The sequence below is a fragment of the Streptomyces sp. NPDC054047 genome, assembly GCF_055585065.1.
This window is the reverse complement of the sequence record NZ_JBVJKV010000004.1, coordinates 163005-614232: the sequence shown is the minus strand read 5'-3', so window position 1 is coordinate 614232 and position 451228 is coordinate 163005. Positions and strand designations below refer to the sequence as shown.

The window sequence follows — 451228 nt, the reverse complement described above, 5'->3', positions numbered from 1 at the left end:
ACCGGCCTGGCCCGGTCGGACGCTTCCGCGGCGGCCCTGTCCGCGCTCGGCGCGAAGGTACGTCGGGGCGATCTCCAGGATCTCGACGGGCTCAAGGAGGCAGCCGCGGACTCCGACGGCGTCATCCACGTTGCCCACAGGCAGGATCTGCTGCCCTCCGGCGGGATGGACGCCGTGGCCGCCGCGGAGCTCCCGATCGTGCTCGCGTACGGCGAGGCACTCGCGGGAACCGGAAAGCCGCTGGTCACGGCGGGAAGCATGGGCTCGCCCGGGAACCTACAGCGGCCTGCCACCGAGGAGGACCCGGCCCTTCCCGCCGGCGAGGAGTACAAGGGCACCTTGCGGGTCCGCAACGTCGTGGAAAGGGCCGTTGTCGACCTCGCCGAGCAGGGGGTGCGGTCTTCGGTCGTGCGGATCGCCAACATCGCGCACAGTACGACCGATCGTGCCGGCTTCCTCCCCACGCTGATCGCGCTCGCGGAGGAAAAGGGCTTCGTCGGCTACCACGGCGACGGCGCAAACCTGTGGAACGCCGTGCACATCCGCGATGCCGCCACCCTGTTCCGCCTGGCGATGGAGAAGGGGCAGGCCGGCACATACTGGCACGCGGTCGAGGACGGCGGCACCCCGTTCCGCGACATCGCCGAAGCCATCGCCGGACGCCTGGGCCTGCCCGCCGTGAGCATTCCCGACGATGCCCTGATGACGCCGGGGCATTTCGGGTTCCTCACGAATATCGTCACGCAGAGCTACCCGGCGTCCAACCTCATCACCCGCCGGACCCTCGGCTGGGAACCCGCCCGGCCCGGCCTGCTCGCCGATCTGGACAACGGCCATTACTTCCCCGCCGGCTGACAGCGGGAACCTGGATCGCAGCGAGCCCGGCAACCGGCAAGTCCGGCTCTTGTGAAAGACCTTGAGACTATGACGACTGTGGGGAACTGGGGCCGCGGCCGTGTCCACGGCGACGAGTGAAAAGGCCGCGGCGGCCGGTGACATTGTCGTGGTCACGGTGCCGGTCAGCGCCTTCCCTCACCTGGAGCGAGCTGCTTCTGCGGCAGCACGCGACGCCCGCCCGCCTAGTGGGCGGCGCATCCCGTCCCGTGGGGAGTGCAGGCCCGACTGTTCAAGGCCGGTCTGACGCCGCGTCTGACTCATCTGGCCCCGAAGGCCGGGTGCGGCCGCCGGCGCCTCGCCCGGCAGATCCCACCCTGTGCAGTCACGGCCCGGCAAAATCGCTCCGGCATTGTGCTGATTGGGTGCGTGTCCCGGTACGGACAACTGGACATTTAGGGCGCCGAGCCTACGGTTTCCTCCAGCGCAGAGCTTCCGGTTCTCTTCGAGGGGTCCGGAGCCGTCACGAGGAGAAGAGACGAAATGATGGTTCGCAGAGCAGTGACCGGGTGCGCGTCGGTGGCGCTGGCATCGGTAGCGATGGCGGGCTTCGCACAGGCGGATGCTCAGCCGGCGCCGGCATCTGGTGCATCGCAAGCGGCGCCGAGGGTCACGCTCACCCCGGCTACGGCCAAGCAGAAGAGTGCGGTCACGGTGAAGGTCGTGGGCGCCCCGAAGACGTGCCGTTCGGTACAGGCCAGGTCCGATGCCTTCGTCAGGACGGTGGCGCTGGCGAAGAAGGGCAACCCGCCGGTGTACTGGGGCCGGGCAGGGGTGAAGGCGAAGGCCGCCCCTGGCTTCCACCAGGTCACGGTGGGGGGTGTCGGCTGCGGCAAGTGGGTGGCAAAGGCCAGGCTCACTATTCTTGCGCCGCCCAAGCCGACGCTGGTCAAGGGCACCGTCACCTCGAAGACCGGGCTCAACGTACGCAAGCAGCCGACCTCCGGCTCGGCGGTCACCGGGGCCTACCGCAGTCGGCAGACCATCGACCTGATCTGCAAGAAGGCCGGGCAGCCGGTCGGCGGCAACCGCACCTGGTACCAGGTCAAGACGCCCAAGGGCTGGGTCAGCGCCCGCTACGTCAAGGCCCACGGCACGGTGCCCACCTGCAGGTGACCTCGGGTGGCTGAGCCCCAGCACGCCGCGGCTCAGCCACCGCGCAGCCGGACGCGTCAGCGCGTCCCCTCGACCGCTTTTCAGTGGAGTGTCGTTCCTCTCGGGGATGGCTGAGCGGAAAAGACGCAGGTTCAGGACGGCTTATTCGAGGACAACCACGCCCCATCACCCCTTAACAACCCTCTCCATTCCATAAATTGACAACGCCCCACGCCACCCTCCCGGCCGCGACGCCGAGTCCGTACAGCGCCGCCGTAGGAATGAACTTCTCCAGCCGTGCGGCATGGGAAGGCAAGGGCAGGTGACCGCCCGGTGTTCGGATTGACCTCTCCGATCGTCGGGTGATGACAAGCGGACAACGGACAGGTGGCAGGTATGACGGAGACAGGTCGAGTCCGCTATCCCACCCGGAGGTCTGTGCTGGGCCTCGGGGCGGCGGGCGCGGGGGTGGCCCTGATCGGCGGGCAGGCGTTCGCGGCGGTGGGCGCGGTGCCGCAGCGGCAGGCAGAGCTGAGATGGTCGGAGCCGGGCAAGGTCTGGTTGCGGGGCGTCAGGCTGCACCACAGCACCGTGCTGCAGTCCTTCGCCTTCGACGAGCGCAACCGGCAGATCTACGCGCTCCAGGTGATCCCGTCCGGCAGACGGCTTCCGGGCGAGTCCCGCACGTACTCGCACGATGAGCGCGTACGCAACGGCGATTTGTGTCTCAACAGGCTCGCCATGGACGGCACGCGGCTGGACCATATGTACCTGAAGGGCTTCGGGCATGGCACCACCGTCGCTGTCGAGCGAGCGCCTTCAGGTGGGACGGCGCTGTGGACGGAGTGGGATGCCCAACCGTCCTCCGGCTACGGGCGCGGAGTGTGCCGGTTTCGCTACACGGCGGGCAAGGTGCTCACCGGCAACAGCGCGGGCCTGGACACCTTCCGGCCCCAGCCCGGCAGCATCAACAACAACGCTGCTCTCGACACGGCCCACGGGCGCCTGCTACTGCGCTACCGAAGGTCTCGCCTGCCCCGCTACGCGCTCTACGACCTCGCCCGGTTCGCCGCCCGTGACTTCCGCCCGCTCGCCGACTTCCCGCAGCCCGGTGCGGAAAGCGGTCTTCCCTTCCAGGGCATGGCCCTCCACGGCGCCTACGCCTACCAGCTCCTGGGCAGCGCGTACGGCCCGGACAATCCACGGGAGGGGGGCGGCAACACCCGGCTGTTCCGCATCGGTATGCCGGACGGCCGGTACGTGAGCGAGAAGCTCGACCGGACGGACCCGGAACTCGGCAGGCGCGAGCCCGAGGGGCTTGCCGTCAGGACGGGCCGCAACGGCGGGCTGTACATGGGCTTCGCCCACGGACCGGCCGGGGGCCGCAGACTCTCCCTGTACCGCAAGACCCTCTGAGTCTTCCCCGGCCGGCTTCCGCCCCTGCTGCCGATCCCGCGATGTCGCTCCCAGCTTCTTAGAGCCTGTTTGCGAGCCCCTGATCTGGATCTTTGGGCAGGTCTAGGCTGGCGGTGTGTCCGGGGTCGTCGGGCAGCCGCCGCAGCGGCACTGTCCGGTGTGTGACTCCCCGTTGGAGCGGGGGGCCGCGCCGAGGGCGGTGTACTGCTCGGAGGCCTGTCGGGCCAGGCAGTGGCGGCATGCACGGCGGATTCGGCGCCGGGCCGCGGCCGAGCGGGACGGTGAGGGGCGGCAAGTCTGCCCGGTCTGCGAGGCGGTGTGGGTGGCCGGAGTTGATCACCGTAGTAACGCCGTGTACTGCTCGGCGAAGTGCCGTGGGAGGGCTGCGTACTTGCGGAAGAAAGCGTTCGCCGAAGCGCCGAATCCACGCTTGGACGAACGGCCCGACTGACCGTTTACTGTCTCATTCGGTCATTTCCGGTCAGCTCTGGTGTTCGATCTCCGGACGGGTTCACGCTAGCGGCAGCGCGGACCTGGCCATGTCGCCGGCACTGACGCCGCCCCCGGGCCCGCGGCAGGTGGTGATGAGGATGCCCACCATGATCGGCAAAGTCACCGAGGACCGCTACGCCGAGCTCGTCGCGGAGTCGAAACTGCTGGTCGAGTCCGAACGGGACACGTACTTCAAGCTGGGTGACAACGCGCTGGAGATAGAGCCCCTGCAGGAGAAGGGGGGTGCGCGGGCGGCGATGGGCGAGGACGTCCAGTCGGTGGAGGAGACCATGCGCCGCTTCGCCGACGATGTCGGCGTGAACGTCGCCAGCGTCATGAGCTTCCGCTACACCGCGGCCCATTGGCCGCCCGAACATCGGGCCAAGGGCGTCTCGCTGGACATTCACCGGATTCTGATCGGGCATCCGGACCGGTTCGAGATCATCCGCAACCCGCCGTTCAATCAGCGGTACGGCACAAAGCGGTGGACCCACGACGCGGCCCGGCGGGCGCGGGGCTGGAACGTCCACAACCCGGTGTCGGTGCAGGAGAAGGTGGCCGCGATCCACGGCCTGGCGGCCGATGACCAGGTGGCCGCCCAGGTCGCGGCGGATCTGCTGCGCAGGCCGGCGGTCGCCGACGAGGTGCCGGCCAAGGCCCGCATCGAGGCGATCCGGGACCTGGCACACGACGAGCAGGTCGCCTCCGAGGCGGCCACCGATCTGCTGCACCGGCCCGACGTCGCCTTCAAGGCGATGTCGGATGACCGTGCCAGGCAGTCGGTCAACCATGCCCAGGTCGAGCGCGGCCGTCAGGCCCGCGAGGAGTTCGAGCGGACCAGCGAACTCGCCCCGGCCATCGAGCACTTCAAACGCTCCAGCGAGTTCCTGGACCTGGTCACGGCCTGCCACACCTTCGTGGCCGCCGCGGGCAGGGTCGTCCCCGGACTGCGCGGACGCACCGTCTCGCCCGAGGAACGCTCGCTGCTGCACGAGAACATCGCCCGCTGCCGCGCCACCCTGGACTGGATGGAGCACGCCGTCGACACCGGCAACGTCGACGTCGACGACGCGCTGGCCCGGCTGCTGCGAGGCGAGTAGCCATGGCGCGCTCCAAGATCCGGGAGCGCGACCGCCGCCGCTCACCGACCGCCGCACGTCACGCCGACACCATCCGGCTCGCGCTGATGGAGACCGCACCGTCGGGGCTGAAGATGCCCCGGCTGATGGCCGTCACCGAACTGTCCCGCTCGCAGATCGTGCGCGGTCTTGCCGCCTACCGCGAGCTGGCGGGCGAGAAACGGTGGCCGCCCCTGATGTGGTCATGGGAGCGCGGCTACCACTTCTGCGAGGACGCTGACGAGCTGGAGCAGTGGGAACGCCAGTGGGCCGAGGTGAAGTACACGCAGATCACCAGCTTCATGACCAACGCCCTTGCGGGGCATGAGCGTTTGTTCCCCAAAAGCCGCTGGGTGGCCTACCTCGCCGCGCAGATGAACGCCATCCAGAGCTCGCTGGACCTGATCGCACACCCGCAACTCCAGTAGCTCGAAGGAGGTGGTCCGCCTCAGACGAAGGAGGCCAGGGCCGACCCCGGTCCACCCATCCGCGCTCCTCCCGCCGGGTCGGCCCTGGCCTTCTGGCATGCGTACTTCCCGCTATCCCTCCGATATGACGGACGCCGAATGGGCCCTCATCGAACCCCATCTGCCGATGCCCGCCTGCCGGACGCCCAAGGGCGGCGCACCGGAGAAGTGGCCCCGCCGGGAGATCGTCGACGGCATCCGCTATCTGGTGGACAACGGGATCAAATGGCGCGCAATGCCCTGTGACTTTCCTCCCTGGCGCACGATCTACGGGTTCGCGAGGAGATGGGCCGCGGCCGGTGTCCTGGGAGTCATCCGTGACCACCTGCGCCGCCGCGTCCGCCTCGCAGCGGGCAAGACGGCCCAGACCGCGTCGGTCATCGTCGACTCCCAGTCGATCAAGGCGTCCGAGACCGCCAGCAGGGCGACGCGGGGCTGGGACGGCGGAAAGATGATCAACGGGAGGAAGCGGCACGTCATCTGCGACCATCGCAGCCTCGTCCTGCTGATCATGGTCACCCCCGCGGATGCCCAGGACTCCCTGGTCGCCAGGGAGTTGCTGTTCCGCCTGGCTCTGATGCACCCGGAGATCGCCATTGTCTGGGCAGACTCCGCCTACGCCAAGAACGGCCTGGTGCCCTGGGCAAAGAAGTACCTCGACATCACCGTCAAAACGGTGCGGCGCCCGCCGAACACCAAGGGGTTCATCGTTCTGCCGCGTCGGTGGGCGGTCGAGCGGTGTTGGTCCTGGGTCATGAGAGCCCGCCGGCACTGCCGTGACCACGAACGGCTACCCGAGATGAGCGAATCACTCATCACCTGGGCCGCCATCACGTTGATGACGCGCCGCTTGACCCGCCGCACGGCCCGGCCCGCCGAACGCCGCGACATCACCCACGGCTATACGCTGCCGCAAGCCGCCTGATCACTTGGGTGTCTTTCCGCCGGGCGGCCCAGCCTCGCGCCCCAGGCGCTTGCGCAAGTACTCGGCGCCGGCCGACACCACAAGGCTGTGACCTGCAGAGAAGAGGCGCGATACGGGAACTCAGAGATCAGGCCACATCTGGACAACCCACACCTCAAGCGGGTCCTCATGAGGTGCTTCCGGCGGAAATGGATCGAGCGTAAGCAGAGCTTCCACATGATCCCGCCCGCGGCAGAGCAAACGCAGGTGATACCGCCCTGGCTGGAGCACGATTCCTCCGTAGTTGCAGCCGTGCAGGTCGAGTACCTCGAGGCGGTCTTCCATCGGGGAACGGAAGGATCGTTCATACTCCCAGGAACCTGTTGGCTTGGGAGCGGGACCGTCCCATATCTCCAACCGCACCAGCGGGAAGAAGTCGTTGTCGCTGGAAGTCAGACTCCAACCTTCTCCCGGGATCTGAACAATGTCGTCTTCCGCAGGCGCCTCTTCGAAGAGGATCGGGCCGACTTGGATGGTCCTGTGACGCACACGTGGACGGACATCAACAGCGTTGATCAGACTAGGCACTTACTCTCCCCACGAGGTTTAGCGAGCAGGCGCCATCAGGCTAGCCGCTGATCCGCACTGGAAGACCCTTCAGTTTGTCATGCAAGGTCCAGGAACAGGCACTTAGCTTGTTCTTTATGGTCTGGGTCGGTTTCGTTCGGTGATGCTCTCGGGTCGTTTCACGGTCTTGCCCACGTCGTAGCGGGTGGCGGGCTGCCGGTTCTTCGATCCAGGTGGCCGTCCAGGGCCGGGAGTTGAGGGTTTCGGCGCACTGGCCGGACAGTGCAGGTGCGGGCGGAGGTTCCGAAACCCTCGGCGGACTCGGGCCGGGGTGAGCCGGCCGGGCTCGGCGGGCTTCTCCCACGGCCGTCGCAAGTCGGCGGCGGCCTTGCGCAGGAGGCGGAGCTGCGTGTGGGCGGCGATGATCAGCCAGGTCCAGCGCTCGGCGGCCTCGGGGGTGCGCAGCTTCGGCCGGGTCCAGCCGAGGGTCTGTTTGATCATTCTGAAGAGGTGCTCAAGATCGAACCTCCTCAGGAATGCCTGCCAGCGCACGTCGACGTCCTCGCTGTTCAGGCCGGTGGCGGACGACCAGAGCCAGAGCGGGAGCGGGTCGCCTCCGCCGGGCAGGCGGTTGACCTGGAGGCGGATCAGTGTGCCCTCGATGATGGGGAGTTCGCTGGTGTGGTCGATCCACGCGGAGCGGGTGGTCAGTCGGGGGTGGATGCGGCCCCAGGCCAACGCGCGGGCGGCGCCGTACCGGTCGGTGACCTGCACGGTTGCCGTGTCCGGCTCGCCCCAGGTCTCCGGCTTGGCGAAGCGGAACTCCTTGCCATGCCTTGGCGGTCGCCCGCCCTGGGGATAGGCCAGGGCGTACTCCTTGAGCGAGGGCGTCGGCCGTCGCATGACACGGTCGGAGCGCATCCGTCCCAGGACCTCGACCGGAAGGCCGTCGAGGAGGTGGGCCATGCGCGGGGCGTCGTAGCCGGCGTCGAAGACGATCAGGATGTCGCGGTCACCGACGTGCCACCGGCCCATCTCGATCAGATCCACGACCACCCGCCGGACCTGGCCGGCGGTGACCTCCGCGACGTCGTCCTCGGGTCCGAGACGGGTGGCGTCCAGCAGCTGGCACCAGGACGTCCGGCCCGATTCGAGGGCGGCGACGAACGAGTAGGGCCAGCCGGGGATGAACTGGTCCGAGGACCGTCCGCTGCGGCCGTAGACATGACAGAACAGACGGTCCGCGCTGGTCGGCGCGTCGGGGCGAAGCCAGTTGCTGACGTCGACCGCCAGGACCAGGCGCCCGTCGGCGGCCCGCGGCATTGGCAGTCCGGCCAGCACCTGCCGCAGCCGGGGCACATCCACGTTCCCGCTGTTGAGCGCGTCGTACATCGCGCCGTGCCCGCGCCGGTGCTCGGCCACTAGGGTCAGGTCCACCGGCGCCCTCACTGGCCCGTCCGCGCACAGCAACGCGTCGACAAGCTCGAACAGTTCGTCCCCGCGCGCGGTCAGAGAGTCGAATAAGTCGTCCCGGAAGCGTGACGCTTGCGCGAACGCTTCCCCGGGACCGGGCTCAGGCAACAGAATCACCTTCACGGCCTTCGTCTGGATCCGTGCACCTTGGTCGGAGCACAGGATCGGACGAAGGCCGTCCCAGCGTCCGGCGAACGCTTAGGTCAACGGCCTAGTTCGAGGCCCAATTCGACCTCAGACCATAAAGAACAAGCTTATTCGACTCTGTCGCTGATCTTGTGACCCGTCCCCGGGCGAGTGTGCGTCGGTGGGATTCGGGCAGTTGTCATGCTGATGGCGCCTTGGGGCCCGACCCGGTAGGTTAGCGATCTTCGGGTGGTTCACACGCCCGGAGTCCCCGAAGGTGAACGCCCATGATGAACCTCGATCAGTCCCGCGCACGACTACGCCTCGACGCCGCGCTGGACGGTCTGGCCACCACTTTCCGCGGGATGACCGCCCACCCCGACGAGCACAACTGCGAGTGTCACTGGGGCAGCCGGGAAGACCTCGCGCAGCTCAAGGTGCCGGACAGGGAGCTGGACCACGATCTCCTGCAGCGCACATGGCAGGCCATCGACTGGAGCGACCACGCATCTGTACTGCGCCGCATCCTGCCCCAGTTCGCGACGACCCTCGTCAGCGGCCTCATCGAGCCTCACTTCGGCCCGGACCGGGCCGGGCTTTCGTTCGCTCTCGGTCACTGGCAGCAGTGGCCGGCCGAGCAGGCCGCGGCGGTCAGGGAGTTCCTGGGCGCCTGGTGGGCGCACACGCTCACCGATCCGGATCCGGCCGTACCCGCGCACGACGTCCTCATACTGAGCGCGGAGGCGTCTGCCACGCTGAGCCCGTGGCTCAGCCTCTGGGAAGCTCAGAGTGGCCCCGTGGCCGACCAGCACCTTGCCGAAGCGGCGGCGCACTGGGAATACGACCTACTCGGTGACCAACTTCCCTGGGACGCTTGGGAGAGCGAGGAGAAGATGCGTGCGGAGCTGACTGCCTGGCTTGTCCGCCATGCTCCAGCCCGGCTCCGTGCCCACGGGGTATCCGAGGAACTTCTTCACCGGATACGGCTGCTCGGCGTCACCGGTCTCGATCGCTGGCAGGACCCGCACTGGCCCGGCCACCGCTACTGACCCCACCGAACCGCGCGGTGCTCCCTGTCCACGTACCGAGGCACGTACGCCCGAGCACGCCGCGTCACAAGGTCAGCGCCAGACCCGAAACCCTTGATCGTCGACACAAGGTACGGCGGATTAGGTCTCGGTGTTCAGTGCTGTGCGTGCGGCGGTCTGGAAGTTCTTGTCCGGCTGACGCTTTGCTCTGGCGGCCGCCAGAAATCGCTCGTTGAACTCTTCGAGGTGCTCGCGTCCGGATGCGCCGGCGGCTTCGTACCAGGCCAAGCCGATCATGTCCCAGTCGTACATGGCCTGCCGGAACATGTCCGCGGCGTCGGCTACGGGTCGGGGCCCCACGACAGATACAGCGGCTGCAGCGCTGCTGAACTCGGTCCATGCATCGTGCGCTCGGACGAAGCCGGCCTGCCGCTCGTCCGGGGCGCTGCCGTCGTCGCCGAGGAGGTCGGACATCTTCCACAATGCCGCCGAGAGCTGCTTCGCGGTGCTGAGGTAGGTGCTGTAGGCGTCCCTCCGGGCCTCGTCTCGCCAGCGTGCGTGTTCGGCGCGCTGCTGGCGAGACTGGCTCAGCACCGTGAGCCATCCGCCACTCACCCCTCCCAGCGCCCCGATGAACGTCCCTAAGACCGTCGCCGTGCTCCCGTCCATGACAGCGGATTAGAACGCAAGCGGAGATCGAGCGCCAGTACGCGTGGTTCGCTACGTGGGCCCTTACGAATCACCCACATCCAGCACGAGGGCGATCCGGGCGCACGCCGAGAGCACGCACCAGACGCTGCGGCCTGATCCGCAAAGATCAGAGAGACACTCCTAGCCGTGAAGGGCGGCGAGACCGTGCAGTTCTTCCGCTACTGCCTCCGGCCCATACGCCATCAAAGGCCGTAGAGCACTTGTCTCTCGCGCGCTATGCCACATACCGTCCAAGGGCGTGAGGAAAGGGATCACGGCAGAACCACGGCTGTCGACCACAGCGTCGAGTTGCGGAGAGCGCCCGGGCCGACGCAGCGTTCGCCGCCGCCGTCCAGCCGCTCGCTCGTCTCCTCATCGACCCGGGCCGGCCGGAGATGACTTCACTGCTCGACCAGCCGCTTCACAGGCCTTGCCAAGCCGTGTTCACCCTGCACTACGCCGCCTCAACCGCAGGTCGAAAGTGCCTCACTGGCGGGTACGGTTGACGCCAAGTCGCCGTAGATCGCCGGAGTTTGACGGTGTGGAGGCGCTGGCTTGATCTTGTCTCGGACACGATGAAAGAGTGTTCTTGTAGGTTGCATCCCGCATGTTTTCGCAGACAGGAACGTTTGTCATGAGCACTCTCAGTCTCGCCGGAAAGTCGTCCGTCGCCCTCGCACTGGCCTGCGCGGCCACGCTGTTGATGCCGGCCACTCCGGCCAGCGCCTCGGACTGGGACCGGAACTGTTACAGCATCTCCGCCCCCTACAAGGGCATCAGCGAGATCATCGGCAAGGCCGGCAAGACCCGCAGCGGCTGCACGGACGCCACGATATCCCTGCAGCGTCACCGCTGGTACGGCTGGGAGGAGATGGACTGGACCCCGCTGGAAAGCGGCACCAAGTTGGCGTACTGGAACTGCACGGGTTCTGGCACCTACACCTACAAGACGGTCGTGGGCGTCGACTCCAACCTCGCCTCCTACGAAAGCGCCGAACGCCGCCTGACCTGCTGAAGAGGCAGGCGCGATGGATTTCCGCGAGACGGCCGGTGGCGGTGCGTGGTGACTCAGGGCGCGGCCGGCCGCGGACCTGGAGATCCCCGACAGCGGCGCCACCTGCCGCACCGCGCGGCACGCCCCGCCGGGGAGCCACCGATACCACCCCGCGTGCAGGTCCTCGCCGGGCCATCGGTTGTCCGGGCGGATCCCGGTGCAGGGGCGGCCTGAGCATTGCCCATCGCCTCTGCACTGTCGCCCGGGCCCGTACGGCGAAGGCAGAACACGTCGCCGCCGGGACACCAGAAGACGACCTGTCCTCCCCCAGCCGGCCCCACGGTGGCACGCACTGCGGCGGCCGGCACAACGGCCTCGCGGACCCCATGCCCCGCGTCCCGATCTGAGGTCACCCGCTTCAGCCTGCTCAAGGGGGACTCGGTGACCCCGGCCTCGGCGCCTGCCGGGCACACCGGGCACAGCATCTGGACCGGCCCATGTCATCACCAGGCCGCGGGACGGCGGGTTTCGTCATGGGGGTGAGCTTTACCGGTCTCCCCCAGCCCCAGCAGCCACGCCCCTCCCAACCGGTCCCCCGTGCTTGGGATTTACCCTCAGCGATCACCTGGGGGCATGGGAAGGGGGCCGCCGCGCACGTGAGGGGCGGCCCTGTCCGGGTACTCGGACAGGGACATCAGGAGGACTTTATGCCGCTCACGTTCCGCAAGAGCTTCCGGATACTTCCCGGCGTACAGCTCAACATCAACAAGCGCTCGTGGTCCCTCACCACAGGCGGCCGCCACGGCCCCCGCCGCACCCACAGCAGCACCGGCCGCCGCACCACCTCCATGGACCTGCCGGGCCCGTTCGGCTGGCGCCGCACAACGAAGCGACGGTAGGAGGACAGCAGGAAGAGAACCCCTGAGCCGGCTCCGGGGCCCGCCCGGAAAGTCTGCTCCCGCGACGCACTGCGCTGCGCCCTGTTGCGGCCGCCCACACCCAAGCGCTCGGCCCGGAATCCCCGGCCGAGCGCTTACGGGCTCTGCCACGAACTGTTGATCATGAGACTGCCGGCCCCGTCTGCACGCAGGTGTGGGTAGGGGAATCCGTCAGTGGCGGCCATGGACCGTCTCCGACCAACTGTGGCCGCTGACCGATCCGTTGCTGCCGAAGCCAGGCCCGAAGAGGGCGGACGGCAGACCGCGGGCGTTGGCCCGGTAGGCGGCGTGGTGCCACGTCGCGCCCTGACCTCCGCCGCAATGTTGTGGCTTGTCCGGACGAAGACTCAATCTCCTTCCAGAGGATCAACGTCCTGACGCCGGCGAGTCGGCCCCAGGCCGCCCAGAGCCCGCAGAGATGGAACGTCCGTACAACCATCGGGACCCCCAAAAGGTCAACTCGTCGGCCCAGCCGCACGTTGACCAAGGGAAGTCGTATGCCGCGCGCCAGTCGCACCGCCCGCCTCACCATGCCCCTGCTCGCCGCGTCCCTGCTCGCCGGCGGCGGTCTGTCGGCCCTCACCCTCGGACAGGGCAGTGCCGAGGCCGCCGCCGGCACGGGCCGCGCGGACGCGGCGGCCAAGCCCTCAAACGACTTCAACGGCGACGGGTACGCCGACCTCGTCGTCGGCGCCCCCGGCGGCACGGTCTCCGGCAAGGCCGAGGCCGGGTACGTGGCGGTGACGTACGGGGCGAAAAACGGACTCGACCCCGCCCGCAAGAAGGTCGTCAGCCGCTCCACCAGCGGGGTGCCCGGGGCGGCCACAGCCAAGGAGTCCTTCGGCAGCACGTTCACCAAGGGCGACCTGGACCACGACGGTTACGCGGACCTGGTCATCGGCATCGGTGGCAGGTACGCCGACGCGGGCTCGGTGATTCTGTGGGGCTCCCCCTCCGGCCTGACCGGCGCCACCAAGATCACCACCTACGGCCGGACGCCGACGGCCGGGGACTTCGACGGCGACGGCACTAGCGACCTCGCCCTGTTCGCCGGGGTGCCCTACCACGGCGACGACCCGGTCCCCCAGCAGGCTCGCCTGTGGAAGGGCCCCATCGCGCGCACCGGCACCCCGGCCAAGACCCTCGACTTCATGGACGCCTCGCAGTGGGACCACGACAGCGAGCAGCGCCCCGACCCCACCTGCGCCGACCGGGAGTGCGAGGACGGCCCCAGAAGCCTGGCGGGCCCGGTCGTCCCCAACGCCGTCGGTGACCTCAACGGCGACGGGTACGCCGACATCGCCATGGACCGCTACTCCGGTGACGGCGAGTGGGGCAGCGGCGTCCTGTACGGCTCGCCCACCGGCTTCACCCGCGGCCGCACGCACGGCTCGTCCGGCGCGATGGCCATCGGCGACATCAACGGCGACGGCTACGACGACCTGGTGACCGGCGACGCCGACTACCAGCTGGACGGCGACTACAACTCCAGGGCCTACGTCTCCTACGGTTCCCCCGACGGCCTCAAGGAGGCGAGGCAGAAACTCGACCAGAACATGCCGGGGGTGCCGGGCGTCGAGGAAGAGGGGGACCTCTTCGGCACGTCGGTGGCCGTCGGCGATGTGACGGGCGACGGATACGCCGATGTGGCGGTGGGTGTCGTGGGCGAGGACGTTGGCACCGTCACCGACGCGGGAGCGGTCGTCCTACTACGGGGCAGCGCCGACGGCGTCACCGGCGCCGGGGCCCAGGCCTTCCACCAGGACACGGCGGGCACCCCGGGCGTCGCGGAGAACAACGACTCGTTCGGGCAAGCGACAGCGCTGCTCGACGTCACCGGTGACGGCCACGCCGACCTCGCCGCTTCCTCCGTGTCGGAAAACGCGCAGGCGGGTGCCCTGTGGTCGCTGCGCGGCACCGCCACAGGCCTGACGGCCACCGGTTCCCTCGCCTTCGGGCCCAAGGACGTCGGGGCCCCGCACACCGCGGCGCGGTTCGGCAGCACACTGCGCTGACCACCCGCCCGCGCAGCCGGCCGCCCGGTCCGAGCCCCACCCCCTGTGAGGTTCAGACCGGACGGACCAGCCTCCAGGCGCCGGGCGCACGGTCCCCTGCCTGCCGTGCCGCTCCCCCAGCGCGAAGGCGCCGTCCCTGTTGCCCGCGACCACGCCCAGACCGATACGGTCACCGCCCCGCGCCGCGCAGTGCCCGACGGCATCGCCGCGAGGGGGACTAAGACTCACGGGCCATCAGGGCACGGCCGGCGGGTCCGGGGCGTGGCGGGCGCGTGAATGCGTACGCAGGCGAACTGCCCCGCCCCCACCGGATACGCCGTCAGGGATACTGCAGATCAGCACCCCGCGGAAATCCCCCTGCTCGCTCCGCGCAGAGCAACGGCCGCTGCATGGTCGGCCAAAGAGCCGGGTGAAGCCACCTCACCAGAGGTGGCGCACCACTACCCGGGCTGGGACTGGGGCTGGGGCTGGGACTGGGACTGGGACTGGGACTGGGACTGGGACTGGGGCTGGGGCTGGGGCTGGACGACGCTTGGCTACCGCTGTGTGCCAGATCCCCCCGACCGGTGCGGCCAGACCAGCGCCTGCGCGACGATGACGCTCTCACCGTTGAAGGTTACGGTCGGCCCTGCGTGCAATTCATAGCCCAGGTCCATCGCTTCGCTCACACGCCTACAGAACCGGGCGTCGTCCGGGCCGGTTATAACGCGGTAGAGGGGCAGGCCATCAGGTGGTGTGCTCATGAGGAGAAGAATCCCAGACGCACCCACCCCCCGAGCCTGCGGGCCAGCAGACACCCACCCAAAGCAGCGGGCAACAGCCCACCCACACACCGGATCAAGGGCACCCTGCACGGAAGAGACCACGGAATCGGGCCTGGGGGCCTGGGGCCTGGAGGCCTGGGGGCCTGAGGGTCGGATGCTTGCGCGCCACGGCCCAGGACTCCACCCGGCCGGCGCCCCTTTCGCATCGCCCAAGGTGTTCTACGCCGCCGTGGCGGGTGCTGGCACCGGCAGATACGGCCGGAGCCGACTTCGGTGACCCGTGACGAAGCCACCGGAACCCGCGGCCCATCACCGCTGCGCGGTGGGCCCTGCCACGAGGGGACGCTCCTTCTTCCGGACACCTCCGTGTGAGCCTGTGCCCCCCCCCGCCCCCCCGGCTGCAGGGCGGGCGGATGCTGTGGCGCGCGCTGGGCGGCTTCCGAAGCTCGCGGGAGGCAGTTCGGTGCGAAGCAGTGGCCCCGAGGTCGCATCGTGCAGCAGCCGTGCGAAGTGCACAGGATCTGCGCCCGACCTGCCCCGGCTCCGGACCCTGCGGACGGGGCACGCCATGTGGGTCGACCGGCTCGACGAGGCGATCGAGGCCGCGGAACGCCGCGAGGCCGAGCGGGTCCGCGGCGAGCAGGCCCGCCCCGCGGTGTACGTGCATGCGGGGCACTGCGCCATGACGCCGAAGCCGCCGCGAGCGAAGGGGATCACCGTGGATCAGGCGCGCCGCGCCCTGCACGAGCGGGTCGCCGCGTGCCCGCACTGCCGACCGGACACCGAGCTCGGCATGCTGGAGTGGTCAGACCAGCGGCACCTCAGGCGGATTGGGGTCGTCCTCCGGGTAGACGCCGTAAATGTACTTGTAGTGCTCGCGACGCTCGTCCTCTTCGCCGTCATCGGTGTCAGGGCGGTCGAGCAGCCACTCAATGAACTCGAATAAGCCCATGGGTGCTCCCGTGATGAGTGCTCCTGCATCCAGCGTTGCACCGACCGGGCCAGGCGCCTACGGCCGCGCCAACTTTGTCGGCTTCCGTGGCACCATCTCCTCGTTGGCGTCCACTTCTTCCGGATCTTGTGGACCGTCGGAGGGCCTGCTCGCTGATCCTGCTGTGCATGAAGTCGGCTTGCGGCTGAGCGCCTGCTCGCACAACACAATCCTTGAATGGCACCCTTGGATTTCCTCGCTGCTCAGCGCTCAGCCAGCGGCCTGTTGCTCGGCGCGGGCGCGGGTGGTGGCGAGGCGGTAGGAGTCCGTGCCGGTCTCGATGATGTTGCGCGGTGCCGTACGCACGGCGCCGCGAGGGCGAGCTAACGGGGTGCGGGCTGGTGCGCCGGGCGGTGGGCGTGGATCCGGCCGCGTCGGCGGCGGCCGTGCTCACGCCGCAGGAGCGCGCGGTGTCCCGGCCGACCGCGGCGGGGCTGACGAACCGGGAGATCGCGCGCGAGCTGCTGCTGAGCGCGAAGACGATTGAGCATCATCTGGGCCGCGTGTACGCGAAGTTGAGCATCCGCTCGCGGGCGGCGCTCGCCGCGACGCTCGGCGCGTAGGCGGGGCGCGTGACCGTTCGGGGCCGCCGGCCCGGGTGGCCGGGTTAAGGGCGCCGGGTCTGTGACGGATGCGCCCACCCCGTCCGCTGCCACCTCGGGTCCGCGAGCCAGGTCTCCAGAACTCTGAGGATCTTGGTGGAGTTGAGGGCCACGGTCACAGCCAGGTACGGCTTCTTGTTCTTGTCCAGAGCAGGCCTGGCGGAGAACTGCTTGGTGTCGGCCCGTAGGCCCACCCGGTCGAAGGGGCCCGCGGTGTCCCTCATCATGACGAGGTCCGCCACCGGTGTGGACCGGAAGGTCTCGACTCCGGTCTTGGGGTCCATCTCCCAGTACGTGATCACCGATCCGGGGACGGTTCCGGCCTTCAGGATCCGGTTGTACAGCTCGGTGATCTGTTCCTTGAGGTCCCTGCGGCCGGTCACCTCGGACTTGAACTCGTGGCAGGCCGGCAGCTTGCGTCCGTCGCCGTTCCCGTAGAGGCGGCCGTGGTCGAAGTACTTCCGTCCCTTCTCCTGGTGCGGTTCTTTGATCCACACGTCGCGCACCTCGGTCACGGTGGTGAAGGGCTTGGCCACCTTGACCGCCTGTCCGCGGCTGTCGGTGAAGTCGGCCTTGCCGCCCGTCACCGAGGTGTTGGCCAGGCGCAGCAGCGCGTGGTCGGCGAAGCCGAGGACGACACGGACCTCCTTCAGATCGGGGAAGGCGATCTCCAGGTACTCGCCGAGCAGGGCACTCGCCGTGACCTTCTCGTCGCCCAGGAGGGCCAGGGCCCGCTGGAGCTGGCGGTCGAAGTGGTCGAAGCCGCCGCGGCCCAGCTCCCATTCGGCCGAGACGTGCCGGGCGACCGCCTCGCGCAGCGCCGCGGTGCGCTGCGGGTTGCGGCGCCAGGCCGGCTCGATGCGCCGCCCCTTCACACCGCCCACCACGTCTGGCTTCTTGGGGACGCTCACCTGGGCGTCGTGCAGGACCTCCGCCACCGCCAGCTTGCTCACGATCATCGGCGAGTAGGCGCGGGGGCGGCCCGAACCAGTCTTCGTACCCAGGGTGCTCACGGCGTCTCGGCCCCTTCCGGAACCGGTGCGGGCCCGAACAGTGTCTCCAGGTCGCCGAGGGTGTCGTCGGCCTCCAGAGCGGCGGCCAGGATCTTGAAGCGGGCCAGGCCGATCCGGAACAGCACGGTGAGCAGCCCCTCACCGAGGCCGCGGCGCAGCGCCTCGCTGCGGGCCACCAGGGCGCCGACCTCGCGCAGCGCGCCGGGGTCGTCGCGGCCGAGGCGGAACAGGCGGGCGCGGGCCTGGGCCTCCACCGTGCCCGCCGTGGCCAGGGTGCCCAGGATCTCGTGCAGCAGGAGCATCACGATGCCGAGGAGGACGGCGGCGTGGCCCAGCAGGCCGAGGCCCGCCGCGAGGGCCAGCGGGGCGCCGGGCACCAGGGCGCCGAGCGCGAGCAGCGACAGGGCGGCCGCTACCCGGGCCAGCACGTCCCAGAACGCCGCCCAGGCCGCCCGGTCCCTGGCCTGTTCCTTCAGCCGGGCGTCGAGTCCTGCCCGGTAGCGGCGCAGCACGATGCGGTCCCAGGGGCCGGCCCGGTCGTCCCGTACCGCGAAGTCGGCGAGCAGGTAGGGATTGGCGAGGACGCCGAGCTCCTCGCTGCCCTTGGCCAGGACGATGTCGAGGGTGCGCGCCTCGACGTGGGTGATGCCCCGGTCGGCGCGCTCGTCGGTACGGGGAGCCTCGAAGGTGATCCATTCCGTGTCCGGGGCACGGTGTTCCGCTGCGTGGGTCAGCCGGTCGAGTTCGGCGATGAGCCCGTCCAGGCGCACCGAGATCTGAGCGGCCACCGTGTACGGAAGATGCGGGTCCTTCGGGCTGGTGCGCAGCGTGTCGGGCAGGTCGTCGAGAACCAGCAGCGCGGCCGGACACGCCGCGTGAACCTCTCTCAACGCGCCATGCATGACGTCGAGTTCCACCTCCTGGGCGTCCGCGTACGTCTGGTACCACAGGGCGGCGCCGCTGCCGGGGACGCGGGTCCTGGGCGGGTCCTTCCGGTCGCGGTCGGCCATCTTCTCGCCGAGTCGCCGGGCCTCCTCGAGCGCGACGAGATAGGTGTGGCCGTGTTCGAGGACGGCGTCCTGGGCCGCCTTCCGCACGAACCGGATGCCCACTGTCCGCCAGCCCTCGTACGGTGGCCGGAAGTCGGCCTTGTGGCCGACAAGCGTGCGACGTGCGTCCGCCCAGGCCGTCTTGGCGTACGCGGTGGCGCGCCGTTCGACGCGGACCAGGGCCTGCCCGATCATCAGCTCCAGGACGCGACGGGTGAGCCGGTGGAACCGCACCAGCCCGTCCGGCAGGCCCAGTTCCCTCATCCGCGGCTCGACCAGCGCCACGGCGTCCCAGCCGAGGTTCGCGTAGGCGGTGGCCAGGTCGTCGAGGTGGTCGGCGCCGAAGCGCACGAGGAAGGGCCGCTGCCTGCCGAGGTGTTCGACCGTCGGGTCGGCCGTCGGGGCGGCCGTCGGGTCGGCCGTCGGGTCGGCCATCGTGGTCAGGAACAGCGCCTGCGCGACGGTGTGCGGGGCGAGCACGTGCCGGCGCCACCAGGCGTCGAGCGCGCCGAGTTCGGGCTCCTCCTCGGGCGTCGCCGGGAGGTCGGTGACGGGCACGGCGGGCGGCCCCGCGCCCGCCGCGGCGCGCGCCGTGATCATGACGTTCTGCATCAGCCGGTCCCCGTCTCCCGCGGCTCTCGTTCGCGTTCCGCGCGCTCCGCCTCAACATCGGGCAGGCCGTCCGCGCTTCCGTGCAGGTACACCAGCGTCGTGGGCACGGTGAAGGTCCACGGCTTGCCGTCCGGGGCGCCGCCGAGCCGGTCGTCGGTCTGTTTGCGCAGTTCCTCGTGGAGTGGCAGGAACAGCGGATCGCCGATGACGGGGGCCGGGCCGCCGGTCCATGCCTCGCGGGTGGCCAGGTAGTGCAGCGCCGCCTCCTCGTAGGCGGGGGTGACGGCGACCAGGACCCGTGCCATGCCCGCCCGCAGGAACGCGGTGAAGTCCCGGTCGGCGTCGTCGCCCTGGTTCATCAGCTCGACCCAGCGCGGCAGTTCGGCCCAGAAGTACGGGTAGCAGAGGTACGAGATGTGGTGCCACTCGAAGGCCTGCTCCAGGAACTGGACGATGGTGCCCTTGTCGCGCGCCGCGCCGATGTCGATCGCGGGGACGACGACGCCCTGGTCGCGCTCGTGCGTGAACCGGGCCCGCGCGGGCGGCTTGCCGCCGGGCTGCTCGGGCAGGGCGAAGCGGGTCCACTCCATGTCGGTGGTGCGGGTAAGCATGGCGTCGATCTGGAGCAGGTCGTCCGCGTCGTCGGAGTCGAACTCCTTGGTGATCAGCGTCAGGCAGTGCTTCTTCAGCTCCTCGTCCATGACGAGCCGATTCGCCTCGCTCGAACCGCCCTGCAGGACGTCGCGCACGGTGAGCGCCTTGAGCTGGTCGAGTTCCTCCTGGTACTGGGTGAGGGCCGCCTCGTACTCCTGGGTGCGCCGCTGGTTGAGGGCGTCGACGCGTTTGCGTTCGGCGCTGAAGACGACGTCGCGCACCTTGTGCTGCCAGTCGAGCAGGGCGTCGGCGCGGAGGTGCAGCGTGGCCGAGACGAACAGCCCGTAGCTCTGCACCCAGCGGAAGGCGAGGCCGAGCGTGACGGTGTCGGAGTGCAGCGGCAGCGGGCCGCCCTGCGGGGCAGGCGGGGTCTTCTCGTAGTGGGCAGGGAAGTACCAGACGTCGGTTCCGCCGCCCTCCTGGTTGTAGCACTGCACTCCGTTGACGGTGACGCGCAGCAGCCGGCCGCCCTGGTCCTCGAAGTCGACGCTTCCGTCAAGGCGCAGTTCCGTCAGCTGGTACATGGCGGCGTCGTCGATGCGGCACTGGTAGGTCTTGCCGTGCCACAGGTGCTCGCGCTGGATGTCCTTCTCGGCGAGATAGCCGTCGCTGCCCTCGTTCACGAGGATCGGCACCTGGCGCCACTCGGTGGGGAACGTGAAGCCGGACAGGTCGTGATCGCGGCGCAGTTCGCGGAACTTCGCCTCGTCGATGTCGCCCGGCGCGAAGTCGATCCGGGGCTTTTCGAGGACGGGCGGCACCGGCGGCTCGGGCAGGACGAGTCCGTCGGTGTGGGAGCGCAGCTTCGACTCGGCCCAGAACGCGGCCGGTTCGGGCACCAGGAACTCGAACATGAGGCGCTTGCCGTACGTGTAGACCTGCGCCGTGTACTCCTTGTCGACCCAGCGGTAGATCCCGGAGACGTGCCCCTCGCCCCTGATGTTGCTGAACTCCTGCCGGTTCTTCTCCTCCGTCTCCCACTGCCGCGTGGAGGAGCGCTGGGACGTGGTCTGGGTCGTGACCCGGTCCACCGCCTTGTCGACGATCTCGCGCGCGAAGTTGTGCGCCGCCTTCTGGGTGGCGTCGGAGGAGCGGTTGTACGAGAATCCGCCGCCGAGTGAGGCGACGACGGTGCCGCCGTTGTAGCTGACGCTGGCGTTGGCGGTGACGCCGAGGGCCGTCTTGACGACCTGTTCCGCTTCCTGTTTCACCTCGTGGCGGGTGGTCGACTGGGTGTCCCGCGTGTGTTCCTCGGTGCTGGTGTCGCCGAAGGAGTAGGTCTCCTCGTTCTTCTCCAGGCGCCGGTGGTCGCGCAGTTTGCGTTCGCCGAGCATCACGTTGTGGATGTGGGAGATCTCGCCGGGGACGTAGGCGGTCAGCCACTGCCGTACGACCTTCAGGTCGCCGACGCCGATCGGTTTCACGTCGTTGAAGGGGCGGGTGTAGCGGAAGAGCTGGGCGAAGACCGGGTGGACGACCGGTGCGGCCTCGAGGTAGGCGGTGAGGTCGTCGCGGGTGGCCACGAGCGGCAGCCCGGGGACCGCCGTGGCACCGGTCCAGCCGCGCAGTCCGGGGTGGAAGGCGGCGAGGGCGGTGAGCAGCGCCTTCTCCCCCGCGCCGGGCGCCGTGCCGCCGCGCACCGCCGCGTAGATCCCGTCGATGACGAGGGCCTCGGCCAGGTGCAGGACGCGCAGTCCGTCGATGATGTGCTCCAGGTTGACCGTGACCCTGCGGCGCATCATGTACAGCAGGTAGAGGGCGTCGAACAGGGCGCGGCGGGCCGTGCGGTACGGCTCGCTGTGGGCGCCGTCCTTCGTCAGGACGAGGCTCTTGAGTCCGCCGGCCGGGGCGCCGAGCGCGGTCTCGATCCGCTGGGCGAACCGGGCGGGGTCCCATTTCCGGGTGTCCGCCCCTTCCTCCCGCGCGACGGTGGCCGCGCGGTGCAGTACGGCGAGCAGCGGATGGTTGCCGGGGACGTCCTCGGGGCGGTCGGGCAGCAGGACGTACTGGTCGCCGTCCTTGACGTAGGTGCGCCGGTCGAGCTGCTCGAAGGGCAGCACCTTCGTGCCGCCGTCGCCGCATGTCCCGTACCGGGGCAGGTTCTTGACGAGTTCGTGCAGCAGGTCGGCGATGCGGGTGGCCATCGTGTCGTCGTCGCCGGCCGGGTCGCAGAAGACCCGGCGGAAGACGACCCTGCCCGGCTCGGATTTGCTCGTCGGCGTGTGCAGGTCCTCGGGCTCGAAGGCGACGACGCCCTGGTCCTTGAAGACGATCGCCTCGTCGTGGACGTGGCGGCGGCGCCGCACGGCCACGTCGACGGACTCGGGAGCCCGCACCACCATGAAGTCGAACAGGGGTTCCTGGTCCAGGGCCATGACACACCTCACCGGTCGCGCGGACGGACTGCGCAGGACATTAGGAGGGGGCCGGGGCCGCTCGCATCGGGAGGCGTATAGGGGATTCCCCTGGCCGCCTCGGACCCGCGGGCGATCAGAGCAGTCCGCACTCCTCCTCCGCTCCGGAACACCAGTGGGACCGCGTCCGCGATCGACCGCGAATCGGCTGGGAGGAGAGGCGCTGACACACCCGCCCGGGGGTAGGGGCGCCGACCGGGGCGTACGGCGATGATCGGCGGGGTGGCCGGGCTCACCGCCGCGCACATCCTGAGCCGCGCGCGTCACGCCACGCTGGACGAGGCCGAGGAACCGCTCGGCGGCCACGCCCACACCCTGACGGCGCCGGACGGCTCGGCCCACCGGGTCGACCCCGGCGACCATGACCTGCCGGCCCGGGGCCGGCCGAACGGCTTCGGGGTGTCGATCCGGGACTGCGTCTTGATGGGCGCGCGGCGCGCCCGGCCGCCGTAGCGGCCGGGGACGACCATGCGGAGGGGGAAGCCGTGCTCGAACGGCAGGGGGTCGCCCGTTCATGCCGACCGGAAGCAGCGCGTCCCGGCCGTCCATCACGTCGTCGACGGGCGTGCCGAAGGGCATCCCGTCCAGCGAGCGCGACACCCGGTGCCCGAGACCTCTAGCACTCCGAAGCAAGGCATGCGGGTGGAGCACCGCACAGGTCGGCAGGCGCCGAGCGTAGTGGCCGGAGCGGCAGCCGATCCGGGGCAGGGAATCGAGGCAAGGGGACGTTGCGGGCTCGGCCGCGCCCGGCCGCGCTGTCAGCGGACGTGAACACCATTTCGAGATAAGGGCATCGCCATCTGCCAAGGCAACATGCCCAGATCGGGCCCCTGCGGGAAATCCCTGTGTGGGGCCCCGATTGCATGTCTTCCCACAGCCGCCCGCTGGGACACTACTTCCACGCGACGGCCACCACGGCCGCGGCCGCGCTGTACGCCCCAACAGCGTAGAAGGCCCACGGCCGCTTGTTGCGCATGCCGATCAGCGCGGTCACTGCCACCAAGACATCCAGGGCCAGCTTCACTGCCATCTTCGCGCCAACTACCGGTACGTCCAGGGATATTCGGGTCCAGACGAGTCCCGCGCCGGTGACCAGCTGGACGACCGCGCTGCTCACCATGTACCCGCTGGCCACCGGGTCCTTCCCTCTCAGTTGGAAGAAGACTCCGCCCATCAGCGCGGCGAACCCGAAGAGGTGGAAGACAAGGAACACATACCGCAGGATCTCCATGCCGGTGATCTTTCTCTAGAGTCAGAACGCGTTGCTGCTTCTTTGCGCAGGACCTCGGCCACGCCCACATCAACTTGCCGACCGCTACCGCTACCGCCGTGGCCGGCGGTCTCCCCCGAACGGCCATCGAGTCACTCACCGCCCTTTGACGGGCGCTGTGGTTTCAGGCGAGGTGAACCGTAGGAGGTCCAGTGCTGCGCCTGATGTTCAAGTCGCCGGCATGCCATGGGGCGTTCATCGCAGGGTGAGCAGGGTCTCGGATGCGATGCGGGACAGCTTCTCCGGGTTGCGGACGACGTACAGGCCGGTGATGCGGCCCGCCTCTACGTGGGCCGCGATGATGCTGTCCAGCTCACCGTCCAGGTGGAGCGACAGCGCCGGGCTGCCGTTGACCATGGTGGGCAAGAACGAGATCGGGATCGTGTTCTTTCCGAGGCCGCCGACCAGCAGGCGGGCCACCTTGTCGGCGCCGGCGATCGGCCGCAGCGCAGCGTGCTTCACGCCGCCGCCGTCGCCCATATAGACGACGTCAGGCGCGAGTACGTCAAGCAACCCCTGCAGGTCCCCACCTTCCAGTGCCCGCACGAACGACTCGACCGCCGCCCGCGTCTGGCGCTGGGACACCACGGCGCGTGGGCGCCGGGCGTCCACGTGCCGGCGGGCACGGTGTGCGATCTGGCGGACGGCTGCCGGGGTCTTGTCGACTGCCGCCGCGATCTCGTCGTAGTCGACGTCGAAGACCTCGCGCAGTACGAAGACGGCCCGCTCGGTCGGTGACAACGTCTCCAGGACCAGCATCACCGCCATCGACACGCTCTCGGCGAGTTCGACGTCCTCGGCCACGTCCGGCGTGGTCAGCAGCGGCTCCGGCAGCCAAGGGCCCACGTAGGACTCCTTGCGCCGCGACATCGTGCGCAGCCGGTTGAGCGCCTGCCGGGTCGTGATCCGGACGAGGTACGCGCGCTGGTCACGCACCTGCTCGAGGTCGACCGCCACCCACCGCAGCCAGGTCTCCTGCAGGACGTCCTCGGCATCGGCCGCCGAACCGAGCATCTCGTAGGCGACGGTGAACAGCAGGCTGCGGTGGGCGACGAAGGTCTCGGTCGCCCGGTCGACAGTGTGATCATCACTCATGTCTGGATCATCTCTCCCCCGGCCGCATCGGACCTAGCAAATCCGTTCACTGGCCGGTGCCTCGGCGCGTGCGGCCTCCAGCGCCTCGCGGCGTCCTGCGCCTCCCTTCATGCGGTGCAGCTTGTACCCGCCGGGCTTGTGCGCCTCTTCCGCCAGATGCCTCACGATGCCCTTGCACACGCCTTCCTTCATTTTCGCGCCGAGGCGACCGTCGATGTGCAACCACACCGCGACGTCGGACCTGTTGCCGAACTGGAAGATGCCCGTGCGCCGGCCCAGGCTGATGCACTGCGCTCCGAACGACTGGTTGAGGGTCTCGGGCTGTTCCCCCGCCAACCGGCTGAGCACCGTGTCGGCGGCCCGCGCGCCCAGCGGCATCGCCGTCTGACAGCTCATCCGCAACGGCAGACCCGACGGCGCCGCCGAGTCTCCGGCCGCGACAATGCGGTCGTCGTCCACGCTCGTCAACGTCTCGTCCGTGAGCAGGCGGCCCTGCACGTCGGTACTCAGCCCACTGCGGGAGGCCAGGTCCGGCACGCCGAAGCCTGCGGTCCAGATGGTCAGCGCGCTGGGCAGCTCCCGACCGTCAGCGAGTCGCACCGCGTCACGCGTCACCGCCGTCACCTTTGCGTCGGGGCCTTGCACCACCCTCACCCCGAGCGCCGCCAGCCGCCCGGCCACCGACCGCCTCCCCCGCCGATGCAAGTACGGACCGAGCACCCCACCGCAGACCAAGGTCACGCTGCGGTCCTGCTCCGCCAGCTCAGCGGCGGTCTCGATGCCTGTCGGACCGGCCCCGACGACCGTCACCGCGGCCGATGCGGGCGTGGCATCGAGGACCGGCAGCAACCGCTGCGCCTCCTCCAGAGCGGCGATCGGGTAGGCGAACTCGGCCGCCCCAGGCACCTGCGGATCGGCGCTCCCGCTGCCCACCGCATAGACCAGGTACTCGTAGCCGACCGCACCACCGCTCACCAGTTCCACACCGCGCCCGGCCGCGTCAATCCGCGTCACGCTGTCGACCACCAGCCGCACTTCCTCCGCCAGGACCTCCTGGAAGTCGACGACAGCGGCGTCGGTCCCGCCCACCATCTGGTGGAGCCGGACCCGGTGGACGAAGGTGGGGCGCGGGTTGATCAGCGTCACCCGCACGCCGTCACGCTGCGTCAGGCGATTGGCCGCCATGACGCCGGCGTACCCGCCGCCCAGCACAACCACATCGATGTTCTCCACCATGATGATGTCTCCCTCGTTTCGAGCGGGTCGACCTCAAGACACCACCGGCGCGCCCCCTGTGACAGCATGTGATCCAGTTCACTTTTCCTGCGTGGCCTACGGACGGCCTTCGTCCCAACTCCCGTGCCACTGGGCACTGTCCGCGATCCGTGCGGCGTGGGCTTCTCGCCGTCTTGCTCGTGATCCTCAAGCTCTGATCCCGCACCCCTACGCATCACGTCCCGAGCGGCCCGGAAGGGCGCGAGAGGGTGCGGGAGGGTGCGGGAGAAATACGTCCGGAGGGCGATTGCCGGAGCCAGCGGCGCCCCGGATCCTGCGGGGATGGACAGTGCTCTACTGGCAGCGGTCATCGGTACGGTGGGCGGTGGCCTGGCCACCGGTGGCGCGGCGTGGCTCCGGGCGCGGGCCCATCTGCGTACGGCGGCCCGGTTGATCTATGCGGAGCTGACGCGCGACAGCGCAGCTGTGGCGTACTTCTGTCGAACCGGGCACTGGGCGGAGCCGACGCTGTCGCGGACGGCGTGGGACGGCCACGGTGCGGTGCTGGCGCGGCGGCGTGACGGGCGATCGTTCGAGACGGTGCACCGCGGGTACGAGGCGCTGGAACTGGTGCCGTACATCGCGGACGACACGCTGGCGGCCGAGACCCGTGAGCGGTGGCTGGCTGAGGAAGCCCGGCGGGTCGCCGCCGCCATCGAGGAGATCGGTGCGATCGCGCAGGTATCCAAAGACCAGGTCCAGGCGTGGACACGCCGCCTCGAAGGTGGGCGCCTCACGGACAGCCGCACTGTGCCGATGCTGGTCTCCGGCGTCGTCTCTCTGCCGTTGCTGGAGCGGCTGACCGGGGATATGGCCATGGACCTGGTCTACGAAGGGCCCGGCGTGGTCCTGCGAGACGGCGCGCTGGAGATCCTTCCGGGCGTCGAGAAGGTCGCCCAGCACATTGTTTTCGATGCCGCAGGCGGCGAGTCCCACCACCGCCTGCGAGCTGCTCGCTACACCGGGCAACCGCCCACCGGCGACGCCGCGGTGGACGAGGCGTACGACGGCCTTGTCGCCGCCTCTACGTTCATGGCGGAGGTTCTCGGCCGGGACTCGATCACGGGGTCGAACTTGCCGCTGGCGGCCGTCGTGCACCACGACAGGCGCTACAACAACGCCTACTGGAACGGGGAGTATCTCGTCCTCGGGGACGGCGACGAGGAGATTTTCAGCCGCTTCACCCAGTGCCCTGAGGTGATTGCGAGCGAGGTCTGGCCGGGAGTTCCGGAGGTATCGGCGATCTCCTTCGGCGGAGAGAGCGGAGCCCTCAATATCTCCATCCGCGATGTCTTCGCCTCGCTGACCAAACAATACGCACGTGGGCAGAGTGTGGACGAAGCCGACTGGGTAGTGGGTGCCGGGCTGCTCGCGCCCTCACTCCACGGCGTCGGTCTTCGTTCGCTCAAGGCGCCAGGCACGGCATACGACAACGATGTACTGGGCCGGGACCCCCAGCCGGACCACATGCGGAACTATGTCCACACCGAGCGCGACAACGGCGGTGTCCACCTCAATGGCGGCATTCCAAATCGAGCCTTCTATCTCGTTGCCGCAGCCCTGGGCGGCAACGCCTGGGAGCGTGCCGGCCGCATCTGGTGGGACGCGCTCACCTCGGGCGAAGTCGGCGAGCTCCCCCTCTTCGCCGACTGGGCCCGCCTCACCACCAGGGCCGCCATCGCCCGCTACAGCGAGGGCAGCGAAGAACACCGCGCCACCCTCGCCGCCTGGGACGCTGTGGGCGTTCCCATCGGCATCGACGGTGCCTGACGGGCGGCAGTGCAGGACTCGAAGTGCCCCAGCGCCCGAAGTTGACGGACGGGTTCGTACCGAAGTTCGCAGTGGAGCTGGATGTAATGATCATGCAGGCCGGAAGTGTCGTTGACCTCGAACTGCCGGGCAAAGTCCAGCGTGAAGACGGGCGGGCCATCGAAGGCGTGGGTCCCGTACTGGCAGAGCAGGCCATCTGCGTCGGGTGTGTTCACGGTGTCGAAGCGTTGTGAGCCGAAGCGCACGAACCTCAGCCACACCTCGTCCAAGGCCAGTTCGGCGAGAGGTTGTTGTCCAGGGCTCAGTTCATGCCGAAGTCGCTCCTGGGCCTGCTCTATGGGCAGGCGGCCGCGACGGCGAGGTTCGAGCGCTCTAGCCAGCGGCAGCGGCCCAGGACGTGCACCAGCGCTGCGGCGCGCGCGTAGGGGTCGTCGTGGACGGGTGGCAGACGGGTAGGCGGCGGGATACCGATGCAGTTCTTCTTCTCTCCGTCGTTTCCAGCACCGGCGCACATCAACTTGGCCGTCGAAGCGGCGTACTTCACCGCTCCCCTCTCGTCTGGGAGGACCCCGTCATCGGCTGCACCGTCGCTCTAGCAAGCGCCGAGCGCACTCCGGGTGAATGCGGTGTACAGAAACGCATGGGGAGACAGGCGGCGGCTTCGGCGGCCGGGCGGAGGAGACACGGTGCTGACGCGCAGACAGATATTCAAGGCGGGAGCTGCCACGGGACTTGTGGTGGCCGGATCCGGCGCCGCGCTGGCTGTCAATACGACGGGGACGGCGTCCAAGGCGGTCGCGGCCGAGCCGATGTTCCGTGTGCCGCTGCGGGTGCCCCGCGCGCTGCGCCCGGCCCGTACCAAGGGCCGTCCCATCGCCGGGTTCACGGAGTACGACTACTACCGGCTGGCGACGCGCGAGGTGGAGACCACCATCCTGCCCGGGACCACCACCAAGATGCGCACCTTCAACGGGGAGCTGACCCCCGTCATCCGGGCCACCCGGGGGCGCCCGGTGGTCATTCAGCAGGTCAACGAGCTGGATGTGCCGTTCTCCATGCACCTGCACGGCGGACACGTGCCGGCCCGGTACGACGGCCACCCCCACGACGAGAACGCGCCGGGCATGAGCCGGGCGTTCATCTACCCCAATACGCAGCAGGCGTCGACGATGTGGATCCACGACCACTCGCACGAGGCGCACGCAGAGAACATCTACCGGGGTGTCGCCGCCGGCTATGTGCTGACCGACGAGTTCGAGGAGCGGCTCCCGCTTCCCAAGGGCCGGTACGACGTCCCGCTGTATCTGCGGGACGCCAAGTTCGCGGCCGACGGAACACTCGTCTACGACCTGGAAGACTTCAGGGACCGGCCGACCATCCTGGTGAACGGCACCCCGCGCCCGTTCTTCAAGGTGGCGGCCCGCAAGTACCGGTTCCGGCTGACCAACACCGCCAACGAGCGTGCCTTCCTGCTCCAGTTGGGGGAGGAAGGCCACGAGATGACGCACATCTCCTCCGACGGCGGTCTGCTGCCGGCCCCGGTACCGACCAAAGCGGTGGAGATCTGGCCGGCCGAGCGCCAGGAGGTCGTGATCGACTTCTCTCGCTTCCCGGTCGGCTCGAAGATCGTGTTGCGCAACCTGATCGCCTTTCCCGGCGAGCCCCCCGAGATCATGCGGTTCGACGTGGTGCGCGACGCCGAGGACCCGAGCCGGGTTCCCGATGTGCTGCGTCCCGCCCCTGACTTGGGCAAGGCCACCGTGGAGCGCAACTTCGTCATGTCCTTCGACCCGGCCTCGGGTCACCACCTGATCAACAACAAGCATTTCGACGTCAACCGGGTGGATCTGAGGCCCAAGATCGGTGACACGGAGATCTGGACGATCGAGAACACGGACACCAGGTTCGGCATCCCGCATTCCCTCCACACGCACCTTGAGCACTTCCTGGTGGTGGACCGGGACGGTCAGGCACCCGGGCCGAGCGAGGCCGGGCTGAAGGACACCATCACGGTGATGCCGGGCAAGAAGGCCCGAGTGAAGATCAAGTTCACCGACTACACCGGCAGGTTCATGTACCACTGTCACCTGATGGGTCACCTGACCATGGGCATGATGGGGCAGATGGAAGTGAAGAACTGACATGGCGTGGCGAACATCCTGATCAGGATCGACCGGTCGGCCCGGCCTGGGGCGCCACGTACGGGCGGCGCTGGGGCAGCAGGCGGAAGGGGCAGGCGCGAGCGCCTGCCCCTTCGGGTAGTGACCCCAGCGCCTCGAATCTCGGTGGGGGCGGACGGACCGTTGCTGCCTTGCTTGTGAACGCGTCCCCATCGTCGACGCCGGGTGATCAGGCCGGAGAAGGGGTCCGCCCCGCCGGGAGCGTAAACGAGGAGTGCGATCGGACCGTCGTACTCCCGAGCCGTGGCCCGCATCGCAGCAACGTCTGTCGGGCTCGGCCCGGATGGTGCGGGATGGCTGTACCCCTCGCCGGCGTAGCCGGAGCTGGTTCGACGTCCCGGTGGTCGGAACGGCGCCAGGAACAGCCGGGAGACACCCCGCAGCAGCGCACCACGACACAGACGGCGTAGAACTGCGACAACAGGACCTCCGGGGCAGACGAATTGGCTTCGCAACCCTCGTGCTGCACCGGAGGCCCTGCCTTCATGCGCCCAACCAGCCGAAATCACCTGCCCAGGCAACCTGTTCGACCAGAACCGCCCTCACGATCGACAGGACTGCGGCTGCCGTGCGGGTTCGCCAGTGATGGCCCACGACAGCCACTGCTGGTGTCAGCCGGTGATGTCAGCGGGCACTGGAGGTGGTCCGGGCAACGGGGTGGAAGTTGATGCGTTCGCGCACCACGGGGAAACCGGCCTTGGTGAAGTTCGCGGCCATGGGGAAGTTGCCCCGGTCCGTGGCACCGGTGACGGCCTCCGCGCCCTGGTTCACCAGGAAGTGGGTGCACTCGGCGAGGAGGTCGTAGGCGTAACCATGGCCGCGGTGCTCCGGCAGGACGCCGATGAACCCGACGGTCGGTCCGGAGGGGTTGTGCGCCGGGATGTGGATGCCGGCCATTTCGCCTTCCGGGGTGCGGGCGAGCTGCCACCATTCCCGCGGGGAGGGGCACCAGTGGAAGAATTCCAGTTCTTGCCGCGCGGCCTGGTCGAGGCCGCCCTCCTCGATGGCCTTCAGCGCGTGGGCGTCCAGCGTGGCCGCGTGGATGCGGCGCAGCGCGTCGAAGAAGACCGAGTCGTCGGGCTCGGGGCCGAAGACGAGGCGACCGGGTCGCTCCGGCAGCCCGAGTTCCGGGGTCCAGCGGTACAGGAAGCGTTCCACCAGGAGTTCGTAGCCTGCGGCCCGGGCGGCGGCGAAGCGAGTCTCGGCGGCCGCGGCCAGGGCGGGGTCCTCGCGCCAGTCGCCGGGCAGGTTGAGCTCGAGTTCGACCCGCCACGGGGCGGAGCGCAGGAGTTCGGCCCCCGCCTCGACCTCGCCCTCGGCGACGTCGAACCAGTTGAGGTTGATGGGTTCCTCGTCATCGGGACCGCCCCACCAGGCGCCGCGGGCGACGACGACGCCGTCGCGCAGGGCCACCCGCTTCCAGTGGGGACGATGCGTGGTCCGCTGGTGCGCGGCACGAGCGTTCAACGGGTCGGGGTGTGCGTCGAACAGATGGGCGTCGCTCTCGTCGAGCGCGCGAATGACCGTATCGGTCATGGGTTCCTCCGGGATGCGTACGGCAGAGCGCTCCCGGTCGGATCAGAGGTGCCACACCGGGCTAACGGGGAGGGAGCGCTGGATGGTTGAGAAATGCACGGCACTCGCCTCCTTCCGTTCGTCTCACGCGGCGTGGTCCGGAGTCATACGGTACCTGAACACCGGTGGGTCCGTCCTGCGAATAACCAGGCGTATGTGGAGATCCCGCGCGCGCTCCGACGTCGACGCCCTGACGACACTGCGCCGTGCGCTCAACTAGCGAGCGGGACGGATCATCGCCGTGAAAACCGGTGAGGCCGCTGACGGCTGACTCTGCCCGATGTCCTTGTATCCCCACGACCGGTGCAGCGCGTGAACCTTCCCGTCACCGGCCGCCTTGCTGACCATGAGCGTCACGTAAGGCTCGTCACGGCTGGCGAGCAGGGCATCGTGGATGCGCCGCGCGTTCCCCGTGCCCCGCCATGCGAGGCTCACCCCGATATCTTTCAACGCCACGGCCCGACGCTCGGTGTACTCCGCCGCCGGCGCCGGACTGATGCGCTGCCAGTCCCGGTCGCCGTGCTCGATGGTGTTGCCGTAGGCCTAGCCGACCGGCTGGCCCTCCGCATAGGCGAGGGCGGCCACGAAGCCGGGATCGGTGCCTTGCCCCGGTCCAGGCGCTCACCGAACACGGTGGCCGCGTAGTTGGGCAGGTGCAGCAGCGGGGGACGCACCTCGGCGTACACGTCGAGCAGGTCGCCGCGGGCGGCCTCGAGCGCGGTGAACGTGCGGAGGTCGATGGGGGCCGTGGTCATATCGCGGCTCTCCAAGCGGCAGTGCGCTCGGTCCAGGTGGGCGCGGTGGAGCTGGCCGGCGCGGTGGCGCGCAGTGCAGTCCCGAACTCCTGCAGCATCCTCGATACACGCGCATGGTGGGTAGCCGCGTCCTTCGGCACCGACATCGCGGTGACCGTGGCGGCGTCGGCATCTGCCTGGGCTAGCTGGGCGTGGGCGAGGCGGCTGGCGGTGATCGCCCGGGAGCGGAGCATGTAGGGCCGCAGAGCGGCCAGGCATCGGTGCGCATGGTATTCGGCGGTGGGTAGTCGCCGAGCGAAAGGTGGGCCGAGAGCGCGCCAGGGAGTGCAGGTCGGCTTCGTCGTAGAAGGCGAGCAGCCACACGGGGCGGTAGGCGCCCGGGGCGGTAGGCGCCCGGGTCGGCGTGGTCCATGGCGTCGTGGGCCTGGTCGTACGCCCGGCGCAGGCCGTTGCGCTCCTGGGCGACGCCCTAGATGGCCATCTGCCGGGCCATGCCGAGGGAGGCGAACAGAGGGTCGCGGCGTGTGATGTACAGGCCGCGGGCGGCGTCGTTGGCGGCGAAGGCGTCGGCGAGTCTTGGCCGTCGTCCGGCTGGGCGAGCATCCGGCGCCCTTGGCTGGGCAATTCGGTCGTCTGGTCAGCGGTCTACCCAGTCCGGCACCCACACGTCGTGCGGGGTTCGCGGGCCCGCAGTGCGCAGATACTCGCGTAGCGCGGTCAGCACGGGGTGCTGGTCTCCGTCGCGGAACAGCAGCACGTGCGGGTAGACCGGAGTCGGCTCGTGCAACGGGATGCGCCGCAGGTCGTGGGTCTGGGGCCACAGGTACCGGTCTCCGCTGCCCACGAGGGTGGCCAGCGAACCCGAGTCGGCCAGTGCGTCCATCAGGGCCTCGTCACCGAAGTTGGGGCCGAGCGCGTCGATGCTCAGGCCGAAGCGCTCGGACAGCGCCTGGTAGAACGCCGCCCACTCGGTGCCCGGCCTGATCCCTGGAATCCAGATCCGGTGGCCGGCCAGGTCCGCAGGACGGACCCAGGGCGCCCCGGCCAGCGAATGGCCGGGGCCGACCAGGAGCTCCAGGGGTGCGTCCAGGAGCCGTTCGGTGCTGATCCCGGCCGGGATCTGGTCTGCCGGCAGGGCACGGAAGGACGCGTCGACGGTCCCTTCGAGCACCGCCTGGGCGGCCTGGGTGGCGTTCTCCTCGCTCAGCGTGACCGCGTCCAGGTCCGTCTCGGGGTGGGCGCGGTAGAACCGGTACACAGCCTGGGCTGGGGAGATGCGCCGGTTAAGGACATCGACGCGCAAGGGACGGCTGCCGGGGCGCACGGCCTGCTCGGCCTGCTCGATGGCCGCCAGGACCTTCTTGGCGTGCGGCAGGAAGACCTGTCCGTCCAGGCTCAGTCGGGAGCCTCGGGAGGTCCGCACCAGGAGCGTGACCTCGATGTGTCTCTCCAGGGCCGCGACCCGCTTGGAGACCGCCTGCTGGCTGATCCCCAGTTCGTCGGCCGCAGCCTGGAACTGGCCGGTCTCGGCGACGGCCACGAACGTCCGCAGCCCTTCAATATCCACGCTTCCACCCTACTTCCACAACTTCTGGTTGTGTCTGGTGTGGTGCAGGGTTGTTTGATCGAGTGTCCTGCGCGGTGGTGGGATCAGCGCATGTCTACCCGTACAGAGCAGGTCATGTATGTCCAGACACCCGAGTTCGCCCGTCATGTGGAACGGATCGTGGAGGTGACCGATGCGACGTCTCGACTGAACGTACTTCCGTTCAGCGACAGCGAAGGGCGTCAGGAACTACTTTCCGTTGTGTTCGGCGGGCCGCTGCCAGAGTCGGTGATGATCTACCCGCCGTTCTTCACCGAGTGCGGGCTGCACACGACGTTCGGGGAGAACGTCTTCGTCAACCAGGGATGCACCTTCATGGACAAGGGAGGCATCCGTATCGGCAACGGTGTCATGATCGCGCCGAAGGTCAGCCTCATCACCGGAGGCCATCCACTGCCCCTGGCCGAGCGCCGCGAGTACCTCTCCTTCGCCCCGATCGTCATCGAGGACGACGTCTGGATCGGGACGGCTGTCGTGATCACGCAGGGAGTGACCATCGGTGCCGGGGCGGTGGTCGCTGCCGGTGCGGTGGTCACTCGTGATGTTCCTGCCGGCACCGTGGTCGCGGGGGTGCCCGCCCGGGTGATCAAGACGATCGGCTGAGCCGGGCCGCCGCGCTGCCGAGCCGGGTGCACTGCACCTCTGCGGTCTGATCCTGATGCCTCGTCACGTCCGGCTGACCAGCTAACCGACCGGTGGGACCGCATTCGGCTGCTGCCGCCCTCCAGTGCCGGTCGTCGTGGCAGGTCGTGGGCCGATCACCGCCGCATTGCGGAGGCGATCGTCCACCGGTGCCGCACCGGTCTTCCCTGGCGCGACCTCCCAGCCAGGTTGGGATCTTGGGAGACCGTGTGGGCCCGCCACCGCCGCTGGGCCGCCGACGGGACTACAGAACGCCACGGCCTCCCGGGGGGCCACCGACGAGATGGCGGCGAACCGGGCGGCGAAATCCGTCGATCGTAGGTCAGGCGGTGCTCTCGCGCTTCGGCCAACCTCCCTCGATGGCCGGGCCGCTGCCTGCGGGAATGTTCGCCGCCACCAGCGCTGCGGCCTCGCTGGCGCTGAGGCGGGCACCGAGCACACGTGACGGTGTCTGCGCAGATCCCTCTGCAACCACGTCCCACAGCCCGTCTATCGTCGGAATCACGCGCGGAAGCTCGTTGTGGAACGGATCAGCGGTGCTGCTGAGCAGGCTGAAATGGCCGTGCGACGGCCACGGGAAGAAGGCGCGCAGGGCCGGCTGCGCATAAAGCGCCTCGGCAAGTTCGGTGTCGCCCAGCCTGATCACTTGCGAGCGTTCCAAGGTCAGTCGCCAGGCGGTCGCCACGACCCTTCCAGGCGGTGCCGCCTTCAGCGGGTCATCCGCGAGGAGCGTCCACTCGCGGCGCAGCTGACCGATCGATGCGCCCTCACACCATTCGTGCAGGATGGCGGCCACCACCGCGAGGCTATCGGTGCTGCCGAAGGCGCCCCAGAGCCATCCGGAGTCCGCGGAGATCTCGATGCGGAACTCGCGTTCGTCGTCGTTGGTCGCGTATACCGCGAACCGCGCCTTTCCCCGAACACGGCATGCGGCTACCGCTGGGGCGAACCCCTCAACGGGTTCCATGGGGCCGACAGCGTGCCCGTGGCGAGCCGCTTCGCGAGCCAACGCTTCTCCCAAGCCACCCGGCTCAGCCAACTCTGGATAGAGGTCGGTCGGCACTTCGCTTGAACGTTCCTTCATGCGCATACGGTAGGTCGTGGGGTGGAGGTGTGACCTCTCCGAAGCCCGGGAGCAAGCGCACTGCGTCACGGGATCGGCGGCCCTCCTGAGGTGTTGCTGAAACTCATCGACACGCTCATGACCCGCAGACTCACCCGACCCGCCGTCCAGCCAACGCATCCCTGCCCCGATCTGCCGAACCCGTCCACGCTGCTTGAGGCGTCACAGGTCCGACGGGAGCGGCATCGCGATGGACGCGACGATGCCGTCCATCGCGTCGTTCAGGACCGCCTCGCGCTCGGCCGGATCAGTGCAGGACGCCGACCAAGCCGGGGGCCGGGATGTTCGCCTGGGTCATGCCCCCAGGTCCTCCGTCACGGGCAGGCACTCGGCGAGCAGATCGACGACGTCGCGCCAGGCTCGCTGCGCGTGCTGCGGGTGGTAGCCCACGCCGGGGACCGTGGGGTGGTCGACCGGCGGGTGGTGGAAGGCGTGCAAGGCGCCGCCGTAGACCGCCAGTCGCCAGTCGACGCCCGCGGCCTGCATCTCGGCGGTGAACGCCTTCCGTTGCGCGGGCGGCATGATCGGGTCTTCCGACCCGACCCCGGCCCACACCGGGCAGCGAATGCGCGCCGCCTCGCCCGGTCGGCCCGTGGTCAGTGCGTTGACTGTGCCGATCGCGCGCAGGTTGACGCCGTCGCGCCCGAGTTCCAGCCCGATGGCGCCCCCGGTGCCGTAGCCGACGGCGGCGATCCGGTCGGGGTCGGTCCGCGGTTCGGTGCGCAACACGTCGAGCGCTGCATGACCGATGTTCCGCATCCGGTCGGGATCAGCGAGCAGTGGCATGCAACGGGCCAGCATCTCCTCGGGGTCGCTCAAGTAGCGCCCGCCGTGAAGGTCGAAGGCCAGCGCTATGTATCCCAGCTCGGCGAGAGCATCGGCCCGGCGGCGCTCGACGTCGCTGAGCCCTGTGCCCTCCGGTCCGATCAGCACCGCGGGTCGGCGGTCGACACCGGCCGGGAGCGCGAGGTGCCCGATCATCGTCAGACCGTCGGCCGGGTACTCGACCGTACGCTTCGTAATCGTCTTCATGAGACTGGACTGTAGTGATCGTCGAGTTCGGTCCGGCCGCTGTTCTGCCGCTGGCAGAGCAGCGCGGGCGTCTCCCTGAAAGACGGCGAGGGCTTACAAGAACCGTCACTTAGAGCCGTCTCCGGCGCCACGGTGGGCGGCGCGATGCCGGTACTGAGCCTGCCCAGAGGACGAAGTCTGCAGAGCCGGCGGCTGCGGCGAGGTAACGCGGGCGCCTCATTCGAGGACGGCGAACAGGTCGTCAGGCCCCGTCTCGGCGGACGTCAGGCGGGCTGCCGCGGCCTTGGCGGCGCTCAGTTCCGTACTGACCACACGCCCCTCCCGGTGTCGCGCACCGCGGCGGCGCCATGGAGCGCGGAGACACCGAAGGACGTGCCGAACGTGACGACGGTGGCGGGGCAGGGCGGGCTGCCCGAGTCAAGTTGCAGTGGGGGCGCGGGACCCTGGGGTCACGCCGCCCGGATCCGTCTGCTGGTCGCCTCGTCCTGCTCGGCATGCCGGTACTTCCGGTCAAGGGCGGAGGCGACGCAGAGGACCTCGAGGCTGTTGGTGGGCGCCATGAACCTAAGCTGGACGCATTTCACCGACCGCCTCGTCGAGGCGTTCCTGCACCGCGCTGACGTAGCCGACGCAGGGGAAGACGCAGGGGAAAAGGGGAGCAGATGACTCTGAAGGCAGGCCAGCGTGTGGTGCTGGCAGCGGACACCCGGCTGTCCGATTCGGCCGAGGTGTCGGGGGTCGTCGTCGGGTTCCTGACCCTGGCGGCGGGCATCGGCGGGACCGTCGAGCAGGTGATCGGCCAGCAGGACGAGAGCGACGACGTGCGCGAGTACGAGCGGCTCAAGTCGCTGCTCGACTCCTTCGGGCGCGAGATGCCCACGGAGAGCAGAAGACAGCTCGAAGACAAGGTCGGCTCCCTGGAACCCGCGTGGACCGCCTTCCAGGAACGGGCGCCTCGCGTGAGCGTGCGGGTCCGCTTCGACAACGGGTTCATCCTCGACGGGGCCGACGAGGACGTCTTCGTCCCTGCCTGAGGGCGCCCCCCGGGTCAGGCCGGTGGCCGGCGGTGGTGCTCGTACCAGCGGGCCCACAGTTCGGCTGGGGCGCGGCGAAGGCGTGGGGGCGGAGGGCCACCGCTCGGCCCGGGTGAGCGGGAGGACTGGCATGAGGTCCGACTGCCCGTCGGCCTCCAGGTGCCCAGCGGCGCGCCACCGGGTATATATCCGCGCGCCCGACGCGAACCGTGCAGGGGCCGAGGGGGGACGCCGTCCTGTACTGGCTCGCCCATTGCCTTCCGTGTAAGGCCTGAAGTGGGTTCGTGGCCGCCTCCGGAGCCGGTATGGCTCCTTGGACGTGTCCTGTCGATCTGGCTGGCTGAGTAAAACCAGGTGCGGCCGGTCGCCGCGACGGTGTGAGATGCGGGCCATGACGATCGTTTTGAACGAGCCGGGTGTTGACGGGTTGACCGGGGCCGTGGATGCCCTCCGGGAATGGCAGGACGACCGTACGCCGCTGCAACTCCATCCGGGAGACCTCGGCTGGGCCTGGGCGCTGGGTGCAGAGAAGCTGGCCGCGGAGGTCCGTACCTGGAGCGTGGACGGGCGGATCGTTGCCGTCGGATTCCTGGACGGCCCTGATGTGCTGCGCCTGACGACCGCGCCGGATCTGCGACAGGACAGTGAGCTGGCGCGCCAGCTGCTGGCGGACCTCGATGATCCGGAGCGCGGGGTCCTGCCGCCCGGGAAGGTCGGCCTGGAACTCCCCAACGGCGCCCTGCTCCGCGAGGTCCTCTTGGAGGCGGGCTGGATTCTGGACGAGCCGTGGACGCCGCTGCGCCGCGACCTCGCCGAGCCGGTGAAGGACTCCGGCCTGCGCGTCGAGGTGGTCGGTCCGGAGACGGCGGGGGTGCGGACCGCAGTGCACCGCTCGGCATTCGGCGGCCAGAAGTTCACCGAGGAGGTCTGGCACGTCCTCGCGGCCGGGCCGGTCTATGCCGACGCCCGCTGTCTGATCGGCTACGACGACCAGGACAACGCGGTGGCCGCGGCGACGGTCTGGTCGGCCGGGCCCGGCAAGCCCGGTCTGCTGGAGCCGATGGGCGTGCACGCCGACCATCGCGGTCACGGCTACGGGACGGCGATCAGCGTCGCCGCTGCGGCGGCGCTGCGTGAAATGGGTGCGTCAAGCGCACTCGTCAGCGCAGAGAGCTCGAACACTGCCGCCGTCGCCACCTACAAGGCGGCGGGATACCAGCCGTCGTCCGAACGGCTGGACGTCAGCCGAGCCGCCTGAAAATGATCAGGCGGCGGTGTCGGACAGGCCGCGTCGCTGACCCTGGCTGGGCCCGAACGCCCTTTGAGGACATGGGGTAGGGCGGGGTTCGATGCTGGTCGGATCATTCGTCGTGGTGAATTGACCGGTGCGGCCTGGGCGCGGATCATGCCGCTGTTGCCGCGCTCCAATGGGCGTCGTGGGCGGTGGCGGGATCACCGCCAGGTCATCGACGAGCTCTTGTGGAAGGTACGCACGGGTGCGCCGTGGCGGGATCTGCCGGAGCGGTATGGGCCGCGGAAGACCTGCCATGAGCGGCTGTGCCGGTGGACGGCAGATGGGACCTGGGATCGGAGCCTCACGCAGGTCCTGGCGGCAGCGGATAATCGCTGATGGAAGTGTGTCCGCCATGCGGCAGGACACGTGCGGAGACGCCACGCACCTGATGACCCCGTCCTCGTCGACCGTTCGCAGCCGCTTGAGGGACAGGCGGACGAAGCGGATCGGCCATCCCAGCATGGCCAGGACCCGCCGTCCTGACCTCGCCGCGGAAACTTCCGCCGCCTTGCCAAAAGCCTCTGCCCCTCCCGGGCGGGGCGATACTGAGGTGGCAGTTGCCCCGCCGCTGGACCGTCCGCGGACGCGGGCCCGGTCGGCGGGGACGCACCCCGGTCGATGTCTCCGAGGGGAGCCGTTCATGACCACGGCAAAAGACCTGTTCATCGTCGCCATGGACCTGAAGCATTCCGTGGGACAGGGCGACCTGTCCCTGGCACTGGCGGGAGCCGAGCTGATCGATCTCATCGGTGCGGGGGCGGTCGCCGTGGACGGCGACCGCATCGTGCCGGGTGAACAGCCGACGCTGGACGACCGGTTGATGGGCGAGGCCGCGGCAGGGCTCACTCGGCAGGCGCCCTTTGAGCAGATCGAGGACTGGCTGTGGCGACGGGGCCGAGACCTCTCGGCCGCGTACCAGGCCGCCCTGGAGGAGAACGGTGAGCTGAAGCCGCAGCGCAGCGGCCGACTGCCCTTCGGCTCGGAACGCTTGGAACCGGTCGACACACCCGCCAGCCGCCGTGCAGCCGACCGCTGGAAAGAGAAGGAACCAGTCCTGGCCGCCCTCGCCTCGGCCGCGGGCATCGACGACGATCGATCCGACGAGGAGCCCGGCCTCGATGACGAGGCGGTGACGACCGTTCTGGCCGCCGTCCACGACGCGGTGATGGAACTGGAGGCCGTACGCCAGAGGCGGACCATCGAGAACGCCGCCTTCGCCAACCTCTGGCGCGGACCGTGAGCCGAACCCGCCTTCCGGGGCGCGGTCGAGTCCGAACGGCGACGGCGCCGCGATCGCACGACCGTCGGGCGGGCGCCTACAGCGTGTCCGTGGTCCAGTTCCGGTCAGGGTCGCGCGGCCTGCACCTGGAAACTGGGGGTGTGCCCCGGCGAACTCCGCATTCGACCGCGTGGCGCCGCTCTCGGTAGTCGATCTTGTCGAACGTCGGCGGTCGGCCGCCGCTCCCACCAGGTCTTCGACCTCGTCGACCGGGGTCTCGCGCACCCACTCCCCCACCGGAACGACTCGATCAGCACGCAGGCCAAGTGCCCTGGCTGGAGCGGCCCCTGGCCTGGTGCGCTGTGGCCGGCGCTGGACGAGCCCGCGCCCGAGACCGTGCCGAGCTGGGCGGTTGCGGAGTGAGAGGTGGGGGTGTCGCCGGTGTTGCCGCCGTCACCCCTGCCTCGTCAGTTGTTCCGGCCCGCGTCCAGGGCACGCAGCGCTTTGGCCGCCGCCTCGCGCACGTAGTCGAATGGGTCCAAGTCCAGGGCCGTGAGCCGCTCGCGCAGCCGTTCCTGGCCCGGGGGGAGCGTGCCCCCCTCCTCCACCCAGTGGGCGACCCCCTCCGCGGCGGCCTGGCGCACCCACGCATGTTCGTCGTCCAAGTGCCGTACGAAGAGCGGCAGATCGTGCGGGGTGTCGGCGTCCGTCGCATTGTGCGGGTCCAGGAGCGACAGCACTTCGGCTCGGACATAGGCGGAGGTGGTCCGGTCCACCAGTTCCCGCAGGCCAGGCAGGGCTTCCACCAGGCCCTTGAGGACTCTTGCTGCCACCCCGGCCAGGGCGGGGTCGACGCCGAGACGGGCCACCAGCGCCCGGGCGACGGCCGCGCGTTCCCACGGCCGGAACCCGGTGGACGCCATGGCGTCCAGGCCGCGCAGCGCACCTTCGTACACCTCGGACGCGGGATGCTCCAGTAGAGGGAGCAGCAGCCACACGGCGTCCCATCTCCCCACCTCGCCGTAGGCCGTTGCTGCTGCCGCAAGCGTGCTGGCGGCCGTGGTCGGGTCGGTGAGGACAGCCCGGAGGAGCTTCGTGGCGGCCTTGCCGCCGACGGCCCCCAGGGCGCCGGCGGCCTGCGGCCCGGCTCGCTCGTCGCTCAGCCAGCGCGAGGCCGGGCCCAGCAGCCGTTCATCACCCGATCGCCTGAGCCAGAACAGCAGTCGTGACACCATCTCCGGGGCCGGCTCCGCCTCCAGGGCAGCGAACAGCGCGTCCTGCGCCTCTGGGCGGTCCACGCGCGTCAATCGGAAGGCCACGGCGGAGCGCACCTCGGCAGAAGGGTCGTCCGTCAGATCTCTCAGCAGTGACAGCAGCAGCCGGTCGACGTGCTGGTCCGGCAGCATCCACAGGGCGCGCACGCGGGCGGCTTCCTCACCCCACTGGGCCGTACGGACCAGTTCCGCCTCCACGTCCGGGTCCTTCTCGCGCTCGTGGACGATGTGCCACGCCAGACCCCAGATGCCATGTGCCGGATCGCCCAGCAGCCGGACGAGCGCGGGGACATCACCGGGCACGCCCAGCTCCCGCAGACCCTCCAAGGCGTTGATCCGCAGGTGATGGTCCGGATCGCTGAGCAGTCGCCCATAGGCGTCCACGACCTCGCGATCGCGCAGCCCCAGCCGGAGAGAGGCCAGAGAGGCCTTCCTGCGCACCCACGGATCGTCGTCGTCCATCAGCGCGGGCAGGGTCTTTGCCCCGGCCGCAACAACCCCCAGCCTGCCCAGGCCCACCGCCGCGCCTTCTCGCACCTCGGGCGCGGGGTCGGCGGCTGCCCGGACGAGCACCGCGGCGTGCTCGGTGTCGCCGAGTTTGCCCAGCCCCTTCGCCGCTGCCGCCCGTCGCCAGGTGTCGCCCGTCTCCAGTTCCCTCAGGAAGAAGGCAATCTGATGCTCTGTCGTCATGTGCACCCCGGGAAGTAAGACTGCCGAAGCGGGGGGAGGTTGCCCCGAGACGGACGCCTATGTCATTCGTCCAGGCCGCGTACTGAGTCGTGCCCATCGGGTGGTCCTGGTGAGGTCTTTGATCCAGATCATCGAGGCGTGCAGGTGGAGACTGGCGATGTAGCTGTCCGGAGTCCTGTCGTATCGGGTGTCTCACCGTCCCGGCTCCGGCCTCTTGGTACGTCACGCTCTGGGGCGGGTGAGGCACGTGGAGCCGACGCGAGCCGACCGTTGCACTGATGTCCGGGCGGGGGCTCATGGGACATGGCCCGGCCCCGGCTCAGGTTCCGGGGAGGATACGGCGCGTTTCGTAGGCCCACATCGCGATCTCGACCCGGTTGCGGGCGCCGAGTTTGGCCATCAGGCTGGCCAGATGCGTCTTCACCGTGCTGAGGCTGATGTGCAGTGCATCGGCGATCTCGGTGTTGGTCAGCCCACGGGCGACGGCGAGGAGCACCTGCTCCTCGCGGGCGGTGACGGGGGAGACCGGCTGGGCCGCGGGTCGGCCGGCGGGCAGGTCCGCGAATGTCTGGAGCAGACGGACGGTGACGCTGGGCGCGATGAGCGCCTCACCGTCGGACGCCGACCGTACGGCCTGCGCCAGAAGGTCCGGTCCCGTGTCCTTGAGGAGGAATCCGCGGGCGCCGGCACGCAGTGAGCCGTAGACGTACTCGTCGAGGTCGAACGTGGTGATGACGACCACGGCCAGCGGGTCGGCGACGCCCGGGCCGGCGATCAGCCGGGTGGCCTCGAGCCCGTCGAGTACGGGCATGCGGATGTCGAACAGGCAGACGTCGGGGCGTAGTTCGCGGGCCTGACGTACCGCTTCCTGCCCGTCGGCGGCCTCGCCGACCACCTCGATGCCGGGCTGGGCGTTCAGCATGATCCGCAACCCGGTGCGGATGATCGTCTGGTCGTCAGCGACGAGGACGCGAATGGACACCGCTCTCGTTCCTCGCTCTCGGCAGTTCGGCGTCGACATGCCAGCCCCGGTCGGTACCCGGGCCGGCTCGTAGTGTGCCGCCGAGCAGCGTCGCGCGCTCGCGCAGTCCGGTAAGTCCGTATCCGTCGCGGCCCCGGCCGGTGCGCCGGCCGTTGTCGCGCACGCTCACCCATACCGTGTGCCGTTCCGCGGCGACCCGGACGACGACCTCGGTCGCGTCGACCGCATGGCGCAGCGCGTTGGTCACCGACTCCTGCACGATGCGGTAGACGGCCGCGTCCACGGCCGGGGGCAGCGCGTCCAGTTCGCCGTCGAGCCCCAGGTCGACCCTGAGGCGACCACCCGGGGTGCGCACCAGGCGCTCCAGATCCGCGACTCCGGCAGGCGGCGCCAGCTCGGCGCCGACCCCGCGGTCGCGCAGCGCGGCGACCATGGCGCGCATTTCCTCCAGCGTGCGCGCCCCTTCCTCCTCGACCCCCTCCAGCGCCTCGACGGCGGCGGACGGGTCGATGCCCGCGAGCACCCGGCCCGCCTGGGCGATGATCACCATGGCCGACACGTGGTGGGCCACCGTGTCGTGCAGTTCCCGGGCGAGCTGTTCGCGCTCGCGGGAGCGCACCTGCTCCACCTGCCGCTCGCGAGCGGTCACACGGAACCGCACGGCAGCCCCGACCACGCCGGGCAGCAGCAGGAAGACGAAGCCCACAACGTTTTCGACGACCGGGGTCTCGTCCGTGACGGAACACAGCGCGCCGGCCGCGAGGATCACCGCGCCGCCCAGCACGATCTCGCGTCCCGATCCCCACCGGGGCAGCGCGTACACCAGCACGAGCACGACCGCGCCGGTGTACAGGCCGACGGGCTCGCGCGGTGCGGCGACGAGCGAGGCCATCTGAAGCAGGATCACCGAGCCGAACGCCAGCGTCACCATCGCCAGCGGGCGGGTCCGGCGCCACAGGGGCAGCAGGCACAGCCATACGGCGAACACCACCGCCACCGGCCGCCACACGACGTTCTCGCGCAGGGTGACCTCCAGCGCCACACCAGCAAGGCCCGCGGCGAGCAGCGCCCAGTCCCGCCGCACCCGGACGGGCGCCTCGGGCGGCCGGGGTTCGGTCCACAGGGTTCGCAGGTCGTCTCGGAGCACGGTTCTCAGCCTAGGGACCGCGGCGTGCCGCGCATCGGCCGAAAGGACGGGTCGTCACTCCGACTTGGGGCCGACGGATCCGCGGCCCGCGGGCCGATGCCGCACAGCGCCGTGGCGACGAGCCTCGGCATCGGCGGCCGTACAAGGACGGCCGACGAGGTGGTTGGAGGACCCGATGCTCTCGAAAGCCCTGTTGCGCCTGGGCGCAAGCGCCGCCCGCCATCCCTGGCGGGTGATCGCAGCATGGCTGATCGCCGCCACGCTCGCCGTCCTCGCCGCCGTCGCCTTCGGCGGGCGGACCGCGGACTCGATGACCGCTCCGGGACTGGACTCCCGACGGGCCGCGGAACTGATCGAGCGGGCAGGCACCGGCCAGGAGGGGATGACCGCCCAAGTGGTCGTCACCCCCCTCGACGACGGTGCGACGTTCTTCGACGACGACGGCGCGCGTACCTCTCTCACGCGGCTGCAGGCCGAGGTGAAGCGGCTGCCGCACGTGCTCGGCACGAGCGACCCGGCGGGGGCGCTCGACGCGGGCGGGGACACCGCCGTGCGCGGCGGCCTCGTTTCGGCCGACGGGCGGATCGCGGTCGTCCGGGTGCAGTACCCCGACCAGAGCCGGCTGTCGGCCGAAGACCTCGACGCCCTCGTCGATCTCGGCGACCGGCTGCGCGCCGAACTGCCCCTGCGCATCGAGATGGGCGGGAACCTCTTCTACGCCTTCTCCAACGCCGACGGCGGCGTGAGCGAGCTGATCGGCCTCCTCGCCGCGGCCGCGATCCTGTTCCTGGCGTTCGGTTCGCTCGTCGCTGCCGCGCTGCCGATCGGCATGGCGGTCTTCGGGCTGACCGTCGGGGTCGCCACGATGACGGTACTGGCGGGGGTGACAGAGGTCCCCACCTTCGCACCGGTCCTGGGCAGCATGGTCGGGCTCGGAGTGGGCATCGACTACGCGCTGTTCGTGCTCGCCAGGCACCGGGAGTACCTCGCGCGCGGGCTCGATCCCCGCGAGGCGGCGGGGCGAGCGGTGGCCACGGCGGGGAGGCCCGTGGTCTTCGCCGGCGGCACCGTCGTCGTATCGATCCTCGGCCTGGCGGTCGCGAACGTGCCGTTCATGACGGTGGGCGGGTTCGCCGTCTCGATCGTCGTCCTGATCATGGTGCTCGCGTCGGTGACGCTGCTGCCGGCCTTCCTCGGCGCCGCCGGCCCACGCCTGGCCCGGGTCGGCCGGATCGGCCGGGCTCTGCGGACCAGGAAGCCGGGCCGACTCGCACGGCGGCGGGACCCGGCGGCAGGCGCCGCCCACGCCGCCGGGTGGCGTCGCTGGATCGGGCACGTCAGCCGGCACCCGGTGCCGTACGCGGTCGGCGCGGCGGGGCTGCTGCTGACCGCGACGCTGCCCGTGCTCGGCCTGCGCGTCGGCCTGCCGGACGACGGCTCACTGCCCCACAGCCGTACCGAGCGCCGGGCCTACGACCTCGTCGCCGAGGGGTTCGGCCCGGGTACCAACGGTCCCCTCGTCATCGCCGCGGACCCCGCCGGTGATCCGGGAGTGCTGGACCGACTCGTCGGGGCGGTCGCGACGGATCGGGGCATCGCATCCGTCGGGCCGACGCACATCGATCGGGCCACCGGCATCGCGACCCTCGTGGTATTCCCGACCACCAGCCCTCAGGACAAGGCCACGGCCGACACCATCGCCCGGCTGCGCACCGACGTGCTGCCCACGGCGATCGAGCACGGTCCGGCCAGGGCCCACGTCGGTGGCGCCGCCGCGAGCCTGTCCGATGTGGGCCAACGCACCAGCCAACGCCTGCCGGTGTTCGTCGCCGCCGTGCTGGCGATGTCGTTCCTGCTGCTGATGCTGGTCTTCCGCTCGATACTCGTACCGCTCAAGGCGGTACTGCTGAATCTGCTGAGCATCGGCGCGGCCTACGGCATCATGGTCGCGGTCTTCCAGTGGGGCTGGGGAGGCGCACTCATCGGGCTGGAATCGACGGTTCCGATCGTGTCGTTCATCCCGATGTTCCTCTTCGCCATCCTGTTCGGCCTGTCGATGGACTACGAGGTGTTCCTCCTCTCCCGCGTACGCGAGGAGTACCTGCGCACCGGCGACAACGGCACAGCGATCGTCGAGGGCATCTCGCGCACCGCCCGGATCATCACCTCGGCCGCCCTCATCATGGTGGCGGTCTTCCTGTCCTTCGCCGTCGCCGAGGACCCCTCCACCAAAATGTTCGGGCTCGGCCTGGCCACCGCGATCTTCATCGACGCCACGGTCGTACGCATGGTGCTGGTACCGGCGACCATGACACTCCTCGGCCGGACCAACTGGTGGCTGCCGAAGTGGCTGGACCGGATGCTTCCCCGCGGCCCGGTCGGCACCGACGACACCGACGAAACCGACGCCGAATCCACGGGTGAGGCCCCGCGTCCACGGCTGGTCGACCGTTGACTCAACTCCTGCCCGCCCTTGGCGTCCGGCACCTCAGCGCCCGCCTCTGGAACGTCCGAGGAGGGCAGCCTTCAGCCGGAGTTTCCGCCGACGCCGCATGCGTCGTCGCTCTTCCAGCGCGGGATCACTTTCGGTCTCTTGCCCGTTTTGCTCTTCGAGGCCGCCCCCTTTGACCCGGCCTTCTTCTCCTCGGCCGCGGCTATCTCCAGGGCGGCGAGGACGTCCTCGTCAAGGTGCATCAGGGCCGCGTCGTGGTGGGCTCTGGCGGTGGTGGAGTCGATGCCGACCAGGGACAGGTCCACCTCACCCCGCTTCGCGGCTTCCGTGATCAGGCCCTCCAGCAAGGCCTCGAAGACGCCGGCGTCCCGCCATTGCCGGAGGCGGTTGTGGACGGTCGCCCAGACGCCGAACTCCGTCGGCATCTCCCGCCACTGCCCGCCCCGTCTTGAACCGCCAGATCACGCCCTCGAACTGCTGCCGCAGTCGCTCGGGGTACGGGCCGTACTCGCCGATCGGCAGGTACGGATCGATGAACTCCCAATCCGGAGCGGTCAGTTGCACCCGCGTCACGCAAGACCGTCTATCGGACCGGACCGTGCCACGAAGGCACATCCCGCAAATTGATTCTGGCCTGGCCCATATAGCCAGGACTCGGTGCCGGTCCCGGTGATCGCTCCGTTGCAGGTGAGGCGATCAGCGATGCCGCGCAGAGCCGTGAATCAGCTGTTCGTGGGACGGGGGCCAGTCGGTTCCGTCATGGACCTCGACTGTGATCAGGAGTGGGCACCATCCGCGTCGGTGGCGTCGATATTGCCGGTAGCGTGATCGCCTGACGCATGGAATGTCCATGTGGTCGGCCAGCCCGTGAGAGGGACTCCGGTGGCGAACGATGGGACCGTGATGAGCGAACTGACGAAGCCCACAATCGAGGTTCCGGCGGGTGACGCGCCCACCGAGCTGACGACCCGGGACCTCGTGGTGGGAGACGGACCCGAGGCTCAGCCGGGCAGGGTCATCCGAGTTCACTACGTAGGAGTCACCTTCGCGTCCGGAAGGGAGTTCGACTCCTCCTGGGAGGAGGACCGGCCATTCAAGTTCGCCGTGGGCGGTGGCAGGGCCATCAAGGGCTGGGACCGGGGAGTGCGGGGAATGAAGGTGGGCGGCCGGCGCGAGATCATCGTTCCGCCGCGTCTCGGTTACGGCAGGCAGTCGCCCTCTGCGTTGATCCCGGCGGGCTCGACGCTGATCTTCGTCGTGGACCTGCTCTCGGTCGTGGACGGGACCGCCGCAGCGCGGCCCGGCTCGACCGGCTCGGCCTGAACCTGGCGCCCTTGGCGCTCCTAGCGTTCTTGGCGTTCTTGGCGTTCCGGTGTGAGCAACCCCGGTCATCCGCTCGGGGCCCCCTTCGAGCTGAAGACGCCGTCGGTCGAGCGGGCAAAGGCACAGGGGCGCTGGATGCCGGCGCCTCTGCGCCTGTTTCACGGCTGCCCGTACCTCACCGTCGCCGTGCGGGGCGCAACCTTGGCGGCCCCGCCGGCCCACGAGCAGCCCGGTGCGGGGGCCGGGTGTGGGAGGGGGCGTGTGGCGGCAACCAGCCGGGCTGACGGCTTCACGGCGTACGCGGTGATGTTCTGGTGGGGAAGTCGCCGTGCTGACGCAGTGCTTTCTCGGCGCTGCCGGCGCGAGTGAAACGGTCGCGGTGAGCACGCTCGATCTGGTGCTCCGTCATCCAGACCATCGATCGCCAATGGTTCGACAAATGACGGCCGTTCACATCCCGTTGACGTGCGCCGCCCATCCCGCCAGGCTCGCCATGCACGTGCGTACCTCCCCTCCCCCGCTTCTCATGGAGTGCCCTGATGATCAGACGCACCGCACGACTCGCCCTCTCAGTTGTCATGCTCATTGCCGCCACCTTGGGTGGCCTCGTGGCGTCCACGGGAACCGCTCAGGCCGACGGCTGCTACACGTGGTCGCGCACCCTGTCCCAAGGGGCCTCGGGTGCCGACGTAACGCACTTGCAGATACGTGTGGCAGGCCACGCCGGCAGCGGCGGCGCGCTCGCGATCGACGGCGCCTACGGGCCGGCGACCACTGCCGCGGTCAAGCGGTTCCAGACGGCTTACGGACTGGCCGCCGACGGCGTTGCCGGCCCGGCGACCTTCAGCAAGATCTACGCCCTGCAGGACAACGACTGCACACCGATCCACTTCACCTACGCCGAACTCAACACCTGCAACTCCACCTGGGCGGGAGGCGCGGTGAGCGCAAGCACCGCGAAAGCCAACGCGCTGCGCACCATGTGGAAACTCGAGGCTCTGCGACACGCCCTGGGCGACCAGCCCCTTCGCGTGACCAGCGGCTTCCGCTCGCATGCCTGCAACGACGCGGTCGGCGGAGCAGCCGGCAGCCGCCACCTGTACGGCGATGCGGCCGACCTCGGCGCGGGCCCTCACTCGCTGTGCCGCCTCGCCCAGCAGGCCCGCAATCACGGCTTCAACGGAATCCTCGGCCCCGGCTACCCGGGCCACAGCGACCACACCCACCTCGATCACCGCGCAAGCCGCTTCTGGTCGGCATCGGCCTGCGGCATCTGAACGCACCGGCGGGCACCCCTGCCCCACCCAGAGGGCACTTTCGAGTCAACTCTGGGCAGGATCGGCCCCGTTCTCTGACATGGGCGAAAACCCAGCCGCCGGATGCGCGAGAGGCGCGCTGAGGCGTGCCCACCACTGGGGCAAAGCAGGCCCACGACCGCAGGAAATCATTCGCACCCCGGCGCCGCTTATCTTCGTCACCGAGCACGGCTCGGGCTCGGGCCCGGGCCCGGGCCCGGGCCCGGCGACGAAGGTAGGCGGCGGCTAGCGGCACTCCGCCCGCCTCCGCCTGGCTCCACGGCCGGACGCCAACTCGCAGGCGCGGACGCCGGCTCGCAGACGGCATCAGCGCGCTGCGCCCGCATCCCGGTCGCCGGTCAGGGCCTGCCGCCGCGCCCAAGCGCCGATCGCGTCGGCGATGGCCTGGGGCTGGTCCTCGGGTGCATGGTGACCGGCGGGGCCACAGTGCTCGGTCTCCAGCGCGGCGATGTTCGCCGCACACCAATCGGCCATGTCCTTGCCGATCAGCAAGGTGGGCGAGGAGTCGAAGGTGAGCAGCAGTTTGGGGACCTCCTCGCTGCTCGCGAGCCATGTGCCGTACTGGTCGACCCGTTCGGCGACGTCGCTCGGCTCCCCGTCCAGCGGCAGCGAGCGTGCCCATTGCAGCACCGGGCGACGGCTCTCCCGCGTCGGGTACGGCGCCCGGTAGGACCTCATGTCCCCCTCGCTCACCGGATTCAGCACCCCGCCGGTGAAGGCTGACTCCAGGAAGACGTTCTCGTCCAGCGCCAGCGCCTCGCCCTGTGGCCCGCGCATGGCCTGGGCGCGCGAGCGCGGTCCTTCGCCCAGTTCGCTCCAGGACATCGGCCGCACGATGGTCTCGAAGAAGGCTATGCCGCGGACTCGGTCGGAATGGCGGGTCGCCCAGTCGAAGGCGAGTGCTCCGCCCCAGTCGTGACCGACGAGCACCACCTCCTCCAGACCCAGCCGGTCGAACCAGCTGTCCAGATAGCGGGCGTGATCGGCGAATCGGTACGGCACGTCGGGCTTGCCGGAGCGGCCCATGCCGATCAGATCGGGGGCGAGCAGGCGGGCGGGAAGGTCCACTGCGGGCAGCACCTTGCGCCACAGGTGGGATGAGCCGGGGTTGCCGTGCAGAAAGACGAAGGGAGTGCCGTGGCCGACCTCCTCGTAGTACAGCGTCGAGTCCAGCACGTTCGTCTGTGGCATGACCATCCCCAAGTCGTTGGTGGCACTAACGCTATTGGCGTCGACGGTAGTTTGTTAGTGGGACTAACGCAACGTACGATGGGCCCATGAATAACGGCACGGCCGACGCGACGAGCTCGAGCGGCGGGCAGGCCTCTGCCGCACGGCTGCGGAATCTGGTGACCCGGCTCCTGTCGCTGGCCGCGATCCAGTCGGATCGCCTGGTGAACGAGGAGCTGGCGCGCGCGGATGCCCGCAAGTGGCATTACGCGGTACTCGCCACCCTGGAGGAGTTCGGATCCGCCAGCCAGGCGGAACTGAGCCGCCGAACGCGGATCCACCGCAGTGACGTTGTCGCGGTGGTCAACGAGCTGGCCGGCCGGGGGCTGGTGGAACGCTCACCCGACCCTGCCGATCGCCGGCGGAACATCGTCACCCTCACCGAACAGGGCCACCGACACCTACTGAGGCTGGACCGACTGCTGACCGATGCGGATGACGAGGTGCTGGCGCCCCTGACTCGGCCGGAGCGCGAGCAGTTGGCCCGCCTTCTCTCTGCTCTTGTGGATCACCACGGCAAGAGCATGTGAGCAAGGCGCGTACCGTTGGGCGTCGAGCTCCGACTCGGGGAAGCACATCGAGAGATGCCACCCCGCAGGGGCACGACTTCACGGGGGCTGCACCGCCTCTAGGACCGCCCGACATGGCCATGAACACGACCTGGGGTCCAGGGCCCACCCACCCGGCCCGCGAAGCGCAGCAGGCCGGAAGCAGCATCCCCGCCAAGCGGCCGGGCGGATGGGGAGCTCGCGGCTACCGTCCCGACTGGGAACTCAACTGGCGGGCGGCCACCGACACCTTCCACCCGGCCGGCCTGGCCCGGCCCCTGCTCCAGCTGGCCGCCCTGCTCGACGGCAACGGCATCCCCCAGGACGTGCTGACCGGCGGACCAGCCCGCGCACACCTCGCCTCACACCGCGCCGCCACCAGCCCCACCGCGGAACGGACCCCCGTCTCCCGCCCCGATGCGGTACGCGCGCTACGCGCCCTGTACCGGCTCAACCTCATCGACCACACCCCGGAGACCCCCCACCAAGCCGTCCGCGTCCACCAGCTCATCCAGCGGGCCGTCCGCGACACCCTCACCCCCGACCAGCACCACCAGTACGCCCGCACCGCCGCCGACGCCCTCCAGACCGCCTGGCCCGCCGTCGAACGCGACACCGTCCTCGCTCAGGCCCTGCGCGCCAACACCCAAGCCCTCATCCGCATCACCGAGGGCACCTTGTGCCGGCCAGACGCCCATGAGGTGCTGTATCTCCTCGGTGAGAGCCTCGGCGGCAGCGGTCAGGTCGGCGCTGCCGCCACCTACTTCCAGCACCTGGTGGACACGGTCACCTCCAACCTGGGCGCCGACCACCCCAAGACGCTCACTGCCCGGGGGCAGCTCGCCCACTGGCAGGGATTTGCCGGGGATGCGGCGGGGGCGGCCGAGGCCGTCGCCGATCTGTTGCCCGACCGGGTACGGGTACTCGGTCCCGACCACCCCGACACACTCGCCCCGCGCAGAGAACTCGCCCGCTGGCGGAGGGTCACATGGGACTTGACGGGATCGGCCACGATCCTTGCCGATCTGCTGTCCGACTGCTTACGGGTACTGGGTCCCGACCACCCCGACACCCTCACCACACGATGGACGATGGCCCGACTGCAGGCGATTTCCGGAGATGCAGCTGGCGCAGCGATCGCATTCGCCGAGCTGCTCGCCGACCGGGACCGCGTGCTCGGCCCTCACCATCCCGACACCCTCGCCACGCGCCGGGAAGTCGCCCGCTGGCGAGGTGTGGATGGCGATGCGGAGAAGCGGCGACGATTCTCGCCAATCTGCTGCCCGACTGCCTGCGGGTACTCGGCCCGAACGACATCAACACGCTCATCACGCGCCGGCTGCTCGCCCGATTTCAAAGGGACGCCGGAGATGCGGCCGGCGCGGCCGCCGCACTTACGGAACTACTGCCCGACTGCCTGCGGGTGCTCGGTCCGGATCACAACGACACCATCATCACGCGCCGAGAGATGGCCCTGACACTCGGGGCAACTGGGAATGCCAGAGGTGCAGTCGAAGCGTTCGCCGATCTTCCACCCGACTGCCGCAGGGCGCTTGGCGCAGATCACTACGAGACCCTCATCGTCCGCCGGGAACTGGCCAACTGGCAGGGCGTGGCGGGGGACACGGCGGGCGCCGCGAAGGCTTACACCGAGCTGGCGCCGCACCTGGCGCGGGTGCTAGGTGACGACCACCCCGACACCTTCGCCACCCGCCGCAGCCTGGCCCACTGGCGAGCACGAGGGAATCAGCCATGAGCAGTTCGGGGGCCATCAGCGGATCACGAGGGAACTGGCCGTAGAGAACGAGTTGCAGCCCGCGTGCACAGCGGCAGGAATGCCGTCTCCCAGCGTCTTCCCAAGCCACTGAATGCAGGGATGCGAACGGGCGATCAATCGAAGCGCTGACTACGGACTGCTCCGCTTCCCTAGTTCCCATCACGGCTCTCCACGTATTCTTTCGCGCGGTCATTCCAGTAATGCTTTCGCCAGAGGTCGAATTCCTCTCGAGAGATTCCGGATGGAAAGAGGAGCCAGTCCCTACGGGCCCCTTGGGCCGTCCCCGGCTTGCACGGCGGCTGCCGCCTCCAGCAGCTGCCAGCCGTCGATCTCCACCACCCGCCGCTCCGCCGGCTGCCATCCACGGTCCAGCGCCACGTCGAGCAACGCCCGGACGGCGCCCGGCTCATGCAGGTTCAGGTCTGCGCCTTGAGTGAGGCCCACGTCCCCGGACCCGAACGGGGCACCGCCCGGGACATACCGGCCGGGCCCGTCGGCAAAGACAATGCGCAACGGGCCGCCGGTGCCGGCCGGCTGCGGGGACAGGGTGAGAATCTGGCGGCAGTCCACGGCCCGGCCGTCGTGGTCCCTTTGGTGACGGTGGCGCAGCGTCCACATGTACACGCGCCCGTCGGCGACCAGTTGGCGGGGTTTCTTCGAATGGCGAGGCACGCAGCCGAGGGTATGCGGCCTGGTTCGAGAACAACGGTTGGGTAGCGGACTCGGCCAGGCTCAGCGCACGCCGTAGGAGCCCGCGGGTTCCTGCCACGTGAGCGGGCGTGCCTCCGATGGCACCCCCGCTGACTTGGGAGTGCTGGGCGGAGGAGTGTGGGTGCGCCGCTGGGCGGACATGCCTTGCCGGCGACGGCCGGGACGCGAGGGGTCGAGGCTCTCCCTGGATCGGTCCTCGCGCGAGGTGCCCTTCGGGCAGCAGAGGCTGAGCGTCTTGGATCTGCCCGGTCTCGCGCCGACGAGGACTTCGGCGGCCCCGAAGACCTGGCTGCGCAACGCGTCGGTCACCGGCTGCGCAACGTCGCCAGGCAGGCGATGAACGGAGTGGCCCATCGTCCCGACGGGTTTCCCGTTCGCCAACTCGGCGGGCTGAAGCAGCACATCAACATTGTGCGGGGAGTGCGTCGGATCGATACCGATGCGTTCTCGAGTGCCGTACGCGGAAGGCAGAACACAGCAAAGAAGATCAGTATTGGCAGTGTGTCCCTGGTGGCGTCTTCCCGCTGGGTAACCTTGGCACTCCTCGGGCTGGTGGAAGAAGTGTCGTATGCGGCGGGTCGGGCAGACGGAATAGAGCGACAGTGCACTTCCCGATTGACGTTCTCAGAATGAGGCAGAGAGGGGCTGAGGTCTTCATGACCACGTACGCGGCACCCGAGATCCAGGAGATGGCGTGCCACGACGCGCGCGCCGAGGTCAGGGCAGTCCTGGCCCCCGCCTGCCGGGCCATGCCTTCGGACCAGGCCAGGCATTTTCGTGATGATGCCCTGCTGGTGGCCAGTGAGTTGGCGTCCAACGCGATCCTGCACGGCGGCGGGCTCACCCGGTTCCATGCCCGCATCGAGAATGGAGCCTTGTTGGTACAGGTGAGCGACCGCAGCACGACGCCGCCTCACCTCGTTCGCCCCAACCCCGGACTGCCCGGCGGCTTCGGCTGGATGATCACTCAGCGCCTCGCCTCGTACGTCTCCGTTGACATCCAGCCCGGCGGTAAGACCGTCACCGTCGCCCTGGCTCTGCCGTAACGCCGCCGTTCACTCGTCTCCGGACACGTGAACGTCACCGGACACCCAAAATAATCACTCGGTCTTGTCGCATGCATGACTGTCTCCTTGCCGGGTACTCGGGCCAGCACCGTTAGCGGCAAGCAAGCTCGGAACTACCAGAGGCGGGGCGCATGATGACCGTGACGACGCAGGAGACGACCACGACCACGGCCGCTCAAGCTCGGGAGGAACTCGTCGAGCGTGCTTACGCCGACCCCTCTTCCATAGCGCCGAAGGATGCTCGGGAGATCGGCAAGAGGTTCTTCCACCGGCTGACCCAGCTGGAGGAGGGCACGCACGAGTACCAGTACGTGCGCAACTGCCTGATAGAGATGAACCTCTCCCTCGTGCAGTACGCCGCCTCACGGTTCCGCCACCGCGGCCAGGAGGAGATGGAGGACATCGTTCAGGTCGGCACGATCGGCCTGATCAAGGCGATCGACCGCTTCGAGCTGACCCGCGAGGTCGAGTTCGCCACCTTCGCCGTCCCCTACATCACGGGGGAGATCAAGCGGTTCTTCCGCGACACCAGCTGGGCCGTGCACGTGCCGCGGCGCCTGCAGGAAGCCCGTATCGAACTGTCCAAGGCCAGCGAAGAACTGCGCACCCGCCTGGGCCGCAACCCCTCCACGGCCGAGCTGGCGGAGTTGATGCAGCTGGAGCCGGCCGAGGTCGCCCAGGCCCAGATGGCGTCCAACGGCTACAACGCCTCTTCTCTGGACGCCGCGGTGACCAACGGAAGCGACGAATCCGACACCGCGCTGGCCGATTTCATCGGCTTCGAAGAGGACTCCTACGAGCTCATCGACAACTTCAACTCCCTGGCCCCGCTCATCGCCGACCTGGACGATCGTGAGCGCACGCTGATCCACCTGCGGTTCGTCGAGGAGCAGACCCAGGCACAGATCGGTGAAGCACTGGGTGTCTCGCAGATGCACGTCTCCCGGCTGATCACCCGCGTCGTGGCCAAGCTCCGCACCGGCCTGATGACCACCAACTAGGCCCGGCGGCACAGCTCGCCGCGTTCTCCTCAGCTGCCCCCACCCTGTGGTCCCGTGCGGACCGGAGGGTGGGGTGCGTTCGGAGCACGCCATGTGTAAGGGTGCTGTGCATGACATCAGGCAGCGGGAACGTGCGTCTTGACCAGCAGGAACGTGTGGCGGTGATCACTCCGTTCGGTGACGTGGACCTGGAGCATCTCGCCGACGTCACCGTGAGCTTCGCGCAGGTACTGTCCGACCCGTCGACGGACGCGACGCTGATCGATTTGTCGGAAGTGACCTTCGCCGACAGCACCTTCCTCAACCAGCTCCTCCACACTTTCTCCGACCACACTGCCGCAGCCAGGCCGCTCGTGTTTACCGGTCCCCTGCAGTCGGCAGTGCAACGACTGCTGCACATCACCGGAACCGACATGATCCTTCCCCTCGCCGACACCGCGCTCGAGGGGCTGCAGCGACTTCGCGCAGCCGACCCGTCCGCGGCGAGGGGCCAAGAGCCTTCCGCCGGCATCTGACCGCCGTCGGGACAGGCAGCACAGACATCGATCGCACCGTGCCGCTCAGCTGTCGATCGCACATGCCGTAGCGCAGCATGCGCAGCTCGAGTTCCAACCTTCGACTGGCAGGCCGACAGGGCGGTGAGCGCACTGGTTCAGCCACTGACCGAAGGCGCGCCTTCAGAGGCCCTCAGCATGGCCTGTGGCAAGGCCGAGTGGACGCGCATGTCCCAGCCATGCACTTGGACTGCCTGTGCGGCCAGGGCGACGGTCTTGTGCGGCAGGAGGCTTCGGGGCGGCGCATCGAAGGGTTGTGCTCTCCCGGTGCTGGACAAGCCGGTGCTCCAGGGTTTGCTCGAAGGCCGACTGGTCATCCTCCAGGAGTACGCACAGCAGACGCTGATCCGGCGTCAGCGATTCGAGCGCATTCAGCGGCCGCTGTGTGTCGGCGCGCTCGCCGGCAGTCGGCCTGCACAGCGTTACCGACGGCCAGCGGCGGGGAAGATGGCCCTCAGCCTGGGTGAGGTAGCCGCACAGGGCGTCCATCTCCGCCAGCTCGCCTGGATCCGACTTCGATTCCAGCTTCGAGTGCGGCACCCCGCTGCGGATGTCAGGCGCGATGTCGCCGCGCAGCAGCAGCCCGATGGCCAAGTCCCGTTCCCGGATCATGCCGCTGCTCACAGCCAACGTGAAGGCGTCCAGCCAGGTCCTCGCGGTGGCCACCTGCGACGAAGACGGTCCTGGCCGCGGCCGGCCTCTCCCCCGACGACGCACTGCGGGTGTGGGTCCTCGTACATGAGCAGTCGGACGGCACTTGGGGCGCGGGCGGCTCCGTCATCCGCCACGCCGATCTCGTCGTCCTGGCGAAGGGGCAGCAGGCCGATGCGTGAACTGCCCTACGTCGCCCGGAACTCGGTCGAATGGCGCGAGGCCCCCGACCCCCAACTCCGGTCCGCCGGGCAGGCGATCGTCGCCCCGGTGGCCGCGACCTCCTGCGACGTCGACACGGCGATCCTGGCCGGACACAGCTTCATCGACCCGCCGTTCGCCCTCGGCCACGAGTGCGTCGCCCGCGTCACCGACATCGGCGACGCCGTGACCACCGTGGCGCCCGGCGACCTGGTGGTCGTGCCCTGGTCCATCAACTGCGGCAGCTGCGACCACTGCCGCACCGGACTGACCGCCCACTGCACCACGGTCCCCCACATCCATGTACTGGGCGATGAGGCGCCGTACCTGCGCCTCCCTCTGCCGGTCAGGAGCGGGCCAGCCTTGAGGACACCGCTGAACTGAGCCGGCGGCCGGAAGACCGGGCGGTCGGGCGGTCGGGCCGCCGAGAACTCCGTCGGATCACCCTTCGCCGACTGCGATGTCAGAGATATGACTGAGTATCAATAGGGTGTCCCCCATGCCGTCACCCCTGCCAGACACGCTGAGTTCCGCAAAAACCGCCGCCGCGCTCCGCCGATCGGCACGGGTCTCCGTCGAGTTGCTCCTCGTTCTTGTGGCCGCCGCGGCGGCCCTGTGGGTACTCGGTCGGATGTGGTCGGTCGTCTGGCCGGTCATAGTGGGCCTCTTGCTGACCACACTGACCTGGCCCTTCGCCCACTTCCTGCGCCGGCGCGGATGGCCTCCTGCCCTGGCCGCCTCGGTGGTGACCGTGCTGTTCCTTCTGGTCGCTGCGGGCGTCGTGGCGCTCATCGCGGTGCCGGTGGCGTCCCAGTCCGGCGAACTGTCCGACGGCGTGACCGAAGGCATCGAGAAACTGCGCGAGTGGGCCGCCGGGCCGCCCCTGAACATCGACGACGCCCAGATCTCGGACGGAGTCGACTCGGCGACCGCCCGAATCAAGGACAGCGTCGGCAGCATGGTGACCACTCTCTTCACGGGAGTGAGCACCGTGTTGAACGGTGTGGTCACCGCGGTCCTGGCGCTCTTCCTCATGTTCTTCTTCCTCAAGGACGGTCCGCGATTCCTTCCCTGGCTCACCCGCCAGCTCCCCGGGCGGCTCGCCCATGACGTCCCGATCGTGGCGACGCGCAGCTGGGACACTCTGGGCGCGTTCGTACGTTCCCAGGCCTTCGTCGGCCTGCTCGACGCGGTCTTCATCGGTCTGGGCCTGTGGATCGTGGGTGTGCCCCTCGTCCTCCCGCTGGCGGTGCTGACCTTCGTATCCGCGTTCGTGCCGATCGTGGGTGCCCTGTTCGCCGGCTTGGTAGCGGTGCTCATCGCGCTGGTGTCCAACGGTCTGACAGACGCGTTGATCGTGCTGGCGATCATCGTCGCGGTGCAGCAACTCGAGGGCAACGTGTTCCAGCCGATCATCCAAAGCCGCGGGCTGGGTCTGCATGCGTCGGTGGTCCTGCTGGCGGTCACTTTGGGAGCGAGCTTGGCCGGCATCGTGGGCAGCCTGCTCGCGGTACCGGCGGCCGCCCTGATCGCGGTGGTCTGGAACTATCTGCGCGAGCAGCTCAGCGACCCGCCACAGGAGCCTGAGACCGACGACGCACACCCGGATGCGGCGCTCTCGTCGTAACGGTCGGTAGGTTCGAGTCCAGCAGAGAGGTGCTCGCCGAGCGGACGGGCTGGCTGGCTGGCTGGCTGGCTGGCTGGCTGGCTGGCTGGCTGGCTGGCTGGCTGGCTGCGCCGGGGTGTCCGTCACCTGGGGCAAACACCCTTCGATCGGGGCGGAGTTCGATACGACCCCGATGGTCCAAGGTGTGCTGGAGCGATCAGGAGTCGCCCCGCTCGGCGGCCGCACCCCCCTCGTCCACGATTCAACGAGCCGGAAGGCCCCCGGCGGCGAGACAGATCATGGAGCGGCACGCCCGCATCGCCGGTACCGGCCGGACGACGACCGCATGAGTCGGCCTACCGACCTGTGTGGCCGTGTCGCCCAGCGCTCTCGGCTCACCAGGGTCGTATCCACCCGTGACCTCGCGGCACCGGCACGACCTGCACGTCTCAGCGCCACGTCTGCTGCGGCTTCCACCCGGCACCAGCCGTGAGGTTCCGACACTCGATCGCCGAGCTTGGCAACAACGTGGACGTGCACGGCCCGGACTCACGGGAGACCGGGCCGTGCACGGTCCCCGGAAGTGGCGTCATTCGATGGTGCGCAACCCCGTGACGAGCAGCGCGACCATGTGGCGTGCGTCGTAACGGTGGTGCGTGCCCGCGCTCGCGCAAAGCCCTCCGATGCCCCGCATGAGCTCCTGGGCGTCCTGCCCGGGGCGGATCTCGCCCGATTCGCCCGCGGCGGCGAGCAGCTGAGTGCACACCGGCACCAGCCGCTCGACGAAGTAGTCGTGCAGCGGATCGAAGCAGGGGTCGTCGGACTGCAGTACGGCGGCGAGTCCCTGCTTGGTGACCACGAAGTCCACGAAGAGGTCGATCCAGCGCTCCAACGCGGCGTACGCGGTCGCGCTGTCCGCGAGCAGCGCGGGGCCGGCCTGCGCGAGCGCCTCGACCTGGTGCCGGTAGACGGCGACGATCAGATCCGCGCGGGTGGGAAAGTGGCGGTAGATCGTCGCTGTCCCGACACCGGCCTCGGCAGCGATGTCGCGGATCGGCGCCTCCACCCCTGATCTGACGAAGACCGTGGCGGCCGCGTCGAGGAGCGCCTCTTCGTTGCGTCGTGCGTCCGCCCGTTTGGCCCGGACTGCCGGCTGTGCGCCCCGACGGCTCTTGTCGCTCACCGCGCCTCCTCCATCAGCGAACTTGTTAACCGGGACAGTGTCCCATATTGTAAGTGGGACAGTGTCCCGTTTCAGTGAGGGTGGACGATCGATGGCGACATATCTGTTGGTGCACGGTGCTTGGCACAGCGGGGAGTGCTGGGAGCGGGTGGCCCCGCTGCTCGCCGCGGGCGGGCACCGGGTGGTCACGCCCACGCTGACCGGCTACGGCGACACGGTGCACCTGGCCGGTCCGGAGGTCGGTCTCGACACGCACATCGACGACATCGCCAAGATGATCGTCGAGGAGGACCTCACTGAAGTCGTCCTGGTGGGCCACAGTTATGCGGGACTCGTCGTCTCAGGCGTGGCCAATCAGCTCCCGGAACGCATCGCGTGTCTGGTGTACCTGGACGCCATGTTCCCCGCGGACGGGGAGAGCGCGGCCGATGTGCTCCCGGTGACGCAGCAGTTGATCGACCAGGCGTTGGCGTCCGAGAGCGGCTGGCGGCTCCCACCGCCTCCGGAGATGCCGCCGCCCGCGGGCCTGTTCGGGGTGACTGACCCGGCGGATCTCGTCTGGCTGCGCGGGATGTTGTCGGATCAGCCGGTGCGCTGCCTCCAGCAGAGTGTCCGCCTCGACAACCCGGCCATGGGCGCGATCCCGCAGGCGCACATACACTGCACCGCCGGTGGGCCTGCGGGCTTCACCCGGCGGCCTGTCCCTGCGACACAGCCCAACGGAACCCCGTCCCTGGTGTGGGAGTTGGCGACCGGCCACGACTGTATGATCACCGAGCCGACCCGGCTCGCGGAACTGCTGCTCAAGCTCGGCTGACCCAGCCCGTTCCACCGCCCTAAAGGCGCGCGGGACGCGTCACTGATGAGCCCTCAGGTCCTCACCAGGCTGGTACGGATCTCTGGTGAAACAGCCGACCGAAGTCCGCCTTCGGTGCGGACACAAAGTCCGTGGATACGACCAGGCCGACGACGACGCTCTGGATGATCCGCAGGGCGCTGGACCTTGCCATCCGCTCGTGGACGTTGTCCGGCCGGAGAGGTTGCGGCTGACCGGTCCTGCGGTGTGCCGTCACCGTGGTCAGCCGCGGCCTGCCCTGCCCACCGCTGCCCCGGCGTGCGTCCGGGGCGGCGAGAGCGACGAACGCTGTTGCGACGGCCTCCGGATACGCCTGGGACTCCCCGTGGCCGACCAGGGCCCGGTAGATCCGGAGAGGCCGGGGCCCCACCCCTCGCGACGGTTTGATCAGTCCTGCGCCACGTTCGCCGCGGCCACATTCTCGATCACGTGGCCGAGTTTGGTCTTGGCCCGGGTCAGGTCCTGGATGCGTGCGGCGATGCGGTCGCGTTCGACGATGAGCTGATCGAGCATGGCGGGGGTCGCGACGCCGGTGCTCACGCACGGCAGGAGTTCGACGACGGTACGGCTGGAGAGGCCGGCCGCGAAGAGGTCCTGGATGAGCTGGACCCGCTCCAGGGCTTCGTCGGGATAGTCACGCTGCCCACCGGACGTCCGCGCCGATTCCAGGAGCCGCTGTTCCTCGTAGTAGCGCAGGGCCCGCACGCTGACCCCTGACCGCCTGGCAAGCTGTCCGATGCGCATGACGCAGGTCGCTCCCTTCCCGCTCGTACCTCACGTGGATGTCAGGTTCAGGCTAGCGGTACCGGCTCCGGAGGCAGCCCTGGGGGCCGACCGCACCGTTGCCGACACCGAGATTGATCACGACCCGGCGCCCGGTGGCGAATCCGAGGGCGTTCACCCCGTTCACGTCCACACGACAGTCCTCACGTCGTGCCGGGAGCTCCGAGCCCGCCCGAGGGCACATGGGTGTCGACCGTGACGGGCGGGCTAATCCCTCGTACGTCACGGGCGGCGTGATCCCTCGAAGTGGCGCAGGCCCCCACGCTCACCCCCGCCCGCTCGACAACATCACCCATCCGTGCCTGCCCTCCTCCGGCGGGGCGGCAGTTGCGGCTTGCACCTCACGTCAACGTCAGGTTCTAGAGTGACGAACACCGGATGAACACGTCATTCCGGCCCGTCAAAGTAAGGCGACCACTATGCGCGCAGCCCGGTTCCACGAATACGGCGGAGCAGAGAGCCTGGTGATCGAGCAGGCCCCCGACCCGCACCCCGGAGTTGGTGAGATCCGTGTCCGCGTCGCGGCGGCCAGTGTCAATCCCATCGACTGGAAGCTGCGCGCCGGAGCCCTGCAGCAGCTGATTCCCCTGGAGCTACCCGCCATTCCCGGGCGCGACGCCGCCGGGGTGGTCGACGAGATCGGTGACGGAGTGCAGGGGGTGAGCATCGGCGACCGCGTCTTCGGGCTGGGCGGCGTCACCGGCGCAACCGCGGAGCTGGTCATCCTCTCGGCCTGGGCCCGCTCCCCCGACACGTGGAACGACGAGCAGGCCGCGGGCGCCGGTCTCGCGTCCGTGACCGCGATGCGCGGCCTGAACGCGCTCGGCTCCCTCGCGGGGCGCACCCTTCTCGTCGAGGGCGCCGCCGGTGGCGTGGGCAGCGCGGCGGTCGAGATCGCGGTAGCGCAAGGTGCCACTGTGATCGGGACAGCCAGCGAACGCAACCACGAGTTCCTCACCGCACTCGGCGCCGTTCCCACCGCCTACGGCCCCGGTCTCGCACAGCGTCTGGCCGCTCTCGCCCCGCGCGGAGTCGACACAGCGCTCGACACCGCGGCCTCCGGATCGCTGGACGACCTCGTCGCGATCACAGGGGACCCGAAGCGCGTCGCGACGGTCGCCGACCACGCGGGCGGGCAGCGCCTGGGCACGCACGTGGTCAACGCGGAGAACGATTCCAGCCTCCTGGCCGCGGCCGCGGAACTGGGCCGGCAGGGCCGCTACACACCCCGTATCGAACAGACCTACCCCCTGAAGCAGAGTGCCGACGCCCACGCGCACGCCGAGCGTGGGCGCACCCGAGGAAAGATCGTGGTCTGCGTCTGAGCAGCCCGATCCGTATCTGAACAGGCCCACAAGGTAGGTACCTCGCAACGTGCGGGCCTGCGTGCCCTCGACCGGTACCGGCGAGCGGGCGGTCCGGAGCGGGCCGGTCTCTACGGCGCCTCGTCAAGCAGACCTCCCCCGCTCTCACGGTTACGGGTGTGCCACGTGGACGGCCGTTTCCACGCGGCAGACCCGTAACCGTGCTCCTGATCACGCAGGTGTGCTGGTGAATCCGTGAAGCTCGCCCGGCCGCAGCTCAGGTGCCGGCCAAATGGAACTGCGTCCGCCCCTCCACCTGTCATCACCAGGTACCCGTATGCCCGCCCGCAGACCGTGATCCGCGCTGTGGTCAGACCCGTCCGACGAAGCCGCCTCCGCCTTAACTCCGGATCAGCGGAGGGGGGTTGGGACATACTGGGGGTGCGCTCACGCGCTCAACTTCGACGGCAGGGGGCCGGCCGGTGTTACGCATTCACTTCACGGCCGAAGACCTCACCCGGACCCGGGTGGCCGCAACGATCGGCGTCGCAGCGGAGGTCTACTACAGCCTGGAACTATTGAGGGAACACCGGGAGTTTCCCCACCTCCGCTCGTGGCGGGCGGCGGTCGCGGGCCGGATGGGAGCCGACACGCGCCCCCTGACCTCTCTGGTTCCGGTGCGTGGTCCCGGGCTCGATCTGCTGGCCCTGATGGGTGACGCGCCCTCGGTGGACCACGCCGTGGACAACCTGCTGCACGCCCCGGTGTCCCGGCTGCGGCGCGAGCTCGAGGAGCTCGACTTCCACCCCCGGCACCTGCCATGGGCCAGACGGGTGTCCGAGGGCGACCGTGACGCGCGGCAGCAGCTCGCCGATGCCGTACGCGCCTGCCATCGGCTGACCGTGGAGCCCTACTGGCACCGAGGGCGGTCCGACCTGGTCGCACTGACCACCCGCTGCGCGAACCTGATGCTGGAGGGAGGCATCGATCTGCTGCTGCGTTCGATCTGCCCACCGCTGGTCCGCTGGCGTCCACCGGTGCTCGAAGCTCCCTACCCGCGGCGAGTCGAAGTGCGCCTCCAGGGACGGGGGTTGGTCATCACGCCCACGGTCTTCTCCAAGCACCCGGTGAGTTTTCTGTGGGACCCGCTCGATCCCGCCCAGCCTCCCCGACTGACCGTGCCGGCCCTGCGCCGGTCGCTGACCGGCAACGAACCGGCAGAAGGCGAGGGCTCCGCCGTGCGGAACCTGGAGTCTTTGCTCGGCCGCACGCGAGCCGCCGCCCTGCACGTGACGGCGGAGGGCTGCACGACGAGCGAACTGGCCCGCCGCCTCAACGTCACGGCCGCAGCGGCCAGTCAGCACGCGAGAGTGCTGCGGAACACGAACCTCATCACCACGAGCCGCCGAGGCGGGTCCGTCCTGCATTTCATCACTCCCCTCGGGCTGGCCCTGCTGGGGGCCGGTGCCCTGACGGAACTGTGAGACCAGCGGGGCCGTGGCGTCAGATGAGTGGGCGCGGCGCCACCCTGCACCCGGGTGCCATCAACTACGGGTGCCAGGCGCGCAGGGCGCCGCGCCTGCCGTCTCCCGCCCCCTCCCTTTAAGCCGTGACTTAAGAGGTAGGCCACAGGCGGCCGACCCGCCCAGGATGTGAAGCCGCAACCGGCTCACCCCACCTGGAGATCCCATGAAGACTCATCTCGCCGCCGCCTTCGGTTCCGCCGTGCTCACCGCGGGCACCTTGCTGGGCGCCCCCGCCGCCGGCGCCCAGACCTCCGCCAGCCTGCCCACCGCCTTCACCGTCCCCGTCGGGAACACATGGACGAAGGGAACGGTCACCTGGTACAACCGGTCGGTCGAAGTGACGGGGACGCACAAGTCGGTGAGCACGGCCGGTGAGGCATACTGCCGGCGCACCTGGGCGTACACCTACGACGCCCACGACAACAGAATCGATTCGGCCGGTTCCGCCTCTTCCGACACGGCGTGCGGCAACACCAAGAGCTACCGCTTCACCGTGCCGGCCGACGTCGTCGGAGGAGCCACGTTCGTACGCGTCTGCCTCGACGACGGCCGTCTCAAGGACCTGCTCTGCAGTCTCCCCCTCCAGCGGCGCTGACCCACCGCACCGCGACTGCTCGGCGCCCCCGAGGGCCTGAACGGAGGTCCGAGCAAAAGCTGATAGGGGACCAGGGCCGCGACCAGGCCGTGCGGGGTCTGCCCGGTGACAGGCAAGACCGGACAGGCCCCCGCTCTGGCCCCGACACACCTTTCGGCATCCGGGCCAACGCCCACCCCGATCTCGTTGATCTCGTCGATACCTCCGGCGACGCCACCGGAAAGGTCTCGGTTCCCGCCCTGCGCCTCCAGATCCCGCACACCTCACGCACGAAGGCTGCAACCTGGTCTGCGCCCAGGCGGGCAGAACGAACCGGCTCATCCCATCCTGGAGATCGCATGAAGACTCCTCTCGCCGCCGCCCTCGGTTCTCTCATGCTGGCCGCGGGCACCTTGCTTGGCGCTCCTGCCGCCGACGCGCAGACCGCCGCCTATCCGACCACCCCTTTCGACGTCGCATTCGGTGCCAGCTACCTCCGCGGCACCCTGACTTGGTACGACCGATCGGTCGCGGCCGATGGAACACTCCGGGCCGTCGGCTGCCACAGGGCGCGGTTCGGCGTCTACGGTGCTTCCGGCGAGGAGCTCGGCGTCTGGAGCACCGGCACCAAGTGCAACGGGACGTATCCGTTCAAGAGCCAAATCCCTGCGAATGCGCCCGGCGGGGCCGCGTACGTCAGCGTCTGTCTGGACGACGTGAACGCGCATTCCAGCAAGTGCGTACGGTACAACCGGCCCTGATCCATCCTTCGGATAGGCTGCGCCCTCCACACAGGTGAGGGAGTGATGCCGGGATGCCTCGTCAAGGCTATGGGTCGTCGCTCGCGATAGCCGAGCGGGGATGGCGGGGACGGCTGGTGCCTGTCCCCCACCCGGCCAAGGAGCCCGCCTTCCTGACGATCCGTTCGGGCGGACCGTTCAGTTGGTTCTCCGTAACCGGGGCCATCGACACGCCCGAACTCCATTCCCGGGACGCTCAGGTGGGGCTCTCCACCTACGGTTCCAAGCCCTTGCCGTTCATCGTCCCCGCCGAGTACACCCATGTGGAGGTGCGGCGGAATTCCGGCGGTGTCGCCCGCTGGTACCTGGACACGCTGCCACAGACGCAGATCGGCTCACTCGCCTTCACCGGTGAAACCGCGGGGACCGGCCCCACTCTGCTGCGCTGGTCGGGCCCACGCCGCACCTTCACCTACACACTGGACGGCAACGAGAACCACAGCGGACTCATGGTGAGCGACGCCCAGGGCCGTTACATGTCCGCGGATCGTGAGGGGACTCTGCGGGGGCGCCTCACCATGCCGGCCGCCGGCTACGTCATGGTGCGCTCGGACGGGCCCTGGGCTCTGCGCTCCGCCTGAGGCTCCCTGTGCCCCAAAAGGATCCGGCGCGCTGGGTGCCGGCCTCCTGGCCAAGGCGGTCTCGACGAGCAACCAGCAGGCGCATGACGCGTCAGATGGAACGCTCGGTGAGTGCACATCACTCCGTCGCGGTGCGGCGGGCGTAGGCGCGGGCGGCGCGGACGCGGTCGCCACAGCGGGTGGAGTACCGCTGGCGGCGGTCGTGCGTCAGCGCAGGGAGCGGTCGCAGAGCGCGGAAGCGCAGGCGGTCAAGCGGGCGGCGCCGGTGCCTTCTTCGGTCTGGGTACACGGCCCAGCGCCGGGCGTAGGACCGGTGCATGGCGCTCCAAGAAGTCCCACAGCTGGTCGGCGACCGGCCCGTGCGGCCGGTCGCGTCGCCGCGCTGCCGAGAGTTCCTCGACCACACCGGGGAAGTGCCGTCCGGCGATGGAGAGCAGTCTTCCGTCACGCAACTCGGTCTCGATCATGAACCGGGGCACGTGTCCCCACGCCATGCCATGCAAGATCAGCTCCTTCTTCATGAGGTGGTCCGGCACGGAGCTCCGGAGCGCGCCTTCGACCAGGAAATGGCCTTGCTCGGACGGGTGCCGCGCCGAATCCCGGACCACGCATTGGGTGAAGGCCTGCATCCGCTGCGGGGTGATGTCGTCGTCCGGGGCGAAGGGCAAAAACCCGGGCGCCACGACGGGCACCAGCGCGACGCTGCCGAGATCGATCCACTCCATCCGCACGTCGCTTTTGGGGACGCGGTGCACGATGAGGTCGGCTTCGTCCTCCAACAGCCGCTCCCAGGGGCCGGTGACCGTCTCGAACTGCAGGTGCAGTCGTGTCTGTGGGCACTGCGCGAAGAAGCGGCTGAGCAACTCCAACACCGGTGGAAGGGGGCACAGGTCCCCGAGCACCACGCGCAGTTCGGCTTCCTCACCCATCGCCAACTGCGCGGCGTAGGTCTGCAGTTCCTCGGCCTCGTGCAGCAGGAAGCGCACCTTGCGGTGGAAGGCGTGCCCCGCCTCGGTTAGCTGGACCCGATAGCCCGAGCGATCCAGCAGGTCCAGGCCCAGCTGGCGCTCCAGCTTGGCGACGGCCGCGAATACGGAGGGGTGCGAGCGGTGCAGCCGCTCGGCGGCGGCCTGGAAACCGCCGTCGAGCACAACGGCGTTGAAGCACTGCAACTCGTGGAGCGTGAAGTTCGACATTGTTCAAACAGCCTACAGAGCTCTTTCGATCTTTTTAATAGAACTCTGCAAGGAGCGTTCCTAGGCTGTGTGCATAGCCGCTAGATCACTGGAGCTGACATGACTTCTCAGACCCGTACTGCCATCACCACCGGGGATGGCGTGCGCATCGCCTACCGCTTCGACGGCGACGAGGACAAGCCGGTGCTGCTGCTCTCGAACTCCATCGGGACCGACCTGCACATGTGGGACGGCCAAGTGTCGGCTCTGACCGAGCACTTCCGGCTGCTGCGCTACGACGCGCGCGGCCACGGCGCCTCCGATGTCCCAAGGGGCGCGTATTCCCTGGACCGCCTGGGGCGCGACGTGGTGGAGCTGCTGGATGCCCTTGGCCTGCAGCGGGTGCACGTGCTGGGCCTGTCTCTGGGCGGAATCGTCGCGCAGTGGCTGGGGATCCACGTTCCGGAGCGCCTCGACCGCCTGGTGCTCTCCAACACCGCTGCCTACCTCGGCCCGGCGAATCAGTGGGATCGGCCGATCGCCGAACTGCTGGCAGCCCCCGACATGCAGGTCACCGCGGAGATGTTCCTGCACAACTGGTTCCCGGCCCGCATGTTGGAAGGCGACGACGAGGTCGTCGAGGGCTTCCGCCGCACTCTGCTCGCCACGCAGCGCGAGGGCGTGGCCGGGAGCTGGGCCGCGGTGCGCGACTACGACCTGCGCCGCACGGCCACACTCATCCACAACCCGACACTGGTCATCGCGGGCGAGCACGACACCGTGACGTCCGCCGACCACGGGAAGGAGCTCGCCGCGACCGTCCCCGGCGCGCGGTTCGTCGTCCTGCCCACGGTGCACATGGCGAACGTCGAAGGGCAGGCGGAGTTCCTGGGTGCTGTGCTGGCGTTCCTCACAGAACAGTCTTGACGCCACTGCCTCGTGCCTGCGCATGCCCCCCTGGACAGGATCACCGCATGGGGCGCTCGAGGCCGAGGGACAACCGACCCGCCGCAGACGCCCGCTGCCTGCGCCACCTCCTCTGTCTGCGCCACCTTCTCGATCGCGAGCGAGGGCGATCGATGCCCCTGCCCCCTCGTACCGCTCAGGCCAGGTGGAAGACCTCGGTCAGAGGCCGCATCGCCGCGTCGGGTGCCTGCCCGTCCAACTCCTCGAAGAAATCGGCCATCTGGGCCTGCCAGCGGGCGTTCACCTCGGTGGCGTCCATGGCGGCGCGGGCCTCTTCGAAGTTGTCCGTCTCCAGGTAGCCGACAAGAAGGCCGTCCGCACGCAAGAAGAGCGAGTAGTTGCGCCAGCCGGCGGCGGTCAGTGCCTCGCGCATCTCCACCCATATGTTCTCGTGGCGTGCTCGGTACTCGACGACACGGTCGGCCTTGACCTTGAGCAGAAAACAGACGCGCTGCATGCTTATCTCCCTTTACGGACAGTGCAGTTGCCGCCGCCGTGCATGAGGTGAACGGCGCTCCGGCCTCCGTGCGTACAGATCAGGACTTGAAGCCGTCGGCGTGATGCTGCTCGCGGCCTCTGCCGACGACACGATGGCACGACGGCCAAGGACCTGCTCCGACTCGTTCACGGCGGGAGATGCCAAGTGAGCCGCGGGCCGGGGAGGGAACGCGGCTGGTGCGACCGGGTGGGAGGCGCGCTGGCCCCAACCGGTGCTCAGGTCTGTGGGCAATGATCACCCCGTGCGGCAGGTCCGCTTCGTCGCGGGTCGCGTCGGGCGCCGCTCCCCCGGCTCGGCGCACCGGTCGTCTATCGTGATCAGGGCAACTCCCTTACCCAGAGGAAGCGTTCATCCTGGTGACAGCGCACATGGCCGCCCTCCACCCCCTGCCTGATCTGCTCCGGGAGCAGGCCCGGCGCTTCGGGACCAAGACCGCCTTCGAGGACGGCCGTTGCCGTGTGACCTACGGGGAGCTGGAACGGCGTACCGGTCGGCTGGCTGGACATCTGGTCAGCCTCGGTCTGCGGCATGGGCAACGAGCGGCGGTCCTCTTGGGCAGTCGGGTGGAGGCTGTCGAGAGCGTCCTTGCCATCACCAGGGCGGGCGCTGTCGGTGTGCCGATGGACCCGCGGAGCACCACCGGCGAGTTGGCACATCTACTGGACGACAGCGGGGCCCGGTTTCTCTTCACCGACCGGTCCTGCCTGGGGCAGATACGGCCATTGCTGCGGTCGCGCCCCGGGCTGAGTGTGGTGCTCGTCGAGGATGCCGGGGCACCAGACGGATCGCCGGCAGCGTCAGCGGCAACGGAGGCGAGTGATGGCTCGGCCGGCGAAGCGAGCATGCTCCGTTACGCGACCCTGGCCGTCACCGAGCCGCCTGTACCGGCTCCGGACGATCTCGGGCTCGACGAGGTGGCCTGGCTCCTGTACACCTCCGGATCGACCGGCCTGCCCAAGGGGGTGCTGTCCACCCAGCGCCAACGGCTGTCGTCGGTGGCTGCCGGTTTCGTCGACGCCCTCGGCCTGTCGGCGGACGACCGCCTGCTGTGGCCCCTCCCCCTCCACCACGCCATGGGGCAACTCCTGTGCGTCCTTGGGGTGACCTCCACGGGAGCGTCCGCCAAGCTCCTTGCGCGGTTCTCCGTGACGGACGTGCTGGGTGAACTGCGCCGGACCGAAGATCCGTTCACGCTGCTGGCCGGTGTACCGGCGACGTACCGCAAGCTCGTTGACGCCGTAGGGGACGGGGGCCTTGGGGCGCCCGCCCTGCGTGCCTGCGTCAGCGGGGGTGCGACCGCTCCGCCCGCCTTCCAGCGGACCTTCGAGGAGGTCTGCCGGGTTCCGTTCCTCGATCACTACGGAAGCACTGAGGCGGGCCCGGTCACCATGACAGCACCGGGTGCCGCCCAAGTGGCCGACTCCTGCGGCCGTGTGCTGCCCGGCATACGGGCGCGCATCGGCGACGGCCACGACATCGAAGCCACCCAAGAAAGCGGCGACGAGGGCGAGTTGTGGGTCTGCGGACCCGGTGTCATGACCGGGTACCACCAGCGGCCCGACGACACCGCCGAGGTCCTGCGCGACGGGTGGTACCGCACCGGTGACCTGGCCCGGATCAGCGCCGACGGTGAGCTCACCCTCACGGGCCGGGTCAGCGAGCTGATCATCAGAGGCGGGGAGAACATCCACCCTTCCGAGGTGGAGGCGGTGCTGCTGGCTCTGCCGGGAATCCAGGACGCCGCCGTGGCCGGCCTCTCGGACGACGTACTCGGTGAGATCCCGGCCGCCTACCTGGTCCCGGTGAACTCCGGTGTCCTGGACAGGAGAGAGATTCTCGCCGCCTGCCGGGAACGCCTCTCCCCGTTCAAGGTGCCCGCCGCCCTCTACGAGGTGGCATCGATCCCTCGTACGGCCTCGGGCAAGGTGAAACGGTACACGCTCGCAGAAATGTCCGCGCGCCCTCTGCCTGCCCATGCCCTCACACCGCACGAGGTGGAGACGGTGGACCTGACGGCCCTGGTGCGGGCCGAGGTCGCCGTCGTGCTCGGCTGCGCCGTGGACGAGGTGGAGCAGGGCACCGCCTTCCGTGACCTGGGTCTTGACTCATTGACGTCGACGATGCTGTGCGAGCGCCTGTCGACGGCGACCGGCCTCGCCCTCTCCGAGGCTGCGCCCTTCGACTTCCCCACCGCGGCCGAACTCGCCGCACATCTGCGGGCGCGGCTCACCAGTGAGACGGCGCCTGTCACGCCCAGCCGTCCGCCAGGGGCCGGGACGGACGAGGACCCCGTGGTCATCATCGGCATGGCCTGCCGTTTCCCCGGTGGCGTACAGAACCCCGAGGACCTGTGGCGGCTGGTCGAGGACGGCATCGACGCCATCACCCCCTTCCCCGCCGACCGGGGGTGGGACGTGAACGGGCTGTACGACCCCGATCCCGGGCAGCCGGGCCGTACGTACGTACGCGAGGGAGGCTTCCTGTCCGGCGTGGACCGCTTCGATCCGGCCTTCTTCGGGATCTCGCCCCGCGAGGCCCTGGCCATGGATCCGCAGCACCGACTCCTGCTCGAAGTCGCCTGGGAAGCCTTCGAACACGCGGGCATCGACCCCGGCACCGTACGCGCCACCCCCACTGGGGTGTACGCCGGACTCATGTACAGCGACTACGCCAGTCGTCTCGCCCGCACGCCGGAACGCGTGGAGGGCTACCTCGGCATCGGCAACGCAGGCAGCGTCGCCTCCGGCCGAATCGCCTACACCCTGGGCCTGGAGGGGCCGGCGGTCACCGTGGACACGGCGTGCTCGTCGTCACTGGTGGCCCTGCACCTGGCAGCCCAGGCCCTGCGCGGAGGCGAGTGCTCGCTGGCGCTCGCAGGAGGCGCCACCGTGATGTCGGCGCCCCACTCCTTCGTCGAGTTCAGCAGGCAGCGCGCACTCGCCCCCGACGGCCGCTGCAAGGCGTTCGGGGCGGCGGCGGACGGCACCGGATGGGCCGAAGGCGCGGGAATGCTGCTCATGACCCGGCTCTCGGAGGCCCGGCGCGCCGGCTACCGGGTTCTGGCCGTGGTGCGCGGTTCCGCGGTGAACCAGGACGGCGCGAGCAACGGCCTGACCGCGCCGCACGGACCGGCGCAGCAACGGGTGATCCGCCAGGCTCTGGCGGACGCCCGCCTTGAACCCGCGGACATCGACGCGGTGGAGGCGCATGGCACGGGCACGCGGCTCGGTGACGTGATCGAGGCGGAGGCCTTCCTGGAAGTCTACGGACGGGCCGGAACCCGTGAACACCCGCTGATGCTGGGCTCGGTCAAGTCCAACATCGGGCATACGCAGGCGGCGGCAGGCATGGCCGCCGTGATGAAGACGGTCCAGGCGATGGCGCACGGTGTACTACCGCGTACGCTCCACGCCGAGCAGCCGAACCCCGGCGTGGACTGGTCATCGGGCGCGGTGTCGCTGCTCACGCGTCCGCAGCTCTGGCCGCCGACCGGGCGGCCCCGGCGGGCTGGTGTGTCGTCCTTTGGCATCAGCGGGACCAACGCACATGTGGTGCTCGAGCAGGCGCCCCTGGAGGAGTCGGGCGCCGGTGCCCCGGGCCGGCCGGACAGCGGAACCGCGGCCCCTGAGGTGATCGCCCGGCCGGTCCCGGTGGAGGCCGTGTCGTTCCCGGTGTCGGCACGAAGTGCCCCGGCGCTGCGGGCGCAGGCCCGGCGACTCCACGCCCACGTGGCCGAGCGTCCCGGAACGGATCTGCTGGACCTCGGTTTCTCCCTGGCCACGACCCGCGCCCATTTCGAGCATCGCGCGGTGCTGGTCGCCGGTGACCGCGAGGAACTGCTCGCCTCGCTCGCAGCGTTGGCGGAAGGCCGCCATCGGCCGGGCCTGAGCACGAGCGGCCCCCGCCCGGCGGGCCCGGTCGTCTTCATGTTCACCGGGCAAGGCAGCCAGCGGACCGGCATGGGCCGGGAGCTGTATGAGGCCCACCCCGTCTACGCCCGTTCCTTCGACGAGACATGCGCCCTGCTGGACCCGCTTCTGCCAAAGCCGCTACGGGACGTGGTGTTCGCCACCGCCACCGATACCGCCGAGGGTGGCGGCGCTGACGACGGCTCGCCGGCGGGCAGGTCCGGCGGGCTCAGCGGACTTCTGCACACGACGCGCTTCGCGCAGCCCGCGCTGTTCGCTCTGGAAGTCTCCCTGTTCCGGCTGCTGGAGTCCTGGGGCGTACGCCCCGACCTGGTGGCAGGGCACTCCGTCGGCGAACTGGCGGCGGCCCATGTCGCCGGGGTGCTGTCCCTCGCGGACGCCTGCACCCTGGTCGCGGCACGAGGCCGGCTCATGGACGCCCTGCCCCCCGGCGGGGCGATGGCCTCGGTACAGGCCGACGAAAGCGAGGTCACCGCCTACCTGGCAGACCGAGCGGACCCTGCCCGAGGGGTGGACGGTGCCCGGGGACTGGACATCGCAGCCGTCAACGGTCGCTCCGTGGTCGTCTCCGGAGACGAAGCCGCAGTGCGGGAGGCCATCGCGCACTGGCGCGCACAAGGGCGCGAGAGCAGCAGGTTGCGGGTGAGCCACGCCTTCCACTCAACGCACATGGAACCCATGCTCGATGCCTTCGGCCTGGTCGCACAGGGCATCACCTACTCCCCTCCGACCCTGCCCCTCGTCACCGCGGTGGCGGGCCGGCCCGCGACCACCGAGGAGATCTGCTCGCCGCGGTACTGGGTGGACCACGTACGCCGACCGGTCCGGTTCGCCGACTCGGTGCGGTACCTGCGGGAGCAGGGGGCCACGCACTTCGTGGAACTCGGCCCGGACAGCGTCCTCACGGGCCTGGCACGCGACTGCCTCGCCGGTCGCCCGGTGGCCACGGCCGACGCGGCCTGGTCAGATCGGGCGACGACGACATCCGGTGGCGGTACGGACTGCCCCGCGCCCCTCACCGTCCCGACGCTGCGCGGCCCGTGGCCGGAGGCAGCGGCGCTGTCCGCCACGGTTGCCGCACTCCACGCCCACGGTGTGGACGTGGACTGGCACGCGGTCTTCGCCGGGCGCGGCGCACGGCCCACAGCACTGCCCACCTACGCGTTCCAGCGTGAGCGGTACTGGTTGGAGGCCGACGCGGCTGCATCGCCGACGGAGGCCGACTCCTCGGCGTCCGCGGCGCAGCCCGGCCTCGCGTCCCACCCCTTCCTGCGCGCGGTGACGTCGACGGCGGACGACGACGGCCTGCTGCTGACCGGTCGGCTGTCCCTGCGCGACCAGCCCTGGCTCGCCGACCACGCGGTGCTGGACACGGTGCTGCTGCCGGCGACGGCCTTCGTCGACATGGCGATCCACGCCGGGGACCAGGCGGGTGCCTCCACACTGGAGGAACTGACGCTGACGGCACCGCTCGTGCTGTCCACCGACGAGCCGGTCGAGCTCCAGGTGAAGGTGGCGCGAGCGGACAGGGACGGGCGCCGAGCGGTGGCCTTCCACGCACGGACGCACACTCCCGGTCACCACGACCGTCCTTGGACCCGCCACGCCTCCGCAGTCCTGGCCCCCGCGGACTTCGGCCTTCCGCAGCAGCGGACCTCGGCGGACACGCCCTCCCCCTGGCCCCCGGCGGGTGCCGTACCGCTTGCGCTCGGCACCGAGGCGGGTATCGGCCTGTACGAGGGGCTTGCGCACAGCGGGCTGCGTTACGGGCCGGCCTTCCAGGGCCTGCGAGCGGCTTGGCGCCTGGGTGACGACCTGCTCGCCGAAGTGGAACTCCCGGAGCCTGAACACGCAAACGCCGACCTGTTCACGTTGCACCCCGCGCTGCTGGACTCGGCCCTGCACACCCTGGCGCTGGATCAGGCCCTTGCGGGCGGCGAAGACGGGAGCGAAACCGGGGCAGTGCTGTCGCTGCCGTTCGCCTGGAGCGGTGTACGGCTGCACGCGTCCGGCGCCCGCACCCTGCGGGTGCGGGTGTTCCGGGCGGAAGGGACAAGTGTCCGCCTGGAGCTGACCGACGGCGCCGGAGCCCCTGTGGCCACGGTGCGCTCGCTCGCCCTGCGGCCGTTCGCCCTGGAGCAGTTGCGCGGCGTGCGCGCGCCCAGTGACAGTTTGTTCCGCCTTGAGTGGACCCCTCTGCCGGGTTCCGGTGCCTCGCTGCCCGCGGGGCCGCCTCCGTGGGGGCTCCTCGGCGAGCCGCTCCCACAACTGCGCGCAGCATTGGCTCAGTTGGGCATCCGGACGGTGGTCTACCAGGACCCTGCCTCGGCGGCAGTCGACGCACCGGCCGTTGTGATCGCATGTCCCACGCCCACCGAGGTGGACGAACCGGACCGCGCGTTGGCCGCACGCCGGGCAGCCGGCTGGGCGCTGCGGCTCGTACAGGACTGGCTCGCCGAGGACCGGCTCGCCAACTCACGCCTTGCCGTCCTCACTCCGGGCGTCGTCACCCCCGGAGCCGATCCGGACGCGAGCATCGGCAATGCCGATGCCGCTCTCGTGCACGCACCTGTGTGGGGGCTGCTCCGCTCGGCGCAGACCGAGAACCCGGGCCGCTTGTCGCTGATCGGCATCGACGACCATGCCGCGTCCGCAGCCGCCTTGGCCCGAGCCCTGACGAGCTCCGAGCCGCAAGTGGCCGTACGTCACGGGGTCGCGTACGTACCGAGACTGGTCCGAGCAACCGAAGCGGCGACGGCCACGGCCGCGACGGCGACGGCCGATGGCGCACCACGTCGGCTGCACCCGGACGGCACCGTCCTGGTCACCGGGGCCACGGGCTCCCTGGGCACGGCGTTCGCCCGTCACCTCGTGGTCGCACACGGCGTACGTCACCTGCTGCTCGTGGGACGGCGCGGAGCAGACGCGCCCGGTGCCGCCGCACTCCGCGCGGAACTCACCGAACTGGGCGCGGAGGTCACCCTGGCGGCCTGCGACGTCGCCGACCGCACGGCGCTCGCCGCCCTGCTCGCGAGCGTGCCGCAGGCACACCCCCTGACCGGAGTGGTGCACACCGCGGGGATATTGGACGACGGTGTGGTACCCGCACTCACCCAGGAACGGCTTGACCGCGTACTGCGGCCGAAGGTGGACGCGGGCCTCGCCCTTCACGACTTGACCCGGAACAGCGACCTGGCGGTGTTCGCCCTGTTCTCGTCGGTGGCCGGGGTGTTCGGCTCCGGCGGCCAGGGCAACTACGCGGCGGCGAACTCGTTCCTGGACGCACTGGCACAGCACCGGAGGATGCTCGGACTGCCCGGCACGTCTCTGGCCTGGGGGCCGTGGCAGCAGAGCGGCGGGATGACGGCCGGGCTCCGGGGCGCGGACCTGCGCCGGATCGCCCGTTCCGGTTTCCTCCCGCTGCGGACCGAGGAGGGCCTTTCGCTCTTCGACGCCGCCATCGAAGGGCAGGAAGCCGTTGTGGTGGCCGCACGTCTCGACCCGGCGGCCGCGGCGGCATCCGGGGAACCTGGGGCACCGCTCTCACGTCTACCGGGCCGAGGGTTCGTACGGAGGGCCTCCGCATCGCCTACGGGGTCCGGCACCGGAGGCGAGGACTCCCTGCGCCGGCGGCTGGCCGCCGCTCCCGCGGCCGAACGCGGCGCGCTGCTCCTGTCGCAGGTGCGAGCGGAAGCCGCCCTGGCACTCGGACATGGCTCGGGGGATTTCGCGGTCGAGGCGGATCGCGCGCTGGCCGAGCTGGGCCTCGACTCACTGGCCGCGGTCGAGTTGCGCAACCGGCTCGCGGCGCTGACGGGACTCGCCTTGCCCGCCACGCTCCTGTTCGACTACCCGTCGCCGCGCGGGGTCGCCGCCCACTTGGCAGAGCTCTGGTCCCTGAACGCCCCTGAAGCCATCGACGCATCGGCCGCACCCCAGCGGCAGGATGAGAATGGCGCGACGCGAGGCGCTTCGGCCCCGAAGGGCACGGACGCCGACTCCTTGTCCGCGCTCTTCCGTACGGCGTGCGCCCGGGGCAAGGCGTGGGACGGGATGGCCCTCCTGACGATCGCGGCACGTCTGCGTGAGGTGTTCGAGGACGCCTCAGCTCTGGGCTCGCCACCCTCGGCCGTCACCCTTGCGACCGGAGGCTCCGGGGCCCGCCTGATCTGTTTCCCCGCCCTCAGCGCACTGTCGGGGCCGCACGAGTACACCCGGTTGGGGATGTCCCTCCAGCGCCTGCGCCCGGTTTCGGTCCTGCCCAACCCGGGCTTTCTGCCGGGGGAACTGCTGCCCGCCGCACTGGACGCCTTCGTGGGGGCACAGGCCTCCGCCGTGCGCGCGTGCGCGGGAGACGAGCCGTTCGTCCTGCTGGGGCGGTCGGCCGGCGGATGGGTGGCACACGCGGTCGCCGAGAGGCTTGAGAGCACGGGCCTGATTCCGTCCGCCGTCGTCCTGATCGACACCTACCCCTGCGAGGAAAACGGCTCCGGCGGCCTCAGTGGCGACGGACCCGCGCTCTCGGCGATGACCGCGGGCATGCTGGAGAACCCCGCGCAGTTCGCCTCGGCCGAGACCGACCGGCTCACTGCGATGGCCGGCTACCTGGAGCTCTACACCGGCTGGAAGCCGACCGCCCTGTCGGCCCCCACCCTCTTCGTCCGGGCCGGCGACCGCCTGCCCGGCATCGGCGCAGCCGATCCATGGAGCCTGCCGCACGTCGAGATCACCGTGCCCGGCGACCACTTCACTGTTCTGGAGGATCATTCCCGCACGACCGCTCTGGCCATCCACACCTGGCTCTCCGAGCACCTCCGAGTGGACGCCTCCTGAGGCGCGTCTCTCCGCGCCACGGCGGGCAAGCCGGAGCGCAGCCGAGTCCCCGGCTTCCCCCACCGACGGCGTATGGGCAGCGGTGAACCTGCTCGTGGTTATGACGGTGCGGGGCGTGCGCGCTCGGACCCGACGGATCACACAAGGTCGGGCGGCATCAGCGCGGTGGCGTCAACGGTCCTCGGCTGCGGCAGAACCCGGACCCAGGTGCGGGCGCCGCGGAATCTCCGCGGCGCACGACACTAGTAACTGTCGTAGCTGGGCTTACCGTTCGGCCGGTAGACGCCGACGACGGTGCCGCCCTTCGTCGTCGAGACGCTGACCGGCTCCAGTGCGGTGGGGATCGCCCCTTCGGCGAACAGCCGCTTGCCGGTGCCGATGATCACCGGGTGAATGGTCAGCCGGTACTCGTCGATGAGGCCGTGCCGCATGAGGGTCTGGGCGAGGTCGCCGCTGCCGACGACGTTGATGTTGCCGCCGTCGGACGCCTTCAGCTTGCGTACGGCATCGGAGACGTCGCCCTCCAGCAGTGTGGAGTTCTGCCACTCGACGGACGTCAGGGTCCGGGACGCCACGTACTTGCGCATGCTGTTCATCCGATCGGTGAACGGGTCGCCGGGATCAGCAGTCGGCCAGTACGACGCGAAAATCTCGTACGTCTTGCGGCCGAGCAGCATCGCGTCCGAGCGCTCGTACCAGCCGGCGATGGCCGCCCCGACCTCGTCGTCATCCACTGGTTTCTGCCAGCCGCCGTGATGGAAGCCGCTCCCCGCGTCCTCGTCCGGACTGCCCGGCGCCTGCATGACGCCGTCGAGCGTCAGGAACGTGCAAAGGATGATCTTGCGCATGGTGTGCTCCCTTCCTCAAGGGGTGGACCGTACGACCGCCGCAAACTCATCGGCGCAACCTCCGCGGTGACTGGTGCAGCCGGGCTTACCCGTACGCGGCCGGGGCCGAGGCCGGGGTGACGGTCACGCCAACGGCGTCGGGGGCCCAGCCCATGTGCATCACCCCGTGCATGGTCTTGTTGGCGTACTCGGCGGCCCACTCCTCGTGTGTCTGGACGATCGAGGTGAAGGGCGCCGCGCTGAGGTCGGGGCCGCCCGGTGCTGGCAGGGCCCACACATCCTCATGGCGGTGGGTCGGCGGGCCTTTGCCGACGCTGCGCGGCCGGCGCACCCGGCTGCCGACTGTTCGCGTGGTGCCACCGCAGATACGCTCGACTCCCTCTCGGCCGCACTATGACCCGGCCTCGGGCCTCCAAGATCCGTGGAGAAAACGCATGAATGATGTGGGCTTCGGCACCGGCAAAGTGGTCGTGAACCGGGCGATGTCGCTGGACGGCTTCATCGCCGGTCCTGGCCACGCGATGGACTGGATCGCCGAGTACCTGACCGCGGCCGAGGTCCCGGAGGTCATGGCGGCCACGGGCGCCATGCTCGTCGGCCGGGGCACCTACGAGGTCGCCAAGCGCATGGCCGGCCAGGAGGCCGCCTACGAGGGGGGAGCACAGTTCGTCCTCACGCACGAGCCTCCCGACGAGCCGGACCCTGCCGTCACCTTCCTCACCTGTGGACTTGAGGAAGCCGTTGCCACGGCACGCAGCGCCGCGGGCGGCAAGAACCTGGAGATCCTCGGTGCCGACGTGGCCGCCCAGTGCCTGCAGCGCGGGCTCGTCGACGAGATCCTGGTGTATGTCCTACCGCTGCTACTGGGCGACGGCGTCCGCTTCTCGCCCCCAAGCCTCGGCAGGATCGACCTGGAGCCTTTCAGCAACACCCAGTCGGGCGCCATCACGATGCTCCGCTTCCGTGTGCGGAAGCAGGCGCGACCCACCAACAGCTAGGGCCTCTCTGGGAGTGCGGAACGTGAGCTCTTGTCCGTTTCGTGATTGCGGTTGGGGAAGGATCGCTGGTCGCGGGCCGGGTGTGATCCTCAGGCGCCGGGCCGGGTGAACAGGCCGGGTTCGGCTTCGGTATCGCTTCCGCTGCTCGGGCAGCTGCCAGCGCAGCAGGTCGTGAATGTCCTGGTCAGTGCCCTCATCGCGTGCAGGAGGTAGAAGTAGTGCTTCACCGCTCCGGGCGGAGGCATGTCGTGCGGCAGGAACTCCCACTGCTCGTCGGTGACGTCGCTCGGGTACGGCTTGCGCATGCTCATGCCACAACCCAGCGAACCCCGAACGCCCGACCGGCAACGATGCCCCAACATCACATCATCGAACGATCACAAGCCGGAGGGAAGGTCACGTTCCGCACTCTCACGTCATCGAGACGACGACCTTGCCGGCCTTCGCCCGGCCCTTCTCGACGTACTCCATGGCCTGGAGGGTCTCGTCGAACGGGAAGACGCGGTCGACAATGGGGCGGATCTTCCCTGTGTCGACGAGGGAGGCGAGCTCACGGAGCTGGTCGCCGCTGGACTTCATGAACAGGAAGGAGTACGTGACGCCGAGCTTCTTGGCGCTGCGCCGCGTCTTGGCACTCAGGACGGTCGTGACCGCGCGCATCACCGGGTTGAGGCCCAGCTCGCGGGCGACGTCCGCGTCGGGCGGGCCGGCCACGCTGATGGCCAGGCCGCCGGGCTTGAGGATCCCGAAGGACTTGGCGAGGTTCTCGCCGCCGAGGGAGTCGAGTACGAAGTCGTAGCCCTCGAGCACCTCGGAGAAGTCCTGCGTGCGGTAGTCGATGACCTCGTCCGCGCCGAGCTCCTTCACCAGGTCGACCTTGGCGGTGCTGGCTGTGGAGGCCACGTGTGCGCCGAGCGCCTTGGCCAGCTGGACGGCGATGGAGCCGAGGCCCCCGGCGCCCGCGTGGATGAGGACCTTCTGGCCCGGCTGCACCTTGGCCCGCTCGACCAGGGCCTGCCAGGCGGTCAGCGCGACCAGGGGGAGGGAAGCGGCCTCGGTCATGGTGAGCGTGGCGGGCTTGGCCGCCAGGTCGTCCTGGTGGATGGCGAGGAGCTCGGCGAAGGTGCCGATGCGGTCCTTGTCGGGGCGGGCCCACACCTCGTCGCCCACCGCGAACCGGGTGACGGACGAGCCGACCTGGACGACCTCCCCGGCGAGGTCGTTGCCCAGGGCGAGCGGGAGCCGGTACGGCAGGATTGCCTTGAGGGAGCCGTCGCGGATCTTCATGTCCAGCGGGTTGACGCTCGCCGCGTGGATCCTGACCAAGACGTCGTCGGCGCCCACCTGCGGGTCGGGTATGTCCGCGGCATGCATCCCGGTGGCGTCACCGTACTTCTCGACCATGAAGGCCTTCACCGACTTCTCCGTTCCTTTTCCCGCCCGGGCGGGGCCGGGTTCTGTCGCCGCCCCGGGTTTGTCCCCGAACGGAATAGATTGCGCTACTTTCCCTACCTGCACCGCTTCAGGCCACCGGCACCGCCGGGGCAAGGACGCGGCCCGTGTCGCCGCCCTGGAGCCGCCCCAGCGAGCCGGCGATCCCCTCGTGGGGCACGCCGAGCGGCACCGCACTGACCTCGGTCAGGCGGGTGTACTGCTCCTCGGTCAGCTGGACATCGAGGGCGCCGAGGTAGCTGTCGAGCTGGGCGAGGTTGCGCGGGCCGATGATCGGGACGAGCGTGGCCACGGAGCGGGCGGCGCGCTCGCGCACCCAGGCCACCGCCACCTGGGCGGGCGTCACGCCGGTCTCCTCGGAGATGGCCAGGACAGTGTCGACGACAGTGGTCTTCTGGTCGGTGCTCTCGGTGTGGATGACCATGCCCAGGTCACTCAGGCGCCCCTCGGCGGAGCTGCGGTACTTGCCGGTGAGCAACCCACCGCCGAGCGGGGACCACAGGGCGGCACCCAGGCCGAGGCTCTCGGCCATGGGCAGGAGTTCGCGGTCGGCGGTGCGTTCGACGAGGCTGTACTCGTGCTGGATGCCCACGATCGGGGTCCAGTTCTTCAGGTCCGCGAGGGTTGCCGCGCGCGAGACACGCCAGGCGGGGAAGTTCGACAGCGCGGCATGGTGGATCTTGCCGGCGCTCACCAGGTCGTCGAGTCCGCGCAGGAGCTCTTCCATCGGGGTGAGCTCGTCGGGGAAGTGCACCCACAGCAGGTCGATGTAGTCGGTGCCCAGGCGCTTCAGGCTGGCCTCCACCGAGGCGACCATGCTCTTTCGACTGTTGCCGGTCTTGGAGATGTCCGGCTGCGGGGCGGCGCCGAAGGCGAACTTCGTGGCCAGGACGAAGTGCTCGCGGTCGGCGGAGATCACCTTCCCGGCCAGCTCCTCCGACTCGCCGAACTGATAGCCGTCCGCGCTGTCGAGGAAGGTGCCGCCGGCCTCGGCGAACCGGTCGAAGATCCGGCGCGCCTCGTCCGGCTCGGCGCCGGCACCCCAGCCGGTGCCGAAGTTCGCGGTGCCCAGCGCGTACTCGGACACGCGCAGTCCGGTCCGGCGTCCAAAGGTCGTGTAACGCATGAAACGTCCTTGCATCAGGGGTGGGGAGGCGGGCACGCCGGGGTGGAAGGCTGAGCTCAGCCCGCGTTCGGCTGGGGTGCCGCGGACAGGCTCTGCTTGACGTACCGGCTGGTCTCGTCGGCGAGGATCTCGGGCAGGCCGGTCTCGATGCCGTGCAGGGCCTGGGCCGCGACGTCGGCGGCGGCGACCTTCTGATCGGCAGGCACGCCGGCGGCCATGTCGGTGTCCATGTAACCGACGTGCAGTGCCGAGACGGTGATCCCGCGCGGTGCCAGCTCCTCACGGGTCGCGTCGCTCAGCGCCCAAGCTGCGGCCTTGGAGGCCGCGTAGGAGCCGAGTCCTGCCGGGTGGAACCAGGACAGGGCGGACAGGACGTTGAGGACGGCGCCGCCGCCATTGCCCTCGATGACCGGGGCGAAGGCGCGGGTCGCGGCGAGCGGCCCGAAGAAGTTCGTCTCCATCTCCCGGCGGACCTCGTCCAGGTCGCCACCGATCAGGGTGGCGCCGGTGGAGATACCCGCGTTGTTGATCAGCAGCGTCGCATCGGATGCGGTGACGGCGGCCTCCCGGATCGACTGCTCGTCCGTCACGTCGAGGTGCAGCGGCGTGACGCCCGGCAGGTCGATCGACTCGGGGCGGCGGGCCGCCGCGTAGACCTTCGCGCCCTGCTCGACGAGCTGGACGGCCAGCAGCCGCCCGAGACCCCGGTTGGCGCCGGTGACCACTGCGACCGCGTTCTTCAGTTCCATGTCTGCTCCCAGCGTGATGGGCACCGTGTGGCCCGTGAAACTTAGATGTCGTTTGAAATCTATCCCCCAGCTTAGGATAGATTTGCCTAGACATCCAATCGGGAGTTCGGCATTCAACCGGGAGGTGGCTGATGGGCCGCGTATCGCAGGCGCAGGCGGACGAGAACCGCAGGCGGGTCGTGGAGACGGCCTCCCGGCTGTTCCGGGCGCAGGGCACGCAGGTCAGCGTCGCCGACCTGATGAAGGCGGCCGGACTGACCCACGGCGGCTTCTACAAGCAGTTCGCCTCCAAGGAGGCGCTCGTCGATGAGGCCACCGCCCACGCCTTCGCGGAACTCGCCCGGCGCCACACAGCCGGGCTCGAGCGTCACGGCGGGCAGCGCGAGGCCACCCAGCAGGCACTGATCGACACCTATCTCTCCCTCGCACACCGGGACGACCCGGGGGATGGCTGCCCGGTCGCCGCGCTCGCCAGCGACATGGCGCGCGAGGGCGCTGACGGCGAGGCCCGTCGCGTCTACACCGAAGGGGTGGGCGACTTCGCCGAGTGGCTCGCCACGGACGACCAGGACGGTCTCGTCCGGCTGTGCACCCTGTTCGGCGCGCTCGTCCTGGCTCGCGCCACCAAGGGGTCACCCCTGTCGGAGGAGATCCTCGCCACCGCGCGCGCGGCCCTGACCGGGCCCGAGCCCGCACCGGCGACGTCACGGTAACCATCGCCGCTGCCGTAGCTGTGGCTGTATCCGCACCTGTCGGCGTCAGCGGGGCAGGATGGCGCCGATCCGGGCCCGGACGTCCCGCAGGATCTCGTCGGTGCTCGCGGTGGCGTGCGGGCCGGCCGCCACGGCGAGGAACAGGACGGCGGACACGACGCGAACCGAGCCGCGTCTCGGCATCGGCCTGTCCCGCGCGGCCTTGCTGTGCAGTACATCGGCGATCGCCGCCTCGGTCCGCGCGGTGATCTCCAGGGCCTCGCGATGGCGCGGCTCGGTGGGATCACCGAAGACCATCTCGATCGCGAAACACTTGCGGACCGCGATGGGTGCCATGGGTGGCGCTCACGGCTCTGGTCGGGGTCCTGCTCTTCGACCTGCTGCCCGGTCGGAGCCGTCTCCCGCGACCCCAACGGCTCGAAGCCCGGATGCGGCTCCGGCGGCCCGTCTACCCCAACAAGAAATACATGCTCCTGTGCATGACCACCTCCCCCGGTACCGCCTGCTCCACCACCGAGCTCTGATTCCATGCCTCTGCTCCTGGGCCCGGAGCGGGGGCGCAAACGACCGGTCATCGCTCGGGCGCGGCAGGTCCCTCCCGCCAGTGCGTCCGCGACCTGACACGTGGACGTCGGCGTCGCCAGGTCAGCTCATGCCAGTCTGCTCAGCGCCGCCGACACCAGGGTTTGGACGCCGGGGACAAGCACCGACGGGTCGGGGGCGAACGACGGACTGTGGTTTCCCGGTACGTTGCCGATCTTGTCGGCCAGGCCTGTTCCGGGCGCCGCCTCCCACGCCGTGGGCGGGGTCGACGTCACGTACCAGTAGTCGTAGGGCACGCCCTCGGGCGCGAGGAGGGAGAAGTCCTCGCTGCCCATCGCCGGACCGAAGTCGAACACCGTGGGCGCTCCGAACAGTTCGCGGTGGACGGCAGCGATCTCGTCGTCGAGGACGGCGTCGTTGACGGTGTTGGGGTATCCGGGCCGGACCACGACCTCCGGCGGGGTCGGGCAGCCGGCGGTCCGGCACTCGCCCTCGACGATGCGGCGGACGGCCCCAAGGACGCGGTCCCGCACATGTACGTCCTGAGTGCGCAGGTTGAGGGAGAGCCGGGCTTCGGCGGGGATGATGTTGTGCTTCGTACCTGCGTGGAACTGACCCACGGTCAGGACCACCGGGTGGGCGGCCGCGACCTCGCGGGACACCACGGTCTGCAGGCGCGTGACGATGTAGGCGGCCGTCACCACCGGGTCGGTCGTCGACTCGGGGCGGGAGCCGTGACCGCCGACGCCGTGCACGACGACGTCGATGTCGTCGGCGGCCGACATGGTGAGTCCCGGGGTGTGCGGGTAGAACCCGGCGAGGCCGGGCGTGACGTGCTGGCCTAGCAGGACGTCGGGGCGGGGGAAGCGGGTGTGCAGGCCGTCGGCGACCATGGCCGATGCTCCGCCGCCGGACTCCTCGGCGGGCTGCCCGACGACCACGAGCGTGCCCGACCAGGTGCCGCGGGCCGCGGCCAGCGCGTCGGCGGCTCCGGCGAGCCACGTGACGTGCAGATCGTGGCCGCAGGCATGCATCACGCCGTCGACGGCCGAGGCGTATTCCAGACCGGTGGCCTCCTGGACCGGCAGTGCGTCCATGTCTCCGCGCAGCCACACGGTGGGACCGTCGCCATTGGCAAGTACACCGACCACTCCGGTGCGGCCGACGCCTTCCGTGACGACGTAGCCGGCCGTACGCAGCCGCGAGGCGAGCTTCGCGGCGGTGCGGTGCTCCTGGAAGGCGAGTTCCGGGTGGCGGTGGAGGTCCTGGTAGAAGTCCTCCAGGGCGGCGGGCTCCAGGCCCGCGGTGATCTCTTGTGTGAGGCGGGCGACGGCGGTCGGTGCGCTCATGCCGCCTCCTCCTTCAGGTTTGGTCATGCCGCTTCCTCCTTCTGTTCGAATGTCGGCACGCTCGCCAGGAGACGGCGCGTATAGGGGTGTTGCGGGGCTTGGTAGACGTCGCGCACCAGGCCCTGCTCCACCAGCTCGCCCCGCCGCAGGACGGCGACCTCGTCGCTGACATGGCGGACGACGGCCAGATCGTGGGAGATGAAGAGCATCGTCAGGGACAGGGAACGCCGCAGTTCCGCAAGGAGGTTGAGCACTTCGGCCTGTACGGAGGCGTCCAGCGCCGAGGTGATCTCATCGGCGATCAGGACTTCGGGCTCCACGGCCAGAGCGCGGGCCACCGCGATGCGCTGGCGCTGGCCGCCGGAGAACTCGTGCGGGTACCTGTCGGCAGCGGAGCCGTCCAGCGCGACGGTCCCCAGCCACCGCCCGACCGTCGCCGCGTGTTTCCTGGGATCGGCTCGCACGGGGTCGATGGCCTCGGCGATGGCCTGACCGACCGTCATGCGCGGGTTGAGCGAGGCGTAGGGGTCCTGGGAGACGAGCTGCACCCGACGGCGCACCGCGGCGAGCTCCCTCCTCCGGAGGCCGGTGAGATCCACTCCGTCGAGGAGGATGCGGCCGGCCCGCGCCGGGTGGATGCCGACGATCGCCTTGGCGATCGTCGACTTTCCGGAGCCGGACTCACCGACCAGGCCGAGGGTCTGCCCGGCCCGGACTCCGGTGGACACGCCGTGCAGCACGGTTCTCGCGCGCCTGCCGTGTCCGAAGGCGACGGTCAGCTCCTCGACGCGCAGCTTGTACGGGGATGCGGTCATGGGGCCTGTACCTCCTGGCGTACGGCATGGCAGGCCACGTCGTCGTCCAGACGCGGCCGCAGTGTGGCGCAGACCGCGTCGAGCACCACGGGGCACCGGTCGGCGAAGGCGCAGCCGGAGGGCCGGGCGGCGGGCACCGGGGGTCGGCCCGGAATCGTGGCGAGCGGTGCGCGGTGCCCCGTGCCGGTGTCCTCCAGGCGGGGGCTCGCCGCCAGCAGTGCCTGCGTGTACGGATGCCGGGCGCGGCCCGCCCGCAGGTCGGCTGCGGACAACTCCTCGACGACCCGTCCCGCGTACATGACCATCACCCGGTGGCACACGGTGCCGACGACGCCGATGTCGTGAGAGATGAGGAGCACGCTCGTGCCGCGTGTGCGGTTGATGTCCTGCAGGACATCGAGGACTTCGGCCTGGACGGTCACGTCGAGGGCGGTGGTCGGTTCGTCGGCGACGATCAGCCGCGGGCCGGGCAGGAGCGCCGCGGCGATCATCGCGCGTTGCCGCATCCCGCCGGACAGCTCGTGCGGGTACTGCTTCATGACCCGGGCGGGTTCCTTGATCCGTACCTGCTCCAGGGCCTCGACGGCCCGACGGTCGGCCTCTTTCTTGCGGACGCCTTGGTGGACGCGGAGTGTTTCGGTGAGCTGACCGCTCATCCGCAGGGCGGGGTTGAAGGAGGACGACGGGTCCTGGAAGACGATGCCGATCTCGGTCGCCAGACGCCTGGGGTCGGCTTCGGGGGCGGCCAGGTCGAGGTCGTCCAGGGTCAGTTCCGCCGTGTGGGCGGACAGCCCCTGTGGCAGGAGCCGGGCCACGCTCATCGCCGTGAGCGACTTGCCCGAGCCGGACTCGCCGACCAGGCCGACGATTTCGCCGGGCATGACGTGGAAGGAGACGTCGTCGACGAGCCGGGTGCCGTCCGCCAGGACGACGGCCAGGCCGTCCACCGTCACCAGGGCGCCGTCGGGGGCCCGGTGCGAGGGCGCGGGCTCGGTGGCCGGTCGTGGCGCCGTGGTCTTCGTCCCGCCTGCGCGGGGATCGAGGGCCGCGGAGAGGCCGTCGCCGACGAAGCCCGCGAGGACTCCGGTGACGGTGATGGCCACGGCCGGGCCGATCGCCTCGGCGGGGTTGGTGTAGAGGGATTCCAGGCCGGTGTTGAGCAGCGCGCCCCAGTCGTAGTCGGGTGCCTGCACGCCGACTCCCAGGAAGGAGAGACCGGACAGTGCGACGAGCACGTTCGCGAAGGCCACCGACAGCAGCACGAGCAGTGGCCCGGAGATGTTCGGCAGGAGGTGCCGGACGAGCACGCGGTAGGGCGGTACGCCCATCAGGCGTGCCTGCGCCACGAAGTCGCGCTGTGCCACGGAGGCCGCCATGTTCGCCGTGAGCCGGGCGAAGGCGGGGGCGCCGCCCAGGCCGATGGCGAGGACGGAGGCGGTGGGCCCGGTCCCGAGGACCGTGGCGATCACCAGGGCCAGGATGAGCGCCGGATAGGAGATCATCACGTCGATCAGGCGCAGCCCCAGCTCGCGGGCGCGCCTGCCCGACACCCAGACGCCGGTGCCGAGCAGGATGCCGGTGACCGCGGCGATCGCGGTCGCGGCGAGGGTCATCTCCAGGGTGAGGCGGGTGGCGACCAGGGTCCGGGCCAGCACGTCGCGGCCGAGGGCGTCGGTGCCGAGCCAGTGTTCGGCGCTCGCGTGGGCGCGTGCGGCGCCGCTGAGCGCGGTCGCCTCCTCCTCCAGGAGCAGCGGCGCGACGATGCCGAGCAGGAGGATCAGTCCGAGGCCGGCGAGGGCCACGACCAGGGGTGTGTTCCAGCGTATGCGTCGCATCAGTGGCCTGCCTTTCCGGCCAGGGTGCGGGGGTCGAGCAGCGCGAGGACGATGTCGACGATGAGGTTGAGCAGGGCGGCGAGCAGACCCAGGATCAGGACGCAGCCCTGGATGACGGGGTAGTCGCGGACGAGGAGCGCCTCGACGACGCGCTGGCCGATGCCGGGCCAGGCGAAGACGGACTCGACGACGACGGTGCCGCCGAGCAGCCCGGCGAGGATCAGCCCGCCGAGGGTGAGGGTCGCGGTCAGCAGATTGGGCAGCGCGTGGCGGGCGTACAGGCGCAGCGGAGACAGGCGGCGGCCCCGGGCGGTGCGCATGTAGTCCTGGGCCAGGACGTGTCTGGCTTCGCTGCGCACGATGCGGGCCATGACGCAGGTGGCCGGCAGCACCAGGGCGGCGACCGGGAGCAGCATCGACGAGACGGTCTCGGCACCGGCCGCCGGGAACCAGCCCAGCTTGATGGCGAAGCCCAGGACGAGGAGGGTACCGATGATGTACTCGGGGGTGGCGCCGACCGTTCCGGTGACGAAGGTGAAGGCGCCGTCGGTGCGGCGGCTGCCCCGTGCCGCGGTGGCGAGTCCGATCGGCACGGCGAGCACCAGCACCACGAGAACGGCGATGAGCGCGATCTCGGCGGTGAACGGCAGACGGCCGCCGATGATCTCGGCGACGGGCTCCTGCGTCTGGAAGGAGGTGCCCATGTCGCCGCGGAACAGATTGCCGGTGTAGGTGGCGAACTGGGCGAGCAGCGGCTGGTCCAGGCCGAGTTCGTGGCGGGCCCTGGCCACGTCGGAGGGTGTCGCGTCGGAGCCGACGACCACGCGGGCCGGATCTCCGGGGATGAGCTGCACCATCAGGAACGTGCCGGCGACGAGCGTGACCGCGACGGTGGCGAGCCCGGCAAGACGACGGACGAGGTAGGTGCCCCAGGGGCCGAGCAGGGATGAGCGCCCGGCCCCCGCGGTCGTCCCGGCGGCCGATGTCGCCGCCATCAGCCGGTGATCCGGAGGGTGGAGAGGGTCAGGGACCCGCTCGGCGTCGCGAAGGAGATGCCCTTGCGGGCGATGTAGCGCACGTCGACGGTGGCCAGCGGGATCACGTCGTTGGCTTTCAGCAGTGCTGCCTGGGCCTTTTGCCAGGCGGCGCACTTGGCGTTGCGGTCGGTGGTGGAAGTGGCGGCGACGTAGTTCTTCGCGTACTCCGCGTTCTTCACCGCGCCGTAGTTGAGGCCGCCCTTGGCCGGTTCGGGCCCCAGCAAGAAGGTGCCGCCGCGTGCGAGGGCGCCGGTGATCAGCGGGTAGACGGTGGCGTCCCAGTCGCCCTGGTTCGCGGTGACGTCGGTGGCCCAGGTGGCGTTGTCGGCGTTGGTGAGCTTCACCTCGGCACCGGCGGCGCGCAGGGCCTCGGCCACGTAGGAGTTGCCGGCGCCGCCGGCCACCGCGTTGGACCCCTCCAGCTTGATCGAGACGCCCTTCAGTACCTGCTTCGCCGCGGCCTTGTCGGTCTTGGTCAGCAGGGATTTGTCGGTGGAAACGCAGGCCGCCTTATCGTCCACGTACGAGGTCAGGGCTTGTCCGGTGCCGCCGAAGACCTGGTTGAACGCGTCCGCGCTGACTGCCCGCGCGATCGCCTTGCGGACCTTGGGGTCGGTGCCCGGGCGCCCGGGGCGCTGGTTGAATCCGATGTAATTGCGGATGATCGGCGCGGACTTGGTCGTGAAGGTGTGGTCGCCCTTGAACCGCGTGGCGTCCGTGCCGGTGATGGGGGCCAGGTCGAGTGCGCCGGTCTGCAGCTGGTTGGCGAGCGTCGATTCGTTCTTCGAGATCTGGATCCGCAGGCGGTCGGCCGGCTTCCCCGCGGGCATCGAGGCGAATCGCGGATACGCCTCGAAGCCCTTGCGCAGCCGCAGTTCGTAGGAGGCTCCGCGCCGCGCCGTCGCCATCTCGTAGGGGCCGGTGGCCGCGCCCTTGACGGCGCCCCGGGCGAGCGCGGCGACGCCCGCATCGAGGCCGGCCCCGCAGATGATCCCGGCGCCGGTGCCGGACAGGCCGGCGAGGACCTCGCCCCACGGGGCGGCGGTGGTGATGGTGACGGTGCCTGTCGCGTCGTCGCCGGTGATCCCGGTCTTCTTTCCGGCGTTCGCGGCGCCGAAGGTGAGCAGGGCATTGGCCGAGGTCGCCCGGTAGCGCTTGAGGGAGGCGACGACCTGCGCGGCGGTGAGCGCCGATCCGTCGGAGCAGGTCAGGCCCTTCTTCAGGGTCAGGGTCGTCTTCGTCGGTGTGGAGGTCCAGGTGTCGGCGAGGCCGGGGACGAACGTTCCGCCGTCGTCCTGGCCGATCAGCGGCTGGTACAGCAGTGACGTGACGAGGTAGTCGGTCGCGCCCGCGCCTTTCGCCGGGTCGAACGAGGTGACGTCGGAGGTGACACCGATCTTGACGGTGCCCCCGCTCCTGGCGCCGCCCGAGGAAGGGCCGCCGGCTGGGCCGGTGGTGCAGGCGGAGGCCAGGAGGGACGTGGCGGCGGCCATGACGGCGCCGGAGAGGAACCGCGAACGGGGCATGGAGGACTCTCCAGGGCTGAGGACTGAGAGCGGGTGCTGCGGTGTGTTGCGGCATACAGAACAGGCCACTTCCCGCCCGGCCCCGCAATTGCAAGAATCCGCACCGGGAAGGTGATCACATGCATGAATCCGCAGCACTCAACGGCCCGACGACACAAGACACCCCGTCCCGGGGAACACTCGATGAACTCGATCTCGCACTCGTCAACGCCTTGCAGATGGCGCCCCGCGCCCCCTGGGCGCAGCTGGCCCGTCCGCTCGGCGTGGACGCGGCCACGCTCTCCCGCCGCTGGGCCCGGCTGCGGGAGTCCGGTGACGCGTGGGTCACCTGCTACGCCGCCCCCTCCCAAGTCACCTACGGCGCACTCGCCTTGATCGAGGTGTCGTGCCTGCCGCAGGCTCGGGAGACGCTGGCCGAGCAGCTCGCCCGACACCCGCAGGCCATGAGTGTGGAACTGGTGGCGGGATCGTGCGACCTGCTCCTGACGGTAGCCACGGCGACCATGTCGTTGATGAGCAGATACGTTCTCGCCCTCGGCCGGATCGAGACGGTGACCGCCACGCGCACCCACCTGGTGCAGCATGTGCACCGGGACGCGAGCGAGTGGCGCATGGACTCCCTCTCCCGTGACCAGAGGCGCGACCTGACGGAGACCGAGGACGGCGGCGCCCAAAGCACCGCCGCCACACTCACGTCCGAGGACCGCGTCCTGCTGCTCGCCCTCGCGGAGGACGGCCGCCGCTCCGTCACCTCGATCGCCACCGCACTGGGCCGCCCGGAGTCGACGGTGCGACGGCTGCTGCATTCGCTCCTTCACGGCGGCAGAGCGGTGCTGCGCTGCGACGCCGCCCATCTGTACGCGGGCTGGCGCAGTTCGGCGACGCTCTGGATGTCCGTCCCGCCCGCTCAACTCATGTCTGCGGGCGACGAGTTGAGCCGCCTGCGGAGCACGCGTATGGCGGCGTCGGTGTCCGCCGAGGCGAACCTGCTGAGCGTCGTGTGGCTGCACGCCCTGGACGACCTCGCCCGCTACGAGGTGCAGGCAGCCGCCAGGATCACGGCCCTGCGCGTGCTCAACCGGGCCGTGAACCTGCGCTGGATCAAGCGCATGGGCCGCCTGCTCGCTGAGGACGGCCGCAGCACAGGCTGTGTCCCGATCGATCCGTGGCACCCGGTCGTCTGAAACGCTCCCCGCCCGCATCGCTCCGTCCGGCCGACTCCCTTCCTCCCTTCCTCCCTCGCTCCGGCCGAATCTCCTCCTTCCACCGCACCTCTCCTTCCCTTGCCTTCCCTTCCCGAGCACGCTGCGTTTTCCGGCACGCCGCCCACCGGTCCTGGCGGATCCATGCAATCCGCGGACCGAGCGGGGCCGGTCCCCGAGGCTGACCCCACCGCCGGACGACCGACCGGCACCCTCGGCCTCCGAACGGGAAGGACGCCCATGTCCAGTCGCGCGCCCGCCGGTGAAGACCTCGTCCGCCTCAGCGCCACGCAGGCTCTGCGGCTCTTCGCCCGCCGTGAGCTGTCACCCGTCGAGCTCATGCGGGCCGTCATCGAGCGTGCGGAGAAACTCGAACCGCGGATCAACGCCTTCACCGAGCGGCTCTTCGACGAGGCGCTGAAGCAGGCCCGGCACGCCGAAGACCGCTACCTCGGCACACGCGGCCTGGCCCCCCGCCCGCTGGAGGGGATTCCGGTGGCGGCCAAGGAGAAGCACGCCCTGGTGGGGCGCACCCTGACCGAAGGCTCCCTCGCCCACGCGGGCCGGGTCGCCACCGAGAACGCTCCGGTGATCGACCGCATCCTCGACGCGGGCGGCATCATCCACGCACGCACCGCCACCCCCGAGTTCTCCCTCGCCACTTTCACCCACTCCCGCATGTGGGGCATCACCCGCAATCCCTGGAACCTCGACTTCAGTCCCGGCGGCTCCTCCGGCGGCGCGGGTGCCTCCCTCGCGGCCGGCACGACCCTGCTCGCCTCCGCCTCCGACATCGGCGGATCCACCCGCATCCCGGCCGCCTTCACCGGAACCGTCGGCTTCAAGGCCCCCTACGGACGCAATCCCGGTCTGGGTGTGCTCACAGCCGACCACTACCGCGGCGACGGCCCCATGGCCCGCACCGTGGACGACGTCATCGCCTTCCAGAACGTCCTGGCGGGCCCCGACCCGCGCGACCACACCTCGATCCGACCCAAGTTGACCCTGCCCACCTCCTTCGAGGACGTGACCGGGACTCGTATCGCCCTGTGCATGCGGCTGGGTGAGTACGACATCCATCCGGAGGTCGAGGCCCACACCCGCGCCGCCGCCCAGGCCCTCGCCGACGCCGGCGCGCAGGTGGAGGACATCACCCTGCCCTGGACCCGCCTCGACCTGCTGACCGCGGTCGCCGGTCATTTCTCGACCATCTTCGGCGCGCTCGTCATCGAGGCCGCCGAGACCCATCGTGAGCTGCTCAGCCCGTACGCGGTCGCCTTCGCCGACACCATGACCCACGTGCGCGCCCGGGTGAGCTATCTCGACTCCCTCCGCGCCGAACACCGGTTGCAACGGGCGCTTGCCACCGCCATGGACGGATTCGACGCACTGATCTGCCCCACCACCGCCATTCCCGGATGGCACGCGGGCGATGACCTGGCCGGCGACAGGGTCGTGGTGCACGGCGAGGAGGTGGCCGACACCCTGTGGAGCGCCATGACTACGCCTTTCAACATCAACAACCGCTGCCCGGTCCTCAACGTCCCTTCCGGCATGTCGAGTTGGGGCGTCCCCACCGGCCTCCAGATCGTCGGCCACCCCTACGACGACCCCGCTGTCTTCCGCGTCGGCAAGGCTCTGGAGGCTCTCCGGCCCTGGTCGTACGCACAGATCGAAGACGGCCTGGCGTGACCACGGCCGGGGCGCACGTGCGACCGCACCGGCCGTTCTCATTGCCGTTTGCCGTGGAAGCGCGGTCGACCGGCATCACAGTCGGTGCCCGATGCCCGACCAGCGACACCGGCCGGGCGGTCAGGACTCCCCCATCCGCGCGGGAATGCCCGGGCAGCGACCGGCGCCCGGGCCGCGCACCCACCAGCCCACCGTCGAAAGGCAGTTCCTGTGAACGCCCCTCAACCCGATCTGCTCTGGCCGGTATACGACCAGCCGGGCGCCCTGGCGACGATCGAGTCCATCGCTCTCGAGGACCGCGGCCTGCCCGGTTCCACGTACGACGTACTGGCACGCGCCGCCGTGTTGTGGCCCGACCGGACGGCTCTCACCGTGCTGCCCAGCGCGCAGCAGTGGACACGCGGCGAGAGCGTGTCCTTCGCGCAGCTGCGCGACCAGGTACACCGCATCGCCAACCTCTTCCACCGACACGGCGTCCGCCGTACCACCGGCGTCGGCCTGTTGACCCCCAATGCCGGGCTGCTGCCCGCCACCCTTCTGGCCGCCCAGCTCGCGGGCTGCGCGGCACCGGTCAACCCGGCGCTCGCCGCCGACCACGCCGAACGGCTGCTGGGTCTGGGCGGGGCCAGGGTCTTGGTTGCGGCCGGACCCGAACTCGACGCCGACGCCTGGCGGACGGCCCGCACCGTGGCGGCATCGCTGCGCTGCTCGGCACTGTTCGCCCTGCGTCCCGTCGGCGCGCCCGATCCCGCGCCCGAACTGGAGCGGGTCGAGGGGGTCCACGTCGCCTATCTGCACGCCGAGGCCGCCGCCCAGCCGGCAGAGCTCCATCCTGGCGTGGTGCCCCCGCAGGCCGGTGACCTGGCTGCGTACTTCCACACCGGCGGCACCACCGGCGCCCCCAAGCTGGCCGCGCACACCCACGCCAACGAGGTGACCGACGCCTGGATGATCGCGGCCAACAGCGTGTTGGAATCCGATTCCGTGCTGTTCTCCGGACTGCCGCTGTTCCACGTCAACGCGTTGGTCGTCACCCTGCTGGCACCGCTGTTCCGCGGTCAGCACAGTGTGTGGACCGGCCCCCTCGGCTACCGTGAACCGGCGCTCTTCACGGTCTTCTGGAAGATCGTCGAGCATTTCCGGATCGCCACCCTGTCCGCGGTCCCGACGGTCTACGCCGGTCTCGCCCGGATGCCGCTCGACGCGGACATCACCTCACTGCGCTTCGCGATCGTCGGCGCGTCCCCGCTGCCGCCGGCGGTACGGACGGCGTTCGAACACCACACCGGCGTCCCCCTCTGCCAGGGGTACGGACTCACCGAGGCCACCTGCGGCAGCGCTCGGAGCTTCCTGCACGAACACCAGCGCCCAGAGGCCGCGGGCCAGCGCATGCCCTACCAACAGGTGAAGACGGTACGGATCGGCGACGACGGCACCTGGCACGACCTCCCGCAGGGGGAACCCGGCATTCTCGCCATCAGCGGCCCCACCGTCTTTCCCGGCTATGTCGTCGGCCACGACGACACCGGGCCGCGTCTGGACACCCTGGGCAGTGTGCGCGAGGGCTGGCTCAACACCGGCGACCTCGCGCGCGTGGATCCGGACGGGTTCATCCACCTGCTCGGCCGTGCGAAGGACCTGATCATCCGCGGCGGCCACAACATAGACCCCGCCGTCATCGAGGACGCGCTCCTCGCCCACCCGGCCGTCACCGGCGCAAGCGCCGTCGGGCGCCCCGACCAGCACTCCGGCGAGGTTCCCGTTGCCTACGTCACCCTCAGGCCCGGCGCGACCGGCACCGGGCCCGACGAGCTGATCGCCTTCGCCGCGCAGCACGTACCCGAGCGAGCCGCAGCCCCCAAGGACGTCATCGTTCTGCCGGCCCTGCCTCTGACCGACATCGGCAAACCTTCCAAGGTCCCGCTGCGTCTCGACGCCACGCGGCGCGCGATCTCCGCGGCCCTGGCCGACCTCGGCATCGCTATGGCCGACGACCAGATCCGATGTGAACTGGCAGACGGCCGTCCGAAGGTGTCCCTGCCTCCCGTCACCGACCCCGGCCAGCGCCGCCGGATCAGCGCCCAACTCGCCCCGTACAACGTGAACTGGGCCTTCACCCCGTCTCCCCGGGAAACAGCCGAACAACCCCGGTCGGCCAAAGCGGCGTTCCTGGAGTCGCCCCGCACCGCTACGCCGTGAACCTGAGTCACGCCCTGGAAGCCACCCCTATCCGAGTCGTGGGATGCCGGTAGGAGGCCGGCCGCAGCGAAGTCTCCTACGCCACGAAGCCGGCGAAGGGCATTCGGAAGCGTCGACGGCGTGCGACGGAGCCGCGGTTCAGCGCAGGGAACCGGGCGACGGCGCAGCTGCTTCCGGAGTCGCGTTCCGTCCCGCTCCCCCCTCGGTGCGGTACCTTTCAGTGGACACGTAAATCGATCGGATGTTCGCTTACTGGGATCTCCGAGACGTCCGTTGTCGGCAGTAGACGCTCACGTTCTCCGACGTGCGGCGTGCCACACCATCGGACCGGGTGACAGCTCATGGCAGGAACCGACCACGAAAAGGCGCTGGACACCGCGCTCGCACAGATCGAGCGGAAATTTGGCAAGGGTGCGGTCATGCGCCTCGGCGAGCGGCCCAATGAGCCCATCGAGGTGATCCCCACCGGATCTACCGCGCTGGACGTGGCGCTCGGCGTGGGCGGTCTGCCCCGCGGCCGTGTGGTGGAGGTGTACGGACCGGAGTCCTCCGGCAAGACGACGCTGACGCTGCACGCCGTGGCGAACGCCCAGAAGGCAGGCGGCTCGGTGGCCTTCATCGACGCCGAGCACGCCCTGGACCCCGAGTACGCCAAGAAGCTCGGCGTCGACACCGACAACCTCATCCTGTCCCAGCCGGACAACGGCGAACAGGCGCTGGAGATTGTCGACATCCTGATCCGCTCCGGCGCGATCGACCTCATCGTGATCGACTCCGTCGCGGCCCTGGTGCCGCGTGCGGAGATCGAGGGCGAGATGGGCGACTCGCACATGGGTCTGCAGGCCCGCCTGATGAGCCAGGCACTCCGCAAGATCGCGAGTGCGCTCAGTCAGACGAGGACGACGGCGATCTTCATCAACCAGTTGCGCGAGAAGATCGGCGTGATGTTCGGCTCGCCGGAGACCACGACCGGTGGCCGCGCGCTGAAGTTCTACGCCTCGGTGCGGCTCGACATCCGCCGGATCGAGACCCTGAAGGACGGCACGGACGCTGTCGGCAACCGCACCCGCGTCAAGGTCGTCAAGAACAAGGTCGCGCCGCCCTTCAAGCAGGCCGAGTTCGACATCCTCTACGGCCAGGGCATCAGCCGCGAGGGCGGCCTGATCGACATGGGCGTGGAGAACGGCTTCGTCCGCAAGGCCGGCGCCTGGTACACGTACGAGGGCGGCCAACTCGGCCAGGGCAAGGAGAACGCCCGCAACTTCCTCAAGGACAACCCCGACCTCGCCGACGAGATCGAGAAGAGAATCCTCGAGAAGCTCGGAATCGGGGTACCGGCGAAGGCCGCGGTCGCCGCAGACACGGGCGCCCTCCCGGTCCCTGTTCCCGCCCGGACCCCGGCGGGAAGCACCGCCTGACAGGCACGGCAGGTCCTGAGGTGGCTGAGGAACGATGCCTGCACCCCAGTCACGTGCGTTTCGTGCAGGAACGCGCTGCTGACGGATCCGCTGCGTGAGGTGAGGCGGTGAAGGTGAGGTGAGGCGGTGAAGGAACATGGCCGTGTTCTCCGCGAGATTCTGGCTGGCCCCACGCCCTCACCACCTGTGCGGCCTGCTTACTCCTTCGCGGTGAACTTCGGGTCCTTGGCCTGGTTGTAGATCTCCTTGCCCGACGCGTCGTAGGCATGGACGGAGGGGCTCGGGCCCACGTAGCGCGGGCCCGGTGGCGTGTCCGGGGCGAGGGCCGCCCCATAGACGAACGCGCCGCCCGCCATGCGAGCCGGGTACTCTTTCGGGTCGTCGCCGTAGCTGATAGTGATCTTGGCGACGTCGGACGTGTAGTGCCCGGCGCCCAGCATGAGGTACCTGCCCGTGGCGACGGGCTCGAGCATGGAGTCGAAATACTCGACCGTGCGACCGGTTCCCCATAGGCGGTCGTTGATGAACGTCGGCGGGGAATCCTGGCTGGTGCCCTTGTCACCCTTGGACTGGCACTGCACATACTGATCGGCGGAGTTGACGGCGACGACCACGCCGTCCCAGTCCCGTGAGGCGACGGGCGTGCGGACCGCGATCACGGCGTGGAACTGCGACGCCTCCGGCCCCAGACAGGAAGAAAGAATCTTTGTGACGGTCCCGGCGTCGATCGGTGTCGTCGTCGCGTCGGTGACGGTGAAGCCGGCCTCGGGCGACGTCCCACGGTGCGAAGACGGTCCGGAACCGTCTCCCCCCGACGTGGCACCGTGCGATGCGCTCGGACTCGGTGCCGGAGTGGACTTCACCGGGCTGCCGCCGCCGTGCGCGGGGTCGGCGGCACTCGGTCCGGCGTCCTCTGTCCCCCCGAGGACTCCCACAGCCGCGACGCTCAATGCCGTCACTCCGGTGGCGACGCTGAGCGGCACTCCCCATCTGCGTCGCAGCGAAGCCCTGGTGTCCTGTGGACCGATCTTCATCAGTAGTTCCTCTCGGGTCCGCCGGTGGTTCGGCAGATCACGATCGGAAGGAGCCGCCGGAATGCCCTGCGCGTCATTCATCGTGCGATCTCCTTCGTGGCGACGGGATTTTTCGAACTGAACGGCGCTGGAACGGTGGCTCCGCCGAGATCGGCCCCCAGCCTCTGCCGGGCCCGGTGCAGCCGGGACTTCACGGTTCCGACTGCCACCTGCAACACCGCCGCGGCCGCCTGCTGGTCAAGGCCCGACCAGACGCAGAGCTCAAGGACCTCACGTTCGTGACGCGGCAGCCGGGCCAGCGCCCGGTGGATCTCCGACATACGGCGCTCGTCGTCGATCTGGACGGCGACGCTGTCCGCGTGGTCGCCCACCGACTCGTCATGCGAGACAAGCCGGTGCAGCAATGCCTCGACCCGCCTCAGCCGCCGCCTGGTGTTGGACAACTGGCCATTGGCGATACCCAGCAGCCAGGGCAGAGCCGAGTCCCGGTCGAGTACCGTCTCCGATCGCCGTCGCCAGGCATGCAAGAACACGCTCGACGTGAGGTCCTCAGCCTCGGACCAGTCGGCCGTCCGCCGGAACAGATGGTTGTAGACGGCCTTCCCATGACGGTCGAAGATCCGGCCGAACGCCTCGCGATCGCCGTCGACGGCCCTCGCCCACAGCTCCCGGTCAGACATCCCGCCGACCGGTACGGCAGGACCAGCGTCGTTCAGTTCCATGTCCTGTCCGTGTCCGGCACCCCGCCGAAGGTTCCCACTGAACCAAATCCGCTCCGAAAGACAGCTGTGACCTACCGCGGAGTCATCTCCCTTGCTGCAGGACCCCCCTCGGCGGGCGCATGCTAACAGCGCGGTCACGCCGCCCGATTGGGGGCGTGACCGCGCCATACCTCAAGGGTCGGGCAAACCGGTCAGGCCTGGACGAACACTCGGGCCGCCGGGATGGAGCCAGCGCTGACGTTGTCGCGCTGTCAGTGCTGTCAGTGCTGTCAGTGCTGAAGTGTCAGCAGACCCGGGCGGTAGGGCAGGAGGCCGTAGTCGCCACCGGAGTTGGGGCTGCGTCCCTGGTAAAGCATCTGCAGATTGCAGGGATCGACGGTCATGGTCTGATCGGCGTTGGTGCGGAGCAGTTCGCCATGGCTGATGTCGTTGGTCCAGGTGGCGCCGCTGTTGGCCTTGCCCGCGAAGGGATTGCTCTCGGTCGCGGCCTGGGGTGTCCATGAGCCGTTCAGACTGGTGGCCGTGAACGAGCGGAAGTAGCGGCCCTGCGAGCCGATCGCCTCGACGATCATGAGGTAGCGGTTCTGGCCCTGGAGCTTGTAGACCTGCGGGGCTTCGAACAGGTTGTTCGTCGTATCGCTCATGACCACTGCCGAGTTGGAGCCGAAGCTGCCCGGGAAGTTCCCGATCGGCATGCTGGCCCGGTAGATCTTGCCGTTGTCTCCGGCGAAGAACAGGTACATGTTCGATCCGTCGGCGATGAGGGTCTGGTCGATGGGTCCGGTTCCGGAGCCGGGGATGCTCCCGGAGAAGAGCACCTGCTCGGATGACCAGCCATTCGGGTTGGTGGGGTCGTTCGACGTCCGGTAGGAGAAGGCGCTTCCACCCCACTGGTAGGCGAGCACCCAGATGTTCTTCGGCGCGAAGTAGAAGAGCGTGGGCGCGACGGTGGACGTCGACATCGTGTTCTGGCTGGCCGAGGCCATCTCCGACCAGTTGGTGAACGGGCTGAAGTTCATCGAACCCCACCTCGTCCCCGTGTCGTGCGTCGTCGCATAGACGAGTTGCTTGCCGTTGTGGGGGGCGACGGTGAAGTCCTTGAGCGAGACCCACCCCGGCTTGGGCTGCGCCAGCGCGCCCGTCGAGTTCCAGCGGTAGGTCGACGGAAGATCGCACGGGCCTGGGTTGCCGCCGCCGACCCTGATCAGCTGCCACTGCTGGTTGGTTCCGCCCCAGTCGTCGTACTGGACGATGTTGGCGTTGTCGGCGGTGGAGCCGCCCTGCACTTCGAGGGCCTTGTCGCTGTGGCGCGAGATGAGCCTCACGTAGCCGTCCGAGCTGTCGGCCAGCCGCCACTGCTGGTTGGTGCTGTTCTGATCGGTCCACTGAACGATCGAGCCGCCGTTGGCGGTGGACCGGTTGTGGACGTCCAGCACCTTGCCGGAGTGGCGGGATTTGAGGCGGTAGTTACCGCCGCCGGAGTCGACGAACTGCCACTGCTGCTGGTTCTGATCGTTCCTGGTCCACTGGGTGATGCGGGCGCCGTCGTTGGTCGCCAGGTTGTGGACGTCCAGGGCTTTGCCGCTGTTGCGGTTGGCCAGCACATACCAGGCGTTGGTGTCGACGGTCGCCGCGGCGGCGGGCGGGGCACCGAGGAAGGTCGCCACGAGCAGCAGCGGCGCAAGGACGGCGAGTAAGCGTCTCAGGTGGACCGGGGACGGATGGTGAAACCACATCAGAAGAACTCCTTGAGCGGGGGCGAGGGCCGGGAGCGGGGATGAGGTGACCCCGGCGCCCCCGGCCTTCAGCCGTCCCAGCCGGCGACCGGGTGGGGCGGCTGCGGTCGGGACGTCACGCCTGCGGATCCACCAGGCGTCCAGGGGGTGTTGGTCAAGGACCTCCCGGGTGGGGAGCGTCGATCCCATCCCGAAAACTTTTCGGAAACTTTTCGAGTTCTGTGACGCCATAAGCTAGGAACATGGGGTCTCCGGGTCAAGACCTGTCGCTGATCTGTCCATAAACAGCACCTTCTTTGGGCTTGACCAGCCCGTCGGCCCGACCGGAAACTTTTCGAAACTTTGCGACACGGTTCGCCAGCGCAGTCATCCGTACAGAGGAGTGCAGGTGAGCAGGCAGCGCCCGCTCCTGGCCGCCACATCTTCAACTCCCGTACGAGTCCGCATCTGTTGACGACTGCTCCGCACGTCACTACTGTCCGCCTCGAATCTTCGGCGCACCGACCGTTGTTCGATATTTCGACTGGGAGCGCTCCCAAACGGGCACGCTCACGACGCCCACCTGGACACCCCCGCTCCACCACCGGGAGCGAACCCTTCGCCGACCGAAACATCGTCACCTTCCCGGCCTGCTCCCCCCAATCCCCTCCCCCTGCTGACCACTCCCTGCTGACCACCATCGCCACAGGAGCCGCTCATGCCCCCCACCCCCGCCCCTTCGTTACGCCACCCCAGACGCCACCCCAGACGCCTCGCCGGCACCCTGCTGACGAGTTCCCTCCTCGTCTGCGGCCTCCTGGCCGCGCCCACCGCGGCAGCCGCCCCCTCCGCGGCGGCGACCTCAGCCGTACGCGTCAACCAGGTCGGCTACCTGCCGGACGGACCCAAGCGCGCCACCGTGGTCACCACGGCGGCGCAGCCGCTCACCTGGCAATTGCGCGACGCGTCCGGGACGGTGGTCGCCTCCGGTGCGACCCTCCCGCGCGGCGCGGACACCCCCTCCGGGCAGTCCGTCCAGGTGGCCGACTTCTCCTCGTACCGAGGGACCGGCTCGGGATACGTCCTGGCGGTGGACGGCAGCGGCAGCGTGCCCTTCGACATCCGCGCGAACCTTTACGACGCTTTGCGCTCCGACGCGATGGCGTTCTTCTACCACCAGCGCAGCGGCACACCCATCGACGCCTCCCTAGTGAGCTCCGTCTACGCACGCCCGGCCGGACACCTCGGTGTCGCGCCCAACAAGGGCGACACCTCCGTCCCCTGCCAGGCCACCGTGTGCGATTACACCCAGGACGTCAGGGGCGGCTGGTACGACGCGGGCGACCACGGCAAGTACGTGGTGAACGGCGGCATTTCCACCTGGCTGATGGTCAACTCCTTCGAGCGGGCCAAGCGGGCGGGCAAGGACGCGGCGCTTGGCGACTCGACCCTGCAGGTCCCCGAGCGGGACAACGGCGTACCCGACGTCCTGGACGAGGCGCGCTGGGAGCTCGACTTCCTGATGCGGATGCAGGTGCCCGAGAACAAGCCGTACGCGGGAATGGCGTTCCACAAGATCCATGACGCGGAGTGGACCGGCATGCCGACCCGCCCCGAACAGGACGCCCAGCCCCGCGAGCTGCACCGTCCGTCCACGGCGGCGACCCTCAACCTCGCAGCGGCCGCGGCGCAGTGCGCGCGCGTCTTCAGGCCCTACGACGCCGCGCTCGCCGACCGCTGCCTGTCGACTGCCCGGCGGGCCTGGACGGCGGCCCGGGCCAACCCGGACCTGTACGCCCCGGATTCGGACAGCACGGGCGGCGGCGCCTACGGCGACACCAAGGTCACCGACGAGTTCTACTGGGCAGCGGCCGAGCTGTACGCCACGACCGGCGACAGCGGCTACCGGGACGCGGTCACCGAATCGTCCTGGCACACGTCCCCAACTGCCTTCTCCGACTACGGGTTCGGCTGGGCGGATACGGCCGCGCTGGGCCGACTCACCCTGGCCACCGTCCCCCACGGCCTCCCCGCAGCCGACCGTGACCGGGTCCGGGCCTCGGTAACGGCAGCCGCCGACGGGTATCTGTCCCGGATGGCCGCCCAAGGCTACGCGGTGCCCGTCCCGGCGGACGGCTACTTCTGGGGCTCCAACGGCGCGGTCGCGGGCGACGCGATCGTCCTGGCCGTCGCCGGGGAGCTGACCGGCAACGAGCGCTACCGCACCGGCGCGCTGGAGACAATGGACTACCTGCTGGGCCGCAACGCCATCGGCCAGTCCTACGTATCCGGCTACGGCGAGAAGCCCTCGCGCAACCAGCATCACCGCTTCTGGGCACACCAGTTGGACGCCTCACTGCCCAACCCTCCGGCGGGATCCCTGGCGGGCGGACCCAACAGCGCGCTCCAGGACCCGGTGGCCCAGGAGAAGTTGGCCGGCTGCGCGCCAGCGGCCTGCTACATCGACGACATCGGCTCGTACTCCACCAACGAGGTGGCGGTCAACTGGAACGCTCCGCTGGCCTGGCTCGCCGCCTACGCCGCCGAGCGGCCCACCGGCGAACCCACCGGTGCCTGCGCGGTGACGTACAAGGGCGACAGCGTCTGGAGCACGGGCTTCACCGCGACGGTCACAGTCAAGAACACGGGCTCGAAATCCGTGGAGGGCTGGAAGCTGAGCTGGAGCTACCCGGCAGGCCAGCGCGTCACGAACGCCTGGAACGCGACCGTCACCCAAGACGGCACCGCCGTCGTCGCCCGCAACGCCGACTGGAACCGGACCATCCCACCCGGTGCGACCGCGAGTTTCGGAATCCAGGGGACGTACAGCGGGAGCAACCCCTCCCCCACAGCCTTCACGCTCGACGGGCATGCCTGCATCTGATCCACGCCCGGTCAGGCCCGGGCAGACGCTCCCCGCCCGGCCGCACTCCGCAAGACCCCTGCGTCACCCGGCGACCGATCGGGTGCTGTCCGTACCGGCCGACACCTTCTCGGTTCCATGACCACGGTGTCCGGTGCCCCCGTGCTGCCCGGGTCCGGCCGGCCCGTCCGTCTGCCGAGTGGGAGCGGACGACGTATTTCGCTGCTCTTCAGCCCTTCCATGATCTCTACCCTGGAGGCACAGTCATGGCTCCGCATGCCCTTTCCCCATCCGCCGTCCGCCGGAAGTTCGGCGGTCTGCTGACAGCGCTGGCCGTCGGCGTCCTCGGTGCGGTCGCCGCACCGGTCGCGTCGCCGACCGCACACGCCGCCGAGAGTGCGGCCGAGAGCACACTCGGCGCCGCGGCGGCGCAGAGCGGCCGCTACTTCGGCACCGCCATCGCCTCGGGCAGGCTGGGCGACGCGACGTACACGACGATCGCGGGCCGCGAGTTCAACTCGGTGACGGCCGAGAACGAGATGAAGATCGACGCCACCGAACCACAGCGGGGCCAGTTCAACTTCACCGGCGCTGACCGCGTCTACAACTGGGCGGTGCAGAACGGCAAGCAGGTGCGCGGCCACACCCTGGCCTGGCACTCCCAGCAGCCCGGCTGGATGCAGAGCCTCAGCGGCAGCGACCTGCGCCAGGCGATGGTCGGCCACATCAACGGCGTGATGTCCCACTACAAGGGCAAGATCGCCCAGTGGGACGTCGTGAACGAGGCCTTCGCCGACGGCAGTTCAGGAGCCCGGCGCGACTCCAACCTGCAGCGCACCGGCAACGACTGGATCGAGGTCGCCTTCCGCACCGCGCGCGCCGCCGACCCGGCCGCCAAGCTCTGCTACAACGACTACAACGTCGAGAACTGGACCTGGGCCAAAACCCAGGCCATGTACGCCATGGTCAAAGACTTCAAGCAGCGCGGCGTGCCGATCGACTGCGTCGGCTTCCAGTCGCACTTCAACAGCGGCAGCCCCTACAACAGCAACTTCCGCACCACCCTGCAGAACTTCGCCGCCCTCGGCGTCGACGTGGCCATCACCGAACTCGACATCCAGGGCGCCCCGGCCACGACCTACGCCGCCGTGACCAACGACTGCCTGGCCGTCGCGCGCTGCCTGGGCATCACCGTCTGGGGTGTGCGCGACACCGACTCCTGGCGACCGGAGCACTCGCCGCTGCTGTTCAACGGCGACGGCAGCAAGAAGCCCGCCTACTCCGCCGTCCTGAACGCGCTCAACGCCGGCTCGCCTACGCCCCCTGGGGATTCCGGACAGATCAAGGGCGTCGCTTCAGGCCGCTGCCTGGACGTGCCCGGCGCCGGCACCACCGACGGCACGCAGCTACAGCTGTGGGACTGCAACAACCGCACCAACCAGCAGTGGACCTACACCGCCGCGGGTGAGCTCAAGGTCTACGGCAACAAGTGTCTGGACGCCGCCGGCACCGGCAACGGCAGCAAAGTCCAGATCTACAGCTGCTGGGGTGGCGACAACCAGAAGTGGCGCCTGAACTCCGACGGATCCATCGTCGGCGTCCAGTCCGGCCGCTGCCTCGACGCCGCCGCAAGCGGCACCGCCAACGGCACGCTGATCCAGCTCTACTCCTGCTCGAACGGCAGCAACCAGCGCTGGACCCGCACCTGATGGGGCCTGCCACCAAGCTGCCGGACATCCACGACGCGTCCATCGCCGAGGGCTCCCATCGGCTCAAAGCCCGGCATGGGAGCAAGGCCCCCGACGTGACCGCGGCTCGACCGCCGACGGTGCCAGGAACCAGCTGGGGGCCGAACGCAACAGGACGGGCCGGCAGTTCCGCCTGGCCGACTCCGACGCGAGCCCCGGACGCCTGATCAGCCGCAACAGCACAGCTAGGCGGTGGAGGTGCTGGGCGCCTCCACCGCCGACGGCACCACCACCGTCCAGTACGGCGACTGGGACGGCGCCAAACAGTAACGTCAGCTGGTCAAGCTGCCGTCCGATGGCGGTGGACGCCGCCGCGCCCGGCTCTGGCGGGTTCATCCTCAGGGCCCCACCGATCACGACAACAGGAACCGCTAGCGGCTGACGGCTGGGCCGATCGGCAACCGCGTTCGTAGCAGCCCGCGTGAGACTACTTGGTGGCCCCCTGCGCGAACCCGTTGTAGATGTAGCGCTGCAGGAACAGGAAGATGAGCAGAGTCGGCAGGATCACGAGGATCGCCCCTGCCGAGATGGCTTCCCAGTGCGCCCCGAAAGGCCCCTTGAAGCGGAACAGGGCCGTGGAGATGGTCCCCTTGTCCTCGGAGGGCATGTAGAGGAATGGGATGTAGAAGTCGTTGTACGTCGTGATGCCCTTGACGATGACGACCGTGGCGATCGCCGGCTTGAGCAACGGAAAGATGATCTTGCGGTAGATCGTGAAGGTGTTCGCGCCGTCGAGCCGGGCCGCCTCGTCGAGTGAGGTCGGAATGCCGCGGATGAACTGCAGGAAGATGTAGATCGACACGATGTCCGTGCCCATGTAGAGCAGGATCGGTGCCCAGCGGCTGTCCACCAGGCTGAAACTGTTGACCACTTGGAAGGTGGCGACCTGCGTCGTCACGCCGGGGACCAGCGTGGCGACGAGGAAGAGGACCATCACCGTCTTCTTCAGACGGAACTCGAAGCGGTCGAGCGCATACGCGGTCATGGAGCCGATGAGCACGGTTCCGGTGATGGAGAACAGCAGGATGAACGCGGTGTTCCCGAAGGCTCTCAGCATCTCGCCGTCGTTGAACGCGGTCGCGTAGTTCGAGAAGTTCAGCCAGTCATGGGGCAGGCTCAGCGCGCCGCCGTCACCTACTTCCCGGGAGGATTTCAGGGAGGTGAGGAAGATGACGACGAGGGGGACCAGCACCACGAGCGAGGCGACGACCAGGGAGAGGTACGTCAGAGCCGTGCCGATGCGGGGTCGCTTGCGGGTCGTGGGGCGGTCGTCAGTGGTGAGCGTGGTCATACGAGGTCCACCTTGTCGTCGGGCACGAGGCGGCGCTGAATCCAGGTGACCACCAGGATGATCAGGAGCAGCACCACGGCGCAGGCCGAGGCCAGGCCCGTCTTGTTGAACTGGAAGGCGAGCTTGACGGTCTGGATGACGAAGGTCGAGGTGCCGGTCGCGCCGCCGGTCATGATGTACGGGATCTCGAAGACGGCGAGTGAGCCGGAGATCGCGAGGATGACGCTGAGGCTCAGTACGGGCCGGATGCCGGGTGCGATGATGTGCCGGAACTGCTGCCAGCGGCTCGCCCCGTCGAGTTGGGCCGCCTCGTAGAGCTCACCGGGGATCGACTGGATCGCGCCCAGGAACAGGACGAAGTTCAAGCCCGTGAAGCGCCACACCGACACTCCGGCCAGTGAGGTGTTGGCCGACTCCGGGTCACCGAGCCAGGCATGGTCACCGCCGACGCCGAACCACGACAGGACCGAGTCGAGCGTGCCGCCGTCCTGGAAGAAGTACAGGAAGACGAAACCGATGGCGACACCGTTGATCAGGTAGGGGAAGAACAGGATTCCCTTGAAGAAGTTGCGGAAGCGGAGATCGAAGCTGAGGACCGTCGCGAAGTAGAGCGCGATGACGATCTGCACGGCCGACGCGGCCAAGTAGTAGAAGCTGACGAAGAACACCCGGAACAGCTCGGGCCGGGTGAAGAGCTGGGTGTAGTTCTCGAACCCGACGGTGTTGCGGTCGGGGCTGACGCCGTCCCAGTCCGTGAAGCTGTAATAGATCATGTTGCCCACCGGGACGTAGGTGAACGTGATCAGCAGCGCCAGAGGGGCCAGCAGGAACAGCCACGGGGTGATCCTGCGCAGCGGATGGTCGTGCCAGGAACGGGTGGGCCGGGCGCCCCGGCGGGGGCGCCGGCCGAGGGGGGCGGCTTGGCGCGCGGGTGTCGGCGGCGCTTTGGACGTGGTGTCGGTCATGGCGAACAGGGCCTTTCGTGATCCGTGTCGAGCGTGATGCGGCAGTGGGGCCCGGCCCCGCGAACGGTGCGGGGCCCCGTGCTCGGGTCCGGGTCAGTTGCCGGCGGTGGCGGCCGCGTCGGCCCAGCGCTTGTCGAGATCGTCGAAGTAGTCCTGCAGGGAGCCCTTCTGGGCGCCGCGGGCGATGTCGATCAGCTTCTGCCGGTAGTCCTGCTTGGCGAGGCCGATCTCGGAGGCGTTGTCGATGGCGTTGACCTGCTCGGTCTTGGCCTCGGATCGCTCAACAAGCTTGACATCGTTGTCTTCGTATGGCTTGAGAACATCGGGGAAGCCCATGGAGGACAGGGCGGAGACCCCACCTTCTTCGGCGGCGAAGCCGGACTTCTCGGTGAACCAGTCGATCCAGGCGCGGGCGGCGCTCTTGTTCTCGGAGTGCGCGTTCACGGCCAGCTGGTAGTCGGAGAGCATCGTGGCGCAGAACTTGCCGCCCTTCTGAACCGGAACGGGCATGAATCCGATGTCGTCCGGGTCATGGCCCGCCTTCCGGGCGGCGTCGCGTATCTGGTTCACGGCCCAGGAGCCGAGCAGCATGCTGCCGATCTCCCCTTTGGCCAGGTCGGTCTTGGACGTCTCCCAGTTGGTGGTCGTGGGGTCCTTCTCGGACATCTTCTCGTGGACGATGTCGTGGAGCAGGGAGTCGAGGACGTTGAGGTCGCTGCCTTTGGCCCATGGCTTGTCGGTGGTGGCGAGCGCGTCGGACGCCTTCGCGTCGCAGCTGACCGAGCCGACACTGTTGGTCCAGGGGCTGCTCAGCGGCCAGCCGTCCTTGAAGTTGGTGTAGTACGGCGTCGCTCCGGTCTTCGCCTTGATCTGCTTCAGATCGCCGAGGAACTGCGCGGGGGTGGTGGGCCAGTTGGTGATGCCGGCCTTCTTCCACACCGCCTTGTTGTAGACGAGGCCGTTGACGGTGCCGAAGTTGGCGATGCCGTATGTCTTCCCCTTGACGTCGGTCTTGCCGGTGAAGCGGTAGGTCCGTGCCATATCCTCGGTGTCGCCCAGAGGCGCGAAGAACTTCGGGTAGTCACCCTTGGCTATCACCGAGGGGATCAGCAGGACGTCACCGTAGTTCTCGGTGTTCATCCGGATCTTGACCTCCCCCTCGTAGTCGGTGATGCCCTGGAACTTCACCGCCACCTTGGGGTAGGTCTTCTTGAACTCGGCGGCGTACTTCTTCATCGTGCCGTCCTGCACCAGGTCGGTGCGGTTGGTCAGCACGGTGATGGTGCCTGACGCCTTGGCGGGGTCCGAGGGCGCGGTGGCGGCCTCCCCCGTCGCGCTCCCTCCTCCGCCACATCCCGCGACGGTCAGCGTCACGGCGGCAAGCAGCGCGGCGCTCAGCGGCTTCTTCCTCATGTGCCCAACTCCTTCCAAGGGTTACGGCTCAGGCCCAGCGGCTGACGGCACTATGTCAGCCCCACGTGAACCGGTAAAGTGATGATTTCCGGCACGATGCCTAATCGTTACCCGCAGAGTCGATAGCCGACGGCAAGTCACCGCTGCAGGCTGCGGAGTTATGTGCGGCGATGATCGCTTCCGAGGACTGGACCGGTTAACCACGTGAGGGTTAGGTTGGCGGGCGATGCGCACGACCAGGGCCTGCGCCTGTCTGATTGGAGCCGCTGATGAAGCACATCGTCCAGCTGACCGAGGGCTGGCACGTGAGTCACGAGGGGAGACTCCTCCAAGCCCGCGTCCCCGGCTGCGTCCACTCGGACCTGCTGGCCGCGGGCCTCCTCCCGGACCCCTTCCTCGGCACGAACGAGCGCGAGGTGGCGTGGGTGGGTCGGCGGGCATGGACCTATACGCGCCGGTTGGACGACGCCACTTGCGGCTCGACATCACACGAGCGCACCGACTTGGTCTTCGAGGGCCTTGACACTGCCGCCCGCATCGTCCTGGCCGGTCAGGAGCTGGGGCGCACGCGCAACATGCACCGCACCTACCGGTTCGATGTCACGGGCCTCGCGGGCGAACTGGACGTCACGTTCGCCTCTGCCTACGACGAGGCCGCCTCCGTGAAGGCGCAGACGGGCGAGCGGCCGAACGTCTATCCCGAGCCGTTCCAGTACATCCGCAAGATGGCCGCGAACTTCGGCTGGGACTGGGGGCCGACGGTGGTCACCGCGGGCATGTGGCGCCCGGTCCGGCTCGAACACTGGTCGACGGCCCGCATCCAGCGGGTGCGCCCACTGGTGACCGTGGACGGTACGCGCGGCCGCGTGGAACTGCGCGTCGATCTCGAGCGCACCGCCTCGGGCACAGGTCGACCTCTCACCGTGCACGCCACGGTGGCAGGCGCTGCTGCGCGCGTCGACGCGGCTGACAACGCTGTCACGCTCGTGCTCGACATACCGGACGTGCGACTGTGGTGGCCGCGCGGATACGGCGAACAACCCCTGTACGACGTCGAAGTGACTCTCCTCGACGGCGAAGGGGTGCTGGACGGCTGGCAGCGGCGGGTCGGCTTCCGCAGCATCGAGCTGGACCGCGCGGCCGACGAGCACGGCAGCGGGTTCACGTTCGTCGTCAACGGCGAGCGGATCTTCGTACGCGGTGTGAACTGGATCCCCGACGACGTGCTGCCCTCGCGGATCTCACCCGAGCGCTACCGCACCCGCCTGGAGCAGACCGCCGCCGCCAACGTCGACCTGGTCCGCGTCTGGGGAGGCGGCATCTACGAGGACGACGCCTTCTACGACGCCTGCGACGAACTCGGCCTGATGGTCTGGCAGGACTTCCTGTTCGCCTGTGCCGCCTACCCGGAGGAGCAGCCGCTGCGCGGCGAAGTGGAGGCCGAGGCCCGCGACAACGTCGTACGGCTCATGCCGCACCCCAGTCTCGTGCTGTGGAACGGCAACAACGAGAACCTGTGGGGATTCCGGGACTGGGACTGGGAGCAGCCCCTCGCCGGGAACTCCTGGGGCGAGGGCTACTACCTCGGGCTCCTGCCCCGCGTCGTCGCGGAGTTGGACCCCACACGGGCGTACAGCGCGGGCAGCCCTTGGTCCGGTTCCTGGGACCACCACCCCAACGATCCCGACCACGGCACGTACCACTCATGGGAGGTGTGGAACCGCCAGGACTACACCGAGTACCTAAAAAACGTGCCCCGGTTCGTCTCCGAATTCGGCTGGCAGGCACCCGCGGCGTTCGCCACGCTACGCCGCGCCCTGCCCGGCGAGGACCTCGCGGCCGATTCCCCGGGCATGCTGCATCACCAGAAGGCCGAGGACGGCAACGGCAAACTGAACCGCGGCGTCGAGCGTCATTTCGCCTCGCCCGAGAACGACTTCGACCGCTGGCACTACCTGACCCAAGTCGTCCAGGCCCGTGCCGTCGCCACCGGAATCGAGCACTGGCGCGCCAACTGGCCCCGCTGCGCCGGCACCATCGTGTGGCAGATCAACGACTGCTGGCCGGTCAGCTCCTGGTCCGCGATCGACGGCGACGGTCGCCTCAAGCCGCTCCACCACGAGCTGCGCCGCGTCTACGCCGACCGCCTCCTGACCCTGCAGCCGGGACCTGACGGCCCCGAACTCGTCCTGGACAACCAGGCCACTGAGCCCTGGGACAGTGACGTGACGCTGCGCCTGATGCGGACCGACGGCACGCTCGCCACACGCGTCTCGCTCGGGTTCACGGTGCCCGCACGCGAGGTCCTGCGGCTGCCGGCCCCGCCGGAGGTGCGCCCCGAGGCGGGTGCCACGAAGGAGTATCTGGTGGCCGACGCCGACGGACTGCGCACGCTGCATCTGCCCGTTCGGGACAAGGAGTTCGACTATCCGACGCCGCGGTTCGACATGGCGGTGGAGACGGTGGGGCAAGACCGGGACACGGTCGATGTCGTCGTCAGTGCGCACACGCTCGTACGGGATCTGCTGCTCCAGCCCGATCGCCTCGCACCGCGGGCGACCGCCGACCGCGGCCTGATCACCTTGCTGCCGGGCGAGCAGACCCGCATCCGTGTGCGCGGGGCCGGCGGTGTGGGTGCCAATGCGTTCCGCGCGGCACTCTTCTGTGTGGAACCGGCGTGAGCGCCCCTGTCCCACGTGTCACCATCAAGGACGTCGCGGCGGCGGCCGGGGTCTCCAAGGGAGCGGTGTCGATCGCGTTCAACCACAAGCCCGGCCTTGCCGAGAGCACACGGGAGCGCATCTTCGCCGCCGCCCGGGAGCTGGACTGGGCACCCAACTCCTCGGCCCGGAGCCTGTCGACGCAGCGGAGCGACACGATCGGCCTCGCGCTGTGCCGGCCTGCCCGGCTGCTCGGCCTCGAACCGTTCTACATGGAGTTCATCTCCGGCATCGAGAGCGTCCTGGCCGAGCGGTCGTGTTCCCTGCTGCTGCGTCTGGTCAGCAGCCTGGACGAGGAGATCTCCCTGCAGGAGACCTGGTGGCGGGAACGGCAGGTCGGCGGATCCATCCTGGTCGACTTCCACCAGGACGACCCGCGGGTCGAACCGCTCAAGCAGCTCGGCATCCCGGCCGTGGCGGTCGGCCACCCCGACCTGACCGGCGGCCTCCCCTCGGTCTGGACGGACGATGCCACGGCCATGGCCGAGGCGGTGCGCTATCTCGCCGCTCTGGGCCACCATCGCATCGCCCGGGTCGGCGGCCCGCCCCGCCTGGGGCACAGCGCCATCCGCGAACGGGTCTTCGAAGACACCTTGCGGGAACTGGGCCTGGGTTCCGGCGCCCAGGTGGCGACGGGGTTCGCCGGTGAGGAAGGGGCCCGGGCCACCCGCTCCTTGCTCCTGCGGCCCGAGCGGCCGACCGCGATCGTCTACGACAACGACCTCATGGCCGTGGCCGGGCTCGGGGTCGCCGCCGAAATGGGCATCGCGGTACCGGACGACCTGTCCCTGCTGGCCTGGGACGACTCCCAGTTGTGTCGCCTCACCCACCCGACGCTGTCGGCGATGAGCCACGACGTGCACGGCTTCGGCGCCCAGGTCACCCGCGAGCTGTTCGCCGTCATCGCAGGCCAGGAGGTATCGCTCCTCCCACCCCGGGCCCCCGCACTGACGCCCCGTGCCTCGACAGCCGCACCGCGTCCGCCGCGGAGCTGACTCGCGGCGGCCCGTGTCGGCCCTTGAGCCACCGGCTCACCTCAGCGGGGGCGAGGTGAGCTGGTGCTCGCCCGGGGCACCAAGCGGGCGGCGGCCAACTGGAGATGCTCGACAGGCTCCTTGCCGATGGCGGCCAGCAAGGTCCGCGCGGCACAGGCGCCGTACTCGTAGATGTCCCGGGTCAGGGCGGTGAGTTGAGGCCGCACGGCCTGGCTGAAGGGCGAGTCGTCCCACGCCACCAGGGACAGGTCGCGGGGAACCTCCAGGTTCAGCTCCTGGGCGACCGACAGACCCGCGACGGCCATGATGTCGTTGTCATAGACGATCGCGGTGGGACGGTCCGGGGCGATGAGCAGCCTACGGGTGGCCTGTGCGCCGAGCTCACCGGAATAGTCGGTGTGCACCACGGCGGGCTCGGGCAGGCCCGCCTCGCGGCAGCTCGCCTCGAAAGCGGCGTCGCGCACGGTGGTGTGCGCCAGGTGGGCGAGCCCCGCCACCCGCGCCACGCTGCGGTGCCCCAGAGCCGCCAGATAGGCGACCGTTTCCCGGATGCTGGCTCCGTCGTCGGACCAGACGGCGGGGACGGCCCCGGCCGCGTGCGGCGGACCGAGAGCCACCACGGGCATGTCCAAGGCCACGAGTGCGGGGACGCGGGTGTCGTCGTCGTGCAGGTCCACCAGGAGCGCACCGTCCACCCGGCCTTCGCCCCACCACCGCCGGTAGAGCTCTATCTCGTCGTCGTGACTGGTGACGGTCTGCAGCATGAGCGCGATGGAGCGCGGAGCGAGCTCGGACTCGATACCGCCGATGAGTTCCATGAAGAACGGCTCGACGCCGAGGGTGCGTGCGGGCCGGCACACTGCCAGGCCCACGGCTCGGGCCTGCGCGCCGTTCAGCGCGCGAGCGGCGCTGCTGGGCCGCCAGCCGACCTCCTGCGCGATGGCCTTGACCCGCGCCCTGGTCTGCGCGGAGACACCCGGCTGGTCGTTGAGCGCGTAGGAGACCGCGACCTTGGAGACCCCCGCCTGGCGCGCGATGTCCGCGATCGTCGGCCGTTTCATGCGCCCTCCTGCTGTACCGGTTCCGCGCTTCAGCGGCCGACCCTACCGGTCGGCCGCTGAAGGACGCTCATCCGGTCATTGAACCAGGGCTCAGATGACGGTGCAGGTCCGGCTGTCGAGAGTGAAGGAGGTCGGCGCGGTGTTCGCGCCGGTGGAGGATCCGTTGAGACCGAAGCTCACGGTGCCTCCGGCGGGGATCGAGTTCGTCCAGGGCTCGGGGGTGATGTGGACACCGGCGCCGCTCTGGACAGCCTTGGCGTTCCACACCGAGTTGATCTTCTGCTGGCCGGGGAAGGCGAAACCGAGCTTCCAGCCGTCGATCCTCTTGTCGGACGTGTTGCGGATGGTGACGTCGGCGTTGAATGAACTGCCCCAGTCACTCAGGCGGTAGGTGACGGCGCAGGCACCCTCGCCCGGGTCGGTGCCCCCGTCGGAGCCGCCGAAGACGCTGGCCTCCTTGGCCGTGGACTTGATGCCGTTGGCCCCCTCGAACAGCCTCTTGCCCCAGTCGGTCAGCCGGCTCGCGTCGAAGTTCTGGACCAGGTCGAGGTACTCGACGCCGCTGCCGTTGCCGCTCCAGGACCAGCCCAGGTAACCGATGCCCTTCGACTGGGCGGTGGCCATGATGGCGTCCTCGTCCGGATTGCCGTCGGAGTGCATGTCGCCGAACTCGCCCACGACAATGGGCAGTTTGGCGGCGGTGAACCGGTTGAGGTAGTCGCTGACCTCGGCGGGGGTGTCGTAGACGCCGTACATGTGGACGTCGAAGAGAGTGTTGCGGTCGGGGTCCGCGGCGAGTACGGCGGCGGCGTTGTCGCGCATGGTGAAGGACCAGTCCTGGCCCCAGTTGGGGGCGTCGACCATGAGAGTGTGCTCCAGGCCCGCGGACCGAAGCCGGCCGATGGCGCTCTTGGTGTCGTTCGTCCAGGCGGTGTAGTTGGTGTTGCCGTGCGGCTCGTTGCCGATGTTGACCAGGACGTACTTCTCCTGACCGACGAGCGCGTCCCTAACGCTGAGCCAGTAGTCGACGGCCTTGGACAGCGGCACGGCGGCGCCGGCTTCGCCGTAGCCGGTGGTGTCGTGGGCTTCCAGGACGCAGATCAGCCGGTTCGCCTTGCACTGGGAGACGACTCTGGTGACATCCGCGGTGTCGTTCTTGCTCCACTGGTCCCCGGTGCCCAGCACCACGCGCACGGTGTTGGCACCCTTGGCCTTGATGTCCTTCAGCGCCTGGTCGGTCTTGTCCGGGTACCAGGTGTGCGCGTGGTTGACGCCGCGCATCACGAAGTCCTTGTTGTTGGCGTCCAGCAGTCGGCCGTCCTGGATGTGGAAGCCGGGTGCGTCGGCCGCCTGCGCGGACGGGGCGGTGGCCAGGGGTGCGGAGCAGGCGGCGAGGAGGGTTCCCGTCGCGACGGCGGCTCGTATGCGTCTCATCTGCGGCTCCTGGTTCGATGGGTGTGCCCTGATCTCGGGCAGCCCGAATCGGCGGCCCACGGCACGACGTGTCATCAGGGGCGGTGCGGGCCGCACCCGCTGCACCGCGGGCGCGGTTGACCAGGACGCCTGGTTCGGCGCCTGGCGAACCGCTGCCCGGGCGGTGCGGCGCACCCGGGGCAGCGGTGTCCGAGCGGGACCGCGAGGGGTCCGTCGGCACGCCCGCCGGCCTGCGACAAGCAGAGGACAGCGGGCCGGTGCTCGTGGTTCCGCCCGGCGACGGCCACGACACTAGGGGCCGTGCGGCCGGAGCACAACGCTCTGAACGGAACCGGTTAAGTCTTTATGAAAGGAGCCAGTCCCCCGTTCCCGTCACCCAGGCACCAGGCCGGTACCGGCGGCCGGCGTGCGGCGCGACAGCGCACGGGCAGCCGCCGCCGCGCCGACCAGCCCGGCGTCCTGCTCCAGTGCCGCGGGGCGGACCTCAAGACCCCGCACGAAGTCCAGCGTGGCGTAGGCGTCGAGGTGGCGCCGCAAGGGCGCGAACAAGAGGGGGCCGGCCTGCGCCACGCCGCCGCCGATGACTGCTACGTCGATCTCGACGAGGGAGGCCGTCGCGGCGATACCCGCCGCCAACGCCTGTGCGGCCCGGTCGAACGCGGCCAGGGCGCGGGCGTCGCCCTGTCTGGCGGAGGCGGCGACCGCCGCAGCCGTCGCGGCCTCACCCTCGGGCGGCGTCCACCCCGCGGCCAGCGCCTGCCGGGCGATCGAGGTCCCACTGGCCAGTCCTTCCACACAGCCTCTGGCCCCGCACGGACAGACGCTCCCGTCGAGGTCGACGCTGATGTGACCGATGTGCCCGGCATTGCCCGAACGGCCCGGATGCAGGCGGCCGTTGAGGACGAGGCCCCCACCGACGCCGGTGGAGACCACCATGCACAACGCGTTGTCGATGCCCCGCGCAGCACCCTTCCAGTGCTCCGCGGCCGTCATCGCCACCGCGTCCCCGATCAGCACGGGCTCGAGCCCCGCGAACAGCAAAGGATGCGCCCGCACCGCACTCACCAACGGAAAGCCTCGCCAGGCCGGGATGTTGACCGGACTGACGGTGCCCTCCGCGGTGTCCACCGGACCCGCGCTGGCGACACCGAAGCCACGGATGACGCCCCACGCCGGGTCCTGGGCCAGCGCGTCCAGCACGGCGCCGACCGCTCCCATCATCACGCCCGCCGACTCTTGCGCCGGGGTGGGCCGTTGGACGCGCCGCGTCACCCGTCCGTCCGCATCGACCAGGGCTCCGGCGATCTTCGTGCCCCCGATGTCCAAAGCCGCGTACATGACCCTCCCCATCCGGCGCGGCCAGAACGGCACGCACCCCCAAGCACAAGTGACAACGTTGCCACGAGGATACTTAACCGATTCACTTCCGGTGAGCACCAGGCCGCCGACTGCCGGTTGCCGGCAGGTGGGCGTGGCCGAGGCCTGGGGTCACATCTGCTATGAGGAATCCACGGGACGGTCACCGTCGCGGCGATCCGGCTCTGGCTGCACCCACGACCGCCGCCGCGCCACGTGGCCGGTTCGCGTCCTGTTCGTCCTCCGTTCCCCTCCCGAAAGATGGGGGCTTGCCAGGAAAGCGCACCTGTCGAGTGAGGAATCCACGATGACCAGGAACGCGAACGGCACCACGACACCGCAGCAGGGCTCCGAGAGCCGGAGCCCGGAGGAGATCACGGCGCTGCTCGCCGGGGCCGCCGACCCGGAGCAGCGGCTTGCCGTCCACCAGGAGCTCTACGCCGATGTGACCAACCTCGCCACGGCGGAGAACGTGCTGGTCTATCCATCGCTGCGGGACAATGTCTACGACAGGCTGGGCGTCCTTGAGCAGAAAGACGTCAAGTACGCCCCGTCGTACGGCAGCCAGGACCTCCGCCACCGCATCGCGGACATGCTCCGTCCGATGCTCGCGCCGGACCTGAAGAGCGAGGACATCTTCGGCACATCGGGTGCGTCTGCCGCTCTGGAGTGCCTGGCATTCGCGCTCAAGGACGGCGGGATCCTGCGGAGCGGTGACCGGGTGCTGCTGCCCGCCCCCTACTGGCAGGGCTTCAACTGGTCTTTCGAGCAACGGCCCGAACTGGTCACCGTTCCCGTTCATCTCCGGGAGAGAGGCAAGGAGAACTTCGAGCTCACCCTGGCAGATCTGCAACACGCCTACCGGACCCAGCCGGAGCCGCCGAAGCTGCTCGTCCTCACCAACCCCAACAACCCGCTGGGCGACAACTACGACAAGGACCTGCTGGAGAGCATCTACCGGTGGGTGCTCAACGAGACGGGCATGCACATCATCTCCGACGAGATATACGCACACTCCCAACTCGCCTGGGCCCAGCCGGAGTTCGTCAGCGCCCTGGCACTGGACGCCTACCAGCACAGCCCGGAGGCGCAGAACCGGATCCACGTCGTCTATTCATTCGCCAAGGACTTCGGGATGTCGGGCCTCAAGGCCGGAGTCGTGATCTCCAAATCGCCGGTGGTCCATCAGGCCATGCAGGGCATCAAGGACAAGCAGAACTCCCTCTCCTGGTTCAGCCCGTTCGACTCGCTCAAGCACTTCGTCATCGGGAAGATGCTGGAGACCACCATCGACGGCAAGAGCTATCCGCTCGAGCTGATGAAGCAGTACCGGGACTGGCTGACGACCGCGTTCCAGGAAACGCGCCGTGCCCTCGATGACGGCGGAATCCCCTACCGCTACCGCGAAGGGCAGAACGCGGCACAGTTCTTCTGGCTCGACCTGCGCGCCTATCTGCCGCCGGCGGGCACGGCCGTGATCCCGCCGGAGATCGGTCCGCACTTCCCGCAACTGGACCGCGTACCGCAGCCGTTCGCCGAGATGAGCGCGGAGGCCGAGAAGCACGGGACGGTCGCCCTGCCGATCCTCTTCCCGAACATCTCCAGCGAGGAGGAGTGGCTGCGCTGGTACATCGCCACGTACGCACAGGTACAGCTGCTCCCGGGGCAACTCCTGTCGTGCGCCGAGCCGGGCTACTTCCGGCTGTGCTACACCGCCGTCGACACCACCCACGTCATCGCGTCAATACAGAGGTTCGCTGACCTTCTGGCTCCCTGGGGGAACGGCGGCCGCTGACGCGCCCAGTGCGGGGAGCGGCCGACGAGGCGGGCCCCGGTCCACTGCGAGGGGGCTCTGCCGATCTCATGGTCCACCAGCGGCAGACGCTCCAAGGACCTCAAGACCCGCCGGACAGGGCCTAGGCGGAATTTCGTGCCGGTCATGATCAGGTGGTCGTCGGTGTCGTGGTTGGCTGTGGGAATGCCCTGGACATGCGGGTTCTGCCCACGTCGAAGGACGTGCTGGTCCCAGCTGACACGTCGAGCTCGGGTTCCGGCGGCCGAGCCTGAGCGGGTTGGATCCGCTCGGTCTCGCGCCGTAGCTCCTCTCTTCTTCGATCATGAGCCAGGCAGCCTTGTGGGGAGTGAGCTGAACGAGCGGAGTACGGAATGCCGTTGGTACATCGTGAGCAGTTCCCGGTCCTGGTCGAGCGGTTCTTGCTCTGGTTGCAGGAAGCCGACGAGGGCGTGATCGACGACTGGCCCGATGGCGCGGACGGGCTGGTCTCGGCGCAGCACGGGCGAGTGGACATCAAGTCGGGAGGCCATACCCACACAGCGGTGTTCACTATCGAGGTCTGGGACTCACCGCCGGAGCCGGATCGCACCACCTCCTGGGAGGCGACCGGGGAGGCGGAGCTGGACTCCGTGACGGGGCAGCTTCAGTTCCATACGGCTGGCGGGCCGGACGAGAACGAGATCGACCTCGGCATCGCGAACAGGCGATGGCGGCTGCGCGCTCATGTGGTGGGGCAGGAAGAGGTCACGGCCCTCGCTGAGCAGGGCGTGCCCGAGGGGGTGGAGCGATTCCTGCTGCAGTTCTGGTCGGTGTGACGGTTCCTGTTGGCGGGGCCCTCTCCCACGGAACGTACAGGTAAGCACACCTTGATCAGGGAACCGTCGTCCCGGGGGGCCGACGGTGAGGCGTCGACAGGGGCCCCGCACGCGCGCATGCGCACCAGTGCGGGGCCCCTGTCTGTCCCGTCGGGGAGAGAGTCAGTTCCCCTCGGTCTCGAATGTGCGCAGCAGATCGGCGGCGACGCTCACGGCGATGGTCGCGGGTTCCTTGCCGGTGATGTCCGCAAGGCCGATGGGGGTCTTGATGCGGTCGATGGTCGCCTCGTCGTGGCCTCCCTCGGTGGCGAGGCGGTTGCGGAACCGTACCCACTTGGCCGCCGACCCGATCAGGCCGATGGATCCGAGATGGGGGGTGCGCAGGGCGGCGTCGCACAGCGCTGCGTCCTCGGCGTGATCATGGGTCATGATCAGGACGTGGGTGCCGCGCGGCAGTTCCGCCAGCACCTCCTCGGGCAGCAGCAGTTTGTGGTGCACATGCACCTGCCCCACCGCGTCCGCCAGCACGCCGAGCCGCTCCTCGGCGAGGATGTCGGAGCGGGTGTCGATCAGATGCAGGTCGAGGTCCTGACGTGCCAGGATGCGCGCGAGTTCCAGCCCGACGTGCCCGACGCCGAAAATCGCCACCGCCCGTACCACCGGCAGCGGTTCGAGCAGCACCGAGACCGTGCCTCCGCAGCACTGCACGCCGTGCTGGTTGGTCACCTTGTCGTTCAGCGCGAAATCGATCAGCTCCGGCTCCGGCTTGGACACGGCGATCATCTCCCGGGCCCGGTCGATCGCCACGGCCTCCACATTGCCGCCACCGATCGAGCCCCACGTCTGGCTCTGCCCCACGACGAGTTTCGCACCGGCCTCGCGCGGGGCATGCCCCCGCACGGCCGCGACCGTTGCGAGCACGCCGGGCTCCCGGCGTGCCCGCAACCGTGCGACCGCGGCGACCCACGTCATGTCAGGCACCACTCAGCGTTTTCATTTCGCTTTGCATCCTGCCGCTTTGGATCTTGCCGTCGGCCGCAAGACCGTGGCTGGCAGAGTCGTCACCGACGACCCCGTTCCCCGGGACATCACCCTGGCGCGCCGACTGGATCGCCCAGTACACCGCTTCCGGCGTCGCCGGCGAGGCCAGCTCGACGCTGACCCCGCTCGGGCCGAACGCGGCGGCGGCCTGCCGCAGCGCCTCGCGCACCGAGAACGCCAGCATCAGCGGGGGCTCCCCCACCGCCTTGGACCCGTAGACCGCGCCCTCCTCAGTGGCGTTCTCCAGGAGCATGACGTTGAACTCCTGGGGCATCTCCGAGAAACTCGGCAGCTTGTAGGTGCTCGCCGCCTGGGTGAGGAGCCGGCCGCGGTTCGGCCCCTCCGTGGCGTCCCAGCGCATGTCCTCGAGGGTCAGCCAGCCCGCGCCCTGCACGAAACCGCCCTCGACCTGACCGATGTCGATCATCGGGGACAGGCTGTCGCCGACGTCGTGCACGATGTCCACCCGTCGGATGCGGTACGCGCCGGTGAAGCCGTCCACCTCCACCTCGGCTGCCGCCGCGCCATGCGAGAAGTACTTGAACGGCGAGCCCCTGAAAGTCTTCGCGTCCCAGTGCAGTCCCTCGGTCCGGTAGAAACCGGCCGCCGACAACTGCACCCGCTGAAAGTACGCGGTCCGCACCAGGTCGTCCCAGGCCAGTTCCCGGTCGCTGCCCAGCGTGCGCGCGATGCCCTCGACGATGCGTACGTCCGAGGCGCCGGACCCCAGCTGGGTGGCGGCCACCTGCAGCAGCCGGTCGCGCAACTGCTCGCAGGCGTTCTTCACCGCCGCGCCGTTGAGATCCGCCCCGGCGCTGGCGGCGGTGGCAGAGGTGTTGGGCACCTTGTCCGTACGCGTCGGGGCAAGGCGCACCTTGTGCAAGGGGATGCCCAGTGTGGTCGCGGCCACCTGGAGCATCTTGGTGTGCAGGCCCTGGCCCATCTCGGTGCCGCCATGGTTGATCAGGACCGAGCCGTCCTTGTAGATCAGCACCAGCGCGCCGCCCTGGTTGAAGGCGGTGAGGTTGAACGAGATGCCGAACTTGACGCCGGTGACCGCCAGGGCCCGCTTGGTGTGGGCATGCGCGGCGTTGAAGGCGGCGATCTCACGCTTGCGGTCGGCGACGCCGCCGTTGTCCAGGGTCTTGTGCCAGACGGCGGAGATCCGTTCGTGCTGGAGGACCTGCTGTCCGTACGGTGTGGACTGACCCTGCTGGTAGAAGTTGCGCTCCCGCAGGTCCATCGGATCCAGGCCCAGCAGGGGCGCGCACCGCCCCATGATGTCCTCGATCACCAGCATCCCCTGCGGTCCGCCGAAACCGCGGAAGGCAGTGTTGGAGACCTTGTTGGTCTTGGCGATGCGGCCGGCGATGCGGGCGTTGGGGATCCAGTACGTGTTGTCGATGTGGCACAGGGCGCGGGCCACCACCGGCTCGGAGAGGTCCAGGCTCCAGCCGCCGTCCGCGGTCAGGGTGGCCTCCAGGGCCCGGATCCGGCCGTCGGCGTCGAAGCCGATCTTCCATGCGGCGTGGAACCCGTGCCGCTTGCCGGACATCGTCAGGTCCTGCGTGCGGTTGAGCCGCAGCCGGACCGGCCGACCGGTCAGCTTGGCGCCGAGCGCGGCAATGGCCGCGAACCCGTGCGGCTGCATCTCCTTGCCGCCGAAGCCGCCGCCCATCCGCAGGCATTGCACGGTCACCTCGTGGCTGTGCAGACCCAGGACGTGCGCGACGATCTCCTGGGTCTCCGAGGGGTGCTGGGTGCTGCTCTGGACGAACACCTGCTCGGCCTCGTCGATGTGGGCCAGCGCCGCGTGCGTCTCCAGGTAGAAGTGCTCCTGGTCGGAGAACTGGAAGTCACCGGTGAACACATGCGCCGCATCGGCGAAGCCCGCGTCGACGTCGCCGGTCAGCATCAGGGGCCGGGCACCGTGGAAACTGTCGGCCGCCATGGCGTCCTGCAGGGTGACCACGGAGGGCAGTTCGTCGAGGTCCACCTCGACGGCCGCCGCTCCGAGCCGGGCCGCCTCGAGGGTCTCGCCGAGCACCCAGGCGACCGCATGGCCGTGGAACATGACCTCGTCGGGGAACAGCGGTTCGTCGTGCTTCATCCCGGCGTCGTTGACGCCGGGCACATCAGCACCGGTGAGCACGCGGACCACGCCGGGCACACTGAGTGCGGGCTCGGTGCGCAGCGCGGTGATCCTGCCATGGGCCTTCATGACCTGGACCGGGTACGCGTGCAGCACGTCCTTGGTGCGCTGGACCAGGTCGTCGGTGTACAGCGCGGCGCCGGTGACGTGCAGGACGGCGCTCTCGTGCGGCATGGAGACGCCGACGACCGGCTTTTCGGGACGCTCGGACAAATGACTCATGACGACACCGCCTCGGTGGTCTGTGCGTGCAGCTTCAGCAGGCTCTGGCCGAGCATCGCGGAGCGATAGCCGGCGCTGGCGCGGTGATCGTTCATCGGCGTGCCCTCGGCCCGCAGCACCAAGGCCGCATTCTCGACAGTCTCCGCCGTCCACGGCCTGCCCTCAAGGGCCGCCTCGGTGGCCAGGGAGCGGATCGGGGTGGCGGCCACGCCGCCCAGGCCGATGCGTGCCTTGCGTACGACGCCGTCCTCGATGTCGAGCGCCAACGCGACCGCCACGCTGGAGATGTCGTCGAAGCGCCGCTTGGCGATCTTGTGGAAGGCGGCGACCGGGGACAGCGGCAGCGGAACGCGCACCGCACGGATCAGCTCGCCGGGACGGCGCACGCTCTGCCGGTAGCCGGTGAAGTAGTCCGCCAGCGGGACCTCGCGCTCACCGTCGGCGTCGGCGAGCACCACCGCTGCTTCGAGGGCGAGCAGCACCGGCGGACTGTCACCGATGGGTGAGCCAGTGCCCAGGTTGCCGCCGAGGGTCGCGCCGTTGCGGATGAGGCGCGACGCGAACTGCGGGAACAGCTGGGCCAGGAGCGGGACTTCACCGTCGAGGCGGCGTTCGATCTCGGTGAGCGTCAGTGCCGCCCCGATCTCGATGTGGTCGGATTCGACGCGCAGCTCCCGCAGTTCGGGCAGCCGGTCGATGGCGACCACGCAATCCGCCCGCCGGGAGCGGATGTTGACCTCGACGCCCCAGTCCGTGGACCCGGCCACCACCACCGCGTCGGGCCGCTCGCGCAGCAGCCGCAGCGTTTCGGCCAGGGTGTTCCTGCGCAGGAACACCCTGCCGTCCTGCCTGTGCTCGGTGGCGACCGGCGCCGGCGCGGACTGCTCGCGGCGTTGCGCCAGCGGGTCCTGGTCGGTGGGCGTACCGACGGCGAACGCGGCATCGCGAATCGGGCGATAGCCGGTGCAGCGGCACAGGTTTCCGCTCAGCGCGTGCAGGTCGAAGCCGTTCGGACCGTGCTCGGCGTCGGTGCCTTCAGCCGCGCCTGCGCCTGAGCCACCGCCCGAGTCCGCGCTGTCCGCGCTGTCGCCCGCGTCCGCGTGGACGCAGCGGTCCGGGCGGTAGTACTCGGCAGCCATGCTGCAGATGAATCCCGGTGTGCAGTAGCCGCACTGGGAGCCACCGCGGACCGCCATCTCCTCCTGCACCGGGTGCAGTACGCGCGGCCTGCCGGATTCGTCGACGGAGGCCAGACCCTCGGAGGTAATGATCTCCTGGCCGTCGAGAGCCGCGGCCGGCACCAAGCAGGCGTTGACCGCGACCCAGTCGGTCGCCTTGGTCACCCCGGGCCGGGCCACCAGCACCGAACAGGCGCCGCATTCACCCTCGGCACACCCCTCCTTGGTACCGGTGAGACCCCGCTCACGCAGGAAATCCAGCACGGTGGTGTGGCACGCGGCCGGTGAGATCGGTGCTTCTTCCCCATTGACCGTGATCCGCGGCGCCGTCATGACAGGCCATCGATTCGGTGCGCCATCGGTCGATTCATCATGTTCGCCAATTTCAGGCAGCTTTCTGTGTTCACACGCGCCGTGTAAATGAAACGGCGCACGACGGCACGCAGCAGTGACGTGCAGGAAAGTGGTGGTGGCGGGGAGACCCGCAAGGTGCCGCGGACGGGCGGCCACGAATGCGCACCGGACGAGCACATCCGGGCACATCAGAACGGCGTACTCAGGCGCCGTGCGCGATCCGACCCGGGACCCAGACCGTGCGCTGGGCGAGGCGACCAAGATCAGAGCTGGTGTTCATCCGCTGGTCGCCCCCTTTCGGTAGTGACAGATCGACAGCCACCGCAAACTAGTGGCTGCGGCCACCGGGGTCAAGAGGCCGACCTCTGTAGCTGCTTGCGAGACAGCTCCTGGCCCACGTCGACGGACCGGCAGGAACACCGCCGAGCACCGGCCCCTCTCGGAGCAGCGGGGGCCTTGGGCTCGACCGGGTGGGCGGCCCGCTCGGGGCCCAAGTCCCTCGGCGAGAGGTCGTACGAGTCGCTGTTTGTCGGCCGCAGAGACGCCAGGTCCGGGAGCGAAGGCGCAGCCCCACCGACTCCACCCCGCACAGCCGTACTGAGGGTCTGGCCGTCCGACAGCGCGACGTCGAAGACCACGGCGACAGGCGGCAACCTCCCGGGCTCCCGCGACGACTACGGCACGCGGGACGACAACACCCGGCATTCAACGATGAACACCAGGGAGCCGACCATGAGCCGAGCACGTTCACGAAGACTGCACGTCACGCTGGCCGTGCTGGCCGTCACGGCCGCCAGTGGTGCGGCGCTGACGCTGCCGACGGCGTCGGCGCAACCCGCGGCCGCGGCCGCGGCCGGCAGCGCCACCGGCTACGCGACACAGAACGGCGGAACCACCGGCGGCGCGGGCGGGCAGACGGTGCGGGCCACGACGGGCACCGCGATCCATACCGCCCTGTGCAACCGCGCCGCCGACGACACCCCGATCACCATCGAGGTGGAGGGGACGATCAACCACGCCAACACCGCGAAGGTGTCGGGCGACAGCTGCAACACCGCCGCCGGCGTGATCGAGCTCAAGCAGATCAGCAACGTCACGCTCATCGGCGTCGGCAGCGGCGCCGTCTTCGACCAACTGGGCATCCACATACGGGAGTCCAGCAACATCATCATCCGGAACGTGACCGTCAAGAACGTCAAGAAGTCCGGCTCCCCCACCTCCAACGGCGGCGACGCCATCGGCATGGAGAGCGACGTCCGCAACGTCTGGGTCGACCACACGACCCTGCAGGCCTCGGGCGGGGAGTCGCAGGGCTACGACGGGCTCTTCGACATGAAGAACAACACGCGGTACGTGACGCTGTCGTACAGCATCCTGCGCAACTCCGGACGCGGCGGCCTCGTCGGATCCAGCGAGAGTGACGTCTCCAACAGCTACATCACCTACGACCACAACAAGTACGAGAACATCGACTCGCGCACGCCTCTGCTTCGCGGCGGCACGGCCCACATCTACAACAACTACTACACCGGCCTGAACGAGTCCGGCATCAACTCCCGTGCCGGAGCCAAGGCCAAGGTGGACAACAACTACTTCAAGAACTCCAAGGACGTCCTGGGCACCTTCTACACCGACGCGGCCGGCTACTGGCAGGTCAGCGGCAACACCTTCGACACGGTGACCTGGTCCCCCGCCGACGACGAATACCGCCCGGCAGGCCCCAACCCGACGTCCAACACCACGGTGAGCATCCCCTACTCCCACTCCCTGGACAGCGCCGCCTGCGTGCCCAGCATCGTGAACAGAACCGCGGGAGCCGGCACAGGCCTCAAGGTGTCCGACGGCACCTGCTGAACACAGCAGCCGTCCTGACGGCACGGCCAGCGGGAGACCGCCGCACCGTCAGGACGGCAACGCCACGCCAGCTGTCCACCCCGCGGTTCGCAACACCGGTATGGGATCTTGGGGTTTCCCGGTGCGCCAGCGTGATCAGCGGCATGGCGGCACCTGGATCTGGTCAACTGCATCGCCCACACAGCCTGGTTGGGCATGCTCAGTCACACCTGCCCATGGCTGACTGCTCCGGGCATGACGGGCTCGTGGCACCCACTTGGTCAGCGTCAGCGGGTGGGCGGGCGCTGAGAGACGCGTCGCCTGCGTCGAGGGCCGTGCTGTCGCCGCTGTTCTGTTCCGCTCGGGCGGCAGCGCAGGTGACGGGACGTCGTGGGAAGGCATGCCGGTGGGCGCCGGCGATGAGGAACCACGACGCGGACACGGTGGTTTGGGCCCGCGGTGCGGCCGTGAGCGCGGCGGACTGCAGGAGGGTGGGCAGACCCGCGAAGAGCAGCCCCCATCTGACGATCGGGATGAGGCTCACGGTCGTGAACTCGCCCGTCGCGGCCAGTGCTACGAATACCAGTGCCAGCGCGGCGGTGTTGCCGGCGAACACCACGGCCGACGGCGCGGCCCCTGCGCTCCGCGGGGCCGACCGTCCCGGACCGGCGGGAGGACGTGGTCTTTGCGACGTGATTCACGGCCGGGACGTTAGACCTATACATTGATGTCAAGGTCAAGTCGATGGAGAGCAGGGCGCAGCTTGAAGATCAGTGAGCTGTCTCAGCACACAGGGATCAGCAGCCGCTCGCTGCGCTATTACGAGCAGCAGGGCCTGCTTCACCCCCGCCGTCTCCCCAACGGTTACCGGGACTACTCCGAGGGATCTGTCGCATGCGCGGAGCGGGTTCGCGACCTGCTCCGGTCCGGTCTCGGCACCGAGGCCATCAAAGGCATCGGATGCTGCTTCACCGGGTCGGGCGCGTCGCTGCGGGCGACGGTGGACTCGGAGCTCGCCGCCAGCCTGGCCCACGAGCTCGCCAACATCCAGAGTCGGATCGACACACTCACCCGGAACCGCGACGCCATCCAGACCTACCTGTCTGAAGCACGTCTCACAGAGGATTGAGCCCGCACCCGCCGAGCGGCCGGCCCATCCGGCATGTCCGACGGCACCAGTCCGCATCGCCGACCAGGACCTGATATCCACTATGCGTTCTTATTCCTCGGCCAATCCATCGCGTGACGCCGCTGCGGCATCTCCGAGGGCCGTGCCCCCGGCAGTGGAGGACAGTCACGTACACAGCTCCGAGTCGCTGTCCATCAGTGAACTCGCTCGCCGGTGCCAAGTGAGCACGCGGTCGCTGCGGTATTACGAGGAGCAAGGCCTCCTGTTCCCCGCACGCAACGCCGCAGGGCATCGCCGGTACCAGGCCAGGGACGCCGACTGCGTCGGTTTCATCCAGCGCTTGTACGGCGCGGGCCTGCCGAGCGACCTGATCCGCACAGTGGTCCAGGAGTGGAAACTCCCCGACTCCGCACCCCGTATCGAGGCACTGCTGCGCACGCGGCACGCCGAACTCTCCCTTGAGGCGGAAGAACTGCACGCCAAGCTGACCGGCCTGGAAGCCGTGCTGAACGCCGTGACCGGCGACAGCTGACTTGCCCTTCACACCAGTGTGAACGTCTACCTTCCAGGCATAGGCCCCGGAGAGAAGAAAAGGGCCCATACAGGGAAGACGGCCGAATGAGCAGCTACATGCTGGCGCAGCTCCAGCTCAAGTACGGTTTCGCGAACCTGGCGCGCTACGAGGCCGCCATGGCGACAATCCGCGAACTCTTCGAATCCCAGGGCATCACGCTCGTCGCAGGCACGGTGACGCAGGTCGGACCGCTGTACGAGGCGTTCAATCTGTGGGAGATCGAGGACCAGGGCCACTTGGAACGCGCACTTCAAGCCATGACGCTCGGCGATCCCCGCGCCCTGGAAGCCATGGGTGAGCTGGACGCCACAGTGGAGCACGAACAGACGCGGTTTCTCCGATCACTCGCCTTCGCGAGGACCCCGACCACCGCGAGAGGCTTTCAGGCAGGCGCGCCCCAGCAGTGAGCCTTCTACAACCTCACGCTGACGCGTGGTGACGGATGAGGACGCTTCACCACGTTGGTCCTGTGGCTGGTGCCGCAGCGGAGCTTTCGCAAGATTCGCCGGCTCTCGAGACGCCGGCGGCACGGTCCGCACGGGGCGTACTGGGGACGATGGGAGACCCTTTCCACTGGCCGAAGAGCGGTGGTCCGGTCCCGCACGAAAGGTCCGCGCACTCGTCGAGCAGGCCATGGCCATCCTCAAGTCCTGGCAGCTCCTCCGAAAGCTTCGCTGCTCCACGGCCCGAGTCACCGCCTGCCCTTGCCCGAGCAGTCCTCATCCTTCAAATGTCCAGGTCAAGCCGCTGACGGCGAGCCTCCTTGAATCGAACTGCACACTTGGACCGTGATCATCCTCTTCGCCTTGAACGCGATTCTCGCCGCGGGTGGCGTCTTCTCCGCGATACTCGCCGCACTCCGTCCTTCGGCGCTCGTCACGAAGGGCGCCGAAAGCGTCGGTGTTCGCTTCTACGCACAGATGTACGCGGCCAAAGCCGTCCCACTCTGCCTGCTCGCCGCCGTCATTCCGTTTCTCGCCACGGGAGTCGTACCCGGCCTGTGCCTGTTCGGTGCAGCCCTCTCCCAGGCCATGGACGCAGCAATCGGACTGGGACAACGCAACCTGCGCCAGATCGTCGGCAGCACCGTTGCAGCCGTCGTGCATGCCCTGGTCGGCATCCTGATTTGGTGACGCGAGCGCGCTCGTGCCGTTCCTGTCGCGCTGAGATCATCGTGTTGCCCACGTGCGCCGCGGCCTGGGGAAGCGGACTGTCGGATGGGACGGCGGGTGCGCGCTCATGGAGCAACAGCAGGCCAGGCGCTGGTTCGCACTTCTTGGTACAACGCGTGGAGGGGCCCGGGTGCCGTGTGGCACCCGGGCCCCGAAGGAACTGCTACACCATCTGCCGGCCCTGCTACTGCGCCGGCCTTCTGTGTCCGCCGACCCGACCTGGGAGTTGTCGGGATTGCGGGGATCGCGGTTGCTTGACCGGAGACCACCTCACTATCGATGTCCTGCGGTACCCGGGCTCAACACGTCCGCCCGGGCGATCCTGATGGCGCTCGGCTCCTCCGTTCTTCCCTCTTGAACACTTACTCACCTACGGGGAACCGCATACTGCTGGGTGATGCGAACCACTGGTGACCTGATGGAGCGTCACCCTTCGGCAGCCAGCCCCGTCGCCTCTCCTGCATCTGCTCTGGCTTAGAACCCCACTGCCGAACTTCCCGGTGCGCGCGTCCGCAGCCGACGCCTTCACCGAGGTGCTGCTCACTTACCTGCACTGCTGGATACCGCGAACTGCACTTGCTCGTACTGCGGTCCTGCTCACGGCGGCCCCTGATCACTGCGGGCCACCCGGTCCGGCGGTCAGTCCCGTCACCGTCCTGCAACCGCTCTGGCTCCGGAACTCCACCACCGCACCGTCCTGCGTACTGCACTTGCGGGTCCTGCTGCCCGGCAGTTCATCTCTGCCGGGCCCTGCTGTCTCTCTGGGCTACGAGAGAAACCATAACCACACCACCGCCCAATGTCTACTCCAGCCAACATAGATTTCCGCATGTTCGACAGTGAGGTAGTCGACCTCGAACAGAACGGGAAGCGTGGGCGGAGGCCTCTGTCGTGTCCAAGTGGTGTGACGACGCGGTGGTCGGCGGCGGTGCGGTGGTCAGCGGCGGCGCGATGGCGCCAGTTCGTGGCCAGCGCAGCGATGAGTTTTCCCGCCTGGCTCCGTCTGACCTAGTGGCGGGCCCCGGACGCTAACAACCCATTCGGCACCGAAAACTCCTGAACAGGCGGTCTCCATGATGGACAAACAGTTCACCGCGACCCTGCGGAAGAGCCCGAACAAAGGCGGCTGGACCTACGTCGTATGGCCCGAATCAGCCGAGTTCTTCGGCACCCGCGGCCTCGTGAAAGTCCGGGGCACGATCGACGGCCATCCCTTCCAGAGCTCGTTCATGGCTCTGGGGGACGGCACGCACAAGTTGCCCGTGAAGGCGGACGTACGCAAGGCGATCGGCAAAGGGGAAGGAGACACCGTGACCATCCGCCTGGAGAAGCGAGTGGATGCCTGACTCCGCAAACAGCAGCACCTACGACAGCCGCGCCCTCACCCGCTACCCAAGGGGGGTGGTGGAGGATCTACTTCTACGGCCCAACAAGCACACCTCACAAGGCCGGCCCGGGCCACCCTGCGGCTCACGCTCTTGTCGGGCTCTTCCGTAGTGAGCTGCGCGGTGGCAGTGATCGCCCTGTCCTGGTTGGTGCACGGAAGAACGACCGCGGTGTTCACGCCGTCGGTGACGCCCCGCCAGCCCCCGCCGATCGGTGTGGGAAGTGCCTCTGCGCGCAGCCGCGGGAGGTAGAACTTCAGGTCGATGGAGGCGCTGTTGGGGATGCGTGCGGCGGTGACGACGATGTCCATGCTTTCGACCCAGCAGAAGTCGTACCCCTGTTGGGGCGTGCCCTCTCGAACGTCGTGGGGCAGTCCCGTGGCCGGGTCGGACGACAGGCCCGTGAAGGCCACGGTCTCCTCGTACGGCAGCACGCCGCCGCAGTACGACTCGAGCCTGTCTTCGTAACGCCAGCGTTTCCCGGTGTCGCTCAGGCGATACCAGCCGTAGCCGCCGAGCAGCGCCAGCACCACCGTCAGCGCACCGGCCCATGCCCAGCGACGCATTCCCCGCATCCTCTACCCCCGTGATCGATCAGTCGCCGCACCCTACTCCCCGCTTACCAGTCACCCCACGGGGGTGCCTCGGGATCCGTCTCCGGCGTCAGGCCCGGCTCAGTTCGGCTGCGATCTGGTCGTCAACGCGCTCCACGCGCCGCCTCAACTACCGGATGGTTGGCGCTGGTTGGAGCCTTCGGGCCGACCGCCGGGCGTGCGTGAGACGATCGGGAAACAGGTCACAGGGAGAGGGATTCCATGGGGGTCAAGGGTCGGCTGCATGTCAGTGCGGAACTGGCAGGGGTGCTGGAGCGGATCGACGCGCTCGGCGGGATGCTCGATGAACGGGCCGATGCCGCCGAGGAGTTGGGGAGACTGCCGCAGGACACGGCGCGGGCGCTGCTGGACACGGGGATCGTACGGGCCGAGCTTCCGCTGAGCCTGGGCGGATACGAGTTCGCGCCGCGGCAGCTGATCGAGACGGTGCAGCGGGCGAGCTACCACGACGCCTCGGCCGGGTGGACCATGCTCGCGCTGCAGCTGATGACCGGGACCACCGCGGCGTACCTCGCCGGGGATGCGGCGGCCGAGCTGTTCCCGGACGTGACCAACGGGAAGTACGCGTTGCTCTCCGGGCACGGCACGCGCCCCGGGCTGGCCGTGCCCGTGGAGGGCGGCTACCGGGTCACCGGCCAGTGGCAGTTCGCCTCCGGGATGGCGCACGCCACCCACATCCACAGCGCGATCCAGGTCGAGGGCACCGGTGAGCTGCGGGTCCTTGCGATGCCGAAGCCGCAGGTGACCCTGGACGGCAACTGGGAGGTGCTGGGACTGCGCGCGACACACAGCGTCGACTACCACTGCACCGATGTGTACGTCCCGCATGAGTACACCTACGCCGCGACCACGCACACCCCGGTCAGCGGCGGGGCCGTGTACCGCCTCGGCCTGGTCAACATGTCCGCGATCGGGCATACGGGCTGGGCCCTCGGCGTCGGCCGGCGGCTCCTGGACGAGCTGAAGCGGGTCGCCGCGGCGCGCACCGGTTCGCGGGGCGCCGCGGTCGACACCTCTCACTTCCACGCGGAGTACGCGACGGCGGAAGCCAGGCTTCGGGCGGCGCGGGCCTGGGTGAACGACGTCTGGCAGGACGTCGAACAGACCCTGGACCAAGGCGCGTTGCCCAGCACGGAGCAGGACACCCTGATCCGTCTCGTCCTGAACCACACGACCTCGACCGTCTACGAGGTGGGCCGCACCGTACACCGCTGGGCCGGCTCCGCGGCGATCCGCCGCGGCCCGGTCGACCGCTTCTTGCGCGACCTGGGGACGGGCGCGCAGCACATAACGTCGAGCCCCGTCGTGCTCCAGAACTGCGGCAGGTGGCTGAGCGGCGCCCAGCCGGACGCCCATTGGAGCTTCCTCGACCTGGCCTGACCTGACCATCCGAGGCCGGCGAGCAGGGGGCCCGAAATCACCCGGGCCGACCCCCAGAAGGGGTCCGGCCCCTGTCGCCGCCGGGATCGCTCGCCCGCTCCACGTATCGCATGGTCCGGGTGCGTGTGCCCTCTATGCTGGCGGCTCTGTCCAATTCAATTGCGGGGGTGGGCACTTGAAGATCTCCTTGCAGATCGTCGGCGGCACGGGCGAGGAAGACGCTCGGTCTCTCCATGACTGGCTTCTCCTGGACCGGACGGTCCGCAGCACCGCGCAGATGGACCTGACGTCCTCGTCGCAGCCCGTGCCCGGGCAGCAGGGCGCAGTGTTCGACATCGTGTCCTTGGCACTGGGCAGCGGCTTCAATGCCGCCGCGCTGGGGCTGTCCATCGCATCGTGGCGGGCCACCCGGCCCCAACAGCCGACTGTCACGGTCGAGCACGAGGACGGCACCAAAGTGACCATCACCGGGGCTTCGCCACAGGAGGCGCAGCGCGTGGTGGAGCAACTGCTCGCCCGGCAGTAGGAGGAGCGATGTCGAGGCTCCCCGTACCCGAGAGGTCTCAGGCCCTGTTCATCGGTGTGGACGGGTTCGAGTCGCTGGAGAATCTGCCGGCAGTGGCAAGGAACCTGACCACCCTGACCGACCTCTTCGCCGACGAGGTGTGGGGCCTGGGGCCGTCCCGGTGTCACCAGTTGCTCAACCCCGCCTCGATGCGCGAGGTCGATGAGGCCATCTTCCGCACAGCCCAGGCCGCGTCGGACACCTTCTTGCTGTATTACGCCGGGCACGGTCTGCTCGATCTCAAAGGCCGCCTCCATCTGGCCATGCCCGGCAGCGACCAGGCATCGGTCCATTCGACGGCCTTTCCCTATGACTGGGTGCGCATGGGGCTGTCGGCGTGCCCCGCGCAGCGATGCATCGTGATCCTGGACTGTTGCTTCAGCGCTCGCGCCATGGGGGTGCAGGCCTCCGGATCGAGCATGGTGGAGCTTGCCGAGGCCGAAGGCACCTACGTGCTGGCCGCCGCGGCGGAGAACGCTTTCGCTCTGGCCCCGCCCGGTGACCCGTACACGGCGTTCACCGGTGCTCTTGTGCGCGTACTGACCGACGGCATCTCCGATGCACCGGAACTGCTCGACCTCGACACCGTCTTCATGGGAATACAGTCCATTCTGAAGCGACAGGGACGCCCCGACCCCCAATGCCTGGGGCGCAACCAAGTGGGCCGCACCTTCTTCGTCAAGAACTCCGCCTACACGGCGGAGGAGGAAGAGACCTACAGCCTGCAGGGTTCCTTCGAGGACCTTCATCAGGCCCGGAGCCTGGCGGACACACTGCAGACCGTCGCCGACGGTGTGGTCAACGGCCTTGGCTACGAGCTGGCCAGCGTGCATCTCGTACGCCCTGACGGCGATCTCGTGGTGGCCGCCTTCGCCGGTGACGCCGCCGTCGAGGCCCTCGTCACCGGCCGGGTCGGCTCTCGCGACGCCTGGGAGCACTGGCTCGCCGCTGCGGAAGCAAGAGGCACGATTCGCTTCGTTCCGCACGCCGCATCCCGTGAGCTCGACGCACACGCAATCGGGCTGTGGCACACGGAGGACCGGCCCGCGCACCAAGGGGAGAACGCGTGGCAGGCCGCCGATCATCTCTTCGCCCTCATGAACGTGTTGGGACCCGGGGGCGGCGAACTGCTCGGCGTGATCTCCGTGGACCGCCCCCGCAACGGCCGCAGACCCGGACCAGACCAGCGGGCGGCCCTGCGGTCCTACGCCTTCCAGGCCGCCATCGCGATCAGCAACGCCCGCCTTCGCGCCAACATGCAGCGCGCCCTGGTCCGCCTGGAGCGCGAACAGCAGGCGATACGGTCCAGCGAGGAATCCTTCCGGCAGGCCTTCGAATACGCCCCATCCGGCATGGCCATCGCCGAGATGGGCGGCGACCAGCACGGCCGCATCCTGCGCACCAATGAAGCGCTGTGCCGCCTGCTCGGCCGCCCCGCGTCCGCGATGCGCCGCTACTCCTTCTCCGACCTGGTCCACCCCGAGGACATCGGCACCCTCTTGCAGACCTCCGCCGAGGGCGGCCGGGCCGAGCTGCGCCTGGCCCGGCGCGACGGGACGTACGTCTGGGTCTTCCTGCGCAACTCCGTCGTCGCGGACGCCGCCGACGGGCCGCGCTTCCTGCTCACCCACATCGAAGACATCGAAGAACGCAAACTCCGCGAGCTCCAGCTGCTCCATCAAGTCAGCCATGACCCGCTGACCGACCTGCCCAACGCCACCGAACTGCGCAACCGCCTCGGCGCACGACTGTGCAACGGACCGCGCGATCCTGCTGATGCAGACCTGGATGTGGACACCGCCGCGCCCCCACACCACGTGCACCTGTTCTCCCCCGAGGACTTCGGCGGCGGTGCCGCAAAGGGCCTTGCCGTGCTCGCCTGCGATCTCGACGGCTTCAAAGCCATCAACGACCGCTTCGGACATCAAACCGGCGACGCTGTCCTGATCGAGGTGGCGAGACGACTTGTCAACGGTGTGGGCGATGGGGACACCGTCGCACGGCGCGGAGGCGACGAATTCTTCATCCTCGCCGACGATCTCAGCCACGCCGACGCCCAGGACCTCGCGGTCCGGCTGCGGAACGCGATCATCCCGCCGATCCGCATCGATGGCCGTGCGGTTCGCGTAGGTGCCAGCTTCGGCATCGGCTGGGCGCACTGCGGAGTATCGCCGGAGGAGGTGCTGCACCTGGCCGACCAGCGGATGTACCTGGAGAAAGGGACCCACACCCAGCGGCGCCGGTCAACGGAAAGCTGAGAGCACCGCACAGCACCCGCACGCGCGCAGCACCGGCTCCCGTCCGGCGATGCGGAACGTGGAGGTCAGCAGCGCCCCGTAGCCGATGCGGGCGGAGGGCGTCGACCGGCAAGTGTTGCCTGGCGCCTTGTCTCTCGGACCCCGGTGCGCATGATCAGACATGCAGTGCCAGGAACTCCCTCAGTTCTTCCCTGCTCATCGGCCCCTCCCACGTCGCTGTCACTTCTCCCTGCTTGATCAGGAGCAGTGACGGTGCTCCGGTGACCCCGTATCGCCGTGTCGGCTCCGGACAGCGGGTCATGTCGGTCTTGACTGCCGTCAGGCGATCGCCGTACACGTCGGCCATCTCACCTACGACGGAGTCCATCTCCTTGCACGCCTTCAGGGCTTTGGGCCAGGTTCCGGAGAAGTAGGCGAGCACCGGTGCTCGGGATGCGGTGAGGATGAAATCGAATTCCTCGCTCTCCATTGGCTGGTGAACACGGCTCGCCATCGATGGCCCCTCGGTAGTCAGTAACACGTCCGCCACCATCATGACGGCTTCGCGCACCGCAATCCGGCCCCTCCCCCGCGCGCGATGCCGGTGGCAAGCACAGCGAGCGGACCGCCGTCCGCCGCGGTGGCGCGATGCCGCCGCACCGGCGGGCTGCGGTGCGAGGAAGTAGCGGCACTGGCCGCAATGTCGACCGACTACTACAGCCGGATCGAGCAGCAGCGCGGCCCGGTGCCGTCGGAGCGCATGCTCGTCGCGCTCGCCCGGGCGCTGCGTCTGAACTCGAGCGAGCGTGACCACCTCTTCGTCCTCGGCGGGATCCCAGCACCGCGGCGCCTCCTGCGGGACGATCACATCAGTCCCACGATGATGCGGGTCGTCACCGGCCTCTCGAACGTCCCCGCCATCGTGCTGTCACGGTGCGGCGAGGCCGCCGGCCCTGCACGCGCAGGCCGCCGAAGGCACGGTCTCCGGCAAGGTCCTCGTCCTTCCCTCCGCCGCTTCTCCCGTCTAGGAGTTGACGTCAGGCGGCCGCACCCGGGGCCGTCCCGGACCGACCCGGGTTCGGCCCGCTACCTCACGGCGGTGAACTGGGTGCAGTCGTTGGTGTTCCCGCCCGTGAGCGTGAAGGCGAGCGGGCGGCCCGACGCATCGCAGGCCAGGTGAATCCTGCTGGTCAGGCCGCCGCTCCGGGGCGCGCAGGCGAAGGCGGACGCAGACGGCGGCATCGACTGGCTGGTCTCGGTGGGTTCCACCACCGTGCGCGCCCGCCACGTGCGGTTGCTGCTGTGCCGATCCGCATTGGCTTCCTGAGGCGGCTCTCGTGGGTGCGGTCTCCGGCTTGATTCAGCTTCGGCCTCCGGCTCGGATTGGTTCCGCCGGTGAGTCGGATCAGAGCGTTTGGTCGTGCGTGCCTCGTGCCCAGTCTTCTCGTGGACGTATGGGCGCGAGCATCCTTTGGGCTTCATCGCGGACACCGTGATCGCTGTCCGTCGCCAGCTCCCGCAGTTGCTTGATCAATCGGTCTGCGCCCGCCGTAGTCATCCAGTCCGGGTCGCAGTCCAGTGCTGCCTGGATCTCCCCTGCCGTCGAAAGGTCCGCGGCCCAGCTCCTGGCCAGCAGCACACAGCGCAGGCCAGGGGTGTCCTTGCGCGCGAGCAGGGCTTCGGCCGTCTCCGACGTCACGGCGGTGTCCTGGGCATCGAGGAGGAGACGGTGGAGGACGTCTGCGACCTCGTGGAGCCTGTCCGACATCGCGAGCTGCCGCCCTGCCGCGGCACGAACCGACCAGGCCGGAGCATCGGCATGCTTGATCGCCATGCTCAGTTCTTGACTGCCAGGGACCACCATGCGGCCAGCTTGCCATCGAGGCTGCTGGTATCGCGACCATGATCTTCAGGCGCAGCGCTGCACCACCGCGGAGCCGCCCCTTACGGGGTGCAGGCGTCGGGCGGCGTCGAGTCGGTCGGCGAGGGCGAGGGTGATCCCGTCGGCGAGGGCGTAGGGGAAGGAGAAGAGGAGTCCGAAGGGGGCGGGGTGTCGGAGGGGGACGGTTCGTCTGTCGGGGTCGGGTCGTCGGAGGGGGTTGGGGAGGGGCACTCGGGGGCCGTTGGGCCAGGGTCGGAGGGGCCGGGAGTGGTGGGCCTGGGGCGCGGGTCGGTGGCGGTGGGGCGTGGGCCCGGGCGGGTCGGGTCAGGGGAGGCGGAGTCACCCGGGCGGGGGTTCGTCGGGTTTCCTGGCTGGGGGCCGATGACCAGGCCGCCGCCCCCGCCCTCGCCGTTCGGGCGGGTCGCGGGGGTCTTGCCGCCCGGTCCGGGGCTGGTCGGCAGTGGGCCTCGGCCGTCGGGGACCTCGTGGGCGCCGCGGCGGTAGAAGTCCAGCCAGGCCAGGACCGTGCGCAGGTAGGCGGATGAGTGGTTGTAGCTGAGGATCGCTCGGTCCAGGTCCGCTTTGCCGGCCAGGTTGCGGTCGCCCGCACACAGGTAGCGGCCCGCCGCGAGCGCGGCGTCGTGGATGTTGTTGGGGTCGGCGCGGCCGTCCTCATTGCCGTCGGCGCCCCAACGGGCCCAGGTGGAGGGGATGAACTGCATCGGCCCCACCGCCCTGTCGTAGGTCGCGTCGCCGTCGTACTCCCCGCCGTCCGTGTCGGAGATCCGGGCGAAGCCGCTGCCGTTGAGGACCGGGCCGAGGATGGGGGTGAGTGTCGTGCCGTTCTCGTCGACCCGGCCGCCGCGGGCCTGTCCGGACTCCACCTTGCCGATGGCCGCGAGGAGTTGCCAGGGCAGGCGGCAGCCGGGGTCGGTGTCCGCGAGAGCGTCCTCGGCGCGCCGGTAGGCGGTGAGAACCGTGGCCGGGATGCCCGACTGGGTCCGCACCTCGGGAGCCTCGCTCCCTCCGCCGCGTGTTCCTTTACTGCCGCGCAGGGGCGGGAGTTCGGTGTGGTACGCGTCGGCCGAGGGGCCCGCCGGCGGGATCCAACCGCCGTTCCCGCTACCGCTGTCCGGGGCGGCGCCACGGCGGGGCGCGGCGTGTGGGTCGCCGGGCGCGCCCGATGCGGTGAGCCCGGCCACCGCGACGGCCGCGACGACGGTGCCGGCCATGCCCCGGCGCATCCGGCCGCTGCCCTTCTTGCGGTGCTTGTTGCTCGTCGCCATGTCTCACCTCTCGAAGTTGCGGCGCTCAGCAGTTGGGGGTGGCGGGCCGGTCCGCGAAGCGGTCGGCGAGATACGTCATGGCCTCGGCGTTCGCCGCCTGGATCGGCCAGAGGTGGTCGGCGACCGGGGGGTGGCTGGTGGTGTCGTACGTCTTCCAGGTCAGCGGCACGCCCTGGGCGCAGTACTGCTTGTGCAGGGCGTCGGCCTGGTTCGGTTCGACGAGGGCGTCCTGGGTGGCGTGGTACTGAAGCACCGGCACCTTGATCTTCGGGCTGCCGCCGAGGGTGTTCTCCGTGTAGCGGGCGACCCAGGGCGCATCCACGAGCGGGCTGCGGGTGACGTACGCGGACAGCGGTTTGTTGCCGTACTTGTTGATCATCTCTAGGGCGCAGCCGCCCGCTTCGAGATCGGCGACCATCGCCCGTCCCGCGTCGTTGAGCACGTCGCCGAACTTGAGCTCCGGATAGGCATGGTCGAGGCCGATCAGGGCGTAGAAGAGGAAGCCGGAGCCGGGGCGGCCGTTGAGCGGCAGGGCCACCTCCATCAGGTTGGCGGGGGCGCCGCCCGCGACGATGCCCTTGAGCTTGAGCTCGGGCGCGTAGTCGGGCTGGAACTCACCGGCCCACAGCGCGGCGCCTCCGCCCTGTGAGTAGCCGCGGAAGGCGACCGGCGCGTCGGCGGAGAGCCCGGTGGCGGGCAGCCGCTGGGCGGCGCGGACCGCGTCGATGAGGGCGGGGCCGAGGGACTTGCCGACCATGTACGTCGTCTTCGGTCCTGGCCGGTATCCCTCGTAGTCGGGGACGACGACCGCGTAGCCCGCCCTGAGCATGGCGTTGATGACCCACTGCTCGTACAGCGCGCCCTTGGCGATCATCCGTGACGGGGTGCAGCGGAAGGCGGGGCCCTGGGTGCCGGGTCCCCAGCCGACGATGGGCCGCGCGGCGGGGGTGCCGCCCTTGGGCACCATGACGGTGGCGGTCACCGCGTGCGGCTTGCCGAGCGCGTCGGTGGACCGGTACATCACCTGCCAGGTGTCGGCCAGGGCGCGCGGCGTGGGGGTGCCGGGCTCGACCTTGCGGGAGCGGATGACGTCGCCGGGTCTTCCGTCGGGCAGGGCGGACGGCGGTACGTAGAAGTCGTCGGCCGGCAGCGGCGCGGCGGCGTTCGCGCTCAAGCTCAAGCTCGCGTTCGCGTTCGCGGGGGCCTGGCGGGGCTCGCTGCCCGCCGTGCCCGGAAAGAGCGTGCAGGCCGCGAGGATCAGGGCGAGGACGGATGCGAGCCGTCCTGCCCGGCGGGATATCCGTGTCGGCATGTCAGTTCCCTTGAGGGCCGGTGGCGTGTGGTGGCTGGTGGAGCGGGGTGTTCTCGCGGCCGGTTGCGGCTGTCCGCAGGGCCTGCCTGGTCACGGCTAGATCTGCAGTCCCTGGCGTGGGTTCTCCTGGTCGGCGATGGCGAGCTCTTCGAGATGTGCGGCCGCCGCGGGAGCTCCGCCCGCCTCGCGGAAGGAGTGGCTGACGCGGCGGGCGGCCGCGGCGAAGTGGGGTTGACCGAGCACGGTGTCGAGGGCGGATCCGACGGCCTTGGCATCGGTCCGGCCGAACCGCACCCGCACTCCCGCGCCCACGGCGGTGACCTGGGCGGCGACCACGGGCTGGCCGTCGCGGACCGGGGCCACCACCAGGGGGACGCCGTGCCACAGGGCCTCGGTGACGGTGCTGTGCCCGGCGTGGCAGACGACGGCGTCCGTGCGGGCCAGAAGGGCGAGTTGGGGCACGGCCGGGCAGATCAGGAGGTTGTCGCCGTCGCGCGGTGGCCCGAGGACGCCGTCGGGGTCGACGACCACTGCGCGCAGTTCGCGTGATCGGGCGCGTATGCCGTCGACGCATTGAGCGAGGAAGTGGGCGCCCACGGTGGTATCGGCGGTGTCGAGGGACACCAGGACCAGCGCCCGGCCGTCGTCCCGGTCGACCCACCCCCAGGGGAAGTCGGTGGCGTCGATGCGCGAGTCGGGCGCCTGGCCGAGCGCCGGGCCGACGAAGCGCACCGGGCCGCGGTCCAACGCCTGCGGGCCGGTGAGTTCGGTGGTGGAGAAGACCAGGGTGAGCCGTGGCGAGAAACGTGGGTCGTAGCGGGCCGAGGGGTCGCCCAGGCGCAGCCGGAGTCCGTCCAGGAGGTCGGTGATCCACTGGTCGAACTGCGGAGTGTCCATGGGGCTGCCCGACAGCTCCGTAGAGGTGGTCGAGGAGGTGACGTAGGGGACGCCGAGCCGCTCGGCGACCAGTGCGCCGGCGACCGTCTGCTGGTCGACGACGAGCAGGTCGGGTCCGAACTCCATGACCGCGGCGGTCACTCCGGGCGCCATGGCGTACGCGAGCGGCGCGAAGAAGTCGCCCCACAGGAACTTCAGGGCGGCCGTCCCGCGCAGATCGCGGGGCCTGTCGTCGATGCCGGGCGCGCCCGCGCAAGGGAATACGGGGGTGTCGGCGGCCACCAGGCCCTCCAGGGCGGTGGGCTGCCCGGCCCAGGCCACCTCGTGTCCCCGGTCGGCGAGTTCGGCGGCGACGGCCGAGGCCGGGTTGACGTGACCGGCCAGAGGCGGCACCACGAAGAGGAAGCGGCTCATCGGGCACCGCCGCCGTACGGCGTGATGTGCCCCGCAATGCCCAGGGCCGGTTGGGCATTGCGGGTGTCCAGGTCGCCGGTCCCGAGGCCGGGTCTGCCGCCGGCTGCGGCCCGCCACACCCCGCTCGCCGGTCTCCCGTTCGCGTGGCCGGAAGGGCTCAACCCTGGGACCGCGTCCGGGATTGCCTCACAAGACAGCATCAGAACTCCGACCGCTCGGCGACACAGGCACAGGCACAGGCAGGCAGCAGGCAGGAAGCAAGTAGGCGGGCAATTACGTTGAATTGACGATCGAGCCGAAAGCGGAAGCTAGTCGCGCCTCGAGAAGCCGGTCAAGAGCCGTTTCACCGCGTACCGAAGATCTGTTGCGTGATGAGTACGGAGCCGGGATCGGTTGTCACCCCGGCTCACCCCAGGGATTTGGCATCGAAGTACAAGTCCCCAGTTCTCATTACTCACCCCGAGATGAATCAACCCTCAAATCCAGGCAGCTGAATTCTGCTGGTAATTGACATCTTGACCGCCCAACTACCCGTCAGTAGTTTACCGATCCGAAACAGGACCGTATCTGGCGAAGATAACGACATGTACGGCCATTCTTCCTTCACCCGTTCTGCTCCTTCACGCAGTACGAGAGGCAGCTCATGAGAGCTCATCGAAAGAGAGCCGGGGTGCGTGGCGCCCTGGCCGCTGTCGCGACCGCCGGTCTGGTCACCGGCCTGATGACCGCCACCGGAGGTACCGCGTCCGCCGTCCCGCTGAAACTGAATCAGAAGTACACCTGTAAGTTCCCGATCATCAACAACGACCCGATCGAGGTTGAGATCACCGCCGACATGCCCGCCACCATGAAGGTGGGCGAGACGGTCCCCGAGTACGACATCAAGGCCGTCACCAAGGTCAGCGCCCGCGCCGCCCAAGGCCTGGGCGTCATGGGAGCGGTGACCCTCGAAGGCAAGGCCACCGCCGACGTCAACGTCACCCTGCCCGGCGGCACCGGCAACCTTCCCATCAAGGTCGTCAACACCGTCGCCAAGGCCAACATCCCCAACCCCGCGGCAGCGTTCACCGTCGACGCCACCGGCAAGTCGCCCGGATCTCTGCTGACCTGGGCCGACCCCGGTACCGCCAAGTTCGACGTCACGGGCCTCAAGCTGCACAACATGATCGCCCGTGACGCGGCCGGGGCTCCGGTCCAACTCCCGCCGTTCGGTGACGAGTTCGAGACCGCCTGCACGCTCGACGTGGGCCAGCAGACGCTCCTGCACACGATGGAGATCCAGGGTGGCAGCACCGACCCCGGCCCCGATCCTGACCCCGGACCCGATCCTGACCCGGGCCCGGGCCCCTCGACGGGCAAGCAGAACGTGAACACCAAGGTCACCCCCAAGCAGGGCGGCGGTCAGCTCACCATGGCCCAGGCGGGCGACACCGTCGCGCTGTCCCCGGTCCAGGAGGGCGCGGGCGGCAGCTCGACCGGCGACCTGCAGAAGGTGACCGTCAAGGACGCCCGTAACGGCGCCACCGGCTGGTCGCTCACCGGGAAGGTCACCGACTTCACCGGCGCCGGCACCATCGCCGCGGACAAGCTCGGCTGGACGCCGTCCTGCGAGACGGCGGCCGGGTCGGCAAGCACCTGCGTGCCCGGCACCAAGGGCACGGTGGGCGGGGCGGGCGCCACGCTCGCCAGCGCGCCCGACGCGGCGCAGACCGGCGGCGAGTTCACGGTCGGCGCGGGCCTCGCGCTGGACGTACCGGCGACCGCGGCCGCCGGTGACTACGCGGCCGTGCTCACGCTGACGCTGACCTGATACTGGGCTCCGCCTCGGTGGACCGGCCGTCGCACGACGGCCGGTCCACCTCTTCGGCGTTGCTCCCCCTTCCCCTCCCGTCACCTCTCTCGCTTCTCCGCTCGCTCTGGGGGCCGCATGCACCTCGTCCGTACGCAGCTCACGCATCACCGATACGCCGCCGTGCTCATCACCGCCCTTGCCCTGGCGCTCGGCCTGCTCACCGCGAGCCCGCCGCCGGAGGCGTACGCCGCCGACAACGGACGCTGGTCCGTCTTCCCCGCCAAGACCGCCAAGACCGGCAAAGACGGCAAGGACGGCAAGGCGGCCGGGAAAGCCGCCAAGGGCAAGGCCCATCGGGCGTACTTCCAGATGAAGGCGGATCCGGGGCGCACCGTGCGCGACAAGGTCACCGTCTCCAATCTCGCCAAGGAGCCGGTGACCTTCCTGCTCTATGCCGCCGACGCGTACAACACTCCGCGCGACGGCGGCTTCGCGGTGCGCGAGCCCACGGAGAAGCAGCGGTCCGTCGGAGTGTGGACGCGCCTTGCCCGTTCCGAGGTCACGGTGCCGGCGGGCGGCAGGACCACGGTCCCCTTCACCGTCGCCATTCCGCGCACCGCATCGCCCGGCGACCACCCCGGAGCCGTCGTCGCCCTGGACAAGCGCGTCGCCCGCGCCGAGGGGACCGGCGTCGGCATCCGGCAGGCGGTCGGCGCGCGGATCTATCTCCAGGTCAACGGCGAACGCAAGCCGGGGCTGAGCGTCCAGGACGTCCGGTTCGACTACGAGGTTCCGCTGCTGCCCGGCTTCGGCAAGGACGCCACGGTCACGTACACGCTCGTCAACAACGGCAATGTGCAGCTCGAGCCGAGGGTCGACCTCAAGGCGAAGGGGCTGTTCGGCCGGACGTCCTTCGACAGCGCGGGCACCAAGCTGCCTGCCGAGCTGATGCCGGGCCAGCGGGTGCGGATCACTCAGAAGTGGGCCGCGCCGCCTCCGCTGGACTGGGGCAGCGTCGAGCTGACGGCGAGCGACAAGGGGGGTGAGCTGGTGGAGAGCGGGAGCGCCGCCTATCGCACGGTGAACTGGGGTGTCCTGGTGACGCTAGCCTTGGTCGTGCTTCTGCTGATCGTGGGCGTGGTGGTGCGGCGCCGCAGGGCCCGCTCCGCCGTGCGGAGCTGATCCGTACGGCATGACCGCGGGCCCGGAGCGCCGTCGCTGCTCCGGGCCCGCTCTCTGCGCTGCCGTACGGCGGGGAGTGCCCCCGGGGACGCGGGCTCCGGGTGCCGTACAGCAGCAGCCTCAGACGGCCCGCTCGTCCCTCCGGATGCGCCGGGGCAGATAGTGGAAGGCCGCTATGCCGGCGGCGCCGAGGCCTCCCGCCGCGGCCAGCATCAGGCCGACGCCGGACATGCCGGTCGCCGCGAGGCTGCCCGAGCCGCCGGTCACCTGGGTGTCCAGCTGGGTGCCGGAGGATCCGGAGCCGCCGCTCGAGCCCGAGCCGCCCGAGGTGCCGGCGGCGCCGCCCGAGGAGCCGCCGGTCGTGGTGCCGGGATCGGTGGGGTCGGTGGGGTCGGTCGACGGGTCGGTGGGCGGATCCGTCGGCGGGTCGGTGGGAGGGTCGGTCGGTGGATCGGTGGGCGGGTCCGTCGGGTCCGTCCCGCCGTCGCCCGTGATCGTCATCGTGTGCAGGAGCGTCTTCTGACCGGCGTCGAGCGTGCACTCCGCCGTGAACTCGTCGCCGTTCGGCGGAAGTTGGACGGGCTTGCCCTCGGCGTCGCGGGCGATCATATTGTGCAGCTTGAGGCCCTTCACGTCGAAGGCCGCCTTGCCCGCCGTACCCCAGGTCAGCAGCCCACCGGGGGACTTGCCCGTCGCGGTGACCTCGAAGGCCGCGGCGGGATCGGGGATGTCGGCCTTGGCCACGGTGTTGGCGACCTTGATGGGCAGAGTGCCGTCGCTGCCGGGCTGGGTGACGACGACGTCGGCGGTGGCCTTGCCCTCCAGCGTGACCGCGCCGAGCACCCCGAGGCCCTGCGCGGCGCGCGCGCTGACCTTGGTGACGGCCTTGATGTCGTACTCGGGGACCGTCTCGCCGACTTTCATCGTGGCGGGCATGTCCGTGGTGATCGCGACTTCGATGCCGTCATTGCTGATGATCGGGAACTTGCAGGTGTATTTCTGCGCGAGCGACGCCGGCTCGGCCCATGCACTGCCGCCACCGCCGGTCAGCGCGATCAACACCCCGGCGACACCGGTCAGGGCCGATCCCCGCGCCAGCCTGGCCACGACCTTTCCCGATTGCTCTCCGCTGCGGACTCCCATGCGGTCTCCCATGTGTGGCCCCACTTCTGAGAATTGACACAATCCAGAAAGGAGTACTGGCAGGTAAGGTGCCCGTCAACCCGATCGGCGCGGTTCGGCACGGGCAGGCGGCGCGGGCCGCACAATTTGTCATCCACGCACCATCCCGTACTCACCGGGGCCACAGAACCGCAAGGCCGTCAACTCCCTTTCGCCATTGGCCCTGAGCAGACCTTGACCGCCCAACTACTCATCAGTAGTTTGCGTATTCGAAACACCGCCGTAGCGTCTGCAGCAATTCATTCGGCAGATTCCCTCGCGGCGGCGCATTTCGCCTCTTCGATTCCCCTGGACAGCTGGGCCGGCGAGTCCGGAATCGCAGAGGTGGCACCGACGTTCGTTTGTGCCCGTTCACGTAGCCCGAGAGGTAGCTCATGGGAGTGCACAAGAGACAAGCCAGGGCACGCGGTGCCCTGAGCGCGGTGGCGGCCGCCGGCCTCGTCACCGGCCTGGTCACCCTGAGCGGCGGTTCCGCCTCCGCCGACCCGGTCAAGCTCACGCAGAAGTACACCTGTAAGTTCCCGATCATCAACAACGACCCGATCGAGGTTGAGATCACCGCCGACATGCCCGCCACCATGAAGGTGGGCGAGACGGTCCCCGAGTACGACATCAAGGCCGTCACCAAGGTCAGCGCCCGCGCCGCCCAAGGCCTGGGCGTCATGGGAGCGGTGACCCTCGAAGGCAAGGCCACCGCCGACGTCAACGTCACCCTGCCCGGAGGCACCGGCAACCTTCCCATCAAGGTCGTCAACACCGTCGCCAAGGGCGACATCCCGAACCCGGCTGCCGGATTCACCCTCACCGCCAACGGCAAGTCGCCCGGCGGTCTGCTGACCTGGGAGAAGGAGGGTACGGCCAAGTTCGATGTCACGGGCCTCAAGCTGCACAACATGATCGCCCGCGACGCCGAGGGCAAGCCCGTCCAACTTCCGCCGAACGGCGACGAGTTCCCCGCGGACTGCACCCTGGACGCGGGCCAGCCCACCGCGCTGCACACCATGACCATCGGTGGCGGCAGCACCGATCCCACGGACCCGCCGACCGACCCGCCCACCGATCCTCCGACCGACCCGCCCACCGATCCGCCCACCGACCCCCCGACGGACCCGCCCACCGACCCGCCGGGCGATGACCCGGTGAAGCTCAACTTCGACATCAAGGGCAACTCGTTCATCAAGGCGGCCAACGGCAACGCCCCGCTCACGGGCGGCATCGACACCCGCTACGACCTGAACAAGGGCACCTTCGACGCCGACCTGAAGCTCAACCCGACCAAGGGCAAGTTCACCATCCTGGGCTTCCTGCCGACGACCGCGGACATCGCCTTCGAGCAGACCGGCAAGACCACCGGCACCCTGGACACCGCCGGGGTCCTGAAGTCGAACTCCGAGATGTACGTCAAGCTCGCCAGCGTCAACGCCTTCGGCCTGCCCATCGGCGGGGGCGCCGACTGCAAGACCTCCTCGCCCGCCAAGGTCGACCTTGCCAGCGAAGGCCGCTTCCAGCCGTACAAGGGCGGCAAGCTCAAGGGCACCTACACCCTGCCCGGCATCAAGGGCTGCGGCGCCCTCAACGACATCATCAGCACGTTCATGGCGGGTCCCGGCAACACCATCGACATGGACCTGACCTACAAGAGCTGACGCACACCACAGCGGTGAGAGTCCGCATCCCGATCCGGCCCCCCGCCCCCTTCCAGGCGGGGGGCCGGACCCGTCCCCCAGTACTTGGAGAGGCAGTGCTGAGATTGCGCGCCAAGGGGTGGCGGGCCGCCGCGCCCGTCGCCGTGCTGCTGGCCGGGCTGATCGGCTTCACCTCCGGTCAGCCGGCCGCCGCGGAACCGGCGTCCCTGACACAGACGTACAAGTGCGTGTTCCCGATCATGGAGGAGGATCCGCTCACGGTCGTCATCAAGGCGGATCTGCCGGCCAAGGTAAAGGTCGGCGAACAGGTCCCGGCCTTCCATGTCACCTCGGTGTCCAAGGTCAGCAAGTCCGCTGCCACGGCCCTGCGCACGGTCGGCGGCGCCACCCTCGAAGGGGTCGCCACGGCGGACGTCACCGTCCACATGCCGGAGGGACCACTGAACATCGGCCTAGACAACACCATCCCGAAGACACCTCTGCCGCAGCCGCCCGCCGACTTCGAGGTGACCGCGACCGGCCGGGCCCCGGCGCTCACCTTCCGGCAGCCCGGCAGCGTGAAGATCGACGTCAACCGTCTGCTCCTGACCATGACGCCACGGGACACGACCGGCGCCAAGACGGCCCTCGACACCTTCGAGACCGAGTGCACCCTCGATCCCGCCGACCAGAACAAGACGCTGCACACCGTCCAGGTCGAACCCGGCACGACGGACCCGACCGATCCGCCGGACCCGGGCGGCGGCGATCCGGTGCCGCTGGACTTCGGCATCAAGGGCAGCACGCACATCAAGGCCGCCAAGGGCAGCGCCCCGCTGGCCGGCGGCATCGACACCCGCTACGACCCGGACAAGGGCACCTTCGACGCCGACCTGGAACTCGACCCGACCAGAGGCCAGTTCACCCTCCTCGGCTTCCTGCCGACGAGCGCGGACATCGCCTTCGAGCAGGCCGGAAAGACGACAGGAACCCTCGACGCCGCGGGCGTTCTCGAGGCGCACTCCGAGATGGACGTCAAGCTCACCGGCGTGAGCGCGCTCGGCCTGCCCATCGGCGGCGGGCCGAACTGCAGGACCGTCGAGCCCGCCAGGATCGACCTCGCCAGCGAGGGCCGCTTCCAGCCGCACATCGGCGGCAAGCTCAAGGGCACTTACACCCTGCCAGGCCTGAAGGGCTGCGGCGGCTTCAACGACATGATCAGCGCGTTCACCGCGGGCCCCGGCAACACCATCGACCTGGACCTCACCCACGAGAAGTAGCGCGCACACGCGGGTCCGGGCAGCCGTGCCGCCCGGACCCGCGCTCATCGGGCCGTCAACGGGCCATCAGTGCGAAGACCCCCCAGCCGACGTATTCACGCTGGTAGCGCGTGTAGTCGGCGGGGCCGGTGGTGAGCTCGGCCCGTACCTCGGCGGCCAGCTCGTCATCGGGATTCGCGTCGAGCCAGCGGCGCATGTTGAGCCACTGTGCCGCCTGGTACCGGTCCCAGCTGTCCTGATCGGCCAGCACCATTTCCACGACGTCGTACCCGAGATCGCCGAACTGCTCGATCAGCTCCGGCAGCAGCAGGAAGTCGTCCTTGTTGCCCGCGTGGCAGGCTTCGGCGGTTTCCTGGTCCGGCACTTCTCGGCGCCAGTACGGCTCACCGATCAGCATCAGGCCGCCGGGGCGCAGACTCTTGTCCAGCAGCTCGACGGTGCCGGCCACGCCGCCGCCGATCCAGGTGGCGCCGACGCATGCGGCGAGACCGACCGGCTCGTGCGCGACGAAGCCGACGGCGTCGTCGTGCACGAAGGTGACCCGGTCGGCGACACCGAGATCAGCAGCACGGGCGCGCGCCTTCTCGGTGAACACCGTGCTGATGTCCACCCCGGTCCCGGTGACCCCGTGGTCACGGGCCCAGGTGCACAGCAACTCGCCCGACCCGCTGGCCAGATCGAGCACACGCGTCCCGGGAGCCAGGTGCAGTGCCTGGCCCAGGTCGGCGAGCTTGCCCGGGGTGATCGGGTTGTGGAGGCGGTGGCTACTTTCGCGAATGGTGAAGATGCGTGGAAGATCCACGAGAGGTGTTCCTTCGGTTTGATGAGGTCATGGCGTCTGCGGGAGACAGCCGACCGGAGTCGGCAGCCGTGGCTCGGACCGTCATCAACACACCTCGTTAGAACGCATGGATCTTGAGCCGCCGAGTGTAGACATCCCGGATCGGCCTCTCCACCGAATTACTGCCGCTTCGAGCGGGGCGAGCCAAGCAGCCGAGCTGCCCGGGCGGCCCGAGCTGCCCGGGCGGCCCGCAGCCAGAACGACGTCGGCAGGAACACCAGGTCCCCCACGACGGTGATCGCCGAGAACATCGGCAGCGCCATCAGCAGACCGATGCCCAGATGCGTGCCGAGCGTCACGACCAGGACCGCGTACTTGAGCCGCGGGATGAACACGAGCACGGGGAACAGGAGTTGAGAGGCGACGGTCACGTAGGCGAGCAGCGCCATGCCACTCCCCTGCGCCGCCAGCCAGTGGGAGAGCTCCGGGAAGGTCACGAAGTCGTCGAGACGCAGGGCGTAGTGCAGCGCACTGCCGTCCCGCCACGTCGAGCCGCGGATCTTGTAGAGAGCCGCGGTGCCGTAGACCACCATCACCTGGAAGGCGATCAGCGCCATGCCCGCATTGTGCAGCACGGTCACGACACGGCGCCGCAGCTCCTCGTAGGGCGTCACCGGTCCGGGGGTCGCACGCGCGGCGCGGCGGGCGTCCAGGGACCAGCGGCGGCCCGACGCGCACAGCACCAGATAGTTGGCGAACAGCAGGCTCAGCAGCTCGAACCCGCTGGCGGCGACAGCCGAGCGCATGTGGAAACCCGCGACGACGAAGGCGAACAGGACCGCCATGAGGCGGGTGTGCCAGCCCAGCAGGTAGAGCACGCTGACCACGACGGCCAGCACGTAGGCGGCCCAGAAGTAGTCGGGGCTCTGGGTGCCCAGCCAGGTGTACCACCAGGACATTCGGCCGTCGGCGCCGCGTGCCTCGACCGAGGCGCGGAAGAGGTCGGGGGTGTACGGGGATCCAGGGCCCCAGAGGCGGTCCGCGTGGCCCGCCTCGCGGAGCAGGTTGAGCAGGAAGAGGCCCGCGACACCGATGCGGAGGACCGCGGCACCGTACAGCCCGAACGGCGTGAGGCTCGCGGCGCGCAACCGGTCCCGCACGCGCCGGGTGCCGTCCTCGGTCGCGGCGGCTTCCTGGTCGGGGGCCTGGCGCAGTGTCATGGGAAGGCCTCCCAGGTGCCCAGGGGCCGGCGGCTCGCAGCTGGTGCGGGGCCGCCGGGCGGGGCGATGGGCACGGTGCGCAGGCGCAGTTCGACGGTGTCCGGGCGGGGCTCGCCGAGGTCTTCGAGGCGGACGACGACGGCATTGCGCAGGTATCGCGCGGCGGGGGTCAGCGGCGCCCTGAGCTGGGTGTGCGGTGAGGCCGCGAGGTGGGCGCCGACCGCCTTGCGCAGAACGGTCTGATCCTCCCGGCTGGGCAGCGGGTTGTCCCGGTGGGCGGCGATGTCGTGGGCGGTGAGGTCGATCCACCGGCCGGGGCGGTCCGCGCGCCAACTGCGGGCCTCCAGATGGGTGTTGGCGCGGGGCGGGTCGGGCGCGAAGATGTCCCAGTCCTGCGGGAAGAGCGGCCGCAGCCAGGCGTCGGCCTGCGCCGAGCGGGTGCTGTCCGAGGAGAGGGCGGAGCTCAGGTGCAGGACGAGGAACGCCATATGGGTCAGCACGACGGCCACGACCAGCAGGGCGGCGCCCCGCCCCACCGCCCGCAGCGGGCCGCCGAGCGGGGTGCCCCGGGGTGCCAGCGGATCGGGCGGCTCGACCAGGAGGGCCGTGTGCTCCGTGCCGTCCACGGGGCTCCGCCCTTACCCGGCCGACGGTGCCGAGGGTCCGACACCGGGCAGGTTCTCGCACTCCGGCGCCTTGTCGAAGGCTTGCTTGAGTGCGGGGTCGGCACGGAAGTCGTGGGCAGGGCCCTGGTAGCCGCCTGCCCTGTCCATGCCTTCGCCGGCCTTCTTCAGCGCCGCCTTCAGCGACTTCTCGTCGGTGACCTTGGCCTTCTTGAGCTCGGCTGTGGTGCCGGCGAGGCTGCTGCGGGCGCCCCGGAGGTTCTTGAGCGCCTTCTTGTACGCGGCGTCGCCGCCGTCCACGGGCGGTGCGCCGTCCTGCCGCATCTTCTTGTCCAGCGCGCCGAGTTGCCGGTCGAGCGCCTGCATGAAGGTGACGACCTCCGCGTGGTACTTCTTGGCGTCCTTCTGGTCCGCGGCGGGCAGCGTCAGCTTGGACCCGACGTCCTGCACGCTGTCGCAGACGTCCGAGGCCCAGTCGACCCGCGGTCCGTCGTCCACGCGTGAACTGCACCCGGACATCACCGTCGTGACCACGACCCCGAGGGTGGCGGACAGCAGCGCGGTGGTGCGCCGCTTGCGTCTCGTGTTCTGCACGCTTGACTCCCCTTCATCGGCTGAACGTGTCGATGTTCGCGATCTGCCAGGTCCCGCCCCGGTGGACCACGTCCACGGCGAACATCGCTGCCGCGTGCGTGGCCGAACCGCCCTTGGCGGTACTGGTGTTGCTCTGGTCGGCGAAGACCAGGACGCGGGCCCTGTCGCCGTCGACGACCTCGACCCCGCTGTGCGTGACGGTGGTGCTCAGGACGAGCTTGTGCCGGTCTCCCCCGGCGCGGACCTGCGCGAGCATCTGCCGGTGCTGGCCGACCGCCTTGCCGGTGAGGTACTTGTCCGCGGCCTTGTCGGTCCGGCCGGGGTCCGCGTGGTCGTAGGAGAAGACCGCGTCGACCGCCTGGCCGACCGTGCCCTTGACCTCGCTGGTGCGGACCGTGTCGGTGAGCGCCGCGTTGCGCAGGGCGGGCAGGTCGCGCTCGCCTTCGGCCCGGGTGTGGGCGAAGACCGCGAAGGCCGCGGCCAGTACGGCGAGCAGCGCGAGCAGCGGGGGCCAGGGGACAACTCCGCGGGCGGTCCGCGCGGGCCTCTCCCGTGGCTTCGGGCGCGGGGCCCGCGGTGCGGGCGTGGGTGTTTCCCGGGCCTTGACCGCGGCAAGGCGCCGCTGCCGGTTGACCATATGGCGTGTCGTCGACATGGATAGGCCCCTCAGTCGGACGGAGTGTCGGTGGGCGTCTCGCCCGCGGGGGCCTGGCCGAGGCCGCTCAGCTTCCAGCCGTCGCCGGTGCGGGTCAGCTCGCCGAGCAGCCGGCTCTCCTTGGTGCTCGGCTTCTTCTTCGGCGGGTCGACCGTGACCCGCATCGCGATCAGGACACCTGCCCGGCCCTCGCGCTCGTCCAGTTCGGTCACGGCGCCGGACAGCACCTCCGCCGTGGTGACCGTACGCGCGGTGCGCACCTGTTTCTCGAACTCGGGCCTGCCTTTGCGCAGTTCGTCGAGGAGGCTGCCGGTCGCGGACTGCTCCCAGGTGTCGAGGCCGCGCTCGAGGTCGCGGTGGTCGAGGGTGTTCATGTTCAAGGCGGCCTGTTCGCCCGCCGCGAGAACCTCGTCGCGGGTCTGTGCGAAACGCGCGGAGTCGTCGTGGGCCGCCGCGTACCAGGTCGAGCCCGCCCAGCCGGCGAAGCCCAGGGCGAGGGCGGCCGCCGCGGAGGCGAGCGAGAGTTTCGTACGCTGTCGCGATGTCGTACGTGCCATGTCCCTCTCCGGTGGAGCTCCGGTGGTGCCCTAGCGGGCCTTGATGTCGGTGATCGTCCAGTGGCCGTCGTGCAGGCGCGCGGTGACCGAGAGCTGGGCGGCCGCGGTGGTCGCCTTGGCGCCTTTGCGCTTGGCCCGCTGGTCGAGGAAGACCAGGAGCTGCGCCTTGTCGCCGGTGAGCTCGACGGCGCCGGCCCGTACGACCTGAGTGGTGAGCGACAGCTGCTGCTCGGTGACTTGCCTGCGGAGTTTGCCGAACAGGGCCCGGTAGTCCTTGGCCGCCTTGCCGCGCAGCAGGTCGCGTGCGCGTCGCTCGGTGGTGGACAGGTCGTCGGGTGTGTAGGTGAAGACGGTGGTGAGTGCGTCGCTGACGTCCGCGATGACCCGGCGGGTCCGCTCGCTGTCGGTCAGTGCCTGGTTGGCGGCGCCCGGCGCGTCGGCGGTGCGGTCGGTGAGGACCAGGAGTGTGCCGCCGGTCAGCAGCAGTGCGGCCAGGACGAGGGCGAGCAGTGTGCGGCTCCTGCGGCTCTCGCGTCGACGGGGCACGGGCCCCGTCCCGGCATCCGCATCCACACCCACGCCCACGCCCACGCCCACGCCCACGCCCACGCCTGCACCGGCTTCCGCCGCACGCTGGGTTCTCAGTCCGGCGCTCATCTGCATCCCCTCATTCCGTCGCGACCGGGACCGCGCTCAGCGAGCTGAGCTTCCAGCCCGCCCCCTTGTCGTCTAGGCCCGCCTCGAAGCGTTTGCGGTCGGTGGTGGACTTGCCGGTGCGGTCGGTCACCTCGACCCGGACGGTGGCGATGACCTTCGCCGTGCCTGCCCGGCTGTCCAGGGCGGTGACCGCCGCGTCGGTGACCGTGCCGCGGGTGTTTGTGCCCTCCTGTTCGAGGGCCTTGATGCTGTCGTCGCCGGTGCGCCGCAGTTCGTCCGCGAGTGGCCCGTTCGCCGCCTTGGTCCAGGCGCGCAGCGAGGTGCGTACGTGTTTGCCGTCCATGGTGTTGAGTACCGCGATGTGCGTGCGGGCGGCGTCCAGTGCGCTGTCGCGGTCGCGGGCGTAGGTCAGATCGTCGTCGGCCCGCGTGTGCGCGTACGTCCATCCCGCGAAGCCGCAGAACACTGCTCCCGCCAGTAGCGCGGCCGACCATGCGCTCCGTCGCCTCATGACTCCTCTGTCCGTCACCACTCCCCCATCCCGAGCAGCCCGCCCAGGTCGTCCGGACTGTTGGACGGCGCCTGGCCCTGTCCGAGAGCGCCTGAGCCCGGCCGGGCGGGTGCGGGCACGCCGCCGCGCGGTGCGTTGCCCGAGCCGCGTACGTTCTGACCGCTGCCGGGGCCCGCGGTGCAGGCCGCCTTGGTGTTGGCGGGGGCTGGTGAGGTGTCCAGGCCGTTGCGGTAGGTGGTGCCGCCGTATCCGGCGGTGCAGGGCAGCGGCTTGAAGAAGGTGGTGATCATGCCGAAGCGCACGCCGTCGGGGCCGATGGCGGTGGCTCCGGTGGCGGCGACCTGCGGGATACGCACCATGAGTTCGCGGGTGCCGCGCTGGCGGGTCACCAGGAGCTCGGAGGTGGTGACGAGGTTGGCGAGCACGACGCTCAGGCCGGGGTCGGTGTCGTGCAGCAGCGCGGTGAACTGGGTGGCCGCGTCCGGGGTCTGCGCGATGAGCCGGCGCAGGTCGGGGTCGGACTTCTTGAGCTGGGCGGCCAGCTCGGCGGTGCCGCTCGCGAAGGACTTCAGGGCGTCGGACTGCTGGTTCTGGGTGCGCAGGACCGTCTCGCCGTCGATGAGGAGCTTGGTGGTGGCGGGCAGTGACTTCTTGGCCGCCCGGATGAATTCGCTGCTGGTGTCGATGAGGATCTGCAGGTCCTGCCCGCGCCCCTCGAAGCTTCTGCCGAGTTCGTCGACGACCGTGCGCAGTGCGGCGGTGTCCACCGAGGAGGCGAGCCGGTCGACGCTGGTGAGTACGTCGGTGACCGGCGCGGGAGTCTGTGTGGCCGCACGCGGGATCACCGAGCCGTCGGCGAGATAGGGCCCGTCGTCCGTGCGCGGGCTCAGGTCGAGGTACTGCTCGCCGACCGCCGAGAGGTTGGCGACCTTGGCCTCCAGGTCGCTGGGGATCTTCGGCGCCGATTTCTTGATGCGGATGCGGGCCTCGACTCCGTCGGGGGTCAGCTCGACGGCTTCGACGCGGCCGACGTCGACGCCCCGGTAGGTGACGTTGCCGTGGCTGAACAGGCCGCCGGTCTGGGCGAGTTGGACCTTGACCGTGTAGTGGTCGCGGGCGCCCACGTACCGTCCGAGGTCGGCGTACGTCGTCGCGATGTAGGCGAGGACGAACACGCCGAGAACGAGGAAGGCGATGTTCTTGAGGTGAGTGGAGCGGGTGATCACTGGGAGTCGCCTCCTGAGGTTCCGGTGACCGCGGGCAGCGGCAGGGACGAGCGCGTGGCGGTGCCGCCGCCTCCGCGGACCGGTGGCACGATCTCCGTGCCGGGGGCCGCGGCGATCTTCAGGTAGACGTTGAGGTAGTCGCCCTTCACTCCGGTGAGCACCTCGTCCGTGAACGGGTAGGTGAACATCACCTGGAGCGACTCGGGCAGGTCGGCGCCCGAGTCGGCGAGGTTCTTCAGGACCGGGACCAGGGCCTTGAGGTCGGCCACCAGGTCGTCCTTGGTGCGGTCGACGGTGTCGACGGCGACCGTGGAGAGCGAGTCCAGGGCGCGCAGCATGCCGACGAGGGAGGAGCGCTGGTCGCTGAGGACCTTCAGGCCGGGCGGCAGGTCCCGCAGGATTTCGCCGATCTCGCGGTCACGGGTGGCGAGGGTGGTGGAGAGCCGGTTCATGCCGTCGAGGGCGGCGGTGATGTGTTTCTTGTTCGTGTTCAGGCTCTTGGCGGTGGTGTTGATCTGCTGCAGCACGGAGCGCACGTCGCCTTCCTTGCCGCCCAGTGCCTTGTTGAGTTCGCGGGAGATGGTCCGGATCTGCTGGACGCCGCCGCCGCTGAGCACCATCGACAGGGCGCCGAAGACCTCCTCGATCTCGGGGTTGCGGTTGGTGCGGGCCAGCGGGATGACGTCCCCGTCGCGCAGCCGGCCCCGGTTGCCCGCGTACGCCGCCGTGGTGCCGGCCTTGGTGTCCTGGACGTCGGGGCGGGCCTGCATGTCCTGGGGGGCGGCGAGCTGGACGTACTTCTCGCCCAGGACGCTGGATTGCTCGAGGTTGGCGTAGGCGTTGGCGGGCAGCCGTACGCCGCCGTTGACCTTGAGGGTGACGCGGGCGGCCCAGCCGTTGTCGGCGAGGGACACCCGGGTCACCCGGCCGACGTCCACGTCGTTGACCTTGACCGCGGAGTGCGGGAAGAGACTGACGACGTCGCGGAACTCGGCGGTGATCTCGTACGGATGGTCGCCGAGGTCGGCTCCGCCGGGCAGCGGCAGATCCTCCAAGCCGTCGAAGTCCGGCAGGCCGCCGGCGCCCAGGGCCAGGCCGACCAGGGACACGGTCAGGCAGAGGCCCATCGCGATGCGTGCGGTACGGCGTTTCATGGTCGGCCTCCCCCGGCGTTCTTGGCCGTGCCGTACACGGTGCCGATGGGCGGCAGCGGCAGCACGGGCAGGTTCTTGACCTGTTGTTCGGGGACGGCGACGAGATCCTCTGCGCCGCTGCTCCTGGTGCCTCTTGCTCCGGCCAGTTCGTTGATGTTGGCTCGTCCGTCGATGGTGCGGGTGCGCGGGTTGTAGGCCTGGTCGAGGTTGGCGGCGGCCAGCGGCAGGACGTCCAGGGCTTCGGCCACCGAGGCCCGCTGCTCGACGACGGAGTGGGTCAGGCCCGCCAGCTTGTCCACGTTCGACTTCAGGCGGCCCCGGTTGTCCTTGATGAAGCCCTTGACCTGACCCAGCGCCGTGCCGAGCTCTTTGAGGGCGCCCGCGAGGTCGTCCTTGTCCGCGGCGAGGAAGCCCGCCACTTCGGATAACTGCGTTTCGGCGCGGGCCACTTGGCCGTCCTTGCGCTTGAGCATGCTGATGAACTCCTGCAGCTGCTCGACGGTTTTGACGAGGTCGCCGCTGTTGCCGTTGAGGACGGCGGAGGCGCCTCCGAGCTGGTGGATGGTGTCGCCGATGTCCTTGCCGTTGCCGTCGAGATTCTTCGCTCCCGTCTCGACGAGTCCGGCCAGGGCGCCGTCCTTGTTCGCACCGTCGGGTCCCAGGGCGTCGCTCAACTCCGTGACGCTCTTGAGGAGTTCGTCGACCTCGACGGGGGTCGCGGTGTGCTCGGCGCTGATGACGTCCCCGTCGCGGATCTGCGGTCCACTGCTGTAGGCGGGGCTGAGCTGTACGAACCGGCCGGAGACCACGCTGGGGGCGACCACGACGGCCTGGACGCGGGCGGGCACCTTGACTCCTTCGTCGAGGGTGAGCCGTACCCGTACCTGTTTGCCCTGCGGCCGGATCTCGTCGACGCTGCCGACGCGGACCCCGAGCACTCTGAGGTCGGATCCTTCGTGGACGGCGACGGCCCGGTCGAAGTAGGCGGTGATGTGCTTGCCGTCCCCGCCGCGCGCCAGGGCGGTCACGCCGGCGATCCCGCCCGCGGCAAGGAGCGCGAGGACGACGAGGATGACCACGAGCCGTCCGCCCCACAGGGCGCCGGTCGCGTCCGCGATCCGCTCGCCGATCCCGGGTCTGGCGCGTTGGTGTACGCGGGCGCGCGCTGGGGTGCGGGCTTGCGCCTGGGTGCGGGCCATCAGCGTCCGCCTCCTTGTTTCGGCGGCCTGCATCCGGTGGCCGGGTCCGTGCCCGCGGGCAGATAGTCCTTGGGGACGAGCCCGCACAGGTAGCCGTCCATCCAGCGCCCGTTGCCCAGCGTGTTGCCGACGAGCCGGTAGTACGGTCCGGCGGCGGCCAGGGCCTTGTCCAGGTTCTTCTGGTTCTTGCTCAGCACGCCGGTGACACGGTCGAGCGCGGCCAGCGCGGGGCCCAGTTCGCGCTCGTTGTCGTCGACGAGACCGCCGATCTCGATGCCGAGGTCCCGGGCGCCGGTGAACAGCGCGTGGATGGACTTGCGGCGGTGGCGTACCTCCTCCAGCAGCAGATTGCCGTTGTCGAGCAGCCGCTCGAACTGCTTCTTCTTGCTGTTCACGGAGGTGGTGAACTGAGCTGACCCGTCGAGGAGTTCGGACAGTTCGTCGTTGCGCGTGGAGACCGTCCTGGAGAGTGCGCTGAGGCCCTTCATGGCCTTGCGGACATGCGGCGGAGTGTTCTTGAAGGCTCCCGAGACGGCCTTGAAGCTCTTGGCGAGCTGGTCCTCGTCCAGCGCACCGGTCGTGCGGCTCAAGCCGTTGAAGGCTTCCATCACGTCGTACGGGGAGGTGGTGCGGCGGGTCGGGATGCGCTCGCCGGGGTCCTGTCGGCGGCTGCCGAGCGGGTCGACAGCCAGGTATTTGGCGCCCAGGAGGGTCTTGATGGCGATGCCGATGGTGCTGCGGTCACCGATCCAGGCGTCCTTCACCTCGAAGGTGACCTTCACCTTGGGGCCGTCCAGGGCGACGTCCTGCACCTTGCCGACCCGTACGCCCGCGATCCGCACCTCGTCGCCCGCCTTGAGTCCCACCGAATCGCGGAAGTCGGCGGTATAGCGGGTGCCGCCGCCGATCACGGGCAGTGATTCGGCGTTGTAGGCGAGCAGACCGATGAGGGTCATGGCCAGCAGCCCGGCCAGGGCCACGGACACCGGGTTGCGCTCGTTGACGGGTTTGATGCGGGGGCGCCGCAGCCGCGGCAGCTTCGGGCGCGACCGCTTCGCACCGGAAGGCTTCCCGCCGGGCGGCTTCATGCGCGACACCTCGCATCCTTGATCGCGAGTCCGGTCGGCGGCGGGCTGTCGTCGTAGGTCGAGACACCGCTGACCTTCGCCTCGCAGAGATAGAGGTTCAGCCAGGAGCCGTAGGAGGCCATCCGGGAGATGGCGGCCATCTTCTGCGGTGTCTTCTCCAGGAAGTTCTCGATCAGGGGTTCGTTGTCGGCGAGGGTCGTGGACACCCGCCCCAGATCACGGATGCCGTCCTTCAGGGGTGCCCGGCTCTTGCCGAACAGGTCGGCCGTGCTCACGCTGAGCTTGGCCAGCGAATCGACGGACCGGCCGACGCTCTTGCGGTCGCCGGAGAACCCGGAGACCAGCTTCTCGACCGTGCCGATGAGTTCGGTGAAGCCCTTCTGCCGGGTGTTGACCGCTTTGAGGACGCGGTTGAGGTTGCTGATGACCTCCCCGATCACCCGGTCCTTGGCGGCGACCGTGGTGGTCAGCGAACCGACGGTCGCCAGCAGGCTCTCGACCGTGCCGCCCTCGCCCTGAAGAACCTGCACGATCGACCCCGCGAGTTCATTGGTGTCCTGCGGGGACAGGCCCTGCATCAGCGGCTGGAACCCGTTGAACAGCTGGGTCAGGTCGAGCGCCGGGGTGGTGCGGCTCAGCGGGATGGTCTGCCCCGGCTCCAGGGTGCGGCCGACCGGTCCGGCCCCGCGGCGCAGATCGACGAAGCGCTGCCCGAGCATGTTCAGGTACTTGATGGACGCCGTCGCGGAGGCAGGCAGCCGCCGCTCGCCCTCCAGCGTGAACTCGACCTGTGCGTAGCGGCGTTGGACGACCTCGACCGACGACACCTGGCCCACCTTCACCCCGGCGACGCGCACCGAGTCGCCCTCGTTGAGTCCGGTGGCATCGGTGAACCAGGCCTTGTAGCTGCGGGTCCCGCCGACATCGGTGCCCGCGACGCTCAGGGCCAGGACGGTGGTGGCCAGGGCGGTCACCACGATGAAGATCAGCGATTTGACGGCGGGGCCGGTCAGGCTGCGCTGTCCGCTCACCTCAGCTTCACCTCCGCCCCGCGGAAGGCCGGTCCGGCGAGCACACTCGACCAGTCGGGCAGGGCGCCGCGCCGGCCTGGGTCCGGAGCGGCGAGCAGTTCGGTGACAAGGTCGTTCTCCTGGGGCGAGTTGGCCACGCCGAGCCCGCCGGACACCCCGCTCAGGGTGGTGGCCGTGCTCTGCTGCGCGGCGTACGAGCCGCCCGTGTAAGGGACGGGGTAGCAGCGCGGCCCGCCGCCCGCGTCATAGCGGGGCGTGTCCCGGCCCGGCGCGTAGGCGCCTCGCGAGGGGACGACCCGCACATCGACCCGCAGGCCGGGCCGGTCGGTGCCCTTGCCCAGGGCGGCGTCCATCGCCGGTACGAAGTCGGCGACCGTGCTCAGAGTGCAGGGGAAGGCGGGCGCGTAGCGGGCGATGATCTCCAGGGTCGGGCGGCTGGTGGCGGTCAGGCGGATGAGGTTGGCCCGGTTGGCGCGCAGCCAGCTGCCGGTCTCCTGGGAGCTGCTGGTGACGGATGCGTACAGGGTGGACAGCTCGGCTCGCTGGGCGGCGATGGTGGCACTGGTGGTGGTGGCGTCGTGCAGCGCGTCGACCAGGTCGGGGGCCGCGTCGGCGTAGGTGTCGCTCAGCTCGACGAGTGCTTTGATGTCGCGGTTGAGGGACGGCAGATGAGGGTTGAAGTCCTTCAGGTAGCCGTTCAGCTCCACCAGCGCGTCGCCGATCTTCTCGCCCCGTCCTTCGAGGGCCTGGGCGAGGGCGGACAGCGTCGCCGAGAGCTTCTGCGGCTGTACGGCGGTCAGCAGGGGCAGCAGATTGTCGAGCACCTGCTCCAGCTCGACGGCGCTGCGGCTGCGGTCCTGCGGGATGACGCTGCCTGCGGCGAGCGGACGCGAGGAAGGGTTATCGGGCGGGACGAGGGCCACGTACCGCTGTCCGAACAGGGTGGTCGGCAGCAGTTGGGCCCGCACGTCGGACGGAACCCGGCCGAGCTTGTCGGGCTGGAGGGCGAGGGTGAGCCGCGCGGTGCGGCCGCCGGTGTCGATCTTCTCGACCTCGCCGACGACGACGCCGCGCAGCTTGACCTCGGCGCTGGGGTGCATCTCGCTGCCGGCCCGCCCCGTCTCGACGACGACGGTCGCCGAGTCGGTGAACTCCTTCTCGTATACGGCGATGGAGAGCCACACCAGCAGGGCGGGCACCACGAGGTACACCACTCCGGCGAGCCGCCTGCGGCGGGCCAGGGCGCCCTCGCCGGGGCGCGTGCGCGCCGCGGGCATCGCCGCCGGGCGGGTCGGGGTCTTGGGCGGGGCGCTCATCCGGCGACCTTCACGGTGGTCGTGGCGCCCCACAGCGCCAGGCTGAGGAAGAAGTCGGTGACGCTGATGAGGACGATCGCGGTGCGCACGGAGCGGCCGACGGCCACCCCGACGCCGGCGGGGCCGCCCGAGGCGCGAAAGCCGTAGTAGCAGTGCGCGAGGATCACGAGCACGCTGAAGATCAGCACTTTGAGGAAGGACAGGAGCACGTCCGTCGGGACCAGGAAGAGGTTGAAGTAGTGGTCGTAGGTGCCCGTGGACTGCGAGTTGAACAGCACGGTCGTCGCCCGTGAGGCGAGGTAGGAGCCGAGCAGCCCGATGCCGTAGAGCGGGATGACGGCGATGGCGCCGGCCACGATGCGGGTGCTGACCAGGAAGGGCGTGGAGCGCACGCCCATGCTCTCCAGGGCGTCGACCTCTTCGTTGATGCGCATCGCGCCGAGTTGCGCGGTGAAGCCCGCGCCGACCGTGGTGGACAGGGACAGGGCGGCGACGAGCGGGCCGATCTCGCGGGTGTTGAAGTAGGCGGAGACGAAGCCGGTGAACGCGTCGGTGCCGATCTGGCTGAGCGCCGCGTACCCCTGGAGGCCGACGACGGTGCCGGTGAAGACGGTGATGCCGATCATCACGCCGACGGTGCCGCCGATCACCCCGAGCCCGCCGCTGCCGAAGGCGACCTCGGCGAGCAGGCGCTGGATCTCCTTGGGGTAGCGGCGCACGGCGCGCGGGATCCAGAACAGCGCCCGCAGGTAGAAGAGGAGTTCGTCGCCGGGCCGGTCCAGCCAGGCGAAGGCGCGGCTCTTGCCGCCGGGTTCCATCAGGGCCATGGCTCACAGCCCCTTCGGGGGGACGAGCTGGAGATAGACGCCCGTCATGACCATGTTGACGAAGAAGAGGATGAGGAAGGTGAAGACGACGGACTGGTTGACCACATCGCCCACGCCTTTGGGGCCGCCCTTGGGGTTGAGGCCGCGGTAGGCGGCGACGACGCCGGCGATGAAGCCGAAGATCAGCGCTTTGAGCTCGCTGATGTAGAGGTCGGGCAGTTGGGCAAGGGCGGAGAAGCTGGCCACGTACGCGCCCGGGGTGCCGTTCTGCATCACGACGTTGAAGAAGTAGCCGCCCAGGGTGCCGACCACGGAGACCAGGCCGTTGAGGAGCAGCCCCACCAGCATCACGGCGAGCACCCGGGGCACGACCAGGCGCTGAACGGGCGATACGCCCATGACCCGCATGGCGTCCAGTTCCTCGCGGATGGTGCGCGATGCGAGATCCGCGCAGATCGCGGATCCGGCGACGCCCGAGATGAGCAGGGACACGATCAGCGGGCTGGCCTGCTGGATGATGACCAGGACGCTGGCGCCGCCGGTGAAGGACTGGGCGCCGAACTGCTCGATGAGGGAGCCCACCTGGAGGGCGATGACCGCGCCGAAGGGGATGGTCACCAGCATCGCGGGCAGGATCGTGACGCTCGCGATGAACCAGAACTGCTCGACGAACTCGCGCCACTGGAAAGGCCGTTTGAAGATCAGGCGGAGCACGCTGACGGCCAGCGCGAACATGTGGCCGATCTCGCGCAGCACGCCCAGGCCCGGCAGGGGCTGACGTGGTGCGGGGGGTGCGCTCATGTGGCCGCTCCCCTGGCGACCCGGGGTGCGGCGAGCGTGGGGGTGTCCGCCTCTCGCAGGCTCGCCTCGATGGCGCGGCGGGCCGCGGGCGGCAGCTCGTGCAGCATGCCCTGGACCCGCTCCCGGCGGCGGCGCACCGCCTGGCGCTCGGGCAGTCCTGGAGTGGGCGCCAGCTGCGGCACGATGGTGCGCTCGGTGGCGGGTCCGGCGACGATGCCGTGCGCGGCCTCCAGGTCCAAGGTGGCCTGGTCCTTTTCCTCGGACATGCCGATGGGGCCTGCCCTGCGGGCGCTGAGGAACTGCTCGACCACCGGTTCCTCGCTGGTCAGGAGCACTTCGCGCGGCCCGAACGTGACGAGGTTGCGGCGGAACAGCATCCCCATGTTGTCCGGGACGGTCGCCGCGATGTCGAGGTTGTGGGTGACGATGAGCATCGTCGCGTCGATCTCCGCGTTGATGTCGATGAGCAGCTGCGAGAGATACGACGTGCGCACCGGGTCGAGCCCCGAGTCCGGCTCGTCGCACAGGATGATCTGCGGGTCGAGCACCAGCGCCCGGGCCAGGCCCACACGTTTGCGCATGCCGCCCGATATCTCGCCGGGCAGCTTCTTCTCGGCACCGGCCAGACCGACCAGATCGAGCCGCTCCATGACGATGCGGCGGATCTCCGATTCCTTCTTGCGGGTGTGCTCGCGCAGCGGGAAGGCGACATTGTCGAAGAGGCTGAGCGAGCCGAAGAGCGCGCCGTCCTGAAACATCAGGCCGAACAGCTTGCGGGCCTCGTACACGTCCCGTTCGCGGCTGTTGACCATGTCCACCCCGTCGATGAGGACGTGCCCCTGCTCGGGGCGGACCAGGCCGACGATCGACTTCAGGAAGACCGTCTTGCCGGTGCCGGACGGGCCGAGCATCACGCTGACCTCGCCGCGCGGCAGGGTCAGGGTCACGTTCTGCCAGATGTTCTGCCTGCCGAACGACTTGGTCAGTCCTTCGACGACCACTTCGACTCCCATCGCACCTCCTTGCTCAGAGTTCGGGGTTGCTCACGGTTGAGGTCTCGGCCTTGCGCTGTCGGACCTCGGCTCGCTCGGCGATCAGCGGTTCGCTCAGTGATCAGCGACTTGCTCGGCGGTCAGAGGTCGGGAAGCTCCGGGATCTTGCAGGTCGTCGATCCGGCGCCGCAGACACGCCCCTGGCGGATCTTCAGTGCGTTGCCGGGCCCGGAGACCGCTCCGGACAGGAGGGCGTCCAGGTCCTCGCCGTTCGCGCCGCACCCCGAAAGCGCCGGGATGTCCAACTCGCCCTGGAGCAGACCGCCTTCGCTGACCGGATAGTTTCCGGTCAGTTCCGTCTCGACGGGCCGCGAGGTGCGGCAGCGGGGCCCGACGTCGAGGGGCACCCCGTTGACCCGTACGTCGTACAGGCGCAGATGCTGGCGGTAACCGACCCTGGTGACGGCCGGCTTGCCCGGCCGGATGATGTTGACGATGGTGGCCGGTTCGGGCTCGAAGCGGACCTTGGCGGTGGTCGGCTGGAACCCGAAGGTGAGGAACGTGCCCTGGGTGTCGGGCAGTTGCATGATGCCCAGGTGGTCGTACTCCACGTAGTCGGGCGCCCTGACCTCGCGCATCCGCATGGCCAGGTGCATGAGCCCGACCTGCCGCCCGCGCGGGTCGTTGACCAGGGCCGAGCTCTTGAGTTTGCGCAGCGTGGCAAAGCCCGCCGGCACCGCGCACATCGAGGTCGGTTCGAGCTCACTGGCTTCGCCGCCCGGCGGCACCGGCGGCAGCCGCTGGGGGTCGAGCTTGCCCGCGGGCGGCTGTGCGGGGCAGGCTTCCGTGGCGGCACGGGGCTGCGGCCCTGCGTCGATGCCCTTGGAGGTGTCGCGCGGCGTATCGAGCGGGGTATCGCTGTCCGGGGCCGCGGAGCCGGTGGCCGGCTGCGTGGGCGTCCCCGAGGCGGGCGCCTCGACAGGGACGGCGGCGATCAGGGTGTCCGCGCCCCGGGCCGGGGTGCAGGCCAGCTCGGCCGGGGCGGACCGCGCGCCCGGCGCGCCAGGAACTGAGGCCGTGAGGGTGAGGTCCAACTTCCCCGCCGTGAAGGTGACATCGCCCGCGGCGTCGACGGTGACGTACGGCACGCGGCCGCTGAAGCCGATCTCCATCGCGCCCCGGGCGGGCAGCTCCACGTCCGCGGACGTCAGGTCCGCCCACTGGGCCCCCACCCGCTCCCGTCCCTGGGCGACCGTCGTGGCCAGCACGGCCGTCCCCGTAACCGATGCCGTCCCCTGGGGCAGCAGCTCGGCCACGACCGGACGCGGCAGGCTCGCCCGTACGCTCACCGCCGTGGGCCTGATCGGTTTCCCGATCGCACCGCGGTCGGGAAACGTGGCGTCGAAGGCGACCTCGACCTGCCGGGTGCCCGAGGGCAGTGCGCAGTCGTACGCGGCCGCGAGCCGGGCCTCCCGCTGATCCCGCGCGGCCGAGCCCGAGCCCGGCAGCAGGCCGAGCACACAGGCCACCACGACAACCGCGGCCAGTCGTGCGGTGCGCCCGCCGCTCAGGGCACCAGTCATCGCTGCTCTCCGATCAGAGGCGGACCCCGCGGCAGGGGGGCCGCCGCGGGGTCCGATGGAGTGGTCCTCACGCAGTCCCCGGGGAGAGCCGGGACCACTTGCGCGAAGGGGCATCCGCACCCGGAGGACCGAAGCAGACATCGGGCAATACCGTCCGACAAGGCCCGACCTGCTTCCCGTTCCGTTGCGATCCGGACCTTACGCACGGGTAACTCGGCGGCGCAACGGCCGAATTGGAAAAGCATCCCGGACCGAAATCACCAGGCATTTCCTTGTCCTCGGCACAGCAAATCCGAGAGCGGCTTCGTACGCAGGTGAGCACTCCGCGCCCGCCCTCTTGACGAAGGGCGCATCCAGCTCTCCTCGCGCGAACACAACCGGAAGCAGGTACTCGCTTTTGTCACCCGGACCACAACATGCGGAAGAGGTTCATCCCGCGGTGAGCACTCTGCTTCCGACCTCTTGACGGACCCCGCTCGGGCAGGGCGCCCTGAACACCTCACCAGTGGAACGGCGTTGACCGAAAGGGAGTGATGAGCAGGGTGCGCACCGGCTGTCCATGGTCTACCGTGCCACTGGTTCCAAAGCGCCAAGATCAGTTGTGACCCGCCGCCAGCCGGCGGCCACCGGGGTCGCCCGGGACCGGTTTCGTCCCCAGCCACTGCCGGTCAGCGGTTTCGATCACGGGCGGAGTAAGGGGAGTTCCATGACGACTGCATTAAAGGCGGGAGATGCGGGGCATCCGGTGTCCGCTCTCCCTCGCGAGTTCGCCGCGATCATGCGCCCAGAACTGCCCGGACTCATCCAGGAAGTCATCGACGAGATCCACCGCTCCTACCCCGAGTACGCGGAAGTCCTCGACGGCCCCTATTCCCGGGCCGTACATCTTATCGTCGAGCACAATCTGACGAGCTTCGTGGACCAGGTCGCCGCCCCGGACACCTCCACCGTCCAACGCGACAAGGTGTGCCGCATGTTCGGCCGCTTCGAGGCCTACGAGGGCCGCAGCCTGGACACCATGCAGGCGATCTTCCGGCTCGGCGCCCGGCTCGCCCTCAACCGGGCCAAGGGCGTACTGCGGCGGCTCAATCTGCCGGCCGGCCTGATGCTCTCCTTCGCCGACGCCCTCCTGGCCTACGTGGACAACCTGATGGAGGTTTCCCGCGAGGGCTACCAGGAAGCCCGCGCCGAGATGGAGCAGGGCCAGGACATCCAGCGCCAGCGGCTCCTGAAGCACCTCCTTTCGGAGGTCTCCGTCCCCCGGGCGACCCTCGTCGAACTCGCCGAGCGCGCCAAGTGGCAGCTGCCCGACGAGGTCACACCGATCGCGTTCAGCACGGACGGACGGCCGGACCGGGGCGCCATCGCCGAGGACGTCCTGGTCGACCTGGGCTCCTCGCTGCCGCACGCCCTGATCCCCGGGCCCGTCGACGAGCACCGCCGCGCCTTCATGGACGCGGCCCCGCACACCATCCGCGCAGCCGTGGGACTGACCGTGCCGCTGGCGGACGCGGCGGAGTCCTTACGCTGGGCCCGAAGAGCCCTGGGTCTTGCCGAGGCGGGCATCCTGGAGCAAGCCGCCTACATCCACTGCGAGGACCACCTGGTAGCCCTCTCCCTCTTCGCCGATCCCGGCCTCATCTCGGCGCTCGCCAAGCAGCAGCTGGCTCCGCTGGCGGGCCTCACGGCCAATCAGCGCGACCGGCTCATCAGCACCCTGCGCGCGTGGCTCGACACCCGCGGAAACGTCCTGCAGATGGCCGACGTGCTCCATCTGCACCCGCAGACGGTCCGCTACCGGCTGCGCAATCTGGAGAAGGTCTTCGGCGACCTCCTGGCCTCACCGGACGCCCGGTTCGCCACCGAACTGGTCCTGCGCGCGCTGGAGTTGCGCTCCCGCCGGAACACCACGACGCATCGCCCGGGCCCATCGGCCATCACGGGCTGACCAGAGGGCTGGATACCCGAGGTGGGATGGCACGCAGAAGAGCGCCTCACGGAACCCTGGCACCGTGTCCGAAGGCTGATCCCGTGGGGCCGGGTTGGGGTTACAGCATTCGGTCGACCAGCCCGTCGACGTAGTCCGGGGTGAGCTCCATGCCGAACAGGACGCGGATATACATCGGGGCCATGATGTGGTCCAGCACGTCGAACGCGTCGGGCGCGTGCTCGCCACGTTCGCGGGCGCGATCGAGCATGGACTGCAGTTGCCGGGTGCGTTCGGCGCGGAGGTCGTCACCCGCCTGCAGGCCCTGCTGACCGCTGCCCGACAGGGCGACGGCCAGGCGCAGCACCATCAGACCGTCAGGTCCGGTGATCTCGCGGGCCACTTGCGCCGCGTACGTGCGCAGGTCGCCGGCCAGACTCCCGGTATCGGGCATCGGCGACTGCGCGTTGAGGCGGGCGAGCGCCACATCGGTGAGCAGGTTTTCCAGGCTGCCCCACCGGCGATAGATGCTGCTGTCGGCTACGCCCGCGCGGGCCGCGACCTCCCCGACGGTGAAGTTGCCGTAGCCACGCTCATTGATCAGGTCGATGACGGCCTGATGCACCGCCGCACCGACGCGGGCGCTGCGCCCGCCGGGCCTCCGGGCTCGCTGTCGCTCGTTCATGCCCCCACCTTAACGCAGTCGCCGCTTGCGTTTACGGGGCAGCCCTCCCTATAGTCGCCTAACGCAGTCGCTGGCTGCGTTAGAGCGCCCGGTATTCGTCCGTGTCGGCCATGTCGGCCATGGAGAGGCGCGACCGAACGTTGAGAGGAATCCCCATTACTGCATCACCCGCGTCCCCAGGCAGTCGACGAAACCGGGCCGTGCTGCTCACGGTGACCTGCCTGGGCCAATTCATGGTCCTGCTCGACAACACGATCGTTGGAGCAGCGCTGCCCGACATGCAGCACCGGCTGCACACCGAGCTGACCGGTCTGCAATGGATCGTCGACGCGTACGTACTGCTGGTCGCCATGCTGCTGCTGTCCGGCGGTGTCTTCGCCGACCGGTTCGGCCGCAAGCGGGTGTACCTGACCGGTGTTGCGGTGTTCACCGCCGCGTCGGTGCTGTGCAGCCTCGCGCCCTCGGTCGGCTGGCTGGTCGCAGGCCGGGTGCTGCAGGGCATCGGGGCCGCGGCGCTGAGCCCGGCCTCGCTCGCCCTGCTCGCCGCCGCCTATCCCGTGCCGCAAGAACGGGTCAAGGCGATCGGGCTGTGGGCCGGACTCAGTGGAATCGGTCTGGCCGCGGGCCCCGTGGCCGGCGGCGTGCTGACGGATGCCTTCGGCTGGCCCGCCATCTTCCTGGTCAATGTGCCCATCGGCGTGGCCCTTCTGCTGCTCGGTCTGCGCAGCCTTGAAGAGGCCCGCAATCCGAACGCCCCCGCGATCGATGTCCCGGGGACGGTGCTGTCCGTTCTGGGGGTGGGGGCGCTGACCTACGGACTGATCGAGGGTGGTGCCCGCGGCTGGACGTCGCCGGTGATCCTGGCCGGCTTCACCGCCGCCGTGCTCCTCCTCGCCGCCTTCGTCGCCGTCGAAGCGCGTCGCTCTGTTCCGATGCTGCCGCTGCGGCTGTTCCGCGAGCGCCTGTTCACCGTGTCCAACACCGCCATGGTCGTGGTGGGATTCGCGCTCATGGGCTCGTCGTTCTTCTTCTCCCAGTACTTCGTGTACGTCCAGGGCAGCTCGATCCTGCGCGCCGGCCTGCAGACCCTGCCGGTATCCCTCGCCATGGTGATCGTCAGCCCGTACGCGGGCCGGCTCGCCGCCCGGTACGGCTTCCGCATCGTGGTGACCACCGGCATGTCCCTGGCCGGACTGGGCCTCCTTGCGCTCGGCATGGTGCACGCCGACACCGGCTACGGGAACGTGTGGTGGCGGCTGGGCGTCATCGGCACCGGCTTCGCCCTGACCATGTCCCCGCTGACGGGAGCCGCCATGCAAGCAGTCAGCCCGCAGGAGGGCGGCCTCGCATCAGGCATCAGCAGCACCACCCGACAGATCGGCGCGGTGCTCGGCGTGGCGCTACTCGGAGCCATCGTCCGCACCCGGCAATCCGGCGGCGCCTCCTTCGAGACCGGCCTCAACAGCGCCTTCCTCGCTGCCGGTGCCGTCACGTTGGCCACCGCCGTGTTCACCGGCCTGTGGCTGGCCCGGTCCCATCCCGCGGAAGGCTCCGCCGCGCCGCAACGCTCCACCGATCCAGATACGGCCCCCACCTCGAACAAGGCGCCCGCGAACAGCCGTTGACGGCGACACCGACCTCGGCCGGGAGGGACGTCCCACCAGATGATCCCCCGGCGGGACGCCTCCCGGCCAACAGGATGACGCTCCGCACCTCTCACGAATGACCCCCGCGAGAGGTTCGAGAACGCCCGCGAGCGATCATGTCCGGCAGCATCGACGCACCACAGGACGCGGCACCCGCACCCCCGCACCGCTGACCCATCCGCGTGCCCGCACCCTCCCCGGTTGCCCTCACGAAAGAGCCATCAGCATGCCTGCCACCACCGACCCCACACCGTTCACCGACTGGCTCAACGGCCATGCCGTCCCGCTCAGCCACCTCGACCCGGACGCGCCCCTGGACGACCTGGAGCCACTGCGCGGCATGATCGACGGTGTCCGCGTGGTCGCCCTCGGCGAACACTCCCACTTCATCGCCGAGTTCGCCCAGATGCGCCAGCGCATCCTGCGGTTCCTGGTCGAACGCTGCGGCTTCACCGCCCTGGCCTTCGAATACGGCTTCAGCGAAGGCTTCCCCCTCGGCGCCTGGGCGCAGGGCCAGGGAGCGGACGACGACCTCGCCGCCCACCTCGCGGGAACCATCCCCATCGGACTCCAGGAGCCGCTGCGCTTCCTGCGCCGGCACAACCGCACCGCCACACCACCGGTCAGCTTCGCGGGAATCGACATCCCGGCGGCGGGCGGGTCACTGCTCCCCGCCCTGACCCCGGTCGCCGACTACCTGCGCCAGATCGACCCCGAAACGCTGCCGACGGTCCAGGCCGCGATGAGGATCGCCGAGTCCTTCGCCGGGGACTCCGCAGCCGTGGCCGCACCCGCCTGGGCCCGCCTGGCCACCGCCGAACAGGACACCCTCAGCGCGCTCCTGGCCCGCCTGCTCATCCGATTCCGCTCCCTGAAACCGCTGTACCTCTCCCGCGGAGACCGGCGCAGCTACGACATCGCCCTGCGGCGCCTCGAAGGCGCCTGCCACGGCGACTACACCTTCCGCGCCATGGCCGGCCTCTTCGCCGGGGACGGCCTCACCGCCGACACATCGGCCCGCGACCTCTACATGGCCCAATCACTCCTGTGGCACCTGAACCACCTCGAACCCGATGCCCGCGTCATCCTGGTGGCCCACAACGCCCACATCCAGAAGACACCGATCACCTTCGACGGCCACCTCACCGGGCTCCCCATGGGGCAGCACCTGCACAACGCCTTGGGTGACGCGTACTTCGCCCTCGGACTCACGAGCCCCACGGGACACACCGCCGAGATGCGCCGCGACGAGAAGGCTCCCTTCGGATTCGCCATCGACGACACCCCGCTGGGGCCGCCTGAGCCCGGAAGCATCGAAGCCGCCTTCGCCGACACCGGTACCGGACTCGGCATGGCCGACCTCCGCCGGGCACGAACAAAGAACCTCAGCGGCCCCGACCGCATCCGACTGCAGAGCGTCTACCTGCACACCCCCGTCCTCGACGCCTTCGACGGCATCCTCAGCACCCCGGCCTCCACCATCGCCGACATCGCCGACATCGCACCGAGTTGAGACCCGCGGGAGGCTGTCGCCGTCGTCCACCACGGCGACGCTGGCACCACATGCACGGGCGCCCTGGCCGGTGCGCCCCAAGTGGTCGGACCCCAGCTGACGGACCATCCGTACTGGGCCGGCCGCGAACCACGGTCGGTGTTGATGGACCGTGAGGATGCCGACTGATGTCTACTCGCCCCACGAGCATTGTCTATCGCCGCTCCGCAGCCGGGACGGAGCCGCTCTGGCTGGCGTACGCCGGGGGCGCGTTGAGAATGCGAGCCAGCAGTACCCGCCCGAAGTATTTCGGTAAGGCGTGACGTGCACTGTGCGGTCTGCTGTCCTAACTGTGGGGGGTAGCAGATGGAGTGGTTCGAGAGTGCGCGCGCGCTCGCGTCGGCGTTCGACGCGGCGGAACAGCAGAACGCGTTGGAGCGAGCGGGGCGGCGGTACCACGCCGGGGCCGGATTCCGCGGAGTGGTGCTGGGCGGTCCGAGGCGGGGCAAGTCGACCCTGCTGGAGCGGCTGGCGGAGCAGGAGAAACAGAGGGAGGACGGCGAACATCCGGACTACGGGGGGCTGGTCGAGCTTTCCGGCCCGGCAGCCCCCGGCATCGGGGCACAGTGGACGGCGTCGGATCAGGAGAGCTTGTTCACCGCCGACGTGGCGGTGCTCGTCATTGCGGCGACCTCCCCGCTGAGCATGGATGAGGAGCGGGAGCTGAGGTTCCTGCGGGCCATGGTCGGTGTCCCGCACATCGTCGTGGCGGTCTCCCGGACCGATCAGGTGGAGTCCGAGGAGCTCGACGACCTGCTCGACGACATCCGCGATCGGGTGGCCGAAGTCGATCAGGAGATCCCGGTGTTCCCGCCGTCGGCGGCGGTCGACGGCGGGCTCTCGGTGGCGGCGCTGCGCGAGCTGCTCGCCCTCCGGCGTGCTGATCCGGGCCTGCCGGCCCTGCGGCTCCGGCGACTGGCCCGACAGACTTGCGCCGTGCTGGCGGAGATGGCAGCACTCGGATCGGCGGCGGCCGCCGCCGAGAAGCGTGCGGAACAGGACCGGAGCGCGTCCCGCGATGAGCTCAGGGATGTGCTGGACGCTCGGAACACACGCATCCGGGGCCTGCAGGGGCGGCTGGAGAAGAACAGTTTGGCCTCTGCCCGGAAGATCTCCGCGAAGGTTCAGCAGCAGCGACGCGCGCTCGCCGCCGAGCTGCGGCAGAACGTCGCAGCGGCCCAGGACCCGTTGGCGTGGTGGCAGAACGAATTCGAGGACCAGCTCCAGGCCTGGCTGGCGCAGGCCTCCGAGCAGTGGGCGCAAGCGCTCCAAGAGGACATGGCCCAGGTTGTCGGGCAGTTTGAGGAGGCACTGACCGAGTACTTCCCGACGGAGATCGGCGGAGCCCCCGCCCAGTTCACACAGCCGCACCATCTGCCCGTAGGGCACCGCCGCGAGATGCGGCTGCCGGATCTGGACCACTGGCGCCGGTTCACCGTCTTGGTGCGGCCGACCGTGGAAGGGGTCTCCCGCCTGGTGTTCGCGGTGCTCGAACGAAGGCAGGGTACCGAGAGCGCCCGCAGGTCGGGCGGCTCAGACACCACCCTGCAAAAGGCCGTGATTGACGTCGTGGCCGCCTCCGCCGCCAAATTCGCGGACAAGCGGATCGCGGACGAGGAGGACCGGCAGCGCCGGATCATCGCGGACCGGGTCACCCAAGTAGTAGGCCGCGAGATCGAGGAGGTGGCCGACGGCCTGGCCGCCCTGGTCCGCTCCGCCTACGAGGAGCTCCAACAGGAGCTGGAATCGGCCCGCCTCTCGTGGCTGCTGTCGGAGGAGCGGGAGCTTGCGGCGACCACCGCGAGCCCAGCGCCGGACTGGAACGAACTCGTCCAGCGGGCAGACAAACTTCGCGCGGAAATCCACGCGGGCATCGACGGCTTCGTAAGTGGCATCGGCAGCGGGGAGTCGACATGATGGGAGACGCGGACGGCACCAACTACGCGGCCGTACAGCAGGCCCGGGGAGATCTGGCTGAGGTGGCTGCGGGCACCAGCCGGACGGCCGCGGCGCTCAACTTGGACTTGCGCCAGGTGGAGCTCGAAGAACTCGGGGAGCGCATCCACTGTGACACGTACCGGATCCTGATACTCGGGCAGGGCAATCGTGGGAAGAGCACGCTACTCAACGCATTGTTGGGCGCCAAGGTGCTGCCAGCGATGCCGCGCGCCACGACAGCCGTGCCCATCTCGGTCGTCTGGGATTCCGACCGGTACGTGGTCCTCAACCTCGACGGCTCCGAGCCGCCGGTCACCCTGCCAATCGAGGAGACCGGCATCTCCCGGAACGGGGAGGTATGGCAGGCGCTCACCATCGACGTCAAGAACCGCCACCAGCCCGGGATAGTTCGGCATGCCGAACTACATTGGCCCGCCGAACTGTGCCAAAACGGCGTGGTCCTGGTGGACTCGCCGGGATTCAACCAGGATTCCTGGCTCCAGCAGACCACCTTGAACGCCCTCAAGGACGCTGATGTCGTGGTCTTCGTGATCGCCTCGGATCTCGAGCTCGAACTGGTCGAGATCACCTACGCCAAGGACTACCTTCGGCCGTACGGGCACGAGGACTTCTTCGTGGCGTACACCAGGATCGACCACATCGCGGACGACGAGCGGGACGACCACATCGAGTACCTGACCGAGTACGCCCAGGACTCCCTGCGCGTCGCCGCCGAGCGCGTGTTCTTCCTGGATTCCCGTTCCGCACTGGACCTGCGCAGCACGCTCCCGGGCAGCATGTCCGCGCGGTCGGACGAGCTCGATGCGACCGGCCTGCCGGCACTGGAGGCGGCGCTGGAGGGCCACCTCGTCGCGGAGCGCGTAGCGGTCAAGGTCCTCGCGCCGGCCCGCCGACTAGCGCTCGTGATCTCCGCGCTGCGGACGGAGATCGAGGCGCGGCAGAGCCTGGGGAAACAGCTGCACGACAAGGCACGGGCCCGCTGTGCGACCGTACGCGCGGAGCTGGCCCCGCTAGAGGAGCGCCGGGATCAGATCCGGGACCGGATCGACACGAGCCTGGAGCACATCAAGCTCCAGGTAAACGCGGCCGCCCGCCGGTTCCTGCTCGAAGCCGCCGAAGAGTGCCCGGGCTGGCTGGACGGCATCGAGCCGAAGAACAAGATCGGACTGTCCCCCTTCAAGGCGAAGCAGCAAGCCGAAGCGGTGGCCGCGGAGTACGCCGCCGACCTCTCGGCGGCACTCGAAGCCCGTTTCATCCAGTGGCAGTCCGAGGAGCTGAACCCGCAGATCACTCACCGGCTGGAGGAGCTGGGTGCCCGGCTCGACGAGGACTTCCTTGCCTTCACCGCACAGGCGGACAAGATCCGGCTGGTCCTCACGCCGGTGGCCGACGTGGCCCCAGACGTCGACGCGGCCAACCGGCCCACCGCCGAGCGGCTACTCGCCGCGGCCGTGGCGGCGCTGGTCGCAGGAGCAGGTGCCGCACCCGTCGGAGCCCGGTTCGGCTTCAAGGACGCCATGAAGGCCCTCGCCCCTCAGTTCGCCCTCGGAGTCGCGGCCTACGCCATCGGCGGACCCATCGGGGTGGTCGTGGTCCAACTCCTCGGCTCCGTCATCGTGGGCAGGGCGCTCGCCCTGAAGGCCGACAGCGCCATCGCCCGGAGCGTCGCCGACTCCCTGGCCGAGCACCTGCGCGCATCGGTGGACGCCGACGCCGCGCAGCTGGCCTCCACCGTGAGCGACGGACTCGGCAGCCTGAAACCGATCGCCTGCCAGGCCCTGGATGCCGAGACCGAAGCCATCCTGCGGCAGCTGGCCGTCGCCGAGGCGGACGAGGCGGACAAGGGAAGCGCCGTCGATGACCGCACGCTCGCCGACCATGCCCGGATGCTCAATGACCACGCCCTCCGCGTTGAGGAGATCCTCCGGAACTGGTCGGGACGGTGACCTCCATGGATCTCGGCGCACTGAGGAGTTCGCTCATCGCTCTGCTGCGCATCGACGATGTCCGCGACCAGAGCGCATATCTCTCTGCACACCCCGAACTCAGGGGCGAGCCAGCGCTCGCCCTGCTCGACACGCTGTACGCCGAAGCAACCCGGCACGGCCGCACTGACATGATCCCGCGGCTGGAACGGACCGAGAAGCTGCTCCGGCTGGCCGGGCAGCTCGACACGCCCCTGGCCGCTTCCATTGTCGAAGCTGGACCGGGCAGCGGCCGGATCATCGGGAACACCGCCGTTTCACGGACCGACGAGACGCCGGATCCGGTCGATGCCCTCGTCCGCCGCACGGCGACTCACCGCACCGTCTTCCGGACCGGCGGTCGCGAGCAAGACTTGCGCGACGCCCTCGGCACGGCGCGCGAGGCGGTCCGTACCGCCGAGCCGGGCGATCCCCGGGCTCCGGCGCTGGAGCTGGGCCTGGCCGAGATCCTCCACCAGTGCTACGACGCCTTCGGCGACTCCGATGCCCTCGACCAGGCCATCGCCGTGTGCCGTCGCCGGACCGGACCGCCGGCGGACGACGAGGTGTCCCGCTCCTTCCTCCATCTGCTCGCGGAGTGCCTGCGGATGCTCTACGAACGGACCGGCCAGCCGGACGACATCCGGGCGGCATTCGACCTCCTGCCGGAGCCGACCTCCGCAGCCGACCCGGACGGCCCCCGCCGCCTGTCGGACCGGGCGGCCGCGTTCCTCGCCCGCTACCAACGGATCGGCAGCGAGCGGGACCTCAACGACGCTGTCCGGTCCTCGCGAGAGGCCCTGGCCGCCTGCGCACCCGACCACGTCCACCTGAGCGAGATGTACGCGCGACTGTCCCTCGCCCTTGAGGCCAGGTATGAGCGGACACAGGATCCGGCAGACCTCGACGGGGCCGTCACCGAGGCCGGGCGCGCCATAGCCGCCGTCCGACCGGGGAACCCGCAGCACGCGCGGTACCTGTACTGCCTCGGCATGGCCTTGCGCACCCGCTACGAACTGGCCCGCGACCCCGAGGACCTGGACCGGGCCATTGCTGTTGCACGCGACGGCGCAGCGCTGCCGACCCAGGGACTCACCCGGGCGGCCCTGCTGCACCACCTCCAGGTGTGCCTGCGGCTGCGCGCCGCGCACGGCGGTCCCCCGGACGACCTGACCGAGGCCCGGCAGTTGAGCGACCACGCCGTCGCGGCGACCCAGGGCCGGGACGATGCCCGGGCAGCGATGCTGAACACGGCTGCCAACACCCTGCTCGGCGGGCCTGCGGACCGTACGGAAGCCGATCGGCTCCGCGAAGCCGTCGCCCTCTACCAGAAGGCACGAGGAATCATCGGCCCTGACCACCCGGCCAAGGCCGCGATCCTGGTCAACCTGGGATCGGCCCTGGTGCGCAGCGGAGCGCCGGCGGCAGCCGTCTTCCGAGAGGCAGCGGACTCTGTGCACGCCTCCACGTCCATCCGTCTGACCGCCGCCCGGGAGTGGGGCCTCAGCGCCATCGAGCGGAAGGACTGGCCGGACGCGCTGCAAGCCTTCGAAACGGCCATCGAGCTGCTCCCACGGCTCGCCGGCATCGCCCTATCCCGCGCGGGCCAAGAGACGCAGCTGGCCGCCCAGTCCGGACTCGCGGCCACCGCCGCCGCCGTGGCCGTCCAGGCCGGGAAAGCCGATCGGGCAGTCGTCCTGCTGGAGCAGGGCCGCGGGATCCTGCTCTCCCGCGTCATGGACGCCCGCAGCGATGTCACCGAGCTCCGCGAACGGGACGCGACACTTGCCGACGCCTTCGAGCGGCTCTGCCGCGCGCTCGACCAAGCGCCGCAGTCCGGGCCTGCGCCGCACGCCGTGGACGAACGCCACAGGCGCGCCCAGGACTGGGAAGCGCTCCTCGACACGATTCGCCGACGGACCGGGCTGAAAAAGTTCCTGCTGCCCTTGGCCCTGGAGGAGATAAAGGCCGCGACTGTCGACGGGCCCCTCGTCGTGCTCAACATCAACTCCATGCGCAGTGATGCCCTCATCGTGAGGCCGGAGGCCGACGTCGCCATCCAAGTCGTGAGTCTGCCCAACTCCCTGGCAGCCGATGTGACCCGTCATGTCGAGGAGTTGCACGCCTATGCTCCGTATGCGGAGCGCAACGAGCGGCTGAGTGCCACACTCGCCTTCCTGCAGGACGCCGTAGTGGCTCCCGTGCTCGACGCCCTGTCCATCGGCAGGGCGGGATCAGGGGCGGGCGGGGCGCCGCGGGTGTGGTGGCTGCCGACCGGGCTGGCCGCCTTCCTGCCGTTCCACGCCTGCGCCCTGGACCGCGTTGTGTCCTCGTACACGACCACCGTACGGACACTCCTGCGCAGCCGGGACGGGAGCGGGGCGGCGTTCGGCCGGGTCCTCGCCGTCGGCATACCTGATCCGGAAGGCGAACTCAACGACGTCGCACGCGAGATCGAGCTGGTCCGGGACACCTGCGGCGAAGGGGTTCTGACCCTGTGCGGTCCGGCGCACGGGCCGGAGGCGACGCGGTCGCGCGTCCGCGACATGCTGCCCGGCACTACGCTCGCGCACTTCGCCTGCCACGCCGACGCGCTGCTCTCCGACCCGTCGGGCAGCCATTTGCGGCTGTCCGACGGCATCCTTCCGGTCCGGGAGATCGCCCGGCTGCGGCTCGACGGCGCCCACCTCGCGTACCTGTCCGCCTGTTCGACCGCGCGTGGGGGAACCGATCTGGCCGATGAAGCCATCCACATCTGCTCGGCATTCCAGCTCGCGGGCTTCCGGCATGTCATCGGCACCTTGTGGCCGATCCTGGACGAGGCCGGTTACCTCGCCGCGACTTCGGTCTATCCCGATCTGCGTGAGGATCCCGAGCGGGTGGCGCACGCAGTGCACGCGGCGGCCCTCGCCGCGCGCCATACCCATCCGGATCAGCCGCTTCGATGGGCTGCGTTCATCCATACCGGCCCGTGACCGGCTACTGGGGAACCTCGGGCGGCGATGCCTGCGGGATCTCCTGGGCCGGCTGCGCGGGAGCGGCGAGACCGAGGAGCTGGGAGAGTACCTGGCGCGCTAAGGGGCCGGTCGTGGGCTTGAGGTGGACCCGCACCGTCACCCCCTTCTTCGGGTGTCGCTCGATGAGGACCTCGGTCCTGAGCGCGATGACCACGAGGGCGCCGACGACCAAAACCAGCGGTTCGCGGGCACCCCGCTCGTCGGACGCCTGTCGGGCCGCCCAGTCCACGGCGTCGCGCGAGTCGGGGTCGTCTGCGAGACAGGCGAGCGCGGCCCGGGCTATCTCACCGGCCGACAGCGGAGGGCCGGACGGCGGCTCGGTCAGTTCGCCCTGCGGCAACGCCGCAGGCAGGGCCTCTTGAACCGTCCGCAGGGTTTCCATGTCGGTCTGCAGGCCCAGCCGGTACGCCACCAAGCGCAGAGCAGACAGTGCCTGCACATCGGACAACTTCGGGAGGTAGACGCCCATAGTGCGACGATAGGCCATAACTGCCTTTCCCGTCAGCGGAGTTGACACCTAGAAGCGAATGCGGCGGGAACGCTGGATGGCGGGCTTCACCGGGGTGAGACCCGCCATCCTCCGTGGGCGTATCCCGCGGCGTTGCCAGGCGATAGGAGTCGATCACCGGGCCCTTCGGGATCAACCGCTTGCTGGATCGGCGTGGTCAGCGCTGCTGTGCGTCGTTCAGGATTCGCCGTCCACTGAAGTCATCCGCAGATACGGCGACACTCTCCTGCGCCACCCTTCCCCTCGTGCTCGGATTCGGCAAGCTCAGCTCCTCCATCACCCGCTCCTGCACGCCAAGGGCATCCAGTTCACCCTCCCCTACATCACCCTCGTCTATACAGATGGAGCGTCCTGCGCGAGCTCTGGAGGCGCACTCCAGATAGTCGCTGGGCTGCAAACAGTGCTGAGCATTCTTTAGCGTTGCCGCTCCTGCGCGGACGCTGCAAATACTCAATGGAGCGGATCGTCGCCTCGGCGTCAGGCTGGTGATGGGGATCTTGGAAGTCAGGCAGAGGTGCCCGTTCACCTCACTTCGCGAGTGCTTGAAGTGAGTGGCAGAAGGAGGGCGCGGGGAGCGTGCCTGGAGTGCTGAGTAGGGTCGGGCTTACGACCGATGCGAAAGGCCGATGGCCGAAAGCTTGACCTGGACTCCGGCGTGGAGGACGCGACGGCGATGTTGGAATGGCTCGGCGAGCAGGGAGCCGGCGCCATGATCAGGATCGATGCCAAGCGGATGGAGGCTGGCCTGCCTGCCTGGACTTCGCCGGTGCCGGCCCGTGGCACAGGCAGTCAGGCCTGATGGCGCGTCGGCCAGTGAGTGTCTGAGCCGGGGCTTGGTCCGACTGCGTGACGCAGGCTCGCCCGTCCCGTTCTGACGCTTCCCGGCCCAGGGATCCGCTGCTCGCCGCAGCTAGGCATGCCCGCCATCGCCCGTCATCGTCGACACCTGGCCGACCTATGCGTCGCAAGCCAGGACACGCGCCCGGCCAACCTCAGCGCTCCCGAGGAGAGGGTCCGGTCGCAACATCAGACGATGCTCGCCGCCCGTCCCCAGAAGTCGACGTTGGCCGCGTCGATCGCTGTGGGGCAATGTCAGCCATCCTGCGCTCCAGAAAGAAGTGCAGTGCATCGCCCGACTGATGACGGATCGTGTTGCCCACTGACGGGCGGATCTTGCCGGTGGAAGCCACAGACCTGTCCAAATCTGCCCCTGTCCACGCAGGTCAGCGCTGTGCCCCACGGTTGCAGGACTAGTATTCCGCAACCGAGTGAATCTTGATCAGAACACCGCCAGGCGCTAACACAGAGTGAACGGGCGCAGCCATTCTGTCCCAGGAAAGATCCCTGCTTCAGAACGGATTCCTCGTATGCGCATGCGTCGTTCGCTCGGACTTCTGGCCGTCACGGCCGCCATCACGCTCGGCGGCAGTGCAGGCACCGCCTACGCCGAGTCGGCTCCCCTGCAGCCCGGCCACGTACAGGCCATGGACATGGAAGGTGAGGACACCCTGCAAGTGGTCGACAACACCGACGAGCGCATCGTGGTCGGGAACGTCGTGGTCGAGAGCCGCGCCATCCGAGGCACGTGCGGCGGCTCCGCTTGCGGGCCGGGCTGGCTCTGAGCCTGCCCCGACGAGACCCTGCCGGGGCCCTGAAGTCCCGGTAGTCGCGTGCCACCTGGCCGCCGCAACGCGGCGGCCAGGTCCTTTTCCCGGGTTAGCGGATTACGACCCGCGGCGCTGGGATGGCGTCGGCGGTCGCATCCTGGCAGCCGCCGGGACCGTCTTCCCTGTCGGATCGGCGTGCTGATCTGCACCGGCTCGGTGGTGGTCCTGGTGAAGGCGATCTCGAAGCCGCCGGCGTCGGAGGGGGGACGAGTACGCCGACGTCCGCCTGCGGTGCGCCGGTCATCAGTCCCGGTCGGTGTGTGCGAGTTCGCCCAGCACGCGGAGGCCCGGTTGCGTGGCGACGACGAACGAGGCCCCGCGGGCGATCGTGAACAGAAGCGAGTCGCGGGCCTCGAGGGCACCGGTCGGCGTCTCGGGTTCGGTGGCCTGCGCGCCGATCTGCGGCGCGCGATCGAAAGCGTTCCGGTTTTCGCGCAGGCATCGTCGACGCCCTCGGTGGAACCGGCGAACTTGGACCTCTTCCACGCCAGTTGCCGTGAGAATCCCAGCTGGTTGGCGACCTGCTGCCACGCCGCGCCGCTGCACCGGGCCACGGGTCACGGTCGTGGTGATCTTCCACCTGGAGGTCATGCAGCGCGTTCAGGGCGGGCAGAGGGCGCTATTGGATCAGGGCGGAGAGCCGGCTCAGCAAGTCATCCATCGCGTCGCGGATGCGCACGCACCAGCCAGTGCCACGCTATCCCGCGCTGCGCGGCGACAGCCGCTGTGTGACCCGGTCGAACAGCTCCGTCAGCGGCTCGCCGACGTCCTGGCCGAACTCGGTCAGCCCGTAGGTGACCTGAGGCGGCGTCGTCGGCTCGACCTCCCGCCAGACCAGGCCGTCCTGGACCAGCGCGCGCAGGGTCTGGGCGAGCATCTTCTCGCTGATGCCCTGAATGCTCTCGCGCAGCTCGTAGAACCGGAGGCTATTGCTCCGCAACGCGATCAGCACCCAGACGCCCCACCTGCTGGTCACATGGTCGACCACGTCACGCGCGGGGCAGTCGGTGTGAAACACGTCATACCGCTCCCCCACCTCGGCTTGCCTGTGCTGCACGCTTCCCGTCATTTCATGAGCTTACCTCAAGGTATGTCCTTACCAAAAGTTAGCCCTTGCTCCTAGCGTGCAGCCCACAGAGGACATCCGACAAGGAGCTGACCATGATCGTAGTGACCGGGGCTACCGGAAATATCGGCCGACCGTTGACGCAGACACTGGCCGAGGCGGGCCAGCAGGTGACGGCAGTGTCACGGCATACGACGGAGGTGCCGAACGGTGTCCGCCACGTGGCGGCCGACCTGACCAAGCCGGCCAGCCTCAAGCCCGCGTTGGCCGGGGCGAAGGCGCTGTTCCTGCTGCTCTCCGGCGACTTGCACGCCACTGGAGCCAACCCTGCCGACATCATCGGCGAAGCTGTGGCCAGCGGGGTCCGCCGGGTCGTCCTGCTCTCCACGCTGGGCGTGGTGACCAGACCCTCTGGCCAGACGCGGATCGCGATGCGCGCACTGGAGGACATGCTGCGGGAGTCCGGCCTGGAGTGGGCCATCCTGCGGCCGGGCGGCTTCGCCTCCAACGCCCTGTGGTGGGCCGAGTCCGTCCGTGCGCAACAGGTCGTCGCCGCGCCCTTCGGCGACGTCGGGGTGCCGATCATCGACCCGGCGGACATCGCCGCGGTCGCGGCAGCCTGCCTGTTGGAGGACCGGCACACAGGCGGCATCTACGAGCTGACCGGCCCGGAGGTGATCACTCCGCGCCAGCAGACGGAGGCCATCGCTGCCGCCCTGGGCTCGCCGGTGCGGTTTCACGAGCTCACCCGTGACGAGGCCAAGACCGCTATGTCCCAGAGCATGCCGGCGGAGCTTGCCGACGACACGCTGGACATCCTCGGCTCCCCGAGCCCGGCCGAGCTGCGCGTCAGCCCGGACGTGCAGCAGATCCTCGGCCGCGCCCCACGCCCCTTCGCCGACTGGGCCGTCCGCAATGTCGCCGCGTTCCGCTGAGACTGGCCAGCGCCGCTGGAGTTGACGCCGACATGGCCCTCAGGCGGGCCGGAACCGACGCTGCGGCCGCAGCGAATCGACTGCGGCCGCACCTCCGTTGACCTTGCGAGCCTAGGTTGGCGCCGCGGGAGCGGCACGTCGTCGCCTGGCGACGCTTCCCCGCGCGCCTCACGCCAGTGGGAGAGCGTCATCGGTGAACGGTGCGGCGCGGTTGCGGCCAGGGTGGGGGTGGGTGGCGACGTAGTTGGGGCTTGTCGTAGCCCTTGTCGCCGATGACGTGGTCCGGGCGCGCCCGAGGGCGTCCCGGACCGACTCGGGGGGGCAGTGCCCGGCCCTCAAAGTGGAGTTCGGTCTCCCAGGCTTCGAACGGCGGCTCGACCCGATAGCTCGGGTCGCAGCACGCCCGAATCCACTGCGCGACCCGGTACTGCGCGTCCCCGTCATTCAGCACCATGGCGTCGACATCGACTCGCAGCACGTTGCCGTAGATCGCGAAGACCTGCTCCAGCGATGAGCCGGAGTGAAAGACGGTGGAGCGGTAATCGACCTCATCGAGCAACTCGACGTCAATGGTGCCGTTCGCCAGGTAGAAGGCGAACAGCCGAAGCGAAGCGCGCAGATCGGCAGAGAGATGCTCCACGCACGCATCATGCACGACCTCTGCACTGTCTCGGCAAGATCTTCTTTATGTCAGGCCCTAGCTGTCGGTCTTGGCAGCGAGGCTGCCCACGATCAGATCGGTCAGTGCGGTGACCGAGTCGTCGACAGTCGTCCGTTCCCGGTTCAGCTCGGCAGCAATCGCCTCGGCCGCACCCAGCACGCCGACGCAGCGCAGCCGCAGGGCTCCGGGGGCGAGGCGGGAGTGCGGCTGAAGCGCGGAGGCCATCAGGTCCGTGTAACCGTCGATCAGCTCGTGCTGGATCGCCTCCATCTCCGGATTCCCCCTCAACGCGGCGGACACGGCGCTGAGTTCCGGCATGTCGGTGGCACAGGTGAAGTATGCGGCGCTCAGGGCGCGGGCGACCTCATGAGCGGTGGGTGCAGCCTCCTGCAGCGTCTGCGCGATCGCGGCCCGGTGACGTTCGTCGAGTCGCTGGTAGAGCGCGAGCAGCAGACCGGGGCGTGTGCCGAAGTGGTCGTACGTGATCGGTCTGCTCACCCCGGCTGCCTCGGCGAGGGTGACCAGAGTCAGGCCGTCGGCCCCCTGGGTGCGCACGAGCTCCACAGCGGTGTCGAGCAGCTGTTCCCGCCTGGCCTGCTTGGACAGGCGGGTCGACGTGGTGGCCATGTCGCCCTCCCTTGCGTTGCATCGCAGCTTAGGCTACAAAACGTAGGTTACAAAATGTAGCTTCATGGATGCGAGGGGAACCACCGTGGGACAACCGGAATCAGTACTGATCTTGGGCGGCTCGGGCCAGGCGGGTACGGGGGCCGCCGCCCTCCTACGCCGTTGGCACCCAGCACTGCCGCTGACGATCGCGGGGCGCGACATCGACCGTGCACAGCGGGTGGCCGACGAACTCGGCGCCGCAACCGCCGTGACCATTGATCTGGCAAGCAGCGATCTCGGCCTTCCAGCCGATCACGGCTACTCGGCAGTGGTCGCCGCACTGTGGGACAACCATCTGCACGGCCTGCGCTACGCACAGCGCCACGGAGTGCCGTACCTCAGCATCTCCAGCGGCCTGGTGGAGGTCGCACCGGAGGTCGTCGCGAGCGCCCAGCAGGCGAGTGCCTCAGCGGTCCTGATGGCCAGTCACTTCTGCGCCGGCGCCGTTGTCCTCGCCGCTCTGCACTTGGCCCGGGAGTTCGAGCGGATCGACACCATCCGGATCGGCGCCGTACTGGACGAACAGGACACCGGCGGGCCTGCCGGAATAGCGGATCTGGAGCGGTGGTCCACCGTCACCTCCGCGGGACTGGTACGCCGTGACGGCGTCTTCACCTGGGTCTCAGGAACCGACGCGCAGGTGGATGTGCCCAGTGCCGACGGCGGTGTCCTGCCCGGCCAGAGCATCGCCGTCCTCGACGTACCGAGCCTTGCCCTCGCGACGGGCGCACCGAACGTCCGCTTCGACTTCGCCGTCGGTGAATCCGCGGGCCGGCACCACGGTGAACCCGCCTCCTTCGAGGCCCGGATCGACCTCGAAGGCGTAGGTCGAAAAGGTGCGCCGCTCAGCACGAGTCGCTACCTGCTCCACCCGGCAGGGCAACGCCCCCTGACCGCACTCTCCATCGCCCTCGGCGTCGAGCGCCTGCTGGGCCTGCGGGGCGAAGCCGTCCCACCAGGCATCCACAGCCCTGAGGCACTGCTTGACCCGGCCTACGCGGTCGAGCGGATGGTGGAAACCGGCGCCACCTTCGTCGATGCTCCCGGAGATAGCTGAACGCCCTGCTGAAGCGGCCTTAATGCCCCGTTCAATGCCCAGTTCCGAATGATCGGAATTGGGTGCGCCTCCTCATGGCCGCAGCCTCCTCCTCGTCAAAGCCCTATCGATGCCAAAGCCCTATCGATGCGCTGCTGCACCGAGATGGCAGTGAGCCTCTTGCAACCTGAAGTGCCATCTCAGGGCAGTCATTTGCCATAGGCTCAACACTGAAGAAGCTTCCGTGGACGGTCTCGTCGTTGGGGGGCGCCATCGCACACCCCCGTCCGGTTGTGTTGATGTGCGTCAGACTTCTGGCAGGGTGACGCGGCAAAACCGGGCAGAGAGCTCGATCCAAGCAAGACCAACGACCCAGTGCCGGCCAAGACGCGGCCGCAGTCTTCAAACGGGAGGGGCCCATGCTGAAGCAGGTCGCCAAGGGTGTACTGATCCACCAGAGTGAGTTGCTCGAGAACAACACCGTTGTCGTGAATGGCAGGGACGGCGTGCTGCTCGTAGACGTCGGGATTACCGGCGCCGAAATGACCTGCCTGGCAAACGACCTTCGTGAGCTGGGCCAGCCCGTGGTTGCAGGCTTCTCGACGCATCCTGATTGGGATCACGTGCTCTGGCATGCCGCACTGGGTGAAGCGCCTCGTTACGGCACAGCCCGCTGCGCGGCCTTCATGCAGGATGTGTTGTCGAACGCGGACTGGAAGGCTGTCGTCGCCGAGGGGCTGCCACCGGAAATCGCCGAGGACACACCGCTGGCCTTGTACGGCCTCATCACTGGTCTGCCTGCTGAAACCGCGCAGCTTCCTTGGGATGGCCCCAAGGTGCGGATCATTGAGCATACGGCGCATGCCCCGGGCCATGCGGCGCTGTTGATCGAAGAACGCCGAGTTCTCATTGCCGGCGATATGCTCTCCGATGTCTTCGTTCCCATGTTCGACGACACCGACAACCCGATTGAGGACTACCTCGTCGGGCTGGGACTGCTCGAGGGCGTAGCGGACGATGTCGATGTCCTCATCCCCGGACACGGATCCGTCGCCAGGGACGAGGAGGTACGCGCAAGGATCAAACTGGATCGAGCGTACGTGGAGGACCTACGTGACGCCCGGGTCTCCAACGACCCACGGGTCGTATCGCCCAAGCCCGGCTGGGAGTGGGCAAGCGACATTCACGAAGGGCAGGCTCGAAGCCTCGCCCGAGGAAGCGAGCGCGAGGGGCCTGACTAGAGCTTCCCTTCCGCCACAGGACGACCCCGCCAGTGAACTGTTGCCAAGATGGCGTCGCTGGCCGCTAGATGGATAGTCCTGCGCATTGAAGAAGCTCCTGGTAGACGGGCCCTCGACCAAGATCACCCGTGTTCGCCAGGAGCTTTGCGTGCTTGTCTATCCGTCCTCGATAGATCGGTCCAGCCGTACCTTGCGCGAATGGACGTCCAGGTCCTCACCGATCCGTTCGGCCGGCTGCTGTGGGCCTCGCCCGCACTGCCCGGACCCACGCGCGACCTCACCGCCGCGCGACAACACGGGATCATCGAAGCCCTTGCTGATGCGGGACTCAAATGCTGGGCCGATAAGGCGTATCAAGGCGCTGGCGCCCTTGTCCGGGTGCCGTTTCGGAGCCGCCGTCGCAAGCGATGGAAGCGCCGGCACAACACCACTCACGCCAAGATCCGCTGTGTCGGTGAGCTGGCGATGGCCGCCCTGAAGGGCTAGGCCGTGTATCGAAAGTGGATCTTGAGTTGTGATGATCACGGTTCATGGGGCGGGGAGATCTCACGGACGAGCAGTGGGCAACGCTGGAGCCGTTGTTGCCGAGGGGCATCAGGGCGGGACGGCCGCCGGTCTGGCCTCGGCGGCAGTTGATCGACGGCATACGGTTCCGGGTCCGGACCGGAGTTCCATGGCGGCACGTCCCTGTTGAGTACGGGCCGTGGAGCCGGATCTACGACCTGTTCCGCCGATGGCAGCGGAACGGCACCTGGCAGCGGATCCTCACCCGGCTCCAGTCCCTGGCCGACGCGAAGGGGGCGATCGTGTGGGACCTGAGCGTCGACTCCACCGTCTGCCGTGCCCATCAGCATGCGGCCGGGGCGCGCCAGCAGGGCGACCTGCAGAAGGAACCACCGGGCGGCATTTTCGCCGAACCCCGTGATCACGGGCTGGGAAGATCGCGCGGCGGGTTTACCACCAAGCTGCACCTGGCCGTTGAACAGGGCCAGAAGCCCATGTCGATCGTGGTGACGGCCGGGCAGCGTGGGGACTCGCCGCAGTTCGAGCCGGTGCTGGAGAAGGTCCGAGTGCCCCGCACCGGGCCGGGCCGACCACGCGTCCGTCCCGATCGGGTGCGGGCCGACAAGGCGTACGCCCCTCGCAGAAACCGCGCCTACCTGCGGCGGCGCGGGATCCGCTGCACCATCCCTGACAAGGCCGACCAGGCGCGCAACCGCCGGAAGCTTGGCTCTCGTGGCGGGCGGCCACCCTATTTCGACCCGGCCGACTACCGTGAGCGTCACGCGGTCGAGTGCGGAATCAACCGCCTCAAGAGGCACCGGGCTGTCGCCACACGCTTCGACAAGCTGGCGGTCCGCTACGAGGCGACCGTCCTCGTCGCGACCATCAACGAGTGGCTGTGAGCAGCGTCTTCGCGAATGACCGGTGGCCTTTCACTGATCCTTCGCTTCGAATGCCTGGGCGACGGCCAGGCTGTCCTCGTAGACATGGTGCCGGGTGACAAGGCCGTCTGCGACGGTGATATGCAGAGCGAACCGCGCCTTGTAGGCACGTCCGGTGGGCCGGGCGGTCTGACGGATCTCGCCCAGCACGACCGCGTCGCTTCCGTCGACAAGGATGCGCTCAACCGCAGTCGCCACATGCTCCGGCACGTGGTATTCGGCAAGCTCGCGATAGTGGGCGGCCGCGTCGGCCCGGGTGGACCGGTGGCGGATCCACGGCGTGGCAGTACGGCCGTGCTCGGCCTCCGGCCAGGCGAGCTTCCAATCACCCTGCTCGGCATACATCTCGGCGATGCGCTCGGGGTTACCCTCGCCAATCCTGCGCAACAACTCCTCAACCACAGTGCGCGTGTTGGCCGGTGCGGCTATGGACATGACTGACCTCTCCGTCCTGGTCCGCGTCCTCCGACGCGGACGGATCACCAACCCTGCCAGCATCAGCCCGCCGAGACGATTACCTCAGACGTAAGGCGAGCAGATCACCAAGATCCACTTTCGATACGCGGCCTAGTGCCTCCTGCGGAAACTCCGCTGCGGCACCAACCGCATCACCAGCGTCGTGAAAGCCGTCCTGGTCCTTCACCACGCCTCATCGTGAGGTTGGAAAACGCTCAGTGGCCTGCGCTACACCATTGCGACCGTGATAGGCGCTCTCATGCGGGCTGAGATGCGCCGTCCTAGGCGGCGTCCAAAGCGGCGGCGGCCGCGTCCACGAAGGGCCCGATCAAACGGATGTAGGCGCGTAACGTCTGCTGGAACTCACGGCGGTTGTCCTGAGTGGCGTTCTCAGCCGTAGCCGCCAGAGCAGTCGAGAGCGTGCCCGACATGATCAGCAGATTCGACGCCGCGACCTGGACCGCAGAAGGACCCTCCAGGTCAACGAGGGTCACCGCGCGGCGCAGTTGCTGATGCCGTTCACGGTGAGCGGCCAAGACCGCTTGCGACTCGGCAGCCGCCAGGCCCTCCACACCCCGCAGCCCGTCGGCGACGACCTGGGCCTGCTCGATCAGGGCCAGGTAGGCGGCCCGCCGGGTCTGTCGAACGCCCTCCTGGCGCTGCGCCCGGGTGGTGGCCTCGACCTGGATCCGAGCAGCCTGGGCGTTGCCCCTGCTGGTCAGCCAGCTCGCCAGGGAACTGGCCGCGATGGCCGTCGCCCCCGTCAGTCCTGCGATCACCAGTGAGCTGTCCCCCATGCACAGGAGTCTGTCCGAACAGCCCCGCCACTGCCACCACTTCCCCTACTGCGGTGTCCCGGCGCCAGAGCCGAACCGCTGCGCGCCTGCCATCGGGGCCAGCGATGAGCGATGATCAGCGCCAGACCCGGCGGTGCGGGGCGGCGGGTCCAGGACGAGAGCCGGCTCACGGCATGGCGTTCGCGTTCCTCGACTGTGGCCTGCCCACCCCGGTCCGCCGCGCTGATCCCACGACTGACTCGGACGCTTAGGAATCTGCCAGGAGTTGACAAGATTCCTTCAATCTCTACAGCAGATCGTGACCTGTGCAGCCCGCAGGCTGATGCCGTACCTGGGCTTCGACTCTGTCCACGACGAAAGCAACGCCGTATGCCTGTGGCAGAAGGTCCTGTGGGCCGAAGGCACTGACGAGACGAACGGCACGAACCTCGACCCCGCCGATATCGACGGAATATTCGGCCCAAGCACCCGAGGGGCTACCGAAGAGATCCAGGACCGATGGGGCTTGGTTTCTGACGGGGTCCCGACCTCCACGACGCTCAGCAGGGCGCAGGATCGGCTGAAGGTGACGGGCGGCAGTGAGGCCCGTGGCAAGCAGCTCAACTCCACCTACAACGGCGACGTCGGCTCGTTCTCTGTGATCCGCAACAGCGAGGGCAAGTACGCCTTCAGGAACGGCGACAACGAGTGGCGCAACGCCGGCTACAGGTACAGAACCTGCCGCTGACGCGGCACCCGTGGGGAGCAGCCAGCCTTTCGGGATCTGCTCCGCACTCACGATGATCCACCCCTGGACACGGCGCCGGCCCTGTACGACGGGGAGTCCGCTCCGCTGCCGGAACCGGGCAACTCAAGGACTGGGACGCCCTGTTCACCGCGGCTGCTGCGCCCCGCCTCTGCCCCGGCGACCACGCCTACCTCCAGCAGGAGCCGGCCGCACTCGTCGCCCCGCTGGTAGACGAACTACTCGGCACGCTCGGGCTCGATGAACGCGGTCAACACGTCCACAGTTGCCTCGGGCTGCTCCTCGGGAATGAAGTGTCCGGCTTGTGGGATGAGGGCGCCGGTCGCGTTCTCTGCCCACGGGCTGAGGGAGGCGGCCATGTCGGGGATCAAGCCGTGGGAGCTGGAGATTCCCAGGACCGGGGCGGTCAAGTGCCCTCGTTCGAGAGCGTCATGATTTTTGCGCGCTGATTCCGCGGCGTCGCGGTAGTAGGCGAGGGACGCCGAAAGCCCTCCCTCGGCCGCGATGGCGGCGGCGTAATGGTCGATCTCGGCGCCGTCGAAGGTGTGCGGGGACAGAGCCTTGACCTTCAAGAACCAGCCGACGTAGTCGCGCTCGCGGCCGGTGAGCAGCGTCTCGGGCAGTTCGGGCACCAGGTGGAAGGCGAAGTGCCAGGTCTTCCAGGCCCGGTCGGGGTCCGTCGGGATGGAGTCCGGGAGGGTGATTCCGGGAATGCCGGCGTCAAGGAGAGCGACGCCGTGCAGGCGCTCTTCGTACGTCAGGGCCAGCGAGAAGGCGACCCAGGCCCCGATGTCGTGGGCGACGAGCCAGTACTTCGACACGTGGAGCGCGGTCAGCGCGGCCTGGACTCGCGAAGCGACGGTGTGCGTGTCGTAGCCCTCTTGAGGGCGGTCGGAGTGGCCCTGTCCCGGCAGGTCGATGGCGATCACGTGGAATCGCTCGGCAAGGCCTGGCATCACCTTTCGCCAAGCCCACCAGGTCTGCGGGAATCCGGCGAGCAGGACGACGGTGGGACCGGCCGGCCGGCCGCCTTCCACGGCGTGCAGTCGGATTCCCTCCGCGTCGACCCAGCGGTGCGTGAAACCCGCAAGGTCGTACAGCGGCAACCCGGGGACCGGGTTCGGGGCGCAGGAGCGGTTCGGGTCCATGGCGTCGTCGGTCATGTCTTGAGCCTACTGCATCTTGAACTGATCAGTTCAAGATAGGATGGGCAGGGCCACAACGGCTGGTCCAAGAACGAGGTGCATGCGTGATGGCCGGCAAGAAGCAGTTCGACGTGGGCGTCGCGCTCGACGCGGCGATGATCCAGTTCTGGCGGGCCGGATACGCCGACACGTCTCTCGACGACCTCTCCAGGACGACCGGACTGAACCGCAGTTCCCTCTACTCCTCGTTCGGCGACAAGGACTCCCTCTACCTGCGCTGCCTGGACCGCTACGCCGCGCGGTACGGAAACAGCTACGACCAGGCACTTTCATGTGCGTCCGAGGAACCGCTCCAGGCGGTACGGGCATTCTTCGAGGTCACCCTGCGGCGCATCGCCGACCCTGACGTACCTGATGGATGCCTGATCGCCCAGACCGCGATGGCGGCACAGGTGCTCAGCCCCACCATCGCCGCACGCGCGATGGAAGCTCTGGGCCTTCAGCATGCGCGGCTGCGGACCGCCTTGGACGCCGCGCAGTTGGCCGAAGTCGATGCCGACGCCTTCGCGGTTCACCTCACGGCGGTCAACCAGTCGCTGGCCGTGATGAGCAGGGCCAGGGCGAGCCAGAAGCAGCTCCGCACGGTCATCGACATCAGCGTCAGCGCGCTCTCGCACGCCTTCCAGGCCCGGAGCTAGCCCCGCCGTTTCGCCTGAACACGGCGGCTGATGGAACGGACACGCGCAAGCACCTTCCTGCCTGGGGACGATGAACCCCGAGGGGTTCGGTCGGTCCGGGAGCAGGGCGCTTTCTCCGTCGCGCTCAGACCACTTCGGCCACGCGGGACCGGGGTCTTGGACAAATTCAGAGCCAACGACAGGCCGTCACCGCCCGCCATACCGGCGTGTTCCCAGCCCAGGGGTGACCATGGACGGATGAACACTGCAGAGCTTTTGGCGGGCGCGTTCGATCGCGTCCAGGAGGAAGTGCATGCTGCCGTCGAGGGGCTTTCACCCGAGGAGCTCGCGTTCCGTCCGGACGACAAGGCCAATTCGATCGTCTGGCTGGTGTGGCACCTCACCCGCGTCCAAGACGATCATGTCGCTGACGCGGCGGGCCGGGACCAGGTGTGGACCGCCCAGGGCTGGTCCGACCGGTTCCAACTACCCCTCGGCGAGGAGGAGACGGGATACGGGCACACGCCCAAGCAGGTGGCATCGCTCGGTGGCGTCTCCGCCGATCAGTTGCGCGGCTACTACGACGCCGTCCACGAGCAGACCCTCGCCTACGTACGCACACTCGACGACGCCGCACTCGACCGCGTCGTCGACCAACAATGGACGCCGCACGTCACCCTCGGCGTCCGGCTGATCAGCGTCATCTCGGACGATCTGCAGCACACCGGGCAGGCCGCGTATGTCCGGGGACTGCTGCAGCGCCGTTGACACACCCTCTCCCCCCGGCCGCCGCATCCTGCGCAGGCGCCGGACCACGCGTGCTGGGGCCAGGTGTGTCCACGGCACACGCCCGCCCGTTCTCGCTCGCTCGCTCGCCGTAGCTTCGTACGATGCACGGCTCCTCGGCCGGGGCAGCGGCAGAGTCTGCTCATCTGCAGCAGTCGACACCACCTCTGGGGATCACGTGGTGACCGCTTCGGTATCAAGTCCGGCCACCACGGGTGCCCGGCGCGGGTGTATCCGCCTTCGCAGAGACACCCCGCTCCGGCGCGCCGGCCGCCGTGTCCAGGCGCGCGGCAAGTGTCGCGTCGCTTGCTTAGCCGCGATCTGGGCATGTCCTGAGGGCATGTGTGCGGCACCTATGTGTGGCACCTCTGTTCGGATACCGTGTGCTGATCGAAAAGCACCTGGGGGATTGTGCCGACATCGCAACACGACCTGAGCGACCAACTGGTGGCTGCCGTATCCGCCAAAGACGCCGATACGGTCAGAGCCCTTCTGGAAGAAGGCGCCCCGCCGGACACTCCGGGCCCCGACGGCCTTCCGCTGCTCTGTGCCGCGGTGGCCGGGTTCGATGACAAGACCGCTGAGGTCTTGACGGAAGCCGGTGCGGATCCCGGCCGCGAGCTGCCGGACGGCACGACGCCCCTGCTGCGGGCCGTGGATCTTGGTTCGGATGCGCTGGTCGATGCCCTGCTCGGCAGCGATCCGCGGTTGCGGCTCGCCCCCGGCGTCTGGGAGCGCCTGCTCGACCTCGCGCGGCACTGGTGGGAGACGGGCGAGGAGGAGGAACTGCGCCGGCGAACGGGAGCCACGGGCCCGGCCATCCGCCGTCTGGTCAACGACGGCATGTACACGGACGTCGAGGAGGTCTCCCTGGGCGGACTCACCGTCCGGGCCGGCCACAGCGCCATCCTCACCTCCTTGGAGGAGCGGCTCGACATCCTGGCACCGGTGGCCGAGCTGGTGGCACGCGCCGTCCTCTACAGGGTCCCAAGCCAGTTAGACGTCAACTGGGCCAACGCCAGACATGTCCTCGGCCGACGCCAGAGCCCGCAGGACTGGTCCGAGCTGAAAGCCCTGCAGCACCACCCCGACCCCGTCCGCCGCAGCTTCCTCGCCGATGTCGTGTGGAGCCGGAACCATTCGGCGTGGTGGGACCAGCGCCAGGACACCGCGCAGGATGCTGAGTTCCTCGCGGCCTGGGCCCTCGCCGAACCCGACGGCATGGTGCTCGCCCGGGTCCTGGAGGTCTATGCCGAACATGAGCACCCCGACCACGAGTCCTTCGCTCTCCGATACGCCGACCATCCCGATGCGCGCGTGCGCAGCCAGATTGCCAACCTGATCCCACGAGAGGCCCCGCCGACCGAAGCTGCTGCCACGACCCTGCTCACCCTGTCGCACGATCCCGAACCCGATGTCCGTAGCTCCACCGCCCCAGAGCTGGCCGCCCACGCCACGCCCGCGTTCCGAGCGGCGCTGCTGACCCTCACCGGCGACCGCGACTCCACCGTCCGGGCCCAAGCCGGCATCTCATTGGTCAACTGCGACGACCGGACGCCGGCCGTCACCGACGCCCTCGTCGCCCTGCTGGACGAGGAGCACCAGCTCCTGCGTCTGGAGATCGTCTACGCCCTCGCTCGCCAGGATGATCCCCGCACCGAGCAGGCCTGGGAACGTGTCGGCGAGCTCCCTCCGGATTTCGGCTGGATCGGCCCGCACCAAGAGGACCACCGCATTCTCGCCTACTGGGCCTATCAGCAGCGCCACCGGCCAACTGACTGAGCAACAGGCAGGGAAGGTGACCGCCCATGTTGCTTCTCGCGCCGGCTGCGGGCCACCCGGACCGCCGACGAGTGAACGTCCGACGGGCCACGGCCGCGGGCATCCGGCTGAAACCCAACTGAACTGAAGGCCGCCGAACAGGAGCTTTCACCTGCCATGGTCGTCGGCGACCGGTACGACCGCGTCGGCATCGGCACCGTAGAACGCTGATGTTCCTGGCGAGGTCCCGGGTGTACTGGCGTGGACGGGTGCCAGGTGCATCGCCGTTTGACCGCGGATGTGATCGCTGAAGTCAGCGCCGAGATCGGCCCGTTGTGGGCTGCTCCAGGGCGTCGCCGATGAGGCGGACTCCTCGGGACAGGCGGCCCAGTTGCTGGAGTTCAGCGGCGTACATCCTGATGGAGTTCTCGATCACGGACGCGGACACGCCCATCGCCGGCAGTTCCGCCCGGCTGGTCTCCAGGGCGATCCGCACCGTCCGTACCTCGTGCTGCAGTTGGAGCTGTGCGTGCCGGACGAGCAGTGCGGGATGGCGGGACAGCGTCGGATAGGTGCCGTACCGGGCCGGGAGCAGGTCCCGCAGCCAGCGCATCGCCGTGCGTTCCCAGTCCTGGGTGCCGGGCGGGTTGACCTGGCAGGGCCAGTCGGGGCTGAGCGTGATGGAGGCAGTCTGGCGCATTCTCGTCGCTTCCGAGTGGTGTCGAACTCTGATCGAGACGTTGTTGCGGCGGCCTCGGCCCAGGGGTTGACCGAGGCCGCCTTGAGCGCTCCGGTGTGATCCGAAAGCCGGGACCGGGCACGGGCGGGACGTGAGGAGGAGACGTCACACCGCGTGTCTGCTTCCGGGAGGGCTTGGGGTCGCTCTCCCTGGCGTCTGGTGGATCCGGGGCGCCGGGCAAGTAAACATATATACCGTTGAGTAAGCAAGGGAATGAAAAATTACATGCGGAGGGAAGGGTGAAATGCCCAGCGCAAGACAGGGGGCCGCGAGCCGAGTGGGGGGATCGGCCTACAGGAAGAAACCGTGCTGGTCGGCGACCTGCTCGTAGCCTTCGAGGCGTGCCTGCGTCCGCTCAGGATCCGCGTCGGCCATCGCCTGCAGCAGGGCCGCGGACAGCATGCCGGGCGCCGCGTAAGAGTCGAAGACGAGCCGGGACCCGGTGCCCGCGGTCAGAGTCACGTCCGCCGCGTCCGCCAGCGGCCCCAGGGTGGAATCGGTGATCAGCGCGGTACGGAGCCCCACGCTCCGCGCGGCCCGGAGCGCGCCCAGGGTCTCCTTGGCGTGCCGGGGCATGGCATAGGCCAGCATCCAGGTTCCGCCCGCCTCCCGGGACTGCAGCAGGGCGTCATAGGCCACGCTGCCGCCACGGGTCACCAGGCGCACGTCGGGGTGGATGCGCCGGGCCGCGTAGGCGAAGTACTCCGCCAGCGACACCGAGATTCGCAGGCCGAGCACGGTCAACGGCACGGAACCGGCCAGCTCGCGCCCGATGTCCAGCGTCTGGTCGGTGTCGGCGAGCAGGCGACGTAGGTTCTGCAGGTTCTCGATCTCGGCGTCCACGGCCGCCTGCAGCGCGTTGTGCCGGAACTGTTCGCTGCCCCCCGGGGAGCCCGCGACCGCGCTCAGGGCGATCGGCTGGAGCGCGTCCCGCAGGGCGGGATAACCGCTGAACCCGAGGGAGACGGCGAAGCGGGTCACGGACGGCTGGCTGACACCGACCCGTTCCGCCAGCTCGGTGATCGAGAGGAACGCGGCTTCGGTGAGGTGATCGATCAGGTACTGGGCGATGCGCCGCTTCCCCGGGGACAGCCGATGGCCGTCGAACAGCGCACGGACCCGCTCACCGGGGGCGCGCTCATGGTCCGGCGACTTCCCGCCCGGCGTGATGGCGGCCGCCTGGGCGCGTGCCTGCTGCCCGGATGACACCGACGGGCCTCCCTCTTATGTCACTCGGCACCCAACATAGCTCACACCCTGTGCCCGCCCCGTCAGCCGCCCACCGCCGCCTGTGTCGGTGCGACGGACCGGACAGCGGCGGGTGGAGGCGGGCGAAAGCCTCCCGGCGCTCGTACGGCAAGTGCGGGGCGGTGGCCGGGCAGTGGCCGGGCAGTGGCCGGGCTCGGCTCACTGGCCGCACGGCGCGCGGCACAAACGACTGCCCCGCTCGACGGGTGGGCCGTGCCCGCGCTCATGTCCTCGCGACCCGCCGCGGTTGCCGGGAACTCACCGACGGCGAGCCCAGCCCCCGTCATGGAGAGCACCGCGGCGGCATGGGCATCCCCGTGCGTGTCCCCTCCTTGGGTGGACATGCACCGGCTTTCGGGTGGGGATCAGTTCGGACGGCTACTGAAGGCGGTCCGCGACCGCACGGTTGCCGCGTCCTCGCGCAACTACCGCTTCTCCGCGGACGACTGGCCGCAGGACCTCGGCTCCGCCGAACCGCAGCCGTGTTCACCCCGTGAGGCGGCGTTCACCCCGTGAGGGCGCGCGCTGGGCGAGCTCGCCGCCCGGCCTCGCGTAGAGCACTCGCGTAGAGCGGGTTGCCCCGTTCACTGACCGGCTGCGCCGGCGTTCCATTCCCTGGCGTGGTCGTAGGCGCCCTTCTTGCCGGTCGTGCCAACTACGTCCTGGGCTGCGGCCCGAGGCCCGGAGCCAGTTGTTTTGATGACGCGGAACGCTTTTGCTCAGGGGGGCCTCTCACTACCTGTACATCTGTACCCCCTGAGAGGAGTTGTTCTGCATGGTGCGTCGCTTTCGTGTCCTGCTGCTGACCGCCCTGGCGCTGGTCGTGGGCTCGGTGATGTCATCCACTCCGGCCTTCGCCGTCATCGGCGGATCAAAGAGCACCTACGGCCCGTGGGCGGTACGCATGCTCGTTGACGGCAAACCGGCGTGCACCGGGACAGCGGTCTCCCGCCAGTGGATCCTCACCGCCTCACACTGCTTCTACGAGCAGGCACTGCCGGTCGCCGACAAGCGGATCTCTTTCCGGGTGGGCCATCTCGACATGCGACGAGGCACTACGGTCCGCCCCATTCCCCGCAAGCGCGTGGGCAGCGCGCACGCCGACATGATGCTCGTCAAGGTCCCGCCGATGAACGTCCGTACGGCGCGCCTCGCCACGGTCGGCGTCCACCGCGGCCAGGCCGTACGGCAGTACGGATGGGGTGCCACCTGCACCACCGACGAGAGCGCCTGCCAGTCTCCCGTCCTCAAGCAGTCGGACCTGAAGGTCGTACGGCCGGACGACCCCCGGTGCGCGGGCCACACCGCCCCGGGCGGCCCCGACTTCTGTATGAAGAAGGTGTCCGGGATTCCCGCCGGGGGCGACTCCGGAGGCCCGGTGATGACCGTCGGTCCGCGTGGCACCGAAACCCTCATCGGTGTCTTCAACGGCTCCGACCGGGAGAAGGGCGCCCAGGCCGGGGAAGTGTCCCAGCAACTCTCCTGGATTCGCTCCGTCATCCGACGATAGCGTCGGCGCGGCGTACTGCGCCGCGCCGTCCTGGAGGCCTTCGTCCCCGACCTGCGCCCCGGCCGCCAGTTCCGCCAGGGGGGCCGGGGTTACGGCCCCATCCCCGTTTTCGTAGCCCCTCAACCTCAGCCGAGAGCCGCCGCCAAGCCGCTTGTTCCCAGGCACCGAGCACGAGGACGATCCCGCCGCCGCCTCCTCCGCGCTACTCGATAGCGCTCACATACGTCCAGCAGAACCGCACAAGCTCAACCTGGCGTACGGAGCACTTCTGCTACCAGGAGGATGGGGGCGCTGTGCGGGTCACTACGGCAGGCAGGCGACCGTTCTCGATGGTCTGCTGCGGCAGGGACAGTGCGAAGTGCTCACCGATGACTGCCAGCACCTGGCGCTGTTGTGCGTGTGCCGACAGTTCCTCGTCCGCACCCAGCATGTCGTCGATGGAGTCTCGTGGCGCGATGACTCCGGCGGCTTCGAGGCCGGGGCGCAGCAGATCGGGCCGGGCTCCGACCGGGTCATAGCCGGCGCCCAGCTCAAAGTGAAGCTGTACCTCGCCGTTGGCGTGATAGCTGAAGAAGGCGGGCGGGTCGTCCGGGCGCGGATCGAAGATCAGTACCTCGGCGCCACGGGACACGGCCGGGTCCAGAGCCCAGCCTTCGCTGCCTCCGCTCTCCACGACGAACGACCAGTCGCCGGCCTGACCGATGCGCCCCACGCAGTAGACCTGGGCCATGTCGACCAGGCTGGATGCTTCCTGGAAGGGTGACAGCCGATCGGACCTCTACGGGCTCGTGATCGGCCATGCGCTCAGCCAGGTGCCGCGGACCGAGGCCACGGGCACAAGTGATGTACAGGCCCCTGGCGTTCCATGCATCGGCGATCCACTCAATGCTGTCGGGCACGGCCACTTTCTCTCTTTCGGGGAGGCGCGTCCGGCGGGGGGGCACAACGTCCGCATATCCCTGGTCTATGAGGTGGAGGTCCTTGCGGCAGGCGCGCAGCAGACCGGTAGCGTGAAGACTGCCGACGAGGACCAGTGCCGCTACGTAGGTTCATACACCAAGCTGCAGTAAACCCGCAGTTCATCCAACGCTGTCTCCGGCCCGGGCGGGCCGGGACAGCGTCTTCATGCTTCCTGAAAGGGGCTTTGTGGCCAGTCCTGAAAGCGAATTCCTCACCCGCGCCTCCGAGGCCGCCTTCGACCTGGCACAGGAGGGCTTCCGAGTTTCGGCCATCGCGGTGCAGCCCCGCCAGGTGACCTTCACCGCGACGGACGGCCCGGTGGACCCACCCGCATACGCCGAGGGGGAACCGCCCGTGCCCGGGCGCGCGGGACGGCGAGAGCACGACTGGCAACCCGCTGCGCACGCGCCTTCATGGATGAACATGGCCTGGCTGCTGGAGGACATGGCGACCTGGATCACGCCTCTCGCCGAGGACCACATCCTGACGATCGGCTTCCAATCCACGAGCCAGGACTGGTGTGACGTACTGCTCCTGGACGGCGAGGCCCCCTATCGAGTGCGCATCGGCCTTGCACACCGGCATGAACTGCTGGACTTCCCCGGAATGTACCTGCGCGACCTGTTCGCCGAAGGACGCCAGCACAACTACCTCTCCCCCGAAGTCCAGCAGCACGAGCAAGTAGTGGATCTGCGGAACATCTTGTGAAGCACCTCAGAACGTTGCCTGCCCGGCTGCCCCGAAGAGTTGTCCCGTAAAGCCACGTAGGAAGGAGGGTGCAGGCTGACATGTGGGCGGGCGGCAGAGCTGTCGCGATTGAAGGCGGCGCTCTACGGCAGCATCACCCACGTGTAGAGAGCCCCGGCCAATGCGACAACGATGCTCACGGCTGAGAGCCAATGCCCTTGGTCCCACCCCAGGAAACGCGGGTCAGAGGGGCACGTATCGTCCTCACGCTGTTGCAGACGCATTGCCTCCATGTCGAGTGCGTCAGCAAGGCGGCTCTGCAACTCGGCAACGGCCCTAGCGGCAAGTTCTGCTGACGCCCTCAGCCGCGATGACTCCAAGTGAAGAGCTACCACGCTGAGCGCCGCCAACACAGCGAAGCAGCCGCCAATGCCGTAGAGCCTCGCCTGCAGCGTGACGCCGTAGGCCGTACCCAGTATCGCCAGCCACACGACGAGAATCTGCATCAGATAGTGAGCTCGACCCCGTCGGTTCTCGTACCAGCGCCAGGCGTGATCCAGCGCAACCGCCAGTGTTTCCCGTTCCCCCTCGGTCACCAATCCACCCTCGCAGAGGGAGTGGGAGCCGTCCAGAATCAGCCGCGCAGTCCTGGGCCGAACCGGGACCCATTCACTGGACAGAATTTAACGCCTGTTGCACAAGGCTGTGTTCGGGCAGGTCAGGGTGAGTGAGCGCGGTCTTCTGGTCATGATGCGAGCGCGAGGTTGTGCATGTGGGCGACGGCTTGGGCGGCGTGGTGAAGGCCGTCGCCGTGTTGTGGGCAGTCGCGGAGGATCTTGTAGTTCTTCGTCCTGCCGATCACATGCTCCACCCGAGCGCGGACCGCGCGGGTGCGTAGCGTTGTCGTCCCTTTCGCCCGGCAGCAGGTCCCGTCGGGGGCGTATGCGGTGCGGCACGACCATCGCGCAGTTGAGGTAGGCGCCGTCGCCCAGGAGGGTCACGCGTCGGCAGTACTCGGTCAGGCCGGAGGCGCGCCAGGCGTGCGCGTCCGCGGTGGTGCGCGGCACCGGCCGGGCGGCGGCGATCACGAGGCGGGCCCCCGCAAGGTTCCGTTGCCGCTCCGGTCCCGGGCCGGCTTCAGCAGCCGCCCGAACTGCTCTACCGACAGCCGGTGAACCTCTCCACCCACACCTGTTCGGCCTCAACGCCCCAGCCAGGCAGCGGATATGGCCGGTTCACGGTCGGGTGCAGCGGCACACGCCTTTGCGGAGATCGTCGGGCCTTGGCAGTCGCCCGTGTCCGCGGGTCTAGTGCGGGTCCCAGTTGCCGTTGGTGGTGACGTCCCCTGTGGTGGAGGACACCTGGAATCCGTCCGGCACTGACTGGGCGCAGCCGCCGGAGCACTGCACAGTTAGTTCGTTCGCCTGGGCGCTTGCGGCCGGAGCGGCCAGCAAGGCCACGGCGAATCCACCCACGGCGAGCAGGCCTGTGGTCCAACGAGTCATCCGCTTCATCTCATCTCCCCTTGGTGAACGTGCGATGAGTACACCGTGGCACGCGACGTCTGCCGACGGCGAACCTTTCCGCTCTGGCTCAAAGTTCGTGTCGTTCGGCATCACGTCCAACGAGCCCATGGCTCAGGGGCAGGCAGGCAGCAGGTAGTCGATTGACGACCCGGCCATGCGCTGCTGCCGCACGAGCGCCGTCTGGGCTCTGTAGCTGGCCGGTGCACCGCCGAGCAGCACGCCCGTGCTGCTGACACGCAAGACGTCCAGACGCTTCCAGCCTGCCCCCGCCAGCAGTTGGAAGAGGGAGCGGGCGAAGTGCGCCTCGTATGCCGCGTGGGGCGGATCAGACATGGCCAGCGGTTGTCGGGACGACAGTGACCGCCGGGGACGGAGCCTCCTCGGCTGACCCGCTCCTCACGGCTGGGCGACACCGCGTACCCGTGCGCCGTCCTCGTCCGCGTCGGCGCGGTAGGGATGGGGCAGGGTGAACACCACCTCGTAGCCCTTGGGTTGGCGGGGGCCTGCGTGGAATTCGCCGTCGTACAGACGGACGCGTTCGCGCATGCCCTGCAGCCCCCGCCCACCCGAGCGCACAATCGAGCGCACGCCCGTGAGCTCCTCGTGCCCGGATGCGGGAGCGCCTTCGCGGGGGCCGCCCTCGTCGCGGACGGCGACGGCGAGACCGGCGGGCCCGTGGTCGATCGACAGGGCGACACAGGTGCCGTACCCGGCGTGCCGCAGCACGTTGGTCAGGGCCTCCTGGACGATCCGGTAGGCGCACAGGTCGGCGTGTGGCATGAGGGGGCGCGGAGCGCCGGTGACAGTCGTCGTGACGCTGAGGCCGACGGCGTCCAACGAGGCGGCCAGCGCTTCGACGTCCTGCAGGCCCACGGTGCGACCGTCCTGCGCCTCCCCCGGAACATCAGCGTCGTCCGGTGGCACGCGGAGTACGCGCAGCAGGTCGCGCATGTCGGCCAGGGCACGGTGGGTGGAGGCCTCGATGGTGCTCAGCGCGTCGCGGGTCTGCCGGGGGTTCTTGTCGCATACGAGGCGGGCGAGTCCGCTGTGCAGGGACACGACCGACAGATGATGGGTCACGACATCATGGAGCTCCCGGGCGAGACGGAGTCTCTCCTCCGCCACAGCCTGGCGTGCCAAAACTCCTTCTTGCTGTCGCAGTCGCTCGGTGAGCCGGGCGAGGTGCCGGTTGCTCTGCCGCAGACGGCGCTGGTTGTAGCCGATGCCCCAGACGATGGTGACGAACGCCAAGGTCTCCACGACGGCCAGCCACATGGACGACGTGCCCGCGCTGAGGGCGTGGTGGATCCATACGGCGGTGGCGAGGGCCGCGCCGGGCGCCGCCTTGCGGGGCGGGTACACGGAGGCGACGGTGAGGAAGGCCAGCATCGGCGACCAGACGTTGACGGTCGGCTGGTATCCGGCGGCCGTGTAAGCGGCCAGGGCGGCGCTGGTGACCAGCAGGACCGTCCACGGCATCCGGCGGCGCAGCGCCAAGGGCAGATTGACGGCCACGGTGAGCACGACGGCCGCGGAGTCGAAGTCCGGCCACCGCGGCGTGTGGTGGGTCACCGCGTATACCAGCGTGATGGCCAGGACAGCCACGGCGATGCCCAGATCGACGGCGTACTGCCGAACTCGTTCCTTCCCCGCCCGCATTGCTGCAGGTTAAACGAACCGCGCCCTCACAGCCCTTGATTCGGCAGGACCTGGTGCGGGTGGGACGGAGCAGCAGCCCTGCGCCGCAACCGGTGAAACGTGTTCCGGGTCAGCTGCGCCCCAGGGCCCCTCGCAGGCGGCGCGTTCCTGCGACCGCCGCCATGGGCATGACCGCGGCTGGTTGCCGCGGCCACACCTGCGATGAGCCCTGTGGTGCCGGTGGTGGTTCCTGTTCTCGTCGGCGGTCGTGGGACGACGGCCGGCGGTGGTTACCAGGCCTTGTGCCAGTACAGCGAGTTGGTGCCGGCACGCACCGGCGCCGCTCCACTGTCGTCGTGGGTCCAGCGGGTGTTCGGGGTGTTGATGTACTCCATGCCGTACGTACCGTCGGTGACCGCATGGAGTCGCTGATGGTTGATCCGCGCGCTCCGGTCATAGATCACCTTGTGGTCGGCCTTCATGCCGGTGGCGCTCCAAGCTGGCACGATGTAGTCGAAGTCAGAGCCGAAGAGCGTCCAGTCGGTCCCGTGCGCGCCTTGTGGGTTCTCGATCTGATTCTGCAGGAACGCCGAGTTGATCTGCATCTCGTCGCACTGGTTGAAGCGGTTGAGAGGGTTTCCGCACAGGGCGCTGACGGTGGTCCCGCTATGCGGGGTGCCGTAGGTGACGACGTCCTCGACGTACAGGTACGGCGGGAACCAGGGGTTGGCCTTGCTGACTTCGGTGAGTGCGGAGCGGATGACCAAGCCGCCCATGGAGTGCGCCATGACGTCCACCGACTTGCCCTTGGACGAGTAGGAACGGTAGATCTTCCACGCGAGATCCCGGGCGATGTCGGTGAGTGGCGTGTTGCGGTCCCCGAGCTGGGTCTTCTTCGCCTCGTCAGGAGTGTCGTCGGTGTAGTACCAGTTGCAGTTGCTGTCGCTCTGGTAGTAGCCGTAAGTGCGAAGTTCGCCGGTCCAGCCCTGGGCGGTCATCGCGCCCTGGGTGGCCTTCCACCAGTCACCGCAGTCGTATCCCCAGGGCACCGGGTCACCCAGGAAGGGCCGCTCGTGGAAGCCGTGGATCATGATGACCGGTTCGTCGACACTGTCGTCGCGGGGCGGCGCGGCTTCTGCCGCCGCCGGCGAGGCCAGACCCAGCAGCATCGCCAGGGCTGCGGTCAAAGCTAGGAGCAGCGCGGCTCCGGCGCCGCGCCTCCGCCCGGTTCTGCGTGACGTAGAAGTAGCTGTAGCTGTAGCTGTAGCTGTAGCTCTTAAGTGCATCTCTCCTCCTGCTGACCTGTTTCGGATGCGGATGCGGATGCGGATGCGGATACTGCATGCTCCGCACGGCCGAAGCTAGGGTCAGGCCCCGAACGGGCGCATCGCCCGGTGGTTGGACGTCCCGTCTACTGCTCTCGTTTGACAGAGGCCACATGTCAAACCAACGCCTTACGCCTGACCGTCACGCACCCGCGCGGCCTCACCATCCGCTACCACAAGACCGCCGAGTCCTACCAAGCCCGCCGTCACACTCGCCCTCGCTCCTGATGTGGGCATGCCGTCCCGACTACGAGCGACGATCGCGCCGAGGCGACGATGCCAAGTTCGCGGATCGTGGTGGCCGCACTCCGCGGGTCTTGCAGCGACACCGACACATCTGCCCCCCTGACCGTCGCTGTCGGCATCGCCGGCTGCACCGGCGGCACCGGCTCACTCGCGCCGTACAACTTCCGCGGTACAGCGGAAGTTGTACGGGGGGTCAACCCACCACTGGACGCGCATCCCGGACGTCGCTCGGTAGCTTCTCCGAGCGACCGAGGGTCTCGGATCCTCCTTCAAACGAGAGGAACGGCATGAACATCCAGCGGAAGTTGGCCCTTACTACGGCGGCCTTTGCCCTTGTCACGGGATTCGGAGGCGTGTCCGCCTCAGCAGCGACCCCGACCTCGGCAGCGGCCGCGTGCAACACTCAGACTGGCCCCAATCTCGACCGCGGGTACGGGATCATGAAGGGGACGTACAACCTCAAGAACATGTGGTACTCGTACTGCGACAATGTTGACCGCGTCGAGAAGGGCAAGAAGCTGTACTTCCACTGCTGGGTGCAGAACTCCCACGGCAACGTATGGGTGTACGGGCGCGTCGCGGAAACCCGGACACACGGCTGGATGTCCATCGACAACTTCGACTGGAACAAGAGCGAGACCACGGGCGGCCCCTGCTGGTGAGGCCAGGGCGGTCGGCGGTGAGCGGCGTGGCGAGCCACCCGTAGGGCCGCGCCCGGGCGGCGCCGGCGAGTGGCCCGGCCACTGCGGTGGTGCTCATGCTGGCCGCCCGCTGGTGAGCGAGCACGCAACCTCAGCACGGTCGTGACGTGTTCACCATCGAGAGGGAGGACGGCCCTGAAGGATGGGCCGTTCCCGCGACGGAAACCGGCAAGCGGATTGTGTGCCGGTCGCTCGATGTATCAGGCCCTGCCGTGAGTACGGCTTGGCCCGTTGGGTCGGACAGCTACCGGTCGTAGTCCCGCTGTAGAGCGGACCGCGGTGTGGCGGTACGGCCGCGCCGCAGCCCCATCAGGTGGCGGCCGAGGGAGACGGCCTCGAGACCGGTCGTCAGCCTCGCGCCGCCGGCCCCCTGGTCGCTGACTCCCCCGACCAGCACGAAACTGCACGTGCCGGCCCCGCGGTGGGAGGCGGCACTGGGGGCGACGCCTTCCTGGTGAAGATCACAACGTGACGAAACGGGGGCGGCCAGTGCGCGCCGACCGCCCCCGTCCCGGTCAGCCTGCCGGGAAGAACTGCACCAGGTAGCGCTCGATTCCGACCACGGGCTCCCCGGAGTCCCGCAGTGCGGCCACCTCCGCGCGCCCCGCACAGTGGACACGCACACGCCACCAGCCCTCCCTGCCGAGCCCGATCAGTTCGTCGGTGCGTCCCAGGGTCGGTGTCCACACAGCGACATCGCCGCTCAGCGACTCAAACTCAGCCTCGTCCTGCACATCCCACGCGGTGACGTCTTCGCTGGGCGGAGGCTCGCCCCACACCTGGACCTTAACCTCGGCGGTATGGAAGTGGCCGGCGCTGGTCACGTCCACCCGACCCGGAAACGTGTTCACGAACGCCGCAACGTTGATGCCGTCTGGATACTCAACCGGCAGTTCAGCATCCCAGGACTCCTGGAACGTGAACGTGAAATCGTCCACGAACACCTCAAGCCGCTGCTCCCGCACTCGCGCGACCACGGGCTCACTCCTCGTCCGGCACCGTCAAGCAACGGCCACGATCGTATAGCTGGGCTCCGGTGGGCCGATCGCTTCACGTCACCAGCCGGTTCGCCGCTGCGGTGGGCTGCGGTCCGGCATCGCGAGCGCGGGCGGCCGCGCGCTGGGAGTTGTCTTCAATTGTCACACCCGCATCAGGAGGGACGCGCTGGGCGACGGCTGCTGGGCAGGACCCGGCGCTCTTGTCGAACCGGTCGCGATCTGGCACTGGTCCCCCGGTACATCAGCCCAGGCCCAATCCATGCCGCCGCACGAAAACGGACGTGGCAGCCTGACGGGCAGCCAGGCGGCCACGATCATCCTCCCGTTCGGCGCGCCGTCCGCCCCGCCGAGCGCGGCCCCGGAGCCTGCGTGCTGCGGGGTGGCAGTGTAGGTGTCGGCGGTGTCCATTTCTCCTCGGTGACGTCCACATCGGTGACGGTGGCCGCCCACGGGCGCGCCGACGAGGAGAGGGAGACGAAGGTGACCGTGTAGGTCGCCCTGGAGGCGCACGGGTTGCACCAGGGCGGATCCTCAGCACGGTCAACGCGTCTGCCTGGCCCCACCGGTGAGGCGGCAGGTTCTGGCAAAGAGTGCGGCGCAACAGGCCGGCAGCAGACGCTTCCGCTTCATCGATTGTTGATGCACTGTCAATCCGGGGCGCTTAGGTTCCGGAAGCGCCCCTCGCGACCCCGCCGCCCGACCGGTTCGGCAGGGACGGTCACGAACCCCTGGAGTGATCAAGTGGAACGTCGTAGTTTCCTGCGTGGAGCAGTCGTCGGCGGCTCAGCAGCGGCATTCGGGTACACGCTCATGCAGGGCGCGGCCTACGCGGCGCCGGCACAGAAGGGCCCTGGTCCGTACGGAGCACTCGGCACGGCGGACTCCAACGGCCTCCAGCTGCCCAGCGGCTTCACCAGCCGGGTGATCGCCCGGTCCGGCCAGAAGGTCGGCTCCACCACCTACACCTGGCACAACGCCCCCGATGGCGGTGCCTGTTTCGCCGACGGCACGGGCTGGATCTACGTCTCCAACTCGGAGGTTTCCTCCACCGGCGGCGCGGGCGCGATCAAGTTCAACTCGACAGGCTCCATCACCGGTTCGTATCGGATCCTGTCCAACACCAACCGCAACTGCGCCGGCGGGGCGACCCCCTGGAACACCTGGCTGTCCTGCGAGGAGGTCAGCACCGGCTACGTCTACGAGACCGACCCGTGGGGCGTGAACGCCGCCGTACGCCGCGATGCCATGGGCCGCTTCAACCACGAGGCGGCGGCCGCCGACCCGGTCCGCAAGGTGATCTACCTGACGGAGGACGCGTCGGACGGCTGCTTCTATCGGTTCGTTCCGTCCACGTGGGGCAACCTGTCGGCGGGCACGCTCCAGGTCCTCAAGGCCGGAACCGCTACCTCCGGCAGCTTCACGTGGGCGACTGTGCCCGACCCGGACGGCTCGCCCACCCCGACCCGCGACCAGGTCTCCGGCGCCAAGCTGTTCAACGGTGGAGAGGGCTGCCACTACGCCAACGACACCGTCTGGTTCACCACCAAGGGCGATGGCCGCGTCTGGCAGCTCAACCTGGCCGCCGGCACCTATGAGCTGGCTTACGACGACTCCCTGGTCGTCGGTGGCGGAGCGCCGCTGACCGGCGTCGACAACGTCACCGGCTCGTCTTCCGGCGACCTGTACGTCGCGGAGGACGGCGGGAACATGGAGATCTGCATCATCACGCCGGACGACGTGGTCGCGACGTTCCTGCGGATCAACGGCCAGTCCTCCTCGGAGATCTGCGGCCCGGCCTTCTCGCCGGATGGCAAGCGCCTGTACTTCTCCAGCCAGCGGGGCACGAGCGGCAGCTCGTCCGGCGGCATCACCTACGAAGTCACAGGCCCCTTCCGCAGCTGACCGGCCCACTGCCACGAGCCGCGCAGGCCCGCCGCAACGAGCCCACGCCTGCGGGCACGCCAGAAGCACCCCTCCGCACGGTCATCCCCGCCGACCAAGTCAAGCCCGAGGACATCGCCAAGCCGGCGACAGAGGGGCCTTCCCTTGGACTGGGGCGGCCCCTCGGCTCCGCAGGCTTTCGGCACTACGCCCTGACTGCGGACACCAGCAGGGTGCCCGATGTGCCCTCTTCCGGCGCGTCCAGCACGCAGGCCTCGACTCGCGTGAAGTGTGCAGCGGGGCAAGACGCCCGGCGATCAGCGGGAGCAGCTCGTCGGGGTCGGTGAACCACAGGGCGCCCCACACCGAGTAGACCGCGTCATACACGCCGTCGTCCTGGCGGAGGAAGGCGCACGCGTCCGCGTGCTGGAACGACACGTTCGGCTCGGCGGACCACCAGGAGCGGGCCCGCTCGACCTGGACGTGGGAGAGGTCGACGCCCGTCACCTTGGTTCCCCGCCGGGCCAGGAACACGGCTTCCTTGCCCTGGGCCGGCCCCAGGTCCAGGGCGTGCTCGGGATGGCCGAGCAGCTCGGGGCCGGGCCCGTGGCCGGGGTACTGGGTCCACTCGAACTCGGGCCGCGGAGCGGGCTCATCGGGGCCGCGGGCGGGCAAATAGCGGTCCCAGTACTCGGCGGCAGTGCGCGGCGCGGTGGGCATCGAGCTCCTCAAGTGGCCGGTGGGACCCGCTCTGTGAGCTGGTCACCGTACCGGCCCGCCGCCCCCTGGTTCAGGGAGCGACCCGCCTTGCCCGTGCCTGCACGCGTCGGGGCCTGGGGCGTTCATCAAGTCCCCAGGCCCGACCGTTTTTTCCGGTAGTTCAGTGGCAGTTCGCGCCCGGCCTGCAGGGGCCGCACCTGCTGTAGTCCGCCTCCCAGAGCTTCCAGTCGACCTCGAATCCGGCGGCGGCGAGGATCTGCGCGGTGCGCTCGACCGAGCCGTCGTACGTGAAGGCGATCTCGGGGTTGTGCTCCAGGAACCGGCTGTCGAAGTTCGTCGCGCAGAAGCGGTAGCCGGAAGGGCTGCCTGCCCGGGCTGGCGCTGAGAACCCGCCGTGATACCTCCGAAGCGGGACTGTAGCGCTCGATCCTGGTGTTGCGGACCACCTCTGCAACCGCGGGTCTGCCCGTCATGTCTCCCTTTCCATGACAGCCAAGCAGAGGCCGCGTTCGGGGCCAGATGATCGGGAGTTGCGGCTGTGGAAGGCCGGTTGGGCCCTCGCGGTCACCTTCGCTGCCGCTGTCCTGGCGGCGGGCAGCGTCTTCTACAGCCTTGTCGTCCTGCTGGACATCCGGGAGATCGACAGCACCGCGAAGCTCGATGCGAGCACGCTCGTTGACCTGGTGAAGCTCTCCTTTGGGGTGGTCGCGGGGGCCGGTGCGCTCGTCGCGCTGGTGGTCGCCTACCGCCGCCAGCGTGTCGACGAGGCAGGCGCACACCGCGAGGCCACCCGCCTACACGCCGAACGGTTCACCGCCGCCGTCTCCCAGCTCGGTGACAACTCCCCGGCCGTCCGGCTCGGCGGCGTCCACGCCCTGGTCAGCCTCGCTGACGACGCCCCCGACCACAGCCTGCGCCAAACATGCATCGACGTCCTGTGCGCCTACGTCCAGCTTCCCTACCCCCCCGACCCCGGTGATGACCCCGCCTGCCAGGACGAGCACCACCGCTACCTGGCCCTCCGTAAAATTCGGCACACCATCCTGCGCCTCATCGGCGACCGCTACCGACGCCCCGAGACAATCCACGGCTCCTGGCAGGGCTTCGACCTGGACCTCACCGACGTCACCATCGACGGCGACATGAACTTCACCGGCGCGGTGTTCTCCGGCGGCACGGTGTCCTTCACCGGCGCGGTGTTCTCCGGCGGCACGGTGTCCTTCGACACAGCGTCGTTCTGCGGCGGCACGGTGTCCTTCGACAGAGCCTCGTTCCGCGGTAGCACTGTGTCCTTCAGCGGCGCAAAGTGCTGGGTAGGAGAGATGTCCTTCCGCGATGCGTTGTTCTCCGGTGGCGCAGTGCACTTCGTCGACGCATCCTTCTCCGGCCCCGGGAGGCTCTTCAGCGGCCTCAAGGTGTCCTTCCGTGGCGCGGTGTTCTCCGGCGGCGAGGTGTCCTTCGTCAACGCGCAGTTCGTCGGCTGCGCGGAGTCCTTCGTCCACACGGTGTTCTCGGGTGGCACGGTGCACTTCAGCTCCACGGACTTCCACGGCGGCAAGGGCTTCTTCCGGCACGCAGAGTTCTCGGGCGGCAGGGTGTCCTTCGACAGAACGTCGTTCTTCGGGAGGGAGTCCTTCGTAGGCACGGTGTTCTCCGGCGGTGAGGTGTCCTTCAGTGAGGCGAAGGGCTCAGCTCCCGACGGGCTTCTCGTTGCCGTCGGCACTCCAGTCCCTGCGACCGTCACCTTGCCCCCCACCTGGCTGCTTCCAAATCCGTAGCTACCGCACCTGTGCGCTCCCACTCGGTGTGGTGGTGTGGTCAGCGGTGCAGCGCCACCACGTTCTCTGCCACCGCACGGGCCCGCTCCACCTGCTCACCGCGCAGCTCCTGCAGAAGCGGGACGACGTCCGTCGGTGCGCCGCGGGACCAGGTGCCGCTGCTGTCGACGCGCTGACGGCGGTAGGCGACGACCAGAGTGACTAGCGCGCCAACTCCGGCGAAGACTCCGAAGGAGAGTTTCACCAGGTCGAAGAGGGACTTCGCGTCGAGCATCGCGCTGCGGTCGATTACCCGGAAGTCCAGCAGGACCACCAGGCCGTGGAAGACGCCGCCCGCGACCAGGACCGCAACGGCGAAGGTGACCGTGAGAGCCCGGCCCACCTTCCACTGATCCGGAGGTATTGAGACGGGTGCTAAAACGCATCCAGATCCGAGCCCGCGGATCGACCGACCCAGGGCTCCTTAGGGGACGGCGCCCCCTTACGACAAGTACGCCAGGACCGCCGTCGCTAGGCGGGATCTTGCGGGAAGAAGCTCAGGGGCTGGAGCGGCGGCGCATTGTCTGCGCAGAGCACCCCGGCGGCTGCCGCGTCGAAGCCCTGGGGCCAGACCGTGGTGGCGTCGGCCACCGCTTTGGTGAACGTCGCCCCCGTCAAGTCGGTGCCCGTCAGAACCGCGCCGCGCAGATCAGCCAGCTCGAATCGCGCGGCACCGATGACGGCCGCTGTCAGGTCGGCATTGCTCAAGTCCGCCGCGCGCAGGTCGGCGTCGTCGAGCCGGGCGTGGCACAGCAAAACGGACCGCATCGAGGCCTGTCGCAGGTCGGCTCCCAGAAGTATGCCTCTGACCAGCCACGTTCCGGACAGGTCGACTCGTTGCAGCCGGGCCCCCTGGAGATGCACGTTCGTCAGATCGGCGTAGTGCAGGTCCGCGTCGACGAGATCCGCTTGGTCCAGCATCGAGCGTCGGAGGTCCACCCGCTGGAGACGAAGTGTCAGCCCTGCGGGGCGTGGAGCGCGGCCGAGCACGGTGACCGCCGCGTGCACATCCGGGGAGCGTAGGACCAGCAAGGTGTCACCCGCGTGCGCCAGGGCCACTTCACCGCTTCTCGCCATCTCGCCAGGGGCGGGGCGGGCTTCGAGCGGTGTGGCGAGTGCGTTGCGTTGCGCGAAGAGGCAGAGCACCTCGGCGACGGTCCCGCGATCGTCCCGTGAGTCGACAGCGACCCTCTCCAGAGCGAAGACCGCTCCGATGCGTACCTCCACGCTAGGGCTGCCCAACTGCTCCACCGCTGCGGTAAACCGCTCGCTGAGCTGTCCGTACCGCGTCACCTGCAATTGCCGCCAGGTGAAGAAGGCTCCAACAAGCAATGCCACCCCGGCCAGCCCCTGCAGCAGCGTGGTCCGAAGGTCGTTGATTGCCTGCGCGCGGTCCGGAACGCGGGCGCCGGCAGTGTCCCAGGCCAGGAGATGGCGCGGCGCCACGACGACGATCAGCGCGACGAGCAACACGCTCACGACTGCCGCACCGACGCCAAGTACCCACGCCCGGCCGGGCTTTCGCACCCCAGAGCCCCGCGCCGCAGGCGGCGACACGTCCCGCACGAGGTGTCCGGGCAACGCTGCGGGCCTTCTCCTTCTACGCGCCATCCCAGGTGGCTGCGTCCCCGCGCCCGAACTCAAACGCGGGGCGCGCATACCGCGCCGCTGACCTCAGCTTCGTTCGCAAGGCAGGCCGGTGGGCTGAGAGTGAAGTCACCAACCACCGCACCGGGTATTGCCCAGACGTCACCTCCTGGCCGACCGTCGCTCGCGCCCTGGAAGATCTGGGGCTCGGTCGGCTGGCGGCGGCAGCCGAATCCGGACGTTGTCACGGCTGCGCAACAGCACCGCACGCCTCGCGGTTCACCCCGGATTCCCGGCTAGCGTTCCCGTCGCCAGCGCTGGAGACCCGGCGGCCGTCCAACGGCCGCGGGACATTGGAAGGGAACCTCATGAGGCTCAAGCAACTCGGCAGGATCAGTACGGCTGGTGGGCTCACCGTCGCAGCGGTGGGCGCATCGATCGTCTTCACACCGTCCATGGCGTCCGCGGACAGCACCTGGGAGTGCTACGGCAAGCAGGTCAAGCGCTGTGCGACCGTATGGTGGGACGACGAGGCCGACACATACCGGGCACGGGCGAAGATCACCGACAGCGCCGGCGGTGGCAACTACACGGTCAAGGTCAACGACGTGAAGCTCCTGCGCTTCAACGGCACCAGGACGCTGACGGTGAAGTCCGCCAAGGACGACGACGGCTGGCACAGCACCCAAGACCTGGCAGGCACCTCGTCGGTCAACCCGTGCAGGTGGCCGACGAACAGTTTCCAGGTACAGGCGAAGTTCACCTGGAAGAAGCAGGGCGGGACCGCGAGCACCAAGACCTGGCGCCCCGACATGGGCTGGGGTCACGCCTGCAACTGACCGTGTCCGCTCCGGTTCGCTGCCCGAAGCGAACCATCGCGCTCTCGCTCCGGCCAGGGGCACCTGCCCGCCGCCCCTGGCCGGTCCCCGTACGCACGCATTGAGGACACGGTTATCACCTCCTGATCCCCTCGCGCTGCGATGTCCCCGCCGGTCGCGCTCAGCGGGGAGAGCCAACGACATGCTGCGCGTCCATTTCAGCCACGCCGACCCGGCCCGAATTTGGATCGCCGCCGTACCCGGCACGCTCTGGGACATCGCGCGTCGAGCAGGCACCGGCTCATGTCACGGAAAGGGCGCCGGGCCACGGCCACGCTGCGCGAACTGGCCATCGGCGCACTCCGCCTCACCGGCTACGACACCATCGCTACCGGCCTGCGCAAACACAGCCGCTACGCCACCCGTCCCTGACAACCCTCGACATCAACTGATCCGACAGATCCTCTGAGTGCCGCAGCCCCGGGCTGACACGTCGAGTGCCGGGAGTTGGGCGCGACAGCGGCAAGCATCCATGTCAGCTCGTACGCGGACATGACCGGGGAGCGCCAGGTTCGTGATGTAGAGCGCGTGCCTCGGCACCGGCGAAAGGCGGCCATGCGATCCGGCAGGATGGCCGCATGTCCCACACCCCAATACACCCATCACAACCCTTCGACGAGAAGTGGATCGCCCAGGCCCTCAACGGTTTCATCGAAGGTTCCGGACACTGGGGACCCGGCACGCTCGACGTGTTCACCGAGGTCGGCGACTACCTGACCGGGAGCGGCGAGGAGGCGCCCGCGCGGTACCTGGGCTGGAACTGGTACCGGTTCATCGGCCGGTGCGGCGCCGTGGCCCTTCGGGCGAGCTCCTTCCACGTGCCGGACCATTTGCGCGCGGTCCAGCTGGCGATGCTGGATGTATGGGCAGAAACTCCCTTTGCCGACCCGGAGGCTCGCGCCCGGATGCGTACGGGCGTCCTCGAACTCGCCGACAAGGACAGGCGTGCCGCTCGGACTCACGAGGGTGCGGTGGTCGCTCCGCACGGGCTCGGCGCCGGCAAGGACGGGCAGCGTTTCGTCGAGTTGCACACCGGCACCGCCCAGCCGCCGGCACCCGGTCGGATCACGGCCACCGAGCCGGTGCCCGCGGCCGGTTGGGACACACCTGACCGCCTACGGCGCCTCGTGCACCTCGTACGGCAGAAGGGCCCCGCACCCTGGGACCGCGCGGCGGCCGCGCTGCTCGCCGAGCGGACCGGGCTGAGCCGGGCCGGTGCCGCGCTGCTGCTCGCCGGAATACCCGATGTGAAGTACGGGTACCGCGGACTCGATGCCGAGGCGCGCAAGGTGATGGGACTCAAGCAATCCGAAGCCGAGGCCGGTGAAGGGGAGTTGGCGACCTTGCGGGTGGCCGAGCGCCTCGACCTGCTGGCCGACGTGCTGCCCGCGGACCCCGGACAGCTGTGGCTGGAGGGCGGGCAGCTGGCGCTCGCCGAGCGGATCGCCGAGGCCTGGCGCAGGCAACAGGGCGTACGCCCCGCCGTGCCGGAGTCGACGCTCGCCGTCGCCGCCGAGCACAGCGACATACGGATGGCCCCGGCAGCCGTGTGCGCCGTGTTCGCCGATCCCGAGCGCGAGCCACGGCTGACCCGCGACCCTGACACCCGGCTGCGAGTCAACAGCATCAGCGGCGCCGGCTGGGAGGGCGACGAGGGATTCCGTTTCAGGGAGCTGCTCGCCGTGGTCTGCGACGCCGTCGACTGGGTGTACGCCGAGCTTCCCGAAGGAGATCCCATACGCCGGGGAGTCCCCGAGACCATACGGCTGCTGCGGGAACGCCTGGCTCACCCGGGGCTGCTGCTCTCCGCCCGTGGCCGCAGCCTGCGCGGCCGCACCGTGGCAGACCTGCTGCCGGGCTTCCCCGGCGCCCTGCCCTATCTGGACGCCGCCGAGCCGCTTGTCCATCCCACGCTGGACGACGGCCTGGTCGTCGTGTCCGAGGCAGGGTTCGACCGCCGCGGTGAGCGCGAGGCGCCCGGCGTGTACTTCCGGCCCGGCCGCTACGGGGCCGACGAGCGCTCGCGGCGCCTGGAGGCCGTGGTCGACACCGAGGACTCGCAGCTGGCGCTGGTCCGCCGGCTGCGCGGTCCCGAGTTCGAGCGGATCGTGCAGCGCATATCCGAGGCGTCGTTGCCGCCGGGCGGTTACGAGACCGATCCGCGGCTGTCCGCCCCACAGGTGGTCGAGGAGGCGGCCGCCACCACTGGTCTGGATACGGACGCCGCCACTTTGTATCTGCAACTGCTCGCCCTGCCCGTGCCCACCGACCGCCGTATCCGCCGCTTCAACCGGTGGACTGGCGTGCACCACAAGGCCGTTGCGGCCGCACTCGTCGAGGCCGGTCTGGCGGTCGCCGACCGCAGGGCCCGGGCCGGGCGGGGGGTGTTCCTACCCGGCGACTGGGCGGTCGGGGACAAGTTCTACCCTCCGATGGAAACCTGGAAGGCCGGGCTGCTCGGGGTCCGGGTCATCGGGCGCAAGGTCTATTCCCAGCCGGTCGCCGGCCCTCTGCCCGAACTCTTCGCCCGGGCCTGGCGGACGCGTCCCCACTGAGAAACCGTCTTTGCACTCCGGTGGGCGTTCTCGCCGTTGATGAGTTGAGATCCTGGAGTAGTCCGCCCGGCTGCCGCCGACGCGGTCGCACTCGGCGAGAGTGCCGTCCAGCAGGACGAACTCCGGATCACGCTCGTGCAGAGTCTCGAGCAGGCCCGGAGCCCGTTCGGCGAGCTTCATGAGCCGCTGGTAGTCCGGCGGCAGGACCTCCTCGCCCGCGCCCGCCTCCCGGTGCGGGGCCAGCAGCACACCGCGCCCACCCACCTGCACCGTCGCTGCCTGCGCCGACGGTCTCTCGGCGTCCAGCTGGGCGTTCGTCCGTTCCCACACGCGCATCGCCACCACGAGTTCCTCGCGCTCGGCACGGACCGCATCGAGCCGCTCGGCCAGGAGCTTCTCCTCCTCATCGAGCTCCGCCCGCCGGGCCGCAACGCGTTTCGAGCATGCTCACAGACGATCATGCCACCCCGAGCACCTGCGCCTTCAAGATGGCGGGGCTTCGGTGTTCCGGCAACCGTCTGGTCAGACGGGAAGCTCGGTGATGCCAAGGGCGAAGTCCAGGTTCCCCACCCCGTGGTTGGCGAGGCCCACCGTGACCACGCCCGCTCCTTCCAGCCAGTGCGCCATTTTCAGGCCGCCGACGTCCAGCGGGCGCATCCCGAGGCTCTCGATGAACGCTTCCACGCTTGCCTTGGCCTGCGTGCTGTCGCCGGCGATGAAGACGTCGGGTCGGCCCTTTTCCAGGACGTGGCGGAAGACGGTGTTGAACGCCTTCACCACGCTGGCGCCGGCCGGGGCCGCCTTGGCGACTTCCTGCGCGATGGAGGTCTCCTCGCGGTGGGCCAGCCCGTCGAACGTCGAGTTGAAGGGGTTACTGATGTCCATGATGACCTTGCCCGCGAGAGCGTCTCCGTACTGGGCGACGACCGGCACGACGCCGTCGTACAGCAGGGCGACGATGACAATGTCCCCGGCCGGGGCGGTGCCCCATTCTCCCGTCGTGGTGCCGCCGCCGAGAGCTTTGGCCAGGTCGGCGGCCTTGGACTGATCGCGGCCCATGATCTCGACGGTGTTGCCGCCCGCTATCGCCCGCGCGCCGATGGTGCGGGCCATGTTCCCGGTGCCGATGATGCTGATGCTGATGCTGATGCTGCTCATGAGATGTCCTGTCCTGGTTGTGGTTGCTCGGTCTACAGGGCGGTGGTGCCGCCGTCGGCAACGAGTTCCATGCCGTTGACGTAGCTGGAGTCGTCGGAGGCGAGGAAGAGGGCGGCGGTGGCGATTTCGTCGGGGCGGCCCATCTGCCCGCGAGGGATGAGGGACTCGAACTGGCGCCTGGTGGCCTCGTCGAAGAGCTCTGTCTGCTTGGCGGTGGCGACCTGGCCGGGGGTCAGGACGTTGACGCGGATGCGGCGGTCCTTGAGCTCGTTGAGCCAGACGCGGGCCCATGCCTGCTGGACGGCCTTGCTGCCGGCGTAGACGCTCCAGCCGGGGAAGGCACCGAGAGAGGCGTTGGAGCCGGTCATGAGGATGGAGCCCCCGTCGTTGAAGAGCGGGAGGGCCTTCTGGACGGTGAACAGGGTGCCGCGGGCGTTGAGCCCGAACCAGGTGTCGAACTGGGCCTCGGTGATCTCGCCGAGCGGGGCGGGCTCGCCACCGCCGGCGCTGGCCCACAGCACGTCGAGGCTTCCCTTCTCCCGCTTGACGGTGTCGTACAGGCGGTCCAGGTCGTCCAGGTTGGCGGCGTCGCCCTGGACGCCGGTGACGCTGCGGCCGATCTGCTTCACGGCCTCGTCCAGGGCGTCCTGGCGGCGGCCGGTGATGAAGACGTGCGCGCCCTCGTCGACGAACAGCTTCGCGCCGGCCAGTGCCATGCCGGTGGTGCCGCCGGTGATGACTGCGACCTTGCCGTCGAGCTTTCCCATAGCTGTTCCCTTGGGTCGGTGATGCCGTGTGTGCCTGGGGCGACGCAGTTAAGTACACCGCCCTGTGTGCTTAACGTACGACGCAGGCGGCCGGGGGCGCAAGCTATGTACACCGGTCGTTACCCAGCTGCGGTAGGATTGGGCCCATGACGGAGTTCGAGAAGGGCCCCACGGGCCGCCGCCGCGGCCGGGGCGCCCGCGAGCGCATCCTCAGCGCGGCCCAGCAGCTGTTTCGCGAGCGGGGCATCAACAGCACCGGCATGAACGAACTCTGCGCGGCCGCCGAGGTGTCCAAGCGCACGGCCTACCAGCACTTCACCGGCAAGGACGAACTCGTCGCCGAGTACCTGCGCCGGTTCGACCCCTCCGTTCTGTCCGGCGTGTTCGACCGCACCGACCTCACGCCCCGCGAACGGCTCCTCGCCGTCTTCGACATCCCCCCCACCACACCCCTGTGCCCCTACATCGGCGCCGCCGTCGAACTCCACGACCCCGAGCACCCCGCATCCCGGTACGCACGCGACTACAAGAAGGCCGTCGCCGTGCGGCTCGCCGACACCGCCCGCGAAGCCGGCGCCGCCGACCCTGAACAGCTCGGCGAGCAGCTCGCGCTGCTCATCGACGGCGCCGCGGCCCGCACCCGGGTCCTCGACGCCGACGCCTTCCCCACCGCCGCCGCCATCGCCGCCGTCCTCATCGACACCGCCATCCCCGCCACAGCCGGCGATGACCGGCGACGGGAAGAGGTGTCGAGCTGACCTGGCACTCCGGCCGGGCTGAACTCCTTGCCGGTCCCCCAGCTGCACCCGCTGGTACGCGACATCAGCCGCCCGGCACCCGGCCCGGACCTGCTGGCTTTTACGGAACTGGCCGCCCGCTGAAGGCCACAGTAGAAACCGCTGGGCAGACCGGCGACCGGCGAGGATTCGCCGCCGTGGCCGGCCGGATGGATACTGGCCCAGCACGCTGCCGTAGCGGCTGAACAGCCTCAGCGTTCCGCCGGACAGCCCAACGGCGCCGGGGGGCTAGGCCGTGTTTTAGATCAGATGATCCCCGCGCCCTGCTGCCGCGGCGATCGTGACTGCAGGGCGCGGGGATCTCTGTGATGAGCAATGGCCGGTGCGTCGCGGCGGGGGTCAGCCGTGCAGGGGTCGGAAGAAGGTGCGGATGTCGTTGACGAGCAGGTCGGGTACCTCCATGGCGGGGAAGTGGCCGCCTTCGTCGTGCTCGGTGTAGTGGGCGAGTTGGCCCGTGGGGTTGAGGAACTTGCCCATGAGCGGGTCCTGGTTGAATACCGCCCATCCGGCAGGGACGTCGGGCGATCCGATCCCGAACGCGGTGGAGTGGGCCATTTCCCAGTAGAAGTGGGCGGATGTGGCGCCGGTCCGAGTGAACCAGTAGATGCTGATCAGGGTCAGCAGCCGCTTGGGGTCGATCTTGGAGTCGGTGCCGGCCCAGATCTTCCACTTCTCCGCGATCCACGCCAGCTGGAATGCCGGTGAATCGCTGAGGCCGACGGACAGGGCGTTGGGCTGGCTGCACTGCAGCGCCCGGTAGCCCTTCTGCCCGTCCCACCACTGCGCGGCGGCCTGGATGCTCGCCGTCTCGGCCTCGGTGAGGTCCTGCGGGGCGGGGAACATCTCGGAGAACATCCCGAGCAAGGGCCCGTCGGCGGTGGAGAGGGTACCGATCACCCGGTCCGGGTGCAGTGCTCCGAGCTGGGCGACAACGCCGTAGCCGACGTCCTCGCCCACGGCGGCGAACCGCTGGTACCCCAGGCGGGTCATAAGCTCCCCGAACGCCTTGGCCGAGCGTGCCAGGTCCCAGCCCGGCGCCGAGACGGGTGAGGAGAACCCGAACCCGGGCAGCGAGGGGATGACCAGGTGGAAGGCGTCGGCGGGGTCCCCGCCGTGCGCCCGGGGATTGCCGAGCGGGCCGATCGCGTCCAGGAACTCCACGAACGCGCTGGGGAACCCGTGGGTGAGCAGCAGCGGCGTCGCACCCGGCTCCGGGGAGAGGATGTGCATGAAGTGGATGGTCTGGCCGTCGATCTCGGTCAGGAACTGCGGGTAGGAGTTCAGCTCCTCCTCCTGCGCCCGCCAGTCGAAATCCTTGGCCCACTGCTCGGCCAGCTCCTCGAGGTACTCCGGCGGGATGCCCCGGCCCCAGTCGGCTTCCAGCCCCGGTACCGGGTGCGGGAGGCGGGTGCGTGTGAGGCGATCCTGCAGGTCATCGAGGTCGGTCTGCGGGATCTGGATGCGGAAAGGCGTGATGTCGGCACTCATGGTAATCAAGTTACGAGTGGGACAGGTCGACGGCATTTCCCGAGCACCCGACCAGGTGGCGTGGGCTGCGCGGGCGGCGAAAATGTCAGTGGCCAGTTGGGATTCCCCGCTTATGGCCACTTAGTGGGGAGCTAGCTGACCGCGATTCTCACTGAGGGTGATGAGATTTGCTGTGGTGGCCAAGTTGCTATCCACGCATTGCGCCTCAACGACACCCGGTACCCGGGACATGGATGATCTGCCCAGAGCCTCTAAATTGATCACTATGAGTAAAGTAATCACTCCGTTCCGTATCGAGATCCCGCAGGTCGACCTGGATGACCTGCACGGCCGTCTGGCCCGCACCCGGTCGCCGTATCCGGTGCCCGGGGCGGATGCGGACTGGAGTCACGGCATCCCGCCGGGCTACCTCGCAGAGCTGGGCGCCTACTGGGCGGACGGGTTCGACTGGCGGGCCCATGAGGCCAGGCTGAACACCTTCGACCAGTTCGTGACCGAGATCGATGGGCAGACGATCCACTTCCTGCATCTACGTTCGCCCGAGCCGGACGCCGTCCCGCTCCTGCTCAACCACTCCTACCCGACCTCGTTCGTAGAGTTCCTGCAGGCCAGCGGCCCGCTAACTGACCCGCGCGCCCACGGCGGCGACCCGGCTGATGCCTTCCACCTCGTCATCCCGTCCATGCCGGGCTTCTGCTTCTCCAGCCCCTTGTCGGCGCGCGGATGGAACCTGGAGCGGACTGCCCTGGCCTACGGGGAACTCATGACCCGCCTCGGCTACGAGCGATTCGCCGCGGAGGGCGGCGACCTGGGCGCCGGGGTGACCGGCCGGTTGGCGATGCTGCTGCCCGATCGGGTGATCGGCGCTCACACCCATGGAGACCGGCTCCAAGTCGGCATGGCCGGCGAGGATCTCCCGGTGCCCGACGGCCTGAACGCCGAGGAACGCGCAGAGCTGCAGGCAGCGCAACGGTCCTGGGCGCAGATGAAGGGCTACCGCGTCCTGCACTCCACAAACCCCAACGCCGTGTCCGCCGGTCTGGCCGACTCGCCGATCCTGCAACTGGCATGGGTCGCTGAGAAATTCGTGCAGTGGGCCAACCCCGCCACACCGATCAGCCGCGAGGATGTCCTGATCACCGCCAGCCTCTACTGGTTCACCCGCACCGGCCCCGCAGCAGCCGACTTCTACTGGGAACTGGCCCACGCTCCCGACAGCGGCTGGGGCGAACCCAACGGCGTCCCCATGGGCACCTCGATCTTCTACAGCGACCCACTCGTCCGCAAAGTCCTCCATCCCAGCGACGACGGCTCATTCCTTAGCGAACACACCGAAGGCGGTCACTTCCCAGCCTTCGAAGTCCCCAACCTGTTCGTCGCCGACATCCGCGCCTTCTTCCGTTCACTCCGCCACTGACCCCGCCGCGGCGAAAGCCGCACAACGAGGCGAGATCGGTGTCCCTCCAGCCTCGAACCGCCTCACGTACGGTCACTCATTGCTACGGCGCTAACCGGCCGTACGCGGGGAATTTCCACTGGCCGCTGTCACGAACGCCAGGCGATTGCCCATAGGTGCTCACAGCCAGATGTTGATCGCGGTGACGTGGACCGTGGCCTCGAAGCGGAAACGGCCAGCTTGTCGAAGCGCATGGCCACCGCCCGGTGCTGCTTGAGGCGGCTGATGCCACACTCGACCGCGTGCCTGGCCTTGTAGTCCTCTCGGTCGAAGATCGGGGACCGGCCGCCGTCGCGGCCACGGCGCTTGCGATTCCTCGTTTGGTCGGCAGGCTCGGCGATAGTGGTGCGGATACCGCGCCGACGCAGGTAGGCGCGGTTCGCACGGGACGCGTATGCCTTATCGCCACGGACTCGGTCGGGTCGGGAGCGTGGTCTGCCGGGTCCGCTTCTGGGGACCCGGATGGCTTCCAGGACCGGGGCGAACTGTGGGCTGTCGCCACGCTGACCCGCCGTGATCAGTAACGACAGTGGCTTCTGACCCTGTTCGCAGGCCAGGTGGATCTTTGTGGTCCAGCCTCCGCGTGACCGGCCCAGCCCGTGATCGTCGGGTTCCGTGACGGCACCGCCGGGCGGTTCCTTCTGCTCGCGCCCAGCTTTTCGGGCGCCGGCCGCCTGTTGGTGGGTCCGACAGATCGTGGAGTCCACGTTCACCTCCCACACGATCAGCCCGGCCGCATCGGCCCGGGCTTGTAGGGCTGTGAACAAGGCCGACCACACACCACGACGCTGCCACCGTCGAAAAAGCCCATAGACCGTCTGCCAGGGCCCGTACTCCGCAGGGAGATCCCGCCGGGGTGCCCCAGTCCGGACTCGCCAGCGAATCCCGTCAAACAACTTCCGTTGGGACACTGCCCGCCGTCCCACCTCGTATACCGGAAGCAGCGGCTCCAGCACAGCCCAGTGCTCATCACAGAGATCCCCACGCCCCACAGCCACGATCATCGCGGCTACAGGGCACGGGGATCGCCCGTTCTAAAACACGGCCTAGTCCGTTGCGGATCTCGCCCTCACCCTGCCACGGACACCCGATCGGTGGCCCCACTGAAAACGCTCACCGATCGGCCGTCGCTTTCACCAGCCCCTCGCGCTGCCGACGATCATGGAGATGTCCCGGAGGCACGGTTTCAGTCATCAGGTCCCCGCCCGGCGCGCTGTGGAGCGTGCTGAGGAGAAGGTCATCGGCTGGGTTGCCCCGCTGGTGCTCGTCCGGGACAACTTGAATGTGCTTCTGGATGCCCGGCCGCGTGCCTGCATCGACTCACGCGACCGGCTCACCTGCTTCCAACTGCCGCCGTATGCAACCTGATCTCAATCCGGTTGAAGGCATCTGGTCACTGGGCGACCCGCGGGCCAGAACAACATGGCCTTCACCGACCCCGACCACCGATGCGCGTCCTGCGCCGAGCCCTCCACGAGATCCGATACCGCACCGACGTCATCGACGGATGCCTCGCCGCAACCGGACTCACCCTCGCCCAACACGTCCACGACCGTCGGACGGCCGAGATGCCGCCTCTAAAGGAACGGCGCGAAGCACTCACGCTCGTAGGAAGGCGCGAGCTCCGAGCAGGAATGGCTTCAGTTGCACAGCCCGCTGCACGGTGCCAGCCACAGTGGGCCGCAGCCGTAATCGGTCCAGGTGCACCCGGCGTAGCACGTTGTGTCGCAGCTTCCGGTCCCCGTCCCGCACCGGGAATTGCAGTCCACGGCCTGGATGCTCTGCTCGCTGCGGGCCGCAGCGCCTTGCGTGTCAGCAGGGCCCAGCGTCCTGAGAATGGCCCGCGCCTCGCTCTCGCCGAACGCCGCCACAGCCGCCGCCTCCAGCCCTTCGACGGCTGCTGTCTGCCGGCGCCCCGCGATGATCTGCGGTGCCAGCCGCGTCGCGTCGTCCAGGACGGCGGACTGCTCGGCCGACAGGCGATGTGTCTTGCGGTAGTTCGCGAAGTGCGCCACCCACAGATCGCTCCGAGCCGAAGCGGACAGCGCGCCGTAGACAGCACGCCGATAGTCCGCGGGGTAGGAGACGAACTCGGAGTAGCGGGAGGGCAGCCGGTCAAGGTTGGCCTTCACCCATCGCGTCGCCTTGCTGCCCTTGGCGCGGGTCACCGCCTGCGCGGGTGAGGTCGCCAGGCCGCCGGTGACCAGAAACGTTCCCAGGGCCAGCCCTGGCAGGGTCTTGAGGATGCCTCGACGGCTCGGGGGCTGCGGCACATCGAGGTCGCGGAGCGCACGCACCACCCGCAGCGAGTCCGCCGGTCCCAACAGCCGCGCCAGCCGGAGGGACAGCGCGGTTCCGGTCCAGGCCCGCACCTGGTCGCCGTTGACCGCCAGCAGGGTCGGGGCCCACTCGCCCCCTTCCCCCAGGGCACGCGCGCGCAGGCCGCGAATACGTGGCTCCGTGAGGCCCGCGGTGGTCAACGTCCCGTCGACGGATACGCGAATCCGATCCACCACTTCTTCGCAGAACCGGCAGTCAGCGTCGAATGCCAAAATCCACTCGGTCACAAGCTCTCCCCATGTTTATGTGTCCAACCGTGCCGTGCTGCCCGGCAAGTGTGCGTCTCACGCCGATTGCTAGCGCGCCGTCCGGGACTTTCGCACTTCGACTTCACCTGAAGAGACATCATTTGTCGAGGCGTTGAAACGCCATCATTTCGAAGTGGTTCGAAATGATCTACATTCACAGGCCGTGTCGGGCGATCTCGAGGATTCCGCACCGAGGTAGTAGCGCAAGTCCTTTCGGCCGTGGGACTGGTGGGCTCGCATGTTGAGGTGTCGCGTATTCCTCGTGCCGATGTGGACACGGGGGGGGCGGCACCCGACTGGTGCTGACCTCTCCCGAGCCCGGATCACTTGCGAAGTCGAGAACGGTACTCGCCCGGGGCCGCGCCTCGGGCACGTCTGAAGGCACGGCTGAACGCGTGCGCAGAGCCGTATCCGACCGCTCCGGCGATCGACTCGACCGGCTCATCGGTATCACGGAGCCGGACGGACGCCAGGTCGATGCGCCACTGCGTCACGTACGCGCCCGGCGTCTGTCCGAGGGCGGACCGGAAACGCCTGGACAGTGTCGCCCGGGAGACGCTCGTCGCGGCGGCCAGGGTCTGCGTGGTCCAGGGGTGTTCCGGTTGGGCATGGACACATGCCAGAGCGTCGCGCACGACCGGATCACGCATCGCTCCCAGCCATGAGCCGGACTGCTCCTGCGGGTGGCGGGCCAGCCAGGCGCGTACGAACTGGACGAGCAGAAGGTCGACGATGCTGTTGATGGCGGCGGTTGTGCCGATCTGCGGCTGTGCGAGCTCCGCAGCGAGAAGTTCGACGGTCCTTCTGAGCTGCGCGTTCTCCCGGGCTGTGACGTGCATAGGCCGAGCGAGGGAGGTGAGCACCGGTGTGCGCACCTCCGGGGCCTGCTCATAGCGCAGGACGATCACTTCCGTCTGCACCGGCGCCGAGCCCAGCCGCAGGGCCCGGCCATCGCCGAAAGCCCGGGCCGCCTCTTCCCGGTCGCAGGAGCCCATCGTCACGTCGGCACCGCCGGCTATCCCGTGTGCGGTGCCCGGCGATACCAGGACGGCGTCTCCAGCCTGCACTTCAAGAGGTTTCTCGCCTGGGACGTGGAGCCACATGGTGCCGCGGGACACCACGTGCAGTGCCGCGCCTGGAGTGGAGTCCAGCCCCAGGCCCCACCTTCCGCCGGCCTTCAGCAGGACCCCGAGCGCCCCACGCGCACCCGAAACACGCAAGACCTCCGCCAGCACATCCATGGGTCCATTCTCGTCCACCGCCGCGCACCGCCGTCGTCGGCCGATCGGCCGACGACGCATGTGTCCTCGTCCACAGCTTCAGGCCACGTCAAGAACGACCTTTCCGTGCACCTTCCGCGCGAACAGTGCCTGGACGGCGTCGCCCACGTCCTGCCAGTTGCCTCGCAGGCCGACCGGCGCCGAGAGCTTCCCGGCGGCCATGAGGCCCAGCAGGTCCGTCAGCTCCCCGCCGGTCGGCGTCATGTCGCCGTAGGTGGCTATGCTGCGAGGTTCGCCGAAGCCGAACAACGTCCCTGACGGGAACGTGGTTTCCTGCCCCGAGGAGTATCCGACCAGGTGGATCGTGCCGCCCTCGGCGAGGGAACTCCACGCCTGGGCCACCAGCGGCCCGCCGACCGTGTCCAGGACGAGGTCGAAACGGTCGTCCCCGGTCTCGGCCAATTCGGTCAGGACCCTGTCGGCGCCGAGTTCACGAAGTCCGGCGGCCCGCTCCGGTGAACCGACGAGTGCCGTCACCCGGGCGCCCGCAAGCGCCGCCAGCTGGACGGCGAAGTGCCCAACTCCCCCGCTGGCGCCGGTGATCAGCACGTCGCGCGCCAGCAGGGAACGCGTGCGCAGCACCCGGAATGCGGTGACTCCGGCGATTCCCAACGCGGCGGCGTCGGCCAGGTCCACGCCCTCGGGGACGGTGCCGAGCGAGGCGGGGCTGACTGCCACCCGCTCCGCCCACGCGTGGGGAGCCATTCCCACTGCGACGCGTGTACCTTCGGGCGGCCCCGAGCCGTCGGATGCAGTGCGCGCCACGACACCGGCCGCGTCGTGACCGTGCACAGCGCCGGCCTGCCATTGGTGCACGTAATTCAGCTCTCCGAAGTTGAGACCGATGTGCCGTATTTCCACCAACGTCTCACCGGCGGAGGGTACGGGCTCATCGACATCGGCGAACCGGACGGGTCCGGCCTCGCTGTGATCGACCACAAGGGCGCGCATAGGGGGCGTGTCTCCTTCTCACGTGGATGTGCCTGAATGAAAGCTCGGCGCGGCAGCAGATCGAGTGCGCACATGCCGCAGTGCCGCCTTCTTGGAACCCTTTCGCAGGACCGGGACAGCGCCCAGCCCCGCGAGAATCAATCAGTTGACGATCTGTGTCAGTGCGACTCGGGGCGCGTCGAGCCCTCCACCCGTCCGGTGGATGGTGCTGTGGCGGGCAGACATGCCCGGCAATGTGCTGATCTTGAGGCGTCAGCGCTTCCGCTTCCGTCGGGCGGCGGGGTGGCGCTGGGCGACGTGCCGGGCGACCGAGTCGACGCCACGGCAGGCGTATCGCTCCAGGGAGCGGATAGAGGTGTGGCGGGAGCGGGCGAGCAGCATCGGGGTCGAGGTGCCGTCCTCGGCGTCGTGGGCGAGGACGCCGTGGGTGGGGACGCCGTGGGTGAGGGCGCCGTGGCGGAGCCGGTGCCGCGTGTAGCCGTCCAGGTCCTCGATGTCGCCGGGTGAGGTGAGGGGTTGGTCATCGACCAGTAGCCGGAACCGCCGATATCGCCATCCATGCCGACGCGGTGCCGCCCGCGGCCTCGCCCGCTGTTCGTTCAGGTGTGTCGCAGCGTCGCGGTGGCGATCTCCAGGAAGTCGCGCAGCAGTTCCTCCCGCCGGTCCGCGAGGACGGCCAGGCACGTCCCCAGCGTCGGGGCATCCGTGACGGGGAGGTGGGCGAGGTCGGTGCGGGAGTAGGAGCGCGCGACGCTCAGCGGGACGAGCGCGATGCCGTGTCCGGAGGCGATGAGCTCGAACTTCTCTTCAAGTGAAGATGTCCGCCGCGTCGGTGCGTCGAGCAGCCGCTCGCCGTCGAGGTCCGCGGAGGTGAGCTTGTCGCGGCTTGCCAGCGGGTGCGCCGCGGGCAAGCAAGCGACCCTGGGCTCATGGCCGATGGGGATGGTGTGCAACCCCGAGTCGTCGAACGGCTGCCGCAGATAGCCGACCTGGGCCCGGCCGTCCCGGAGCGGCGCGTCCTGCTCCCACCAGCGCGCCGGGACGACGTCGGTCTCGACGTCCGGGCGGCGCGACGAGAACGCCCGGATCGCCTCCGACACGTGCAGTCCGGGAGAGAAGGCGACGACGAGCCGTTGGGAACCACGATCAGCGTCGTGCACGCGCTGCACCGCTGCGGGGACAGCCGCGAGAATCTTCTGCGCCTCCTCGTAGAGCTGTTGCCCGGCGGCGGTCAGCTCCACGCGGCGCGTGGTCCGCACCAGCAGAGTGCACTCCAACTCCTGCTCCAGCGCTTTGATCTGACGGCTGAGAACTGGCTGGGCGATGTAAAGCTGTTGCGCCGCCCGGCCAAAGTGCCGGTGCTCGGCCACCGCGACGAAGTAGCGGAGCTTGCGCAAATCAAGATCCATGCCTTTACGGTATCAATTGCCCAGGAAGGGTATTGGACGCCGCAGGCGGGCTGCCCCGAGACTCGAAACATGATCGTCATCACCGCCCCCACCGGCCAGATCGGCAGCCGGCTCCTGGACATCCTGCTCACTGAGGCTCCCGCTCGTGGCGAAGAACTGCGCGTCATCGTGCGCGACCCCGGGAAACTCCCCTACGCGGTCCGTGCCCGCGTCGATGTCGTCACCGGCTCGCACGACGACCCCGAGGTCATCGACCGGGCCTTCGCCGGCGCGGACGCCGTCTTCTGGCTGGCTCCGCCGGCCCCGCGGGCGCCGAGTCTGGACACCGCGTACTCCGGATTCACGCGTGCCGCCGCAAAGGCGTTCACGGCCCACGCGGTGGGGCACGTGGTCGGCGTCTCGGCGCTCGGCCGTGGCACACCCGTCGCCGGTCGCGCCGGACTTGTCACGGCGTCGCTGGCCATGGACGACCTCATCGCGAGTTCAGGCGTGACCTACCGCGCGCTCGCGAACCCTACTTTCATGGACAACCTGCTGCGGCAGGTGGCTTCGATCCGCGACGACGGCGTGTTCACCGACACCGTCGCCGCCGACCGCACTGCACCGGCGGCCGCCGCCTGGGACATCGCCGCGGCCGCCGCCGGCCTACTGCTCGACCGCTCATGGACGGGGACGGGCGAGGTCCCGGTGCTGGGCCCCGAGGACCTTTCGGCGAACGACATGGCGCGCATCATGACCGACGTGCTGCGCCGCCCAGTCCGCTACGAGCGGCAGTCACTCGACGACTTCCGCGCCGCACTCACCGGACACGGCTTCGGGGACGCGCTCGTCGAAGGCTACGTCGACATGATGCGCGCCAAGGACAACGGCCTCGACGGCGGCGTGCAGCGCACCCCTCAGACCGCGAGTCCGACCACCTTCCGCACATGGTGTGAGAAGGTCCTGGAGCCTGCGGTCCGAGCGGCTCAGGCATGAGCGCCAGAACCGCGTTCATCGTCGGGCATCCCGCACCCTCGGGCTCGGCCTCGCCACCGAGTACGCGGACCGCGGCTGGGACGTCATGGGAACCGTCCGGGGCAGTCGCCGCACCGCTCTTCATGACCTGGCCGAGGCGTCCAGGGGGCCAAGTCAGGGTCGGGTCACTGGACACGAGGAAGCCAGCGCAGGCCATCGCGCTGCGCGAGCGCCAGACATGGCACACCCTCGAACTGCCGTTCGCCAACGCGGCCATCACGAGGGCACCATTCCGATCGGCGACATCCCGGAGGAGATATTTGCCGAGGTCATGGTCACGAACACGCTCAGCCCCATGCGCATCGTCGAGTGCCTCCGCTTACTGGTCGCGCCGACCGGGACCATCGGCGTCATGTCCTCGCGCCAGGGCAGTATCAGCTTGAACACCAATGGCGGGCAGGACGTCTACCGAGCCAGCAAGTCCGCCCTCAACCAGCTCATGCCTAGCTACGCCGCCCGGTATGCCGACGCCGCGCACACTCCTGCTCATCTGCCCCGGCCATGTCCGCACCGAACTCGGCGGGCCGGACGCACCGCTGACCATCGACCAGCCCGTCCCGCCGCCACGGCGGTTCCGGCGTCCCACGCCTGTGAGGTGCCCAGGCGGGCGTGCACGTTCACCAGGTCAGCGATCGCCTCGTTCAGCAGCACAACGTCATGCGTCACGCCGTGGCCAGATGGGCCAACGTAGACAGGCGGTCGACGAAGACCACTTGTACCGGGCACCGGCACCCACCGAGCGTCGTCGTGTCGCGACCGAAGTCGCCCCTTTCGCGCCTCATTCCACAACGGGCCCATCTCGGCAACGAGTTCGGCGATCACATCGGTCGTCAGCCCGGTGACTTGCGAACTGCCCACGATCGGGGCCTGACAGCTGAAATGGGTACGGGACCGTCTGTTGGCTGCCCTTTCCCCGGTCTCGGTCAGGCGTCTCGCAGTCCCAGCCCGCGGCGCGCCAGCTCAAGGACGACCGTGCCGAAATCCGTCCCGATCCATTCAAGTTCGGTTGCGCTGTGCGCACCGGATCCCCATGCGCACACCGGGGCTTTACTGTCCGGGTTCAGACGGCTGGTGTCGAGGACGAAGTAGCCTCCCATTCCGTCGGGGCGGAACGCCACCAGCGAGGAAGCCATGCCCGCGGACTCTCTGAGGCCGAGAGTCTCCGTGACGGCTCCCAGCATCTGGCCGTCGTGCATGACGATTCCGTAGAACTCGTCTCCGGCCACGTCGCAGTCGCCGAGCTCGCGCAAGAAGAGTTTGTACGAGTCGGGGAAGGACACGTCCAATCGCTGCTCCGCCTCCGCGATGTCGACCTCCGAGCAGCCTCCAGCGAAGATCGAATCCTCCTGATGGTCCCGTACGAGCTGTACGAACTGCTCTGCTTCCCTAATTCCCATCACGGCTCCCCAGGTATACCTTTGCGCGGTCTTTCCAGTACCGCTTTTGCCAGAGGTCGAATTTCCACCCCCGGTCTCAGCCGGGTAGCGCTGCTCTCCCCTGGGCCGCATCAGCCAGCTGATGGCACCGGGAACGAGGCGCGATTCCTGGACCGCTCGCGGACGCGGTCATGGACGGTCGAGGTACGCGTCAGCTGACCCGAGGACCCAGCGCCAGCGTCAGTTCAAGGACCCGGTGAGGCGATGCGAGATCCGGAAACAGCTCCCGCAGCTGCGACATCCGGTAGCGGACTGTCTGGGGATGGACGAACAAGGCCGCCGCCACCTCGTCCCGCCTGCCCTGGTGCAGCAGCCACTCCCGCAGCGTCTCCTCCAGCCGCCGTGCGGTCGCGGCCGGCAGGGTCCGCAACGGTGCCAGAGCTCGGGCACGCAGGTCTGCGAACGCGTCCGCGTCGGCGCTCAGCACCAGCTCGGGCAGGTGGTCCTCGGTGTCGCGAATATCAGCGGAGAGGGAGCGCGCGCGTACCGCTCGTGCGTACGAGGCGGACGCACGCGTCCATGGCCGGGCCGGGCCGACCACGGCGCTGCGGTCGGTCAGCTGCCTCAAGAGGTGTGATCGGTCGGCATCGGGGACGAGCAGCACACCGGTGGCGTCCGGCAGATCGTCAAGGACGAGGGTGCTCGGGTCGAGCGTGCGGTAGGCAGGCCGGGCCTGGGCGGCGGGCAGCAGGACCGCGGTCAGTGAAACCGGAGGCTGCCACCCGGCCCGTTGCACAGAGGCCCGCAGCACATCCGGGCTCGCGTCGGCGAGCAGATCGCGGGCCAGGTGTTCCAGGTGGCGCTCGTGGGCCCGGCCCCGGGCGGCCAGTTCGTCGGCGTGGCCCGCGGCGCTCGCGGCGGAGAGCTCGTCGATGTAGGCGAAGGTCAGTTCGGCGAACTTGGCGACTTCGGCGGCGGGCAGACCTGCGGGTACGGCACCCGCTGCCAGGCATCGCCAGGCCACGCGGGCGCCGACGCGGTAGGCGCTGAGCAGGGCGTCCATCGAACGGCCGTCGCGCACCTCGCCGCGGCCCAGCTCGTAGGCTGCGTCACCGGCGTCGCCGCCTGTGGCGTTCCCGCTCGCGAGGTCCAGGTAGTGCCCCAGGGCGGTGCGTACGGCTCGGCGGATGGTGGCGCCCATGCGGCCCGCAAGGGCGTTGGCGTAGGGAGGCACCTCGTCGATGATCGCCTGGACGATCTCGTCGGCGGTGCTCTTCAGCGCGGCCCGAAGTACGGTGACCGTCGTCTCATCCAGGGCCAGTTCGCTGGCCCTCCGGATCGCATGCCCCATTTTTTGTTCCCTGCGAACAATTCAGCCGACCAGATTCACATCCTACGGACAGGACTTTACGCCCTGCGGCGCATGAAGCTGAAGTCATGACGAGTACAGCCCTCCGCAGCAGGGCGTGGAAACTGCTGGAGATGGTCACGACGCCGCTGCTGCCGTCGGACTACCTCGACCTGGTCAGCCCGCTGCGTAATGGCGCCGACCTGCGTGGGCGCATCGAGGCCGTGCACCCCGAGACGGGTGACGCCGCGACCATCGTCATCAGGCCGGGACGGGGCTGGCGCGGCCACACAGCCGGTCAGTACGTGCGGATCGGGGTCGACGTCGACGGGGTGCGCCTGTGGCGTGCCTACTCCCTCACCTCGCCGACCAACCGCCAGGACGGCCGCGTCACGATCACCGTGAAGGCGATCCCGGACGGCAAGGTCAGCAACCACCTGGTCCGCAAGGCGAGACCGGGCACACTCATCCAGCTCGACCAGCCGACCGGTGACTTCGTGCTGCCGCAGGCCAAGCCCGCCAAGGTGCTCTACCTGACGGCCGGCAGCGGCATCACGCCCGTGATGGGCATGCTGCGCGACACCGAGTTCGACGACGTCGTCATGGTCCACTGCGCGCCACGGCCACAAGACGTGATCTTCCGCACCGAACTGCACGACCTGGTCGCGGACAAGAAGCTGCGGCTCACCGAGGTGCACACCGACACGGACGGCATGCTCGACATCGCCCGTCTCGACGAGCTCGTGCCCGACTGGGCCGAGCGCGAGACCTGGGCCTGTGGGCCCGCGGGCCTGCTCGACGCCGCCGAAAAGCACTGGAGCGAGCACGGCGTACAAGAGCGTCTGCACACCGAACGCTTCCGTCCCAGCATCGTCGTCGCCGGCGACGGCGGCGAGGTCACGTTCAGCGCCACCGGCAAGACCGTCGACGCGGACGGCGCCACGCCGTTGCTGGACGTCGGCGAGGAGGCCGGCGTACTCATGCCCTCCGGGTGCCGCATGGGCATCTGTTTCGGCTGCGTCACGCCGCTCAAGACGGGCGCCGTCCGCGACCTGCGCACCGGCGAGATCACCGAGGCCGAGCCGGGCGTCCTCATCCAGACCTGCGTGTCCGCCGCGGCGGGCCCCTGCGACATCGAACGGTAGGAGCACCTTGACCGCCATCGACCCCACCACCCACCTGACCGCGGAGCAGATCGAGGAGCTCGGCCGCGAGCTGGACGCGATCCGCGACGAGGTCATCGCCAGCCGCGGCGAGAAGGACGCCGCCTACATCCGCAAGGTCATCTCGGCACAGCGCAAGCTCGAGCTGGTCAGCAGGGGCGTTCTGCTGTTCTCCATCTTCCCGCCCGCGTGGGTGCTCGGCACCGCCGGCCTGTCCGTGGCGAAGATCATGGACAACATGGAGATCGGCCACAACATCCTGCACGGCCAGTGGGACTGGATGCGAGACCCGAAGATCCACTCCACCACCTGGGAGTGGGATCACGTCTCGCCGTCCGAGCAGTGGAAGCACTCGCACAACGAGCTGCACCACACGTACACCAACGTGATCGGCAAGGACAACGACCTCGGCTACGGCATCATGCGCGTCGACGAGGACCAGAAGTGGCACCCGCTCCACCTGGGCCAGCCGCTGTGGAACTTCCTCAACGCCTGCTTCTTCGAGTACGGCATCGCGGCGTACGACCTGGAGCTCGGCAAGAACCTGGACAAGCGCCGCCGCAAGAGTCCGGAGTTCCGCGCGCGCGCCAAGGCCGTGGGCCGCAAGATCCGCAAGCAGGTGCTCAAGGACTACGTGATCCACCCGCTGCTGTCGGGCCCGTCGTTCCTGCCCACGCTCGGCGCTACGTTCACCGCGAACCTGGTCCGCAACATCTGGACCCACTCGGTGATCATGTGCGGGCACTTCCCCGAGGGCGTGCAGGTCTTCGAGCGCCGGTCGATCAAGGGCGAGACGCGCGGCCAGTGGTACCTGCGCCAGATGATGGGCTCGGCGAACATCAGCGGCAGCAAGGCCATGCACTTCATGACCGGCAACCTCTCCCACCAGATCGAGCACCACCTGTTCCCCGACCTGCCGAGCAACCGGTACGCCGAGGTCGCGGTGAAGGTGCGCGCGCTGTTCGACAAGTACGAGCTGGAGTACGTCACCGGGCCGCTGCCCAAGCAGGTGTTCTCCGCGTGGCACAAGGTCTTCCGGCTCTCGCTGCCGAACAAGAAGCCCAAGGCGCCCAAGGTCAAGACACCGGAGCGCGAGCGGGAGCTCGTCGCGGCCTGATTGCCGGTACTGGTTCAGGTCCTTCGGCCGTACCGGCGGCACCTCAAAACCCTGCAGCCTGCGTGGCGCCCCGCAGGGAAGGCATGGTGTCTGTTACTGAGATTTCGGGCGTGGTGTCATCAGGATGAGTCCGGTTGCGGCGAGGCATCCGTCGATGACGTCGCTGCGGTACTGGATCTCGCGGAGGGTTCGGCGCAGGACATGCATCAGGTGGTCGGGGGCGACGATGCTGTTCCTGCGGCGTTAGGCGCGGCATCGGTCGATCAACGGGCCGCGGTGTCCTTCTGGGACGACAGCGTCTTCAAGGCATTGCGGCCCGATGGGGTTGCTGTCGTCCATGGTGCAGTGGTTGAGCTCCTCCCCGTTCGCCTCACGCCGGCAAAAGAAGATCGTCATCGGTGAACGGTGCGGTGCAGTTGCGGTCAGGGTGGGTGCCGATGCGGTTGGGGCTTCCCCACTCCCTGCGGTTGTGGGTGCCCTGCTTGTTGAGGCGCCGTATACAGGTGTAGCCGTCACGGCTCATCAGACCGCACTCGCCGTCCGGGGCCAGGGGATTGCGGAACGGAGCCTGCACGGGAGCGGGGGTGACACCGGCGGCCTGGAGGGCTTGCACGAACTCGCCGACGGACTTGCGGAACCGTGGCGCGCTCCTGCTCGACCTCGGTGAGAGCGGCGATGCCGGGTCCCGTACAGGGTTCATCGCGGGCGTTGCGGATGGTGGCGCAGGAGGACCAGCCGCTGCCGATCTGGATGGTGGCGGCGCAGTCGGTGCAGGTGCCTTCGAAGACGACGGCGTGATTCTTTGTCGCGCGGGAGACGCTTCCAGGTGAGGGTGTGGCCGAGGGCGGCGGCCGTCTCATTCATGTGCCGCTTGCTACGGGTCCACCGCTGCTGCGCCCACGCCTGCTGTAGGTGGCAAGCCACTTATGTCATGGTTCTTGCATGCCTAACCACCGTGACCGGCACCGTGACCCCCCACTGGCCGTCCGGCCGCCGGCCACACTGAAGGCGGACGCCCAACGCGCCCTGGGTGAACGCGAAATGCAGGCGTTCGTCGTCGCCTGTCTCACGGCTCTGGTCGCCGCCCCGGAGCGGTTCCTGGCCCAACTGGACGAGCACTGCCCCGAGAAGAAGCCGCTCGGCCGCCCGCGCCGCACCCCGCCCTACGGCGAGGACTCTGCGGCCCCGGCGCGACGGCCTTGACCGGCATCCCTTGCCGGACTGCATCCAACCCTGGCGAAAGCGCCGTTGGCAGCCGTGGCGGGGAGCCCGCCGACGAGTGGAGTGATCGAGTTGCCTGACATGCGTGATGCCCGCCGGGCCGTGCGCCTGTTGCCCGCGGACTCCAAGGCTGCCGACGCACTCAGGGCGTGGAGCGGTCAAGAGGACACCACCATCGACTTGTGCGGACTCGACGCGTCCGGTGCCGATCTCTCCGGAGCCGACCTGGCGATGGGGCTGCTCCTCGAAACCCGCCTCGAGGACGCGGTCCTGGTCGGCACCGACCTGTACCGCGCTGATCTGAGATATGCCGTCCTGGACCGCGCCGACCTGAGCCGGGCCTGCCTGGTCAAGTCGGTGCTCGATGAGGCCAGCCTGCGGGACGCGACGCTGACCGGCACGAATCTCGGCAGGGCTGACCTCTACAAAACCGACGCCCGTGGGGCTTGTTTCCGAGCAGCACGCCTGAATGGCGCGTCGCTTCTGGGCACTCGTCTCGAAGGGGCGGACCTGACGGGCGCGTCGGTGCAGGAGACCTCCTTCAAAGTGCAGGTGGACGAGCGCACGAGAGTGGAAGGCCTCACCGGCAGCGTGTACGGGCCCGCGTACGTCGTAGGCAACGGGGTACGCCATGAACTGGCGGGCCGTGAATTGGAACGGTGGCTGCATCAGGGCGGCGCCACGGTGCAGGTCCTCAACTCCGTGCCGGACACCACCACCTATTACGCCAGGATCGACGACGAATACCCCCGCAACAGCCCCGCGGGCATCGTGCGCCGCACCAACGCCGACGGCCTCACCACAGATCACGCATTCACCCGCAACCTGCGCTGGGAACCCACCGAGTACCTGCGCCGGTATGAGCTGGGACACAACGCCACCGACCACGTCGAGATCAGCGAGGCGGAGGCCGCCGCGTTCATCGCCCGCCTCACCAAGAACCCGCCGCCCTGACCCTTGCCCGCGCCGACCCGGGCCGGCGCGGGCAAGGGGCTCGAGACCGTGTGAGCGCCGCCCCGGACCCACCCGAGCTGAAGAGCTGTCACGACGACCTGAACAGGCGGGCGCCTCTGCCTGCTTCAGGCTGAACAGGGGCCCGCTGGCGAAGCGTCTCCTCCACAACGGGCAGCGGGAGGAGCGCTGATGGCCCCCTCGCGGCAAACAAGGGGCTCGTACCCCGGACCGCGATCCTGCAGCCGAGCGCGGTGACGCGCATCTTGCCCTCTCTCCTGGGCAGCGGAGCGACCGGGCGGCGCAAGGGGGGCACCATCAGCCAAACCGGCACCGAGTCCTACTGCCTCGCCCACACCACAGCCCTGGCCGAGCAGACTGTAGCCGGGTGAACGGCCCCGCATGGCCAAGCCCGGAGCCAACGGGGTCGGCAGCATGGCGTGATCAGCCGTCGACTTCCCGCGCCACCCGCTCCAGTCGGCTCCGGTAGTCCTCCCACCACGCCTGGTCCTCTGGGGGCAAGCTGTCCTTGCCTTGCAGATGTCCGACGGATCCGTCGATGAGCTCTCGCACGATATCGGCGTGACCAGCATGCCGCTGAGTATCGGAGATCACGCGCACCACGATGTGGTTCAGCGTCACCTCTCGGCGTTCCTCCGGCCACCACGGGACGCGACCGACCGCGTCAAGCGGCAGCGTCGCGATCGTGCTGTTGGAGTGCTCCCACGCCTGGCGATACAGCCCAACGATCTCTTCCCGTGATTCATCTGCAGTGGCCCACATGTCCGAGTTGAGCTCTGGCTCCTCGGTATACCACCAGGACGGCGGCTCCCCGTCGAAGAACGGCCGCCCAAACGTGTCGCCGAAATACCCCAGCTCCACGCTGGCGACATGCTTGACCAGCCCCAACAGGTTCGTGCCCGTGGGAGTCAGCGGACGGCGGATGTCGTACTCCGAGAGGCCATCGAGCTTCCACACCAGGGCGTCTCGCGCCTCTTGCAAGTACCGGAGAAGGTCCACTTTCGGATTCGGTTCGATCATGCCAGGCAGTCTCCCACCCGGCACTGACAGCCGGGAGTGACATCAAGAGTCCCCGACATTGATCTTGCCCGCAGGGGCGAGACGGCTCCCCAAGTCACCTCAAGATGCCTCCCGTTGAAAGGCTCAGGTCCAGTGGAGGCCCTGAGCGCTGCCCGACAGGCGACTTGCCCAGGCAGCGGGTTTCGGTCGGGGCGAACATACGATTCCTATCTGCGGCTTCCCCGCGATCCACCGAGGGCGGGCAAGTCCGTCGTAGTGGCATTGCGGGTGCGCCGGTTCGTCTGTGCCGAGGGCTCCAGCCCTCGCAGGACTTCGTCGAGCAGGTACCGGGGCTCACCCGCCGGTTCGGCCGGCGGACGGAACGGCTGCGATCGACGCTCGTCATCGGTCGGCCTGGCGCTCGCGGGCCGGGGCGGCGCTCGCATGACGGACGTTTTCAGGGCGCCGGCCAGTCGGAACACCCTGCTGAGACTGATCGCTTCGCTCCCAGATCCGCCCGCTGCCACACCCCACGTGGTCGGGGTGTACGCCCAGCGCAGGGGACAGATTTACCGAACGGTGCTCGTGGACTTCGAGACACGTAGCGCCGGCCACAGCGCGGCCTGCAAGGCTTTCAGGGACACGGCCGCTTCCCATACGGGACGTTCGCGCATCGACGTGGCCACGGCACGCAGGCGCTGCGGGGTGAGGTCGGGCGGCGTGGCCGTGCCCGAGCCTTCCGTGGGGGCGCACACGTACTGCTCCGGCGTCACCGAATCCGGCAATCCCCGCACTGTCCCGCACCTGCTCCAGCATGGCCTCGACCACCGGGTGACCGGCCGCCGCGGAGAAGCGGAGGCTGAATCAGCGTCAGGGACCGCACGAGGCCCGGGCACTGCCCTACGCGCCTATCGTCGGCCGATCGACGCCTTGACCAGGTAATTCAATGGTCTTACAAGGTTTGCCACAGGTCACAGGCCGATGGTGTTCCGCAGGGCGCATGGCCGGGTGGACAGGTCTCACGCAGGAGGGGCCGTGATCATCCGCAGGTGCCCGGCAGTCAGGTGACCACAGCGCTTTCAAGGAGCCACTTTGCCACGCCAATGACCAGCCCGGACATGGCAGTTGCTGTCCCGGACTCCCGGGCTTGGTACACCGGACCCGGCCTCCCGAGCAAGCTTCCGGAACAGCAAGCCCGCCGCTGCCGCAGACGAGAGCGTAAACGGCCCGTGGGCTGCGCAACCGCCCACTACTCACAGGATGGAGACAACGTGAAGAGTCCAAGGCACGGCGCACTCGCTGCAAAGGCGGGGCTGGCGCTGCTCGTGACGGCAGGGTTGATGACGCCTGCATACGCCGCAGAAGAGGAGGGAAGCGACTCGCCGGCCTCCAGGGCGGCGGCAATCAAAAAGAACCGGATCATGTCCTGGAACTCCAACGGGCAGAAGAACGGCACAACACAGCGCCTGGTCGACCAGGTAAGGGTCTTCAAGCCGCAGATCGTCTTGTTGCAGGAATCGTGCAAGAACGAGGTGAACGAAGCCGTCGAAATCATGAAGCAGCAGCCGCAGAAGCAGGAATACGAGGTCTTCCACTCGGACTGGCCCGACATCGGCGACCCAGTGAATGACCCAGCCTGCTTGGGACAGCTCGGACACGCAATTCTGGTGGCCAAAGGAACGAAGATCGACTCAGCTCCCGAAACCGCGCGCTACCGCGAAGCCGACGGGATCGAGCGGCGGAAGTTCATGATGTTCCAAACTCGCCTGGCGGGTAAGAAGGTACGGATCTTCAACACGCAGCTCAGCGACGCGGGGGACGCCAACCTTCGGCACTCCCAACTCCTCCAGCTGTCGGAACTCGTCCCGGGCACGCCAAACTCAATAATTGCCGGTGACCTCAATGCTCAGCCTTGGTATTGGGAGATGAAGGTTCCCTGGGCGAACGGGTTCAAGGACGCCGACCCCTACTGCAAGCAGACCTGGGACCGCCGCTGCAACGGGACACAGTACGGGTCGGGAAAGAAGTTCGACTACATCCTGTCCCGCGGGAAGGTGAATACCAAGCGGTGCTACCTGGGCGACACACCCAACGAGGATCACCGAGTGGTCATCAGCGACGTGACCGCCGGACCTCCTTCCCGCAAGCCGTGCAAGCTGCTCTGAGTGAAGGGCTGCGGGTGCCGACTGGGGGGACGGCACCCGCATTTTCTTGCCTGACACTGCACGCACATGGTGGGGATGCGGCAGGCGGACGGGGGAAGAACAGGGCATGCCGGCACGGGACTTCGGCTGCTGGGGATCTTGCCAGGCCAGTCATGGCCTTTCACCCACTCCCGGATCGGTCCGCCGGGCAGGCACAGCGCGGGGTCGATGCTGTCCGGAGCGGTACTGCCGTTCGACGGCCTCTCTACGGAAGCCATCCACCGGCGCCTCATGCACCGTGCCGGGGCTGACGACGAGACCGAAGGGGCGGGAAGCCGCTGCTCGGCAGCGAGTAGAGGAACTCCAGGCTGAGCGCTGCCACACGGCCCAGCGCGCCCGACCGTTGCACCGCCGACCGCCAGCACAATCAGGATTCGCCCCAGGTTCTGCCACACCCGTTCCAGCCCGCTGCCACCGCCAACCGGACCCACACGAAAGCAGGCCCGCATGCGCAAGGCACACACCGCCCTCATCGTCCTCGCCCTGTCGGCCGCCTCGCTGGCCGGCACGACCACCGGCGCCGGCGCCACCGACAGCTTCTCAATCAGCCGTGCAGCCGCGACTCCGTGCACCGTGCCCGACGCGTTCTGCGCCACCAACGGCAGCGGCGACCAACTGGTCCTGCGCTGCGGCGAGTCCGCATCGATGCCTTGGAGCGGCGTCGGGTATTGGGACAACCGCCTCCCCGGAGGCGGCATGGTCAAGATGTTCGACTACTACGGCTCCGTGAACCACGTCGCGCCCGCCGACTCCGGTCCCAGCGAGATCAACTGGAGTCTCGTCTGGAGCCTGCGCGTCTACTGCTGACGCCCGCTCGACGCGCGGCGCTGCGAGAGCATTGCAAGTCCGCAGGAGCTGCGTCAGAACCCAGCGACGCGGGGTGGAGGTGGCCCCGACACCTCCGAAACACAGGGGCGGCGGCACACATCCGCCTAAAGCATCTCCAGTGCGGTCAAGCGGCCGCACACGGCATCGGCCTCGGCGGTGCGGTTCTGGGTTCGGTATAGCTCCACGGCCCGCTGCCAGGCCCCGCGGGCCTCCTCGTGCTGGTGCAGGGCCAGGTGAGTCTCACCGGCGTTGGCCAAGGTGTCGGCCTCGTTGGCGAAATCGCCAACCTCGCGGAAGAAAGCAAGAGCCTGCTCGTAGTACTCCAAGGCATCGCCGTAGCGGCCGGTGTGATGGGCTATGTAGCCCAGACTGTCCAGGGCCGACGCCCCGTGCTCCGGCAGGCTCTGTGCACGGAAGAGGGTGAGCGCCTGCTCGCAGTACGTCCGGGCGGGGGCGTACATCCCGAGCCTGGCATGCATCCAGCCGACCGCGTTGAGCTGATTCGCCTCCCAGAACGGGTGGCTCACTTCCTGGTACAGCCGCAGCGCATGCTTCGCGTGGTCCAGGGCGCGTGTGTTGTCGCCCTGCTCCTCCCAAGCCCGCGCCAAAGTGCGGTAGATGTGTGCCTGGCCCGCCAGGTCGTTCGAGCACTCGGCCAGATCGAGGGCTCGATGCAGGTGGTCGAGCGCCTGTGCGTGGTCACCGGCGCGGGCGCTGGCGAAGCCCAGGCGCCAGTGCGCCAGAGTCCGGGCCGCCGGGTTGTCCTTGTCGTGCTCGGCCGCGGTGAGGGCGGTCTGCCACACAGTCACGTACTCCTCCAGCCGATGCCGGCCCAGCTGATAGGAGATGAGCGTCCAGGCCAGCTGCCCTACGAAGCGGTGCCGGCCGAGGGCCGCCGCTTGCGCCTGGGCGTTGAGCAGACACTCGTGTTCGTCGTCAAACCACTGGAGCGCAGCCGCGGTGTCCTCTGGCGAGACGGGGTTGCTGCCGGGGGCCGCAGGAGTTGGCTCGGGCTGGAAGGGGGTGTACGGGCCGTCCAGCACCCGGTTGGCGGCGAACGCCGTGTGCAGGTAGTGGTCCAGAAGCCGGTTTTGGCCCGGTGCGGTCTCCTGTTCGACCAGACCGGCGGCGAGCTCGACGGCGTACAGGCGGACCAGGTCGTGCATCCGGTACCGCCCGGGACGGTGCTGGCGCACCAGGTGCGCGCTCTCCAGCTCCGCCAGCAACGCCTGGGCCTCGGCCCGGGCAAGTCCGGCCAGGCTTGCGGTGGCGGTGGCGGTGATGTCCGCACTTCGCACCAGCCCCAGGAAGGCGAATAGCCGACCGGCGGCCGGAGTCAGAGCCGCGTACGAAGAGGCGAAGACGGCGCGCACGTTCACCGTCAGGTCACCGAGGTCGAGCGCGGTGAGGCGGTCAGTGGTTCGGGCGAGTTCCTCGGCAAGGACGGCGAGCCGGAAATCGCGGTGCATGGCGGCGCGGGCGGCCACGATGGCCAGCGCCAGCGGCAGCCCGGCGCAGTGCTCCACCAGGGCCGCGAGAGCTTCCGGTTCGGTACTGGTGCGATCGGCGCCCAGGCGGCGTTCCAGCAGCTCCGAGGCTTCCTTTGGGCTCAGCACGTCCAGCGGCAGCAGGCTGGCACCGTGCGTGGTCATCAGAGGGGTCAGCCGGTTGCGGCTGGTGATGAGTACGGCGCAGGACGGGCCGCCGGGCAGCAGCGGGCGGACCTGGTCGGCGTCACGGGCGTCGTCCAGAACGATCAGCATCCGCCGGTTGGCCAGCAGACTCCGGTACAGGGCGGACTGGGCGTCGATGTCTGTGGGGAGGCGATCACGGGTGATGCCCAGTGCGTCCAGGAATCCGCTCAGCGCCACGTGGGCAGGCAACGGTGGCGTACGGGGGTCGAAGCCGTGCAGATCCACGTACAGCTGCCCGTCGGGGAAGCGCTGCGCGTTCTGACTGGCCCACTGGGCAGCCAGCCAGCTCTTGCCAACACCGCCTGGCCCGCAGATCACCGGGATCGCCACGGTGCCCTCCGGCGCGTCCCAGAACCCCTTGGTGAGCTGTTCCAGTTCCTCCTCCCGCCCCGCGAACAAGGCAGGCGGGGCCGGCATCTGGCACGGCACGGGGCGCGCGGGAGCGGCGGGCGCAGGCGTCTGGACGGTGAGGGACGCGTCGGCAGCAAGAATCCGCCGGTGCAGCCCGCGCAGTTGAGGACCCGGATCGATACCCAGTTCCTCAGAGAGCGTGCGGCGCGTGCGGTCGAAGTGCGCGAGTGCCTCCGCCGAGCGGCCGCAACGGTGCAGGGCGAGCATCAACTGCCCTGCCAGCCGCTCGTCCACCGAGTGCGCCGCCGCCTGCTCGGTCAGATCGGCGAGGACATCGGCGTGGCGCCCGCGCCTGAGGGCGATGTCATTGCGATCCAGCCTCATGGTGAACCGCTCGTGTTCGAGGGCCTCGCGCTGCGCGCAGAACCACGGCGTGTCCAGGGTGCCGAACCCGGGCCCGTGCCACAGGTGCAGTGCCTGCTCGAAGAGGTCTGCGGCCTGCTCGTCCCGCTCGCTGGCGCGTGCCCGGGCGACCAGGTCGCGGAACCGGTGCAGGTCCACCGCCGAGACATCGACCCCGAGCCGGTAGCCACCGGGTCCGCGGCTGATCCGTACGGCTCCGTCGCCGGCAGGCTCCACGGCGTGCCGCAGCCGGGAGAGGTAGCTGTACAGCGTCGGACGCCACCGCTGGGGCGGCCGGTCACCCCAGACCCGGTCGGCCAGCCGGTCCACCGGGACGCTCCGGTTGGCATCCACCAGCAGCGCGGCCAGCACGGATCGCTGCCGCAGATGCCCGAGGTCCACCGGGCTGTCGTCCACGTGCGCCTCGATCTCCCCGAGCACCCTGAAGCACAATTTCACCCGTACCCCTCCCCCGCAGCATCCCGTGGGCGATCTCTGCGTCACTGTGCCGTGATGTTTCGGCAACTGAACGCGATTCCCGGGCCCTTGTCCGAAAAACGGCCCAGCGCTGCCGGGCCGCGAGGGCTACCACCCACGACTCGAGGCCCTGCCAGGCAAGATCACCGGAACCAACTGGGCGAAGATCACATCCGCGTTCCGCCGTCCACGGCCCCACACCGGCCGCACTTCGCTCACCGGGATCCCTGCGGGTCGGTATCGAGGCTCGGAGAAGCGATCCGTTCGTCAAGATTCCTAAATGCTGGTGGACCCCTCAACGCGGCCATATGCCCGCAGACTCGCGAACTGAGACGACGTATAAATTGACGCGACGACGATGCCTCAACCGGCCCTGGCAAGGGCACCATGGACTGGTACGGGCTGGGGGCCGAGGCATGTAGGGGCGCGCGGTACCTGCTGCTGTCGGTCCTGGCAGGAGCCGCCGCGCTGCCCCTGGTTCTGAGCCTCCAGGGGGCAGGCTGCCACGTGCGCGACAGAGCCTTGACATTCCTTTCGCACTCACCATCTGCGGCCAGGCGGTGAACATGTGGCATGCGGCGTCCGTATCACTGATTGAGTGCGCGACCGCATCCCCGTCAGACGATGGGGCCGACAGCTGAAGGGCAGGGATCGACGATGCTGCGACCAACCAGATGGACGACCCGGGGTGGGCTTCTCGTAGCCGGAACAGCCGCCGCCCTGCTGGCTGTCGCTACGCCCGCCACCGCCGGCTCGGCAGCACTGTACTGCGGCGCCGGCCGCGGGCTGACAGCCGAGGCCGCGGTCCAGGGCGCGATCGACGACGCCGAAGTCTCGGCGAGCGCGGACGGCAGGTTCCACTGTGAACTCGATGGTGAGCCCCAGATCTTCGAGGTCTTCGACGACCCGAATTTCGGCCACATCTTCCGGGCAAGCGTGACCATGTCCTGCGAGTGATCTCACCGATTGCTGCTGTGTGCCCCGGCGCGCGACCGTCGGGGCACCATTCGGAGCATGCGCGTTGAGGTGCGGCCCGCGAGCCGGGGCGCAGTGACGGCTCGTTCAAGGAGAGCTTCGCCCTTGGGCAGCGCGAGTCACCGCCATTCAGGAGATAGCTCCTGACATCCTCGCCCTGCAGGAGTTCATCCTCGACGAAAGCGGAACCGGCCGCGACCGCTGGGAGAGCGAAGCCGCCTCGCTGATCCAAGACCTGTCCGAAGAATGCGGCCTGAGTGCTTCCGTGCGCGTCAGCGCCGGCCATCCGCACGGCACGGCCATGGCGGCAAACTGGCACCGTCCATGGTGGACCGCGTTGATGTGGAACCCCCACACCGTCGATGTAGTCGAAGGGTCATACCGCCCCTTCGGCGCCCCCGATTATTGGCATGGCTGCACCACAGCCCGCTTCGACGTCGGAGCCAAAGTCCCGGTCCTCATAGCCGGCTACCACGGGGACCCCTTCCGACCGGACTAACGGTACAACGAGGCGCTCCGACTCAGGGGCACCATCTGTACGACGGGTGGTGTCCGGCCCGCCCTCTGCGTGGGGGACTTCAGCTCGATCTGGATCAGGGCCCCCTCCCGACACCGTTGGGAAGTCGACTTGAGCGAATCCATCGACAAGCGGAGCTTCTCCGTGATCGCTGGTAAGGACGACTACCAACTGACGGTCAGCTGGGACGCCACACTCAAGAAGGTCTCCGGCCTCGGCCCCTGCGCCCGCTTCCCCGACCGCGCGCAAGAGGAGAGCCTTCGCCGCCCTCCCGTGGCATTTCGCTGGCGTGGGGTAGCCGGTCGTGGTGAGGTTCGGCCAGTCGAGGAGAGGAACGTCTTTCATGCGTGCTCGGAACATAGGTGCGTCAGCCGCCACGGCGTTGGCGCTGGTGGCCGCCCGCGACCTCGTGCAGAAGAAGCACGCACTGCTGAGGAACTTCCCCGTGCTGGGGCACGCCAGGTACTTGCTGGAGAAGATCGGCCCCGAGCTGCGGCAGTACGTCGTGACGTCCAACGACGAGGAACGGCCCTTCAGCCGTGACCAGCGCAGCTGGATCTACGCGTCGGCGAAGGAGGAGAACAACTACTTCGGGTTCGGCACCGACAACAACGTCGAGCATGAGCAGGGGCACGCGTACGTGAAGCAGCGCACGTTCGCCGGTCGGCTGCCCGATCTGCGCGACGCGCAGGCGCCGTTGCCCTCGGCAAAGGTGCTCGGCGGACCACGAGGCCGCGAGAAGGCGTTCCGTCCGGCGAGTGTCGTCAACATCTCGGCGATGAGCTTCGGCTCGCTGTCCGGCGCGGCCGTCACGGCACTCAACAAGGGCGCGGCGCTGGCCGGGACGATGCACAACACCGGCGAGGGCGGCCTGTCGCCTTACCACCTCAACGGCGGGGACCTCGTCCTCCAGATCGGTACGTCGTACTTCGGCTGCCGCAACGAGGACGGCACGTTCAACCTGGACAAGCTCAAGTCCGTGGTCGCGAGCGGGCCCGTGAAGGCGATCGAGATCAAGCTCTCGCAGGGTGCGAAGCCGGGGCTCGGCGGCATGCTGCCGGGTGCGAAGGTGACCGACGAGATCGCCGGGATCCGCGACATCCCCGCGGGCAAGGACTGCGCGTCGCCGTCGCGGCACACCGCGTTCCACGACGTGGACTCGATGCTCGACTTCGTGGAACTGCTCGCCACGGAGACCGGATTGCCCGTCGGGATCAAGAGTGCCATCGGGGAAATGGGCTTCTGGGAGGAACTCGCCACCCTGATGGAGCGAGGTGATCGAGGGGTCGACTTCGTGACCGTCGACGGAGGCGAGGGCGGCACCGGGGCTGCTCCCCTGATCTTCGCCGACTCGGTGTCCCTGCCGTTCCGCATGGGCTTCTCCCGCGTCTACAGCGTGTTCGCCGAGCGCGGGCTGACCGACGACATCACCTTCATCGGCTCCGGCAAGCTCGGCCTGCCCGAGAACGCCGTCGTCGCGTTCGCCCTCGGCGTCGACATGGTCAACGTGGGCCGTGAGGCGATGCTGTCCATCGGCTGCATCCAGGCGCAGAAGTGCCACACCGACGCATGCCCCACCGGCATCGCCACCCAGAACCCGTGGCTGACGCGCGGCATCGACGCACCCTCGAAGGCCATCCGGGCCGCGGGCTACCTGCGCACCCTGCGCAGTGAGTTGCTGAGGGTCTCGGGCGCCGTCGGCGTCGCCCATCCCTCGCTCATCGCCCCCACCGACATCGACATCCTCAACGGCGACTACGACGCCCGCACCCTGGCGAGCGTCTACGGCTACAAGGACGGCTGGGGCTCGCTCGGCCCCAAGCTCGCCGATGAGATCACCGAGCTGCTCCTTGCCTGAGCACGTCCTTGCCCCCTCGTCGGGTATGCGGAGATATGACTGCGGCCTGATCAGCACGCGACGTCACGAGTTTGCGCAGTCCTGTCCGGGGCGGTCCTCGGGGCGGGACGCTGCGCGCGAGGCGTGACAGCGGCCCGGGCGGCGCGGCCCGTACGGGAGTCGGGCCGCGCCGCGCGGGCGGGTCATAGCGCCGAGTCGAGGTGCCCGAGGTGCTCGATGAGGTTCATGTTCTCGGCGTAATCCACCGGGCAGTTGATGATCGACACGCCCGGGTCCGCCAGTGCCTCACGGAGCGTCGGCAGCAGGTCCCCGGCGGACTCGATGTGGTAGCCCTTCGCGCCGAAGCTGCGGGCGTACTGGACGATGTCCGGGTTACCGAAGTCGGTGTTGGAGTTCTCCCCGACCTCCAGGTCCATCTTCCACTTGATGAGCCCGTAGCCGTTGTCCTCCCAGATCAGCACGGTCAGCGGGATGTTCTCGCGGACCGCCGTCTCGATCTCCTGGGAGTGCATGAGGAACGAGCCGTCGCCGACCGCCGCCAGCACCTTCGTCTGCGGCCTGGCGAGCTGGACCGCGAGCGCGCCGGGCAGCGAGAAGCCCATGGTGGACAAGCCGTTGGAGATGAGGCAGGTGTTCGGCGCGTACGTCGGGTAGAGCCGGGCCATCCACATCTTCAGCGCGCCGGTGTCGACCAGCACGATGTCCTCGCGACCGAGCGCGGCGCGGGTGTCGGCGATGACGCGCTGCGGGGCGAGCGGGTAGCGCTCGTCCGCGGCACCCTGCTCGAGTTCCTTGGCCAGCAGCGCGCGGGTGGCCGTGGTGTCCTCGTCGTCGATGGTCCACCGCAGGCCGTCGAGTGCGGTGGCGAGGGCGTCGAGGGAGGCGGCGATGTCGCCGATGATGCCGACGTCGACCGAGTAGCTGTCGTCCACCTCCGCCGGGAAGCGGTGGATGTGGACGATCTTCTTGTCACCATCCGGGTTTATCCGGGACGGGTCGAACTCCTGCAGCTCGTAGCCGACGGCGATGACGACGTCGGCCTCCTCGAACCCGAAGTTGGTGTAGTCGCGCCGCATGAAGCCGAACGTGCCGGTCGCGCACGGGTGGTCGTCGGGCAGGACGCCCTTGCCGTGGAAGGTGGTCGCCGTCGACACGTCGAGTGCGGTAGCGAACGCCGTCAGCGACTCCTCGGCGCCGCCGCGCGCCGCGCCGTGTCCGGCGAGGATCACCGGCCGGCGGGCCTCCCGCAGCAGCTCCACCGCCCGCTTGATCTGCTTCGGGGACGGCGCCTCGGGCTGCACGACGTCCCTGCGCAGCGGGCGCAGGTCCGAGCCGTCCGTCGCCTCGTCGACATCCTCGGGCACGGCGAGGTAGACGGCGCCGGGCCGCTCGGACTCCGCGGTCTTGAACGCGCGCCGCACCATCTCTGGGATGGCCTGGGTGGCCGGGACGTCCGCCGACCACTTCGTGACCGGGGCGAACATGCTCACCAGGTCCACGAACTGGTGGGACTCCTTGTAGTTGCGCTCCTTGCCAACCTGCGCGGTGATCGCGACGACGGGCGTGCTGTTCGTCATGGCGTCGGCGACGCCCAGCATCAGGTTGATCGCCCCGGGCCCCAGCGTCGCGGACATCACACCCGCCGAGCCGGTGAGCCGGCCGTGCATCTCCGCCATGAAGGACGCGGCCTGCTCGTGCCGGGTGAGGACGTAGCGGATCTTCTCCGAGCGGGCGAGGGCGTTGGTGAAACGGATGTTCTCCTCGCCGGGCACGCCGAACACCACCTCGACGCCCTCGTTCTCCAGGCAGCGCACCAGGAGTTCGGCCGCTCCGTCGGGGGTCTGCTTCCGGTGCTCGGTGTCGCTCACGCTGATCGTGTCCTCTCCCGGGTTTCGGCCGCGCCGATGGGCGGACCGGTCAGTCGTCTACCCCGGCCCACCGCTCGGACGCCTGCGGACCGGGTCTTACGAGCCAGACCCTCGGATTCTTGATCGCTGCCCAGCGTTCCTCGTCGTCAGAGACCGCAGCCAGGGTCTGGTGGGTGCTGGACGTCATTCCAGAGCATCGGTGCTGCTCACCACCGGCTGGCCACCCGCCGATACGACTTCAGGGTGTTGTAGGAACGTCAATTCGACGGGCCTGTGCAGGGCACCACGCGCATCGCCGTGCGGGGCTGCCGGATCGGCGGCATCGACATCGAGGCGGGGCAGAGGGTCGTCGCCTTGTTCGCGGCGGCCAACCGCGACCCGGCCGCCTTCGAGTGGCCGGACGACCTGGTGCTCGACCGCTCCCCGAACCGTCACCTCGGCTACGGGCGGGGGCCGCACTCCTGCATCGGGACGACGGTCGCCCAGGCGGGCCTGCGCGCCCTGGTCGCGGCCCTGGCCGGGCACTCCGCCCGTCTGGAGGCCGCGGGCGACGGAGTGCGGCGGCGTACCGCGACCATGCGGGCCTTCGACTCGCTGCCCGCTGTCCTCCTTCCGCCGTCGACCCTTTCGCCCGTCTCTTGGAGTCCGCCGTGCGCATCCTGATCGGCAACCACATCGCCCCCTCTATACGGGCGCGCGGTGACATGCGCGCCTGGACCCAGCTCGCCTGTTCTGGTTCGCCCGCCCCGGCGACCTTCTCGTCCTGTGCTGCGAGCCGGATGCGGAGTTCGCCGACTGTGCCCTGGCTCACACCGGCGTGCGGTGCGAGGACCTGACCGTGCTGGCCGTTCCGCCCGGCGTATGGGGAGAGAAGCTGCTCGAACCCTCCTGCCTGACCGCGCCCGCGTTCCTCGACCGGGTGCGCGCCGCGCTCGGCCCGTCCGGGGCCGAGCGCGGTGGAGGAGGTGTTCGCGCTGTGGCCGTCGGCCGCCGTGGCGCGGTTCGCCGCCGCGGTGAGCGCGGCCGACCGGTATCTCGGCGCGGCGTTCTTCGCGCAGGGTGGCGTACTTCGGAACGGCGGACAGCTACCTGCCCTACCTGACGCGATTCCTCCGCCCTGGCGGACATCTGGCGATGGCGACTCCCGCCATGACACGGGAGGTCCGTGAGCTCGGAGCCATCCCACCTCACATCAAGAAGGTGGTCGGCTGGGAGGCGATTGCCTGGCACACGGCGGAGTGGTGGCGCTTTCAGTGGGCGATCACCGAGCTCGTGGAGGTCACTTCCGCGTGGTTGCCGCAAGACGCCTGGCGGGACTGGCTGTTGTGGGCCCGGGCAGCAGCCGAGCACACGCCCGACGGCCGGAGCGCGAACCAGCCCGTCATCGACATGCTCACCACAGACGGCGGAGAATTCCTCTCCTTCGCTCTGATAACTGCACGTAAGAACTGAGCAGACTTCACGCCGTCGGCAATTCTGTCTCTCCGATCGTGATCGGAGAGACAGAACCTAGAGCCTCACTGTCGTTGCCGGCCTTTCGGAGCGCGCCGGATCTCCAGCAGGTCTCGCACAGCTGCGTCATCCGTTGCTGCTCGCGGCAGATGACCGCCGGTGGGCCAGAATGCCTCCACGCAGGTGCCCGCATCCTCTGAAGGCCTCGGGCCGATGGCTCGCAGGCTGCGTACCGTGCGATCGCTGACGCATCCCCAGGGGCCGTGCTCATCGGTGAAGGCCGTGGCGGTCGCATTGCAGCGGGGCCGGGCGAGATCGGCCGTCAGCAGTTGCTGGTCACAGCGGTCGGGCTCGACGTGGCCGCCGTCGGCCCGGCAGGTAGGACCGGCGGGTAGGCACGTACCGGTCCAGGTGGCGATGCGGTGTCGGAAGAGGTCCAGTACCTGGACGTGGCCCTCCTGCACACCGCTTGCGGCATCAGCCAATACGGACAAGTCGGGCCCTGGTGGCCAGAGGATCCCCAGTCAGTTCCGCCAACAGATCCGTGCAGATCCATGCCGTTTTGTGAGGTACCCGAGTGCGAACCCCCTTCCCCGAAGGAGGTACATTGCCTAGCGACCACCGCGGGAGCTCGGGAGTAGCCGGGCTGAGAGGGCGGACGGGACTTGCTCCCCTTTCCGCCGACCGCATGAACCTGGACCGGGTAATGCCGGCGTAGGAAGAGTGTTGACGATGGATACTGCCTCCGTACCTGCCCAGCACGGCACTGCCGTCTCCCGTGATGCCGTGGCGGATGTGATCGCGTCGCTGCGGACCTCCGCACCCCTTGTGCACTGCCTGACCAACGTCGTGGTGTCGCAGTTCACCGCGAACGTGCTGCTCGCGGCGGGGGCTGCCCCCGCGATGGTGCACAGCGCGGAGGAGGCCGGAGCGCTGGCCCGGGTGGCCGGCGGTGTCCTGGTCAACCTGGGAACGGTGACGTCCGTGACGGCGGCGGCGATGCGCGTCGCGGTCACCGAAGCGGCCGGGGCCGGGCGGCCGTGGGTGCTCGACCCCGTAGCGGTCGGCCCGCTGCCCTGGCGCACCGAACTCGCCCGCGAACTGCTGGAGAGCGCACCCCCAGCGGTCGTTCGCGGCAATGCTTCCGAGATCCTGGCACTGGACGGCGGCACGGGCGGACGCGGCGTGGACAGCACGGACGCCCCCGAGGCGGCGCTGGCCGCGGCGGGCGCGCTGGCCCGGCGCTACGGCTGTGCGGTCGCGGTGAGCGGACCGGAGGACGTTCTCACGGACGGGACGCGCGTGGTGCGCCTGGCCAACGGGCACCCGCTGCTGACTCTGGTGACGGGAACGGGCTGCTCACTCGGCGCCCTGGTGGCCGCCTGCACAGCCGTCACCGGCGACGCGCTGCTGGCCGCCACTGCCGCGACCGGCCTGCTCACGGTGGCCGCGGAGGACGCCGCCACCCGCTCTGCGGGGCCCGGCACGTTCGCCGTCGCCCTGATCGACGCGCTGTACGAGCTCAGCCCTGAGCGGCTCACCGAGGCTCTCCACCTGCGTTGAGCATGCGCGTACTGCGCGTACTGCGCGTACTGCGGGGCCTGCGTGAGCAGTGGCCTGGACGCCACCCGCCGCACAGTGCCCGCCCACCCCGGGGCGGCGGCCCCGACACCGAGTCCGGCTGCCCTGTCCCCCAACTCGCCCCGGTGCACAACTCAAGGTCCCTGCATGTCAGGGCCTGCCGTCCCCCGTACCTCCCGATGCGTTTCCCACGCCTTTCCCCGGCCGGGAGACCCCAAGGAGCAACCCATGCGACCTCCTCTTGATCCGTCCCTGTATCTCGTGACCGACACCAGACTCTGCGGGCACCGCGGTGTCGCCGCTACCGTTGCGGCGGCCGTCAAGGGCGGCGTCACCGCCGTGCAGTTGCGCGATCCGGACGCGGACGCCCGCACGCTGTTCTCGCTCGGCCGTGCGATCCAGGCCGAACTCGCGGGCACGGGCGTCCCCTTGATCGTCAACGATCGCCTGGACGTGGCGGTCTGGTTGGACGCGGACGGCGTCCACCTCGGGCAGCGGGACGTCTCCCCCGAGAGCGCCCGGCGCCAGCTCGGTCCCGATAAGTACATCGGCCTGTCCGTCAGTCGTCTTGAGCAGCTGGCGCACGTGCCGGACTCCGTCGACCACCTCGGTGTCGGGCCGGTGTTCCCGCAGTCCACCAAGCCGGACGCGGACGCCCCGCTGGGTCTGGGCGGCCTGGCTCAGATCGTCCGGGAGAGCCCGCTGCCCTGCGTGGCCATCGGCGGGATCGGCGTGTCCGAGGCCGCCGCGGTCATGAGAAGCGGCGTGGCCGGGATCGCTGTCGTCAGTGCGGTCTGCGGGCAGCCCGACCCCGAGGCGGCAGCCCAGTCCCTCGTGCGTACTCTGCGACAGGAGATCCCCGCGTGACCAGCCCGCCCATCGCCCTGACCATCGCCGCCAGCGACCCCTCCGGCGGCGCCGGGATTCAAGCCGACTTGAAGGCGTTCTCCGCCAACGGCGCCTACGGAACAGCCGTTCTGACCGCCCTGACCGCCCAGAACACTCAGGGCGTCACCGGCATCCATGCCATTCCCCCGGCGTTCGTCACCGAGCAGCTCGACACGCTGTTCGCCGACGTCCCGGTGGACGCCGTCAAGATCGGAATGCTGGCCGACGCCGGCATCGCCGCAGCCGTCGCACAAGCCCTGGAGCGGCACCGCCCCCGGTACGTCGTCCTGGACCCCGTCATGGTCTCGACCAGCGGCCACCGTCTCCTGGAGGCCGATGCGGTGGCGGTGCTGCGCGACCGTCTGCTGCCTCTCGCCGACCTGATCACCCCCAACCTCCCCGAGGCCGGCGACCTGCTGGGCACCGCCGCGGCGAAGAATCGCGCAGAAGCCATAGAGCAGGCCCACGCACTCCTGAAAACCGGCGCCAGGCGTGTCCTGCTCAAGGGCGGCCACCACACACACGACGCAGCGTCCGTGGACATCCTCGTCGACGCCACACTCGCCACGGGCGCCGCGGGCGTCACCGAGCTGTCCGCACCTCGCGTCAACACGCGCAACACCCATGGCACCGGCTGCACCCTCTCCGCCGCGATCGCCGCCCTGCGCCCGCAACACGACGACTGGCACACCACCGTCAGTGCCGCGAAGGCGTACCTGACCGGGGCCCTGCGCGCGGCCGACACCCTGCACATCGGCAGCGGCCACGGACCTGTCCACCACTTCCACCAGTACTGGAGCTGAGCCCCATGACCACAACGTTCTGCGACGAGCTGTGGACGGCCACCGCCGAGATACGTGCGGCCATCGACAAGCTGCCGTTCGTCATCGCCCTCGGCGACGGCACCCTGGACCGGGAGAAGTTCGTCTCCTACCTGGCCCAGGACGCCCACTACCTGCGCGGCTACGCCCGCGCGCTGGCCAGCGCCGCCGCGAAGGCGGACCTGCCGCAGGACATCGCGTTCTTCGCGAAGTCCGCCCACGACGCCGTGATCGTCGAGAGCTCCCTGCACGAGAGCAACGTCGTCGACGTCGACGCCTGGACGCCCTCCCCCACCTGCACCGGGTACACCTCCTACCTGCTCTCGGTTGCTCACACCCAGGGCTACCCGGAGCTGGCCGCCGCGGTCCTGCCCTGCTTCTGGATCTACGCCGAGGTGGGCCGGGCGCTCCTCGAGTCGGCCGGCGACCTCGCCACCCACCCCTACGGCGACTGGATCGGCACGTACGCCGACGAGGAGTTCGAAGCCGCCACCGAACACGCCCGACAGATCGTCAGCCGGCTTGCGGACCAGGCCGACCCGGCCACCCGCGCACGGATGCGTACGGTCTTCACCACCGCGTCCACCTGGGAGTGGATGTTCTGGGACGCCGCCTGGCGCATGGAGACCTGGCCCGTCGGCGCCGCTCCTGCCCAGGTTTCGGAGCCCGCGAAGTGACGACCACCACCGAACCCGCCACCCCCAGACCGGCCCCGGCGAACGAGGCGCCGCTCACCCTCGACCAGCCCACACCCAAGGTCCTCAGCGGCCTGGACCAAGGCACCTTCTGGGCCAACCTGGGCGTCAGCCTGCTCGGCTTCAGCGGCATGCTGGTCGTCCTCGACCCCCTGGGCACCGGCGCTCCGACCCTGTCGTTCGCCGCGGCCGTCACCGCGTCCGTCGTCGGCACCCTGATCGGCACCGCCGCCCTGGGCCTCGCCGCCATCACCGGAGCCCGCACCGGCGCGCCCTCGATGGTCCTGCTGCGCGGCCTGTTCGGCGCGAAGGCGTCCTACCTGCCCACCGTCCTCAACGTGCTGCAGATGGTCGGCTGGGCCGTCTTCGAGCTGGTGGTCATCTCCACCGGCCTGAAGATCCTGGCCCGCCAGGCCTTCGGCGACCCGGGACCCGGCTGGCTGTACGTACTGCTCGCGGGCGCGGTGACGACAGCGCTCACGCTGCGCCCGCTCGGCGCCCTGCGCATCATCCGCCGCTACGTCACCATCGCCGTCGTCCTGGCCATCTGCTACCTGGGCTGGGACCTGGCCGGGCGCGGCATTCCGATGGAGGGCGGCTCCTGGAAGGACTTCTGGTTCGCCGCCGACAGCGTGATCGCCGTGTCGATCTCCTGGCTGCCGTTGGTCGCCGACTACGCGCGCCACTCCCGCAGCGAGAAGGAGGCATTCGGCGGCCTGGTCATCGGCCAGACCCTCGCGGGCGTCGCGGGCTCGGTCCTCGGCGTGGCCGCCCTCGCCATGATCGCGTTCGACACCACCGACCCGTACAAGGTCTTCGACCCGTTCACCGCCACCAGCGTCGGCGTGATCTGCTTCGGTGTCCTGGTCCTGCGCGAGGTCGATCAGTCCTTCGCCAACGTCTACTCCACCGCCGTCTCCGTCCAGAACCTGCTGCCCCGGGCCGACCGCCGCATCCTGTGCCTGATCAGCGGCACCTTGGCCACCGCCCTGGCCCTTCTGGTGAACATGGACAGCTACGCCAGCTTCCTCTACCTGATCGGCGCGGTCTTCATCCCGATGTTCGCCGTCCTCGTCGTGGACTACTTCGTCCTCGGCGGCCACCGCACCTGGGACGTCTCCGAACAGGCCCCCACCCGCTGGGTCATGCTGCTGCCCTGGGCGCTCGGCTTCGCCACCTACCAACTGATCGCGCCGACGAACATCGCCGGCTGGTCCGACTTCTGGGCCTGGCTGCAGGACGCCGTGGGCTTCACCGTCCAGCCGTGGATGAGCGCCTCCCTGCTCTCCTTCGCGGTAGCCGCCCTCACCACCCTCGCCGTGGGCCTAAGGGGGCGGCACGTGGCAGCGTCGGCCGAGCGGCACCCCGGGGAGTAACTCGTAGCACCACGGGTGCTACCTGGGCCAGCGACGCCTCGGAGCACGCCGCCGCATGCACGGCCGCCCCACCCGATGCCATCCGGCAACCGGGGGGGGCGATCGTCTTGATGTGTCAACTGTCGAGGAGCGTGCCGTGGGCGATCGGCGAGTACACCTGTACGAGCATGTTGCGGTCCTGGCAGCAGGCCAGCCTGGAACCCGCTCGCCGCTGCTATGGTCACCGATTTCGCAGCCGTGCCGGAAAAGCACCGCAACTACGTCCGCATTCCTTTCACCGACCCTGCCATGCGGAATCTCTATGCCGGTTGGAAAACCGTCGCCCGCACGGCGGTCGCACAACTGCGCATGGAGGCAGCCAAATATCCTGACGATCCACGGCTGACCGCACTGGTGGGTGAACTGTGCGTCCAGGACACGGACTTCCGCACGTGGTGGGCCCGCGCGCCAGGTTGCCACCCTCACCGCCAGCACCGACCCCGACCAGCAACTCGCCGTATGGACTGCAGAATTCGGATCGCCCACCCGCGACAGCCTGCGCATCCTCGCGTCCTGGGCCGCCGACCATGCCCGACCCTCGACCGCCACGTAAGCGAGCGCGCGGCAGGGCGCGGCCGTCCTACGAGGAGGTTCCCGGTGGCGTCGATCCGCGAGCCGGACTGTGCATGGGGCGGGGAGCGGTCATGTCGAGCAGCAGCAGGGCGTCGTGGTCGGGGCTGCCGGGTTCGGCGGTGTAGACGCCGATGCGTTGCCCCGGGGTGCCCTCGATGTGGAGGGACTGCGAGGTCAGGGTGAGGGCACCGACCTGTGGGTGCTGGAACGTCTTGTGGGCGGGTTTGCGTCCTGTCACCTCATAGCGCTCCCACAGGCCCGCGAAGTCCGGGCTCTTGAGCAGGAGTTCGCCGACGAGGTTGGTCAGATCCGGCGCATCGGGTGCGGTGCCAGCGGTGGCACGCAGGCGGGCGACGCAGGCGGTGATCTGGCGGTCCCAGTCGGGGAAGAGATCACGGGCCGCGGGGTGGAGGAAGAGGTAGCGGGCGAGGTTGCGGTGCTTGGCGGGCCAGTCCTCGAGTCCCGCGTACAGGGCGAGCCCGCCGGGATTCCACGCGAGCATGTCCATGCTACGACTGATCACGTACGCGGGGTTCGGGCGCAGGGACTCCACCAACAGCTTGAGGTGGGGTCGCACGGTGCGGCTGGGCGCGGGCGGCGGTTCGGCGACGTAGCGGGCGGCGCGGGCGGCGAGCTCGCGCAGGTGCTGGTGCTCCTGGTCGTCCATGTGCAGGGCGCGGGCGAGCGCGTCGAGGACGGCGGGGCTGGGGCGGGTCTCCTTGCCGCGTTCCAGGCGAACGTAGTAGTCGATGCTGATGCCGGCCAGGGTAGCCAGCTCCTCGCGTCGTAGTCCCGGGGTGCGGCGGGTGCCGGCGCCGGGTGTGAGGCCGACGCGTTCGGGACTGGTCTGGGTGCGGCGGGCGCGCAGGTAGCGGCCCAGCTCGGCGCCCTCGCTGTGTGCGCTCGTCGATGCCATGCCCCCAGTCTCACCCGCCCTACGCCTGCCGCGCAGCGCCGAGGGGGGCCCTGTCATTACCCCCGAAGAGCCCGCCCTGCCACACGCGCGCAATCCGGGCGAAGGTGAAGGAGCAATACACCCCGGCCCCCGGCCCCTGGGCCGGGCAGGCGCGCCCTGCCCGGCCGGGCGAAGGTAAAGGGGGCTGGACATCTGCGATGTGGAAGAAGGGCGAGATGCGGTACATCAAGCTCCGTGACCTGGAGGTTTCCCAGATCGGTCTGGGCGCTATGGGCATGTCCCACGGCTACACCGGCTCCGGCACCGACGACGCGGAGTCGATCCGGACGGTGCACCGGGCGCTGGAGCTGGGCGTCACCCTGATCGACACCGCCGAGATCTACGGCCCCTACACGAACGAGAACCTGCTCGGCCGGGCTCTGAAGGGCCGCCGGGACACGGTGGTCCTCGCGACGAAGTTCGGTCTGGTCTCGCACGGCGGCGACGGCCCGTGGAACCTGGACTCCAGCCCGGCGAACATCCGCACGGCCGTCGAGGGCTCGCTGAAACGGCTCGGCACCGATCACATCGACCTGTACTACCAGCACCGCGTCGACCCGAACACGCCGATCGAGGAGACCGCGGGCGCCGTCGGCGAACTGATCGCCGAGGGCAAGGTGCGCGTCTTCGGGCTCTCGGAGGCCGGCCCGGACACGATCCGCCGCGCCCACGCCGTCCAGCCGGTCACCGCCGTGCAGTCGGAGTACTCGCTGTTCACGCGCGGGATCGAGGAGCGGGTGCTGCCGCTGCTGCGGGAGCTGAACATCGGCCTGGTGCCATTCTCCCCGCTCGGACGGGGGATGCTGACCGGCACGGTGCGCTCCACCGACCAGTTCGACGAGAACGACTTCCGCCGCGGCAACCCGCGCTTCACCGGCGAGAACTTCCAGCGCAACCTGGTCCTGGCCGATCAGGTCAAGGCCCTGGCCGACGAGATTGGCGCGACGCCGGGACAGGTGGCCTTGGCCTGGCTGCTCGCCCAGGGCGACGACATCGCCCCGATCCCCGGCACCAAGCGCGTGTCCCGGCTGGAGGAGAACGCCGCCGCCGACGCCGTCAGCCTCACCCCGCAGCAGATCCAGACGCTGACCGCCCTCCCGCCGGCCTCCGGCGCCACCCACACCGAGGCCCAGGCCCGGATGCTGGAGCGCTGACCCCCGCACCCGCCGGGGCGCCGCGCTCCGCATCCCCGCACCCCCCGTTTGGAGTACTACCGTCATGCGTGCAGCCATGATGTACGGAGCCGGAGACGTCCGCGTCGAAGACCGGCCCGACCCGAAGATCGACCAGCCCACCGACGCGGTCGTCCGCGTCGTCGCCTCCTGCGTATGCGGCAGCGACCTGTGGCCCTACGCCTCCATGCCCGCCTCCGACACCGGCCGCCCCATGGGGCACGAGTTCCTCGGCATCGTCGAGGACACCGGCGCAGAGGTGACCGGGCTGACGGCAGGCGACCTGGTCGTCGCCCCGTTCACCTACAGCGACAACACCTGCGACTACTGCGCCAAGGGCCTGCACATCTCCTGCCGCCACGGCGGCCGGTACGGCTTCGACGGCGTGGACGGCGGCCAGGGCGAAGCCGTCCGCGTCCCACAGGCCGCCGGCACCCTGGTCAAGCTCCCGGTGGGCGCGGACTCCGCGCTGCTGCCGTCCCTGCTGGCCCTGTCCGACGTCATGACCACCGGCCACCACGGCGCCCTCACCGCCGGCGTCACGCGCGGCGACACCGTCCTCGTCGTCGGCGACGGCGCGGTCGGCCTCTGCGCCGTGATCGCCGCCAAGCGGCTCGGGGCGGAGCGGATCGTCCTCGCCGGACGCCACCAGGCGCGCACCGACCTCGGCCGCGACTTCGGGGCCACCGACGTGGTCGCCGAGCGCGGCGAGGAGGGCATCGCCCGCATCAAGGACGTGACCGGCGGCGGCGTGAACAAGGTGATCGAGGCCGTCGGCACCCGCCAGACCCTCGACACCGCGCTCGGAGCGGTCCTCGACGGCGGCACCGTCAGCCGCCTCGGCGTGCCTCAGTACGAGCAGGGCCCGATCGGACCGGCCCTCTTCATGCGCAACATCACCCTCACCGGTGGCGCCAGCCCCGCCCGCGCCTACATCGAGCAGCTCCTGCCCGACGTCCTCGACGGGACCATCGCCCCCGGCCGCGTCTTCGACCGGACCTTCTCCCTCGACCGGACCCCGGACGCCTACCGAGCCATGGCCGACCGCCAGGTCCTCAAGGCCCTCATCCGCCCCTGACCACGACCGGCCCCCCCTCACCGGCCTCCGCACAGCAAAGGACACCCCTGATGAAGACCGTCACCCTGAACAACGGTGTCGTCATGCCGCTGCTCGGCTTCGGCGTCTACCAGATCCCCGCCGAGGACACCGAGCGCACCGTCTCCGACGCGCTCGCCGCCGGCTACCGGCTGCTGGACACCGCCGCGGCCTACGGCAACGAAGAGGCCGTAGGCCGCGCCATCGCCTCCAGCGGCATCCCGCGCGAGGACCTCTTCGTCACCACCAAGCTGTGGGTCCAGGACGCCCCGGCCCAGGACAACACCCGCCGCGCCTTCGAGACCTCGCTGACAAAGCTGGGCCTGGATCACCTCGACCTGTACCTGATGCACCAGCCCTTCGGCGACGTCTACGGCCAGTGGCGTGCCATGGAGGCCCTCAACCGCGAGGGCCTGGCCCGCGCGATCGGCGTCGCCAACTTCTACCCCGACCGGCTGATCGACCTGATCGTCAACAACGACATCACCCCGCAGGTCAACCAGATCGAGACCCACCCGTTCTTCCAGCGCGCCGACTTCCACACTCTGATGCGCGAGCACGGTGTGCAGCACCAGTCCTGGGGCGGCTTCGCCGAGGGCAAGAACGACCTGTTCACCAACCCTCTCCTCGCGGGCATCGGCAAGGAGCACGGCAAGTCCGTCGCGCAGGTCGTCCTGCGCTGGCTCACCCAGCGCGACGTCATCACCATCCCCAAGTCCGTACGGGCCGAGCGCATGGCGGAGAACTTCGACGTCTTCGACTTCAACCTGACCGACGAGCAGATGGCCGAGATCGCCACCCTCGACACCGGCAACTCCCTGTTCTTCGACCACCACGACCCCGAGATCGTCACCTGGCTCGCCAAGCGCCGCCTCGACGCCTGATCCGAAGTTCCACGGCTGCAGCGGGCGGCAGGCCGTCAGCCTGCCGCCCTGTCGATCGCTCGAACCTCGTCTTTGGGACCCACCTGTGACCCGAACCGACCGCCTGCCGGCGCGGCGCGAAGTCTTGCGGGCCGCGCTGCTGACCGGAGCTGCCGCCATGACCACCCCCGCACTCGCCGCCTGCGCAGGCGACCCCGACCGGCAGAACTCCGGCCAAACCTCGACCTCCGCGACATCCGAACCCACGAGTACGCCTCGCGGCCGGATCCTGCTCGCCTACTTCTCCCGCCCCGGTGAGAACTATTACTACGGCGACCGCACCTACCTCGAGACCGGCAACACCGAAGTCGTGGCCCGAAAGATCCACGACCTGATCGGCTGCGACCTCTACCGGATCGAGCCCGCTGACCCCTACCCCGGCGACTACGACGCGACCGTCAAGCGCAATGTCCGCGAACAGGACACCGACGCCCGTCCCGCCATCAAGGGCCGCCTGCCTCGCCTGGAGGGGTACGGAACCATTCTGCTCGCCAGCCCGATCTGGAACGTCCGCGCGCCCATGATCATGACCACCCTCACCGATGGGCTGGACTTCCGCGACAAGACCGTCCACCCCGTCACCACTTACGCCATGAGCGGCTTGGGCACCACCGAACGCGACTACGCAGCCGTCTGTCGCGGAGCCACCATGGGCGCCGGCCTCGCTGTCCAGGGCGAGAAAGCCAACGACGCCGGGCCCACGATCAAGGCGTGGCTCCAGCGCACGGGCCTGCTCCAGGGATAGTCACACGGTGACACGCCTGGGGATCTTGCGCAGCCAGCGGGCGAACTCATGGGCCTCCTCCGTGTGCCCCTCAGCTCGCCCCAGCGGCCGCCCCATGCACTCCCCCGTCCTGCTTGTCCCGGAACAAAGCCGGGTGGTCCCCCGATCTTCGAGCCCCCACCTGCGGCGACCGAGTCCGACTAGAAGGGACAAGACACCCCTGGTTGACCGTGGTCCTCCAGCACATCAGCCAATCTCAGGAGGCCACCATGTCCACGCGAACTCGCCTCATCAGCCCCGCCGTTCATGGCCCTACGTCACCGCTGCAGCCATCGCTCTGCCCCTCCAGCAGGGCTGGGACGCAGGAGACGTCATCGCCCTGGTCGGCTGCCTGCTCGTCCTGATCGCCCTGGTCACCTCAACCGGAAACGGCCAGTAACCCTTCGCGGGCCCGAAGCCACACACGCGGGGTGATTGAGGAGAGGCTTCCGAGAAAGGGGGGCGCCGCTCTGGGGGGCCAGGCAGATCGGCTCGGAGAGTTGTATCCGGCCTGGCTGGGCGCGCTGCTGAGGATGGGCGGCCCAGTGTGTTCCTCGATGGCAGCGCGCAGTTCACGGTCGGCAAGCAAGCGATCGCAGGCTGGGCGAGTCGCCCGCGGCATGGCCGGGCGGTCAATCGTGCCGAGCATCTCCGCGAACAGGGCCCGTCGATCCAGCGCCGGCTCCCAGCAGTGAGGGAAGTGCTGCGCTCGCTCGTGTGCTCGGGCGGGGCGGCGCTTGCTGCCGGGCAGGCACCGCCGTGAGGGCAACCATCAGGCCCCGACCCTGGTCAGGAGGGCTCGGTGAGAACCCACAACTCCCAGACTCCGGCGGCCCGGCACTCGTAGGCGCGTACGCCGTTCTCCAAGTACCACCGGCCGCGCTCATGACAGCGGCTCTCCTCGGCCGCAGGAAAGTCCGCCACGTGGTGCCAGCCTGGCCCGGCTGCCGGTGTGGACCGCACGGACGCGGACTGTACAGGCGCGGAGGCCGCGGCAGTTACACCGTGGCTCGCCACCAGCAGCGACGCGGCCGCAGCCGCGAGGAAAACGCGCTTCATGGTTCGCATGGAACGCATCCTTCCGCAGCTGGCGGGCCCACATCGATGGAGGGCGCTCCACCTCCCCCGATTGGCCTAACTGGCTCTAACCAAAGCGGTTGATCATGTGACTGTGGGCTTGTCGGCTCGTTGGTCTGGTTATGGGGAACCGTCAGTCGCGGCCGTGGATCGTGTCGGACGAACTGTGGTCGCTCATCGGCCGTTGCTGCCCACGCCAGGCCCGAAGCTGGTGGAAGGCAGACGCGGGTGCCGGACCGGCAAGCCCTGTGTGGGATCTTGTTCGTCCTGCACACCGGTATCCAATGGGAGTACCTGCCCCAGGAGTTGAGATTCGGGTCGGTTATGACCTGCTGGCGGCGCCTGACCGCCTGGAACGAGGCCGGCGTGTGGGACCGACTGCACGCGGTGTTGCTGAAGGAACTGCGGTCGAAGAACCAGCTCGACTGGTCGTGGGCGGTGATCGACTCCTCCCACGTCCGGGCCACTCACAGGGGCCCAAAAGCGGGCCCAGCCCGGTCGACCGCGCACGGCCGGGCAGCAAGCACCACCTCATCGTCGACGGGCAGGGCATCCCGCTCGCAGTGACCCTGACTGGCGGCAACCGCAACGACGTCACCCAACTCCTGCCCCTCCTCGACAAGATCCCTGCCGTCGCCGGTGTCGTCGGCAGACCACGACAGAAACCCGATGCACTCCTGGCAGACCGCGGTTACGACCACGACAAAATACCGCCGCCTGCTCTGGCAGCGCGGAATCCGCCCCGTCATCGCGGAGCGCAGCCAGCCACACGGCACCGGCCTGGGAACCTTCCGCTTCCGCCGCCTACGGATCCGCTGGGAACGACGCGACGACATCCACGAAGCCTTCCTCGGCCTGGCCGTCTGACTGATCACCCACCGCCACGTCCAACGGCTTTGTTAGAGCCAGTTAAGCGCCATGACCGCGCCGTTCCTGTCCATCTTCCTGCCAGACACCCCGCGCAACCGGGAAAGCCTTCCCGCCGCGTGGCTGCGGATGCTCGAACTCGGCTACACCCCACGCTCCCAGCCGGTCGACGAGCCCGAAGGCTGCACCCGCAAGACGGTGCGCCGGTGTCCACAACGGCTACCCCGCCAGCGAACAGAGGTGGTCCCTGCACTGCCTGCTGTGCGCCAACGACATCGAGGTCTTCTATAGCCACATGCGCGACCGCAAGGGAGAGAACCCCGCCCCACCGCGCCGCCACAGCGGTGCCCGTTCTCCGGGCCCGGCAAGAAGGCCGCGGCGCGCGCCGTCCGCTACCTCGAACTCGGCCTGGTCATCCCCACGTGGGACGCCGACGCTCGCACCGTTCTCGCAGCTTGACGAACCGCCGGGGCGCACCGCTGGCCGCCGCGCCCCGGTACCCTCCGCCTGTCGAGCATGTCACTCCTCCGTAGTTCCAGCCGTCCCTGTCGACGTAGGGCGCTCGGGCAGTACCAAGTCTGCGTCGGATCGCTGAATTTCCGACGGATTCGTGGCAGTCCTCTTGGCTGCTATCACCTTCGTGGTGGAAACTATCGCCTCGCTCCCGAAGTAGGCCCAGATTACGGTCTGGACGATCCATCGAAAGTCGTCGAAAGTCTCGTTTCCGTAACTCTGGCTGGCGTCGGCCAGAGCCCTAATTGTGAGAACGTATGTGAGTACCGCGAGGAATGTCAGCAGGAAGCTCGAAGCGATCGCAATTCTGGCTCGGCGCGAAGCTACATAGAATCCGCCATAGGAGACAACTGCTATTACTAGCAACGAGATTCCCGTTACCGGCTGCCAGGGTACGGCCCTGGACCAGTCATTCGCATAGGAAATCCAAAGCATGGCGTGACCTGCAGTCCCTGCAATGGTGCATACGATGACGGTCCACCACACTGGCGCATTTGATGCCCGCTTGCGCAAGCTCATGATGATTCTCCTTCGGTGGCGGGACCACCGGCATGTCCGGTGTTCTTCCTCGGAGAGTGCACCTACTTAAATCCTAAACCCGCTGCACGCTGAGCGCCTTCGCCCAGTCACTCGCGACCATCGCCGAACAGATCAAGAGACTCGCGATGATCGAGGCGTCCACCTCCAACTCGGTGACGAGCCACTCAACTTGCCAGAGCCGCTCGGCAGCCTCGTCGGCGAACTCGTCGCCGCGGGTGACGTTGGGGCAGTACCTGCGCGAGCAGGTCGATGCCCCGAGGTCAGTAGCGGCTGCCTTCAGCAGCGCGGGCACCCCGTCAGCCTCCTCATGCACCGCGTACCGAATCCGCACACCATCCTGCCCGGAGCAGCGGTCGGTGCATTGAGTCTCTTGTGCATTCAGGTAGGTGGTCAGGGATTCCCAGTCGGGCTGCCGTTCTCCGAACCTATTCCAGTAGAGTCGGGGCACGTAACGTGTGCGGTCAGTCGCGGACAGGGCTGGCGCACATGGCCGCCAGCTCGGACTCCCGCTCACTCCCCATCCGGTTCAGGACATCTGCCAGCGATCGCCAGACCTGTGGATCCATCGGTTCCAGGGCAACAGTGTCGACCAGGTGCTCCAAGGTCTGCCGGAGATTCCCTCGGATTTCGTGCAGTCGGGCCACGGAATGCAGGGCGTCCTTGGAGTACGGGTAGGCGCTCAGCAGGTCCTGCGCCTTCGCTAAGGCGGCACGGTACTCACGCGCCGAGTGCAACCGACTTATCTCCCGGAAGCCCTCAAGCTGTTCGTCCGTGGCGCACTCCGCGCTAGCGTGCGCGATCGCGTCGTTGAGTGCGCCGATGATGCGTGGGTCCTCAGCGGAAGACGTGTCCAACTCGGCGGCCAGCATGCGGCGTACGAGGCGGACCTGGGCCTGAGGGTCCTCCACACGGAGATCCCTCATACCCTCCTGTATCCGGGTATGGGGCGCGAGCGTTTCGGGCGGGAGGTACGTCTCCCGGATGTCATCAGGCGCGGAGGCTTCTCTGAACGCGGCCATCCAGGGTCGGATCACCCGTCGGCTCAGGGCTCGCCAGCGCTGCGGAACCTCCGCCTCCGGGGTGTCGAGCACCAAGTCGCAAAGTTCGTCAGGGACGCGCTCCATCCACCGCCTCACCGGCGCCTCCCTCAACTGGCGCGGAACCTGCCCCGGGTTCAAACACACCCCACAGCGCGAAACGCTCAGCTGGGTGGGCGCGGGCGGAGCACGGACAGCACCTGTTCCAGCGATTCGACGATCAACTCGACGCCGGCGTCCCTGAGGTCCTTAGCTCTGTGGTCGTTCTGCGCGTAACCGAGGAACGGGATCCCGGCCTGCCGTGCGGCCCTGTAGTTCGTGGGGGTGCCACCGATCATCACTACGGAGGCAGCGGGGGTGCCCATCGCGTTCAGTGCCCGGTAGACGGAGGAGGGGTCCGGCTTGAGTAGTCCCAGGTCCCGGGTGCGGCCGTAGATATGGGGCGCAAAGCAACTGATCAGACCCCGGCCCGCCAGGTACGTGTAGGCCCCCTGCGGGGAGACGTTCGTGGCGATGGCCTGCTGGACGCCCAGTGCGGTCCATGTACGGATCAACGGATCCGCGTATGCAGTGGGCAGGGCCGTGGATACGGCCCGCAGCTCCTCCTGCGTAAGCCGCGCCTCCAACTCCAGCACCAGGTCGCTGGACGGCCACCGGTCCGCGACGGCTCGCAGTACGGCATGCGGATCACCGCTCGCCTGCCATTCTTCTCGCCTCGGCAAGCTGTCCAGGCCCCGTGTCTCCAGCCACCGCACGAGATTGTCCATCGCGGTGTCCGCGGAGCGGCCCGCGAACAAGCGGCAAACAGGCCCGTCGAAGGCCCAAAGGACGAGCCGGGCTCGGGCGACCAGTTCCCGCAGGTCCCCCGCCCGTGCCGAACCGTCCCCGGCGACGGTGGTCACCGGGCTGCGCCGAGGTTCGGTTGCCCTGCCCTCGTCGTCCGGCCAGGGTTGCAAGTCGTCCGCTCCCCGGTGCGGGAGCGACGTGGCCCGGGCGTGCTCGCCCTGTCGTACCCGTGCTCCCTGCGACACCCGGTGGTCCTCCGTGAGGGCTGCCCGGGCAGCCCGTGCCTGCGGGTGGCGCGCACCGAGGAGGCTCGCGGAGCGTTGTGCCGTCACGGCGAGCACGTCCGTATAGCGCTCCGCGGCCGCCCGGTCGCCCTGCTTCTGCGCGTGCTCACGCTGCGCCACGGCCATGATCGTGAGGGCCTCCAGGGCTCGGGGATGGTCGTTCCCCCAGCGGTCGATCTGTCGCCCGCAGACATCTACCAACTCCCGTACGAGGGAGCTTTGGTATTCGATGCGCAACAGCGTGTAGGCCGATCGCATGCGGACGTCGAGCCAGGTCACTGAGTCCTCTGCCTGGGGTACGAGTCGCGCGGCCCGCTCAGCGTGGACCCTGGCATGAGACGGCTGGTGGTAGTGGATCTCCAGCTCGCCGAGTCGGGCGAGGGCGTATGCCTCCTCCGACGGACTGACGGCGGCGTTCACTGCGGCACGCAGAGCCATGAAGGCCACTGCGCCGCTTCCGCTCTCGGCGAGGACGGTGCCGATCCGGCTGTACACCGCGCACTGGTAGGCCGGTGGCACGCTTCCGTTCTCCACCCACATCCGGGCCGCGTCCACGGCCAGTGCATATGACCGACTGGCCGCCGGCCCCAGCTCACGCAGCAAGGCGAGGAAATAGGACATGGCCCGTGCGTCGGCCGGAGTCATCAGCAACTGCGGATCCTCGGCAAGAAGGTCAGCCTGGTCGGCCAGGCTCTGCCCTGCGCCCGGAAGACCCGCGACAGCCCTTTCGCCGGCATCGATCCTGCGCCGCCACTCCTCCATGCCGCTGTCAGTCATCGCTCTCGCCTCCCAGGGCACGTTCACCGAACCCCCGCAGCAGGTGACGGCGCTGTTCCCGGGCCTCGTCCGGCAGGATGAGGCCCTCGTCCTCCCACTGCCGCAGCGATCGCAGTACGGCCGCGACATCCTCCGACCCGGTTCGCACGGTGGGTTCCGGGCCCGCCTCGCATGTCTCCCGGCCACCGCCTCGCAGGGACTCGGTGCTGAAGTGCGGGAACAGTTCCATGGCATGCCGCACGGATGCGCCGACGAGTACTTCGGCGCCGCGGGACGGGTCCTCGCGGCCCGCGGCCTGCTCCATGAGGATGCCGATCACGGCCGGTTCGGTGTCCACAGGGCTGCCCGAGTATCCCGAATAGTCGCCCAGCAACTGCTCCACGCTGAGCTGCATCCCGGTGAACTCCCCGCCCTCCACGCTGCGGTAGGTGATCGGGGCGTGCGAGACGTGGCCGCTGAGCTGGGTCTGCTCATCCGGCGGGCAGTACGTTCCCCGCCATCTCGTGTTCGGGCGCGGCCAGTCGACAGGGGCGGCCAGGGGCAGGTCGTACTGGTGCGCGTCCTCGATGTGGATGAGGGCGAGATCCTGAGCCTTCACGGAGTCGCACAGGCGGCCGGTCAGTGTGCGTCCGTCGGCCAGTTCGAGGTCGAGGCGGCCGTATTGCACGCGGACCGCGCGCAGGCAGTGCATGGCCGTGAGGACGTAGACGCGGGTCAGGAGGAGACCGGCGCCCAGAGATCTGCCGTCCTCGCTGATCCGCACCCAGTAATGAGCGCCGGTCATGGCCCTTCTTTGGTCCGCTCCACCGTGAGCGTCACCTCGAACGAGGCCTCCGCCGACGCCTTCGAGAGGATCACTCCTGCCTCGGCGGCCAGGGTGATCCCGAAGGTGACTTCCATGCCGGTGACGGACCAGCCGTGACGTGCGGGCGCTTGGGCGAGGGCGTCCTGCGCGATGGTCGAGGCCTGCTGGATGGCGTCCTGCAACTCCTGCGACCGGCCGGCCAACGACGCGGACTGCCGCGTCCTGCTGCCGATCTGCCGGGCACCGTTCCCATTGAGCTCTACCGTCTCAACTCGCACATCTGATACGGCACTTGCTGCTTGTTGCGTCACTCCCCCAGGGTAGCCGCGCAGAGGTAGAAATGGGGCCCGGGAAGCCGAAGCGGCGCATGCTGCGGCCGATCCGAACATGGGCATGTAAAAGCCCCGACCGCCTCGCAGCGGCAGCCGCAGAGCGAAGCCCCGGAGGCTCGGCCCGCCTGCCCCCGTGCCGGATAGACAGAACCGCTCCCTGCGGCACCTCGCGGCTCTCCCTGCACCTGCACTTCGGCATGCTGTCCGCTGTCCGCTGTCGAGGGACGGGGGTCCGCCGCGTTCGTGCGACAGCTGGCCTGGCATGACTTCTATCAGCAGGTCCTGGCTGCCCGCCCGGACGCGTCTGGCAGCGGCTCTCGCCCCCAACACGACTCCTGGCGCGGCATGGAGGAGGCACGAGACGACATCGAGGCCTGGAAGGAGGGGCGGACCGGGTATCCGGTGATCGATGTCGCGATTCCGCGATGCGCCAGCTGCGTCACGAGGGCTGGATGCACGATCGCGGCCGCCTGCTCACCGCGAGGACCACCAAGCCCTGCACCTCGGGCGGCGCCTACTTGAACCGGATGAGCGATCTCTGCCAAGGCTGCGCCTACCGCCCCACCCAGCGCACCGGCGAGCGCGCCTGCCCCTTCACAGCCGGCTACTGGTCGTTCGTGTACCGCAACCAGCGTCGCCTTGCCGCCCACCCACGCACCGTGCGGGCGGTGAGCGGAATGGAACGACTGGGCGATCTCGACCAAGTGCTGCGGGAAGAAACTGCCCGCCACGACCAAATACCGTGACCGGAGTTCGCTGTCCCGGTGGCGGTCAGACCTCCGTCGGCCCGTCAGGGGCCATCTGGCTGTGGCGGCGAATTAGGGCCCTGCGATATCGGCTTGACCTGGACCCGTTGGGCGACCGTCCCTTCGCAGCCGGGCCTCGCTGGTGGGCCTCGCTGATGGGCCGTCAAGGCCTTCGCAGCCACAGGAACGTGCGCGTCTTCGACGACAATTCGCCGTCATTCAGCGATGTTGTCTATGCCGGGCCCAGGTCCAGCCGCCATCGTGGGGCCGCGTATCGGCGTCACAGTCCGCCACCTGCATCGGCCGCCGTTCGTCCTAGCCGGCCACATTCCAGCCGTCTAGGCGCCATCAGCGCGATGACCGGCCGCACGGCCGTGCCGTCCTGCAGCAGTACCTGTGCGGCAGGACAGCGCGCGACCGTCCGAACAGCCTGCCGGTGCGCCCATCAGTCTCCTGGAGCCGTGTTCTCCAGGGCCGGCGGCTCTCGGTTCGACAGTTGCGCTGTTGCTGCTGATCGCCGGGCACCCTCCTCATGGGCTGCCTGTTCAGGGTGACGTCGACGCCAGAAGGGGTTGTCGTGGGACAGCTTGCTGGAGACGCGTCCGTACATGCCGAAGGTGAGGATCAGCAGACCCGCCGCGAAGCTGAACAGCACATTGGTCATGCCGAAGTCGAGGAAGTTGGCCGGTCGGTCCAGGGTGAAGAGGTGGTAGAAGCCGCTGAGCAGGAAGAGCGTGCCCACGGACATGTTCAGAGCGGAGGCGAAGGTGCCGCCGATGACCCCGCCCAGGATGAGCGCGGTTCCCACGGTCAGGGAGATCACGCTCAGCGCCACATTGGTGGACAGGCCGGCCACGTCGCCGTTGGTGCTCAGGGGGGTCAGTGCGTCGGCCAGGCCCAGGCAGCCGAAGGTAATGAGTACGAGGCCGCAGAGCGCCGCGCCATAGCGGTAGACGACTGCGAGATGGTGATCGACGGGCAGTTCGTCCTGCAGTTTCATGCCGGCTTCCTTTCCGCGGGCCGTCCGGCGGGCGGCTCAAGTTCCATCGCCGTACGTCACGCACGCCTCGGCTGACAGCGGCTTGGTTGGATATGGCACGATCTATTCCGGTCCGACGGTTTCAGCGGATGCACTTCGACCGCATCCACTGGTCCGCGGTTGGAGGGGGACCGCCGCGCATCCGTGCTCGGGGGTTGGCTCCCATGGGGCTGGCCGCTGTGGCGTGCACGGAAAGTCGGCCATCCAGAGGCCGCCGTCGCGCCGAGACGGAGCCTCGCCTTCACCGTTGCCTTCGGTGTCCTGCTCGACACCCTGGTCGTGCGCTCCTTCCTGGTCCCGGCGCTGGTGCGGGAGATGGGTGCGGCCGCCTGGTGGCCCGGTGCCATCAGCCGCGGGACGCAGGCTGTGCTCGGCGCGCCGACCACGCGCACGCGCACCGCGGAGTTTGGCCTGCGCGGACGGGATGCAAGCAGCCCGTGCCACGCGGAGAAGGGTCCTTTGCGGCGGAGGCCGCAGGGCATCCGGTCTACGCGGGCACTTGCAGGGTGTCGCGCAGGCGGATGAGTCCGTCGCGCAGGCGTGTCTTGACGGTGCCCAGCGGCAGCGAGAGCCGTTCGGCGATCTGTCGGGACGTCATGCCCTGGTAGTAGGCCAGCACCAGGCACTGCCGCTGCGCCTCGGTCAGGGTGAGCAGGCACCGGCGCAGCTGCTCGTGTTCCATCCGGGTCTCGACCTCTTCGCTGACCGCGTCGAACGCGGGCGTGTGCGCCAGCTGCGCGGTGCGTTTCTCACGTGCGCTGCAGGCCGCCGTGGAGCGGACCCGGTCCACCGCACGCCGGTGTGCCAGGGTCAGGACCCAGTTCATGACCGTTCCGCGGTCCGTGCGATGGCGCGGGGCGGTATGCCAGAGCTCCACGAGTACTTCCTGGGTGACTTCCTGGGACTGAGCAGGGTCGCGCAGCACGGTGTGGGCCGCTCGCAGGACCGGAGCGGCCACGATGTCGTACAAGGAGGAGAAGGCGTCTTCATCTCCATGAGCCACTCGCTGCATGAGCTCGGGAAGATTCGCCGCCGATTCCGGCCGCTTGGCGGCCGTCACAACATGGTTCACGTTCGTCCTCCGAGGTTTCGTCCCCCGAGGTTTCGTCCTCCGAGGTGCGGCGGCAGTGCGGACACGGCGTGTGCGCCCGGCTGTTGGCGCCACTGCGTCGTTCAGCACGGGACCGAGGCGGGTTGGAGCGCGGTCGTCGGCGCTGCCCCTCTTCAATGACTTCCGGCCGCCCCGGCCGGCGGATGCAACGACAAGGCGGGTGCACGTTCAAGGCTCCTGTAGTGGCCTCGGATGGGGGGTGTGCGCGCTAGCGCCGCGCCCTTGGCCTGAGACGGGGACGTCGAGCGCGACGGGGGCCGGATTTGCTCTGGTGTGCGCTCAGGCCTTTGGCGGCGGCCTGGGTGATGTTGCGGGCCATGCCGCCGAAAACGCTGGCGTGGAACGGGGCGACGGACCACCAGTAGGCGTGACCCAGCAGACCGCGTGGATGGAACAGGGCGCGCTGCCGGTAGCAGGTGCGGCCCTCGTCGTCGGTCTCGGCATACATCTCCAGCCAGGCAAGCCCCGGCAGCCGCATCTCCGCCCTCAGCCGCAGCAGCCGTCCGGGCTCGATTTCCTCCACGCGCCAGAAGTCCAGCGAGTCGCCCACCCGCAGGCGTTCGGCGTCGCGTCGTCCGCGGCGCAGGCCTACGCCGCCCACGAACCGGTCCAGCCAGCCCCGCACCGCCCAGGCGAGCGGGAGGGAGTACCAGCCGTTGTCGCCGCCGATGCCCTCGATCACCTTCCACAGCGCCTGAGGGGACACATCGACCGACAGGCGCCGCTCGTCCGTGTAGAGGCTGCCGCCGGCCCAGTCGGGATCGGTGGGCAGCGGATCGCTCGGCGCCCCGGGAACGGAGGCGGACGACCAGCGGGTGACCACCTGTGCCTCGCGCACCCTGCGCAGGGCCAGGGCGAGCGCCTGGTCGAACGGCATCGGCCGACCCGCGAGGTCGGGCACGTACTGGGCGATGTCGTGCTCGTGGCAGATGACCTCGTGGCGCAGCGACTCCGTGAGCGGCCGGGCGATGGAGGCGGGTACCGGTGTGACCAGACCGACCCAGTGGCTGGAGAGCCGGGGTGTGAGGACCGGCACCGGCACGATCAGCCGCCGCGGCAGCCCGGCGACGCTCGCGTATGCGCGCATCATCTCCCGGTAGGTGAGAACGTCCGGGCCGCCGACGTCGAAGGCCCGGTCGACCTCGTCGGGCATGGTGGCCGATCCGACGAGATAGCGCAGGACGTCGCGCACCCCGATGGGCTGCGTGCGCGTGTGCACCCAGCTGGGGGTGACCATGACCGGTAGCCGCTCGGTCAGGTAACGCAGCATCTCGAAGGAAGCCGATCCCGAACCGATGACGACCGCGGCCCTCAGCACGGTGGCCGGAACGGGGTGGTCCAGGAAGATCTGTCCTACCTCGGCGCGCGAGCGCAGGTGAGGCGACAGCTTGGATTCGGGGATGCTCCGCGGCGTAAGACCACCCAGGTACACGATGCGCCGCACACCGGCTGTGTGCGCCTGCTCGGCGAAGATCTGGGCCGCGCGGCGGTCGGTGTCCTCGAAACCGGAGCCGGAGCCCAGCGCGTGCACCAGGTAGTAGGCGACGTCGATCCCGCGCATGGCCTGCGCGACCGAAGCGGCGTCCGTGACATCGCCCGGGGCCACTTCGGCATCCCTCGCCCAGGGATGGTCGCGGAGCTTGGCGGGGGAACGGGCCAGGCACCGCACCTGATGGCCGGCCTCCAAGAGTTCTGGCACCAGGCGTCCGCCGACGTAGCCGGATGCCCCGGCGACCAGGCAGTGCAGCCGATGTACGTCCCGCTGTCCGTCCGTGTCCACGATCGTTCCTCCGCGCGCTTGCTTCGGTACCTATGTCCTGGCTGTGGTCTGTGACGTCCGTTTCACGGCCCGAGCAGCGCCACCGTCCCCAACGCGGCAACTGCGCCGCCGACCGTGACGAGAACGCGCGATCCTCCTGGCTCCGCGATCACTTCGGCCAGGGCCCCGCTCGGCGGCACGGGGGCCTGCAGCTCCACATGCAGCCCGGCCACTGCCTGCGCCGTGAGGCCGGAAGTCAGCAGCGCCGCCTGCCGGACGGCCTCCAGCACCGCAAGCGCGGGCAGCCGGGGCGGGCGGCCGGCGAGCAGGACGGGATGGCCGGGGTCGCGCGGGACGATGACCAGACGGCCCTGAGGTGCTCGCGCCAGCAGGACATCGGTGTCGGCGGCCGCGCCCACCGCGGCAGCCGGGGGGTGCAGATGCGACAGCGGGGGCGGTGCGACGACGCAGGGCGCCGCCAGGTGGACCGGGCGGGCACACCGCATGGTGCACGAACCGAACGGCATCCCCTCATGCTCATACTCGGCAGAAATGCGGTAGGCGGCGAGCACACCGGCGTGCGTGGCGAGGTCGCCCACGCTCACCCGGACGGACACGTCCGTGGCACTGCCTCGCTCCAAAGGCCGGACACCAGGACGCACGCCCAGCCTCACTGAGAGGGGTTCAAGCGGGGCGGGACCGTCCGGGGCCAAATACCGGCGCTCCAGTGCGCGGGCGAGCTGGCGGGTGGACTCCACCATGATCAGCGGATGGTGGCTGACGGCGATCGCGCGCTCGTTGAGGGGATGAAGGCGAGGCCACTGGCACTGCGCGCTGAAACTGCTGCTGCCCAGGCGCTGCAGGGACAACAGCAGCATGGATGCCAAGGTGTCCAGCCCCAGCGTCCGCCAGGTCAGAGGCGCGCCCGGCTCGCCTTTGTGCCACCCATCGCCCAGAGCGTCTTGCCGCTCTCCGGCCGCCTGCGCCGCCTTGACCAGCACGCCGGGCGCTGCCTCCTGGTGAAGAGGCCCGGCAGAGCCTTGCGCGCCTGCCCCGACGGGGTGGAGCGCCGACATCAGCGGCCCTCCTCGATCTTGGTGCGCAGCTGAAACAGGCCCCGTCGCACGTGGCTCTTGACCGTGCCCAGGGGCAGGCCGGTGCGCTCGGAGATCTGCACCTGGGTGAGGTCCTCGTAGAACGCCAGGTGCAGCACCTCCCGCTGGCGCCGCGGGAGGCGGGAGAGCTCCTGGGACAGCAGCACACGGTCCAGGACCCGCTCGGTGACTGCCACGCGCAGGTGCGGCGCGGCCATGCCTGCGGCGTGGCCTGCCGCATCGATCAGGCGGAGACGTCGGCTGCGTGCTGCCAGCGCATCGACGATCTTGCGGCGCGTGATGCCGACCATCCAGGCCCCCAGCGGTCCGCGTTCGGGGTGGAAGCCGGTCCGGCCCCGCCAGACCGCGAGGAACACCTGTTGGGTCACGTCCTCGGCTTCCCGCGCGTCCCCGAGCGAGCGGGCGGCCATGGTGTGCACCAGAGGGCTCCAGCGCCGGTAGATCGCGGCGAACGCCTGCTCGTCGGCGTCGACAAGTCCTTGGGCCAGCTCTTCCTCGAGCGCCGTTGCCTCGGTGGGCGGGAACAGGCGCTCCGAGGTTCGCATGATCGAACTCATGGTCGTGTTCCTCCTGCGGAGCGGCTGTGCGGGATAAGACGTCATGTGCTGAGGCACACCCACAGACCAGTGCGCACCTGCGCCAGTTCTGAGTCTTGGACGCACAAACGACGCAGGCAACACGCGTCGGTTGTGCGTCGTACGCTGGGGCAGTGAGCTCGAGCGAGCACGACCCCGCAGGGCTGTCGACCGGTGCGGTGGCCCGGCGCCTGGGCGTCGCGCCGACGACGGTGCGTTCCTGGGACCAGCGCTACGGCCTGGGCCCCGATGTCCACACCCGGGGCAAGCACCGCCGCTGGACCGCCACCGACATCGCGCGGCTGGAGCGGATGAGCGCGCTGACCATGGCGGGGGTACCGCCGGCTGAGGCCGCGCGCCTGGCACGGGACGGAAGGCCGTCGGACATGGCGCTCGCCGCCCGGGCACCGGCGCGCCCTACCCCAGCCCGCAGCCCGTCAGGCACCGGTCTCCGGCTCGGGGATACGCGCCGGGAGTGCAAGGGTCTCGCCCGCGCCGCGCTGCGGCTCGACGCCGCGTCCGTGGACGACCTGCTGACCGCAGCGATCGACGAATACGGGCTGGTCACGGCCTGGCAGGAGGTGATCACGCCGACGCTGCAGGCAGTGGGCCGCAAGTGGGAGAGCTCGGGGGAAAAGTACGTGGAGGTCGAGCATCTGCTGTCCTGGCACGTCGTCGGTGCGCTGCGGCGCAGCGCACCGCGTGTCCCCTCCGGCCAGGCGGCTGCCACGACGCTCCTCGCCTGTGTGCCCGGCGAGATCCACACCCTTCCGCTGGAAGCGCTGGCAGCGGCCCTGACCGAACGTGGCCTGCCCGTGCGCATGTTCGGTGCCGCGATGCCGGCCGAGGCTCTCGTGCAGGCAGTGCGCAGGACCGGGCCCGCGGCGATCGGACTGTGGGCGCAGTCCCGGAGCACCGCAAGCCGCCCCCTGGCCCAGCACGTGGCGGCGATGACGTGGGGCGTCCGGGGTGCCCGCCGCCACCCCCTGGTGCTGACGCTGGGACCGGGCTGGGCCGGTCCCAGCGTGCCCGGGCTGCCCCGCCCCTCAGGGCTGGCCGAAGCTCTGGCCGTTTTGGAGACGGCGATTTCCGGCGATGCCCGGCGGCCTGTCACGCGGTGAGCCCAACCACGGCGGTGACATCCTGGCCCACCGCCGGCTGCGCCCTTCCCGGGACCAGCGATGTGACGGACGGCCAACGAGACGAGGAGACAGTTGATGCCCCTTCAGCACCCCACGGCCCCCCGCACCGTCGTCATCGGTGCCGGGCTCGCCGGCCTCGCCTGCGCGATGGACCTGTGCCGCGCCGGACAGCGGGTCACCCTGCTGGAGTCGTCCGATGCGGTGGGCGGGCGGATGCGCACGGACCACACCGACGGCTTCCAACTCGACCGCGGTTTCCAGGTCTTCAACACCTTCTACCCCCAGGTGAAGCGCCGCCTGGACCTTCGCCGGTTGCGGTTGCGCCCCTTCACCCCCGGATTGATGGCCCACACGCCCGCCGGGGTGCTGCGCCTCACCGACCCGACCCGGCGGCCGCGCGAGGCCGCCAACCTGCTGCCCGGGCGGGCATTGAGCGCCCGCGACCTCGGCGCCCTCGCGGCACTGACCGCACGGGACACCCTGTTGCCGGCTCGCGCGATCACGCGCGGGCATGACCAGGCCACCGCCCGCGCGCTCACACGCTCCGGGCTGTCCCCCCGTGCCGTCGACAACCTGCTGCGGCCGTTCCTGGCGGGCGTGTTCCTGGAGGACGAGCTGGAGACCTCGGCACGCTTCTTCCACCTCATCTATCGCAGCATGGCCCGCGGCAGCCTGTGCCTGCCCTCCGGCGGAATCGGCACGGCTCCGGCCCAGCTCGCCGCAGGCCTGCCGACGGGCACGCTCAGGCTCGAGACGCCGGTCGCGGCCCTCACCGACGCCGGTGTCCTCTTGGCCGACGGCCGCGAAGAACCGGCCGCCACAATCGTCGTCGCCACGGACGCCGCAACGGCCGCGCACCTGCTGCCCGGCCTGACGGTCCCGGACGGACGCACCGTCACCACCTACTACCACGCCACGGACACACCCCCGTTGAGCGAACCGACCCTGGTGACCGACAGCACGCTGGCGGTCCTCAACACCTGCGTCCTCAGCGAAGTCGCCCCCACCTACGCTCCGCCGGGCACCGCTCTGGTGTCCACCTCCGTCCTGGGCGGCGACGCGCCCAAGCGAGAGGCCGCCGTACGCCGTCGTCTCGCCGAGCTGTACACCACGGACACCACCACCTGGCAGCTGATCGCGACCTACACGATCGCCGGTGCACTGCCGGCGATGAGGCCACCCTGGCCGCTCAGCCGCACGACCCGCCATGCGCCCGGCCGGTACGTATGCGGAGACCACCGGGCCACCGGATCCGTGCAAGGCGCGCTCGCCTCCGGCACCCGGGCCGCCCGCGAAGTACTGACCGATCAAGCGCAGCCTCACCGGTAGAGACCTGCAACCGTCCCACCGCATCCGCCACAGCCCTCCGGGCCGAAGAAGAGGCGTGGCCCAGTTCCCTATCGGGCCGACTTCTGGAGGAACCGTGCCATCCACGGAGCACGCATCCTGGTCGCCCGGTGCCACCAGATCCATCGGCAGCGCCGTGGCGGCCGAACTCGACGTACGCGGAGCCCGCCTGGCTCTCGCCGCACACAGCTGTGAGCAAGCCCGCGTCCTCGCCCCGGAACTGCCCGCAATGCAGCCGCACAGCCACCCTGGAGACATGCACCGATGACACTTCTCCACGACGACCTCCTCGCCAGCGCCTTCGACCACGCCGCACCCGCCTACGACCGACTCACCGCGATGAACCCGGGCTACCGCACGGACCTGCTGCGATCGGCCCGGCGGCTCAGGCTTCCCCACGGCGGAACCAACCTGCGGATTCTCGACCTCGGATGCGGCACCGGCGCCTCCACCCGCGCCCTGCTGCGAGCAGCCCCCCACGCCCGCATCACCGCCGTCGACGCATCGGCCGGCATGTTGCAACAAGCACGCACCAAGACCTGGCCGCCGAACGTGCGCTTTCAGCACCTGCCCGCCGAGGAACTGCTGACCGACCAGGACACCGGCACCTTCGACGCGATCTTCGCTGCCTACCTCTTCCGCAACGTCAGCGACCCGGACGCAGTCCTGGGCGCCGTCCGCACCCTGCTGCGCCCCGGCGGCAGGCTGGCCGCGCACGAGTACAGCCTCAGCGGCTCACCCGTCCACCGCGCCCTGTGGACGACGATCTGCCACGCAGTGATCATTCCGGCCGGGACCCTGACCGGTGACCGCGCGCTCTACCGCCATCTGCACGACAGCGTCAGCGCGTTCGACACCGCACCCGCCTTCGCCGCCCGTGTTCACCGGGCCGGATTCACCGACGTACGCACCCTCCCCGTCGCCGGATGGCAGACCGGCATCGTCCACACCTTCCTCGCACGCAACGGCTCAGCCATCCAATGAGCTCGCTCCGCGACCTTCGAACTCGCCGTCGCCCAGGCGGTCATCCGGGAAACCACCATCCTGCGCCTGCCCCCGTATGAGCATCTGACGACGACGGAGATGGCCAAACGGCCCGGGCTGTCGGTGGGCCAGATCAGAATGGAGCTGGCCCAGGGACTCGAACCCTGACGCCGCGCGGAGGTGAGAGATCGTGAAGCATCTGGACGCGGCGGACCTGGCCGAGCTTGCCCTCCAAGACGAGACCCCCGAGCGCTTCAGTGCCTTCACCGCTCATCTGGAACAGTGCGACCGGTGCCGGACCGAACTCGAATCGCTGCGGCGCGTGGTGGGCGCGGCGCGGGCGATGTCGCCCGACGACATCCCATCTGCGCCACCCGACAGTGTCTGGCATGTGATCTCCTCGGAACTGGCACTCGCTCCGACGACCGGGGCGCCGGAGCCCCAAGGCAACGGCGACGCGGGCCATGGCACGAGCAACGTGCCCCCGCTGGTGGTCTCCACTGGTCAGGTGGCTGAAGAATCCGAACCCCGACCAGCCGGAGGCCTGAGGCCGGCGGTGCTGCTCGCCGCTGCCTGCCTGGTGGCAGGGGCGGCACTGGGAAGTGGCGCCACCTGGTGGCAACTGCGCGACGACGAGGGGGAAGCCACCCGCACCGGAACCGCATCAGCGCTTGCCCCGTTGGCAGTCGGGGACGCGCAGGGGCAGGCGCGGCTCAAGGAAGCACAAGGCCCCCGACGGCAACTGCACATCGATGTGAGCGGCCTACCCCGGACAGACGGCTACTTCGAAGTGTGGCTGATGGATCCGACCCACAAAAAACTCATCGCGGTCGGTGTCCTTGACCCGAGCGGGTCGGCCACCCTGCCCCTGCCCCGAGGCGTAGACCTGGCCGACTACCCGCTGGTGGACGTCTCGGACCAGGCCTACAACGGCAGTCCCGCGCATTCCGGCAAGAGCGTGGTCCGTGGTTCTTTGAAGAACTGATCCCTCACCAGGCCACGATCGCGACACTCCCCGGTTGGTCCTTCGGCCGTGCATCCAATTCGCCGCCTCGTGCGGAATCCTGGGAGCCCGCTGCGCGCACAGCGGCCCGCCACGCGACAGCGAACTGGGGATGCATGTACGACACGGAGATCGCCATCGTCGGTGCGGGCGCCGCCGGACTGTCGCTGGCCTACCACCTGTGTGCTGCCCCCTCTAAAGCCCCCTCGATCGTCCTGATCGACGCCCCGCCGGGTCCGCTGCGGCCCCCGGAGCGGACCTGGTGCTTCTGGGAGCAGCTGCGCGGCGAGTTCGACGAAGTGACATCGGCGGACTGGAGCACCCTGCGCCTGCGCGGGCCGGACGGTATCTCCGTGACCGGCTCGCCCGCACCGCTGCGCTACAAGATGCTGCGTTCGCGCTCCTTCGAGACCTTCGTGCACAAACGGCTGGAGGCCACACCCGGCGTGACACGCCTGGCGGCAGCGGTCCACGACGTGCGTGATGGGCCTCAGGGGGCGCAGGTACGGGCAATCGGCAGCCGGGGCGAGACCCTCACGCTTCGGGCGCGGTGGGTGTTCGACTCCCGCCCGCTGCCCCGGCTTCCACCGGCCCGCACCACGCTTCTCCAGCACTTTCGTGGCTGGTTTCTCCGACTCGACCAGCCCGCCTTCGACCCCGGAGTCGCGGACCTCATGGACTTCCGCACCCCGCAACCGCGGCACGGCCTTTCCTTCGGCTACGTCCTGCCCAGCAGCCCCTATGAGGCGTTGGTCGAGTACACGGAGTTCTCGGCCTCGGTCTTGGACGACGCAGGATACGACCAAGCACTGCGCACCTACGTGGGAGACCAACTCGGCCTGGAGAAGTATGAGGTACACCGCATCGAACAGGGCGTGATTCCCATGACGGACGCCCGGTTCCCGCGCCGGGCAGGTCGATCGGTGTTCCGTATCGGCACGGCCGGTGGCGCGACCCGCCCGTCCACCGGCTACACCTTCGCCGCCGTCCAACGACAGGCGCGGGCCATCGCCCATGCCTGGCACGAGGGCCGTACCCCACACCCGCCGCCCGCTCACTCGCGGCGTACTCTGGCCATGGATGCCGTCCTCCTGCGCGCCCTGGACACCGGCAGGGTGAATGGAGCGGGATTCTTCACCGGCCTCTTCACCAACGTTCCCATGGAACGCCTCCTTCGCTTTCTCGACGGTGCCACACGCTGGCACGAGGACTTCCGCATCGGCCTGCACACCCCAGTGCGCCCCATGCTCCGCACCGCGATCGAGCTGCCCCTGCTGCCCCGCCTCTCGACGGCCCGAGAGCGCACACTGCCCGCGTTCAGGCGGCAACACGGACGACAGAAAGAGATGTGACATGCCTGTGCCGGGCGACAACACCCCGCCACTTCGACACTCCGCCGGATCACGGAGCACGGTCCGACGAGGTCGAGACCGGCGCGCGCGCATGCTGCCCGGCCCCAAGGGACGGCAACGTGTCGAGGGCCAGGCCCCCCGAACGGCGGTGATCGGCGGCGGCATCGCGGGGCTCGCCGCGGCAACGGCCCTGGCCGAGCGCGGTGTCCACGTCACGCTGTACGAACGAGAGCAGCAGCTGGGGGGCCGTCTGGCGGGCTGGCCGGTCGGGCTCTCCGACGGATCTGCCGTGACCATGAGCCGCGGATTCCATGCCTTCTTCCGCCAGTACTACAACCTCCGAGGCCTGCTGCGGCGTGCGGACCCCGGGCTGCGGATGCTCACCGCGCTCCCCGACTACCCACTGCAGCACAGCGGTGGCCTGCAGGACAGCTTTGCGCGTGTGCCCCGTACGCCGCCGTGGAGCGCACTGGGCTTCGTCGCGCTCAGCCCCACCTTCGGCCTGCGGGACCTGCCCCGGATGAACGCACGCGCCGCCCTGCCTCTTCTCGATGTCAGAGTGCCGCAGGTGTACGAGCAGTTGGACGGCCTCAGCGCTTGGGACCTTCTGGAGCGCATCCGGTTTCCCGAGGCCGCCCATCACCTGGCCTTCGAAGTATTCTCGCGCAGCTTCTTCGCCGATCCGCGCGACCTCTCGGCAGCCGAAATGGCTTTGATGTTCCACATCTATTTCCTCGGCTCCAGCGAGGGCCTGCTGTTTGATGTGCCCAACGAGCCTTTCCCGGCTGCACTGTGGGAACCGCTCGCCCACTACCTGTCCGGCCATGGGGTCGATATCCGGACCGGTCAGAGCGTCGAGAGCATTCAGTCCGCCCCGCACGGCGGCTCGCGGGTCATCACGCAGGACACCGAATCCCGTTACGACGCGGTGGTTCTGGCCCTCGACACCCCTGGCCTGCAGCGGGTGGTCGCCCAATCCCCGCAGCTTGCCGACCCGGAGTGGCGGTCCCGGATGCTGCGGCTGCGCACCGCTCCGCCGTTCTTGGTGTCCCGGCTCTGGCTGGATCGCCCAGTAGCCGCCGACCGCCCGGGCTTCCTGGGCACCAGCGGCTACGGGCCTCTGGACAATGTGAGCGTCCTCGAGCGCTGGGAGGGCGAGGCTGCCCGGTGGTCCGCCCGCCGTGGAGGATCCGTTGTGGAACTGCACGCCTACGCGGCGGCCGGGCACGCCGACCGGGCAAGCGAACAAGAGCGGCTGGTAGGCCAGTTGCACCGGGTCTACCCTGAGACACGCGATGCTCAGATCATCGATGCGCGGCACGAGTGGCGCGCCGATTGCCCGCTGTTTCCCGTCGGGGGGTACGCGGACAGGCCCGAGGTACGCACCTCGGATCCCATGGTGACCGTGGCCGGCGACCTGGTGCGCACACAACTGCCGGTCGCACTCATGGAGAGGGCGGCGACCACAGGCTTCCTCGCTGCCAATGCGCTGCTCGAGCAGTGGGGCGTGCGTGGCCAGACGCTCTGGACGGTTCCGGACAAAGGCAGGGTCGGCGTCCTGCGAGCCCTCAACCGGGCGCTCGGCTGAGCATGCTGTCGCCTTCCTCCGCCGGTGTGGCGGGCGTTCGCCCTGTGTGCGGGTGAGGTGGTCGACAAGGGCTGTGGCTGCCGGGGTGCGGGGCCGCGCTCCCGCCGCTGAGCGCCTCTCCGATCGGTGGTTCGACCAGTCCTCGTGGCTCAGCCAGGGAAGCGGCCGCTGGTGCGCAGCGCCCAGCGGCGCTCCGCATAGGCCATGTCGTCCCGCCACAGGCGTCCGGCGGCGGCCCGCATCACGGGTCGCAGGGCGGGTGCCGCCGCCCGGGCGATGGCGAAGCCACGGCGGTCCGATGTGGCGATGACCGCTTCGATCACCGCGGTCCGGGGCAGCCCTGCGGTGTCCGGTCCCAGGGGCGTGGCGTGCGTCTCGACGACCGATCCGCGTCCTTCTCCGTCGGTGATGTGCATGACGACGGTGCGTGGCTCCGGTGCGGTGAACACGGCCCGGACCGGAACCACCGCGCGGGCGGCGACCTTGAAGGAGACATCGACGGCGAAGGAGTCCTTGCCCTCCTCGGCGTGCGCATCGTTGCCAGGCTCGCTGACGACGGTGAGATCGACGAACGAATAGGGGTGGAACCATGCTCCGTGCCAGGGATCGAGCCGGTTGGCGATCACGTCCTCCGGTTCGCAACGCCCGGCGACTTCGCAGACAGCGGCCACTCCTCGGGAAGGGTGTGGACGTTCTGGGATCACTGGCCGGTCCAGCGGCTGCTCGCCGCCGAGTTCGTCGAGCCTGACCCAGATGAGGACCCCGTCGTCGAACGCCGGATAGGGCTCCCAGCCCGCAGTGGCCTGACCGTTGAGCGCCATCCCGTGCCAGTGGCAGATCAGGGTGCCGCACTGGACCGGACTGTCCTTGAGCGGGGCTCCCAGATGGGGGCAGCTGCCCGGTCCTGCCCGCAGCACGCCGTCCGCGTCCCGCCATGCGACGACTTCGACACCTGCGACGCTTCGGCCCAGTGAGCGGTCGGCGGTGACGTCCTGCGAGCTGCCCAGGACATACCAGTTGCCCGAGGGCCGGGCCAGCGCCCGCTTCAGCGCGCCGGCGATGATGCCCGGTTTCGCCTCGCGCCAGGTGGGCCGCTGGCGCTCCCAGGCCGTGGGGCCACGGCGTAGCCGCAGAGGGATACGCCCCGCACCGGGGGCCCGGCCACCCCTCACACTGTCTCCTTTCCCGCGGACCACTCCCGCTCCGCGGCGGCCTGCACATGCGAGGCCGGGTAGGCGCGTGCTCCCGCGACCGCTCCGGCGACGGGCTCGATCCTGCCGCGGGCACGCGTACGAGCCATCGCCAGGCGGACCAGGCCGTCACAGGCCACGGCCGCCCGCCGTCGGCGGGGAACGATGGCACGGCGGTGCAGCACCGCGTATCCGTCGTCGGCGATCGCATCCAAAATGGCGCCGTACAGCACGAAGGCGGTGCGGATGCAGGGCCGGGACATCGGAGCGAGCATCGCCAGCCCAGGCGCGGCCTCGCGGTAGACGCCGCGGGTGAGTTCGGCAGCGGCCTTGAGCATCGCGGTGATGCGCCGGTCAACGGCTCCCGTCGTGCGGCTCCACTGCAAGAGGTCGCGGTCCACGCCGTGAGCAGTCAGCAGGTTCAGCGGCAGATAGAGACGCCCGCGGTCGAGATCCTCGCCGACGTCCCGAAGGAAGTTGGTCAGCTGAAAAGCCACCCCCAGGGCGGCCGCATGCGGCTCGGCCTCCGCACGCGGTACCACCGTCCCGAGCACCGGCAGCATCTGCAAGCCGATCACCGCGGCGGATCCGTGCATGTAGCGGCGGAGCGCCGCATAGTCGGCGTACTGGCTGACCTCCAGATCGAGGCGCATGGAGGTCATGAAGTCGGTGAAGTGCCGCGCCTCGATCGCATACCGGCCAGCCGTGTCGGCGAGCGCGGCCACCACCGGCTGGTCACTGGTGCCGTGCCGCAGCGCGACCTGCAGACGCTGCTCGAGCCGCTGCAGGGCCGCGGCGCGCTCGGCGGACGTGGCGGAGGATTCCAGGTCGTCGACGATGTCGTCGGCCCAGCGGGCGAATCCGTACAGGGCGTGCACCGCGGGCCGGTGCGCCAGCGGCAACAGCCGGGTGGCCAGGAAGTAGGTCTTGCCGTGGCGCGCGTTGAGGCGCCGGCAGTGCGTGTAGGCCAAACGGAGAGCTGGGTCGCTGATGCCCGCGGCATCGAGTTCCCGGTCAGTCATGCATCTGGTCCTTTCACTGCCCCGCCTGCTGTCCGGGGCCTTGAGGGCCGGGACAGCCCCGCTCCCGTGACTCGCGCCGCGGCCAGCTTTCCCGACAGGAGCACCGTCGGCACCCCGACACCCGGTGTGGTGCCGCAGCCCGCGAGGACGGCATTGGTGGTGTCGCGCACCAGGTTGGCCGGCCGGAAGGGGCCGGTCTGGGCAAAGGTGTGGGCGGCGGAGAACGGGGTCCCGGCGGCGTGCCCCTGCGCCGCCCAGTCGGCGGGCGTCACCAGGCATTCCTCCTGGATCGCGGCGCCGAACCCCTGAAGCCCGCGCCGCTCCAACTCCCGCACCAGGCCATCGCGGTAGCGCGGCGCGAGGTCGCGCCATTGGCGTACTCCCGCACCGAGGGCCGTGTTGGGGCAGGGCGCGAGAACGTAGTGCAGGTGACGGCCGGGCGGTGCCAGTTCGGGGTCGGTTGCCGTGGGCCGGGTGATCAGGAGCGAGGGGTCGCTCATCAGCTCCCCGGTGCGGGTCAGTTCCCGGAAGGTGCCTTTCCAGGCGGCGCCGAAGGACAGGGTGTGATGCGCCAGTTCGGGCCAGGTGCGGTCGGTTCCCGCATGCAGGACCACGGCGGAAGGGGAATACCGCAGCGCGAGGGCGCGCAGCGGCCGGTGCATGAGCAGCCGGTAGGCGACGGGCAGGTCCGGGGTGAGGACCACGGCGTCGCAGGCAATGCGTCCGCGGTCCGTGATGACGGCGGTAATCCGCTCCCCGGCGCGTTCGAGGCGCGTCACCTCGTGCTCGAAGCGCAGGTCGCCGCCCGCGTCGGTGGCGGCCTGGGCCATGGCGCGGGGCAGGGCGTGCATGCCGCCCTTGGGGAAGTAGACCCCGGCGACGGTGTCCATGTAGGCGATGACGGCATAGGCGGCCATAGCGCGGGCCGGAGGGACTCCGGCGTAGAGAGCCTGGAACGTGAAGACGCGGCGCAGCCGCTCGTCGGAGAGGAACCGGCCGATACGGGCGTCCAGGCGTCCGAAGCCGCCGAGGACTGCCAGCCGGGCGAGGTCAGGGGTCAGCAGACCCAGGGGGGAGTCGAAGTTCGTGTCGATGAACCGGCGCATCTGCACCCGGTAGAGACGCTCGAGCCAGCGGCGCAGCCGCCGGTAGCCCAGGGCATCGCGTGCTCCGGCGAAGCGGGCGATCTCGGCCTCCATGGCCGCTGCGCCGGTGTGCACGTTCAGGGTGCTGCCGTCGGCGAATCGCGCGCGGTAGGCCGGATGTAGCGGGATCAATTCCACGCGGTCAGCCAGGCGTTCTCCGACCGCCGCAAAAGGCTCGTCCGCGATATCGGGCATGGTCAAGACCGTTGGCCCGCTGTCCATCCGATACCCGCCCTGCTCAAGCAGGCCCGCGCGGCCTCCGGGCACCGCCGCGCGTTCGACAACGGTCACCCGGCGCCCGGCGCCGAGCAGGTGCAGGGCGGCCGAAAGACCGGACAAACCCGCTCCGACGACCACGACATGATCGGTCGGGCCTTGCAGCGTTCTCATACGTTGCTCGCTTCGGCGAAAGGCGGCAGAGGGCTGGCTCGATGCCCGTCGCCGGGTGCATCGGATGAGCCGGTCGCGATATCGGCAGCGGCTGTCGAAGGAATACCCGCCGCCGTGCAGAACAGCTCCCGCAGGTGCGCGACCGCAGCGGGCTCCAGGGCGACGCGGTCCAGGTGCCGCACACTCTGGGCGAGCAGCCGACGGATCTTGGCTTCGACCGTGTCACGCGCACCGCTGGCGACCAAAGCGCCGCGTACGCGCTCCATCTCGCGCTCTGTCAGACCGGCATCCCCCACATGGGTGTCCAGGATCCGCAGCAGAGCGCGGCTCCTGGTGGCCTGGGCGCGGGCCCTGGCCACGGCCAGAAGGTAGGTGAGCTTGCCTTCCTTGATGTCGTCACCCGCGGGTTTGCCGGTGTGCCCCGGGTCGCCGAACACCCCCAGCAAGTCGTCCCTCAGCTGGAAGGCCAGGCCCGCACAGCGGCCTGCCGAGCAGAGCGCCCGCGTCGTGCGCTGGTCCGCCCCGGCAAGGGCCGCGCCGAAGGCCAACGGCCGCTCCACCGAGTAGAGTCCGCTTTTGAGCGACGCCGTCTGGAGAGCCAGAGACATCGATCGGGAACCGGTCCTCTGCCCGTACAGATCGAGATACTGGCCGGCCACCATCTCCGACCGCATCGCCTGCCAGAGTCTGCGCACGTCCCTGGCCAGGTCCGGCGAAAACTCCGTAGCCGCCACGACGTCATCGGCCCAGGCCAGGGCCAGATCACCGATGAGGATGGCGGCGCTCGTGCCGAACGACGCGCCCGGCCCGGTGGCGGGAGCGCCGTGCTGAGCCGCAAGTTCCATGTGCATGGCGGCCCGGCCACGCCGCACCGGCGAACCGTCCATCACATCGTCATGGACCAACGCGCATGTCTGGATCAGTTCGAGTCCCGCCGCCAGGCGGAGGGCCGCCTGGAGTGAAGCTCCATCGGCGGGGCCACCGCACGCCTGCATCCCCCACCACAGAAACCGCGAGCGCATGCGCTTTCCGCCGGTCAGCGTAAAGTCGGCCACCATTTCGGCCACGCCCTTGGCGAACCTGGCGTCGATCGAGGCAGCCGCGTCCAGCCGCTCTTGGAACACTTCATCGAGGACACGGCCGACCGCGGCTGCCACGTCGGCGCTGACCACGGCCGCATCACACGACCTGGAGCTCTGGCCCGCCGACTGCCAGGCGAGTTGAGCGCGCGGCAGCGGCCGGATGCCTGATGGGTCCTGTCGGCGGGCTCGGTCGTCGTGGCCGCCGGTGACCAGTGGCGGTGCCTCCGCCCGGGTGCGGCGCATCGCAATTCCTCTCATGGCGTCAGGTGGGCCTCGGTCCACACGTCTTCCCTGCGGACGTCCCTCCCGGATGCACCTGCGAGCATCTCCCTGCGAAAACCGGCAAGCGCAATAAGCCGATCACAGTCAGCTGGCCGCACCAGGACCGGCAGAGGGGGCGCCCAGACCGTGCTATCCGCGGACTGCCAAGGTGCGGCAGGCCGGGCCCCGAGCATCTCCCCCGCGCGAACACCACGAACCGGGTCGGCAGACCGGGAGTGGAGTACGGCAGGGCGCTCGCCAGCGCACGGCGCCGAACGGGCGGCATGGCCATCGGGCGATCGACTGCCAAGGAGCTGCCCGCACGTGGGAAGCCTCAGAGCCCCGCGAGGCGCGCGACGAAAAAGGCGGCGATCAAAGCAGCGCCGAGCACGATGAGCCACAGCCACCAAGTGGGGTGCTCCCAGATGCCTCCATCGGGCCGCTCCTGGTGCGCCTCGGCTATCGACCCTTCGGCGGGTGGCGTCTCCGTCGGAGGGACACGTGGATCCGTCATGTATTCACTGTCCCTCGGAGCGGACTGCTGCGCATATCGGCCGCATCTCCTTGCTGCCTGGCCGGCACGATCCTGCGTACCTCCACTCATCGGGCGTCCTGGCGGCGGGTTAGGACGCAGATCCCAGGGCGCGGTCGAGCGCGCGGGGTAGCCTCTCGGACACCTCATCGCCCAGCCGTTCGAACTCCCGCTTGAGCAAGGGCGTCGCGAGGCGGGCGATCCCATGGAACTGTATGCGCGCGTGATAGGCGAGCCGGGTACCGCCCTGGCAATTCTCGAAGCGCATGTCGTCTGTGGAGGTGACCGTCTCGTTGCGACCCACGAACGTCAGTTGGTCAGGGTTCATGAGGGCCAACCGGTAGCGAAGCTGGGTGCGGCGGCCGCGAAATTCGGAGACGTTGTGCCATTCCGTGCCCACCGCTACCGGGCCGGGGCTGATCTGCTGACAGGTGACGGTTCCTGGATCCCAGCTCTCGGCATGGGAAAAGTCCGCCAGAAAGGCGACGACTTCCTCTACGGGGTGGGGCAGGTCCAGGACGCGCTCGACGTCGATCATGTGGTTCCCTTCGCAGCGGGCTCTTCCAGCACGGTGCACGCACCCATCGGCTTCTCGTCGGGCTGCGTCGTTGGATGCACTCCACCGTGACCCGATGGACGACGCCGTGTCCCCACCCGTCGCGGGCTGCCCGAAGTGACCAGTCACTCGCTGAACCAGACGGTCTTGAGCGGTGCATCAGCCCGTCGAAGCTTGCCCAAGTACAGGTCGAAGCTCGCCCAAGTACGGAGGGCGGGGCTGAGCGGGACAAAGAACCCAGGCATCCTGCATCCGACACCCGGATCAACGGCGAAGTACTGGTGTGAGGGAAAAACAGCAGGGAGCCTCGCAGGCCGTCATGTCGCTCCTCGATCCGCTGCGTGAGCGCGCCGGCTCCCTGCTGTTCACCCGTGTCGCCGGACCCGAGGGGCCGCGCAACCGCCACAAGATCCATGCGTCTCCCGGGCCACGCTGGTTCCCGCCCGACAGCCCGATACGCCGCGTACACGCCGATAGCTCCATGTTCATCGGCGGACTCTCCGCTCTGCTCATGCAGTCCCTTCACCCGGTCGCCATGGCCGCAGTCGCCGCGCACTCCGGCTACAGAGGTGATCCCTGGGGAAGGCTTCAGCGAACCAGCACGTTCCTCGCGACAACGACCTATGGCACTGCTCAGAGCGCCCAGGCAGCCTGCGAGCGCCTCAACACCGTCCACGAGCGGATCAAGGGCGTCACCGGGGAGGGCATCGCCTACCACGCAGCGGACCCCCACCTGCTGGAGTGGGTGCACGTGGCGGAGATCGACAGCTTCCTGCGCGCGCATCAGCGATTCGGGGCGCACCGGCTGACGGATGAGGAGTGCGACAGATACGTTGCGCAGACATCTCGCATAGCCCGAACGCTGGGGGTTCTCAGACCTCCACGGTCGATGAACGCCTTGAGCGGCCGAATAGACGACTTTCGCAGCGAACTGCGCTGCACCCCCGAGGCGCTGGAAACAGCCCGCTACCTGCTGCTCCGGCCCCCGATCCCCACCGCGGCGATGCCGTTCTACGGCGCTCTGGCATCCAACGCCATCGCCCTGCTGCCGCGCTGGGCATCCACGGAACTGCGATTGCCGCGCTGTCAGCGCGCAGAGCGATGGGCCGTAGAGCCTGTGGGGAGAGCAGCTACCGGCCTGATCAGATGGGCGATGGGCTAGCAAGCACCGCAGCTACAGAGCACCCATGAAGCCCGGACAGAGTCTCTCTTCGCCACCGCTGGACGCAAGGGTCGGCGCGGACGAAGCACCAATCCAGCAGCAGCACCGCGCCGCCGCTCGGCCGCGCGCACGCCCCCGCCAGGGGGGCCGGGTGAGCCGCAGATGCGCCAGCAGATAGATCACAGGAACCTGTGGACACGGCCGAAACGCACGAGGAGCGCGCGTTCGGCAAGCCGTGGGAGCATCCGGGCCTTGTGCGTGAATGCTCTCCCAGCGACCGGCCGTGACCGCAGAATGCAGAAAGGAACCGCCATGCCGAAGAAGGATGACTTGAGCAAGGGCGACGAAGTGTCGTGGAAAAGCCACGGCCAGGATGTGCCGGGCAAGGTCAAGAGGAAGATCACCGACCGGACTCGCGCGGCAGGCCGGACCGTCGATGCCTCGACGAAGGATCCGCAGTACGAGGTGGAGAGCGCCAAGTCCGGCCGCTCCGCTGTGCACAAACCCGGCGCTTTGCGGAAGAAGGGTATGCGCTCTTGACGGCCGCTAAGCAGAAGGAAGACCGGGATGAGACGGTGCCCGCGTTCAGGGGGCGGTCAACATGCCGCCGGGCAACTGGAAAAGTAGACCTGCATCGCATCCTGTCCACGGGGCGACCACCGTCGTCTTGGACCTATCTCGTAAGGCTCGCGCACGAGCGCGCGGTCCCGGTCGCGGCTGCTCCCCCATCGAGCCAGGCCGCCCGTCATAGGTGCAGTCACTTCGCCGAGGGCACCCGCGTCGCAGTCGTCGCAGGAGGCTCCGGGGCCGGAGTCGCCTCGTCCATCTCGGCTACATCCATGTCGACCACGCAGCCTTCCGGGATCTTCTCGCTGGAAGTCGCGCAGGCCGAGGGATCGGCATCGGGGGCGACTTTGTTCGCCTGGCGCTGGCTCTTCCCCTGTTCGTCCGAGGTCGATGTGCCCGAAGACGGGTTGCCGTCCGAGGACGACGAGCAGGCCGCCGCGCCCATCACAGTGCACAGGATCAAAACAGCCGAAGCTGCAGCCGCACGAGTACGCATGAAAGTCCCCCCAACGCGGACGCGGAATGTCCGGCCCATCAGTCGATCAACCATGCCACCTTGCGTCGCGCAGCTGACGTGGGAAATGTGAAGAAATGACATGCCTGCTTGGCGCGCACTCGGCTAAATCCGGCATATTGCCGCACAAGATCGCGCCCCGGATCTGCCGGGCGCTGACGTGTTGCAGCGGCGCTGGAGATCGGGTGTGGAGCAGGGCGGCCAGACCGAAGCCGCAGGCCCACAGATCGCCAAGGTGCCGAGCGTCGGCGAGGGTCACGTCGGCCGCCCGGCCGCTTCCGAGGCTGCTCGATGGCACTCCCGTAAACCGCGGACGTGGACGCATCCCCCCACCCGGCCGCCAGTCGCGAGTGCTTGCCGGGTAGATGAGCGATGGGGCCAAGGCGGTCAGGGCGGCGATGGCGCCCCGTCGTCTCCGGAGAGAGCAGGGGGCGCGAGAGGGCCGTTCCCCGGTGCGCTGCCCGGGTCAGGTTCGAATGGCTCTCCCGGAGGAAGGCCGGCGCGGGCGCGGAGCATGTCGGCTTCGGCTCTTCTCATCTCGGCCTGTGCGCGGATGAGGTCGGCGTCGGCCTGCCCGCGCACCTGCACGATGTCGGAGGCGTTTTGCCCCCGGGCTCTGACGAACTTGGCGAGTCCGTTGAGGATGCCGCCGATGAGCACGCCGGAGGCGGTGATGAGGCTGACGATGGCAACTACCACGGGGGGCGCGTCGGATGGCCCCAGTCCGGCACTGTGGCTGATGTCCGGCAGGACCGCCCGCGTGCTGCGCCAGGCCACCGCCAGCAACGCGATCACAGTGATGGCCCACAGGACCACCGCGATACCTGGAACGGCCCGCACCGCATGCCATGCTCGCTGCGGCCATGGCAGGGTGGCGCGCCAACGCCGCTGTTGGGCACGGTGGATCCGACGGGCGTCGGCGTGCTGGCCGCCGTTGCGCAAGACGGTGGCCAGCTGCTCGTACGGCTCGGGGTCGTACTCAGGGGTCGCGGCCGCCAGCCACTCCAGCCGCGAGGAGAGCGGGAAACTACCCAGCGGGACGAGGCTCTCGTAGCTGAAGCCGCCTACCTGGAGGCGGCCAGGACCTGGCCAACTGGTAGACCTGTCAATCAGGTTGAGGACCTTGGCGCCCGACAGAGTGACCGTACCGCGCTCGGGGGCCTCCCCGAGGAAGCGCAGTTCGGTCGTGCGGACGCGGCGCAGCGACATCTCCTGGTCGCTCTCCAGGACACAGCGCGCCCCGTCCATGTCGACGGCGTCCCCGAAGAGGCCGTCGTCGAGCCGGATGCCGCCCTGGCACTCGAAGTGCTGGACGCGGGTGCCCCGGGCGGGGATGTGGCCGGGCAGAAGCCGGTCGGCCAGCGAGGCCGGCGTCATGTAGAGCGTGCGCTCCACGGTCATCTGCGGGGCGTCGAGCGCCCGCTGGCCGTACGGATTGGCGAGCTTGCAGCCGCGCAGGCTGAAGGAGCCTCCGACCGTCGCACCGCGCAGGCTCAGTTGGCCGTGCGACTCCATCAGCTCGGCCTGCAGGTCCTGCCCGACCGAAAGGCCGTCCGCCGCGATCGAGTTGCCGCGCCGGTCACGGAACACCACGGCCTGGTTGAACAGCAGGTCTCCACCGATGTGGGCACCGGTCAGGCGGACGCCTCGCTGGAATCGGCAACGGGACAAGTCGAAGTCGCCCTCGGTGTAGACGCGGTCCCCTGCTAGGCGCGGCACTGAGCAGTCCACGAGCCGTAGCGTGGTGAAGCGCGCCTTCGGGATCAGCACCTCCTGCTCCAAGCGGCACTGCTTCAACTCGACGTAGGGGGCGACGGTGCCGCCCGCGACATCGAGCACGTCGGTGATCTGCACGCCCCGGAGCTTGAGGCAGGAGAGCCGCCCACCCACGCCGGGCGGCCGGTGAAGCAGCAGCCACGCAACGACCCGTGCGCGCACACTGCGCTCGGGGCCCCAAGGGTGCTGGCCGTGTGGATCGTCGACCTCCCCGTCGCCCGTGCGCAGGTCGTAGACGCTCCCATTGCGAAAGGCCTGCCACATCCCCATCTCGGCCTCGGTCAGCCAAGCCGGTGGATCGCTGGTGCCTGCCGTGGCCATGTCCATCGTCGCGTTCTTCTCCCTGCCGACGTCATCGTGTGCGCCCCATACCTATTGCATCGGGCTCGTATCAGAGTGTGGTGGCACGCGGATGGGCCCATCCGTCGCCTTTCCTCCAAAACCCGCCAGGCCCTGGATTCAGCACGGCCGGGTCCGGTCAATGGTGTACTCACCGTTCAGCCACCGGTCTCCCACAGAGACCGCCCTGGCGGTCACCGGCCCGCGGTCAGGCTCCTCGGAGCCCTTATAGAGGGCTGACTTGCCCGTCGTCTCGTAGACGGTGTCCGATGCGCGGTTGGCCAGGCAGCCGGAGAGGACTGCCGTCTTCGACTTACCGTGCAGGGCAACCGAGTTGACTCGGGGAGCGATGCGCGGCTCGCCATCGACCTCAAGGCCCTGTTGCTCATACCAGGCCAAGGTGACCACGACGCCGCTGGCGGCTTTGTCCCGGGCGTACTTCTGCAGTTCGGCGTTGTTGAGCTTCCCGGTGCGGGAGGCCTCGTACTGCACTGTCTGCATCCCCCCCGTACGCGGCTAGGATCTGCTCCTTGGCCTTGTACTCCACGGGCTGGGACGGGGTCGCTTTCGGCGAAGTCGTCTTCTCGGGCGCGGGGGTGGACCTGGCTGAGTCTTCGGTCGAGGAGCACCCTGCCGCGCCGCTCAGAAGCAGCGCAGCTCGCACAGCCACTGTCACTCTCCCCAAAAGCGATCGTGACCCGTCACACCCCAAGCGCATCTGTGGTCCCCCGCCCCATCCGCCAGTTGACGACACACACTAGCGGTGTGGTTGGCGTCGGCCGAGGGGCCCGCCTGCCTGATCCAACCCCCGCCCCCGCTACCGCTGTCCGGGAAGGCGCCACGGGCGTGTGGCGAGTCCAGAGGTCGACCGTCGCGGACCTCTGCATGCCCACCTTCGGACAACTCGCCACCCGGATCAGTGAAATCACGGCGCCACAGCAGGATGGTCAGGACGGCTCCGACGTCACCGACCGTGCATGTCGGCCTTGACACGCCTCGATGTGCTTGTGCGCCGCCTCAGCGAAGCAACGCGTCTTCGCCGACATGACAGCGACCTTGCTCAGCAGAGCGAGCGAGTTCATGCGCTCATCGACTGGGAAACGGAGCCTCTGGTCTTGAGTAAAGGTGAGCGAATGGATCTCCTCCCGCCCTTCGCGGCCGGCCCACCGTCGACTTCGACAGGCCGCTGTGCCGGGCCATCGAGGTGCGCGACCGGTGGGTGGCATTCTTCGGAAGCTGTTCCAGCGTGGTGACCACCACGTCTTCCACCTGTTCCACGCTGATCGTGGGTGGCCGGCCCGGCCGCGGCTCGTCGGCCAGACCCTCCAGCCGCTCGGCGAGAAACCGCCGCCACCACGTACGGACCGTGTATCCGCGGCCACCCGCAGATCCCGGGCGACCACGACCACCGGCGGCACCTCAGGCTCCGCACACGCCAGCACGATCCGAGCCCGCAAGGCCAGGGCCTGGGCCGATGTTGCCCGACGTGCCCACCGCTCCAACTCCGCCTGTTCTTCAGCGGATAACAGCAGGGCTTCCAGCTTGGGGCCCCGGCACGGAACTGACGCACCAGCAGCAGACGTCACACATCTACTAACGACCGACTACTGGCGCAGAACACTAGCCGAGTATCCGGGCCAGACGAGTGTCCACATCCCGGATCTGCCCGGAGACCTGGCCGATCCGGCAAGCCAGCAGACCAACACCGTCCCGTAATTACGCCGCGCCTGCGCGATGCCCTCACGCCACGCTGGGCAGCACGCGGGTCCGGCCGATGGCGCCGAGCCAGGCGGCCGAGGGCTTGGGGGTACGGACAAAGGTCTCGCGGTCTACGGCGATCAGGCCGAAGGTGGGCTCGTAGCGGCCCCATTCGTAGTTGTCCAGGGCGCTCCAATGGAAGTAGCCGCGGACGTCGATGCCGTCGTTCATGGCGTCGGCAAGGGACTCCAGGGCGCCGGTGGTGTACTGGATCCGGCGGGAGTCGTCGGCGGTCGCGATGCCGTTCTCGGTGACGATCAGCGGGGTGCCGCCGGTGACGGAAGCGCTGTGCCGCACGGCATCGCCCAGTGCCTGGGGGTAGTACTCCCATCCCATGAGGGTGCGCTCCGCGTCCTCGGGCACGGGCAGTCGGCCGTTCGGGCCGATGAGCGTGCGGGTGTACGCCTGCACGCCGAGCCAGTCGTCGCCGCGTGCGGCTTCGAGGAACACGTCCACACGTGGGTGCCGGAATGCCGCGGCGACTTCCTCGGATCCGGGCAGGGCTTTGCACACCAGGTTGGCGACGGACCAGCCGGTGCTTACGTGCGGGGCAAGGGACTTGACCGTTTCGACGGCTCGGGTGTGTGCCCGTACCAGAGCGTCGGTGGTGGCCTCGTCCGGAGCCGGCGGGTCCTCGGCGAAGTTCACGGCCTGTCCGGAGGCGAGGGCGGCCTGTGCGGCAGCCATGACGGCGACGATGTTGGGTTCGTTGATGGTGCACACGTGCGCCACGTCCGCGGCGAAGATGGGTGCGGCCGCGGTGAGGTAGCGGGCGAACAGTTCGTCCGATCCGGTGGCGGCCCAGCCGCCGCGCCGTGCGAACCACAGGGGTGTCGTGAAGTGGTGCAAGGTCACCATGGGCCGTAGACCGCGTTCACGGGCGCCTTCGACCATGCGCCGGTAGTGGGCGATGGCGGCGCGGGAGAACTCGCCCGGGGCCGGTTCGATACGGGCCCATTCAATGCTGAACCGGTAGTCGGTGAAGCCGAGTTCGGCCAGCAGGTCCATGTCCTCGCGCCACCGATGGTAGCTGTCGCAGGCGTCACCGCTGGGCTCCTTGACGTAGGGGAGGTTGCCGTGCTCGAACTCCCACCAGTCGCTGTTGGTGTTGCCGCCCTCGATCTGGTGGGCGGCGGTGGAGGTGCCCCACAGGAATCCATCGGGCAGACGTCGTGCATGCGTCATGAGTTGCCTCTCTCTTGTGTGTGGCCACGTGCGTGACCAGTCGCGGCGAGCCGGCGGAACCGGCGGCGGGGGGCGCAGGCGGCAGGCAGGCGCCGATACCGAAGGCATCGCCGCCCGTGGGCTGCTGGAGACTGGCCCGATCCCGCTTCGGGCGGCGCCTGCGTGGGTCTGAGGGGTCAGGTGGTGGGGTCGAGGGCCTGGTCGCGGCGCGCATGCAGTTCCCTCTGGACTCGGGCCACGTCCTCGGCGTATGAGCGGTGAAGGAGCGTCAGGAAGACGCCGTTGACCAGCATGAGGAGGACGAGCGCCCACAGGAAGACGGTGCGGAGCCCGATCGCGTCGCCGAGGAAGCCGGCGCCGAGGCTGAAGGAGGCCCAGGCGATCGCCTCGAAGACGGAGACGTAGATGGCGAAGGCGGCGCCGCGCAGCTCGGGTGGGGTGATGGCCATGACCATGGGGCGATTGACACTCGGGTTGACGCCCTGGGCCGCGCCCATGAGGGCGAAGAAGACACCGAAGAGGGCAATGCTCCCGTAGTCGAACTGGGTCCCGAGGTAGGCGAAGCCCGCAAAGGCGAACTGGGCCGCCTGAAGGACGCTGACCAGGCCGTGGCGGGGGCTGCGCCGGGTGGCCCAGTCCGCCGCGAAGCCGCCCAGGAGCGTGCCCAGGAAATAGCCGACCCCGAAGGGGAACAGCACGATAGACGCCTTCTGCGTGCTGAAGCCGTACACATCCACCAGGTATACGACGCCGAAGGTGCCCACCAGGAGATGTCCCGACAGGAGGCGGGAGACCAGGAGGACGATCAGGCTGCGGATCTTCAGGAGCGAGAGTGCCTTGGTCCAGGTGAGCTTCGAGTGGGCGTTGCGCGTGGCGCGGTCGAGGTCGGCGAGCTGTTCCTCGGACGCACCCCGGCCCGGGTCGCGAAACCACAGCCACATGGCGAGGCCGAGCAGGATGTTGAAGGCGCCGATGCCCCACAGGCCCCAGCGCCAGCCCTCGTCGATGCCCGCCAGCTGGCCCTTGAGCGGGCCTATCACCGCGCTCACCAGCGAGACGGCGCCGTAGACCACACCGATCGCGCGGCCGCGGGTCGATCCCCCGAAGAGGTCGCCGATGAGTTCGGTGATGATGGGGTGCGCGGCCGCGTAGCCTGCGGCCAGGATGGTGTAGAGGACGACGAGTTGGGTGAAGTTCTGTGAGAAGCCCGCGGCCACGCCCCACACCCCCCAGAGTCCGGTGGCCACGACGAGGACGCTCTTGCGCGACCAGCGCTCCGCCACCCACACCCACAGGGGCCCGGTGAAGGCACCCGCTATCTTCCCGGCGGCGGTCAGTATGCCGAGGGCGCCCAGCGAGACCCCGAGGGACTGCCGGATCAACGGGAAGAGGCTGCTGACCAAGCTCGCCTCGGTGCTGTCGACCAGCATGGTGCCGCCGAGCAGGGACAACTGCCGCCAGCGCCCTTTCACCTGCACCTCGGGTTTGGGCATGACGGGGCTCTGGCTAAGCTCGGGCATCGGGCCGTCTCTTTTCTCTGTGACTTTCTTCGCGGGAGGTCTGCGGGAAGGGGAGGTCGTACGCCGGTGACGGGGCTGCAACCCCGTCACCGGCTCAAGTGATCGCGTGCGTCTCAGAGTCGGGCGAGTTCCTCGGCGACCCGGTGGAGACTCGGGGGCGGGAACAGCGCACCCGCCATGGCGGCGACGTCGATGAGCGGCGTGGCGCCGATCATCTGCAGCAGCTCCGAGTCGGCGACACCGGGCAGGTGTGTGCGCAGCACCTCGACGGCGACCGGATCGGAGATCAGTGCCTTGAGGGGGGTGCGCAGCGAGAGGCGGCCCTGTGGATAGTCCTCGGCCCGCGGCAGTGGCTGCGCGGCACGCTCCGCCTGCTCACGCTGGGAGCGGACCAGCAAGTGCTGCTCCGTGACCGGTCCAAGGGCGGGCAGGCCGAGGCGTTCGTACTGGCTGGGCGGGGCGTCGTTGGCCCGCATGAGCTCCACCAGCAGGGTGGCCATGCGCAGTTCGGCGGCGTCGTCGATCAGCGGGGTGTTCTGCTCTGGGTCGGTCTCCAGGTTGAAGAGGAGCGTGCCGTGGTGGTAGGGGTTGACGAGGGTGCGGCCAGGCACACGCAGGGTGCACACGTTCTTGGTGAAGCCGAAGGGCTCGGCCAGTTCCAGGTCCACGAGTTCGGCGGGTGAGAAGCGGCCACGCATGTGGGTCGGCATCAGGGTGTGTTCGTACAGGGGCGCATTGTCGGGTGTGGCGGGCGCCCGCATGTAGACGTAGCGGCCGTCCGTGATGTTGACGTGTCCGCCGTGGATGCCGAACAGGCCCGCCTCCCGCACCGGGATGTCGTCGGCGACCGGGAGGGGCGCTCCCTGCATGTCGGTGGGACAGCCGACGCCGAAGAACTCCAGCAGGGTCGGCGCCACGTCCACGGTCTGCACCAGCGCCGAACGCCGCTGCCCCGCCGCGCGGTTGCGCGGGTCCCAGGCGAACAGCGGCAGATGGACCAGTTCGTTGAACCATGGCTGGATGCTCTTGCCCCACCAGCCCTTCTCCCCCAGCAGCAGCCCGTGGTCGGTGTTGACGATCAGCAGGGTGTCGTCCCACAGCTCCAGCTCGTCCATGGTGTCCAGGACCCGGCCGAGCGAGTGGTCGCACATCGACAGGAGCGCCCCGTACTCGAAGCGGGCGTGCTCCACCTGGCCGTCGGTTTCGACCACGCGCTTGTAGTCGGGCCAGTCGAAGTGCGGGCCGTCGTAGTCGTGGGGGTAGAGGTCCTTGTAGGGCTGGTGGCTGAAGAACGGCTCGTGCGGGTCGAAGGTCTCGATCTGCACGAACCACCGGTCGGCGTCCTGGTTCGTCCGCACGAACTCCAGGCCCGCGTCGAAGGTGAGGGTCTGCGGGTGCCGGTCCTCCGTCGCCATGTGGGGCCGGTTCACCCAGTCCTGGCGGTAGGAGCCGAACCGCATCCGCTTCAGGTCGTCGGGGATTTCCGGGTCGGACACCTGGCCCTTCCAGGGGTCGCCCTCCTGGCCGCGGAAGAACTCCCAGGTGTTGTAGCGGCCGTGATAGGTGGCGCCGCCGTCCTCCCAGTAGTGCGGGTGGTCGCTGACGAGGTGGGTGTAGACGCCGTTCTGCTTGAGGAGTTCGGGCATCGAGTCGTCGAACGGCTCTAGAGGGCCCCAGCTGCGGTGCAGGAAGTTGTGCCGCCCGGTGTGGATCTCGCGGCGGGCCGGCATGCAGGGCATCGACCCGGCGTACGCGTTGTCGAAGGTGACGGCCCGCTCGGCGAGGCGGGCGAAGTTCGGTGCGTGGGTCCAGTCGCCTCCGTACGGCGGCAGCATGTGCCGGTTGAGGCTGTCGAACATCACCATGATCGCCCTCATCGGACGGGTTTCCCTTCTGTCAGGTTGCGCAGGGTCCGCTCCAGCCACGCGACCCAGCGGTCCATGGCGGCCGCGCCGAGCGTGTGGAGGGCGTCGTGGACCTGCAGGTCGAGGTCCTGGTCGAGGTCGGGTGCCGGGTCCTCGTAGACCAGGGTGCGATCGCGGTCCCGGTTCTTGGCGATCTGTGCGCGGCGGTGGTCGAGTTCGGTCCCCACGATCCGGATCGCGGCGTCCTTGTCGAGCGGCGCCGCGACGCTGAACCGCGCGAGGAAGTCGATCTCCTGGAAGCGGCTGGGCGGCTCGTAGGGCGAGCGCACCCATTCCAGGAGGACCTCGCGCCCGCGCGGTGTGAGCCGGTACACCTTGGCGTCCGGGCGGCCTTCGCGTGCGTCGACCTCGTGCCGCACCCAGCCGTCGGCCTCCATCTGCCCGAGCTTGCGGTAGATCTGGCTGTGGTGGGCTCGCGCCCACAGGAACTGCCCCTCGACCTCGAGCCACTTGCGCAGGTCGTACCCGCTGTAGGGGCGACGGGCCAGCAGGCCCAGCAGGACGTACTCGAACTTCACGGACGTGGACTCCCTTGTGCGGAAGCGGTGTGCGATCTTGCTATGTGCAGTCTCACCTAGGTGAGAATTCATATACTCGCGTCATGGAGACGTCAATGGGATGTTGCATACCGGAAACCCGGATCCGCTCCACCGGCCCGCTGCCCACGCCGGCCCACACACCGCCCGCACACGCCCACGTCGAGCTCCCCGGGGGCGAGTTCTTGATGGGCGACTCCTTCGGCGAGGGCTATCCGGCGGACGGTGAACAGCCGGTGCACGCCGTACGCGTCACCCCGTTCGCGATCGACGTCACGACGGTGACCGTGGCGATGTTCCGGGCCTTCGTCGACGACACCGCGTACGTGACCGTCGCCGAACGGGAGGGCAGCTCCGCCGTGTTCCACCTGGCCGTCGCCGCCGAGCGGGCCGACATCACCGGGAACGCCCCGGCCGCCCCCTGGTGGCTGGACGTACGGGGAGCCGACTGGCGCCACCCCCATGGCCCGCTGTCCACCGCGGAGCCGGACCACCCGGCGGTGCACGTGGCATGGGACGACGCCCTGGCGTACTGCGCGTGGGCGGGACGCCGCCTGCCGACCGAGGCCGAGTGGGAGTACGCGGCCCGCGGCGGACTCGATGGCCGCCGCTTCGCATGGGGAGACGAACTCACCCCCGACGGACGGTGGTTGTGCAACATCTGGCAGGGCACGTTCCCGTACGCCAACACCGGTGCGGACGGCTGGCTGGCGACCGCACCGGTCCGCACGTACCCGCCCAACGGCCACGGCCTGTATGAAGTCGCCGGGAACGTGTGGGAGTGGTGCGCGGACTGGTTCGCCCCCGACTACTACACCCACTCCCCCGCCACCGACCCCACGGGGCCGCGGAGCGGCGAGCGCCGTGTCATGCGCGGCGGCTCCTACCTGTGCCACCACACCTACTGCCACCGCTACCGCGTGGCCGCCCGCTCGGCCAACACGGGCGCCTCCAGCAGCGGAAACTGCGGCTTCCGTACGGTCGCCGCGTGAGGGGTCACGCCGGGCGTCAGGAGGTCTCCTCCCTCCCGGCGCCCGCGGCCGACCGCACCGTCTCGACCAGTTCCTGTACGTCATCGAAGCCCAGGGGGACGATCGGGAGCCCGGCGAGCTGGCCAAGGCGCATGTTGGCCACCATCCGATGGCGGGGGCTCCCCTCCTTGGGGTAGGCGTCGCCCATGGACGTCCGGACCCGGCCCAGCAGGGCCTCGATGGCCGGACCGCCCACGGGGTGGGCGAGCCACACCGCGACGGTCGAGTCGGCGTCCGGCTGCTCGGCGTAGGCGTCACCCTCGACCGGGACCGTCGCGCTCAGCCGGATGTCGCGACTGGAGGCCCCGATGTCGATGCGGTGGTCGCCGTCCTCGACGAGCCAGGTGTCGGCTGCGGTGTCGAAATAAGCCAGGTCGGCGCGGGTGACGCGGACAGTGACGTTCTGGGTCTCGCCGGGCATGAGGTACACGGTGGCGAACCCCTTCAGCTCCCGTACGGGGCGCCGAGCCCGCGTCCCCGGTGCGGCCACGTACACCTGGACGACCTCGTGCCCGGCCCGCTCCCCCGTGTTGGTGACCGCCACCGTGACGTCGAGCCCGCCTGCGTCCGAGATGACCCGCAGGTCCGCGTAGTCGAAGGTGGTGTACGAGAGGCCGTGCCCGAAGGGGAAGGAGACCGCCATGTCGCGGGCATCGTAATGGCGATAGCCGACGAACAGGCCCTCGCTGTAGGTGACATGACCGCTCTCGCCCGGCCAGGCCAGGTACGCCGGGGTGTCGGCGAGGCGCTGCGGGATCGTCTCCGCGAGACGCCCCGACGGGTTCGCCCGGCCGAACAGCAGATCAACGGTGGCCGAGCCGCCGGCCTGACCGAGCAGCCAGCCCTCCAGGACGGCCGGTACGTCGTCGATCCACCCGGCCAGGCGGACCACGCCACCGTTGGCGAGGACGACGACGGTGTTCGGGTTCACCGCGATGACGGCGGCGAGCAACCGGGTCTGCTCGGCCGGGAGTTCGATGTGCTCGCGGTCATAGCCCTCGGACTCCAGGCTCGGCGGCAGACCGAGGAAGAGCACGGCCACGTCCGCGCTCTCGGCCGTGCGGACGGCCTCCTCGTGCAGCGCGGCCGCGTCGGCGTCCGCAGCGTCGACGGGGAAACCGGGAGCAAAGGAGATGTGCGCCGCGGGCGCGGACTCGCTGAGCGAGGTCAGTGCGGAGTCGAGCCGGGTCGGGGTCACGCGCGAGCTGCCCTCGCCCTGGTAGCGGGGTGTGCGTGCGAACTCGCCGATGACCGCGATGCGGTGGGATGCGGCGGGGTCCAGAGGGAGGAGCGCGCCATCGTTCTTCAGCAGTACCGCCCCGCGCGTGGCGACCTCGCGGGCCAGGTCGTGGTGGGCGGCCGGGTCGAAGGGGGCGTCGGGGCGCGCGTGCGCGGCCGCCTTGCGGGCGAGTGCCACGACCCGCGCGGCGCTGCGGTCCAGTGCTCCCGCGGAGAGTTCACCGGATTCCACGGCCGTGACGGCCCGGGCGGGGCCGGCGCCGGACGAGGACGGCATCTCCAGGTCGAGCCCGGCGGCGAGGGCCCGCGCCCGGTCGACGACGGCGCCCCAGTCGGAGACGACCACGCCGTCGAATCCCCACTCGTCCCGCAGGACGTCCGTCAGAAGCCACGGATTCTGTGACGCGTGCACTCCGTTGACCCGGTTGTACGCACACATGACGGTCCAGGGCCGGGCTTCGCTCACCACACGGCGGAAGGCCGGGAGATAGATCTCGCGCAGGGTCCGTACGTCGATGTCCGCGCTGACCGACATGCGGCCGGTCTCCTGGTTGTTCGCGGCGAAATGCTTGACCGAGGCCCCGACCCCATGCGTCTGCAGTCCCTTGACCCAGGCCGTTCCCAACTCCCCGCTGAGCAGCGGGTCTTCGGAGAAGTACTCGAAGTTGCGTCCGCACAGCGGGCTGCGCTTGATGTTGACGCCTGGTCCGAGCAGCACGTGCACGCCGCGTGCGAGACACTCGCGGGCCAGTGCGCCGCCGACCCGGCCCGCGAGGCCGGTGTCCCAGGTGCAGGCCAGGGTGACGGCCGGCGGGAAGCAGGTGGCCGGAGCGCTGCCGTTGATGCCCAGGTGGTCGGCCTGGGTGTCGTTCTGCAGCCGCAGTCCGTGGGGGCCGTCCGAGAGGCGGAGCTCCGGGATCCCGGCGTCGGGGAGTGCGGTGGTGCGCCACCAGCCCGCGCCGGTGGTCAGGTCGGCCTTCTCGGCGAGGCTCAGCCGGGCCACCGTCTCGGCGGGCGTCTGCGCCGACTGATTCGGGTTGTTCATGCTTTCTCCTTGGAGCGTGGTGCGGATTGATGCGCGGTGCGGAGGTTGCCGTGGTCGGCGGCGGTCATCGGACGCTCTTCACGCGCAGGACCGCCACCGCACCGAGCAGCGCGAAGGCCATGGCCAGGGGGAAGAGCGTCCGGTACCCGCCGAGCCACAGGACGACTGCTCCGGCGATGGCGGGGGCTAGGACCTGCGGCAGGGTGGCCGCGACGTTCACGACGCCGAGGTCGCGGGCGAAGGACCGCTCGGACGGCAGCACTTGAGAGATGAGCGCGGTGTCCACGCCCTGGAAGCAGCCGAAGCCGATGCCCACCAGGAAGGCCATCGCGGTCATTCCGGTCATGGTGGGGACGGCGAAGGGGATGAGCATGGCGCAGCCGATGAGGGACGCCGAGGCCACCACGAACACCTTGCGCCGGCCGAGCCGGTCCGAGAGGGGTCCGCTGATGACGGCGGCCGGAAGCAGTCCCGCCACGGCGCTCAGTGCGAGAGCGGGGACGTGGTCGATGGCCTGGTCATGCAGGCCGATGTAGTCCTGGAGGATGTAGAGCTTGTAGCCGATGACCAGGAAGTACGACAGGTTGGTGCACAGCCTGCCGATGAACACCCAGAAGAAGTCGGGGTGCCCCCGCGGGTTCGGCAACAGCCCGCCCAGGAACTCACGGACCCGGAAGGGCTCTTGGAGCTCGTCCCGGCTCGGGTGGTCCGGGTTGAGGGTCACGAAGACGACCGCCAGGGTCGTCGCGAGCGCGGCGAGCACTCCGTACGCCGTGGTGATCCGGTCGTCGAAGGCGGCGGCGAAGACCTGGCCGAGCAGCGAGCCGCACATGGCGCCGAGGCCGAAGACGGTGGAGAACAGGCCCCGCTTCTGTGGCGGCACCCGGTCGGGCATGACGGCCGAGAGCGGACCCATCGCGAAGTTGTAGCCGATCTGCACCAGGCACCAGAGGGCCAGCGTCGCCGGTATGGAGTGCGTGAACGCCATGCCGATCAGGGCCAGGCCACCGGTCGCCGTGCCGGCCACGATCCAGGGCCCGCGCCTCCCGAAGCGGCTGCGGGTCCGGTCCGAGACGGCTCCCGCGACGGGCTGGGCGACCATCGCGACGAGCGCGCCCACCGTGGTGACGATCGCGAGCGTGCCGACCTTCGCTTCCTCGCCGACCGTGCGCTGGATCTGGAGGGCGAGGAGGGTGCCGGGGACGGCTCCCCATACGAGGGCGATGCCGAGGTTGGCGGGGCCGATGCAGGCCATGAGGCGCCGCAGCGCCCGGCCGTCGACCGGCCGGGCCGCTCCCGCCGGATCGGCGGGCAGCGCGAAGGGAGCACGGAGCTCCCCAGGGGGTCTCGCCATCGGGACCTTCCTTCGGTGGGCCGCACCTGCGACTGGCGAGAAACAGTACGGCGTACTGTTTTTGTGGGCAAGGCTTTGCGCGGGTGAAATGTCGGCGGCATAGGGTGGGCGCGTGAAAGCCAGAAGCTCCTACCCCAAGGGGGTCGCCAAGCGTGAGGAGATCCTCAAGGTCACCCTCGAGATCTTCGGCCGCGAGGGCGAGCGGAACACCACGCTGCGGACGGTCGCCAAGGAGAGCGGGATCAGCCTGACCGGGCTCATGCACTACTTCGCGTCCAAGGACCACCTGCTGACCGAGGTCCTGCGCGCCAGCGACCGGGCGGCCGAGGCCCGCTTCCACGGCCCGGACGCCGTGCGCGATCCCGGCGAGTTCCTGGCCCGGGCCCTGACGGCGAACGCCGCCAACTCCGCCCGCGTGCGCCTCTACATCACCCTCGCCGCGGCCTCCACCGACCCCGCGCACCCGGCGCACGCATACTTCAAGGAACGCTTCGCCCTGCTTCGAGCAACCATCGCCGAGCAGCTCGCGGCCGAGCAGCGGGCGGGCCGGGGGAACCCCGACCTCGACCCGGACTTCACCGCCTCCGCCCTCGTCGCGGCGTCCGACGGCATCCAACTCCAGTGGCTGAGCGACCCCGGCATCGACATGGCGGACCAGGTCCGCCGCGTCTGGCGGATGCTCATCGCGACGCCCGGCCCGTCGGACGCCGCCGCCTCAGGCACGTAGCACTTCAGGCCACCAGCGCTTCAACCACGGTCGGCCCATTCGTGGCCCGTGACCGCGCGGGCATAGGCACGCAGAGCGGTGATCACTTCAGCGCGGGTGCGGCGGCCGGCGAGGACTTCCATCTGATAGCCGTCCTCCATGGCGACGAAGCTGGCGGCGAGCAGGCGCGGCGGGTCCTGCAGCGCGAAGTGCCCCTGAGCCTGCCCCAGCACCAGGATTCCTGAGTACACGGCGATCTGGCGTTCCGTCAGCGCGCTGTCGAGGGCCGCGGCCCTGGCGTCGCGCAGGCAGCGCGGCCAGTACTCGAAGAGCAGCCGGGTCAGCGCGTCGTCGGGCCCGCTGGCGACCCCCTTGTCGATACAGGCTCCGAGTTGGTCGCGGGCGTCGGCGAAGTGGTTCGCGGCCTCTTCGCGTTCCTGGCTGTAGCGCTCGATGGCCTGCTGATAGGCCACGTGAACCAGAGCGTCCAGGTCTCCGTAGTAGAGCACCGCGGCGGGGGTGACTCCCGCCTCCTCCGCGACATCACGCAGCCGCAGACCCTCGAGCCCACGTGCCACCAGAGCGCGCTCCACCGCCCTGCCCAGCTCGGCCCGACGGGCCTCCTTGCTGCTGCCCTTCCTCGCCGCCACGCCGTTCCCCTCACCGTTCTGTTGTATCCAGATTTAACGATAGCTCGCCATCTATTGACGGGCCAAGCCAGCCGGTCTTAAATCTGCGTTTAACAAACCTGCGGCCTACGGAGGCACCATGCCCGACCCAACCGACGCAGCGGCCGCAACGAGGTCCGCGCCCGCCCCGGGCAAGGGGCTGCGCGAAGGCTCGGTGGGCCTGCTCGCCTCCGTCACCCTCGGCCTGTCCTGCGTCGCCCCGGCCTACAGCATCGCCGTCACCCTCGGTTTCGTGACCCTGACCGTCGGGGATCTCGCGCCGGCCGCACTGCTCCTCGGCTTCGTCCCGATCCTGCTCACCGCGTTCGCCTTCCGCGAGCTGAACCGCGAGATGCCGGACTGCGGCACCACCTTCGTGTGGACCACCCGCGCGTTCGGGCCGCTGGCCGGCTGGCTCACCGGCGGCTGGGTGGTGCAGGTCGCCACGCTCATCGCGATGACGGCCCTCTCCCAGGTCGGCGCCACCTACCTGCTCCAGCTGCTGGGCCTGCACTCCCTCGCCGACGACAGCACGGCCGTGACGACCACCGCGGTGGCTCTGCTCGCGGCAGTCACCTCGATCGCCTACCGGGGCCTGCATCTCGCGGCGTCCGTCCAGTACGTGCTGCTCGGACTGCAGTTGGCCGCCCTGTTCGGTTTCGGGGCCGCGGCCTTCGCCCGGCACGGCGCCGTCACCCCGTCCCCGAGCTGGCTCAACCCCTTCGCCATCGACGGCTTCGGCCCCTTCGCCGAGGCGGTGATGCTGTGCCTGTTCATCTACTGGGGCTGGGACGCCCTGATCACCGCGAACGAGGAGACGCGCGACGGGGAACGCGTTGCCGGCCAGGCCGCCGTCATCTCCACCCTCGTACTGCTTGCGACCTACCTGTTCACCGCCTTCGCGGCGATCAGCTTCGCCGGCATCGGCACCGACGGCACCGGGCTCGGCAATCCCGACAACGCCGCCGACGTCCTGTCCACCCTCGCCCCACCGGTCCTCGGCACAGCGGCGGCCAAGGTGATGCAGCTGGCCGTCTGCGTGTCCGCGGTCTCCGCCCTGCTCACCAGCCTCGTCGGCTCCTCCCGCGGCACCCTGTCCATGGCCGCCCACGGCGCTCTGCCGTCCGCTTTCGCCCGCGTCCATCCCCGGCACCGCACCCCCGGCTTCGGCACCCTCTTCATCGGCGCGACGGCCGCCGGCCTGCTCGTCCTGCTCAGGCTCGTCTCCGCCGACTTCCTCGGCGACGCCATCCTGTGCATCGGACTGCTGATCGCCTGCTACTACGGCACCACCGCACTCGCCTGCGTCTGGTACTTCCGGGGGCAACTGCGGAACTCACTCCGCGACCTGCTCCTGCGCGGAATCCTGCCCCTGCTGGGCGGGCTGATGATGCTGGCCGCCTTCGCCCGCAGCGCCCACGACATGTACGACCCGGCCTACGGCAGCACCTCCTTCCACGGCATCGGCGGAGTCTTTCTCCTCGGCGCCGGCTCCATCGCCGCAGGAGCCCTGGCCCTGACCATCGCCCGCAGCCGCTTCCACCACTTCTTCCGCAACGGCCGCGCCACGGTGGCCGAACTCACCATCACCGAGGACTGACACACACATGCGCACGCTCGCCATCGCCGCCCTGCAGACCACCCCCGTACCCCACGACCCCGAGGCAAGCTGGCAGCGCTTCGCCGACCAGGTCCGAACCACCCGCAGCCTGTTCCCCCATGTCCAACTCGTCGTCGTCCCCGAGCTGTTGCTCGCCGCGGAAGGCGCCCTCCTGCAGCCGTCCCCCGACGACTGGATGGAACAGGCCGCCGTCACGATCCCCGGCCCGCTCACCGACCGGATCTGCGCCCTGGCAGTGGAGACCGGCCTGTGGCTGATTCCGGGAAGCGTGTACGAGCGCGCCGAGGACGGGCTCATCTACAACACCGCCCTGGCCGCCTCACCGGAGGGTGAGATCGCCGCCCGCTACCGCAAGGTCTTCCCCTGGCAGCCGTACGAGAAGACCGCCCCCGGCCACGAGTTCACCGTCTTCGACATCCCCGGCGCCGGCCGGGTGGGCCTCGCCATCTGCTACGACGGGTCCTTCCCCGAAACGGTGCGCCAACTCGCCTGGCTGGGCGCGGAGATCGTCATCCAGCCCACCCTCACCCCCACCCGCGACCGGGAGATGGAACTGGTCTGCGCGCGCGCCAACGCCTGGACCAACCAGGTCTACGTCGTCAACGTCAACGCAGGCGACCCGGCCGGGGTCGGACAGAGCGCCGTCGTCGACCCAGAGGGCACTGTGCGCCAGCAGGCCGGCCCCGGCGAGGAGATCCTCGTCGACGTCCTCGATCTCGACACCGTCACCCGGGTACGCAGCTACGGCTCCGCCGGCATCAACCGCCCCTGGAGCCAGCTCGCCCGCTACGGGGAGTCGCTGAAGCTCCCGATGTACGGCGGCAGCGGAATCCACACACCGGACTGGCTTCAGGACGAGACTCCGTAACGCCTCCCTATGGAATCGAGCACGAGGCTTCAAGAGTTCCCGGTGATGATTCGGCGCCGAAGGCGATCAATTGAGGGGGCCATCGTGGCGCGGTCCACCCGCAGGCATTCGGACTGCATCAGCCCTTCGAGGACCGGCACCCCTTACGTCGGCGACCCTGGCAACAAGAAGATCGTCTCGGTGCGCGTGCGCGAAGTCGAGCCGGAGCCACGTCCCATCCAGGCTTATCCCGTTAAATGCGGCGGCCTGTAGGGCATCACCTGCAGGGATGGCATCCCCGCAGGTGATGCAGTGATCTTGAAGTGGTCGCCCCAGGGGTGTGACGCCCGGGGCGGAAGTTCCTTGCGCGTGGTGGGAAGAACCGACTCCAGCGCCATCACCCCCCCTCCTGCGGCCGACGCGACAAAACCCTGCTGGACAGCGTGTCACGGCGGGAACCCGACCCAGCTGAGGTCGCTGCCTCCATCGGCCTCGGTACGGGTGAGCGTATGCAACTGTCGCGAGAGTGCGATTCGTCCTTGTGTGGCGGGAGGATTGGCGAGTTGGATCTGCGAGCCCACGAGGGCGCATCGCGCCGGAATGATCTCGCAGATCAGGTTTTGTGTGGAGTGCTTTTGGCGATGTACTTCCACCATGGGCTTATCACCGGACGCCGGTCATCCTGCTGTCGCTGTCTTCCGAGAGCCGCGAGGCGGGCAGCCCGTCTCGGGGCTCGGCCTACAGGTCGACGCCGAGGCGAAGCGCACCGCACACGTGCTGGCCGGGTTGACAACCCATGCCAGACCTGCCGAGCGAGCCCTCGCGCTGCGGCAGGCCGCCGCGGTCGCCGGGGGGTTGGTGGCCGCGCTGTCAGCCCTGGCTCCGGCCGTGGCCGGTGAGGAACTGCCGGCGGAGTCGACCAGTCAGTCGTTCTTCCGGGTTCGTGAGATGGAGCTGTCGGATCAGCAGGCCGCCCTGCACGGCGCCTTGGTCGTCCGCCGCGGTCTGGAAGACCTGTGTGAGGCTCCGTTGTCAGGCGCCGACCTGGCGATGGAGGTGGCCGGGATGCAGCAGGCGGTGCTCGACCTCACGGGCGCAGCGCCGGGCGCGGTTCCTGACGTCGTCCCGCCGGTGTCCGTCCCCGAGCCTACTGCAGGGGCATCGATGGAGAGGGTGTGGCATGCTCGGTGGCTCATCGGCCACCAGGTTCATGTCCTGTTCAACATCTGCGCTGCGGTCGCCGTGGCCGACGCCACCAGCCATCTGCGGCACGGCGATGGCGATGCAGCGCTCACGCAGCTGGCAGATGCGACGGTGTACATACGCGGCTTCCCGGCAGCCATGACCCACGCCAGTACGATCCCGGCCGATTACTACATGGCGGCTATACGCCAGACCATGGCACCACCATCGGTGGACGTCCCGTTGAGCGGACGCCAGCATCGCGGTTACAAGCTGTTCCGGGCAGCGGTGAAGGATCTGCTGTCCGTGGTTCCGGATTCCTATGAGCAGTTGGCGCCCCGCGCCCCGGAGCTGGCCGAGGCACGGGGCGCGCTCCTGGAAGCCGACATCGTGGACGGTGAACGACACGTCACCCTCGCGTACTCGATGGTGCACCTGCATCGCTCCATCGCCCAGAAGCCAGAAGGCCCCGACAACGCCGTCGCCGAACTACGGCACATGCGCCATCGCCGTGCCGCCCAGTACGCCCCCCTGGTCCGATTCGGGGACCACTACATCGCCAACGCCGTGGACGGCCTTCGCCACAAGTAGGCCCGCCTTCCGCCGCCCAACCTCCGGCAGGAGACCTTGATGGCCGAGATGACGCCCGACACCACCCACAGCGCTGCCGTCGCCGCTGACTGGTCACTGGACCCGGCCGATGCCGGCGCGTACGAGCGGGTGGCCCGGACTCTGTGCACTGGCGGACACGGCCACATCGACAACCCCGAGTGGGTGGCCCGCGCCCGGGACGCCTGGGAGGATGTTCCGTTACCACTGCGCCGCGCGGTGCGCCGGTTCAGGCGGCATTCCGGCCCGAACGGCACCTTGGTGATCGGCGGCTTTCCCGTCGATCAGGCGGCCCTGCCGACGACACCGACCGTGCCCGGCTCGGTCCAGCGTCGGCCCACCGTCCCGGCCGCGGTGCTCACCATGGTGGCCTGCGGCCTCGGCGAGCCTCTCGCCTACCTGGCGGAGAAATCCGGTGCCCTCGTGCAGGACGTCGTGCCCGTGCCTGGGCAGGAAAGCTTCCACGGCAACGCCGGATCGGTGCCACTCTCCTTCCACACCGAGAACGGCTTCCACCCCCACCCGCCCGACTATGTGATCTTTCTGTGCCTGCGTGCCGACCATGACCGACAAGCCGGCATGCGCGTCGCCGGCACCCGTCAAGCACTGTCGCGCCTCACCCGAGCCAGCCGCCAGGCCCTGTTCGCAGCGGAGTTCATCACCACACCACCTCCTTCATTCGGTCCCGACGCTGCCGCGAGTGAGCACGAAGTCGAGCCCCGACCAGTGTTGTCGGGAGCGGTCGAGGATCCCGACATACGGATGGCTCAACTCGTCACCTCCCCGCTCACCCCTCGGGCCGCCGCGGCGCTGACCGAATTCGGCCGTGCCTGCGAGGCGACTGCCCGCACCCTGCGCCTGACTCCCGGCGACCTGGTCATCATCGACAACCGTGTCACCGTCCATGGCCGCACAGCGTTCCATCCTCGTTACGACGGAGCAGACCGCTGGCTGCAACGCACCTACGTCACCACCGATCTGCGCCGCTCCCGCGACCACCGCCCCGATGACGACCACGTACTCGCCCGCTGACCAGCGTCCAGCCCCACGCGTAGGTGCTCACATATGCGGTGAACGGCTTTCCCGCGTTATCCCAGCCTTCCACGGTCCTGCGGGCCAGGTTCCGCTCTGCGCTTCCTCGCCCCTGAGTTGCTCGCACGTCGTCTTGCGCAAAGGGACGCGATGGCGCCGGACGGCCGCCGGACGGCAGGCGCTGCTCGTGCTGGCTCCCTTACCCACGCCCTGCTCCCCGCCGGGTTCGGCGTGGGCGCCACCACCGCCTACCGATACATCGCCGAGGCCGTCGACGTCCTGGCCGCTTTGGCTCCAACCCTCCCCGAGGCGGTGAGGACAGCCTCCGGCAGGCGTTCGCGACCTTGGACGGCACGCCGATGCCGATCGACCGGATCGCCGCCGACTGCCCCTTCCACTCCGGGCAACATAAAAGGCGGTGGATTGACGCATCTACTCGCCCGCAGCTTCCGGGCCACGCGGCAGCCGAAGCCAGCCGGGCATCTCGGGCAGCCGGAACGAGTACCGCCGAGCGAGTTGGTGTGCTCATGGCCAGCAGGGACAGGCAAGCGGATCGCTGCAATATCTGTAATCCCTATGGCGAACCGATGAAGGGGATGTGGTCCTGCGACGACTCGGGCACCCAAGAGGTTAGGACTCATCTAGAACTTGTGCATCAGGAAGAGTTCTACGAGAGCCTGGCAGAGAACGCCTAAGAGTTGTTCCGTAAATGATCTCCGCATGTCGTCGGGCATGGCGAGCTGCTGTGTGTCGGATGGTCTATCCGGCGAGGGCAAGGTTGTGCATCCGTGCGATGCCGAGCATGGCGTGGTGGACGCCGTCGCCTTTGAGGCGGCAGTCTCGGAGAATCTTCCAGGTCTTCATGCGGGCGAAGACGTGCTCGACGCGGGCGCGAACTTGTTTGTGGGACTTGCTGTGAGTTCGCTGCCAGCCGGACAACTCCTCGCCCCTGCGGCGCCGGTGGGGCATCACGAGCCCGGTGCCCGGATAGCCGCCGTCGGCGACGGTCATCGTCTTGCCGACGGCGGCCTTCGCGCCGGACTCTTCCCACGCCTTGCAGTCGTCTCGATTGCCCGGCAGGGGCCGACCGACCACCACGACAAGGCGAGTGTCAGCATCGATGTGGACGACGAAGACGCCAAGCGCACCGTCCTCATGGACAACAAGGCCGCCGACAACGGCTACGACGACCGGGCGCTGGCCGAACTTCTGCATCAACTCCAGGTGAATGAGAACGGCTTGGAAGGCCCGGACTTCGACGGCGCGGCCGTTGACGAGCTTCTCGAACCCCTCGCCGACTCCGCTCTAGACCGCGGACCGACTGACCTCGGCCCCGGCGGCGATGCGGCACAGGGCGACCTCGAATCTGCCCATCGGTGAGCGGGACTGGCAGGTGGGGCTCGTCGTCGACCCGTTGGGGGCGGGACGGTGCATAGCGTTCGCCTCGTACGTGCACTTCCCCCACCCCAAGACCCAGACCCTGAAGATGGCGCACCGCACCGTGTGCCTGCCCGACTATCAGGGCCTGGACATCGGCGCCTAGCTGACCCAGTGGCTCGGGGCGAAGCTCTGGCGCGAGGGATACCGCTTCCGCATCACTTCCGCGCACCCCGCCATCCACGCCTCGTGCGCCAAGTCGCGGCGGTGGCGCCAGGGAAAGATCCTGCGGGGCCGAGCCCGTGGCCGGTCAGCTTCGCGAGGACCGTATTCGCCTGGCCACCCTCATGCCCGAACTCGTCATGGAGTGGCACACCTACCAACCCGACTCGTCCTGGTCACCGGGCCGCATCGGTGCTTCTGGCCTACGAGTTGCTCGGGCCGCCGTCCTCGGTGAAGTCCGTGAGCGCCCCGACGGGTTCACGCGAGTCGATCTCCAGCCGCGCGGGGCAGGGCCGCCGCATCAACCGCCGCTCGCATGGCGGAGGTCAGGACTAAGAACTCCTCCATGGCGGTGTTGCGGGCATTAAGGACGTGCACGGAGTGGTGTTGCAGCAGCATGGATGCTGCTTCGCGTTGCGGGGCTGGCCGGGGAACTTTCCGGGCAACGGGTAGGGAGCCACGTCGTCACGTGTCCGACGCATGCGGGTGGCCTGCCCACGCTTGTCGAACCACCGCCGCAGACGGCGGCCGGTGGGGGGCCCACCGGGTGTCTGCAGAGACGCTGCGCTGGGACAGCGCTTCCGACTTCCCTTGCCCATACCAGTGCGCCGAGGTGAAGCGCTCGGCTGGAAGTTCCCAGCCGAGCGCTTGTCTGTCCTCGCTCACTACACGTCAGTGAGGAGCAGCGATCAGGTACCACGCCCCGTCATGTGCGTCTCCTGGGGCTTACGGCCGGCCAGCATGCTCCGGCCCGCAAAGGAGCCGGAGCTCGAGCCTGGCGGTCCGCTCAGCAGGGGAGAGTGGTCTTGCCTGCCGCGCCGGTGGCGCCGGCTGTGCCGTCCGCACTCACCGTGGCGGCGGTGCCGTTGCCGCCGGGCTTGCCCGGGCACACCGCACTGGCCGCACCGCCCGCACCGCCGACCCCGCCCGTGTGGCCGCCGCCGACGGTGGAGGCACCACCCTTGCCGCCCTTGCCGCCATTGATGCCAGCACCGGCGTTGCCGGCACCGCCTACGCCGCCCTTGCCGCCCGTGCCCCCGAGGGCCGCGTTGCCGCCGGCACCCGCGGCGCCGCCGTTGCCGTTGGCGCCGCCCGCACCGCCCGCGCCACCGGCGCCGCCGGTGCTCCCATGGCCGGTGCCGCTGCCTCCGGCTCCCCCGGTGCCGCCATTGCCGTTGGCACCAGCGGCGCCACCGGCTCCGCCGAGGCCACCGACGCCGCCCAAGATCCCCGCTCCGTTGGCGCCATTGGCACCGGGCAGGCCGACGGCGGCGGAACTGACGCGGTTGGGGGTACTACCCGCACTGGCCTGGGCCGGTGCAAGAGCGAGAGCGGGAGTCGCGGCGAGGCCGAGAACAGCGACCGCGGCGATCAGGGCGGTCCGGGGAATGGCGGTGGTGCGCGTAATGCGCATGGGGTACGCCTTTCGGTTGTGCAGCCGAAGAAACTTACCGACTGACTAAGGCCAACCTAGGCTGGAAACCCGCTGGTAGGAGGGGCTTGAGCGGCTCGCGAGCAGGGCGGGCAGAAGGACGCTCAGAGTAGGCAGTGGTACCCGCGTGCCCCGGCGCTGCGAGGGCGCGCGGTGGGTCGCGACGCTGCCCCGTCCACACTTGCTGGCTGCGGGCAGGCCGCGATCGCTGCCGCTCCCGGCCACTGGAACCGCCGAACGTGCGGCCGTGGTTCCAGAGGCTGTTCGTCCTGCTTGTCAAGAGGTTGTCGGACAAACGGAGTGTCTTGATTGGCATGGCCAGGGGCAGAGCGCGCCACCACCGCGTGACATGCCTAAAGGGTGTTGCACAAGGCTGTATTTGCGCAGGTCAGGGTGTGTGATAGCAGCCTTCTGGTCATGATGCGAGCGCGAGGTTGTGCATGTGGGCGACGGCCTGGACGGCGTGATGGAGGCCGTTGCCGTGTTGCCGGCAGCCGCGGAGGATCTTGTAGTTCTTCATGCGGCCGATCACCGATCACATGCTCCACCCGCGCGCGGACCGTGCGGTGCGCGGCGTTGTCTGCTTCCTCGCCCAACAACAGCTTGCGTCGGGGGCGTTTGTGGTGCGGGACGACCATGCCGCAGTTGAGGTAGGCGCCATCGCCCAGAACCGTCACGTCCTGGCAGTGCTCGGCCAGGCCGGAAGCCCGCCAGGCGTGGACGTCCGCGGTGGTGCCCGGCACTGGCCGGACCGCCGCGATCACGAGACGGGTGTCGGCGTCCACGATGACCTGCACGTTCGCGGAGAAGCGGTAGTTGCGGCTGGAGGAACCGACGTGCCGGTCGCGGACCGGGACCAGGGTGCCGTCCACGATCCACAACCGGTCCGCGGCATCGGCCCGACGCGAAACAGGCTCGAGCGCCAGCAGCGGTCCGAGACGTTGAATGACCCGACAAGCGGTGGACGACGACACTCCGAACAGGGATCCCAGCTGCCGCATGGTCAGATTCGTCCGGTAGTACACCGCGACCAGCAGCACCCGTTGCGCCAGTGGCAGGCTCCACGGCCGACCCTGCATCGTGCCGTTGCCACCACGCTCCCGCACCGCTTTGAGCAGGCGAGCAAACTGCGTCACCCGCAGCCCGGTGAACGTCTCCACCCACATCCGTTCAGCGCTCAACACCCCAGCCATACAAGGGAAATGCCCAGCTCGCAGCCTTGTGCAACACCCTTTAGGCGCCCGGAACACACGATTATTGAGAATATGGCTAGAGGCCTACCGGAGGGCGGTAGGCCTCTCTGTGTTGTCCGGTCTCAGCTACCCGACTCTGACACGGGCCTAGACCTGGACCTGGACCACAGTTCCTCTGCGTGCTCTGAGAAGCGGTCGAACATGCCGCCTTCCTTGACCCTGCGAAGGTGCATGAGGGGCGAGTCATGGCCAACGAGCCGTGCCAGGTGAGGAGTCACAAGCTCTTGATCATCGAAGCGGAAGACCGAGAGAGACGTGGTTCACCGCGTCTTCCGGCGCGCTGAAGTGGACTTCCAAGCCGTCCAGGTCCCCGATGCGCTTCAACTCTTCCAAGGTCATGTGGATGCGCGTGGAGACCGTCAGTGCAACATCCTCGATGACCTCACGTTGGCGGGTGACCTCTCCGTCCGGGTCCCCCAGCAGGAAGCGCACACGCACGACCTGCTTGGTCTTACGCCGGAGCACCTGGGAGAACGCAGGTGCCTGGGTCCAATCGGGTAGGACGCCGACGTTCCTACCCCGGAGGAACTCGACACCCTGACCCTGACGCTCCGGGGTCACATCATGCTGACCATTCCGGAGGTGGAGTCAGCAGCCTGGAAGCTTGCCGAGGACGCCGTCCCCCGCGCGTGCGCTCTCGCGTGCATCGGCCAAGCCAGGATGAAGCTGGGTACGGAAGCCCGTCCGGGACTGCCCGCCGGTATCGCTCACGCGCAGAAGCTCGCTCGCGTGCTGAACGCCTTGGCAGATCACTTCGAGAATCTCGGGGGTGATCGCGCGTGACAGCTCCCAGCCTGGCCATCTGCCGCCCGTGCGGCGACGTGATCCAAGACCCGAAAGAGCGGGTTCTTCTGGGCGCCGAGCCCACCGCAACGAACTCTGCGTGGGGACGGCGGTCTACGACCACTGCTACGAGATGCCCGCTCACGTGAACGGGTTCGAGGGTGCGCGTGTCACCCTCATCCGTCCTGCTGGCCTGACGTGGCCAGTGGACCCCAGGGCCCTCCGCCCCGCAACGGAATGCGAGCAGCGACAGCTTCGCGCACTGGCCTATCTACACAGAGCCAGCACCCGAGGGGCGCCCCCGCGCGCCCTTCTAGCCCGCTACACCCGATTACCGCCTGAGCAAGATCACACAAGAACGCTGGCAGAGCCTCGGCTACGTCACCCTCTCCAGGGCCCAGGGGGAGGAAGACACCGGGGCTCTAGTCGCGTCCAGAGGTGACACACGGCGTCCAGAACGACCAAGAGCCCCGACCCATTCGGATCGGGGCTCCTCCGTGTTCGTTTCTCTGGCGTCTAACCGATGTCACAGCCCCTATGAGCGGGGTACTGGCTGTAACTGTATGACCAGGTGGAAGACCTCCCGGGCCGCCTCACGGCTTCCCACTTCCTGGCCCGATAGCGTATCCACTCCCACCACCACCTCCGCCGCAGGGCGACGACGATAGGTCTGCAGAGCGGGCGGCGTACTGGACAGGGGCGAACTGGACACGCCCGTCCCCTCTGCGGTCCGACGGCGCGTCGCGTTGCCGGTACCGGGCCGCGTCAGGCGGTCAGAATCGTGAAGCCGCCACAACAGTCGGCGGGCCCCCATCGGGACGCACCCCGCCAGCCCGGCACCGACAACGCACCGTCCCCGGCCAACAGCCGACACTGTGACATCAAGACACCTCGGTCAGACAGCCGCTGAGTCAGACCCCAGACCCGGGACAGCACCCATCCATCCTCCCGCCCTTCGCAGCATCCCCACCCACAAACACTGAGCATGCTCACTCCCAGCTCAAGGGACATCCTTAACCTGACTCCGGCCGATCGATATACGGCACACAGACCCGCGCCTTGGTTCAAGTTGCTTCACGACCGATGCGGCTTCTCCGCGGCTGCGCCACAAGGCAGGGCACCACAACGCGGGCACTCGGACCGATCCGCAGCAGGGCCTGGCCGAGTGGCTACCCCTCGGCAGCCGACGCCCACTGCACCTACGCCGCCGACTGCGTCTCCACCAAGCTCTGCTGGAAGCTCACCGCCAACAAGCTCAAGACCCAAACGCTGAACGAGATCGCCGCCAACTGCCCCCCCATCGACGCCAAGCCAGCCGACGCACCCGCCGACACCGCCCACGCCTGAGCCGGGAAGCCGCGCGTCTCCGCCCACTCATTCAGCCTGTGGTCGTCGGGTTCGCTGTTCCGGTGGCGCGGTGGTGTTCGGCGTTGATGCGCTGGGCTTCTTCGAGTTGGTCTTCGAGGATGACGATGCGGCAGGCGGCCTCGATAGGGGTGCCCTGGTCCACCAGTTCCCTGGCACGGGCCGCGATGCGCAACTGGTAGCGCGAGTAGCGGCGGTGGCCGCCCGCGGAACGCAGCGGGGTGATGAGGCGAGCTTCTCCGATGGCGCGCATAAAGCCCTGGGTGGTGCCGAGCATCTCAGCTGCCCGGCCCATCGTGTAGGCGGGGTAGTCGTCGTCATCGAGACGGCCAAACGAGTCGTCTGCTGTCACTTGCACCTCTCTATGGAACGCGTGGAGGGGCCCGGGTGCCGTATGGCACCCGGGCCCCGAAGGAACTGCTACACCATCTGCCGACCCTGATACTGCGTCGGCCTTCTGTTTCCACAGACCCGACCAAAAAGCTGTCGGGGCTGCTCGGATCGCGGATGCGTGACCGGAGACCACCTCACTAACGATGTCCTGCGGTACCCGGGCTCAAGACTTCCGCCCGGGCGATCCTGATGGCGCTCAACTCCTCCGTTTCTTCCCTCTGGGATCAATCACTTACCTACTGCTGGTGATGCGAACTACTGGTGGCCTTTCATAGCGCCACTCTTCGGCAGCCAGCCCCGTCGCCTCTCCTGCGTCTGCTCTGGCTTAGAACCCCACTGCCGAACCTCCCGGTGCGCGCGCCCGCAGCCGACGCCTTCACCGAGGTACCGCTCACTTAACTTCACTGCCGGGTACTGCGAACTGCACTTACAGGTAATGCACTTGCTTCAACTGCGGTACTGCTCACGGCGGCCCCTGATCACTGCGGGCCACCCGGTCCGGCCGTCAGTCCCGTCGCCGTCATGCAACAACCCTGGCTCCGGAACTCCACCACCGCACCGTCCTGCGTACTGCAACTACGTGTGCTGCTGCCCGCCAGTTCGTCCCTGCCGGGCCTTGTTTGATCTCGGCTACGAGAGAAACCATAGCGACACCGCCACCTAATGTCTACTCCAGCGGGGATAGATTTCTGCGTGCCTGAAGGTGAGGTAACCCGCCTTGACTGGTCCATGGATGGTCGCGGCATCCCCGAAGCTCAGGGGCCGCCGCGCGGAGTGACCCATGGGCAGAGCAGCCCGGCGAGCTTTCTGTGAGGCCGGTGGCGGTGCCACAGTCCGCAGACTGAAGCTCTGGCTGCCGCCTCAGCGCCTCGACGAGGTTCTGCTTCACCGGTGATGAGGATCTATGAATTCGGCCAGTGATGCTCTTCCTTCCCCAGTTCGTCGCTGATGGCAACGAGGGTCGGGGGCGCCGGTAGGGACCGGTCACCAGCCGCAAGAGAACGGTCAGGGCTTCGTAGCCGCAGCCTTCTGGCTGGGCACGGCGCGACTTTGCTTGTCGAAGCGTCAGAAGCCCGTCCCCAGGCGCTGGGTAAATCCGTTTGCGTCCCCGGCTGGCTGACCTAGTCTGTCGGAGGTCATGTGCGGTGGGGCCCCTGCCGCACCATCCGGCGCGTTCGGCGTCGATGCGTACCGCGTGCCCGGCCGGGAGGAGGTGGGAAACATGGATTGGAACTGGACACCGAGTGTTGCGGCCATAGTTGCCCCCAGCCGTGTGCCCCCGTTCGGCGCGCGGTAGGACTCTCCCCCTCTTGCGGCACCTCATGGTGGTGTCCGCTGCTCTCGCGATCCCTTGTGTCGCGTCCCGGGTTGTAGGACCGCGCGTCTGCTCCTACACCTCCGACACAGAATGTGGTCGCCTTGACCAAGCAGTCCTCCCCCGGGGACACCGTGCCCACGCCGGTCCCCCACACCACCGCGAATGCGGCCGAGTTGCCCGATCCGAAGCGGTGGTGGGCCCTCGCCGTCATCGCAGGCGCCCAGCTCATGGTGATTCTCGACGGAACGATCGTGAACATCGCCCTGCCCTCCGTCCAGAACGGACTGGGCATGTCGGATGCGAACCGGCAGTGGGTGATCACCGCATACTCCCTGGCCTTCGGCGGCCTGCTCCTCCTCGGCGGCCGGATCGCCGACCTGGTAGGCCGCAAACGCACCTTCATGATCGGCCTGGTCGGCTTCGCCGCCGCCTCCGCGCTCGGCGGCGCGGCCGACGGCCCCGGGACGCTGTTCGCGGCACGGGCCCTGCAAGGGGCCTGCGCGGCCGTCCTGGCCCCCTCCGCACTGTCACTGCTGACGACGACGTTCACCGACCCCGCCGAGCGCGGCAGAGCGTTCGGGATCTACGGCGCGCTCGCCGGGGGCGGCAGCGCCATCGGGCTGCTGGTGGGCGGCCTGCTCACCGAGTACGCGACCTGGCGCTGGTGCCTGTACGTCAACGTCCCCATCGCGCTGGCCGCCCTCGGCGGCGCGCTGGCCCTCCTCAAGGACAGCCCCGGCCAGCGCGGGGTGCGCCTCGACGTCCCCGGCGCGCTTCTCGCCTCCGGCGGGCTCGTGGCGATCGTGTACGGCTCCAGCGACGCAGAATCCGCCGGCTGGGCCGACCCGTTGGTCCTGACCCTGTTCGCGACCGGTGTGGTCCTGCTCACCGTCTTCGTGTGGTGGCAGTCCCACGCCAAGCATCCGATGCTGCCGCTGCACATCGTCAGGGACAGAACCCGTGCGGCGGCGCTCGCGACGATGGGCCTGGCCACCGTCGCCATGTTCGGCGCCTTCCTGTTCCTGACCTACTACCTCCAGGCCATCCTCGACTACTCACCCCTACGGACCGGACTGGCGTTCCTGCCGATGTCCGTCACGATCGTCATCGGCGCGACGCAGATCGCCGCCCGGCTCCTGCCCCACACCGCCCCCCGCAACCTGATGGCCCCCGGCATGCTCCTCGCGGCCATCGGCATGCTGCTCCTGACCCGCCTGAGTACGGACTCCGCCTACACCACCGGGGTGCTGCCCGCGCTGGTGCTGCTCGGCCTGGGCATGGGACTGACGTTCATGCCGGTCTACGCGACGGCGACCGCCGGGATCGCCCCGAAGGACGCCGGAGTGACGTCCGCGACCGTCTCCACCTTCCAGCAGATCGGCGGCTCCCTGGGCACCGTCCTGTTGAACACGCTCGCGTCGTCCGCCGCCACCCGCTACATCGACGCCCACCCGTCCCGGAGCCCGGGCCTGGGGCTGGGGACGGGAGAGGGTATGGTGCACGGCTTCACCGTCGCGGCCTGGTGGTCGGCGGGCGTCCTGCTCCTCGCTGCGCTGGTCGCGGCCATGGCCAAGACGCCTGAGAAACCCTGACGAAGCGATCTCCGTGGTCGTTGGGCCACTCCGGCCCGGATGGTGTTCCAGGGCATCCCGTTCGCGCTCCCCACCGGGATCGCCTGGGAGCACCTGCCGCAGTAACTCGGTGTCGGCTCCGGCATGACCTGCTGACGCCGCTTGGCCAAGTGGTCCGAGTGGACAGAGTGGACCGACGCAAGAATGTGGCCCCGGCTCCACGAGGTCCTCCTGGCCGGGAAGTCCGCAGCGCGAACGCCGCGGACTTCCCGCCGCGATCGACGGCCCTCCCGCACCCGCGTTGAAGGGCGAGTCAAGACCGGACGAAGTCCCGTCGACCGGGGCGGGGCGGGCAGCAAGCATCACCTGATGCGCCCCGCGCCATGTCGGCGGCTTTCAAGTGAGGAGACAAGGTGAGCAGGTCTGTCCCACCTTCGAGCGCAGGGTGGGGAAGTTCAACGAGCCCATCACCGGGCCCGCGGTGACTCTTGAGCCCTCGCCCGCGTGCCTGTTTCTCCGGCAAGAACTGGGGCCCAGCCTGTTTGCGGGTGGAGGGGTAGGGCAAAGAGATCGGAACGGCAAAGGCCGGGCACGGACGATCAGAGACCGGGAGCCCTGATGAACGTGATGGCCGTCAATGCCACAACCGACCCTTCCACGACGGCGGTTGCCGACGCGCGCGATACGACGCGGGTCTTCCTCGAATGCCTGCGCCAGCCGCCCCTGGCCCCTGACGCGGCGGACACCGTGGTCCTGGTCGTGTCCGAACTCGTCACCAATGCCCTGCGCCACGGCGTAGGCCGCTGCACGTGGGAACTGACCGCGCACCCCGACACCATCGAGGTGGCCGTCCACGACTCCAGCCGGCATGCGCCGCGCATGCGCACCCCTGACCTGAACGGCGGCACCGGGGGCTTCGGCTGGCCCATGGTCAACCGCCTCGCCCGCTCCACCGCGGTCACCCGCCGGGCCTGTGGCGGCAAGACCGTGAGCGCCCGTCTTCCCCGGTAGCACCCCAGCACCGCCGCTCAAGCAGCTGGCCGGCCGGCGAATATAATCTTCCACATGTCGAAGCCTGACGAGCTGCTCGTTGACGTCGCCGCCCTGGTGGAATCCGGGCAGAGCAACCAGATGTCCCTGACCGTTGTCACCGGTGGTGCTGTCATCACCGGCCGCCTTGCTCCCGAAGCGGTGTGGAGGCAGCGGGTGTCGGAAGTACTGACGGACTCGGACCGCCTGGCAGACTTCTCCGCCGTCTTCGACGCCCCCGCGAAGAGGGACGGGCCACCCACGTATCTGCACTTCCATGTCGCCCGGATCCTGCAGGGAACCGTGGGGATCCCCGAGACGGGCGGGATGTACCGCGTGGCGATCGAAGACATCAACGCCTGGACCGTGGGCGACTTCAGCTACTCCGACCACTGAACAGCTACTCAGCAAGAACCCACTGCACGCAGTGTGGGCCCGACCGGCTCGCGCCGGTCGGGCCCACACTGCTGCTGTCCAGGTACCGGCTCGTACCTATTTCCTCCGTTTCAGACGGATACAGGAGTGCCAAGCATCGCGGAGACTTGCGGTACCGAGTTGAGCATGCGTACGGGTGCGGCCGGTGCTGCCGTGGGGAGGGCGCGGCAAGTGAAGCCGAGCTGAGCCATGGCCCGAAGGACTTCGGCGGCCCTGAAGTCACGCCGGTCCTGGCGGGTGATGATCTGGCCGACTTGCTTGACGGGGTAGTGGCGGCGACCGATGATCACCGAATCGCCACCGGCCCGTTCAGGCTTGAAGCCCTTCATCGATTCCAGTACGCCGCTCTTGGTGAGGTCGAAGGGGAAGCGGGCGATGACACAACGCATGTGACCTCACAGGGAGAAGGAGCGAACGGTCCGACCTGGGAAAGGCAGCTCAGCGGGAGCAGGCAAGGACGCCCAAGGCGCTTCCCTGCCCCTCGACCACCGGCAGCGCCCCGAGCGGGCGGGAGCACGACACGTGCTCGGCGCCGGAGGCAGCAGTCACGGGTGAGATGGACGGCCAGTGATCGCCGATGATGTCGCGCAGGAGCACACGGTCCGTGTAGGCGGAGTCCTCGTGGACGGCGGTGAGTTCGCTCCGGATGACCAGGCCGGTGCGCCGGCCGTCCTGATCGCAGACGACTAGCCGGCCCGTGCGGGCGGCGGTCATGACGGAAAGCGCCAGCTCGACACTCATGTCGTCACAGACCTGCGGTCCGGCCGCGTCCCTGGCCTCGACCCTCGTGTCGTGCACGGGGTCGGCGCTCGTCGGGCGGGGCTGCATCTGAACCAGCGTCAAAAGGTGCCTCCTGCAGAGATGGGTCAGCTTCCTGATCACGAAGGTTCTAGGCCGCCGCATCGATGACGGGCCGGCGTACGGGTGCGCGCCGGGCCGCCGAACCGGGGCGGCGCCGGCCTCGGGACGAGGAGGCGCTGCGCCTGGGGCGTTCGGCCACCGGTGCGGTGATGACGACCGGGATGCCGGACGGGGTCTGGGCTCCGGTGATCCGGCTCAGCGCCTCCTCGCCCGCACGGACTTGCGTGGTCTGCGGCCGGATTCCGGCATCCGACATGAGGCGGACCATGCCGCGGCGCTGGTTCGGTGTCACCAGGGTGACAACGCTGCCGGACTCGCCCGCGCGGGCCGTACGGCCGCCGCGGTGGAGGTAGTCCTTGTGGTCGGTGGGCGGGTCGACGTTCACGACCAGGTCGAGGTTGTCGACGTGGATGCCGCGCGCCGCGACATTGGTCGCCACCAGCACGCTGACGTGCCCCGTCTTGAACTGCGCCAGCGTGCGGGTGCGCTGCGGCTGCGACTTGCCACCGTGCAGCGCGGCAGCCCGTACCCCGCTGTTGAGCAGGTCCTGGATCAGCCGGTCGACGGCGTGCTTGGTGTCCAGGAACATGATCACGCGGCCGTCGCGGGCGGCGATCTCGGTCGTTGCCGCGTGCTTATCGGCGCCATGGACGTGCAGGACGTGGTGCTCCATCGTCGTGACCGCACCGGCCGACGGGTCGACCGAGTGCACGACTGGGTCGGTCAGGTAGCGGCGCACCAGCAGGTCGACGTTTCGGTCCAAGGTGGCCGAGAACAGCATCCGCTGCCCCTCCGGACGCACCTGGTCAAGGAGCGCGGTGACCTGCGGCATGAACCCCATGTCCGCCATCTGGTCGGCCTCGTCCAGGACCGTGATGCCGACCTGGTTCAGTCGGCAGTCGCCACGGTCGATGAGGTCCTTGAGCCGGCCCGGGGTCGCGACGACGACCTCGGCCCCGCCTCGCAACGCGCCGGCCTGCTTGCCGACCGACATCCCGCCCACCACCGTGGCCATCCTCAGCTTGACGGAGCGGGCATACGGAGTGAGCGCGTCGGTCACCTGCTGCGCCAGCTCACGCGTCGGTACGAGGATCAGCCCCAGCGGCTGGCGGGGCTCAGCACGCCGCCCAGCGGTGCGGGCCAGCAGGGCGAGGCCGAAGGCGAGGGTCTTGCCGGAACCGGTGCGCCCGCGGCCCAGGACGTCACGGCCCGCCAGGGAGTTCGGCAGCGTCGCGCCCTGGATCGGGAACGGTGCGCTCACGCCCTGCCTGCCGAGTTCGGCCAGCAGCTGCTCGGGCATGTCGAGATCGGCGAACCCCTCAACAGCAGGCAGCGCGGGGGTGATCGTCCTGGGGAGCGCGAACTCACCCTGCACCGCGGCGGGCCGACGGCCGTAACCGCCGGAACGGGCCGGGCCGCCGGAACGGCGCGGCGCCTGCGAGCCGAAGCGACTGCCACCATTCCCGGCGTCGGCAGTGCCATTACGGGTGCGGGCAGAGCGGTCGTTCGTACGGGTGTGGTTCATGCGGAACCTTCCTCGATGTGGCACATATCAAGGAATTCCCGCAGCAATGAGCGGCGTGGAGAATTACAGGTATGAACCGATGGCAAAAGAAAGCACATCTGGCCGTCGGAAATCCACGCGGCACAGGCACTTGAATGGGTGACGCAACGGGGACTTAAAATCCGGGCGTCGACCGCGGTGTGGCTCTGCAGGATGCGCCTGCACCGCTGAAGGAGAACCCGCGTATGGCGAGGCCCGAGGATCCCCCCCCTCGCAGCCCTCCGGGTGCAAGCTCTACGGAAAATGCGTGTAGCTGGGGCCCGCACCCCGAGGGATGCGGGCCCCAGCTACACAGTCCGCGTCAGCGTCAGGCCGGAACGATGTTCTCGGCCGTCGGGCCCTTCTGGCCCTGCGCGATATCGAAGGTGACCTTCTGGCCTTCGAGCAGCTCACGGAAGCCCTGGGCGGCAATGTTCGAGTAGTGGGCGAACACGTCAGCGCCGCCACCGTCCTGCTCGATGAAGCCGAATCCCTTTTCCGAGTTGAACCACTTCACGGTACCAGCAGCCATGTCATATCTCCTTTGGGGCAGTACATCGGAATCCACACTGTGCGGACGCCGTGTTGCCGCGATGATTACCCCGTCCGGAAAATGACCGGAAATACAAAAGCGCTCCCACCGACAGAAGCCAGGTGAGGGCACTCGAAGCTTTGGGAACCACAACTGCAACTGAGATCGACACTAGCACGCTGCAGCCGCCTGCGCGCGTTACCTAATTCCACTCCGCTCACCGCGGCAAAAACTCTCCCTGCGGGTTTCATAAAACCCTAACCTCTCGGGCACAGATATTGATTCGCCCGGAGTGCAATGTTTCAGAAAGAGTCGCCAACTGTGAAGGGCCGCCAGGGGCCGCGACGACGTGCGCGGTTGGCCGCAGGATCGCCTTGCAGAGGGCATCCAGCAGCGCTGAGGGCGGAGAATCCCGTGGCACGACTACTCCCCCGTCGACCGCCTGCGGATCTGTGTCGGCGGCGGGCTGCCACACGGGCCGGCGAATGGACCGACACGCCGCTGAGAGCGAGTGGGGTAGGCGGAGCCTGCAGTCTCTGCTTTCCATTGCCAAGCCAGATGGCCGGTCCCCCTGCTTGGTGAGGCCACAAGATTGGCATCCTCGAAGCGGTATACGTCGACACCACCACCGACGAGCCAGCCATGGCCACAGTGCGCACCGGGCTGCCGACCCGCCACCGGCCGCTCTTCGTCTCCCAGGACGAGGCGATCGCCGGACCCGGCTACCTCAAGATCCGCTACGCCAAGTCGCTGGTGCGCAAGGCCCCTTCGATCGGCACGGACAACGTGCTCCCGGCCGAGCAGGAAGCCGCGGTCTTCCAGCACTACGGCCTGACCTATGAGCCGGGCACCCGCGGCGTGCGACAACTCGCCCGGCGCTGATCACACCAAGCGGCCACTCGGCGGGCCGAGACGCTCACCGCCTGGCCATGCGGCAAGGAGAGACATCGTGACGTCATCCCAGGTATCCAGTCAGAAGCGGACCGGCGGTGCCGCGACCCGGCCCTCGGCGGAGAACCAGACGCTGTCCACCGCGGGTCGGGCGGGTTTCTCTGCGCGGGGTGTCGTGTACGTCCTCATCGGCGCCCTGGCCATCCAGCTGGCGCTCGCTAGCGGCGGGAAGTCCGCCGACCGTCGGGGTGCGCTGGCGAAGATCGCGGAACAGCCCTTTGTCGCGTCCCGGCCTCCCGTACGCGTCGGCCCGTACCATCGCCACCAGCATCCGGGATCTGGCCGCCCCGACGTGCAGCCGTTTACGCAGCGTCTCCGCCGAGATCGGCCGCTGGCACGCGGCCCAGTGGCGGGTATCCTCGTGCCGGGCCCGCTCGAGCAAGTCATCCCCGTCGGCCGTCGCCTCGGCGGCCTCCTCCGCGCCCGCCCCCGGGGAGACTGCGGCTGGAGGGCTCTCGACGGGGCCCTCGGGCCGGGCAGTCGCCATCGCTTCGCCCAGGCCGCCCGCAGGCGCATTCTTGCGCTGCATGCCGCTGAGGGTCTGCAGCATGCCGGGGCCGACCTCGGCCCAGCCGATCAGCAGCAACGGGCCGACCGCATCAAAGGCGGCCTTCCCGAACTGGCCCGTCAGGAGGGGAGCCGCCACGTTCAGCGCCAACGTCATCGTGCCGGAGAACATCAGCAACCGGCGGGCGGGGCGCATCTGGTCTGGCCCGGCGCCGTGCAGCGCCATATGGCGGATGGCCAGCAAGAGGCCCAGCACCGACAGATCCACGGCCGGGGCCACGAGCGGTGCCACCCACGGCGGCACGCCCAGACTCAACGCCAGCGTCCACACGTTGCCGAAGCCGAAAAGAAACGTCAGGCCGACGACCATGCCGGCGATGCCCGTCACCGCACGCAACGTCACGCGCTGCTCGACGGGCAGCACACCGCGTCCGTGAGCAGTCGAAGGGCTCTCGGCGTGGGCAGCGGCGCTGGCGACGGCAAGCCCGTGCAGACCGGCGGATGACGCGGGACGGCCTTCAGAGATCATGGAAAGGGCTCCTTTCAGCTCGGTCACGCACGCAGGGCTCGAGGCAGGTCCAGCCGGAGAGCGCGGCGGTCGCCTCCGCCCTGCCTGCCGCACCGACGCGCACGCCACGGCGCGGCGCGGCGCGGCCGTGCAAAGATGGCTGCCCTCGCGCGGCACAGAGCCAGGCAGCAGACGCCGTGCGCCCGGGTCGTAATGCGGTGGCCAAACGGTCCGGACCCGGGCGCACCGCAGTCCGTGCCGGTCCGATGCCGGACCGATGGCAGACCGACTGGTGTCCGCAGCACCGGTCCGGGTCGGGTCCGGGATGCCGCTCCGGCGCTGTGCTGGTGCAGCACGATGCCTGCGGGACGAAGGCCCCCGCACGCGGTGACAGTCCGACTCAGTCCGCCCACCGACGCAGCTGCCGCCGTTAGGTCCGCGCACCGCCCGCCGTAGGCCCACGCTGTCCCCCCGAATACGGGCGTGTGGGACTGGCAGGCGTGCAAGACGCCCTCGAGAGGCGCACCTGCTGCCCGGCCCGCGTCGGCGTGCCCCGGTGATGGGGGAGGTGGCTGCGTCATCTGCGCCCCCCTTCGCTCCTGCTGCGCGGCGCCCTGCTGCCTATAGAGGCCGGAATCAGCCCCGGATTTGACACGGGCTGGCGAAGTCGCGCACCGATCACAGTCGTTGTGCACCGCACCGGTGGATCGCGACGGCCTGCGGCCCGCGCTCAAAGGGTCCGGTCCGCGCTGCTACGGCATGACTAAAACGCAGGTCGCAGCACCCCTCCCCCGGCCTCCGAGTCGGCACCCCCTCCCACAGCGTCCTTCCTTGCGTCCCGCCGATCGACGGTCCGCGCACGTTCTTCTGTAGGCGCCCGCTGGTCGGTGCTTGTCGGGCGGGCCTCCTGCTGGAGACCTCACCCCTGCTGTTCAAGGGAGGCGCACCATGGCTGGCAGCCAGCGCGGGTCCAGGGCCTGCGCCCGTCAACTCGCCGCTACACCGCTGCCGCTGGAGACATCTGCGCAGTGCTTCGCCCCGACCGTCACGCCCGGTTTCGCCTCGGCTCCGCCGAAGCCGCCGTGGGGCCATCCCGACCTGGTGCCGGCGCGCGCGACCCGGGTCGGAGTCCGGACCCGGACCGACGCCGACCTGATTGGCCGCATCCGACTGGAACAGGACTCCGTGCCGGACTGGGCGCGGACCCACGACGCCTGCGACCGCCGTCTATCAGATCCGCCATCACGCCGAGCTCCGCCTGCAGGCCTACCTCACCACGCAGGAGCCGGCCGCGCGTGTCGGCCGGCAGCACGCTCACGCGGACCGCCGCCACGTACACAAATACCGCGTCGAATTTCGTCAGCCCTGCACAGCCGCAGAATCCCGCCTCTTTCCGTGGGGCGCTGCCCTGCTCCCCCTGTGCCCGCCCCTCCGCCCTCCGTTGGGAGGTTGCCGCGATGCGCCTGCCCTCTGTTCGTTCCCCCGCACGCCGGCCGTTGGTGGTCGGCTCGATGGTCGTGGTCCTCTGTGCCCTCTGCTCCGTCAGCGCGTACGCCGCGGAGCCCGGGGCGGTGCTGGCGCTGGCCAAGTCCGTCAACGAAGTCCTCGACAACATCCGCAACTGGATCATGGGTGTGCTGGCCGGGCTGGCCACCGTCTTTTTGACCGTCGGCGGTGTCCGCTACGTGATGGCGGGCGGAGACCCGGGCGAGGTCGAGAAGGCCAAGACCGCGTTCAAGAGCGCGGGGTGGGGCTACGGGCTGGCCGCCCTGGCACCCCTCGTCGTGGCCATCCTCAAAGGCATTGTCGGGGCGTGAGCATCATGATTCCTGATGCCACCTCCCGTCACCCCGGTCGGCGGCGCACGGCCGGTGCTCCCGGCCGCCACCGGCTCCATGCGCCGCCAGGCCCGCGCCCCTGCCCGGCACTGCTCTCGGGCACGAGTGGCCTGAACGCGCCGGCTCGGCACACGCCCGCCGCAGGGCCGCCCTGGCGTGGTGCGGACGCCTGCGCCGTCCCGACGCGCCCCTGTCTTCCTTTCCCCGTCGGCGCGTTGGTCCTCGCGCGCACCGCGGAGGCGCCAGCGCACGGCCTCAGGGGGCCGGCGTGATCGACTGGATTGCGGAGGGCGTCACCGCCGCCATCAACGCCTTCTTCAAGGGATTGGTGAGTGCGGCGCTGGAGCCCGTGCTGAAGCTCCTGGGGGACACGCTGCTCACCACGCCCACGCCCGGTTCGCTGCCGCGCGTCGGGGAGTTGTGGACCGATGCCTGGCACATCACGCTCGGCGTCTACTCGCTGCTGGTCATGGTGGCCGGGATCCTGCTGATGACCTACGGGTCTGTGCAGGCCCGGTACTCGCTGCGGGAACTGGGGCCGCGGATCCCGCTGGGTTTCCTGGCCGCTGGCCTCTCGCTCATCGTGGCCGGCAAGGCGGTGGATCTGGCCAACGCGCTGTCCCTGGCGGTCCTGGGCGGAGGTCTGGACAAGGAATCGGCGGGTACCGCGCTGCGCGAATTCGTCCTGAGCCGGTTCGCTCCCGGCAGCAACATCTTCATCATCCTGATGTGGGGCGTGGTCGCCGCCGTCCTGGTGGCCCTTCTGATCACCTATGTGGTGCGGGTGGCCCTGACCATCTTGCTCATCGCCGGAGCTCCGCTGGCGCTGATGTGCCATGCCCTGCCCCTCACCGACGGGGTCGCCCGCTGGTGGTGGCGGACCTTCGCCGGTCTGCTGGCCATCCAGGTCGCCCAGTCGATGGCGCTGGTGGTGGGGATCCGGGTGTTCTTGACGCCGGGCAACTTCAGCCCGTTCGGCCCGACGCAGAGCGGCCTGGTCAGCGTTCTGATCGTGCTGGCGCTGATGTACATCCTCTTCAAGATCCCGTTCTGGGTTCTGCGTTCGGTGCGGGTGGGCCACGGACGCTCGTTCGCCGGCCGGCTGGTGCGTGCCGTAGTGATGTACCGGGCGTTCGGGCTGCTGCGCGGCACAGCGGGGCGCAGTGGTGGCGGCCGGGCAGCGCGCGGCGGCCCTCCTTCCACGGCCTTCCCCTCGGGTTCGGCCGACGGCCGGGGCCTGGCGCCGGTCGGCGCGCGGCGCCGCCAGGCAGCCGTCGGCGGCCCGCAGCGCGCCGGCGGTCGCACATCCCCCGGCCCGCTGCGGCCCCCCGGCCCTCCGCTGTTCTTGGCACCCCACCAGGGTCCGCCCCCGGCCGGCCCGCCCGGCCGCCCTGCTGCCCCTGTGGTGGGGCGCGCCCCTGGCCCTCCGCCGATGCCGCACTTCCAGGCACCAGGCCAGCCGCCGACCCCCCGGGCGCCCGGCACGACGCCGATGCCGGGCGCCCGGCCCACCCGCGCGCCCGGAAACCCCCTGTTCCAGCCGCCGGTCGTCCGTTCCACGCCAGGCACCATCCCTGCTCCGCGCCGGGGCTCCCTCCCCGCGTCTCCCGCCCCGGCGCGGGCCCGCTTCCAGCCGCCGTCCGTGCCCCCGCCCGCCCCGCCGCGGCGCACCCCGGGGCCACCGGCTGCGGCGCCCTTCCGCGAGCCCGTGCGCCGGCCCCCGGCGCGCCCGCCCCTGCCCCGGCAGTTCGCGCCGCCACCGGCGTTCTTCAGCTCACCGCCTCGACCGAGGCGCTCAGAGGGGACCTTGTGATGACGCAGCCGGTGCGGATACCCGCCGACGTCGAGCGCGAGGACACGGTGCTGGGCGGCCTTAACGCCCGCCAGTTGCTGATCCTGGCCGTCACCGGCCTTCTGCTGTACGCCGCCTGGGCGGCTCTGCGCAGCCTGCTGCCCGGATGGGTGTTCCTGCCCCTGATCCTGCCGCTGGCCGGCTGCGCCGTGCTGCTGGCGCTCGGCAGGCGTGACGGGGTCTCCCTGGATCGCCTCGCGCTGGCCGCCGTCCGCCAGCGCCTGGCACCGCGCCGCTACGTTCAGGCGCCCGAGGGCATCGCCCCGCCGCCCGCCTGGCTCGCCGAGCGCGCACACGGCGAACACAACAACGCGCCCGACCCGGCGCTCTCCACCACCGCACTGCCGTTGCCGGCCCAGCACGTCACGGAGATGGGCCTGGTGGACCTGGGAGGGGAGGGGGTGGCCGCCGTGGCCGTCTGCGGCACCGTGAACTTTGCGCTGCGCACCCCGGCCGAGCAGGAAGCGCTGGTCACCGCCTTCGGACGCTATCTGCACTCGCTGACGGCTCCCGTGCAGATCCTCATCCGCGCCGAACGCCTCGATCTGTCGGTGCAGATCGGCGAACTGCGCGACTACGCGGCCGCCTTGCCCCATCCCGCACTGGCAACAGCGGCCCGCGAACACGCCGACTACGTCCAGCAGTTGGGGCGCGAGGTGAACCTGCTGCGCCGCCAGGTGCTGCTGATCCTGCGCGAGCCGTGGGGCCAGGGCCGCACCACTGCCGCGGACCTCGAGGGGATGTCCCCCTTCTCCGGACGCGCCCTCACCAGGGACAGCGCCCCCGCACCGGCAGACGGTGCTGCGGGGCGGCGGGCGGCCGGGGCGCGGCTGATGCGGCGCCTGGACGAGGCCGCCGAACTGCTCACCCCGCTGGGCCTGTCGGTGGTGCCGCTGGATTGCGCGCAGGCCACCGCCGTCCTGGGCGCGGCCTGCAACCCCGACAGCCTGGTTGCCCCCTCCGCCTCGCTCGCCGCAGCCGACGCAGTGATCACCGCGGACGGGTTCCTGAGCCCGGAGGAAGCCGAACAGCCGCAGGAGGAGGCATGGTGAAGCCCCGTCACGGCCGCCCTGCTCCCGCACAGACCCTCCGGCAGCGGTTGGCCAACAGCACGCGCACCGCCGCCCGCACCCCGGCCCCGGCGCCGGCGCCGGGAGCAGCGTTTGTGCCCGATTCCCTCATCGTCGCGCCACGGCATCTGGAGGTGGGCGCCGAGTGGGTGGCCTCCTTCGCGGTGACCGGCTACCCCCGCGAGGTGCACCCGGGCTGGCTGGCACCGCTGTTGACCTATCCCGGGCGGGTCGATGTCTCGCTGCACATCGAGCCGATCGATCCGGTGACCGCCGCCAGCCGGCTCAAGCGGCAGCTGGCCCGCCTGGAATCCGGCCGCCGCTACAGCCAGGACAGGGGCCGCCTGCTGGATCCGCACGTCGAGGCCGCGACCGAGGACGCCTACGATCTCTCCGCCCGGGTGGCCCGCGGGGAGGGCAAGCTCTACCGGCTGGGCTTGTATCTGACCGTGCACGCCGCCGGGCGCCAGGAGCTGGCCGACGAGGTGGCCGCGGTGCGCTCGCTGGCCGCCAGCCTGCTTCTGGACGCCAAGCCCACCACCTACCGCAGCCTGCAGGGCTGGGTCACCTGCCTGCCGATGGGCCTGGACCCGGTGAAGATGCGCCGCACCTTCGACACCGGAGCGCTGGCCGCCGCGTTCCCCTTCACCAGCCCCGATCTGCCCTCCGCCGACCCGGCCTCGGTCTCCGCGCCGGGCGGGGTGCTCTACGGATACAACATCGGCAGCCAGGGCCTGGTGCACTGGGACCGCTTCGCGCTGGACAACCACAATTCCGTCGTCCTGGGCCGCTCGGGGGCCGGCAAGTCCTATCTGGTCAAGCTGGAGTTGCTGCGCTCGCTGTATCGCGGGATCGAGGTGCACGTCATCGATCCCGAGGACGAATACGCGCGCCTGTCCGCAGCGGTCGGCGGCACCTGTGTGCCGCTAGGCGCACAGCGGGTGCGGCTCAACCCCTTCGACCTGCCGCTGCACACCCGGCCCGACGGGCGGCGCAGCGCCCCCAAAGACGCGCTGGTGCGCCGTTCGCTGTTCCTGCACACCGTCATCGGCGTGCTGCTGGGCGCGCCGTTGGCCCCCGGGCAGCGGGCCGCCCTGGACCGGGCCCTGGTGGCCACCTACCAGCGGGCGGGGATCACGGCCGATCCGCGCAGCTGGACGCGCCCGCCGCCACTGCTGCGGGACTTGGCCAAGGTGCTGCACGACAGCGGGGAGGCCACCGCCGTGGAGCTGGCGGCCCGGCTGCACCCGTACACGGCCGGCGCCTTCTCCGGCCTGTTCGCCGCACCGAGCACCCGCCGCACCGAGGGCCATCTGGTCGTCTTCTCGCTGCGCGACCTGCCCGATGAGCTGAAAGCCATCGGCACCCTGCTCACCCTCGACGCGATCTGGCGCCACGTCTGCGATCCCGCGCTGCGCACGCCGCGGCTGGTCGTCGTCGACGAAGCATGGCTGTTGATGCGCGAGCCGGCGGGCGCCGACTTCCTCTTCCGGATGGCCAAGGCCAGCCGCAAGCACTGGGCCGGGCTGACGGTGGCCACCCAGGACATCGCCGACGTCCTCGGCACGGATCTGGGCAAGGCGGTGGTGGCCAATGCCGCCACCCAGATCCTGCTGCGTCAGGCCCCCCAGGCCATCGACGAGATCACCCGCAGCTTCCACCTGTCCGATGGCGAACGGCAGTTCTTGCTGACCGCCGATCGCGGGCAGGGCCTGCTGTCGGCCGGCAGCCAGCGCGTGGCCTTCCACAGCGTGGCCTCGCCCACCGAGCACCACCTGGTCACCAGTGACCCCGCCGAGCTCGCCGCCTACACCGCCGAGGAGCAGGCGCCGCCGCAACCAGGCCCGGACTCCGACGCCGTCTGGAACCACGAGGCCAAGGGGGGCGAGGTGCCCGAGCTCGAGACCGATGCCTACGGACACATCTTTCTGGATCCCGTCTAACCCCTCCCCCGCGGAAAGGAGGCTCTGTGATGGTTCGCTCCCTGCCGCCGGCGCCCGGCGCCGGGCCCCACCTCGCCGCGCCGCCCTCGCCGTGGGAGCGATACCTGCGTGATCCTGCTGGCGCGGCGGGGCTGGCCCTGGACCAGCTGGCGGGGCTGCTGCGCCAGTGGGGACTGCTCACACTGGGCGCCCTGTTCCTGGCCGCCGGGCTTGTGGCGGGCATCCGCCGGTGGTGGAGCCGCCGGCGTCACCGGGTGCTGATGCACAACGCGCGGCTGGTCGGGATGCTGCCCCCGCCCCAGGTCGATGCCGCGGGCGCCGCAGCGCTGTGGGCCAACCTGGTCGGCCTGCTGCGGCCGGCCTGGCTCCGTGTGCTGTCCGGGCAGCCGCATCTGGCCTGGGAGTACGTCATCGACCGCGACAGCGTGCGCATCCAGCTCTGGGTGCCCGGCAGCATCCCGCCGGGCCTGGTCGAGCGGGCCATCGAGGCGGCCTGGCCCGGCGCCCACACGCACAGCCGCCCCGCCACCCCCCACCCCACGGCGGGACTGCAGGCCGCCACCGGGGAGTTGCGGCTGGCCCGCTGCGAGGCCCTGCCGCTGCGTACCGATTTCCCCCTCGACCCGCTGCGCGCGCTGCTCGGCGCGCCGGCCGGACTCGCCCCGGGCGAACGGGCGGTGGTGCAGATCCTGGCCCGGCCGGTGACCGGACGGCGCGTAATAAACGCCCGGCGCCGCGCCCGGCGCACCCGCGCCGCCGCGTCCACGCCGGTGCTGGCACGGCTGCTGGACGGGCTCACCCCCGGCCGGCCCCGCACGGTGCGCAATCCGGCCGCGGCCAATCGGCAAGCCGTCCTGGAGACCTCGGCGGCGGACCGGGCGATCGTCGCCAAACAGCGGGGCGCGCAGTACGAGACCCGCATCCGCTACGCGGTGACCAGCCCCGCCGCCCACCAGGCAGGCACGGAGGAGCGCGGCCAGGTCCGCGCTCTGCTGCGCGGCCGCGCCCACGCGATCGCCAGCGCTTTTGCGCCCTACACCGAGCACAACTTCTACCGCCGCACCCGCCCGCGCCGACTGCTGGAGCAGTTCGCCCAACGGCGCCTGGGCCGGGGGGATCTGCTGTCGGTGGCGGAACTGGCGGCCGTGGCCCACCTGCCGTGGGATCACGCCGTGCCCGGCCTGCAGCGCGCCGGGGCCCGCGCGGTGCCCCCGCCGCCGGGCATCGCCCGCCCGGGCCCCGCGGCCAAGCCCCTGGGGCTGACCGACACCGGGCGGCCGCGGCCGGTCGGCCTGCGCATCGACGACGCCCGTCACCACACCCACATCCTGGGCGCCACCGGATCGGGCAAGTCCGAGCTGCTGGGCCACCTGGTCCTGGCCGACGCCGGCGCCGGGCGCGGGCAGGTGGTGATCGACCCCAAGGGGGATCTGGTCGCCGACATCCTGGCCCGGCTGCCCGCCGACCTCGGCAAGAAGATCGTCCTCTTCGATGCCGACAGCAAGCTGCACCCACCCGTCCTGAACCCCCTCGAGGGCCAGGACGCCGCGCGGACCGTCGACAACCTCGTCTCGATCTTCTCCCGCGTCTACGCCTCCTCCTGGGGCCCGCGCACCGATGACATCCTGCGCGCGGGCCTGCTCACGCTGCGCTCGCTGCCGGGCACCCCCACCCTGACCGACCTGCCCCACCTGCTGTCCGTGCCCGCCCTTCGGCGCCGCGCGGTAGGTCAGATCCACGACGAGGTGCTGCGCGGCTTCTGGTCCTGGTACGAGGACTTGACCACCCCTGCCCGCGCCCAGGTCACCGCCCCGCTGATGAACAAGCTGCGCGGCTTTCTGCTGCGCCCCTTCGTCCGCGAGGCGCTGGCCGGGGGCCCCTCCACCGTCGACATGGAACACGTCCTGGACCACGGCGGGATCTGCCTGGTGCGCATCGCCCGCGACACCCTGGGCGCCGAAACCGCCCACCTGGTCGGCTCGGTCATCGTCGCCCGCACCTGGCAGGCCGCCACCCGCCGGGCCCGCCTGCGCCCCAGCCAGCGCCCCGACGCCTCGCTGTATGTGGATGAGGCCCACCACTTCCTCAACCTCCCCTACCCGCTGCAGGACATGCTCGCCGAGGCCCGCGGCTATCGCCTGTCGATGACGCTGGCCCACCAGTACCTGCGCCAGCTGCCCCCCGAGCTCGCCGAGGGCATCAGCACCAACGCCCGCACCAAGATCTTCTTCAATGCGTCGCCCGAGGACGCCCGCCACCTGGCCCGCCACACCCAGCCCCGTCTGGGCGAGCACGACCTGTCCCATCTCGACGCCTTCCACGCGGTGGTGCGTCTGGTCCTGCACGGCGCCGAAGTCCCCGCCTTCACCGCCCTCACCCAGCCGCTGCCGCCGCCCACCCCCGGCCTGGCCCGGCGCAACCGCGCCGCCGCCCACCACAACGCCCGCCCAGCGCCCCCACCACCCGGCCCGCGCCCCCCGGGCCCTGGGCCCGTGGACCCGCGCCGCACCGCCCCACCCGCACGCACCCCACCTCCAGGAGGCGAACCGCCGTGATCACCAACCCCAGGCCGCAGCGCTCCCTGCGCGGCCACCGCCCCCAGCGCCCGGGCAGCCGCATCGCCGCCACCGGCGAACACCTGGCCCGCCTCGCACCCCGCCTCACCCCCCGCGATCGCTGGCTGGCCCGCCTGCTCCTCGAGCACCGGGTGCTGACCACCCACCAGATCACCGAGTTGGCCTGGCCCTCCGAACGGGCCGCCAACCAACGCCTGCTCCAGCTCTACAAATGGCGTGTCCTGGACCGCTTCCAGCCGTTCTTGCCCTACGGCTCCGCCCCCATGCACTACGTCCTGGACGTCGCCGGAGCGGCCGTATTGGCCCGCCAGGACGGCGTGGAGATCAGCGCCCTGCGCTACCGGCATGACCACAGCATCGGCGTGGCCCATTCCCTGCAGCTGGACCACCTCGTGGGCACCAACGGCTTCTTCACCGCGCTGAGCGCCGGCGCGCGCAGCCGGCCAGGCGGCGGCCGGCTGACCGCATGGTGGTCCGAGGCCCGCTGCCGCGAGCACTTCGGCGACATCGTGCTCCCCGACGCCTACGGCCGCTGGCGGGAGGGGCCCGGGGAGCTGGAATGGTTCCTGGAATACGACAGCGGCAGCGAACGCCCGGCCACCCGCGTCGGAGCCAAGCTGCCCCGCTACGCCCGCCTCGCCGAACGCACCGGCATCACCACCCCGGTCCTGCTCTGGACACCGAGCGCGCAGCGCGAAGCCCGCCTGCGCCCGGCCCTGGCCGCAGCGCTGCAAGCCCTCGCCGACCCGGCCTCCGTACCGCTGGCCACCGCCTGCGCCGAGCCGCTCCCCGGCGCCGGCCCCAGCCCCGCCGACGCGCGCTGGCTGCCCCTGCCCGCACGGGATTGCCCGCAGCGGCGCCTGCGCCTGAACGAACTGCCCGCCGCCTGGCCCCACCTGACGCCGCTGCCGGCTGCCCCGAACCAGGAGGCCGCCAGCGCCCCCGCGCACCAGATCCTGCCGCCGGCCGGCCCCGGCATCTGCAATCCCCCCATCGATGGCCAGGGAGGGTGAACCCCCATGGGCAAACTCTTCGCTGCGGTGGGCGGGGTCCTCCTGCTGCTCCTCCTGGCCATAGCCGCCGGCGCCAGCAGCCTGCTCTCCCCCGCCACCGCAGGCGCCATCCGCCCCAGCGCCCGCGCCCTGGCCGACATCCCCGCCAGTTACCTCGCCCTCTACCGCACGGCCGCCGCCACCTGTCCCGGTCTGGACTGGTCCACCCTCGCCGCCATCGGCAAGATCGAAACCGATCACGGCCGTTCCCCGCTCCCGGGCGTGCGCAGCGGATCCAACTACGCCGGGGCGCAAGGCCCCATGCAGTTCCTGCGCCCGACGTTCGACAGCGTCATCGCCAAACGCCCCCCGCCCCGCGGCGGTGCCACCCCGCCCTCCCCCTACAACCCCCACGACGCGATCCACACCGCCGCCGCCTACCTGTGCCAATCCGGAGCACGCCACAACGCCGACCTCCGCGCAGCGATCTTCGCGTACAACCATGCGGACTGGTACGTCTCCCAAGTCCTCGCCCAGGCCCGCACATACCGCAGCAGCCACCCCGCCAGCACACCGGTCACCGCAGCTTCCGCCGCACCCGCCCGCTCCGCCCTCCGGGCCGTCAGCTACGCCCAAGACCAGCTCGGCCTCCCCTACGTCTGGGGCGGCGACGGCCCCACCGCCGGCGACCCCGGCTTCGACTGCTCCGGCCTGACCAAAGCCGCCTACACGGCCGCGGGAATCACCCTCCCGCGCACCGCCCAGCAGCAATACGCCGCCGGCCCGCGCCTGCCCCGGGGAGCACCCCTGCTCCCCGGTGACCTCGTCTTCTACGGCCGCCCCGACGGCGGAATCCACCACGTCGGCCTGTACATCGGCGACCGCAAGATGATCGATGCCCCGGGACGCTCGAAGAACATCAGGATCGCCCCCTACCGCTACGCGGGCGACGACTATGCGGGCGCCACCCGACCCACTAAGAACTCCTGACGAAATGATCTTTGAGGTAGTGGGATCACTCCGTGACCGATGATCCGGGGGTGTGGGGTGGCGCGGCCGAAGCCGTGGGAGGTCGATGCTGAGCTATAGGCGGTGATCGCCGCTGTATCGAAGGTTGAGCGTCGGACGCGGCATCCCGGACGCAAACGGCCCCCGGATCGGCTGGTATTCCAGGGCATCCTGTTCGTGCTGCACACCGGGAGCGCCTGGGCACTCCTGCCGCAAAAACTCGGCTTCGGTTCCAGCATGCCGTGCTGGCGCCGCCTAGCTGAGTGGACCAAAGCCGGGGTCTGGCCCCGGCTGCACGCGGTCCTCCTGGCCGAGCTCCGTGGCGTAAACGCCCTGAACTTCTCCCCGACGGCCGTTGCCGGCTCTCCCATCCGCGACCGGACGAAGCTCCGTTGACCGGGGCAGAACCGGCAGCAAGCACCACCTGCTGACCGACGCCTCCGGCATGCCGCTCGCCGCCACCGTGACCGGCGGGAATCGCAACGACGTTACCCAGCTGATCGCGCTTCTCCGGACTGTGCCCGGTTCGGGGCAAGCGCGGCCGGCCCCGCCGCCGACCAGGCGTGGTACTGGCTGACTGCGGCTACGACCACGACAACTAGCGCCGCCTGGTCTGGGATCTCGGCGTGACACCGCTGCTTGGTCGACGGGCGAACACGGCTCCGGACTCGGCGCCCAACGCTGGTTCGTGGGGCGCGCCTTCGCCCAGTTGCAGTGGTTTCGCCGCCTACGGATCCGCTGGGAGATCCGCGACGCCATCCACGAAGCCGTCCTCACCTCGGCTGCGCACTCATCTGCTGGCGCCGGCTCATGAATCACCGTTTGTGACGCCCGACGCGAGAGCGGCTGTCTACAGCGAGACCTTCCGTTCTTCGGCCTTGAGGCCGCGGAGCGTCCAAAGCCCGTACAGGGCCAGCAGCGGCTTGCCAACCATCCACTCGCCAGGGCGGTAGTCATCCGCTCGCACGAGTCTCTCAGCAAGATCAGGGCGCTGCCGCCGCAAGTACGCACGGGCCTTGAGCGCGTGAGCTGGTTGGGAAGCGATCTTGATGCGGTCAACATCTTCCAGAAGCGGGATCACGTTCGTGATGTTCGCCCATGTCGTCGCGCTCTGGTCTTCGAGAAGCACCGTGCCGTCGAACTCCAACACCGACTTCGCGTAGTCAGCCATCAACTGGGCCTCCGCAGCTCCGTTGCCGGTAACACCACCGCTGAAGATCACGCGAGTGCCTCGCGCACCGTCAGCGGCAGCGGAGCGGATTCCAGCACGAACTCGCCAGCGGTTGACGAAGTTCGCCGTCGTTTGTGGGTTCCGGTAGCCCAACACGACCACGGCTTCGGATGCGCCCACGCTGCTTCCAACGAGGGCGCGAGACCAGCGCCAGTTCAACCACTCGCCCCAGGCCAGAAGCGCAGCCCCAGCTACCGGCAGTCCTGTCCTTCGTCGCATGCGGCGACTCTAGGACACCGCGGCTTCCGGCAGAGAAGGCGCAGGCATACCTGCGGGTACTCCCCGCCCCGTCCCGGAGTAGCGGAGGCGAAGTCACGTTCAGGGGGGCGGTGGCCCCGGCGTGCTCGGCCACCGGCCACCGCCCCTTGCGTGCTGTCGTCCTGCGGCTCAGACCGCGGCGCCCGCCAGCACCCGGTCCAGCGTCCGCAGCGTGCCGAGATCGAGATCGTCGACACCGCCGGCAACGGCCCGCAGCATGTTGCGTTCGGCGCGCACGGCGCCGCGGACCGTCTGTTCGTGGTGCGTGAAGGTGTTGACGGCCTGCAGCACCCCGTAGGCCGTGTGCTGCCAGGGGGCGACCCGCAGGTCGTTGCGCCACAGCCGCTCCAGGCTGTCGCGCTTGTGCTCGGCCATCGTGCGCGAGCGTCCCGGCTCGCGCGGCAGCGGGGCGTGCGCGTCAAGGAAGTCGGCCCACTGCCGATCGGTCACCGTCGTCTCGCACAGTCGCTTGACCTCGGCGGCGAAATCGTCCGCGATCTCGTAGACGATGTTCAGCGCCTGGCGGGCTTCCCCCAGCCGCAGTTGCGAGTAGCGCGAGTGGCGGATCTTGAGCTGCTGGCCGGCCTCGGCCAGTCCCGCGCTCATCGTGTTGTCGCAAACGATGTTGGTCACGGCCCGCTTAAAGGTCGTCGCCAGCGAGCCGTCAAAGCTCGTCGCCCCGAACAAGTGCGGCCTAAATTCCACGCCTTCGGGGGTGACGATGTTCTCCGGCACCTCCACTGACACCCAGGCGACCGCCCCCTGCCGCAACAGCCCGGCCGATCCGATGGCCAGGTCCGCATCCAGCAGCTGCGCGATGGTGTCGATCAGCCACTCCTCGTAGGCGTGTGCCTGATACCCGTCGCCGAAGATGCCCAGCACGTGCCCGGTGTCGCTGCGAACAAAGGCCCGGCGCTCGGGGGCGGGCACCAGCCCGCCGGTGACGGGACTCTCCACATACACGGGGCTGGCCACGGCCTGCCATCCGAACAGCCGCCGTTTGACGTCGTCGACGGGGATGGCGCCGGGGTAGTGATTGGTCTGGGCGCTCTGCAGGTCCGCGCGGTAGTGCCATGCGCTGCCGCGCTGGTCGGTGAACCCGATCAGTGTGTTCGCGTTCAGCCATTCCAGAGATTCCTTGGACATGGTCTTTCTCCCTTCTGCGTTGACGATGTGCGCGGGCGGACGGGCGGCAGCGGGCCGCCCGTCTGCCCCCGCGGAGGTCCTCAACGGGCCGTGCGGCACCTCACGGGTGCTGTCGCGCGCCGTTGTCTATCCGGTGCACAGCAGGCAGTTGCAGGCATGGGTCGCGTGCGGGCAGGGTTGTGCTGCGCCGTGGCACGGCTGGCCGTTGTCGGCCTGGCAGGGCTCGTCTCCGTGGCACATGAGGGTGTCGCCGCTGCACGCGGCGGGGTCATCGCCGTTGGCCGCCGTGTAGTCGCCGCCGCCCAGATCATCGGAGCGTGGCCGCAGTTCGTAGACGGCGCCGCAGGTCATGCACCGTTCGCACGACGCGCCGTCGGGGTGGCCGTCACAGCCGCCATCGCTGTAGAAGCGGTGACCGAAAGCGGACCACACGTGTGTGATCGCGGGGGGTTCGGGCGTGCTCATGCTGTGCGCCTCCGTTTCGGGGGGCAAAGGCCCCGGCGTCCGGCCGCGGACGGCCTGTCAAACGCCCGGGCACTCGGACAGGCACTCGGCGTCGCGATGTTCGCGGGACGGTGCAGGCGCCGCCCGAAGGGTGGGGAAAGCGGACGGGCGGGGCGCTCAAGAAGGGTTCAGCGGACGTGGCTGTAGGCGAGATCGGGAGCACCCTGCAGGCTGGGCGGTCCGGTGAAGCCCACGTCGGGCACGGCGTCGACGGCCTGTTCGATCTCGCTGGACGTGCGCGCCGCGATGTCATCCGCCGGCGTGGGCCATGGCATGTCCCAGATGTCCGGCGGATCTCCGCAGCGCGCCATGACGCACAGGTCGCGGAGATAGCGGGGATGCAACGCGGATCCGAGGTTGTGATACTCCGTGATCTGGAAGTTCTCCTCGAAGCCCTGGATTCCCCGGTACGTCGCGCAGCAGGTGCGCACGGTGGCGGCCGGGTAGGTGCAGAAGAGCAGGAACAGCACGTCTCGGTAGGCGTGCCAGCAGGCGTAGGGCCCGTGCCGGCCGGATGCGGCCGTGCGCGCGCCAAAGCCGCGGCTGTCGGCCACGCGCAGGCGCGCCACGGTGGCGCGGTTGCGTGCGACGTGCGCACCAGGGGCAACGATCACATTGGTTTCGTAGCGATCACTGGATACGTCGGCTGTCAGTTCGCGAAAGTCACTCGGGAAAACTCCGCGGATGTACATGGCCTCTTGCACCTCCTTGGCAGACCAGGGAGAGTTCCTCCCCCGCGCGCCGGCGGGGCAGGAACTTACGTTCGGAGAAGCGGTGGGCCTGCTAGCGGCCGGGCTGAGCTGCTGAACTCCAGTCACTCGGCAGGAAGCCACCGCAGCTGATCCACTCATCGAGTGCCGCGACGTGTTCCAGGACGTCGATCAGTTCGCCGCTCCAGTCCTGTGCAGGATTCGCGGCAATGGAATCGAGTCCTTCAACGGCGCGCCGTATCCGCATGAGTGCGACATCGGGATCCATGGGGAATCTCCCTTCTACTCGCTCCCATTTGGGATACGGAGCACTTTCTCGCTGCCATATAGATACGGGCCACGGACGTCCCCAATTACCGATCACCGGGAAAAATTTCCCATGATTTTCGGAAATCAAAAACGGCTCCGGAGAGGATCTGGGGGATCCTCTCCGGAGCCTTTCTCACGGCTTCTATGCGGCGCGGCTCATTCGTGCGCCACGGTAGACGAGCTCATCGCGTGCCGTATCCAACTTCCTGCTCAAGTCACGCCATTCCAGTGCGGCGGCATCCCGTGCGCGCTGCACCTTGGACGACGAATTCAGCGGACCTCCGTACAGCGTCTGCGCCGCCTTCCCGAACACGGCTGCCCGCCCCAGATCGTCGGCCTGGCCGGCGATTCCCAGAAGCAGCGCAAGGGTCCGGTAGCCGCTTCCGCTCCCCCATGCCGCCCGGAAGATGGCCCCGCTGTGCGCGGCCAGGCAGGGGGCCACGGCCAGCATCTGCAGCGTGTCGGCGTGCAGGATGCCGCGCATGGTCTGCGCGCCGGGCTGCGCGTCGACATCGTCGGGCTGCACATCCAGCCGGTAACCGTTGACTGCGGCAGCATCCCGGACGGCCCAGTACTGGAGGGTGGCACGGTTGACCACGATGGTGTGGCCATCGCGCCTCGTGTACTGCCAGGCAGCCGGCGCATGCGTGGCGATCCATTGCGCGGCGACGGCGCACCGCCCGGTGACTTCCCCGAGCCGTTTGGCGAACCTGAGGACGGCATCCTGCGTGACATCGTCGCTCACATCGTCCGTTCCGTACGGCGCGAATCCGGCGCCCGATACGGTCGCACTGCCGTCCATCCGCTTGCGCGAGCGCGTGCCATCCACGGCGCGGCAGTACGCGCGAGACTTGCGTTGGATTTCCCTGAAATCGTCCGGCGTCACCTGCGCCATGTGTTCTGCTGTGACGTCTAGAGCCGAATTGCCCACGATCGCTCTCCGATCATCCGCGCCGTGCACCTATTGCACTGCATCTAGACAATTCGATTATCCCGCATTCCCGCTGCAATTCAATAGGCTCCACCAAGATAATGAATTCCGCAGACCCAGGCAGAGGTGGGGCGTCAGAATTAAATCCCACACCCCAGCCTAGGCAATGAGGCGCCCAATCCGAGAATAGCCAGCCCAGAAAGGACCAGAAAATGCATCGCGAATTCAAGAAGAGGAAAACTATCCGGAGACAGAACAGGCCCGAGGCACCTTCGCCACCCCTCCCGCCGACATGTCTTTCCGAGTGCCCCTGCGGGACAGGGAGTTGCAGGCCGCGCAGGAAGGCGTGACGACCGCGGCGACCTGCAACAAGGTCCGTCAGGGGGGCACCTCTCTAGCAGGCAGGCACGTGGGCAGTCCCCGAAGGCTGCGGATGCCACCCGCTGGAGGAGGGGTAGAGGCAATACCGTTGCGCTAGGCGTGAGCGCAGGCTGTTTTGCAGTGGGTCCCGGGGGTGGTGCCGGTGGCTGCGAGTGTGTCTGATCAATCGGGTCTGGGTCTTTTGACCCGGGTGTATCCGTCGGGGTTAGTGGACAGGGTGGTGGCCGCGGGCGGGCGGTCTGAGCCGCACAGATGGCTGCTTCCCGCCCGGCTGGTGGTGTATTTCGTGCTGGGGCTGGCACTGTTTTCGCCGGCCCCGTATCTGGACGACATGCGGCCCATGAGCAGCCCATAGCAGGCTCTTGCCGCGTGATCGATGAATTCACGAAAGACAATCCGCACGCGGGAATCTGCGGCGGGACCGCTAGGCGCTGCTCTGGAAACTCGGCGGCTTGTCCGAGTACGACGCCCGCCGGCCTTGGACGGCGACCGGGCCCTGATGAGACCGCGCTTGCGATCTTAGCGCGCAAGCCCAGCGTGACCGAAAGCCCAGTTGGCCTGTGGTGAATGATGAGGGCGTGATTTCCAAGGAACGCGCCGTCGAACTCGTCGAGTCGCTGGTGCCCGCAGAGCGCCTGACATGGGCGGAACCGGTCCGCGCGCTGGCCGTCTACGACGTGGAGGAGCACGCGGTCGGCTGGCTCGTCTTCTGGAACTCGGCGGAGTACGCCCGCACCCGTGATCCGCGCGACAACCTGGTTGGCAGCGGCCCTTACCTGGTGGATCGGTACGACGGGAGCATCCACCACATCCCCACCACCACCTGGCTAGCCGAGGACTGGGAGGAGCTCTACCTCCGGCAGATCAAGGGCGTCGGGGCGCCTGACCCGCTGGCCACCTCGGCCCGCGCACTCCTAAACTCCGCCGGAGTCGTGGCCGCGATGAGCCGCCTCCGAAAGCAAGCCCCGCGCTTGAGCCTGCAGGAGGCAAGAACCTACGTCATGGCCGTCCGGGATGGAGCCAAGCCATCAGAAGAGCTGGCGAACCTCACCCGAGAAGAGGAGAACTGTCCACCTCTGCCTATCGAAACGCTGGCTGCCCCGGACCAGTAGCAGTTCTGTCGAGAGGCCGAGGCCCAGGCCGTGTCGCTGATCCACGGCGGGTGAATCGACGCACCATGATGCCGATCATCGCCCAGCGGACCATGGTCTCCGAATGCGCCGGGCCCGTCTCGTAGTCACGTGCCAGGCGTCGGTCGGCGATGATTTACGACAGCGGGCGCTCGCTTGCCCACCGTTTCGGTCGTACGTGGAAGCCTCGCCGGCCCTTGCCGACAATCTGCAGCTCGCGGCCGAAATCTGGGTGGCCCAGTCCACCAGGCGGCCGACGAAGCCGAGCGGTCCTTGATCACCAGAGGGTGGGTTTTGGCCAGCCTGGCGGCTGGCACATGGGATCGGGCTTGCGCGGCCGCATTGGCGTGTGCGGAACCCGGGCCGTTCATTTGATCGGCCCGCGAGCCTTGATCGTTGCTGGGCCTGCTGATTACTTGGACGGCATGGCCGAGCTCGGACCCGTCGCCTGGCCGCCTGCCCCGATCAAGACCGAGCGGCTCGTGCTCCGTAAGCCCGAGGCCCGGGACCGAGCGGCTTTCAGTCGAGGACCGCGGTCTGTATCGCCCATGGGGACGAGAGCCCCGTGGTCTGAACGTCGAAGACCAGGACCCCAGGGGCGGCGAGGAGACATCGAGCCCACCGCAACGCGGCCTGCTGCTCGTCGCCCCAGGAACGAGGCCGTCGCAGAAGCCCGTTCCAGGTCCTGCAGGTTCTGGTAGCGCTCCTGCGTGGACTGGACGTGCCACTCCAACCTGCTGTAGGCGTGCTGCACACTGACCGTCCCGATATGCCCCTCTCCGCGGTCGACTTTGGCTTGCAGGGCTGCTGAGACGACAGGTTGGGCCTTGGATCCGGAGCAGCAGCTTCTCGATGTCGAGGACCCAGAGCGGCCGGTAGCCCGGTGCCGTGAGGGCCGAGGCGTAGCGAGCTCGCAGCGCTGCCGCCGTGCCCATCTCGTTCAGCGCTCGCTGAACAGCGGGTGGAAGGGGCGGCGGGCGAAGTGTTCGTCGTGCCCTTCGTCCTCTTGCTCTTCCGGTTGTGAGCTGCCGTACCGGCCAGCGTCTCCTGTGCCACTGCCATTCGTCTGCCTGTTGTCCGTCCATCAGTACCCGGCTTCCGGCGCCGCACGGACACAGCGACACCGGCCGCGTTGAGATCACCCAGTCCGAGGACGACGCCCTCGTACGGCCCTCACGCACGGCAACTCCTCACTTCTCAGCGTAGGAGAACAACGCGAGGTTCAGACTGAGGGCAGTTGCGGTGCCCCGGTTGGCGAGGCCCCGTTACCGGATCCCGATGGCAGGGCGGGCGGCTGATCCGGAGGCGGGAGCTGCGGGGCTGGCAGTGGTTCGAGGCCCTTCTCCGCCCGCAGGTACTCAGCTTCGGCCCGTTTCAGCTCGGCTTGGGCCCTAAGGACTGCCGCCTCTCCCTCCTTCTCCGCGCGAATGACGGCTGCCTCGCCGGTTGACGCGGCGCCGCTGCCTTGCCCCGTGTCCTTCGCCTTGGCTCCCCATGCCCGGAGGAGGCGCGGGACTGCGGCGATCCCGAGGGCGATCAGGGTCGGGCCGCTGACAGCCAGGGCGGCAATCGCAGGCGCATCCACAGGCCCGAGGCCGGCGACGTCAACGGAGAAGAGCAGCTGCCAAAGCCCGAAGGTCAGGATGGCGAAGAGAGTGAGGGCCAGGTACGCCTCCCGGTCCGGCGAGCGTGACGGTACTCGCGGAGTGCGCAAGTCGTTTGCGTAGGCGGGGTTGTCCGGAGCGGGCAGGTCGCGGTCAGCCTCCGTCATCTTTCGGCTCCACCTCTCGGCGAACCGATGCTCGAAGGAAGGAGTGATCATGAATGTGAAGCCCAGGAATAACCATCCGAAGAACAGAACCCGCCAGGACCACACCCCATAGCCATAGAAGCTTGGGGCGGATACGAACGCCAGGAAGAGAATCGCCGCGATCCGTACGCCGCTGACATTCTTTCTGGCGACTGCCAGCCCGTGCTCGTACAGAGACTCACGCCGCTCGTCGTTCATGGCATCAGCGTGACGGAGGAACGCCGCTTCCGGCAGGTGTCTGACGGAACCGGCAGCCGGAACCGCAAGGGATTCGATAAGCAATCTCCGCTAGGGCTTCCCAGCGTGGCCCTTTCGCCTCACCCAGTCCAGCCGCAGTTGAGGACAACGAGCAGACCGCCGACCGCCGCATAGCCGGACCAGCACCGTCTGCGGAGCACGGCGTCGGCCACCGCCATCGGCTCGACGCCGTCCTCGCGCTCGTCGGCCACCCCTAGACGTCGTTTCTATGGTGTGATCGTTCGTTGAACCGTGCATGACGGATCTGGTTGAGCGGCTGGTGCCGGACGAGCTGTGGGTGCTGTTCCGGCGGGTGGTGCCGGGGACGGAAGTCATACGTCCGCAAGGTGGCGGCCGACGTCGAGCGGGGGACCAGGCATTGGCCGCGATCATCTTCGTGGCGACCTCGGGCTGCACGTGGCGGCAGCTGCCGCCGGTGTTCGGCCGTAGCTGGCAGACGGTCTACCGACGCTTCGACCAGTGGAGCCGGGCCCGGGTCTGGGCCCGCCTCCACCGCGTCATCCTCGACGATCTCGGGGCCGCGGGGAACTGGACTGGTCGCGCTGCGCGATCGATTCGGTCAGTATGCGGGCTGCAAGAGGGGGCCTCTGACGGGACCGAATCCGACCGACCGTGGCAAGCCTGGATCGAAAATACACCTGATCACCGACCGGTACGGACTGCCGCTCTCGCTGGGCATTTCCAGCGCGAACATGCACGACAGCCTCGGTCTGGAACCACTCGTGCGGGGCATCCCGCCGATTCGGTCCCGTCGAGGGCCTCGTCGACGGCGCCCCGCCAAGCTCCACGGAGACCAGGGTTACGGCTACGACCACCTGCGTCGCTGGCTCCGTAAACGCGGCATCCGCCACCGCATCTCCCGCAAGGGCATCGAGACCCCACAACGGCTCGGCCGCCACCGATGGGTCGTCGAATGGACCGTGCCCTGGCTCGCCGGCTGCCGTCGGCGCCACCGCCGATACGAGCGCATGGCAGAACACTTCCTGGCCTTCGTCGGCATAGCCGCAGCCCTCATCTGTCACCGCCGATTGGCCACCCTGCTCAGGGCCTGAGCCGGTTCTCCTGCACGTCGAAACAGACCAGTCCCATCGAGTCCGCCAAGTCTGCCGCGTAAGCCGAAGCTTCCTCTGCCCTGCTCCAGCCCATCCCGAAGTACATGAGCGGACCGCGTGCACTCTCGATCAACGGCCCGACCGACCAGGGCGAGGTCTCTTCCTCGTCCTCGGTGATGTCGCACCACCGCTCCAGAAGCGCGGCAATGTAGGCAGCTATGCGTTCAGACGGAGGCTCCACGACCTCACCGTCGAGATAGCGGTCGTGCAGGACGTTGAAGACCAGGCCGGCAGTCTTGTCATCCGCCGGTCGCTCGCCTTCCCAGACAGCCAGGTCGTAGCTCATGCCCGGAGACTTTCACACCACACTGACACCCATCTGGGCTGCTCATCAGCACCCGCTTCAGCCAAAAGAAGCGACGCCTTAGGGGACGGCGCTGAACCCAGGGTGGGTGGGGGTGCGCAGCGACGGACGCGGCGATGTCGTGGGGCGTGCCTTCATGGTGGCGGTGCAGGGCGGCGATGGTGAGGGGTTTCCGGGATCGGGAAACAGGTGGCGCAGACCTGCAGTGCTCGCCAGGTACCATGCATCTCCCGCTCCGTGTGAAGGATTTGACGGTGGCGGCCGTGCATTGCCGCAACCGGCATGTGGCGCGCGGCGGGCGCCGACATGATGAGTGTTATGGGTGAGCTGCAACCGCGTGGTGGGCCGTCGGCAGATAACTCATCTGGCTCCGCGGCGGAAGACCTTTGGCTGCCGTGGAGCACGAAGCTGGGCATCGTGGCGGTCTACATCGGCGTTCTTGCCGCCTCCTATCCACTGGTGATGGGTGGGCCTGCTTGGCTGCGGATCCCGGCGGGTGTGATGATCTCGCTTGGCGTCGGCCTGCTGTACCGCGTCTTGGGTATGGACCGGGTGGTCGCCTCATTTGTAGCGATTGCCGTCTTCTACGTCCTGGCGCGATGCGCCTTGTGGGGCGCTGAAAGCGTGTTGTCTGACTGGCAGGAGCGACGCCTTGGGCCAGATAGTGCGCCTGAGGTCGTCGTTGCCATTGTGAGCCTTGGAACGATGACCGGTTTGCTCGCGAAGGCGATCCTCAGCGGGATAGCCGCGTTGGTGCAATCGAAAGGAACGGCCGAGGCCGACAAGATGCGGGCACAGGCTCAGTTGCGCTTGGCGGACGCGGAATACCTGCGGGCGCAAAAGGGCCTGCCGCCTGGCAGTTCGACCGCGAGCACGGAAGGCGGGCCCGTACCTGCTCCCGCCGGGCCGGAGGGAGCAGGAGCGGCTGACGCATAGGCGCCACGCGACGGAAAGGCCGCTCCGCCTACAACAAGACCAAGCTCGACACCGCCGGTCTGGCGGCCGTCCGGACCAGCGGACGGGACGAGGTCACGCAGGGACGCTGAGCGGGGGATGCTCGAGCACGCGGGGCTTGTACTCGACCAGCTGGGTGCGGCCGTCGAAGGTGCGGTGCTCGGTCATCTCGAGGGCGACGTCCGGATACCCGTCGTAGATGCGTTCTTCACCCGTGGCCCCGGTGATCACGGGGAACATCACGACGCGGAAGCGGTCGACGAGTCCGGCTCGTAGTAGGGACCGGCACAAGCTAAGGCTGCCGATCGTGCTGAGGAGCCCCGACCCCCTCGACTTCATGGCCCGGACCGCCTCGACGGCATCGTCACGGATGAGCGTGGAGTTGGCCCAGGTCAGTGGCTCCTTGAGTGAGGAGGAGAACACCACCTTGGACGCCTGCGTGAGCCCGTCGACGGACGCCTCTTCCTCGGGCCTGAACTCGTCTTGACCACTCGGGACCTCGCCGGCGGCGAAGCCCGACATCAGGCGGTAGGTTTTCGCTCCCATCAGGTAGGTGACCTCGGGCTGCTCGCCGAGCCACGCGAGGTACTCCGGGCCCTCAAGGCCCCAGAACCCGGGCCATCCCTCTCCAGATGCATAGCCGTCGAGGGAGGTGATGAAGTCGACCAGAAGCTCCGACATGGCGGTTCCTTTCCTGAGGTGTCATGAGCTTGGACCGGCTGCGAGAAAGAAACTCATCGGCCGCACTGTGGAGTGGGGACAGCGGTTTGAGTCCTGCCAGAGCACAGCTCGGCCCCACCCGCGAACGGACCAGGCCAGCCGTTACGCCCAGCCCGGCCGAGTACAGCGCTCAGGGCCAACTGAATCACTCCGCCGCATGAGCGCGTTACAGAGCTGACACATGGGGTAGTCAGCCAGCCTCGCTGCCAGGAGCTGTGCGTCGTCCAGCGCCTGGACACGGACGGCGCCAGAGCCCGCGGGGTCCTGGACGGGTGCACGGTCACCCACGTGATCAAGGACATGGATCCTGAGCTGCGGCGCATCGCCGTGCCTGAGCCCGGGGACGTCTGGATACGCTCGCGGTGTTCCTCGGGCACAGCAGGGGGACCATTCCTGCAGCCGCATGCCCGTCATCCGCGCCAGCTCACACGCGGCACGGCTGCGATGCGGCCACCATCCACGGAACGTGCCATCAGGCTGGAGTCCGACCGCAGCCCCCGAATCCAAGGTCACAGCAGAACAGGTTGCTCGAGTTCCATGTGGCGCACACGCAGGTCACTGCTGACGCCGCTGCCCGGCGAGGCCGTACGGCCGGTGGGGCGCGTCACGACCGCCCAGCGGGGAGGCGGCGCGAGCGGGGCTGCGAAAGCGGCTTCCCCGGCACCCGTCAACTGCCTCACTCGGAGGTGCTCTTGTGCCGCCCCTCTGCGGCTTGCAGAGCCGCGAAGAGCCTCAGCGTCACAGCACTGGGGAGCTGGTCCAGCTCCGCCAGGGCCCTCCTGAGCAGCTCGAGCGTGCGCGGGATGGCGTCGTGCTCCTCGAGATGTGCCTGCATGCGGGCAATGTCGCGGTAGATGGCCTCGTTGTAGCGGTCTCGCTCCCGGGCTTGCTCCAGCAGATCAAGGGCTCGGTTCGGGTCGGGGTCACGCAGCAGACGAACCAGCGCACTGACAGAGTCCAGGTATTCGCGGCGCAGGCTTTCGCGCGGTGCTTCCGGCCACTCCCCCGCGACCTCGTCCGCGAAGTCGCCTGCGTAGAGACCGACCACCCGCCACAGGGCCGCCTGGCGTTCGTCGGCCCTCTCCCTCGTCCTGGCGGCTTTCACCTCGTCTTTGAGTTCCCACAGATCGACGCTGACCTGCTGCGGGTCCAGCCCATAGCGCGTATCGCGGCGCCGGACTATGTCGTGGACCACTCCGTGCGTGGCCTCGTGAAGGCTCCGGCGCAGCTGGCTCAAGGTGGCGTGGAACGCATTGGACGGCCGCGTGTAGGGGGCTTGGGGCCAGATGGCCGCCGTCAGCGTTTCGCGTCGTATCCCGTCACGGTGCAGAGCGAGGTAGGCAAGGAGTTCGCGCTGCTTGGGCGCCAACGCGCCGGTCACGTCTACCGGTTCCGCAGCTCTGGCCGCCTGGTAGGTGAGGGTGATGGGTCCAAGGACGCAGAGGCGTACCGGCTGTTGGTGGCGCGGGGATGGTGGGGCCGGTGGTGCCTCTTCTTGGGAAGGAGCTGTCGTGTCTGTTATCTCGGCGCTGGAGGGCTTGTTCGTCTGCTCGGGTGGCGGTGTGGGCGGCCCGTTGGGCCCGTCTGCCTGCGGCGCGGACACGCCGTGTGGTGCTCCGGTGTCCTGATCGGTGTGCCGCCTGCCGGGCCGTTCTGCGGATGTCTCGGCGAAGAGATCGAGGATCGCTCCGGCGGGCCGGGGCGGCACGGTGAACAGGCGGGCCCCGGCGAAGGCTGCGGCGTGCGAGGGATTCGCGGCCCCCACGGTTCCGTCCCCGCGCACGCGCAGGGTTCCTCCCGCGCGCCACTGGCCGATTAAAAGGCCGGCCAGGCCGAGCGCTGAGCCGTTGTCGAGGATGGCCTGCAGGCGCTGCTCCTGCTGTGCGGGCACCGCGGCGATGAGCACGATCTCCGACGGGACGGCGGAGGGGACGAGCGCGGCGGCATGGGAGCGTGCCCGGGTACGGGAGAGGAGTTCGGTCTCCATCAGCTGCAGCGCCTGGGGCAGGTCCGCGACGATACGCAGCCGCCGCGCAGGCACCGCAGCGGTGTGCCTGCCCAAGAGGCGGTCTGCGTCAGGCGCGGCCATGACGAGTTGCGCCGCCGCAGCACCCTTGCGTCGGCGCTCAGCCAGGAGGCCGATCAAAAGCGCCCGGGCCGCGTCGAGGGCGCCGGGGCCGACCAGACCCAGGCCGCGGCTTCGCGCGAGATCCCAGGCCAGGTCCTGGCCGTCTTTGACCCCCAGGACACGGGCAGTGGGTGCCGCTGGCGGCGTGCGGGCCGTTGTCGAGTCGTCCTGGCCGGTGGCCCTGTCGCCGGCGCCGGTGCGGGGCGCCTCGGTCCGTGGGGTCTTGGCCGGATCGCCGGCGGATGCGGGGGGCGGCGGGGTCTGCTCGCTCGGCTGGCGCAGGGCGCGGATGACGGGTGCGAACGGGGCGTTGTCGTGCGCGCTGCGGTGCGGCCGGTGCCGGCCCCTTCGTCGGCGGCGGGCGATGAGGAGGGCAGCGGCGATGAGGGTGGCGGTTCCCGCTCCGATGAAGACGCCCTCGGGCAGGTTCGCGCACGTGGCGCTGGGGGGCTGCGGTGACGGGGAGGGCGGTGTGACCGGGGAGGGCGGGGTCTCTGCTCCCCCGGAGGGCGGCGCCGGGCGGGTGGGGGGCACGGGAGGATGCCCGCGCTCAGGGTCCTCCCCCGGGTCCGGGCGCGGGGCCGGGAGCCGCAGAACCCATCCCGGGCGGATGAGGCCGGGATCCATCAGCGCGTGGCCGTCTGCCTGGCGGCGCCCGTAGTTGAGTGCGTAGATCTCCGGCCAGCGGTCGCCGTCGTCCAGGCGCCGGTCGGCGATGCGCCAGAGACTGTCGTGGACACCCTTGAGTGGGGGGCGTACCACCGCGGTCGTGGTGCTCTCCTGGGGTGCGGCGGTGCCCCTGCCGTCGTGCCCGGCCCGCGACGGCGAGACGGAGTCCCGCGCAGCGTCGGCGGTGGTCGGCCGCTTCTGTGCGGCAGGGTATGCCTGCGGATCCCGCCCCGGGAGGAGCACAAGGGCCGCTGCGCCCAGCAGGGCGGCAGCCATCACCTTCAGCGGGCCGCCCACGACAGCCGGGCCACTCCCCCCGGCGGCGCGTCGCAGGCCCTCGACAGCCGTCCGCAGCACACCGCCCAGGAACGCCACCCAGGCCGCCCACAGTGCACACGCAAGGACCTTCAGGAGCAAAGACGCTCCCAGCGGCGCCGTCAGCGAGGCAGCGGCTTCCCGCCCGGCCGGGATGCGATCGGGCAGCGGCCACCCGACGTACCGGCAGAGCCCCCACGGAAGACCCGCCACCAGCGCGATGAGCAGCAGGGCGGCCAGGATGCCGCGCCCGAACAGTGGCGCCCAGAAACGGAGTTGGGCGCCCGGCCTCCCCTGCTCCCGCTGTCGTCTTCGCCTTCGCGGTCTGTGCCGTCCACGCGCCATGGCAGCACGCCCTACGGTTCTGCGGTGTCCACCCCGCGTACGGGGCGGGCCAGTCCGGCGACGGTGACGGTCCGGCTCTGCACGCCGGACCGGCCCGGGAACGGCAGGCACGGTCGCACGGTGACGCTGACCGTCACAGAGCTTGCCCGGGCGCGCACGGTGCCGGCGCCGCCGGTGGTCGGGCGGGAGGGGTGCGCGCGGATCCGGGCCTCATCGGAGGGCAGCCGCAAGGTGAAGTGCCTGCGGCCGGCGTGGAGGTCGATGGCCGGGGCGCCGGCGCGGGCCGGTTGCCGTGCCACGCCGGTGGCGCTCACCTTCGCCGCCCGGGCCAGGCCTGCGTCGAGCAGCATCGCGGTGCACATCACCCCGGCCGCGGACAGAAGCACGACAACGACGGTGGCCTGTGCTTCATCACGGCGGGCACGCTCCCGGCCGGCACCGGCCGACACTGCCCCGCGTCCGCCCGCGTGCTCGCGCCATGCGTGGCACGTCCGAGGGCCAGCACCGAACGGGGCCGGGGCAGCGGAGCGCGCCGGGTGGTGCCGCGCACCCGCGAGGAGACGAGGTCCTGAGCCGATTCCGGCAGTGCACAGAGCCACCGGGGGCACCGAGGTGTTCACAGCGGCCACCCCAGCCCGCCGTGGCCCGTCTCGAAACCCTCGGCCGTCAACGCGCCCAGGGTCTGGGAGCGCAACGGCACGCCCGGCTCGGCCCGCAGGCCCGGCCCGGGGCGGTAGACCTCATTGGAGATGATCTGCCGGCCGTCGGCGCCGATGACTTCCCGCACGGAGGACACCACGCGCTGCGCGGGTTCGTCCCGTGACCGCTCCAGATGGACGACGAAGTCCAGCGCCGAGGCGACCAGGAGATTGGTGGCTTCCGGCGGCATGCGCTCGGCCCCCTGGACGGCATAGGCGGCGAAGCGGGTGAAGGCTGCGCGGCTGGTGGAGGTGTTCACGGTGGCCATGGAGCCGTCGTTGCCCTGGCTCATGGCGTTGCACATCGGGATCACTTCGGGCCCGCGGACCTCGCCGACGATGATCCTGTCCGGCGCCATACGCAGAGCCCAGCGCACCAAGTCGCTCTGGCTGACGGCTGGCTGACCGTGGAGGTGGGCCTCGCGGGCCTGCAGCGCCACCACATCGGGGTGGGCCCAAGGGTCGCCGTCCAGGCCGAGCTCAAAGACATCCTCGATGGTGATCAGGCGCTCTTCGGGCGGGATCTCGGCGGCCAGCGCGCGCAGCAAGGTGGTCTTGCCCATCGCGGTGCCCCCGGTCACCAGCACGTTCTTGCGGGCCCGGACTGCCGCGCCCAAGAACGCCTCCAGGCTGCGGTCGATGGTGCCCAGCCGGCGCAACTCGGCCAGCGAGAGGCTGGGGTGGCGATGGCGGCGGATGGACACCGAGGGCCGGGCGGACACGGACATCACCGCGACGACCCGCTCGCCTTGCGGCAGTTGGAAGCTGACACGTGGACTGCTGCGGTCGAAGCGGCGCTCCTGCGCCCCCGAACGGGCGGCCAGGCCCCGGATCAGCTGAATGAGCTCGGCATCCGAGCCCGCGACGGGCGGCAGCTGTGCGCGGCGCCCGTCGACGTAGCGCACAAAGACACAATCGCCGTTGATGTTGATGGTCTCCAGGTCCGGGTTGCGCAGCAGCGGTTCGAGTCCGTCCAGTCCGCACACCTCGTTCAACACCGCCGTGATCACCTGCTGTTCGGCCTCGGGCGGCAGCATCTGCTCGCCACGCGTGAGCTGGTGGCGCGCATGCTCCTCGGCGGCCTCCGCCAGGATCGTCTCGGCCGCAGCGCGCTGCTCGGCCCCGGTCCACCGGGACTGGCCGGAAGCCGGGCCCGGGGCCTGGTTGCTGTGAAGGCGCTCGGACAGCCGCTGCACGAGCTCGCGGTGCAACTGCTCCTTGAGCTGCTCGCCGTCGCCGCTCCCGGCTACCGTCCCCGAGCCCGCATCTGGGCCAGCATCGGGCAGCTCGGGGGGTCTACTGACGGCCGCTCGCGGATCAGCGCGGTGTGTCCCGGTGTGCGGTAGCGGTGCTCCCGCGGCCGTGCCGGGCGGCGCCGCATTCCAGCTCGTCGGCCCGCTCATCGCACGCGCTCCGAGCCAATCCTCAACAAGCCGCCGGACGGCTCTCCACGCGCCGGCAGACCGGCCAGGTCACCCGGAACGGCGCATGCGGCGGACCGGTCGGCATCGCGCGGCGCCCGCTTGCGCCCGCCCGTGCCCACCCTCCCGGCACCGGGCTCGCACCCTGGATGCGGATGCTGCGCGCCGCCGAGTCCCAGGCCGCTGTCGGCCCCGGCCGGCACAGCGCCTCCAGCCGACGGCTCCACGGTCATACCCGCCGCGGGGCAGCACGCCCGGCTCCTCAACACGATCCGGTCCCTTCGAGCGCGAAGCGCGTCACCTTCCACTCCCCGCTGTTCTGCTCCTTCACCTCGGCCGTGATCGCCTGGCGTCCTTGGGGCTGGTCGGCGGCGAGCTCACCGCTCTTCATCCGGTACTGCAGCCAGCGGGCGGAGTCCCGGCAGTCCGAGAGGATCACCGAGGTGGGACCGGCGGCCGGATCAGCCCAGGTCACACGGGGCGAGCTCTCGGGGTTGCTCTGGGTCACCAGACCGTTGCGGCTGTCGGCGTGCATCCCACGGGAGATCGCATCCAGCACATGTCCCGTGGCGTGCCAGGCCAGTTGCGGCGACGTCCAGTCCGAGCTCCTTCCCGCCTCCGCCAAGTCCCGCCACATACCGAGGTACGCAGCGATCGCCCGTTCTTGCGCTCTCTCGGAGGGCACGGCGGTACGTGAGCCCCCCGTCTCCGCAGGACTTAACGCCCGGCTCGCCAAGCGCTCGCCCCTCGCAGGGTGGTATACCGAGTCGCTGCAGACCGCCACGATCAGCAACCCAGCTGCGCAGACTCCGGCACACGCCCCTAACCGCCGTCTGCTCCACAGCCGACGCTCCTCACACACCATGACCACCCCGCCTCACGACAGACGCAGATTCAGGCCCGGCGTACGGGAGTGCGCGGGCGCAGGTACCAGTACGCCCGACTCCCGCACACATTTCAAGGTGCGGATGCAAACTAATTTCAGAATGCGAACGAGAGTTCAACGTCAACCTTGCAAGCCTGCGAAGCGCGGCGTGCCAAGTTGGAGCATAAAGCACGCAGTAGCAAATGCTTGCATCGCAACCATCATCGGATGGGGCCCTTCTGCAGCACTCGCGTCACCGGAATCCCGTCGTCCGCTGCGCTTCTTGGCATGAGAGGCATGGCGCTTCACGCGCCAGACGACGCCCCCGCTCCGGCAGCACGAGGGAACGGGGGCGCCACGGTCGGCAGCGGTGACATCGGGGGCCAGCTCGCCACCGTCCGGTCTAAGGGTTGTCCCGTAAGTGATCTCGCCCTGCAATGATCTTGATCGTGTCAGGTGTGATCACGGCGTCGGAACCGTCCTGGATAGCCCCGTTTACCGGGCTGAGCCCGCGCGTCTTCGGCAAGTTGGTGACCGCGCTTCGCCGCGAGGGCGCCAGTTCCTCGGGCCAGGGGCGGCCGTGGGGTCTGCCGCTGGAGGAACGGGTGCTGTTGGTAGTCGCTTACTGGCGCACGAACTTGACGATGCGCCAACTCGTCCCATTGTTTGGCATCTCGAAGTCGGCGGCCGACCGCATCATCGACCAGCTCGGCCCGCTCATCGCATTCCGGCCTCGGCGCCGGTTCGCCAAGGACACCGTGCTGGTAGTCGACGGCACCCTGGTGCCTACCCGGGACCACAGCATCGCTGAACAGTCAAAGAACTACCGGTACTCCACCAACCACCAGGTCGTCATTGACGCGGATACCCGCCTGGTCGTTGTGGTCGGTGAGCCTTTGCCCGGCAATCGCAGCGACTGCCGGGCATGGGAGGAGTCTGGCGCGAAGGCCGCCGTGGGCAGGACCCTCACGATGGCCGACGGCGGCTATCGGGCACCGGCCTCCTCATGCCCCACCGCCGCACCCCGGGCGAAGAGTTGCCGGGCTGGAAGCGCGAGCACCATCGCTCGCACAAACAGGTCCGGGCCCGCGTCGAGCACGTCTTCGCCCGCATGAAGACCTGGAAGATCCTTTGCGACTGCCGTCTCAAGGGCGACGGGGTCCGACACGCCATGCTCGGCATCGCCCGACTGCACAACCTCGCTCTCACGGAATAGCTTCTGCCGCATACGAGACCTGAGAGGTCCCCGGGAGACGGCTCCCCCTCGCAGTCTCGGAGGAGAATCAGCCGAGGCAGAACTCGTTGCCCTCGATGTCCTGCATCGTGATGCACGACTCGTTGACGCCATCGGCGCGCTGCGTCAGCACGTGCTTCGCGCCGAGCGCCATCAGCCGTGCGCATTCGGCCTCGAGTGTGGCCAGGCGCTCGTCACCCACGAGCCCGGCGCCGGCCCGCACACAGAGATGCACCCGGTTCTTGACGACCTTGCCTTCGGGAACTCGCTGGAAGAGCAGGCGCGGGGCCACACCCGAGGGATCAGTACACGCGAAGTAGATCTCGTCCTCAGGCGGCAGCGAGTGGTGGTACTCCTCCCACGTGGCAAAGCCCTCCGGGACTGCCGGTACGACGTACCCCAGCACCTCGCACCAGAAGGCGGCCAGGCGCGCAGGTTCCGCGCAGTCGAAGGTCACTTGGAACTGCTTGATCGTTGACATCGGCGCACGATAACAGGGGCCCTGCTCATCTCCCCGGCGGGTGGATCCACACGTTGCCGGGAGGACGACCCCTGCCATCCGCTGCTGTGTCGTGCGGTCACAGGGGTGAACCGAGGTCGGCGCCTCTTCCAAAGGGTGGGACCCAGGATCCGATCTCAGCCGACCACTCTCGTGCCAAAGATCAGTTACGGGACAGCCCTTAGGGGGTCCCTCTTCGTACAGCACATAGCCGAGGGAGCCTTCGGGGTGCTGTGACAGGGGCAGGACTCCAAGGTCCGAACGGCACGGCGGGCAGAGGTAGATGACGCGTCCGCCGCAGGAGACCATCGGCTCAAGGCCGACGGGGATCGGCTCGGCCGTGTCCTCGCGGCACTCCCGGCAGGTCTTGATCACCGCGGACACGCCGGCGCGCACGCCCACAACTCCGCTGTGACCTTCCTGCCGAAGTGATCCCGGTACGTGACGCAGCCCAGCAGCCGATCACGGAACAGGCGTCGGCCGCACAACGCGCAGGCCTGCTCTGAGAGTTGCAGATTGCTCAGGGTCTTCGGATCGGGGAGCACGTCAGGGCGCACTGCGTTCATCTTCACGGCGTCCGCCCCGGGGCCGGGTGACTCACCTCGTGCCCGCTCGCACGAAGGATCTCGTCTCCCTTCGCTTCGCGCACACGGAGGGGGTCAGCGTCCCATTCGCGGCCTCCGCCCGGCGGGCGCAGTTGCAGGTACGGGCCTTCGTGCCCCATCACGCGGCCCAGACGCTGGCGCCGCATGTCGATGACCAAGGCGCCGACGGGGTGCTTCTCGGTGACACCTGGCGCCGTTCCCTTCATATCTGCTGTGCGGTTCTCGTTCGACATGTTCGCCTGCTTTCGATCAGATAGGCCGCATCCCCAGATGTTCACGCGTCTCTCGCTGGGCGCAGGGGTACGGCGCTCGCAGTTGCCGCAGCACTGCTCGTGCTTGAGCAGCTGAAGGGGGCCTGGTTCTCTCCATCGCCACGGGCGTGAAGGCGCCGTACACCGCACTGGGGGCGTTCATGGCGCGGTGTAGGTTGCAGGGCCGACGGCGAGTAGCTGCGCGAGGCGTTCGGCGCAGGCGCGTTCGTGGCCGTGCTCGCCGATCTCGTAGCCGAAGCTGGTGACGTAGCGGTCCCCGGTCGCGACAATCTCTTCGGTGAGCATGTCGTTCAGGGGGTTCGTCACATGGAGGCGCCTTTCCGCCTCATTAACGGTCACCCGCAGGCCACGGCCTTCCAGGTGAGTAGCAAGCCGTAAGAGGGCTTCGGTGTCCATACGGCGACGATCTCAATGCCTGCGATGGCTCGGGAGATGACAACCTATGACACGGAGTTGATGTTGATGCGCACCATCGCGATCACAGGGACCCGGAGCACCGGCCATCGGAGCCTCGATGAGTACGCAGCCCTGTTCGGCGAGTACCTAGCCCCCTTCGGCGCCAACGCACACTTCTACATCGGCGGCGCCAAGGGAATCGACTCGCTCTCCCTGCTGTGGCTGGCCGGGAACTCCGACGCGCAGATCACTGTGGTGACGCCGGGCACGATCGACCAGCAGCCGGCCGAGGCGCGACAGGCGATCGTCCGGTGCCGTGACCGCATCAAGGAAGTCGTCGAGCTCCGGGCCGTTGAGCTCACGTCAGCCGCGTATCACGCACGGAACCGGTGGATGGTCGACCACGCTCAGATGACGATCGGATTCCCGCATCACAGCGAGCCGAGCAGCGGAACGTGGCAGACCCTCAACTACTCAGCAGATAAGGGGAAACCCCGGCTCATTGTGCCCGTGTAGCACGGTTTTGCGCCACCATGGGGAGCATGGATGGCCGGGCCGCGGGGGCGGCAGCGCTGAGGACGCTTCGTCACAGGCGCGGCCTGTCCCTGTCCGGAGCAGCACGCGCCCTGCTCAGCATCGCCGCAGAACTTCAGCAGCCCCGCAGCGCGTTCCCCACTGTGGCCAGCGTGCAGCGGTCCGTCGCCCGCTGGGAAAGCCGAACGCCCGTCCTGCCGGACGAGCGCTACCAGTTCCTCCTCGCCCACCTCTACGCCCGCACCCCCACCGGTGAAGTGGCCCTCGGCACAGGTTCCGACTTCGCCGAGTTCCTCCAGGTCCTCGCCGACTTCGGGGAGAGTGAACGGCGCATCGCCGAGCTGCGCAGCCTGATGGTGCGCGCCGCGACCGACTCCGGCGGTGGGATGCTCGCCTTCCTCTCCCCTGGCCTGCAGGCCACGCTGAGCACTGCGCTCGCCGATCCTTCACGCACCGACGAGGCGACCGTGGCCGGGCTCGCATCGGTGGTCTCAGACGTGAACGCACAGGTGGGCTCGCTCCCCTTCGTGCGGCTGCAGCTGATCCTGTCCCCTGCTGTCGAGGCATGCCGTCAGCTGCTGCTCGAACCCGTTCCGGCTCCGGTCATGCCCGCGTTACGCGAAGTCGCCGTCGCAGCTTCGGCGCTCGCCGGACGGCTGGCTTTCGAGACCCGAGACGATGCCGCTTCCCGCGCTCTGTACGCGGAGGCTACAGACCAGGCCGAGCGTCTCGGGCAGCCATGGCGGCGGGCGGTCGTCCACATGAGCCACGCCCTGGTCACTCTGTACTCGGTGCAAGGCCTCGACGATGCCCGGCGCCTGGTCGACCGCGCCGTCCGCGCGGCACGGTCCGGCGATTCCCACCTGGTGCGCTCACGCGCCCACGCTCTCCAGGCAGAGCTCGCGGCGCGCGCCGGGTTCGAGCGCCAGGCTCAGGCCGCGCTGGGGCTGGCCTGGTACGACGTCGACGCCGACCACACGGAGGACCCGGCGCCCGCCTCGTTTTCGCCCGGGCACCTGCGCGGCTTCGAGGGAGTGTGTCAGCTGTACGTCGGTGATCCGAGCATCGCGCACGAGCAGTTCACCGACTCCGCCAACGCGCTCGCCGCCCCACGGGAGCACGTTCAGCGAGCCATCGTCACAACGGACCAGGCACTGGCCCGGATCCGGATGGATGATCCGCGCGCCGCGGCAGATCTGCTGCACGAGTGTGTGACGGCAGCGAGCACGACCGGGGGCCGGGTGTCTGCGCTCAGGCTGTGGCGCGCCCGCAACGAGCTGCGGCCCTGGCGGCGTGAGGACTTCGTCGCCGCCCTCGACGATCACCTCATGGATGTTCTCGGTAGCTGACTGTCGGTGCAGGTCGGGCGCTCGCCTCGGACAGCACCGACACGCTCGTCAACGTGCACGTCTACGGGTTACTCACCGCCCCCGACGCTGCATCTTCGGCGGCAAGACGGCGCGTTCTTCAACGCGTGTGTCGAATTCTTCGAGTGAGTATGGGATCGGGACCGATACGGCCTTGCGGCACGGAGGGTGGGGCATCATGAGCAGAGCAACCCGCAGGATTGATTACTGGAGGGACCCGAAAGCGCCCAAGCCAACTAGCCGGAAGACGTCCGCGTCGGTTTTCGTACGCGATGGAGGAGGGAACCTCCTCTTGCTGCACCGGGTGGACAACGACTTGTGGACCATCCCGTCGTCCGCCAGCCACAACCTGGCGGGGAGCTGGCTGGGCCTTCCGCGCTCTGGGACACAACGGCTTGGCCACGAGGACAGCCGACGTCCCGTAGATCCACAAGAAGCCGCAGCTGGGCGCAAGAGACCAGCCAGGGACGTAGAGCGTGGCAGGCGGAGGGCGGTCGCCTCACGGCGAATGACCCTCGTCCCACCCCGCGGTGGCCACAGTGCCGCAGCGCCCCCGATCAGCAGCATGGACCTGCCGAGCGGCCCCCGCCGACGAGGCCGAACGCGGTGTTCGATCGCTACCGCGACCCGGCCTCGCCGTCATCGTGTGCGTGCTGGCGGCGCAGTTTGAGCGTTCGCGCGCATCGAGAGTGAGGACGGCTGTCCGCCGGGGCCCGGTGGCGTAAGCTCCCGGGCCCCGGCGGAGTGCCGGGTGCCTACAGCGCGGGGTAGGCGTTCTTCATGAGCTCCTGGAACTGGGCGGAGAACCAGTGGCCGGAGAGCGGCGCGTTGGGCAGCGCCCCGGACATGTTGTTGTTGTTGCGGGGGTTACCCGTGTACGTCGGGTCGCACATGCGGTCGAAGCCCTTGCCCTCGTCGTTGTCGATGGCGGTGCTCGAACCGTCGGACTCCCCCGGCGGCTTCATCCACACATAGGCGTCGATGCCGGTGGCGGGGTTGGCCTGCGGCCGCTCACCGAGGCCGGCGCCGGACTGGTTGCACCAGTTGCCCAGGTGGATGCGGCGGTCGTAGCGCCCGCCGTCCACGTAGGTGTTGACGTCGGTGGTGGCGCCGGGTCCGGTGGGCCGGGCCGTGCCGCCCCATCCGTTGCGGGAGGTGTCGATCAGCATGCCGAGGTTCTGGTCGAAGCCGAGCGAGACCAACTTGGTCCGCATGGCCTGCGCGTAGGACAGCTCGTCGGTGTAGCGGTTCCAGTCCACCCACTTGGACTCGCGCACCGACTTGCCCGCGACGGTGTCACCGATGGCGAAGTTGTTCTCCTTGAGTGCGCTGTAGTTGGCCGTGTTCACGATGAAGCCGTGGACGTCGGACAGCTTCGCTCCGTTGCCGGAGGCGGTCGTCTTGAACAGTTCGGCGGAGGGGCCGAAGTTGTCGTCCCAGCCCAGCCAGCCGTGGTGGCCCGCGTCGATGTAGTTGTAGACGTTCTTGATGTCGCCGAGCTTGTCGAGGGCGTAGCCCACGCCCTTCTGGTAGTTGCCGTTGGCCTTCATCACGTCGCAGTTGGGCGTGGCCGTGGGGCGGCCGGAGACGTTGGTGACGAGGTTGGGCAGCGAGTCGATCTCGATCGTGGTGACGATGCGCAGGGCCGCGTACTTGGGGTCGGCGAGGATCGCGGCGATCGGGTCGATGAAGTCCGTCTTGTACTTGTCGATCTCCGTCGGGCCGAGTTCACCGTTGGAGGCCAGGGCGGAGCAGTCGCGGCCCGGCAGGTCGTAGACGACGAGCTGGACGACTTGTTCGCCGCTGCCCTTCTGGGCCAGGGCCGCGTCGAGGTGGTCACGCAGTCCCATGCCGTCGCCCACGCCGTTGATGGCGGCGATGCGGTCGAGCCAGACACCGGTGGGCTGATTGGCGATGCGGGAGCCGCCGGTCTCGGCCTTGGCTTTGGCGGACCACTCCGGGTTCACGTACACCTTGGCGCCGGCGTAGGGATTGTCCACGCGGTCACCGGGTTCGGTCGGGTCCGTGGGATCGGTCGGGTCGGTGGGGTCGGTGTCCCCGTTGCAAGTGACGCCGTTGAGCTTGAAGGTGGCGGGCAGCGCGTTGCTGCCGCTGTAGGAGGCGTTGAAACCGAACGAGGCGGAGGCCCCGGTGGCGAGCGTGCCGTTGTAGGAGGCGTTCTTGGCGGTGACGGCGGCGCCGGACTGGGAGAGGTCCGCGTTCCAGCCGTTGGTGACCTTCTGGTTGCCCGCGTAGGACCAGGTGAGGTTCCAGCTGTTCACCGCGGCGCCGTTGTTGGTGACGGTGACGGCGGTGGTGAAGCCGCTGTCCCACTGGTTTTGCACCTTGTAGTCGACGGTGCAGGCGGCGGCCGCGGCACCGGCGTCGTCGGGCATCGCGGCGGCGGTGCCGACACAGGCGGCGCCGGTGAGGGCGAGGGCGGTGAGCACGGCAGTGCCGGCTCTCGATCTGAAACGGCTCATGGGTTGCGGTGTCCCTTTCCTGAGATGAGGAGGGTCGTACGTGCAGAGGTGGTCGCACGTACAGGGGTGGTCGTACGTGAAGGGGTGGTCGTAGGTGAAAGAGCGGCCGTGCGGTGCGGGGCGGTCATCCGTTCACCGCGCGCAGGTGATCGCGCAGGCCGGCTCCGAACGCGGTCGGTGTGCCGTCGTAGGAGCTGATGAGGGACGGACCGGAGGAGCAGTCCCAGGTGTTCCAGGTCCAGCCGAGGTAGGACAGCTTGCGGTCGTCGAACCACTTCATGACGCGGTCGATGAACCCGTGCGAGCAGGTGTTCTCGCCGATCTCCCCGGCGACCAGCGGCACTTGGGCCGCGACAGGCGCGAGCGTGGAGTCCCAGCAGCTCTCGGTGGAGCAGGTGTTGAAGTTGTAGACGTGCCAGGCCGCGGCGAGATTGCCGGTCGGGTCCACGGGCCGGTGGGCAAGCCACTGGCCCAGATCGTTGGAGTAGGCCAGGCCGCCCGCCAGGATCACGTTCCGGGCGCCCGTGGAACGGACGGAGTCGACCAGGTCCTGCATGCCGGCGACTTCGTAGCCGATGCCGGGGCAGGTGCCGCCGTCCTTCCAGCAGGCCCACGCGTCGGCGAGGTTCGAGGTCGCGCGGTCCGGATAGGGCTCGTTGAACAGATCGAAGACGACCGTGGGATCGTCCTTGTAGGCGCCTGCGACCGAGGACCAGAAGCCGGGTGCGTAGCGGGCGTCGGGCATCGGTTTCTGGCAGGTGGCGTGGATGTCGCTGCAGCCGGCCGAGTTCCCGGTGTACTGGCCGTAGGACCAGTGCATCTCCAGGATCGGCGTCATGCCGTGGGCCTTGACCTTGGTGACCAGCTCCTTGATGGCGCTTTGGTAGTGGGCGCCGGCGTATTCGGGCTTGATGTTGTCCAGGCCCAGCCAGCACTCCTCGTTGAGCGGGATGCGGACGGCGTTGGCCTTCCAGTCGGCGATGGCCGCGACGGAGGCGTCGTCGACGGGACCGTCGAAGATCCCGTGGCCCTGTACGCACATGAACTCGGCGCCGGAGCGGTTCACGCCCAGGATCCGGCGGGTGGCGCCGGAGGCGTCGACGAGCTTGTTCCCGGAGACCTTCAGCTCCGGGGCCTTGCCCTCCCCGCCCGGATCCGTCGGATCGGTGGGGTCCGTAGGGTCGGTCGGGTCGGTGACATCGGTGTTGCAGGTCGTGCCGTTGAGCTTGAAGGCCGTGGGCGCGGTGTTGGCGCCCGACCGCGATCCGATGAACCCGGCGGAGACGCTTGCGCCGGAGGCAAGCGCACCGTTCCAGGACTCGTTGGCCGCGGTCACGGCCGTGCCGGACTGGGACCACTTGGCGGACCAGCCCTGCGTGACCTTCTGTCCGTCGGCGAAGGCGAAGGACAGGCTCCAGCCGTCCTTGGCCGCACCGTTGTTGGTGACCTTCACGGCGGCCTGGAAGCCGCTGTCCCACTGTCCGGTGACGGAGTACTCCACCGTGCAGGCGGGGGCGGCCGCGGACGCGGCGCCGGTCAGGGGGACGAGCGTGGCCGCCGAGACGGCGCACGCGAGCAGGGTTGCTCGTAACGCATGACGCGGGGGGTGGCGCATGAGCGACTCCTTGCAGCTCGGGCGCGACCGGCACATGGCCGGCGCGTCGACTGGTGGAACCGCTCCCACTGGTTGCTGGTGGACTGTAGAGAAGGAACTGCCGTCAAGCAACAGAGGAGTTCCGAATTGCCCTTGTCGAATTAATTCGACTCTTCAAGCCTCTTGACCCTCAATTCCCCCGTCCCCATCCTTGGGAGCGCTCCCACTGGTTCACAGGTTGTGACGCCACATCACAACCCCGCCCCTCGCTCTCCGACACGCAAGGAGGAACCAGGGCCATGCCACACAGACGGGCCCGGCGGCTGTGGACCGCTGTCGCGGCCACCCTGGCACTACCGCTCGCCACTCTGACCGCGCTGCCAACTCCCGCCGATGCAGCAGCAGTTGAGTGCAGCGTCGACTACAAGACCAACGACTGGGGCTCCGGCTTCACCGCCGATCTGACCATCACCAACCGCGGCAGCGCGGCGATCGACGGCTGGTCTCTGACCTACAGCTACAGCGGCAACCAGAAACTGGCCAACGGCTGGAATGCGGCCTGGTCACAGTCCGGAAAATCGATCACCGCGAAAAGCCTCGCGTACAACGCGAAGATCGCACCCGGTGCCGCCGCCACGACAGGCGCGCAATTCACCTACAGCGGCGCGAATTCAGCGCCCACCGATTTCGCCGTCAACGGCTCTACATGCGCGGGCGCCCATCAGCCGCCGATCACGGTACTCACCAGCCCGAAGGCCGGCGCGGTCTACTCGGCCGGCGACGCCGTCCCGCTCGCCGCCACCGCCGCGGCGGCCGACGGAGCCGGCATCGACAAGGTCGAGTTCTACGACGACACCACCCTGCTCGGCACGGACACCACCGCGCCGTACGCACTCAACGCGGACAGCCTGACGACCGGGACGCACTCCTTGTACGCGAAGGCCTACGACAGCCAGGGCGCATCCGGCGAGTCGACCCCCGTCGGCATCACGGTCGCGGCGGGCCCCGCCCTGGTCGCCACCCCGTCCCAACTCGGCATCCAGCAGGGCAAGTCCGGCACCTTCGACGTGAAGCTGTCCACACAGCCCGCGTCGAACGTCACCGTCTCCACGGCCCGCACCAGCGGCAACACGGGCCTGTCCGTCTCCTCCGGCGCGAGCCTTACCTTCACCCCCTCGAACTGGAACACGGCGCAGAAGGTGACCATCGCGGCCGACGCCTCCGGCACGGGCGCGGCCACCTTCTCCGTGACGGCCCCGGGCCACACCAAAGCCGCGGTCACCGTCACCCAGCTCGCCGCGTCCAAGACGTACGACGCCCGCTTCCTCGACCTCTACGGGAAGATCACCAACCCGGCGAACGGCTACTTCTCGCCGGAAGGCGTGCCCTACCACTCCGTCGAGACGCTGATCGTCGAGGCGCCGGACCACGGCCACGAGACGACCTCGGAGGCCTACAGCTACCTCCTGTGGCTGCAGGCGATGTACGGCAAGGTCAGCGGCGACTGGTCGAAGTTCAACGGGGCGTGGGAAATCATGGAGAAGTACATGATCCCCACCCACGCGGACCAGCCGACGAACTCCTCCTACAACGCCTCCAAGCCCGCGACGTACGCACCCGAGCACGACCTGCCCTCCCAGTACCCGGCCAAGCTCGACCCCTCGGTCTCCGTGGGCAACGACCCCATCGCCGGGGAGCTCAAGAGCGCCTACGGCACGGACGACATCTACGGCATGCACTGGCTGCAGGACGTCGACAACGTCTACGGCTACGGCAACGAACCCGGCAAGTGCGAGGCGGGCCCGACTGCCACCGGCCCCTCCTACATCAACACCTTCCAGCGCGGCGCGCAGGAGTCGGTGTGGGAGACGGTGCCGCAGCCCACGTGCGACGCCTTCAAGTACGGCGGCAAGAACGGCTATCTGGACCTGTTCACCGGCGACTCCTCCTACGCCAAGCAGTGGAAGTTCACCAACGCCCCGGACGCCGACGCCCGTGCGGTGCAGGCCGCCTACTGGGCGAACGAGTGGGCCAAGCAGCAGGGCAAGGGCTCCGACGTCTCGGCGACCCTCAGCAAGGCCGCCAAGATGGGCGACTACCTGCGCTACTCGATGTACGACAAGTACTTCAAGAAGGTCGGCAACTGCACCGGGCCGACCAGCTGCCCGGCCGGCACCGGCAAGGACGCCTCGCACTACCTGATGTCCTGGTACTACGCCTGGGGCGGCGCCACCGACACCTCGGCGGGCTGGTCCTGGCGCATCGGCTCCAGCCACACGCACGGCGGATACCAGAACCCGCTCGCCGCCTACGCACTCTCCTCGGCGGCCGACCTGAAGCCCAAGTCGGCCACGGGACAGGCGGACTGGGCCAAATCGCTCGACCGGCAGCTGGAGTTCTACCGCTGGCTGCAGTCGGACGAGGGCGCCATCGCCGGCGGCGCGACCAACAGCTGGGGCGGCAGCTACGGCACCCCGCCGTCCGGCACGCCGACGTTCTACGGCATGCACTACGAGGAGGCGCCGGTCTACCACGACCCGCCGTCGAACCAGTGGTTCGGCTTCCAGGCGTGGTCGATGGAGCGCGTGGCCGAGTACTACCAGCAGACGGGCGACGCCGACGCCAAGACGGTCCTGGACAAGTGGGTCGACTGGGCCCTGTCCAAGACGACCGTCAACCCCGACGGCACGTTCCGCATCCCCTCGACGCTCCAGTGGTCGGGCAAGCCCGACACCTGGAACGCCTCGAACCCCGGAGCCAACACGGGCCTGCACGTCACGGTCGCCGACTACACGAACGACGTCGGTGTGGCCGCGGCCTACGCCAAGACCCTGACGTACTACGCCGACAAGTCCGGTGACACACAGGCCAAGACGGTGGCCAAAGCGCTGCTCGACGGCATGTGGGAGCACCACCAGGACGCGCTGGGCATCGCCGTGCCCGAGACCCGGGCCGACTACAGCCGCTTCGACGACCCGGTCTACGTGCCGAGCGGCTGGACGGGCACCATGCCCAACGGAGACAAGATCGACTCCGCGGCCACCTTCTCCTCGCTGCGCTCCTTCTACCAGGACGACCCCAACTGGTCGAAGATCGAGGCCTACTTGGCGGGCGGCGCGGCGCCGACGTTCACCTACCACCGGTTCTGGGCCCAGGCGGACATCGCGCTCGCCATGGGTTCGTACGCGGAGCTGCTCGAATAGCGCCCCGCTGACGGCAGCTCCGCGCACACCGGGCCGGGCGGGCCCCCTCCCCGGGGTCCGCCCGGCCCTCAGCGATCAGATCCGCACCGACCGCTGTGCCGGCGCGGTTGCGGACGCCCCTCTCCGCCCTACCGGCCATCCGGCTCACTCCGGCTCATGGGGTCGGATCACCGGATGCCGATGGAGCGTTCGTGATGCGCAATGCTGTGGCCATGAGCGATGAATCCGAGGAGCTGGCGAAAGCTCTCATCGAGTTCCGGGAGGCCGAGGGGATCTCCGAACGGGAGCTTGCGCACCGCACGCGGTTGAGTCGTGCGACCATCAGGCTTCACGAGAGTGATCGCGGAGCCCTGCCCCTTCCCTTCGCGGCCCGCCGTTTCGAGGAAGTTCTCGGCTGGGCGCCGGGCAGCATCGCGACCCGGTCGCGCGAGACGACGGATCTCGAACTTCCGCCGGACTCCGGCGCTGTCGCCGAGTAGGCCGAGCAGCCAGGACCGGCGGCGGCGCGTCGTGCGGCGCGACGTCCGGCGCGCCGAGGACGACCAGTCCCCTCGCGGGGCTCGGCCAGGATTCCCCGCCGCCGAGAGAGACGATCACAGGGAGCTGGACCGCCCGGCGATCCCACCGAACACGGCGGGCCGAGGTGGATCACCATGGGGCGGAGTACGGCATCGAGCCGGGTCAGCTTCGCCTCGTGCAGGTCGGCACTACGGAGCCCCTATACCGATCGGTGTACGGTGGAAGATGTAAACCGATCGGTATACCCGTGGGAGGTTCAAGCAATGAGTACGCCCCAGTTCATGCGTGCGGTGCGAATCACGGGGCACGGAGGGACGGAGGTTCTTGAGCTGACGGATGTCCCCGTCCCCGCCCCTCAAGCCGGCGAGGTGCTCGTGCAGGTCGCCGCGGTGGCACTGAACAACACCGACCTGTGGACCCGGGAGGGCGCCTACGGCCTGCCGGGAGACCCGAAGGCGACATCGGGCTGGCGCGGCCCGATCGACTTCCCCCGCATCCAGGGCGCCGACGTGGCCGGCCAGGTCGTGGCCGTCGGGGCCGGAGTGGAGGGAAGGCTGGTCGGACGCCGCGTGGTTGTCGACCCCGCGATCTACGACAGCGAAGGGCCGGACGCCAACCCGGTGGGCCTGATGGGCAGCGAACGTGACGGCGGGTATGCCCAGTACGTGACAGCGTCGGCCGAGCGCGTCCACGACGTGACGGAATCACCTCTCACCGACGACCAGCTCGCGACGCTGCCGACCGCCTACGGCACGGCGCTGGGCATGATCGAACGAGGCCGGCTCGGGAGGGGCGAGACCGCCCTGGTCTCGGGAGCCTCCGGCGGCGTCGGTATCGCGCTGGTGCACATCGCCCGTGCGCGCGGCGCCCGGGTGGTCGCCATCAGCAGCAGAGCCAAGATCGATGCGGTGCGCGCGGCAGGCGCGCACGAGGTCATCGACCGCGCGGGGGACATCGCCGGGCAGCTCCGCGCCGCCGCCCCGGAGGGCATCGACGTCGCCCTCGACGTCGTGGCCGGCGAGCTGGTCAGCGAGGGGCTGCCGCTGCTGCGCGAAGGCGGCCGGTGGGTGATCGCCGGCGCACTCGGCGGATACGACGTGACCTTCGATGTGCGTCGCCTCTACCTGCACAACGCCCAGGTCATCGGGTCCGCGATGCACACGCCCACCCACTTCGGTCTCCTCATGGACCTGGCCCGTCGGGGCGAGGTGCAACCAGTCATCGCCGCGACCTTCCCCCTGGAACAGGCCGCTCAGGCGCAGGAAGAACTCGCCCGCAGGGGGCACGTGGGCAAGATCGTCATGCACCCCTGAGTCTCCGTCCGGCGGGTCACGGGAGCAGCTACCAGCGGAAACTGGCCAGGCTCAAGCCCCACCGACGTCCTAGCGTTCCCACAGCGTGGCGAAGTCCGGGCGCTTGAGAAGCAGTTCGCTCTCGGCAGGTGGGTCGGCCCGGTGCGGCGTCGCGTATGCCCGTCCGCGGCATTGCCGTCCAGTACAAGAGGAACAATGAGCAGCATGAGCATGGTGAAAGACGTCGATGCCCGCGGCATGCAGCACTGTGAGACGACGGCCCTGGGCGTGCTGCTGCGCCGTGAGGGACTCGACATGTCCGAGCCCCTGCTGTTCGGCCTCGGCTCCGGGCTGTCCTTCATCTACTGGGACACCAAAGCGATGGGCTTTCCCTTCCTGGGAGGCCGGGTCAAGCCGTTCGAGCTGACCCGGAATCTGGCCAACGTACTGGGGCTCGAGCTGGTGGTCGCGGAGACCACCTCGCCGCGCAAGGCATGGCAGAACGTAACGGCCCCCCTCGACGCCGGCCGGCCGGTCGGCCTTCAGCTCGACAGCTACCACCTGGATTACTTCACCACCAAGGTGCACTTCGGCGGACACGTCGTCGCCATGTACGGCTACGACGACCAGAGCGCCTACCTGGTGGACACCGCCCCGCAGGGCGGGGCCGTGACGACCAGCCTCGAAGCCCTGGCCCGGGCCAGGGCCGAGCGCGGCCCCATGACCGCCAGGCACCGCTCCTTCACCATCACGGCGCCCGGCAGCCTGCCGCCGCTCCCGGACCGGATCGTCCCCGCGATCAAGACCTGCGCCGACGCCTTCCTCCACCCGCCCATCGCCAACCTGGGCTACCGGGGCATCGAGAAGGCCGCCCAGCTCGTCCCGAGGTGGCTCCAGCGCAGCGACAATCCGCGGGAGGACCTGCCGCGGGCGGCCGTCCTCATGGAGAGGGCCGGCACCGGCGGCGCCCTGTTCCGCAACCTCTACCGCGACTTCCTCGCCAAGTGCGCCCAGTTGATCGACAGCAAGCACCTGCGCACCGGCCACAGCCTGTACGAAGAGGCCGCCGGCCTCTGGTCGCAGGTGGCCGCACTCGTCGCAACGGCAGGCGACTCCGGAGAGACGACGCACCTCGTGCAGGCCGGTTCACTCCTGCACGAACTCTCCCGCATCGAAGGCGAGGCCATGCAGGCGCTCAGCATGCTCTAGACGCTGCAACGCACCCCCACCACGGACGTGTTGGCCGAACTCGCGCAGCATCCGCATCCGCGTCGACGGGCTGCAGCTGTGCTCGGCGAGGGCTCGGCCCTGCGGCATACGCGGCACGGGAGCGGTGAGGCGTCGCCCTGTCGCGGCGCGGGTGCGGTGCCTTCGGGTGCCGGCCGGTCTCCTGTACGGCACCCGTTCCTCCGGCCAGTTCGCAACCAGCCACCCAGTTGGCCAGACAGTCCAGCGCCGCAGACGGCAGGATATCGGTCATGTGAACGAGGCGCCGCTGCCCGTGAGTTGAAGGCGCGCGGCAGAGCAGGGCACGCTGTGGCGCAGTGTTCGGGAGGGGCTTGGTGGGGGCACGGAACAGGGTCTGGTTACGGGGTGTCCTGGGCCTCGTGGTCCTTGCCGGCGCGTCAATGGTTCCGCCGGCGAACGCGGCCCCGGGGTCAGACTCCTACGGCTATGATCCCGACGCGCAGACCGTCCGCGGTAGTTCCAGCTTGCTCAGCGCCCCCGAGCTAGCCACAGGGACGCCGTATCGCAGCACGCTCTCGGGCAGCGAACCGGTCTACTTCCGCGTCGCGCTCGATGCGAAGTCACACACGTACGTGTCGGTGGTGGGCATCCCCGGTCCGGGGACCGAGCGCACGCCGACAAACTCGCTGCAGGTCACGCTCGTCGACGCTGACGGCAACCGCTGCGACCGTCAGGGCGCGGGGTTCGCGATTGGATCCGCGCAGCCGCTCGCCGCCTCCGCGAGCCGCATGATCGCGCCGACCAAGGGCGCGGCGGAGGCCAAGTGTCAGCGGGCCGGCCCGTATTTCGTGGCCGTCTCCCGCTACCGTCAGCGCGCCGGAGCTGCCCCGTGGGGGCTTGATCTGCGTGTCGACGCCGAGCCTCCGCTGAAGAAGTCGCGAGGCGACGGCCCCGCTGCGCGCAGCCCCCGTCCCTCCGCGCCGGACGGCAGCCCGACCCCAGTGGAGGGCGGGGCAGGATTCGCGGTCGCGGCACGGGTGCGCGAGGGCGCGGTGACCGGTGAGATCACCCCTGGGCAGTCCCGGTTCTACCGGGTTCCGGTCGACTGGGGGCAGCGGCTGACGGCTGACGCAGAGCTCGCCGGGCAGAAGAAGGGGCCGTACGTGGCGAACGGATTGTCGGTCACGGTGTACAACCCGGCACGGATGAAGGTGGAAGGCACCTCGACGAGCTACCACGGCCAGCCGGCCACCGCCGGCCTGGACGCGCTGCCGCCCGTGGCGTACGAGAACAGGAGCGACCGAGAACGCAAAACGGCAGCGATGCGGTTTCCCGGCTGGTACTTCGTGCAGGTGACCGCCTCCCCTGAACTCGCCCCCACGTGGGGCAGGAAGCCGCTGCGACTGACGGTGCACCTGGACATCGAGGGCTCGGCCCGCAAACGACCCGTTTACGCCGGCGACCCGGGCGTCTTCGAGGTCCCGGGCGGGCAGCCTCCCGCGCCGACGACTGGACGCCCCGCGGCAACCGAGACTGCCGACGGGGGCGGGAGGATGATGCTGGCGACCGGCTCGTTCACCGCTGGTGCGCTGCTCCTGGCCGTCTCTGCCGGCCGCGTGCTGCGCGCGCGGCGCCGGACGGCGTAGCGTTCAGGCCAGCCAGGCCCAGATGCCCAAACCGATCAGGAGCAGGCCGAGCACGGTGAGTATGCCCGTCCCGGATGGCACGCCGGCGGGGCGGAGCGCTTCGCTCGCGTCGGATGCGAGGGGCGGGGGCAGCGGCCGTGGCGGTGGAGTGACTGCGGCAGTCGGCGGGTGTGGCGGGGCGGTCACGGACTCAGGCCGCGAGGCGATCGGCACGGGTGCGCGTCGGCGTAGGTGCATGGTGTGGGAGGTCGGCTGCGGCGTCGCGGCGGAGGGCGGCGCCGGCTCGGTAATGATCGGGCCGGTGGGGCCGAAGCCGTTGGGCAGGGGCGGGAGTTGGTCGAATACCTCGATCGCGCTGTCGCTGTCCGGCTCAGGCAGCCGCGGTGCGATCGCGGCGAGGGCCTTGCGGGCCCGGGTCGCGCTGGCGAGGCGCAGCCGCGGATCTGGGTGCAGCAGCCGGGCAAGCACCTGCCACCACGGATCAGGAACCTGCTCGGGGGCGGCAGGTGGCGTGCCGCCGTCTTCGAAGGCCTCCGCGAGGGCGGGGGCATCCAGGTGTTCTCCCAGGAGCAGCTGGAGGGCGACCACACCCACGGCGAAGAGGTCGAACCGCGGGTCCGGCTCGGCACCGTCGTAGCTTTCGGGGGCAATATAGCCCGGGGTGCCGATGACCTGGTGGGCCTGGGTGATGCGGATGTCGCCGACCTGGTGCGCGAGACCGAAGTCGCCGATGCGCACCCGCGGTTCCTTCCACCCGGTGGCCTCCAGCAGGAGGTTGCCCGGTTTGATGTCCCGGTGCACGATCCGCTGCGCGTGGACGGCTTCGAGTCCGGCGAGCACCTGGTCGACGAGCGTGAGTACATAGCGGGGCGGCAGCGGCCCATAGTCACCGACCAGACTCGCCAGCGTGCCGCCATCCACGAGGTCCATGACGATCAAAACCCTGTCGTCGGCTGCGGCCCAGCCGGACGGCGTCACGACGTGGGGGTGCTCGATGCGCCGGGCGCCCTCGCGGACGAACCGGAGCAGATTGTGGGCCCGGGACTGCTGCAGCATCTTGGCCGCGACGTACCGCTGTTCACGGATGTCCCAGGCGCGATAGACGAGCCCGAAGGCGCCCCGTCCGAGTTCATCGACCAGCACATACCGCCCCGCGAACAGTGGGCTCCCAGTCATCCTCTCCCCCAACTCCCCTACGGCCGTTGCTCGGTCATACGCGGCGCACCACCCGGGATGCAACCCGGCTGAATCCTGTACCCGACCCCCACCCAACCACTTGAGTTTGCTGACGTAAATACATACGCTTCCAGTGCGCCTCACGGAGTCGGCCAACCACCCTTGAATTGACAGGATCTGGAGTCACGCATGCTCAGACGACACAGTGACATTCCCGTTCGCAATCCATCTCGCGGTACGGATGATGCCCAGCAATCCGCCCGTGAGGGACAGTGGCCCGCCCGTACGCGCAGGCTCACCCGCCGCGCAGGTCTCATCCGATTAGAGGGCCCCTTCGACGACGCCGACCTGCAACGCGTACGCGCCTCAGCACCGGCACGGCAGGTGACCCGTGACGGAGAAGTGATCCTGATCTGGCCGCCGGGGACCGCGAAGGTCACGCTTCACCTCACCGGTGTGATCACCGCGACCGGATACTTCGAGGGCGACGAGATCGCGGCACTCCAGGAGTTCCTTGCGGGCCGCACCGTCACGCACACAGGAGATCAACTCACCGTCTGGCCCACCGGAGTCCGCTCGGAGGATTGATGATTCGGTGCCTGCCGGGCCGCGGTGCCACGTGTCGCCCGGGAGGCGGGCCAGCGGGTGCCAGCGGGTCTCCCCACCCCGTACGGGCTGGGGTTCTCCCTACCCCGTACAGGCCCGCTGACCGCACCGGGCACAGACCAGCTGACCGGATGGTTCCGCTCCTCTTGATCGCGGAGGCTGAGCACGTCGCACCTGCCCCTTGATCGGAGAACCCGTGTTCAGCTCGAATTCCTCGCGCCGCACAGCGGCCCGTACCGCCGCGGTGGCCCTGGCCGCAGCGGCCTGCGCCGCCATGATGGCCCCCAGTGCCGAAGCCATCGTCAACGGGAAGGATTCCACGCAGCGTTACCCCGCCATGGTGTCGATCCCGGTGACTGGAGCGGACGACCCCACGTTCAAGGGGGTCTGCGGAGGTTCGCTGATCGATGCGCAGTGGGTGCTCACCGCTGCCCACTGCGTGGATCCGGCACTGGTCACCCTGGACGGCACCGTCCGGATCGGCAGTGAACGCAGGACGTCCGGGGGCACGGTCCGGTCCATCGCGAAAACGGTGTCCCATCCTGGCTACCGCAACGGCGAGAACGCCGGCCCCAACCGCAACGACCTCGCTCTGATCCGCCTGAACCGCCCGGTCGCCGAGAAACCCATCCCCCTCGCCGGCAAGCCGGGGCGGCCCGGCACCCCCACCCGGATCCTGGGCTTCGGCACCACCGACGACACACCCGACCCCACCGGCTGGGTCTTCCCCGACCGCCTCCAGGAACTCGACACCCGCAGAGGCGCGCCTTCCCAGTGCGCACCCGGCTACGCCGACAGCACCCGCCTGTGCACCATCAGCCAGGTACCCCACGCCATGGCCTGCAACGGCGACTCGGGCGGCCCCCAACTGCAGAAGAGCCCCAACGGGCGCTGGGAACTCATCGGCGTCACCTCGGGCCCCGGCGCCCCCGGCGTGCGCTGCAGTCAGGGCCCGGGGCTCTACACCAGCGCACCCGCCTACGCGAACTGGATCCACAAAACGACAAACCACCACCACTGAACCCGGACATTCCCGCGAACATCGGCGCCTACACCATCAGAACCGGGACCATCCCCGCGGGTGCGGGGATGGTCCCTGCTCAACGCCCGCCCTGGGACGACACCGTCAGACGCCTGCCAGTGGGCTCAGGGTGAAACCGCGGTATCCGTCCAGGGCGGCGGCGTCGCACTGTTTCCGGTAGCGGTCCAGGCCGCCGGTGTAAGCCAGGAACACCCGGGGCTTGCCCGGTACGTTCGCCCCTGTGTACCAGGAGGCGACGGCTGGGTAGAGCGTCAGATCGGCGAGGTCGGCGACGTGCGCGCACCACTCCTGCTCGGCGTCAGCGGTGGCGTCGATCTCGGTCAGGCCGCCCTCCCGCAGGTGCGCGATGCAGTCCGTGATCCACTCCACATGCTGCTCGATGGCCACCACCGCGTTGCTGAGCACGGACGGACTCAGCGGGCCGATCACGGTGAAGAGGTTGGGGAAGCCGGCCGACAGGAGACCCAAATGGTTGCGCGGGCCATCGGCCCACTTGTCCTGGAGTGTCGTGCCGCCCTTGCCGACGATGTCGATGGCCACCTGTGATCCGGTCATGGCATCGAAGCCGGTGGCGAAGACGATCACGTCGACGGTGTGGTCCCGCTGCGCGGTTCTGATGCCGCTCGGTGTGATCTCCACGATCGGGGTCTTGGCGAGGTCCACGAGGCTGACATGCGGCTTGTTGTACGTGGCGTAGTAGCCGGTGTCCAGGCAGGGGCGTTTGGTGCCGTAGGGCAGGCCGCGCGGTGACAGCGTCTCGGCCGTTTCGGGATCGGTGACGATCGAGCGGATCTTGGAGCGGACGAACTCGGCGACGGTCTCGTTGGCGTCCGCGTCGACGAGGATGTCGTTGTACGTCCGCAGCAGTCCGCTGAGCAGGCCGGACTCCCAGGCCTCCGCGTAGGTGGCGGTGCGCTCGGCGTCGTCGGCCTCCAGAGCGGACCGGGTGGGTGGGGCGAAGACGGTGCCGCCCCTGGACTGCCGCTGGGCGGTGCGGAACTGCGGGTAACGTGCCTTCAGTTCGGCGTTCTCCTCGGCGGACAGCGGACGGTTGTGGGCGGGGAGCGCGTAGACCGGGGTGCGCTGGAAGACGGTGAGGGCGGCGGCCTGCTCGGCGAGGAGCGGGATGGCCTGGACGCCGGAGCAGCCGGTGCCGATCACCGCGATGCGCCGGCCGGTGAGGTCGACGCCCTCGTGGGGCCAGTCGGCGGTGTGCAGGGCCCGGCCCTCGAAGGCGGCGGCGCCGGGGATGTCCGGCTCCTTGACGGCCGACATGCAGCCGGTTGCCAGGATGACGAACCGGGTGGTGAGCTTCTCCCCCGTGTCGGTGGTGACCTGCCAGAGGTGGTTGTCCTCGTCGTACACCGCACGCGTCACGCGGGTGCGCAGCGTGATGTGCTCCCGCAGTCCGAAGCGGTCCGCGACGTGGTGGAGGTAGCGCAGGAGTTCTGGCTGCGTGGCGTACCGCTCGCTCCACTCCCACTCCTGGTCCAGCTCGGGCGAGAAGGAGTAGGAGTAGGACGTGCTCTCGATGTCGCAGCGCGCGCCGGGATAGCGGTTGCGGTGCCACGTACCGCCGATGTCGTCGCACGCCTCCAGGACGCGGACCGTCAGGCCCAGTTCGCGCAGGCGGTAGAGCTGGTACAGGCCCGAGAAGCCCGCCCCCACCACGACGGCGTCGAGCTGCGGGACAGTGGGCGATGACGAGGACGGGGGGACGCTGGGCATGCCGTTCTCCTGACGGATCGCTGGGGGCGGGGCCGACGCACGCGGCTGCGGAGGTGCGTCAACTCGCGGTCGGGCGTGGGGCGGTGTGCCGGGGGCGGGCGGCGAGGGCCGTGAGGGGGATCACGGCGAGCGCGAGCACGCCGCCGCAGGCGGCCAGCAGCGGGTAGCCGCCGCCTGCCACGACAAGGCCGGAGACCATGCCGCCGGTGGCTCCGGCGAGAGACATTCCCACGTCGACGAGACCCTGCGTGGAGGCGCGTGCCTCGGCGGGCGCGGCCTCGGTGACCATCGCGGTGCCGCTGACCAGCGCCATGTTCCATCCGATGCCGAGCAGCACGAGGGCGGTGCCCAGCAGGGCGGTTCCGACGGCTCCGGTGGGCGGCGCGAGGGCGGCCAGGAGTCCCGCGATGAGCAGTACGCCTCCGGAGGACGCGGCCACCGGCAGGCTTCCGATCCGGTCCACCAGCAGACCGGTCAGGGGCGAGGGCAGGAACATGGCGCCCACGTGCAGGCCGATCACGATCCCGGCCGTCTGTGTGCTGTGTCCGTGGTGGGTGAGGTGCACCGGGGTCATCGTCATGATGGCGATCATCACGAGCTGCCCGCTGATCATCACGGCTGCTCCGGTGACGACCCCGGTGCCGATGCGGCCCACGCGCTGCCCGCCCACCTGCGGCCCAACGGCATCCTGATGGTGTCTGCGGGCGAGCAGGAGGGGATCGGGGCGCAGCCAGCGGGCGACGACGAGGGCGGCGGCCGTGTAGGCGACCGCGGCCAGCAGGAAGGGGCCGGTGAGGCGGGGCAGGCCGAGAGAGTGGGCCAGGGTTTGGGTGGGGCCGACCAGGGCGGGCCCGGCCACCGCGCCGAGCGTGGTGGCCAGGAGCACGGTGCCGGTGGCGCGGCCGCGCTTCTCGGGCGGCGCGAGGTCGGTTCCGGCGTACCGGGCGAGCAGGCCGGTGACCGTGCCGGCGCCGTAAACGAAGAGGGCGAGCAGGAGCAGCGGTACGGTGCGGGCCCAGGCGGCGGCGATCACGCCGATGCTGCCCAGGGCGGCGGCCGCGTGCCCCAGGGCGAGCCCGGGGCGGCGTCCCCACCGCTCGGAGATCCGGCCGATGAGCAGGGCGCCGAGGGCTCCTCCCGCGGTGAACAGGGCCACGGGCAGTCCGGCGAGGCCGGTGGAGCCCAGGAGGTCCTGTGCCAGCAGCGCGCCGACGGTGATGCCCGCCGCCATTCCGGCGCCGCCCAGGGCCTGCGAGGCGACGAGCACGGTCAGGATGCGGCGTTGCACCTCGGGTGCGGCGAACGGCGGGGTGCGGGCCGCCGAGGTCATGCGGTGGTTCCGTCGGAGGGTTCCAGGGCGGAGATCTCGGCCAGGCTCATGCCCATCTCCTCGTGCAGGAAGCGGACGATGGTCCAGTGCGGGAGCGCGTCCTGGTCGAAGGGGCCGAACGCGGCGGTGTAGAGGGGAATCCAGCGCAGGGCTTCTTCCGCCGCGACCTGGCGTCCCTCGTCGGCCCGGTCGCCGCCGCCCTGGTAGTCGGTGTAGGCGATGCTGCGGTGGTGGATGAAGTGCCCGCCGGGCAGGCGCTGTTCGCACAGTTCCCGGTACTCGCGGGTCTGCAGGATGAGGAAGTGCCAGATCTCGTCGATCTCCTGCTCCACCGGCAGGAACAGTCCGCCGAGCCGCTCGGGATGGCTGGAGACCAGGTACAGGTAGCGCAGACACTCGCGCACCTGGTGCTCGACATGGGTGCGGTGATGCTCCGTCTTCGCGGTGAAGTAGTCGACGGCCTCCCCGTGCAGCGCGCTGCCCAGGAGGTCTTCGGCGGTGGGGGCCGGAATTGCTGATGTGGTCACGGGGCGGAGTCCTGTTCGGGCGTGGGGCGACGGTGGTCAGCGAAGGAGGGCCGAAGAAGAGCCCGCCGGCCTGGAGGTGGGCGTACGCGGCGCGGTGTGCGCGGCGCCGGTCAGGAGGGACGCGCCAGCCAGACGTACTTGCCGGAGCGGCCGATCGGCAGGTCGGTGCGGTGTTCCAGGGTGCAGGGGCGGCCGGTGAGTTCCCCGACGGCCTCTTCGAGATGTCCGGTGTGCGCCGTATCGAGCGGTGTGCCGTCGAAGGTCGAGTAGCGCAGGGTGGCGTCGTCGGCGCCGTCGTCTGGTGCGGACAGGCGCAGTTGGGCGAGGAAGACGCGATCGGACGCATCGTGGACGCGGGCGTCGAGGTCGGCCTGGGCGACGGGTCCGCCCGGTGCATCGAGCAGTTCCTTCTCCCGGCCGCAGAAGGCGGTGATGCGCCCGGGGTCGGCGGAGCCGTCGGAGGTGCGCACGCAGTCGCCGGAGCGGTAGCGCACGAGCGGCATGAAGGGGTTGCGCAGGCTGGTGACGATGAGGCAGTGGATGCCGCTGCCGGGGGCGACGGGGATGAGCTCGACGCTCATGTCCTCCAGGTGCGGCCGGTAACGGCCGGTCTGGGGGTCGCTGGAGTAGAGATAGCCCAGTTCGGTGCTGCCGAAGAGGTCCACGACGGGGCAGTCGAAGTGCCGGTGCAGCAGGGCGCGTACGTTCAGCGGGGTGTACTCGTAGGCGTGGACGATGCTGCCCGGTTGCGGGAACTCGTCCCACAGCCCCCAGGCTTCCACCTTCTGTACGAGGTGGGCGAGGTGGTAGCCCGAGCAGTCCAGGTGATAGGTGCCGGTGGGGTGGGCGTCGCTGATCGCGCGAATTTCGGCGAGCATGCGGCGGACCTCCGCGCGGTCCCACTCGGCCGGGTCGAGGGTGTTGTTGAGGTAGAGCGTGCGGTCGTCGAGCCAGCGCTCTCCCGGGGTGGCGCCCGGCTTCTTGGCGTTGACGCGGGCGACGTGCTCGGTGGCGAGCACGGTGGTCAGGGAGATGCGCTTGGCGCCTGCCTCCCAGGTGGCGCGCAGGTCGGGGTGTTCGCTCCACAGCCGGTAGTAGGAGCGGAGCAGGAAGTACGGCGGCCTGATCAGCTGCATCCTGGCGTGGTTGGTGCCGGTCGACAGGACGTACTCCGCCTCGCCCGACTCCAGCGCCGCGGCGAGGCCGGGCGTCATCCAGTTGTCGGGGAAGCCACGGGCGATCTCGGTCTTCTCCAGGATCGGGAAGTCTCCCCGGGCGACGGACTCGCGATAGACAGGGATGTCCCGGACCCGGTCGACGACGTGCGGGCTCGGCAGCGGGCTCATGTGTTCTCCGAGGGGGTGGCGGGCCGGGGCCGCCGCCGAGAAGGGGCGGCGGCCCCGGCGTGAGCAAGGCATGGGTCAGGAGATACAGCCGCTCTTGCCGGCGACGCTGATGCAGCCGTTCTTCGGGGTGGCGCTGATGCAGCCGTCCTTGGCGCCCTGCGCCGAGTTGGCGGCCACCCATTTCGACCAGTTGGTGTCCTGGGTCATCTGCTTGATGAGCTTGTCCATGACGGACCTCCTCGAGTGCCGGGGATATGCGGAACGGGCAACGAAATGGATCTTCATCGACCGCAGATCGAAGGTAAAGATCAAGTCAATCAACTGTCAAGGGATAGTCAAGTCGAGTGGCTCGAAATGGCTACTCGTACCGCTCGGCCCACCATGGGCAGGGCGAAGCATCCCGTCGCGAACGAACTCCCGTCGGGCCCGTCACCTGCAATTTCGCACTCCGTAGTGCGGCGCTCCTGAGATCAGTCACGCCCCCCATCGGGTGGTTCTGCCAGATGGACGTGGCCTGACTCCACGGCTCCTGCCGCCGGATCGGCACCCACACTCCCGCCCGGCCCGGAGGTCAGGCGGACGGGCTCGGTCCCGGCGTCGTTGTGCCGGACCGACCAACTCTCCAGCGTGGACCGGCAGGCGTGGTCGAGGTGGTGCAAACCCGTGAGGTCCAGCTCGATCGGACGGTCCTTCGGCAGCGCCTCCAGCGTCTCGAGAATGCGCGGCAACCGCAGGAAGGTGGCGTACCCCGTCAGCGCCACCACCAGCCGCCCGCCGGTCAGTTCGCGTACGTCGACCTGGACGTGCGAGGTGTCCCACGCCGACTTGCCCATCGCCATCGCCAGGCCCAGCAGGACACCTTCGAACAGGTTGGCCACCACGATCGCCACGGCGGTGGCGCTCAGGATCACCGCTTCGCCGCGGTCCAGGCGCACGAGCCGGCGGATCTCTTCGACCGGAATGAGCTTGCAGCCCGCGTGCACGAGGACGCCCGCCAGGGCCGCGAGGGGGATGACGCCGAGCGCCACGGGCAGCAGCGCCGTGAACAGCAGCAGCCAGGCACCGTGCAAGATGCGCGAGAGTGCCGTGCGTGCACCCGCCTGCACGTTGGCGGAACTGCGTACGATCACCGCCGTCATGGGCAGTGCGCCGAGCAGCCCGCACACACTGTTGCCGACGCCCTGGGCCACCAACTCCTTGTCGTAGTGGGTACGGGGTCCGTCGTGCATCCGGTCCACGGCCGCCGCGCTGAAGAGGGACTCGGCGGAGGCAATGAGGGTGAAGGCGATGACGGTCCCGATGACGGCCACCGCGCCCAGCGCGGCCACATCGTCCAGGCCTGGAGCCTGAAGGGTGCCCAACAGCCCCCGCACCGTCACGTTCGCCACGTCCAGCCGGAACGCGGCGACCGTGCCGGTGGCGAGCGCGACGGCCACCAGCGGCGCGGGCACCAGCCGCGCCCGCGCGGGCAGCCTGGGCCACAGCACGAGCACGGCGACGGTGCCCAGGCCCACGGCGGCTGAGGCCAGCGCACCGCTGTCCCGCAGCGCGTCAACGACCAGGCGGGGCGCGTTGAGAACCTTGTCGAGGCCGGAGCGAGGCTGCTGCAGACCGGCCATCGTGTACAGCTGCCCGAAGATCAGAACGAGCCCGATGCCGGCCAGCATGCCCTGGACGACGGAGACGGAGATCGCGCGGAACCAGCGTCCGCAGCGCAACAGGCCGAGCGCGATCTGGAGCACGCCCGTGAGGAGCACGATCACGCCGAGCATCCCGAGGCCGAACGCCTGCACCGCCTCGAAGACGAGCACGGTCAGTCCGGCCGCAGGGCCGCTGACCTGGAGGGCACTGCCGGGCAAGAAACCCACGACCAGCCCGCCGACGATGCCCGTGACCAGGCCGAGTTCGGCCGGAACACCGGACGCCACGGCCACCCCGACGCACAGCGGCAGCGCCACAAGGAACACGACGAGCGAGGCGAGCACGTCCAGGCGCAGGACATCCGGCCTGCGTAACTCACCGAAGGTGTCACGCAGGTAGGAGCGAGTCGAAGCCATGAGTGGGGGTTCCTTTGTCGGCGTGAAGGAACGGGCCAGTACGGGGGGCCACTGCTACGTAGGGAGCACCTCCGGGGCACGGCGCGGCATGGCCGGGCAGCCCTGCCCGGCCGAGGACAAGGCGCGGCTTGCAGCGGTACGGAACTGGGGCGCTCAGGCAGGTCCGGTACGCCCGGACGACATGCGCGGACCGGGCTGCAGGACTGTGCGGCATGGGCCGGAAGCCGGTGAGGATCTCGGTGCGCCGCCCGAAGCGCCGTGGGCCTGGAGCCGGTTGGCCGGTGCCAGGGTGCTCGCAGGCGCGGTGGCGATCCTGCGGTCTTCCGTCGTGCGCGGCGACAAGGCCAAGTACGGCCCCGGTCGTGTCCGCCGTCGCGTGGGGACGAGCGGTGACTTCATGATGGCCTGCCTCCTGCGCCGGAGCAGCGTCGGGCGCCGGCACGGTGTGGTCGGGTCAGGTCGGGTCGGAGAGGAGCAGCACTGCGGAAAGACGGATCAAGCGAACTCCGGTACGCGGCACGTCCTCGGCGGCGCCCATTTTGCCATCACATTACTCAGAAGCGAAAGATTGCATTCCGGCCAAGACGTGGGCAATAACATTCGCTGACCTGCGATTTGGTGAACACACAACAGGCAGAGCGAGGGGCTCATAACCACTCTCGAGAACGGCTGGCGATGGTTTGCAGACCGGACGGCAGAGATCAAGAAGCCTGCCGGTTGCGCCTGGAGCACGGTAGGCCGGGGGCCCAGTCGCCCATTGCCGCATGGCCCAGGGCGTCAGCCAGCCACAGACGGCGCGGGGCCGGCAGGCCGTCTGACTGGGGTGGCGACTGCCCCCTTCCTGGGACGGAAGTCGGTTCCCATGCCGCGGCAGTAGCAGCCCGGATAGATACGCGCAAAGCCCCCGCCGCGCGGGCGGAGTTGTGGACGCTCACGCGATTGGCTCTGCCAGCAGTTCCGTGAGACCTGGCCATGACGTCGGCGATGGCAGCGACGAGGTCGGACTTCTGGACCCCACTTCTCGCCCCTCGGGCGGAGGCGGATCGTTCGTGAAGTGGATCCGGGCTCGTGAGTCGCCCAGCCACAGTGGACGCATGACAACCCACACGGTGCACCTCGACACGACAGCGACACAGCGGCCCGTTCCCCGGTGGGCTGTTGCCGCAGCCCATGCCATGCCTCTGGTCGCACTGCCGGTGTGCCTGTGGCGCCTGCCCATCGCCTTCGGCTACGGCATGGGCGGGGAGGTCCTGTCTCCGTCACCGTGGAACATTCCCTACGTCGTCGGACTCAGCGTTCTGTCCGAGATGGTCGCCCTGCTCAGCTTCGGTTTGGTTCGCTCGTGGGGCGAAGTTGTGCCGACCTGGGTCCCCAAGCTGGGGGGCAGACGTGTGCCGCCCTTCGCGGTGATCCTCCCCGCGACGGCAGGCGGCCTCTTCTTCTCCGCCCTGCTGGTCCACTGGGTGTTCGGGGCCTTTCGCCTTGGCGGCGCTGACGGCTTCCCGTACGCCGCGGGCTGGGACGTGCTGGCGATGACGGTCAGCGGATTGTTCACCTTGTGGGGCCCGCTGTTGCTGGCCTTGACGGTCGCGTATCACCGTCGCCGCCGCTCTCACTGAGCTGGTGCCAACGCTCTTCAAGGCGCGAACTCGCCCTCGATCGCTAGGTTCAAGCGGTCCAGCGATTTCCTTGTGGCCGGTCGCGTGATTTCCCCAGCCAGAAGTTCGCGTGATTCCCCAGGCTCCCCACGGGCGGGGGCAGCGCCAACTCTGGGTGAAACAGCAGCGAGACCACAGGGCAGCTTGTGACGCACGGGAGACGCGCAGGAGGCCCGCGCGGGGATCCCGCGCGGGCCGTGGGTATCGCGCTACCGCCGTGTGGTGTCTGTTGTCTCACGGCTTCCGCTCTTGGCCAGTCCACGGCTGATCAGGTAGCCGATCGTCAACAGGGTGACGTACAGCCATGCCTGGTCGGCGGGGAAGCGATCCACCCCGTCGGAGCCGTCACCGACCGCCAGCGAAGCGATGAGGACCGCTATCACCGACGCGGCGTAGACGAACATCTCCGAGGTCTTGAAGGAGGGTTTCGTCTCGGATTGGGTTTGGCGTGCTGTGTGCGTGTCCCGGGCTTGGCCGGATTCCGCTTCCGGATACCGGGCGGACGAAGCTGCGGTCATCTTGCTCTGCCTCCTGGGTGGGGGTTGTTCGGCCTTCAGGCAGGCGACCGCGTACCCGAGGCACGGGCTCCAGAACGCTTGGCCGCGCCCGCTCGTTCGCCGCCCCTCACTCATCGGCCAGGCACCCGAGGGGCAATGGAGCAGCATGCGCCGGGGAGTACCGAACCAGGTGGCCGGTGTCGGCCGAGGGGTGCCGTGGGGCTGCGCGTGACTGCGTACTGCGACCGGAACTGCGCGCTCCGATGAGTCGGCGGTCGGCGCGTGCCGTCATCTGCCGGCCGATCGTGTCCACCAGCGTGAGGGTGTCCTCGTGGAGCAGCGTGGATCTCTGGCATCCGAGGGACGCGCGGCCTGTGGGACACCGGAGCGGGTATACGGGCCACGTGAAAGCACCCCCTGACCAGTCAGAGGCGTCCCAGTCCCCGACGTCGCTCAAGAAGGCGCTGACCACGCCGCTGCTCTACTTCTTCATCCTCGGAGACGTCCTGGGAGCAGGCGTGTACGTCCTGGTCGGGCAAGTCGCGGCCGACGCCGGCGGTGCGGTGTGGGCCCCGCTGATCGCCGCCTTGTGTCTGGCGCTGCTGACCGCCGCTTCCTACGCCGAGCTGGTCACCAAGTATCCGCGCGCGGGTGGTTCGTCCCACTACGCGACCCTGGCGTTCGGTCCGTTCGCCGGGTTCCTGACCGGGTTCTGCATGCTGGCCGCCGGTGTCGTCTCGGTTGCCGCCTTGGCGCGGGGGTTCGGCGGTGACTATCTGGCGGAGTTCGTCACCCTCCCCATCGTGCTCGTGCTGATCGTGTTCCTGGCCGCGCTGGCGCTGCTGAACGCGCGCGGGATCAGCGAGTCGACGCGGGCCAACGTGGTCGCCACCGTCATCGAGGTCGGCGGATTGCTGCTCGTGATCGGGCTGGGCTGTTGGATCGTGCTGCGTGGCGACGGGGACCTGGGGAGACTGACGGACCTGGGTACTGCGCAAGAGGGCCCCGTGGCGGCCTTGTTCAGCGGGGCGGTGCTCGCCTACTACTCCTTCGTCGGCTTTGAGACGTCCGTCAACGTGGCCGAGGAGACCCAGGACCCTCGCCGCTCGTACCCCCGAGCACTGTTCGGCGCCCTGATCACCGCAGGCGCGGTGTACGCGCTGGTAGGCGCGGCCGCGGCCGCAGCGGTACCCACCGGAAGGCTGGCCGAATCGAGCGGGCCGCTGCTCGAAGTCGTCCGGGTGGCCGGCGGGGTCCCCACAGAACTCTTCAGCGCCATTGCTCTGGTGGCGGTCGCGAACGGCGCCCTGCTCACCGGCATCATGTCCTCACGCCTGGCCTACGGCATGGCACAGGACGGCCTCCTGCCCCTCTTTCTGACGAAGGTGCTGCCCGGCCGGCGCACACCCTGGGCGGCGATCGCCGCGACGACTGCGCTCTCCCTGCTCCTCGCGCTGACCGGCGACGTGGACACCCTGGCCTCCACGCTGGTCCTGCTCCTCCTCGTGGTGTTCTTCCTCGTCAACACCTCGCTCCTCGTCCTGCGCCGCGACACCGTCTCGCGCGACCATTACCGAGCGCCGACCGCGGTTGCGGTGCTGGGCGCCGCCTCCTGCGTTCTGCTCGCGACACAGATCGAACGGGACGTCTGGGGCAGGGGGCTCATCGTCCTTGCCGTCGGCGCCTTGCTGGGCGCTGTCGCCGCGGTACGAGTGCGTCGCAGCCGTTGAACGCAAGCTCCTGCCCGTTGACGCCCGCGGGGCAGGCTCGCGGTGGCTCGCGGAGACAGGAACGCGGACCCTTTGGAGCTTCTCGCGAAGTGGCGGCGGCCGGTGTGCTGTCGGATGCTGGGCTGTGGAAAGCGCCTGCCACGCCCTGCCGAGCCGGCCCCTGGTCGGCTCTCGGCAGGTACACCGGCCGAGCCAGGACGAAGGCGTCGGCGGGCAGAGCATCTTCCGGGCCAGAGGGAGATGGGATCACCCGCCGGGTACCGGGGCTGAGCGAGCCACCGGCCCGCACCGCGCGCCGCCGGACAGCTGCGTTGTGGTGAGAGCAGCCCTCGACGAAGGAGGCAGGAGGCCGCGTGATCGCCACGCCCCCCGGAATACCCGATCGCCTCCGCACGCCGGAGCGGCGTACGGCAGACCTGTTCGCCGCCTTCGTCGATCGCGAGGCGCCCCGCGTTCCCCTGCCGGGCCGGTCCACGGCACGCCGTTTTGCCGCCCTCACCGCTCTGGGGCGGCAGGACCTGTCTCTGGCTCGGCTCGCCGAGGGACACCTGGACGCTGCGGCGATTTTGAACGACCTGGCTCACCCCCTGCCCGCCGAAGGTGAGCGGTGGGGCGTCTGGGCCGCGCGCCCGCCGGGGCCCGGAACGCACGCCACTCCGGCCGACCAGGAGTGGACGATCAGCGGGGTCAAGCCTTACTGCTCCGGTGCTCGCAGCTGCACCCACGCTCTGGTGACCGCAGACGCCGATGACGGCTACCGCCTGTTCGCCGTAGCGCTCGATCACCCGGGCGCGAGGCCTTTGGAAGGGACGTGGCCGGCGATCGGTATGGCCGGGAGCGACAGCCTGGAAATGTCGTTCACCAACGTGCCTGCGCGGGCGGTCGGCGGGGTGGAGGGTTATCTGGCCCGGCCTGGTTTCCAGCACGGGGGGATCGGCGTGGCGGCCTGCTGGCTCGGCGGCGCCCACGCGGTCGCCGCGCCGCTGTACGAGCGGGCAGCGGCGGGCCGGTTGAACGAGCACGCGGCGGCGCATCTCGGAGCGGTCGACATGCTGCTGCACACGGCCGGCACCGTGCTGCGCCAGGCGGGCGACGACATCGACGCCGACCCTCTCGACGTACGCCAGGAAGCGCGGGTGCGCAGCCTGCGCGTGCGGGCTTTGACCGAGAAGGTGTGCACCGAGGTCCTTGACCGCGTGGGGCGTGCCACCGGTGCCGGACCGCTGTGCCACGACGAACGGCACGCCCGCGCGGTGGCAGATCTGACGGTCTACGTACGCCAGCACCACGCCGAGGCGAACCTGGCCGAACTGGGCCGCCTGGCGGTCACGGACTCCGGGCAGGAGGCGGCGCGATGAGCACGCCGAAGACCGTCGGCGCCGCGCGGCTGGCCGCCGCTGCGGCGATTGACGCCCAGGGCACCGACGAGGCCGAGTGGCGGCGAGCACGGCTGGCGGAGCACCTGCCGCGCGTGGCCCTCCCCACCGGTCCCGTCGTCGTGGTGGCGGCCCATCCCGATGACGAGGTCCTGGGATTCGGCGGCACCATCGCCGCTCTGGTCCAGGCCGGGGTGGCGGTCCACACGTTGTGTCTGAGCGACGGGGAGGCGTCCCACGGGCCCGCGACCCCACCGGCCCGGGCGCAGCTGGCCGCCCGGCGCCGCGGCGAACTGGCCGCGGCGCTCGGCGAGCTCGGCGATCTGCCCGCCCCTGTGCATGCCGGTCTGCCCGATACGGCTCTGGATGCGCACGAGAAGAGGGCCCGGGTGGCGATCGGCGAGCTCCTGAACGCCGTCGGGGCCGCCGTATGCGTGGCGCCGTGGGAGGGCGACCTGCACAGCGACCACGAGGCCGCCGGCCGGGCCGCCGCGGGCGCAGGCCGCGACACCTCCACGCCGGTGTGGTCCTATCCGGTGTGGATGTGGCACTGGGCCCGCCCGCACGACCCCCGCGTGCCGTGGCACCGGTCCTCGGTCCTGCCTCTCGGCGAAGCGGCGCTCGACCGCAAGAAGGCAGCCCTGGCACGGTTCACCAGCCAGCTGGAGCCGCGCGGCCCAGGCGTCGCGGCGGTGCTGCCGGCGCAGGAGATGGCCCATCACACCCGCACCTTCGAGACGGTGATGCGTTGAACACCCCCGCGGGCTACTTCGAGGGCCAATACGCCCACAGCGCCGATCCATGGCACCTCGGCGAGCGCTGGTACGACCGCCGCAAGTACGCCCTGACCGTGGCGGCCCTGCCCCGCCCCCGCTACGCGCGAGCCTTCGAGCCCGGCTGCTCGGTAGGCGTGCTGACCGAGCTCCTGGCCGCCCGCTGCGGCCGTCTTCTGTCCACCGACCGCATGGCCTCGGCCGTCGAATCCACGGCTCGGCGCACCACCGGGCTGGATCACGTGGCGGTGCGGCGGATGGCAGTGCCCGAGCAGTGGCCCGAGGGGCTCTTCGACCTCGTGGTGCTGTCGGAACTCCTCTACTACTTCGACGCCGGCACCCGTGCGCGGCTCCTGCGCCAGAGCGTGCGGAGCTTGAGCGAGGGCGGCCATCTGGTCACGGTGCACTGGAACCACCCGGTGGCCGAGCACACCTGCACGGGCCGCGACATCGCCGGGCAGCTCGACACCCTGACGGCACTGAGCCCACTGGCCCGCTACGACGACCCCGACTTCACCCTCACCGTCCACGAGCACGCCCCAGGCACGGGGCCGGTGCTCTCCGTGGCCCGCGCGGAAGGTCTCGCGTGACGCCCTCAGCCCTGGCCGTGGTCGTCCCCGCGCACAACGAGGAACGCCGCATCGCCGCCTGCCTGCGCAGCGTGCGGGTGGCAGCCGCGCGGGCTGCGCCGCTGCCCGTACTGATCGTGGTGGCGGCGGACGCGTGCACGGACGCCACGGCCGCCCTGGCCGCCCACGGCGGAGCGCAGGTCGTGGAGACCCGCGGCCGCAACGTGGGAGCCGCGCGGGCCGCCGGCACCGACCGCGCACTGCAACTGCTGGCCGCTGCCGGTCCGGACGTGTGGCTGGCCATGACGGACGCCGACACCACCGTGCCCGCGGCCTGGCTCACTCACCAGGCCGCCTGGGCGCGGCGGGGCTATGACGCCGTTCTGGGGTCCATCCGCCTCGCTCCCACCACGGCCGGATCCCTCCTGGTGGCCCGGCACGACGCCGCCTACTTCCTCACCCGTCGGCTCGGTGAGGCCGACAGCAGGTGGGAGCACCCGCACGTGCACGGTGCGAACCTGGGTGTGTCGGCCGCCGCCTACCTGCGGGTGGGCGGCTTCGCTCCGCTGCCCACCGGCGAAGACCGCGACCTCGCGGTCCGGCTGTCCGCCGCGGGGCTCCGCGTCGCCCGTACCGACCAGCACCCCGTGCACACCTCGGCCCGCCTGGCCGGGCGAGCCCCCGGGGGCCTCGCCGACCTCCTGGCATCCCTGCACTGCGCGGCATGGCATCCGTCCGCTGCGACGGGCGGCCCCAGGCCACCGGCCCCCGTAAGGCGGCCCTGATGCCAGACATGCCCCGGACACCATGCACGTCGACCGGTTCGGATGGGACTGCGGTGATTGCGTGCGCCGATCACGGGTACCGGGAGGCGGCAAACCCGCACAAGACAGGAGAGATGACGATGACTTCCAAGGCCGCCACCCCCCGCTACACCGTCCCGGGTCTCACGGTGCAGGACGCCGGCACGGTCATCGAGCTGCTGCAGCAGCGTCTGCATGCCCTCAATGATCTCCACCTGACGCTCAAGCACGTCCACTGGAACGTGGTGGGCCCGCACTTCATCGCCGTGCACGAAATGATCGACCCGCAGGTCGACCGTGTTCGCGACATGGCCGATGACGTCGCCGAGCGTCTGGCTGCCCTCGGGGGCGTCGCCCACGGCACTCCGGGCGCACTGGTCGCGGAGCGCAGCTGGGAGGACTACAGCTTGGGCCGCGCCGATGCCATAGCCCATCTGGGCGCGCTCGACCTGGTGTACACCGGCATACTCCAGGACCTGCGGGCCGCGACCAAGACGGTCGGTGACATCGACCCGGCCACCGAGGACCTGCTGATCGGGCAACTGCGTGACCTGGAGCAGTTCCAGTGGTTCGTCCGGGCGCACCTGGAGACCGTGGGCGGCACCCTCGCCACGGCCGGCGCCAGCACCGAGACGCAAGCCGCGAAGCAGTCCATCGACCACTGACACCACAAGCAGGGGGGAACGAGAGAAGGGTGTAACACCATGTCCGACACGCCGCTCAACGGCCACCGGGTGCTGGTACTCGTCACCAACTACGGAGTGGAGCAGGACGAGTTGCTGGTGCCGGTCCGCCGGCTGCGGGAGGACGGCGCGGATGTCACCGTCGCAGCCGTGACCGCAGATCCTGTCCAGACACTGGTGGGCGATCGGGATCCCGGTGAGACGTTGGAGCCCACCACCACGCTCGAGGCCCTGGATCCCGGCGCGCACCAGCTGCTGCTGATCCCCGGCGGCACCATCAACGCCGACCAGCTGCGCCTGCAGCCCAAGGCCCTCGAGGCGATCAAAGCGTTCGCGGCATCGGGTCGTCCGATCGCGGCGATCTGCCACGGGCCCTGGGCGCTGGTGGAAGCCGACGTCCTGAACGACAAGACCCTGACCTCTTATCCCTCGGTGCGCACCGATGTCCTCAACGCAGGTGCCAAGAGCTGGGTCGACGAAGCCGTGGTGAGCGACGGCGCAAACGGCTACACCCTGGTCACGTCCCGGACGCCGAAGGACCTCGACGATTTCCTCGGCGCCGTCAACAAGGCCCTGGTCGGCACCTGAGCAAGGGGCATATCCAGCGTCAAGACCTTTGGCGGGGCGGGACGGACCGTGGGTGGTCCGCCCCGCCCCGCCATGTCGTTCGCTCGCTCGCTCGTTACGGGAGGCTGTGCACCTTGGGGCCGACGGAGTTCGACCAGGTGTTGCCCGCCGTCGCGTCCCAGTTGGTGGACCACGTCATGGCGCCGCGCAGCGCCGGGTAGGTCTTCGACGGCTTGAAGGATCCGCAGCCGGTGCCGCGGGTCAGGCAGTCGAGGGCGTTGTTCACGACCGACGGGGCCACGTATCCACTGCCCGCGCCGCGCGTCGAGGCCGGGACGCCGATGCCGACCTGTGAGGGGTCGAGGCCGCCCTCCAGCTGGATGCAGGCGAGTGCGGTCAGGAAGTCCACGCTGCCCTGGCTGTAGACCTTGCCGTCACAGCCCAGCATGGAACCGCTGTTGTAGTACTGCATGTTGACGACCGTGAGAATGTCCTTCACGTTCAGCGCCGTCTGGAAGTACCCGCCGGACGTGGACTGCATGTCGATGGTCTGCGGCGCCATCGTGAGCACCATCTTCGGACCCGCCTTCGCGGAGAGCTGGCGCAGTGCCTTCGTCATGTAGGTGGGGTTGAGGCCGTTCTCCAGGTCGATGTCGACGCCGTCGAACCCGTACTCCTGCATCAGCGCGTAGGCGCTGTTCGCGAAGGCCGTCGCGGAGGCGTCGCTGTTGACCGAGATGGTGCCCTTCTCTCCGCCGACCGAGAGGATCACGGACTTGCCCGCGGCGTGCTTGGCGGCGATGTCCGCCTTGAAGTCGGCGGTGGAGGAGTAGCCGACGGCCGGGTCGAGGTTGAAGGTGATCTGGCCCGGTGTGGTGGTGGCGTCGGCGAAGGAGACCGCGATGATGTCGTACTGCGACGACACGTCCCGCAGCTTCTGGACGGTCGCGCCGTTGTCGAAGTTCTGCCAGTAGCCGGTCAGCGCGTGCTTGGGCACGGTGCCGCCGTCTCCGCCGCCGCCCTTGGCGGTCCGTGCGGACACCGCCGTCGACTTCGCGGACTCACCCGCCGCGTTCGAGGCGCTCACCTGGAAGCTGTAGGCGGTGTCCGGTGTGAGACCGGTGACGGTCGTGGAGGCGCCGCCGACCGAGGCGACCTTGGTGCCGTCGCGGTAGACGGTGTATCCGGTGGCGGTGGACACCGGGGTCCAGGACAGGTCCACCGACGTGGACGTCGTCGTGCCCGCCGCGAGGCCGGTGGGCACGGCCGGTATCTCCACCGGGTCGGTGCCGCCGCCCCCGTCGGGCCCAAGGACGCTCACGTCGTCCACGTAGTACGCGCTCTGCCCGTACCAGCCGTGCGTGTACACGGTGACCGACGTGGTGTTCGCCCCGGTCGTGAAGCTGGTGGAGAGCTGCTGCCAGGACGAGTTGCCCGGCGTCCAGGTCGACACGTCGGTGGTACCGGTGCCACGGGCGCCAAGGTAGATATAGCTCCCTTGCACCCAACTGCTGAGCTTGTACGTCGAGTTGGGCTTGACCGAGACGATCTGGGAACACTCGGCGGTGCCCTGGCCCGACGGGGTGGCCTTGAGCGCCTTCGCGCCGCCGTGCACCGGGGAGGTGACGGCGACACCGCTGTTCGCGGCGCAGGTCCAGTTGCTCAAGTCCGCCTCGAAACCAGCGTTCTTGGCAACGTTGACGTCCGCCGCCTTGGCATCAGCCGCGGTGGCGTGCGCCGCTTTGACGTCCGCCGACTGCGCGGGCGCGGCAAGTGCGGTGACGGCAAGTGCGGCGGCCGCACCGACGGCGATCGCCGCGCCGATTCTCCGGCGAACGCCGGGTCTGCCCTGACGTACACGGTCCACGGAATGCCTCCAGGGAGGAGCGAAGGACGGAAGTGAACAACGGTGGCCACCGTCACTGCGCGCTAAGCTGGTCCAGACCAATCGAGTTGTCAAGACCTCTGGCGAAACGAGCTGACCCCGCAGGGCCGGGTGGTCGGCCTGCGAGGGACCACGGCGCTGCGGTCCCGGGTGCTCACGGGACGAATGTCACTGCCGGGAAGGCCGGGGACGGCCCGTCGAGCAGGTGGCCCCGACGGTGGCGCAGGTGCTCGTCGAAGAACGCGAGCGGATACGCCTGCTGGATCTTCACCGCCTGATCGGGATCGAGGGTGCCGATCACGTCCTGGAGCTGCTGCCTGCTCCATCCCAACAGCCTCGCCACCTGCGGGAACAACGCCTCGTTGTCACCGCAGGAGATGTGGGCGGCACCCTGGGCCTGAATGTTCAGCCGCCAGCCCCGCAGGTGCGACCAGAATGCGGCGACCTCGGGATCCGTGGCCCGGGTGAACTCGGCGGACAGCAGCATGAACGGCCGGTCCAGGTCGCCGGTCAGCGGCGGCTTCATCTGCATCGGGCCGTCGAGGCTCAGCCCGGCCCGGATGCGCTCGTCCGCGAGCGTGGCGCAGGCGGTGGCCGTCCCGCCCTTCGACCAGCCGAACGCGCCCGTGCGCCGCGGGTCGAGGGAGCCGAGCAGTCCGGCCGGCAGCTCCTTGCGGTCGACATCAGGATTGCGCCCGGCGGCGAGCTGCTCGACACAGTCGAGGACGAAGCGCAGGTCAGCGGCGAAGTCCCCGGGCATCGTCGGTGCTTCCCTGTCGTCGAGCGGGACGGCGATCCGGCCGTTGGGGAACTCGGTGTACGTGTCGTACTGGTGAGCCACCGTCACAGCGGCGTACCCGTGGCTGACGAGCTCCTGGACCATGACCGTGTGGTCGCCCTGGTGGCTGTGCGCGCCGTGCGAGAACACGACGACGGGCAGCCGTCGGCCCGTTCGCCGCACCGGAGCACCCACGTGGCCGGCGGTCAGCGGCCCCAGGGATGCCAGTTCGCTGAACCCGGCGTCGGCGAGGAACGCCTGGAAGGCGCCGGCCGGCATCCAGGGCGCCACCGGGTACCGCTGGACGTTCCGGGCGGGGTACCAGACGGTGGCCATCAGCTCGCGGAAGTGCCCGGGGCCCGCGATGGCGTCCGGACGCGACCGGTCGACGAGGTGCAGCTGGACCGTGCCCACCGGGTGCGGCCCGGTAGGCGCCGGGAGCATGAGCCGCCGCCTCGCGGCGGGGGCGGCCGTGACCGGGCTGGCCCAGGCGGGGCGGGCGACGGCGGCGAGCGGCACGGCGGCCCCGGCGGCCAGCGCGGCTCCCATCATGCTGCGGCGTGTCATGCCCTTCCGGCTGCTGAACGGCGTGGTGGTCATGGAGCCTCCCCTAGTGACGGGTCGTCTGGTGACGGGTCGTCAGCCGTGCCGCGCGGCCGGTCCGTGGGCACGGAGCGACGCTGTCACGTGCCCCTCCCCCGCAGCATCGGCCCACCGGTTACCTGCCGGCGATCGCATCAGCCCACGGGTTTACATCCCGGGGCGGATGCGGTGGGCGGTGCCGACCGGTCGCGAGACCATCCCGATCACCCCGGGTGCGGCGGCGAAGTGGGCCACTTCCTCGACCGACCGACCGCCAGGGGTTCCTCGAACAAGGACCGCGTTCGGGTCTGGCCGATGACTGCGTTCGGGCGCGGCCCAGGACTGCGTTCGGCCCCGGCACACGCCAGGCACCGCCGGACGCGGGCCGACGGACCCGCGTACGGATGGATCCGGCCCGACGCAGACCGCTGAGAAGACTCAGAAGGCCTCGCCCGCGTACGCGGTCACGTCCTCCACCGATGCGTTGCCGCCGCAGATCACCAGGCCGAGCCTGGTCGCTTCGCCGGTCTTGGCCAGGACGCGGCGGGCAGCGGGCAGGAGGCAGCCCGCGGCCGGCTCCGCCCATACCTTGGCGTGCTCTGCCAGTTCGAGCACGCCCGCGTAGGCCTCCGACTCGGGCACGACCAGCACCTCGTCGACCAGGTCGCGCACCATGGTGTAGGTCAGTGGGGAGACCATGGGCGCGCTCAGCGTGCTGATGCGTGAGTCCACATCCACCTGGACCGGCCCGCCGCAGGCCAGTGCCCTGGACATCGCCTCGGCGCCGGTCGTCTCCACGCCCCACACGCGCACGCCCGGCCGGCGTGCCCGCAGCGCCGCCGCCACACCGGCGATCAGACCACCGCCGCCGATGGAGACCAGGACGTCCGTCAACTCACCGGCGTCGGCGGCGAGTTCGAGTCCCACTGTGCCCTGTCCCGCGATGACCACCGGGTCGGAGAACGGGTGCAGCAGCGTGAGCCCGTCCGCCTCCAGCCGGTCCATCGTCGCGAAGGCCTCGGCCATGGTGGCGGTCAGCCGTACGTCGGCTCCGGCGGCCCGGGCGGCCTGCACCGAGCGTGCCGGTGCGGTGCGCGGCATCACCACGGTGGCGTGCACGCCCAGAGCGGCCGACATCTCTGCCACGGCGACGCCATGGTTGCCGCCGGAGACCGCGACCACGCCGGCCGCGCGTTGCTCACCGCTCATCGTCAGGAGCTTGGAGACCGCTCCCCGGGCCTTGAACGAGCCCGTGCGCTGCAGCAGCTCAAGCTTGACCGTGACCGGCACCCCGAGCAACGCGGTCAACCCCGGGCTGGGCAGTGTGGGAGTGCGCACCACATGCCCGGCAATCCGCGCCGCCGCGTTCTCCACGTCCTCAACACCGACCATGGCGCCCCTCCGGGATGTCTCGTACGCCGTATTGCTCTGCACCCTACGTTGGCGATCGATCCCGGTGACGATGAGGATCGGGTGCGTGAACCGTTTGCGTGTGAACGGGCAACAGGGGTGTGCACGCCAGAAGACGCCGCCCACCCGGCACCCGCGTAGGCGAAGTGCACTTCGCCTACGTGCCGTACAGCCGGCAGGCCGGGCCAGGTGAGCGCCTGCCCCCACGGCAGGGTCCGGGAATTTCAGGCGCCGGTGTACTGGTTGGCGTACTCCTCGCTGGGCGGAACGACGGTGATGACATCGATCAGTACACCGTCCGGGGCGGCCACGATGAAGTGGCGCTGGCCGAACTCCTCCGTACGTAGGGGCAGCACCTCGGACAGGCCGGCCTGTGCCACGAGCCGCTGATGCTCGGAGTCCACGTCGTCCACCTCGAAGTTCAGCAGCAAGCCGCCCCGGATCGCGTTGCGGTGGCCCTCGGGGACGGTCGGGTGGGCGTGGTCCAGGAAGGCCAGCTCGTACTGCGGGGCGTCGGGGCGGCGCAGGCTGACGTACCAGTCCGCCTCGAAGGTCGCCTCGAACCCGAAGTGGCGGGTGTAGAAGTCGCGGGAGGCCGCCACGTCCCCGGTGGCGATCACCGGGTAGAAGCCGCCGAGCTTGGTCGTGGGTGCGTTCGTCATGGGAGAGGTCCTTTCACAGCCATTTCGCATACCCTGGGTATGCGAACCGGGGGTTAGCATACCTCGGGTACGCGAAATGGAAAGGGCGGTGCGCTCGATGGCGGTCAACCGGGCGGAGCAGCGGGCGGCCACGCGGCAGGCGCTGCTGGCCGAAGGGCGGCGGGGGTTCGCCGCTGACGGGTATCACCATGTGGTGCTGGCGGAGGTGGCGCGGGCCGCCGGGGTCACCAAGGGCGCCGCCTACCACCACTTCGACAGCAAAGCGGGGCTCTTCCGGGCCGTCGTCAGCGAGGTCCAGCGGGAACTGGGCGAGCGGGTCGCGGCCGCGGCCGAGCAGCATCAGGACCTCTGGGAGCAGCTCCGGGCCGGCTGCCGGACGTTCCTGGCGGCGGGGACCGACCCGGCGGTGCGCCAGATCCTGCTGATCGACGCCCCGACCGTCCTGGGGTGGGACGAGTGGCGGACCGCGGACGAAGAGTCCTCCGCCCGGCATCTCGCGGAGGCCCTGACGGCGCTCGCCGATGCCGGGATCATCGACGAACAGCCCGTGGAGCCCCTGGCCCGGCTGCTGTCGGGAGCGATGAACGAGGCCGCGCTCTGGATCGCGCGGGGCGGGGACCCCCAGGCCGGCGAGCAGGCGCTCGACCGGCTTCTGGCCGGGCTGCGCACTCGGGAAGGGCGCAGCTGAGGCGCAGCGAGAGCCTCGGCGCTGACGTCGTCGGCTGCGTCGGACCCAAGGCGCGCCCGCAGTCCGTCCCTGCCTCTGCTCGCCGAACGGCGGCGAGGAGGCGCATCCCTCGATGTGTCTCAGTTCACCCAGGCATTCCGGCCGGCCCGGAACATTCGTGTACGGGTCATCGTTCATCTAGGTGTGGCTGCGGAGGGGACAGTGTCCCCGGGCCTCACCTATAGCCCATGGGGAAGATCGTTCGGCTGAAGCCCCATGGAGCCTTTCGCCGAGAGGCGACCGCCCTCCGCCTGCCACGCCCTACCGCCCCGGCTGGTCTCCCCCGTCCAGCCGGGGCTTCTTGCAGACCTGAAATGACGCCACCACAGGACCTCGCCACTCCCAAGCGTCCGGCGGGCCCGGCGAGGGTTGTTGTCAGCGGGTCGGGCCGCCTGCGATCGGCTGTCACGGCGAGACGAGGGGGACTGTGATGGTGAGGTGGCCGTCATCGTCTGATCGAGGGTTGCCGAGTGCGTTCATGCGCGGGGCCAAGTGCCCCATGACCCGGCTGGTCAGTGACTCGTCCGGCGTGGCCGTGCCGTCGGGGGGCAGACGGGTTTCCTGCTCGCTCGGAGGGGTGTTGCCGAAATACCGGGCCGTGTCCATGTTGGTGGTCCAGCAAGCGAGCGAGACGTCGGCCTGTGCGGGGGTGGCTGGGCGGAGGCGCACGTGTGCGTACATGGTGAAGCCGTCTCCGCCGAAGCCGACCGTCGTGGAGCGCTCCTGGCCGTCGGTGCACTGGTGCATCAGCTCGTGCACGGCCGGCTCCACGACGGATCGCGCCATCGGCTCTGTGTAGACCATCTGATCCTCCCCTCACACTCGGAAGGGACCCGTGCAGGCCCCTCAACGGCCATGCATATCAGAGCAGCGGGCGGATGTATCCAGCTCCGGTGACACCCGCCCGCTCAGCGGCCGGCCGTCTTCGGGCGCGCGTTGCCACCGGGCCTGTCGCTGCCTGTAGTTGCTCAGTCGTTGAGCAGCCGCCACATGGTGAGGGTGCGAGAGGTCTGTATCTGGCCGGTGAGCGCGGCGAGTTGGCTGCTCACGGTGATGATGTCGGAGCTGACAACGATTCTTGAGAAGGCTTGGCCCGCCTCTTGGCGGGCCCGGTCCGGGACAGTGCCGGGGCCAGCCAGCGGTTGAGGAAGGTGCGGAGCTGGTCCTCGTCGTGCGGCGGCTCGCCCGGGTGCTGCAGCAGTGACGCCAGGAGGCGCATGATGATCTCGGCGAGGCCTTGGAGCTCTTCTTCCTCGATGCCGGCGGCGCCCCAGTCGACGGGAAAGCGCTGCAGCATCTTGGCGCCGTAGGTGATGGTGTCCTGGGTGGTGGTGCCGCGGCCGAAGGCGGTGGTGTCTTCGAGTTGCAGCAGCAGGCTCAGGCGGGGCTCGGCGGGGATGGTCCGTACGCAGAAGATCATGCCTTCGACCACGGCTTCGGCCGGGTCGTCGGTGATTTTGTGCAAGTGCGCGATCATCAGGTCGACGAACGACTCGGCGCCCTGGGCCGCCACTTCGCCGATGATTTCGCTGATGCGGCCGAAGTGGCGGTAGACGGTCTGGCGGGTGACGCCGAGTTCGCCGGCGACGTCGGACAGGGTGGTCTTCGTGACGCCGTGCCGGTCGATGCAGCGGGCGGTCGCGTCGACGATGCGCTGCCGGGCCTCCGCGTCCGATGCGGGAGGCCTGCCTCCCCAGCCGTGGTGCCCCATGGCCCTAGGATCGCACAGGCTCCTTTGTCCTTCGGGACGTGGTCGCGCGCAGTACGGCCGCGATGAGCCCGGCCGCGGCGAGGGTGCACAGCACGGTGTACCAGAGGCTGCCGATGGGGGTGCCCTGCTCGGTGATGCCGTCGTCCGCCGCGAAGTAGGCCGGCAAGGCGATCAGCCACAGAACGATGTGGACGCCGAGGTACAGCGCCGGATAGATCCGCGCGAACTGCGCTGACGCCACCGGGGGCTGATCGGCCCGCGGCGCGCGCCAGGCGTCCGCGAGGAGGATGAGGCCGACGACCCAGACCAGGGCCAGTTCGGCGCCGAGGATGGCCTGCTGTATCCCGAGCTGGTCGCCACCGCGGAAGAGGTTGCTCGGCACGCCCGCGATCCCCATTGCCAAGGGGGTCAGGGCGCCGGCCGCGATGGTGCGCAGGCTGATCTGGCGGCCGGTGAGTGCGCCCCGCCCTTCCTTCGCGCCGACCAGCCGGACGACGAGGTAGGTCATCGCGCCGAACGACACCGAGGCGAACAGGAACATGCTGTTCATCGGGACCGAGGCGAGCGCGGGAGCGTTGATCATCTCGTTGCCGGGGTTCCAGGCCCACCACTGCAGCTGGGGCCCGAGCTGATCGAAGATCTCGTAGAACGCCTGGCAGGTGAACGCGACCGCCAGGGCCCCGGCCAGGGGCCCGCGCCGCGTGAAGACACCGAGGACGCGGATCAGTTCGTAGGCGAGCTGGGACAGTGCCGGATAGAAGGCGACGATGTAGAGAGGCAGCCGGTCGTACATGAACTGCACGGTGAACACGTTGTGGGAGAAGATGAGCCCGACGTGCTCCTGCAGGCCGAACCAGCTCGGGAAGTAGAGCGGCGGCTCGATCACCGCCAGGTAGACGATCGAGGCGAACCACAGCGTGATGTTGACCGGGTCGCCGTCGCGGTGCCACCGCCGCCACGCATGGACGAGGGCGAACACCGCGCCGCCGATGACGAGCAGTTCGAGAAACGGCATGGCGGCGTGCTCGAGGCCGAACGGATTGCGGAAGTCCACGACGGGTTCGGCATGGTGACAGGAGTGGCCCAGCCTCTCAGCCAGGCGTTCGGCCGCCGCGTCGCATGAGTAGCCCATTGCTTGCTCCTGGGGTCAGTGGTCGACGAGGCCGGACGCGGCGGGCGGCTTCGTGCCGGTGTGGGTGTGGGTGTGGTTGCTGAAGTCGGTGCCGGGCGGGTCCTGCTGATCGTCGAACCCGCCGGGTACGACCGTGCGTCCGAGCCGCTGACGCACCTTGTGGCGCACGATGCCGAACCAGAACCGCGGATCGGTGGCCATCTGTCGGAGTGACTTGTCGAGGTTGAAGACCTGGGCGAACGTCCGCTCGACGTAGGCGTCCTCGCGGCTCGCGGCGGTGATGGCGTTGAAGACCGGCCAGCTGAACCGCGCGGCCAGCCTGCGGCGCCAGGCAGCGACGACCTCGCTTCCGGTCGCGAAGTCATAGGCCTGGTCACGGGCCATCGCGAGCATCCACGGCACGTCGAGGGACTTCTTCTGCCGGGCAAGGAACTCGTGGAAGAAGGCGGTATCGAGGACGTCGTGGCCCGGCAGCATGTCGGCGAGGATGAGGGCGGAACGGGCCGCCGAGCTCATTCCCTGGGCGTAGAAGGGGTTGAACGCACAGATCGAGTCGCCGACGCTGACCAGCCCGAGCGGGGGCTGTTCGAGGAGGTCGAAGCGGCGCCACTTGTTGCCGGTCGAACGGGTGAGGTGTACCTCGGAGGTCGGCGTGCAGGCACGCGTCGCCTCGCCGAAGGCCGTGGCTCGCACGCGGTCCACCGAGGATTCGAAGGTGGCGACCTCGCGCGGCATCCGGATGCCCCACGATCCCATGCACACGATGGCGCGATCCCCCTCGATCGGGAAGAAGTTGCTGAGGAACTCGTGTTCCTCGGGCCGGTCGCGGGTGTCCTGTGCCGGAGTGACGACCAAGTGCTTCCACCACCATGAGGGCGGACGCCGGTCGGCGGGGGGCAGGTCGTACCACCGCGAGGTGTAGGTGACCTTGGCGTCGAGGGTCTTCTCCGGCGGCGGTGGCCACCCCGCCGTGCGCAGCCAGTCGGCGACGGATGAGCCACGCCCCAGGGCGTCGACGACCAGGTCGGCGGAGAGATGGACCGCGTCGTCGCCCCTGCGGTACTCGACTCCTTCGACACGCCCGCGCGCGGTGCCGCCTCCGCTGGAACGAAGTCCGGTGACCGTCACGCCTTCGCGGATCTCGATGGCCGGGAGCTCGCGCACGCTGTCCCGCAGCACCCGCTCGATGAGCACGCGCGAGCTGTAGACCATCGTCATCGACCCGGTCTTGCGCGGGGCCCAGCCGTCGTTCTCGCAGTACGCCGCGTCCATCGACGGCATCAGGTGCATCCCGCCCGCGGCGATCAGCCTCTCCTCGAACCCGGGGAAGATCTCACCGATCGCCCGGCGCCCGGAGTTGAGCAAGAAGTGCGGATGTTTGCTCTGCGGCACGCCCCGCCGGTGCTGCGCGCCGGGCGGGAGCCGGTCCCGCTCCAGGACGATCACCTCGTCGAAGTGTCTGGCGAGCACTCCCGCGGCGCACAGCCCCGCCACGCTTCCGCCGAGCACAACGGCCCTCTGTCCCCGCATACTTCCTCCATTCATACACACCTTGCGTGAATGTATGATCAGTGGCAGGGGAGGCTAACAGGGGCGGCCCCAACGAGCCAGGCTTTCTGCGAGATGCCGGAGGCGTTGCAGGTGGGCGAGGCCGCCGCTCGCGCCTGCGGGTTGTGCGGGTTGTGCGGGTTGTCACGATCATCAGGGCCTTGAGAGGCTCGCCGCATGTGGCGCGAACGGATGCTCGAAGTGATGGCAGGTGTGGAGCTCGCCGAGCCGGCGACCAGCGAGGCCTTGGCCGAGGCCGAACGCGTACTGGGGCAGCCGCTTCCCGAGGATCTCGCGTCCCTGCTCCGCGAGTGCAATGGAGTGCGCGGGCACTACGGCACGGACGTGGTGTGGAGTGCTGAGCGGATCACCGAAGAGAACGCCGCCTTCCGCGCCTCGGCGGACTTCACCACGCTCTACATGCCCTTCGAACCCCTGATGTTCTTCGGCGACAACAGCGGCGGGGATCAGTTCGCCTTCATCAGGATCCCGCCGCGTGACGACGTGTTCGTCTGGGATCACGAGACGGACGGGCGTTCATGGGCGGCGAACGGTCTTGACGACTACCTGCGCCGGGCCCTGGAGGACTCCGGGGACTGGTGGCGGGGCTGAGCACTCAGTTCGCGAGGGCGTCCACGCACGCATGGGTGTGAGCACCCCGCGCCTCTGACGGACCGCTACTGACGGACCGCTGCTGACGGGCCGCCGCCCCTTGCCGTGCGCTTCCGGCTCTCAGTTGAAGATGTCCAGGATGTCCAGCCTGGAGCCGCCGTCGGCGGCGGGGCGGGGCCGTATCGGGCGCGGATCCGGGTAGGTCTCCGCTGCTGCCCTCGCGCGGACGATGTCCGGCCCGCCGCAGGCCTCGACCGCGAAAGCGCCGAAGACCTCGGCGAACGCGGCCGGGTCGCGGAACTCCACGCCGAGCGCCCGGCCGTCCCGCAGCGGCACCCACACCACCCGGACGAGCCGTGGCCAATCCCGCACCGGCTGGTCGTCCAGGGTTGACCGCCCCTCCAGCCACAACCGCGCCACGTGCAGCAGGTTCACCTTCTCCATCGGCAACCGCTTGCGTCGCAGCCGCAGTTCACGCTCCGTCAGCGCGAACCGCTGGTCCTTTTTCGAGTACCAGACGATGCCGACCCCGAACGGCACCCACAGCAGGATCCCGATCATCGGCCACACCAAGGCGTCGCCCCATGACCGGAGCAACCCGCCGTCCAGCAGGTACAGGGCCCCGAAGACCAGGACCCACTTCGCCGTCATCCGCCAGAACCCGCTGCCTTGCCGGTACAGGACGCGCCGCTTCCCCGTTATCGCCATGCCCGCACGCTATCCGCCGCCCCGCAGCTCGCCGCAGGCGCCGTCGATACCGCGGGCCAAGCAGGCGCTGGCCGAACGGAAGGCCGCCGACGGCTGGTCCGGCAGCATGCGGCAAGGGCCCCGAACCGGCGCACGGTTCGGGGCCCGGCGTGGTGCGGGGTCAGCGGACCTCAGCGGACCTTCGTCAGCTCACCCTTGTCCTGGAGGGTGGCGATCCCCCTGGCCCAGAGGCTGTTGACCCGCTGGCGCTCCTGCGCGTTCGGGTAGGCGTTGGTGCAGGACGTGCCCGGGCCGCCGCCGGACATCAGCTCGCTGCACGGGCCCGAGTAGTGGTCGGGCAGACCGAGGACGTGACCCGTCTCGTGGGACGTCACGCGCGTGGAGTTGTACTGCTGGTTCTGCCGGTAGTCCAGGAAGATGTAGCCGTGGCCGCGCCCGTCGGTGGAGGCGTACGAGCCGCGCGAGTCGTTGCCCTCGCGGTACTCGAAGTCGGCGGTCGAGGTCGTCTCCTGGAGCTTCACGTTGCTCACCGAGGAGTTCCATATCTGCGTGCTCTGCGCTATCTGAGTGCGGAAGCTCGGCGCGCGGGTGGTGCGGTACCGGACGGTGACGACCTGGACGCCCGGCTGCGCCGCCTGCTTCTTCAGCGCCGACTTCATGACGGCGTCGAAGAACTCCCGGTTGGCGGCCTCGTTCTCGGCGGAGCCCGCGTACGCCGCCACGGCGTTCGTGGACAGGGGCTTGAAGGTGTCGGGGGCGGGCGCGGCGAACGCCGACGGAGCGGCGGCGAGCGAGCCGACGAGAGCGGCGGCGCCGAGGACGGCGAGAAGGCTGGTGCGGGATCTCTTCATGGGGGGTGTGTCCCTTCCAGATGTCCGATGGCCTGGATGGCCGGGCTGCCGGGAGTTTCGGGGCACGGGGGTGCCCGCGATCCCGGGACCGGGGCCTGCGGGTGCGGCCTCTGGTCGGGACGAGTATCCGGAAGGCGGGGCTGGTTGGTACCGATGCCATTCAGTGATAGCTGCAGAGCATCAACTGGTATGCGCAGTAAGGGAGTTGACACCTTACATGCCCGGTTCTGCACCTGTTGGAGACGCCCGATCCGGGGGTGTCGCGCGATGGGCCAGGCGGGCAGCAGGCGGTTGAGGTGCTGCGGGGCACAGGCCGGGAAGCTTGGAGGCAGCGTGCTTGTTGGTTACCCCGAGGCCGCGATCACCTCAGGGACCTCAGGGACCTCAGGGACCTCAGGGACCTCATCGTCAGGAGCCGAACAACCACCGACCGCCCGCACCCGCGGTCACTTCTGGCAGAACTCCGCCTCGACGGTCGCGTCCTCCAGTTCCTGCTCGCCCCAGTCTCCGTTGCGGTTCATGGTGAGCACGTGCCGACCGTTCGCCGAGGCCATCGTCCGGGTCGCGGATCCGGGGATCAGGCCGCCGTGCCCCCAGGCCCAGCAGTCCTCCGTGAGCTTGAAGTGCCGAATACCGAGGCCGTAGACGTCCTGCGGGCCGCCGTGCCCCTTGTCTCCGTCGACAGGCACCGCGTCGAGCAACTCCCGCTGCTGGGCGGCGGGCAGCAGGTCGCCGCCCAGCAGTTTCGACAGGAAGGTGTTCACGTCGCCGACGGTCGAAATGATCTGCCCGGCCGAGAAGGCCACGGTGGGGCTGAACTTGGTGACGTCGTAGATCTGCATGTTCGGCTCTTCTTGGAAGAGCGTGGAGTAGTGCGTCGCGTGCGGCCGGGGGACCTTGGGCGAGGAACCGGGCACGCGGGTGCCGTGCAGGTGGAGCGGCTTGATGAGGAGCCGCTCGACCGCCTCCTCGTAGGTGCCGCCGGTGACCTTCTCAATGATCATCCCGGCGAGTAGGTAATTGGTGTCCGAGTAGTCCCACTTGCCCGGCCTGCCGGGCCTGCTGCCCTGCTCGGGCTGGAAGTTCGGCGGGTGGGCCAGCCCGATGTCCACGAGATCTCTGGGCGCCCACCGGGTGTAGCGGTTCTTGTCGAACTCCGCACCGGCGTACTTGGCGCGGAATTCCTCGTCCATGTTGTAGTCGAAAATCCCGCTCGTATGGTTGAGCAGGTGCCGAACAGTGATGGCTTCGGGCCTGTATCCCGGAGCGCGTACCACCCCGGGCAGCCATTTCTGGAGACTGTCGTCCAGGGACAGTCTTCCCTTGGCTTCGAGCTTGAGCAGCACGGTGGCCGTGAAGGTCTTGGTCACGCTGGCGATGCGGAACTTCTCGCGCGTGCTGCGCTGGTCGCTGCGGGAAAGGTCGCCGACACCGGCCCTGCCGTTCCATACGCCGTGGCCGTCGCGTACTTGGGCGATGACACCGGGCGTGCCCTGCTCCACGATCTCGTTCAAGGCAGCCTGGGTCTTGGCGTGTAATCGCGAATCCCCGTGCCGGGAATCAGCAAGGGCGGGGACAGCAGCAAGGAGCGACGCCGCCGCGGTGATGACGGCGAGCAGAGGACGCGAGGACTGGAGGTTTCTCATGGCAAAAGCTCACCAGTCAGGCAAAGCGCGCACCATCGGGGATGCCCCGGAAATGTCTCAGGGACGCGGCTCAGGGAATATTCGGGGGGCGGCTGCGACCTAATGGTGGGACCGTTCCCGGCACGCCCGGAAACAGGCCACGCGGATGCCACACGAAACGCCCCGCGCGATCACGAGGGGCGTTTCGTGTTGGTGCGCATCTGTTGGCGCTCAGGCTGGACTAGTCTCGCAAGACGCAGCTAAGGACTGGCCGAATGCGACGGGCGCAACCCCGGCCACTACAGCAAGCACCACTGCCAAGAGTTGCGCGTCGATCCAAGGGGCAACACCAGCTAGCAGGATGACGACCACTACAGTCAACCGCCGATACCGGCGCCGACGGATCGTCGCCGACACACAAGCCCCATGCCTCTCAGCAGGTCGTGTCTCACGTGCACGCATGTTGACCTACTTCCGTTCTGTTCGAGTGGGTTTAGGTCGGCGCCGACCCGTTACTCAGTGTGAAACACGAAGGCCGCAAGGCGAGACGTCTGCGGTGAGGAGATTGAACAACGGCGCAGGTTGCAATCTTTTCGCCTCGCGGTAATCGCCACTCCTCCTCAAGGATGAGGAGAATACGTAGTCAAAACTACGCATTAGGCCACCCCATCAGCGGTTTCGATGCAACGGGGTTGGAGCATGGCCCGCGCCATCCAGCGCAGCCCCTCGACCGTGTCGAAGATCGCCACAGCCTTCGAGCCCCCGCTCAGCTTCGACCGCGCCCCACAGGTCGAGGCCGCCGCCCGCGCCCGCACCGCCGACCTCGCCGCCCGCCGCCCGCCGCCCGCCGCGCCACCCTCGCCGTCGACCTACAGGGCGACGCCGAGCACCTACGCACTCAGCTACGCACTCAGCTATGGGCGCCCACCGTGCACGGCGAGTTCGCCGGCCACTTTTTTGGCGAGTGGCACGAGACCCACCTACCGCAACCCCGCTTCGGCGACCAACGGGCGATCGTCGCGTCGGTACAGACCGCCGTCGGGGTCTCCCTACGCCTCGCACCCGTCGAGGGCGGAGAGAACGCCGAGCAGGTGCGTTCGATGCTCGGAGCGCTCGGCGAGGCACTGACGCAGGCCGCCGACGACGACCAGGCCCACGACGACGGGGGCGCCGCCGGGGGGGGAGCCGTAGTGCTCGACCTCGGCAATCTGCCCCTGTCCCTCAAGCAGCTCCGCAAAATCGGACAGGCAACCGCCCGTATCAGCCTGTGGCACGGCACAGCGGCGAGACGATCGCCTCGCTACTGGCGTTCGTGATGGCTGTCGCCACGGCGGGGCCGTCCGGGCTCAGCCTCCAGACGTTCGAACGCAACATCCTGGAACCCCTCCAAGATCGCGCGTTGTTCGGTCCCCTCGCACAGCACGTCGTGCACACCCACGGAGCGACGACGGCGACGATCTCGGGCGCACCGTACACCTGATCGGCGCCGCCGGCGCCCGCGCCGAGGGCCGCCTACGTGGCCTCACCGTGCAACTCGCGTACGTCGACGAGGCCACCCTCCTGCCCGAAGCTTTTTGGCCAGCTTCTTGCTGTCCGTGCCCGGCGCGCGCCCGTACGCCACGACCAACCCCGACTCACCGCGCCACTGGCTCAAGACCAGGTATCTCGACCGCGCGGGCAAAACTCAACCTGCGTGCCTGGCACTTCCGCCTCGCCGACAACCCGAGCCCGTCGCCCGAGTACGTTGCCGACCTCGCCGCCGAGTACGTCGGCCTGTGGCGCCGCCGCATGATCGACGGCGCGTGGGTGGTCGCCGAGGGCGCCATCTACGACATGTGGGACGAGCCCCGCCACGTCGTCACCGAGCAACCCGACATGCGTCGGCACCGGCTTGGCGTCGACTACGGCACCACCAACCCCTTTGCCGCGGTCCTGCTCGGCGAGGGCGCCGACGGCCGCCTGTACGTGTGCGCCGAATGGCGCCACGACTCGTGCGAGGGCCTGCTCGCCGAAATGCCCGGCTAAAGCTGGGACCCCAAAGCTACCGAGCGCGGCGACGACGCCCCGATCAAGGTCGACGACCACAGCGCCGACGCCCTGCGCTACGTCGTCCATTCCACCGCGCACGAGTGGCGCCACTTGCTCACTGAACGCAGAACTCTATAACACGCAGCAAATATATCCGACATAGCGCGACAGAACCTATTTCGGGAAAGCACTGTAAGGCCAGTCGCTCTTATTGCAGTAGCGACAATATTTCGTCTTTTTCTTTTTCTTGTGGTTCTGCTTGTGTGCCCTTCGAGTCCAACCGATACCTGCACACGTGTCGCACAGCATGTTGATATTTGATAGGCTGTGATACCTCCCATGCTGCGCGGTCGCCTGCCCAATGGCACGGTCGATGACCTTTTCCCGGTCGTACGCCTTGAAGACCCGATTCAGTTCATCGATACCTTTGCCAGCCAGAAACTGACCTACAGCAATGATCACACTTTCGATCATGGTATCCCCCGAGTGTTGTCAATGAGGTATAGCACGGTGCGATACATGATCGGAACGTCTCGACGAAATTCGGATCCTCTAACGCGAGCCGCAACAGGGCCCGCAAGGAATTACTTACTCCCCAAATTTATCCACGGTCTCACCCATCGTACTGATGTGCAATTAGGAGGTGGCCCAGATGCCACTTCCTGAGCCCGGCGCCTCATGGCCGCCCCCGCAATGGGCCCCGTACTACGCCGAGATGCGCCTCGACGACGCGTGGTACTCCGGTGACCGGCGCCGCGCGCAGACCTCCCGGCCACGTCACCGACTGCACGTGCCGTTGCCGTCCGACATCGCCGCCGTGAGCGCACACCTATTGTTCAGCGACATGCCATGAGCGTCGAGGACAAGGCCACACAGACGCGTCTCGAAACGCTGGCCGACGAAGGCCACGAACAGCAGGTCTTGTACGGAGCAGCCGAGCAGGACGCGGGCCTTTCCGGGGTGTATCTCCGTGCCACGTGGGACTGCGACCTGATCGAGTCGAGCCCGATGGGGCGTTCCCATTTCCAGGGCATCCGGGACGTGTTCGAGGCCATCGACGACGTGTGGACGTCGTGGATGCGCGACATTCGCCTCGCCCGCGCACGGCTGATCGCCCCCGACGGATACCTGCGGGGCCCGGACAGGGCGCAGGGTTCGACGACGATCGCGAGGTCTGGCATTCGCTGAAGATGCCGCCCAACGAGGGCAGCACGATCACGTTGAGTCAGTTCGAGATCAGGGTCGAGGAGCACCAGCGGAGCACCGAGGCACTGACCAGGCAGGCCGCCCAGTCGGCCGGCTACTCCGCGCAGAGTTTCGGCCTCGACGCCCACGGCGGCCCGATCACCGCGACAGAGGTCGACAGCCGCGACGTCCTGTCCATGGTCACCCGGAAGAAGAAGACCGGGTACTGGCGCCAGCCTCTCGCGCACATACTGCATGTTCTGTTGCAGTCGACGCCGTGCACTTCGGCCGACCGATCAAACCGGAACGGCCGCGCGTCGAGTTCGGCGACGGCGTCGCCGAGAGCGAGCAGAGCACGGCAACCACCCCCGATCTGCTCGCCCGAGCGGGCGACGTGTCCACCGGGACCAAAGTCCGTTGGCTGCACCCCGATTGGGACGACACCGCCGTACAGGCCGAGGCGGCCGCCATCCTCACAGAGACCGGAGCAGGCGCGCCCGATTGGTGGGCCGAACACGGCAGGCTCACACAAGCCGAGTTCATCGAGCAGGTGACCGGCAAGTCGTAGCAATAGGCCGACGGCGCCCGGCACAACGCGTCGGACCACCAGAACAAGAGGTGGGTGACATGGGCGCGCGCGAGGACATCGTGAGAGCAGTCACGGCAGGCCGCGAGGCAGGCCGCAGGGGCGACGCCCAAACCACGTGCCCGCACCCGAGCGCGTCGACGCTGCGGAGCCCGTAGATACGTGGCTACGCTACAAATCGCCCCATTCTTGACTTTGCCGTACCTTCCGCGCACCAGGTGCAACCCGGAGTTAGGCACCTGCTGACACAACTGCCCGGTATTCTTCGTCCGCGAGAGATACGAAGCGCTTGGTTTTCGAGGAATTTCCCGCGTGCGCCAGCTCACTCCATCCAGCACGCGCCCTGTCCCAATACGCTCTAGAAATCTCCCCCTCGAAGAAATGGCGGAATAGCAGGCTGACTTGCTGGTCTGTCGTTTCTTTAATCATGTAAGCAGAGTGCCACCACGACACGATGAGGTTCGAGAACAGCATCTGTCGCGCTACGACTTCTGGAAGCTCTGACAGGGGACTTCCCCAGCAGGGCCGCAAAATCTCGTCATTGATGGACATCACCAACAGCTCTCGGTGTGACGCCCTCATGTTCTCTTCTCGGGACAGACGCGTTTGTCGGGATTGATAGATCAAAGACATTGCGACGCCCACTAACGCAGCAGCCGAGATGATCAGCGATAGCACGGTCATCGAGCCCCCTCCGTGCCCATAGACGCTGCTGTCCGGTAGCTGGTTCCTCCGAAACAACTCATCACAGCCCGCTCGGCGCGGGCTCCTTTTCGTTTGCCCGCATCCGGCCGAGCGCCAGGCGCGCACGGCCCCGGACACCGTCCCCGGAGGACCCACGTGTCGACCCCGCCCCCGGCCACCGCACGCGCCCCGCCCCCGGCGCACCGATCGGCACCCCGCCAGCCCCCGGCACCGGCCGCGCCAAGCACCAGCTCGCCCCCGCAGACCCCCGGCCGCGCCGCCTGTCGAGGCCACCGAGGGCGACGTGACCCGCCTTGCCGAAGTTGGCACAGCAGGCGCTCACCGTCAGCTCGACCGCCGCCCGACGGGCCGCCGTTCAGGCCGCCGTGGTCCAGGCCGCGCCGGCCGTAGGCACCGACATCGCCCGCCTGCTCGACTCCGCCAGCTTCACGGCCGCCGTCGCGCACATCGACCCGACCGACCTGGGGCTGGTGGGTTCCTGTCTGCTGGTCGATCGAGAGGATCGAACGCTTCAAGTTTCATGGGGCGTTGAGTGGCAACACGGACTGCATGGCTGAAGAGAGAAGAAGAACCTCTAAGGCAACAGCCGCCAAGGAGCGGTCCACTGCGAGTACAGGAGCGCGCAAGGTGAACACCACTGCACAGAAGGCAAAGCAGGAGTCGGCCGAGGCTGCCGAAAAGGCGAAGGGTTCCGCCGGGGAAGCGGCCGACGCCGCCAGTTCTGGTGCGCACACCTTCGGTCTCGCGACTCAGCGTGCAAAGCAGGCGGCAGCCGCGGGTATCGAAAGTGGCGGCAAGACGGTGGTGTCGGCCACCGGCAAGGTCGCTTCAACGGCCGTCGCCGGCTGGACCCTGGTGAAGAACCGCAAGGCCATTGCCGCAGGGGCTGCCGCCGGTCTGGTCAGTGTGGTCGGTGTTTCCTTCACCGCCGGGCGCCGGACGGCGAAGATTCAGGGCGGTCCGCTGACTCGGCTGACGCATGGCCGCCTCTGACATCTGCCGCATAGACCAACCACACCAGACGCCAGGGTGGAGAGGGCTGAGCCCTCTCCACCCTGGCGTCTGGTGATGTCACTGGCCCGCCCGCCGGCCGAACTCCTCGCCACGGGGCGGCTGTCCGGATACTACGTAGCGGATTCGGGTGCCCTGATGCCCCCGAACCACGCTCTGGCTCCCGGCACGCTACTGGTGCTGGGGTGAGACTCCCCTGCCAGGCCAGCAGCCACAGCCAGGGCGGGCTACGGCTACCCCGTGACCTCCCTTCCCCTGCCACTCCCGCTGGCGCTGTGCCGTCCTGTCGAACAGTCGCTGGCGTTCGGGGCTCAGGCATGACAGGAGTCAGGGCTCGGAGCCCCAGCGGACATCGGCCAGCCCCAGCGGAAGATCACGAGGCTGGAGCAACACACCGTTGAACTGACGTCCGCGTTGGAGGGAGCCCGATCCGATCTCGATGCCGCGAGCAGGCCAACCGGGACTTGACCAGAGCGCTGGACCAACGCGGCCGACAATCCTCGTAGGGGCGTTGTCGGTACTGGTTGAGGGGATCACCGGCACGCCACCGCTGCTTTCCGATCAGCCGCGTTCGAAGCAGTGCGAGTGGCCGATGACGGAGAAGCCGCGACGCTCATACCACTGGCGCGGCCAGTCTGACGCGTCGGCGGTCAGGAACCGGGTACTGCAGTCCTCATCGGCAGCCATGCGCAGGGCAGTGGTCAGGACGGCATCCGCGTAACCGCGCCTGAGGTGAGCCTCGGAGGTGATCAGGTCCTCGATCTGGGCTATGCCAGTTGCCGGGTCCACATAGAGGTCGGCCCATGAGGCGACCTCGCCTTCCTCCGTGAGAGCACCGAGGAAGCGAACGATGTCAGCCCCGCGCCGACGAGCCTCGCGTCGGTCGACAAGGTGGCTTATTACCTCGTCGCCGACGCCCGGAAGGAGGCCCCGCCAACGTCGGGTGAGCGGAGTACGTATCGCATCGAGGTCTACCTCGCCTGCGGGTCGGCCTGCTGGCATGGGGCCTGCGTGCAGCATCACCAGATAGGTGGAGTGGCTGTATCCAGCCCGTATCAGCGGCTCTGCACACGCCATTCCGACTTCGTCATCAAAGACGGAGATCAGCCGGTGTGGCAGATGACCCAGTGCTTCCTCCGCGATGGTGGGCAGCGTTTCCGGGTCGACGGCCATATCGATGATGACCTGGTTGTTCGCTCGGGAATGGTGAAAAGCATCGTCATATACAGCAAAGCCGCCAGGAAGGTCGACGATGTGCGCAGCCTGGCGGCGGGCGAAAGCGGACAGGAAGGCGTTGATGCCCTGAAGGTCTGAGCCTGGAAGGTCTGGGCTTGGCATGCAGGGAGACTACGGAGCGATGGCCATGACTGCCTTCGAATTGCACCGCGGCAAGAACACTGCCCGGAGCCCTTCGGTCGTCCGGCCATCCGGCTGCCGGCTCACAAGTTCAAGTGGCGCCACAGGTGTTGCACGCACCGCGAAGACGGCCGGCAGGACCGGCCCAACCGCGACCGTGCCACCACAACCAGGGCCAGGCGATCGCGACCCGTGACGAGCAACTCCATCCGGCCACCACGGACTTCGCGCGCCACCACACCGGGGGGCGCGAAAGCCCCCGGCCTTCCCGGTTCCGAGCCGTACCACGCCGACTCGCGCCGAGTGTTCCTCCGCGTTCCACGCAAAGCCGGGGGGCGGCTATCTGGTGTGCGACTGGACCCGGGGATGTCATATGGTGAACGGGTCCCTGTGCCGAGGTGTCGGTGGCAGCGACCGGAGTTCTTGTTCCATCTTTTTCGATCTTGAGGTGACGTCCTATTAACCAGGCCATGTAGTCGTCCGCGTTCCCCGCGTGCTGATGTGTCGCACGTGTCCGGGGGCGGACGTCGCGCTGGCCTGAGTTGCGTCACCCCTCCCCGCAGTTTTCCTTCCCGGGTGCAGCTCTGCCGTCTGCCCCGGGCTTTGGTGTTTTCCGGCCCCGGTGCGGCTGTCGGCTGGGCTCCCCCGATTCCTTTGGATCAGGAGTTCCCGTTTTGTCTTCCCCCGCGCTCGACAACGAGCCACAGCACACCACCACCCAAACCCCAGGCCACCCATCGGCTGGACCCTCGAAGACGGCCTTGGGAGCCTGGATCGCCCTCCTGGTGCTGCTGACCGCCGAGCTGATGAACATGCTCGACCAGTCGGTCGTCCTGACCGCCCTGCCCGCGATCCAGGAGTCGACCGGCGCCGGACCGGTCGCTGTGCAGTGGCTGACCACCGCCTATTCCCTGCCGGTCGCCGTCGGGCTGATCACCGGCGGACGGCTCGGTGACATCTACGGCCGGCGCAGGATCCTGCTCATCGGCACCGTCGTGTTCACCGCCGCCTCGCTGCTGTGCGGTCTGGCCACCGGCCCGGGCGTGCTGATCGGCGCCCGCCTGCTTCAGGGCGTCGGCGTGGCCGTGATGATCCCGCAGGTCCTGGCGACCATGCACGTCACCTTCGAAGGCCAGAACCGCAGCAAGGCGTTCGGCCTGTACGGGGCCGTCCTGGCCATCGCCAACGTCCTGGGCCCGGTCCTGGGCGGCGTGCTCACCCAGGCCGACCTGTTCGGGCTGTCCTGGCGGCCGATTTTCCTGGTCAACGTGCCCGTCGGGCTGGCCGTACTCCTCCTCGGACGCACCTTTATCCCCGAATCGACCGTCCGCAAGGCCGACCGGCTCGACCTGGTCGGCATGCTGCTGTCCGGCCTGGCCATCGTCCTGATCCTCTTCCCGCTCACCGAGGGCCATGCCCACGGATGGCCGCTGTGGAGCTTCGTCATGCTCGCCGTCGGCCTCCTTGTCCTGGGTGTCTTCCTGCGCCACCAGCGGCGCAGGCAGGGCAACGCCCCGCTGGTGGCCCTGTCCCTCTTCCGGGTCAGGCAGTTCTCCGGGGGCATGGCCGCGGACCTGCTGCACGGCCTGCTGTGCGGCCTGTTCTTCATGACCTGGACGCTGTACCTGCAGCGCGGACTGGGCATGAGCCCGCTTGAAGCGGCCGTGGCCTTCGTACTGCTCTCCGTGGGAGAACTGGGCGGCGCGACCATCGCGGCGAAGACGGCCGGACGTTTCGCCCGCCGTCTGCCGCAGGCCGGAGCCCTCATCGCGACCGCCGCGATGGTCACCTACGGGCTCCAGATCGGCAGCCACCAGGCCGACCTGACCCTGCCGGCGATGACCGCTCCGGTGGTGCTGATCGGCTTCGGCCTGGGCATGGTCTCCGGCCCGCTCACCGATCTGTCGCTGGCCAAAGTCCCGCACGAGGACGCCGGTTCGGCCTCGGGCCTGTTCAACACCGCCATTCACCTGGGCATCGCACTGGGCACCGCGCTGACCGCCGTGGTGTTCTTCGCCATCACCGGCGGCTCTCCCGACGGCGCGGTCAACCGCGACGCGTTCGTCACCGTGCTGTGGTGGGTCGGCGGCCTCCTCGCCCTGATGTGGGCCCTGATGTTCTGCCTGCCCAGGCAGGCCGACCACCAGGCAAACTGAGCCACCCCCAGGTCCCGGCCGGCACGTCGGGCGGGACCTGGGCCCGCAGCTCTCCTCGGCCTCCCGCCCTCGGCGGCATCGGGGTCCCGCAAGGGGCGCAAGCCTCGACCCGGCTCACAGCCGGTCCAGCAGAGCGAAGTTGAGGCCCACGAAGACGCCCTCCACGGTGGCGTCTTCCCGGTCAGCCATGTGGTCCCGCAGGACATCCCAGAACGGCCCAGTCCGGGCACACAGAGCGGACGACTGCGCGCTCGGGAATCTCGTCGGGTACGCGTCCCGCGGCGCCCGCGGTGGACGCCCGTCCAGCGAGCGGGAGACTGCACCGGCATGTCCCGGATATCCGGAACTGGGCGTGTCGCCCGCGGTGTCGGGAGCGGTTCGATACGCGGCGTGACAAGAGTCGCACCTATGTGTGCGATCAGTGACGGCCCTGTGGGCGTGCAGCCCGGTGAACTCGGGCTCTACTGTTCGGTAACCCTCACAACAAGCGGTTTTCGTGCCCCCTGGCGGGAGATCCACTGCGTGCTAGCGTCCCGGGTCGCCGGGGGGCCGACACAGCCAAGTGAGAGGAATCCCGTGGGTCACATGCACCACATGGCAGGGGGCTGGGCCACTCCGGTCCTGTCGTACGCCATGGCCGTCGTCGGCGCCGCGCTGGGACTGCGCTGCACCGTGCGCGCTCTGGCAGCCGGGGGGCGGTCCAGGAGGAACTGGCTGATCAGCGCCTCGGTCGCGATTGGCGCCGGCATCTGGACCATGCACTTCATCGCGATGCTCGGCTACACCGTCGACGGCACCGCGATCCGCTACGACATCCCGCTGACCCTGCTCAGCCTGGTGGTCGCGATCACCGTGGTCGGCGCGGGCGTCTTCACCGCCGGCTACGGCAGCTCCCGGGCGCGCTCCATCGTGCTCGGCGGCGTCGGCACCGGACTCGGCGTCGCCGCGATGCACTACATCGGCATGGCCGCCGTCCAGCTCAACGGCTCGATCTCGTACGACCCCGCGCTCGTCGCGCTCTCCGTCTTCATCGCCATCGCCGCCGCCTCCGCCGCTCTGTGGGCCGCGCTGTCCGTGCGGGGGCCGACCGTCGCGGCTCTCGCCTCGCTCGTCATGGGTCTGGCGGTGAGCAGCATGCACTACACGGGCATGGCCGCCGTCACGGTGGATGTGCGCGCCGGGACCGCGCCGCTGCAGGGCGCGAGCGCCACTTCCTTCATCCTGCCGCTCGCCGTGGTGCTCGGCTCGTTCCTCTTCCTGACCTGCGCGTTCGTCGCACTGTCCCCCACTGCGCGTGAGCGCGCCGAGAGCGAGGCCGCCGCCCGCCCGCTGCACGAGGTCGAACTCCCGGTCTCCTGACCGCGGCCGGGCCGCCCCTCTCCCCCACCCGCGGCACGCGCCCCGTCACGCACGTCGGCGCCCCGCGTACCCCCGGGGCCGACGCATTCCGCGCGCCCCCGCACTCCTGCACCGCCAAGGAGACCCTTCGTCATGCCCGCACGCCCTCTGGTGCCCGAACGCTGGCGCCCCAAATCGATCCGCGCGAAGGTCGTCACTCTGCTGACCGTGCCGGTCCTCTCGCTGATGGCCCTGTGGGGACACGCGGCCGTCACCACCGCCTCCCAGGTCTCGGCCACCGAGCAGCTGCGCCAGATCGACTCGACCCTGGTGCGGCCCGTCTCACGGTTCACCTCCGCGGTGCAGGACGAGCGGGCCGCGGCCCTGAAGTACCAGGCCGCGCCCGGCGGCACCGCCCGCGCCGACTTCGACGCCGCGCAGGCCCGCACGGACAAGACCGTCACGGCGCTGCGCGCGGGCATCCGCTCCAGCAGCACCGACCTCGCGGCACTCGACGCCGCGCTGCCCGGCCGCGTCCGCTCCCTGCTCACGAGCGCCACGTCGCTCGGTGAGCGGCGCGAGAGCACCCGTGCCGCCTCCGCCGTGCTCTCCGACTACGGCAAGGCCGTCGACCGGGCCTTCGCGGTCCGCTCCGGGCTCGCGGGCGCCGACCAGCCCGACCGCGCCTCCGCCACCCGTACCGTGCTCGAACTGGCCCGCTCCCGCGACGCGTTGAGCCGCCAGGACGCCGTGCTCGGTGCCGCGCAGGCGAGCGGGACCATGTCCGGGGCCCAGTACCGTACGTACGTCGGCGATGTCGCGAAGCAGCGTGCCTTCGCCGACGCGGCCGTGTCCGACCTGCGGTCCCAGGACGCCGCCGCCTACCGCAAGGTGCTCGACTCGCGCTCCGCAGCCGGCCTCGCCACCGCCCAGGGCGCCGTCCTCGCCGCCGGCCCCGCCGACGCCGCCACGGCGGTGAGCGCGAGGCACTGGGACTCCGTCGCCGGTCCCACCCTGTCCGGGCTCGCCACCGCGGAGCAAGGAGCGATCGACACGGGCGCCGGGGCGAAGCCGTACTCCCTGTCGAACCTGGGCAGTTCCGGCCTCGCCGTACTCCTCGGTCTGCTCGGTGTGATCCTCTCGCTCCTGCTCTCCGTACGCATCGGACGCGGCCTCGTCGACGACCTGACCGGACTGCGCAACTCCGCGCTGGAACTCGCCGCCCGGCGGCTCCCGGCCGCCATTCGCCGCATCCACGGCGGCGACGGCCTCGATCTGGAGAAGGAGGCGCCGCTGTCGCAGAAGCCGGTCCGGGACGAGATCGGCCAGGTCGGTGCGGCGCTGACCACGGTGCAGCGTGCCGCGCTGCGCGCCGTCGCGGGCCGCGCCGCCGTACTGACGGGTGTCTCCGGCGTGTACGTCAGCCTCGCCCGCCGCAGCCAGTTGCTGCTGCACCGTCAGCTGGAACTCCTCGACACCATGGAGCGCCGCACCGAGAACCCCACGGACCTGGAGGACCTCTTCCGCCTGGACCATCTGACGACGCGGATGCGCCGCCACGCCGAGTCCCTGCTGATCCTCTCCGGCTCCGCGCCCGGCCGCGCCTGGCGCAACCCGGTCCCGCTGATCGACGCCGTGCGCGCGGGCATCGCGGAGACCGCGGACATCGAGCGGGTTCAGCTGCACGACATCCCCGATCTGCGCCTGTCCGGCTCGGGGGTCGCCGACCTCATCCACCTGATCGCCGAACTCACCGAGAACGCGGCCTCCTACTCGCCGCCGCACACCCCCGTGGTGGTGCGCGGTGAGGAGGTCGGGGCGGGCGCCGTCCTGGAGATCGAGGACCGCGGTCTTGGCATGGGCGACGAGGCGCTCGCCGCGGCCAACGAGAAGATCCGGGCCGCGGACGTCGACCTGCTCGACTCGCGCCAGCTCGGCCTGTTCGTGGTCAACCGCCTCGCCGAGCGCCAGCACGTCGACGTAACTCTGCGCCGCTCGGTCTACGGCGGTATCACCGCGGTCGTCTTCCTGCCGCAACAGCTCCTGGAGGCACCGCACCCGGGCCTGCGCCCCCTGCCGGAACCGGAGCCTTTGCGGGCGGTGGAGCCGGGCCCCGCACCGGACCTCGACCCGGCCCTCCCCCATGTCCCCGCCCAGCGGCACCACAGCCGGGCACCGGCGGACGCACCCGAGACGGAGCCCCGCCCCTCGCACGGTGCCCCGGCGCCCATGCAGCTGCCCGGCCGCGCCCGGCACGCCGCGGTCCAGCGGCCCGAGACCCCGCCCGCCCCTACCGGGCAGCCCACCGACGCACCCGACGGACAGGGACAGAACGGGCAGCAAGACGCGGAGGACGGACTGCCGCGCCGGGTGCGCCAGGCCAGCCTCGCGCCCGAACTGCGCCAGGACGACGACGCGAGCGCGGGCCCGCAGCCCGCCCAGAGCCCGACCGTCCGCTCCCCGGAAGCCGCCCGCGCCACGATGGCGTCGCTGCGCTCCGGACGGCGCCGTGCCTCCGTCACCCGCGACGAAACGGCCGGCCCCGGCACCCCGGGCCCCTCTCCCCACCACCACGCAGCGAACGACGAAGGGTTCCGAGACCGATGACGCCGACCTACTCCGTCACCTCCGTGGGCAGCCAGATCGACGACCACGGCAGGCGAGGCATCGACTGGCTCCTGGACGACCTCGTCGACCGCGTCGCGGAGGTCCGGTACGCGGTCATGCTGTCCACCGACGGCCTGTGCGTCGGCGCCTCGCTCGGGATGGGCCGCGACGAATCGGAGCGTTTCGCCGCCATCGCCTCCGGCTTCCACTCCCTCGCCAAGGGGGCGGGCCGGCACTTCGACGCGGGCGGCGTCGTCCAGACGATGATCGAGCTGCAGGGCGGCTTCCTCTTCGTGATCGCCGCCGGAGACGGCTCCTGCATCGCCGTGTTCACCGACGGGAACGCCGACATCGGCCTGGTGGCGTACGAGATGGCCCTGCTGGTCGACCGGGTGCGCGAGCACCTGACCGTGCCCGTGCGGACGGACGGCGCGCCCACGCCGGACGGCGAGACCTCATGACCGACCGGCCATCCAACCGCCGCAGGGGCGATCCGGGCGACGGCTTCGCCGAAGCGTGGACCGACCGTTACGACGACGAGGCCGGGCCCCTGGTCAGGCTCTACGCCATGACCGCCGGTCGCGCCCGCACCGACAACGGCGCGGAGCGCGTCGACCTGATGGCGATCGTCCGGCGCACCGGCACCGCCCCGCGCGGCCCGCTCCCGCCCGAGCAGCGAGCCCTGTTGGCCCTGAGTGCCCCTGGCCCGCGCCCGGTCGCGGACCTGGCGTCGGACTCGGGACTGCCCCTCGGTGTCGTCCGGGTCCTGCTCGGCGACCTCACGGCGCAGGGCCTGCTTCACATCACCCCGCCCCAGTCCACCGCCAGCGGGAAAGAACGTCCTCCCGCCCACCTCCTGCGAGAAGTGATCAATGGCCTCCGCGCACTCTGACCACCCGCGGCCCGCGGTGTCCGCCGACTTCACCGCGCTCAAACTCCTGATCGCCGGCGGCTTCGGCGTGGGGAAGACCACGCTGGTGGAGTCGGTCAGCGAGATCCGTCCCCTGCGTACGGAGGAACCCCTCACCGAGGCGTCACGCCCGGTGGACAGCCTTGAGGGGGTGACCACGAAGACCACGACCACGGTCGCCATGGACTTCGGCCGCATCTCCCTGCACGACGATCTCGCCCTGTATCTGTTCGGCACGCCCGGTCAGGACCGGTTCTGGTTCGTCTGGGACGAGTTGGCCACCGGCTGCCTGGGCGCGGTGGTCCTCGCCGACACCCGCCGGCTCGCGGACTGCTTCCCCGCCGTGGACTACTTCGAGAGCCGCGGCATCCCGTTCATCGTCGCGGTGAACTGCTTCGACGGAATCCGCAGCCACTCCCCGGAGACGGTGGCCCGCGCGCTCGACCTGAACCCGCACACGCCCGTCCTGCTCTGCGACGTGCGTGACCGGGAGTCCGGCAAGGAGGTCCTGGTCTCCCTGGTCGAGCACGTCCTGAGCCGGGAGCTGGTCGCCCGCTGACGCCGTACGGGGCAGGGCCCGGACCGCACGTCGCGGTCCGGGCCCTGCCCCGTACGGTGCCGCCCTGCGGCGGCGGTGCGTCAGCTCTGCGCGGCGTCGTCGCTCGTCTGCCCGGCGCCCTCGGCTGCGGCTGTCTTCTCGCGCATCTTGCGCACCAGCTCCGCCTTCTGGTCGGCGGCACCCTGGCGGTCGAGGTTGCGGTGCGGACCGTTGTTCTGCCGTTCGGCGCGGGACAGCTTCTTGCGCTTGCCGCCGCCCATGCCCACGGGGTTGTTGATGTTCTTGCTCACGGGTTCTCCCGGAATGATGTGAAGTGATCTACGGATTCATCGGTGGGGGACGGGCACGGCGACGTCTAGGGAGGTCAGCAGGGGCCCGTCACACTCTCACTCGTAAATCAGCGTCTGGAAGAACATGACCATGCCCATGACGTTACCCGGTTCCGACGGCCCCGCACACCAAGTTTCCGCCGTCCCGGCGCCGGCCGGGCCCTCGGCGAGCGTCCGGGAGCAGCGGCTTCCTTTTAGGAATCTCAGCATCGACGGTGGGCTTCCGCCACGAAAGGTGATGCGACGACGACTCCAGACGAGGTCAATCATGATTAACGGGCCCCCGGAGGCGTAGCGAAGCCCTCTGGCCCACGGGCTCCTCAAGCCGGGCACCCAGCCGCCATCCTGGCGTCATGGACCAGGGGTTAGCAGCCGTCGTCTCCTCAGTCACCACATGTGTCATCGCCATAGCGGGTGTCGGAGGAACACTCCTGGCCGCGCGGCTGAGCGCACGCGCCCAGCGGCAGCAGGTCCTGGACCAGGGAGACCTGGAACACATCCGCTGGCTACGCGATCGTAAGGCGGCCGCCTGCGTGGCCGCGCTAGAGGCCACCCGCCAGGTCAAACACCTCACCACCAAGTGGTTGGAGGAGACGTACGAGAGCCCGGTCCCAGACCTCAACTCGGCGTCGTCACGCGAAGAGAAGAAGACAGCCATCTCGGCCCATGTCTGGGCCATCGCCCATCGTGTCGGCGCCGTGGATGCCGGCCGGGACTGGGGCGTGGCCCGCGCACAACTCGCCGTGCTCGAACTCCCGCTCACGCGTGCACTAGAGCAAGCAGGCGAAGCACATGACGAACTCGTCCGAAAGATTGTCCCCCACCTCGAAAGCCACGTCGCCCTGCGGGCCGGCCTAGAGCCGGAAGAGGAGGAGGACGTCGACTGGTCGAGCTATCACGCCGCGTACAAGAGGGCCCTGACCGCGTTCGAGGACGCGGCCAGGGCCAGCATCGCAACCCCACCCTCGGCGTACCCTGCCCGTCGGATATGACTTGGAGCACGGCGGCAGCAGCTCATTCCGTGGTCTCGGGGCGGTGCCCGGGCAGACGCCGCACTGGCTGGAGGGCCGATTGTCAGTGTGAGTGTGTAGCCTCCGGCGGTGATCATTGAACGAACCGCTGCAGTCGCACCCCCTCGCTTCGCGGACGAGGCGTTGCACAGACTGAGGGAAGACGACTTCCGGCTACGCGCACCCCTCTGGCCCAGGTTGTCGCAGCGGGACTCGACGCGGGAAGCGAGGTGACGACCACGATGCCTGCACCGGGAACAACGGCTGTCCTGGCACTGATGCCGGACGCCGAACCACTGCTGGAACTGGCCACCCAGGTGGACGCGCAGGTGGTACGGCCCGGGGTGCCCGCACACGCCACGCTGCTCTACCCATGGCTGCCGGCCGACCAAATCGGCGCGAGGGAGCTGGAGCGGTTGCGGGCCGCACTGCTGCGGGCCGCGCCGGAGGCCGGCCGGATTCCCGTCCGGCTGGCCGAGGTCGAGCGGGCCGGTGCGTTCGTCGGTGTCCCGGTGCCCGAACTGCGCGCCCTGGCCACCGCCGTTCGCGCCGCGTTCCCCGAACAGGTCCCCTACGACGGCCGGTTCGGGCAGGATCCGCCGGTGCACGTCACCGTGTCGCTGGACGCGACCGCCCGCACGGCCGCCACCATCGCGCGCCGGGTCACCGGCCGTCTACCGATCTCTTCCGAGGTGTCCGCCGTGCACGTGGTCGCCCTCACCTCTGACGGTTGGCAGATCCTCGCCGAGTTGCCGCTCGCTTGAAGCTGACCGTCAGAAGGTGCTCAAGAGGTACTCAGAACGCCCGCAAGTAGACTCGCCCCCGATCGGACTTGAGAGCCTGGACGTGGATCTCGATCCACTGCACCTTCTTACGCCGCTCGTCGTTCGCGCACGGCGGGCAAACCCCGGCCCAGCCCGTTCCCTTCAGGGTCTGCGGCTCGTCCAGCCCCAGATGCCCGAAGAGCTCGGCCTCCGGCACGGCGTCGCCCTTCGGCGCCTTGAGCGGCTCCTCGGAGTGCGAGGAACAGGCCGGCGACCAGCGCCGCGACGACACACGCACCGCCCTTGGTCATCAACGGTCCTTCTCGTCCCCCTTCGGCCCTCCAGGTGTGAACGGCCCGGTCGCGGGGGCTACGCAGGGGTCGATGACGGTCCGCTCGCCGGCCGCTGAGCCCTCCAGGCAGAGGCGACCGCCCTTGTCACGCAGATCGAGGAAGAACCGTGTGCTCGCTCCGGTCTGCCTGAGGTCGTGGATACGGTCGTCGACGTAGCCGAGGTCGTGCAGGATCGTCCTCACCTTGGCGGGGGTTGGGCCCTTCAGATTCCACAGCGCCTGGGCGATGCGTTCCTCATGGCGGGCGCTCGCACACCAGTCGCGAGCGTTCAACTCCACTTCCGGCCCGGCCGTGGGGGCGATGGGCTCGACGTCCGCTTCCACCGAACCCGGCAGCGTCTCCGCCGGTTCGGTCGGCGGTGCCTCGGGCGGGGCGCTCGGGGGACACGGCTGTGCGGCATGATCCAGCATCTCTGTGAAGGCCGCGTCGCTCTGGCCTCCGGCGGTGACTGCGGACTTGGCCCGCTCTCCGCCGGCGTCGGCCTTCTTGCTGCCGCACGCGCCGAGCGCAAGGACGGCAACGGCTGTCATCACGAAGGTGAGCTGCGGGCCCCGTGAGGGGCGGGCGAAGGTGCCGCCTGGGACAGGGATGCGTGTCATGCGCACAGTCTTGGATCGAGCGGCCCGCCGCACGTGAGTACGCGTACTCACGTGCGGCGGGCTCATTGCTCAGCCGTCCCTGCGTTGCTGTGCGCGAGGCGGCGGTGTAGCAGCGGCAGGCCGACATGCGGGTGATCCGTCCGGCTCAAGACGCGATCACCCTCAGCTTAAACGGTCACGACTATCTTGCCCCGGGGATGGCCCCTCTCCAGGTGTTTGATCGCGGCGACGGCTTCGGAGAGCGGGTAGGTGCGGTCGATGGCCGGTGCGATCGTGCCGGTCTCGGCGAGCCTCTTGAGGGTCAGCAGGTCCTGCTGACGCACCCTGGCGATCAGGCTGCTCAGCGTCTGGCCGAGGAACGGTGAGAGCGCGTGGCCACGGAGCTGGCGGCCCAGGCCGCCCACCCAGTCGCCGCCGCCTTCGCCTCCGGCCATGACCAGGACGCCCTTGGGGGCAAGTGCGCGGCGCAGCAAGGACAGTGGGCGGTTGCCCGCGACGTCGAGGATGATGTCGAACCGGTGTTTGCTGTCGGTGATCTCCTGGCTGGTGTAGTCGATGACGTCGGTGGCGCCCAGGGCCCGGACGAAGTCCGCCTTGCCGGGGCCGCAGACGGCGGTTACCTCGGCTTCGTACGAGACGGCGAGCTGTATGGCGTAGGTTCCGATGCCGCCGGAGGCGCCGATGACGAGGACGCGCTGCCCCGGTTTCGGGCGCGCCTTGCCACTGAGGGCCTGGTAGGCGGTGACGCCGGAGACGGGGAGAGCCGCGGCGTGTTCGAAGGTGAGATTGCCGGGCTTGGGCGCGAGCTTGTCGGCCTTGGCGCAGGTGTACTCGGCCAACGAGCCGTCGCCGCTGCCGAAGACTTCGTCGCCCGTCTTGAACCCCGTCACCTTCGCACCGACCGTCTCGACCACTCCGGCGACGTCCCAGCCCCGAACCGGGTTCTTGGGCTTGCGGATTCCCAGGGCGAGGCGGGCGATGTAGGGCTTGCCCGTCATGAGGTGCAGGATGCTCGGGTCCACCCCGGCCGCACGCACCTGGACCAGCACTTCGTCGTCGCGAGGCGCGGGACGGCGCAGGTCACGCAGTTCCAGGCTGTCGACGGTGCCGTACGGGCCTTGGGCGATGGCCTTCATGGGTCCCCCTGGTTGGTGCTGCCACCCCGTAGCATCCCGCCAGTTCGAACCACTGACCAGACTCCGCTCAGCGGGGTTGGTCCCTCGTGCTGAGGCGAGCCGTGGCCGGGAGGCCGATGAGGAGCAGGAGATCAGCTGCCGCGGCGTAGGCGAGGTGGTGGCCGGTCAGCGACAATCCGTACGCCGCGCGTGTTCAGCAGGTTCCGGTCCAGCAGGACCGCATCCCCGCTGCGGGTACGCCCACGGCGCCACCACAGGTATCCGGTGGCCGCGGCGGCCGCGGCCATCGCTGCCGCGAACAGGCGGCCCCCGGGCCGGGACGCCGCCGGCGTCGTTCCCGCACGGCGCGCCGCCTCTGTCAGCGGCGCGCCGCCCGCGTCACCGGGGTCTCAGCGCCCGAGTATCTGCCCGTAGTACAGCGCGCCCCGCAGCCCGAACAGCCGTGGCGTCAGCGCCTTGGAGCCTGCCCCGGCGCCGTTCGGCAGGGTCCAGACACCGCCTGTGCTGAGGTTCTGCTCGTACTCCGCGCTGTTCTCGTTGTAGACGCCGACCGTGACGTCGCCGTCCCCGTCACCGTCGTAGTCCCCCAGGGCCAGCGCCGAGCCGAACTCGTCGTTGACCTCCGACGTTCCCGGGACCCCGGTGGAGTCCTGGTGCCAGGCCGCCGACCTGGCGGTGCCCGAGGCGTCGAGCAGACCGTCCGGGCCCGAGGTCAGCACGGTCGCCGAACCGGCGCGGTCCGCCGTCCCGATGGCCTCGGCGGGCGTGCCCGCCACCAGGTCGTCCCGGCCGTCCCCGTTGAGATCGCCCGCGGCCAGCTTGATGCCGAAGTTGTCCGCCTGCTCCGCCGTGCCCGCGACGCCCGGGGTGTCCTGGCTGAACGTCTGGTTGCGGGTGCCGAAGCCCTCGGCGCCCCCGCCTCCGTAGAGCACCCGCACCTTGCCGCCCTTGGCCAGTTCGTCGGGGCCGCAGGCCTCGGTGGGCCGGTCGGCCTCGGCGATGATCAGGCAGTGCCCGAGGGCCAGGTCGTCCACGCTGTCGCCGTCGAAGTCGCCCGCGGCTACGGCGTAGCCGGTGGCCGGGGACTTCCAGTACTCCTGCAGGGCCGAGCCGTTCCAGCGCCACAGGGTGGTGCGCGAGTAGTCGTTGGAGTACGAGGAGATCGCCAGGTCGGTCTTGCCGTTCCCGTCGAAGTCCCCGGCCGCCAGCCTGCCCGCGGTGCCGCCGAAGCCGGTGTCGAGCAGGTGCGTCAGCGGCTTGTCCTCGGTGAGCGGGCCCGGGCGCAGGGTGACCTCGCCGAACTCCCCGTGGGGCAGGCCCACCGCCACGTCCACGGCGCCGTCCTGGGTGAAGTCGCCCACGGAGAGCGAGGCCCCGGCGCCGCTGCCCCTCGAACCCTGCGCGATGGTCCTGCCACGCTCGAAGCGGCCACTGGACGAGCCGTACAGCACGACCACCGCGCCGTGGCCCGTCGCCTCCGGGTCGCTGCCGACGTCCTCGCCGCTCACCCCGACGACGACGTCGGTGAAGCCGTCGCCGTCCACGTCGGCCGTCTCGACGGAACTGCCGAACCGGTCGTTCTTCTCGCTGGTGCCGGGGACTCCCGGGCTGTCCTGGCTGACCGAGGCGGTGGAGGTGCCGGCCCCGCTCGATCCGCCGTAGAGCACGTGGAGGTAGCCCGCGGACGTCTCGCCGTCGACGTCCCCTCGATAGACGCCGACCACGGAGTCCGCGTATCCGTCACCGTTGAAGTCGGCGCCCTGGACAGCCGCCGCCGGTGCCGCGCCCGCCGCAGTGGCGAGCCCCGCCGAGGCGAGGACGGTGGCGGCGCCCAGCAGGGCGGCCGAGAGTCTCTTACTGCGCACAGATGCTCCACATCGCAAGGTGGGAAGGCGGGTGGCCGTACTGGAGGACAGGCAGCTGCCTAGGAGCCCAGCACTTCGCCGTACTTGATGGCCCCGTTGGGCAGCGCGAAGCCGAACGGCGTCAGCGACTTGCCCAGCGGGTAGGTCTCCTCGGTGCTGCTCGGCGCGAACCAGACGCCGCCCGAGCGGGGCTCACCGGCGTTCTCCCCGGGCGCGCTCACCGCGGTGTCCCACAGTCCGTCGCGGTTGTAGTCGCCGACGGCCACCTGGGCGCCGAAGCGGTCGCCGGCCTCGGCCGTGCCGGGCATGTTCGGGGTGCTCTGGCTGCGGGCCAGGCCGCCGTAGGGGCCGTGCTCGGTGCCGTTGAGGGTGACGTAGCCGCCCGCGTCCTTCACGCTGCCCACGTCCTCGCCGGGCACGCCGACCACCAGTTCCGGACGGCTGTCGCCGTTCAGGTCGCCGGCGGCAAGCGAGGCGCCGAAGTCGTCGCCCGACTCGGCGGTGCCGCCGACGTCCGGGTTGGACTGGGTGATGCACTCGTTCTCGGTGCCGAAGTGCGCGGTCTTCGAGCCCTTGAGCAGGAGCACCGCACCGCCGAGCAGGTCCTCGCAATGCGTGGTCTCCGACTCGCCGTTGGGCATGACGAGGCCGACCGCGAGGTCGTCCGTGCCGTCCCGGTCGAAGTCGGCGGTGGCGAGCGCGCTGCCGCGGTCGGCGTCGGCCCACCACTGGGCGGGCTTGGCCTGGTCGTCCCAGCGCGTGATGAAGGTGCCGGAGTCCTCCATGGCCTTCCAGGTGGTGGCCAGATCGTCCCGGCCGTCGCCGTCGAAGTCACCGGTGGCCAGGTCGACGGTGTTGCCGCCCATGCCGTAACCGCGCAGGGTGGTGGTGGGCGCCGGGTCGGCGGTGAGGGGGCCCGGACGGAACCGGAGTTCGCCGCGCTCCTCGCCGCTGTCGTTGTACGCGAGGTCGATGTCGCCGTCCCCGTCGTAGTCGCCCGCGGCGATGGTGTCGCCGATGCCGCTGAACTCGCTCGCGCCCCTGGCCACGGTGGTGCCCTTGACGTTCCACTCCGAACCGTCCAGGACGGTGATGGTGCCCTCGTTCCCGAGCTGCTCGGAGCTGAGCGACTCGCCGCTCGCGCCGACGACGAGTTCGAAGACGCCGTCGCCGTTCACGTCGACGGGCTCCACGGAGGAGCCGAAGCGGTCGCCCGCCTCGGGGGTGCCGGGGATGCCGGCCTCGGCCTGGCTGATGACGCCGGTGGACTGGCTCGGGCTCTGCGGGCCGCCGTAGATCACGCTGATGTAGCCGGCCTTGGCCTTGCCGTCCACCGTGGCGTTGGGCATGCCGACCGCGATGTCCGCGTATCCGTCGCCGTTGAAGTCGAACCGCGGGGTCGTGGCGGCCGCGGCGCTCCCGGCGAGCGGCAGGCTCAGACCGGCCGCGGTGAGTGCCGCGACGACGGCGGTGGCGGTCAGGGTACGTGCACGCACGGTGGAACTCCCGTTGTCGAAGGGGGAAGTGAGGGGAAGGGCTTGCGGGAGTGTGACGCATGAGGCGTACGAAGGGTTGTGCGAAAGTGGCTGCCCGGTGAACGGAACGTCCTTCCGCCCGAGTTGACCGCCGCCTGCGCGCCGCCACACGGCGGGTCACCGGCACGCGTTGCGCTCTCCGGCAGCCTGCCCCTGGTCCCCCGCGGCCTCGGTGACCACTATGCGGACAATCGGACGAGCATATTCCGGTTGGTGCCTACGATCCGTCGGTACGTCCCTGCACGGGTTCAACCAGGCCGTGCTGCGCCTCGGTTCGACGCTGACGCTGTTCTTCTTCCCCGTCCTCAGCAGCGGCCTCGGCACGCACGTCTACTGGGTCATCCTCGCCGCCCCCGCCCTCGGCCTGATCGCACTGCTGGCCAAGCGCTGGGAGCCGGTCGGCTTCGACGCGGACGCGGAGGAGCGGATGCGGGACATGGACGCTCGTCAGCCCTCCAGGTGTCCGCGGGATGCTGCTGCGCCCGTGGCGCGAACCTGACGCTCACCCTGAACCTGAGGTTGAGACATCGACGGCAGCACCACTCGATGCGACCATCCGACCCCACTCCATCTGTCCACAGCACGCGTCCATCCAGCGCACACGCACCGCAGCAGACAGCATGCGGGCCACTCGGCTGCTGAGGAGGGTGCGGTCAGGCGGACTGCCGCTCGACCAAACGCGTCGGGGTGACCACGGAGGACAGCGGAGGGCTGTCCTCTGGCGACGCGGGCTCGCCCGTCGTCCGCTTGAACAGCAGCCGGGCCATCAGGCGTCCCATGCCCTCGATGTCCTGGTTCACGGTGGTCAACGGTGGCTCCGTCGCCTCGGCGATGGTCGCCAGGTCGTCGAAGCCGACGACCGCCACGTCCTCGGGTACGCGGCGCCCGCGCACCCGCAGCACGCCCAGGGCACCGGATGCCATCAGGTCCGAGGCGACGAAGACCGCGTCCAGGTCGGGGCACCGGTCGAGGAGCGCGGCCATGGCGTCGGCGCCGCCCCGCAGCGTGAAGTCGCCCTCGGCGATCAGCTGGGGCGGGGTGTCGAGGAGTACGTCGCGGTAGCCATCGAGGCGGTCGATCGCCGAAGCCTGGTTGAGCGGGCCGGTGATGGTCCCGATGCGTCGGCGTCCCAGCGCTACGAGATGCCGGACGGCTTGCCTGGCTCCGCCGCGGTTGTCGGCGTCGACGTACGTGTAGCCATGGCCGCGACGGCCGGTGCCCACGGCCGGGCGACCGCCGAAGATGGCAGGCAGGCCCATGTGCTCGACCATGGCGGGCAACGGATCGTCGGTGCGCAGCGAGAAGAGCAGGGCTCCATCGACGTGGCCACCGCCCAGGAAGTTCGCGACGCGCGGATAGTCGTCCGGTTCCTCGATGAACAGCAGTACCGGCTGTGCTCCTTGGTGGACGAGTTCCTGTCGGATGCCGCGCAGGTGACAGTCGAAGTAGGGGTCCACAAAGAGCCGGTTCTGCGGTTCGGTGACCACGACGGCGACGGCGTTGTTGTGCCGGGTGACCAGGCTCCGGGCGGCTTGGTTGGGTACGTAGCCCAGTTCGTCCACGGCCTGTCGGACGCGTTCCGCGACCGCGGCCCGCACTCGGGGCTCGCCGTTGATCACACGGGACACCGTGGACTTCGATATCCCCGCACGGCGCGCTACATCCTCGAGTGTGGGGCGATGTCCGTTCAACCGTTCCGTCAACAGCTTCTCCGATGCGCGCAGTTCCTCGATCGCTGGACACGTTAGCCCTCGGCCGCCGGGAGTCGCAGGTGTATCAGGGCGTGTGATCGGGCCAGGGGACATCTGTGGCGACCGGCGCCGCGTAGTCGATGCCGGGCACGGAGAATCCGTAGAGGCGTCGGATCTCGGCGCGGAACCAGTCGAGGTCGGCCAGGTCGGCGATGTTCGCCGTGGTGGCGGCCTCCCAGCGGTCGGCGACGGCCGCCTGGACGTCGTCGGTCAGCTCGAAGGTGTCCAGACGTATCCGGCCCGCGTCGTCCAGAGCGAGCGGGGCGGCGCCGGTGAGCTGGTCCCACAGGGCGGAGAGCTGGCGGATCGGCGGGACGAGGGCGTCTCCCAGGACCCCCCGCAGCAGGCCGGTGTACAGGGCGATGCCGGGGATCGCGGTGGAGGACTGGGTGACGGCCGCGGCGTTGACGGAGGTCACGGCTCGCCCTCCCACCATCTTGTCGAGCCGCTCGTTCAGGGCACGGGCGGTGGCCTCCAAGTGTGTCTTGGCCGCGCCGATGGTGCCCTGCCGGTAGATCGCCGCCGTCAGCGACGAGCCGATGTAGGACAGTGCGGCGGTGGCGAACCGGTCGGCGAGCAGCCCCCGTCCGGCGAGGTGGTCGATCCAGCGTTCCCAGTCCGCGCCGCCCATCACGGCCACGGTCTGCTCCACGTCGTCGCCTTCGGCCGGCTCGGTCTCCACCTCGCGGACCTCGGGCACGCCCTCGTCGTCGAAGACCAGGGTCTTGGTGCGGCTGGCCCGACCGATCGGCTTGAGGACCGAGGCGTAGGTGGTGCCGGTGGTGGGGTCGGTACGCCGGGGCGCGGCCACCGAGTAGATCAGGTAGTCGAGCCGGCCGCCGAACCGCTGCTCGATGAGGTCGGCGACCTGGTCCTTCATCGCGTCGGAGAACGCGTCGCCGTTGAGGAATACCAGGTCCCTGCCTGCGGTGCGGGCGATGTCGGCGGTGGCACTGGTGCGGTACCAGCCGGCCGTCGCGGTGCGCCTCGCGGTGGGAGCCTTCTCGAAGCACACGCCTATGCCGCGGATACCGGCACGCTTGAGTCCGGCGAGCGTGGCCGCGAGCCCGTATCCGGCGGAGGAGCCGATGATCAGCGCGACCGGCCCGTCGCCGTCCGGCAAGCCGGCGGGGGTGGGGCATGCCTGCCACATGTCGGCCACCAACTGCCCGCACCCGGCCGGGTGGGAGTCGAGGAAGAGGAAGCCGCGATTGCGGGGAGTCAGAACGCGCTCGTTCACGGTGGCAGTCCTTGGGTCGGCCGAGACAGGGATACGGCGGCCGGCCTGGCCACCGCGTTCTGCAAGTCTGTGCCAACTCGGACGTGGGCAGTTGCTCTGCCCACCACAATGATCACGAGCCAGTCTTGGAGTGTTTCCCCACTTCCCGCCGAGCACGAAGCGGCCGCGGCCTGCGCGGCATCGACAGAGCGCTTCGATCCCGCCCTGAGCCGCCGCGATCTTGGCCAGACCGGATTGCGGCGGCATCGCCTGGGCACCGGGCACTGGTACGCAGGAACTTCCTGCCGACGTACGACGGGCGAGGCGGGCGGGGCATGGGCACGGCGACGACGGTTCCCGAGACACGGGACATGCAGGGCGAGGAACTCTCCGGGGACGAGGCGTTCGCGGCGCTGCGTCACTACGGCAGCTGGCGGCTGCTCCGCGACGCCTTCGTGCGGTTCCGGTACGCCGACGGGTTCAGCCACTCCCGGGCTCTGGCGCTGCAGACGGTCCTGGCGGTCGTCCCGCTGGCGATCGTGTTCGTCGGCCTGTCGACCGTGCTGCACACTCAGGGCATCGGCCGGTTCGCCGAGGTGGTCATCCACCGCATGGCACAAGGGCCGAGCGCCGATGTCGTCGACGAGGCACTGACCCGCAGCCGCCGGACCGCGGGCGGAGGCACGCAGGTCGCCCTCTGGTTCGGGCTCATGTTCTCCCTCGCCAACGTCACGACGGCCATGTGCCAGATCGAACGCGGCGCCAACAGGATCTACGGCAACGAGCGCGACCGTCCCTTCCACCGGAAGTACCTGCGCGGCATCGTCATGGCCGTCACCGCGGGCCTGCCCCTGGGACTGGGCTTCGTCGTGATGGTGGCGGGCCGTGACCTGGCGGCCGCGGCGGTGACGGTCTTCGGCATCGGTCCTGAGGTGAGCGCCGCGTTCGGGGTGGTGCGCTGGCCGTTGGGCTTCGTGCTGGCGCTCGTCTCGGCGAGCGTCATCTTCCGTCGCTCGCCTCGGCGGCGCCAACCCGGTTACACCTGGCTGGCGTTCGGGGCGGCGGTCTACCTCCTCCTGTGGACAGGTCTGACCGGTCTGCTGAGCCTGTACCTCTCGGTCAGCGGCTCCTTCGACACCGTCTACGGCCCGCTCAGCGCCTTCATGTCCCTGCTGCTGTGGGCCTACCTCACCTCGATCGCCCTGTTCCTGGGCTTGTCCTTCGCGGCCCAACTCGAGGCGGCCCGGGCGCTGAAACCCGGCCCCATCGAGGCGGATCCGGGCGTGTGACGCGGGCGGGCGCACCTCCTGACAGCTGGGATCTCCTCACCGCTGGGATCGCAGCACGTCGACCTCACAGCCCGGCGCGGTCGGGTCGAAGCCGTGCTCGACCAGCCAGCGAACTCCCAGCAGGCTCCGCACCGACCACCAGGCGCGGATCACGTCGAGGTCGACGTCGGTGCTGTATCCAGCGACGACGTCGCCCAGGTGCTCCGCGTGTCCGAGCGTCAAGGTGGCCAGGTCGAACAGGGCATCGCCCTGGCCCGCCTCGGACCAGTCGATGATTCCGGTGATCTCGTCACCCTCGACGAATACGTGAGCGATCTGCAGGTCGCCGTGGGTGAACACCGGAGTCCACGGCCGGAGCGCGGCCTGGGCGATCCGGAGGTTGCGGGTGACCAGGTCGGCGGGCAGCACGCCGTTTGTCACGAGCCACTCGCACTCGCCGTCGAGATCGGCCGCCAACTCGTCGAGGTCCCGGCCGCCCCGCCCGGTCCAGGCCGGCAACGCCGCCTCGTGCAGCTTCCGTACGGCGGCGCCCGCCGCGGCCCACGCCGCCAGCGAGGCGGTCGAGGGCTCGCCCAGGCGGCCCAGCGCCGTCCCCGGAAGCGCGGCGATCGCGAGCACGGGCGGCTTGCGCCACAGCACCTCCGGGGTCGGAACCGGCGCCCATGCCATCGCCTCGACCTCGACGTCCACGCGCGCCTGATCGGCGTCCACCTTCAGGAACACATCGCCGACGCGCAGGGTCGCACGCTCGGAATGGGCGACGACGACCTTGACCTCATCCATGGCCGCCCAGTATCCCGAATGCCCCACGACGCCACCGGCATTTATCGCGGGCGACTGCCCGGCTGACCCGTCCCGCCACAGCTGACAGCGGGAGAAGCGGGCGGGCGCCGGAGGCTGTGCGCGATGTTCACACGGTGATTCCGGCCGCCACCGGCCGGTGATCGCTGCCGGTGGCCGGCAGTACCCACGAGCTGTCGGGCTGCACGCCCCGGACCAGGACGTGGTCGATCCGCGCCATCGGGAACTTGGCCGGCCAGCTGAGTCCGAAGCCGTCCCCCGCCGCGTCCTGAGCCGAGCGCAGGTGTGAGGTGATGCCGGCGAACGCGCGGTCGTCCAGGGTGCCGTTGAGGTCACCGAGCAGCACCACCCGCTTGTTGTCCTCGGCGCCGATGGCTTTGGCGAGTGCCTGCGCCCCGTCGTCCCGCTGGCTCGTCACAAAGCCCGTCCGGGGATTCACGCGTACGGAGCCCAGGTGGGCCACGTACACCGCGAGCGGCCCCTGACGGGTGGCCACCGTGGCGCGCAGCGCCCGGGGTGTGGCCTTCTTCTCCTCTGCCGAGAGGTGCTCCGCCAGCGGCCCGACCATGCCCTGCATCGCGACGTCGACCGTCCGGATGCCCGACAGCGGCAGCTTGCTCCACAACCCGACCGTGCCCCGCACCGTGTGGTGCGGGTAGGCCTTGGCCAGCTCCTTCTCGTACGCGCCCTGGGCCTGTGGGGTGATCTCCTCCAGGGCCAGTACGTCCGCCTGGGAGGCGGCCAGGTCGCGGGCGGTACCGGCGGGGTCGGGGTTGTCGGCGCCGACGTTGTGGCTGACCACGGTGAGGTCGCTGCCCGCGTGGGACTTGTCGGTGAGCAGCGGGCCGAACAGGCTCAGCCACACGCCGACCGGCAGCAGCAGCGCGACCACCGCGGATGCGGAGCGGCGCCAGAGCGCCGCGGCCAGCAGCACCGGGATGAACAGGCCCCACCACGGCAGGAAGGTCTCGACCAGGCTGCCCAGGCCCCCGCGGTCGGTGATCTGCGCGTGCAGCAGCAGGAGCAGGCCCAGCAGCAGCGCCAGCGCCGCGAGCACCCGGCCGCGCTTCCAGGGCCCGGGCCGCCCGGCGGTGCGGATCGCCCGGCGGATGCCCGCGCGCCAGGTAGCGGGGCCGGTGTCCCGGCGGGCGGCGCCGTCCTGGCTGTTCTGCTCCATCGCGCCGGTGGTCTGCGCCGCCGTGTCGGTCGTCTGCTCCGCCCCGCCGGTGGTCTGCTGTGCCGTGCCTGCCTGCACGGTCGTCTGTCCTGGCTCGCTGCCGGTCACGGTCACTTCTTCATCCTCGGGTCCTGGGTGGGATCGGCGTACATCGGCGGGCAGCCGTGTTCGATCGCTGCGGTGCGCAGTTCGTAGTGCCAGGGCTCGTTCCGGTAGATCTGGCAGAGCCCGTACCGGGCGCCGTGTTCGGTCAGCCACGCCGTCGCGTCGGAGCGTCCGACGTCGAGGGCCTCCCCCGACACATGAGGCGACGTCGTGGCGGTGGCCACCCACCGGGCGGCCTCGGCTTCGGAGCCGTACCGGGCGATCGCCTGGCGCAGCAGCAGGTTCTGGTACTGCGGCGAACGCCAGCCGCTGTTGACGTACAGGGCGACTTGGTCGCCGCCGGCCTCCTTGGCGGCCCGGCGCAGGGCCTTGCGTAAGTCCGGGCGGAGGTTGGCCACAGCCGGAACATCTTCGTCGAAGACTGTCGTGCCCCCGGGAACGGCACCCCCGGCCTCGCCCAGCGCACCATGGTGCTCGCCGCGAGGACCCTTCGAGGGCGGTGCGGCCGATGAGGACGAGGAGGACGAGGAATTCTGCGCCTGACAGGCGAGGGTCGCGGCGATCGCCGCGATGACGGCCACCGGGCCGGCGACACGACGCCGATGCGTGGGGCGGACTGCTGTCCGTGCTGATGGCGGAGTGTGGTTCATGCCGCCAGTCAAGGCAGTGTGCTGTTGTCGGCACGTATGGGCTTTTCGATACGTCGGCGATATGTGCCGACTCGTAGCATCAAGAGCATGCGTGTACTGGTCGTCGAGGACGAGCCCTTTCTGGCCGAAGCCATCCGCGACGGCCTGCGCCTGGAAGCGATCGCGGCCGACATCGCGGGGGACGGTGACACCGCCCTGCATCTGCTGGACGTCCACGCCTACGACATCGCCGTCCTGGACCGCGACATCCCCGGACCCTCCGGTGACGAGATCGCCCAACGCATCGTCGCCTCCGGCAGCGGCATGCCGATCCTCATGCTCACCGCGGCCGACCGGCTGCACGACAAGGCGTCCGGCTTCGAGCTCGGCGCCGACGACTACCTCACCAAACCCTTCGAGCTCCAGGAACTCGCGCTCAGGCTGCGGGCGCTGGACCGCAGGCGCGCCCACAACCGACCGCCCGTGCAAGAGATCGCGGGCCTGCGCCTCGACCCCTTCCGCCGCGAGGTCTACCGCGACGGCCACTACATCGCCTTGACCCGGAAACAGTTCGCCGTCCTCGAAGTCCTCATCGCCGCCCAAGGCGGTGTCATCAGCGCCGAAGAACTCCTGGAACGCGCGTGGGACGCCAACGCCGACCCGTTCACCAACGCGGTACGCATCACCGTCTCGGCCCTGCGCAAACGGCTCGGCCGGCCCTGGATCATCGCCACCGTGCCGGGTGTCGGCTACCGCATCGAGGCCCAGCCGCAGACCGGACAAGACTGAGGCCGGCGACTCACGGTCCGCGGCCCGGCCGTCGCTCTCACCGGGTGGCGTGGCGAACTATCCTGCGGTGGCCGCGGGACAAGATTCCCGGCGGCCGGCGGGATGTTGCGCCGGTACTACACCGACGACCGGATGCTCGCGTGGGATGAGAAGTTGGAGCAGTCCGAGCAGAGCAACGACCGCTTCTGCATGAACATCCAGTAGGCGGGCCGCCGCGTCCTGCGGATACCGCAGGAGCCCAGGGAGCTCCCCACCGCCGGGCGGTGGGGAGCTCTTGGTTTCCAGGGTCCTGCCCGCTTCCCCCTCCGTCATGTTCGAGGTCGATTACCTCACCGTCGAATACGCGTATATCTGTGTTGGCCGGAGTAGACATTGGGTGTCGGTGTCGTTATGGTTTCTCTCAGAGCCGAGATCAACGAGGCCCGGCAGTGCCCATCTGCCGGAAGAGCGGAGGGGCCGAGCACCATCAGGATCGCCCGGGCGGACGTCGTGAGTCCGGGTACCGCAGGACATCGACAGTGAGGTGGTCTCCGGTCGAGCAACCGCGATCCCCGCACCCCCGGCAGCACGTCGGCCGGGTCGGCGGAAACAAGAAGTCGGCGCGGCATCAGGGCCGACGGATGGTGCAGCAGTTCCTTCGGGGCCCTGGTGGTCATGGACGCCAAGGCCCCTCCACAGAGAGGTTCAATGTCAGCAGACGACTCGCTCGGCCACCTCGACGACGATGACCGCCCCGCCTACACGATGACTCGGGCCGCCGAATTGCTCGGCATCACCCAGGGCTTCCTCCACGCCATCGGAGAAGCCCGCCTCATCACCCCGCTCCGCTCCGAGGACGGCCACAGCCGCTACTCCCGCCACCAGCTGCGCATCGCCGCCCGTGTCCGGGAACTCGTCGATCGGGGCGCCCCCATCGAGGCCGCCTGCACCATCGTCACCCTCGAGGACCAGCTCGAACAGGACCAGCGCATCAACACCGAGCACCGCCGCTACGGCGGCTGAGACCTGCAACTCCCCCCGGAGCGCACATCGTGCACGCGCCTGATCCAGGCATCGCACCAAGGTGCCGGACACCGGCTACCACGCCCACGGTGGGAAGTTGGGAAATGTCCGGCTACAGCCGCGCGACTGCGGCGACGGCCGGCTGCGCGAGCGACCGTGACTCCCCCGCGATCGGTCCTCGCGCGAGACGCTCTCCAGGCGGCAGGGGCCGCGGAATCGAAGCCCTGTTGACCGTCACACCCGGGAGGGCGACGGCTGGAGCCGTGTTGTCGGCGATACGGCTCCAGCCGGTCTCGTGAAGGCATACGAGTCCGTCACGGCTCGGCGGCTTCCGGAATGGGCCTGCTGCCAGTCTTGTTGCTCCCGCCGCGCTGCGCACCCGTCAGCCAGCGGCCAGACTCTCGCGCGCCGCGGTCATGAACGCGGGCCTTGTGCGTCTCGAGATGCTCGTTCACTGCGGTGTCGCCGATGTCTCTCCACACCGCCTGGTTGAGCGCGTACCCGTAAAGGCGCACTGGCTCGTGCAGTGCTTCGTCGCACAGCAGCATCACGTTGCCCGACGCCGTCCACAGCGCGGTCATCACGGGCCCGGCCCCCGTCATCCAGCCGTTCTCGTCATCGCCCCACGGCTCAGGTCGGCTGTAGGCAACCCGCTCGGCCTCCTGCGCTTTCGCGACGAACTCCTTGAGCACCTCCAGCTGTTCCGCCCGCCGGCTCTCCGCCTCGGCCACCGCTTGTCTGCGTTGCTCGGTCCGCTCGGCGGACCGCTGGGTGGCACGCTGGGCAAACGCCGTCAGCCCGCCCCCGAGCACAACGCCGGCGAGCGACAAGACCGGTCCCCACACGTCGCCTGACACTGTGACACCCCTCCAAGATCACACCCAGGAGCATGGGTGTGCCGCGAAGACGACACACACGGTGCAGGAACATAGCTGATCGCGTTCACACGCACCTCGGTGGGCCCTGTCACGTACGCCGACAACAGCTCATCGACCGGTCGCTCACCGGTTCCCTCGACGAGGACCGGGACCAGGCCGCCGAACTGCGGGTGCGTGAGCCGTACCGGGGCGGGGCCTCACGGCGGCAGGGCAGCAGGGGGATTCGGTCGGGAGGAGGCCGGTGCGGAGCATGGCGAGGGTGTGGCTGAGGAGGCGGGAGACGTGCATCTGGGACAGGTGCAGTTCACGGCCGATCTCCGTTTGGGTCATCTCCTGGCCGAACCGCATTTCGATGATGACCCGTTCCCGCTCGCCCAGCTGCGCCAGCAGCGGGCCCAGTGCGTGCAGATCCTCGAACAGGTCCATGGCCGGATCGAGATCTCCCATGGTGTCCGCGTACTTCCGCCCCCCTCCCTCTTCATCGTCACCGGCGGGAGAGTCGATGGATCCGGCGACGTAGCCGTTCGCGGCGACAAGACCGTCGGTGACCTCGGCCTGGGTCAGGCCCAGGTCGACGGCCAGTTCCTGCACCGTGGGCGTGCGGTCCAGCTGGATGGCCAGCGCCTCCTGGCTCTTGGCCAGCTCGACGCGCAGTTCCTGCAGGCGCCTGGGGACATGCACGGCCCAGGTGGTGTCGCGGAAGAGGCGTTTGATCTCACCGAGGATGTAGGGGATCGCGAACGAGGAAAGCTCGACCTCACGTGTCAGGTCGAACCGGTCGATGGCCTTGATCAGACCTATGGTGCCGACCTGGACGATGTCCTCCATGTCGCTGCCCACGCGGTTGCGGAAGCGGTGGGCTGCGAAGGCCACCAGAGAGACGTTCATCTCGATCAGTGTGCTGCGGACGTACTGATACTCGCCGGTGCCCTCTTCCAGGGCCTGCAGCCGGTCCAGGAACAGCCTGGACAGCACGCGCGCGTCCCGGGGAGTGACCTTGGCCGCATCCTCGATCCACGGCAGATCAGCCATGTGCTCTTGCATTCCCGTACGGAAAGCCGATGTTGCGGAGGCGCTCACGGAGGGGTACACGATGCCGCCTCAATCGGGAAAGCAGGTTGATCCCCTTCTGCCCCCTCCGATGTCATCTATGTAGAGATGGCAGTGATTCTTACCGTTATCGGGATTGGCTCTCCCCCTCAGCAGCCCGGCGTCACGCAGCTCCTCCTTGTGCTCGACCAGGGCCTGTCCGGCTGATCAGATGCTGCCGAACAGGCCCCGGGCCGGAAGGACTCAGCGCTTGAGCGGGAAGGTGAAGTCGCCCGGGAGCCTGCCGATCAGACGCACCGGCCGCACAGGTGTCCGCGTCGCACAGCGGGCCGAGATCTGGCCGTCACCGGCGCAGGCACCCACCGGCCGCGGTGCGCCCGGTGCGGCGGCGGACCGTACGGCGACTGCCAGGCCGGCCGCTCGGGTCGCACGGAAGGCGCGTACGTCCGCTCCAGGACTGTTTGCCTGGTGGTGTTTCCGCGCCCGGAGGCGCACCCAGGGCAACGGCGGAGAACATTTTGCAGGCAGGTGGGCACGACCACCCTGTTTTCTGACACAGGCATACACCGGTTCCAGTGAGAAGACCGCAGCGAAAAGGAGCGCGGCGCACAGGTGCGACGCGCGACGGATCAGCGCTCGGGGAATCTCACTTGGTGTACAACGGCACGTCCTTGACAGGGCGACTATGGGCGGGAGCACGCTAACGGCTCGCAGGAGTGCGGTTCCACTGCTTTTTCAGGCAAGGCCCCGGAGGGGGCGGCGCTCTTCAGTCGCGATGCGCCCGATGGACACTGACGGCATAGCCGCCGCCCTCGTAGGGGTGGGCGTCCCATGTCGCGAAGCGGTCGACGAAGGTGAGGCCGGCCGCGGCGCAGTAGGCGTCGTACTCCGGCAGCGTGATGGCGGGCGGCACCGGCAGGTGGGCTCGGTCCAGGCCGAACCCGGCGACCATGAGGCCACCCGGGCGCAGGGCGGCGGCCAAGCGGCTGATCGCCGCGGCCTCAGTACCTGCGGCGAGGAGCGGGAAGATGTTCCCGGCAGCGACCACGAGGTCGAAGTCCGCGACGACCTGAAGCTCAGCCGGGTCGAACGTGGCCAGGTCGGCCTGGACCCAGGGCAGTTGTGGAGCCTGCCTGCGCGCCACGGCCAGCATGGACGCATCGAGATCGACCCCGACACAGTCGTACCCGAGCTCAGCCAACCGGATCATGACCCGGCCGGTACCGCACCCGGCATCCAGCACCCGCGCCCCGGCGGGCACCAGCGCGGCGCAGAACTGCGCCTCACCGTGCATGTCCTTGCCGCTTCCGGCCAGGGTCGCGAACCGGGCGGCGTAGTCCTCTCCGGACGTCCCACCAGTCAACTCTTCCCAACGGTTCATGACGCACAAGGTACGTGAGCGGCACGAGTGCTCGCTCCTTGAAGGCGGCGTCGGCGCCGGGCGTGTGGCCGACACGACGCGAGCCGCCCGCCCGGTTTCCCCGGGCGGGCGGCTCACGTCGGTTGTTCAGAGATCAGACTCGGCGGCGGCGACGTAAGCGTCCTTGGCCGCTGGACGACACCGGCCAGGGCCGGCGACGGGATTCGAACCCGCGTTGCTCTCTTGACAGGAGAAGTAGCCGCAGCCTGCGCACCTGAACAGTCATCACCCTAGCCACCGGCTCCGCGGCGAGCATCTGAATTGCGCGCTGACGCGCCCTCAGACTGCTCACTGCGTCGCGGCCCCGACGCAACTTTAGGCGGGGACGGAGGCACATGCTTGGCGGCGGCGGTGGCTGCGGCGCACGATGCGGGGTCGGCGAGTAGGGCAACCGTACTGGTCGAACGTGCCTTGGGGACTGTTCAGTCGCGCAGGAACCGCATGAGCGGCAAATGGGCTCTGGCCGCGGGCAGTTGGTGTCAGGTGGTCGGCGCGGGCCACCGCGTCGACCACCTAAGGGCCCACGGCTGACTCGGCTCCGGCCGCTTTCCATGCCGGCCCCATCGCCGCCCGAGGCGCGTCGCACGGGCAGCCCTGCCCGCCACCAGGCCTGGCCGGTCCTGCAGTAATGACTATCGAGTGCAAGGAGCCGCCGGACGCCCCGCCCTTCCGCGCTTGATCCCGGAGTTCGAGCTCCGCGCCGCTCGAGCCCTCCCGCCGCGCGGGGGCACGCGGGCACCACTGCCCACCTGCGATTCCTTCTACCCGCCCTGCTCACGCACCGCTCAAGCCCCCTGTCTCGGCGGGACACTCCAGGCGACGGGACATGGAGAACCCCAATCATCGCTTCCCTGACAAGGGTCAGGCGAACAGGCATCACCCCACTCCGAGAGGGATCTCATGGGCCGCATCCGCACCATCTCAGTCACTGCCGGGGCAGTCGCCCTGGCCGCCGCCAGCAGCATTCTGCTCCCGACCTCCGCTCATGCAGCCGTGGCCTGCAACGAAACCGCACTCATCACCGCCATCAATGCCGCCAACACGGCCGGCGGCGGCAACGTGGTTCTCACCTCGGGCTGCACCTACACCCTCACCACACCCCATAGCAGCGACGGCAACGGACCCAACGGCCTTCCGGTCATCACCACCGCCATCACCCTGACCGGCGACAACAACATCATCACCCGCTCGACAGCACTGCTCACCCCCGCCTTCCGCATCGCCAAGGTCGCAGGGACCGGCAACCTGACCCTCAAGGGCAACGTCACGCTCAACAACGGCAAGGCCGCCACGAACGGCGGCGGCATCCTCAACTTCGGCGCGGTGACCCTCACCGCCAGCGCGCTCACCGGCAACACCGCTCTGGGCAAGGGCGGCGGACTGGCCAATGCGGATATCGCCGCCCCCACGACAGGGGCGACGGCGACCCTCACCGGCAGCACCGTGTCAGGCAACACCTCCGTCGGCCGAGGCGGTGGCATCTACAACGGTTTGCGCGGCACGCTGACGACCACCAGCAGTTTCGTCAACGGGGCAAACACAGCCTCCCAGGGCGGCGGCATCGCCGCCGTCGACTCCACCGCGACCACTCTGACCAGCACCCCCGTCAGCGCCAACCATGCCCTCCTCGCAGCGGGCGGCATCTACCGCCTGAACGGCACCATGACCGTCACTACGTCCCCCATCGGCAGCAACACCCCCAACAACTGCACCAGCAGTTCCCCCGCAGTCCCCAGTTGCGTCGGCTGACCGTCCCCGCTCCGGCTCGCTGGCTGAGCGCCCCACACAACAAGTGACCGGGCCTGTGCCCGTCCCCCGAAAGGGACGGGCACAGGCCCGGTGTTCGTTCCGAGGAACGACGCGAGGTGGCCTCTTGGTCCCGCAACTCGAAGTGCGAAGCTACGGGTTCCGACCAGTCGGGTCGGGTCGGGAACGTCAGGGAGCCGGGACGCCCGGCACTACACAACCCGCGGCGGCGGCTGCGGTCTTGAGCGCGGCAGCGGCCGCGTCATTGGCCGTCGCCTGCGCCTTGAGGGCTTCCGCTGCCGTGGCCTGGGCAGCGGCCGGGTCGGTCGCGATGACCAGAGCGGCGGCCATGGAGGCCGCCGCGGTGACGTTGGCCGCCGCATGAGCCGCGGCCGCGGTACCCGCGTCCTTGAGCAGACCCACACAGGCCGCCGCATCGGGCGGGCCGGGATCGGCAGCAGCGGCCGACGGAGCGCTCAACAGCCCACCGCCGATCACCAGAACCGAAACCGACAGAGACATGGCAGCCGTACGACGAAGCTTCATGGCCGAACTCCTGACGCATAGGGGGACAAGCCCACACAGGGCAGAGCCAATACCGGAGCCTCGGCTACCGGACCCACAGCCACACGACAGGCAACACGAGATGCGCTGCCCGTCCTGCGGCAAACCACGACACGGCGTCCCACCAGAGCCGACCACGCCCCCGCCCCATCCGCCCCCTCAAGCAGGCCGAACGAGGCCCGGGCTCATGCCGGACAGCCGCGGCGAGGGTGGCGCGTTAGCAGGCAAACGGGGCACTGGCCTGGCCACCCCGGCCGCTGACCAGCAAACAACTCCACGTCTGGCGGCGCGCCGCGGAGACAGTAAGTACAGGCGGCGGTCAGGACGCTCGCACCGCCGCCGCGGTCACAGCGTCACGGCCCCGGCCCGACCTTTCGCTCATCACGGGCTCAACGCCGGGTTGTACTTCCACCACGCCGAACTCGACCGCCCGAAGCAACCCGGCGACTTGCCGGTTCACGACCTTCGAGCTCATCCGGTCCGCGGAGGTGGCCGACCGACTCCGAGAGCCGACGAAGCCGGCCAAGCGGCATGCCTGAGCGAGCTGCTGAAGATCTCCGACAGCGAGGGCGTCGACAGTGTCTCGTGTTTCCGTTCGCGCGTCGGGCCATGGGCCAGGGAACGCGTCAGACGTCCCGGGCGCTGTCCGTCGCCGGCGGTGTGTCGTCGGTGCGGAGGTCAGGGGTGTGCCTGGCGGACAGTTCGGGCGGGGTCTCCCCCGCGGCGAGGTGCTCCAGGACTTCCGCCAGTTCTCGACAGGCGCTCTGCACCGAGCGTCGGGTGGCGCGCTGTTCGGAGACCATGGAGGACAGCAACAGTGCCGTCAGCGCGGTGGCACCGTTGAACGCCTGGAGTTTGGTCATGACCTCGATGGCCGACAGGTGGAGGAAGGCTCCTTGCTGCGTACTCGCCTCGAAGGTGGTGAGCACGGAGGCGAACAGCGCGCACAGCATGCTCCCTGCCAGCTGGAAGCGCAGCGCCACCCAGATCAGCAGTGGGAAGACGAGGAAGAGCAGACTCAACTCGCCGAGCACGGCCAGAGGTACGACGATCAAGGTCGCGAGAGCCAGGAACAGCATCTCCTTCCAACGCCTCAGGCGCAGGGGTCCAGCGGCTCCCAGCAGCACGAGCAGGAGTGGGGTGACCAGCAGGACCCCCATCGCGTCGCCCACCCACCAGGCCAGCCACACGGACCAGAACTCCCCTGTGGCCAGTTCGCCGGTCACCACCTGTAGCCCGACGCCCGCCGTGGCACTGATCAGCATGGCTCCGAGCCCGCCGAGGAAGACCAGGGCCAGTCCGTCGCGCAGACGGGAGATGCCGACCCGGAATCCGGCCCGTCGCAGCAGCAGATAGGCGCAGACCGGGCCGAGGGTATTGCCCGCCACGGTGACCAGCGTGGTGAGCTGCGGGGTGGTGAGGGAGGCGATGAGGAGGAGCGAGCCGACGGCGATCCCGGGCCAGACCGACACGCCGTAGACGAGCAGGGCGGCGAGGGCAACGCCGGTGGGCGGCCAGATGGGTGTGACGATCACTCCTTCGACGGTGAGCCTGCCGAGCAGGCCCAGACGCCCGGCTACGTAGTAGCAGACGGCCACGGCCAGTGCCTTGAGTACTGCCTCCCAGGACAGCCGGGACCGCCGAGTCACCAACACAGCAGTCATCAGACACCGCTCCGGCCATTTCGGCCATGCGAACGCCGCTGAGCTTGCCTCTTGCGGGGTGCGGTGAGCGCGGCTACGGGACGCCGCCGTCATGGCCGACGATGAGAACGGCGGCATCGTCCTCGTGTCCCACCGTGTCCGCCAGCCGCATGACACCGCTTGCCAGGGCGTTGATGCCCAGTCCGGCAGCGGTGGTGATCTCGGCCAGGCGCGTCACCCGCTGCAGGCCTTCGTCGAGGCTCAGTGACGGCCCTTCCACCACGCCGTCGGTCAGCAGCACGACGACGCCTCCCGTGGTGAGCCGGTGGCACGTCACGGGGTACTCGGCGCCTTCGAGTACGCCGAGCGGGGGGCCGCATTCGCCTTCGTCGACACCGGACCGGCCGTCGGCGGTGGCCCAGATGTGGGGGATGTGGCCTGCCCGAGCGCACTCCAGGACGCCGGTGGCCGGATCGAGCCGGAGGAAAGCGCAGGTCGCGAAGAGGTCCGCGCCCAGGGAGACGAGGAGATCGTTGGTGCGCGCGAGCAGTTCCCCTGGGTCGCCCGTGACGGAGGCCAGCGCACGCAGGCCGACCCGGACCTGCCCCATGAACGCGGCGGCCTGGATGTTGTGTCCCTGGACGTCGCCGATGGACAGGCCGATACGGCCGTCGGGCATGGTGAAGGCGTCGTACCAGTCTCCGCCGACGTTGAGCCCGTGCGTGGCGGGCATGTATCCCACGGCCAGCCGGACGCCGGGAGGCTGGGGAAGATCATGGGGCAGCATGCCGCGCTGGAGCGCCACTGCCAGCTCGACCCGGGAGCGCTGCATCTCCGCGAGCTCCCGGGCCCGGGCAGTGAGGGCTCCGAGCCTGGCAAGCAGCTCGTCACCGTCGTCGGCCGCCTGCGTACGGAACATTGTTCGCCCCGGGTTCCGCGAGAGCACCCCGCTTCAGTTCAGCCGTTGTCCGCCACATGCACCGCTGGCACAACCATGCGTTCAAGTGTGCCCGCAGATGGCGGCGGTCGCACCCTGTCGCGTTGCCCCCGGAGTTCGGCACGGAGTCGCCGCCGACGCCTGGACTCCTGGCCGTGGCTCGGTCCCGGGGCGCTCGTTCAATCGCGGCTTGGGGTCTGTTTCCTGGACCAGGCGGTGGCGTCGGCTCCGTATCGAGTCAGGAGCCGTGCGAACTGGGTCCGCTCCTCCGGTGACCAGGCGACAGTGATCTCCAGGAACGCTTCTCGCTGTTCGACGGCGAAGCGGTTGCGTTCGGCCTCGCCGTGCTCGGTGAGTTCGAGCACGGTGCGGCGTCCGTCGGACTGGGATGCCGCCCGCCGCAGCAGCCCGTCCGCTATGCAGGCGGCGACGGTCCGGCTGGCCACCGGCTGCACGACCCCCATCTCGGCGGCGAGCCCACCGACGGTCGTCTCGCCCGGCGCGTCGGCGATGACGTTGAGCACGAGGTTGCGGGAGAGGTCCTTGCCCGATGCCGGTGCGCGTCGCCGCAGACGGGACAGCGCCGGGCCGATCTGATCCAGCGTCCGGTCGTCGGGAGGCTGCTCGGAGGAGGAGGTGCTGCTCATGTGCCGAGTCTAGGCCCGGCCAGCACATTTGCATACCATTCAACAAGTGCATAGCATCAGGTATGTAAATATTGAACGAGCCAGGAAATGAGGCGGACCGCCATGGCGCTCACCGCGATCACCAACGCGCAGATCTTCGACGGGGAGAAGGCGGTCGGCGTGCGGACCGTGGTCATCGACGGCGGGAGGATCGCCCGCGTCGGCGGCGACGCTCCCGAGGGCAGCGAGATCATCGACGGCAGCGGCGCCACACTGCTGCCGGGACTCATCGACGCCCACGTCCACTCCGCCCCGGGCTCCCTGGCGCTCGCCCTGCGGTTCGGGGTGACGACCGAACTGGAGATGCAGGGGATGAACACCCGGGAGAACCGGGGGGCCATCACCGACGACGACACCCAGGCCGACGTGCGCTCCTCCGGCTTCGCCATCACACCGCCCGGTGGCCACCCGAGCGAGCTGATGCCCGAAGGGTTTCGGCCCAAGTGGGACCTTCCCCCGGTGATGCCCCTGATGCCGTTCTCCACCACACCCGAGGAGGCCGCCGCCTTCGTGCCGCAGCTCCTCGCCCGGGGGTCCGACTTCATCAAGTTCATGATCGACGACGGCAGCGTAGAGGGACACCCCGGGCTGCCCGCGCTCGACCGGGCCACCGTGCACGCCGGCGTCGCCGAAGCCAAGAAGTACGGCGCACTGACCGTGGCCCACGCGCTGACCGTGGAGGCCACCAGGACGGCCGCCGAAGCCGGCATCGACGGCCTGACCCACGTGTTCATGGACCAGCCGCACACCGCCGAGATCATCGGCCTGATCAAGGACGCGGGCATGTTCGTCATCCCCTGCGTCACTCTCAACGCCTCGATGATGGGGATCACCGGCAGCGAACTCGCCGACGACCCCCGGGTCGCCGCACGCCTCGACGCCGACTGGGACCGGACCCTGCGCTCCAGCTATGACCGCTACCCGCAGGGCAAGCTCCACGACGTGTACGACACCGTGCGCGCACTGGACGCTGCCGGTGTCGACGTGCTCGCCGGCACCGACGTCTCCATGCCCGAGACGTTCTTCGGGGGCCTGGCACACGGAGCGAGCCTGCACCACGAGCTGCAATACCTGGTGGCGGCCGGCCTCACACCCGCAAGGGCCCTGCGCGCGGCCACGGCGACCACGGCCCGCCGCTTCCGCCTCAGCGACCGGGGCCGCATCGCCGAGGGGCTCCGCGCCGACCTCCTGCTGGTCGACGGCGACCCGACCAGCAACATCAGCGACACCCTCAACACCCGTGCCGTCTGGCGCCGCGGCACCCGAATGGCGGCATGAGCGCAGTCCCTCCCCTTCGAGGGAGGGAGCTGATGTTCCCGCTCAGGGAGACACCCTCGCCACCAGGGCGGGCAGCGCCTCCCCCAGGGGCAGTTCCACGCGCTGGGTGGCCCACCGGTCCCCGCGGGTCGGGCCTTGATTGACGATCAGGACCGGAGTGCCGGCCTGCGCCGCCTGGCGCACGAACCGCAGCCCGGACATGACGGTGAGGGAGGAGCCCAGCACCAGCAGGACGGCAGCCTCATCGACAAGGCGGCGGCACGCCGCGACCCGCTCGGGAGGCACGTTCTCTCCGAAGAAGACGACGTCCGGCTTGAGGACCCCGTGGCCACAGGCCGCGCACGCCACCACCTGGAATTCGCGAACCGCCGCGTCGGGCAGTTCGACGTCACCGTCCGGATTGACGCGCGCCGCACGGTAACGCTCGGCGGCGGCCTCGAACCCCGGGTTGACCGCACGCAGCCGTTGGTCGAGCTCCCCGCGAGCGCTGCCCTGCCCACAGGCCAGGCACACCACCCGGCTCAGGCTCCCGTGGAGTTCGATGACGTCCCGGGCCCCGGCGGACTGCTGAAGCCCGTCGACGTTCTGTGTGATCACGCCGGTGACCAGGCCTGCTTCGGCCAAGGCGGTCACGGCCCGGTGACCGGCGTTCGGCCGGGCGCGCGTCATGGCCCGCCATCCCAGCTGGCTACGGGCCCAATACCGCTGCCGGGCCTGCTCGGCGCCGACGAACTCCTGGTACGTCATGGGAGTGTGCCGACGCAGGGAGCCGTGCTCTCCGCGGTAGTCCGGGATACCCGACTCGGTGGACAGCCCGGCCCCGCTCAGCACCGCGACGTTGCCCGCGCGCACCGCCTCGACGACAGCCGTGAGATCGGTCGAGGCCGGGAGCAGGCCGCCAGTAGGCTCCCAGGTCAGCGTGGGGCGCGTGCGCATACCTGCCAGCTTACGTTTCTGGCGCCCGTGTACCGCGATCCCTTCCGACATCCGCGCGACCGGACGCGTCAGGACGAGGAGGCGGCCTTCAGCGTGAGTTCGGCGCTCGACGCCACCTGGCCGAAGCGGGGCAGGTTCAGCGTGATCGCCGCCTGGTGCTCCGCCGAGGTGAGAGCGGTCATGGCGTCCTCCGCGAAGACCAATTCGTAGCCGTGGTCGGACGCCGCGCGGGCCGTTGATTCGACGCCCATGTTGGTGGCGATGCCGGCAAGGACGAGGGTGGACACCTTCCGTTCCTGCAAGATTTCGTGCAGGCCGGTGCGGTGGAAAGCGCCGACGGTGCCCTTGACGACTGACTCGTCCGCCAGGGCCGCTACCCGCTCATGCAGTTCGCTGCCTGGCGGTTGCTCGGCAACATGGGGCCGATCGACCTTCACGGCGACCACCGGCGCGCCGACGGCCCGGAATCGTTCGGCCAGAGCGCAGGCGGCATCCAGCGCCTCGGCGCCGGAACGGGGGCCGAGCGACAGCTCCATGATCCGGGGCATGAGATCGACCAGGACAAGAGCCGTGCCGGCGGGTTCCAGAATGACCATGGAGCGCAGCCTACGCATGCCTTTCGTGGACCGCCCCGGGGTTCGTCGAGTCGGTCCCGAGGCCGGCGATGGCGCAGTTGGTCAGGGCGAAGTCGCTAAGGACGACCCGAACTTCGGAGGTTGCCGGTTGCCGACCCGGCCGCCACCGACCGCGCCACAGCAGGGCGTTCACCCTGGCGGTACATCAACGGCAGGCGGGAACGATCCGCTACTCCCACGCCCGCCCAGGTCGCCAGCAATAGCGCCAGTGCGGATCGTGCGGGGCGATGCCGCCCGCGGTGAGCTCGTACACGGCGTCGGAGCGCACCATCCATGTCGGCAGTGGATCCGGACCCCGGTAGGTCTGCCCGTCGAAGGGCCCGCCCTCGAACCCCAGCGTGTACGTCACGCGTGGGTCAACGGCGTTGAGGGTGAAACGTCACGGCGGGGTCAACGCGACGCACCCTCTGCGTTGCATGTCCCGGACACAACCGGCACTTTCACTCTTCGTAACAGTTGCGTCACTCACTTCCTGGAGCTGGCTTTCCGGGGCGTCTCACCACTTACGGTCATCTGGCACCAACTGACCCATGGGGGACGCGTGTCGGACAACCAGCAGCCTGCCCAGCCGCCCTTCCCGGGGCCCTTTCAGCCGCAGCCGTCCGGCAGACCCCGATGGGCACGCAAACGGATCATGATCCCGGGTGCGCTCCTCATCTTCTTCTTCGGTATCGGCATCGGCTCTTCCGGCAGCAGCAGCCAGGAGAAGACGAGCACCGCAGGTGAGACCGGGCCTCAGCCCGCCGTCACGGTCACAGAGACCGCCGCGGCGGAGCCCGCCAAGGCCGACAAGCCGGCGAACAAGCCGACCAAGGACGACAAGCCGGCATCCGATGAGGACAAGAGCGCGACTGTGCCCAACTTCGTGGGTATGGGCCTGCAATCCGCGCAGGACAAGGCGCAGGAGTCCGGCTTCTACGGGCTCGCTTCGCACGACGCGCTCGGCCGGGACCGGATGCAGGCGTTCGACCGAAACTGGAAGGTGTGCAGCCAGAACGTGAAGGCGGGCGCTTCGAAGCCGACGGACACCAAGCTCGACCTCGGCGCGGTGAAGCTGGAGGAGGACTGTCCGGCGAAGGACGAGAAGCCGCCCGCCTCCAAGGGCGGCAAGATGCCGAACTTCGCGGGCAAGTCGGTGAAGGCGGCCCGCGCCGCACTCGATTCGGGTACGTCCGTCACGGTGGAGGATGCGCTGCCGGACGACCGCTGGGTACTGATGGAGTCGAATTGGAAGGTCTGCTCACAGGAGCCGTCCGCCGGGGCCTCGTTGAAGGGGCAGCCGGTGACGCTCGCGGCGGTCAAGTTCGAGGAGAGCTGCCCCTAGCCGGCTCCTCGTGCCCGACGGTCAACTCGTGCGGCCCAAGGGGCTGTTCCACCGCTCGGCGATCGTGTTCGCGTGGGCGAAGTCCGCGGCGGCGTCCCGGTCCCTGTTCAGGAGGCGGGCCAGGTGGCCGAGGGCGTGGGCGACGGGCGGAATGGCCACGGTGAAGCCCGCGGTGAGGGGCGGGGCGTCCCGGTACGGCGACAAGGCGGCGTACAACTCCTCGGCGCCTTCCCGCAGGCCCAGCGCGGCCATCGTACGGACCCGGAACGTCGCGAAGGCGGTGAAGAAGAAGTCCGGGCGAAGGGGCGCGGCTTCGGCGAGGACCCGGCCTGCCTCCTCGTGCTGTCCGGCATCGGCCAGGGCCGCGGCGAGGACGTCGGCGACGAGCGGGCCGTAGTCGCGGAAGACCTCGCGGGCCCGGGGCACGAATGCGGCAAGGCGCCCTTGGGCCAGTCTGACGGCGGCGACCGCGATGACCAGGTATCCGTCGGCGTGCGGCGATCCCTGCGCCGCCATCTGTACGCTCGCCCGGGTGTAGAGCCGTTCGGCGTCGTCGTAGCGCCCCTCGATGAGAGCGAGCGTGGCCAGGGCGCATTCGCTGACGGCGAGCGGGCCCGGCATCCGGTAGGCGCGGGCGAGGCTGAGGGATTGCTCGGCGAGACGGCGGGTCGCCGCGACATCCCCCTCGACGGCTGCGGCCCCGGCCTGTTGGAAGAGCCCGAACCAGCTGTGGATCGGCAGATCGTGCGCGGTGCCGAGCCGGTGGAGTTCGGCGCTCAGGTCGGCGACCTGACGTGTCTCGCGGTCGACGTCGAGCTCGCGGGCGAGCGTCGCGAGCGCCAGCGCCTCCAGGGCGGGATCGCCAAGGCCCCTGGCCAAGGTGAGCGCCTCACCGGCCGCGGCGCGCACGCGCGCATCCTGCGTGTTGGAGAGCTCCGCCGAGTAGGCGTCCAACAGGCGGCAGCGTACGGCCGGTTCGAGGCCGGGCCGGGTCAGCAGCCGCTCCAGGGCCGCCACGAGGGGTTCGTCGACGGTGCCATAGCGCCGGGTCTGCCAGGGCGTCGGCTCCGTCCATGCCGTGAACGCGCGGATCAGCAGGTCGTCACGGGTCGCGGCGGCCGCCCGGTCGATGGCCTCCTGGCGCGTGGCACGGGCGGCCGTGATCGCTCCCGCCCGCACCTGGGCGCGCAGCAGCCTGCCGAGCAGGTCGATCCGCTCGGCGTCACGGTCCTCGTACGTGTCGGCCGGTGTGTGCTCGAAGCGTTCCAGGGCCTGGCCGAGCAGGTCGGCCGCGGTGTCGTGGGCGTAGCGGGACTCCGCCAGGGCGGCGGCCCGCACGCAGTAATGGACGGCCTTCGCCGCCGTCGCCGTCGAGGCGGCGTGCGCATAGTGGTGGGCCAGTGCCGACACGTCGTCGCGGCCCAGGCGCTCCATGCTCGCCGCGATCCGCCCGTGCGTACGGGTGGCGCGCAACCGGCTCAGGTCGGCCAGGAGGGTGTCGCGGACCAGGGCGTGCACGAACCGCACGTGCCCTGGGGCGGGTTCGGTGAGCAGCCCGGCGATCAGGCCGCTCTCCAGCGCGTCGAGGACCGTGTCCTCGCCGCTGTCGGCCGCCCCGGTGAGCACTTCGACGTCGGCCTCGCGCCCGGCGACCGCGGCGATGCGCAGCACGGCGACCGTCGCGTCGGGAAGCCGTCCCAGCCTGCGGCGCAGGACGTCGCGTACGCCCTCCGGCACTTCACCGAGGGCCACCAGGGCCCCTTCGCTCGCCAGGAGCCGGGCGCTCTCGCGGAGGTAGAAGGGGTTGCCCGCCGTGCGCTCGGCGAGCGCGGCCACCGTCGGGGTGTCCACCTCGGCCCCGCACACGGCGCCGACCAGCTCGGCGACAGCGCCATCGCCGAGGCCTTGCAGCGGCACCCGGAGCGGGGCCTGCCGGGCGAGAGCGGCGAGCGTCTCCCCCAGGGGCCCCTCCGTCTCATCCGGACGGTAGGCGCCGACCGCCAACAGCCGTGTCCCGCCAGGCAGTTCACCCATGCCGCTGAGCAGTGCGAGGGTCTGGGCGTCCGCCCAGTGCAGGTCGTCGAGAAGGACAGCCACCGGCCGCTGACGCGCCGCCGCCGCGAGCCACGCCCACACGGCCCTGCGCAGCCGGAACCGTCCCGCCGCGGCGTCCGCGCCCGGTGCGGCGGCGGACGCCCGCTCGGAGAGCAGCGGCGCGAGAACGTCGGCCGTGTCCGGCGGGGGCGGCAGCACTTCGGCGACCGCCTGTAGGGCCTGCGTCCAGGCCCAGGCGGGCGGCGCTCCCTCGGCGTCGGTGGCAGTACCCGCCGCGACGAGCCACCCCTCGCCCCGAAGTCGTCGGCCGAACTGCTCCAGAAGCGCGGTCTTGCCCAGCCCCGCCTCGCCCGTGACCAGGGCGATCGACGGACCTTGGGTGCCGGCTTGGCGCGCGGCGCCTGCCAGGAGAGTGAGCTCGGCGTCACGGCCGAGGAAGGGGGTGAAGCCAAGGCCATCGCCCTGCGTGTCGAAGGCGGTCAGGGCTCCTACCGACCCCTCCACCGCGTCCTGCTGCGGCTGCGGCTGCGGCTGCGGCTGCGCGAGCGTGTCGTCCCCCTGCGTCGGGGCGCCGGTCGCCTCACGCAACGCGTTCAGGTCCTGGGACAGCAGGGCCTGTTCGAGTGCGGTCAGGGCCGGGCCGGGGTCGATGCCGACCTCCTCGGCGAGGGTGGACCGGGCGCGACGCAGTGTGGCCAGCGCGTCGGCCTGACGGCCGTCGGCCCACAGCGCGAGGGCGTGCAGCCGCCAGCCTTCCTCGCGCAACGGCGCCTGCCGGGTGAGGAGTTCGGCCTCGGGGACGGCCGCCCCGGCTGGGTCGGGGCAGCGCAGTTGGGCGGCGATGTGCAGCTCGCGGGCGACCAGGCGCAGCTCGTCCAGGCGGACGACCTCGGGCCCGGCCCACGGCTCGTCGGCCACCTCGGCGTAGGCGGGTCCCTGCCACAGCGCCAGAGCCTCGCGCAGGAGGTCCCGCGCCGCGACGGGCCGCGCGGTCAGCAGGTCCCGCCCTTCGCGCAGCAGCCTCTCGAACCGCCAGGCGTCCACCGCGCCGTCGGGCAGCCGCAGCGCATAGCCGGGCGGGGCGCTGATCAGGAGCTTGGCCGGGGTGCGCGGCGCCCTGCCCGGTTCGAGGAGGCGGCGCAGATTGGAGACGTACGCCTGGAGGGAGGTGATGGCCTGGGCGGGCGGCCGTCCCTGCCAGAGGTCCTCGACGATCCGGTCCAGAGGGACCACCTGGCCGCGGGCGGCGACGAGCAGCGCGAGAAGTGTGCGCTGGCGGCGGCCGCCGAGCGGCACGGGCTCACCGTCCCGCTCGGCCGTGAACGAGCCGAGCACGCGTACGCAGACCATGTCGGTAGAGCCTAGCCGCAGGAAGATCGTCCAAGTCCGGTTCCCGCGGCGAATGTTCGGCCACCGCAACCCCGCCTTCGTGTCCCGGCCTCATCCTCCAAGTCGCTTCCAAGTGCCTTCCAGGAGCCCCGGGCCAGTCTCCTCACATGAACACCAAGCCGAACACACGGACAGCGGACGAAGAACGCCCCGACACCCGGGAGATGGTCATCATCCACCGCGGACTGCGCCGCGAGGCACGCCTGTTGGTGGAGCTGATCGCGGCCGTACCGCCCGGCGACACCGCGCGTGCCACCGTCCTCGCGGGCCACTTCCGCGACTACCGCCTGGGACTGCACAACCACCATCACGGCGAGGACCTGCACCTGTGGCCTGCGCTCCTGGCCAAGGTCGATCTCGAAGCGGACGCCGTGCTGCGCATGGACATCCAGCACGAGCGGATCGCACAGACCCTCACTGCTGCCGAAGCCACTCTGCCCGCCTGGGAGTCCACGGGCGGCGAGCAGGAGCGCGACGCACTCGTGGCGGCGCTCAGCGAGCACCGCGCGGCCCTGGTGGAGCATCTGGACGAGGAGGAGCGGGTGCTGCTTCCTCTTGTCGCACGCCACCTGACCCAGCGGGAGTGGAAGGCGATGGGGGA

At 69.4% G+C, this 451228-nt stretch carries 388 protein-coding genes, 1 tRNA gene, 39 pseudogenes and 1 riboswitch (2 of these 429 only partly in view); of the genes and pseudogenes, 207 read left to right on the top strand and 221 right to left on the bottom strand.

Going from position 1 to position 451228, the window contains the following annotated elements:
* From ACZ6ZP_RS19585 to ACZ6ZP_RS19560, 6 genes and pseudogenes are all read left to right on the top strand, one after another.
* Positions 1 to 855: the 3' portion of an SDR family oxidoreductase gene (locus ACZ6ZP_RS19585; protein ID WP_469407668.1), read on the top strand. Its footprint begins 81 nt before the window's first position; only the last 855 of its 936 coding nucleotides appear in the window; the start codon falls outside the window, past its left edge; its stop codon occupies positions 853 to 855.
* A 702-nt stretch (positions 856 to 1557) separates the two neighbouring features.
* Positions 1558 to 2010 (top strand): SH3 domain-containing protein, encoded by a 453-nt coding sequence (locus ACZ6ZP_RS19580; RefSeq protein ID WP_469407667.1) that lies wholly within the window; start codon positions 1558 to 1560, stop codon positions 2008 to 2010.
* 375 nt (positions 2011 to 2385) lie between these two features.
* Positions 2386 to 3405 (top strand): phage baseplate protein, encoded by a 1020-nt coding sequence (locus ACZ6ZP_RS19575; RefSeq protein WP_469407666.1) that lies wholly within the window; start codon positions 2386 to 2388, stop codon positions 3403 to 3405.
* 599 nt (positions 3406 to 4004) lie between these two features.
* Positions 4005 to 4997: a DUF6192 family protein gene (locus tag ACZ6ZP_RS19570; protein WP_469407665.1), complete on the top strand. Its 993-nt coding sequence runs from the start codon at positions 4005 to 4007 to the stop codon at positions 4995 to 4997.
* Between the two features lie 2 nt (positions 4998 to 4999).
* Positions 5000 to 5443, top strand: coding sequence for a RacP protein (locus tag ACZ6ZP_RS19565; protein ID WP_469407664.1), 444 nt, complete (start codon positions 5000 to 5002; stop codon positions 5441 to 5443).
* Between the two features lie 97 nt (positions 5444 to 5540).
* Positions 5541 to 6341, top strand: a pseudogene (locus ACZ6ZP_RS19560) (IS5 family transposase); the annotation flags it as partial.
* A 186-nt stretch (positions 6342 to 6527) separates the two neighbouring features.
* Here the strand turns inward: ACZ6ZP_RS19560 and ACZ6ZP_RS19555 are convergent.
* Both ACZ6ZP_RS19555 and ACZ6ZP_RS19550 read right to left on the bottom strand, forming a co-directional pair.
* A complete protein-coding gene (locus tag ACZ6ZP_RS19555) occupies positions 6528 to 6974 on the bottom strand; it encodes a hypothetical protein (RefSeq protein WP_469407663.1) in 447 nt (148 codons plus the stop codon).
* Between the two features lie 114 nt (positions 6975 to 7088).
* Positions 7089 to 8543: an NF041680 family putative transposase gene (locus ACZ6ZP_RS19550; RefSeq protein WP_469407704.1), complete on the bottom strand. Its 1455-nt coding sequence runs from the start codon at positions 8541 to 8543 to the stop codon at positions 7089 to 7091.
* A 299-nt stretch (positions 8544 to 8842) separates the two neighbouring features.
* On the opposite strand from ACZ6ZP_RS19550, the gene ACZ6ZP_RS19545 reads away from it, so the two are divergent.
* The gene (locus tag ACZ6ZP_RS19545; protein ID WP_383825673.1) at positions 8843 to 9601 is read left to right on the top strand and encodes a hypothetical protein; all 759 of its coding nucleotides are present in this window, start codon (positions 8843 to 8845) and stop codon (positions 9599 to 9601) included.
* A gap of 120 nt (positions 9602 to 9721) precedes the next feature.
* Here the strand turns inward: ACZ6ZP_RS19545 and ACZ6ZP_RS19540 are convergent, their stop codons facing one another.
* Positions 9722 to 10249, bottom strand: a complete 528-nt coding sequence (locus tag ACZ6ZP_RS19540; protein WP_469407662.1) for a hypothetical protein — start codon at positions 10247 to 10249, stop codon at positions 9722 to 9724.
* A gap of 655 nt (positions 10250 to 10904) precedes the next feature.
* Here ACZ6ZP_RS19540 and ACZ6ZP_RS19535 point away from each other — a divergent pair.
* The 3 genes from ACZ6ZP_RS19535 (at position 10905) to ACZ6ZP_RS19525 (ending at position 14217) form a co-directional block, all read left to right on the top strand.
* The gene (locus ACZ6ZP_RS19535; protein WP_351172605.1) at positions 10905 to 11285 is read left to right on the top strand and encodes a hypothetical protein; all 381 of its coding nucleotides are present in this window, start codon (positions 10905 to 10907) and stop codon (positions 11283 to 11285) included.
* Between the two features lie 686 nt (positions 11286 to 11971).
* Positions 11972 to 12163, top strand: coding sequence for a DUF4236 domain-containing protein (locus tag ACZ6ZP_RS19530; protein WP_190086019.1), 192 nt, complete (start codon positions 11972 to 11974; stop codon positions 12161 to 12163).
* 536 nt (positions 12164 to 12699) lie between these two features.
* Positions 12700 to 14217, top strand: coding sequence for a hypothetical protein (locus ACZ6ZP_RS19525; protein ID WP_469407661.1), 1518 nt, complete (start codon positions 12700 to 12702; stop codon positions 14215 to 14217).
* Between the two features lie 536 nt (positions 14218 to 14753).
* Here the strand turns inward: ACZ6ZP_RS19525 and ACZ6ZP_RS19520 are convergent.
* Positions 14754 to 14960 (bottom strand): DUF1737 domain-containing protein, encoded by a 207-nt coding sequence (locus ACZ6ZP_RS19520; RefSeq protein WP_469407660.1) that lies wholly within the window; start codon positions 14958 to 14960, stop codon positions 14754 to 14756.
* A gap of 589 nt (positions 14961 to 15549) precedes the next feature.
* Between ACZ6ZP_RS19520 and ACZ6ZP_RS19515 the strand changes: the two genes are divergently transcribed.
* Both ACZ6ZP_RS19515 and ACZ6ZP_RS19510 read left to right on the top strand, forming a co-directional pair.
* Positions 15550 to 15927 carry a DUF6233 domain-containing protein gene (locus tag ACZ6ZP_RS19515; RefSeq protein WP_469407658.1) on the top strand — a complete coding sequence of 126 codons (378 nt, stop codon included), beginning with the start codon at positions 15550 to 15552 and terminating at the stop codon, positions 15925 to 15927.
* 404 nt (positions 15928 to 16331) lie between these two features.
* Positions 16332 to 16535: a response regulator transcription factor gene (locus ACZ6ZP_RS19510; RefSeq protein ID WP_469407657.1), complete on the top strand. Its 204-nt coding sequence runs from the start codon at positions 16332 to 16334 to the stop codon at positions 16533 to 16535.
* 44 nt (positions 16536 to 16579) lie between these two features.
* Here the strand turns inward: ACZ6ZP_RS19510 and ACZ6ZP_RS19505 are convergent, their stop codons facing one another.
* The 3 genes from ACZ6ZP_RS19505 to ACZ6ZP_RS19495 are packed head-to-tail and all read right to left on the bottom strand — an operon-like array spanning position 16580 to position 22277.
* Positions 16580 to 17587 (bottom strand): hypothetical protein, encoded by a 1008-nt coding sequence (locus ACZ6ZP_RS19505; RefSeq protein ID WP_366465101.1) that lies wholly within the window; start codon positions 17585 to 17587, stop codon positions 16580 to 16582.
* A complete protein-coding gene (locus ACZ6ZP_RS19500) occupies positions 17584 to 19248 on the bottom strand; it encodes a hypothetical protein (RefSeq protein ID WP_469407656.1) in 1665 nt (554 codons plus the stop codon). Before ACZ6ZP_RS19500 ends, ACZ6ZP_RS19505 begins: the two co-directional genes overlap by 4 nt.
* Positions 19248 to 22277 (bottom strand): hypothetical protein, encoded by a 3030-nt coding sequence (locus ACZ6ZP_RS19495; protein WP_469407655.1) that lies wholly within the window; start codon positions 22275 to 22277, stop codon positions 19248 to 19250. Before ACZ6ZP_RS19495 ends, ACZ6ZP_RS19500 begins: the two co-directional genes overlap by 1 nt.
* Before the next feature lie 249 nt (positions 22278 to 22526).
* Here ACZ6ZP_RS19495 and ACZ6ZP_RS19490 point away from each other — a divergent pair.
* Positions 22527 to 22673: pseudogene (locus ACZ6ZP_RS19490) on the top strand (NAD(P)-binding protein); the annotation flags it as partial.
* Here ACZ6ZP_RS19490 and ACZ6ZP_RS19485 read toward each other — a convergent pair.
* From ACZ6ZP_RS19485 to ACZ6ZP_RS19470, 4 genes and pseudogenes are all read right to left on the bottom strand, one after another.
* Positions 22628 to 22916: pseudogene (locus ACZ6ZP_RS19485) on the bottom strand (molybdopterin-dependent oxidoreductase); the annotation flags it as partial. The pseudogenes ACZ6ZP_RS19490 and ACZ6ZP_RS19485 sit on opposite strands and share 46 nt — an antisense overlap.
* A gap of 292 nt (positions 22917 to 23208) precedes the next feature.
* Positions 23209 to 23547 carry a hypothetical protein gene (locus ACZ6ZP_RS19480; RefSeq protein ID WP_399976804.1) on the bottom strand — a complete coding sequence of 113 codons (339 nt, stop codon included), beginning with the start codon at positions 23545 to 23547 and terminating at the stop codon, positions 23209 to 23211.
* Between the two features lie 234 nt (positions 23548 to 23781).
* Positions 23782 to 24681, bottom strand: a complete 900-nt coding sequence (locus tag ACZ6ZP_RS19475) for an RNA polymerase sigma-70 factor (protein ID WP_469407654.1) — start codon at positions 24679 to 24681, stop codon at positions 23782 to 23784.
* Positions 24682 to 24714: 33 nt separating this feature from the next.
* Positions 24715 to 25917, bottom strand: a complete 1203-nt coding sequence (locus ACZ6ZP_RS19470; protein WP_469407653.1) for an NAD(P)/FAD-dependent oxidoreductase — start codon at positions 25915 to 25917, stop codon at positions 24715 to 24717.
* 321 nt (positions 25918 to 26238) lie between these two features.
* On the opposite strand from ACZ6ZP_RS19470, the gene ACZ6ZP_RS19465 reads away from it, so the two are divergent.
* Both ACZ6ZP_RS19465 and ACZ6ZP_RS19460 read left to right on the top strand, forming a co-directional pair.
* Positions 26239 to 27726, top strand: a complete 1488-nt coding sequence (locus ACZ6ZP_RS19465) for a M4 family metallopeptidase (protein WP_469407651.1) — start codon at positions 26239 to 26241, stop codon at positions 27724 to 27726.
* Positions 27727 to 27812: 86 nt separating this feature from the next.
* Entirely contained in the window at positions 27813 to 27959 is a 147-nt protein-coding gene (locus ACZ6ZP_RS19460; protein WP_399976792.1) for a hypothetical protein, read from the top strand.
* Between the two features lie 110 nt (positions 27960 to 28069).
* On the opposite strand, the pseudogene ACZ6ZP_RS19455 reads toward ACZ6ZP_RS19460, so the two are convergent.
* Positions 28070 to 28168, bottom strand: a pseudogene (locus ACZ6ZP_RS19455) (fic family toxin-antitoxin system, toxin component); the annotation flags it as partial.
* A gap of 244 nt (positions 28169 to 28412) precedes the next feature.
* Here ACZ6ZP_RS19455 and ACZ6ZP_RS19450 point away from each other — a divergent pair.
* Positions 28413 to 29867 carry a multicopper oxidase family protein gene (locus ACZ6ZP_RS19450; RefSeq protein WP_366465209.1) on the top strand — a complete coding sequence of 485 codons (1455 nt, stop codon included), beginning with the start codon at positions 28413 to 28415 and terminating at the stop codon, positions 29865 to 29867.
* A gap of 663 nt (positions 29868 to 30530) precedes the next feature.
* Here ACZ6ZP_RS19450 and ACZ6ZP_RS19445 read toward each other — a convergent pair.
* From ACZ6ZP_RS19445 to ACZ6ZP_RS19430, 4 genes and pseudogenes are all read right to left on the bottom strand, one after another.
* On the bottom strand, positions 30531 to 31442 hold the full coding sequence (locus ACZ6ZP_RS19445) for a GNAT family N-acetyltransferase (RefSeq protein WP_469407649.1): 912 nt from the start codon (positions 31440 to 31442) through the stop codon (positions 30531 to 30533).
* A gap of 255 nt (positions 31443 to 31697) precedes the next feature.
* Positions 31698 to 32236 (bottom strand): annotated as a pseudogene (locus tag ACZ6ZP_RS19440) (GNAT family N-acetyltransferase).
* Positions 32233 to 32813: pseudogene (locus ACZ6ZP_RS19435) on the bottom strand (XRE family transcriptional regulator); the annotation flags it as partial. The pseudogenes ACZ6ZP_RS19435 and ACZ6ZP_RS19440, both read right to left, overlap by 4 nt.
* 60 nt (positions 32814 to 32873) lie before the next feature.
* A complete protein-coding gene (locus tag ACZ6ZP_RS19430; protein ID WP_469407648.1) occupies positions 32874 to 33803 on the bottom strand; it encodes a LysR family transcriptional regulator in 930 nt (309 codons plus the stop codon).
* 114 nt (positions 33804 to 33917) lie between these two features.
* On the opposite strand from ACZ6ZP_RS19430, the gene ACZ6ZP_RS19425 reads away from it, so the two are divergent.
* Positions 33918 to 34445 carry a DapH/DapD/GlmU-related protein gene (locus ACZ6ZP_RS19425; protein ID WP_468617229.1) on the top strand — a complete coding sequence of 176 codons (528 nt, stop codon included), beginning with the start codon at positions 33918 to 33920 and terminating at the stop codon, positions 34443 to 34445.
* Positions 34446 to 34547: 102 nt separating this feature from the next.
* Positions 34548 to 34739: pseudogene (locus ACZ6ZP_RS19420) on the top strand (transposase); the annotation flags it as partial.
* 67 nt (positions 34740 to 34806) lie between these two features.
* Here the strand turns inward: ACZ6ZP_RS19420 and ACZ6ZP_RS19415 are convergent.
* Complete coding sequence (locus tag ACZ6ZP_RS19415; protein ID WP_469407647.1) at positions 34807 to 35568, bottom strand: DUF6193 family natural product biosynthesis protein; 762 nt, start codon at positions 35566 to 35568, stop codon at positions 34807 to 34809.
* Between the two features lie 333 nt (positions 35569 to 35901).
* Positions 35902 to 36639, bottom strand: a complete 738-nt coding sequence (locus ACZ6ZP_RS19410) for a dienelactone hydrolase family protein (RefSeq protein WP_469407646.1) — start codon at positions 36637 to 36639, stop codon at positions 35902 to 35904.
* Between the two features lie 662 nt (positions 36640 to 37301).
* On the opposite strand from ACZ6ZP_RS19410, the gene ACZ6ZP_RS19405 reads away from it, so the two are divergent.
* The 4 genes and pseudogenes from ACZ6ZP_RS19405 (at position 37302) to ACZ6ZP_RS19390 (ending at position 40207) form a co-directional block, all read left to right on the top strand.
* Positions 37302 to 37673, top strand: coding sequence for a hypothetical protein (locus tag ACZ6ZP_RS19405; protein ID WP_351172898.1), 372 nt, complete (start codon positions 37302 to 37304; stop codon positions 37671 to 37673).
* Positions 37674 to 38064: 391 nt separating this feature from the next.
* Entirely contained in the window at positions 38065 to 38931 is an 867-nt protein-coding gene (locus tag ACZ6ZP_RS19400) for a GNAT family N-acetyltransferase (RefSeq protein ID WP_469407645.1), read from the top strand.
* Positions 38932 to 39033: 102 nt separating this feature from the next.
* Positions 39034 to 39297, top strand: a pseudogene (locus tag ACZ6ZP_RS19395) (transposase); the annotation flags it as partial.
* 310 nt (positions 39298 to 39607) lie between these two features.
* Positions 39608 to 40207, top strand: a complete 600-nt coding sequence (locus ACZ6ZP_RS19390) for a GOLPH3/VPS74 family protein (RefSeq protein ID WP_361470278.1) — start codon at positions 39608 to 39610, stop codon at positions 40205 to 40207.
* 446 nt (positions 40208 to 40653) lie between these two features.
* Here ACZ6ZP_RS19390 and ACZ6ZP_RS19385 read toward each other — a convergent pair whose 3' ends face one another.
* From ACZ6ZP_RS19385 to ACZ6ZP_RS19375, 3 genes are all read right to left on the bottom strand, one after another.
* Entirely contained in the window at positions 40654 to 42150 is a 1497-nt protein-coding gene (locus ACZ6ZP_RS19385; protein WP_469407644.1) for a HEAT repeat domain-containing protein, read from the bottom strand.
* 319 nt (positions 42151 to 42469) lie between these two features.
* Entirely contained in the window at positions 42470 to 43132 is a 663-nt protein-coding gene (locus ACZ6ZP_RS19380; RefSeq protein WP_361470282.1) for a response regulator transcription factor, read from the bottom strand.
* On the bottom strand, positions 43107 to 44279 hold the full coding sequence (locus tag ACZ6ZP_RS19375; protein WP_469407642.1) for a sensor histidine kinase: 1173 nt from the start codon (positions 44277 to 44279) through the stop codon (positions 43107 to 43109). Before ACZ6ZP_RS19375 ends, ACZ6ZP_RS19380 begins: the two co-directional genes overlap by 26 nt.
* A gap of 175 nt (positions 44280 to 44454) precedes the next feature.
* On the opposite strand from ACZ6ZP_RS19375, the gene ACZ6ZP_RS19370 reads away from it, so the two are divergent.
* Positions 44455 to 46734 carry an MMPL family transporter gene (locus ACZ6ZP_RS19370; protein WP_469407641.1) on the top strand — a complete coding sequence of 760 codons (2280 nt, stop codon included), beginning with the start codon at positions 44455 to 44457 and terminating at the stop codon, positions 46732 to 46734.
* A gap of 39 nt (positions 46735 to 46773) precedes the next feature.
* Here the strand turns inward: ACZ6ZP_RS19370 and ACZ6ZP_RS19365 are convergent.
* Positions 46774 to 47304: pseudogene (locus ACZ6ZP_RS19365) on the bottom strand (transposase); the annotation flags it as partial.
* Between the two features lie 330 nt (positions 47305 to 47634).
* On the opposite strand from ACZ6ZP_RS19365, the gene ACZ6ZP_RS19360 reads away from it, so the two are divergent.
* Together ACZ6ZP_RS19360 and ACZ6ZP_RS19355 are read left to right on the top strand one after the other, a co-directional pair.
* A complete protein-coding gene (locus tag ACZ6ZP_RS19360; RefSeq protein ID WP_351172919.1) occupies positions 47635 to 48054 on the top strand; it encodes an FKBP-type peptidyl-prolyl cis-trans isomerase in 420 nt (139 codons plus the stop codon).
* A 539-nt stretch (positions 48055 to 48593) separates the two neighbouring features.
* Positions 48594 to 49331 (top strand): D-Ala-D-Ala carboxypeptidase family metallohydrolase, encoded by a 738-nt coding sequence (locus ACZ6ZP_RS19355; RefSeq protein WP_351172925.1) that lies wholly within the window; start codon positions 48594 to 48596, stop codon positions 49329 to 49331.
* Between the two features lie 345 nt (positions 49332 to 49676).
* Here ACZ6ZP_RS19355 and ACZ6ZP_RS19350 read toward each other — a convergent pair whose 3' ends face one another.
* Positions 49677 to 50561, bottom strand: coding sequence for a haloalkane dehalogenase (locus ACZ6ZP_RS19350; protein WP_469407639.1), 885 nt, complete (start codon positions 50559 to 50561; stop codon positions 49677 to 49679).
* An 86-nt stretch (positions 50562 to 50647) separates the two neighbouring features.
* Here ACZ6ZP_RS19350 and ACZ6ZP_RS19345 point away from each other — a divergent pair, with 86 nt between their 5' ends.
* A complete protein-coding gene (locus ACZ6ZP_RS19345) occupies positions 50648 to 51130 on the top strand; it encodes a MarR family winged helix-turn-helix transcriptional regulator (protein WP_399976758.1) in 483 nt (160 codons plus the stop codon).
* 113 nt (positions 51131 to 51243) lie between these two features.
* Positions 51244 to 52626: a tetratricopeptide repeat protein gene (locus ACZ6ZP_RS19340; protein ID WP_469407637.1), complete on the top strand. Its 1383-nt coding sequence runs from the start codon at positions 51244 to 51246 to the stop codon at positions 52624 to 52626.
* Positions 52627 to 53186: 560 nt separating this feature from the next.
* Here the strand turns inward: ACZ6ZP_RS19340 and ACZ6ZP_RS19335 are convergent.
* Positions 53187 to 53597, bottom strand: coding sequence for a hypothetical protein (locus tag ACZ6ZP_RS19335; protein ID WP_469407636.1), 411 nt, complete (start codon positions 53595 to 53597; stop codon positions 53187 to 53189).
* Positions 53598 to 54292: 695 nt separating this feature from the next.
* On the opposite strand from ACZ6ZP_RS19335, the gene ACZ6ZP_RS19330 reads away from it, so the two are divergent.
* From ACZ6ZP_RS19330 to ACZ6ZP_RS19320, 3 genes are all read left to right on the top strand, one after another.
* Complete coding sequence (locus tag ACZ6ZP_RS19330) at positions 54293 to 54682, top strand: ATP-binding protein (RefSeq protein ID WP_469407635.1); 390 nt, start codon at positions 54293 to 54295, stop codon at positions 54680 to 54682.
* Positions 54683 to 54837: 155 nt separating this feature from the next.
* Positions 54838 to 55704: a SigB/SigF/SigG family RNA polymerase sigma factor gene (locus ACZ6ZP_RS19325; RefSeq protein ID WP_383825668.1), complete on the top strand. Its 867-nt coding sequence runs from the start codon at positions 54838 to 54840 to the stop codon at positions 55702 to 55704.
* A 110-nt stretch (positions 55705 to 55814) separates the two neighbouring features.
* Positions 55815 to 56219 (top strand): STAS domain-containing protein, encoded by a 405-nt coding sequence (locus ACZ6ZP_RS19320; RefSeq protein WP_351172950.1) that lies wholly within the window; start codon positions 55815 to 55817, stop codon positions 56217 to 56219.
* Between the two features lie 162 nt (positions 56220 to 56381).
* Here the strand turns inward: ACZ6ZP_RS19320 and ACZ6ZP_RS19315 are convergent, their stop codons facing one another.
* The gene (locus ACZ6ZP_RS19315; RefSeq protein WP_469407634.1) at positions 56382 to 56924 is read right to left on the bottom strand and encodes an Imm49 family immunity protein; all 543 of its coding nucleotides are present in this window, start codon (positions 56922 to 56924) and stop codon (positions 56382 to 56384) included.
* Positions 56925 to 56926: 2 nt separating this feature from the next.
* On the opposite strand from ACZ6ZP_RS19315, the pseudogene ACZ6ZP_RS19310 reads away from it, so the two are divergent.
* The 3 genes and pseudogenes from ACZ6ZP_RS19310 to ACZ6ZP_RS19300 form a co-directional block, all read left to right on the top strand.
* Positions 56927 to 57091 (top strand): annotated as a pseudogene (locus tag ACZ6ZP_RS19310) (tautomerase family protein); the annotation flags it as partial.
* Positions 57084 to 57422: pseudogene (locus tag ACZ6ZP_RS19305) on the top strand (alcohol dehydrogenase catalytic domain-containing protein); the annotation flags it as partial. The pseudogenes ACZ6ZP_RS19310 and ACZ6ZP_RS19305, both read left to right, overlap by 8 nt.
* A gap of 187 nt (positions 57423 to 57609) precedes the next feature.
* Complete coding sequence (locus tag ACZ6ZP_RS19300) at positions 57610 to 58737, top strand: AI-2E family transporter (RefSeq protein ID WP_469407633.1); 1128 nt, start codon at positions 57610 to 57612, stop codon at positions 58735 to 58737.
* A 568-nt stretch (positions 58738 to 59305) separates the two neighbouring features.
* On the opposite strand, the gene ACZ6ZP_RS19295 is transcribed toward ACZ6ZP_RS19300, so the two are convergent.
* On the bottom strand, positions 59306 to 59899 hold the full coding sequence (locus ACZ6ZP_RS19295; protein WP_469407632.1) for a TetR/AcrR family transcriptional regulator: 594 nt from the start codon (positions 59897 to 59899) through the stop codon (positions 59306 to 59308).
* A gap of 91 nt (positions 59900 to 59990) precedes the next feature.
* Between ACZ6ZP_RS19295 and ACZ6ZP_RS19290 the strand changes: the two genes are divergently transcribed.
* Positions 59991 to 60716 carry an alpha/beta hydrolase gene (locus ACZ6ZP_RS19290; protein ID WP_361470302.1) on the top strand — a complete coding sequence of 242 codons (726 nt, stop codon included), beginning with the start codon at positions 59991 to 59993 and terminating at the stop codon, positions 60714 to 60716.
* A 426-nt stretch (positions 60717 to 61142) separates the two neighbouring features.
* Here the strand turns inward: ACZ6ZP_RS19290 and ACZ6ZP_RS19285 are convergent, their stop codons facing one another.
* Complete coding sequence (locus ACZ6ZP_RS19285; protein WP_351172961.1) at positions 61143 to 61499, bottom strand: MerR family transcriptional regulator; 357 nt, start codon at positions 61497 to 61499, stop codon at positions 61143 to 61145.
* Positions 61500 to 61957: 458 nt separating this feature from the next.
* Between ACZ6ZP_RS19285 and ACZ6ZP_RS19280 the strand changes: the two genes are divergently transcribed.
* The 5 genes from ACZ6ZP_RS19280 (at position 61958) to ACZ6ZP_RS19260 (ending at position 66323) form a co-directional block, all read left to right on the top strand.
* The gene (locus ACZ6ZP_RS19280; protein ID WP_469407631.1) at positions 61958 to 62863 is read left to right on the top strand and encodes an NADP-dependent oxidoreductase; all 906 of its coding nucleotides are present in this window, start codon (positions 61958 to 61960) and stop codon (positions 62861 to 62863) included.
* A gap of 461 nt (positions 62864 to 63324) precedes the next feature.
* Positions 63325 to 64326, top strand: a complete 1002-nt coding sequence (locus ACZ6ZP_RS19275; RefSeq protein ID WP_351172970.1) for an ArsR/SmtB family transcription factor — start codon at positions 63325 to 63327, stop codon at positions 64324 to 64326.
* A 205-nt stretch (positions 64327 to 64531) separates the two neighbouring features.
* The gene (locus tag ACZ6ZP_RS19270; RefSeq protein WP_469407630.1) at positions 64532 to 64963 is read left to right on the top strand and encodes a hypothetical protein; all 432 of its coding nucleotides are present in this window, start codon (positions 64532 to 64534) and stop codon (positions 64961 to 64963) included.
* 338 nt (positions 64964 to 65301) lie between these two features.
* On the top strand, positions 65302 to 65703 hold the full coding sequence (locus tag ACZ6ZP_RS19265; RefSeq protein WP_469407628.1) for a hypothetical protein: 402 nt from the start codon (positions 65302 to 65304) through the stop codon (positions 65701 to 65703).
* Between the two features lie 116 nt (positions 65704 to 65819).
* Positions 65820 to 66323 carry a hypothetical protein gene (locus ACZ6ZP_RS19260; RefSeq protein WP_351172979.1) on the top strand — a complete coding sequence of 168 codons (504 nt, stop codon included), beginning with the start codon at positions 65820 to 65822 and terminating at the stop codon, positions 66321 to 66323.
* 248 nt (positions 66324 to 66571) lie between these two features.
* Here ACZ6ZP_RS19260 and ACZ6ZP_RS19255 read toward each other — a convergent pair whose 3' ends face one another.
* Entirely contained in the window at positions 66572 to 67519 is a 948-nt protein-coding gene (locus ACZ6ZP_RS19255) for a LysR family transcriptional regulator (RefSeq protein WP_351172982.1), read from the bottom strand.
* A gap of 99 nt (positions 67520 to 67618) precedes the next feature.
* Here ACZ6ZP_RS19255 and ACZ6ZP_RS19250 point away from each other — a divergent pair, with 99 nt between their 5' ends.
* Positions 67619 to 68425, top strand: a complete 807-nt coding sequence (locus ACZ6ZP_RS19250) for an alpha/beta fold hydrolase (protein ID WP_469407626.1) — start codon at positions 67619 to 67621, stop codon at positions 68423 to 68425.
* Between the two features lie 175 nt (positions 68426 to 68600).
* On the opposite strand, the gene ACZ6ZP_RS19245 is transcribed toward ACZ6ZP_RS19250, so the two are convergent.
* Positions 68601 to 68921 (bottom strand): L-rhamnose mutarotase, encoded by a 321-nt coding sequence (locus ACZ6ZP_RS19245; RefSeq protein ID WP_399976692.1) that lies wholly within the window; start codon positions 68919 to 68921, stop codon positions 68601 to 68603.
* Between the two features lie 359 nt (positions 68922 to 69280).
* A complete protein-coding gene (locus ACZ6ZP_RS19240) occupies positions 69281 to 69469 on the bottom strand; it encodes a hypothetical protein (RefSeq protein WP_469407707.1) in 189 nt (62 codons plus the stop codon).
* Between ACZ6ZP_RS19240 and ACZ6ZP_RS19235 the strand changes: the two genes are divergently transcribed.
* Positions 69422 to 77725 carry a type I polyketide synthase gene (locus ACZ6ZP_RS19235; protein WP_469407703.1) on the top strand — a complete coding sequence of 2768 codons (8304 nt, stop codon included), beginning with the start codon at positions 69422 to 69424 and terminating at the stop codon, positions 77723 to 77725. The genes ACZ6ZP_RS19240 and ACZ6ZP_RS19235 overlap by 48 nt on opposite strands.
* A gap of 242 nt (positions 77726 to 77967) precedes the next feature.
* Here the strand turns inward: ACZ6ZP_RS19235 and ACZ6ZP_RS19230 are convergent, their stop codons facing one another.
* Positions 77968 to 78573, bottom strand: coding sequence for a dihydrofolate reductase family protein (locus ACZ6ZP_RS19230; RefSeq protein ID WP_399976690.1), 606 nt, complete (start codon positions 78571 to 78573; stop codon positions 77968 to 77970).
* An 85-nt stretch (positions 78574 to 78658) separates the two neighbouring features.
* Entirely contained in the window at positions 78659 to 78850 is a 192-nt protein-coding gene (locus tag ACZ6ZP_RS19225) for a hypothetical protein (protein ID WP_469407624.1), read from the bottom strand.
* A gap of 157 nt (positions 78851 to 79007) precedes the next feature.
* Between ACZ6ZP_RS19225 and ACZ6ZP_RS19220 the strand changes: the two genes are divergently transcribed.
* Positions 79008 to 79571 (top strand): dihydrofolate reductase family protein, encoded by a 564-nt coding sequence (locus tag ACZ6ZP_RS19220; protein ID WP_361470321.1) that lies wholly within the window; start codon positions 79008 to 79010, stop codon positions 79569 to 79571.
* A gap of 89 nt (positions 79572 to 79660) precedes the next feature.
* On the opposite strand, the gene ACZ6ZP_RS19215 is transcribed toward ACZ6ZP_RS19220, so the two are convergent.
* The 4 genes from ACZ6ZP_RS19215 to ACZ6ZP_RS19200 all read right to left on the bottom strand — a co-directional run bounded on the left by ACZ6ZP_RS19215 (position 79661) and on the right by ACZ6ZP_RS19200 (position 82898).
* Complete coding sequence (locus ACZ6ZP_RS19215) at positions 79661 to 79882, bottom strand: transposase (RefSeq protein WP_469407622.1); 222 nt, start codon at positions 79880 to 79882, stop codon at positions 79661 to 79663.
* A 100-nt stretch (positions 79883 to 79982) separates the two neighbouring features.
* Complete coding sequence (locus ACZ6ZP_RS19210) at positions 79983 to 80987, bottom strand: NADP-dependent oxidoreductase (RefSeq protein WP_469407621.1); 1005 nt, start codon at positions 80985 to 80987, stop codon at positions 79983 to 79985.
* Positions 80988 to 81093: 106 nt separating this feature from the next.
* Positions 81094 to 82149, bottom strand: coding sequence for an aldo/keto reductase (locus tag ACZ6ZP_RS19205; protein WP_469407619.1), 1056 nt, complete (start codon positions 82147 to 82149; stop codon positions 81094 to 81096).
* 56 nt (positions 82150 to 82205) lie between these two features.
* Positions 82206 to 82898, bottom strand: a complete 693-nt coding sequence (locus ACZ6ZP_RS19200; protein ID WP_383825502.1) for an SDR family oxidoreductase — start codon at positions 82896 to 82898, stop codon at positions 82206 to 82208.
* 131 nt (positions 82899 to 83029) lie between these two features.
* Here ACZ6ZP_RS19200 and ACZ6ZP_RS19195 point away from each other — a divergent pair, with 131 nt between their 5' ends.
* A complete protein-coding gene (locus tag ACZ6ZP_RS19195; protein WP_361470329.1) occupies positions 83030 to 83611 on the top strand; it encodes a TetR/AcrR family transcriptional regulator in 582 nt (193 codons plus the stop codon).
* A 45-nt stretch (positions 83612 to 83656) separates the two neighbouring features.
* On the opposite strand, the gene ACZ6ZP_RS19190 is transcribed toward ACZ6ZP_RS19195, so the two are convergent.
* Complete coding sequence (locus ACZ6ZP_RS19190; protein ID WP_361470331.1) at positions 83657 to 83947, bottom strand: hypothetical protein; 291 nt, start codon at positions 83945 to 83947, stop codon at positions 83657 to 83659.
* A 2-nt stretch (positions 83948 to 83949) separates the two neighbouring features.
* Between ACZ6ZP_RS19190 and ACZ6ZP_RS19185 the strand changes: the two genes are divergently transcribed.
* Positions 83950 to 84135 carry a hypothetical protein gene (locus ACZ6ZP_RS19185; RefSeq protein ID WP_361470333.1) on the top strand — a complete coding sequence of 62 codons (186 nt, stop codon included), beginning with the start codon at positions 83950 to 83952 and terminating at the stop codon, positions 84133 to 84135.
* A gap of 126 nt (positions 84136 to 84261) precedes the next feature.
* Here ACZ6ZP_RS19185 and ACZ6ZP_RS19180 read toward each other — a convergent pair whose 3' ends face one another.
* From ACZ6ZP_RS19180 to ACZ6ZP_RS19160, 5 genes are read right to left on the bottom strand one after another with little or no spacing between them, the layout of a single operon-like run.
* Positions 84262 to 85503: an amidohydrolase gene (locus ACZ6ZP_RS19180; protein ID WP_469407618.1), complete on the bottom strand. Its 1242-nt coding sequence runs from the start codon at positions 85501 to 85503 to the stop codon at positions 84262 to 84264.
* A 23-nt stretch (positions 85504 to 85526) separates the two neighbouring features.
* On the bottom strand, positions 85527 to 86318 hold the full coding sequence (locus ACZ6ZP_RS19175; protein WP_469407616.1) for an ATP-binding cassette domain-containing protein: 792 nt from the start codon (positions 86316 to 86318) through the stop codon (positions 85527 to 85529).
* Positions 86315 to 88153 (bottom strand): dipeptide/oligopeptide/nickel ABC transporter permease/ATP-binding protein, encoded by a 1839-nt coding sequence (locus ACZ6ZP_RS19170; RefSeq protein ID WP_469407615.1) that lies wholly within the window; start codon positions 88151 to 88153, stop codon positions 86315 to 86317. The genes ACZ6ZP_RS19175 and ACZ6ZP_RS19170 overlap by 4 nt, the downstream gene beginning before the upstream one ends.
* The gene (locus ACZ6ZP_RS19165) at positions 88153 to 89148 is read right to left on the bottom strand and encodes an ABC transporter permease (RefSeq protein ID WP_361470341.1); all 996 of its coding nucleotides are present in this window, start codon (positions 89146 to 89148) and stop codon (positions 88153 to 88155) included. Before ACZ6ZP_RS19165 ends, ACZ6ZP_RS19170 begins: the two co-directional genes overlap by 1 nt.
* Positions 89148 to 90716: an ABC transporter substrate-binding protein gene (locus tag ACZ6ZP_RS19160; RefSeq protein ID WP_469407613.1), complete on the bottom strand. Its 1569-nt coding sequence runs from the start codon at positions 90714 to 90716 to the stop codon at positions 89148 to 89150. The genes ACZ6ZP_RS19165 and ACZ6ZP_RS19160 overlap by 1 nt, the downstream gene beginning before the upstream one ends.
* Before the next feature lie 119 nt (positions 90717 to 90835).
* Between ACZ6ZP_RS19160 and ACZ6ZP_RS19155 the strand changes: the two genes are divergently transcribed.
* The 4 genes from ACZ6ZP_RS19155 (at position 90836) to recA (ending at position 97227) form a co-directional block, all read left to right on the top strand.
* On the top strand, positions 90836 to 91900 hold the full coding sequence (locus tag ACZ6ZP_RS19155; protein ID WP_469407612.1) for an Lrp/AsnC family transcriptional regulator: 1065 nt from the start codon (positions 90836 to 90838) through the stop codon (positions 91898 to 91900).
* A gap of 258 nt (positions 91901 to 92158) precedes the next feature.
* The gene (locus tag ACZ6ZP_RS19150; RefSeq protein ID WP_469407611.1) at positions 92159 to 93610 is read left to right on the top strand and encodes an amidase; all 1452 of its coding nucleotides are present in this window, start codon (positions 92159 to 92161) and stop codon (positions 93608 to 93610) included.
* 210 nt (positions 93611 to 93820) lie between these two features.
* On the top strand, positions 93821 to 95809 hold the full coding sequence (locus tag ACZ6ZP_RS19145) for an acyl-CoA synthetase (RefSeq protein WP_469407610.1): 1989 nt from the start codon (positions 93821 to 93823) through the stop codon (positions 95807 to 95809).
* A 341-nt stretch (positions 95810 to 96150) separates the two neighbouring features.
* The gene (gene recA, locus ACZ6ZP_RS19140; protein ID WP_469407608.1) at positions 96151 to 97227 is read left to right on the top strand and encodes a recombinase RecA; all 1077 of its coding nucleotides are present in this window, start codon (positions 96151 to 96153) and stop codon (positions 97225 to 97227) included.
* 197 nt (positions 97228 to 97424) lie between these two features.
* Here recA and ACZ6ZP_RS19135 read toward each other — a convergent pair whose 3' ends face one another.
* The 3 genes from ACZ6ZP_RS19135 to ACZ6ZP_RS19125 all read right to left on the bottom strand — a co-directional run bounded on the left by ACZ6ZP_RS19135 (position 97425) and on the right by ACZ6ZP_RS19125 (position 100719).
* Positions 97425 to 98261: a hypothetical protein gene (locus tag ACZ6ZP_RS19135; RefSeq protein WP_361470353.1), complete on the bottom strand. Its 837-nt coding sequence runs from the start codon at positions 98259 to 98261 to the stop codon at positions 97425 to 97427.
* Between the two features lie 77 nt (positions 98262 to 98338).
* Positions 98339 to 98983 (bottom strand): RNA polymerase sigma factor, encoded by a 645-nt coding sequence (locus ACZ6ZP_RS19130; RefSeq protein ID WP_351174014.1) that lies wholly within the window; start codon positions 98981 to 98983, stop codon positions 98339 to 98341.
* 269 nt (positions 98984 to 99252) lie between these two features.
* Positions 99253 to 100719, bottom strand: coding sequence for a non-reducing end alpha-L-arabinofuranosidase family hydrolase (locus ACZ6ZP_RS19125; protein ID WP_383825477.1), 1467 nt, complete (start codon positions 100717 to 100719; stop codon positions 99253 to 99255).
* A gap of 697 nt (positions 100720 to 101416) precedes the next feature.
* Between ACZ6ZP_RS19125 and ACZ6ZP_RS19120 the strand changes: the two genes are divergently transcribed.
* Together ACZ6ZP_RS19120 and ACZ6ZP_RS19115 are read left to right on the top strand one after the other, a co-directional pair.
* Positions 101417 to 103582: a glycoside hydrolase family 9 protein gene (locus ACZ6ZP_RS19120; protein ID WP_383825474.1), complete on the top strand. Its 2166-nt coding sequence runs from the start codon at positions 101417 to 101419 to the stop codon at positions 103580 to 103582.
* Positions 103583 to 103827: 245 nt separating this feature from the next.
* Positions 103828 to 105270, top strand: coding sequence for an endo-1,4-beta-xylanase (locus ACZ6ZP_RS19115; protein ID WP_383825471.1), 1443 nt, complete (start codon positions 103828 to 103830; stop codon positions 105268 to 105270).
* Positions 105271 to 105736: 466 nt separating this feature from the next.
* On the opposite strand, the gene ACZ6ZP_RS19110 is transcribed toward ACZ6ZP_RS19115, so the two are convergent.
* The 3 genes from ACZ6ZP_RS19110 to ACZ6ZP_RS19100 form a co-directional block, all read right to left on the bottom strand.
* Positions 105737 to 106600 (bottom strand): carbohydrate ABC transporter permease, encoded by an 864-nt coding sequence (locus ACZ6ZP_RS19110; protein ID WP_351174026.1) that lies wholly within the window; start codon positions 106598 to 106600, stop codon positions 105737 to 105739.
* Complete coding sequence (locus ACZ6ZP_RS19105) at positions 106597 to 107565, bottom strand: carbohydrate ABC transporter permease (RefSeq protein ID WP_469407606.1); 969 nt, start codon at positions 107563 to 107565, stop codon at positions 106597 to 106599. Before ACZ6ZP_RS19105 ends, ACZ6ZP_RS19110 begins: the two co-directional genes overlap by 4 nt.
* 93 nt (positions 107566 to 107658) lie before the next feature.
* Complete coding sequence (locus ACZ6ZP_RS19100; protein ID WP_469407604.1) at positions 107659 to 108978, bottom strand: ABC transporter substrate-binding protein; 1320 nt, start codon at positions 108976 to 108978, stop codon at positions 107659 to 107661.
* A gap of 269 nt (positions 108979 to 109247) precedes the next feature.
* Here ACZ6ZP_RS19100 and ACZ6ZP_RS19095 point away from each other — a divergent pair, with 269 nt between their 5' ends.
* Both ACZ6ZP_RS19095 and ACZ6ZP_RS19090 read left to right on the top strand, forming a co-directional pair.
* Complete coding sequence (locus ACZ6ZP_RS19095) at positions 109248 to 111659, top strand: glycoside hydrolase family 2 protein (protein ID WP_469407603.1); 2412 nt, start codon at positions 109248 to 109250, stop codon at positions 111657 to 111659.
* Positions 111656 to 112693 carry a LacI family DNA-binding transcriptional regulator gene (locus ACZ6ZP_RS19090; protein ID WP_351174038.1) on the top strand — a complete coding sequence of 346 codons (1038 nt, stop codon included), beginning with the start codon at positions 111656 to 111658 and terminating at the stop codon, positions 112691 to 112693. The genes ACZ6ZP_RS19095 and ACZ6ZP_RS19090 overlap by 4 nt, the downstream gene beginning before the upstream one ends.
* A gap of 41 nt (positions 112694 to 112734) precedes the next feature.
* Here ACZ6ZP_RS19090 and ACZ6ZP_RS19085 read toward each other — a convergent pair whose 3' ends face one another.
* The 3 genes from ACZ6ZP_RS19085 to ACZ6ZP_RS19075 form a co-directional block, all read right to left on the bottom strand.
* The gene (locus ACZ6ZP_RS19085; protein WP_351174041.1) at positions 112735 to 113754 is read right to left on the bottom strand and encodes a LacI family DNA-binding transcriptional regulator; all 1020 of its coding nucleotides are present in this window, start codon (positions 113752 to 113754) and stop codon (positions 112735 to 112737) included.
* Positions 113755 to 113844: 90 nt separating this feature from the next.
* Positions 113845 to 115188 (bottom strand): cellulase family glycosylhydrolase, encoded by a 1344-nt coding sequence (locus ACZ6ZP_RS19080; RefSeq protein WP_469407601.1) that lies wholly within the window; start codon positions 115186 to 115188, stop codon positions 113845 to 113847.
* A gap of 372 nt (positions 115189 to 115560) precedes the next feature.
* Entirely contained in the window at positions 115561 to 116526 is a 966-nt protein-coding gene (locus tag ACZ6ZP_RS19075; RefSeq protein ID WP_469407599.1) for an ROK family protein, read from the bottom strand.
* 325 nt (positions 116527 to 116851) lie between these two features.
* Here ACZ6ZP_RS19075 and ACZ6ZP_RS19070 point away from each other — a divergent pair, with 325 nt between their 5' ends.
* The gene (locus ACZ6ZP_RS19070) at positions 116852 to 118339 is read left to right on the top strand and encodes an aminotransferase class I/II-fold pyridoxal phosphate-dependent enzyme (RefSeq protein ID WP_469407597.1); all 1488 of its coding nucleotides are present in this window, start codon (positions 116852 to 116854) and stop codon (positions 118337 to 118339) included.
* Positions 118340 to 118710: 371 nt separating this feature from the next.
* Complete coding sequence (locus tag ACZ6ZP_RS19065; RefSeq protein ID WP_469407595.1) at positions 118711 to 119154, top strand: hypothetical protein; 444 nt, start codon at positions 118711 to 118713, stop codon at positions 119152 to 119154.
* Positions 119155 to 119316: 162 nt separating this feature from the next.
* Here ACZ6ZP_RS19065 and xdhC read toward each other — a convergent pair whose 3' ends face one another.
* Genes xdhC through ACZ6ZP_RS19050 form a run of 3 tightly spaced genes read right to left on the bottom strand, consistent with a single transcriptional unit; the run spans position 119317 to position 124080 of the window.
* Positions 119317 to 120126: a xanthine dehydrogenase accessory protein XdhC gene (gene xdhC, locus ACZ6ZP_RS19060; protein WP_361470378.1), complete on the bottom strand. Its 810-nt coding sequence runs from the start codon at positions 120124 to 120126 to the stop codon at positions 119317 to 119319.
* Between the two features lies 1 nt (position 120127).
* Positions 120128 to 122569: a xanthine dehydrogenase molybdopterin binding subunit gene (xdhB, locus tag ACZ6ZP_RS19055; RefSeq protein ID WP_399976622.1), complete on the bottom strand. Its 2442-nt coding sequence runs from the start codon at positions 122567 to 122569 to the stop codon at positions 120128 to 120130.
* Entirely contained in the window at positions 122566 to 124080 is a 1515-nt protein-coding gene (locus tag ACZ6ZP_RS19050; RefSeq protein WP_469407594.1) for a xanthine dehydrogenase small subunit, read from the bottom strand. Before ACZ6ZP_RS19050 ends, xdhB begins: the two co-directional genes overlap by 4 nt.
* 753 nt (positions 124081 to 124833) lie before the next feature.
* Here ACZ6ZP_RS19050 and ACZ6ZP_RS19045 point away from each other — a divergent pair.
* The 7 genes and pseudogenes from ACZ6ZP_RS19045 to ACZ6ZP_RS19015 all read left to right on the top strand — a co-directional run.
* Positions 124834 to 125952: pseudogene (locus ACZ6ZP_RS19045) on the top strand (pectate lyase family protein); the annotation flags it as partial.
* A gap of 745 nt (positions 125953 to 126697) precedes the next feature.
* The gene (locus ACZ6ZP_RS19040; protein ID WP_366465262.1) at positions 126698 to 127063 is read left to right on the top strand and encodes a MerR family transcriptional regulator; all 366 of its coding nucleotides are present in this window, start codon (positions 126698 to 126700) and stop codon (positions 127061 to 127063) included.
* A gap of 82 nt (positions 127064 to 127145) precedes the next feature.
* Positions 127146 to 127595 (top strand): MerR family transcriptional regulator, encoded by a 450-nt coding sequence (locus tag ACZ6ZP_RS19035; protein ID WP_399976618.1) that lies wholly within the window; start codon positions 127146 to 127148, stop codon positions 127593 to 127595.
* An 86-nt stretch (positions 127596 to 127681) separates the two neighbouring features.
* The gene (locus tag ACZ6ZP_RS19030) at positions 127682 to 128044 is read left to right on the top strand and encodes an NIPSNAP family protein (RefSeq protein ID WP_351174067.1); all 363 of its coding nucleotides are present in this window, start codon (positions 127682 to 127684) and stop codon (positions 128042 to 128044) included.
* A gap of 100 nt (positions 128045 to 128144) precedes the next feature.
* A pseudogene (locus tag ACZ6ZP_RS19025) lies at positions 128145 to 128388 on the top strand (IS5/IS1182 family transposase); the annotation flags it as partial.
* Between the two features lie 37 nt (positions 128389 to 128425).
* Positions 128426 to 128770 (top strand): hypothetical protein, encoded by a 345-nt coding sequence (locus ACZ6ZP_RS19020; RefSeq protein ID WP_399976614.1) that lies wholly within the window; start codon positions 128426 to 128428, stop codon positions 128768 to 128770.
* 1115 nt (positions 128771 to 129885) lie between these two features.
* On the top strand, positions 129886 to 130155 hold the full coding sequence (locus ACZ6ZP_RS19015) for a DUF1905 domain-containing protein (RefSeq protein ID WP_351167913.1): 270 nt from the start codon (positions 129886 to 129888) through the stop codon (positions 130153 to 130155).
* Between the two features lie 35 nt (positions 130156 to 130190).
* Here ACZ6ZP_RS19015 and ACZ6ZP_RS19010 read toward each other — a convergent pair whose 3' ends face one another.
* Positions 130191 to 130760 (bottom strand): hypothetical protein, encoded by a 570-nt coding sequence (locus tag ACZ6ZP_RS19010; protein WP_469407592.1) that lies wholly within the window; start codon positions 130758 to 130760, stop codon positions 130191 to 130193.
* 249 nt (positions 130761 to 131009) lie between these two features.
* Between ACZ6ZP_RS19010 and ACZ6ZP_RS19005 the strand changes: the two genes are divergently transcribed.
* The 4 genes and pseudogenes from ACZ6ZP_RS19005 to cdgB all read left to right on the top strand — a co-directional run bounded on the left by ACZ6ZP_RS19005 (position 131010) and on the right by cdgB (position 135011).
* A complete protein-coding gene (locus ACZ6ZP_RS19005; protein ID WP_469407590.1) occupies positions 131010 to 132188 on the top strand; it encodes an acyl-CoA dehydrogenase family protein in 1179 nt (392 codons plus the stop codon).
* Positions 132189 to 132363: 175 nt separating this feature from the next.
* A complete protein-coding gene (locus ACZ6ZP_RS19000; protein WP_469407588.1) occupies positions 132364 to 132714 on the top strand; it encodes an effector-associated constant component EACC1 in 351 nt (116 codons plus the stop codon).
* An 8-nt stretch (positions 132715 to 132722) separates the two neighbouring features.
* A pseudogene (locus ACZ6ZP_RS18995) lies at positions 132723 to 133361 on the top strand (caspase family protein); the annotation flags it as partial.
* Positions 133362 to 133475: 114 nt separating this feature from the next.
* A complete protein-coding gene (cdgB, locus tag ACZ6ZP_RS18990) occupies positions 133476 to 135011 on the top strand; it encodes a diguanylate cyclase CdgB (protein ID WP_469407701.1) in 1536 nt (511 codons plus the stop codon).
* 154 nt (positions 135012 to 135165) lie between these two features.
* Here cdgB and ACZ6ZP_RS18985 read toward each other — a convergent pair whose 3' ends face one another.
* Positions 135166 to 135480 carry a thioredoxin family protein gene (locus ACZ6ZP_RS18985; RefSeq protein ID WP_469407699.1) on the bottom strand — a complete coding sequence of 105 codons (315 nt, stop codon included), beginning with the start codon at positions 135478 to 135480 and terminating at the stop codon, positions 135166 to 135168.
* 108 nt (positions 135481 to 135588) lie between these two features.
* Here ACZ6ZP_RS18985 and ACZ6ZP_RS18980 point away from each other — a divergent pair.
* Positions 135589 to 135747, top strand: a pseudogene (locus ACZ6ZP_RS18980) (helix-turn-helix domain-containing protein); the annotation flags it as partial.
* A 347-nt stretch (positions 135748 to 136094) separates the two neighbouring features.
* On the opposite strand, the pseudogene ACZ6ZP_RS18975 reads toward ACZ6ZP_RS18980, so the two are convergent.
* The 5 genes and pseudogenes from ACZ6ZP_RS18975 to ACZ6ZP_RS18955 all read right to left on the bottom strand — a co-directional run.
* A pseudogene (locus tag ACZ6ZP_RS18975) lies at positions 136095 to 136193 on the bottom strand (IS5-like element ISNeu3 family transposase); the annotation flags it as partial.
* 202 nt (positions 136194 to 136395) lie between these two features.
* A complete protein-coding gene (locus ACZ6ZP_RS18970; protein ID WP_469407586.1) occupies positions 136396 to 136824 on the bottom strand; it encodes a hypothetical protein in 429 nt (142 codons plus the stop codon).
* A gap of 110 nt (positions 136825 to 136934) precedes the next feature.
* Complete coding sequence (locus ACZ6ZP_RS18965) at positions 136935 to 138158, bottom strand: lytic transglycosylase domain-containing protein (protein WP_469407584.1); 1224 nt, start codon at positions 138156 to 138158, stop codon at positions 136935 to 136937.
* Between the two features lie 25 nt (positions 138159 to 138183).
* Positions 138184 to 139470, bottom strand: coding sequence for a lipase family protein (locus tag ACZ6ZP_RS18960; protein WP_469407582.1), 1287 nt, complete (start codon positions 139468 to 139470; stop codon positions 138184 to 138186).
* A gap of 96 nt (positions 139471 to 139566) precedes the next feature.
* On the bottom strand, positions 139567 to 140781 hold the full coding sequence (locus ACZ6ZP_RS18955; protein ID WP_469407580.1) for a glycosyltransferase: 1215 nt from the start codon (positions 140779 to 140781) through the stop codon (positions 139567 to 139569).
* A gap of 670 nt (positions 140782 to 141451) precedes the next feature.
* Here ACZ6ZP_RS18955 and ACZ6ZP_RS18950 point away from each other — a divergent pair.
* On the top strand, positions 141452 to 142591 hold the full coding sequence (locus tag ACZ6ZP_RS18950) for a DUF6801 domain-containing protein (protein ID WP_469407578.1): 1140 nt from the start codon (positions 141452 to 141454) through the stop codon (positions 142589 to 142591).
* Between the two features lie 117 nt (positions 142592 to 142708).
* Positions 142709 to 143755 carry a COG1470 family protein gene (locus ACZ6ZP_RS18945; RefSeq protein WP_469407576.1) on the top strand — a complete coding sequence of 349 codons (1047 nt, stop codon included), beginning with the start codon at positions 142709 to 142711 and terminating at the stop codon, positions 143753 to 143755.
* A 120-nt stretch (positions 143756 to 143875) separates the two neighbouring features.
* On the opposite strand, the gene ACZ6ZP_RS18940 is transcribed toward ACZ6ZP_RS18945, so the two are convergent.
* Positions 143876 to 144898, bottom strand: coding sequence for a DUF6801 domain-containing protein (locus tag ACZ6ZP_RS18940; RefSeq protein WP_469407575.1), 1023 nt, complete (start codon positions 144896 to 144898; stop codon positions 143876 to 143878).
* 419 nt (positions 144899 to 145317) lie between these two features.
* On the opposite strand from ACZ6ZP_RS18940, the gene ACZ6ZP_RS18935 reads away from it, so the two are divergent.
* The gene (locus ACZ6ZP_RS18935; protein WP_469407573.1) at positions 145318 to 146583 is read left to right on the top strand and encodes a DUF6801 domain-containing protein; all 1266 of its coding nucleotides are present in this window, start codon (positions 145318 to 145320) and stop codon (positions 146581 to 146583) included.
* A gap of 95 nt (positions 146584 to 146678) precedes the next feature.
* The gene (locus tag ACZ6ZP_RS18930; protein WP_469407572.1) at positions 146679 to 147842 is read left to right on the top strand and encodes a DUF6801 domain-containing protein; all 1164 of its coding nucleotides are present in this window, start codon (positions 146679 to 146681) and stop codon (positions 147840 to 147842) included.
* A 55-nt stretch (positions 147843 to 147897) separates the two neighbouring features.
* Here ACZ6ZP_RS18930 and ACZ6ZP_RS18925 read toward each other — a convergent pair whose 3' ends face one another.
* The 18 genes from ACZ6ZP_RS18925 to ACZ6ZP_RS18840 form a co-directional block, all read right to left on the bottom strand.
* A complete protein-coding gene (locus ACZ6ZP_RS18925) occupies positions 147898 to 148644 on the bottom strand; it encodes an SAM-dependent methyltransferase (protein WP_469407569.1) in 747 nt (248 codons plus the stop codon).
* Between the two features lie 158 nt (positions 148645 to 148802).
* On the bottom strand, positions 148803 to 149843 hold the full coding sequence (locus ACZ6ZP_RS18920) for an HTTM domain-containing protein (RefSeq protein WP_469407568.1): 1041 nt from the start codon (positions 149841 to 149843) through the stop codon (positions 148803 to 148805).
* On the bottom strand, positions 149840 to 150469 hold the full coding sequence (locus tag ACZ6ZP_RS18915; protein WP_361472307.1) for a DUF5819 family protein: 630 nt from the start codon (positions 150467 to 150469) through the stop codon (positions 149840 to 149842). The genes ACZ6ZP_RS18920 and ACZ6ZP_RS18915 overlap by 4 nt, the downstream gene beginning before the upstream one ends.
* 12 nt (positions 150470 to 150481) lie before the next feature.
* Positions 150482 to 151060, bottom strand: a complete 579-nt coding sequence (locus ACZ6ZP_RS18910) for a hypothetical protein (protein ID WP_351167631.1) — start codon at positions 151058 to 151060, stop codon at positions 150482 to 150484.
* A gap of 13 nt (positions 151061 to 151073) precedes the next feature.
* Entirely contained in the window at positions 151074 to 151715 is a 642-nt protein-coding gene (locus ACZ6ZP_RS18905) for a hypothetical protein (RefSeq protein ID WP_469407566.1), read from the bottom strand.
* A gap of 11 nt (positions 151716 to 151726) precedes the next feature.
* Entirely contained in the window at positions 151727 to 152272 is a 546-nt protein-coding gene (locus ACZ6ZP_RS18900; RefSeq protein ID WP_469407564.1) for a hypothetical protein, read from the bottom strand.
* A 30-nt stretch (positions 152273 to 152302) separates the two neighbouring features.
* Positions 152303 to 152929 carry a hypothetical protein gene (locus ACZ6ZP_RS18895; protein ID WP_469407563.1) on the bottom strand — a complete coding sequence of 209 codons (627 nt, stop codon included), beginning with the start codon at positions 152927 to 152929 and terminating at the stop codon, positions 152303 to 152305.
* A gap of 10 nt (positions 152930 to 152939) precedes the next feature.
* Complete coding sequence (locus ACZ6ZP_RS18890) at positions 152940 to 153440, bottom strand: hypothetical protein (RefSeq protein WP_469407561.1); 501 nt, start codon at positions 153438 to 153440, stop codon at positions 152940 to 152942.
* Between the two features lie 14 nt (positions 153441 to 153454).
* Positions 153455 to 154666 carry an MlaD family protein gene (locus tag ACZ6ZP_RS18885; protein ID WP_469407560.1) on the bottom strand — a complete coding sequence of 404 codons (1212 nt, stop codon included), beginning with the start codon at positions 154664 to 154666 and terminating at the stop codon, positions 153455 to 153457.
* The gene (locus ACZ6ZP_RS18880) at positions 154663 to 155820 is read right to left on the bottom strand and encodes an MlaD family protein (protein ID WP_469407559.1); all 1158 of its coding nucleotides are present in this window, start codon (positions 155818 to 155820) and stop codon (positions 154663 to 154665) included. Before ACZ6ZP_RS18880 ends, ACZ6ZP_RS18885 begins: the two co-directional genes overlap by 4 nt.
* The gene (locus ACZ6ZP_RS18875; protein WP_469407557.1) at positions 155817 to 157019 is read right to left on the bottom strand and encodes an MCE family protein; all 1203 of its coding nucleotides are present in this window, start codon (positions 157017 to 157019) and stop codon (positions 155817 to 155819) included. The genes ACZ6ZP_RS18880 and ACZ6ZP_RS18875 overlap by 4 nt, the downstream gene beginning before the upstream one ends.
* Positions 157019 to 158107 carry an MCE family protein gene (locus tag ACZ6ZP_RS18870; RefSeq protein WP_469407698.1) on the bottom strand — a complete coding sequence of 363 codons (1089 nt, stop codon included), beginning with the start codon at positions 158105 to 158107 and terminating at the stop codon, positions 157019 to 157021. Before ACZ6ZP_RS18870 ends, ACZ6ZP_RS18875 begins: the two co-directional genes overlap by 1 nt.
* Positions 158104 to 159138 carry an MCE family protein gene (locus tag ACZ6ZP_RS18865; protein ID WP_351167648.1) on the bottom strand — a complete coding sequence of 345 codons (1035 nt, stop codon included), beginning with the start codon at positions 159136 to 159138 and terminating at the stop codon, positions 158104 to 158106. The genes ACZ6ZP_RS18870 and ACZ6ZP_RS18865 overlap by 4 nt, the downstream gene beginning before the upstream one ends.
* Positions 159135 to 160415: an MCE family protein gene (locus tag ACZ6ZP_RS18860; RefSeq protein WP_351167919.1), complete on the bottom strand. Its 1281-nt coding sequence runs from the start codon at positions 160413 to 160415 to the stop codon at positions 159135 to 159137. The genes ACZ6ZP_RS18865 and ACZ6ZP_RS18860 overlap by 4 nt, the downstream gene beginning before the upstream one ends.
* A 35-nt stretch (positions 160416 to 160450) precedes the next feature.
* Positions 160451 to 161272 carry an MlaE family ABC transporter permease gene (locus ACZ6ZP_RS18855; RefSeq protein WP_351167920.1) on the bottom strand — a complete coding sequence of 274 codons (822 nt, stop codon included), beginning with the start codon at positions 161270 to 161272 and terminating at the stop codon, positions 160451 to 160453.
* Positions 161273 to 161284: 12 nt separating this feature from the next.
* Positions 161285 to 162082, bottom strand: coding sequence for an MlaE family ABC transporter permease (locus ACZ6ZP_RS18850; protein WP_351167650.1), 798 nt, complete (start codon positions 162080 to 162082; stop codon positions 161285 to 161287).
* The gene (locus ACZ6ZP_RS18845) at positions 162079 to 163095 is read right to left on the bottom strand and encodes an ABC transporter ATP-binding protein (protein WP_351167652.1); all 1017 of its coding nucleotides are present in this window, start codon (positions 163093 to 163095) and stop codon (positions 162079 to 162081) included. The genes ACZ6ZP_RS18850 and ACZ6ZP_RS18845 overlap by 4 nt, the downstream gene beginning before the upstream one ends.
* A gap of 119 nt (positions 163096 to 163214) precedes the next feature.
* A complete protein-coding gene (locus tag ACZ6ZP_RS18840; protein ID WP_351167654.1) occupies positions 163215 to 164657 on the bottom strand; it encodes a DUF6801 domain-containing protein in 1443 nt (480 codons plus the stop codon).
* Positions 164658 to 165363: 706 nt separating this feature from the next.
* Here ACZ6ZP_RS18840 and ACZ6ZP_RS18835 point away from each other — a divergent pair.
* Positions 165364 to 166605, top strand: a complete 1242-nt coding sequence (locus ACZ6ZP_RS18835; RefSeq protein WP_351167656.1) for a PucR family transcriptional regulator — start codon at positions 165364 to 165366, stop codon at positions 166603 to 166605.
* A gap of 100 nt (positions 166606 to 166705) precedes the next feature.
* Here ACZ6ZP_RS18835 and ACZ6ZP_RS18830 read toward each other — a convergent pair whose 3' ends face one another.
* On the bottom strand, positions 166706 to 167269 hold the full coding sequence (locus ACZ6ZP_RS18830) for a TetR/AcrR family transcriptional regulator (protein ID WP_361472347.1): 564 nt from the start codon (positions 167267 to 167269) through the stop codon (positions 166706 to 166708).
* Positions 167270 to 167388: 119 nt separating this feature from the next.
* Here ACZ6ZP_RS18830 and ACZ6ZP_RS18825 point away from each other — a divergent pair, with 119 nt between their 5' ends.
* The 5 genes from ACZ6ZP_RS18825 to ACZ6ZP_RS18805 all read left to right on the top strand — a co-directional run bounded on the left by ACZ6ZP_RS18825 (position 167389) and on the right by ACZ6ZP_RS18805 (position 177365).
* Entirely contained in the window at positions 167389 to 168894 is a 1506-nt protein-coding gene (locus ACZ6ZP_RS18825; RefSeq protein ID WP_469407695.1) for an MFS transporter, read from the top strand.
* 247 nt (positions 168895 to 169141) lie between these two features.
* On the top strand, positions 169142 to 170428 hold the full coding sequence (locus tag ACZ6ZP_RS18820) for an erythromycin esterase family protein (RefSeq protein ID WP_469407556.1): 1287 nt from the start codon (positions 169142 to 169144) through the stop codon (positions 170426 to 170428).
* A gap of 345 nt (positions 170429 to 170773) precedes the next feature.
* Positions 170774 to 172384: a GTPase domain-containing protein gene (locus ACZ6ZP_RS18815; RefSeq protein ID WP_469407555.1), complete on the top strand. Its 1611-nt coding sequence runs from the start codon at positions 170774 to 170776 to the stop codon at positions 172382 to 172384.
* Complete coding sequence (locus ACZ6ZP_RS18810; protein ID WP_469407554.1) at positions 172381 to 174372, top strand: dynamin family protein; 1992 nt, start codon at positions 172381 to 172383, stop codon at positions 174370 to 174372. The genes ACZ6ZP_RS18815 and ACZ6ZP_RS18810 overlap by 4 nt, the downstream gene beginning before the upstream one ends.
* Positions 174373 to 174377: 5 nt before the next feature.
* On the top strand, positions 174378 to 177365 hold the full coding sequence (locus ACZ6ZP_RS18805; protein ID WP_469407552.1) for a CHAT domain-containing protein: 2988 nt from the start codon (positions 174378 to 174380) through the stop codon (positions 177363 to 177365).
* Positions 177366 to 177369: 4 nt separating this feature from the next.
* Here the strand turns inward: ACZ6ZP_RS18805 and ACZ6ZP_RS18800 are convergent, their stop codons facing one another.
* Positions 177370 to 177876, bottom strand: coding sequence for a hypothetical protein (locus ACZ6ZP_RS18800; protein WP_469407551.1), 507 nt, complete (start codon positions 177874 to 177876; stop codon positions 177370 to 177372).
* A gap of 652 nt (positions 177877 to 178528) precedes the next feature.
* On the opposite strand from ACZ6ZP_RS18800, the gene ACZ6ZP_RS18795 reads away from it, so the two are divergent.
* Together ACZ6ZP_RS18795 and ACZ6ZP_RS18790 are read left to right on the top strand one after the other, a co-directional pair.
* Complete coding sequence (locus tag ACZ6ZP_RS18795) at positions 178529 to 178714, top strand: hypothetical protein (RefSeq protein WP_469407549.1); 186 nt, start codon at positions 178529 to 178531, stop codon at positions 178712 to 178714.
* A gap of 568 nt (positions 178715 to 179282) precedes the next feature.
* Positions 179283 to 179537, top strand: coding sequence for a hypothetical protein (locus tag ACZ6ZP_RS18790; RefSeq protein ID WP_351167665.1), 255 nt, complete (start codon positions 179283 to 179285; stop codon positions 179535 to 179537).
* 288 nt (positions 179538 to 179825) lie between these two features.
* Here ACZ6ZP_RS18790 and ACZ6ZP_RS18785 read toward each other — a convergent pair whose 3' ends face one another.
* Positions 179826 to 180068: a hypothetical protein gene (locus ACZ6ZP_RS18785; protein WP_469407547.1), complete on the bottom strand. Its 243-nt coding sequence runs from the start codon at positions 180066 to 180068 to the stop codon at positions 179826 to 179828.
* A gap of 211 nt (positions 180069 to 180279) precedes the next feature.
* Positions 180280 to 180651 (bottom strand): winged helix-turn-helix transcriptional regulator, encoded by a 372-nt coding sequence (locus ACZ6ZP_RS18780; protein ID WP_351167667.1) that lies wholly within the window; start codon positions 180649 to 180651, stop codon positions 180280 to 180282.
* 92 nt (positions 180652 to 180743) lie between these two features.
* On the opposite strand from ACZ6ZP_RS18780, the gene ACZ6ZP_RS18775 reads away from it, so the two are divergent.
* The gene (locus ACZ6ZP_RS18775) at positions 180744 to 181583 is read left to right on the top strand and encodes an SDR family oxidoreductase (RefSeq protein WP_351167669.1); all 840 of its coding nucleotides are present in this window, start codon (positions 180744 to 180746) and stop codon (positions 181581 to 181583) included.
* 187 nt (positions 181584 to 181770) lie between these two features.
* Here the strand turns inward: ACZ6ZP_RS18775 and ACZ6ZP_RS18770 are convergent, their stop codons facing one another.
* Positions 181771 to 182223: a DUF7677 family protein gene (locus ACZ6ZP_RS18770; RefSeq protein ID WP_469407546.1), complete on the bottom strand. Its 453-nt coding sequence runs from the start codon at positions 182221 to 182223 to the stop codon at positions 181771 to 181773.
* A 57-nt stretch (positions 182224 to 182280) separates the two neighbouring features.
* Positions 182281 to 182871: a TetR/AcrR family transcriptional regulator gene (locus tag ACZ6ZP_RS18765; protein ID WP_351167674.1), complete on the bottom strand. Its 591-nt coding sequence runs from the start codon at positions 182869 to 182871 to the stop codon at positions 182281 to 182283.
* Positions 182872 to 182956: 85 nt separating this feature from the next.
* Between ACZ6ZP_RS18765 and ACZ6ZP_RS18760 the strand changes: the two genes are divergently transcribed.
* From ACZ6ZP_RS18760 to ACZ6ZP_RS18745, 4 genes and pseudogenes are all read left to right on the top strand, one after another.
* On the top strand, positions 182957 to 183970 hold the full coding sequence (locus tag ACZ6ZP_RS18760) for a saccharopine dehydrogenase (RefSeq protein WP_469407544.1): 1014 nt from the start codon (positions 182957 to 182959) through the stop codon (positions 183968 to 183970).
* 398 nt (positions 183971 to 184368) lie between these two features.
* On the top strand, positions 184369 to 185190 hold the full coding sequence (locus ACZ6ZP_RS18755) for an MBL fold metallo-hydrolase (protein ID WP_351167678.1): 822 nt from the start codon (positions 184369 to 184371) through the stop codon (positions 185188 to 185190).
* Between the two features lie 198 nt (positions 185191 to 185388).
* Positions 185389 to 185670: pseudogene (locus tag ACZ6ZP_RS18750) on the top strand (transposase family protein); the annotation flags it as partial.
* 50 nt (positions 185671 to 185720) lie between these two features.
* Complete coding sequence (locus ACZ6ZP_RS18745) at positions 185721 to 186596, top strand: IS5 family transposase (RefSeq protein ID WP_469407543.1); 876 nt, start codon at positions 185721 to 185723, stop codon at positions 186594 to 186596.
* Positions 186597 to 186626: 30 nt separating this feature from the next.
* Here the strand turns inward: ACZ6ZP_RS18745 and ACZ6ZP_RS18740 are convergent, their stop codons facing one another.
* Positions 186627 to 187070: a nuclear transport factor 2 family protein gene (locus ACZ6ZP_RS18740; protein ID WP_351167682.1), complete on the bottom strand. Its 444-nt coding sequence runs from the start codon at positions 187068 to 187070 to the stop codon at positions 186627 to 186629.
* A gap of 302 nt (positions 187071 to 187372) precedes the next feature.
* Positions 187373 to 187888: a hypothetical protein gene (locus ACZ6ZP_RS18735; RefSeq protein ID WP_351167684.1), complete on the bottom strand. Its 516-nt coding sequence runs from the start codon at positions 187886 to 187888 to the stop codon at positions 187373 to 187375.
* Between the two features lie 298 nt (positions 187889 to 188186).
* On the opposite strand from ACZ6ZP_RS18735, the gene ACZ6ZP_RS18730 reads away from it, so the two are divergent.
* The gene (locus ACZ6ZP_RS18730; protein ID WP_468617174.1) at positions 188187 to 188615 is read left to right on the top strand and encodes a peptidoglycan-binding domain-containing protein; all 429 of its coding nucleotides are present in this window, start codon (positions 188187 to 188189) and stop codon (positions 188613 to 188615) included.
* Between the two features lie 236 nt (positions 188616 to 188851).
* Here the strand turns inward: ACZ6ZP_RS18730 and ACZ6ZP_RS18725 are convergent, their stop codons facing one another.
* Positions 188852 to 189796 carry an alpha/beta fold hydrolase gene (locus ACZ6ZP_RS18725; RefSeq protein WP_469407540.1) on the bottom strand — a complete coding sequence of 315 codons (945 nt, stop codon included), beginning with the start codon at positions 189794 to 189796 and terminating at the stop codon, positions 188852 to 188854.
* 89 nt (positions 189797 to 189885) lie between these two features.
* Here ACZ6ZP_RS18725 and ACZ6ZP_RS18720 point away from each other — a divergent pair, with 89 nt between their 5' ends.
* From ACZ6ZP_RS18720 to ACZ6ZP_RS18710, 3 genes are all read left to right on the top strand, one after another.
* Complete coding sequence (locus ACZ6ZP_RS18720; protein WP_361472385.1) at positions 189886 to 190476, top strand: TetR/AcrR family transcriptional regulator; 591 nt, start codon at positions 189886 to 189888, stop codon at positions 190474 to 190476.
* Positions 190477 to 190713: 237 nt separating this feature from the next.
* A complete protein-coding gene (locus tag ACZ6ZP_RS18715; protein ID WP_361472388.1) occupies positions 190714 to 191223 on the top strand; it encodes a mycothiol transferase in 510 nt (169 codons plus the stop codon).
* 465 nt (positions 191224 to 191688) lie between these two features.
* Complete coding sequence (locus tag ACZ6ZP_RS18710; RefSeq protein ID WP_469407538.1) at positions 191689 to 193023, top strand: HEAT repeat domain-containing protein; 1335 nt, start codon at positions 191689 to 191691, stop codon at positions 193021 to 193023.
* Positions 193024 to 193315: 292 nt separating this feature from the next.
* Here ACZ6ZP_RS18710 and ACZ6ZP_RS18705 read toward each other — a convergent pair whose 3' ends face one another.
* Positions 193316 to 193702, bottom strand: coding sequence for a hypothetical protein (locus ACZ6ZP_RS18705; RefSeq protein WP_351167706.1), 387 nt, complete (start codon positions 193700 to 193702; stop codon positions 193316 to 193318).
* Positions 193703 to 194032: 330 nt separating this feature from the next.
* The gene (locus ACZ6ZP_RS18700; protein WP_366464149.1) at positions 194033 to 194950 is read right to left on the bottom strand and encodes a MurR/RpiR family transcriptional regulator; all 918 of its coding nucleotides are present in this window, start codon (positions 194948 to 194950) and stop codon (positions 194033 to 194035) included.
* 375 nt (positions 194951 to 195325) lie between these two features.
* Here ACZ6ZP_RS18700 and ACZ6ZP_RS18695 point away from each other — a divergent pair, with 375 nt between their 5' ends.
* Together ACZ6ZP_RS18695 and ACZ6ZP_RS18690 are read left to right on the top strand one after the other, a co-directional pair.
* Positions 195326 to 195505, top strand: a complete 180-nt coding sequence (locus tag ACZ6ZP_RS18695) for a hypothetical protein (protein WP_384311867.1) — start codon at positions 195326 to 195328, stop codon at positions 195503 to 195505.
* Positions 195506 to 195764: 259 nt separating this feature from the next.
* Positions 195765 to 196499, top strand: coding sequence for a S1 family peptidase (locus ACZ6ZP_RS18690; RefSeq protein WP_351167710.1), 735 nt, complete (start codon positions 195765 to 195767; stop codon positions 196497 to 196499).
* Between the two features lie 271 nt (positions 196500 to 196770).
* On the opposite strand, the gene ACZ6ZP_RS18685 is transcribed toward ACZ6ZP_RS18690, so the two are convergent.
* Entirely contained in the window at positions 196771 to 197229 is a 459-nt protein-coding gene (locus ACZ6ZP_RS18685; protein WP_469407535.1) for a DUF6461 domain-containing protein, read from the bottom strand.
* Here ACZ6ZP_RS18685 and ACZ6ZP_RS18680 point away from each other — a divergent pair.
* Positions 197228 to 197569: a hypothetical protein gene (locus ACZ6ZP_RS18680; RefSeq protein WP_469407534.1), complete on the top strand. Its 342-nt coding sequence runs from the start codon at positions 197228 to 197230 to the stop codon at positions 197567 to 197569. The genes ACZ6ZP_RS18685 and ACZ6ZP_RS18680 overlap by 2 nt on opposite strands.
* A gap of 76 nt (positions 197570 to 197645) precedes the next feature.
* Positions 197646 to 198167 carry a hypothetical protein gene (locus ACZ6ZP_RS18675; RefSeq protein WP_469407533.1) on the top strand — a complete coding sequence of 174 codons (522 nt, stop codon included), beginning with the start codon at positions 197646 to 197648 and terminating at the stop codon, positions 198165 to 198167.
* Between the two features lie 122 nt (positions 198168 to 198289).
* Here the strand turns inward: ACZ6ZP_RS18675 and ACZ6ZP_RS18670 are convergent, their stop codons facing one another.
* The 6 genes and pseudogenes from ACZ6ZP_RS18670 to ACZ6ZP_RS18645 form a co-directional block, all read right to left on the bottom strand.
* Positions 198290 to 198742: a hypothetical protein gene (locus tag ACZ6ZP_RS18670; RefSeq protein WP_351167716.1), complete on the bottom strand. Its 453-nt coding sequence runs from the start codon at positions 198740 to 198742 to the stop codon at positions 198290 to 198292.
* Between the two features lie 149 nt (positions 198743 to 198891).
* A pseudogene (locus tag ACZ6ZP_RS18665) lies at positions 198892 to 199249 on the bottom strand (transposase family protein); the annotation flags it as partial.
* Between the two features lie 204 nt (positions 199250 to 199453).
* Positions 199454 to 199660: a hypothetical protein gene (locus tag ACZ6ZP_RS18660; RefSeq protein WP_469407532.1), complete on the bottom strand. Its 207-nt coding sequence runs from the start codon at positions 199658 to 199660 to the stop codon at positions 199454 to 199456.
* Between the two features lie 123 nt (positions 199661 to 199783).
* On the bottom strand, positions 199784 to 200005 hold the full coding sequence (locus ACZ6ZP_RS18655; RefSeq protein ID WP_469407531.1) for a hypothetical protein: 222 nt from the start codon (positions 200003 to 200005) through the stop codon (positions 199784 to 199786).
* A 63-nt stretch (positions 200006 to 200068) separates the two neighbouring features.
* The gene (locus ACZ6ZP_RS18650; protein WP_469407529.1) at positions 200069 to 201331 is read right to left on the bottom strand and encodes a sensor histidine kinase; all 1263 of its coding nucleotides are present in this window, start codon (positions 201329 to 201331) and stop codon (positions 200069 to 200071) included.
* A 269-nt stretch (positions 201332 to 201600) separates the two neighbouring features.
* Positions 201601 to 202497 (bottom strand): esterase/lipase family protein, encoded by an 897-nt coding sequence (locus ACZ6ZP_RS18645; protein WP_469407527.1) that lies wholly within the window; start codon positions 202495 to 202497, stop codon positions 201601 to 201603.
* Between the two features lie 737 nt (positions 202498 to 203234).
* Between ACZ6ZP_RS18645 and ACZ6ZP_RS18640 the strand changes: the two genes are divergently transcribed.
* Together ACZ6ZP_RS18640 and ACZ6ZP_RS18635 are read left to right on the top strand one after the other, a co-directional pair.
* A complete protein-coding gene (locus ACZ6ZP_RS18640; RefSeq protein WP_361473405.1) occupies positions 203235 to 203543 on the top strand; it encodes a hypothetical protein in 309 nt (102 codons plus the stop codon).
* A 134-nt stretch (positions 203544 to 203677) separates the two neighbouring features.
* Positions 203678 to 203839, top strand: a pseudogene (locus ACZ6ZP_RS18635) (hypothetical protein); the annotation flags it as partial.
* A 258-nt stretch (positions 203840 to 204097) separates the two neighbouring features.
* Here the strand turns inward: ACZ6ZP_RS18635 and ACZ6ZP_RS18630 are convergent.
* Positions 204098 to 204559, bottom strand: coding sequence for a hypothetical protein (locus ACZ6ZP_RS18630; RefSeq protein WP_383825079.1), 462 nt, complete (start codon positions 204557 to 204559; stop codon positions 204098 to 204100).
* Between the two features lie 762 nt (positions 204560 to 205321).
* Between ACZ6ZP_RS18630 and ACZ6ZP_RS18625 the strand changes: the two genes are divergently transcribed.
* Positions 205322 to 206482, top strand: a complete 1161-nt coding sequence (locus tag ACZ6ZP_RS18625; protein ID WP_468617195.1) for an alkaline phosphatase PhoX — start codon at positions 205322 to 205324, stop codon at positions 206480 to 206482.
* A 99-nt stretch (positions 206483 to 206581) separates the two neighbouring features.
* Here the strand turns inward: ACZ6ZP_RS18625 and ACZ6ZP_RS18620 are convergent, their stop codons facing one another.
* On the bottom strand, positions 206582 to 207181 hold the full coding sequence (locus ACZ6ZP_RS18620) for a class I SAM-dependent methyltransferase (RefSeq protein WP_469407526.1): 600 nt from the start codon (positions 207179 to 207181) through the stop codon (positions 206582 to 206584).
* A gap of 530 nt (positions 207182 to 207711) precedes the next feature.
* On the opposite strand from ACZ6ZP_RS18620, the gene ACZ6ZP_RS18615 reads away from it, so the two are divergent.
* Positions 207712 to 208959 (top strand): pentapeptide repeat-containing protein, encoded by a 1248-nt coding sequence (locus ACZ6ZP_RS18615; protein WP_361473417.1) that lies wholly within the window; start codon positions 207712 to 207714, stop codon positions 208957 to 208959.
* Between the two features lie 40 nt (positions 208960 to 208999).
* Here the strand turns inward: ACZ6ZP_RS18615 and ACZ6ZP_RS18610 are convergent, their stop codons facing one another.
* Both ACZ6ZP_RS18610 and ACZ6ZP_RS18605 read right to left on the bottom strand, forming a co-directional pair.
* Positions 209000 to 209341 (bottom strand): hypothetical protein, encoded by a 342-nt coding sequence (locus ACZ6ZP_RS18610; RefSeq protein ID WP_469407524.1) that lies wholly within the window; start codon positions 209339 to 209341, stop codon positions 209000 to 209002.
* A gap of 128 nt (positions 209342 to 209469) precedes the next feature.
* Positions 209470 to 210477, bottom strand: a complete 1008-nt coding sequence (locus ACZ6ZP_RS18605; RefSeq protein WP_469407522.1) for a pentapeptide repeat-containing protein — start codon at positions 210475 to 210477, stop codon at positions 209470 to 209472.
* A gap of 476 nt (positions 210478 to 210953) precedes the next feature.
* On the opposite strand from ACZ6ZP_RS18605, the gene ACZ6ZP_RS18600 reads away from it, so the two are divergent.
* The 3 genes from ACZ6ZP_RS18600 to ACZ6ZP_RS18590 all read left to right on the top strand — a co-directional run bounded on the left by ACZ6ZP_RS18600 (position 210954) and on the right by ACZ6ZP_RS18590 (position 214018).
* Positions 210954 to 211424: a hypothetical protein gene (locus ACZ6ZP_RS18600; RefSeq protein WP_351167738.1), complete on the top strand. Its 471-nt coding sequence runs from the start codon at positions 210954 to 210956 to the stop codon at positions 211422 to 211424.
* A 282-nt stretch (positions 211425 to 211706) separates the two neighbouring features.
* Positions 211707 to 211835, top strand: a complete 129-nt coding sequence (locus ACZ6ZP_RS18595) for a hypothetical protein (RefSeq protein WP_383825062.1) — start codon at positions 211707 to 211709, stop codon at positions 211833 to 211835.
* A 206-nt stretch (positions 211836 to 212041) separates the two neighbouring features.
* Complete coding sequence (locus ACZ6ZP_RS18590) at positions 212042 to 214018, top strand: hypothetical protein (RefSeq protein WP_383825059.1); 1977 nt, start codon at positions 212042 to 212044, stop codon at positions 214016 to 214018.
* 33 nt (positions 214019 to 214051) lie between these two features.
* On the opposite strand, the pseudogene ACZ6ZP_RS18585 reads toward ACZ6ZP_RS18590, so the two are convergent.
* From ACZ6ZP_RS18585 to ACZ6ZP_RS18575, 3 genes and pseudogenes are all read right to left on the bottom strand, one after another.
* Positions 214052 to 214192: pseudogene (locus ACZ6ZP_RS18585) on the bottom strand (IS5/IS1182 family transposase); the annotation flags it as partial.
* A gap of 348 nt (positions 214193 to 214540) precedes the next feature.
* Positions 214541 to 215176 (bottom strand): NADPH-dependent F420 reductase, encoded by a 636-nt coding sequence (locus ACZ6ZP_RS18580; protein WP_383825056.1) that lies wholly within the window; start codon positions 215174 to 215176, stop codon positions 214541 to 214543.
* A 32-nt stretch (positions 215177 to 215208) separates the two neighbouring features.
* Positions 215209 to 215943 (bottom strand): SDR family NAD(P)-dependent oxidoreductase, encoded by a 735-nt coding sequence (locus ACZ6ZP_RS18575; RefSeq protein WP_383825053.1) that lies wholly within the window; start codon positions 215941 to 215943, stop codon positions 215209 to 215211.
* Positions 215944 to 216089: 146 nt separating this feature from the next.
* Here ACZ6ZP_RS18575 and ACZ6ZP_RS18570 point away from each other — a divergent pair, with 146 nt between their 5' ends.
* Positions 216090 to 216701, top strand: coding sequence for a TetR/AcrR family transcriptional regulator (locus tag ACZ6ZP_RS18570; protein WP_351167746.1), 612 nt, complete (start codon positions 216090 to 216092; stop codon positions 216699 to 216701).
* Positions 216702 to 217079: 378 nt separating this feature from the next.
* Here the strand turns inward: ACZ6ZP_RS18570 and ACZ6ZP_RS18565 are convergent, their stop codons facing one another.
* On the bottom strand, positions 217080 to 218228 hold the full coding sequence (locus ACZ6ZP_RS18565) for an epoxide hydrolase family protein (RefSeq protein WP_469407519.1): 1149 nt from the start codon (positions 218226 to 218228) through the stop codon (positions 217080 to 217082).
* 229 nt (positions 218229 to 218457) lie between these two features.
* Here ACZ6ZP_RS18565 and ACZ6ZP_RS18560 point away from each other — a divergent pair, with 229 nt between their 5' ends.
* Positions 218458 to 219645: an epoxide hydrolase family protein gene (locus tag ACZ6ZP_RS18560; protein WP_351167750.1), complete on the top strand. Its 1188-nt coding sequence runs from the start codon at positions 218458 to 218460 to the stop codon at positions 219643 to 219645.
* Positions 219646 to 219804: 159 nt separating this feature from the next.
* On the opposite strand, the gene ACZ6ZP_RS18555 is transcribed toward ACZ6ZP_RS18560, so the two are convergent.
* Positions 219805 to 220676 (bottom strand): IS5 family transposase gene (locus ACZ6ZP_RS18555; RefSeq protein ID WP_351167921.1). Its coding sequence is split into 2 segments (ribosomal slippage): positions 219805 to 219855 and positions 219858 to 220676, totalling 870 coding nucleotides; the frame shifts between segments, so codons are not numbered across the junction.
* A 127-nt stretch (positions 220677 to 220803) separates the two neighbouring features.
* Here ACZ6ZP_RS18555 and ACZ6ZP_RS18550 point away from each other — a divergent pair.
* Positions 220804 to 221219, top strand: a pseudogene (locus ACZ6ZP_RS18550) (transposase); the annotation flags it as partial.
* A 105-nt stretch (positions 221220 to 221324) separates the two neighbouring features.
* Here ACZ6ZP_RS18550 and ACZ6ZP_RS18545 read toward each other — a convergent pair.
* From ACZ6ZP_RS18545 to ACZ6ZP_RS18530, 4 genes are all read right to left on the bottom strand, one after another.
* The gene (locus ACZ6ZP_RS18545; RefSeq protein WP_351167754.1) at positions 221325 to 222251 is read right to left on the bottom strand and encodes a bacteriocin fulvocin C-related protein; all 927 of its coding nucleotides are present in this window, start codon (positions 222249 to 222251) and stop codon (positions 221325 to 221327) included.
* Positions 222252 to 222595: 344 nt separating this feature from the next.
* Entirely contained in the window at positions 222596 to 223513 is a 918-nt protein-coding gene (locus ACZ6ZP_RS18540; RefSeq protein ID WP_469407517.1) for an AraC family transcriptional regulator, read from the bottom strand.
* 78 nt (positions 223514 to 223591) lie between these two features.
* A complete protein-coding gene (locus tag ACZ6ZP_RS18535; RefSeq protein ID WP_469407516.1) occupies positions 223592 to 224503 on the bottom strand; it encodes a zinc-binding dehydrogenase in 912 nt (303 codons plus the stop codon).
* 599 nt (positions 224504 to 225102) lie between these two features.
* Positions 225103 to 225912, bottom strand: a complete 810-nt coding sequence (locus tag ACZ6ZP_RS18530) for a LysR family transcriptional regulator (RefSeq protein ID WP_351167760.1) — start codon at positions 225910 to 225912, stop codon at positions 225103 to 225105.
* A 69-nt stretch (positions 225913 to 225981) separates the two neighbouring features.
* Between ACZ6ZP_RS18530 and ACZ6ZP_RS18525 the strand changes: the two genes are divergently transcribed.
* Together ACZ6ZP_RS18525 and ACZ6ZP_RS18520 are read left to right on the top strand one after the other, a co-directional pair.
* The gene (locus ACZ6ZP_RS18525) at positions 225982 to 226887 is read left to right on the top strand and encodes an NAD(P)H-binding protein (RefSeq protein WP_469407514.1); all 906 of its coding nucleotides are present in this window, start codon (positions 225982 to 225984) and stop codon (positions 226885 to 226887) included.
* Positions 226888 to 226972: 85 nt separating this feature from the next.
* Positions 226973 to 227617, top strand: coding sequence for a Rossmann-fold NAD(P)-binding domain-containing protein (locus tag ACZ6ZP_RS18520; protein ID WP_469407512.1), 645 nt, complete (start codon positions 226973 to 226975; stop codon positions 227615 to 227617).
* A 232-nt stretch (positions 227618 to 227849) separates the two neighbouring features.
* On the opposite strand, the gene ACZ6ZP_RS18515 is transcribed toward ACZ6ZP_RS18520, so the two are convergent.
* Together ACZ6ZP_RS18515 and ACZ6ZP_RS18510 are read right to left on the bottom strand one after the other, a co-directional pair.
* Positions 227850 to 228323, bottom strand: a complete 474-nt coding sequence (locus ACZ6ZP_RS18515) for an SMI1/KNR4 family protein (protein WP_361473456.1) — start codon at positions 228321 to 228323, stop codon at positions 227850 to 227852.
* A 190-nt stretch (positions 228324 to 228513) separates the two neighbouring features.
* The gene (locus ACZ6ZP_RS18510; RefSeq protein WP_361473459.1) at positions 228514 to 229653 is read right to left on the bottom strand and encodes a PucR family transcriptional regulator; all 1140 of its coding nucleotides are present in this window, start codon (positions 229651 to 229653) and stop codon (positions 228514 to 228516) included.
* An 86-nt stretch (positions 229654 to 229739) separates the two neighbouring features.
* On the opposite strand from ACZ6ZP_RS18510, the gene ACZ6ZP_RS18505 reads away from it, so the two are divergent.
* Together ACZ6ZP_RS18505 and ACZ6ZP_RS18500 are read left to right on the top strand one after the other, a co-directional pair.
* A complete protein-coding gene (locus ACZ6ZP_RS18505) occupies positions 229740 to 230795 on the top strand; it encodes a ferredoxin reductase (RefSeq protein WP_351167768.1) in 1056 nt (351 codons plus the stop codon).
* A gap of 7 nt (positions 230796 to 230802) precedes the next feature.
* The gene (locus ACZ6ZP_RS18500; RefSeq protein WP_361473463.1) at positions 230803 to 231930 is read left to right on the top strand and encodes a fatty acid desaturase family protein; all 1128 of its coding nucleotides are present in this window, start codon (positions 230803 to 230805) and stop codon (positions 231928 to 231930) included.
* Between the two features lie 93 nt (positions 231931 to 232023).
* On the opposite strand, the pseudogene ACZ6ZP_RS18495 reads toward ACZ6ZP_RS18500, so the two are convergent.
* Positions 232024 to 232149 (bottom strand): annotated as a pseudogene (locus ACZ6ZP_RS18495) (IS630 family transposase); the annotation flags it as partial.
* A gap of 151 nt (positions 232150 to 232300) precedes the next feature.
* Positions 232301 to 232630 carry a hypothetical protein gene (locus ACZ6ZP_RS18490; protein ID WP_383825039.1) on the bottom strand — a complete coding sequence of 110 codons (330 nt, stop codon included), beginning with the start codon at positions 232628 to 232630 and terminating at the stop codon, positions 232301 to 232303.
* Between the two features lie 242 nt (positions 232631 to 232872).
* On the opposite strand from ACZ6ZP_RS18490, the gene ACZ6ZP_RS18485 reads away from it, so the two are divergent.
* Complete coding sequence (locus ACZ6ZP_RS18485) at positions 232873 to 233133, top strand: hypothetical protein (protein ID WP_361473469.1); 261 nt, start codon at positions 232873 to 232875, stop codon at positions 233131 to 233133.
* 54 nt (positions 233134 to 233187) lie between these two features.
* Positions 233188 to 234105, top strand: coding sequence for a pentapeptide repeat-containing protein (locus ACZ6ZP_RS18480; protein WP_469407694.1), 918 nt, complete (start codon positions 233188 to 233190; stop codon positions 234103 to 234105).
* A 441-nt stretch (positions 234106 to 234546) separates the two neighbouring features.
* Here the strand turns inward: ACZ6ZP_RS18480 and ACZ6ZP_RS18475 are convergent, their stop codons facing one another.
* Positions 234547 to 235143, bottom strand: a complete 597-nt coding sequence (locus ACZ6ZP_RS18475; RefSeq protein ID WP_361473472.1) for a DinB family protein — start codon at positions 235141 to 235143, stop codon at positions 234547 to 234549.
* 1250 nt (positions 235144 to 236393) lie between these two features.
* On the opposite strand from ACZ6ZP_RS18475, the gene ACZ6ZP_RS18470 reads away from it, so the two are divergent.
* Positions 236394 to 237287 carry an endonuclease/exonuclease/phosphatase family protein gene (locus ACZ6ZP_RS18470; protein WP_469407508.1) on the top strand — a complete coding sequence of 298 codons (894 nt, stop codon included), beginning with the start codon at positions 236394 to 236396 and terminating at the stop codon, positions 237285 to 237287.
* A 486-nt stretch (positions 237288 to 237773) separates the two neighbouring features.
* Positions 237774 to 238133: a hypothetical protein gene (locus ACZ6ZP_RS18465; RefSeq protein ID WP_361473481.1), complete on the top strand. Its 360-nt coding sequence runs from the start codon at positions 237774 to 237776 to the stop codon at positions 238131 to 238133.
* 125 nt (positions 238134 to 238258) lie between these two features.
* Here the strand turns inward: ACZ6ZP_RS18465 and ACZ6ZP_RS18460 are convergent, their stop codons facing one another.
* Positions 238259 to 241060 carry an AfsR/SARP family transcriptional regulator gene (locus tag ACZ6ZP_RS18460; protein WP_399976417.1) on the bottom strand — a complete coding sequence of 934 codons (2802 nt, stop codon included), beginning with the start codon at positions 241058 to 241060 and terminating at the stop codon, positions 238259 to 238261.
* Between the two features lie 675 nt (positions 241061 to 241735).
* Between ACZ6ZP_RS18460 and ACZ6ZP_RS18455 the strand changes: the two genes are divergently transcribed.
* Together ACZ6ZP_RS18455 and ACZ6ZP_RS18450 are read left to right on the top strand one after the other, a co-directional pair.
* Positions 241736 to 242035, top strand: a complete 300-nt coding sequence (locus tag ACZ6ZP_RS18455) for a hypothetical protein (RefSeq protein WP_469407507.1) — start codon at positions 241736 to 241738, stop codon at positions 242033 to 242035.
* Between the two features lie 878 nt (positions 242036 to 242913).
* Positions 242914 to 244428, top strand: coding sequence for an FMN-binding glutamate synthase family protein (locus ACZ6ZP_RS18450; RefSeq protein ID WP_469407506.1), 1515 nt, complete (start codon positions 242914 to 242916; stop codon positions 244426 to 244428).
* Between the two features lie 182 nt (positions 244429 to 244610).
* Here ACZ6ZP_RS18450 and ACZ6ZP_RS18445 read toward each other — a convergent pair whose 3' ends face one another.
* The gene (locus ACZ6ZP_RS18445) at positions 244611 to 246296 is read right to left on the bottom strand and encodes an acetolactate synthase large subunit (RefSeq protein ID WP_366463787.1); all 1686 of its coding nucleotides are present in this window, start codon (positions 246294 to 246296) and stop codon (positions 244611 to 244613) included.
* Between the two features lie 273 nt (positions 246297 to 246569).
* On the opposite strand from ACZ6ZP_RS18445, the gene ACZ6ZP_RS18440 reads away from it, so the two are divergent.
* The 9 genes and pseudogenes from ACZ6ZP_RS18440 to ACZ6ZP_RS18400 all read left to right on the top strand — a co-directional run.
* Complete coding sequence (locus ACZ6ZP_RS18440; protein WP_469407504.1) at positions 246570 to 246959, top strand: cytochrome P450; 390 nt, start codon at positions 246570 to 246572, stop codon at positions 246957 to 246959.
* Positions 246960 to 247008: 49 nt separating this feature from the next.
* Entirely contained in the window at positions 247009 to 247398 is a 390-nt protein-coding gene (locus ACZ6ZP_RS18435; protein ID WP_383825199.1) for a preATP grasp domain-containing protein, read from the top strand.
* Between the two features lie 32 nt (positions 247399 to 247430).
* Positions 247431 to 247748, top strand: a complete 318-nt coding sequence (locus ACZ6ZP_RS18430; RefSeq protein WP_383825012.1) for a hypothetical protein — start codon at positions 247431 to 247433, stop codon at positions 247746 to 247748.
* Between the two features lie 613 nt (positions 247749 to 248361).
* Positions 248362 to 248487: riboswitch (TPP riboswitch) on the top strand.
* Complete coding sequence (thiM, locus tag ACZ6ZP_RS18425; RefSeq protein ID WP_383825009.1) at positions 248481 to 249311, top strand: hydroxyethylthiazole kinase; 831 nt, start codon at positions 248481 to 248483, stop codon at positions 249309 to 249311. Its footprint overlaps the riboswitch before it by 7 nt.
* A gap of 246 nt (positions 249312 to 249557) precedes the next feature.
* A complete protein-coding gene (gene thiE / locus ACZ6ZP_RS18420) occupies positions 249558 to 250196 on the top strand; it encodes a thiamine phosphate synthase (protein WP_351167800.1) in 639 nt (212 codons plus the stop codon).
* Positions 250193 to 251020, top strand: a complete 828-nt coding sequence (gene thiD, locus ACZ6ZP_RS18415) for a bifunctional hydroxymethylpyrimidine kinase/phosphomethylpyrimidine kinase (protein WP_469407503.1) — start codon at positions 250193 to 250195, stop codon at positions 251018 to 251020. The genes thiE and thiD overlap by 4 nt, the downstream gene beginning before the upstream one ends.
* Positions 251021 to 251025: 5 nt before the next feature.
* Positions 251026 to 251715, top strand: coding sequence for a TenA family protein (locus ACZ6ZP_RS18410; protein ID WP_469407501.1), 690 nt, complete (start codon positions 251026 to 251028; stop codon positions 251713 to 251715).
* A complete protein-coding gene (locus ACZ6ZP_RS18405; RefSeq protein ID WP_469407499.1) occupies positions 251712 to 253109 on the top strand; it encodes a purine-cytosine permease family protein in 1398 nt (465 codons plus the stop codon). The genes ACZ6ZP_RS18410 and ACZ6ZP_RS18405 overlap by 4 nt, the downstream gene beginning before the upstream one ends.
* Positions 253110 to 253301: 192 nt before the next feature.
* A pseudogene (locus ACZ6ZP_RS18400) lies at positions 253302 to 253701 on the top strand (MmyB family transcriptional regulator); the annotation flags it as partial.
* Between the two features lie 27 nt (positions 253702 to 253728).
* Here ACZ6ZP_RS18400 and ACZ6ZP_RS18395 read toward each other — a convergent pair.
* Complete coding sequence (locus ACZ6ZP_RS18395) at positions 253729 to 254637, bottom strand: helix-turn-helix transcriptional regulator (protein WP_351167808.1); 909 nt, start codon at positions 254635 to 254637, stop codon at positions 253729 to 253731.
* A 215-nt stretch (positions 254638 to 254852) separates the two neighbouring features.
* Between ACZ6ZP_RS18395 and ACZ6ZP_RS18390 the strand changes: the two genes are divergently transcribed.
* The 4 genes from ACZ6ZP_RS18390 (at position 254853) to ACZ6ZP_RS18375 (ending at position 258612) form a co-directional block, all read left to right on the top strand.
* Positions 254853 to 255830 (top strand): aldo/keto reductase, encoded by a 978-nt coding sequence (locus ACZ6ZP_RS18390; RefSeq protein WP_469407498.1) that lies wholly within the window; start codon positions 254853 to 254855, stop codon positions 255828 to 255830.
* 64 nt (positions 255831 to 255894) lie between these two features.
* Entirely contained in the window at positions 255895 to 256926 is a 1032-nt protein-coding gene (locus ACZ6ZP_RS18385; protein WP_383824993.1) for a zinc-binding dehydrogenase, read from the top strand.
* Positions 256927 to 256976: 50 nt separating this feature from the next.
* Positions 256977 to 257828, top strand: coding sequence for an aldo/keto reductase (locus ACZ6ZP_RS18380; RefSeq protein ID WP_469407496.1), 852 nt, complete (start codon positions 256977 to 256979; stop codon positions 257826 to 257828).
* A 157-nt stretch (positions 257829 to 257985) separates the two neighbouring features.
* On the top strand, positions 257986 to 258612 hold the full coding sequence (locus ACZ6ZP_RS18375; RefSeq protein ID WP_469407494.1) for a flavodoxin: 627 nt from the start codon (positions 257986 to 257988) through the stop codon (positions 258610 to 258612).
* 807 nt (positions 258613 to 259419) lie between these two features.
* Here ACZ6ZP_RS18375 and ACZ6ZP_RS18370 read toward each other — a convergent pair.
* The gene (locus ACZ6ZP_RS18370; RefSeq protein WP_361472589.1) at positions 259420 to 259698 is read right to left on the bottom strand and encodes a hypothetical protein; all 279 of its coding nucleotides are present in this window, start codon (positions 259696 to 259698) and stop codon (positions 259420 to 259422) included.
* Between the two features lie 131 nt (positions 259699 to 259829).
* On the opposite strand from ACZ6ZP_RS18370, the pseudogene ACZ6ZP_RS18365 reads away from it, so the two are divergent.
* Positions 259830 to 260574, top strand: a pseudogene (locus ACZ6ZP_RS18365) (IS5 family transposase).
* A gap of 519 nt (positions 260575 to 261093) precedes the next feature.
* Here ACZ6ZP_RS18365 and ACZ6ZP_RS18360 read toward each other — a convergent pair.
* The 6 genes from ACZ6ZP_RS18360 to ACZ6ZP_RS18335 form a co-directional block, all read right to left on the bottom strand.
* Entirely contained in the window at positions 261094 to 261606 is a 513-nt protein-coding gene (locus ACZ6ZP_RS18360) for a hypothetical protein (protein ID WP_351167820.1), read from the bottom strand.
* 73 nt (positions 261607 to 261679) lie between these two features.
* Positions 261680 to 261919, bottom strand: a complete 240-nt coding sequence (locus ACZ6ZP_RS18355; RefSeq protein ID WP_351167822.1) for a hypothetical protein — start codon at positions 261917 to 261919, stop codon at positions 261680 to 261682.
* A 169-nt stretch (positions 261920 to 262088) separates the two neighbouring features.
* Positions 262089 to 262721, bottom strand: a complete 633-nt coding sequence (locus ACZ6ZP_RS18350; RefSeq protein ID WP_469407492.1) for a tetratricopeptide repeat protein — start codon at positions 262719 to 262721, stop codon at positions 262089 to 262091.
* A gap of 107 nt (positions 262722 to 262828) precedes the next feature.
* Positions 262829 to 264511, bottom strand: coding sequence for an HAD family hydrolase (locus ACZ6ZP_RS18345; protein ID WP_469407491.1), 1683 nt, complete (start codon positions 264509 to 264511; stop codon positions 262829 to 262831).
* Positions 264504 to 265295, bottom strand: a complete 792-nt coding sequence (locus ACZ6ZP_RS18340) for a hypothetical protein (RefSeq protein ID WP_351167828.1) — start codon at positions 265293 to 265295, stop codon at positions 264504 to 264506. The genes ACZ6ZP_RS18345 and ACZ6ZP_RS18340 overlap by 8 nt, the downstream gene beginning before the upstream one ends.
* Positions 265292 to 265627, bottom strand: a complete 336-nt coding sequence (locus ACZ6ZP_RS18335) for a CU044_2847 family protein (RefSeq protein WP_361472596.1) — start codon at positions 265625 to 265627, stop codon at positions 265292 to 265294. The genes ACZ6ZP_RS18340 and ACZ6ZP_RS18335 overlap by 4 nt, the downstream gene beginning before the upstream one ends.
* A 185-nt stretch (positions 265628 to 265812) precedes the next feature.
* Between ACZ6ZP_RS18335 and ACZ6ZP_RS18330 the strand changes: the two are divergent.
* Positions 265813 to 266394 (top strand): annotated as a pseudogene (locus tag ACZ6ZP_RS18330) (FAD-binding domain-containing protein); the annotation flags it as partial.
* A gap of 445 nt (positions 266395 to 266839) precedes the next feature.
* Here ACZ6ZP_RS18330 and ACZ6ZP_RS18325 read toward each other — a convergent pair.
* Positions 266840 to 267394, bottom strand: a complete 555-nt coding sequence (locus ACZ6ZP_RS18325; RefSeq protein WP_361472599.1) for a DUF4383 domain-containing protein — start codon at positions 267392 to 267394, stop codon at positions 266840 to 266842.
* A 273-nt stretch (positions 267395 to 267667) separates the two neighbouring features.
* Between ACZ6ZP_RS18325 and ACZ6ZP_RS18320 the strand changes: the two are divergent.
* Positions 267668 to 267787, top strand: a pseudogene (locus ACZ6ZP_RS18320) (MMPL family transporter); the annotation flags it as partial.
* Positions 267788 to 267920: 133 nt separating this feature from the next.
* Here the strand turns inward: ACZ6ZP_RS18320 and sigK are convergent.
* From sigK to ACZ6ZP_RS18300, 4 genes are all read right to left on the bottom strand, one after another.
* Positions 267921 to 268493: an ECF RNA polymerase sigma factor SigK gene (sigK, locus tag ACZ6ZP_RS18315; RefSeq protein ID WP_469407693.1), complete on the bottom strand. Its 573-nt coding sequence runs from the start codon at positions 268491 to 268493 to the stop codon at positions 267921 to 267923.
* 259 nt (positions 268494 to 268752) lie between these two features.
* The gene (locus ACZ6ZP_RS18310; protein ID WP_366463748.1) at positions 268753 to 270324 is read right to left on the bottom strand and encodes an SDR family oxidoreductase; all 1572 of its coding nucleotides are present in this window, start codon (positions 270322 to 270324) and stop codon (positions 268753 to 268755) included.
* A 62-nt stretch (positions 270325 to 270386) separates the two neighbouring features.
* Positions 270387 to 271304, bottom strand: coding sequence for a hypothetical protein (locus tag ACZ6ZP_RS18305; protein WP_351167839.1), 918 nt, complete (start codon positions 271302 to 271304; stop codon positions 270387 to 270389).
* Between the two features lie 74 nt (positions 271305 to 271378).
* The gene (locus ACZ6ZP_RS18300; protein ID WP_469407488.1) at positions 271379 to 271975 is read right to left on the bottom strand and encodes an RNA polymerase sigma factor; all 597 of its coding nucleotides are present in this window, start codon (positions 271973 to 271975) and stop codon (positions 271379 to 271381) included.
* Between the two features lie 152 nt (positions 271976 to 272127).
* Between ACZ6ZP_RS18300 and ACZ6ZP_RS18295 the strand changes: the two genes are divergently transcribed.
* The 6 genes from ACZ6ZP_RS18295 (at position 272128) to ACZ6ZP_RS18270 (ending at position 279409) form a co-directional block, all read left to right on the top strand.
* Positions 272128 to 273114 carry a MerR family transcriptional regulator gene (locus ACZ6ZP_RS18295; protein WP_469407487.1) on the top strand — a complete coding sequence of 329 codons (987 nt, stop codon included), beginning with the start codon at positions 272128 to 272130 and terminating at the stop codon, positions 273112 to 273114.
* 96 nt (positions 273115 to 273210) lie between these two features.
* On the top strand, positions 273211 to 274464 hold the full coding sequence (locus ACZ6ZP_RS18290; RefSeq protein ID WP_468616429.1) for an NAD(P)/FAD-dependent oxidoreductase: 1254 nt from the start codon (positions 273211 to 273213) through the stop codon (positions 274462 to 274464).
* 282 nt (positions 274465 to 274746) lie between these two features.
* Positions 274747 to 275466: a methyltransferase domain-containing protein gene (locus ACZ6ZP_RS18285; RefSeq protein WP_366464825.1), complete on the top strand. Its 720-nt coding sequence runs from the start codon at positions 274747 to 274749 to the stop codon at positions 275464 to 275466.
* A 190-nt stretch (positions 275467 to 275656) separates the two neighbouring features.
* On the top strand, positions 275657 to 276451 hold the full coding sequence (locus ACZ6ZP_RS18280) for an anti-sigma factor (protein WP_469407485.1): 795 nt from the start codon (positions 275657 to 275659) through the stop codon (positions 276449 to 276451).
* Positions 276452 to 276585: 134 nt separating this feature from the next.
* Entirely contained in the window at positions 276586 to 277821 is a 1236-nt protein-coding gene (locus ACZ6ZP_RS18275) for a lycopene cyclase family protein (RefSeq protein ID WP_469407483.1), read from the top strand.
* Positions 277822 to 277912: 91 nt separating this feature from the next.
* Positions 277913 to 279409, top strand: a complete 1497-nt coding sequence (locus tag ACZ6ZP_RS18270) for an FAD-dependent oxidoreductase (RefSeq protein ID WP_366464828.1) — start codon at positions 277913 to 277915, stop codon at positions 279407 to 279409.
* A 149-nt stretch (positions 279410 to 279558) separates the two neighbouring features.
* Here the strand turns inward: ACZ6ZP_RS18270 and ACZ6ZP_RS18265 are convergent, their stop codons facing one another.
* The 6 genes from ACZ6ZP_RS18265 to ACZ6ZP_RS18240 all read right to left on the bottom strand — a co-directional run bounded on the left by ACZ6ZP_RS18265 (position 279559) and on the right by ACZ6ZP_RS18240 (position 285569).
* On the bottom strand, positions 279559 to 280581 hold the full coding sequence (locus ACZ6ZP_RS18265; RefSeq protein WP_366464829.1) for a DUF5914 domain-containing protein: 1023 nt from the start codon (positions 280579 to 280581) through the stop codon (positions 279559 to 279561).
* Positions 280578 to 281621 (bottom strand): phytoene/squalene synthase family protein, encoded by a 1044-nt coding sequence (locus ACZ6ZP_RS18260; RefSeq protein ID WP_469407481.1) that lies wholly within the window; start codon positions 281619 to 281621, stop codon positions 280578 to 280580. Before ACZ6ZP_RS18260 ends, ACZ6ZP_RS18265 begins: the two co-directional genes overlap by 4 nt.
* Positions 281618 to 283156 carry a phytoene desaturase family protein gene (gene crtI / locus ACZ6ZP_RS18255; protein WP_469407480.1) on the bottom strand — a complete coding sequence of 513 codons (1539 nt, stop codon included), beginning with the start codon at positions 283154 to 283156 and terminating at the stop codon, positions 281618 to 281620. Before crtI ends, ACZ6ZP_RS18260 begins: the two co-directional genes overlap by 4 nt.
* The gene (locus ACZ6ZP_RS18250) at positions 283153 to 284328 is read right to left on the bottom strand and encodes a polyprenyl synthetase family protein (RefSeq protein WP_351167860.1); all 1176 of its coding nucleotides are present in this window, start codon (positions 284326 to 284328) and stop codon (positions 283153 to 283155) included. The genes crtI and ACZ6ZP_RS18250 overlap by 4 nt, the downstream gene beginning before the upstream one ends.
* A 505-nt stretch (positions 284329 to 284833) precedes the next feature.
* Positions 284834 to 285013, bottom strand: a complete 180-nt coding sequence (locus ACZ6ZP_RS18245) for a DUF6480 family protein (RefSeq protein ID WP_351167862.1) — start codon at positions 285011 to 285013, stop codon at positions 284834 to 284836.
* Positions 285014 to 285122: 109 nt separating this feature from the next.
* A complete protein-coding gene (locus ACZ6ZP_RS18240; RefSeq protein WP_351167864.1) occupies positions 285123 to 285569 on the bottom strand; it encodes an SRPBCC family protein in 447 nt (148 codons plus the stop codon).
* A gap of 337 nt (positions 285570 to 285906) precedes the next feature.
* Between ACZ6ZP_RS18240 and ACZ6ZP_RS18235 the strand changes: the two genes are divergently transcribed.
* The gene (locus ACZ6ZP_RS18235) at positions 285907 to 286749 is read left to right on the top strand and encodes an oxygenase MpaB family protein (RefSeq protein ID WP_351167866.1); all 843 of its coding nucleotides are present in this window, start codon (positions 285907 to 285909) and stop codon (positions 286747 to 286749) included.
* 312 nt (positions 286750 to 287061) lie between these two features.
* Entirely contained in the window at positions 287062 to 287289 is a 228-nt protein-coding gene (locus ACZ6ZP_RS18230; RefSeq protein WP_351167868.1) for a hypervirulence associated TUDOR domain-containing protein, read from the top strand.
* A gap of 217 nt (positions 287290 to 287506) precedes the next feature.
* Here ACZ6ZP_RS18230 and ACZ6ZP_RS18225 read toward each other — a convergent pair whose 3' ends face one another.
* From ACZ6ZP_RS18225 to ACZ6ZP_RS18190, 8 genes and pseudogenes are all read right to left on the bottom strand, one after another.
* Complete coding sequence (locus ACZ6ZP_RS18225; RefSeq protein ID WP_351167870.1) at positions 287507 to 287866, bottom strand: hypothetical protein; 360 nt, start codon at positions 287864 to 287866, stop codon at positions 287507 to 287509.
* Positions 287867 to 288217: 351 nt separating this feature from the next.
* Positions 288218 to 289927 carry an oxidoreductase gene (locus ACZ6ZP_RS18220; protein WP_469407692.1) on the bottom strand — a complete coding sequence of 570 codons (1710 nt, stop codon included), beginning with the start codon at positions 289925 to 289927 and terminating at the stop codon, positions 288218 to 288220.
* A gap of 138 nt (positions 289928 to 290065) precedes the next feature.
* On the bottom strand, positions 290066 to 290437 hold the full coding sequence (locus ACZ6ZP_RS18215; protein WP_351167873.1) for a hypothetical protein: 372 nt from the start codon (positions 290435 to 290437) through the stop codon (positions 290066 to 290068).
* 594 nt (positions 290438 to 291031) lie between these two features.
* Positions 291032 to 291301, bottom strand: a pseudogene (locus ACZ6ZP_RS18210) (helix-turn-helix domain-containing protein); the annotation flags it as partial.
* A 384-nt stretch (positions 291302 to 291685) separates the two neighbouring features.
* Positions 291686 to 292888, bottom strand: coding sequence for a glycoside hydrolase family 1 protein (locus tag ACZ6ZP_RS18205; protein ID WP_366464835.1), 1203 nt, complete (start codon positions 292886 to 292888; stop codon positions 291686 to 291688).
* Between the two features lie 176 nt (positions 292889 to 293064).
* On the bottom strand, positions 293065 to 294408 hold the full coding sequence (locus tag ACZ6ZP_RS18200) for an MFS transporter (RefSeq protein ID WP_469407478.1): 1344 nt from the start codon (positions 294406 to 294408) through the stop codon (positions 293065 to 293067).
* A 113-nt stretch (positions 294409 to 294521) separates the two neighbouring features.
* A complete protein-coding gene (locus tag ACZ6ZP_RS18195; protein ID WP_351167879.1) occupies positions 294522 to 296285 on the bottom strand; it encodes a sulfatase in 1764 nt (587 codons plus the stop codon).
* Positions 296282 to 296851 (bottom strand): PadR family transcriptional regulator, encoded by a 570-nt coding sequence (locus ACZ6ZP_RS18190; RefSeq protein ID WP_351167881.1) that lies wholly within the window; start codon positions 296849 to 296851, stop codon positions 296282 to 296284. The genes ACZ6ZP_RS18195 and ACZ6ZP_RS18190 overlap by 4 nt, the downstream gene beginning before the upstream one ends.
* An 83-nt stretch (positions 296852 to 296934) precedes the next feature.
* On the opposite strand from ACZ6ZP_RS18190, the gene ACZ6ZP_RS18185 reads away from it, so the two are divergent.
* Positions 296935 to 297861, top strand: coding sequence for a formylglycine-generating enzyme family protein (locus ACZ6ZP_RS18185; RefSeq protein WP_351167883.1), 927 nt, complete (start codon positions 296935 to 296937; stop codon positions 297859 to 297861).
* Positions 297862 to 297877: 16 nt separating this feature from the next.
* On the opposite strand, the gene ACZ6ZP_RS18180 is transcribed toward ACZ6ZP_RS18185, so the two are convergent.
* Both ACZ6ZP_RS18180 and ACZ6ZP_RS18175 read right to left on the bottom strand, forming a co-directional pair.
* Complete coding sequence (locus tag ACZ6ZP_RS18180) at positions 297878 to 300184, bottom strand: glycoside hydrolase family 3 C-terminal domain-containing protein (protein ID WP_351167885.1); 2307 nt, start codon at positions 300182 to 300184, stop codon at positions 297878 to 297880.
* A 64-nt stretch (positions 300185 to 300248) separates the two neighbouring features.
* On the bottom strand, positions 300249 to 301538 hold the full coding sequence (locus tag ACZ6ZP_RS18175) for an MFS transporter (RefSeq protein ID WP_351167887.1): 1290 nt from the start codon (positions 301536 to 301538) through the stop codon (positions 300249 to 300251).
* A 112-nt stretch (positions 301539 to 301650) separates the two neighbouring features.
* Between ACZ6ZP_RS18175 and ACZ6ZP_RS18170 the strand changes: the two genes are divergently transcribed.
* Positions 301651 to 302265, top strand: a complete 615-nt coding sequence (locus tag ACZ6ZP_RS18170) for a TetR/AcrR family transcriptional regulator (RefSeq protein ID WP_351167889.1) — start codon at positions 301651 to 301653, stop codon at positions 302263 to 302265.
* Between the two features lie 20 nt (positions 302266 to 302285).
* On the opposite strand, the gene ACZ6ZP_RS18165 is transcribed toward ACZ6ZP_RS18170, so the two are convergent.
* Positions 302286 to 302894 carry a TetR/AcrR family transcriptional regulator gene (locus ACZ6ZP_RS18165; RefSeq protein ID WP_351167891.1) on the bottom strand — a complete coding sequence of 203 codons (609 nt, stop codon included), beginning with the start codon at positions 302892 to 302894 and terminating at the stop codon, positions 302286 to 302288.
* A gap of 118 nt (positions 302895 to 303012) precedes the next feature.
* Here ACZ6ZP_RS18165 and ACZ6ZP_RS18160 point away from each other — a divergent pair, with 118 nt between their 5' ends.
* From ACZ6ZP_RS18160 to ACZ6ZP_RS18140, 5 genes and pseudogenes are all read left to right on the top strand, one after another.
* On the top strand, positions 303013 to 304512 hold the full coding sequence (locus tag ACZ6ZP_RS18160) for an APC family permease (protein WP_383824924.1): 1500 nt from the start codon (positions 303013 to 303015) through the stop codon (positions 304510 to 304512).
* A gap of 7 nt (positions 304513 to 304519) precedes the next feature.
* Complete coding sequence (locus tag ACZ6ZP_RS18155) at positions 304520 to 305401, top strand: carbon-nitrogen hydrolase family protein (RefSeq protein ID WP_351167895.1); 882 nt, start codon at positions 304520 to 304522, stop codon at positions 305399 to 305401.
* 579 nt (positions 305402 to 305980) lie between these two features.
* Positions 305981 to 307153: a hypothetical protein gene (locus ACZ6ZP_RS18150; RefSeq protein ID WP_469407474.1), complete on the top strand. Its 1173-nt coding sequence runs from the start codon at positions 305981 to 305983 to the stop codon at positions 307151 to 307153.
* A gap of 39 nt (positions 307154 to 307192) precedes the next feature.
* On the top strand, positions 307193 to 308203 hold the full coding sequence (locus tag ACZ6ZP_RS18145) for a TauD/TfdA family dioxygenase (RefSeq protein ID WP_469407472.1): 1011 nt from the start codon (positions 307193 to 307195) through the stop codon (positions 308201 to 308203).
* A 96-nt stretch (positions 308204 to 308299) separates the two neighbouring features.
* Positions 308300 to 308700, top strand: a pseudogene (locus ACZ6ZP_RS18140) (transposase family protein); the annotation flags it as partial.
* A 262-nt stretch (positions 308701 to 308962) separates the two neighbouring features.
* Here ACZ6ZP_RS18140 and ACZ6ZP_RS18135 read toward each other — a convergent pair.
* Positions 308963 to 309331: pseudogene (locus tag ACZ6ZP_RS18135) on the bottom strand (transposase family protein); the annotation flags it as partial.
* 214 nt (positions 309332 to 309545) lie between these two features.
* On the opposite strand from ACZ6ZP_RS18135, the gene ACZ6ZP_RS18130 reads away from it, so the two are divergent.
* Entirely contained in the window at positions 309546 to 309746 is a 201-nt protein-coding gene (locus ACZ6ZP_RS18130; protein ID WP_383824915.1) for a hypothetical protein, read from the top strand.
* Between the two features lie 843 nt (positions 309747 to 310589).
* Here ACZ6ZP_RS18130 and ACZ6ZP_RS18125 read toward each other — a convergent pair.
* From ACZ6ZP_RS18125 to ACZ6ZP_RS18115, 3 genes and pseudogenes are all read right to left on the bottom strand, one after another.
* Complete coding sequence (locus ACZ6ZP_RS18125; RefSeq protein WP_351167905.1) at positions 310590 to 311216, bottom strand: hypothetical protein; 627 nt, start codon at positions 311214 to 311216, stop codon at positions 310590 to 310592.
* 433 nt (positions 311217 to 311649) lie between these two features.
* Positions 311650 to 312427 (bottom strand): annotated as a pseudogene (locus tag ACZ6ZP_RS18120) (transposase family protein).
* 122 nt (positions 312428 to 312549) lie between these two features.
* Positions 312550 to 312979, bottom strand: a pseudogene (locus tag ACZ6ZP_RS18115) (XRE family transcriptional regulator); the annotation flags it as partial.
* A gap of 27 nt (positions 312980 to 313006) precedes the next feature.
* On the opposite strand from ACZ6ZP_RS18115, the pseudogene ACZ6ZP_RS18110 reads away from it, so the two are divergent.
* Both ACZ6ZP_RS18110 and ACZ6ZP_RS18105 read left to right on the top strand, forming a co-directional pair.
* Positions 313007 to 313270 (top strand): annotated as a pseudogene (locus tag ACZ6ZP_RS18110) (DUF6415 family natural product biosynthesis protein); the annotation flags it as partial.
* A gap of 1083 nt (positions 313271 to 314353) precedes the next feature.
* Positions 314354 to 314617: a hypothetical protein gene (locus ACZ6ZP_RS18105; RefSeq protein WP_351167909.1), complete on the top strand. Its 264-nt coding sequence runs from the start codon at positions 314354 to 314356 to the stop codon at positions 314615 to 314617.
* 31 nt (positions 314618 to 314648) lie between these two features.
* Here the strand turns inward: ACZ6ZP_RS18105 and ACZ6ZP_RS18100 are convergent, their stop codons facing one another.
* The gene (locus ACZ6ZP_RS18100; protein WP_351167911.1) at positions 314649 to 314987 is read right to left on the bottom strand and encodes a helix-turn-helix domain-containing protein; all 339 of its coding nucleotides are present in this window, start codon (positions 314985 to 314987) and stop codon (positions 314649 to 314651) included.
* 1586 nt (positions 314988 to 316573) lie between these two features.
* Here ACZ6ZP_RS18100 and ACZ6ZP_RS18095 point away from each other — a divergent pair.
* From ACZ6ZP_RS18095 to ACZ6ZP_RS18085, 3 genes are all read left to right on the top strand, one after another.
* A complete protein-coding gene (locus tag ACZ6ZP_RS18095; RefSeq protein ID WP_383824887.1) occupies positions 316574 to 317938 on the top strand; it encodes an MFS transporter in 1365 nt (454 codons plus the stop codon).
* 597 nt (positions 317939 to 318535) lie between these two features.
* On the top strand, positions 318536 to 318928 hold the full coding sequence (locus tag ACZ6ZP_RS18090; protein ID WP_351174264.1) for an ATP-binding protein: 393 nt from the start codon (positions 318536 to 318538) through the stop codon (positions 318926 to 318928).
* Positions 318929 to 318982: 54 nt separating this feature from the next.
* A complete protein-coding gene (locus tag ACZ6ZP_RS18085; RefSeq protein ID WP_351174267.1) occupies positions 318983 to 319342 on the top strand; it encodes a hypothetical protein in 360 nt (119 codons plus the stop codon).
* A gap of 110 nt (positions 319343 to 319452) precedes the next feature.
* On the opposite strand, the gene ACZ6ZP_RS18080 is transcribed toward ACZ6ZP_RS18085, so the two are convergent.
* From ACZ6ZP_RS18080 to ACZ6ZP_RS18065, 4 genes are all read right to left on the bottom strand, one after another.
* Positions 319453 to 319770: an SCO5918 family protein gene (locus ACZ6ZP_RS18080; RefSeq protein WP_469407469.1), complete on the bottom strand. Its 318-nt coding sequence runs from the start codon at positions 319768 to 319770 to the stop codon at positions 319453 to 319455.
* A gap of 49 nt (positions 319771 to 319819) precedes the next feature.
* The gene (locus ACZ6ZP_RS18075; RefSeq protein ID WP_351166786.1) at positions 319820 to 320224 is read right to left on the bottom strand and encodes a CBS domain-containing protein; all 405 of its coding nucleotides are present in this window, start codon (positions 320222 to 320224) and stop codon (positions 319820 to 319822) included.
* A 46-nt stretch (positions 320225 to 320270) separates the two neighbouring features.
* Positions 320271 to 321767 carry a DEAD/DEAH box helicase gene (locus ACZ6ZP_RS18070; RefSeq protein WP_351166784.1) on the bottom strand — a complete coding sequence of 499 codons (1497 nt, stop codon included), beginning with the start codon at positions 321765 to 321767 and terminating at the stop codon, positions 320271 to 320273.
* Between the two features lie 346 nt (positions 321768 to 322113).
* Positions 322114 to 322317 carry a cold-shock protein gene (locus tag ACZ6ZP_RS18065; protein ID WP_228917866.1) on the bottom strand — a complete coding sequence of 68 codons (204 nt, stop codon included), beginning with the start codon at positions 322315 to 322317 and terminating at the stop codon, positions 322114 to 322116.
* A gap of 585 nt (positions 322318 to 322902) precedes the next feature.
* Here ACZ6ZP_RS18065 and ACZ6ZP_RS18060 point away from each other — a divergent pair.
* The 10 genes and pseudogenes from ACZ6ZP_RS18060 to ACZ6ZP_RS18015 form a co-directional block, all read left to right on the top strand.
* Positions 322903 to 323199 (top strand): annotated as a pseudogene (locus tag ACZ6ZP_RS18060) (PRC-barrel domain containing protein); the annotation flags it as partial.
* A complete protein-coding gene (locus ACZ6ZP_RS18055) occupies positions 323156 to 324280 on the top strand; it encodes a DUF1206 domain-containing protein (RefSeq protein WP_351166782.1) in 1125 nt (374 codons plus the stop codon). The pseudogene ACZ6ZP_RS18060 and the gene ACZ6ZP_RS18055, both read left to right, overlap by 44 nt.
* 1460 nt (positions 324281 to 325740) lie before the next feature.
* Positions 325741 to 326100 (top strand): pilin, encoded by a 360-nt coding sequence (locus tag ACZ6ZP_RS18050; protein ID WP_351166780.1) that lies wholly within the window; start codon positions 325741 to 325743, stop codon positions 326098 to 326100.
* Positions 326101 to 326389: 289 nt separating this feature from the next.
* Complete coding sequence (locus tag ACZ6ZP_RS18045) at positions 326390 to 327934, top strand: TrbL/VirB6 family protein (protein WP_351166778.1); 1545 nt, start codon at positions 326390 to 326392, stop codon at positions 327932 to 327934.
* Entirely contained in the window at positions 327934 to 329025 is a 1092-nt protein-coding gene (locus tag ACZ6ZP_RS18040; protein WP_366464966.1) for a PrgI family protein, read from the top strand. Before ACZ6ZP_RS18045 ends, ACZ6ZP_RS18040 begins: the two co-directional genes overlap by 1 nt.
* Positions 329019 to 330986 carry a VirB4 family type IV secretion system protein gene (locus ACZ6ZP_RS18035; RefSeq protein ID WP_351166774.1) on the top strand — a complete coding sequence of 656 codons (1968 nt, stop codon included), beginning with the start codon at positions 329019 to 329021 and terminating at the stop codon, positions 330984 to 330986. Before ACZ6ZP_RS18040 ends, ACZ6ZP_RS18035 begins: the two co-directional genes overlap by 7 nt.
* A gap of 29 nt (positions 330987 to 331015) precedes the next feature.
* A complete protein-coding gene (locus tag ACZ6ZP_RS18030; protein ID WP_351166772.1) occupies positions 331016 to 333541 on the top strand; it encodes a type IV secretory system conjugative DNA transfer family protein in 2526 nt (841 codons plus the stop codon).
* Positions 333538 to 334575 (top strand): replication-relaxation family protein, encoded by a 1038-nt coding sequence (locus ACZ6ZP_RS18025; protein ID WP_383824491.1) that lies wholly within the window; start codon positions 333538 to 333540, stop codon positions 334573 to 334575. Before ACZ6ZP_RS18030 ends, ACZ6ZP_RS18025 begins: the two co-directional genes overlap by 4 nt.
* 6 nt (positions 334576 to 334581) lie before the next feature.
* Positions 334582 to 335544, top strand: a complete 963-nt coding sequence (locus tag ACZ6ZP_RS18020; RefSeq protein WP_366464967.1) for a C40 family peptidase — start codon at positions 334582 to 334584, stop codon at positions 335542 to 335544.
* Positions 335545 to 335646: 102 nt separating this feature from the next.
* Positions 335647 to 336376 (top strand): annotated as a pseudogene (locus ACZ6ZP_RS18015) (IS5 family transposase).
* Positions 336377 to 336412: 36 nt separating this feature from the next.
* Here ACZ6ZP_RS18015 and ACZ6ZP_RS18010 read toward each other — a convergent pair.
* The 6 genes from ACZ6ZP_RS18010 to ACZ6ZP_RS17985 all read right to left on the bottom strand — a co-directional run bounded on the left by ACZ6ZP_RS18010 (position 336413) and on the right by ACZ6ZP_RS17985 (position 340615).
* Positions 336413 to 337012 (bottom strand): YdcF family protein, encoded by a 600-nt coding sequence (locus ACZ6ZP_RS18010; protein ID WP_351166766.1) that lies wholly within the window; start codon positions 337010 to 337012, stop codon positions 336413 to 336415.
* 168 nt (positions 337013 to 337180) lie between these two features.
* Positions 337181 to 338197, bottom strand: coding sequence for a DUF932 domain-containing protein (locus ACZ6ZP_RS18005; RefSeq protein WP_351166764.1), 1017 nt, complete (start codon positions 338195 to 338197; stop codon positions 337181 to 337183).
* 126 nt (positions 338198 to 338323) lie between these two features.
* A complete protein-coding gene (locus ACZ6ZP_RS18000; RefSeq protein WP_366464968.1) occupies positions 338324 to 338662 on the bottom strand; it encodes a hypothetical protein in 339 nt (112 codons plus the stop codon).
* A gap of 167 nt (positions 338663 to 338829) precedes the next feature.
* The gene (locus ACZ6ZP_RS17995; protein WP_351166760.1) at positions 338830 to 339393 is read right to left on the bottom strand and encodes a hypothetical protein; all 564 of its coding nucleotides are present in this window, start codon (positions 339391 to 339393) and stop codon (positions 338830 to 338832) included.
* A gap of 91 nt (positions 339394 to 339484) precedes the next feature.
* Positions 339485 to 339679 carry a hypothetical protein gene (locus tag ACZ6ZP_RS17990; RefSeq protein WP_383824496.1) on the bottom strand — a complete coding sequence of 65 codons (195 nt, stop codon included), beginning with the start codon at positions 339677 to 339679 and terminating at the stop codon, positions 339485 to 339487.
* A 183-nt stretch (positions 339680 to 339862) separates the two neighbouring features.
* Complete coding sequence (locus ACZ6ZP_RS17985) at positions 339863 to 340615, bottom strand: hypothetical protein (RefSeq protein WP_366464971.1); 753 nt, start codon at positions 340613 to 340615, stop codon at positions 339863 to 339865.
* 550 nt (positions 340616 to 341165) lie between these two features.
* On the opposite strand from ACZ6ZP_RS17985, the gene ACZ6ZP_RS17980 reads away from it, so the two are divergent.
* The 4 genes and pseudogenes from ACZ6ZP_RS17980 to ACZ6ZP_RS17965 form a co-directional block, all read left to right on the top strand.
* Positions 341166 to 341387 carry a transposase domain-containing protein gene (locus ACZ6ZP_RS17980; protein WP_351166756.1) on the top strand — a complete coding sequence of 74 codons (222 nt, stop codon included), beginning with the start codon at positions 341166 to 341168 and terminating at the stop codon, positions 341385 to 341387.
* 14 nt (positions 341388 to 341401) lie between these two features.
* A pseudogene (locus ACZ6ZP_RS17975) lies at positions 341402 to 341526 on the top strand (type I restriction endonuclease subunit M); the annotation flags it as partial.
* An 84-nt stretch (positions 341527 to 341610) separates the two neighbouring features.
* On the top strand, positions 341611 to 342144 hold the full coding sequence (locus ACZ6ZP_RS17970) for a YrhB domain-containing protein (RefSeq protein WP_351166754.1): 534 nt from the start codon (positions 341611 to 341613) through the stop codon (positions 342142 to 342144).
* Positions 342145 to 342587: 443 nt separating this feature from the next.
* Positions 342588 to 342683: pseudogene (locus ACZ6ZP_RS17965) on the top strand (GNAT family N-acetyltransferase); the annotation flags it as partial.
* A 701-nt stretch (positions 342684 to 343384) separates the two neighbouring features.
* Here ACZ6ZP_RS17965 and ACZ6ZP_RS17960 read toward each other — a convergent pair.
* Both ACZ6ZP_RS17960 and ACZ6ZP_RS17955 read right to left on the bottom strand, forming a co-directional pair.
* Positions 343385 to 344170: a hypothetical protein gene (locus tag ACZ6ZP_RS17960; protein ID WP_366464973.1), complete on the bottom strand. Its 786-nt coding sequence runs from the start codon at positions 344168 to 344170 to the stop codon at positions 343385 to 343387.
* A 119-nt stretch (positions 344171 to 344289) separates the two neighbouring features.
* The gene (locus ACZ6ZP_RS17955; RefSeq protein WP_351166750.1) at positions 344290 to 344421 is read right to left on the bottom strand and encodes a hypothetical protein; all 132 of its coding nucleotides are present in this window, start codon (positions 344419 to 344421) and stop codon (positions 344290 to 344292) included.
* A 44-nt stretch (positions 344422 to 344465) separates the two neighbouring features.
* On the opposite strand from ACZ6ZP_RS17955, the pseudogene ACZ6ZP_RS17950 reads away from it, so the two are divergent.
* Positions 344466 to 345282 (top strand): annotated as a pseudogene (locus ACZ6ZP_RS17950) (IS5 family transposase).
* Here ACZ6ZP_RS17950 and ACZ6ZP_RS17945 read toward each other — a convergent pair.
* A complete protein-coding gene (locus ACZ6ZP_RS17945; protein ID WP_351166748.1) occupies positions 345272 to 345628 on the bottom strand; it encodes a hypothetical protein in 357 nt (118 codons plus the stop codon). The pseudogene ACZ6ZP_RS17950 and the gene ACZ6ZP_RS17945 overlap by 11 nt on opposite strands.
* Positions 345629 to 345964: 336 nt before the next feature.
* Here ACZ6ZP_RS17945 and ACZ6ZP_RS17940 point away from each other — a divergent pair, with 336 nt between their 5' ends.
* Positions 345965 to 346582: a hypothetical protein gene (locus ACZ6ZP_RS17940; protein ID WP_351166746.1), complete on the top strand. Its 618-nt coding sequence runs from the start codon at positions 345965 to 345967 to the stop codon at positions 346580 to 346582.
* Positions 346583 to 346675: 93 nt separating this feature from the next.
* Here the strand turns inward: ACZ6ZP_RS17940 and ACZ6ZP_RS17935 are convergent, their stop codons facing one another.
* The 5 genes from ACZ6ZP_RS17935 to ACZ6ZP_RS17915 all read right to left on the bottom strand — a co-directional run bounded on the left by ACZ6ZP_RS17935 (position 346676) and on the right by ACZ6ZP_RS17915 (position 353431).
* Positions 346676 to 347281, bottom strand: coding sequence for a dihydrofolate reductase family protein (locus ACZ6ZP_RS17935; protein WP_351166744.1), 606 nt, complete (start codon positions 347279 to 347281; stop codon positions 346676 to 346678).
* Positions 347282 to 347996: 715 nt separating this feature from the next.
* Positions 347997 to 350777, bottom strand: coding sequence for a hypothetical protein (locus ACZ6ZP_RS17930; protein ID WP_383824504.1), 2781 nt, complete (start codon positions 350775 to 350777; stop codon positions 347997 to 347999).
* Between the two features lie 11 nt (positions 350778 to 350788).
* Entirely contained in the window at positions 350789 to 351163 is a 375-nt protein-coding gene (locus ACZ6ZP_RS17925; protein WP_351166740.1) for a hypothetical protein, read from the bottom strand.
* Between the two features lie 230 nt (positions 351164 to 351393).
* Positions 351394 to 352686 carry a CpaF family protein gene (locus tag ACZ6ZP_RS17920; RefSeq protein WP_383824507.1) on the bottom strand — a complete coding sequence of 431 codons (1293 nt, stop codon included), beginning with the start codon at positions 352684 to 352686 and terminating at the stop codon, positions 351394 to 351396.
* Positions 352687 to 353158: 472 nt separating this feature from the next.
* Positions 353159 to 353431: a hypothetical protein gene (locus ACZ6ZP_RS17915; protein ID WP_383824510.1), complete on the bottom strand. Its 273-nt coding sequence runs from the start codon at positions 353429 to 353431 to the stop codon at positions 353159 to 353161.
* A gap of 779 nt (positions 353432 to 354210) precedes the next feature.
* Between ACZ6ZP_RS17915 and ACZ6ZP_RS17910 the strand changes: the two are divergent.
* A pseudogene (locus tag ACZ6ZP_RS17910) lies at positions 354211 to 354977 on the top strand (transposase).
* A 67-nt stretch (positions 354978 to 355044) separates the two neighbouring features.
* On the opposite strand, the gene ACZ6ZP_RS17905 reads toward ACZ6ZP_RS17910, so the two are convergent.
* The 3 genes from ACZ6ZP_RS17905 to ACZ6ZP_RS17895 all read right to left on the bottom strand — a co-directional run bounded on the left by ACZ6ZP_RS17905 (position 355045) and on the right by ACZ6ZP_RS17895 (position 356767).
* Positions 355045 to 355476 (bottom strand): VOC family protein, encoded by a 432-nt coding sequence (locus ACZ6ZP_RS17905; RefSeq protein WP_351166734.1) that lies wholly within the window; start codon positions 355474 to 355476, stop codon positions 355045 to 355047.
* A 586-nt stretch (positions 355477 to 356062) separates the two neighbouring features.
* Positions 356063 to 356305, bottom strand: coding sequence for a hypothetical protein (locus ACZ6ZP_RS17900; protein WP_351166809.1), 243 nt, complete (start codon positions 356303 to 356305; stop codon positions 356063 to 356065).
* 204 nt (positions 356306 to 356509) lie between these two features.
* Positions 356510 to 356767 carry a hypothetical protein gene (locus ACZ6ZP_RS17895; protein ID WP_469407462.1) on the bottom strand — a complete coding sequence of 86 codons (258 nt, stop codon included), beginning with the start codon at positions 356765 to 356767 and terminating at the stop codon, positions 356510 to 356512.
* 66 nt (positions 356768 to 356833) lie between these two features.
* On the opposite strand from ACZ6ZP_RS17895, the gene ACZ6ZP_RS17890 reads away from it, so the two are divergent.
* On the top strand, positions 356834 to 357283 hold the full coding sequence (locus ACZ6ZP_RS17890; protein ID WP_351166730.1) for a hypothetical protein: 450 nt from the start codon (positions 356834 to 356836) through the stop codon (positions 357281 to 357283).
* Positions 357284 to 357309: 26 nt separating this feature from the next.
* Positions 357310 to 358650, top strand: a complete 1341-nt coding sequence (locus ACZ6ZP_RS17885; protein ID WP_383824518.1) for a hypothetical protein — start codon at positions 357310 to 357312, stop codon at positions 358648 to 358650.
* Positions 358651 to 359423: 773 nt separating this feature from the next.
* On the opposite strand, the gene ACZ6ZP_RS17880 is transcribed toward ACZ6ZP_RS17885, so the two are convergent.
* On the bottom strand, positions 359424 to 361151 hold the full coding sequence (locus tag ACZ6ZP_RS17880; RefSeq protein WP_383824521.1) for a glycoside hydrolase family 6 protein: 1728 nt from the start codon (positions 361149 to 361151) through the stop codon (positions 359424 to 359426).
* A 124-nt stretch (positions 361152 to 361275) separates the two neighbouring features.
* Complete coding sequence (locus ACZ6ZP_RS17875) at positions 361276 to 362766, bottom strand: cellulose binding domain-containing protein (RefSeq protein WP_366465148.1); 1491 nt, start codon at positions 362764 to 362766, stop codon at positions 361276 to 361278.
* A gap of 278 nt (positions 362767 to 363044) precedes the next feature.
* On the opposite strand from ACZ6ZP_RS17875, the gene ACZ6ZP_RS17870 reads away from it, so the two are divergent.
* From ACZ6ZP_RS17870 to ACZ6ZP_RS17850, 5 genes are all read left to right on the top strand, one after another.
* Positions 363045 to 365948 carry a glycoside hydrolase family 48 protein gene (locus tag ACZ6ZP_RS17870; protein ID WP_383824525.1) on the top strand — a complete coding sequence of 968 codons (2904 nt, stop codon included), beginning with the start codon at positions 363045 to 363047 and terminating at the stop codon, positions 365946 to 365948.
* A gap of 212 nt (positions 365949 to 366160) precedes the next feature.
* Positions 366161 to 366427 carry a helix-turn-helix transcriptional regulator gene (locus ACZ6ZP_RS17865; RefSeq protein WP_351166722.1) on the top strand — a complete coding sequence of 89 codons (267 nt, stop codon included), beginning with the start codon at positions 366161 to 366163 and terminating at the stop codon, positions 366425 to 366427.
* 303 nt (positions 366428 to 366730) lie between these two features.
* Positions 366731 to 367780, top strand: coding sequence for a zinc-binding dehydrogenase (locus tag ACZ6ZP_RS17860; protein WP_469407457.1), 1050 nt, complete (start codon positions 366731 to 366733; stop codon positions 367778 to 367780).
* A 204-nt stretch (positions 367781 to 367984) separates the two neighbouring features.
* Positions 367985 to 368968 carry a BtrH N-terminal domain-containing protein gene (locus ACZ6ZP_RS17855; RefSeq protein ID WP_469407456.1) on the top strand — a complete coding sequence of 328 codons (984 nt, stop codon included), beginning with the start codon at positions 367985 to 367987 and terminating at the stop codon, positions 368966 to 368968.
* A 398-nt stretch (positions 368969 to 369366) separates the two neighbouring features.
* Entirely contained in the window at positions 369367 to 370593 is a 1227-nt protein-coding gene (locus tag ACZ6ZP_RS17850) for a hypothetical protein (protein ID WP_351166718.1), read from the top strand.
* 3 nt (positions 370594 to 370596) lie between these two features.
* Here the strand turns inward: ACZ6ZP_RS17850 and ACZ6ZP_RS17845 are convergent, their stop codons facing one another.
* A complete protein-coding gene (locus ACZ6ZP_RS17845) occupies positions 370597 to 371769 on the bottom strand; it encodes a serine/threonine-protein kinase (RefSeq protein ID WP_366464300.1) in 1173 nt (390 codons plus the stop codon).
* A gap of 384 nt (positions 371770 to 372153) precedes the next feature.
* On the opposite strand from ACZ6ZP_RS17845, the gene ACZ6ZP_RS17840 reads away from it, so the two are divergent.
* A complete protein-coding gene (locus ACZ6ZP_RS17840) occupies positions 372154 to 372357 on the top strand; it encodes a hypothetical protein (protein ID WP_469407453.1) in 204 nt (67 codons plus the stop codon).
* A 214-nt stretch (positions 372358 to 372571) separates the two neighbouring features.
* Positions 372572 to 373396, top strand: a complete 825-nt coding sequence (locus tag ACZ6ZP_RS17835) for a S1 family peptidase (RefSeq protein ID WP_469407451.1) — start codon at positions 372572 to 372574, stop codon at positions 373394 to 373396.
* Between the two features lie 105 nt (positions 373397 to 373501).
* Here ACZ6ZP_RS17835 and ACZ6ZP_RS17830 read toward each other — a convergent pair whose 3' ends face one another.
* From ACZ6ZP_RS17830 to ACZ6ZP_RS17805, 6 genes are all read right to left on the bottom strand, one after another.
* Positions 373502 to 375145 (bottom strand): flavin-containing monooxygenase, encoded by a 1644-nt coding sequence (locus ACZ6ZP_RS17830; RefSeq protein ID WP_469407450.1) that lies wholly within the window; start codon positions 375143 to 375145, stop codon positions 373502 to 373504.
* Positions 375146 to 375203: 58 nt separating this feature from the next.
* On the bottom strand, positions 375204 to 376475 hold the full coding sequence (locus ACZ6ZP_RS17825) for an MFS transporter (protein WP_469407448.1): 1272 nt from the start codon (positions 376473 to 376475) through the stop codon (positions 375204 to 375206).
* The gene (locus ACZ6ZP_RS17820) at positions 376472 to 377002 is read right to left on the bottom strand and encodes a glycine-rich domain-containing protein (protein ID WP_469407447.1); all 531 of its coding nucleotides are present in this window, start codon (positions 377000 to 377002) and stop codon (positions 376472 to 376474) included. Before ACZ6ZP_RS17820 ends, ACZ6ZP_RS17825 begins: the two co-directional genes overlap by 4 nt.
* Before the next feature lie 110 nt (positions 377003 to 377112).
* Positions 377113 to 378348: a hypothetical protein gene (locus ACZ6ZP_RS17815; protein ID WP_469407446.1), complete on the bottom strand. Its 1236-nt coding sequence runs from the start codon at positions 378346 to 378348 to the stop codon at positions 377113 to 377115.
* A 75-nt stretch (positions 378349 to 378423) separates the two neighbouring features.
* Positions 378424 to 378576, bottom strand: a complete 153-nt coding sequence (locus ACZ6ZP_RS17810; protein WP_469407445.1) for a hypothetical protein — start codon at positions 378574 to 378576, stop codon at positions 378424 to 378426.
* A gap of 242 nt (positions 378577 to 378818) precedes the next feature.
* Positions 378819 to 380405 carry a SulP family inorganic anion transporter gene (locus ACZ6ZP_RS17805; protein ID WP_469407443.1) on the bottom strand — a complete coding sequence of 529 codons (1587 nt, stop codon included), beginning with the start codon at positions 380403 to 380405 and terminating at the stop codon, positions 378819 to 378821.
* A 1094-nt stretch (positions 380406 to 381499) separates the two neighbouring features.
* Here ACZ6ZP_RS17805 and ACZ6ZP_RS17800 point away from each other — a divergent pair.
* Entirely contained in the window at positions 381500 to 382024 is a 525-nt protein-coding gene (locus tag ACZ6ZP_RS17800; protein WP_351166698.1) for a hypothetical protein, read from the top strand.
* Between the two features lie 248 nt (positions 382025 to 382272).
* Here ACZ6ZP_RS17800 and ACZ6ZP_RS17795 read toward each other — a convergent pair whose 3' ends face one another.
* Positions 382273 to 382581 (bottom strand): hypothetical protein, encoded by a 309-nt coding sequence (locus ACZ6ZP_RS17795; RefSeq protein ID WP_351166696.1) that lies wholly within the window; start codon positions 382579 to 382581, stop codon positions 382273 to 382275.
* A 383-nt stretch (positions 382582 to 382964) separates the two neighbouring features.
* Here ACZ6ZP_RS17795 and ACZ6ZP_RS17790 point away from each other — a divergent pair, with 383 nt between their 5' ends.
* The 7 genes from ACZ6ZP_RS17790 to ACZ6ZP_RS17760 all read left to right on the top strand — a co-directional run bounded on the left by ACZ6ZP_RS17790 (position 382965) and on the right by ACZ6ZP_RS17760 (position 389082).
* Complete coding sequence (locus ACZ6ZP_RS17790) at positions 382965 to 384290, top strand: APC family permease (RefSeq protein ID WP_469407441.1); 1326 nt, start codon at positions 382965 to 382967, stop codon at positions 384288 to 384290.
* A 353-nt stretch (positions 384291 to 384643) separates the two neighbouring features.
* Positions 384644 to 385648, top strand: coding sequence for an acyl-CoA dehydrogenase family protein (locus tag ACZ6ZP_RS17785; protein ID WP_469407439.1), 1005 nt, complete (start codon positions 384644 to 384646; stop codon positions 385646 to 385648).
* Positions 385645 to 386418 (top strand): PIG-L deacetylase family protein, encoded by a 774-nt coding sequence (locus ACZ6ZP_RS17780; RefSeq protein ID WP_469407438.1) that lies wholly within the window; start codon positions 385645 to 385647, stop codon positions 386416 to 386418. The genes ACZ6ZP_RS17785 and ACZ6ZP_RS17780 overlap by 4 nt, the downstream gene beginning before the upstream one ends.
* Entirely contained in the window at positions 386415 to 387029 is a 615-nt protein-coding gene (locus tag ACZ6ZP_RS17775; RefSeq protein ID WP_469407437.1) for an SAM-dependent methyltransferase, read from the top strand. The genes ACZ6ZP_RS17780 and ACZ6ZP_RS17775 overlap by 4 nt, the downstream gene beginning before the upstream one ends.
* Entirely contained in the window at positions 387026 to 387793 is a 768-nt protein-coding gene (locus tag ACZ6ZP_RS17770) for a glycosyltransferase (protein WP_351166686.1), read from the top strand. The genes ACZ6ZP_RS17775 and ACZ6ZP_RS17770 overlap by 4 nt, the downstream gene beginning before the upstream one ends.
* A 119-nt stretch (positions 387794 to 387912) precedes the next feature.
* Positions 387913 to 388476 (top strand): Dps family protein, encoded by a 564-nt coding sequence (locus tag ACZ6ZP_RS17765; RefSeq protein ID WP_351166684.1) that lies wholly within the window; start codon positions 387913 to 387915, stop codon positions 388474 to 388476.
* 39 nt (positions 388477 to 388515) lie between these two features.
* Positions 388516 to 389082, top strand: a complete 567-nt coding sequence (locus tag ACZ6ZP_RS17760) for a DJ-1/PfpI family protein (protein ID WP_468616479.1) — start codon at positions 388516 to 388518, stop codon at positions 389080 to 389082.
* Between the two features lie 94 nt (positions 389083 to 389176).
* Here ACZ6ZP_RS17760 and ACZ6ZP_RS17755 read toward each other — a convergent pair whose 3' ends face one another.
* The 4 genes from ACZ6ZP_RS17755 to ACZ6ZP_RS17740 form a co-directional block, all read right to left on the bottom strand.
* A complete protein-coding gene (locus ACZ6ZP_RS17755) occupies positions 389177 to 390928 on the bottom strand; it encodes a chitinase (protein ID WP_361473953.1) in 1752 nt (583 codons plus the stop codon).
* A 172-nt stretch (positions 390929 to 391100) separates the two neighbouring features.
* The gene (locus ACZ6ZP_RS17750; RefSeq protein ID WP_469407435.1) at positions 391101 to 392324 is read right to left on the bottom strand and encodes an alpha/beta hydrolase family protein; all 1224 of its coding nucleotides are present in this window, start codon (positions 392322 to 392324) and stop codon (positions 391101 to 391103) included.
* 420 nt (positions 392325 to 392744) lie between these two features.
* On the bottom strand, positions 392745 to 393698 hold the full coding sequence (locus ACZ6ZP_RS17745) for a threonine/serine dehydratase (protein ID WP_351166676.1): 954 nt from the start codon (positions 393696 to 393698) through the stop codon (positions 392745 to 392747).
* Positions 393699 to 393940: 242 nt separating this feature from the next.
* Positions 393941 to 394378 carry a VOC family protein gene (locus ACZ6ZP_RS17740; protein WP_469407432.1) on the bottom strand — a complete coding sequence of 146 codons (438 nt, stop codon included), beginning with the start codon at positions 394376 to 394378 and terminating at the stop codon, positions 393941 to 393943.
* 76 nt (positions 394379 to 394454) lie between these two features.
* Between ACZ6ZP_RS17740 and ACZ6ZP_RS17735 the strand changes: the two genes are divergently transcribed.
* On the top strand, positions 394455 to 395066 hold the full coding sequence (locus ACZ6ZP_RS17735) for a TetR/AcrR family transcriptional regulator (protein ID WP_351166672.1): 612 nt from the start codon (positions 394455 to 394457) through the stop codon (positions 395064 to 395066).
* Positions 395067 to 395510: 444 nt separating this feature from the next.
* On the opposite strand, the gene ACZ6ZP_RS17730 is transcribed toward ACZ6ZP_RS17735, so the two are convergent.
* The 4 genes from ACZ6ZP_RS17730 to ACZ6ZP_RS17715 all read right to left on the bottom strand — a co-directional run bounded on the left by ACZ6ZP_RS17730 (position 395511) and on the right by ACZ6ZP_RS17715 (position 399478).
* Positions 395511 to 395909, bottom strand: coding sequence for a hypothetical protein (locus ACZ6ZP_RS17730; protein ID WP_469407430.1), 399 nt, complete (start codon positions 395907 to 395909; stop codon positions 395511 to 395513).
* A gap of 241 nt (positions 395910 to 396150) precedes the next feature.
* Complete coding sequence (locus tag ACZ6ZP_RS17725) at positions 396151 to 396816, bottom strand: TetR/AcrR family transcriptional regulator (protein ID WP_366464283.1); 666 nt, start codon at positions 396814 to 396816, stop codon at positions 396151 to 396153.
* Positions 396817 to 396820: 4 nt separating this feature from the next.
* Positions 396821 to 397948, bottom strand: coding sequence for a hypothetical protein (locus ACZ6ZP_RS17720; RefSeq protein ID WP_469407429.1), 1128 nt, complete (start codon positions 397946 to 397948; stop codon positions 396821 to 396823).
* 15 nt (positions 397949 to 397963) lie between these two features.
* Positions 397964 to 399478, bottom strand: a complete 1515-nt coding sequence (locus ACZ6ZP_RS17715; protein WP_469407428.1) for an FAD-dependent oxidoreductase — start codon at positions 399476 to 399478, stop codon at positions 397964 to 397966.
* 195 nt (positions 399479 to 399673) lie between these two features.
* Here ACZ6ZP_RS17715 and ACZ6ZP_RS17710 point away from each other — a divergent pair, with 195 nt between their 5' ends.
* Positions 399674 to 400108, top strand: coding sequence for an SMI1/KNR4 family protein (locus tag ACZ6ZP_RS17710; RefSeq protein ID WP_351166662.1), 435 nt, complete (start codon positions 399674 to 399676; stop codon positions 400106 to 400108).
* 120 nt (positions 400109 to 400228) lie between these two features.
* Here the strand turns inward: ACZ6ZP_RS17710 and ACZ6ZP_RS17705 are convergent, their stop codons facing one another.
* The 3 genes from ACZ6ZP_RS17705 to ACZ6ZP_RS17695 form a co-directional block, all read right to left on the bottom strand.
* Positions 400229 to 400816 carry a hypothetical protein gene (locus ACZ6ZP_RS17705; RefSeq protein ID WP_351166660.1) on the bottom strand — a complete coding sequence of 196 codons (588 nt, stop codon included), beginning with the start codon at positions 400814 to 400816 and terminating at the stop codon, positions 400229 to 400231.
* Positions 400817 to 400986: 170 nt separating this feature from the next.
* The gene (gene snpA / locus ACZ6ZP_RS17700; protein ID WP_351166658.1) at positions 400987 to 401667 is read right to left on the bottom strand and encodes a snapalysin; all 681 of its coding nucleotides are present in this window, start codon (positions 401665 to 401667) and stop codon (positions 400987 to 400989) included.
* 446 nt (positions 401668 to 402113) lie between these two features.
* Entirely contained in the window at positions 402114 to 403313 is a 1200-nt protein-coding gene (locus ACZ6ZP_RS17695; RefSeq protein WP_469407426.1) for a serine hydrolase domain-containing protein, read from the bottom strand.
* 908 nt (positions 403314 to 404221) lie between these two features.
* Here ACZ6ZP_RS17695 and ACZ6ZP_RS17690 point away from each other — a divergent pair.
* Together ACZ6ZP_RS17690 and ACZ6ZP_RS17685 are read left to right on the top strand one after the other, a co-directional pair.
* Positions 404222 to 404608 carry a hypothetical protein gene (locus ACZ6ZP_RS17690; protein WP_469407424.1) on the top strand — a complete coding sequence of 129 codons (387 nt, stop codon included), beginning with the start codon at positions 404222 to 404224 and terminating at the stop codon, positions 404606 to 404608.
* Between the two features lie 472 nt (positions 404609 to 405080).
* A complete protein-coding gene (locus ACZ6ZP_RS17685) occupies positions 405081 to 405317 on the top strand; it encodes a hypothetical protein (protein WP_469407423.1) in 237 nt (78 codons plus the stop codon).
* 177 nt (positions 405318 to 405494) lie between these two features.
* Here ACZ6ZP_RS17685 and ACZ6ZP_RS17680 read toward each other — a convergent pair whose 3' ends face one another.
* Entirely contained in the window at positions 405495 to 405794 is a 300-nt protein-coding gene (locus ACZ6ZP_RS17680; protein WP_469407422.1) for a hypothetical protein, read from the bottom strand.
* A 375-nt stretch (positions 405795 to 406169) separates the two neighbouring features.
* Here ACZ6ZP_RS17680 and ACZ6ZP_RS17675 point away from each other — a divergent pair, with 375 nt between their 5' ends.
* The 3 genes from ACZ6ZP_RS17675 (at position 406170) to ACZ6ZP_RS17665 (ending at position 407249) form a co-directional block, all read left to right on the top strand.
* Positions 406170 to 406508, top strand: a complete 339-nt coding sequence (locus ACZ6ZP_RS17675; RefSeq protein ID WP_469407420.1) for a hypothetical protein — start codon at positions 406170 to 406172, stop codon at positions 406506 to 406508.
* A 274-nt stretch (positions 406509 to 406782) separates the two neighbouring features.
* Positions 406783 to 407073: a hypothetical protein gene (locus ACZ6ZP_RS17670; protein ID WP_469407418.1), complete on the top strand. Its 291-nt coding sequence runs from the start codon at positions 406783 to 406785 to the stop codon at positions 407071 to 407073.
* Positions 407074 to 407132: 59 nt separating this feature from the next.
* Entirely contained in the window at positions 407133 to 407249 is a 117-nt protein-coding gene (locus tag ACZ6ZP_RS17665) for an Rmf/CrpP fold protein (protein ID WP_366464302.1), read from the top strand.
* 73 nt (positions 407250 to 407322) lie between these two features.
* Here ACZ6ZP_RS17665 and ACZ6ZP_RS17660 read toward each other — a convergent pair whose 3' ends face one another.
* The gene (locus ACZ6ZP_RS17660) at positions 407323 to 407901 is read right to left on the bottom strand and encodes a DUF6082 family protein (RefSeq protein WP_399976254.1); all 579 of its coding nucleotides are present in this window, start codon (positions 407899 to 407901) and stop codon (positions 407323 to 407325) included.
* A gap of 197 nt (positions 407902 to 408098) precedes the next feature.
* Between ACZ6ZP_RS17660 and ACZ6ZP_RS17655 the strand changes: the two genes are divergently transcribed.
* Both ACZ6ZP_RS17655 and ACZ6ZP_RS17650 read left to right on the top strand, forming a co-directional pair.
* Positions 408099 to 408353: a hypothetical protein gene (locus ACZ6ZP_RS17655; RefSeq protein ID WP_469407416.1), complete on the top strand. Its 255-nt coding sequence runs from the start codon at positions 408099 to 408101 to the stop codon at positions 408351 to 408353.
* Between the two features lie 70 nt (positions 408354 to 408423).
* Positions 408424 to 408789: a hypothetical protein gene (locus ACZ6ZP_RS17650; protein WP_351166655.1), complete on the top strand. Its 366-nt coding sequence runs from the start codon at positions 408424 to 408426 to the stop codon at positions 408787 to 408789.
* A 579-nt stretch (positions 408790 to 409368) separates the two neighbouring features.
* Here ACZ6ZP_RS17650 and ACZ6ZP_RS17645 read toward each other — a convergent pair.
* Entirely contained in the window at positions 409369 to 410145 is a 777-nt protein-coding gene (locus tag ACZ6ZP_RS17645; protein WP_469407414.1) for a GNAT family N-acetyltransferase, read from the bottom strand.
* Positions 410146 to 410924: 779 nt separating this feature from the next.
* Between ACZ6ZP_RS17645 and ACZ6ZP_RS17640 the strand changes: the two genes are divergently transcribed.
* From ACZ6ZP_RS17640 to ACZ6ZP_RS17615, 6 genes are all read left to right on the top strand, one after another.
* On the top strand, positions 410925 to 412319 hold the full coding sequence (locus tag ACZ6ZP_RS17640) for an MFS transporter (RefSeq protein WP_469407412.1): 1395 nt from the start codon (positions 410925 to 410927) through the stop codon (positions 412317 to 412319).
* A gap of 576 nt (positions 412320 to 412895) precedes the next feature.
* Positions 412896 to 413678: an MHYT domain-containing protein gene (locus ACZ6ZP_RS17635; protein WP_351166649.1), complete on the top strand. Its 783-nt coding sequence runs from the start codon at positions 412896 to 412898 to the stop codon at positions 413676 to 413678.
* A gap of 132 nt (positions 413679 to 413810) precedes the next feature.
* Positions 413811 to 416264 (top strand): sensor histidine kinase, encoded by a 2454-nt coding sequence (locus ACZ6ZP_RS17630; protein WP_469407410.1) that lies wholly within the window; start codon positions 413811 to 413813, stop codon positions 416262 to 416264.
* On the top strand, positions 416261 to 416725 hold the full coding sequence (locus ACZ6ZP_RS17625; protein WP_469407408.1) for a roadblock/LC7 domain-containing protein: 465 nt from the start codon (positions 416261 to 416263) through the stop codon (positions 416723 to 416725). The genes ACZ6ZP_RS17630 and ACZ6ZP_RS17625 overlap by 4 nt, the downstream gene beginning before the upstream one ends.
* Positions 416722 to 417156 carry a DUF742 domain-containing protein gene (locus ACZ6ZP_RS17620; RefSeq protein WP_351166643.1) on the top strand — a complete coding sequence of 145 codons (435 nt, stop codon included), beginning with the start codon at positions 416722 to 416724 and terminating at the stop codon, positions 417154 to 417156. Before ACZ6ZP_RS17625 ends, ACZ6ZP_RS17620 begins: the two co-directional genes overlap by 4 nt.
* Positions 417137 to 417733: a GTP-binding protein gene (locus ACZ6ZP_RS17615; RefSeq protein ID WP_351166641.1), complete on the top strand. Its 597-nt coding sequence runs from the start codon at positions 417137 to 417139 to the stop codon at positions 417731 to 417733. Before ACZ6ZP_RS17620 ends, ACZ6ZP_RS17615 begins: the two co-directional genes overlap by 20 nt.
* Before the next feature lie 80 nt (positions 417734 to 417813).
* On the opposite strand, the gene ACZ6ZP_RS17610 is transcribed toward ACZ6ZP_RS17615, so the two are convergent.
* Positions 417814 to 418023 carry a DUF6243 family protein gene (locus tag ACZ6ZP_RS17610; RefSeq protein ID WP_361474475.1) on the bottom strand — a complete coding sequence of 70 codons (210 nt, stop codon included), beginning with the start codon at positions 418021 to 418023 and terminating at the stop codon, positions 417814 to 417816.
* Between the two features lie 392 nt (positions 418024 to 418415).
* On the opposite strand from ACZ6ZP_RS17610, the gene ACZ6ZP_RS17605 reads away from it, so the two are divergent.
* Entirely contained in the window at positions 418416 to 419054 is a 639-nt protein-coding gene (locus ACZ6ZP_RS17605; RefSeq protein ID WP_469407405.1) for a hypothetical protein, read from the top strand.
* A gap of 260 nt (positions 419055 to 419314) precedes the next feature.
* Positions 419315 to 419836, top strand: coding sequence for a 2'-5' RNA ligase family protein (locus ACZ6ZP_RS17600; protein WP_469407404.1), 522 nt, complete (start codon positions 419315 to 419317; stop codon positions 419834 to 419836).
* 31 nt (positions 419837 to 419867) lie between these two features.
* Here ACZ6ZP_RS17600 and ACZ6ZP_RS17595 read toward each other — a convergent pair whose 3' ends face one another.
* The 5 genes from ACZ6ZP_RS17595 to ACZ6ZP_RS17575 form a co-directional block, all read right to left on the bottom strand.
* A complete protein-coding gene (locus ACZ6ZP_RS17595; protein WP_469407403.1) occupies positions 419868 to 420128 on the bottom strand; it encodes a hypothetical protein in 261 nt (86 codons plus the stop codon).
* Between the two features lie 18 nt (positions 420129 to 420146).
* Positions 420147 to 420788: a hypothetical protein gene (locus ACZ6ZP_RS17590; RefSeq protein ID WP_469407402.1), complete on the bottom strand. Its 642-nt coding sequence runs from the start codon at positions 420786 to 420788 to the stop codon at positions 420147 to 420149.
* A gap of 167 nt (positions 420789 to 420955) precedes the next feature.
* Positions 420956 to 421924 carry an NAD(P)-dependent alcohol dehydrogenase gene (locus ACZ6ZP_RS17585; protein WP_469407401.1) on the bottom strand — a complete coding sequence of 323 codons (969 nt, stop codon included), beginning with the start codon at positions 421922 to 421924 and terminating at the stop codon, positions 420956 to 420958.
* A gap of 389 nt (positions 421925 to 422313) precedes the next feature.
* A complete protein-coding gene (locus ACZ6ZP_RS17580) occupies positions 422314 to 423789 on the bottom strand; it encodes an FG-GAP and VCBS repeat-containing protein (RefSeq protein WP_469407400.1) in 1476 nt (491 codons plus the stop codon).
* A 59-nt stretch (positions 423790 to 423848) separates the two neighbouring features.
* Positions 423849 to 425285, bottom strand: coding sequence for an FG-GAP repeat protein (locus ACZ6ZP_RS17575; RefSeq protein WP_469407399.1), 1437 nt, complete (start codon positions 425283 to 425285; stop codon positions 423849 to 423851).
* Positions 425286 to 425583: 298 nt separating this feature from the next.
* Between ACZ6ZP_RS17575 and ACZ6ZP_RS17570 the strand changes: the two genes are divergently transcribed.
* A complete protein-coding gene (locus ACZ6ZP_RS17570) occupies positions 425584 to 425823 on the top strand; it encodes a hypothetical protein (RefSeq protein ID WP_351166627.1) in 240 nt (79 codons plus the stop codon).
* 154 nt (positions 425824 to 425977) lie between these two features.
* Here the strand turns inward: ACZ6ZP_RS17570 and ACZ6ZP_RS17565 are convergent, their stop codons facing one another.
* The gene (locus tag ACZ6ZP_RS17565) at positions 425978 to 427027 is read right to left on the bottom strand and encodes a LacI family DNA-binding transcriptional regulator (protein ID WP_366464987.1); all 1050 of its coding nucleotides are present in this window, start codon (positions 427025 to 427027) and stop codon (positions 425978 to 425980) included.
* A gap of 73 nt (positions 427028 to 427100) precedes the next feature.
* Positions 427101 to 428315: an enoyl-[acyl-carrier-protein] reductase FabV gene (gene fabV, locus ACZ6ZP_RS17560; protein WP_469407396.1), complete on the bottom strand. Its 1215-nt coding sequence runs from the start codon at positions 428313 to 428315 to the stop codon at positions 427101 to 427103.
* 314 nt (positions 428316 to 428629) lie between these two features.
* Between fabV and ACZ6ZP_RS17555 the strand changes: the two genes are divergently transcribed.
* On the top strand, positions 428630 to 429583 hold the full coding sequence (locus tag ACZ6ZP_RS17555) for a YihY/virulence factor BrkB family protein (RefSeq protein ID WP_469407394.1): 954 nt from the start codon (positions 428630 to 428632) through the stop codon (positions 429581 to 429583).
* A 36-nt stretch (positions 429584 to 429619) separates the two neighbouring features.
* Here the strand turns inward: ACZ6ZP_RS17555 and ACZ6ZP_RS17550 are convergent, their stop codons facing one another.
* The 3 genes from ACZ6ZP_RS17550 to ACZ6ZP_RS17540 all read right to left on the bottom strand — a co-directional run bounded on the left by ACZ6ZP_RS17550 (position 429620) and on the right by ACZ6ZP_RS17540 (position 432316).
* Positions 429620 to 430366, bottom strand: coding sequence for a phosphotransferase family protein (locus ACZ6ZP_RS17550; protein WP_469407393.1), 747 nt, complete (start codon positions 430364 to 430366; stop codon positions 429620 to 429622).
* Between the two features lie 127 nt (positions 430367 to 430493).
* Positions 430494 to 431669 (bottom strand): endonuclease/exonuclease/phosphatase family protein, encoded by a 1176-nt coding sequence (locus ACZ6ZP_RS17545; RefSeq protein ID WP_469407392.1) that lies wholly within the window; start codon positions 431667 to 431669, stop codon positions 430494 to 430496.
* A gap of 2 nt (positions 431670 to 431671) precedes the next feature.
* Positions 431672 to 432316, bottom strand: a complete 645-nt coding sequence (locus ACZ6ZP_RS17540) for a M15 family metallopeptidase (protein WP_469407391.1) — start codon at positions 432314 to 432316, stop codon at positions 431672 to 431674.
* A gap of 87 nt (positions 432317 to 432403) precedes the next feature.
* On the opposite strand from ACZ6ZP_RS17540, the gene ACZ6ZP_RS17535 reads away from it, so the two are divergent.
* Both ACZ6ZP_RS17535 and ACZ6ZP_RS17530 read left to right on the top strand, forming a co-directional pair.
* Complete coding sequence (locus tag ACZ6ZP_RS17535) at positions 432404 to 433084, top strand: response regulator transcription factor (RefSeq protein ID WP_351166617.1); 681 nt, start codon at positions 432404 to 432406, stop codon at positions 433082 to 433084.
* 687 nt (positions 433085 to 433771) lie between these two features.
* Positions 433772 to 434086 carry a MerR family transcriptional regulator gene (locus ACZ6ZP_RS17530; protein WP_469407389.1) on the top strand — a complete coding sequence of 105 codons (315 nt, stop codon included), beginning with the start codon at positions 433772 to 433774 and terminating at the stop codon, positions 434084 to 434086.
* A gap of 382 nt (positions 434087 to 434468) precedes the next feature.
* Here the strand turns inward: ACZ6ZP_RS17530 and ACZ6ZP_RS17525 are convergent.
* From ACZ6ZP_RS17525 to ACZ6ZP_RS17510, 4 genes and pseudogenes are all read right to left on the bottom strand, one after another.
* Positions 434469 to 434943 (bottom strand): annotated as a pseudogene (locus ACZ6ZP_RS17525) (hypothetical protein).
* A gap of 144 nt (positions 434944 to 435087) precedes the next feature.
* Positions 435088 to 435996, bottom strand: a complete 909-nt coding sequence (locus tag ACZ6ZP_RS17520; RefSeq protein WP_469407387.1) for a SigB/SigF/SigG family RNA polymerase sigma factor — start codon at positions 435994 to 435996, stop codon at positions 435088 to 435090.
* Positions 435997 to 436780: 784 nt separating this feature from the next.
* On the bottom strand, positions 436781 to 437395 hold the full coding sequence (locus tag ACZ6ZP_RS17515) for a class I SAM-dependent methyltransferase (RefSeq protein WP_399976222.1): 615 nt from the start codon (positions 437393 to 437395) through the stop codon (positions 436781 to 436783).
* A 188-nt stretch (positions 437396 to 437583) separates the two neighbouring features.
* Positions 437584 to 437676 (bottom strand) — tRNA-Asp (locus ACZ6ZP_RS17510).
* A gap of 658 nt (positions 437677 to 438334) precedes the next feature.
* Between ACZ6ZP_RS17510 and ACZ6ZP_RS17505 the strand changes: the two genes are divergently transcribed.
* Positions 438335 to 439183 (top strand): hypothetical protein, encoded by an 849-nt coding sequence (locus ACZ6ZP_RS17505; protein ID WP_469407385.1) that lies wholly within the window; start codon positions 438335 to 438337, stop codon positions 439181 to 439183.
* A gap of 186 nt (positions 439184 to 439369) precedes the next feature.
* Here ACZ6ZP_RS17505 and ACZ6ZP_RS17500 read toward each other — a convergent pair whose 3' ends face one another.
* The 4 genes from ACZ6ZP_RS17500 to ACZ6ZP_RS17485 form a co-directional block, all read right to left on the bottom strand.
* Positions 439370 to 439726 (bottom strand): hypothetical protein, encoded by a 357-nt coding sequence (locus tag ACZ6ZP_RS17500; RefSeq protein WP_469407384.1) that lies wholly within the window; start codon positions 439724 to 439726, stop codon positions 439370 to 439372.
* 644 nt (positions 439727 to 440370) lie between these two features.
* Positions 440371 to 441408 (bottom strand): MASE1 domain-containing protein, encoded by a 1038-nt coding sequence (locus tag ACZ6ZP_RS17495; protein ID WP_351166605.1) that lies wholly within the window; start codon positions 441406 to 441408, stop codon positions 440371 to 440373.
* Between the two features lie 73 nt (positions 441409 to 441481).
* A complete protein-coding gene (locus tag ACZ6ZP_RS17490) occupies positions 441482 to 442306 on the bottom strand; it encodes a PP2C family protein-serine/threonine phosphatase (RefSeq protein ID WP_351166603.1) in 825 nt (274 codons plus the stop codon).
* A 197-nt stretch (positions 442307 to 442503) separates the two neighbouring features.
* Complete coding sequence (locus tag ACZ6ZP_RS17485) at positions 442504 to 442971, bottom strand: MarR family winged helix-turn-helix transcriptional regulator (protein WP_351166601.1); 468 nt, start codon at positions 442969 to 442971, stop codon at positions 442504 to 442506.
* A 102-nt stretch (positions 442972 to 443073) separates the two neighbouring features.
* Between ACZ6ZP_RS17485 and ACZ6ZP_RS17480 the strand changes: the two genes are divergently transcribed.
* Positions 443074 to 444288, top strand: a complete 1215-nt coding sequence (locus ACZ6ZP_RS17480) for an amidohydrolase family protein (protein WP_366464670.1) — start codon at positions 443074 to 443076, stop codon at positions 444286 to 444288.
* A gap of 42 nt (positions 444289 to 444330) precedes the next feature.
* Here ACZ6ZP_RS17480 and ACZ6ZP_RS17475 read toward each other — a convergent pair whose 3' ends face one another.
* The 3 genes from ACZ6ZP_RS17475 to ACZ6ZP_RS17465 form a co-directional block, all read right to left on the bottom strand.
* Positions 444331 to 445224 carry an NAD-dependent protein deacetylase gene (locus ACZ6ZP_RS17475; RefSeq protein WP_351166599.1) on the bottom strand — a complete coding sequence of 298 codons (894 nt, stop codon included), beginning with the start codon at positions 445222 to 445224 and terminating at the stop codon, positions 444331 to 444333.
* Between the two features lie 68 nt (positions 445225 to 445292).
* Positions 445293 to 445820 (bottom strand): isochorismatase family protein, encoded by a 528-nt coding sequence (locus ACZ6ZP_RS17470; protein ID WP_351166597.1) that lies wholly within the window; start codon positions 445818 to 445820, stop codon positions 445293 to 445295.
* Positions 445821 to 446028: 208 nt separating this feature from the next.
* Positions 446029 to 446208: a hypothetical protein gene (locus tag ACZ6ZP_RS17465; RefSeq protein WP_351166595.1), complete on the bottom strand. Its 180-nt coding sequence runs from the start codon at positions 446206 to 446208 to the stop codon at positions 446029 to 446031.
* A 192-nt stretch (positions 446209 to 446400) separates the two neighbouring features.
* On the opposite strand from ACZ6ZP_RS17465, the gene ACZ6ZP_RS17460 reads away from it, so the two are divergent.
* Positions 446401 to 447183, top strand: a complete 783-nt coding sequence (locus tag ACZ6ZP_RS17460) for a PASTA domain-containing protein (protein ID WP_383824606.1) — start codon at positions 446401 to 446403, stop codon at positions 447181 to 447183.
* Between the two features lie 21 nt (positions 447184 to 447204).
* Here ACZ6ZP_RS17460 and ACZ6ZP_RS17455 read toward each other — a convergent pair whose 3' ends face one another.
* Entirely contained in the window at positions 447205 to 450588 is a 3384-nt protein-coding gene (locus ACZ6ZP_RS17455; RefSeq protein WP_469407381.1) for a BTAD domain-containing putative transcriptional regulator, read from the bottom strand.
* A gap of 146 nt (positions 450589 to 450734) precedes the next feature.
* Between ACZ6ZP_RS17455 and ACZ6ZP_RS17450 the strand changes: the two genes are divergently transcribed.
* Positions 450735 to 451228 carry the 5' portion of a hemerythrin domain-containing protein gene (locus ACZ6ZP_RS17450; protein WP_383824612.1) on the top strand. It continues 190 nt past the right edge of the window, so only the first 494 of its 684 coding nucleotides appear in the window; the start codon lies at positions 450735 to 450737; the stop codon falls past the right edge of the window.

Bases quoted from the DNA above. Each gene is read 5' to 3' on its own strand.
- ACZ6ZP_RS19575 (WP_469407666.1), top strand. From the start codon at position 2,386: ATGACGGAGACAGGTCGAGTCCGCTATCCCACCCGGAGGTCTGTGCTG.
- ACZ6ZP_RS19570 (WP_469407665.1), top strand. From the start codon at position 4,005: ATGATCGGCAAAGTCACCGAGGACCGCTACGCCGAGCTCGTCGCGGAG.
- ACZ6ZP_RS19565 (WP_469407664.1), top strand. From the start codon at position 5,000: ATGGCGCGCTCCAAGATCCGGGAGCGCGACCGCCGCCGCTCACCGACC.
- ACZ6ZP_RS19545 (WP_383825673.1), top strand. From the start codon at position 8,843: ATGAACCTCGATCAGTCCCGCGCACGACTACGCCTCGACGCCGCGCTG.
- ACZ6ZP_RS19540 (WP_469407662.1), bottom strand. From the start codon at position 10,249: ATGGACGGGAGCACGGCGACGGTCTTAGGGACGTTCATCGGGGCGCTG.
- ACZ6ZP_RS19535 (WP_351172605.1), top strand. From the start codon at position 10,905: ATGAGCACTCTCAGTCTCGCCGGAAAGTCGTCCGTCGCCCTCGCACTG.
- ACZ6ZP_RS19530 (WP_190086019.1), top strand. From the start codon at position 11,972: ATGCCGCTCACGTTCCGCAAGAGCTTCCGGATACTTCCCGGCGTACAG.
- ACZ6ZP_RS19525 (WP_469407661.1), top strand. From the start codon at position 12,700: ATGCCGCGCGCCAGTCGCACCGCCCGCCTCACCATGCCCCTGCTCGCC.
- ACZ6ZP_RS19520 (WP_469407660.1), bottom strand. From the start codon at position 14,960: ATGAGCACACCACCTGATGGCCTGCCCCTCTACCGCGTTATAACCGGC.
- ACZ6ZP_RS19515 (WP_469407658.1), top strand. From the start codon at position 15,550: ATGTGGGTCGACCGGCTCGACGAGGCGATCGAGGCCGCGGAACGCCGC.
- ACZ6ZP_RS19500 (WP_469407656.1), bottom strand. From the start codon at position 19,248: ATGCAGAACGTCATGATCACGGCGCGCGCCGCGGCGGGCGCGGGGCCG.
- ACZ6ZP_RS19495 (WP_469407655.1), bottom strand. From the start codon at position 22,277: ATGGCCCTGGACCAGGAACCCCTGTTCGACTTCATGGTGGTGCGGGCT.
- ACZ6ZP_RS19480 (WP_399976804.1), bottom strand. From the start codon at position 23,547: ATGGAGATCCTGCGGTATGTGTTCCTTGTCTTCCACCTCTTCGGGTTC.
- ACZ6ZP_RS19475 (WP_469407654.1), bottom strand. From the start codon at position 24,681: ATGAGTGATGATCACACTGTCGACCGGGCGACCGAGACCTTCGTCGCC.
- ACZ6ZP_RS19470 (WP_469407653.1), bottom strand. From the start codon at position 25,917: ATGGTGGAGAACATCGATGTGGTTGTGCTGGGCGGCGGGTACGCCGGC.
- ACZ6ZP_RS19465 (WP_469407651.1), top strand. From the start codon at position 26,239: ATGGACAGTGCTCTACTGGCAGCGGTCATCGGTACGGTGGGCGGTGGC.
- ACZ6ZP_RS19460 (WP_399976792.1), top strand. From the start codon at position 27,813: ATGATCATGCAGGCCGGAAGTGTCGTTGACCTCGAACTGCCGGGCAAA.
- ACZ6ZP_RS19445 (WP_469407649.1), bottom strand. From the start codon at position 31,442: ATGACCGATACGGTCATTCGCGCGCTCGACGAGAGCGACGCCCATCTG.
- ACZ6ZP_RS19425 (WP_468617229.1), top strand. From the start codon at position 33,918: ATGTATGTCCAGACACCCGAGTTCGCCCGTCATGTGGAACGGATCGTG.
- ACZ6ZP_RS19415 (WP_469407647.1), bottom strand. From the start codon at position 35,568: ATGAAGGAACGTTCAAGCGAAGTGCCGACCGACCTCTATCCAGAGTTG.
- ACZ6ZP_RS19410 (WP_469407646.1), bottom strand. From the start codon at position 36,639: ATGAAGACGATTACGAAGCGTACGGTCGAGTACCCGGCCGACGGTCTG.
- ACZ6ZP_RS19405 (WP_351172898.1), top strand. From the start codon at position 37,302: ATGACTCTGAAGGCAGGCCAGCGTGTGGTGCTGGCAGCGGACACCCGG.
- ACZ6ZP_RS19400 (WP_469407645.1), top strand. From the start codon at position 38,065: ATGACGATCGTTTTGAACGAGCCGGGTGTTGACGGGTTGACCGGGGCC.
- ACZ6ZP_RS19390 (WP_361470278.1), top strand. From the start codon at position 39,608: ATGACCACGGCAAAAGACCTGTTCATCGTCGCCATGGACCTGAAGCAT.
- ACZ6ZP_RS19385 (WP_469407644.1), bottom strand. From the start codon at position 42,150: ATGACGACAGAGCATCAGATTGCCTTCTTCCTGAGGGAACTGGAGACG.
- ACZ6ZP_RS19370 (WP_469407641.1), top strand. From the start codon at position 44,455: ATGCTCTCGAAAGCCCTGTTGCGCCTGGGCGCAAGCGCCGCCCGCCAT.
- ACZ6ZP_RS19360 (WP_351172919.1), top strand. From the start codon at position 47,635: ATGAGCGAACTGACGAAGCCCACAATCGAGGTTCCGGCGGGTGACGCG.
- ACZ6ZP_RS19355 (WP_351172925.1), top strand. From the start codon at position 48,594: ATGATCAGACGCACCGCACGACTCGCCCTCTCAGTTGTCATGCTCATT.
- ACZ6ZP_RS19350 (WP_469407639.1), bottom strand. From the start codon at position 50,561: ATGCCACAGACGAACGTGCTGGACTCGACGCTGTACTACGAGGAGGTC.
- ACZ6ZP_RS19345 (WP_399976758.1), top strand. From the start codon at position 50,648: ATGAATAACGGCACGGCCGACGCGACGAGCTCGAGCGGCGGGCAGGCC.
- ACZ6ZP_RS19340 (WP_469407637.1), top strand. From the start codon at position 51,244: ATGGCCATGAACACGACCTGGGGTCCAGGGCCCACCCACCCGGCCCGC.
- ACZ6ZP_RS19330 (WP_469407635.1), top strand. From the start codon at position 54,293: ATGACCACGTACGCGGCACCCGAGATCCAGGAGATGGCGTGCCACGAC.
- ACZ6ZP_RS19325 (WP_383825668.1), top strand. From the start codon at position 54,838: ATGACCGTGACGACGCAGGAGACGACCACGACCACGGCCGCTCAAGCT.
- ACZ6ZP_RS19320 (WP_351172950.1), top strand. From the start codon at position 55,815: ATGACATCAGGCAGCGGGAACGTGCGTCTTGACCAGCAGGAACGTGTG.
- ACZ6ZP_RS19300 (WP_469407633.1), top strand. From the start codon at position 57,610: ATGCCGTCACCCCTGCCAGACACGCTGAGTTCCGCAAAAACCGCCGCC.
- ACZ6ZP_RS19290 (WP_361470302.1), top strand. From the start codon at position 59,991: ATGGCGACATATCTGTTGGTGCACGGTGCTTGGCACAGCGGGGAGTGC.
- ACZ6ZP_RS19285 (WP_351172961.1), bottom strand. From the start codon at position 61,499: ATGCGCATCGGACAGCTTGCCAGGCGGTCAGGGGTCAGCGTGCGGGCC.
- ACZ6ZP_RS19280 (WP_469407631.1), top strand. From the start codon at position 61,958: ATGCGCGCAGCCCGGTTCCACGAATACGGCGGAGCAGAGAGCCTGGTG.
- ACZ6ZP_RS19270 (WP_469407630.1), top strand. From the start codon at position 64,532: ATGAAGACTCATCTCGCCGCCGCCTTCGGTTCCGCCGTGCTCACCGCG.
- ACZ6ZP_RS19265 (WP_469407628.1), top strand. From the start codon at position 65,302: ATGAAGACTCCTCTCGCCGCCGCCCTCGGTTCTCTCATGCTGGCCGCG.
- ACZ6ZP_RS19255 (WP_351172982.1), bottom strand. From the start codon at position 67,519: ATGTCGAACTTCACGCTCCACGAGTTGCAGTGCTTCAACGCCGTTGTG.
- ACZ6ZP_RS19250 (WP_469407626.1), top strand. From the start codon at position 67,619: ATGACTTCTCAGACCCGTACTGCCATCACCACCGGGGATGGCGTGCGC.
- ACZ6ZP_RS19245 (WP_399976692.1), bottom strand. From the start codon at position 68,921: ATGCAGCGCGTCTGTTTTCTGCTCAAGGTCAAGGCCGACCGTGTCGTC.
- ACZ6ZP_RS19240 (WP_469407707.1), bottom strand. From the start codon at position 69,469: ATGTCCAGCCAGCCGACCGGTACGCCGTTCCAGCTCCCCGTAGGTCAC.
- ACZ6ZP_RS19230 (WP_399976690.1), bottom strand. From the start codon at position 78,573: ATGCGCAAGATCATCCTTTGCACGTTCCTGACGCTCGACGGCGTCATG.
- ACZ6ZP_RS19220 (WP_361470321.1), top strand. From the start codon at position 79,008: ATGAATGATGTGGGCTTCGGCACCGGCAAAGTGGTCGTGAACCGGGCG.
- ACZ6ZP_RS19215 (WP_469407622.1), bottom strand. From the start codon at position 79,882: ATGAGCATGCGCAAGCCGTACCCGAGCGACGTCACCGACGAGCAGTGG.
- ACZ6ZP_RS19205 (WP_469407619.1), bottom strand. From the start codon at position 82,149: ATGCGTTACACGACCTTTGGACGCCGGACCGGACTGCGCGTGTCCGAG.
- ACZ6ZP_RS19200 (WP_383825502.1), bottom strand. From the start codon at position 82,898: ATGGAACTGAAGAACGCGGTCGCAGTGGTCACCGGCGCCAACCGGGGT.
- ACZ6ZP_RS19195 (WP_361470329.1), top strand. From the start codon at position 83,030: ATGGGCCGCGTATCGCAGGCGCAGGCGGACGAGAACCGCAGGCGGGTC.
- ACZ6ZP_RS19190 (WP_361470331.1), bottom strand. From the start codon at position 83,947: ATGGCACCCATCGCGGTCCGCAAGTGTTTCGCGATCGAGATGGTCTTC.
- ACZ6ZP_RS19180 (WP_469407618.1), bottom strand. From the start codon at position 85,503: ATGAGCGCACCGACCGCCGTCGCCCGCCTCACACAAGAGATCACCGCG.
- ACZ6ZP_RS19175 (WP_469407616.1), bottom strand. From the start codon at position 86,318: ATGACCGCATCCCCGTACAAGCTGCGCGTCGAGGAGCTGACCGTCGCC.
- ACZ6ZP_RS19170 (WP_469407615.1), bottom strand. From the start codon at position 88,153: ATGCGACGCATACGCTGGAACACACCCCTGGTCGTGGCCCTCGCCGGC.
- ACZ6ZP_RS19165 (WP_361470341.1), bottom strand. From the start codon at position 89,148: ATGGCGGCGACATCGGCCGCCGGGACGACCGCGGGGGCCGGGCGCTCA.
- ACZ6ZP_RS19160 (WP_469407613.1), bottom strand. From the start codon at position 90,716: ATGCCCCGTTCGCGGTTCCTCTCCGGCGCCGTCATGGCCGCCGCCACG.
- ACZ6ZP_RS19155 (WP_469407612.1), top strand. From the start codon at position 90,836: ATGCATGAATCCGCAGCACTCAACGGCCCGACGACACAAGACACCCCG.
- ACZ6ZP_RS19150 (WP_469407611.1), top strand. From the start codon at position 92,159: ATGTCCAGTCGCGCGCCCGCCGGTGAAGACCTCGTCCGCCTCAGCGCC.
- recA (WP_469407608.1), top strand. From the start codon at position 96,151: ATGGCAGGAACCGACCACGAAAAGGCGCTGGACACCGCGCTCGCACAG.
- ACZ6ZP_RS19135 (WP_361470353.1), bottom strand. From the start codon at position 98,261: ATGAAGATCGGTCCACAGGACACCAGGGCTTCGCTGCGACGCAGATGG.
- ACZ6ZP_RS19130 (WP_351174014.1), bottom strand. From the start codon at position 98,983: ATGGAACTGAACGACGCTGGTCCTGCCGTACCGGTCGGCGGGATGTCT.
- ACZ6ZP_RS19125 (WP_383825477.1), bottom strand. From the start codon at position 100,719: ATGTGGTTTCACCATCCGTCCCCGGTCCACCTGAGACGCTTACTCGCC.
- ACZ6ZP_RS19120 (WP_383825474.1), top strand. From the start codon at position 101,417: ATGCCCCCCACCCCCGCCCCTTCGTTACGCCACCCCAGACGCCACCCC.
- ACZ6ZP_RS19115 (WP_383825471.1), top strand. From the start codon at position 103,828: ATGGCTCCGCATGCCCTTTCCCCATCCGCCGTCCGCCGGAAGTTCGGC.
- ACZ6ZP_RS19110 (WP_351174026.1), bottom strand. From the start codon at position 106,600: ATGACCACGCTCACCACTGACGACCGCCCCACGACCCGCAAGCGACCC.
- ACZ6ZP_RS19105 (WP_469407606.1), bottom strand. From the start codon at position 107,565: ATGACCGACACCACGTCCAAAGCGCCGCCGACACCCGCGCGCCAAGCC.
- ACZ6ZP_RS19100 (WP_469407604.1), bottom strand. From the start codon at position 108,978: ATGAGGAAGAAGCCGCTGAGCGCCGCGCTGCTTGCCGCCGTGACGCTG.
- ACZ6ZP_RS19095 (WP_469407603.1), top strand. From the start codon at position 109,248: ATGAAGCACATCGTCCAGCTGACCGAGGGCTGGCACGTGAGTCACGAG.
- ACZ6ZP_RS19085 (WP_351174041.1), bottom strand. From the start codon at position 113,754: ATGAAACGGCCGACGATCGCGGACATCGCGCGCCAGGCGGGGGTCTCC.
- ACZ6ZP_RS19080 (WP_469407601.1), bottom strand. From the start codon at position 115,188: ATGAGACGCATACGAGCCGCCGTCGCGACGGGAACCCTCCTCGCCGCC.
- ACZ6ZP_RS19075 (WP_469407599.1), bottom strand. From the start codon at position 116,526: ATGTACGCGGCTTTGGACATCGGGGGCACGAAGATCGCCGGAGCCCTG.
- ACZ6ZP_RS19070 (WP_469407597.1), top strand. From the start codon at position 116,852: ATGACCAGGAACGCGAACGGCACCACGACACCGCAGCAGGGCTCCGAG.
- ACZ6ZP_RS19065 (WP_469407595.1), top strand. From the start codon at position 118,711: ATGCCGTTGGTACATCGTGAGCAGTTCCCGGTCCTGGTCGAGCGGTTC.
- xdhC (WP_361470378.1), bottom strand. From the start codon at position 120,126: ATGACGTGGGTCGCCGCGGTCGCACGGTTGCGGGCACGCCGGGAGCCC.
- xdhB (WP_399976622.1), bottom strand. From the start codon at position 122,569: ATGAGTCATTTGTCCGAGCGTCCCGAAAAGCCGGTCGTCGGCGTCTCC.
- ACZ6ZP_RS19050 (WP_469407594.1), bottom strand. From the start codon at position 124,080: ATGACGGCGCCGCGGATCACGGTCAATGGGGAAGAAGCACCGATCTCA.
- ACZ6ZP_RS19035 (WP_399976618.1), top strand. From the start codon at position 127,146: ATGCGTTCTTATTCCTCGGCCAATCCATCGCGTGACGCCGCTGCGGCA.
- ACZ6ZP_RS19030 (WP_351174067.1), top strand. From the start codon at position 127,682: ATGAGCAGCTACATGCTGGCGCAGCTCCAGCTCAAGTACGGTTTCGCG.
- ACZ6ZP_RS19015 (WP_351167913.1), top strand. From the start codon at position 129,886: ATGGACAAACAGTTCACCGCGACCCTGCGGAAGAGCCCGAACAAAGGC.
- ACZ6ZP_RS19010 (WP_469407592.1), bottom strand. From the start codon at position 130,760: ATGCGTCGCTGGGCATGGGCCGGTGCGCTGACGGTGGTGCTGGCGCTG.
- ACZ6ZP_RS19005 (WP_469407590.1), top strand. From the start codon at position 131,010: ATGGGGGTCAAGGGTCGGCTGCATGTCAGTGCGGAACTGGCAGGGGTG.
- ACZ6ZP_RS18985 (WP_469407699.1), bottom strand. From the start codon at position 135,480: ATGGAGAGCGAGGAATTCGATTTCATCCTCACCGCATCCCGAGCACCG.
- ACZ6ZP_RS18970 (WP_469407586.1), bottom strand. From the start codon at position 136,824: ATGGCGATCAAGCATGCCGATGCTCCGGCCTGGTCGGTTCGTGCCGCG.
- ACZ6ZP_RS18965 (WP_469407584.1), bottom strand. From the start codon at position 138,158: ATGGCGACGAGCAACAAGCACCGCAAGAAGGGCAGCGGCCGGATGCGC.
- ACZ6ZP_RS18960 (WP_469407582.1), bottom strand. From the start codon at position 139,470: ATGCCGACACGGATATCCCGCCGGGCAGGACGGCTCGCATCCGTCCTC.
- ACZ6ZP_RS18955 (WP_469407580.1), bottom strand. From the start codon at position 140,781: ATGAGCCGCTTCCTCTTCGTGGTGCCGCCTCTGGCCGGTCACGTCAAC.
- ACZ6ZP_RS18945 (WP_469407576.1), top strand. From the start codon at position 142,709: ATGCACCTCGTCCGTACGCAGCTCACGCATCACCGATACGCCGCCGTG.
- ACZ6ZP_RS18940 (WP_469407575.1), bottom strand. From the start codon at position 144,898: ATGGGAGTCCGCAGCGGAGAGCAATCGGGAAAGGTCGTGGCCAGGCTG.
- ACZ6ZP_RS18920 (WP_469407568.1), bottom strand. From the start codon at position 149,843: ATGACACTGCGCCAGGCCCCCGACCAGGAAGCCGCCGCGACCGAGGAC.
- ACZ6ZP_RS18905 (WP_469407566.1), bottom strand. From the start codon at position 151,715: ATGTCGACGACACGCCATATGGTCAACCGGCAGCGGCGCCTTGCCGCG.
- ACZ6ZP_RS18900 (WP_469407564.1), bottom strand. From the start codon at position 152,272: ATGGCACGTACGACATCGCGACAGCGTACGAAACTCTCGCTCGCCTCC.
- ACZ6ZP_RS18895 (WP_469407563.1), bottom strand. From the start codon at position 152,929: ATGAGCGCCGGACTGAGAACCCAGCGTGCGGCGGAAGCCGGTGCAGGC.
- ACZ6ZP_RS18890 (WP_469407561.1), bottom strand. From the start codon at position 153,440: ATGAGGCGACGGAGCGCATGGTCGGCCGCGCTACTGGCGGGAGCAGTG.
- ACZ6ZP_RS18880 (WP_469407559.1), bottom strand. From the start codon at position 155,820: ATGAAACGCCGTACCGCACGCATCGCGATGGGCCTCTGCCTGACCGTG.
- ACZ6ZP_RS18875 (WP_469407557.1), bottom strand. From the start codon at position 157,019: ATGGCCCGCACCCAGGCGCAAGCCCGCACCCCAGCGCGCGCCCGCGTA.
- ACZ6ZP_RS18870 (WP_469407698.1), bottom strand. From the start codon at position 158,107: ATGAAGCCGCCCGGCGGGAAGCCTTCCGGTGCGAAGCGGTCGCGCCCG.
- ACZ6ZP_RS18860 (WP_351167919.1), bottom strand. From the start codon at position 160,415: ATGCCCGCGGCGCGCACGCGCCCCGGCGAGGGCGCCCTGGCCCGCCGC.
- ACZ6ZP_RS18855 (WP_351167920.1), bottom strand. From the start codon at position 161,272: ATGGAACCCGGCGGCAAGAGCCGCGCCTTCGCCTGGCTGGACCGGCCC.
- ACZ6ZP_RS18850 (WP_351167650.1), bottom strand. From the start codon at position 162,082: ATGAGCGCACCCCCCGCACCACGTCAGCCCCTGCCGGGCCTGGGCGTG.
- ACZ6ZP_RS18845 (WP_351167652.1), bottom strand. From the start codon at position 163,095: ATGGGAGTCGAAGTGGTCGTCGAAGGACTGACCAAGTCGTTCGGCAGG.
- ACZ6ZP_RS18840 (WP_351167654.1), bottom strand. From the start codon at position 164,657: ATGACTGGTGCCCTGAGCGGCGGGCGCACCGCACGACTGGCCGCGGTT.
- ACZ6ZP_RS18835 (WP_351167656.1), top strand. From the start codon at position 165,364: ATGACGACTGCATTAAAGGCGGGAGATGCGGGGCATCCGGTGTCCGCT.
- ACZ6ZP_RS18830 (WP_361472347.1), bottom strand. From the start codon at position 167,269: ATGAACGAGCGACAGCGAGCCCGGAGGCCCGGCGGGCGCAGCGCCCGC.
- ACZ6ZP_RS18825 (WP_469407695.1), top strand. From the start codon at position 167,389: ATGGAGAGGCGCGACCGAACGTTGAGAGGAATCCCCATTACTGCATCA.
- ACZ6ZP_RS18820 (WP_469407556.1), top strand. From the start codon at position 169,142: ATGCCTGCCACCACCGACCCCACACCGTTCACCGACTGGCTCAACGGC.
- ACZ6ZP_RS18815 (WP_469407555.1), top strand. From the start codon at position 170,774: ATGGAGTGGTTCGAGAGTGCGCGCGCGCTCGCGTCGGCGTTCGACGCG.
- ACZ6ZP_RS18810 (WP_469407554.1), top strand. From the start codon at position 172,381: ATGATGGGAGACGCGGACGGCACCAACTACGCGGCCGTACAGCAGGCC.
- ACZ6ZP_RS18805 (WP_469407552.1), top strand. From the start codon at position 174,378: ATGGATCTCGGCGCACTGAGGAGTTCGCTCATCGCTCTGCTGCGCATC.
- ACZ6ZP_RS18800 (WP_469407551.1), bottom strand. From the start codon at position 177,876: ATGGGCGTCTACCTCCCGAAGTTGTCCGATGTGCAGGCACTGTCTGCT.
- ACZ6ZP_RS18795 (WP_469407549.1), top strand. From the start codon at position 178,529: ATGCGAAAGGCCGATGGCCGAAAGCTTGACCTGGACTCCGGCGTGGAG.
- ACZ6ZP_RS18790 (WP_351167665.1), top strand. From the start codon at position 179,283: ATGCGCATGCGTCGTTCGCTCGGACTTCTGGCCGTCACGGCCGCCATC.
- ACZ6ZP_RS18780 (WP_351167667.1), bottom strand. From the start codon at position 180,651: ATGACGGGAAGCGTGCAGCACAGGCAAGCCGAGGTGGGGGAGCGGTAT.
- ACZ6ZP_RS18775 (WP_351167669.1), top strand. From the start codon at position 180,744: ATGATCGTAGTGACCGGGGCTACCGGAAATATCGGCCGACCGTTGACG.
- ACZ6ZP_RS18765 (WP_351167674.1), bottom strand. From the start codon at position 182,871: ATGGCCACCACGTCGACCCGCCTGTCCAAGCAGGCCAGGCGGGAACAG.
- ACZ6ZP_RS18755 (WP_351167678.1), top strand. From the start codon at position 184,369: ATGCTGAAGCAGGTCGCCAAGGGTGTACTGATCCACCAGAGTGAGTTG.
- ACZ6ZP_RS18745 (WP_469407543.1), top strand. From the start codon at position 185,721: ATGGGGCGGGGAGATCTCACGGACGAGCAGTGGGCAACGCTGGAGCCG.
- ACZ6ZP_RS18740 (WP_351167682.1), bottom strand. From the start codon at position 187,070: ATGTCCATAGCCGCACCGGCCAACACGCGCACTGTGGTTGAGGAGTTG.
- ACZ6ZP_RS18735 (WP_351167684.1), bottom strand. From the start codon at position 187,888: ATGGGGGACAGCTCACTGGTGATCGCAGGACTGACGGGGGCGACGGCC.
- ACZ6ZP_RS18725 (WP_469407540.1), bottom strand. From the start codon at position 189,796: ATGACCGACGACGCCATGGACCCGAACCGCTCCTGCGCCCCGAACCCG.
- ACZ6ZP_RS18720 (WP_361472385.1), top strand. From the start codon at position 189,886: ATGGCCGGCAAGAAGCAGTTCGACGTGGGCGTCGCGCTCGACGCGGCG.
- ACZ6ZP_RS18715 (WP_361472388.1), top strand. From the start codon at position 190,714: ATGAACACTGCAGAGCTTTTGGCGGGCGCGTTCGATCGCGTCCAGGAG.
- ACZ6ZP_RS18705 (WP_351167706.1), bottom strand. From the start codon at position 193,702: ATGCGCCAGACTGCCTCCATCACGCTCAGCCCCGACTGGCCCTGCCAG.
- ACZ6ZP_RS18690 (WP_351167710.1), top strand. From the start codon at position 195,765: ATGGTGCGTCGCTTTCGTGTCCTGCTGCTGACCGCCCTGGCGCTGGTC.
- ACZ6ZP_RS18680 (WP_469407534.1), top strand. From the start codon at position 197,228: ATGTCGACCAGGCTGGATGCTTCCTGGAAGGGTGACAGCCGATCGGAC.
- ACZ6ZP_RS18685 (WP_469407535.1), bottom strand. From the start codon at position 197,229: ATGGCCCAGGTCTACTGCGTGGGGCGCATCGGTCAGGCCGGCGACTGG.
- ACZ6ZP_RS18660 (WP_469407532.1), bottom strand. From the start codon at position 199,660: ATGAAGCGGATGACTCGTTGGACCACAGGCCTGCTCGCCGTGGGTGGA.
- ACZ6ZP_RS18655 (WP_469407531.1), bottom strand. From the start codon at position 200,005: ATGTCTGATCCGCCCCACGCGGCATACGAGGCGCACTTCGCCCGCTCC.
- ACZ6ZP_RS18650 (WP_469407529.1), bottom strand. From the start codon at position 201,331: ATGCGGGCGGGGAAGGAACGAGTTCGGCAGTACGCCGTCGATCTGGGC.
- ACZ6ZP_RS18620 (WP_469407526.1), bottom strand. From the start codon at position 207,181: ATGCCCACCGCGCCGCGCACTGCCGCCGAGTACTGGGACCGCTATTTG.
- ACZ6ZP_RS18600 (WP_351167738.1), top strand. From the start codon at position 210,954: ATGAGGCTCAAGCAACTCGGCAGGATCAGTACGGCTGGTGGGCTCACC.
- ACZ6ZP_RS18595 (WP_383825062.1), top strand. From the start codon at position 211,707: ATGTCACGGAAAGGGCGCCGGGCCACGGCCACGCTGCGCGAACTGGCC.
- ACZ6ZP_RS18590 (WP_383825059.1), top strand. From the start codon at position 212,042: ATGTCCCACACCCCAATACACCCATCACAACCCTTCGACGAGAAGTGG.
- ACZ6ZP_RS18580 (WP_383825056.1), bottom strand. From the start codon at position 215,176: ATGAGCAGCATCAGCATCAGCATCAGCATCATCGGCACCGGGAACATG.
- ACZ6ZP_RS18575 (WP_383825053.1), bottom strand. From the start codon at position 215,943: ATGGGAAAGCTCGACGGCAAGGTCGCAGTCATCACCGGCGGCACCACC.
- ACZ6ZP_RS18570 (WP_351167746.1), top strand. From the start codon at position 216,090: ATGACGGAGTTCGAGAAGGGCCCCACGGGCCGCCGCCGCGGCCGGGGC.
- ACZ6ZP_RS18565 (WP_469407519.1), bottom strand. From the start codon at position 218,228: ATGAGTGCCGACATCACGCCTTTCCGCATCCAGATCCCGCAGACCGAC.
- ACZ6ZP_RS18560 (WP_351167750.1), top strand. From the start codon at position 218,458: ATGGATGATCTGCCCAGAGCCTCTAAATTGATCACTATGAGTAAAGTA.
- ACZ6ZP_RS18540 (WP_469407517.1), bottom strand. From the start codon at position 223,513: ATGGATGTGCTGGCGGAGGTCTTGCGTGTTTCGGGTGCGCGTGGGGCG.
- ACZ6ZP_RS18535 (WP_469407516.1), bottom strand. From the start codon at position 224,503: ATGCGCGCCCTTGTGGTCGATCACAGCGAGGCCGGACCCGTCCGGTTC.
- ACZ6ZP_RS18530 (WP_351167760.1), bottom strand. From the start codon at position 225,912: ATGGATCTTGATTTGCGCAAGCTCCGCTACTTCGTCGCGGTGGCCGAG.
- ACZ6ZP_RS18525 (WP_469407514.1), top strand. From the start codon at position 225,982: ATGATCGTCATCACCGCCCCCACCGGCCAGATCGGCAGCCGGCTCCTG.
- ACZ6ZP_RS18520 (WP_469407512.1), top strand. From the start codon at position 226,973: ATGGGAACCGTCCGGGGCAGTCGCCGCACCGCTCTTCATGACCTGGCC.
- ACZ6ZP_RS18515 (WP_361473456.1), bottom strand. From the start codon at position 228,323: ATGGGAATTAGGGAAGCAGAGCAGTTCGTACAGCTCGTACGGGACCAT.
- ACZ6ZP_RS18510 (WP_361473459.1), bottom strand. From the start codon at position 229,653: ATGGGGCATGCGATCCGGAGGGCCAGCGAACTGGCCCTGGATGAGACG.
- ACZ6ZP_RS18505 (WP_351167768.1), top strand. From the start codon at position 229,740: ATGACGAGTACAGCCCTCCGCAGCAGGGCGTGGAAACTGCTGGAGATG.
- ACZ6ZP_RS18490 (WP_383825039.1), bottom strand. From the start codon at position 232,630: ATGAACCCTGTACGGGACCCGGCATCGCCGCTCTCACCGAGGTCGAGC.
- ACZ6ZP_RS18485 (WP_361473469.1), top strand. From the start codon at position 232,873: ATGCCTAACCACCGTGACCGGCACCGTGACCCCCCACTGGCCGTCCGG.
- ACZ6ZP_RS18475 (WP_361473472.1), bottom strand. From the start codon at position 235,143: ATGATCGAACCGAATCCGAAAGTGGACCTTCTCCGGTACTTGCAAGAG.
- ACZ6ZP_RS18465 (WP_361473481.1), top strand. From the start codon at position 237,774: ATGCGCAAGGCACACACCGCCCTCATCGTCCTCGCCCTGTCGGCCGCC.
- ACZ6ZP_RS18455 (WP_469407507.1), top strand. From the start codon at position 241,736: ATGCTGCGACCAACCAGATGGACGACCCGGGGTGGGCTTCTCGTAGCC.
- ACZ6ZP_RS18450 (WP_469407506.1), top strand. From the start codon at position 242,914: ATGCGTGCTCGGAACATAGGTGCGTCAGCCGCCACGGCGTTGGCGCTG.
- ACZ6ZP_RS18430 (WP_383825012.1), top strand. From the start codon at position 247,431: ATGGCGACTCCCGCCATGACACGGGAGGTCCGTGAGCTCGGAGCCATC.
- thiM (WP_383825009.1), top strand. From the start codon at position 248,481: ATGGATACTGCCTCCGTACCTGCCCAGCACGGCACTGCCGTCTCCCGT.
- thiE (WP_351167800.1), top strand. From the start codon at position 249,558: ATGCGACCTCCTCTTGATCCGTCCCTGTATCTCGTGACCGACACCAGA.
- ACZ6ZP_RS18410 (WP_469407501.1), top strand. From the start codon at position 251,026: ATGACCACAACGTTCTGCGACGAGCTGTGGACGGCCACCGCCGAGATA.
- ACZ6ZP_RS18395 (WP_351167808.1), bottom strand. From the start codon at position 254,637: ATGGCATCGACGAGCGCACACAGCGAGGGCGCCGAGCTGGGCCGCTAC.
- ACZ6ZP_RS18390 (WP_469407498.1), top strand. From the start codon at position 254,853: ATGCGGTACATCAAGCTCCGTGACCTGGAGGTTTCCCAGATCGGTCTG.
- ACZ6ZP_RS18385 (WP_383824993.1), top strand. From the start codon at position 255,895: ATGCGTGCAGCCATGATGTACGGAGCCGGAGACGTCCGCGTCGAAGAC.
- ACZ6ZP_RS18380 (WP_469407496.1), top strand. From the start codon at position 256,977: ATGAAGACCGTCACCCTGAACAACGGTGTCGTCATGCCGCTGCTCGGC.
- ACZ6ZP_RS18375 (WP_469407494.1), top strand. From the start codon at position 257,986: ATGACCACCCCCGCACTCGCCGCCTGCGCAGGCGACCCCGACCGGCAG.
- ACZ6ZP_RS18370 (WP_361472589.1), bottom strand. From the start codon at position 259,698: ATGCGAACCATGAAGCGCGTTTTCCTCGCGGCTGCGGCCGCGTCGCTG.
- ACZ6ZP_RS18360 (WP_351167820.1), bottom strand. From the start codon at position 261,606: ATGAGCTTGCGCAAGCGGGCATCAAATGCGCCAGTGTGGTGGACCGTC.
- ACZ6ZP_RS18345 (WP_469407491.1), bottom strand. From the start codon at position 264,511: ATGACTGACAGCGGCATGGAGGAGTGGCGGCGCAGGATCGATGCCGGC.
- ACZ6ZP_RS18340 (WP_351167828.1), bottom strand. From the start codon at position 265,295: ATGACCGGCGCTCATTACTGGGTGCGGATCAGCGAGGACGGCAGATCT.
- ACZ6ZP_RS18325 (WP_361472599.1), bottom strand. From the start codon at position 267,394: ATGAAACTGCAGGACGAACTGCCCGTCGATCACCATCTCGCAGTCGTC.
- ACZ6ZP_RS18300 (WP_469407488.1), bottom strand. From the start codon at position 271,975: ATGAGTTCGATCATGCGAACCTCGGAGCGCCTGTTCCCGCCCACCGAG.
- ACZ6ZP_RS18290 (WP_468616429.1), top strand. From the start codon at position 273,211: ATGCCCCTTCAGCACCCCACGGCCCCCCGCACCGTCGTCATCGGTGCC.
- ACZ6ZP_RS18285 (WP_366464825.1), top strand. From the start codon at position 274,747: ATGACACTTCTCCACGACGACCTCCTCGCCAGCGCCTTCGACCACGCC.
- ACZ6ZP_RS18275 (WP_469407483.1), top strand. From the start codon at position 276,586: ATGTACGACACGGAGATCGCCATCGTCGGTGCGGGCGCCGCCGGACTG.
- ACZ6ZP_RS18270 (WP_366464828.1), top strand. From the start codon at position 277,913: ATGCTGCCCGGCCCCAAGGGACGGCAACGTGTCGAGGGCCAGGCCCCC.
- ACZ6ZP_RS18260 (WP_469407481.1), bottom strand. From the start codon at position 281,621: ATGACTGACCGGGAACTCGATGCCGCGGGCATCAGCGACCCAGCTCTC.
- crtI (WP_469407480.1), bottom strand. From the start codon at position 283,156: ATGAGAACGCTGCAAGGCCCGACCGATCATGTCGTGGTCGTCGGAGCG.
- ACZ6ZP_RS18245 (WP_351167862.1), bottom strand. From the start codon at position 285,013: ATGACGGATCCACGTGTCCCTCCGACGGAGACGCCACCCGCCGAAGGG.
- ACZ6ZP_RS18240 (WP_351167864.1), bottom strand. From the start codon at position 285,569: ATGATCGACGTCGAGCGCGTCCTGGACCTGCCCCACCCCGTAGAGGAA.
- ACZ6ZP_RS18235 (WP_351167866.1), top strand. From the start codon at position 285,907: ATGTCGCTCCTCGATCCGCTGCGTGAGCGCGCCGGCTCCCTGCTGTTC.
- ACZ6ZP_RS18230 (WP_351167868.1), top strand. From the start codon at position 287,062: ATGCCGAAGAAGGATGACTTGAGCAAGGGCGACGAAGTGTCGTGGAAA.
- ACZ6ZP_RS18225 (WP_351167870.1), bottom strand. From the start codon at position 287,866: ATGGTTGATCGACTGATGGGCCGGACATTCCGCGTCCGCGTTGGGGGG.
- ACZ6ZP_RS18220 (WP_469407692.1), bottom strand. From the start codon at position 289,927: ATGGCCACGGCAGGCACCAGCGATCCACCGGCTTGGCTGACCGAGGCC.
- ACZ6ZP_RS18205 (WP_366464835.1), bottom strand. From the start codon at position 292,888: ATGACGCATGCACGACGTCTGCCCGATGGATTCCTGTGGGGCACCTCC.
- ACZ6ZP_RS18200 (WP_469407478.1), bottom strand. From the start codon at position 294,408: ATGCCCGAGCTTAGCCAGAGCCCCGTCATGCCCAAACCCGAGGTGCAG.
- ACZ6ZP_RS18195 (WP_351167879.1), bottom strand. From the start codon at position 296,285: ATGAGGGCGATCATGGTGATGTTCGACAGCCTCAACCGGCACATGCTG.
- ACZ6ZP_RS18185 (WP_351167883.1), top strand. From the start codon at position 296,935: ATGGAGACGTCAATGGGATGTTGCATACCGGAAACCCGGATCCGCTCC.
- ACZ6ZP_RS18180 (WP_351167885.1), bottom strand. From the start codon at position 300,184: ATGAACAACCCGAATCAGTCGGCGCAGACGCCCGCCGAGACGGTGGCC.
- ACZ6ZP_RS18175 (WP_351167887.1), bottom strand. From the start codon at position 301,538: ATGGCGAGACCCCCTGGGGAGCTCCGTGCTCCCTTCGCGCTGCCCGCC.
- ACZ6ZP_RS18160 (WP_383824924.1), top strand. From the start codon at position 303,013: ATGCCCGACCCAACCGACGCAGCGGCCGCAACGAGGTCCGCGCCCGCC.
- ACZ6ZP_RS18155 (WP_351167895.1), top strand. From the start codon at position 304,520: ATGCGCACGCTCGCCATCGCCGCCCTGCAGACCACCCCCGTACCCCAC.
- ACZ6ZP_RS18150 (WP_469407474.1), top strand. From the start codon at position 305,981: ATGATCTCGCAGATCAGGTTTTGTGTGGAGTGCTTTTGGCGATGTACT.
- ACZ6ZP_RS18145 (WP_469407472.1), top strand. From the start codon at position 307,193: ATGGCCGAGATGACGCCCGACACCACCCACAGCGCTGCCGTCGCCGCT.
- ACZ6ZP_RS18130 (WP_383824915.1), top strand. From the start codon at position 309,546: ATGCGGCACAGGGCGACCTCGAATCTGCCCATCGGTGAGCGGGACTGG.
- ACZ6ZP_RS18125 (WP_351167905.1), bottom strand. From the start codon at position 311,216: ATGCGCATTACGCGCACCACCGCCATTCCCCGGACCGCCCTGATCGCC.
- ACZ6ZP_RS18105 (WP_351167909.1), top strand. From the start codon at position 314,354: ATGCGGCTTCTCCGCGGCTGCGCCACAAGGCAGGGCACCACAACGCGG.
- ACZ6ZP_RS18095 (WP_383824887.1), top strand. From the start codon at position 316,574: ATGGTGATTCTCGACGGAACGATCGTGAACATCGCCCTGCCCTCCGTC.
- ACZ6ZP_RS18090 (WP_351174264.1), top strand. From the start codon at position 318,536: ATGAACGTGATGGCCGTCAATGCCACAACCGACCCTTCCACGACGGCG.
- ACZ6ZP_RS18085 (WP_351174267.1), top strand. From the start codon at position 318,983: ATGTCGAAGCCTGACGAGCTGCTCGTTGACGTCGCCGCCCTGGTGGAA.
- ACZ6ZP_RS18080 (WP_469407469.1), bottom strand. From the start codon at position 319,770: ATGCGTTGTGTCATCGCCCGCTTCCCCTTCGACCTCACCAAGAGCGGC.
- ACZ6ZP_RS18070 (WP_351166784.1), bottom strand. From the start codon at position 321,767: ATGAACCACACCCGTACGAACGACCGCTCTGCCCGCACCCGTAATGGC.
- ACZ6ZP_RS18065 (WP_228917866.1), bottom strand. From the start codon at position 322,317: ATGGCTGCTGGTACCGTGAAGTGGTTCAACTCGGAAAAGGGATTCGGC.
- ACZ6ZP_RS18055 (WP_351166782.1), top strand. From the start codon at position 323,156: ATGAGCCGGGCACCCGCGGCGTGCGACAACTCGCCCGGCGCTGATCAC.
- ACZ6ZP_RS18050 (WP_351166780.1), top strand. From the start codon at position 325,741: ATGCGCCTGCCCTCTGTTCGTTCCCCCGCACGCCGGCCGTTGGTGGTC.
- ACZ6ZP_RS18040 (WP_366464966.1), top strand. From the start codon at position 327,934: ATGACGCAGCCGGTGCGGATACCCGCCGACGTCGAGCGCGAGGACACG.
- ACZ6ZP_RS18035 (WP_351166774.1), top strand. From the start codon at position 329,019: ATGGTGAAGCCCCGTCACGGCCGCCCTGCTCCCGCACAGACCCTCCGG.
- ACZ6ZP_RS18030 (WP_351166772.1), top strand. From the start codon at position 331,016: ATGGTTCGCTCCCTGCCGCCGGCGCCCGGCGCCGGGCCCCACCTCGCC.
- ACZ6ZP_RS18020 (WP_366464967.1), top strand. From the start codon at position 334,582: ATGGGCAAACTCTTCGCTGCGGTGGGCGGGGTCCTCCTGCTGCTCCTC.
- ACZ6ZP_RS18010 (WP_351166766.1), bottom strand. From the start codon at position 337,012: ATGCGACGAAGGACAGGACTGCCGGTAGCTGGGGCTGCGCTTCTGGCC.
- ACZ6ZP_RS18005 (WP_351166764.1), bottom strand. From the start codon at position 338,197: ATGTCCAAGGAATCTCTGGAATGGCTGAACGCGAACACACTGATCGGG.
- ACZ6ZP_RS18000 (WP_366464968.1), bottom strand. From the start codon at position 338,662: ATGAGCACGCCCGAACCCCCCGCGATCACACACGTGTGGTCCGCTTTC.
- ACZ6ZP_RS17995 (WP_351166760.1), bottom strand. From the start codon at position 339,393: ATGTACATCCGCGGAGTTTTCCCGAGTGACTTTCGCGAACTGACAGCC.
- ACZ6ZP_RS17990 (WP_383824496.1), bottom strand. From the start codon at position 339,679: ATGGATCCCGATGTCGCACTCATGCGGATACGGCGCGCCGTTGAAGGA.
- ACZ6ZP_RS17985 (WP_366464971.1), bottom strand. From the start codon at position 340,615: ATGGCGCAGGTGACGCCGGACGATTTCAGGGAAATCCAACGCAAGTCT.
- ACZ6ZP_RS17960 (WP_366464973.1), bottom strand. From the start codon at position 344,170: ATGAACGACGAGCGGCGTGAGTCTCTGTACGAGCACGGGCTGGCAGTC.
- ACZ6ZP_RS17945 (WP_351166748.1), bottom strand. From the start codon at position 345,628: ATGAGCTACGACCTGGCTGTCTGGGAAGGCGAGCGACCGGCGGATGAC.
- ACZ6ZP_RS17940 (WP_351166746.1), top strand. From the start codon at position 345,965: ATGGGTGAGCTGCAACCGCGTGGTGGGCCGTCGGCAGATAACTCATCT.
- ACZ6ZP_RS17935 (WP_351166744.1), bottom strand. From the start codon at position 347,281: ATGTCGGAGCTTCTGGTCGACTTCATCACCTCCCTCGACGGCTATGCA.
- ACZ6ZP_RS17930 (WP_383824504.1), bottom strand. From the start codon at position 350,777: ATGGCGCGTGGACGGCACAGACCGCGAAGGCGAAGACGACAGCGGGAG.
- ACZ6ZP_RS17915 (WP_383824510.1), bottom strand. From the start codon at position 353,431: ATGCACGCCGACAGCCGCAACGGTCTGGTGACCCAGAGCAACCCCGAG.
- ACZ6ZP_RS17905 (WP_351166734.1), bottom strand. From the start codon at position 355,476: ATGTCAACGATCAAGCAGTTCCAAGTGACCTTCGACTGCGCGGAACCT.
- ACZ6ZP_RS17900 (WP_351166809.1), bottom strand. From the start codon at position 356,305: ATGAAGGGAACGGCGCCAGGTGTCACCGAGAAGCACCCCGTCGGCGCC.
- ACZ6ZP_RS17895 (WP_469407462.1), bottom strand. From the start codon at position 356,767: ATGGACACCGAAGCCCTCTTACGGCTTGCTACTCACCTGGAAGGCCGT.
- ACZ6ZP_RS17890 (WP_351166730.1), top strand. From the start codon at position 356,834: ATGCGCACCATCGCGATCACAGGGACCCGGAGCACCGGCCATCGGAGC.
- ACZ6ZP_RS17885 (WP_383824518.1), top strand. From the start codon at position 357,310: ATGGATGGCCGGGCCGCGGGGGCGGCAGCGCTGAGGACGCTTCGTCAC.
- ACZ6ZP_RS17880 (WP_383824521.1), bottom strand. From the start codon at position 361,151: ATGAGCCGTTTCAGATCGAGAGCCGGCACTGCCGTGCTCACCGCCCTC.
- ACZ6ZP_RS17875 (WP_366465148.1), bottom strand. From the start codon at position 362,766: ATGCGCCACCCCCCGCGTCATGCGTTACGAGCAACCCTGCTCGCGTGC.
- ACZ6ZP_RS17870 (WP_383824525.1), top strand. From the start codon at position 363,045: ATGCCACACAGACGGGCCCGGCGGCTGTGGACCGCTGTCGCGGCCACC.
- ACZ6ZP_RS17865 (WP_351166722.1), top strand. From the start codon at position 366,161: ATGAGCGATGAATCCGAGGAGCTGGCGAAAGCTCTCATCGAGTTCCGG.
- ACZ6ZP_RS17860 (WP_469407457.1), top strand. From the start codon at position 366,731: ATGAGTACGCCCCAGTTCATGCGTGCGGTGCGAATCACGGGGCACGGA.
- ACZ6ZP_RS17855 (WP_469407456.1), top strand. From the start codon at position 367,985: ATGAGCATGGTGAAAGACGTCGATGCCCGCGGCATGCAGCACTGTGAG.
- ACZ6ZP_RS17845 (WP_366464300.1), bottom strand. From the start codon at position 371,769: ATGACTGGGAGCCCACTGTTCGCGGGGCGGTATGTGCTGGTCGATGAA.
- ACZ6ZP_RS17830 (WP_469407450.1), bottom strand. From the start codon at position 375,145: ATGCCCAGCGTCCCCCCGTCCTCGTCATCGCCCACTGTCCCGCAGCTC.
- ACZ6ZP_RS17825 (WP_469407448.1), bottom strand. From the start codon at position 376,475: ATGACCTCGGCGGCCCGCACCCCGCCGTTCGCCGCACCCGAGGTGCAA.
- ACZ6ZP_RS17815 (WP_469407446.1), bottom strand. From the start codon at position 378,348: ATGAGCCCGCTGCCGAGCCCGCACGTCGTCGACCGGGTCCGGGACATC.
- ACZ6ZP_RS17810 (WP_469407445.1), bottom strand. From the start codon at position 378,576: ATGGACAAGCTCATCAAGCAGATGACCCAGGACACCAACTGGTCGAAA.
- ACZ6ZP_RS17805 (WP_469407443.1), bottom strand. From the start codon at position 380,405: ATGGCTTCGACTCGCTCCTACCTGCGTGACACCTTCGGTGAGTTACGC.
- ACZ6ZP_RS17800 (WP_351166698.1), top strand. From the start codon at position 381,500: ATGACAACCCACACGGTGCACCTCGACACGACAGCGACACAGCGGCCC.
- ACZ6ZP_RS17795 (WP_351166696.1), bottom strand. From the start codon at position 382,581: ATGACCGCAGCTTCGTCCGCCCGGTATCCGGAAGCGGAATCCGGCCAA.
- ACZ6ZP_RS17780 (WP_469407438.1), top strand. From the start codon at position 385,645: ATGAGCACGCCGAAGACCGTCGGCGCCGCGCGGCTGGCCGCCGCTGCG.
- ACZ6ZP_RS17765 (WP_351166684.1), top strand. From the start codon at position 387,913: ATGACTTCCAAGGCCGCCACCCCCCGCTACACCGTCCCGGGTCTCACG.
- ACZ6ZP_RS17760 (WP_468616479.1), top strand. From the start codon at position 388,516: ATGTCCGACACGCCGCTCAACGGCCACCGGGTGCTGGTACTCGTCACC.
- ACZ6ZP_RS17750 (WP_469407435.1), bottom strand. From the start codon at position 392,324: ATGACCACCACGCCGTTCAGCAGCCGGAAGGGCATGACACGCCGCAGC.
- ACZ6ZP_RS17745 (WP_351166676.1), bottom strand. From the start codon at position 393,698: ATGGTCGGTGTTGAGGACGTGGAGAACGCGGCGGCGCGGATTGCCGGG.
- ACZ6ZP_RS17740 (WP_469407432.1), bottom strand. From the start codon at position 394,378: ATGACGAACGCACCCACGACCAAGCTCGGCGGCTTCTACCCGGTGATC.
- ACZ6ZP_RS17735 (WP_351166672.1), top strand. From the start codon at position 394,455: ATGGAAAGGGCGGTGCGCTCGATGGCGGTCAACCGGGCGGAGCAGCGG.
- ACZ6ZP_RS17730 (WP_469407430.1), bottom strand. From the start codon at position 395,909: ATGGTCTACACAGAGCCGATGGCGCGATCCGTCGTGGAGCCGGCCGTG.
- ACZ6ZP_RS17725 (WP_366464283.1), bottom strand. From the start codon at position 396,816: ATGGGGCACCACGGCTGGGGAGGCAGGCCTCCCGCATCGGACGCGGAG.
- ACZ6ZP_RS17720 (WP_469407429.1), bottom strand. From the start codon at position 397,948: ATGGGCTACTCATGCGACGCGGCGGCCGAACGCCTGGCTGAGAGGCTG.
- ACZ6ZP_RS17715 (WP_469407428.1), bottom strand. From the start codon at position 399,478: ATGCGGGGACAGAGGGCCGTTGTGCTCGGCGGAAGCGTGGCGGGGCTG.
- ACZ6ZP_RS17710 (WP_351166662.1), top strand. From the start codon at position 399,674: ATGTGGCGCGAACGGATGCTCGAAGTGATGGCAGGTGTGGAGCTCGCC.
- ACZ6ZP_RS17705 (WP_351166660.1), bottom strand. From the start codon at position 400,816: ATGGCGATAACGGGGAAGCGGCGCGTCCTGTACCGGCAAGGCAGCGGG.
- snpA (WP_351166658.1), bottom strand. From the start codon at position 401,667: ATGAAGAGATCCCGCACCAGCCTTCTCGCCGTCCTCGGCGCCGCCGCT.
- ACZ6ZP_RS17695 (WP_469407426.1), bottom strand. From the start codon at position 403,313: ATGAGAAACCTCCAGTCCTCGCGTCCTCTGCTCGCCGTCATCACCGCG.
- ACZ6ZP_RS17685 (WP_469407423.1), top strand. From the start codon at position 405,081: ATGATCGACGGCGCGTGGGTGGTCGCCGAGGGCGCCATCTACGACATG.
- ACZ6ZP_RS17680 (WP_469407422.1), bottom strand. From the start codon at position 405,794: ATGATCGAAAGTGTGATCATTGCTGTAGGTCAGTTTCTGGCTGGCAAA.
- ACZ6ZP_RS17675 (WP_469407420.1), top strand. From the start codon at position 406,170: ATGAGCGTCGAGGACAAGGCCACACAGACGCGTCTCGAAACGCTGGCC.
- ACZ6ZP_RS17665 (WP_366464302.1), top strand. From the start codon at position 407,133: ATGGGCGCGCGCGAGGACATCGTGAGAGCAGTCACGGCAGGCCGCGAG.
- ACZ6ZP_RS17645 (WP_469407414.1), bottom strand. From the start codon at position 410,145: ATGCCAAGCCCAGACCTTCCAGGCTCAGACCTTCAGGGCATCAACGCC.
- ACZ6ZP_RS17630 (WP_469407410.1), top strand. From the start codon at position 413,811: ATGCCCGCACGCCCTCTGGTGCCCGAACGCTGGCGCCCCAAATCGATC.
- ACZ6ZP_RS17625 (WP_469407408.1), top strand. From the start codon at position 416,261: ATGACGCCGACCTACTCCGTCACCTCCGTGGGCAGCCAGATCGACGAC.
- ACZ6ZP_RS17620 (WP_351166643.1), top strand. From the start codon at position 416,722: ATGACCGACCGGCCATCCAACCGCCGCAGGGGCGATCCGGGCGACGGC.
- ACZ6ZP_RS17615 (WP_351166641.1), top strand. From the start codon at position 417,137: ATGGCCTCCGCGCACTCTGACCACCCGCGGCCCGCGGTGTCCGCCGAC.
- ACZ6ZP_RS17605 (WP_469407405.1), top strand. From the start codon at position 418,416: ATGGACCAGGGGTTAGCAGCCGTCGTCTCCTCAGTCACCACATGTGTC.
- ACZ6ZP_RS17600 (WP_469407404.1), top strand. From the start codon at position 419,315: ATGCCTGCACCGGGAACAACGGCTGTCCTGGCACTGATGCCGGACGCC.
- ACZ6ZP_RS17590 (WP_469407402.1), bottom strand. From the start codon at position 420,788: ATGACACGCATCCCTGTCCCAGGCGGCACCTTCGCCCGCCCCTCACGG.
- ACZ6ZP_RS17585 (WP_469407401.1), bottom strand. From the start codon at position 421,924: ATGAAGGCCATCGCCCAAGGCCCGTACGGCACCGTCGACAGCCTGGAA.
- ACZ6ZP_RS17555 (WP_469407394.1), top strand. From the start codon at position 428,630: ATGGGCACGGCGACGACGGTTCCCGAGACACGGGACATGCAGGGCGAG.
- ACZ6ZP_RS17550 (WP_469407393.1), bottom strand. From the start codon at position 430,366: ATGGATGAGGTCAAGGTCGTCGTCGCCCATTCCGAGCGTGCGACCCTG.
- ACZ6ZP_RS17540 (WP_469407391.1), bottom strand. From the start codon at position 432,316: ATGAACCACACTCCGCCATCAGCACGGACAGCAGTCCGCCCCACGCAT.
- ACZ6ZP_RS17535 (WP_351166617.1), top strand. From the start codon at position 432,404: ATGCGTGTACTGGTCGTCGAGGACGAGCCCTTTCTGGCCGAAGCCATC.
- ACZ6ZP_RS17530 (WP_469407389.1), top strand. From the start codon at position 433,772: ATGTCAGCAGACGACTCGCTCGGCCACCTCGACGACGATGACCGCCCC.
- ACZ6ZP_RS17520 (WP_469407387.1), bottom strand. From the start codon at position 435,996: ATGGCTGATCTGCCGTGGATCGAGGATGCGGCCAAGGTCACTCCCCGG.
- ACZ6ZP_RS17515 (WP_399976222.1), bottom strand. From the start codon at position 437,395: ATGAACCGTTGGGAAGAGTTGACTGGTGGGACGTCCGGAGAGGACTAC.
- ACZ6ZP_RS17505 (WP_469407385.1), top strand. From the start codon at position 438,335: ATGGGCCGCATCCGCACCATCTCAGTCACTGCCGGGGCAGTCGCCCTG.
- ACZ6ZP_RS17500 (WP_469407384.1), bottom strand. From the start codon at position 439,726: ATGAAGCTTCGTCGTACGGCTGCCATGTCTCTGTCGGTTTCGGTTCTG.
- ACZ6ZP_RS17495 (WP_351166605.1), bottom strand. From the start codon at position 441,408: ATGACTGCTGTGTTGGTGACTCGGCGGTCCCGGCTGTCCTGGGAGGCA.
- ACZ6ZP_RS17490 (WP_351166603.1), bottom strand. From the start codon at position 442,306: ATGTTCCGTACGCAGGCGGCCGACGACGGTGACGAGCTGCTTGCCAGG.
- ACZ6ZP_RS17485 (WP_351166601.1), bottom strand. From the start codon at position 442,971: ATGAGCAGCACCTCCTCCTCCGAGCAGCCTCCCGACGACCGGACGCTG.
- ACZ6ZP_RS17480 (WP_366464670.1), top strand. From the start codon at position 443,074: ATGGCGCTCACCGCGATCACCAACGCGCAGATCTTCGACGGGGAGAAG.
- ACZ6ZP_RS17475 (WP_351166599.1), bottom strand. From the start codon at position 445,224: ATGCGCACGCGCCCCACGCTGACCTGGGAGCCTACTGGCGGCCTGCTC.
- ACZ6ZP_RS17470 (WP_351166597.1), bottom strand. From the start codon at position 445,820: ATGGTCATTCTGGAACCCGCCGGCACGGCTCTTGTCCTGGTCGATCTC.
- ACZ6ZP_RS17455 (WP_469407381.1), bottom strand. From the start codon at position 450,588: ATGGTCTGCGTACGCGTGCTCGGCTCGTTCACGGCCGAGCGGGACGGT.